We start from the raw sequence: 461,373 nt of genomic DNA, 5'->3' as shown, positions 1-461,373 counted from the left end.
GTGGGTGTCGGTCGGGGTGCACACGTCCACCACACCGGCCCCGGTGATCGCCTCGCGCAGGGAGCCCACGGACGTCGCGCCGAACTCGCGGGCCAGGGCGGGGGCCCGGCCGTCGGGCGCGTAGAGGCGGACCCGTGCGCCCAGGGCGGTCCACGCGGGCAGATGAGTGCGGGCGATGCCGCCCGCGCCGATCAGCGCGACTTCGAGTTCTGCCATGGAAATCTCCGACCTCCTAGCCGAGTGTGCGGTCAGCCCTTGAGGGCGCCGCTGAGCACGCCACTGATGAAGTGCCGCTGGAAGAACAGGTAGACCAGCACCACCGGGGCGATCACGATCAGGGTGGCGGCGGCGAGCAGCGGTACGTCGACGCCGAACTGCCCGGTGAAGAAGCCGAGTCCGGCGGGGGCCGTACGGCGGGACGGGTCCTGGATCAGGATGAGGGGGAGCAGGAACTGGTTCCAGCTCCAGACGAAGTACAGGACGCCCAGCGTGGTCACCGCCGGACGGGAGCTGGGCAGCAGGATCCGCCAGAGCGTCGCCCACGACGAGGCACCGTCCAGCCGTGCCGCCTCGATGAGACTGCGCGGCATGGTCGCGAAGTGGGCGCGCATCCAGAACACCCCGAACGGCATGAACGCGCCGATCTCCGCGAGCGCCAGCCCCGGCACCGTGTTCGTCAGGCCGACGGCGCGCAGGTCGTAGTACAGCGGGATGACGGTGCCCTCGGTGGGGATGGACAGGCCGAGCAGCAGATAGGCGTAGAACCGTCCCCGGCCCGGGACGTCCAGCGTCGCCAGCGCGTATCCGGCCAGCGTCGCGCACACCACCGCGGCCGGTACGACGCACACCGCGATCACCACGCTCGACCGCAGCAGCGTGCCGAACCCCGCGGCGGACCAGGCGCGGGAGAAGTTCTCCAGATGCAGTCCGTCCGGGAGGGCGAAACCGGTCAGCGGGGCGCCCGCCGGCTGAAGTGCCGCCAGCAGCAGGGAGGCGAACGGCACGAGGACGACGGCCATGAAGACCGCGAGGACGACGGGTGCCGCGAACCGTCCCGCGACCGCTCTCGCCGGTGAGGTCACTGAGGTCACTGATGTCACGGTGCCTCCCTGGAAAGCCGGTTGATCACCAGGACGGCGACCGAGATGACGGCCGTCAGGACGACCGCCAGCGCGCTGGCCACCCCGACGCCGCCGCCCCCGAAGGCCAGCCGGTAGATGAGGATCCCGGGGACGACGGTGCTGTTGCCCGGCCCTCCTCCGGTGGTGATGTAGATGAGGTCGAAGCTGGACAGGGCCGCGATCACGGTGATGGACAGCGCCACCGCGAACTCCGGTCGCAGCAGCGGGACGGTGATCGACACGAACTCCCTCACCGGGCCCGCCCCGTCCATCCGTGCCGCCTCGTAGATCTCCTGGTCGATGCGCTGGGTCCCGGACAGGAACAGGACCATGCACAGGCCCGAGACGACCCAGGTCCCGATCAGCCCCACGGCCGGCAGGGCCCAGGTGAAGCTGCCGAGCCAGGCGTCGGCCAGCCCGCCCAGACCGACCGCCCGCAGCGCCTGGTTGAGGATGCCGTCCTCGGCGTACACCCAGCGCCACAGGATGCCGACCGCGACCAGCGGGACGACCTGGGGCAGGAACAGCACCGTGCGGACCAGGCCGGTGCCCCGACGCCCGGCCCGCCGGGACACGATCGCCGCCGCGACCAGGCCCACGCAGATCGGCAGCACGGAGAAGAACAGGATCAGCGCACCGGCGTGCCAGGCGGCGGCGCGCAGTTGGGGATCGTCGGCGATACGGCGGTAGTTGTCGAGCCCGACGAAGGACGGGAGGGTCACCCCGTCCCAGTCGAACAGGGAGAGGTAGGCGGTGTGCAGGGCCGGCAGTACGGCGAAGAGCGTGTAGGGCAGCAGGGCCGGCAGCAGGTAGAGCGACGCCACGGCCCGCCTTCGGCGGTGGCCGGAGCGTGCCGTACGGCGGCCGTCGCTCGGGGCACGGTCCGGCCCGCGCTTCGTCGGGCCCGGGGCGGCGGAAGCACGGGCGGGATCGGCCGGTCGGCGGTGGGCAGTGGTCACTTGTGGTAGTTCTCGTAGTCCGTCTGGAGCCCGGCCAGGAACTTCTCCGGAGTGGCCTTGCCGCCGACGAGCAATTGCAGCTGGGTGGTGAGCGTGTCGCCCATGGTCGGGGTGGAGGAGTTCTGGATGAACGGCTGGAGTCCGGCGTCCGTGACGACCGTCTGCCAGCCCTGCTGGACGTCGCCGATCAGCCCGCTCTGGCTCGGCATGGCACCCGCGTCGGGAGCCATGAAGCCCGCCTTGGCGGTGACGGCGGCGGCCTGCGCGCCGGCGGCGAAGTCGAGGAACGCGGCGGCTGCGGCAGCGTTCCTCGACTTGCTGGACACGCAGTAGTAGACGCCGGCGCCGGTCGTGCGTACCTTCCCTCCGGCGGTGACGGGCGGCATGTTGAAGTAGCCGGCCTGTTCGCCCAGCCCCTTGGACACCGCCGCGGCGGCCCAGTTCCCGCTGATCCGGAAGACACCCTCGCCCTTGGCGAACGCGGCGGTGGCGTCGTTGTCGCTGACGCCGTTGACCTTCGGGGTGACATACCCCTTGTCCACCCAGCGCAGAAGTGTCTCGGCCGCCGTCTTCGCCTCGGGCAGGACGATGGTGGCGCCCTTGTGGCCGTAGGCCCAGGCCTCCCGGTCCTTCGGTGTCAGGTACGCCGAGAGCAGCACGTTGAAGGGATGGTTGAGGCCGCCGTCGAGGTTGCCGGCGACGAGCGCGGTCTCACCGGCGTTCTTGGCCTTGGCGAACAGGGCCTCCAGTTCCTCCAGCGTGGCCGGGGGACCGGTCAGGCCCAGCTTCTTCGCCTTGGCCTTGTTGTAGTAGACGCCTTCGAACGACAGTCCCGCCCCGACGCCGTAGAGGTCACCGGTGCCGACGGTCTTGCCGTCCGGGGTGAGGGTGATCTGGTCCAGGCCGGGGAACTTCCCCGCCCAGCCGTACGCCTTGCCGTACTCGCCGACCTTCAGCAGCAGGCGTCCGGGGACGAGGTTCTGCATGCCCGAGGTGAACTGGGCGATGTCGGGGGCGCTGTCGGCGGACATCGTGGTGTTGATGCTCTTGAGGTAGTCGTCCCAGCCGGTGTACTGGCGCTTGACGCTGATGTTGGGGTGCTGTTCACGGAAGGCCGCGAGGAGGCCCGGGGTCATGGTGGTGTCGTCGGCGTCGGCGACCACCAGCGTGATCTTGTCGGCCGGCACGGCTGTGGAGACCGGGCCGGTGCTGCTCTTGTCGGACGACGAGGCGCCCGGGGTCAGATCACTGCACGCGGTGAGCGCCGCGGCGCCGAAAGCGCCGGTGGCCGCGAGGAACGTACGTCTGGACAGGGACGACGGGCTGGGGCTCATGAGGTCTCCTGGGCATCACAGGACAGACATGACGGGACTGTGGGGAGCCGGGGAAGGAGGGCGCGAGGGGAGAGGACGCGGGGGATGGAACGCGCCGTAGTTCGATAACGCAGTTGCGTTTTATAATCAGAGCGGGTCCGGCACGCGTCAAGGACCCATGGCTGGATTGTTATCGTCGGGGCGGCCCGCGCCGGTCCCGTCGTACCGCTTCACAGGAGGTTGATCATTGGCCACGTCCAGGGACCGTTCACCGTCCACGGCACCCGGCCCGCAGCCGTGGTGGCCGCTCGGGGGACTGCCGCAGCCGCCCTCGCCCGGGCGTGAACTGCCCGCCGTGGTGGGCGTCGCGGACCTGCGTGCCACGAACGCGGCAGCCGTCCTCGCCGCCGTCCGCTCGACCGACCCGCACCCCCGGCTCGCCGCGCTCGCCGAGGCGACCAGGCTCTCCCGCCCGACAGTCGAGGCGATCGTCGAGGAACTCACCGACTGCGGTCTCATCGAGGTCGCCCCGGCCGTCTCCGCCCGGGGGCAGCGGTCGCCCGGCCGCCCGGCCCGCCGGTTCCGCTTCCGCCCGCACGCGGGTTTCGTCGTCGGCGTGGACGTACGGGCCCGGTCGGTGAGCGCCTGCGTGGCCGACCTCGACGGCCGGACGGTGGCCGTCGAACGCAAGACGGTGCGTGCCGACCTCGGCGGCCAGGCCCGCGCCCGCGCGGTAACCGCCGTGGTGCAGCGGGCCATTGACCGTACGGGAGCCGACGCCCGGCGCGTGTGGGCCGCCACGGTGGGCACCCCCGGCCTGGTGAACCGCGGCAACACCCGGGTCCGGCAGGCCGACAACCTCAGGGGCTGGGCCGAGGCGGACATCGTCACCGTCCTCGGTGACGCCCTCGGCTGCCCGGTCGCCGTGGAGAACGACGCCAATCTCGCCGCACTCGGCGAGCAGTGGCGCGGAGTCGGCGGCGCCGCCGACGAGATGGTCTTCGTCCTGCTCGGTGAACGCCTCGGTGCCGGAGTCATCACCGGCGGACGCCTGCTGCGCGGACACCGGGGCGCGGCCGGGGAGATCGGCTTCATCCGCTTCCCGGGCAGCACCTCCCCGCAGCCCGGCCTCGAACCGCTGGTCCCGGACACCGCGGCCCCGGACCGGGCGGGCGCCGACATCGTCCGGGGCGCCGCCTCGGGAGACCCGGAAGCGGTCGCGGGCATCACGTCGTACGGGCGGAGGCTGGCCGCGGGCATCGCCCCCGTGCTGCTCGCGCTCGACCCGGCGCTGGTCGTCCTCGGCACCAGCCTCTTCGCCGTCCCCGGTCTGCTTCCGGCGGCGGAGCTCCTCCTGACGGCCGCCGAGGAGGAAGCCGGCAGCCTGCTGGTCGACCTGCCCCAGTGGCGACTGTCCGCCCTGGGCGACGAGGCCGTCATCACCGGCGCGGTACGTTTCGCCCTCTCCTCCGTCGAGGAGGTGCTCCGCACCCGGCCCACCAGCCTGCCGGGCGTTGAGGTGGGGGCAGGGCCCTCGTAGCCCGGCCGTGAGCAGTGTCTCCACGGCCAGGTTCGCGGCCTGCGCCGCGTCGCCCGGGACGCGGTTGGCGCCCCCCGCCTCTGTTCGGCGCCGACCTGCTGCCGGTCGCCTGCGGCGTGCCGATCGTGACGGCCGAGGGGAGGTCGTCGGCGCCGCCGGGATCGGCGGGGCGGGTGACACGACGGGCGGCGCGACGGACGACCCCATCGCGCAGCGGGCCGTCGACGCCGTCGCGAGGATCGTCGCGCAGGCGCGCCCGCACGGGTGGGTGAGCCGGAGTTCCGCGGGCGCCTCAGAACATCGCCCGGATGATCCCCACGGTGCGTGCCAGGTGCGGCTCGGCGCGGTCGGCGCGGTGGGCGACGGCCAGCTCGACGCGGGCGTCGGCTCCGGTCAGCGGCAGGTAGGTGACGCCGTCGAGGGCCAGCGCGGTCACCGGCTCGGGCACGACCGCGACACCGAGGCCGCCCGCCACGAGCGTGACCAGTGTCGAGGTCTCGCCGACCTCGTGGCGGATGCGCGGCTCCACGCCCGCGTCGCGCAGAAGGCCCAGCACGACGTCGTACATCACCGACCGGCGGTCGGCGGAGTGCACGATCAGGTCGGCACCGGCCAGGTCCGTGACGCGCAGTCGTGACCGGCGGGCGAGGGCGTGGTCGACCGGTACGGCGACCACGAGCCGGTCCCGGCGCAGCGTGTGCACGGTGAGCGAGAGGTCGGCCGCCGGAGGCCGCAGCAGCGCGACGTCGATCGCGCCGGTACGCAGCGCCTCCACCTGGCCGGGCGCGAGCATCTCGCCGCGGAAGGAGAACTCCACGCCGGGAAGCTCCTCCGCGAGCCGCCGCGAGAGCGCGGGCAGGAGGCTGTACGTCGCCGAACCCACGCATCCGATCGCGAGGTGGCCCACCGAGCCGGCGGCGACGAGCCGCGCGTGATGGGTGGCCTCTTCGACGCCGGCGAGGATCGCGCGCGCCCGCTCCAGGTAGGCCCGCCCGGCCTCGGTGAGGTCGACCCGGCGGGTGGTGCGGTGGAGCAGCTGGACCCCGAGCTCGCCCTCCAGCTGGCGGATCTGCTGGGACAGCGGCGGCTGGGCCATGTGGAGTCGCTCGGCGGCGCGCCCGAAGTGACGCTCCTCGGCCACCGCCACGAAGTACCGGAGATGACGCAGATCCATATGCCACCCATATCAATCAGCTTGGATATGTGTACTTCAGAATATCGCAGCTCGGGACTACCGTCGGTGCCATGAGTGCTTATCTGTACGCCGCGACGCGGACGCCGTTCGGCCGTTTCAACGGCGCGCTGGCCGGTGTCCGTCCCGACGACCTCGCCGCCGCCGCGATCACCTCGACGCTCGCGACGGTGCCGGGTCTCGACCCTGCCGCCATCGACGACGTGGTGTGGGGCAACGCCAACGGCGCCGGGGAGGAGAACCGCAACGTCGGCCGCATGGCCGCGCTGCTCGCCGGGCTCCCGGTGAGCGTGCCCGGCACCACCGTCAACCGGCTGTGCGGTTCGAGCCTCGACGCGGCGATGACGGCCAGCCGGACGATCGAGTCCGGCGACGCCGAGGTGGTGCTGACCGGCGGCGTGGAGTCCATGACGCGTGCGCCGTGGGTGCTGCCCAAGTCGGCGAAACCCTTCCCGGTCGGCGACGTCACCGCGGTATCGACCACGCTCGGCTGGCGGCTGGTCAATCCTCGGATGCCGAAGGAGTGGACGGTCAGCCTCGGTGAGGCCAACGAGCGGCTCCGGGAGCGCTTCGGCATCTCCCGCGAGCGGCAGGACGAGTTCGCCGCCCGCTCGCACCAACTGGCCGACCTGGCTTGGGAGTCGGGCTTCTACGACGGTCTGGTGGCGCCGGTCGAGGGCGTCGGCCTGACGCGCGACGAGGGCATCCGGGCCGGGTCCACACCCGAGGTGCTGGCCGGGCTCAAGCCGGTCTTCCGTACGCCGGAGCAGGGCGGCACCATCACCGCGGGCAACGCCAGTCCGCTCAACGACGGAGCCTCCGCGGTGCTGCTGGGCAGCGAGAGGGCAGCGGCGGCCATCGGGGCCGACCCGATCGCCCGTATCGCCGGCCGGGGAGTGATGGCGCTGGAACCGCAGGCCTTCGGCTACGCCCCGGTCGAGGCGGCGAACCGCGCGCTCGCCCGGGCCGGGATCGGCTGGGACCAGGTGGGCGCGGTCGAGCTCAACGAGGCCTTCGCCGTACAGTCGCTCGCCTGTCTCGACGCGTGGAAGATCGACCCCGCCATCGTCAACCAGAAGGGCGGCGCCATCGCGATCGGGCACCCGCTGGGAGCCTCGGGCGGTCGCGTCCTCGCCACGCTGGCCAAGGTGCTGCGCGTGACGAAGCGGCGTTACGGCGTCGCCGCGATCTGCATCGGCGTCGGCCAGGGGCTGGCCGTCGTGCTCGAGAACTGCGGTGTCACGGAGGCGGGCCGGTGAGCCGGGCGGAGATCGTCGAGAGCGCCGACGCCGCGGTCGCCGGGATCGAGGACGGGGCGACCGTCCTCGTCGGTGGCTTCGGTCTGGCCGGGATGCCGTTCGACCTGATCGACGCGCTCATCCGGCAGGGGGCGAAGGACCTCACGATCGTGTCCAACAACGCGGGAAACGGCGAGGTCGGGCTGGCCGCCCTGCTGGCCGCAGGCCGGGTGCGCAAGGTGCTCTGCTCCTTTCCGCGCCAGGCCGACTCCTGGGTCTTCGACGGCCTCTACCGCGCGGGAAAGATCGAGCTGGAGGTGGTGCCGCAGGGCAACCTCGCCGAGCGGATGCGCGCGGCGGGCGCCGGCATCGGCGCGTTCTACTGCCCGACCGCGGTCGGCACTCCACTGGCCGAGGGCAAGGAGGAGCGGGAGATCGACGGCCGGAAGTACCTGCTGGAGTACCCCATCAAGGGCGACTACGCGCTGATCGGCGCGCATGTCGCCGACGCGATGGGCAACCTCGTCTACCGGAAGACCGCCCGTAACTTCGGGCCGGTCATGGCCACGGCCGCGACGACGACCATCGTCCAGGTCGACGAGGTCGTCGAGCCCGGAAAGCTCGACCCCGAGGCCGTCGTCACCCCGTCCATCTACGTCGACCGCATCGTCCAGGTGGCGGCCCGTCGCTACACCGTCCAGGGGGCACGATGACCACCACTTCGACCGGCCGGTCGTACGCGGAGGTGCCGAGGAGCGCCGACCATCGGCTCTCGATGGGGGAACTGGCAGCGGTCATCGCCCGCGACATCCCGGCAGGCGCCTTCGTCAACCTCGGTATCGGACAGCCCACCAAGATCGCCGACCATCTGCCCGCCGACTCCGGGGTGGTGCTGCACACCGAGAACGGCATGCTCAACATGGGCCCGAAGGCCGAGGACGACGAGGTCGACCCCGACCTGACCAACGCGGGCAAGGTCCCGGTGACCGAGCTGCCGGGGGCGGCGTACTTCCACCACGCCGACTCCTTCGCCATGATGCGCGGCGGACACCTCGACGTCTGTGTCCTCGGCGCGTACCAGGTCGCCTTCGACGGCGACCTCGCCAACTGGACCACCGGTGGGCCCGACGACATCCCCGCCGTCGGCGGCGCCATGGACCTCGCCATCGGCGCCAAGGACGTCTACGTGATGATGACGCTCTTCACCCGCTCCGACGAGCCGAAGCTCGTACCGCGGTGCACCTACCCGCTCACCGGTATCGGCTGCGTCAGCCGCGTCTACACCGACCACGGCGTCTTCGACGTCGGTCCCGACGGCATACGGATCCGGGAGACGTTCGGCGTCGGGGCCCACGAACTGGCGGAACGGCTCGGCATCATGTCGGAGCAGGGGGCGCGGCCCTCCGACTGACGTCCGTATGGGCCTGGCGGAACCAGGCCCATACGGACGTCATGGAGATGGTGCGCCGGCAGCCGGGCAGCAAGGTCCGGTGGCGTTCCGCGCGGGGAGCGCCACCGTGGCGCTGCCGGCGTCAACTCCCGGTGAGTACCGCCTGCATCGAGGGGGCGGGGAGTTCGCCCGAGCCCCGGACGACGAGACGGGTGGGGACGGTGACGGTGCGGGCGCGGGTGCGGTCGCCGTCGAGCCGGGTCAGGGCGGTGGTCGCCGCCGCCCTGCCGAGTTCCTCCGCGTCCTGGGCGACGACGGTCAGAGCCGGTTCGAGGGCCTCGGCGAGCGCCACCTCGTCGAAGGCGACGACGGCGACGTCCTTGCGCTTTCTGCGGGCGAGTTCGGCGACCGTGCCCAGGGCCATGATGTTGTTCCCGGCGAACAGGGCGGTGGGGGGATCGGCCAGGCCGAGGAGCCCGGCGGTCGCGGTTTCGGCGCCCTGTTGGTCGTGGGCGTTGGTCACGAGTGAGCGGTCGTAGGGGATGCCGGCTTCGTCGAGCGCCGAGCGGTAGCCGGCCAGCCGTTCACGGCGGGTGTACAGCTTCAGGGGCAGGTCGCCGACGAAGCCGATGCGCCGGTGTCCGTGGGCGACGAGGTGGGCGACGCCGTCGTGGGCGCCGGCCCGGTTTGAGCTGACGATGCTGTCCGTGGCGAGACCGACTCCGGGCCGGTCGAGGAAGATCACGGGCAGTCCCGCCGTACGGTGGGACTTGAGGTGGGAGTGGTCGGCGCCGACGGACGGCACGACGATCAGGATGCTGACGCGGCGGGCCAGGAACTTGTCCGTCAGGGCGCGTTCACGATCGGGGGCGTCCGCGGAGGAGCCCATGAGCAGGGTCAGTCCGCGTTCGCGGACGGTGTCCTCGATGGCGCGGGCGACCGCTCCGAAGAAGGGGTTGGCGAGGTCGGGAATGACCAGGCCGATGGTGGTGTCCGGCCCGCCGACGCGGATGTTGCGGGCCATCAGGTTCGGCTGGAAGCCGAGTCTGGCCACTGCGGCCAGTACCTGTTCCCTGGTCTGCGCGGAGGCGGGTCCGTCCTCGTTGAGGACACGGGAGACCGTCTTCGCGCTGACGCCGACTTCGCGGGCGACGTCGGCCAGGGTGGGGCGGCGGTTCGCTGCCATGGAGGAAACCGTCTCCTGAGGGCTCCCGGTTCCGGCCGCGGCCTCGGCCGGAAACTGCGAGAGCGGTGTTGAGCTGTCAGGTGGCCTGGACTCCGGCGGCCTTGGCGGCCTCCGAATCCGCTACGACAGTATCTCCGGCCTCGTCGACGGTGAGAGCGCCGGTCATGATGGCGACGACCTCCGCCATGGAGTAGTCGGAGGGCTTGATCACGGCGGCGCGCCGGCCGAGGCGGTGTACGTGGATCCGGTCGGCGATCTCGAAGACGTGCGGCATGTTGTGGCTGATCAGAACGACGGGCATGCCCTTGTCCCGGACCCGGCGGATCAGGTCGAGAACCTGGCCGGACTCCTTGACGCCGAGGGCGGCGGTGGGTTCGTCCATGACGACGACGCTGCTGGCCCAGGCGACGGAACGGGCGACCGCGACGGCCTGGCGCTGTCCGCCGGAGAGGGTCTCCACCGACTGCGTCAGTGAACGCAGGCCGATCTTCAGGTCGGCCATGTGCTCGGCCGCCTCCTGGCGCATGCGCTTCTTGTCGAGCATGCGGAAGACACTGCCCAGGACGCCCGGTCGGCGCAGTTCCCGTCCGAGGAACACGTTCGAGGCGATGTCCATCGAGGCGGCCACGGCGAGGTCCTGGTACACCGTCTCGATGCCGTGGGCGCGTGCGCTCTGGGGCCCGGAGAAGGTGATGGGTTCGCCGTTGAGGCGTATCTCGCCCGCGTCCGGGACGATCGCGCCGGTGAGCGCCTTGATGAGGCTGGTCTTGCCGGCGCCGTTGTCGCCGATGACCGCGAGGACCTCGCCGGGGAGCAGGTCGAAGTCGGCGCCGTCGATGGCGGTGACCTGGCCGTACCGCTTGAACAGGCCGCGGGCCTGCAGCACGGGCGCGGGGGAGGAGGTGGCGGTCATCGGGCCTTCTTCCGGGAGAGCTGGTCGACGGTCACCGCGAGGATCACCAGGACGCCGGTGATCAGGGTCTGGTAGATGGAGGCGACCCCCATCAGCTGGAGGCCGTTGCGGAACACACCGACGATGAGGACACCGATGAAGGTGCCCAGGACCGAGCCGCGTCCGCCGAAGAGGCTGGTGCCGCCGAGGACCACGGCGGTGATGCTGTCGAGGTTGTCGGTCTGCCCGGCCTGTGGATCGCCGACCCCGGTGCGGGAGATGAGCAGCAGGGCGGCGATGCCGTACAGCAGGCCGGCCACGGTGTAGATGCCGATGGTGAGGCGCGAGGTGCGGATGCCGTTGAGCCGGGCGGCCTCGGCGCTGTTGCCCAGGGCGTAGACGTGCCGGCCCCAGCCGGTGTTGCTCAGCGAGTAGGCGAGCAGGAGGAACAGGGCGATGGTGACGAGGGAGCCGTAGGTGATGTCCGTGTGGCCCAGCGGGAAGGTCTCCCCGAGGGCGGTCAGCGGGCCCGGCAGGTTGGTGACCGTCTGCTCCTCGGAGTAGATGTGGGTCAGCGCGAACGCCACGTTGAGCATGCCGAGGGTGACGATGAACGGCGGCAGCGGGATCTTCTGCACCAACAGCCCGTTGAGCAGCCCGAACCCGCCGCAGACCACCAGGCCCAGGGCGATGGCGAGGAGCGGGGGCAGCGAGCCCTCGGCCGCCATCTTGGCGATCACGATGCTGCCGAACGCCATCACGGCGCCGCACGAGAGGTCGATGCCCGCGGTGAGGATGATCAGGGTCTGCCCGATGGCGAGGGTGCCGACGACCATGACCTGCTGAACGATCAGCGAGAAGTTCCCGCCGGTCAGGAACTGGTCGGTCGAGAAGGAGAAGAAGGCGCAGGCCAGGAGGAGGGCGGCCAGGGGTCCGGTGGTCGGCGCCGTGAGCAGTCTGCGGGCCGCGGTCGGCGCCTTGAGCTCGGAGTACGGCGTGGTCGTGGCTGTCATGCGAAGTCCTTGTCGGAAGACAGATGTCCTTGTCGGCGGACGGGGGAGCTGTGCGGCGGGGGCGCCTGCGGTTCGGATGAAGGCCGCCCGGAGCTGAAGGCCGCCCCGCAGGGGCGCCTTCAGGGGCGCGGGGAACTGCGCGACCAGCCCCCACCGGGCCCGCAGCAAACCACCGCGCCCCTCAGCGGAGCGCCCCAGCGGAGCGCCCCAGCGGAGCGCCCCGCTCAGCCCCAGCAGTTCTCCAGCCCGTACCCGGTGTCCTTCGAGTCCACCCCGTCCTGCGCCTTGTCGCTGATCAGCGTGACGCCGGTGTCGGTGTAACCGGACGCCTTCTTGCCGTCCTTGGCGAACGAGACGACTGCCTTGACGCCCTCGGCGGCCATCTTCAGCGGGTACTGCTGCGAGGTCGCGGCGATCTTGCCGTCCTTGACGGCCTGGGTGCCGGTGCAGCCGCCGTCGACGGAGACGATCAGGACGTCCTTCTCCCGGCCCTTCGCCTTCAGCGCCGTGTACGCGCCCAGGGCCGCGGGCTCGTTGATGGTGTAGACGACGTTGATGTCGGGCTCCTTCTGGAGACAGTTCTCCATCGCCGTCTGGCCCTTGGCCTGGTCGCCGCCGGTGTCCTGGGCGCACGCGACGTCCTTCTCGGTGGCGCCGAAGCCCTTGAGGAAACCGTCGTGGCGCTGAACACCCACGGAGACGCCCGGCGCGAGGTCGAGCGCGGCTATCTTCGCCGTCCTGCCCTTCATCGCCGCCTTGGCGTACTCGCCGATCAGCTCACCGGCCTTGAGGTTGTCGGTGGCGAACAGGGCGTCGACCGCGCTCTCCGGCTCGGTCGGGGTGTCCAGGGCGATCACCAGTACGCCCTTGGCGCGGGCCTTCTCGATCGCGGGCACGATCGCCTTGGAGTCGCTGGGGGTGATCAGGATGCCCTTCACCCCGGCGGCGACCATGTTCTCGATGGCGGTGACCTGGCCGGCGTTGTCCCCGTCGAACTTGCCCGCAGCGGTGGACAGTTGGGCGCCGTTCTCCTTGGCGGCTTTCTCCGCGCCCTCCTTCATCTTGACGAAGAACGGGTTGGTGTCGGTCTTGGTGATCAGACCGACCTTGACCTCGCCCGATCCGGAGCTCGACGAGTCCGATCCGGAGCCGGACCCGCAGGCCGTCAGGGTGAGTGCCGCGACGCCCGTGACCGCGGCGGCTCTGAGGAGGGACGAGGACAGGCGAGTGGTGCGAGACATGATCGACTCCTGAGGGATAGCGGGCAGCACGGGGCTGGGATCGGAGCGTGCCGCCCGGGGTGTCATCGTTGACTTATGTCATCGTTGACACTGCCTGGCCAGGATGATGGACTCCGGATCCCGGCAACGTCAATGCCTTCTACCCGTCACAAATCGGCAACGCCCCCGTCAGCCCTCCCCGCGCCGAGCCGTTCCGAGGCGTTCCGAGGCGTTCCGAGGCGTTCCGAGCCATTCCGAGAGAGAGCAGCCCATGAGCCCGCGTCAGATCACTGTTCTGGGAGAGTGCGTCGCGGACGCCTTCGCCGAGCCTGCGGCAAGCGCCTCGAACGAACTCGCTCTGCGGGTGCTGGCGGGCGGCGGACCTGCGAACACGGCGGTTTCCCTGGCCCGCCTCGGCACACCGGCCCGCTTCCTCGCCCGGCTGTCCGGCGACGTGTTCGGCCGTCTGTTCCGGGCCCGCCTGGAGGCGTCCGGCGTAGACCTGTCGTACGCCGTCGCAGCCGCCGAACCCAGCACACTGGCCGTGGCGGAACTGGACGCCACCGGGCAGGCCGCGTTCTCGTTCCACGCGCAGAACACGGCCGACTGGCAGTGGACGCCGGCGGAACTGGCCGGAGTGGATCTCTCCGGAACGGCCTGTGTGCACACCGGTTCGCTGGCGCTGGTCCGGGAGCCCGGCGCAGCGGTGGTGGAGGAGTTCCTGGCGGCGGCGGCCGGGCGGGCCACCATCAGCATCGACCCCAACGTCCGGCCGCTGCTGGTCCACCCCGAGGTCTACCGCGCCCGGCTGCCGCACTGGTGCGCACTCGCCGACATCCTCCGGCTGAGCGAGGACGACCTGGAACTCCTCCTGCCGGGCACCGCGCCCGAGGAGGCGTGCGACAGCTGGCACGCCGCGGGCGTACGGCTCGTCGTGATCACGCTCGGCGCCGGGGGCGCGCTGGCCTCACTCGACGGCGAGCGCCTGCGGGTGCCGGCGGTTGCCACGCGGGTCGTCGACACGGTCGGCGCGGGGGACTCCTTCACCGCCGGCCTGCTGCACCACCTCGGCGCCGGCGGACTCCTCGGTGGCCGACTGACCGGGCTCGGGCTCGACGAGGTCGCCGAGGCCTGCCGGTTCGGCGCCCGGGTCGCGGCCCTGACCTGCTCGGTGGCCGGTCCCAACCCACCGTGGCGGAACGAGCTGACGCACCACGCGGATTCCGTGCCCACATCTGATGCCACCCACTGACAAGGACGCGAGACCATGAAGAAGACCCTGCTTGCCGAGTTCACCGCCCGCGAGGGAGCACAGGACGAGGTCGCCCGTCTGATCGGGGACTACGCCCGAAGCGTCCGCCAGGAGGAGGGCAACATCATCTTCGACGTCTACACCAGGGCAAACGCCCCGCGTGCCTTCTGGGTCTTCGAGGTGTACCGGGACGAGGAAGCCTTCCAGGCGCACCTGAACGCCCCCTACGGCGGCCCCTTCAACGCTGCCCTGACCCCGCTGATCGAGGAGGCCGCCTCCGTGCTGACGTTCCTGAACCCCCTGGCCACCCGTCCGTAGCCGGGTCGTGGGGCCGGGCCGGATCCCCGTCGGGATCCGGCCCGGCCCTGTGCGGGAGTGCGCCGGTCAGCCGATGACCCGGCCCAGTTCGATCCGGTCGATGTTCGGGGCCCACGAGCTCGCGTTCGCGAACGTCACCTTGTTGGAGCCCGCCTTCAGGTCGACGGGGACGCCCACCGTCCAGTAGTCGTCCCAGCCCCAGGTGTTCTTGAAGGTGACCGTCCGGGGCGCGCCCGTCCCCACCGTGAGGTCCGCCGTACGGGACATGATGTCCGTGTTGTACGAGTGGCCGTTGTCGCGGCGCTCGTTGTGCGCGTAGCTGATGACCAGCATGTAGCGGCCCGGCCGGGGCGCGTCCACCGTGAACTCGGCGGTGCTGGTGGCGCTGTTGCCGAGCCAGCCGATGTAGGAACCGGCGGAGGCGTGGACCGAGTCGACGAGCTCGGCGCCGCCCGCGAGGGTGGCCGAGGCTCCCTCGTAGGAGAGGACGCCGGACGTCGAGCCGTTGCCCGAGACGTCGAGGGAGCGGACGGAGGCGGCCTTGGCCGTCATCGCGATGCGGTTGTTGCCCGCCACCAGGTACAGCCGCAGGGCCTTGCCGGGTACCGCCGTCACCTTCTGGCCGTGCACCTCCAGCCGTACCGGCGCCGAGGCTCGCGGCACCACCGAGTAGTAGCCGTCGCGCGGCGCGTAGGCGTCGAAGACCGCCCTGTCGCCGGGGCGCAGGACCAGGGAGCCGGTGCCGACCCCGGCGGACGAGGAGTAGTCGAAGGACGGCCGGCCGCTGATGTCGGCGAGCGTGGCCTCGTACGACGCCGAGGGCACGGCGGAGGTACGGGCGGTCAGGTCGATGCGGTCGAGGGTGACCTCGGTGTCGCCCTTGGCCAGCGTCAGGACGTGCTCGCCGGCCGGGAGGTCTACGGTGACGTCCTTCTTGGCGCGGTAGGTCCAGTTCTCGGTGGAGGGATAGGAGACCGTGACAGGGTCCCTGCCGTCGACCGAGAGCTGCTGTGTGGCGGGCGTCCCGGACTGGTTGCCGTAGAGGATCGCCAGGTCGTAGGTGCCGGCCTTGGGCACGTCCACCGTGAAGTCGACCTTGCTGGTGGCCTGGTTCAGCGAGCCGACGTCCTTCGTCCCGGAGGCCGCGTAGCCGTTGGCGTTGCTGACCGTGCCCTGGGTGTAGACCCTGCCGTCGGTGATGGCCGCGTCCTCGGCCTCGTACGACGCCGACCAGGGGACGGACACGGCGGCCGGGGTGCCGGAGCCGCCGGGGATGAGGACGATCCGGTACGCGGACATCTTGTGCAGGCCGCGCAGCGGGACGGTCACCGTGCCGTCGGCCGCGACCTTCACCTTCGTCCGGGCGAGGACGCGGGGTGCTGCGTGCTGTCCCTCGTAGCCGGACCAGGCGGCCTCGGCGACGGTCGCCGTGACCGTGCGGCCGAAGGCGGACCGGGAGACGTTCTGTACGACGACGTCCGCGTCACCGGCCGAGCCGCCCAGCAGGACCTGTGCCTGGCGGCGCTTCCTGTCGTAGGAGGCCAGACCCTGGAGGGTGTCGACGGTGTTGGCGTGCGGCGGGGTCACCCTGACCGTGTCACCGGTCAGTCCCGCGTACCAACGGAAGTACCACCAGCCGCCGTTGGGGATGTTGCTGCGGACGACATTGCCGTCGAGGTTGCCGGCCGCGTCCCAGTAGGCCTGGTTGGCGTACACCTTGTTGCGCTCGAACATCGCGACCCACTGGGCGAGTTGGCCCGGAACAGACAGGTCGCGGCGGTTGGCGTACTCATCGATGTTGATCTTCAGGGGTGCGATGCCGAGACCGCGCTCGATGGAGCGGTAGTTGTCGTAGTTCCCCTGGAAGTTCTTCAGCGAGCTGGAGTCCAGCTCGTGCCAGGTCATGATCTGGGGCAGGACGTTCTCCCGCTCGGCGAAGGCGAGGAAGTCGGTCAGCAGACGCGTGTGGTAGCCGGATTCGTTCGGCCCGGCGATCCTGGCGTTCGGGTCGATCGCGCGGATGCGCTCGTACACCGTCTTCCAGTCCCTGAAGAACCGGTCGCGGTTGATCTCGTACTGCGCCTGGTCGGAGGTGCCGAGGTTGTACCAGATCTGGTCGGGCTCGTTGAAGGGGATGTAGACGAAGTGCTCGCTGTTCGGGTCGGCGGCCACCTCCTTGACGATCTTGTCGACCTTGGGGAGATAGTCCTCGATGCCGAGGTCCTCGTACGGCCACTTCGCGTAGATGTCCTGCATCATCACGTTGATCTCGCCGCCGCCGTTGCGGAAGAACGACTTCGAGACGGTGAGCGCGTCCCCGTTGGGATGCTGGGCGCCGCCCTCCGGCTTCTGCGAGATGCTGGTGATCTTCAGGGGAGCCAGCATGGCGTCACTGGGCACGCCGTCGTCGCTGAGCCCGTACAGGGTGCCGTTGGCGCCCCGCATCACCGGGCCTTCGGACGCGGCGAGGTCGACGGTGACGCGCTGGGGGTCGGCCGCTGCCGCGGGCCCAGCGGTGGGGAGGGTGCCTGCCATGGCGGCTGCTCCAAGTACGGCTGTGGCAAGGATGGTTGCGGTACGTGATCTCGTGCGGGCTCGCGTGGGGGTGCGGGTGCTCACGCTGAGGGACCTCCGGTCATTTGACTGCTCCACTGGTGATTCCGGACACGATCTTTCGCTGGGCCACCAGGAAGATGGCGACCATGGGCAGGCTCATCACCACGACGTACGCGAAGACGAGATGCCAGTTGTTGAGGTACAGCTGGGCGCTGGCGACCTTGTAGAGGTTGAGCGGCAGGGTCGCCCTGTCTCCGCCGCCGAGGACGAAGAAGGCGTAGAAGACGTCGCTCCAGGCGTAGAGCATCACCATGATCGTCGCGGTGGCGATGACCGGCCTGAGCAGCGGCAGGATGATCTGCCGGAAGATCCGCAGCGGCGACGCGCCGTCCATCCGCGCGGCCTCCTCCAGCTCCACGGGGATGGCCCGGATGAAGCCGGTCATGAAGAAGACCGACGTGGACAGGTACATCCCGGTGTACACGGCGATCATCCCGGGCCGGGTGCCCGCCAGGCCCAGCTGCCGCAGCTCCATCACGACGGTGATGACGGCGGGCGGCAGCAGCAGTCCGCTGATGCAGAGCGCGTACGCCGCCGCGACCAGCTTCGACTTGCGGCGGGCGAAGACCCAGGCGGCGCCGGCCCCGAGGATCAGCACCAGGGCGACCGAAGGCACCACGACCAGCAGGGAGTTGAGGAAGCCGTGCAGCATCTCGCCCTGGCTGACGGCCTCTTCGTAGTTGCTGCCCGGCTGCCAGTGCCGTGGCAGGTCCAGGTTCGGGGTGATCGCCTCGGCCTGAGGCTTGGCGGAGGTGACGGCGACCAGCCACAGCGGTACGCCGACGGCGAGCCCCGCGAGCAGCAGGACGAGCGCCGGACGGCCGTACCGCCAGGCGGGGTTGACGGCGGACGCGCGACGTACGGCGCACGAGGGATCCGCGGCGGATACGGGACTCGCGGCGGTGCTCACAGCAACTGCTCCCTTCGGCGCAGTCCGATGACGAGGGGGATCGCGACGGCGACCACGACCAGGAAGAGGACGAGGCTCATCGCGGAGGCCTGGGCGTACAGGCCCTGTCCGAAGATCCGGAACATGTAGATGTTGAAGACCTCCGTGGAGCCCGCGGGCCCGCCGCCGGTCGTGGCCTGCACGATGTCGAAGGTGTTCATCGAGCCGATCAGCGCCGTGGTGACGTTGAAGGTGAGGGCGGGCGCCAGCATCGGCCAGCGCACCGACCAGAAAGTCCGCCACGGCCCGGCGCCGTCGCACTTCGCGGCCTCCAGCATCTCGCCCGGGATGCCCTTGAGTCCGGCGAGATAGATCAGCATGGACAGGCCCATCCACTTCCAGCCGTGGACGACGGTGACCAGGAACAGCGTCCAGGTCGTCGAGCCGAGCCACGGGATGTCCGTGCCCAGCAGGCCGTTGACGGCGCCGTCCTGGTTGAACAGGGACTGGAAGACGTAGCCGGTGGCGAGCGCGGAGATGAGCACGGGCAGGAAGAAGACGGCACGGAAGAACCGGTTGAACCGGGTGTCCGCCTCCAGCAGCAGGGCCAGACCGAGCCCGAAGCCGTTCTGGAAGACAGCTGCCAGCAGGGCGTAGAGCAGGGTCGTGCGGATGGCCCGCAGGAGTGAGCCGTCCTGGGCGATGGTCGTGAAGTTGTCGAGGCCGGTGAACGCGATGTCCGGGTGGTACGAGGACCAGTTGGTGAACGGGTAGTAGAAGTTGAGCAGATTCGGCACCAGGAAGAAGGCCGCGAAGACGACGATCGCGGGAAGGGCGAACCACCAGGGGTGATGGACGGCGGCGCGGGGCAGCCGTCCCGCCTTTCCCGCCCGGCCCTTGGCGGGCACCGGTTTCTGCGTGCGCGTGCGTATGGCCGTGTCCGCCATCGGGAAGTCCTTGCCAGTCGGTCGGTCCGGAGGCCGTTGCGGAGGGCGACTAGAAGCCGGGCGCGGCCTGGGCCTTGGCCACCTGCGCGAACTGGTCCTGGATCGCCTGCGCGACCTGCTGCGGACTCTTCTTGCCGTAGAGCATGTCGGCGAGGTACAGGTGGGTGTCGGGCGCGACGATCGCCTTGGCCTGGAAGACACCGATGGCCGTGGGCAGCGCCTTGACCTGCGCCATCGACGCCTCGGGGAGACCGGCGGGGGTCGGTACGGACGGCTCGACGGACGGGATCTTCATCGTCTTGATGTAGTCCGCGTAGTCAGGGCCGAGCCAGAAGGCCAGGAACTGCCGGGAGGCGTTCTGCCGTTTCTCGTCACCCGTCCTGAAGGCGACGACGCCGTTGGTCTGGTCGGGCGAGTACAGGCCGGTGGCGGAGGAGTTGGCGACCGGGAACCAGCCGATCCTCTTGTCGATCTCGGCCGTGGAGTACTTGGCCTGCAACTGGCTCTGGAACGAGGTGACGTTGAGGACCATGCCCGACTCGCCCTTCCAGAGGGAGTCGGCCTGCCCGGTGAAGGTGCCGGTCCTGTAGTTCTTCTGCGCGAGTCCGGCGTCGAGCAGCTTCTCCTTGTACTTCTTGATGGCGCCGACGACGACCGGGTCGGTCCACTTCACCTTGTTCCGGTTGAGGTCGGCCCACCACTGCTTGTCGAGGTCGGTGAGCTGGACCTGCATCTGCCACTGCAGCGGCCACTTGTCGCCACCGGCCTCGTAGAAGCCGGCCGCGTCGGTCCGCTCCGTGACGGTCTTCCCGAGGGCCAGCAACTCGTCGTACGACTTGGGGAAATCGGCCTCGCTCAGCCCGGCCTTCCTGAAGACGTCCTTGTTGTAGTAGACGCCGAGCATGGCGGGGCTGGTGACGATCGCCGCGTACCGCTTGCCGTCGATCACGCCGAGCGACTTCTCGGTGTCGCCCAGCTTCGGCACCCACTCCTCCCCGTCGAGGGTGAGGAGGTTCTGCTTCGGCTGGATGAAGGGCAGTGTGGAGATGGACGGCTGCCAGAACATCAGGTCGGGCCTGTCGCCGGAGGCGAGCTTGGTCGGCACGTTCTGCTCGTACAGGTCGGGGATCGCCTGCGTCTCGACCTCGGCCCCGGTGGCCTTCTCGAAGGCGTCGATGACCTGCTTGGGCGCGTTGAGGGTGTTCTGCGCGGTCCACATGGTCAGCTTCACGCCGTCGAGGCGGGCGGTCGGATCGACCTTCGTCTGCTCGGCGCCGGAGTCGGCGGAGGAACCGGAGTCCCCGGCGGTGGGGTCGCTGCATGCGGTGACGGACAGGGCGGCGGCGCATATGAACGCCAGCGCTGGGAGGGCTCTTCTCGTCATGATGTGCCTTTCGCGAACGGGCTCAGGTGGGCGGATCGGGCAGCGGTCCGGCTGAGAAGGTGCGAGCGGGCGGAACAAGCGGGGGAAGCGAAGAGGGGGAGAAGGGGAGAGGGGAAGCGGGGGAGAAGAGGTGACCGGCGGAGCGGGAGCTGATCTCACCCGCGGGCGGGCGGTGGTCCCGAGCTCTCCCGCACCACCAGTTCCGGTACGGAGACGGGGTGCGGGGCGATCTGCGCGGACTCCTCCAGCACGCCGTGCAGCAGGGCGAACGCGGACCGGCCGAGGCCGGTGAAGTCCAGGCGTACGGTCGTCAGCGACGGGGTGAGATAGGCGGAGTGCGGGGCGTCGTCGAACCCGGCCACGCTCACCTCGCCGGGGACGGAGCGGCCCGCCTCGTGGAGGGCGCGGATCACCCCGAGGGCGAGGTCGTCGTTGCCGCACAGGATCGCGGTGACGTCGGTTTTCCCCGCGAGCTTGAGGCCCGCCGCGTAACCGCCCGCGGGGCCCCAACTCCCTTGCAGCGGACGGGGCTCCGGCGCTCCGGCCTCCCGGAGCGCCTGCTGCCAGCCGGTCGTCCGGGCGCTGGTGCGGCGGGTGCTGGAGGGGATGGCGACGTAGTGCACGGTCTCGTGGCCGAGCGAGAGCAGATGGCGGGTCGCCTCGTAGGCGGCCTCGCGGTCGTCGGCCCACACCCAGGGACGGTCGTCGCCGGGCGGGCTGGCGGGGGTCTCGACGACGCCGACGACCGGCAGCTCGGGGGGAACGGCGCCCAGGGCCCGTACACCGGCCGGATCGTATGCGATCACGATCAGTCCGCCGCCCGAGTCCGCGGCCCGCCGCACCTGGCCGGCGATGGCGGCCTCGTCGGCCGCGTCGGTCGATTCGAGGACACCGACGCCGACGCTGTACGCGGCGGCGCGGGCGGCCTCCTCGATGCCCTGGAGGATCGAGGCGTAGCCGTAGTGCGTGGTGTTGGAGGTGAGCACGGTCACGGCACGGCTGCGTCCGCTGGCGAGAGCGAGCGCGGTGGAGTTGCGCCGGAAGCCCAGTTCGTCGATGGCGGCGAGCACCCTGTCGCGGGTCGACGGCTTGACGCTGGGGTGGTCGTTGATCACCCGGGAGACGGTCTGGTAGGAGACTCCGGCCGCGGTGGCGACATCCCGGATGCTCACTGAGCGTCTTGTGTGACCGGTCACATTCATGCCAGGATTGTGACCGGTCACATGAGGGTCGTCAAGAGACCGTAACCGTCGATTCACGCGGCGGAATCAGACCGTCGGCGCAGGCGCCATCGGGAGGGGAAGACGTTGACCGGTACGTCGGACACGGCGGGCACGGCCCCCCGCACCACCACTGAGCAGCACTTCGTCTGGGGTCACCGCGCCCTGGAGGCCGAGTTCGCCACCGGCGCCGACGAGGTCCTGCGGCTGGTCCGGCTGACCCGACCCGACTCCCCGCCCCCGCCGCACGGGAGGACTCCCGCAGCGGCTCCGGCGTCCGTACCCGGCCCTGAAGCCCCCCTCCACCTCGTGGAACTCACCGCGCTCGGTCACGGCAGCGGCTGGTCGGGCCCCCGATTCACCGGAACGGCCTTCGGCGCCGGGCTGCGACATCTGCGGCACACCGCCCGGGAAGCCGGCGGCTGGACGTACCTGACCGTCGAACTCCACGATCCCGTCAGCGCGCTGACCGTCTTCGTCGAGCTGTCCTCACCCCTCGGAGTGCCCGTGCTGCGCTCCCGCGTCCGCCTCCGCAACGGGGGACAGGAGCCCCTCGTCGTCCAGTCCGTCAGCAGTCTGCTGCTCGGCGCCCTCCCTTCCCCCGACCGCCTCGACATCCACCGCGCCCGCAACGACTGGCTCGCGGAGTGCCGATGGCACACCGAGCCGCTGCGCGACACCGTCAGCGACATCCACGTCGACGTCCACCAGCACGACAGCCGGGCGGCGCTGACCCTGACCGGACGCGGCAGCTGGCCCACCGACGGGCACCTCGCCATGGGCGCCCTCACCGAACGCGACGGCGACCGGACCTGGCTGTGGCAGGTCGAGTCCCCGGCCGGCTGGCGCTGGGACCTGGGCGAGCGCGACCACGGCACGTATCTGGCGCTGAACGGACCCACGGACGCGGAACACCAGTGGCGCGTCCGGCTCGCGCCCGGCGCCGGACTCACCACCGTGCCCGGCGTCCTGGCTCTCGGGTCCGGCCTTGACGACGCCTTCGCCGCCCTGACCTCGTACCGCCGTGCCGTACGCCGCCCGCACCCCGACCACACCACCCTGCCGGTCGTCTTCAACGACTACATGAACACCCTGATGGGCGACCCGACGACGGAGAAACTGCTGCCGCTGATCGACGCCGCCGCCAGGGCCGGATCGGAGTACTTCTGCGTCGACTCCGGCTGGTACGACGACAGCACCGAGGGCTGGTGGGACAGCGTCGGGGAGTGGCTGCCCTCACCGCGACGCTTCCCCGACGGCGGAATCCGGGCGGTCCTGGACCGGATCAGGGAGCGCGGCATGGTGCCCGGCCTGTGGCTGGAGCCGGAGGTCGTGGGTGTGCGCAGCCCCGTCGCGTCCGAACTCCCGCCGGAGGCCTTCTTCCAGCGGGACGGCGTACGCATCACCGAACAGGGCCGCCACCAGCTGGACCTGCGGCATCCGGCCGCCCGCGCGCACCTCGACAAGACCGTCGACCGCATCGTCGGCGACTGGGGCGTCGGCTACCTCAAGCTGGACTACAACATCGTGGTCGACCCGGGAACCTGCGCCCCCGGGGACATCGCGCCCGGAGCCGGGCTGCTCGGCCACGCCCAGGCGTACCTGGACTGGCTCTCGGAGGTGCTGGACCGGCACCCGGGGCTGGTGATCGAGAACTGCGCCTCGGGCGGGATGCGGATGGACGGGGCCACACTGGCCGTCGCCCAGCTCCAGTCCACCAGCGACCAGCAGGACCCCCTGCTCTGCCCGCCGATCGCCGCCGCCGCGCCGACGGCCGTCCCGCCCGAGCAGGGCGCCGTCTGGGCCTACCCGCAGCCGGGGTTCGACGACGACCTGATCACCTTCACCCTGGGCGGGGCGCTGCTCGGCCGGATCCATCTCTCCGGCCATCTGGACCGGATGTCGGAGCACCAGCTCGGCCTCGTGCGGGACGCGGTGGCCGTGTACAGGACACTCCGCGGCGATCTCACCCAGGCCGTGCCGTTCTGGCCGCTCGGTCTGCCGGGATGGACGGACGAGTGGCTGGCCCTGGGCATGCGCGTGCCGGGTGACCGTACGTCCTACCTCTCGGTGTGGCGCCGCGGCGGCGAGCCGGAACTCCACTTGCCGGTGGGGCACCTGACGGGCCGGGAGGTACGTGCGGAGATCCTGCACCCGTCCGCTCCCGCCGCCGGTTCGGCGGTCTGGGACGCGGACGGGAACGGACTGCGGGTGTCGCTGCCGCGTACGCCCGCCGTGCTGCTGATCCGGCTCACCTCGGATGCGTGAGGCGGACCGGGAACGCGGGCGGGCCTGGCACCGGCGCCTGACTCACGCCGACAGGAGCGGCGTCGTTCGTCGAGTGGGGCCGCGAGAAGGCGCGGGCGGCTGCCGTCGGCGACAGGACTTCCGTCCGGGGCGCATCCGGACCGGGCCCGCCCCCGGAAGTGATCAGCATGAACGTCTCAGTCGTCCTGCTCACCTCCGACCTGCGTCTGCACGACCATCCGCCGCTGCGGGCGGCCCTGGAAGGAGGGCGGGGAATCGTCCCGCTGTTCGTACGTGACCCGGCGGTGGACAGCGCCGGGTTCGCCGTCCCCAACCGGCTGGCCTTCCTCGCCGACTGTCTGCGCGACCTCGACGCCGGTCTGCGCGAGCGGGGCGGACGGCTGGTCGTGCGCCACGGCGACCTTGCCGGCGAGGTGTGCCGGGTCGCGGCCGAGGCGGGCGCCGACGAGGTGCACATGGCGGCCGACGTCAGCGCTCACGCCCGCCGACGGGAGGACCGGCTGCGCCGCGCCCTGGAGGCGGACGGTGTGCGCCTGCACGTGCACGACACGGTGACCGTCGCCGTCGCCCCGGGTGCCGTGGTCCCGGCCTCCTCGGACCACTTCGCCGTCTTCACGCCGTACTTCCGGCACTGGTCGCAGCAGTCTCTGCGGGAGCCGCTCGCGGCACCGCGCACGGTGCGGGTTCCGGAGGACATCCGCTCCGAGCCCCTGCCGTCCCGGAGCGGACTGCCCGGACTCTCGGCAGGGCTCGCCGCCGGCGGCGAGACCGAAGGGCGCGCCCGGCTCGGCGCGTGGCTGCGAGCCGGGGTCGCGACGTACGAGGAGGGGCACGACGACCTGGCGGGCGATGTCACCTCCCGGCTCTCCCCGCATCTGCACTTCGGGACCCTCTCCGCCGTCGAACTCGTCCACCGGGCCCGCCGGGCGGGCGGACCGGGCGCCGACGCCTTCGTACGGCAGCTCGCCTGGCGCGACTTCCACCGTCAGGTGCTCGCGGCCCGCCCGGGTGCCGCCGTCCGCGACTACCGCACCAGGAACGACCGTTGGCGCTCGGAGCCGGAAGCCCGGGAGGACGTCGAGGCCTGGAAGGAGGGCCGCACCGGATACCCGATCGTCGACGCCGCGATGCGCCAGTTGCGCCACGAGGGCTGGATGCACAACCGGGGGCGCCTGCTGACCGCGAGCTTCCTCGCCAAGACGCTGTACGTCGACTGGCGCGTCGGAGCCCGGTATTTCCTGGACCTGCTGGTGGACGGCGATGTCACCAACAACCAGCTCAACTGGCAGTGGATGGCCGGTACCGGGACCGACTCACGGCCCAACCGGGTCCTCAACCCCGTCACCCAGGCCAAGCGGTACGACCCCGACGGCGCGTACGTGCGCCGCTGGGTGCCCGAACTGCGGTCCCTGCCGGGAGCGGTGGTGCACGAGCCGTGGAAACTGCGCGGCCTGGACCGCGCAGCCGTCGACTATCCGGACCCGATCGTCGGCCTGTCGGACGGGCTCGACCGCTTCAAGCGGGCCCGTGGTCTCGACCGGGTCGTCGCCCCACCACCCAGGTGACCTCACCGGCCCTGTATGTACAGGGCCTCCAGGGTGTCCATGGCGTCCTTCAGAGACGCGGGCCGGGGCATCCCCGGGTCGGCCCGGCCGAGCCAGCCGGGCCCGCACGGCACCACTACGGGACTGCGGCGGGCGCCCTTCACGCCCCACCGGGCGCCCGCGACGCGCCGGGCCAGTGGCAGGCTCGCCGTGGAGCGGGACTGCGCCCACAGGACGACGGCCACCGGGCCGAGCCGGTCGACCGCCGCGAGCAGCGCCTCCGCGGGAACCGCGGATCCGAACATCCGGGTGGGCAGTCCCCGTTCGCCCAGACCGGTGTGGAGCGCCTCCAGTGCCAGCGTGTGCTGCTCCTCGGGCATACAGGCCAGGACCACCGGTCCGGGCGCCGAAGTGCGGCCGGAGTCGGCCGCGGGGCGGGCAAGGCGGCGCAGGGTGGTGGAGACGTGCCAGGACAGGAGGTGCTCCACCTCGACGTAGCGGTCCCCGGACGAAGCCCATTTGCGGCCCACGGCGTGCAGCGTCGGCAGCATCACCTCCTGCCAGGCGACCACGAGACCGTGCGTGCCGACCGCCGTGGCCAGCTGCTGCTCCACGGCGGGTGCGTCGAGTCGTACGGCGGCGCGGGCGAGCCCTTTGCACTCCCGGCGCACGTCGCCCAGGGGAAGCGGGCCCGCCGCGCGGGAGGCGGCGCCGGGTGCCGGTTCCGGCACGGCGGCGGGCGCCCGGCTCTCACCCGGGGCGCCGGGCGCGGTCTCGCGCGCGGCGCGGGCCGCCTCCGCGGGGGGTACACCGGCGGACGTGAGCCGGCACATCGTCTCCAGTACGGCCACGTCGTGCGGAGCCCATCGGCGGTGCCGGCCGTCGGGGCGGATCGCGGGACCGATGCCGTAGCGGTGGTCCCAGGAGCGCAGCGTGGTGGGCGACACGCCCAGCCGGCGGGCCAGTGCGCCGGTGGTGAGACCTGTCGCGGCATCCTGGGGCGCCGCACCGGAGCGATCCGCCGCGCTGTCGCCCGTGATGCCGTCCATGGGCCGACTCTACGACCTCGACCCGTTATACGACGCAGAATCGATGCGAGTTGATGCCGTGTGCCCGGACTCGGACGATGACAGAACCGTCGTACGCCGGATCGCGACGCCGGATCCGTTCCGTGCAAGGAGTCACCGTCATGAACATGTCCGAGTGTGCCGCTCCGGCCGCCCCGCCCACCGGGCAGCCGGACGACGAGGAACTGGTCCGGGGCTTTCTCGCGGGCGACGAAGCGTGCCTTGCGGCCGTGTACCGGCGCTGGTCGGCGCTGGTGCACACCCTTGCCTGGCGGTCCCTGGGAGACGTGAAGGAGGCCGAGGACGTCACCCAGCAGGTCTTCCTCGGCGTGTGGTCCGGCCGGCGGGGCTACCGCCCGGAACGCGGTCCGCTCGTCGGGTGGATCGTGGGAATCGCCAGGCACCGGATCGCCGACGCGCTCGCCGCACGCACCCGCCGCAGCCGACTGGTCGCCGCGGTGGACTCCTGGCCGGTGCGGGCCGATCCCGCAGACGAGCGGTTGGAGGGTGCCCTGGACCGGCTGGTGGTGCGCGCCGAATTCGCCAAGCTGGCCTCGGCCCAGCAGCGGGTGCTGCGGCTCGCCTTCTACGAGGACCTGAGCCAGAGCCAGATCGCCGAGCGCACGGGCTGGCCGCTGGGCACCGTCAAGAGCCACGCACGGCGCGGACTGTACCGGCTGAGGCGCGAGCTCGAAGTCGCCTTCGACGCGGAGGCGGTGTGACGCTCCGCGCCGCCCGCGCCCGCGACCTGGGAGTGTCCCCGTCACTCGCCGCCGGTGTCCGGGAACAGCCATGGCCCCGCACCGTGTTGCCACGAGCATGACGACGAACACGCCGAGGCCCGAGGTGTTGCGCTACACCGCCTTCTCCACCTCCCCCGACGGCGGAAACCCCGCCGGCGTCGTACTGGACGCCACCGCACTGGACGACGGCGACATGCTGGCCATCGCCGCCGACCTCGGATACTCGGAGTCCGCGTTCCTGACCGCGCCGCCGGAGGACGTGGGTGGCGAGGAGGGCAGGGCGTACACCATCCGCTACTTCAGCCCCAGGGCCGAGGTGCCGTTCTGCGGGCACGCGACCGTGGCGACCGCCGTCGCCCTCGCCGAGCGCCGGGGCCCCGGTGAGCTGGTGTTCGCGACGCGCGCCGGCACCGTGCCGGTGCTGGTGGCCGAGGAGGGCGGCACGCTCCGCGCCACGCTCACCAGTGTCGAGCCGAAGATCGAGGAGGTCACCGACACCGACCTCACGGAGGCACTGGCCGCGCTCGACTGGCCGGCCGCCGATCTCGACCCGGCCTTCCCGCCCCGTATCGCCTTCGCCGGCGCCCGCCATCTCGTGCTCGCGGCGGCCACGCGCGCCCGCCTCGCGGATCTCGCGTACGACTTCGAGCGTCTCGAAACCCTGATGCACCGCCTGGACCTGACCACGGTCCAGTTGGTGTGGCGGGAGTCGGCCACCGTCTTCCACGTCCGTGACCCGTTCCCCGTCGGCGGCGTCGTCGAGGACCCGGCGACCGGCGCGGCAGCCGCCGCGTTCGGGGCGTACGCCCGTGACCTCGGCCTGGTCCCCGAGGACACCGTTCTCACCCTGCGCCAGGGCGAGGACCTGGGCCGCCCCGGCGAACTCACGGTGACACTGCGCGCGGGCGACCCGTGTGTCCGGGTCGGCGGCGCGGGAACGCGCATCGGCTGAAGACCCGGCCATGACGGCGGTACGGACCTGGGCGAGCAGGCTCCGACACGCGCGTGGCGGCCCGACGGCATTCGTCCGTACGGCAGTTGAGTCCGGGCGCGCCGCGATCTGCCGCAGGTGACGGCGGGCGCCGTTCGAACGGTGTCCGTGGCGGCGTCTAGGCTCCCGTCCATGAGTGAGGCAGACAGAGGCACCGGGCGGCGGGTCGTCGACGGGCGCTTCGAGTTGGAGGCGCGTCTCGGCGGAGGCGGGATGGGGACCGTCTGGCGGGCCAGGGACGTGGTGCTCCACAGGCTGGTGGCGGTCAAGGAGGTCCGCCCGCCCGACCGGGACCTGGCCGAGTACGACCCCGAGGGCGCGCGCATGCTGCGTGAGCGGGTGCTGCGTGAGGCCAGGGCCCTGGCCCGGATCGACCATCCGAACGTCGTCACCATCCACCACATCGTCGACGGCGGTGAGGGCACCTACCCGTGGATCGTGATGGAACTGGTCAGCGGGGGTTCGCTGGCCGACCGGCTGGCCCGGGCGCCGATGGCTCCGGCCGAGGCGGCGCGGACCGGCCGGGGCGTGCTGGCCGCGCTCGCCGCGGCGCACGAGGCCGGTATCGAGCACCGGGACGTCAAGCCCGCCAACGTACTCCTGCGGCCGGACGGGCGTCCGGTGCTCACCGACTTCGGCATCGCCGCGATCCGCGAGGCGACCAGCCTCACCGCCACGGGCTCCATCATCGGTACGGCCGACTTCATGGCACCCGAGCGCATCTCGGGGCACGAGGGCGGAGCCGCCTCCGACCTGTGGTCGCTGGCGATGATGCTGTACACCGCCGTGGAGGGCCACCATCCGCTGCGCCGGGGCACCACCCTGGCCACCCTCGCCGCGGTCCTCCACGAGGACGTGCCGCCTCCGGTGCGGGCCGGCGCCCTCGGCGAGGTCCTGATGAGCGTCCTCGTGCGGGACCCGGCGGCGCGGCCGTCCGCAGCGGTACTGGACCGGAGGCTGGCCGAGGCCGAATCGGCTCCGGCCGGTTCCACGGCCTCGTGGGAAGAGCCCACCTCCTACCCGCTGGGCCCGCCGTCCGCCCCCGCGGCACAACCGGATCCGCTCACCTCCGCCGCGCCCGCCGGGTTCGTCGCGTCCGGCGGGTACCCGGTCGCGCCGGCTGCTCCTGGGCTCCCCGCCCCTGCCTCCACCCCCGCCGACGCGGTCCCCGCGGCCGTTCCGGCCGGGTTCGGGCCGCCGCCGGTCCTCCCCGGGCCGATCACGCTCCGGCCGGCGACCGCACCGGCACCGGCGGCACGCCGACGCGGCCCCGGCCTCAGGGGTCTGTCCGTCGTCTCGGGAACCTCGCTCGCCGCCGTCCTCCTGTGGTGGCTGCTGCCTCTCGGAGGCGACTCGGGTGACAGGGGCGCGGGCGCCTCGACGTCCACACCGGCCCCGCAGCCGACCGTGTCGCAGACCTCGACCGCCCCGGCGGCCCAGCGGTCCGAGGCGGCCCGAACCACCACGCTGCTCACCCCGGACGGCATCCGCACCGTCATCAAGGCGTTCGAGAGCGAGACCGGCCGGAACAGGTTCTGCGACTTCACCGTGTACGAGGAGTACGCCATCGCCCGGTTGATGGTCAACGGCAGCGACACCAAGTACGACTCCTACACCTACCGCCCGGGCGAGGGCGTCCAGAAAGACATCATCAAGGGTTCTCTCCTCGGCGGCGACCGGCCGATCGGTCTCGACGCCTTCGACTGGGACAAGGTCCCCGCGCTCCTGAAGGAGGCGGACAGGAAGCTGAACGTCGACGATCCCGAGAACCGCTACCTGATGGTGAGGCTGCCCAACGACCTCCGGGACTCGCCAGCCGGCATGGCCGTCTACCTGACCGGCGACTACGGCTCCGGCTTTCTGGAGGCGGACACCAAGGGCAGGGTGACCAGGGTGTTGCCCGCCCAGGACTGATTCAGCGGGAGGCCCACGGTTCACCCTGGGACAGGGTCTGCCGCGCCGTGCGCCGAGGAGACGGAGGCCCCTCCGGCCCGTACCCGAGGCGAAGCACCATCTGCGCATGGGCGCGTGACTCGCCGCCGGGCACGCGTACGAGTTTCCGGCGCAGGTCGGGCCACTCCAGCGCCTGGTGCAGGAGCGACGCGCGCAGTCCGTGGGCGGTGGCCACCAGCAGGACGCGTTCGAGGGCCTGGCCCGCGCGCAGCCAGTCGGCTCGCCGGTCGTGCGCCGTGGAGAGCACGGTGATCGACGGGCGCTGCTCGAACGGGCGGGCGGTCAGCACGCCAGGGTGCCGGTGGGCGCCGAAGTCACGCATCGGGAGCTGCTCTCTGGCGTCCTGCGGTCCCAGGGTCGCGGGAGGCATGCCGAGCGCCGCCTCGTTCGGTTCGTGCACCCAGCGGCGGCTCTCCGAAGCCCGGTCGGCGTCGACGGAGTTGCGGTGCTCCGCCTCGCGCAGCAGGCGCAGCAGGCGGTCCGTCTCACTCCTGCCGGGACGGGTCAGCACGGCGCCCTCCGTGTGGGCGGCTTCGGCGAGTTCGCTCAGCACTGCGCTGGGCGGCGGCTGCTCGGAGAACGGGAAACGGCTGCTGTGCCGACGCCACAGCATGTCGTACAGGTGGGGTGTCGAGGACGCGGCGGTGGTGCCGCCGAGCCGCACGGTCGCGAGCAGTTCGGGTTCCTCCGGGCTGGGCAGCAGCCGGGTCACCGGTTCCCAGCCGAAGTGTGCGACGGCCACCCGCAGGTTGAGGACGGCGCAGCCCACGGAGAGGTGCAGCGCACGTCCCGTCGGATCGATGTGACGCAGGACCCGGTTCGTCGAGGCACGGATCTCCAGCGTCACCATGTCCGGGTCGAGCCGGAACCGCCAGGGCTGTGTGTTGTGGATCGAGGGGGCGGCCACCGCCGCGGAGATCAGCTTCTCCAGGGTGGGGACGTCGAGAGTCGCAGGGGGCATCACAAGCACCTCCCGCCCTACGCCGACGGGGCGGCGGGTCGTTTCGGGGACGTGGCGGGCGGCTTCGTGGAGTCCGTGGCGGGGGAGTGCACGGTGAGTTCGAAGTCGACGTCGACGACTCCCTCGACGGCCCTGGCGAGCCGGGCGGCGACGGGGACCAGACCCGTGTCATGGACTCGGCCGCGGAGTTTCACGGCTCCGTCCCGTACTTCCACCCGTACGTCGGACGCCGGCGCCGGGAAGAGGTACGACACCACTTCCCGGCGGACCTCCTCCGCGATGTCCTCGTCGGCCCGCAGGAACACCTTGAGCAGGTCGGCCCGACTGACGACGCCCTCCAGCATGCCCAGTGCGTCGACCACGGGCAGCCGCTTCACCCGGCCATGGGCCATGGTGCGAGCGGCCTGGGCGAGCGTGGTGTCCGCGCGGACGGTGACGGCCGGCGCGGACATCAGTTCCCCGGCGGTCACCCCGCCCGCCTTGGCCAGGTCGGACAGGCGGCTCAGCTGCGTGCGCCGGTCGGGGTCGCTGTCGCGGAACTCCTCCTTGGGCAGGAGATCGGCCTCGGAGACGACGCCGACGACGCGGCCCTCGCCGTCCAGCACGGGCAGGGCGCTGATCCGCCACTCCTGCATCGTCCGCACGATCTCCTTGAAGCGCGCCTCGCGGACGACGGTGGCGACGGTGCGGGTCATCACGTCACTCACGGTGTGCGGGGTGCCGTGCATGGTGTGCTCCGTAGGTTGTCGGGCTTCCCGGGGCGCGGTCACAGGAGGCTGCCGCTGCCGTAGGGGGCGTACAGGTCCAGGAGGCGGGTACGGGCGGCGCGCAGCCGGTGGGCGAGGACGCTGCCCACCCAGTCGGACACCGACCGGCCCAGCGCCGGGTCGTCCCGGCACATCGAGCGGACCGCCGTCGCGTCGAACTCGAACGCGCGCACCGGCGTGGTCGTCGAGGCGCCCAACTGCCAGGTGTGCGGCGGGAACAGCCAGGACCAGCCGACGAGTTCGTTGTGGCCGATGCTCTCGATGACGGCCGCCCGCCGGCCGGGCACGCGCATGTCGAGGTCGACGGTTCCGGTGCGGATGATCCAGAACCGGTCGGCGCGTCCGCCCTCCTCGAAGAGCCGGACTCCTTGCGGGAACGACACCTCACGGGCGACCTGCATCAGCCGGTCGCGGTGCTCGGCGGGCAGCGCCCGCAGCATGCTGGGGGTGGGAGGAGTGTTCATGGCGGGACCTCCGGGGCGTGCTGACGAACCTGCCTCCCTCCAGACTCGTCCGGAGGGCCGGTCCGAGCCATGGGCCGATCGGCCCCACCACCGGGCCACGCGGGCCCGACGCGGATGTCGGTGGCGTACGGCCGGGGACTCGCGGCCTACTGGGCCCGTTCCCACTCGCGGTACGCGGCCACGGCCGTCGGCAGGGTGGGGAAGATGAGGCAGGCGCCGACGGACTCCGTCAGGCCGTACGCGTCCAGATCGTGGCGGAGGTCCTGCTTGACGCGGGCGAGGGCGAAGACGATGCCCCGGCGGGTCAGTTCGAGGCGCAGCGCGTCGACGGCGTCCAGGGCGGTGATGTCGACCTCCACATTGGCCTCCGCGTTGAGGACGAACCAGCGGACGGGGTCCTCCTGTTCGTCCACGGAGGAGAGGGCCCGGCGGTGGAAGTTCTCCGCGTTGGCGAAGAAGAGGGGCGAGTCGTAGCGGTAGACCAGCAGCCCCGGGATCGTGCGGGCCTGCGGGTAGTCGTCCACGTCGTGCATGCCGGCCACCCCGGGCACCACCCCCTCGACCGCGTCGTGCGGGCGCGCGACCCGGGACAGCAGCTCGGCGACCGACAGACCGACGGCGACCAGTACCCCGTACAGGATGTCCAGGGCCAGCACGCCGGTCAGGCAGCCGAGCGCCAGCAGCAGCTCACGGCGCCGGAAGGCCGCCAGCCGCCGGAAGCCGGCCAGGTCGATCATCCGCAGGGCCGCGTAGACGACGAGCGCGCCCAGCACGACCGAGGGCGTACGGGTCAGCAGGGGACTGAGGAAGAGCAGGACGGCGAGCACGACAGCGGCGGCGACCAGGGAGTACGCCTGGGAGCGGGCGCCGGCCGAGGAGGCGAGCGCGGTGCGGCTGGCGCTGCTGCTGACCGGGAAACCGTGCACCGCCCCGGCACCGAGGTTGGCCGCGCCCAGGGCGAGCAGTTCCTGGTTGGCGTCGAGGCCGGGGCCGTCGTCGTCGGCGGTGCGGCCGGTGAAGGCCCGCGCGGTGAGGATGAAGTCGGTGTAGCCGACGAGAAGGACACCGAGGGCGGGCAGCACCAGATGCGGCAGCTCGGTCAGGTCGGGGGCGGCCAGGCCGGGCAGCCCCGCCGGGACCTCGCCGATCACCTTGATCCCGTGTCGGTCGTCGAGACCGAGGACGGCCACGGCCGTCGTGGCGAGGACCACGGCCAGCAGGGGGCCGGGCACGGCGGGGAAGAAACGGGCCACGGTGAGGACGAAGGCGAGCAGGATCACCGCGAACAGCAGCGTGGCCAGGTGAACCTTCGACAAGTGGCTTACGAAGGACCACAGTTGGGGAAAGAAGGCGGAGCCCGTGGTGCTGACGCCGGTGAGCTTGGGCAACTGGTCCACGATCATGATCAGTGCCACGCCCGCCAGGTAGCCGACCAGGACCGGCCGGGAGAGCAGGTCCGCGACGAAGCCCAGCCGCACCGCCCACGCCACGACACACAGCAGTCCCACCGAGACCGCGAGGGTGGCGGCCAGTGTGGCGTAACGACCGGGGTCTCCCGCGGCCAGCGGACCGACCACGGTCGCCGTCATCAGCGCTGTCGTCGACTCGGGCCCGACCGACAGCAGACGCGAGGAGCCGAACAGGGCGTACAGGGCGAGCGCGGGCAGGATCGCCCACAGCCCGGCGACCGGCGGCAGCCCGGCCACACCCGCGTACGCCATCACCTGCGGCACGAGATACGCGGCCACCGTCACCCCGGCCAGCAGATCGCCGCGCAGCCAGGCCCGCCGGTAGCCGAGGAGCGCGTGGAGCCCCGGCACGGGACGGCGCCACGCGGGAACGGGTCTGCCCGGGCTCTGGGACATGGGCCTCCTTCTGCCGAATGACCTCATGATCCACGGACGGGCGGAGGACCGCGAGGACCGGGCGCCGTGAAATGCCCGCAGACAGGCGTCCCGCAGCCAACAGGCCCTGTGGGCGAAGCCGTTCGGCCCCGCGGTCATGGCCCTTCGGCATCCTGTGGTGCCCGCCTGGTGCCGCGACAGTGGATGGTGTCAGGCCATGCTCCGACCGTCCCTGAAGGGATCACCGTCGGAGCCGAGTGGCCGTCGGTGCGGGCGTCACCTGGGGTCTCGGCAGGGCCTCGGTCAGGCTCCCGTTCGTCGACCGCAACCACTGGTTGCGTTGACCGCGGGAGGAGTGGCGGGGGCCGAAAGGTCTCCGCCACCCCACATCCAGGAGTGAAGAGCATGCCCGGCGTGGACGCTTCAGAGACCCGCCGCATGATCGGGGACGTACGTCTGAAGATCGCGCGGCGGACGCTCGTACCCGGTCGACGGCGGCCGGTGCGGCAGCTCCAGCACCGGCGGCGGGACCTCGTGGTAGGGAAGCGTGCTCAGCAGGTGGGCGATCATGTTCAGCCGCGCCCGGCGCTTGTCGTCGCTCTCGACGACGTACCAGGGTGCCTCGGCGATGTCGGTGTGGACCAGCATCTCGTCCTTGGCCCGGGAGTACGCCTCCCAGCGGGTGATCGACTCCAGGTCCATCGGCGAGAGCTTCCAGCGCCGGGTCGGGTCGACGAGGCGCTGGCGGAACCGCTCCTGCTGCACCGCGTCGCTCACCGAGAACCAGTACTTGCGCAGCAGGATGCCGGCCTCGCCCAGCATCCGCTCGAAGATCGGGCACTGCCGGAGGAAGAGCTGGTGCTCCTCCTTCGTGCAGAAGCCCATCACATGCTCGACACCTGCCCGGTTGTACCAACTGCGGTCGAACAGCACGATCTCCCCGGCCGCCGGCAACTGCTCGACGTACCGCTGGAAGTACCACTGCGTGCGCTCCCGCTCGGTCGGCTTCGGCAGCGCCGCGATCCGGGCCACCCGTGGATTGAGGTGTTCCGCGACACGCTTGATGGTGCCACCCTTGCCCGCCGCGTCCCGGCCCTCGAACACGACCACCAGCCGGGCGCCCTCCGCCCGTACCCACTCCTGCAGCTTCACCAGCTCCGTCTGCAGGCGCAGCAGCTCCGGCTCGTACACCTTGCGCGGAAGCGTCGTCGTCTTCTTGCCGGCCATGCAGCCTCCACCGTCCGGGACCCGAGCCGATGACCCGGGGAGTCGCGATGCCCAGGGCGAACACCAGGACAGCAGCACCGTACTGACCGGCGACGAACCGCGCACCCCGCATGTCCACTGCCGGGCGGCGTGGAGGTCCGCGTCCGTGCCCGGTACGGACCGCGGGTCCTGTGCCGGGGGCCGTTCTCCGGATCGGCCGGGACCGATGGCCCCTCACTCCCGGCTCCCGCCCGGCGCACGATGGACCCTCCCGGCAAGACCGCCGCACCCGGCGAGAGACGGACTGGCTGATGTATCCCAACGACGGATTCCGTGAACTCGAGAGGCTGGAGTGCCTGCGCCTGCTGGCCAGGACACCTGTCGGCCGTATCGTCCACACGCGCCAGGCCCTGCCCGCGGTCCTCCCGGTCAACTTCGGCCTGGACCACGACGACGCGGTGCTGCTGCGCACCTCCGCGGACTCGGAACTGGTGCGGGCGATCGACGGGGCGGTGGTCGCCTTCGAGGCCGACGAGGTCGACGCGGCCACCCACTCCGGCTGGAGCGTCGTCGTCACCGGCTCGGCCGCCGTGGTGACCGACCCCGTCGAGCACCAGCGGCTGACCCGGACCGGCCCGCACTCCTGGGCGCCCTCGCCCGAGGAGGTCTTCGTCCGGATCGAGCCCGAACTGGTGACCGGACGGGCACTCATCGGCGGACGGACCATGTACGGCGTCGACCTCACGCCCTGACGGGTCGTCGGACAGCTGTCGCTTCAAGGCCGTTGCCCTCCCGGGCGGACTCCGGCTCCGTGGGCCGTACGGCCCACGACGACGGGACGTACGGCTCGCCCGACGGACTCGGTCGGCCCCTGCCCCCGACGGAGCCGGACGACGAGCATCGTCCGTATAGCCGCCCCGGCGCCCGGCCGGCCCGGCGGACCCGTCCACCGCGGACGAGCCCTCCGGCATCCCCTTCCGGCGGAGCACCCCGAGCACTCCCGGCGCCCGGATCACCCCAAGCACCTCAAGCACGGCACTGAAGGGAAACATGACAATGACTCTCCATGATGTGGTCGTCGGAGTGGACGGTTCGCTCGTCGCCGTTCGCGCGCTGGACTGGGCCGCGGACGAAGCGGTTCGCCGCGGAGCCGCCCTGCGTGTCGTGTACGCCGTGTCCGACCGGGACGAGGCCGGACCGGTCCTGGCATCGGCCGCCGAACGGGTCCGCGAGCGTCACCCCGGTCTGCCGGTCGTGACGACCGCCCCGACGGGTGGTGCCGTACGGGCGCTGGCACGCGAGAGCGAGACCGCGGCGCTGACCGTCGTCGGCACTCGTGGCCTCGGTGGTCTCACGGGCCTGCTGTTCGGCTCGGTGAGCGCGCGCCTGGCCGCCCGTGTGCACGGCCCGCTGCTGGTCGTCCGCGGTGATCACCCCTGCGAGGGTCAGGTGTTGCTCGGGCTGGCGGGCGACACCGACGCGGACGTGGCCGCCTTCGCGTTCCAGGAGGCGCAGCGGCGCGGTGCCCGGCTGCGTGTTCTGCACTCCTGGACCCACCGGCCGGTCACCCCGGAGCTGCCGTCGCTCGTGCCCGCGACGAGCCCAGGGCAGGAGCGGCTCGCCCGGCAGGGACGTGCCGAGGAGGCCGTGCCGCGTTTCACCACGTCCCGGCTGGAGGAGCAGTACCCCGGAGTGGGCACCGAGGTCCGCACGGTCCGCACCGGTCCTGCGCGCGCACTGCTGGAGGCCACCCGCGAGGCATCCGTCGTGGTCATCGGTGCCCACCGCCGCACCGGCCGGCTCGGTTCGCGTGTGGGGTCGGTGACCCACGTCCTGTTGCACAGGTCCCACTGCCCCGTGGTCGTGGTGCCCACCTGACGACCGGCTCCGCAGCGGAACGAACGAGCGCTCGCGCGTGACCCGCGGACCGCAGCGCACCGCACCGGAACCGGCACCGCACCGTGCTCAGGTCTCGGTGCGCTGCTCCACCGCGGTGAGCCGGATTCCGGTGACCAGATCGGGGTGAACGCGGACCGCGTGATCCATCGACTGTTGCACCCACGGATGCAACAGGGCCTGGTAGCGGGCCAGTTCGGTCGGATCGGTCACCAGATGGGCGTAGCCGGTGACCACCACGCTCCAGCCGAGGTGTGTGTCCGGATCGATGGCGTCCGCCTCGTAGGCGACGACCACGCCGGCACTGCCGGCCCGGCGGGTCAGGGCCGCGCCCTCATGGGTGCGGATGACGATGTCACCGTCGACCAGCACATGGTTGACCGGGCGGATGGACGGCAACGCGTGCTGGGTGAAGACGATCCTGCCCAGGGACACACTGCCGAGCAGCCGCAGCGCCTCGGTGCCGTCGAGCGCGATGCTCTGGCGGGGGCCGACCTGGCTCGGCCCGGTGTGGCTGGGGCGCATGGCACGCCTCCGTCTGGATTCGGCACTCACTCTTCGGCTCTCCGGTGCGGCGTCTTCGGGTCCCTTCGAGGACGGGGTGGCTGTGGTCCTGCGATGACGTGCGGGACGCTGTCCGAGTCGGCCACGGGAAGGGGCGATCAGGCCATTGGAACGGCGCCCGTGATCCGTGCGCCAGGGCCGTTCGGCCCCTGAGCGGGGCCGGACGGGTCCGTTTGGCCCGGGGCCGCCGGCCTCGGCTTTCGTCGGCGCGGCCCGGCGCAGCCGTACGGAACTGGGCGGATGCCGGTCGTGACACGGCGGGAATCAGGGCCGACCGGCCCTGGCCTTTCGGCCCCGGGGCGAGAAGGATCGTGGGTGAGGAGGCCGATTCCGTGCTCGGGCGGGCATCGGGGCGGGGGCGTGACGAGGAGCATCTGATGACGGACGGCGAGCGGCCCGGAACCGACGGCGCGACCCGGGTCTTCCTGCTGGACGACCACGAGGTGGTACGGCGAGGGGTGCGCGACCTGCTGAACGACGAGCCGGACATCACCGTGGTCGGCGAGGCCGGCACGGTGGAGCAGGCCCTGGTGCGTGTCCCCGCACTGCGCCCGCAGGTGGCCGTCCTGGACGTCCGCCTGCCCGACGGCGACGGGGTGACCGTGTGCCGGGAACTGCGCTCGCGGATGCCGGAGCTGGCCTGCCTCATGCTGACCTCGTTCGACGACGAGGAGGCCCTCCTCGACTCGATCATGGCCGGAGCGTCCGGATACGTGCTGAAACAGATCCGGGGATCCGACCTGGTGTCGGCCGTGCGGACGGTGGCCCGGGGGCAGTCCCTGCTCGATCCGAGCGCCACCTCCAAGCTGATGACCCGTCTCCGCGAGGGCCGGCAGCCGCAGGAGGAACCGGAGGCACTGCCGGGCCTGACCGACCGGGAGCGGGAGATCCTGGCCCTGATCGGTGAGGGGCTGACCAACCGTCAGATCGGTCAGCGGCTCTTCCTGGCCGAGAAGACGGTGAAGAACCACATCTCCCGGCTGCTGGCGAAGCTCGGTGTGGAGCGGCGCATCCAGGCCGCTGTCATCGCCACCCAGGCCCAGGACCGGCTCGGGCGCGACGGCCACTGACGCCGTGGGGCCGACGCCCCGTCCGGCCCGGCCCGCCCCGGAGCAGTGGTCCCCATTAGGGGTGCCTCCGGTGCGGTGGGTGGGTGCGTTCCCCGCAGGGCCGGATGGGTAGGGGACAGGGCCGTTCGGCCCAGGGTGCACGCACGGGGGGCCGCCTAGCGTTCATCCCCGTGGAGAGCCACGAGACCGCGTGGGCACGGCCGGCGGGGCACCGGGGAGGGCCGGCGGCGGCCGCCCGCAGCGTGCCGACGCGCAGCGAGCGGACCGCCGAGGGGCGCGCCGTGTCCGGCGGGGTTGACCGGGGTCACCGGTGAAACGGTGACCCCCGGCGGCCCGCTCGGCCTCCGGTGGGGGGAGGCCGGGCGGGGCTGCTGGAACCCCGGTCCGGGAGATGTCGGAACGGCGTCGGGCCTGCTGGTGTCGACGGAGGACTGCGAAGCGACGGTCATACGGCCCGGTTCGACGAGGGGACTGCCCAGGGGACTGCCGAGAGCGGCTCGGTCACGGTCCGGGGCGTGCCGGTCTCACAGTTTGAGGGTGAACCATGTGGTCTTGCCCTCGTCGGTGGGACGGACTCCCCAGTTGTCGGCGAGAGCGCGGACGAGGAGCAGGCCACGTCCGGACTCGTCGTCCGCGGTCGCCAGGCGGGGCTGGGGGAGCTGGGGGCTGTGGTCGCTGACCTCGACGGTGAGGTCGGAGGCGGTGCGGGTCAGATGCAGGCCGATGGGGCCCTCGGCGTGCAGCACGGCGTTGGTCAGGGTTTCGGAGAGCAGCAGGAGGGCGTTGTCCGCCGCTGCGGCGCAGCCCCAGGAGACGAGAGCCTTGTGGAGGAACGCGCGCCCCGCGGGTACGGACGTCGCGATGGCGGGAAGTCCGGTGGTGAGGGTGGTCAGTGGCGCGGCCGGGAGCTGGGCGAACAGCAGGGTGACGTCGTCGTTGTGGCTCTCCGGGTCGGGAAGCAGGGCGGCGAGCACATGGTCGGCGGCGGTCTCCAGACAGGGATTGTCCGTGAAGAACTTGTCGAGGACGGCCGTGAGTTCGTCGACCTTGTCCTCGATGTCGCTGCCCGGGGTTTCGACGAGACCGTCCGTGTAGAGGACGAGGGTCGCGCCGGGCGGGACGGCCTCACAGGACTGCTGGTAGAGGATGCCGCCGACGCCGAGCGGTGCGTTGACGGGTGCGGGAAGGCTGCGGACACCCTCGCCGGGGCCGACGACGAGGACCGGCAGATGGCCGGCGGAGCAGACGGTCACGGATCCGGCGTCCGGCGCGATGACCAGGTAGCAGCAGGTGACGAGCTGGTCGGGCACGGCGAGGTCGGCGACGACCGCGTCGAGGGCCTGCATGAGCTGGCGGGGCTGCATGTCGGTCTTTGCGAGCGCGTGCGCGGCCGACCGTAACTGGCCCATGACCGCGGCAGCTTCCAGACCCCGGCCCATCACGTCACCGATCAGGACGCCGACACGGCCGGCGCCCAGAGGCACCAGATCGAACCAGTCGCCGCCCACACCCGCGCCCTGGGTCGCGGGCCGGTAGCGGCTGGCCGTTGCCAGGCCGGGGATGGCCGGCGGGGTGCCCATGAGGCTGCGTTGCAGGGTCAGGGCGATGTGGCGCTGCTGCTCGTACAGGGTGGTGAGTTCGGCCTCCGCGCGCTTGCGGTCGCTGATGTCCCGCACGATGGCGCAGGCGCCGACCACCGTGCCATGGGCGTCCCGGTTCGGCCACAGCGTGACGTCGACGTCCAGCAGCACACCGGCCCTGGTGAGGCGCAGCGTCTCGAAGTGCTCGACCTTCTCTCCGTGGCGCAGGCGCTCCAGGAGGAAGCTGATCTCGTCCCGTGCCCCCGGCGGGGCGAGCAGGGTCACGTGCCGGCCGATGACCTCCTCGGCCGAGTAGCCGTAGAGCCGGTGCGCGGCGGCGTTCCAGTAGGTGATGTGCCCGTCGAGGGTCTTGGCGAGGATGGCGTCCTGGGACGACTCGACGATCGCGGCGAGTTCGTTGATCCGCGCCTCGGCGGCCCTGCGGTCGCTGACGTCGCGGACGGCGGCGGACATGAGCAGCCCGTCGGCGGTCTCCAGCGGACTGAGGCTGATCTCCACGGGGAACTCGGTGCCGTCCTTGCGGAGCCCGTGCAGTTCGAGACCGGCGCCCATCGGACGTACCTGCCGGTTGGCCGCGTAGCCGTCGCGATGCCGGGTGTGGTGGCCTCGGAAACGGTGCGGCACCAGTACCTCGACCGGACGACCGAGCAACTCCGCACGCTGGTAGCCGAACAGGGCCTCGGTCTGGGCGTTCACCAGTCTGATGGTTCCGGTGTCGTCGACGATGACCATGGCGTCGGGCGCGGCTTCGAGCAGCCCGCGGAACCGCTCCTCCGCCTCCCCCGGCCCGCCCTCGCGAACCACTGGGCCGCAGGGACACACATCCGGACGGCGGACTCCTGCCGCCTGTGCTGACTCCGCCTCGACAAAGTCGCGCATGTACGCCTCACCCGGCCGCTTTCAATGGTTCCGTGATGGTTCGGGTCATCCCAGCGCATCCACTCCCTGTCCGTCCGTGCATGTCGCTTACTGGCCGTTCGTCGGCCGAATCTGTCCACTGTTGGCTCCGAGGAGGCAGTGAGTGCCGAGTTGTCCGAGAGTCCTGTCATGCCGAGTGGACCCTGATTCCGGCGGACAGGGCGAGACGGTCAGCAGGACCCAGGACCCAGGACCCAGGGCGCAGGGCGCAGGGCGCAGGACGACAGGACCACTGGTCCCGCCGCCTCCTGCAGCCGGCGGCGCCCCTACGCGACTCCGCTCCTGGTGGGAACGGGCGTCCAGGCGCTCCTGACCGGTGTCACGGGCCGGTGGGCGACGGGCACCGCGACCACCGGCAGCGTCGCGTTCCGCAGGCATTCGCGGCCGACCGTGCCGATCGCGGGCAGTCCCTGCTGCCGGTGAGCCTTGCGTCCCAGGGCGAGCAGCAGAGCGCCGCGCGCCTGCTGGAGCAGCACTCGCGCGGGTGGGCCCTCGATCAGAACGGCCCGTACAGGACGGTCGATTCGCGCCCCGAAGGCCGTACGAACCGTCGAGGCGAGGACTTCGGCGGCCTGGTCACGCTGCTCGTCAGCGGTCGGACGCGCGGACACGGGGGCGTACGGGGCCAGGCCGGTTCCGCACGGCTCCCAGGCGTGCACGGCGACCACCTCCGCGCGCAGCACGCGAGCCTGTTCGGCGGCCCAGCGCAAAGCGGCCAGGGAGGCCTCGGACCCGTCGACGCCCACCACGATGCTGTTGTTGGCGGTGAGTCCGGTCATGGCTACCTCGCTTCGTCGATACATCGGTTCATCGGTTCATCACTGTGCGGACCTTGTCGCAATGTCTCCACGGTGGCCCGGGCCGGGCGGGGTCGGCACGGGCCGAGCGGTGCCGATCGGGGACCAAGGGTCCCTGGTCGGCGCTGGGAACCGTGGTACCGAAGCCGGGGTTCACACGTGGTCCGGTGCGTGGTCGGTCCACCGCGGCGTGTTCGCCGCGTCCGGCACCGCGTCCAGGCCCGCGGAGAACCGGAGTTGATGCCGACGGCGGTCGGGTTCGCGACCGACCACAGCACCTGCGAACGCACTGACCTGTACGACCCCTTCGACGTCACCGCTCTGCTGCGGGCCGATCGGGAGAACGTCGTCGCCGCCGAAGTCGGACGGGGCCGGTACGGCATGACCACACGCCATGGCCGGCTCCGAGTCCGAGCCCCTCACCTGGGGCGTCAACACCGTCCTCACCAACTACCCGCGCAACTTCCCCGACACGCAGATCGCCACCGGCCGGCTGCCGAGGTTCGTCCCCATGGCTGTACACGTACTACGGCAACAGCAGCCTGTTCGCCGAGCTGCCACCGTGCGCGGCCAGGTGTCCTCGGAGTGGCGCCGCCGCTCGGACGGCAGGATCGACCTCGCGGTCACCGTCCCGTACAACATGGACGCCGAGATCTGGGTCCCCACCCAGGACAGGCCCGTCACCGCGCCGCGGGGCGTCACCTTCGTACGGGACGACACGTCGGGCGGTGCGGGCTACAAGGTCTACCGGGCAGGGGTGGGGTCGTACCGCTTCAACGCCCGGTGACCCGACCTCGCGAAGACCGCCGCACCGCGCCGAGTTGTCTCCGTCGGCGCGGTGCGGCTTCGGGCGGCTCGGTCAGCCCCTGGACCGGACGGCCGCTTCAGGGGGCGGCTGCCTCGGTGAACTGGTCGGTGTCGAAGAGCTGGTTGATGTGGCCGCCGAGTTCGGACCAGTGGTGCGCGGAGAGTTCGGCGGCGGCGCGGGCGTCGCCGCCGGCGCAGACGTCGATGAGCTGATCGTGGTGTTCGATCGTGTTGCGGCCGCCGAGGAGGGTGGAGAACTTGCGGTAGAGGATGCGGTGGATCTGGGGGTGGAGCTGTTCGACGATCCGGCTGAGCATGGGGTTGTCCGCGGCCTCGGTGGGGACGGCGTGGAAGCGGTCGTCGGCGGCGAGTGCGGTGGTGGTGTCGTTGGCGGCGACGGCCCGTGCGAAGTCGCGGTTCGCCTCGCGCATGCGCTGGAGGTCCTGCCGGGTCATGACGGGCACCGCTGTCTCGATGGCGAGCCGGTCGAGGGTGCGCAGCACGGCGAGGGTCTTCTCCGCGTCGCGGCGGTTGAGGGTGGTGATGCGGGTGTAGACGCCGGGTTTCGACTCGACCAGGCCGATGTCGGTGAGGCGGGCGAGCGCCTCGCGTACCGGGGTGCGGCTGAGCCCGAGGCGCTCGGCGAGCTCACCGTCCTTGACCTTCTCGCCGGGGACCAGCTCCCCGCGCACGATGGAGTCGCGCAGTCGGTGGAAGACCTCGTCGCTGAGGAGACGGCGGGAGACAGGGCTGTCGAGTGACATATTGCGTACAGTACATCGGCCCTGTAAGCCGCCCTAGGCGGCTGCTGCTTTGGCGCCGGCCCGGCGGACCAGGGCGTGGGCCAGGACGAGAGCCGGGTCGACGAGAGGGACGTCGACGGCGTCGGCGGGAAGGCCGAGGGGGATCTCGGTGCAGCCCGCGATGACCGCCTGTGCGCCCCGCCGGGTGAGGCGCCGGGCGGCGCGGGCCAGGAGCGCGGTCGTCGCGGCGTCGTGGGTGCCCGCCTTCACCGCGTGGATGGCGGCCATGACCTCATGGTCCTGGCTGTTGCCGTCGGGCAGGACGAGACGGATGCCGAAGTGGTCCAGCCACTCCTGGTACAGGTCCGCGCGGACGGTTCCGGTGGTGGCGAGCAGACCGGCGGTGCGGATGCGGGGGCTCAGGGTGCTGAGGTGCCCGGCGACCTCGCCGATCATGTGGACGATGGGCAGACCGACATGGTCGGCGATGCGGGGGACGAAGGCGTGCGCGGTGTTGCAGGGGATGGCGATGACGGTGGCGCCGGCCTCGCGCAGGACGCGGCTGCCGTCGAGGAGCCAGGGTGTGGGGTCGGGTCCGTCGCCGAGGAGGGCCTCGGTGCGGTCGGGGATGGTGGGGTCGGACCAGATGACCGTCCGGAGGTGGTCCTGGTCGCTGGAGCCGGGCGTGGCCGAGACGAGCTTGGTGTAGAAGTCGGCGGTGGCCGCCGGGCCCATCCCGCCCAGGATGCCGATGATCTCGGGGGCGGAGACCGGGGCGGGTTCGGGAGCGGGGGTGGGCGTGGGGGTGTTCACTGCGCGGTTTCCTTCCGCAGGGGCGTGTGCTCGTGCGTGGCAGGGAGGTGGGGAGTGCCGCTGCCGTTGCCGCGATGGGCGAGCTTGGCCTCGCGCCGCTTCTCGGAACTGTCGACGGCGGCGGCGAGCGAGTTGCCGATGACGTTCACGCCGGTGCGGGCCATGTCGACGATGAAGTCCACGCCGAGCAGCAGGGCGATGCCTTCGGCGGGCAGGCCGATAGGAGGGCGAAGACGATCGCTCCGAGCAGGTTGCCCTCCCCAAACGCGGCGAAGATGTTCTTCGGTACGGCGTGCAGCAGTAGCTCGTGGAAGTCGATGCCCCGGCTCAGACCGTCCAGGTCCTCGGCGTCGGCGCCCCGCACGGGTGCGCTCTTGCCGATGTCCGCGAACCTGGCCAGGCCCACCGCGATGACCAGGATCACGGTGGTGACGAGTTCGAAGCAGAGGATGGCCTTGCCGGCGATCCGGCCCACCTTCCTGACCGACTCCGGGCGCCGGTTCGGCCGGGGGTGCCGCTGGGTGTCGGGGCTGCCTGGACGGGGGTGAGCGGTGTCCACGGATCCTCCTGCCATATGCAATATATTGCGTTCTACATGTCGATCCGCAACACTGGGCCAGAGGTGGCCACCTGTCAAGAGGGGGGAAGTGGAGCCACTGGAACCTGGTCAACGCGGTTGCGTCGCAAGGTTGTTGGCGGCAACCCCGGGTCTGTGGCCCTGTCCCCGGCCAAGGAACTCCCTCGGAGACGCCAAGAACTGATCAACGTTTGATCATGAATCGGCAACCCGAACAGGGGGGCATCGAGCCGGACATACGTTCCCTTCCGTGAACTCTGACCCAACACCCCACAGTGCCGTCCAGCCGCAGCGGACGGCACCCGTCGCTCCGGTCTCCGGCGCGACACCCCCCGCCCGGCGCTCACTCCTGCGCGCCGCGCTCACCGGGACCGCCGTTCTCGGCGCGGGCCTGGCCATCGGCGCCGAACCCGCGGTCGCCGCACCCCCCACCGCCGCTCCGCGCAAGCGGCCCACCACCGCCGAGGAGGCTCTGCGAGAGCTGGCCGCGGGCAACCGCCGCTGGCGCACCTTCCGCCAGCAGCATCCCGACGAGTCTCCCGCCGTCAGGCAGGCGCTGACGACCAGTCAGCACCCGTTCGCGCTCGTCCTCGGCTGCATCGACTCCCGGGTGCCTCCGGAAATGGTCTTCGACCAGGGCCTCGGCGACCTGATGACCATACGGAGCGGCGGCCAGGTCCTCGACGAGGCCGTGCTCGGCAGCCTCGCGTACGGCGTGCTCGAACTGGGGATCCCCCTGCTCATGGTGCTCGGCCACCAGTCGTGCGGAGCGGTGAAGGCGACGGTCCAGGCGGACGAGTCGGGCGAGGCACTGCCCGCCCACATCCAGTACCTGGCCGACCAGATCAGGCCCGCCATCGATCACAGCAAGACGGGCGACGCGCGCGTCGACGCGACGATCGACGCCAACATCCGGCTCATACGGTCCCGGCTCGCGGCGGAACCCGACCTCGCCGCAAAGGTGGACTCCGGCGCCCTGACCATCGTCGGCGCCCGCTACGAGCTGACCACCCAGCGGGTGCACCGCATCGGCTGACCGTCGTACGGCCGGAAGTCGGCCGCGGTGGACCGCCCCCGCGGCCGACTTCCCAGCCCCGCACACCGGGGAGCCTGCCGATGCGGCCACCCGGTGTTCGTATGGATGGTGAGGCGCCGGCGCCGGGCCGGCCGATGCGAAGGGCTGTGATGAGAATGGCCGGGGTACGGACACTGCTCACCGGCAGGGGCCTGGTGGAGTCCCCGCGCTGGCACGGCGACCGCCTGTACTTCTCCGACTGGTCCGCCGGCGAGGTCATCTCGGTCGACCTCGCCGGCCACGGCGAAGTGATCGCCCGGGTGGCGTCGTTGCCGCTGTGCACCGCCTGGCTCCCCGACGGCCGTCTGGTGATCGTCTCGTCCCCCGACGGGCTGCTGCTGCGCCGAGAGCCGGACGGCACCCTGGTCACTCACGCGGACCTCGGCCGGCCCGGCTGGAACGACATCGTGGTGGACGGTCGCGGCAACGCCTACGTCAACCGCGCAGGCTTCAACCCGATGGCGGGCGAGGAGGTCAGGCCGGGTTTCGTCCACCTGGCCACACCCGACGGCTCCGTGCGCCAGGTCGCCGACGACATCGCGTTTCCCAACGGCATGGCGGTCACCCCCGACAACTCCACCCTGATCGTCGCGGACTCCTACCGCCACCACCTGGTGGCCTTCGACATCGGCATGGACGGCACCCTGTCCAACCGACGCGTCTGGGCCGACCTCGGGCAGGGCACCCCGGACGGCATCTGCGTCGACGCGCAGAACGCCGTCTGGTACGCCGACGTCCCCAACCGGCGGTGCGTGCGCGTCGGCGTGGGCGGGACGGTCCTGCAGACCGTGACGCTGGACCGCGGCTGCTTCGCCTGCGCGCTGGGCGGTCCCGACGGCATGACCCTGTTCATCGTGGCAGCGCAATGGCAGGGCATGACCGAGCTCGAGCCGGTGGCGCCGGGCACCGGTCAGGTGCTCACCCTCCAGGTCGCCGTGCCGGGAGCGGGCTGGCCGTAGCCCACCGGCGCCGCCCGGCGCCCGGGGCGCGCCTTCCGGCGCACGTGATCAGCTGATGCACAGCACCCCGAGCAGGCACAGCTCTGAGGACGACGAGGAAGACGAGGACGTCGAGGAGGACTCGGAGGGCGACGGCGTCGCCGACGACGTGTCCGTGCCGGATGTGCTGGTGCTGTCGGTGGCTGAGGTCGTCGGCGAGTCCGTGGCCTGCGTGGTGTTGTCGGCTGTGGCATCGGACACGGTGGAGCCCGCCTGCGACTCGGTCGAGCCCGTCACCGCCGACAGCGGAACCGTGACGCTCTTCTGGTGGACCACCTGGCCGACCGGCGTGGCCCGGGGCGTCACGGCGGCCTGTTCGTGCGGCGAGTTCGTCGTGGCGGACCGGACGGCGGAGGAGGGGTGCCCGGCCCGGTACGTGTCGCCAGGCGTCGAGGGGACGGGAGTGGGCTCCGTGACCTGATCCTCCGCGATCCCCATCGGCACCCTGTCCGGCGCGGAGGCCGCCTGCGTCCGGTCCGGGGTCTGGCGGCTCATCGAGGAGACGGTCATGCCTCCGCCGACCAGGGCGACCGCGGTGGCGACCAGGGCCCTGCGCTGCGTCTTCTTCCAGCGTTCCCGCTGACGGCGCCGTGCCGCCCGGCCGTTCGGCGCGGGGGAGGAGGGGACGTCCGGGTCGTCGTACGGATGCTCCTGCGGCGTCCGGCCGTCGCTCTCGGCGCCGGCGTCCGGGTCGTTCCACAGGTGGACGGGGACCTGCCGTGGTGTCGCGTCCACCGCGGTTGCCGGTGCGGGCGTTCCGTCGGCGAGGGGAGCGATGTCCGGGGCGTAGGCGCCGCACCCGGGGCACACCAGGGCGCCGTTGAGATGCCGACAGCACGTGGAGCAGTAGTCCATCTACGGTCTTCCTGTATTCGCGTTCGCACGGGTGAGCGAGCCGGGAGCAAACGTAGCGACGCTTTCGAGAGCGTGTGTGCAGCCTGTGTGACACTCCTGCGCAGATGCGTTCGGTGTTCGGCCGTCGTACGACACATCTGCGCGCCGTTTCTGCTGGATGCCCGAATTCTTCCGGTGTGCGCGGCCCGCCGGGCCAGGACCAGGACCTGAGTGCGGTCGCCTGCGCGCCCCCATGGAAACGGAGGCGGCATCCGGTCAATTTCGTGACTCCGGCTCGTCGGGGAACGCCGGAGCTGTTGGGCCGGTGGGTGTCCGTCCGCTTTCCGGGCGGCCCTGCCGTCTTCCGGTACGACGACAGCAACACCCTGAACAGGGAATTCGTGCCGTGGGCCGCCTTCGGCGGCTGTTCTGCCACGGCCCGGAACGCCCTGCGCGTGGCGGCCGGAAGGGACGTTCGACGTCGATCTGCCGGATCAGGACACGGGCCGTTCGGCCGCTGTGGAGACAGCGAGGCCCTCGGCGCCCGTACCCTTCCTATGTCTACGGCGTCACATAGCGGGCGCCAAACCACTGGAGGCAACACCCCGTGCTGATTGCTCAGCGTCCATCCCTGACCGAAGAAGTCGTCGACGAGTTCCGCTCCCGGTTCGTCATCGAGCCGCTGGAGCCGGGCTTCGGCTACACCCTCGGGAACTCTCTGCGTCGTACGCTCCTCTCCTCGATCCCGGGTGCGGCGGTCACGTCTATCCGCGTCGACGGTGTCCTGCACGAGTTCACCACCGTGCCGGGCGTCAAGGAGGACGTCACCGACCTCATCCTCAACATCAAGCAGCTGGTCGTCTCCTCGGAGCAGGACGAGCCTGTCGTGATGTACCTGCGCAAGCAGGGTCCCGGCCTCGTCACCGCCGCCGACATCGCGCCGCCGGCCGGCGTCGAGGTGCACAACCCCGACCTCGTCCTCGCCACGCTCAACGGCAAGGGCAAGCTGGAGATGGAGCTGACCGTCGAGCGCGGTCGCGGCTACGTCTCCGCCGTGCAGAACAAGCAGGTGGGTCAGGAGATCGGGCGTATCCCGGTCGACTCGATCTACTCGCCGGTCCTGAAGGTCACGTACAAGGTCGAGGCCACGCGTGTCGAGCAGCGCACCGACTTCGACAAGCTGATCGTCGACATCGAGACCAAGCAGGCCATGCGTCCCCGTGACGCCATGGCGTCGGCCGGTAAGACGCTCGTCGAGCTGTTCGGACTCGCCCGCGAGCTCAACATCGACGCCGAGGGCATCGACATGGGCCCGTCCCCCACGGACGCCGCCCTCGCGGCCGACCTGGTGCTGCCGATCGAGGAGCTCGACCTCACCGTCCGCTCCTACAACTGCCTCAAGCGTGAGGGCGTCCACTCCGTGGGCGAGCTCGTCGCCCGCTCCGAGGCCGACCTGCTGGACATCCGCAACTTCGGTGCGAAGTCCATCGACGAGGTCAAGGCGAAGCTGGCCGACATGGGCCTGGCCCTGAAGGACAGCCCGCCCGGATTCAACCCGACCGCCGCCGCCGACGCCTTCGGTGCGGACAACGACGCGGACGGCGGTTTCGTGGAGACCGAGCAGTACTGAACACCGCGCCACCAGGACCGTCACCCCGGTTCCGGTCCGGAACCGGGTGCACGGGCCGACGCGGATCCTTCGTAAGGGCCTCCCCGGACCAGCCGGGGTAGTGCGCGAGCGGAGGGGCACGGGGGTGCCCTGGTCGTCGCTGGACGCGATCGTCGTCACAGACCGAGGACCAGGGCACCCCCGTGCGAGCGGGAGACGCCGATCAGCATGGTGTCACCGACGGCCCGCTGGTCCCCGGCAGGCAGCGGGTCGCGGTGGTCGGGCCTGCCGCCGAGTACGTCGGCACTCCCGGGAGCCGCATCCGACGGCCGGTCAGCCCAGCCTTCGGCAGTACAGGGCGTCCGGAGTCCGTGCCGAACCCACCCGAGCCGTGTACGCGATCCCGGCCGCGTACTCGTCGTCCGCGCACTGGCCCTTGTAGTGGCCCTGCGCGAAGTCGCCGCCCTTGCCGGCCGTGCCCCTGTTGTCGCCCCGGTCGAACCAGACGGTGCGGCCCGCTGTGCCGAGCCTGCCCGCCGGAGCGGCCACGCACAGGGCGGCCGAGACGGCCGAACCGCGGACGCTGTACCCGGTCAGGAAGTGGCCGTCGGCGCACTGGAGTTTGGTGTAGCCGGACGCCCAGTCGTTGCCCGGCCCGACATACCGCTCGTCCACGACCACCACATGTCCGCCGGCCGGGTCCCACAAGGGGCCTGCGGACACGTCCGAGCACAGGCCCCGGTTGCCGGTGTGACTGAGGCCGAGCAGTCGCTGTCCGTCGGGGCACACGGCCTTCCGGGCGCCGGAATCCCAGTCGGGCAGGGCCCGTATCCGCCGCGACTCGACGAAGTCGCCGTGATCGGGGCTGAGCATCGACCAGTCCGCCACGGGCGGCACCGGGCCGGTGCGGCCCTGGGCCGAGATGAGCCTGGTCCAGGCGGCGGCCCGCCAGTCGTCGCCGTCGTAGACACCCATGCGGTGTCCCTCGGCGTCCCAGTGCAGCAGGGCCCAGCCGTTGCCCTTGCGGTTCTCGTGCCAGCCGACGAGCGGCCAGTACGCGAAGTCGGCGTCGGTGCGGATCAGTTGGTCGACGAAGTTCGCGAACCAGGCCCGCTGCTTGTCGCCGGTCTCGTCCCGGCCGCCGACACCGAACTCGCTGATCCAGACAGGCGCGGTGAAGTGCGTGTTCGTCTCCGAGCTCACGAAGAAGGCCTGGCGGTCCAGTACCTTGGTGAGTTCGGCGGGGCTCAGGTCGCGGTAGCGGGGGTCGCTGGTCTCGCCCGTGCCGGTGGCGCCGCTGTGGTTCGGGCCGGTGTAGTCGTAGAAGTGAGCGGAATACACGAGTTTGCCGGAGTCGACGAGCGTGTGCGAGAGGCGGCGTACGGGCGCCAGGGTGGGGCGTTCGTGGGGGAGTCCGTCGACGGGGATGCCGGTCCAGTTGATGCCCTCCACGATGATGAGGAGATCGGGGTCGGCCTCTGTGAGGATGCGGTCACCGAGGCGCTGCGAGGCGGCGAACCAGTCGTGGTCGTCACCGAGCCCCCAGTTGGGGTCGTCCAGGATGTTGCGGCGCACCTCGTTGTAGAGGTCGGCGCCGACGACGCGCTGGTTGTTCCGGTAGCGGCGGGCCATGAAGAGCCAGTCGCTCTCCCAGGTCCCGGCGGACTGGCTCGCGTTCCAGCGTTCGTTGCCGTCGACCCCGCAGCACCAACGAGTGGTGTTGGTGTGGTTGTTGAGGATCACCGCGAGCCCTGCGGCGGTGAGTTCGCGTACCACCACGTCGTACACCTGTAGTGGGGTCCTGCCGCGCAGGGAGGGATTGGCGGCCACGGAACCGTCCGTGACGGGACGGCTGTCGTGGACCATCTCGTTGGAGAAGGGCAGCCGGACGCTGTTGATCTCGATCTCCTGGAAACCGGCGATGATCTCGGCGATGGGGGCACGGTCCAGTCCGAGCGGCATCCTGCCGGAGTTCTCTCCCGCGTGATGGTCGGCGTCGTCGTCCGCGCTTCCCGAGCCGTTCCAGGTGCCGCTGGCTCCGTGCCAGTTGCCGGACCGCAGCTTGAAGCGGTCGCCGTTCGCGTCGACGATCCAGCGGCCCCGGGTGCTGAGCGGCGGCGTCCAAGTCGCCGCGGACACGGCGGCTTCAGATGGTGCTTCCGCCTCGGCGCCGGGTTCCTGCCCGGCTGCCGCCTGGGCCGCGGGCGCCAGGGCCACGACGAGGACTACGGCGACCAGTGCGGCCCTGGCCCTGACGAAGGTTCGGGGCACGGTCACTCTCCAGAGGTATGCGTGACGCATTGTCATGGCACCGTCATCGTGGAGGGTTGCGCGGCATTGGTCCAGGCCTGCGCGCGCAGAGGTGACTTTCGTGCACGTCGATTGCCGGCAAGCGGGAACTGAAGGCGCGTCGGCAGCCGGACGGGCGCACGTGAAACAGAACGCACCCCCCTTCGCATCAATACATATGGGGGAGCGGTTCCTCCGGAACGGGAGAGAACACAGTGAAGGCCAAACGAAGGATCGCGGGGCAGCTGGCGGCAGTCGGGGCGATCACGATGGTGATCAGCGGAACCGCCACGGCCGAGCCCGGCGACGGCGGGGCCTGGGTGGAGACGTCGACGGGCCAGGTCTCGGTGATGACCGTGGCCCAGCCGAGCCCGTCGAAGACGTGGGCCGGCGGCGCCGAGGTCGTGGAGAATCCCGACGACGGTTCCATCCGGTTCGTGCCCACCATGTACGAGCGTGACCTCGCCAGAGGCGGGGTGTGGAAGCAGACGGCGCTGCGGGGCGCCAACACGTGGGACAGCAGAATCAACGACATCGCCACCGCGGCGGACGGCTCGGCGTTCTTCGTCGGTGACCAGGGACCGGACGGCGGAGGTGTGCTGGTCGGCCGCTATGTGGCGGGCGCCTGGCAACTGACCGCCGACACAGGTCTGCCTTCAGGAACAGTCAACGCAAGTCTGCTGTCGGTGAGTGCGGTCTCCGGCCGCGACGCCTGGGCGGTGGGCCAGGGCTACACCGAGGACACCTTCACCGATGTACCGGTCGTCCAGCACTGGGACGGCCGACGGTGGCGGTCCGTGCAGATCCCGGGGTCGGCGAACTGGGGCCTGAACCAGGTCACGGAGGTGGCACCGAACGACGTCTGGATCGTCGGCGTGGACTACGACACCGGTCAGTCCGTCGCCGTGCACTGGGACGGCCACCGGTGGACCCGGACACCCACCCCGGCGTTCCCCGACTCGGCGGTCCTCTTCGACATCGCCGCCCGCACACCGACGGACGTCTGGGCCGTCGGATGGTCCCGCGACACCGACAAGCAGCGCCCGGCGGGCCTGGCCCTGCACTGGGACGGCAGGTCGTGGACCCAGGTGCCCCTGCCCGCGGGCACCTTCTCGCTGCAGGCTGTGACCCTGCGGCCGAACGGCGGGATCGCCGTCGTGGGCGGCAACGACGACGCGGCCGTCGGTCTGACCTGGACGTCCGCCCAGGGCTGGCGGTCGCTGGGCCTGCCCGAGAACGATCCGCAGTTCCCCCTCGGCGTCAGCTCCGTGGTGTCCTCCGGCTCGCACCTGACCGTCGGTGGCTGGCACTACCGGTCCAGCGGCAGCGGCGACTCCTTCAGGAGCGGCGCCATCTTCACCAGGTAGAGCGGTCCCGACCACCCCTGAGGCGTGCGGGGACGACCCGTCCCGCCCGCAGCGGGACGCCTGCCGGCTCGGGGGTGCGCTGATCGCGGACAGGATGCCTTTCACGTCGGAGCGTTCGCCCGTACGCGGGGGCGCACCTGGGCGCACCGCTTCGGCCCAGCGTCCTGCCTCCTGTCCGTAGGCAAGTACGTGGTGCGCGGGTTGCCGTAGCCGTAGCCGTCGCGGTCGGCGGCCGAGGTGGACACCGACAGCGGCGGGCCGGCGTGGTCGCCGGCCCGCCGTGGGCCGTGCCGACAGATGAAGGCCGGTGACCTTCCGGTGCGGAGAGTGCCTGTGCGTCAGTGCCCGGTCGCGTCGCGGCGGCAGTGCAGAAAGAGGTGGGGTTCGGGCTCGGCACTGGGGTGGTCCGGGGTGAAGACGCTGCTGTGCCGGGCCAGCACCGTCAGCCCCGCGGCCTCCGCCATCCCGACGAAGTCCTCCGAGGCGAAGCTGGTGGCGCGGACCGGCCGCCCCATGAAGACCACTTCGAGGTCCTCCACGTCCACGGGCACGGTGGCCATGACCAGATGCCCGCCGGGCCTCAGGGCCAGGGCCAGCCGCCGCGTCAGGGCCGACTGCTCGGCGCGGGTCATCTGAAGCAGCGAGAAGAACACGCACACGCCGTCGAACGAGTCCGCGTCGAGCGGGAGTTCCCGGATGTCGCCACAGCGGAACTCGGCCTCCGGGACCTGACGGGTGGCGATCTCGACCATGACGGGGGAGACGTCGACACCCAGCACCGTGTGCCCTGCCGCGATGAGCGCGGCGGCGGTGGGCCGTCCGGTGCCGCTGCCCACGTCCAGTGTTCGCGCGGCGGGCGGCAGCCGCTCGATCAGCCAGTCCAGCGCGGCCAGGTGCGCCGGCGCATGGGCGAACGCCTTCTCGTAGTCGGGACCCAGAGCGTCGAACAGCACAGCGGCAGGCGGCCGTTGGTCCTCGTGACTCACGTCGGTGTCCCCTCATTCGCCGATGTGCTTCGCCGAGGGGCATCGTCGCACCCGCCGGGCACGGGCCACAACGGCCGCCCGTTGGGCGTCCCGGCGGGCCGGACGGGGGAGAATGGGGCACGTACTCAACGGTCGACCCTTGCGGAGGAGCGGGAAATGCAGGACGCGCGAGCGGGACAGGTCGCCGAACCCCAGGACCTCATCGATGTGGCCCGCCTGGTCACGGCGTACTACGCGCTGCATCCCGACCCGGCCGAGCCCGGGCAGCGGGTGGCCTTCGGCACCTCGGGACACCGCGGCTCGTCCCTCGCGACGGCGTTCAACGAGGACCACATCGCGGCCACCAGCCAGGCCATCTGCGAGTACCGCGCCGCGCAGGGCACCGACGGCCCCCTCTTCCTGGGCGCCGACACCCACGCCCTGTCCGAGCCCGCGCGGATCACGGCACTGGAGGTGTTCGCCGCCAACGACGTGACCGTGCTCATCGACCAGACCGACGGCTACACGCCCACCCCGGCCGTCTCGCACGCCATCCTCACCCACAACCGCAGCCGCAGCTCCGGCCTCGCGGACGGCGTGGTGGTGACCCCGTCGCACAACCCGCCCGCCGACGGCGGTTTCAAGTACAACCCGCCGAACGGCGGCCCCGCCGGCTCCGACGCGACCTCCTGGATCCAGGACCGCGCCAACGAGATCATCACCGGCGGCCTGAAGGACGTACGACGCATTCCCTACGCGCGCGCCCTGGCCGCGCCCGGCACGGGCCGCCACGATTTCCTCGGCGCCTATGTCGCCGACCTGCCGAACGTGCTGGACCTGGAGGCGATCCGGTCCGCCGGTGTGCGCATCGGCGCCGATCCGCTGGGCGGGGCCTCGGTCGCCTACTGGGGCCGTATCGCCGAACAGCACCGGCTCGACCTGACGGTGGTCAACCCGCTCGCCGACCCCACCTGGCGCTTCATGACGCTGGACTGGGACGGCAAGATCCGCATGGACTGCTCCTCGCCGTACGCCATGGCCTCACTCATCGAGCAGCGCGACCGGTTCGACATCGCCACCGGCAACGACGCCGACGCCGACCGGCACGGCATCGTCACGCCGGACGGCGGCCTGATGAACCCGAACCACTATCTGGCCGTGGCGATCTCGTACCTGTTCTCGCACCGGGAGCAGTGGCCCGCCGACGCCGGGATCGGCAAGACGCTGGTGTCGTCCAGCATGATCGACCGGGTCGCGGCGGACGTCGGCCGGCAACTGGTCGAAGTCCCCGTCGGATTCAAGTGGTTCGTGGACGGGCTGTCCGACGGAACGCTCGGCTTCGGCGGCGAGGAGTCGGCGGGCGCGTCCTTCCTGCGCCGCGACGGCTCGGTGTGGACCACCGACAAGGACGGCATCGTCCTGGCCCTGCTCGCCTCCGAGATCACGGCAGTGACGGGCAGCACCCCGTCGCAGCACTACGCGCAGCTCACCGACCGCTTCGGTGCCCCCGCCTACGCGCGCGTCGACGCCCCGGCCTCCCGCGAGGAGAAGGCACTGCTCGCCAAGCTGTCCCCGAGCCAGGTCACCGCCGACACCCTCGCCGGCGAGCCGGTCACCAAGGTGCTCACCGAGGCCCCCGGCAACGGCGCCGCCCTCGGCGGGATCAAGGTCGCCACCGCCAACGCCTGGTTCGCGGCCCGGCCTTCGGGCACCGAGGACGTCTACAAGATCTACGCGGAGTCCTTCCTCGGCCCGGACCACCTGCACCGGATCCAGGAGGAGGCCAAGTCCGTGGTACTCGCGGCACTGGGCACCTGACGGGACGAGACGGGGCCACGCCGCCGATCACCACCTGAGTCGCGATCGGCGGCGGCGCACTGACAGGCGCGTGCACGAGCGGCAGCCGGGCCTGGCCTGGCCGGTGTCCCGTCTCGGACCGAACCGCAAACAGCCCGTGACGTACCGCTGGAACGTCCACGACGACCGTCGCCGCGGCTTCCGTGGCAGCGTCGTCAGGGAGTCCTGGTACGAGGAGGCCACCCCGGGTCTCGGCCTCGACGGGAGCCCGCAGCCCCTTTCCGACGCCGTGCTGGACGAGTCCGCCGTGACCGTGGGAGCCGACGGACTCGGCTGACCGGCCGACGTGATGACGTGCGGGTCGGCGCCGCCGCGACGCGAGGAGGGACTGCGGGGCGCCTTCGAGTCCCGTTCAGCCCGCGGTGATACGGGAGTTGACCCGGCGCATCCAGTCCTGGTCGGTGTGCCACGTGGGGTGGTGCGGAGCGGCGTTGGAGGTCAGGACGACGCCGTGGAAGCCGGCCGCGAGGCAGCGGTCTACGACGAACTCGGCGATGTCCTTGCCGACGGCGTCCTCCTCGAAGCGTGTCAGGCGCGGGGTGTAGCCCACGACGCCTTCGCCGAGGACGGCGGGGATGCCGCGGTGGCGGGCGAAGTCGGCGACGGAGTCGACCCACCCGGCCAGCGTGTCCCGCATGGCCTGCCGGTGCGTCGGATAGTTCTCGTAAAGCCACAGGTCCCAGCGACCGGGGTCCACCCAGTCGTGCGCGTAGAACAGTTCGCGCGGGATGCCCGTGGCGGCCAGGCGCCAGGGTTCGTCCGGCTGGTAGTCGGCGAAGTCGGGCGCGTCGGGAAGCAGCATGGCGGCCAGTTCGGGGGTCGGCCAGGAGGCGGTCTCGGGCGCCGCCTCGGTGCCGTGGCCGAGTCCCACCGCCTCGTAGAGGGCGCCGAGGACGCCGTAGACGTAGAAGTGGAAGTGGGCGATCTGGGCCTGCTCGGGCAGGTCGTCGAGTTCGTCGGGCCAGGGCTCGCCCAGTGAGTAGGTGACGGGGACGGCGGGGTGGCGGGCCTGCAGCAGTTTCACGGCGCGTTCGAGGGGACCGCGCAGCCGGGCGTAGTGGCCGGGGGTGCCGTCGGCCGGTACCAGGTCGCAGTTGTCGACCTCGTTGTGCACTTCTACGTAGGCGACCTGGTCGACCAGTCCGCGCTCGGTGAGGAAGTCCAGCAGGTCGGCGAGGGCTTCGGCCACCGCCTCGGCGCGGTCCGGGCCGGGGACCGCGGCCAGGGCGCGGTGCCAGGCGTCGGTGTCGGCGAAGCTGGGGGACTGCTGGTACTCCCACGACGAGACGATCACCTTGCAGCCATGGCGGGCGGCTGCCTCGAACAGCTCGGCGAGGCGCCGGCGGCCGTCCAGCGCGTAGCCGCCGCGCACGTCGTACCAGCGGGTGCGCTGCCCGAACTGCTTGCCCAGGCCCCGGACCTGGAGGGATTCGGGGGCAGGGACGCGTCCGGAGAACAGCAGGAAGGGCATGGCGCAGATCCGCACTGTGTTGAAGCCCCGGTCCACCGTCTCGGCGAAGGCGCGGTCGAGGTCGGCGAAGGGCTCACCGGGTCCGGCCTGGGTGTACCAGCTGAAGTCCCACAGGGTGATGGCCAGTCGGCCGGATGTCTCGGGAGCGGTGGCTTGCTGCGATGCGGTGGTCATGGGGTCACCCGTCGTTCGTGTTCGGAGAGGTGCCGTCGGCGGCTCGACGGCACCACGCTAACTCAATTCATTATTTATGAATAATCCTTGACGAGGGTGGCCGACTTGTCCAGGCTGTGGGGCGGACGAACACGTAAGTGCCTCAAGGAGCCGCCCGTCATGACCGAATCCATCCATCCCTCCCGGCGCACCGTCGTCACGGCGCTCGGAGCCGCCGCCTTCGTCGCCCTTCCGGCCTGGCCGGAGACGGCGCGAGCGGCCGACGCGAACGGCGCGGTGCTCGACACCCACCCGGCCACCGAGCCCTCCGGCACCCATGTGCGGGACGTCGGCGGCACCAACGTCGTCTTCCAGTACGGCACGGTGCTCCCGGCCTTCGACGGCTGGCGCACCCATGAGCCCACGCGCGACTACCTGTCCCTGGACAAGCGGTGGCGCTTCCGCTTCGATCCGGCCGGTCAGGGGCTCGGCGAGGGCTGGCAGTCCCCGCGTCACGACGACAGGGGGTGGGGCCGCATAGATGTTCCGGCGGCCTGGGACCTGCTGGACACGCCCGGATTCGGCTCGGAGGGCTCCCCCTTCGGCGAGGGCACGGCATTCAACGACGGCTACGCCTGGTACCGCACCACCGTCGACATACCGGCGTCCTGGCGTGCGCGGCACGTGCGCATCGCCTTCCTGGCCGCCGGATACAGCGCCGAGGTCTGGATCGACGGCACGCACCTCGGCAAGCACGAAGGAGCCAACTCGCCCTTCGCGCTGCCGGTCGCGGGGGCGCTGAAGCCCGGTACGCGCCAGACGATCGCCGTGCGGGTCTTCCGCCGGGCGAGCTACACCGACTACACGGCCGCGGCCCCTCAACCGGTCTCCGACGACCACGAACTCCCGTACAAGCCCGTTGACTACTGGCCCTACGCGGGACTGACCCGCTCGGCCTGGATCGAGGCGGTCCCGCAGGTCACCCTCGCCAAACTGCTCGTGTCCGCCGCCGATGGGCGCCTTGAAGTGCACGCGGTCGTCGAGAACCACGGGACCTCCGACTTCGACGGCCGGCTCACACTCGATCCCGGCCGGGAAAGCGGCGGCCGGCCCGCTGTGGTCGCGGCCCGGATCGCGGCCCGGTCGGTGGGCGTCGTACGGGTCGTGCTCCGCGTACCCGGTGCCCCGCGATGGAGCCCGACTTCGCCCCACATGCTCACCGCCCGCGCCACCCTGACCGCCGGGAGGCACTCCGGCCCGCGGGTCGACACGCTGTCCACCATCTACGGCATGCGTGAACTGACCGTTGGCAAGGCGCAGTTGAGGATGAACGGCACGCCCCTGTTCCTCAAGGGGCTCAACTGGCACGAGGAGACGGCCGCGCACGGCAGGGCGATGACGCCCGCCGAGTACGACCGCGAACTGGGCCACATCACGGCAGTGGGCGCCAACTTCATCCGCAACTGCGTCTACAACCGCCACCCCTACGTCTACGACTGGGCGGACGAACACGGTGTGCTGGTGATGGACGACATCGACACCATGTGGCTCAACACCGCCCAGGAGAAGCTGCAGACCGAGCGCTACGGCCTCGCCCGCGCCTTGGCCCTGACCATGGCGTGGAACCAGCACAACCACCCCTCGGTGATCCTCTGGGGACTCCAGAACGAGTCGGAGATCGACGCCGCCGGCGCGCCCGTCTACCGGGCCTGGCTCGCCGACCTCAAGGCGGCCGTGAAGACGGTCGACCTCACTTCCCGCCCCGTGACCTGGGCCTCCAACACCAGCAACGACCCCGCCTTCGACCTCGCCGACGTGATCGGGTTCAACGAGTACTTCGGCTACTTCTACGGCAAGGACTCCGACCTCGGCCCCACGCTCGACGCGGTCCACGCGAAGTACCCCGACAAGCCCATCCTGATCACCGAGAACGGCACCTGGGCCGTGGCAGGCACCCGCGGCCCCGACACCACGCAGGGTGCGGAGGAGTGGCAGGCGGCGAGCTTCAGCGCGCACTGGGCACAAGTGACCGCGCGCGGCGCGTTCGTCGCCGGGTTCACCTACTGGGTGCTCAAGGACTACAAGGAGCGGGCCGGCTACAACCAGGACTACAACGGGATCTCCGTTATGGGCCTGCTGACGTTCGCGGAGGAGCGGCCCAAGCTGGTCTACGACGTCTTCCGGAAGGCGGCGATACCGGGCGGTCGTTGAGCGTCGAGCGGCTGAGGGGGGAGGGGCGGACCGCCCCTCCCCCCTCAGCCGTCGAGCGGACCGAGAGCAACGTGCCGCCGACCGGATGATCAGTACGGCCCGGCAGGTGGCGGTCGGGCCCGTGGTCTGAGGGGTTCGTCGCCTTCCCCACATCGGCTCAAGCCCGGAGCGGGACGGCGACTCCGTCCGCCGCGACGGGCACGGCCGTCCGGTCCGGTCCGGTCCGGCGACGTCAGCCCTTCACGCTGCCCTCGGTCAGACCGCTGCGCCAGAAGCGCTGCAGGGCGACCATGGCGATCATCAGCGGGACTACGGAGACGAAGGCACCGCCGACGGTCAGCTGATAGAGCTGCGGTTGGCGGTCGGCGAAGGACTGCCACGACGTCAGGCCGAGGGTGATGGGGTACAGCTTGGAGTCGGAGAGCATGACCAGCGGCAGGAAGTAGTTGTTCCAGATGCCGACGAACTGGAACAGGAAGATCGTCACCAGGGCGGGGGTCATGATGCGCAGAGCGACGACCGTGAAGATGCGGACCTCTCCCGCGCCGTCGATGCGCGCTGCCTCCAGCAGTTCGTCCGGTATGGATGCAGCGGCGTAGATCCGGCAGAGGTACACGCCGAAGGGACTGACGAAGCTCGGCAGTAGTACGGCCCAGTAGGTGTTGGCCAGGCCTGCCTTGCTGAACAGCAGGTACATGGGCAGCGCCAGCGCCGTGGCGGGGATCAGAACGCCACCCAGCACGATGTTGAAGATCGTGTCGCGGCCGGTGAAGGAGAACTTGGCCAGCGCGTAGCCGGACATCGCGGCCAGAAGCGTCGCCACAGCTGCGCCGACGCCCGCGTACAGCAGGCTGTTGGCGGCCCAGCGCAGGTAGATCGCGTCGTCGTAGGTGACCACCTCGTGCAGATTGCTCAGGAACTGGGGATGGGAGAACCACAACCCGAAGCTGCCGAACAGGTCGCCGGTGGACTTGGTGGACGCCACGGCCAGCCAGTACACCGGGAGCAGGAAGTACCCGGCGGCTGCCACGAGCAGGCCGGTGACCAGGATGCGGCTGCGCGTGGTGACCCCGGTGATGCCGCCGCGCGGCGTCGTGCCGTCGTCCGAGGCCGGCGTCCCGCCCCCTGTCGGGACGGTGCGGGCCGGTGTCTGGAGACTCACGCGTCCCCACCTCTCTTGTTGATCAGCCGCAGAAAACCGAAGGAGAGCACGAACGCGGTGAGCGCGAGCAGCACTGCCTCGGCGGCGGCGAGGTGGTAGTTGTCGTTGGTGAACGCCTCGTTGTAGGCGCTGAGGTTGGGTGTGTAGGCGCTGTCGATGCTCGACGAGACGGGCTTGAGCACCAGCGGTTCCGCGAACAGTTGCAGCGTGCCGATGATGGTGAAGACCGTGGTGAGGATCAGCGCCGGGCGCAGCAGCGGCAGTTTGACGTACCGGACCGTCGCCCACGCACTGGCGCCGTCGATGCGGGCGGCCTCGTACAGTTCCGCGGGGACGGTACGCAACTGGGCGACGAGAACCAGGATGTTGTAGCCGGCGAACTCCCAGGTGACGATGTTCGCGATGGACCACAGAACCGTGTCTCCGCCGAGCAGGTCGACCGACACGCCCAGGTGGCGCATGCCGTCCACGAGGGGGCTGACTCCCGGTACGTACAGGAATCCCCACAGGATCGACGCGATGACGCCGGGAACGCCGTAGGGCAGGAAGAAGGCGGCGCGGAAGAACCGCACGCCTCTGGCCGAGGCGCTGTCCAGCAGCAGTGCGAGCCCGGCGGACAGCGCGACCATCACGGGCACCTGGACGGCCGCGAACAGCAGTACGCGACCGACGCTGCGCAGAAAGGCGTGATCGGACAACGCGTCGGAGTAGTTGCGCAGCGCTACGAAGACGGTATGGCTGCCGCCGAGTCCCAGGGCTCCGGTGTACTCGACGTCCATGACGCTCTGGTACACGGCGTAGCCGATGGGGAGGGCGAAGGCCAGGAGGAACAGCAGGAGGAACGGCGCGACGAAGGCGAAGGGCGCCAGGTTTCTGCGGCGGCGGGGTGCGCGGGTAGCCATGAGGGCTCTTTCTGGAGTCCGGAGGGGAGAACGGCGGCGGCCGTGTCGCGCCCTCCGGAGGTGGTCACTTGCCGGTGGAGACCTTCAGGCCCTTCCTCTTCAGGTCCTCGACGGTCTGCTTCTGCGCCTGCTGGACCGCGGAGATGAATGTGCCCTTGCCGGCCAGGGCGGCCTGGAAGCCGTCGTTGAGGTGCTGGTAGGTGGCGTCGATCGTCGGTATCCACTTCCACGAGGTGTCGATGCTCTTGTCCGCCTGGGCGAAGACCTCGTTGTACTTCTGGCCTCCGAAGAACGGTGACGGCTTGTCCAGTGAGGAGCCCTTGTACCCGTCGGCCGCCGCGGGCCAGCCGTAACCGCCCTGGAGCAGCAGGTCGACGCTCGCGGGGTCGGTGTTGAGCCATTCGGCGAACTTCAGGGCCTCGGGGATGTGCCCCGCGCCCTTGAGGACAGCTGTGGAGGATCCTCCCCAGTTCGCGGACACGTTCGAGCCCTTTGTCCACTGTGGCATGGGTGCGACCGCCCATTTGCCGGTGGTCTGTGGAGCGTTTCCGCTGATGATGGCGTCGCCCCACTGGGCACTGACCCACGAGGTGATGCCACCGGTCTGCAGGTCCTTGTACCAGCCGTTGGCGAAGTCGGGTTCGGTCTTGATCACTTTCTTGCTGCGCAGGTCGTCCCAGAAGGCGGCGACCTTGAGTGTCTGCGGGGAGTCGATGTTCACCGACCAGGTGTCGCCGTTCACGCCGAACCACTTGGCGCCGGCCTGCCAGGCGAGCGCGGTGAACCAGGCGGAGTTGCCGGCGGGAAAGGTGCTGATGTAGGCCTTCGGGTCGGCGTCGTGGATCTTCTGCGCGGCCTGGGCGAACTCGTCCCAGGTGGCGGGCGGCTCGATTCCCCACTTCTTGAACAGGTCGGAGCGGTAGAACAGGCCCATCGGACCGGACGCCTGGGGGATCGCGTAGACAGACTTGTCGAAGACTCCCTGCTGCCACTGCCAGTCCACGAACTTCGACCGGTCCTTGTCCGCGCCGTACCGGGACAGGTTCACCAGGCCGTTCTCCAGCAGGAACGAGGGGATCTCCTGGTACTCCACCTGTGCCAGGTCGGGGGCGTTGCCGCTCTTGAGCGCGGCGCGCATCTTGGCGTAGCCGCCGCTGCTGCCCGCCGGGATCTTCTCCAGTTTGACCTGGATGTCCGGGTGGGTGGCGTTCCACTTGTCGACCGCCTTGTCGACACCCGGAACCCACGACCAGAAGCGCAGGTCGACCTTCTGGCCGGGCTTGACAGGTGCCTGGACCGCGGGGTCCTTCGAACCCGTCGAACCCCCGCAGGCGGAGATCAGCAGGGAGGCGGTGGCAAGGGTGACTGCGAGTGTGCCCCGGCTTCTGCGGAGGCGTGTGGTGCGGCTCATGGGAGGAGGTCCCTTTCCTGGCTTCGTACGGGAGGCGCCTGGTGCATGCCGGTCAGTCTTGGATCGGCGCCGCCACCCCGTCAAGATATATTCATAATTAATTGAAACAGCTATGGTGGGTGCGTAGACAGCCACGAGGGGAGACACACGCGATGACGGAATGCCGCAGGATGAGCGGGCGCGTGGCGGTGATCACCGGCGCCGCGCACGGGATCGGCGCGGCCACGGCCCACCGACTCGCGGCCGAGGGAGCCCTGGTTGTGGTCACGGACGTGGACGACACCGCGGGCAAGGAGGTCGCGGCAGCCATCACCGGCCAGGGAGGCCGCGCGGAGTACGTACGCTGCGACGTCACCTCCGCCGCCGACTGGGAGCACCTGGCCCGCCACGTCGAGCAGCACCACGGACGGCTGGACGTCCTGCACAGCAACGCCTTCGCCCAGGTCGACAAGCCCGCCCACGAACTGAGCGAGGCCGAGTGGGACGGTCAGATGGCCGTACTGCTCAAGCCCGCCTGGCGGGCGATGAAGACCTTCGCGGCCATGCTGCGCGAAGCCCGGGGCTCCGTCGTGCTCACCTCCTCGGTGCACGCGGTCATCGGGCTGCCGAACCACGCCGCCTACGCCGCCGCGAAGGGCGCGCTGTGCTCACTGGGACGGCAGCTGGCCGTCGAGTACGGTCCGGACATCCGGGTGAACACCGTCCTGCCCGGCCCCATCCTCACCGCGGCCTGGGACGGCATCCCGGAGGCCGACCGGGCGCGCAGTGTGGCCGCCACGGCGGCGAGGCGTTTCGGGCAGCCGGAGGAGGTCGCAGCCGCCGTCGCCTTCCTGGCGTCGGCGGATGCCTCCTACGTGACCGGAGCCAGCCTGGTGGTTGATGGAGGATGGAGCGTCATGAAGGAGTCCTCGTGAGCGGCGCGCACCCTGCGGTGGGGCGTGTGCGGCCTGAGCGCGCGGGACCGAGACGGAAACGGAGAACACGGTGATCCATCCCGGTAGGGGGCTGCACGGCCAGGCGGTTGAGGAGCTGGGCCGACGCATCATCCGCGGCGACTACCCTCCGGGCTCCGTGGTGGACCCGGTCAACTTCGAGACAGAGCTGGGCGTCAGCAAGACCGTGGTCCGCGAGGCGATGCGCGTACTCGCCTCCAAGGGCCTGCTGGAGTCACGGCAGAAACGCGGTACGACCATCCGGCCCCGCGCCGACTGGAACCTGCTCGACAGCGACCTGCTGCGCTGGCAGGGCAGCAGCGCTCCGACCGACGGCTTCCTGGAGGACCTCGCCGAGGTCCGCGCGATCGTCGAGCCCGCCGGCGCCCGGCTCGCGGCGCTCCGCCGTACCCCGGCCGACCTGGACGCGATGCGGCGGGCACTGGACGCGATGGCCGCGGCGGGCACGGACGCGGCGGCGATGGTCGAGGCGGACCTCGCCTTCCACCGTGCCCTCCTGGACGCCGCCCACAACGAACTGCTCAGCCGGATGGAGGTCGTCATCGAAGCCGGCCTGCGTGTGCGCGACCGGATCGTGCACGGCGCCCAGCACTTCTCCGACTCCATCCCCGTGCACCAGGAACTGGTCGACGCTGTCGAAGCGGGCGATCCGGACGCGGCCGTGGCGGCCGTCGAGTCCCTCCTGGCACAGGCCACCGACGATCTGGCGGCCGTAAGGGCGCGGACCGACCAGGACGTCGCGACCGACACGCTTCCGAAGGAAGTTCCTTGAAGATAACCGGACTTGAGACGTTCCTGGTGGCTCCGCGCTGGCTGTTCCTGCGTGTCGCCACCGACGAGGGCGTCACCGGCTGGGGCGAGCCCGTCATCGAGGGCCGCGCCGAGACCGTACGCGCCGCGGTCCACGAACTGGCCGACCATCTCGTCGGCCGCGACCCGCTGTGCATCGAGGACCACTGGCAGGTACTCACCAAGGGCGGCTTCTACCGGGGCGGCCCCATCCTCTCCAGCGCCGTCGCCGGCATCGACCAGGCCCTGTGGGACATCGCCGGCAAGACCTACGGCGTCCCGGTGCACCGCCTCCTCGGCGGCCCGGTCCGCGACCGCGTCCGTATGTACGCCTGGATCGGCGGGGACCGCCCCGGCGACGTCGCGGAGCTGGCCGAGGAACAGATGAAGGCGGGCTTCACCGCCGTCAAGATGAACGGCTCCGCCGAACTCGCCGCCATCGACACCCCGGCGCGCACCGCCGAGGTCGTCGCGCGCGTCGCTGCCGTCCGTGAGGTGCTGGGCGACGAGCGGGACATCGCCGTCGACTTCCACGGCCGTGCCTCCACCGCCATGGCGCGCCGTCTGCTTCCCCAACTGGAGCCGCTGCACCCGCTGTTCGTCGAGGAGCCCGTCGCGCCGGAACACTCCGGCAACCTGCGCGGCCTGGTGGAGTCCACGAGCATTCCGCTCGCCACCGGCGAACGTCTCTACTCCCGCTGGGACTTCCGCGACGTACTGGCCAGCGGCATCGCCGTCGCCCAGCCCGACCTGTCGCACGCCGGCGGCATCTCCGAGGTCCGCCGCATCGCGGCCCTGGCCGAGATGTACGACGTCGTCATGGCCCCGCACTGCCCGCTCGGCCCGATCGCCCTGGCGGCGAGCCTCCAGATCGCCTTCTCCGTACCGAACTTCCTCATCCAGGAACAGAGCATGGGCATCCACTACAACCAGGGTTCCGACCTGCTGGAGTACGTGATGGACCCCGAACCCTTCCGGTTCCAGGACGGCTACGCGGTCGCGACCACCCGCCCAGGTCTCGGCGTCGAGATCGACGAGAAGGCGGTACGCCACGCCGCCGAGACCGGACACCGGTGGCGCAACCCCGTATGGCGTGGCCCCGACGGGGCGTTCACCGAGTGGTGACCACCACCAGGCCCCGTTCCCCGCACCCCGCGCGCAAGGAGAGCCCGCTCCCATGAACCTGGTGGAATCGCTCCGAACCCACCGCCTGCTGGCGATCGTCCGAGGCAAGGATCCCGCCGCGGCCCTGAGCACCGTACGCACCCTCGCCGAGGAGGGCATCGCGGCCGTCGAGGTCTCGCTGACCACCACCGACGCCCTGACCGTGATCCGGCAGGCGCGCGCCGGACTCGGCCCCGGCGCACTCCTCGGCGCAGGCACCGTGCGCTCGGCCGAGGACGCCGCCCGCGCGGTCGACGCCGGCGCGTCGTACCTCGTCACCCCGGCACTGGTCGACGGCCTGGAGGCGTACGGCGTCCCCGTGCTGATGGGCGCCCTGACACCGACCGAGATCGAGGCCGCCCTCGCGCGCGGCGCCGCCGCGATCAAACTCTTCCCCGCCTCCTTCGGCGGCCCGGGATATCTGAAGGCCCTGCGCGATCCCTTCCCCGAGGTGTCCTTCGTGCCCGTCGGCGGAGTGGACGCACAGGCCGCCCGCGACTACCTCGACCGGGGCGCCCTGGCAGTCGGCGTCGGCTCACCCCTCGTCGGCGACGCGGCCGACGGCGGCGACCTGGACCGACTCCGTTCCCGCGCGGCCGAGTTCCGCAAGGTGGCGACAGGTGGGACGCCGTGACGACCATGGCTCCACCCGAGGTCGTGACCTTCGGCGAGACCATGGCGGCGCTCCGGGCCCACGGGGCGCTGCGGCTCGGCGGCAGCCTCGGCCTGTCCGTCGCCGGAGCCGAGTCGAATGTCGCGATCGGCCTCGCCCGGCTCGGCCACCGGGTGCGCTGGGCCGGCCGCGTCGGTGCGGACGAACTCGGCGCGCTGGTCCTGCGCACGCTGCGGGCCGAGGGTGTCGACACCGACCACGCGGTCACCGACGACACCGGCCGGCCCACCGGACTGCTGCTGACCGAACCTCGTCTGGGAACGCTGACCCGAGTCAGTTACTACCGGGCGGGTTCTGCCGGTTCGGCCGTCGCACCGGACGACGTACTGCTCGCGCTGGTCCCCGGGTCCCGCGTTCTGCATCTGACCGGCATCACGCCGGCGCTCGGTCCCTCGGCGGCCGAGGCGGTCCTGGCCGCAGCCAGGGCCGCCCGCGAGAGCGGTGTCACCGTATGCCTCGACGTCAACTACCGCTCCCGGCTGTGGACGTCCGAGCGTGCCCGCAGCGCGCTGCGACCGATCCTGGACCATACGGACCTTCTCATCGCCTCCGAGGACGAGTTGCCGCTGGTGCGGGAAGTGCCCGGTGCGGGCGAGTCCGAGGCCGTGCGCGGCGTGCTGGCGGCGGGCGTCACCGAGGTGGTCGTCAAGCGGGGCGCCCGCGGCGCGACGGTCTTCACCGCCGACGGCGCAACCGACCGTGCCGCGCGAGAGGTCGACGCCGTCGACCTGGTCGGCGCGGGCGACGCCTTCGTGGCCGGATACCTCTCCGGCCTCCTGGACGGCGCGGACATCCCCGCCCGGCTGCACCGGGCGGTCACCACCGCGGCCTTCGCCGTCGCCACCCGGGGTGACTGGGAGGGCCTGCCGACGCGGGACGAACTCGGCCTGTTCGACGAGCCCGACGGCACGACCATCCGCTGACCAGGAGACCGAACATGACAGCAAAGGCAGCATCGGCCGCGGTTCTTGTGGACGGCGGGTACGAACTCGCCGAGGGCGGGCGCTGGGTCGACGGCCGGTATGTGTACGTCGACCTACTCGGCGGCGGCCTCTTCGAACTCCGCGACGGCACCGAGTCGGCGGCCCCGCGCCGACTGGCCCGGCTGGACGTGCCGTTGGGTGCCGTCGCGCCGGTGGGGGACCGGCCCGGGGCGTGGATCGCCGCGGCGGGCACCGGCATCGCGCTGCTCGCCGCCGACGGCGCACTGCAATGGCTGGACCGCCCCGAGGACCGCACCCCTGTTCCCAGCCGTATGAACGACGGTGTCGCGGACCCCGCGGGCCGCTTCTGGGCCGGCAGCATGGCGTACGACGGCACCCCCGGCGCGGGCTCGCTCTACCGGACGGACCCCGACGGCACGGTCGTACGCGTCCTCGACGGCCTGACCATCGCCAACGGCCCGGCGTTCACCGCCGACGGCACGACCCTGTACCTCGCCGACACGGCGGTCGGCACCATCCTGCGCTGCCGGGTCGACCCCGTCTCGGGCGACCTCTCCGGCAGTCCGGAGACCTTCGCCCGGCTGCGCGACGGCGAAGGCAGCCCCGACGGGATGACCGTCGACGAGGAGGGCTGCCTGTGGGTCGCGATGTGGGGTGCCGGCACCGTCCGCCGCTACCACCCCGACGGCCACCTGCTCCACACCCTGACCGTGCCCGCCCCGCACCCCACATCGGTGTGCCTGCCTCCCGGCGGCAACCGCCTCTTCGTCACCACGGCCCGCTACGGGGTGAAGAACCCGACCGCGGCCTCGGGCGCGGTGCTGAGCGTTCCCGTACCGGTCGGAGGAACGGCGGCCTGCTCCTGGCGGGCCCGGGACTGAGTCCGGCCACCACCGGCAGGTGGATCAGCGGGGCTCGTGGATCACGGCGACGCCTCCCCGTGGGACGGTGACGGTCCCGTTGACCGGTGTGCCGGTTCGACAGGCAAGGCCGTGCTCGGCCGGGCGCCGGAGGGTAGGTGCCGACGAGCTCGCCGACGGTCTGGCCGGGGCGTTGGTGAAGTGCGCTGAGGAGCATGAGGGCGGTACTGCCGAGGCCGGCCGTGGTGGGCGAAGGCGATGTGGCTCATCGACCGGGCGAGGACGGTGGAGTCGATGGAGATGTCGGCGAGCAACTCTGCGGGGGAGCGGACCGTTCCGGACCGGTCCTCAGGAGCCGTAGCGCTGCGGCGGCTGGGCGGGATGCTGCGCGGACTGCTGTACGGGAAAGCTGTCACCGGAGTCGTAGGGCGTGTACGCCGGCCGGTCCCATTCGTCGTCGCCGAGCATCATGTCCGGGTCGAACATGACGATCGCGCCGGCGATCAGGAGCACGGTGAGCGGGCCGGCGAGCATGGCCAGGAGGAACGACATCAGGCTGGTGGACGACTGGGAGACGGCGGACTCGCCGGTGAGGTGGACGGAGACCGCGGCCATGCCCGTGTAGTGCATACCGGTCACGGCCACGCCCATGACCAGGCTCGCTCCGAGGCTCGCCCAGAGTCGGTGGATGGAGACGGCCGCCCACAGAGCCGCGGTGGCGGCGGCGACGGCGATCGCGACGGACAGCGCCACGGTTCCCGCGTCGTAGTGGAGGCCGCCGTTGGTGTGGATGGCGGCCATGCCGAGGTAGTGCATGGCCGCGACCCCGATACCGGTGATCGTGCCCGCCATGCCCAGGTTCGCCGGTGAACCGCCCCGGTAGCCGACGAGGAAGACGCCGACGGCGACGACGGCGATCGCGACCGCGAGACTGAGGAGTGTTTTCGTCGGGTCGTAACTGACCAGGGCGCCCTGGACGCTGAACCCGATCATGGCGATGAAGTGCATGGTCCAGATGCCGCAGCCGATCGATACGGCACCCAGCGCCAGCCAGCCGGCTCTTCGGTGGGGGCGCCGCAGCGACCGCGTCGTGCACCGCAGCCCGAGCGCCGCGCCGAGGCAGGCCATCAGGTAGGCGGCCACCGGGGTCACGGCACCGTAGTGAAAGTTGGAGACGGTGGCGGTCATACGAGTTCCCTTCACGTGCGAGGGCGGGCGGCACCGTCGACTCGGAGTGACGCACGCGCCCGCCCGGCCTCGGACGGACATGACCACGGCGCACGGCGGTCCAGCCGGAGAAGCAGGGCAGGGACAGCCGGGCAAGCAGATCAAGCCATTTGGCCAAGTTCCGCTTGATTCAATCACATCAAGCGCACACCTCCTCCACATTGCTCACAATCGTTCGCCGAATCGATACTTCGCCATTCTTCACCGCAAAGCAGCCCCGTCGGAGCCACGGGAGACTGCGACACTGCGGCACCGTCGTTCCCCTCGGCGCGCCCGGCCCGGCAACAAGCAGGCGCGGCGACCGGCAGGCGCGGCGACCGAGCCACCGGGCGCGTCAAACCGGCGTCAGGAAAGGCGTCCCGCAGATCAAGGGACCGTCAGCGGCCAGGAGTTGTCCGGCATTCCGGTCGTAGCGTCGTAGCAGCCCCTGATCGGGGCGCACCCCCACGCAGCGGGCTCACCAGCCCGTCCCGAGGAGACGACGACCATGACGACCACTGTGCCCGGCATCACAACCCCTGCGGCCGGGCCGCTCGGGAGCCGGCGGACCGATGCCCGTGAGAAGGACATCATGCGTTTCCGCACGGTGTCCGGGCCCGACCTGGGCACCCGCAACGACGCCTACCTCGCCTGGCAGCTCGACCGCCAACAGGCCGACCTGTGGCCGTACTTCCGCCGCTACGACACCCGCCTGAGCACCCGGGCCACCGTCGTGTCCGACACCGGAGTGGTCACCCGTGGCCCCAACTTCGGCGGTCAGGACTACCTGTCCCTCACGGCGCACCCGGCCGTCCTCGACGCCGCGCACCAGGCCCTGCGCGACTACGGCCCGCTCACCGCGGGTTCCCCAGCCCTGGGCGGCGCCACCCCGATCAGCAAGGCACTGGAGGCCGGACTGGGCGAGGCCCTGCGCACCGACCACGTGGCGCTCTTCCCGACCGGCTGGGCGGCCGGCTTCGGCACCATCCGGTCGTTGACGCACCGCCGTGACCACGTCCTGCTCGACAGTCTGTCCCACGACTCGCTGCGCCAGGGCGCCGCCGCCGGCGGGGCGAAGGTGCGGTTCTTCCGGCACCTCGACAACGACGCCGTGCGGCGGCAACTGGCCGGGATCCGTGCGACCGACACCACCAACGCCGTCCTCGTCGTCACCGAGGGCGTGTTCTCCATGGACTCCGACACCCCGCACCTGGCCGGACTCCTCGGCATCTGCCGCGAGTACGGCGCCCAGCTGATGGTCGACGTCGCCCACGACTTCGGCGCCATGGGCGAACACGGCGGCGGTCAGCCGGAGGTGCACGGCATCCTCGGAGAGGTCGACTTCGTCGTCGGCGCCTTCTCGAAGACGTTCGCCACCACCGGCGGCTTCCTGGCCACGCCGTCCGCCTCGGCGCGGGAGTACGTGCGGATGTTCGGCGGCCCGCAGACCTTCTCCAGCGCCATCACCCCCGTACAGACCGCGGTGGCCCTGGCCGCCCTGTCCGTGGTGACCTCGCCGGAGGGCGCCCGGCGGAGGAGGGCGGTCGAGGCCGTCGCCACCCGGCTGCGCGCGGGGCTGACGGCGCGGGGCCTGGAGGTCATGGGCGACGTGGTCTGCCCGGTCGTGCCGGTCCTCATCGGCGACACGCCCACCGGCCGTACGGCTTCCGGCCTCATCGCCCGGGCCGGGCTCGTCGCGCATCTCGTCGAGCAGCCCGCGGTCGCCTCCGACGCAGCGCGCTTCCGTCTACAGGCCATGGCGGACCACAGCGACGACGACGTCGACACGGCCGTCGACATCCTCGACACGTGCATCCGCGAGGCTCGACAGGCCGACCGCTGAGGCCTACGGGTTCCTGCCCCGCCGCTGGGCGATTGCCCGGGCGGGCCGGTGCGAGGTACCGGCCCGCCTGTTCAAGGTGTCCGGCGGGGGTGCCGTCCTCGGGCGAGGCCGCTGCCGGCAGGCTCGGGTACAGGTCACTCGGCGGTCAGTTCCGCGAGCTGCTCGGCCGCGGTGACATTGCCGCGGTCGGCCAGGCGCCGCAGCTCGGCCAAGTCGTCCAGCTCGGTGGCGAGTTCGATCAGCTGGTCGGTGGCCGTGGCGTTGCCCCCGTCCGCCAGGCGCCGAAGCTCCGCGAGGTCGCCCCGCTCCGACGCGAGTTGGATGAGCTCGTCGGTCGCGTCGGCGTGGCCCGCGTCCGCGAGACGGCGCAGTTCGTTCATGTCGCCGAGTTCGGCGGCGAGTCCGGTCAGCTCCTCGACCGCACCGGGGACACCCTGCGCCGCCCGGTCCCGTAGCGAGGACAGGGCGGACTGGGCGGACTGGGTGTTCGGGCCGTGCTCGGTCATCGTGGGCGACCTCTCTGTACGGGGCTGTTCGCGAGGCGGGGACAGGTGTCCCGGGGGCGCGGGGCATTGAGGTGTGTCTCCGGCGCGTCGGCCGGACGGGCAGGCGGTCGGCGCGAACCTCGGCAGGTGCGGCCACCTCCGGGTATCGGCCCTTCGGCAGGGTGGCTGCGAGGAGGGTGAGGTCCTCCCGGAAACAGTGCGGCAGGCTCTTGGCGGAGGTCGGGGCCGAGGAGTGAGGCTGCCGATCGGGCCGAGTCCCAGCCGGGCCATGTGTTCACCGGCGGTGCGGGTGCGCACCGCCGTCCCGTGCCGAGGTTCCCGGCCGGGGTCCGGTCAGGCCGGTGACGGCGCCGCGGCCAGGGTGCCGTGCGGCTGACGCCAGACGGCTGTGCGCGGCCGGGCGGTGGTCGCCGACCGGACCCTGATGCCGCACGCGCGAACCCTGACGGAAGCCTGATGGGAGCGCCCGGGTCAGCCGGTGTGGACGCGGGGACGGCGGGCGCGGTCCGGTTCCGCCTCGCGCAGGACTTCTCGGGTGACGGGGGCGACCTCGCCCTGTCCGAAGAGGAAGAAGCGCAGGAAGTTGGCGAAGGGACCGCCCTCGGTCCACTCGAAGTAGATGTGCGGGATACGGCCCGTCTCGTCGCGGACGTGCAGGAGCAGCGCGGCGAGGGCGTTGGGGATGGACGCGGACTCCAGGGTCAGGACGCGGTAGCGGTTGTGCAGCACCTCGCCGCGCACCGTCAGGCCCGCCTCGAACTCGGAGGGGTCGGTGACCGTCACCTCGACGAAGACGAAGTCCTCCTGCTCGGGCATGTCGTTGTCGGCCCGGATCTGCTCGATCTTGTCGCGGTACTCGGCCTTGTCGCGCTGGTCGGGCTCGTTGGCGATGAGCCGGATCTTGCGGCTGGCCATGTCCCGGATGAATCGTTCCGCCATCGGGTCGAGGGTCAGGCTGGTGACGCGGAGTTCGAAGGCGCGGGCCAGCCGGGACAGCAGCGAGACCAGGATGATGCCGGCGATGAAGCAGGCGCCGATCTTGACGCCGTCGGGGCGCTCGATGACGTTCACGACGGTGACGTAGAGGAACATCGCCGAGATGACGGCGAATCCGATCGTCCAGCCGCGCTGGCCGGCCTTGCGGGCGGCGATGGTCACGGCGATCGCCGCCGAGCTGATCAGCACGAGCACGCCGGTGGCGTACGCGCCGCCCTGCTTGTCCACGTCCGCGTCGAAGATCCAGGTGACGAGGAAGGCGATGAGTGTGAAGACGATGACCATCGGGCGTACGGCCCGTGCCCAGTGCGGGGCCATGCCGTAGCGGGGCAGGTAGCGGGGCATCAGGTTGAGCAGGCCGGCCATCGCGGAGGCGCCCGCGAACCACAGGATCGCGATCGTCGACACGTCGTAGGCCGTGCCGAAGGCGTTGCCCAGGTACTCGTGGGACAGGTAGGCCAGGGCACGGCCGTTGGCCTTGCCGCCGGACTCGAACTCCTTCTCCGGGATCAGCAGGGTGGTGATGAAGCTGGTGGCGATCAGGAACACGCTCATGACGACCGCGGCGGCGGTCAGCAGCTTCTTCGTCTCCCGTATGCGGCCCTTCGGGCTCTCCTCCGTGTCGCTGTCGTCGCCCTTGACGTGCGGCATCACCGCGACGCCGGTCTCGAAACCGGACAGGCCGAGCGCGAGCTTGGGGAAGACGATCAGCGCCACGCCGACCATGACGAAGACGTTGCCGTGTTCGGCGGTCAGGGCACTGGACCAGTCGGTGATGACGTGACCCTCGGTGATGACGTGCCACAGGCCCACGGCGACCACCACGACGTTCAGCCCCAGGTAGACGGCGACCAGGGCCACCGCGACGCCGATGGCCTCCAGGAAGCCCTTGAGGAAGACCGCGCCGAGCAGGGCGACGAGGATCATGGTGATCAGCACCTGCTTGTCGTGCAGGGCGTTGGTCAGGTGCGGGTTCTCGACCAGGTGGGTCGAGGCGTCGGCGGCCGAGAGCGTGATGGTGATGAGGAAGTCGGTGGCGGCGAAGCCCAGCAGGGTCAGGACGAACAGCTTGCCCTGCCAGAAGGACAGCAGCCGTTCCAGCATCGCGATGGAGCCCTCACCGTGCGGGCTCTCCTCGGCGACACGGCGGTAGACCGGCAGGGCGCCCGCCAGGGTGACCACGACGAGCACGATGGTCGCGACGGGGGAGAGGAGACCGGCCGCGAGGGCCGCGATGCCGGGCTGGTAACCGAGGGTTGAGAAGTAGTCGACGCCGGTCAGGCACATCACCCGCCACCACCGTTGGCCCTTGTGCGCGGGCTCGGGCTGGGCGTGCGGGCCCGTGAGGCCACCGCTTCTGCCCATGTCGGACAGGCCCTGGAGCATCCACGTCCGCAGACGGCTCGGCGGCGGGTGTTCGGTGGTGGCCATCGGCGTGCTCTCCCGGTGTGCGGCTCGGCGTGGGGCATCGGCCATCACGCGGACGGCGGCACCAGCGTATGCAGAGAGTGACGTCGGGGCGGAGGTGTGGATCACAGGTCGGCGTCAAGCTTGCGTCAAGACCGGCCGTGGCAACGCCGGTGGCACCTCGGTGAACGGCTGTTGCGGTGGAGCGGCTGTGTACTGGGCCGTGTGGGGGAGTGCGGGCCTGCGGCGGCCGGTGACCGTGGCGGAGTCAGCGCCGGGCGTGGCGGATCCTCGGCCGTCCGTACTCCATGGTCCCGGAGATCCGGATCGTCGGCCCGCCGGGTCGGGAGTCGCGCCGGGGCCCGTGCCGCGTGTCCTTCCACCCGGTCCGCAGATCCTCGTAGTCGACGATCGCGTCGCGCGGCACCGTGATTCTTGCCCTGCCGGTGCCGAGCCGCAGCTCGATGTCGACCACCGGATGCTCGATCACCGCCCGGGACAGGTCCAGGCGCACACCGCCGTACGCGGACGCGACCTTGAGGAACCGGGGCACCCGCCATGAGCCGACGCGCTTGATCCGTCCGGCGGCGGTGATCGTGGCGGCGGGGTCCGCCTTCGCGGCGGGGAGTGAGGACAGGGCCGAAAGGCGTTCGCTGTCCGCCCTGGCGGTGAGCACCTGGTCGAGGCGTACGTCCAACTCCTCGTGCGCGATGTGCCCTTCGGCGTACGGCTCCCGCAGCCGCCGCACGGCCCTGTCGCGGTCGTCTTCGCTGGACGGTGACGGCGAGTTCACGGGCGAGGAGGTCACTTCCGCACTCCAGCGCCGACCCGGTGACGCGCGAGCACCGACGGAGACCCCGGAATCCGTCCGCTTCACCCGCCCGTCAAGGTTCCGTCAGGGCCGGGCCGCTGGGCGTGAGGAAGCCGCAAGGAACCGCCGGATGTAGCGGAAACGGACAGAGACTGGACGCAGCCGCGCACCTCTCAGCTCCCGTACGCGGCAGGGGTAAGAAGGAGTCCGTGTCCATGTCCGTTCTGACCACCGAGCCGAACGCCGTCCCGGCCGGCGAGGAGCCGCCTGATACCGGTGAGCGCCACCGGCTGACGGCCGTCACCGGTCTCGCCGCTCTGTCGCTGGACGCGATGGCGTCGGTGGCGTACGGTCCCGAGGCGATCGTCCTCGTCCTGGCCGCCGCCGGTGCGCACGGGCTCGGTTTCACGCTGCCGGTGACGCTGGCGATCGCCGGTCTGCTGGGGGTGCTGGTCGCCTCCTACCGCCAGGTGATCGCGGCCTTCCCGGACGGCGGCGGTTCCTACGCGGTGGCCAGGACCCACCTGGGGGCGCGTACGAGCCTGGTGGCGGCGGCCTCGCTGGTGCTGGACTACGTCCTGAACGTCGCGGTGGCCGTCACCGCCGGTGTGGCGGCCCTGACGTCGGCGTTCCCGGCCCTCTACGACGACCGGCTGTGGCTGTGCCTGGCCGTTCTCGCCCTGATCACGGCGGTCAATCTGCGCGGGATCGTGGAGTCGGCAAGGGTGTTCATCGTGCCGACGGTCGTCTTCGTCGGCTCGATCCTCGTCGTCATCGCCGTCGGGCTGTTCCGGTCCGAGCCGGTCAGTACGGTGACCGCGGCCGGTCATGCCTCGGTGGTCGCCGCCAACGCCTCGGCCGTGGGGGCGCTGCTCCTGCTGAAGGCCTTCGCCTCCGGTTGTGCCGCGCTGACGGGTGTGGAGGCACTCGCCAACGCCGTGCCTTCCTTCCGCGTCCCGCGCGTCAAGCGGGCCCAGCGGGCGGAGGTCGCCCTCGGCGCCGTCCTCGGCCTGATGCTCATCGGACTGTCGGTGCTCATCGGCCGCTTCCACCTCCAGCCGGTCGAGGGAGTCACCGTCCTCGCCCAGCTCGCGGACGCCTCCCTCGGCCACAACGGGGCCTTCTACGTCATCCAGTTCGCGACGATGATCCTGCTGGCCCTGTCGGCGAACACGTCCTTCGGCGGGCTTCCGGTGCTGCTGAAACTGCTCGCCCGGGACAACTACGCGCCGCACGTCTTCGCCCTCAAGGCCGACCGCCAGGTCCACCGGCACGGCGTCCTGGCGCTGGCCTCCGTCTCGGCCGCGCTGCTGGTGTTCTCCGGCGGCGACACCAACACCCTGGTCCCGCTCTTCGCGATCGGCGTGTTCGTCGGGTTCACGGTCGCCCAGGTGGGCATGGTCCTCCACTGGCGCCGGGAGCGGGGGAGGGGATGGCAGGCAAGGACGGCGCTCAACGGCTTCGGCGCGCTGCTCACCGGCGTCGCGACCGTCGTCGTCACGGTGGAGAAGTTCACCGAGGGCGCGTGGCTGATCGTGATCGCCCTGCCGCTGCTGGTGGCCGCCTTCGAGACCGTGCACCGCGCCTATGGCCGGATCGGCGAACGGCTCGGCCTGGGCCGTATACCCGAGGCCCCGCACCGTGAGCGCTCGCTGGTGATCGTGCCCGTCTCGTCCCTGTCCAGGCTGACGTCGGAGGCGCTCACGGCCGCCTCCTCCCTCGGCGACGAGGTCCGCGCGGTCACCGTGTGCTGTCCGGATCCCGAGGACCGGGCCGCGCTGCATGCCCTGGAACGGTCCTGGGCCCAGTGGGACCCGGGTGTGCCCCTCGTCCGGGTGACCAGCGAGCGGCGCAGTCTGGGCCGCCCGATAGCCGCCTACGTCCGTGAGGTGGCCGCCGCCGAGCCGGGCACCCGCGTCACCGTCCTGATCCCGGAGACGGAACCGGAGCGGCTGTGGCAGCGGCTGCTGCAGAACCAGCGGGGCGGAGTCGTCGCGCACGCCGTGCGGCGGGAGACGGACGCGGTGATCTGCCGGCTCCGCTTCCGGCTCCTGTGAGCCGGATCACCGACCGCCACAACGGTACTGATCGCCGCCGTAAGAGTCCCGTCAAAGCCGTGGGCGCCGCCGTAAGGGAGCCGTCAAGGTGCGGTCCGATCCGGCCAAAGAGACGCTTTCCTCTAATCGTCCCTGTTCGCAGAACCTCACTCCAGGAGTTCTCGATGGCCGATCTGGCCTTCGTCGTCACCACGATCGCGGTGTTCGCGCTGGTGGCTCTCGCCGCCAAGGGGGTGACGAAGCTGTGACCGCCGAGAACGTCGTCGGCCTCGTCGTGGCCGTCGCCCTGCTGGGCTATCTCGTCCTCGCCCTGATCTTCCCGGAGAGGTTCTGAGTCACGTCATGGGTCCCGTACTCGCCGGCGTGCTCCAGTTGCTCGCCCTCATAGGGGCACTGGCACTCGCCTACATCCCGCTCGGCAACTACATGGCCGGGGTCTACTCCTCCGACCGGCACTGGCGTGTCGAGAAGTGGATCTACAAGGGCATCGGCGCCGACCCGGACACGGAGATGCGCTGGCCCGCCTACCTGCGCGGAGTCCTCGCGTTCTCGGCCGTGAGCGTCCTGTTCCTCTACCTGCTCCAGCGGCTCCAGGGCGTCCTGCCCGGCTCGCTGGGCTTCTCCTCGATCGACCCGGACCAGGCGTTCAACACCGCCGTGTCCTTCGTGACCAACACCAACTGGCAGTCCTACTACGGCGAGCAGGCCATGGGCCACGTCGTGCAGACCGCCGGTCTGGCCGTGCAGAACTTCGTCTCCGCGGCCGTCGGCATCGCCGTCGCGGTGGCCCTCGTGCGCGGGTTCGCCCGTTCGCGTACCGGTGAGCTGGGCAACTTCTGGTCGGACCTGGTGCGTGGTGTCGTACGCATCCTGCTGCCGTTCTCCCTCGTCGTCGCGGTCGTGCTGGTCGCGTGCGGCGTGATCCAGAACTTCTCCGGCATTCACGAGGTCGGCCAGTTCATGGGCGGCTCGCAGCAGTGGAACGGGGGCGCGGTCGCCTCGCAGGAGGCCATCAAGGAGATCGGCACCAACGGCGGCGGCTACTTCAACGCCAACTCCGCGCATCCCTTCGAGAACCCGACGCCGTTCACCAACCTGCTGGAGATCTTCCTGCTGCTGGTGATCCCGTTCTCGCTGACCCGCACCTTCGGGGTCATGGTCGGCTCGGTCCGGCAGGGTTACGCGATCCTCGCGACCATGGCCACCATCTGGGTCGGCTTCGTCGCCCTGATGATGTGGAGCGAGTTCGCCCACCACGGGCCGGCGCTGCAGATCGCCGGGGGCGCGATGGAGGGCAAGGAGACCCGGTTCGGGGTCGGTGCCTCGTCCATCTTCGCGGTGTCGACGACGCTGACGTCCACGGGGGCGGTGGACTCCTTCCACTCCTCGTTCACCGGGCTCGGCGGCGGCATCACCATGCTCGGCATGATGCTGGGCGAGATCGCGCCCGGCGGCACCGGCTCCGGCCTCTACGGCATGCTGGTCATGGCGGTCATCGCGGTGTTCATCGCCGGGCTCATGGTCGGCCGTACGCCCGAGTACCTCGGCAAGAAGATCGGCACCCGTGAGATCAAGTTCGCGGCCTGCTACATCCTGATCACCCCGGCCCTGGTGCTCGTCTTCACGGCGGCGGCGATGGCGTTGCCGACGCCCGGCAACTCGATGACCAACAGCGGGGCGCACGGCTTCTCCGAGATCCTGTACGCCTACACCTCCGCGTCGAACAACAACGGCTCGGCCTTCGCCGGGCTGAACGCGGACACCCAGTGGTTCAACACCACACTGGGGCTGGCCATGCTCCTGGGCCGCTTCCTGCCGATGGTGTTCGTCCTCGCGCTGGCCGGATCGCTGGCCGAGCAGCAGCCGGTGCCGGTCACCGCGGGCACCCTGCGGACCGAGAAACCCCTGTTCACGGGTCTGCTGGTGGGCGCGATCCTCATCATCACCGGTCTGACCTACTTCCCGGCGCTGGCGCTGGGGCCGCTGGCCGAGGGGCTGGCGTCATGACCACCCGCACAGAGAAGCACGAGGACACGATGTCCACAGCCACCCCGACCCGGGCGCCGCACAGCGATGTGCCGACCGGCCACAAGGACGAAGGCAAGGTCGGCGCGGGTGTCTTCGACCCCGGGCAGTTGCTCAAGTCGCTGCCGGACGCCTGCCGCAAGCTCGACCCGCGGGTGATGGTCAAGTCGCCCGTGATGTTCGTGGTCCTCGTCGGGTCCGTGCTGACGACGGTGTTCTCCTTCAAGGACCCGGGGGACTGGTTCGGCTGGACCATCAGCGCCTGGCTCTGGCTGACCGTGATCTTCGCCAACCTGGCGGAGGCGGTCGCCGAGGGACGCGGCAAGGCCCAGGCGGACACGCTGCGCAAGGCCAAGACCGACACGATCGCGCGGCGGCTCGTCAAGGACGGCGAGGAGCAGGTGCCCGGCACCGAGCTGCGCATCGGTGACCGTGTCGTCTGCGAGGCCGGTGACATCATCCCCGGGGACGGCGACGTCGTCGAGGGTGTGGCGTCCGTCGACGAGTCGGCCATCACCGGGGAGTCGGCGCCGGTCATCCGGGAGTCGGGCGGCGACCGCTCGGCCGTGACCGGCGGGACGAAGGTGCTGTCCGACCGGATCGTCGTCAAGATCACGACGAAGCCCGGTGAGACCTTCATCGACCGCATGATCAGCCTGGTCGAGGGCGCGGCCCGGCAGAAGACGCCGAACGAGATCGCGCTGAACATCCTGCTCGCCTCGCTGACCATCGTCTTCCTGCTCGCGGTGGCCACTCTGCCGCCGCTCGCGGACTACGCGGGCACCCATCTGACGATGGTCGTGCTGGTGGCGCTGCTGGTCTGCCTCATCCCGACCACCATCGGCGCGCTGCTCTCCGCGATCGGCATCGCGGGCATGGACCGGCTGGTGCAGCGCAACGTGCTGGCCATGTCGGGCCGGGCGGTCGAGGCCGCCGGTGACGTCTCCACCCTGCTGCTGGACAAGACGGGCACCATCACGCTCGGCAACCGGCAGGCGTCGCAGTTCGTGCCGGTGGCGGGGACGACGGAGGCCGAGGTCGCGGACGCCGCCCAGCTGTCCTCGCTGGCCGACGAGACGCCCGAGGGGCGGTCCATCGTCGTGCTGGCGAAGGAGAGGTACGGGCTGCGCGAACGCCACCAGGGTGAGCTGGCCGGTGCCGAGTGGATCGCCTTCACCGCCCAGACCCGGATGTCGGGCGTGGACGTCGAGGGACGGAGGATCCGCAAGGGCGCGGCCGGTTCGGTCGTGGCCTGGGTGAAGGAGCAGGGGGGTGCGGTGTCCGAGGACGCCGGCGCGCTCACCGACCGGATCTCCGAGGCGGGCGGCACGCCGCTGCTCGTGGCCGTCGAGGACACCGCCGGAGCACGGGTGCTGGGCGTCATCCACCTCAAGGACGTCGTCAAGGAGGGCATGCGGGAGCGGTTCGACGAGCTGCGCCGCATGGGCATCAAGACCGTCATGATCACGGGCGACAACCCGCTGACCGCCAAGGCCATCGCCGAGGAGGCGGGCGTCGACGACTTCCTCGCCGAGGCCACCCCCGAGGACAAGATGGCCCTCATCAAGCGCGAGCAGGCGGGCGGCAAGCTGGTCGCGATGACGGGTGACGGGACGAACGACGCGCCCGCGCTCGCCCAGGCGGACGTCGGCGTGGCCATGAACACGGGTACGTCGGCGGCGAAGGAGGCCGGCAACATGGTCGACCTCGACTCGAACCCGACGAAGCTGATCGAGATCGTCGAGATCGGCAAGCAACTCCTCATCACCCGGGGTGCGTTGACGACGTTCTCCATCGCCAACGACGTCGCGAAGTACTTCGCGATCATCCCGGCGCTGTTCGCGGCCGTCTACCCGGGCCTGGACAGGCTCAACATCATGCACCTGTCCTCACCCGACTCCGCGATCCTCTCCGCGGTCGTCTTCAACGCGCTGATCATCATCGCGCTGGTGCCGCTCGCGCTGCGGGGTGTGCGGTACAAGCCGATGAGCGCGGACCGGATGCTCCGCCGCAACCTCGGGATCTACGGCATCGGCGGCCTGATCGCCCCCTTCATCGGCATCAAGATCATCGACCTGCTCATCTCCCTCATCCCCGGAATCGGCTGATCCCATGAACAACTCGGTTACGAACACGGCCCGGTTGCTGGGAGCGGGACTGCGCGCCCTCCTCGTGCTGACCCTGGTCACGGGTGTCGTCTATCCGCTGGTGGTCACCGGCATCGCTCAGGGGCTGTTCAACGACAAGGCGAACGGCTCGGAGATCAAGTCGGAGGGCAAGGTTGTCGGCTCGTCCCTGATCGGGCAGTCGTACAACCTGCCGTTGAAGAAGGGCGAGGAGACCCCCGCCCCCGACCTGAAGTGGTTCCAGGGCCGCCCGCAGAACGGCCTCGGCAGCAACAGCGTCAACACCCAGTACAAGCTGATCCTCTCCGGCGCGACCAACCGCTCCGGCGACAACAAGGACCTCATCGACTGGGTGACCGCCGCCAAGGCCGCCGTCGTCAAGGACAACTCGACCGTCGGCTACACGGTCAAGCCCTCCGACGTACCCGCCGACGCCGTCACGTCCTCCGGCTCCGGCCTGGACCCGGACATCTCCCCGGCCTACGCCGACCTCCAGGTCCACCGGATCGCCGAGCACAACGGCCTGTCCGTCGTCCAGGTGCAGAAGCTGGTCGACGACCACACCGACGGCCGCACCCTCGGCTTCATCGGCGAGCCGCGGGTCAACGTCCTCGAACTCAACATCGGGCTCAAGGAACTCGTGGCGAAGCAGAGCTGATGCCGTGACGCGATGATCCGTGCGGGAGTCGGCGGCCGGGAAGACGTCCTGGCTCCGCCGACTCCCGCCGCCATGACGCCGCTTGTGATGCTCCTGGCTCCCGTGATGCTTCCGGACTTCATGAACGCCCGTACGAAACGAAAGGCGTACACCCATGACCAGGGTGTTGGTGGTGGAGGACGACCCGCAACTGGTACGGGCCCTCGTGATCAATCTGCAGGCACGCCAGTACGGGGTCGACGCGGCGCCCGACGGCACCACGGCCCTCCGGCTGGCAGCCACACGTCAGCCCGACGTGGTGATGCTCGACCTGGGCCTGCCCGACATGGACGGCGTCGATGTCATCAGGGCACTGCGTGGCTGGACCCGCGTACCGATCCTGGTGCTCTCCGCCCGGCAGGCGTCGGATGAGAAGGTCGCCGCCCTCGACGCCGGCGCCGACGACTACATCACCAAGCCCTTCAGCATGGACGAACTCCTGGCCCGCCTGCGGGCAGCCGTCCGGCGCACAGAGGACGCGCCACTCGTTCCCGAGGCTTCACTGGTGGAGACCGACGAGTTCACCGTCGACCTGCTCGCCAAGAAGGTCGTACGGAGTGGCCGCGACGTGAGGCTGACCCCGACCGAATGGCACCTGCTGGAGATCCTGATCACCAACCCCGGCCGGCTGGTCAGCCAGAGGTACCTGCTCCAGGAGGTCTGGGGGGTCACGAACGGCAACAAGACCAACTACCTGCGGGTCTATATGGCCCAGCTCCGCCGGAAACTGGAGAAGGACCCCTCCCACCCCCGCTATCTGATCACCGAGCCCGGCATGGGCTACCGCTACGAGGGATGACGATGACATGGCACGCGGCAAGCTCCGGATCTACCTCGGCGCGGCACCCGGCGTCGGCAAGACCTACGCGATGCTCTCCGAGGCGCACCGACGCGTCGAGCGGGGCACCGACTGCGCGGTGGCCTTCGTGGAGCACCACCACCGGCCGCGCACCGAGGTGATGCTGCACGGCCTGGAACAGATCTCCCGTAAGGAGATCGAGTACCGGGGCGCCACCTTTACCGAGATGGACGTCGACGCGGTACTGACGCGCCGGCCGCAGGTGGCGCTGGTGGACGAGCTCGCGCACACGAACATACCTGGCTCCCGCAACGACAAGCGCTGGCAGGACGTGGAGGAACTGCTCGCGGCCGGGATCGATGTCGTCTCCACCGTCAACATCCAGCATCTGGAGTCGCTGGGCGACGTCGTCGAGTCGATCACCGGTGTACGGCAGCGGGAGACCGTGCCGGACGAGGTCGTACGGCGGGCCGACCAGATCGAGCTGGTCGACATGTCCCCGCAGGCGCTGCGCCGCCGTATGGCTCACGGCAACATCTACAAGTCGGACAAGGTCGACGCGGCTCTGTCCAACTACTTCCGGCCGGGCAACCTGACCGCTCTCCGAGAACTGGCGCTGCTGTGGGTGGCGGACCGGGTCGACGAGTACCTGACCGAGTACCGCAGTGAGCACCAGGTGTCGACGATCTGGGGGTCGCGGGAGCGGATCGTGGTGGGTCTGACCGGCGGGCCCGAAGGACGGACTCTTCTCCGCCGGGCCGCGCGCCTGGCGGAGAAGGGTGCCGGCGGTGAGGTGATGGCCGTCTACATCTCCCGCAGCGACGGCCTCACCGCCGCCTCGCCGAAGGAACTGGCCGTGCAGCGCACCCTGGTGGAGGATCTGGGCGGCACCTTCCACCATGTCGTCGGCGAAGACGTCTCGGTGGCTCTGCTGGACTTCTCCCGCGGGGTCAACGCGACCCAGATCGTGATGGGTGTCTCCCGGCGCAGGAGCTGGCAGTACGTCTTCGGCCCCGGCGTCGGCGCCACGGTGGCCCGCGAGTCCGGCCCCGACCTGGACGTCCACCTGATCACACACGACGAGGCGGGCAAGGGGCGTGGGCTCCAGGTGGCCCGGGGAGCGCGGCTCGGCCGGTCGCGGATCATCTGGGGTTGGCTCGTCGGCGTGCTCGGCCCCGCCCTGCTTACCCTCCTGCTGACCAGCGTCACTCCAAATGTGGGTCTCGCCAACGACATGCTGCTGTTCCTCACCCTGACGGTGGCGGCAGCACTCCTCGGCGGCCTCTTCCCGGCGCTGGCCTCGGCGGTCGTGGGCTCTCTGCTGCTCAACTGGTACTTCACCTCGCCCGTACACACCCTGACGATCGCCGACCCGAAGAACATCGTCGCCATCGCCATCTTCGTGGGGGTCGCCGTGTCGGTGGCGTCCGTGGTGGACCTCGCCGCCCGGCGGACCCATCAGGCAGCCAGGCTTCGCGCGGAGTCCGAGATCTTGTCCTTCCTCGCGGGCAGCGTGCTGCGTGGCGAGAACAGCCTGGAGGCGCTGCTGGAGCGGGTGCGGGAGACCTTCGGCATGGAGTCGGCGGCGCTGCTGGAGCGGACCGGCGAACTCGATCCCTGGACCTGCGCGGGCAGCGTGGGGCCCCGGCCCGCGGAGAACCCCGACAACGCGGACGTCGACGTTCCGATCGGTGACCATATCTCCCTGGCCCTGTCGGGGCGGGTCCTGCCGGCCGCCGATCGCCGGGTGCTCGCCGCGTTCGCCGCCCAGGCCGTCGTCGTCCTGGACCGGAGCCGACTCCAGCGCGAGGCCGACCAGGCCAAGGAACTGGCCGAGGGCAACCGCATCCGCACGGCTTTGCTGGCAGCCGTCAGTCATGACCTCCGTACCCCGCTGGCCGGGATCAAGGCTGCCGTCACCTCCCTGCGCTCTGAGGACGTCGACTGGTCGGAGGAGGACCAGGCGGATCTGCTGGAGGCCATAGAGGATGGCGCCGACCGCCTCGACCAACTCGTGGGCAACCTGTTGGACATGTCCCGCCTGCAGACCGGCACGGTCACCCCCATCATCCGTGAGACCGACCTCGACGAGGTGGTGCCGATGGCGCTCGGCGGAGTACCGGAGGACAGCGTCGAGCTGGACATCCCGGAGACGCTGCCCATGGTCCACGTGGACCGGGGGCTGTTGGAGCGGGCCGTCGCCAACGTCGTGGAGAACGCCGTCAAGTACAGCCCGGAGGAGGAGAAGGTCCTGGTGTCGGCGAGTGCCATCGCGGACCGGGTCGAGGTGCGTGTGGTGGACCGCGGGCCGGGCGTCCCCGACGAGGCCAAGGACCGCATCTTCGAACCCTTCCAGCGCCACGGCGACTCCCCTCGCGGTGCTGGGGTCGGCCTGGGACTGGCGGTGGCACGCGGCTTCACCGAGGCCATGGGCGGCACCCTGGCCGCCGAGGACACACCCGGCGGCGGCCTCACAATGGTGCTCAGCGTGTTGACGGCACCGGAGCGTCGGCCCGAGCAACCGGTGCAGCCGGATCTCCCGGACGCCACCACGCCTTGAAGATCGCGATACCTGATGCCGGATGCCCGTGGGCCTCAGGCACAGGGCGGCACGGTCTCGACCTCCTTCGCGACCTGGCCGGTGTCCAGCCGCAGCCTCCAGGCGTTCCGGCCGTGCGAGGCAGCCAGTTCGGCCTCCAACGGCGCTCGCGGCACGGCGAGACACCGGCCTCGGCGAGCGGTGGCCGGGCTTCGACCACCGCGAAATCGTGGCGGCGACCCTCATCCAACAACCCCGCTACGTCGATGCCGTCGATGAGCGATGGGACGAGAACGCGCACTTCATCGCGGCCGCCCGCGGCACCGTACCCCGCCTCGTCGCTGAAATCAGGCGTCTGCGCCAACAACTGGAGGTCACCAGCCCTACGAATGGTCAAGAAGCGAAATGATCCACAACTATTGACAATCGCTCGATGCCGACGGGCGCGACCTCAGAGGGCGGTACGTGAGCTGATGTCTGTTTCGGTGTCGCCGCGCTCCTGTACCAGTCCCGTACCGGCTGCCAGTGGGAATATCTGCCGCACGACCTGCCGCCGCCCGGCGCGGTGAAGTACTACTTCTATAAGTGGCGCGACGACGGCACTGACGAGGTCATCCACGACCTGCTGCGTGAGGGCCGGGGGCGATTAGCCGACCCGAGCCTGGTGGTGCTCGACACGCAGAGTCTCCATGCCGCCGCGGGAGTGCCCGCGGCCACGACCGGGCGGGACGCCTCGAAGAAGGTACCGGGCCGCAAGCGCGGGCTGGCCGTTGACGTGCTGGGCCTGGTGGTCGCTGGGCTTCTCTTGGCGGCTGTCGTGGTCGCTCTCGGGAACGTGGTGGTCGCTGTCGCCGCCTGTCGGCGCGTCCTGCTGCTGCCTGTCCGCTGACGCCGCCCGGCGGGCGCGACCGTGCCGACTGCCGACTGCCGACTGCCGACTGCCGACTGCGGGCTCAGACGCTGCGGGCTGTGTTCCCGGGGGCCGGGATGGCCGAGTTGGGGGACGACCGAGCTCGGGGACGCTGCTGTTCGCGCGCAGAGACACTCATGCGCGTCTTCTGTCTGCGTGGCGGTTGCCCATCTCATCCACAGCGTGGATAGTCCGAATACGGGATTCGGATCGTGCTGGGGATGGCACCGGCGCCGTGGCGCCCTCATAGTCGTCGCTACCGCACGCCGCTGTCCGGATACCGCCGGCGTGTGAACTCCCCAGCATGCCGTGCGTCGTCGGCGCCTGTGAGGCATGCCCGCTCCTTTACACCGTCCCCTGGAGTCCCCATGCCCGGTTCCGTGCGCCCGCAGCTTCCCGTTGCGATCGATGTCCCCACTCCGTCAGCCGTCGCTGTGTCGGGCTCGGCCCATCTGCTGCGGGTGACCCTTCTGATGGCGGGCAGCTGCCTGCCGATCCTGGGGGCGGTGCTGATCGCCCCGGTGCTGCCAAGGATGCAGGACCACTTCGCGTCGGTGTCGGGGGCCAAGGCGCTGGTGCCCCTGGCGCTGACCGTTCCGGCGCTGGCCCTGGCGCTGCTGGCTCCGTTCGCCGGTGTGATCGTGGACCGGGTGGGCCGCAAGCGCCTGCTGGTCGTGGCGACCGTCCTGTACGCGCTGTTCGGCACGGCACCGCTCTGGTTGGACTCGCTGGGTGGGATCATCGCAAGCCGGGCCCTGGTCGGGGTCGCCGAGGCGGCGATCATGACCTGCTGCACGACGCTGATCGGCGACTACTACTCCGGTCGGCAGCGGGTGAAGTACCTCGCCCTGCAGACCATGTGCGCCTCGGCGTCGGCCACCGTCTTCTTCGTGATCGGCGGCGCCGCCGGATCGGCGGGCTGGCGTGCGCCGTTCTGGGTGTACGCCGTGAGCCTGGTGCTGGCCCCGCTGATGGCCGTCGTGCTGCCGAGTCCGGCGGTCCACGCGGCTCGCGCGGCCGGCGACGAGGCCCCGACCGAGGCGATGGTCCGCCGCGCGTTCCCCTGGCGGCAGTTGGCGGGCATCAGCGCCCTCACCTTCTTCGGGGCGATGGTCTTCTACACCGTCCCGGTGGAGATGGCGTACCTGCTCGACGACCTCGGGGTGGAGAGCCCCGGCGTGATCGGACTGGCCACCGCGGTCGCCAGTGCCTCCACCGTGGGTGGAGCGGTCACCTTCGCCCGGCTCAGGCGTTCTCCCGACCCGATGCTGCCCGCCGTTCTCGCGGTCTGCGCGGTCGGCTTCGGAGTGATGTTCCTCGCGGGCAGCGCACCGCTGCTGGTGATCGGGGCGGTGGTCAACTGTGTGGGCACCGGCATGCTGCTGCCGGCCCTCCTGACCAGTGCGATGTCCCGGCTGTCGTTCGAGGACCGGGGGCGTGGGACGGGGCTCTGGACGGCGGCCTTCTTCGGCGGCGAGTTCGTCTGCCCGCTGGTGCTGCTCGCCGGGGAGTCGGCGGTCGGCACTCTCGCCGGTGCGGTGGGCCTGCTGGGGCTGGCCGCCGCCCTCGTCGCGGCGGGGCTGTGGGCGGCCCGCCGCCGCGCGGGCGCCGTCGATCCCCGGCCGTTGCCGCAGCAGTTGGCGTGATGGCTGGTCCAGAGGCTGAATGCTCCGCTGTGGGTGCCACGTGGCTGTCGCTCGCCTGCGGCGCCATTGGGGCCGGTCGCGCAGTTCCCCGCGCCCCTTACGGCGCGCTCAGGCCCCCGCCAAGCCGTTGCCCGCGAGTGTCGCGCCGACCTCCGCGGCCTTCTGTCGCAGCCAGATGTGGCCCGCGTCCTGGGTGTGCACCGGGTGCCACCACATCGCCTCCTGTACCGGTACGGCCTCGAAGGGGCAGGGCAGGACGCGCACCGCGGCGGAGCGGACCGCCTTGCGCGCCAGGCGCTCCTGGATCATCGCGACCCGGCGGGTGCCCTCGACCATGGGCGGCAGCAGCTGGAAGGTCTGCACGGACACCTCCACCCGGGGACTGATCCCTATCATGCTGAGCTGGCGGGCCGCCGGGGCGTCATAAGGGCGCTGGTAGACGGCCCAGGGCAGATGCCCCAGCTGGTCCAGGGTGAGTGCGTCACCGACCTCGGGGTGATCGTCGGCGACCAGGCACAGCCAGCGGTCCTGGTGGAGGTCGACGGTGGGGAAGCCGTCGATGACGCCGTGCGGCATCAGCAGTCCGTCGACGCTGCTCAGTACTGCCGCGGTGTTCTCCACGACGGACGGTGCCGGGTGCTGGAAGGTGAGCCGGATGCCGGGCGCCTCCTCGTGCAGGGTGCGGGCGAGTGCGGCGCCGAACACGGCCGCCCCGTAGTCGGAGGCGAGGAGGGTGAACTCCCGGCTCTCCGCGGCCGGGTCGAAGTCGGCCTGGCTGGCGAAGACCCGCTCCAGGAGGTCGCACGCGGTGGCGCTGCGGTCGCGCAGGGCGGCGCCGAGCGGAGTCAGTTCGTAGGCGTTGCCGGTCCGGGCGAGCAATTCGTCGTCGAAATGGCGGCGCAGCCTGGACAGCGCGGCGCTCATGGCCGGCTGGCTGAGGCCGATGCGCTCCCCGGCCCGGGTGACATTGCGTTCCTCCAGCAGCGCGCGAAGGGCGAGGACCAGATTGAGATCGAGTCGGGACAGGTTCACCGGGCAACCACCTAGCAGCGAGAGTCATCCATGGCATGGATTCGACGCATCCACAGAATTTATTTCCGTGATCGGCCGATCGGGGCCAGAGTAGACCGCAACCCAGCAGGAGGAAATCTGATGGCAATGTTCGCGCAACCTGCCGGTCCGTTCGCGCTCGGCACCTTCTCCGCCCAGGGCGGGGAGCCCTTTCCCGGCCTCCTGGTCGAAGACCGGGTACTCGATCTGCGCAGCGCCCTGGACTGGGCGCCGTCGGATCTGCGCGCCGTGGTGGAGCGATGGGAGGAGACCCTTCCCCTCCTGCGCACCCTGGCGGACGACGACACCTTCGGCCGGCATCCGCTGGAGGGCCTGCGCGTGCACGCCCCCATCGAGCCGCGGCAGATCTTCCAGTCCGGCGCCAACTACCGGCAGCACGTGATCGACCTGGAGGTCGCCCACCGCTCTCCCGACGACCCGCGCACGGTCGAGGAGGCGCGCGAGGAGATCGCCGCAGTCATGGACCGCCGGGCCGCCGAGGACCTGCCGTACGTCTTTATCGGTCTGCCGAGCGCGATCACGGGCCCCTACGACGACGTGGTCCTGCCCGCCTGGGCCGAAAAGCCGGACTGGGAGCTGGAGTTGGCGGCCGTCATCGCCAGGCCCGCTTACCGGGTGACGGTCGAGGAGGCCCTGGAGCACGTCGCCGGGTACACCATCGCCAACGACCTCACCGACCGCGCCACCGTGTTCCGCCGGGACATGAAGGCCATCGGCACCGACTGGCTGCGCAGCAAGAACGCTCCCGGTTTCACGCCGCTCGGTCCGTGGCTGGTGCCGGCCGAGTCGATCGCGGACACCGGTGACCTGCGGGTCACGCTCACGTTGAACGGCGAGACCATGCAGGACGAGTCCACCAAGGACATGCTCTTCGGGGTCGCGCGGCTGGTGTCGTACGCCTCGCAGACCGCTCAACTCCTGCCCGGCGACCTGGTGTTGACCGGCAGCCCGGCCGGCAACGGCATCCACTGGGGGCGCCTGCTGCGTGACGGTGACGTCATGGAGGGTTCCATCACGGGTCTGGGCGTGCAGCGCACCCGCTGTGTCGCGGAGGGAACGGCGTGAGCGGGAACGGCGTGAGCCTGGACCGCCGCGACCCGGAGGGCGCGATCGCCGAGGCCGCCAAGGCGTACTCCAACTGGGGGCGCTGGGGCGAGGACGACGTCCTGGGCACCCTCAACCTGCTCACCGAGGACAAGCGGCGTGAGGGTGCCGCCTTGGTCCGACGCGGAGTGAGCTTCTCGCTGTCGCAGCGGTTCGACATGAACGGCCCGCAGAAGGGCTGGCGGCGGCGCACCAACCCGGTGCACACCATGCTCGACACCGGCACCGACGCGGTCCTGGCCGATCAGGGCTTCCCGCACGGCATCGGCGGCGCCGACGACGTGATCAGCATGCCGTTGCAGTGCTCCACCCAGTGGGACGGGCTCGGCCACATCTTCGACCACGGCAAGGCGTGGAACGGACGGGCGGCCGAGAAGGTCGTCACCTGCGCCGGCGACCAGGTCACCGGTATCGAGCACATGGCACCGTACGTCGCCGGCCGCGGTGTACTCCTGGACGTGGGCCACGTGGTCGGCGAGCAGGGTGAGTTGCCCGACGGGTTCGCCATCACCGAGGAACACCTCACCGCGACCGCCGAGGCCCACGGGGTGAGCGTCGGCCGCGGCGACATCGTCGTGGTCCGCACCGGGCATCTCGCCCGCGCCCGGCGGGACGGCTGGGGCGACTACGCGGGCGGTCCCGCGCCCGGCCTGTCGTTCACCACCGCCGGATGGCTGCACGGCAGCGACATCGCCGCGATAGCCACCGACACCTGGGGTTTCGAGGTCCGCCCCAACGAGTTCGACCACGCCTTCCAGCCGCTGCACCAGGTCGTGATCCCCAACATGGGCCTGCTGATAGGCGAGATGTGGGACCTCGACGCCCTCGCCGCGGACTGTTCCGACGACGGCGTGTACGAGTTCTGGCTCACCGCCGCGCCTCTCCCCATCACCGGTGCCGTTGGCTCCCCGGTCAACCCGATCGCCGTCAAGTAACCGGCGGAACAAAGGAGTTCCCCCTTGAGTACACCCCGCAGAGTCCTTGTCATCGGCGGCGGCGCCTCCGGTAATGCCGTCACCGTTCTCCTGCGTCGCGCCGGCCTTGCCGTCGACCTGATAGAGGCCAGGCCCGACTGGAACGCCACCACCGGGTCCGGCATCACCCTCCAGGGCAACGCCCTGCGCGTCCTGCGCGAACTCGGTGTCTGGGAGCAGGTCGAGGAATCGGGCTTCGCCTTCGGCTCCCTCGGTGTCATCGCGCCCGACGGCACCCTGCTCCACCAGGCAGAGGACTTCCAGACCGGTGGCGACGACCTGCCCGCCACCCTCGGCATGCAGCGACCCCAGCTGCAGCGGATCCTCATCGACGCCGTCCGGGCCTGTGGCGCCGACGTGCGCCTGGGCGCCACCGTCGAGACTCTGGAGCAGGACGCCAGCGGGGTTTCGGTGCGCTTCAGCGACGGCACTACCGGCCGCTATGACCTGGTGATCGCTGCCGACGGTCTCAACTCGGCCACCCGCGACGCGATCGGCATCACGGACAAACCCGAGCCGACCGGCATGGCGATCTGGCGCACAGCCGCGCCGCGGCCCACGGGCATGGTGCGTACGGACCTCGCCTACGGCGGCCCGGCCTATATCGCCGGTTACTGTCCCACCAGCGAGAACACCATCTACGCCTACGTCGTCGAGAAGTGCCGCGACCGCGCTTCCATCGCTCCGGCCTCGTACGCGGACGAGATGCGCAGGCTCGCGCAGGGGTACGGCGGTTTCTGGGCCGAGATCACTCCGCACATCACCGACCCGGAACGGGTCAACTACACCTGGTTCGACAAGCTGTTGGTCGAGGGCTCATGGCATCGCGGCCGGGTGGTCCTGGTCGGCGACGCCGCCCATTGCTGCCCACCCACCCTCGCCCAGGGCGCTGCCATGTCCCTGGAGGACGCCCTCGTCCTCGCAGAGCTGCTCGCCGGCGACAAGGCCTGGGGCGACGAGCTGTTCCAGGAGTACTACGACCGCCGCATCCCACGGGTACGGGCCGTCGTCGAGGCGTCCGTCCAGCTCGGACAGTGGCAGCTGGACGGCGTGCGCGACGCCGATGTCCCCGGCCTGTTCGGTCGCACGATGACGATGCTCAAGGAGCTGCCGTGACCGCCCACCCGCCGCACGGCCTCCACTCCTCGGCGAGTGGAGACGCGCACCGATCCCCGACCGTCGACGTCCACGCGCACGTCTTGCTCCCGGAGGTCGAGGACCTTGTGGCCGACCTCCCCGGTCTGGCCGAGGCCAGGGCTCTGGACGCCCGCCGCAACGGACCCGCCGCGCTCGCCGTCGGCGGGCCCATGGTGCGCGAGCGCATCCCGCGACTCACCGACGTCGCTGTACGACTGGCTGCCATGGACCGGCAGGGCGTCGACGTCCAGCTGGTCAGTCCGTCGCCGTCGCACTACCACTACTGGGCGGACGAGGGCACGGCCGAGAAGCTCTACCGGCTGGCCAACGAGGCGACGGCCGCGCACTGTGCCCAGGCCCCCGCCCGGCTGAAGGGTCTCGGCCTCGTCCCCCTCCAGCACCCGGCCCAGGCCGTCCATGCTCTCGAACACGCCTTGGAGCAGGGGCTACTGGGCGTGGAGATCTCCAGCCACGCGCCAGGGCGCGAGCTGTCCGACCCGGCCTACGAGGCACTCTGGCGGCGAGCCGAGGAGACGGACGCGATTCTCTTCCTGCACCCGTTCGGCTGCACCCTCGACGAGCGGTTGGACCAGTGGTACCTGTCCAACACCGTCGGACAGCCCACCGAGAACGCCGTCGCGCTCTCCCACCTGATCTTCTCCGGCGTCCTGGACCGCCATCCCGGGCTGAAGGTGATCGCGGCGCACGGCGGTGGCTATCTGCCCACCCACATCGGCCGCTCCGACCACGCCTGGTCGGCCCGCTCCGACGCCGGCGCCGACTGCGCGCACCTGCCCAGCAGCTACCTGAAGCGGATCTGGTTCGACTCCCTGGTCCACGACCCGCACGTGCTGCGGGAGTTGATCCGGGTCGCCGGATCCGATCGCGTGCTGCTCGGCTCCGACTTCCCCTTCGACATGGGCACCGAGGACCCGGTCGGCGCACTGCGCGCCGCCGACCTGCCCGACGCCGACTTCCACGCCGTACGCGGCGGCAACGCGACCGCCCTCTTCCGGAGGAACTGACACCATGCGTCTGCTCACCCACCTGCGACACGTCGACCTCGCCGTGCCCGACTACGACAAGCAACTCGACTTCTACGCCGGCGTCTGGGGCCTGACCAAGGTCGCCGAGGACTCCGGGATCTCCTTCCTGGCCGCCGAGGGCAGCCCGGAGCAGTACGTCGTGCGGCTGCGCAAGGCCGACGAGAAGCGCCTCGACCTCGTGTCCTACGGCGCGGCGAACCCGGCCGACGTCGACACGCTCGCCGAGCAACTCCTCGCCGGTGGCGTGCAGTTGGTCACCCAGCCGGGCAAGGTGGAAACGCCCGGCGGCGGTTACGGCTTCCGTTTCTTCGACGTCGACGGCCGCACCATCGAGGTCTCCGCCGATGTCGAGGTGCGCCAGCACCGCAGGATCGAGGAGAAGGAGTCGATCCCGGTCAAGCTGAGCCATGTCGTCCTCAACTCGCCGGATCTGAACAAGACCCGTGAGTGGTACGAGACCCACCTCGGCTTCCGCCTCTCCGACACCCTCACCTCGCCGCACATCGGCGAGGCCATGCACTTCATGCGGATCTCCAACCAGCACCACTCCATGGCCATCGCCAAGGGCCCGCACACCGCCCTGCACCACATCTCCTTCGAGATGCGCGGCATCGACGAGTACATGCGCGGCTCCGGCCGCGTCATCCGGGCCGGCTTCACGAAGCTCTGGGGCCCCGGCCGGCACACGGCGGGCGACAACACGTTCACCTATTTCCTCGACCCGCACGGCAACACCGTCGAGTACACCACCGAGCTGGAGCTCCTCGACGAGGACACCTGGCACCCGCACGTCTACGACTTCTCCCAGCCGGATGTCGCCGACCAGTGGGGCACGGCCAACCCGATGAACGAGATGGTCGCCAAGGAGTCGTTCAACGACGTCGACCGCGGCGTGTTCGTCGCCCCGCCGGTCTGATCCCCCGAGTCCCGGGGGCGCGGTGGCCCTGTCAACTGCCCTGACTCCCACACCGCGCCCCCGGTCCCCGATGTCCCGACCACCGTCGGATCCTGGAGCCGCCATGCGTTTCGCCGCCTACGAACAACACGACCAGCGCCGGGTCGCCGCCGTCGAGGAGGACGGCACCCTGTACCCGATACCAGGGGTGCGCTCGTTCATGGAGCTGCTCCGCTCCGGGGACGGCCTCCACGCCCTGCTCGACATGGGCGCCGCGGCCCTCGACGTCCCGGCGGGACCCCATGTGTCCGAGGTGCGCCTGCTCCCGCCGCTGGAGCCGCCCACCGTGCGGGACTTCGTCACGTTCGAGGAACACGTCGAAGGTGTACGTCGAGCCGTGGACGGCGTCGCCGGGGTGCCCGAGGCGTGGTACGACGCACCCACCTTCTACTTCACCAATCCGTACGCGATCATCGGCGCCCACGACGACGTGCCGGTGCCGCCGGGCAGCCACGTGCTCGACTTCGAGCTGGAGGTCGCCGCGGTCATCGGCCGTACGGGCCGCGACCTCACCCCTGAACAGGCCCGCGACCACATCATCGGCTACACGATCTTCAACGACTGGTCCGCACGCGATCTGCAGTCCCGCGAGATGCAGGTCCGGCTCGGCCCGTGCAAGGGCAAGGACACGGCCGCCACCCTCGGGCCGTACCTGGTCACCGCCGACGAGCTGGAGCCGTACAGGGATGCCGACGGCTTCCTGCGGCTCGGGCTGACCGCCTCGGTCAACGGCGAGGTCGTCGGCAAGGATCTGCTGTCCAACATGAGCTGGACCTTCGAAGAGATGGTCGCCTACGCCTCACGCGGCACCGTCGTCCGCCCCGGCGACCTCCTCGGCTCGGGCACCTGCGGCAACGGCGGCTGCCTGGCGGAGCTGTGGGGCGTACGAGGTGAGCAGTCCCCGCCGCCACTGAAGCCCGGCGACACCGTCACGCTCACCGTCGAGGGCATCGGAACCGTCTCCAACACCGTGGTCTCAGGCAAAGATCCCGTGCCGCTGCCGACCGCCCGCCGCCGCACCCGGGAGCGGCCGTGAACGACCCGCACTCCAAGACGCTCCTCGGCAAGGTCGTCGTCGTCACCGGCGCGGCCCGCGGTCAGGGTGCCGCCGAGGCCGAGGCCCTGTTCCGCGAAGGAGCCCACGTCATCGCCACCGACGCCGAGCCGGTCGGCGACTGCCGACGTCTCGATGTCACCAGCGAGGACGACTGGGCCTCACTGGCCGCGGAACTGCGGGAGTCGTACGGCCGAGTCGACGGTCTGGTCAACAACGCGGGCATCACCTGGCGCGCCCGCCTCGGTGACGTACGGCCGGAGGACTTCGCCCGCGTCCACACCGTCAACGTCACCGGCCCCCTGCTGGGCATCCAGCACCTCGTCCCGCTGATGCCGCCCGGCTCGTCCATCGTCAACGTCGGCTCCTCCGCGGCGCTCACCGGCCATTACCCGGTCGCCTACACGTCCAGCAAGTGGGCGCTGCGCGGCCTGTCGAAGGCCGCCGCCACAGAGCTCGGCCCGCGAGGGATCCGTGTGAACACCATTCACCCCGGCTTCATCGACACGGAGATGACCGCCTCCGCCCACCCCGCCTTCCGCGAGGCGAACATCCGCGAGACCCCGCTCGGCCGCACCGGCACCGTGGCCGAGGTCGCCCCGCTGGTGGTGTTCCTGCTCTCCGAGCATGCCTCCTTCATCACCGGCGTGGAGATCCCGGTCGACGGCGGCCTGACCGCGCACGGCGGCGTCAAGTCCATCTCGGAAGCACTGCGCCCGGAGACGACGTGAGGCGGCTCGAAGGCAAGGTCGCCCTGATCTCCGGGACGGCTCGCGGGCAGGGCCGGGCCGCGGCGCTGCGCTTCGCGGCGGAGGGCGCGATCGTCGTCGGCGGCGACCTGCTGCACGAGGCGGCGCTGGAAACCCAGCGGCTCGTCGCACAGGCAGGCGGCACGGCACTCACGCCTGCCCCGCTGGACGTCACCGACGAGGACTCCGTCCGGGCCTGGGTGGAGGAGGCCGTGGACGCGTTCGGCGGCATCGACGTCCTCTACGCCAATGCCGGCGCCGTCCGCTTCGGAGCCGTCGATACCCAGTCGTACGAGGACTTCACCTTCACGATGCGCGCCGAGCTCGACTCGGTGTGGCTGGCCGCGCATGTCGCCTGGCCGCACCTGATCCGCAGCCGCGGCTGCGTCCTCACCGTCGGCTCGACGGCCGGCCTCACCGGCTCCCTCACCAACCGGCGTACCGCGCACTCCGCGTCCAAGGGCGCCGTGATCGCCCTGACCCGCCAACTCGCCGCTGAGGGAGCCCCGTACGGCGTGCGCGCCAACTGCGTCAGCCCGGGAATGATCGACACCGAGGCCACCCGCGGCGACCTGCTCGCGGACGACCACCCCATGCGCACCATCGCCCGTCACATCCCGATCGGCCGTGTCGGCCTGCCCGACGAGGTGGTCAACGCCGCCGTCTTCCTCGCCTCCGACGAGGCGTCACATCACCGGCGCCAACCTCGTCGTCGACGGCGGCTGGTCGTCCGTACTCCCCGGTGCAGCCGGCTGAAAGGCAATTACCCTATGAACAAGGTCAGTTCCGGCGCCGCCCAGGCGGTCGCCGACATTCCCGACGGTGCGGTACTGGCCGTCGGCGGATTCGGTCTCAGCGGCGTGCCAGAAGTCCTGATCCGGGCGCTGCACGAGCAGGGCGCCTCAGGTCTGAAGGTCGTGTCGAACAACTGCGGCGTCGACGGCCGCGGCCTGGGCGTACTGCTGGCCGCCGGCCGCATCGCCCGCGTCACGGGATCGTACGTCGGTGAGAACAAGGAGTTCGCCCGCCAGTACCTGGCCGGCGAACTGGAGGTGGAACTGGTGCCGCAGGGCACCCTCGCCGAACGCCTGCGCGCGGGCGGTGCGGGCATCCCGGCCTTCTACACCCCGGCGGGCGTGGGGACGCAGGTCGCCAAGGGCGGCCTGCCCTGGCGATACGCCCCCGACGGCTCGGTCGTCGTCGCCTCCCCGGCCAAGGAGACCCGCGACTTCCGCGGCCGTCCGCACGTCCTGGAGCACGGCATCACAACGGACTTCGCACTCGTACGGGCCTGGCGCGGTGACCGTCACGGCAACCTGGTCTTCCGCAAGGCGGCCGCCAACTTCAACCCGCTCGCCGCGGTGGCCGGGCGTGTCACCGTAGCCGAGGTCGAAGAGCTGGTGGAACCGGGCGAGTTGAACCCCGGCGAGATCCACCTGCCGGGAATCTTCGTTCAGCGGATCGTGCGACTGACCCCCGCCGAGGCCACCGACAAGCAGATAGAGAAGAGGACCGTACGAGCATGAGCTGGACCCGCGACCAGATGGCCGCCCGCGCCGCCGCCGAACTCACCGACGGCTCCTACGTCAACCTCGGCATCGGCCTGCCCACGCTGATCCCCGGCCACCTCCCACCCGGCGTGCACGTCGTCCTGCACTCCGAGAACGGCATCCTCGGCACCGGCCGCTACCCCGACGAGCACGCTGTCGACCCCGACCTGATCAACGCGGGCAAGGAGACTGTCACCGTCCTGCCCGGCGCCTCCTTCTTCGACTCCGCGCTGTCCTTCGGCATGATCCGAGGCGGGCACATCGACACCGCTGTCCTCGGCGCGATGCAGGTCTCCGCCGCGGGTGACCTGGCCAACTGGATGATCCCCGGCAAGATGGTCAAGGGCATGGGCGGCGCGATGGACCTCGTCCACGGCGCCCGCCGCGTCATCGTCCTGATGGAGCACACCGCCAAGGACGGCACCCCCAAGATAGTCGGGGAGTGCACCCTGCCGCTGACCGGCGAACGTTGCGTCCACCGGATCATCACCGATCTCGGCGTCCTCGACGTCACCCCCAACGGCCTCGCCCTGGTGGAAACCGCCCCCGGTGTCACCACCCAGAACATCATGGCCCGCACCGACGCGCCCCTGCACACCAACGCAGCCACAGCAGCCTGCTGAACCACCGGGGCCGCTCCGGCATCCTCCGTCTCGGCCAGGCGGAGGGCAGCACCGTCGCCCGCCGCCCCGTCAGGGGATTTGCGCGAGCGCTGCTGCACCCAGGCCTCTTGGCACGGTGGATCTCACGGGCGTGGCAGTTGCGACCGCTTTGCTCGTGGTCGCCTGCCTGCCACCGGAGGTGGACGCTCCGCGTGCGGGCCCTTCAACAGGGCCGAGTGGGGTGATGGCAACACCCCACAGCAGACTGAGACCGTGCGCTCACACCCACCGCGGGCGACGCGGGATGCTTCCATGCCTCACTAGCTGATCGGAGCGGCGACAGAACAGACAGGTGCCTCTGACCCCATCGACGACGGGTCATGCTCCGGCCTCGGCGCGCTCCTGCCGAGTCCGCGTCGCCACGAGCTGGTCCGGGTTGTCGGCCGGCCATTCGGAACGGGCCGCGGCTCGGAGGATGAGCACGCCATGCCTGACGTCTGTCACGATCGCTCGACATCCGGGCCTGTACTCGACCTCGTCTCCGATACCAGGACGCTCTTTCTGAGTCGCTGTGGTGTCCCGCCGTTCCTCTCGACGTAGACCCACGTCAGGCGGCGGGTGAGGTTGGCTACGTCACGCATGAAGAAGAAGGCAGTGAAGCTCGGCGTCTGTCTGCCGGGGCGGTTGGTCAGGTCCAGCAGCTTGTATGCCTGCCGGAGTAGGTCCATGACTTCGTCATCGTCGTTCGCGCCCAGTTCTTCGGCCAGGAGCAGACTCACGAGACCGATGACCCTCGTCGTCTTGAAGTCGATGTCTTCTCGGGTCGACGTGCTCAGCTCCATCTTCAGCGCGTCATCCGTGATGCCCGAGATCGACTCAACATCGATGGGCAAGCTGTCGACGCCGGCCTTGGGTTCCTCGGTCACCCTCACCACCACGCTTCTCCCCTCGATGCCGCCTGCGCGGGGTTGGGTTCGAGAACGAACGTAGAACGACTGCCGTCCAACTCCCAAGAAGATTGCGCGAGTTTGCAGCGAGTGGATTGACGGCCTCGAACAGGCCCTCGACCATCGAGATATCGCACAAACCAGTGCAAGGCAGCAGACGGGAGACCGCCATGCGGCTACGGTTTCTTGGCTAGAACTCCACCGTGGGCGACTGCCCGACCCTGTACGCCACGGACCGGGACACGTACCTCGTCCAGGGCTGGAAGATCTTCGCGAACGACCTGCTGATGCAACTCGACATCCCCGACGGGCAGACGGGGTCCCACTTCGGTTATGCGCTGTTGAGCCGTCCGGGGGATATCGTCCGGCGCCATGTCGGTCGCTGGATGGCGGGTGATGTGCACCCGCCATCCAGTGACCGACATGGCGGGTGCACTTCACTCGCCGAGTTGATGTGGCCGCGGGATGCGTGTGGCCGAGGGGCAGCCGTTCCTGGTCAGGCGGGTCGGCATGTACGACGTCGAGTCGAACCGGTACTTCTCGGTGTGGCCGGCGTCGTCGCCGTGGAACACACGGGCCTCGCACCCCGGGATCTGCCTTCAGCGGGGCGGGGCGGATGTTCCCCGGACGACGAGGCGGGGGGTGATGACTTGTTCCCCGGCGGGGATCTCCGCGCCCTCCAGGCGTGCGACGGCCCGGCCGACGGCGAGGCCGGCGAGGCGTGCGATGTCCTGTCCGACGGTGGTGAGGTCGATGTGGGCCAGGCGGGCGAGATGGCTGTCGTCGAACCCGACGACGGAGATGTCGCCGGGGACCGCGACGCCGGAGCGGAGGAAGAGGTCGAGTACGCCGGTCGCGCAGCGGTCGTTGAAGGCCAGTACGGCGGTGGGGCGCGGGCGGGTGGCCGACAGGGTTCGGGCGGCCTCGGCGCCTTCCTCCTCAGTGAGACCGCCGGGGAGAACGCGGATGTGTTCGCCCAGGCCGTGGCGGTTCATGGCGGTGCGGTAGCCGCGCCGCCGGTCGGCTGCGCCCGGTGCCCGGCCGCCGTCGATGTGGGCGATGTCGCGGTGGCCCAGAGCGACGAGGTGGTCCACCGCCTGGCGGGCTCCCTCGTCGTCGGCGGTCCGTACGACTTCCAGGCCCGGGACGGACGGCCGTAGCCGGCGGGCCACGGAGACGACCGGCAGTCGCCCGGCGAGTTCTGCCAGCCGCGCGGCGGGGGCCTGCGGGCCGAGCAGGATCAGCGCCTCGCAGCGGTCGTCGAGCAGTGTCTCGACGGCGCGCTGCTCGCCGCGCCCGGCGGCCACGGCGCTCAGCGCGATCTGGTACCCGGCCGGTTCGGCCGCCGCGTAGATGCCCTCCACCAGGTCGGAGTGGAACGGATGCTGGAGGCCGAACTGCACCCCGAGCAGATGGGAGCGGTGGCTGCGGAGCAGCCGGGCCCGTGCGTCGGGTCGGTATCCGATCTCCCGCGCGGCCTGAAGGACGCGCTCGCGGGTGGCTTCGCCGGCTCCCTTCGCGCCGCGCATCACGATGGAGACCAGCGCCGTGGACACCCCTGCCCGTGACGCCACGTCGGCGAGCGTCGGTCGCTTTGCGTTGGGGACCGCTGGGGTCGCCGGCAACCCGTCCTCCCTGGTCGGATTCGTCTCCTACGGAGGAGACTATAGAACGTTCTAGCTTTCACGGGCCACCGGAGCCTTGACAGGGGAGGGCGACAGCTGGCGTACTGCTGCTCCACGGAGTTATAGAACGTTCTAGTTCCTTGAACGTTCTAGCCCGAAGTCGCGGAGAGAGGTACGTGGCGATGTACACACTGGCGGCCTGCGCCGAGATGATCTTCCTGGATCTGCCGATCGGCGAGCGGGCACGGCGCATCCATGACGCCGGTTTCCAGGTCGAGATCTGGGACTGGACCCGGCACGACCTTGCCGCTCTGGCCCGGACCCCGGCCGACTTCTCCTCCATGACCGGATACATCCGCGGCAGTCTGACCGACGAGGAGGGCGCGGCCGAACTCCTGAGCACCGCCGAGGAGTCACTCAAGGCGGCCGAGCAACTGGGCTGCCCGCGCCTGAACCTGCACGGCACCGGACTGGACGGCCAGGGCCTGCCGGTGGTGCCGGTGACCGGTGAGGCCACCGGAGAGATGTGGATCGCCGCCCACCGCACGCTCACCCGCCTCGCCGAGCTGGGCGAGAGCGCCGGGGTCGTCTTCACCCTGGAGAACCTCAACACCGCCGTCGACCACCCCGGGGTGCCGTTCGCGACGGCCGCCGACACCCTGGCCCTGGTCGCGGCCGTGGACCGGCCCGGGCTGCGGATGAACCTGGACCTCTACCACGCCCAGATCGGCGAGGGGAATCTGATCGAGCTGGTCCGCAGGGCCCATGCCCTGGGCCTGATCGGCGAGATCCAGGTGGCCGACGTCCCCGGCCGCCGCGAACCAGGAACCGGGGAGATCAACTACCCAGCCGTCGCCCGCGCCCTGGCTGGCCTCGGCTACGAGGGCACGGTCGCGCTGGAGGCGTGGGCCTCCGGCGACAGCGAGCTCGCTCTGGAGCGCTTCCGCTCCGCCTTCACCGTCTGACTGTCTCCACCGCCTGTACCTACCCTGACGACGACGTACGGAGCACCCGCATGACCACCCAGCAGCCTCTCGCCGTCGGCCTCCTCGGCGCCGGACGGATGGGTTCGTTCCACGCCGAGACCCTCGCCCACCGCCTCCCGGGCGTCCGGCTCGCCGCCATCGCCGACCCCACCCCGGGCGCCGCGCGGAGCCTGGGCGACCGGCTCGGCTGCGCCACCGCCTACACCGACATCGGTGAACTGCTCGCCGACCCGCACATCGACGCGGTGGTGATCGCCACCCCGGCCCGTACCCACGCCGACCTGGTCGAGGCGGCCGCCAAGGCGGGCAAGGCGGTCTACTGCGAGAAGCCGATGGCGGTCACCCTCGCCGAGGCCGACCGCGCCATCGCGGCCGCCGCGGATGCGGGCGTGCCCCTCCAGGTGGGCTTCAACCGCCGCTACGACGCGGGCTTCAGGGCCGCCCACGAGAAGATCGCCGCCGGCGCCATCGGCACACCGCAGCTGTTGCGCTCGCTCACCCGCGACCCCGCTCTGGCCGACCCGGCCCGCATACCGCCGTGGACGATCTTCCTCGAGACCCTCATCCATGACTTCGACGTCCTGCGTTACCTCAATCCCGGTGCCGAACCCGTCGAGGTCTTCGCCATGGCGGACGCCCTGATCCGCCCCGACTTCAAGGACCGCGGCCTGCTCGACACCGCCGTCGTCACCATCCGCTTCGACAGCGGCGCCCTCGCCACCGCCGAGGCCAGCTTCCAGGCCGTCTACGGCTACGACGTACGCGCCGAGATCCTCGGCTCGGCCGGGATGCTCACCATGGGCGACGTCCGCCGCACCCACCTGACCGCATACGGCCCGGACGGCGTCGCCGCCGAGTGCGTCACCTACGACCAGCACCTCTTCCACGACGCCTATGTGGCCGAACTCGCCGACTTCGCCGACAGCGTCCGCACCGAGCGCACCCCCTCCGCCACCGGCGAGGACGCACGCGCTGCCCTGGCCATCGCCCTCGCCGCCGTCCAGTCCGTCACCACCGGCGGTCCCGTCCCCGTCGACAAGCTCCAAGACCTGTGAAACACGGGTCTTCGGCCGCAGCGCGGACCCCGGCGCCGTGCGACAAGTACGGGGTGACGGCCAGGTCAGTCCAACATGCGCCCCCCGCTGCTCAAGTGCGGCGGGGGTGTCGGTGACTAGTAGACGTCTGAAGAGAGATGAGCCGACGGACAGGGCACTGACGGAGGCGATCAGTCCACCGACCCCGACACCGACGAGTGCGGCGATCCGTGCGAGTGGGCCAGCCGCCCTTCATCGTCCTGACTTGGGCCATGGACAACGGGCAATGGCAAACCCGGTCCATAACTTCGGCTCTCCCGCCCAGCCCGGCCGCCGATCCGGCCCGGGCACGGGAGTGGTCAGCATCGGTTCCGGAAGCGTCCACGTCACCTCGCATCCCTTCCCCCGCCATGTCCGCCACCCGAGTGGCTGCGCATTGCCCGGCGAGCGAGGTCTTACGTGCTCGGAGCGGCCCCGGGAGCGGGTACCGGACGGACGCGCCGGGCGGTACGAGGCTGACCCGGCCGGGGCGGACTACGTGAGGCAGGCCGTCGACGGCGAGGTCGGCCTCATGCCGATACAGGTGCAACTGCCACAGGTCGGGTAGGTGGAAGACGTCGGTGCGCCCGGCCGGGCCGTGGACGCCGACGTTCGCCGCGACGGGCGGCTCGTCGAGACGGACCACGACCTCAAGCACGGTGAGAAACTACCAGTGGTGGTGAGCGGGAACCACGCGCCCGACGCAGCTGGTTCCCTACTGTGGTGGACATGACGACAACCAGAGAGCACCTGCTCAGCTCGGTGCAGATGGCGCACTTCGTCGCCCACGGCTCGCTGCGTATGGACGCGGTGGTACCCGCGGAGATGAACGCCGAGGCCATGAAGGTCTTCGGCGCCGGCATCCCGCCGGTGCGGTACGGCACGCCGGTCCCCGAGGCCTATCCCGAGGCGTCCTTCATGCGGCGCCTCGTCGAATTGCCCCAGGTAGCCGGCGCGTTGCGCAGTCTTGTCGGACCCGATCCGGACATCGACCACCATGCCGTGCACATCCGCGAGCCGCACGAGGGGGGAGCACAGCCGCTCCACGGGGACGCGATCATCGACGTACGGCCCGATGCGTTCGACGTGCAGTTGATGTACTACCCGCAGCAGGTGACGCTGGAGATGGGCGGCACGCTCAGCGTGCCCGGCAGCCATCTGCGGCGTACGAACGAGAGCGACACCGGCCGGTACCAGAACCTGCTCGGCCAGAGTCGACTGGTCTGCCCGGCGGGCACGGTGGTGTTTCTGCACCACGGCCTCTGGCACGGCGGACGGCGCAACGACGGCGACACTCACCGCTACATGTTCAAGATCCGCTTCAATCCGACGGTACGGCAGCGGTCTCTGTGGGACACCTCGGACCTGGCGGACCCGCGCGTCGCGGAGAAGCTGAACACCGTCTTCCCCTGGTACGAGCAGGCGACCGGCCGTCTGGAGATCTACAACCGAGTCCTGCTGTGGCGGGCGCTCACCGGCGACGAGGACTTCGACCTCGACCACTGGGTCACCCGCGTCACCAACCGACCGCAGGAGGTTTCCGCATGAGCACGATCACCTCCGCTCCCACTCCGACCGCCTCCGTGCTCCGCCAGCAGGTGCTGGTGCTGTATCTGGCCACGTCCGCCCTGGACTCCCCGATCGTCGGCTGGTCGCTGTACGACGGCACCGGCCGCACGTCCCCCACCACGGGCGACAACGACGAGCCTCCCTACGAGACGGGCGTGGCCGCCCTGCGGGACGGCTGGCGCCTCATCCAGGCGGCTCAGTTGATCCCGCCGAATCCGGGGCACGAGTACGACGTGTCGTTCCTGAAGCATGAGTTCTTCTTCGAGAAGCTGGTGGACCTCGCCCACGCCGGGTAGTGACCAGCGATGGACGAGGTACGGCGGGCTGGGTGCACGTGGGGGCACCGGGCCGTTCGTATCCGGCCCCACGACGGCGGCCTGGACGTCACCACCCGCACCGCCCCGCGTCATTTTGCGGAGCAGGTCGAATCCGGCACGACCGTACAGCTGTCTCTTGATCTTCTTGATGCGCTTCACAGCACCTTCGGTGCCCCCGGAGCTCCAGTGCACGGTCAGCCCGGCGCTCACGGCTTCGAGGTCGGCGATCAGTCCGCGGGCGAAGCCGGTGATCCCGGGCAGTTGCGCGTCGCGGGCGGAGCTGGTCCAGTCCGGCAGGTCAGCACCCGTGCGCCGGGCGAGTATCTGCGCGAGGTCGCGGACGAGGTCGTGAGTTTGCTCCAGCTCTGGGCAGGCGTCGAGCACCGCCTTGAGCTCGTCGGCGGGGATCTGGAACAGGTGCTCCAGGGTGCGGTGGCGCGAGGCGACGACTGCCCGGTAGACCTCGGAGCGGGAGAAGTACTCATCGGCGACGGCGGCGGGGGAGTCGAGCCAGGACTGCGGGACGGACGCCGGGTCGGGGTGTTGGTCGAGTTCGTCGTCGCTGAGCAGCCGCAGCACCCCGTCGTCTTCGTCCGCGGCGGCCGGGACGGCGGCGGCCGCGTTCAGGAACCAGTCGGGGCCTTCGACGTTCTCGGCGATCCAGGCCAGTTCGGCAGGGCGCAGCACGTTCAGGGCGTCGGTGACGGCGCTGTGCGGAGTGTGCGGGTTGGCGGCGACGGCGGCCAGGACCTGGACCGGTCGGTGCTCCGAGTGGCGTGCCAGGAGCCGGGCCGGCCGGGCGGTCGGGGTCGATGTTGGCGATGCGGCGGATCAGGGTCCGGCTCGGCGCGGGGGAGACAACGGCCGGCGGATCCAGGGAGGCAAGCTGAGCGCAGGAGCCTGCGAGGTGGCCGGGGTCGGCGCTGAGGAGGGCCAGGTTCTCGGCGAGCCTCAGGACGCGGCCATCAGAGCCGTGGTCGTCGGCTTGCCTGTCGGGCGGGCTGAGCAGATGGCCGCGGTTCACGAGAGCGTCGGTGGCCGCGTGCAGTTGCTCGGTGGCGAGGTCGGCCAGGCGCGGGTTGTCGCGGACGCGGTGGGCGATGTGGTGCAGGGTTCTGCGTGCCGTGACCTGCGGGTTGGGCAGCTCTGCCAGCTCGGGAATGCACAGAGCCGGGAGGCAGGGCCGCAGCAGGACCTGGCTGAGGGCGGGGTCCGGGTCTTCGTCAGGAGGTTCTTCGCCGGACGGGTACGAGCCGGCGGCATCGAGCCGGGCGTCTTCCTCAGCGCGGCCCCCGGGGCGCCGGGAACGAATCAATATCCTGCCCATCAGGCGCTCGGGGGCGATCAGTTGCCATCGATCAGTCTCACAGCTGAGGTGGGACCGGCCGGCCGAGAAACGCGGCAAGCCGATCGATGGCCGGAGCGGTCTCCTCGACGGGTTGCGGCTCGGCGAATCGTCCCGTTCGGGACTGAGCGGAGAACTGGACCTGAACGAACGCCAGGCTCTGCTCGGCAAGGTCTTCGGGAAGCAGGACAGGGATTCCGGTGGCCTGGGCAAGGTCCCAACTGTGAGCGAGCAGGTCGTAGAGGCGGATCTGCAAGCGCTCGGCGCCCGTGGCGCTCCCCAAGGGTCCGCGATAACTCCGGTCAAGCACCCCGGGACGGGAGAAAGCAGCCAGCAGTGAAGCGCTGGAGGACCGGTAGGCTCCAACCGGGTCGTCACCGAGGAGGTCTGCACGGCGCTCGGGCATCGGGCCACCCTCGATCATGGCTGCGAACACCAGATCCATGGCGACCAGGTGGGCCACCACCTCGCGCACGTTCCATTCCGTGCACGGCGTCGGTTCCTTCCACTGCTCGGGGCGGACCTCGGCGATCAGGGCACCGACAGATTTGCATGCACGTGCGAGATCTTCGACGGAAACGGTAGTCACCCGGGGAGACTACGGCGTCAACTGTCAGGCTGCTCAAGGGATTTGCATCAGTGCGAAAAAGCCCTGCCGAATCGGGCGCCCCCGCGATCGCTGAGCGTCGATGAGTGGCAGCTGTCGCAGGTACCTGCCCCGCTCACTGAAGTCAGCGACGACGAACCCACCGTACTTCCGAGCGCACGTGCAGAAGACGCCGTGGGTTCCCGGTGAAAGTCCCTCAGTCGCGCTGAACCCACGGCCGTCGTGCTGGTAAGAACGCTGTCACCGATGCTGCTGGCTTTTTCGGGGTCACACGGCGAGGAGGGGGTCGAGCCGGGCGAGGTGGCTGACGCGCGTGGGGTCCAAAGGATGCCTGTTCCACCAGGCGTCAAGGCGTATGAGGTTGAAGGTCGCCTATATCGGCCAGTACATGGGGACGTTCGGCGTCCAGCCGATCTGCGAGACTTCTTCGGCCTCGCACAACCTGCGGTAGATCCGGTCGCGCCGTTTCACGAGCCTTGTTCCTCCCCTTCGATCCGGCCGATCGCGCAGGCGATCCGCGGAGGGGCCAGCGCGGCGGTCCTCAGGCGGAGCCGCTGGCGGTGTGTGCGGCGCACCTCGCCCCGTTGCAGGCCCTGAGCCCACGTCATTTCCCTATACATGATCGTCATCCCGGGGATGAGGAGCACGCACACGAAAGTGGCGAGTTGGGTGACCAGGTTCAGGACACCGGCGGCCTCGGTGTGCCGGGCGGCCGCCTCCGGGTGCGCTGTGGCCAGCACAGTCGCGATCACTCCGGCGACGACCAGGATCGCGCCGCCGGCGGTTTGGAGGAGCCACCAGAAGTGCGGACTGCGCGAGTCGCCGATGATCATCGCCCGCTGGCCGGATGTCACCCGTCCCGCGGTGTTGGCGGCCGCCCGGTCCGGATCCGTCCAACGCACCGTAATCCCGGGAGCAGCCCCCTCCACCCTGTCCGCGCAGCTGTCCCGGGCCTGCCACCCCTCGGGTCCTGCCGCGATTCCGTACACCCTGCTCCCCGTCGCTCCGGTGACGTCGCCTTCGGCATGACCGACCCCGGCGCGGTTGGGCAGACGGTGCGAGCTCTCTCCGATCCACCCCAACTGCCTTGCATTCACTGCGTGTTGAGTCTCACGCGTTCTTGAACCGGTTACGATCCGATCGGTTCCACAAGTCGTCCTCGCCCACGAGACCAGCACCGGAAGCCAGGGAACCGCCGGGTACCCCAGGGGCATCGGTACAGACGCGGGGCTGACGTCAGATCGGTAGTTCCCCGACGACGCGCGGTACGGCGAGCACCGGATGAGCACGGGACAAGGGGCGGGATTGTGGCGTATGCGAGAGCCCGGCACATCTGCGGGACCTGGGTGATGTGCGGGTTACTGATGGCCGGCTGCACGGACGGCGGGAGCGGCGGGGACAGCCCCGCCGACCGGGCGATGCCGGAGGAAAGCACCACTGCGAGCGGAAGCGGCGGCGACACGAAGGCTGGGGCCTCCGCGGACACGAGTACAGGCGACGACAGGGTGCCGACGGCCTCGCCGACCGTCGGGACGGATCCCGCCAAGGAGCCGGGAACGGCGGACCAGGCGCGGGCGCTGGTCGGGAAAGTGATCGCCGGCCCGGAGCTGTTTGGGCCGGGGGTGGAGCGGGCGACACCGTACGAGAGCGACCCCAGCCGCTGGGCGGTGCTCGGCGACGGCTGCGCCTGGCAGTTGGAGGAACTGCCGGCGGACGTACTGGCCACGCTGACCCGGCATTTCGAGGTGCCCGCCGGGGACGGCAAAGGTCCGGTGCGGCTGTCGGCCACGGTCACCGTGCACCGCACAGTGCTGGACGCGGCCTGGGAACAGGCGGGGATGCTGGAAGAGGCGCTCGACTGCGAGGAGCAGTTCCTGCGACCGGGAGAGCGGCTGGCGGAACTGACCTCGACCGCGTACGCGTGGGGCGAGGCCAACAACAGCTACAGCGATGAGTCGCTGGGGGAGACGGGCCTGTGCGTGAGTGACACCCGCGGCGGGCCGTATCCGTACCGGTGGGACCAGGCCACGCTGGGCCCCGTGGTGGTCAGTACCTCCGTGTGCGGCGGCCAGGGACGCCAGGCGGACGAACTCCTGCCCTTGGTCCAGGGCGCCCTGCCCAGGATGCTGGTGCGGGCACAGGTGGAGATCGGGCGCCCCGCCGGGTCCGGGTCCTCCTCGCCGGCGCCTGGCACCTCGCCCGGCACCGGCGCGTCGACACCGGGTACGAACGGGGGTGCGTGATGGAGCGGCTGCTTACTTCCGATCCGTCCCGCCTCGGCGGCCACCGACTGCTGGGACGGCTGGGCGCGGGCGGCATGGGCGTGGTCTACCTGGCCCGTACCGAGGCCGGGGACCTGGCCGCAGTGAAGGTGATCCAGCCGGAGTACGCCGAACAGGCGGAGTTCCGGGCCCGGTTCCGCCGCGAGGCGACCTCCGCCGGCCGGGTGGACAGCCCGTGGGTGGTACCGGTGCTGGGCGCGGACACGGAGGCCGAGGCGCCGTGGCTGGCCACGGCGTTCGTGCCGGGTCCGTCGCTGGCCGAGGCGGTCGCGGCCTGTGGGCCACTCCCGACGCGCGCGGTGCGGATCCTGGGCAAGGTCCTGGCGCGGGCCCTGGCCGCGGTGCACGACGCCGGTCTGGTGCACCGGGACGTCAAACCCGGCAACATCCTGCTCGCCCTCGACGGCCCCCGGCTGATCGACTTCGGCATCGCGCGGCCCACGGCTGCCGGGGAATCCGAACTGACCGCGGACAGTGTGGTGGTGGGCACGCCCGGATTCCTCTCCCCCGAGCAGGCGCGGGCCCGGGAGGTCGGCCCGGCCAGCGATGTGTTCTCCCTCGGCTGCGTGCTGGCGTACGCGGCCACCGGCCGGCTTCCGTTCGGCACCGGCACGGCGGACGCGCTGCTGTACCGCACCGTCCACGACACACCGGAACTTGACGGCGTCGACGACGCCGAACTGCGCGCGTTGCTTCAGCGGTGCCTGGCCAAGGAGCCCGCGGCGCGGCCCACGGCGGCAGAGGCGGACACAGAACTTGTGGAGGACGCCCCGGCCGACTCCATCGACTGGCTGCCGGACGCGGTGGTCGCCATGGTCGCCGACCGGTCCGCCGAGATGCTGGCCCTGCCCGGCATCGAACCCACCGGGATCTCCGCCGACGCCGAGCACGCACGGCCGGGGCGCCGCCGGGTCCTGGCACTGGCCGCGGGCGGCGCGGCCCTGTTCGCGGCGGGCGGCGGCGCGGCCCTGTGGGCGGCGCTGGGGAGTGACGACGAGCGGGATCCGGCGGCTCGGTCCACAGAGCCGCCCTGGGTCCTGGGCGTCCACGCCGACCTGAGCGGACCGCAGAAGGCGGCCGGGACGGCACAGGAGCGCGCCGCCCGGCTGGCCGTGGAGCAGTTCAACTCCCGCAAGGACAAGCCGTTCACCCTCACTCTCCAGGCTGTGGACGACCGGGGTGAGGCGGCACGGGCGCAGCGGGCGGCCCGGCAACTGACCGGCGACGCCGATGTTCTCGCCGTCCTCGGCCCCACCGGCTACGCCTCGACGCAGGCTGCCCTGGAGGTCTACGAGGGCGCCGGGCTGCCGGTGCTGACCGTGTCCGAGCTCTCCTTCACCGCCGGGGCGTCGGCCCTGCTGGCCGAGCCGCAGGGCTATTTCCGGACCGCACCCATGGCCGCGTACACCGTCTACAACGCTGTCCTCACCCTCGCCGCCCAGGGTTCTGGCCGCCCGGGGCTGCTGATCGACCGAGCGGGGCGGATCACCGGCATGGAGTCCGCGCAGATCGTCCGCGACACGGCCCGTGTCCGCCAGGTCGACCTGTACTCCAGGGTCGTGCCCGCCGCCGCGACGGACGCGTCGGTGGTGGTCGCCGACATGCTCGCCCGCGGCATCGACGGCTTCTTCTGCACCGGCACCCCCGAGCGCGCCGCCACGGTCGCCCGCACCCTGGCCGAACGGGGCTTCACGGGACCGCGGTTCCTGGACGCGCCCACGGCCACCGAGTCCTTCGTCACCACGGCGGGTGACGCGGCGGACGGCTGGCAGGCCCTGACCCCGTACATCAGCCCGGACGCCGTCCCCGTACGTGCCTTCGCCACCGCCTACCGTGAGCGATACGGCAGCGCACCGGACATCTGGGCCCCGGAGGCGTATGACACCGCCCGCCTGGTCGTCGACCGGCTCGCCGCCCTGGCCACGGACGGCGGCCGACGCCCCAGCCGCGCCCAGGTCACCGAGGCCCTCACCAAGGCCAGCTTCAAGGGCCTGACCACGACGTACGCGTTCGACGAGAGCAGAGAACTCACCATGCAGCAGGTCCACCACTACCGCGTCGACGGCGGCCGGTTCGCTTACGTCGGCACCCTGCCCACGTCCTGACGGCGGCGGGAACAGGGAATGCGCGCGCTGCGGTCCGAGGACCCCGAGACTCTCGGCGGGTACCGGCTGCTCGCCCGGCTCGGGGCCGGCGGCATGGGCACGGTCTATCTGGCCCGCACCGCCGACGGGGCACTCGTCGCCGTGAAGATGATCCGCGCCGAGCACGCCGCTGATCCCGCCTTCCGGGCTCGCTTCCGCCGCGAGGTACGGCTGGCCACCGGGCTCACCGCACGGTGGGTGGTGCCGGTGACGGCCGCCGACACCGAGGCGCGCGAGCCGTGGCTCGCCACCGCCTTCGTGCCCGGCCCATCGCTGGCAGAGGCGGTCGACGGACACGGCCCGCTCCCCGCGCACACCGTCGTCGCACTCGGCGCACGGCTGGCCCGGGCGCTGGCCGAGGTGCACGCGGCGGGCATGGTCCACCGCGACGTCAAACCCGGCAACATCCTGCTCACCCGCGACGGCCCCCGGTTGATCGACTTCGGCATCGCACAGGGCACCGGCACCACGGCCCTGACCGCCCCCGACGCGATCATCGGCACCCCCGGGTATCTCTCCCCCGAACAGGCCCGGGCCCACGAGAGCGAGTCAGGACCGCCCAGCGACGTCTTCTCCCTCGGCTGCGTGCTCGCGTACGCGGCCACGGGCCGACGGCCGTTCGGCACCGGTGAGGCGGCGGCGATTCTCTACCGCACCGTCCACGAGGAGCCCGATCTGACCGGCCTCGACCGTTTCCTCCCGCCACCGGTACACGCGGCAGTCACCGGCTGCCTTGCCAAGCCCCCCGGGCACCGGCCCACGGCCGCCGAACTCGGTGAAGCACTTGAGGTGATGAGCAGTCAGACCGGCCGGGCGCTGGGCGGAACGGAGAGGGCCGCCACGCGCGGGGACACCCCGCCCCATGGGCCGGGTGACTGGCTGCCGCCCGAGGTGCTGCGGCTGGTGGCCGACCGTTCCGCTCGCGCCCTCAACCCGCCGCCGCGCCCATCGGCCCCGATCGCCCCGGGGCCATCGCGCCCGGAGTCGGTACAGAGGCTGCCCCGCCGCCGCGTTCTCGCGATCGGCGTGGCGGCGGTTGCGGCTTCGGGCACCGGCGCCGCCGTACTGCTGAGCCGGCGGGACACCACGGCGACGGCCGGCTCGCCCCGCAAGGTGCCGACGCACACGATCGGCTTTCACGCCGACCTGACCGGGCCTCAGAAGAGCACCGGAACCGCGCAGGAGCGGGGGGTCCGCCTCGCCGTCGCCATCCACAACGCACGCGCGGACGCCTCCTTCCGCCTCACCCTGTCCACGTACGACGACCGGGGCGAGACGGCACGGGCGAAGGACGCGGCCCGCAGCCTGCTCGCCCGCCCCGCCGTCCGCGCGGTCATCGGCCCCACCACGGCCGCCGCCGCCCGCGCCGCGGGCCCGCTCTACGCTGCCGCGAGGACACCGTTCGTACTCGTGTCGGTCGACGCCGACGACGCCGGACTGTCCACCGCAGCCCTGCGGCGCACACTGTGCACGACCAGGGCATCAGGTTCCGAGCGCGCCCTGCCGGTCATCGTCTACCTGACACATGTGCGTTCCACGCGCCGTACCGCAGTCATCGAGGACCGGGCCGCGGGAGAGACAGCCTGGAACATCAGCCACTACATCGCCGAGGCACCACCCAGCGAGGGCACGGCCACCATCCACCCCGTCGCGGCCGACACCGACGACTTCCGCCCGGCCGTCACCGAGGCCCTGGCCACCGACCCTCAGGCCATCGTTCACGCCGGGACCTCCCCGAGCCGGGCCGCAGCCTGTGCCAGTGCCCTGGCAGCGGCCGGATTCACCGGTCCACGCATGGGATTCGAGCCCGTCATGCGACCGGACTTCCTCACGGAGGCAGGTGATGCGGCCGAGGGGTGGATGTTCGAAGCCCCGTACACCGAACCGCAATCGGCCGGCACCAAGGCCGCCACGGCGTTCACCACCGCGTACCTAAAACGCTACGGCCGGGCACCCGACCGCTGGGCCGCCGAGGCGTACGACGCCGTCGGGCTGATCGCCCGCACCCTCGGCGCGCTCGGGGGCGGCGCGGAGATCGAGCCCGGCCAGGTCGCCGAACGCCTCTTCCGCACCGCCCACGACGGCGTGGCCAAACCGATCCGCTTCACCGAGAATCCCTCGCACCACCTGAAACAGGAGAACGCAAGCTTCCTCTACCAGGCAAGGGGCGGGCAGTTCCTATTCCTCGGCCGATACGACCAGGTGCGATGAGCAACAGCCGTCGGGAGGAACTCCTACAGCGGACAGCACGACAGCGCTGTCGACCGCCAACGAAGGAGTAGGGCCAGCCGGGGATCATCTGGGCCGAGCCCCTGCCTCGACCGTATATGTGGCAGAACAGTCGGTCCGGGCTGGTATTCGCATCCGGCCGCAGCCAGTTGCTCCCACAAGCCGCCTTTCCGCCGTCCGGGGAAGCGGCAGCCCTGCCAGTGCCCTGCGTAGCCGAGACGGATCCAGATGCCCGCGGTTCAGCCCGCCGTACAACGCACCATGCCCACGGTGATGCTCAGGCGTCGGGGACAGCTCGACCAACGTCCTGACCGGGCCGTCCGCACACAGCAAGGTGTCACTCAGCTCGAACAGGGCGTCGGGTCGCTGGGGCAGGCAGGCATAGAACTCCGTCCGGAAGCATGACAGTTCGGCAAACGCATCCCGCGGGGCATCCCTCTGCAGCAGACTCATCGTTACGGCTTTCGTGCTGGTCAAGTGCCTCTGTGACGCAGCACAGGATCAGGCGACGGCCGCTCTCACGTCAGGCACTCAGCCGAAAGCATCAGCAAGTTCGAGGCTCCGTTCGACCGCAAGCGATAAACGCCAAGCTAATACTGCAACGGTGCTTGTTCTGATTGCTGGGCAGTTGTCATGGGCTGTGTCCGCGTCGTTTGTAGTGACTGACGCGGGCCTGTCGTTGTCGCCTCCGGCGCCAGGTTGACCAGTGCAGGATGTGGTCGACCGGTGTGGGCTGGCGGTTGGTGAGGCGGGTGATCAGTCGTCGGATCTCGGCGAGGCTGAGGTGGATGAGGTGGGAGGATCCGTTTCTGCTTTGTCCGTGTCCAGCTGGCGGGCCCGCAGGACGGTGAGGCAGGCGTGGGCGGCCATGGCCAGGGTCATGTGGCGGTGCCAGCCGGGGTAGCGGCGGACCTGGTAGTCGTCCAGGCCGCATTCCTGCTTCGCGGTCTGGAAGCACTCCTCGACCGCCCAGCGGCTGCCCGCAATACGGATCAACTCGTCCAGCGTGGTCTGGGCCGGGCAGTAGACGATGTAGTAGGAGATCTCTTCGGGTCTGCTGACGCTGCGGCGGGCGAGAACCCAGTGCCGGCGGTCCTCGCGGTGCCAGGGCCTCACTTCGACGCGGGCCCAGTCGTAGATCCGCCGGCCATGGGCTCCCGCGCCGCAGGAACGGCGTTTCCATTTCTGCCGCGGCAGGCCGGGGAACAGATCGTGGACGGGGTGGTCGATGGACCAGCGGGTGACGACGGTGTCGTGCCTCGTTGTGGCCATGACGTGGAAGACATCCGCCTGTTCCAGCTCGAACCGCCAGCCCTTGCTGTAGCCGTAGGCGGCATCGGCTGTCACCCATCCGAACGGGATCCGGTCGGCGATGGCCCGGCGGACCATCGCCTTGGCCATGGCCACCTTCGTCTCGAAGGCGACCGTGTCGTCGATGCCCGCCCGGCGGCACCGTTCCCGGTCGTCCGTCCAGGACGTGGGCAGATACAACCGCCGGTCGATGAGCGTGCGTCCGCGCTCTGTGGCGTAGGCGAGGAACACCCCGATCTGGCTGTTCTCGGTGCGGCCGGCGGTGCCGGAGTACTGCCGTTGCACCCCGGCCGAGCGGATGCCCTTCTTCAGAAAGCCGGTGTCATCCACGATCAGGACGGCCTCGCGGTCTCCGAGGTGTTCGACGACGTAGTCGCGCACGTCGTCCAGGACCTCGTCGGCGTCCCACTCGATCCGGTTCAGCAGCCGGTGGATGCGATCGGGACCCGCATGCCCCGCTTCCTCCGCCAGCGTCCACCCGTTCTTCCGCTGCAGCGGTGCTATCAGCCCGCGCATGTACGCCAGCGCCGACTGACGCGGCTCCTCCCGGCTGAATCGGTGCACGAACCGTTCATGCAGAGCGTCCAGTTCACCCGCCCACAACCTGACACCAGCAAGGTCCCCACCCATAACCACACCAACGACCGAACTGGCCAGCAGTCACGGCAAGCACCGTTGCAGTACTAAGGCGTGACGAGCTTCTTCGTGGTCGTCATCGAGGCTGACATCTACGACGCGTCGCGTGGCTTCAACGAGGCGCAGTCGGGCACGAGAGGGCCTATCACCGGTCGCTTTACGGTCCCTCCCGGCGGTTCACTTCAAGATCTTGAAACGGCCGTGCTCCTGTGGAACAGTACGCATCCGGCCTGTCCGAATGGAAGAGTTGGTGTTACGCCATGTTTTCCGAGGTTGGCTCCCATCTGGCCGGAAGCGGCAAAAGGTTGTTTTCCGACCACTTGCTCCAGGTGTTGAAACACAGCAGCGTCGACACGTTGTTCTGTGTCCCCGGAAGCGCCATCGGTCCATTGCTGGATCGAACCCTCACCGACGTTGACCTGCGGCTGGTTGTAGCGCGGCACGAGTCGGGAGCAGTGGCCATGGCGGACGGCTATGCCCGCGCGACCGGCAGGCTGGGTGTCGCCCTGGTGACCAGCGGGCCCGGAGCGTTGAACGCCCTGCCCCACCTGGCGGTCGCCCAGGCAGACGGTTCACCGGTACTCCTGATCAGCGGCGCGGTGGCCCGAAGTCATCACGGGCGCGGAGGCTTCCAGGAGGGGGCCGAGGACGGGGTGGACGTGGTCGGCGCGTTGGGGCGGTGCGCCAAGTACAGCAGGGAGATCGGCAACTCCCACTCCGCCCCGCAGCTGGTCGACAACGCTGTGCGTCAAGCGTTGACCGCCCCTCGCGGAGCCGCGCACCTGAGCGTTCCCGTCGACCTTTTCACCGAGGATGTCGATTCCGGGGAGTTCGGCGGGAAGTCATCGTTGCCGTGCGAAACGATCCTTCTCGGCGGAGTCGCCCAGGTCGCGCGGGCGCTGTTGGCCGCCGAACGTCCCATGCTGGTGCTGGGAAACGGGGCACGCGAAGCCCTCAGATCCGATCCCGGCCTGGGCAAGGCGCTCGCGGGGTTTGCCGAGCGGTTCGCCGTTCCGACCGCGACCACGATGAAGGGCAAAGGGCTTTTTCCCGAAACCCATCCGCAGGCCCTGGGTGTGATGGGGGTCGGTGGTTCCCGCCGAGCGCACGCCTACCTGACGCGGAACCCTCCTGACGTGGTCGTAGTGATTGGCAGTGGCCTCGGGGAATGGGCGAGCGCCAATTGGTCTCCCGCAGTGCGGGGAACACGGGCGCTGGTGCAGGTCGATGCAGACCCGGCGAAGATCGGCCGGGCCTACGCGGTGGACCACGCAGTGCACGCCGACGCGGGGCAGTTCTTGCGTGCAGTGCTGGCGGTGGCGGACGCGTCTGCCACTCACCGGCCCCACCAAGAGCCGTTGCGCCGTCGACGTGATGCGCTCGAGGACCTGCCGGATGTCGTCGCCGAGGCCTCGGTCGCCGAACTCGGTGCTGTGCCGGTCACACCGCAGGCCCTGATGCACCACCTCCAGCGCTGGACGGCGGGTATCCCGGAGGCGCTGGTGTTCGTCGACATAGGGAACAGCACCGGGTGGTTCACGCAGCGGGTGGCGGTCGATCCGCCGTCGCAGGTGCACTGCCCGCTGGGGATGGCGAGCATGGGCTGGGCCAGCGCCGCTGTGATCGGCGCCAAGCTCGCCCGGCCGGAGGCGACCTGCGTGACGATCACCGGCGACGGCGGGTTCCTGATGAACGCCACGGAGATCGCCACCGCGGCCCGGCTGAGGGTCGGGGCCATCTGGGTGGTGCTCGACGACAACGCCTTCAATATGGTGCGGCAAGGCATGGTCCATTCATTCCCCGACACCATGCGCACCACCGATGAGGACTTCGGGTTGGGCGGCCCGAACCTGGTCGGGCTGGCCGAGAGCCTGGGTGCGCGAGCCTGGCCCGTCCGGGTCCCCGACCAGATCCCGATCGCACTCGACCAGGCGAGACGCGCCGCTGAACACGATCCGGGCCCGCAGGTGATCTGCGTGAGTATCGACCGCGACGAGCCGGGTCCCTTCCGGGACCGCAACGAATCAGTCGGCCTTTCCTTCCGAGCGCCTCGCTGGCCACCACCTGAGCCAGCGATACGCCCCCGACCATCCGCACCAGTCGGCACCGAGTAAGGAGTACGCCCTTGACCAGCACCGGAGCCGGTATATCGGCGATCGCCCTGGAGTTTCCGACCCATGTCCGCCGCAACGACTTCTGGGAGCGGAACCACCCCGAACTGGTGGCCAACAAGGACAACGGAATCTATCTCCGTGTGGTGGCCTCCAGCGACGGGACTGAATCGGACAACGCTTTCGACATCGAGCGCAGGCCGTACCTGTCCGATACGTTCCGCGGCGCACGGGAACGGCGGGTGATCGCGGCGGAAGAGACAGCCATGGATCTGGAGCAGAGGGCGCTGCAGGGGCTCTGCCGCGCGCGGGGTATCGACCCCGCTGAACTGGACGCGGTCATGGTCCACTCATGGCTGCCCGACACCCTCGGACCACAGAACGCCGCCCACCTGACCGCACGGCTGGGACTCCGCGTGCCCGCATGGAATTTCGAGTCTGCGTGCAACTCCGTGGTGGTCGGCCTGCAGACCGCCACGGCGCTGGTACGAGCTGGCGACTACGAGCGGATCGCCCTCATCACGTCGATCACGTCGTCCAGAAACGTCGACCCGAGCAGCACCCTGTCATGGTTCCTGGGCGACGGGTGCGGGGCGCTGCTCATCGAGCGCTGCCCGACCGGTCGGGGGATCATCTCGTCGAAGGTCATCGGCACGCAGGAGACGTGCGGCGCCGCGGAGTTCCTGATGGAGGTCGATGACCATATCCGGACGCCGAGGATCAGGATGCGGATGGAGAACACCGCCGCAGGCAGGATCATGCGGGACAACGCCGAGCAACAGCTCACGACCTGCGTTCGCGGCGCACTCGACAAGGCCGGGTATACGATCGACGACGTCGACTTCCTCGTCGTCAACACGCCGGTCGCCTGGTTCGCCGCGTTCTGCGCCAGGGCATTGGGCGTCGATCCGGCGAAGACCGTCAGCACCTTCGGCACCTATGCGAACATCGGCCCGGTCCTGACGACCGCCAACCTGTTCGAAGCGGCCAGCACGGGCAGAATCAAGACGGGCGACGTCGTCGTCCTGTTCGGGATCGGCTCGGTGTCCACGGCCGGAGCGGCCGTCATGGTGTGGGGTGACGACGTCGCCCTCGGCCCCCACCCCGTATCAGGCTGAACCGGCACGCGTGCCTGGGTCTGAGGAACGGGAGATCGTCCCGTTGAACCGGGCGAGGACACCGTCCTTCTGCCGCCCGGCTAGGTAGCCGCAAAAACCCTGCTGCGGCGGGAAGTCGTGCGGGAGGCAGGCCCATCGGCAGCCCCTCTAACGTACATATATGGGTGCCTGGGATACTTGTCCCTGGCTGCTTGGGGCTTTACGAAGACAAGGGTGTCGGCGTACGCCTGAACAGTAAGCCGACACCGACCGAAGACACGCAGTCGTGGACGTCGGGTCTCCGGCGACAAGATCTCGGAAAACCCGTCCTGTCCGTTCATTTGGTGGATTCGACGCGGAGTAGGGAGCCAGCGTTTTCACGGTCGCCTCGATGCCCGGACATCGCTGTTCCCAGGAGGCGATCAGGGGTTGCAGCCTCTCGGTGTCGATCAGGTCGTAGCGTCCGTGGTAGCCAAGCAGCTGATCAGTGACCAAGAGCAGTTTCGCGGTGCCGAAGCTGCCACAGGACGACAACCGCCAGGTCATCCGGATCTGCCCGGACTGCGGCTGGGTCGAGGTGGACGACGCGTCCGTTGACCAGGCCGAGGCGAAGTTCATCGTCAGCGTGGACGTCGAGGACGCGGCGCCGGTCGCAGATCCAGAGTGCGATGCCTGCCGGGACCACCACGGCAACGCCGACGATAACGATCCATCCCATGTCGATCAGACCACGCGCCGTGTCGGCCGACGCCTTGGTCATCGGCCATCCGCAAACCCCGACCAGCACGACCCCGAACAGGGTGAGCCAGCGGCGCAGCGAATAGCGCCTGCGGTCTCTGGCGGTCCACAGCACATCCCGCTCGGTGTCCATGGACTACCGTCACGGGCAGGTTCCCGGAACGCCAGGTGCCTGCATCTGTCTGGCTGTACGACGACTGCGGCATCGAGGAGGAGGGCGATCCTGCCCACGATCTCGAACCACTCGACGCCTGGCCCGCATCCGGACCCTCGCCGAGCACGCCAAGCGTGAGGCGTACCCCGAAGCCGACGAGCAGGCCCATGGGCCTCCTTGGGGTTGAGACTGGTAGGCGCGCATGTTGAGGTGTCGCGTATTCGCGGTTGAGGCCCACGGATCATGAGGCTGGGTGAGAAGTCGGGCCGGTTGATTGGGTCTGGCATGATCGCGCGGTGAGTGATGCGAGGCTGCTGGCCGTGGAGGCCGTTGAGTCACATGTCCGTGCGTTCTTCGAGGGGCATTCCGTTGAGGTCGTCGTCTGCGACCTGTGGCCGGAACGGCGCGAGGTCCTGCCCGACCTGCGGGTTCTCGTTGTCGGCCCCGGTCCACGCAGCTGTAGCTGGGCCTATGTGACCGCCGGGTGCTGGGCCGCGATGGAGAAGGACGGTCACGGGCTTGAGTTCGTCATGACCGCCCACGTCCGCGACAAGCGGTTCATCGACCTCATGGCCATGATCACGCACTACCACTGCGGTGGGCATCAGCTCGACCTGGAGCACAGTATGCCGATCGGTGAATCATGGGTGCCGGGCTCGAACTGCGACCACCTGCTGATCAGCCTGCCCTATCTCCACGGACCTGACCTTGAACACTGTCCGCTGCCCGGGGGGCAGGCGCGCATCCTGTGGACCTTGCCTGTGACGGCCGCCGAAATCGAGTTCCGCAGGCATCAGGGTCATGAGGCGTTGGAGCAGCTCTTCGACGAGGCGGAGATCATTCCCACTGATCCTTTCCGGGCTTCGGTCGTGTGAGACAACGACCGAACCGCTCCCAGCGGTGACCGCGAGTGATCACCAGCAGCGTATCGGCTCCAGGTTCCGCCGGCTTCAGTCACCAGGCGGGTGGCGGTCTTGTCGTGGTAGCCGAGTGCTCTCGCGATGACGGGGGCCGGGGCTTGGAGGACGAGCTGACGGATCGCGGAGGTCCTGCCGCGCTGTGGAGGGACGCCGATCTCACGCAGATGGACGTGCAGGCTGACCGGGTTCATCGGCTGTCCGAGCTGACGGCCGATGAAGAGCCACTGTGAGCTCCTGTTGCTGGCGTAGGGCAAGTGTTGCCGAGACTGGTTGTAGGCCCGCGTCAGGTCGGCGACGGGCGGCGGCCCGGGTCACGGCGTCGCCGATGCCCTGGCCCGCGATCCGACCGGTGGGGTCGCAGATCGGCTTTGGGACTTCTGGTGGGACTGAGCATCCTCGCCCGGGAAACGATCAACAGCACGACGGGAAGCGATCAGCGGCTGCCATGTATGACGTCTCCCGCCAGGCAACAGTTCACTCCGCCGGTCCGCCGACCGGGATGCCGAGCCGGTCGGCGACGCTCGTCAGGGCTGTTCCCAGCGGCAGCGCGACCCGGGTGCGGGCATGCGGGTCGCCCCGGGTGGGGTCCCGGTTGACGATCAGCACCGGCTTGCCCTCCTTCGACGCCTGACGGACGAACCGCAGCCCTGACATCACCGTCAGCGACGAGCCGAGGACCAGCAGCGCAGTCGACTCGCGGACCAGCCGCCGGCAGTGCTCGACGCGCTGCGACGGAACCGCCTCCCCGAAGAACACCACATCCGGTTTGAGGACACCTCCGCAACCGAGGCACGGCGCGACGCGGAAGTCCCCGACCTGCACGTCCGTGAGGTCTGCGTCACCGTCCGGGTTGATCCCGGCGGCAACCGGATCGAAGCCCGGATTTTCGGCCTCCAGGCGCCGGGCGAGTTCACTGCGCGGGCTGATGGCGCGGCAGGAGATGCACACGACCCGGTCCAGGCTGCCGTGGAGTTCCACGACGCCTTCGCTGCCGGCGGCTTGGTGCAGGCCGTCGACGTTCTGGGTGATCACGCCCGAGATGCGGGCGTCCCGGGCGAAGGCGGCCACCGCCAGGTGTCCCGCGTTGGGGCGGGCACGCCCGAAGGTGCGCCAGCCGAGATGGCTGCGCGCCCAGTACCGGCGCCGCGCGTGCGCGCTCCCGGTGAAGTCCTGGTAGGTCATCGGGGTGTGCCGGCTCAGGCTCCCGCCCTCGCCCCGGTAGTCGGGGATGCCTGACTCCGTGGAGATGCCCGCGCCGCTGAGCACCAGCACACCGCCGGAGCTCAGCGCGTCGACGACCGGCTCCAGGTCGGTGGTGCCCGGCAGCAGGTCCGCCGCCGCGGGGATCCAGCTCAGGGTGGGGCGCATGCGCATGCCGCCAGGGTACGGAATCGGCGGCGGCCCCGGCGGGCATGGACAGGTGCCGGGGAACGGTTCTCCATCCGACGCGGTCAAACCGGCGCCCGGCGCACAGGGCGGGCTCGTGGGCGCGCGGGTACCCGCCGCAGTGAGCGCGAGCGCCGTTGCGGGGCGGCCGGCCGCGGAAAGCATGTCCTCAGCACTGCGACTGAGGAGGCATGTGATGTCCAGCGAGTTCCAGCGGACCAAGCTCCAGGCCATGTTCGAGGCGTTCGACGCGGACGGCAACGGCTATCTGGAGGAGGCGGACTTCGTGGCCCTGGCAGACCGCTGGGGTCGGCTGCCACGGGTGAGAGAGGGATCGGAATTGGCGGCGCGCGTGGACGGCGTGCTGAAGGGCTGGTGGCAGCATCTGTCGGAGACCGTGGACAGGGACCGGGACGGCAGGATCGACATGGACGACCTCCTCGCGATGGTGGACCTGCTGCCGACCGTTCCCGAGGCCGTCACCGCCACCGCCGACACCATCTTCGACGCGGTCGACGAGAACGCCGACGGGCGCATCTCGCGCGAGGAGCACCAGCGGCTCGTCGACACCTGGCACGGACGGCCCGTGGAGACCGGTGGTGCCTTCGACCTGCTCGACCAGGACACCGACGGATACCTCACCCGCTCCGAGTTCGCCGCGCTGTGGACCCAGTTCTGGACCAGCGACGACCCCGCCGAACCCGGCAACCTGATGTGCGGCCCGATCGGTGCCGGGTGAGGCACCGGCGACGGCCTTTCAGAGCCGGCCGCAGCGAGCCGCGTACGGGACGTAGCCCCAGCGAGGGTCGACATCCGCAGCCTTCCCTCATGATCACCACCGAGCACACTGGCTGGCGCATCGAGGAACACGCCGACGAGGACGTGGCGGCGAGTCAGGAGCGGCTGACCGGGATCCGCGACACGCTCGCTCGCCACGGTCATTCCCGCATGGATCGAAGCAGTCGGCGCCACTACTGAGCTGCCCGGCCTCCGCCACTTTGCGCATCACCTCCTGCTCGACCGCGACGCCGTCACTGCCAGTCTCACTCTGCCTGGAACTCCGGCGTCGTAGAGAGCCATGCCAACCGGATCAAAATGCTCAAGCGTCACATGTTCGGCCGTGCGGGATTCGCTGTGCTTCGCAAACGAGTCGTCCTGGCCACCTGAGCGTTTGATGTCAGTGCCTGCTGGAATGCTGGCTTCGTCCGCGAGAGCGATACCAGGAGCCGCGCATGGGAACGTGGGGAACCGGCCCGTTCGACAGCGATCTCGCTGCAGACTTCGTCAATGACCTGGAAGGACTGACTTCTCAGAAGGTCATCGAAGTGCTCGAACGAGCCTTCCGGCGAGTCACGGATTCCGGAGCACGCGTGGATGGCGGCGACGGAGCCGAAGCGGTGGTCGCCGCGGCGCTCGTTGCCAGCACGATCCCGGGCAGCGGGATGGTGATCGACCCTGATGACGGACCCAGAGAACCTCTGCCGCAGCTTCCGTTGGCTCTCCGCTCGTCAGCCGTGCTCGCTCTGCAGTGTCTACTCCACGACGGATCGGAACTGCTGACCGGCTGGGTGGACAGTGCCGACGCTGCTCTCTGGCGCCACGAAGTCCACCGGATCGCGGAAACCCTGGGACCGATCGGCCACGAGCAGTAACCGCGCTGCAAGAATGGGACCAGAGCCCGTGCCTACCTACGAAGCCACGTCGCAACGTCGTCGGGATCAGGTGGCGGCCCAGTCGCGGAGCTGGCGGGCGATCCGGGCGACGCCGAGCGCCCCGGAGGCGGCGTCTTGCACGAGCGCGACGGCCGCTTTGGGCGGGTAGTCGAGCTCGCGCGCGTTGAGGATCATGTAGGCCTCGGTCGCATGCCAGGCGAAAGCCTCGTTGGAGTGCTCCAGGCACGGCAGTTTCGCCAGGGTCTGCAGCAGCGCGCCGGCCTTGAGATACAGAGATCCGTAGATGTCGTGCTCCATCGCCCGGGCATTGACCCGGGCGACAGCGGCATACAGCGGTCCGAAGTCGTCGACTTGCGGGTCACCGTCGAGCAGCTCGGCGGCGTGCAGCAGGAACGTGACGTCGAGCGGGTGGAGCGGCGGTTCCGGTGGGGTCACGCGGCGTGGCCCCGCTCCTGGTGCTGCCCCAGTTCCCGCTGCGCTTCCTGCTCGGCTGCCCGCTGCTCGGCATCGGGGTCCAGACTGCTGGGCTCGGCTGCGAAAGCCGCGCCGCTGCGGGCCATGGACGCCTGGAAACCGTCCAGGAACCGCCGTTCCACGGCGGTCGCACGGTCGTAGGCGGCGGAGAGGATGTACTCCTGCATGCTGACCCCCGCTTGGCGGGCCGCTGCCGCGATGGCGGCTCGTTGCGCAGGGTCGGGGAAGCGCAGGTTCATCGCTGCTTTGGCATCCGGCATGGTATCCATGGTACCAGCGGTACCGTGCATGTGTCTCGGGGACGACGCGGACCGCTCCGGCCCCAGGCCGTCGGCGAGAGGGCATCCGCAGTCCCGCCTCCTCCGACCTCCTCCCGCGCCGCCTCGCCCCCACTCTCCGTCCTCACTCCGCCTCGTCCGTTGTCGGTGGCCGGTATGTGGTGGGGGAGCGGCTGGTCGGAGGGGTGGTTGTGGCGGATTGCCGATTGTCGGCCTGGGGTGGTGGCGGGCGGGGCTACGGTACTGCGGCGGACGACGAGGAGGGGGACCGGCCGGTGGAGGTGGCCGAGACGCGGAGCGGACCGGGCGCTGTATCGCCCGCGGTTGTGTGACCTCGACCGGACAGCCGCCGCCTCACGCAACTGCGGCGCGCCGGGGCGGTGTTGGCCGATGACCTCGTTGCGCACCTTCTACTGGTCCGAGGCGAGTTCGTCTTCGTCTGGGACCCAGTGGCCGACGGGCGGGTCCTGTGCGCGTCGGCAGTGTGTCGCGTCGCTGGGTGGGTGGCCCAGTCAGTCGTGAGCGTTCCGTCTTGTGGCGTACTCGGGGGAGTAGCGGGTGAGTCGCAGCTGCAGCAGTAGTGGCTTGTCGTGGTTGTGGTGTGGTCAAAGTGCCGTCAATGTCCTGGGTTTGGGTGGGCGTAACGGCCCTTGTGACAGCGCTGACAGGTCTGCGACCAGAAAGGCCACAACTGTCAGTGGGCCTGTGCGGTCTCACTCTGCGTGGACGGCAACGACCGGCTGTCCTGCCATGACATCAGCAGGGGGAACACCATGAACTCGATCCAGCACAAGGTGGCCACCGCCGGCGCCGTTGCCATCCTGGCGCTGGGCGGCACGCTCGCCGCGACCGCGCCGGCCTCGGCCGCCACTGGCGGTGCCCACAACGGGGCGTGCGGGACGGGGTACGAGGTCTTCACCTCGACTCCGATCAAGTCCTCGCAGACCACCGTGGCGGCCACCACCTACGTGGCCTACAGTTCCGCGGACAAGCAGTGGTGCGCGGTCACGGTGCGCAGCAAGCCCGGTGCCCGCGTGTTCATGGAGGTCACCCTGGACACCTGGCCGACCAGCAGCACCCCGGCGAGGGACGCCGGCTCCTACACGACCTTCGCCGGCCCGGTGTACAAGGACCTGCCCAAGCCTGGCCTCTGCATGACGTGGAGCGGTTCGATCGACATCTACTACAGCTCGGACCGTGGCCTGTGCCCCTGACCTGACGGCTGTCGGCGTGGTCGAGCTCCGGGTCGGCCACGCCGACAGCACCTGCTGACCACCCACTCCGTGCCCTGGGCAGCGTCTTGCGCCAGGGCGCGACCTCGGAGGCGGAGCGCGTGTCTTCGGCGTCGCCGGTCGCCACCACCAAGTGGACGGCGAAGCAGTCGTCGGTGTCGCACAGGACGGCCACTCCCGCCCTGACACCCATCGACACCGCGAAGACCTGCGCGCACGCCCGCGTCGCGGAGATGAACGGGCAGGTCGCCGAGAACCTCGACCGCATGATCGACCAGCTCGAAGACGACACCGTTCACCACACATCGGTGTCGGTCAGCGGGCCACGAGATCGGCCAGCTCAAGATAGGGGTCGCGAGCGGCACGTCGTGGTGGACACGTTCGGTGTGCTGCTGAGTGTGGGGGTCACCGCCGTGGACACCGGTGATCGCGCCGTCGCCCGGGTCCTGTTGCGACAAGTGGCCGACGCGCAGAACCGTCTCGCCCTGGTCTGGGAAGAACACGCTGCCGCAACCGGCTCACCCTGCATGGGTTCACGACCGCCATTCCGGACGCCAGCTCGCGCATCATGCCCCAGGCGACTTCGCCGACCGCCGTAATGACGACATGTCTTCCAGTTCACAGCACCCGGCACCCGCGTCGAGGAATCTCGCGGGTGCGGAAGCCGAGGATCTCGCGTTGTACCGGGAGAAGTTCCGGGGGCGTCTGCCGGAGTCGCTCGACGAGTTGCACGGCCCGACCGATGGGGTCGTGGAGCTGCCGCTGCACGTGGCCTGGTCCGGGATGACCGCGTACGACATGGGCAGTCCGCGCCAGCGCATGGGCCTGGCGAACGGTGACCTGTGGTGCGCGGTCTTCTGGAAGGACATGGGCGGCGGGAGCGCCTACATCAAGGGCACCCAGCCGCTGTGCGCGTGAAGGCGACAAACCGCTGGTGAACTGCTGAGGCCCGGAACACGGCCCGATGCGATGGCCGGAGCGGCGACGTGTCGGGCCGGGCAGGGGAGGCGGTCCCCCTGGGCGGGGTGCCAGGGGAACTTGGCCTTAAGAGGTCCTAACAGAAGTTGTTGATCATGTGACTTTCAGCTTGGGTGGTCGTTGGTCTGGTCGTGGGGAAACGACAGTCGCGGCCATGGATCGTGTCGGATGAACTGTGGTCGCTCATCGAGCCGTTGCTGCCCCGGCCGGGGCCGAAGTTGGTGGAGGGCCGCCCTCGGGTGCCGGACCGGCAGGCGCTGTGCGGGATCTTGTTCGTGCTGCATACGGGCATCCAGTGGGAGTACCTGCCTCAGGAGTTGGGCTTCGGGTCGGGGATGACGTGCTGGCGGCGGCTGGCCGCGTGGAACGAGGCCGGCGTGTGGGACGAACTGCACCTGGTGCTGCTGAAGAAGCTGCGGGCCGCGGGGAAGCTGGACTGGTCGCGGGCGGTGATCGACTCCTCCCACGTCAGGGCGGCGCGGCGCGGCCCAAAAGCGGGCCCAGCCCGGTCGACCGTGCACGGCCGGGCAGTAAGCACCATGTCCTCACCGACGGGCAGGGCATCCCGCTCGCGGTGTCGCTGACCGGCGGAAACCGCAACGACGTCACGCAGTTGCTGCCGCTGCTGGACAAGGTTCCGGCGGTGGCCGGTGTCGTCGGCAGGTCCCGACACAGACCCGACGCGCTCCTCGCCGACCGCGGCTACGACCACGACAAGTACCGCCGCCTGCTGTGGCAGCGCGGCATCCGCCCGGTCATCGCCGAACGAGGCGTTGAACACGGCTCCGGCCTGGGCATCTTCCGCTATGTGGTCGAGCGCACGATCGCCTGGCTGCACGGATTCCGCCGCCTACGGATCCGCTGGGAACGACGCGACGACATCCACGAAGCCTTCCTCGGCCTCGCCACCTGCCTCATCACCCACCGACACGTCCAACGCCTTTGTTAGGACCTCTAAGAGAGCCCGGCGGTAGGCGTCACTTGAGTCTTCTGGTGGTGGGTAGGTGTCCCATCGGTAGCGCGGCGGACGCGCGTGCGGAGCGTGACGAGTACGCATGGCCGCGCCCGGCTGATCCCTAGATCCTCGAACGTCGGCTGAAGCCTGGCCGGGCGGGCGGCTGCCGAAGGGTCAGGCGGCGGGAACCGCCTGCGGATAGAGCACGCTCGGGTCGGCGGACAGGGCCGCCTTGAGCTGGACGCAGTTGTTGTCGGCGAGGATCTCCATCTTCCCGGCCTCGATACCGTCGAGGGCGGCGCGCACGACATCGGCGGGGTCGTTCTTCTCCACGTCCCACCCGGCCATCATGTCGGTGTCGGTGCTGGCCAGGTGCAGGCCCGTCACCGCGGTTCCCTGGCCCGCGAGTTCGAGGCGGATGCCGTTGGTGAGGCTCCACGCCGCCGCCTTCGACGCGCTGTAGGCGTTGGCCCCGTCGTAGGCGAGCCAGGACATCGCCGACAGGACGTTGAGGATGGCCCCACCGCCGTTGGCGGCCAGGACGGGAGTGAACGCCCGGACCACGTTGAGGGTGCCGAAGTAGTTGGTGTCCATCTCCAGCCGGATCTTCTCGGGGTCCCCGGTGACGAGGTTCTGCTGGGTGAAGACGCCGGCATTGTTGATCAGGAGGGTGACGTCCGAGGCCGCGCCCGCCGCGGCGGCGACCGAAGCCGGATCGGTGATGTCGAGCCGCAGTACCTCCACACCGGGGAGGTCGACGAGGTGGGGTGCGCGCGCGGTCGCGTAGACCTTGGTGGCGCCCCGGTGCAGGAGCTGTTGGGCGAAGTGCCTGCCGATGCCGCGGTTGGCGCCGGTGACGAGGGCGACGGAACCGGTGATCTTCATGGGGAGTCTCCTGGCAGTGGTGAGGTGATTCCTGTCCGGGCTGTTCACGAGCTACGCTAGAACCTGACGTTGACGTCAGAGGCAAGGAATGTGATCCAGGTCATGGAGGGGGCGTCGATGCGCATCGGTGAGCTGGCCTCAAGGGTGGGCGTGAGCGTGCGGGCACTGCGCTACTACGAAGAGCAGGACCTGCTGGCCTCGGCGCGCAGCCCCAGCGGCCAGCGGCAGTACCCGGACAGCGCGGTCGACCGCGTCCAGCTGATTCAGCAGCTGTACTCCGCAGGGCTGCCGAGCAGGGCGATCCTGGAACTGCTGCCGTGCGTCGAGACCGGTGACGTGACCCCCGCGCTGCTCGACCGGCTGTCGGCCGAGCGGGACCGCATCGATACGCAGGTCAGCACCCTGGTGAAAACCCGGGACCGGCTCGACGCCATCATCACCACAGCCTCCACAGCCAGGAGCGCGGGCCGGCCCTGCCCTCGTTGAGCAGCGCGCCTTCCCCAGGCGTGCGACAGTGCTTGTCCGCCCGACGCAGACGGACGCCCGTCAGCAGGCGTCACGTGAGTCTCTTGGTGGTGGGCCGTCCGTCCCAGCGGTAGAGCGGGGTCGCGCGGCGGATGAGCATGCGGAGCGTGACGATTGTGGCGGACAGGCAGAGGTAGACGTCCACAGCGCACTGGCGCTTATCGGTGCAGCGGCGGAGCTTGCCGAAGCCGTTCATCCATGCGTGGCTCCGCTCCACGACCCACCTCTTGCCGGCCTGGATCGGTGCCGGCACGCCCTTGCGGGCGATCTCGCCGGTGAAGCCCAGTTCCTCGAGCGCGGCTCGGGTCTTGTCACTGTCGTAGCCCCGGTCCAAGTTGACGTTGACCTGCTCGGGAAACACACCGATCTGCTTCTTCGCGGCCTCCAGGGTGGGCACGAGCAGCGGGGAGTCATGACGGTTGGCCCCGGCCGAGACGAGACCGATCGGGACGCCGCGGGCTTCGGTGGCCACTGAGCGCTTCAGGCCCTGCTTGCCCCGGTCGACCGGGGAGCGTCCGGCTCTCTCGCCGCCGCAGGGAGCCTTGGTGATGCACCCGTCGACGGACAGCTCATGGAGTTGGAGGCCGATCATGCGGTCGTACGCCTGCACGGCCAGCCCGTGGACCTGCTCGGCCATGCCCAGCTGTGACCAGTACTTGACGCGGCGTCGGATGGTGCGGTCGGAGCACTGGCGGTCGGCGATCCGTTCGTATCCGGAGCCGTGCACCAGGGCGGCGATGACGCGCTCGAAGACAATCCGGTCCGGGATGCGCGGGTTGTGGCAGCCGAGCGGATGGGTATCGACGCGGATGGGTATCGACATGCTCGGGCAGCAGCGCTGCGAACTGGTCCCACAGGGGTTCGAGCAGGCATGGTGGCAGGACAGGCACGAGCCCTCCGGTGATCACTGAGCGTCAAGAACTCCATGATCACCCAGGCTCGTGCCTGTCCTGCCTTCGGGTCGTCACACGGCCATTCGCCACACCTACCGCCGGGCTCTCTAAGCACGACGGCCCCTGCCCCCGGGGCTTGACCAGTACGGGCCGTCCTTCCGACCCCCGTGGCGGGAGGACGGCTCCGTACCTTTCCGGTGGCCGCCCGGTCAGTACAGCTTGTTGACGGCCGTGGTCGTGGTCTTCTTGAAGGCGGCTACGGGCGCGTTGTCGAAGTCGCCCATCTGTCCCCACTGAACGACGGTGACGGTCTTGTCGTCCCGTCCGACGGACAGCAGGGTGATGTCGGTGGCGCCCCAGGATGTCTCGGTGTGCAGGCCGCGGACGCGGGCGCCCTCCTCGACCGGCAGGGTGCCGTAGTCCCGGCCCTCGGCCTTGATGTCGGGCGAGGACTTCTCGATGCGGTCGGCGCAGGTGCGGATCAGGTCGTCGTAGTGCTTCGCCAGGGCCTTGGCCAGAGCGGGTGAGCCCGTCACGACGGTCAACTGTACGGCGCTGGTCTCCAGGTCGGTCCGGAACTCCCGGTGCCGGTAGTCGTAGTCGAGCACACCTTCCGTGCTCACGCAGGAGCCGAGTGCCTCCGGGAACCCCTCAGTGACCGGCCCGGCGGTCCAGGACGACGTTGGGTGCGGCGGCAGCTGGGACGCCGACAGGAACGTCGGAGTGGCGGCCTTCGGCGCTGCGCCTGCGGCCGGTGCCGTCAGGACGGTGCCCGCCGCGAGGGTGGCGACGGCGAGTGCGGTCAGAGCGCTCGTTCGGATGCGCATGGACATGGTGTTCCCCCGTGGATGAGTGATGAGTGCGTGGACATGGATGCCCCGGCGAGGCCGGCTGGTCGGTCCGGGCCTGGTCGGTGCGGCACCAAGTGCATCGGCGGTCACAGCGGCCGACGACCGAGGTGCCTGGAGGCAAATGGTAGGGCGACTTCACGTCGGCCCACATCTGTAAAGAGTCGGATTGACGGGCCCTGGAAGTCCTGGGGTTTCGGCAGGCCGTTGGTGTCACCGGTGGCGCCGATGCAACGTTCTGGACATCTGCAGGTCCCGGGGAGGGGCGCTTGTAGACTGTCAATCCCCTCGCAGTGTGGAGACGATCTATGCGGCCAGTCCCTCGGCGAGGGTGGCTCGGTGCTCGCGTTCGTAGTCGATCGGGCTCATGAATCCGCATACGCTGTGTAGTCGCCTGGTGTTGTAGAAGTCGGTGATCCAGGTGGCGATCCTGATCCGGGCCTCGGTGCGGGTGGCGAAGGTGTGCCGGTGGACGTACTCGACCTTGAGCACGCTGCTGAACGCCTCGCTCACGGCGTTGATGCCCCTATGGATGTCAAGCGGCATCTCGGGCTGGTTCCGTGCGCTCTCCCACGGTGGCCTTGGGGACGATGATTCGGTAGATCTCTCGTGCGACGTAGCGTTTGAGGCAGCGGATGATCTCACGGCGGGACTTGCCCTCGGCGAGGCGTCGGCGCATGTACTCCTGGGTGCGGCTTTCCCAGCGCAGGCGACTGAGGATGATCCGGAAGAGGGCGGCGTTGGCCTGGCGGTCACCGCCTCGGTTGAGCCGGCGGCGCTGGGTCTTGCCGGAGGATGCCTCGACGGGGCTGGTGCCGCACAAGGCGGCGAAGGATGCTTCGTTGCCGAGGCGTTCAGGGTTGTCCCCGGCAGCGATGAGCAGGGTCGCGGCGCTGTCCGGGCCGACGCCGTTCACCTCGAGCAGTCCAGGAGTGCTCGCCGTGATCGCTTCGGTTATCCGCCCGGTGAGCTCGGTGATCTCCTCGGTCAGGCTCTGGATGCGGCGGGCCAGCAGTCTCAAGGTGTGCCGCGCGGCCCCTGCCGGCCCAAAGACCTCCGACCCCGTGAGGGCGGCGCACTGCTGGAACAGCTTCGGGTTGCTCAGCCCGGCCAGGGACTCGCGAAGTTCCGCGTCCGCGCAGACCAGGACGCTCTTGAGCTGGTTGATGGCCTGGGTACGGGACTTGATCGCGGACCCTTTGGCCAGTTTGAACAGCCGCAGCATCTCCACCGGGCCGTCGCTCGTCTTCGCTGTGGCCGTGGCCCGGCCGGACAGCACGGCGCGAGCGGCGGCTTCGGCATCGATGGCGTCGGTCTTGCCGTGGCGCCGTCGGGCGGCCCTGTCGGGCTGGTTGACCTCGGTCACCTCGATGCCTTCGGTGCGCAGGTGCCGTGTCAGAGCGGCTCCGTAGGAGCCGGTGCACTCGATGCCGGCGCGCCGCAGCATGCCGAACGAGCGGGCCCAGGAAACGAGTTGGCGATAGCCCTCAGCAGTCGCGGGGAAGGTGCGGCCGTCCAAAGTGGCGCCGAGCGTGGTGATGACGGCCGCGGCGTGTACGTCCTTGTGGGTGTCGACGCCGAGCAGGACTTCCCCGGCGGCGTCGGCCGGGATGTGACACGGGGCAGCGGACTGCGTGATGCTGGGCAAGGTCGCCTGTCTCCTGATCGCCTTGGGTGCGGGTGGCCGTCGCCGGGCCGGGGCGGTCAAGACTGTGACGGTGCCTGTCGCGAAGGCCCCTATCGGGACACGTCCCCTGCCCGGCGGCAGCGAGTACCGCTCCAAGCAGTGGCCGACAGATCAACGCAAAGGCAACAACGCCAGTCGAAACACGGGTCAGGCCACCGCCCGAAGCGGCACCTGATCATCCTCACAGTCGAAACAAGATCCGACTCTGCCCATGGAGTGGGTCACTCCCGGTCGCCGGCAGGCTCGGCGAAAGCGCCGCGAGCAGTACTCGGCGAGTTCAACCAGTCGTTGCGACACCGGTTGGCCGCGGCCATGTTGAGTGAGGCCACCACCAGCTCGGCGTCGTGACGGACGCCCATCGCGTAGCCGAGCAGCCGCCGTGAGAACAGATCGATGACGGTGGCGAGGTAGAGCTTGCCTTCGCCGGTGTCGATCCCGGTCATGTCGCCCGCCCAGACAAGGTCCGGTTCCTCGGCGGTGAAGTCCCGGCGCACGAAGTCCGGGGCCGTCGCCCGCTGCCCGGGCCGGGTCAGGCCCCGGCGCCTTCGGATCTTCCGTCCGGCCAGGTCGAGTTCGGCCATGAGCTCGGCGACGGTGTTCACCGACACCCGCCAGCCCCGGCGGATCAGCTCGATGAACACCTTGGGCGAGCCGTAGGTGCCGCCCGAGCCGCGGAAGATCTCCTCGATCTCCTCCGCCAGACGCTGCCGGCGCATCTCCCGCGCCGTGGGCGGGCGGTCGCGCCACTTGTAGAACCACGACTCCGACACCCCAAGTGCCCGACATGCGGTGCGGTACGGAATCTTCTGCTCGGCCTGGCAGCTGCTGATCACCCCGACCGCCACGGCCGGGTCCGCGTCAGCTACTTCACCCACAAGGCCACGAATCGCTTGCGCACATCACGCCATCGCCAGCTCGCGGATGCGCTTGTCCTTCTCCCTGGCCTCGGCCCGCAGCCGCTCCAGCTCCGCGCGCTCACTCTTCCGCAGCCGACCACCGGGCGACGCCTCGGCCACCCGCCGGTCCGACGACGGTGACCCGTCACGCCTCGCCCGCGACACCCAGCTGTGCAGTGTCCCGGAACGGATGCCCAGATCCACGGCCACCTCCGGGATCGACTTCCCGGTCTCCATCACGATCCGTACCGCCCCCTCGCGGAACGCCGCATCGCAGAGGCGCTTCTTGGATGCCATGACCCCAACTATCCCTCCGTTCACGGTCTCCACAGTAGGAGGGGAACCTCAGTCAGGCTCTACCCACCCAACAAGGTGACAAGGCTTTGACGCAGACCGTGGTGCTGGAACTTTCGGTGCCTCAGCCGGACGACGGGGAGAGGAGTGACGGGGATCAGCGTGCCAATAGCATCCCGACTACGAGCCAGAGCCGAAGACCGTACAGACCCCGGCATGGCGTACGTGAGGGCGTGCTGTGCGGACTGGTCGGCACCGGGGGAGTGATCACCTCGGCCAGGGTGGTACTCGCCGCGGCCTTCGCCGTCCTCGGGGTGATCCCGCTGGCCTTCCTGGTGCAGATGGCCTTCATCGTCGCCTTCGGGGTGCTGCTCGACACGCTGCTCGTACGCTCCCTGCTGGTGCCCGCCCTGGTCCGCGACCTCGGCGCCGTCGCCTGGTGGCCGGGCGCCAAGGCGTTCCCGGACGGACTGACGGGTCAGCGGGAACCGATGCCGCCCAGCTCCTCACCCGTGTTCAGCCGCGCTCGTACGACGACACGCGGCTCCTGGGACGCGGGCACCGCGAGTGTCCGCGCCCCCTTGACGGCGGACACGTCCCCGCTCACCGAGAGCCGGACCACGGCACGGCTGCCCGCGGCCAGCACGAACCAGCGGTTCTTCGGTGAACGCCAGCCCCGGGCGGCCACGACGTGCTGGCCGAACCGGCTGCACGCGGCGGTCGCCTGCGCCCGGGCGACCGCGCGGGCCGGTGCGCCGGCCGCGTCCCGGCTCGTCCGGAACGACACGGTCACCTCCCCCGACCCCCGCCAGCCGTCCGCGCGGGCACAGCTCCACACGGCGCGCCCGCCACCGTCGGGCAGCTCCTGCTCGGCGAAGTCCCAGACATTGACGGCCCGTACACCGGTGCTCCCCGGCGATTCCAGGGAACACGCCTGGTGGGCCCAGGCCAGCAGCGCCGCCGTACCGGTGGCCTCCCGGGGCTGCCGGGCGGGAGGCGTCCCGCGCCCGGGCAGCGGGGTGTAGGTCAGATGAACCGGGGACAGGTCTCCCAGCCCGGCGAGCAGGAAGGCGTGCCGCTCGGCGATCCGCGCGGAGGACCGCAGTTGCAGCACCGGACGGCTGCCGCAGCGGTCCGCCGCCGGAACGACCGGCACCGGATCGGTGACACCGTCCGCCGTCACGTGCAGCGGCCGGCCGAGCACCTCGGGCCGCGTCAGGTCCCGGGTCTGCGCCTCGGCGACCCAAGGCGCCAGGACATAGCGCGCGTGGCCGTCATCGGCGCCCAGCGTGACGGCCGCGGCCGTCGTCACGTCCGCGTCGTCGACCCGGGCGAGATTCAGCTCTGGTGCCCGCCCCGAGGAACCGGGTTCGCTGTAGCGGGCGAGGCGCCGGCCGTCGTACAGCAGCACCACGGCACGGCCGTCGACCTCGCCCGCGTACAGCAACTGCGGCGCGGACACCGGCGGGTTCGCGGTCGTGGCGGCGGCGAGGACGACCCGGGTCCCGGCGGACCTGTGCGTCCACGACGCCAGGGCGCGGCCCAGCAGGGCTTCGTCACGTACCCGGGGACCCCGGGCCGGCCACGCGGTGAAGTCGACGCGCGAGGTGTTGTCCCACAGCCCGGCCGGCGCCCGCACCAGGTCCGCCGCGGGCCCGGCGCCCCCGGCCGCCACCGGCGCGGACCGGTCCGCCGGGGGAGCCGCGCCACCGGCGGCGGTCGCCACGAGCACCCCCGAGGTCACCACGGCGACGGCCGCGACCCCCAGGCCCAGCCGGGCCCGCCTCCGGCGGCCCACCAGATCGGTGGGGCCCGCCTGGAGGGCACAGGCATCGAACTCCTGCGCCACCAGCAGCGTGGCGGCCGACTCCCCGAGACCCGTCTCCACCGTCCGCGCGGCACGCACTGCGGCAGCCGGGTCGGCGACACCGGCGTCCTTGAGCAGGTCGTGCACGACGGCATCGGGCAGCGCGTGCGCCACGCACAGGACGAACGCGGCGCGCCCGGCGGCCGACACCCCCGACAGCCGCTGCGCCAAGGCGAGTTCCGCAGCCCCGCCTGAACGCGGGAACAGTCGCAGCCCCACGACGAAGGGGAGCCGGGGCCACAGACGCGGACGGCGTCCGTGCGCCAGAGCGCCCTGCAACACCGCCACGCACAACGACCGTTCGACCGGGCCGGTCCGCGCGCCGGGCAGGGCGCCCTGCACCAAGGAGTGCGCCAGCAGCACCCGGCGATGTCGGCCGAGCGACGCGGGAAGAACGAGATGGGCCAGACGTACGAGGTCCCCGTACTGCTCCAGGAGGACCGACTCGGCGTCCAGTACGCGGAGCCCGGCGTCCTTGGTGCGGAGCCGGAACGGGCGAAGGTGCATGAGGAGGATCCTTTCCGGGTGGGGTGTGACCTTCCGTTGCGTCAAACGAGTGAATCCGGCCCGGGTCACCGGTCGGCGCCGCCCGGAGTGTTGGGGCACCGTCGCGCGGGCGACGGCGCCTGAACCCGGGTGGTGGTGGAGAACGCGTCGTTGTCGCCGAACCCGGCAAGGACGCGCGCCCCTCGGCGGACACGCCTCCATGGGCGACCACCCGGTGCAGTCGGGGCGAGCGACAGCCCCGGACCGTCAACGACAGGGGCAACAAGCGATATCGGCCCCAGAGGCCACGAACGCGGTTCGGGCTCCGATCGAAAGGGCATCTCGCACATCACGGACAACTCGTACTGGATCTGCACGGCACGTTGGTACCGAACCAGGCCGGTAACAGGAACCCGGGACACTGCGACTCTCCGCATGGATGCCGATGTCGTCCGATGCGGGCACCTGAGGTGTGTTTTCCTCGCCACCGGTTCGGGTCCGCTGTTGACGGGCGTACACGCACCCGAGTCGTCCGTCCACCAGGAGCGATGCGGAGTCGGCGGTTGTACGCGATGCCATGCGAGTCCCGGCGAACAGCCGGGGAGCCGTCAGCGGGCCCCTGCCGGCCAGCAGGACATGGCGGCCCGTCTCGCCACCCCAACAGGACGGGCCCAGTTCCGTCAACGCAGTGCCCCCTGGCTGACCGTGGTCGCCGCAGGCGCCCCCGAGGGTGCGCAGCTGTCCTTCGGCGAACTGCTCTCCCGGTACTCCGGTGACGAGCCGCAGGGCCGCCCGGTCGCGACGGGGCCGGACGCTCCGCTGGTCCTGTTGTTCACCTCGGGCACCACCGGCACCCCCCAGGGCGTGCCGGTTCCCGTCCGGGCGCTGGCGTCGTTCCAGGCGTATCTGGAGTTCGGCCTCGACGTGCGCGAGGACGACGTGTTCTGGAACGCCGCCGACCCGGGCTGGGCGTACGGCCTCTACTACGCGATCCTCGGTCCGCTGGCGGCCGGACGCCGCAGCCTGCTGCTGCACGCCGGCTTCGGCCCGGGCCTGACCTGGCAGGTCATGGCGGCGTTCGGTGTCACCAACTTCGCGGCCGCGCCGACGGTCTACCGCAGCCTGCGGGCCGCTCCCGACCCGGTCCCGGACGGGGTACGGCTGCGGCGGGCCTCCTCCGCCGGGGAGCCGCTCACCCCCGAGGTCGTCGCCTGGTCGGAACAGGCCCTCGGCGTGCCCGTGCGCGACCACTACGGGCAGACCCAACACGGCATGGTCGTCGCGCCTGCCTGGGCCGACGCCGTCCGAACGCCGGTGCCGCCCGGTTCGATGGGCCGGCCACTGCCCGGCTGGTCCGCCGAGGTGCTGTACGAGGAGCGGGACGTGTCGACGATCGCGAAAATACGCGATCGTCCACACGCAGCCTTTGTCCGGGCGGTTCTGCAAGAGGATGTCCAGCACCATGCCGTCCTGGTCGACGGCCCGCCGCAGGCACGCACACCGCACGCACGTCTGCACACCAACAAGCCCCCCTCCAAGTGTCAGGCGGGGGAGTCCGGCGGGGCGGTGTGGACGTCCTTCCTCGACCTGCCGAGCTTCGTCAGCACCCGGGCCACGTGTTTCTCGACGGTGCGCGGGGACAGGAACAGGGTCTCGGCGATGTCCTGGTTGGTGGCGCCGCCCGCCAGCAGCTCCGCGACCTCCAGTTCCCGGGGCGACAGTTCGCTCCCGTAGCCGCGCCGGCCACGGCGCCCCACCGCCGCCACGCCGATTTCACGCAGGCGGTGTTGGCAGCGCGCGGCGTCACCGGTCGCGCCCAGATCGGTGTAGGTGCGCAGGGCCTCGGCCAGGTGTCCGGCCGCGTCCTCCGGTTCGGCGCACGTCAGCGCGTCGCCCCGGTGTTCCGCGGCCTTGGCCACCTCGTAGGGGCGGCCGATCTCCTGCCACCTCCGCTGCGACTCGGCGAAGTGCTCGGCGGCTTTCACCCGCTCGGGGGTTGCGGTCGGTCCGGTGGCGCGGAGAAGCAGCAGCCCCTGGGCCAGGTCCAGTTCTGCCAGGGCAGCCGGCGCGTCCCGGTCGCGGACACCCGACTCGGCGTCCGTCACGAGACGTTCGGCCGCCCCGTGGTGCCCGCAGGCTAACGCAGCCTCGACCGCGACGGGAAGCAGGCCGAAGGTCCGCGTCCAGGAACCGAGTCCACGCAACGTCGACAACGCCGGTTCGGCAGTCGCCCAGGCCGCCTGCGGGTCGCGCTGGACGAGCCGGACAGCCGTGAGGGCTGCGGCGATCCACATTCTGACGTCCACCGAGTACACGGTGCTTCCCCGCTCGGCGGCGGCGACGAAGTGTTCGAGGGCCCGGGAGCACCGGCCCTGGGCGAGGGCACGGTGTCCCTGGTACAGCAGTCGGTCGACGTCGGCCTGTCTCATGTCGGGGTGGGCACGTTTCAGGGCGGCGTACTCGGCGTCCAGGCCGGCCCAGCGGCAGACCAACCGGTCGACGCGCAGCTCCTGGGCGTGGACGAGACCCTCGAACGGCCGACCGTCCGCGCCGCCTGCCAGGTCCCTCATCTCGACCAGGAGGGCGCGGGCCCGCCGGTCGTGGCCCAGCTGGATGGCCAGCTCGGTGAGGTTGTACAGCGCGAAAACGGTCTGGCTCAGTACCACGCCGTCGCCGCGCCGCGGCAGCCGGTCCACCAACGGCCAGACGGCGGGATCGCCGTCTCTGACCATCAGCAGCAGCCGGGTGATCCGGACCGCCATCCGGCTCGTCTCGTCGGCGCCGTCCGCCACGACCCGTTCGGCCCGGCCGAGCCATGTCCACCCCTGCGTGGCGGCGCCGTCGAGGTCGTTCAGGGCCAGCGCGATCATCGCCTTCACCGCCTTGTGCGGGAGGGTGGCCAGCTCGTCAACGGCGTGTTCGAGCTCGCGGAAGCCGGCGGCGTCGCGGTCGATGTTGAGCATGGTCATACCGAGTCCCAGACGGATCTCGCCCCGGGTGGCCGCAGGCAGCAGCGAATCGGCCAGTACGGCGCGCAGCTCGCGGACGGTCGCCGCGTAGTCGACGCCGTAGTTGACGATACGGGCGAGCGTGAGCGCGGCCCGGGAACGTCGCTCGGTGTCCGCTCCAGACCGGGCCAGGATCTGGTGCAGGAGCGTGCTCGCGGTGCCGGTGTCGCCCAGCGCGACGGCCTGTTCAGCGGCCTGCTCGGTGCGATCGAGCCAGCCCTGCCGGTCGCCGGCGGCGAGCGTGTGGTGCGCGATCTGCACCAGCGGCAGCGGGTCGTGCGTCTGGAGTTCGTCGATGGCACGCCGGTGCAGGCGGACCCGGCGCGGCCCGAGGATCTGCCGGTAGGCGACCTGCTGGGCCAGCACGTGGCGGAAGGCGTACTGGCCGGTGTCGGTCTCGCGCAGCACCGCTGCCCGCAGCGCCTCTGTCAGAGCTCCGGCGGCCGTGTCGCCGTCCAGTCCCGCGACCTCGGCGAGCAGCGCCTCGGAGGCGGGCACTCCCAGTACGGCCGCCGCGTCCACGACCGCCGTCCCGGCCTGTGACAGCGATGTCAGACGCTCGGTGACCGCTTCCCGCAGACTGCCCGGCACCTCGGTCCGCTCCAGTTCCCCGACGTCCGGGCGCGCCTGGTCCCGTAGCGTGATCAGGTCTTCCTCGGCGACCAGCGGCAGGCCCTCACTGCGGCCATGGAGCGCCGCGCACAGCTCGGGCGTGGCCTGGGCGCCGAGCGCGGCACCGGCCAGTTCGGCCACGTCGGTCCTGGTCAGCGGCGACAGCCGGATCACCGTGCCGCTGGCGCAGGGTGGCGGGCGGTAGGCAGCGCCCAAGGCCGCGGCCCCTGGCGGCAGGTCCTCGGCCCGGTAGGTGACCACCAGCGCGAACTGGTCGGGCAGGTCGCGGGCGAGCAGCAGCAGCAGTTCGCGGGTGGCGTCGTCGACCCAGTGCAGGTCCTCGACGACCAGGACCACCCGCCCGACCGCGTCGACCACGGAGCGGACGGCCTGGATCATCTGGTGGCGCGCTGCGCCCGGGCCCTGCGGCTTTGCCGGCGCCGGCGGTAGGCGGTCGGCCAGGTCCGGGAGCAGCGGGGCCAGGGCGCCGGCGGTCGGCGGCAGGGCGGCGTCCGGCAGCCACGGACCGATCTTGCCGAGCGCGTCGATCACCGGCCCGTACGGCAGGGGCTCACGCAGCGGGTGGCAGAAGCCTGTCATCACCCGCCACCCTTCCGACTTCAGGATCGTGGTGGCTTCGCGTACCAGCCGGGACTTGCCCATGCCGGCGTCGCCCTCGACCATCACCACGGCCGGTGGCTGCCGGATAGCGGCGAGCAGCAGGTCGAGTTCGTGGCGGCGACCGACGAACACGAAGCCCCGGCCAAGCCCCTGAGATCCCTGCTGAATCGCCACACCACCACCGTCCTTCACGGGACGCCCCTATCCGGTCACCCGCAGTGGCCGCCGGGGCGGCCAGCGTCATCGGCCCTACCCATCCTAGGACGGCCGCCTACCCATTCGGTGCGTCCCCCATTGTTCCGGCCTGCCCTTCACCTGCATTTTCGATGCCATCCACACAGGTGGAAAGCGCGATAACGCGTGAGGACGATCTCGCACTCCAACCGGCGCGTGCAGTGGCACGGCCGCAACCACTCCCCGACACGGAGAGCTCATGTTCAATCGAGCAGAAACGCTTCTGCCCATGCGGCGGATGCGCTACCGGATATCAGCACTCGCGGCGCTCCTCGCCGCCGTCGCGATCATCCTGACCCAGGCCGTCGTCTCGACCAGCCCGGCGCACGCGGCAGGGTGGAGCAACTGCCCGAGCGGCTTCGGCAACTCCTCCTCGTGTTCCAACGTTTCCAACAACGACACCGTCAGCGAACGGCAGTTGCCGACCCAGGTGTACCGCGGGGACTCGCGGGCGCCGTACGAGATCTTCAACAACGGCTTCACGGCGGTCGGCGGCGACTACAACATCCGGCGCCACGTGCAAGGCGGCAACAGCGCCAGTAGCGGCTACATCTCCACGAGCGCGTCACTGTCGGAGTCGGAAGTCTTCGCCCGCAGCCAGGGTGGCCGCAATCTCGACTCGGCGGCGGCGCAGCCCGCGTGCCGGCTCGGCCGCCCGATCGCGCAGTGGTCTCCCATTCCGGGGCTGGGTTTGTGGCGGACCAATAACTGCGCCAACGGCTGGGTGGAGGCGGACACCTACGTGTACGTCATCGATTCCACGATGGCGCGAAACGCCCTGTACATCCCCGACCAGGTGCGCGGAGACGCCGCGCTGTCTCGCTACGCGAGCCAGCAGGAGTGGGCGTACATCCACCGCATCCCGAACACCGCGGTCATCGGTGTGCGCGTGTACCGCATGAGGGCGCGTCTCAACAACGGCAGGATCGACTTCAGGACTCAGTCGTTCTCGTACGACCGCTTCATGGGCAATCCCGCCCATGTCCAGGCGCAGATCACCTACGACCCGGGCTCCGACCCGAGCGCCCAATTCGGCAGGAACACCGACCTCGGCACGCCCGGGATCGCGGCGAACCCGTATACCCGCGGCTGCGAAGCGATCAACCGGTGCAGGGACGGTAACAATGGCTGAAACCGGCTCGACTCTCGACACAACCGGCCACGCGGACGCCGCCGTGATCGCCCTCCCCTCGGACCCAAGGAAGACCATGTCGGAAAACGCATCGCCGGCGCCGCACCGCACGCGCTCCGTGCTGCGGGAGCGGCCGGGCTCCGCCCTGCTCGCCCTCCTGTCGCTTCTGCTGGCGAGCGGGTCACTGCTGCCGACCGCGCCCGCACACGCTGACACCGCCACCGCCCCCAGGCGCCGACTGGGAGGAGGTTCAGGAACTCGCGGGCTACAACGGCGGCCTGACCGCGTTCGAGGACCCGAACAACGGCCCGACGATCATCTTCCCGTCCGACTACACCGGTGACATCCACAACCTGAAACACCCGAGCGACTGGACCGACTCCAACGGCAACACCCCGACCAGTTGGCCCACCCCCGCGACCGCCAAAAGCGCCAAGTTCACGCAGGACCAGGTCAACAGCGTGCAGAACGCGGTCGCCACCGCCATCCAGCCCAACGGCGACACCACCTACTCCCTGGCCGTCACCTACGACGGCACGAGCGACCGGGTGATCACGCAGACCGACGCCCCCTCGTCCATCACCGACCCGCTGGCCGCCCAGTACCCCGACCAGGTCGTCATCCAGGGCCCGTCCGCGAACACCCCGCCCGCCACGTGCGCGCCGCAGACCTCGCTCACGTCCAACCGCGGCGCGACCACGGCGAGCGACCAGTTGCAGGCCATGGCCGACTACAACTGCGCCCTGTCCGCCTTCCAGGACCCGAACAGCGGCCCGACGATCATCTTCCCGTCCGACTACACCGGTGACATCAACAACCTGCAGATCCCGCAGCACTGGATCGACTCCAACGGCGACACCTCGACCAGTTGGCCCACCCCGGCCACCACCCGCAGCGCCAAGTTCACCGCCGCGCAGGTCCAGAAGGTCATCGCCGCCGCCGTCGCGCAGATCGAGCCGGACGGCTCGAAGTTCTACTACGCCGCCGCCCACTACGACGGGATGAGCGACCGGATCGTGGTGAACACCGACGCCCCCTCCTCGGTCACCGACCCACTGGTGGCCGCCTACCCCGACCAGGTCACCATCGCCGGCCAGACGGCCCCGGCGATGCAGATCGTCAACAAGAAAAGCAACCTCGACCTGGGGATCGACGGCGCCTCCACCGAGTACAACGCTGGGGTCATGCAGCAGACCGCGGACGCCACCGCCAACCAGCAGTGGCGGCTGATCTCCGCCGGCAACGGCCAGTACAAGCTCAAGAACGTCAACAGCGGCCTGCTGCTCGGCATCGCCGGCGGCTCCGGCGATGCGGGCGCCCCCGCCGTGCAATGGGACGACAACGGCCACGACGACCACCTGTGGAAGGTGATCGACGCCGACGGCGGCTACGTCAAGCTGGTCAACGTGCGCAGCGGGCTCCCGTTGGACGTCTCCGGAGCCTCGACCGACTCCGGAGCGAGCACGCTCCAGAACACCGACAACGGGGCCGATTCCGAGCTCTGGCAGCTGACTCCGATCAGCTGACGAGTGGCGGTCGCCGCCGCGGGCATTGCCCGGGCGGACGGCGAACCGGCCCGGGTCGCGCGCACCTGTCGTGCGCAACCCGGGCCGGTTCATGTGTCGCGCTCCGCTCCCTCGTTGTCGATCATCGGCCGTTCAAGTCGCCGCCGATCGAGTACCGCGAGAGACTGAGATGCAGGGCCGAATGTTTGTCCGCGGCCCTCAGCTTGGACTCTGGTCCGAAAATGAGAGATGAGCCCAGTTCAGCGAGGTAGCGGCTGGCGTGTGTTCATGCGGCTTGGATGGGGTCGAAGCGGACGGTGAAGCCGAGTGCGCTGGCCTGTCGGGTGATGCGGTGCATGGTGCGTTCGGGGTCGCGGCGGGTGAAGTAGTCGGCTCCCAGGTCGTGGTAGTCGGTCTTGTCGTGCAGGATGTGCCAGATCGCGATGGCGAGCTTGTGCATGACCGCGACCAGGGCCCGTAGGCTGCCGCGGCGCGAAGCGACGCGCCGGTAGTACGTGCTGAGATAGGTTTCCTTGTTACGGTTCACGGCCATTGCGGCGACGCCGAGTATGCGCTTGAGGCTGCTGTTGCCCGACCGGGTACGGCCGGACTTGTTGACGCCGGCGGATTCGTTCATTCCTGGGCAGACCCCGATCCAGGAGGCGAGGTGTCCGGCGGTGGTGAACTGGGCCATGTCGCCGCCGGTCTCGGCGATGATGATCTAGGCGGCGGCGCGGCCGATACCGGGGATGGTGTCGAGGCGGTCCACGTCCTGGTCCCTGCTCAGACGGGCCAGGAGCGCGGCGATGCGGGCGTCGACATACTCGACCACCGCGGTCAGGTGGTCGAGCTCGTCGAGGTAGTGGCGGCACATAAAGGCGTGGTGCTCGGTGAAGGTGCCCTCCAGTGCCTCGATCAGGGCCGGGATCTTGCTGCGGGCCCGGCGCACGGCGAGGTCGGCCAGCGTCCCCGGGTCACGCTCCCCTGGACCAAGGCGTTGATGATGGCCCGTCCGGTGGCCCCGGTGATGTCGCTGATCACTGAGGACAGCTTCAGCCCGGTGTCCTCTAGTTCCTTCTCCAGCCGCTGGGCCTCCCGGCCCCGGGCCGTGATCACCGCGGTGCGACACCGCGTCAGATCACGCAGCTCGCGAATCTCGCGCCGGGGCACGAGCGAGCCCATCACCATCCCCGACGCGCCGGCCCGGGCCAGGAAGGACGCGTCGCTGGAGTCGCTCTTGCGGCCCCGGATGCCCTTGAGGCGGGCGGGGTTGACCAACATCAGGTTCAGCTGCGGCTGCAGCGTGTAGTAGAGGTGCCGCCAGTAGCCCGAGGCGGCCTCCAGGACCACCACCTCCCCCCGGAGCTCGAGCAGCCACGCCAGCAGCTGCCGGATCTCGGCCGCGGTGGTCTCGAACCGCTGCGTCTCCAGCGACCGGGTCCCCGCCCGGGGTGCGCACGCAAGCCACCAGGAACCGCTTGCCCAGGTCCAGCCTCGCCGCCCGTAGATAGATGACTTCATCCTTCACGTCCTGCCTGGCCACCGCGGTATCCCTCCCACGTGTACCGATCGGACGGGTGCCCGGAGGGATCCGGGAAGTCGCTGAGTCTGACACGCGCGCTCCGGGCCGAAGCCGTGGCGCAAACCGAAGTCCGCTAGCAGATCCCCATCGCCATCCTGTCGGTCGAACTCACCGGCATCAAAGAGTCATCGGCTTACCGGGCACCCGACCTCATTTTCCCTCCACCGAGGAGGCCGGCCGGTACATGACCGGAGGGCTGTCCGGCCTGACGGCCGGACAGCCCCTCACCAAGATCTTCATCGACCTTCTAGTAGGACTCCGTTAGGTCTTTCTGTCGGTGGTGTTCAGCGGCATGGTGGGTGTGTGGACGCACATGAAGTGAACCGTGCTCGGGCGAAGTTGGCGTTGTTCGTGGCTGATGTGTTCTCTTCGGTGCCGCGGAAGGACCAGCGGGCCAAGGGTGACTGTTATCTGCGGGGACTGATGGTGGACGGCCGCCGCAAGTCCATCCAGGCCATGGCTGCGCGGCTGCCGGACGGCAACGAGCAGAACCTGCAGCAGTTCGTGAACCAGTCGACCTGGGATCCGGTGCCGGTGCGGCGGCGGATCGCGCAGCGGATAGTGCCGCTGATCGGCCCGGATGCCTGGGCCATCGACGACGTGTCGTTTCCCAAGGACGGGAAGATGTCGGTCGCCGTGGCCCATCAGTACTGCGGGGCCCTGGGCAAACAGGCGAACTGTCAGGTGGCGGTCAGCGTGCACGCGGTCACCGATACCGCCTCCGTCCCGCTTCAGTGGCGGCTGTTCCTGCCGAAGGAGTGGGACAGCGATACCGAACGCCGGCGTCGCTGCCAGGTGCCCGATGAGGTCGGGCACCGGGAGAAGTGGCGCCTGGCCCTGGACACCCTCGATGAGCTGGCCGGGTGGGGTCTGGTGCCGCCGGTGGTGGTGGCCGACGCCGGCTACGGGCAGAACGCCGACTTCCGCGACGGCCTGGACAGCCGGGGCATCGGATATGTCGTGGCAGTCCGTTCGGATGTCACCGTCCACTGCTGCGACGCCGAGCCGGTCACGCCGCCGTGGTCGGGCAACGGCCGCAAGCCGCAGCCCCGCTACCGGGACAAGCCGTCCTCCGTGTCCGTTCTGGCCGCTGGTCACGGGCGCGAGGCGTTCACCGAGGTGACCTGGCGGGAAGGCTCCCGCGGACCGATGCGCTCACGCTTCCTGGCACTGCGGGTGCGGCCGGCCGGAGTCAGGGCCCGCCGTCTGGCCCAGGCCGCCGCCACCGCGCAGGAGGGCTCGTGGGACGGTGTCCTGCCCGAGGTCACGCTGCTGGCCGAATGGCCCGAAGACGCCGAAGCACCCACCGACTACTGGCTGTCGAACCTGCCCGCCGGCACCCCGGTGGCCGAACTGGTCCGCCTCGCCAAGATCCGCTGGCGCATCGAGCACGACTACCGGGAACTCAAGCACGGCCTCGGCCTGGACCACTTCGAAGGACGTTCCTGGGCAGGGTGGCACCACCACGTCACCCTGGTCACCGCCGCCCACGCCTTCCTCACCGAACAGCGCCTGGCCCCAAAAGCCGATACAGCGGACTCACCCTCTACCAGATCCTCGACACCATCCAGGACCTGCTGAACTGCTGGACCGGCACCTGCACCACCTGCCACCGCCCCCTGCCCAGAACCTCCGCCACCAGCCCAAACCCAAGAGCCAGAGCAACCTAACGGAGTCCTACTAGGCGTCTGCGAGGAGGGGGTCGTACGGGGTGCCCGTGCGGCGGCCCGCCATGAAGGAGAGGAAGTCGCCCACGAAGGCGCTGCGGCCGTAGGCGCCGTGGGTGGTGGTGAGGTCGCGGTGGAAGGCGGTGCGGAAGAGGGTTCGGTATTCGTCCGCGTCGATAGTCCCGTTGCCGTCCTTGTCGGTGGCGTCGAAGAGGACCTCGGCAACGCGGATGAGCGCGGGTCCGGCGAGGGAGGGGACGGCGGCGGCGTACTCGTCGGCGCTGACGCGGCCGTCGCCGTCCGTGTCGAGGGCGGCCTGGAGCTCGCGCCACCAGGCGGCGAAGGCGTCGTAGAGCCGGGTCTCCTCGGGTTCGTCCAGGTCGAGGCGGGTGGAGAGTTCGCGTGCCATGGCGGCGAGGTCGGGCCAGTCGAGGTGGCCGTCGCCGGTCTGGTCCAGCACTCGGCGGAAGAAGTCGTCCGCCGAGCGTCGGTTGTCTTCTGTGCCCGCCGTAGGTGCCGGGTCGGGGTTGGTGTCGCCGCTCAGCGGTGTGAGGAGGCGGAGCAGGGCCGATGCCCGCTTCATGCGGGCGCGCAGGGCGGTTACGGTGCGGGCGCGGGGGTCGTCGCTGTCGGGTGAGAGGGAGAGGGCTTCGATGATGCTTTCGGCGTTGATCCAGCCTTCGGGCAGGAATCGGGCGAGTCCGGCGGCGAGGTAGGCGCCTTGCATGAGGGTTGGGGCGCCGGGCATCTCGGGTAGGCCGGCCCGGCGCCGGTAGGGCTCGGGGAGCGAGGCGACGGTGATCGCGCCGAGGAGCGGACCGACCACGGCGCGGCCGGCCGCCCACAGGGTCGGCGCGCCGTCGAGCAGCGCAGGGGCGGGCAGGTGGTCGAAGAGCCGGTAGAGGATGACGCGGGCCGCCTCGGTGTTCTCCAGCTCGTTTTCGACGACCCGGTCGAAGTATCGCCAGAAGTCGTTCAGGTCCTCGGGGAGTTCTGCGGCGTCGCCGTCGAGCGCGGCGAGGAACGCACGGTACTCGGCGTACATCCGCTCCATCGTGTCCTGGTCGAGCGGCTGGCCACTCAGCCGGCACATGGTGACGCCGCTCTCGAAGAGGGTGGCGACCACCCAGGCGCGGGTCGCGCGGTCCATCGCGTCGTAGGCGCGGCCGCGGGAGTCGGAGCCGCTCATGCGGGCGTGCAGCCGGTTGAGCCGGGCGGCCTCCCGTTCCCGTTCCGCCGGGTCGGTGCCGAACATGCGCCGCATGCTGAGGAAGGTGTTGCGCAGCCGACGCCAGGGGTGGGCGACGAAGGTGGAGTTGTCGGCTAGGGCGGCGCCGATCTGCGGGTGAGCGGCCTCCAGCACGGTGGCGCGGATCATGGCCAGCGCCCAGCGCGGGTCGTCGAAGAAGGCGCTGAACTGCGATTCCGGGCCGAACAAGGATGCCTCGTCGGCCCTTCCCGTGGTTTCCGTGGTCATGATGGGTCTCCGTTCGTCCGGGCGGGCACGCCGCCGAAGCGGCGGTCGCGGCGCCGGTAGGTGTGCAGGCAGGCGAGGAAGTCGGGAGCCCGGAAGTCCGGCCAGAGCACCTCGGGGAAGACCCACTCGGCGTAGGCGACCTGCCAGAGCATGAAGTTGGAGATGCGCTGCTCACCGGAGGTGCGGATGACCAGATCCACATCGGGGGTGTCGGGGAAAGGCAGGTGGCCCGCGAAAAGCTGCTCGGTAACCTCGTCGGCGGGCGTCCCGCTGCGGATCAGCGACCTTGCGGCCTCGACGATGTCCTGGCGCCCGCCGTGGTCGAAGGCGACGGTCAGCGTCATCCCCCGGTTGCCGGCGGTCAGTACCGCCAAGTCGTCGAAGTCCTGGGCCAGTTCACGGGGGATGCGCGGGTCGGTGACCCCGAGGAATCGGCAGCGGATGCCGCGCGCGAGCAGCAGCGGCGCGTGCTTGCGCACAACCCGTCGCACCAGGCGCATCAGGAATTCGACCTCGGTGCCAGGGCGGTTCCAGTTCTCGGTGGAGAAGGCGTACAGGCTGAGCCACTCCACGCCGACGGCCCGGGCCGCCTCGATGACGTCGATGACGGTGGTCTCCGCGGCCCGGTGACCCGCCGTACGGGGAAGTGAACGCCGCTGCGCCCAACGGCCGTTGCCGTCCATCACGCAGGCCACGTGCCGCGGCCCCGCACGCGCCGCCCCCTCGTCCCGCCGATGCCCGCCTGGTCCGCCGTCGCGCTGTCGCCCGCCCGGCGGGTCCTCCGTTACCGCGCGTGCGCGCGGCACGCAGTGGTCCGTCACGCCCGGCCCTGCCCGTCCGGAGCGGCACGACCGGACATGCCGCGTTCGGTCACGCCCACGCTGCCTCGCTGCTCCCGCCTCGCCCACGCCCCACCGGCGCGTTCCCTCCCGGGAGTCTGACAGCGCGAAAGGGCCCTGACCGGCCGAACTGGTGGCCTTCACCCTTGACTCGTACGACCGAATCCGTCCGAGTGCCAGAGCGGCGAACTCGCGCACAGGTCCTTTCAAAGCTCCAATCGGTGCGCGGGTTGGAGCGTGACCATCTGCTGATAGATCGATGGACCGCGGTGGACACCACTCACTCGCCCATCGGCACAGCGTTCACCGCCATCTTCCGGCCCACCGGACTCACGATGCCGACGCTGCGGCGGGACCGGATCCGCGACGAGGCATTCGAGGTCGACGACCCGCTTTACCTGATGCGCCTGTTCGGCATCTCCTCTCACACCGCAATGAGCCTCCGCCAACTTGAAGTCGCAGGTCAAAGGGCTTGTGACTGAGCGCCGCAGTTGGCCAGTCTGGCCAACCAGGTACGAAGCCACGAGTCAGTGGAACCAGACGACAAGGCGTACGTTCTCGGTCCCATGGACCTCGCTGAGGATGCGCACGACGCTCCAGACCCGGCCCCAGTCGGTGTCGATCTCTGCAGCTGAGGCGCGGGTTCGTGTGCCTGAGGCGTCGGTCTCCTGCCAGTCCGTGGTGTCCAGCTCGGCCCAGGTCAGCCAGCTTGTCCCGTGCGCATTGTGGGGGCCGCCGTAGCCGGCCAACTCACCTCGCAGCCCGTCAGAGGCGTCGTCCGGGAAGCCGCGATCCTCCGACAAGGGACGGAAGCCGAAGGAGTTTCGGACTCCGAAGAGGCAGGCCAGGCCGTCGTAGGCATTGCCCCTGTTGAGGGGGAGGAAGAGATCGAGGCCGATTTCCCATACGGAGTCCTCGTCGTCAGGGCCCCATAGGCGGGCACCCGGCCGGCATTCGATCATTCCGCTGACATCGGTCGACATGGAGAGATCCTGCCTGCGCAGGCCAGGAGTCGGCATCGCCATTTCGCTTCGCGCGTGTTTACGTGGTCCGGCCGAGTCTCTGGCTCATCCGGATCCGTGGGCGTTCGCCGACTCGAGTGCTCACCCCGGTGCCGAGACGGTCGGGTCGGTGGCGCTGCCGCGGATCTCCGCAAGGTGGATGTTGATATAGCGGATGAGGGTCAGTGGGTCCTGAGGGTGGTCGGCCTCGAAGGTGACGCGGCGCAGAAGGCCGACTGAACCGAGTGCGACGCCCTCGCGGGCCAGCACGAAGACTAGGGCGAGAAGGGCGGACCGGGCGTTGCCGTCGTCGAAGGGGTGGAAGAAACAGACGTCGAGGTAGGTGCGGGCGGCGCGGGCGGTGGCTGCGCTCTCGGCCAGGCTGGTGTCGAAGCGGGCGGGTGTGTCCGGTCCGAGGCCGTAACGCTCCCGGCCGCCCTTGGCGAATGCGGAGGAGGTGCGGAATGGCGGCGGCTGCGGAGAACCCAGGACGTGCTGATGCCATGTGCTGAGCAACGCGAAGTCGAGCCGCGCTCCGCGTGCCGCGTCGGCCCGGAGCAGTTCGAGGGCGCGGAGCCGGCCTTCGGCCCGAGCAGGGTCGATGGCGCCGTCGAAGGCCCGGATGTCCTCCGCGGGACGGTCGCGAAGGTCGGCCACTGGTCCGTCCGCGCCGGCATCCGGGATCTCGTGCCACGGCACCGACGCGCGGATCGCGAGCCAGCGCTGCAAGTGGTCCTGAGCCTGGACGGCTGCTCGAGTACCGCCGCAGCCCGGCTGTAGAGAGCGAGCGAGCTGCTCAGCGACGTCGCCGATGACCACCGTGTCAGGGCCCGTCCAGTTGTGGAATCGTCCACCGACCGCCTCCTCGACCAGGCCCTTGGCTACCTCCACCGCGACTCCCCAGCGGTCGAGGAACCAGGCGAGCACCTGGCGGCAGTGGTTGTGCCAGCCGCTGCCGCACCCCGTGCGGTCGACGACCTGCAGAATCAGGTTCCGCGCCGCGCGTTCCCACAGGATCCGCTGGTCTTCGATGGCGCTGAGGTCCAGCGGGTAGGCCTCGAACCAGGCGGCGAGGTGTTCCAGCCACTCGCGCGGCACTGCCAACTTTGACTGGGTGTCAGATGATCAAGAAGGAGAACCCCCGCCAGATCCTCCCTATGGCAGGCCGATTCGGCGCTTCATTCGCGGAATCGGAGGTGGAGACTACAAATCACCTTCTTGATCATCTGACGGTGCGTCAAAGCTGACAGTGCCCCTCGCCGCCCACAGCTCCGCCACATTCACAATTTTTTGTGCCAACGAGGGGCTCGCCGCAGCGCGTTCGCAACACCCCTCGCCCGCCTGACCCGAGGCGTGACCTGGCGCGTGTCTACGCCGCGTTCTCGAGGAAGGCCCCCTCGTCCATCATCGTGGTGCCGAACCCGCCCAGGATCTCGTCCATGTTCAGCTCGGTGGCGCCGGCCGGAGCCGTGGGCTTCTGGCCCTCGCTCATCCGCACCACCAGGCCCAGCTTCTTGACCTTCGCGTTCTTGGCCAGCTTTGCGAGGTCGACGGAGACCTCGGTCAGCTCTCCGTTCTTGAGGGTGAAGTCGGCTGTGACCTTGGCGTTCGGGGCGTCCTTGAGGTCCTCGACCCTGGGCAGTTCCATGCCCGGCGGCAAGTTCTTCGCGAGCGGACGGATCTCGCCGAGGAACTCCGTGATCAGCGTACGGAACGGAGCGGTGGCGGTGATGTGCTCGGAACCGTCCTTGTCTCCGGCGGTCTTGAAGTCGACCTCGCGGGCGACGGTCTCGCGCAGCGCCTCCAGTATCTGCTTTTGCGCCTTGGCGTCGAGGGTGGACTCTGGCGCGGGCGTCGCACCGGGCTCCGCTCCCATCTCGGCGGCGGTCTGCTCCATCTCCTTGTTGTTGATCTTCACCCACTCGCCCTCGAGTACCTTCTTGAGCCCGCTCGCCTCCGGGGGAAGGTCCTTCACCGACGGCACGGGAAAGCCCATCGCCTTGCCGAGGGCGTTCACGTCGGAGCGGATGTACGTGTAGTCACCGAGGATCCGGTACTCGGTGATGTCACCGTCCTTGTTGCTGATCTTCAGCGCCATGCCGACGTAGTCCTTCTCCCCAGACTCCCCGATCGGCTTTTTCGACTGCACGGTGACACTGACCTTCGCGCCACTGAACAGGTCGGCGATCGCGGTGGGCATCTCCTCACCGGGCTCCGGATCCATCGAGGCGTCCAGCGCCTTCAGACTCCGGGCGTCCGTGTCGAGATCGAGCTCGAAGGAGATCGTCTTCTCCTTGGCGAGCTTTTCGACGGCCTCGTCGAGCTTCTTCCCGGCGGTGAGCTGCTCCACGGTGCCGCAGGCTGCGGAACCCGCCAGGACGGCGCCGACAACTGCGGTGGCAGTCAAGGTCTTACGTATGGCGGTGATGATGGTCTCCTCGTCAGTACGATCACAACGTGATCACCGACGAAGACTCGTGACGTCAACAAATGGTTGTCCCCGCGTGAGCGACGTCGACAGCGGAACGACGGCATTTCACTGCGCGGACTTGCCACCCGGCTCGGATCCCACAGCGGCTTCACGTTTCGCTGGACGCTGCACATCGACGACAGTGCGTAGCGTGAACATCCACGCAGGAAGAGCAAGGACATGGGCGGGACGACATCTGGGCCGCTCGCCGACTGCCTCAGCCGTGCGCCGGCCGACAAGCTGAACCACCACGGACCTACCCTCCGACGCGGCTTCCGCCTGCAGCGCATCGGCGAACCCGACGGGATCGCCGCCGCCATCGCCTTCCTGCTCTTCGGCGACGCCAGCCATGTCACCACACCCGTGCCGGCGCTCGACGCTGCCACCGCACCCCGGGCGGACACTGTTGGGTGCGCGGTTGCCCATGTGAGGATCACCGCCATGGACGCAGCCTGTGACCCCGAGTACCTGAAGGCGACCGCGCGAGCGGTCGCCGACTTCAAGAACGCGTTGGAGGAGTTTTTGGAGAACACGGCGGCGGCGCTGGCGGTAGGCGGGTGGGGCGCACGAGGGGCTTCCCCGCGAGGATCACGAACAGGTTGTGATCTTCGTAGCGGGCGAGGCAACCATGCCGGCCTTCACCGTCTCGGTCCTCAACGGTGCCCGCCGCATCCGGCTCCAGTGCCGCGCCCGGCTCGCGCTGCGACACCGGCCGCCCGCACCATCCCCGCGTGACCCGCTTCCGGCGCCGGTTCCCCTCTCGCTGACCCCAGCGTGCAACGGGGCAGCGCTCCAGAGCGTCCCGTTGGGGCTATCACCGCCCGGTTCGAGGTGGTAGCGGACGGCACCTCGGTGACAGTGCCCCGGAAACGGAGAGAGGACGAGGTCGGCATTCCCGGCCGTAGGTGGGGCAGTCGCATCGAGTACGAGCCGGGAACCAGCGGACGAACGTCAGGAGGGCACGCGATGCCGGGGCATGTACCGACCGATTTGGCGTCGTGCTTCTGGCCGCCCGCACCCCGGTCCGTACGGGCCATGTCCCGTCCGCCGCGCGCGGAACCCGGCGCCCGGCGGACCCGCGGAAGGAGTCCCTGTGACCACGTTCGTCATCACCGTGCCCGGCACGTTCGTCCACGGAATCTCCGAGGACACCTGCTCCGCCGTCGAGCGCAGCCTCCGACCCCAGGACCCGAAGAACACCGGCCTGGGTGAGAGCGAGGAGCTGAGCCTGCTGACGGTCGACGAGGACGGCATGTTCGCGGCCCGGGTCGAGGTCGAGGCCGCGGACCAGTCCGGGGCCGAGAGCGAAGCGGTACGGCTGGTCTCCACGGCGCTGCGCGACAGCGGTTTCAGCGAGGAGGACGCCCCGCTGGGCGCGGCGATCGTCACCGGCATCGACAGCGAGTTCTAACGGGCTGACCCGCGATTGATCCTGGGGCGTGCTGGCTCTACAACGAGCTCGTGGCCGCGGAGGTCTGCGAGGTGCTGGGGCTGGCGACCGAGCCGCGCACCGTCACCCCGGGGCGCCGGCCCGTGATGGAGATTGCCGGGGTGCCGCACGAGCTGATCCGCTGGACCGCCCGGCGCAGTGACCAGATCGCCGCCTGTCTCGAGGACCTGGAGCACGAGTACGTCACCGCCGTCGACGACAACGGTGAGCTGAAGTTCCTGCCCGTGGTCTCCGAACGGGCCCGCGCCAAACTGAACGGGATGGCCGCCCGCAAGACCCGCCCGCCCAAGCAGAAGACCCAGCCGCTCGCGCAGCTGCGCGAGCGGTGGAAGACGAGCGCGATCCTCACCTCCGGGGTGGCCGTCGACATCATCAACTCCCTCCTCGAGTACGCCCGTGCCACGGTGGCGGCGATCCGGGCCCGGGTCGCCGCCGTGGTCGACGTCGCCCTGGCGGCCGTCGACGTCACCGCGACGGTGTTCGTGATGAACGACGGCGGCCGCTTCCACCGCCGGCACCTGTTCGCCGAAGCCCGCCGCCACCTCGCCCTCGTCCTGCGCGGCCGCCGCCGCGACCCCGGCCTGGATGATCTGATCGTGGCTGCCGCCATCTCCACGCACTGCCTGGACATCAGCGAGCCGAAGACCACGCTCGGTCTGCTGTCGGACTACCGCCTCTACACCGCACGGTGGGCCCTGGCTGACCTCCCCGCCCGGCCCCGCCCACCAACTCCCGTGCCCGACCCGGGCCGGCAGCCCTCCGCCGACTCCGGCGAGCCGGCTGCGCCCCGGACGGACCAGGGCGCGGGGGAGTGGGAGGTACCCCGCCTCCGGCTGAGCTACGACCGGGCCGTGCTCGCTGGCGCGGTGGTGCGGGAGAACAGGCTCCACGGTCTCCAACTCCACGGCGGTGTCAGTCACTTGACGTCTCTCCCATGATCGTCAGATCCGCCGTTAGATTGGCCCTGGCTCACTTCCGGTGGTGACGGAAAGTCATCAGAGGAACGCCTGGTGGGGACGCGCGGATGCCCGCGCGGGACCTCGTTGTCTTGCCTTTGGTGAACTCATGGCTCCGAGTCGACGTGCAACCTGAGCTGGGTAGATCGCTACGGGTAACGAGCATCACTGCCTGCTACCACCGGAAGTGAGCCAGGGCCGTTAGATTTACACTCCCCCCGCCGCCCGCGACGAAGACCAGCGACCGCAGGGAGGCGAACCTGCAGCGGCTGCGGCAGGAGAACACGGACCTGCGCCGCACCCTGGCTCTGTATGAAGAGGCCATCCGGCAGCTCTCGCTCGAAAACGACGCCCTGCGCCAGGGCGCCGCTGTCCTGCCGCTGCCCGCACGCGCCCGACAGATCCCGAGGTCACGGTCTTGACCTCATCCGATGCGAGGACCGGGGCCCCGGTCGTTCGCCCGGCCGGGGCCATCCGGCGTTCAGGGTGCGTACTGGACGCCACGGACGTACCCCGGATACCTGCCGGTCCGCGATGGCCAGGTTCGGAGTCGCGTGACTGCACAACCGTGACGATTACAGTACTGCGCGGCGGTACTGACACTCACAGAGCCGTACTTTCCCCCGACACCAGCCGCAGGTGCTCCGCGCCGACGAGGGCGGCGAGCGTGCTGTCGTAGATCGGGCGGGCGAGGTCGGTGACAAGGGCGTCGTGGATGTCGAAGGCCCGCTGGGGCTTCACCTCGCGGACGTAGTCGATGACCTCCGCGATCTTGCCCCAGGGCGGCATGACGGGGAGCATCAGCGTCTCGACCACGTGGTTGGGGACGGTGAGGGCATCACCGGGGTGGAAAACCTTGCCGCCGTCGATGAGGTAACCGACGTTGGTCATGGGCGGAACGTCGGGGTGGATCTCCGCGTGCCACTCACCGTGGACCTGGACGTCGAAGCCGGCGGCAGTGAAGGTGTCGCCGTGGCCGACGGTGTGCACCCGTCCGGGGAAGGCCGCGGAGACCTGCTCGGCGACCGACCGCAGCGTCCAGATCTCGGCGGCCGGGTTGGCCTCCAGAGCCGCCCGCAGCCGCTCCTCGTCGAAGTGGTCGGGGTGCTCGTGCGTGATGAGGATCGCGTTCGCGCCGACGGCAGCGTCCGCCTCGCTGAAGACCCCGGGGTCGAGGACGAGGATCTGACCGTCCTTCTCCAGGCGGACACAGGCGTGCGACTTCTTCATGACCTTCATGTCGTGACCTTCACGGGCTCATCGTGCCTCCGGGCGAGGCACGGCATTCATTGGAGGCCGATCCCTACCGTCCCGAGCCATGCCGCGACTCAGAGCGGTACCTGGGACCGATCGAAGGAGCCGGGGTCGTATCGACACATCTACACGGTGCCACCCGGGCTCACGCGCTGAGCCGATCGCATGGGCCCAGGGCAGGGTCACTCTGCACGCGCGTGCCTCCTCGTCGAGCGCGCGCCGACGGCGCGCGACCTGCCAACAAGTGTCCGGCCTGCGACGACGGGAGTCTTGTCCGCACGCGTCGCGCGGCTTGTCAATTCGCGACAGTCAGCCCGCGGCGATCTCCGGGGAGCGGCCCAGGCACCGCCGACGGAAATCACGGGGCGCGACGCCGAACGCGGCGTGGAAGCGCCTGCTGAACCCGGCGAGGTCGGTCATCCCGTACTGGACGGCGATGTCCGTGATCGTCTCCTCGGCCCGCTCCGGATCGGCGAGGGCGGCCCGGGCGGCAGCCAGCCTGCGCGCGCGGATCACGGCGGTCAGCGTCTGGCCGGCCTCCTCGAAAGCGCGCTGGAGCTGCCGGACGGACACGTGGTGGTGGGCGGCGACGGTGACCGGTCCCAGGCCCGGATCGCCGAGATGGCGCTCGACGTAGTCCAGGGCGCTGTGACGCAGCCCGGTCACCCGGTCCGGCTGCGGGAGCTGTTCAACCAGAGGGGTCAGCGACGCACCGAGCAGGTGGGCCAGCGCGTCGGCGACCCGCTCCTCCTGCCGCCGGGTGAGCACGCCCAGCCCGTCGACCAGCGGCTTCAACATGCCCACGGTCGTCGCCGCCGCCGGATCAGACGCGGCGACACGGGTGGCGGACACGGCGGAGACGCGCTCGGGGGTCAAGCCGAGCAGACCGGCCGGCAAGGACACCGTGGTCGACCGGGCGTCTTCGGCGAACAGGACCGTGCACTCGCGGCCTGGGTCGATCAGGGCGAGGTCGCCGGGCATCAGGTGCGTCTCCCGCCCGCCCTGGCGCAGAGTCGTGCTCCCGGCGAGGGAGACGACCACGGTCACCGGCGCGGCCGCGCGACCACGCACCGGCCGGGAGCGCAATGTCGAGGCCCCCATTATCGAGTGTGTGACCCGGAGCCGGTCGACCTCGCCCACCGTGATCCGGCCGCGCACGGCCGACCCCAGCGGGGTGAACCAGAGGGGTGCGTAAAGGTCGCAGAGCGCGTCCTGCCACCGCGCGGGCCGAGCGGCCGCGGGCCACTGCTCCGCATCGATCACAGTGACCATTCCGACCTCCTCCGCGGCGACGTCGCCAAATACCACCGATCCTGCCAGACCACGGGCCCGCCGGGCTGCACCGCGGTAGCCACCCCGGCGCCCTCGCGTTCGCCCTCGGTGGACTCCTCCTCGGTGGACTCCGGAGTCGGACGCGACCCCGCACGGAGTTCCAGCAGTCCGCACACAGTCCGCAAGACACCCGCTCAAGACCGTCGCACCCCATCGCCACCAATCGTCAAAAAGCCAGGTCAGCGCCCCACAGGGAGAATCCCCGCAGGTCACCAACCTGGCCCATTACTAGGAGACCAAGCAGGCCTGACGTACAGCCAGCTCTCCATGATCGGCGATCGGTGCACCATCGCAGGTCAGGGGCAGCACGATGGGGTTCGACCGGTTCGCCGGCCGGGCCCCTTCGGCGTTTCCTCATCAGCGGCAGACGAGGATGCCGCCCAGACAGGGGACTGTCTTGGTCCTTCTGTAAGCCCTGGTGACGTTGCTTCTGCGTGTTGATGTCGGGTTACTCAGGGTGAATCCGTGATGTCCGGTGTGGTGGGGTTGCAGTATCGCGTCTGACGAACCATGGGGTGCCCTACCGAAGTCGTGTGCACTCTCACTCCTTCATACACCCTGGCCTGTCTGGTGTTCCTGGCATGGCGGCCGGATCGGGCCCTGGTCGCGGACTACCCCCTACCCGCAGTTGTCCTCTCGGACAACGGACAGCACAGAACCCTGTCCATAACTTGATCTCGTAAGCCCACGGTCCCGGTGGCAGCTGCGTCACGGGTCGGGCCAGGGCGACGTTCCCTGGCCACTCCCTACCGTCAGCCTGCGTGCCTGGGACATCGGCTGCCTGCTGGCGTACTCCCGCACTGACAGGAGGCGGACCGGGCGGTGCGGCCACTGCGGTGCGGCCGTTGTACGTCGCCGCACGCGCGACCCCGGTCGCACTCGACCGGGGTTCTCCTGTGCTCTGTGACCGGCCTGTTGGACTATCCGTTAGCGTCGGAACTGAGGGTTCTGCCTTCGCCACTGGGTGAGAAGTTCGTGGGCCGCCCGAGCGCGTGCTACGTCGCCGCCGAAGGCGCCCGACCTGGTCCTGCTCGCCGACCTCACCCTGATCACCCTGGCCGACGCGAAGAACTGGCCCGTCGCCCAGAGCCAGGAGATCATCCGCATCCCGCACGCGACGTGGAGCATCTCCCTCACTCAGCTCGATGCCGGAGCCTTCGTCGACGTCCTCATCCCGATCACCACCGTGGAGGCCCGGGCCGCTGGCGCACGACGGATCCGCGAGGCGAAGACCGCGATCCGTGACGGACGGTACGAGCACGCCGTCGCCCTCGCCCGAGCGGCCCTCCATCCTGTACGCGGGGCCTGCGACACCCACAAGGTCAACATGGAGGCGTTGAAGAAGAAGCCGGCAGACCGGGACCAGGAAAAGCGCTGGGCGGTGTTCATCCAGAGCGCCTTCAATCTCTTCAGCGGCGCCCCGCACGATGACGCGGGCACCACCGAGAACTTCACCTGGACCCGAGCCGACGCCGTCGCGGCTGTCACTGCCGCCGCAGCCCTGCTTGCTGGTCTGGAAGACCTGCCGTAGTGCCCCCGGCCACACGAGGCTCCAGCCAAGCTCTGCTTGGCTGGTCCAACGCCACCACTGGGGCGGCGCCACCAGCCGGCCGATTCCGGCGGCATCCGCCACCCTCACCCCTGCCCAACCGGCGCGTTGGAGGCCGATGATGACCCGAAGCCTGTTCGACCTCGCCCGGAAGATGACGCCGGAAAAGGTCAGCCGCGAGTTCCGCGACTTCAGCGGAGCCCACGCATACGCATCCGCGCGCCGCCTCATGGACGAGACGTTCGCCGACTTTCCCGACGTCGATCACAGCTTCGTCCGCGAGTTTCAGACCGCAGGCTTCTCCGCTCGTGTCTTCGAGCTTGCCCTCTTCGCCGCCCTGCGCGAACAGGGCAAGGAACTGGACCGCACCAGCCCCGCCCCGGACTTCCTGACGATCGGCGACACCCCCGTGGCCATCGAAGCAACGACCACCAACCCGCCCCAGGGCGGAGAGAAGGACGACGACGAAGACATCGCCGCTGCAGTACGTCGGCTCATCCCCGACGACATGGAAGAAGACCAAGGAGTTCACCATGCAGATCGGCAAAGCCCTGCGCCGCAAGCTCGAACACCGCGATGCGCAGGGTCACGCCTACTGGGAGAAGCCGCACGTCAACGGCATCCCCTTCGTGATCGCCGTGCAGTCCTTCCATAGCCCCAGCGCCCTGATCCACACCACCAGCTCTCTGGCGACCTACCTCTACGGGATCCGGGACATCCCCACCCGGCGACGACCACGGCTCACTCGTGCTGAACTCTCAGGTCGTCACCGAACACCGCCACAAGCAGAAGACCATTCCGAGTGGTCTGTTCGCCCAACCCGAAGCCGAGCGCCTAGCCGCTGTGATCTTCACCAACAGCGCCACCGTGTCGAAGTTCGTCCGCATGGGAACCGAACGCGGCTACGGGCCAGAAGACGTGGCCATAGCCCGCGTCGGCCTCGAGTATGACCCTGACCCGAACGCGTCCGTGCCCGTCGGCTACGTCATCGGTGACTACGGGCCACAGGACCACGAGACCTTCAGCGAGGGCTTCCACGTACTGCACAATCCGTGGACCCTCACACCCCTCTCAGACGGCGCCCTGGAGGGCTTCACCCAGCACCGCCTCCAGCCAGATGGCAGAACGCTCACCACCATCCGCCATCCTGACTACTTCCTCTCCCGGACCTGGATCTTGCAAAGCGAAGACGGTGGAAACCCAGTGCAGACAGCCCGCCGCCGTGTCCAGCAGTACCTGACGGGTCCGGAAGGCGCTCGATGAGCTTGTCCCACGTCTGGACGAGGCACCACCGTCCCCGCCACGCCCGGTGCCGGTTGGCTTCGCACAGGAGGCGCTCGACTTCGGCTGACCCGACGGCAGCGAGGCTCGACAGGATCGCCCGGCCCGGCCCCGCTGTCCGCGGCCAGCGCGCCTAGATCCTCCCTCGCACAACAGCACAACGCGACATCTGCCTGAGGTAGATGCCGCGCCCCGAACTGCCAACGTCTACGTCCACCGCATCCCGATGGCGGACAACTGCTCCATCCGCTCCGAGGGCAGCGTGGCGGCGCGGGTGTGCTGGTTGCCGATCCATGCTCCGAGCTTGATGTCCCGCTGCTCCTGGCTCTCACCGTCGCTGCTGATCATGATCGTCTCCACGTGCTTCCGCGGTACGTGGAGGTGGCCCTCGCGCTCGAAGAACTGCTTGGCGGCGGCGAAGTTGAGCGCCCACTTGTCGGCCTGCGTACTGCGCGGCTTGGGCTTCTCGTCCTCGGTCGCGGGTGTGATCCCGAGGACTTGCTTGCACATCCACTGCTGCACGGCGGTGAGCTTGTCGAAGCCGAGCCGCTGAAGGCGCACCCACCGTCCGAGGTCCTCGCCTTGGCGCACGACCACGCCGGGCTCAGTCGGCAGCTTGCCGCCTTCGTCCAGGTGCTGCCGGGTGAGGTGGAACGCCCGCTGCCACTCCACGGGCCACGTCGGGCACCATGCGGGGTCGATCTCCTCAAGGTGCTCGCGCCGGTCCTCCGACAGGGCGCCGGCCACCGACCCGACCGGCAGACCCTCGGCACGCCGCTGCTCGATCTCGATCGCCTTCCGGGCGGCGGCCTGCGCGTTCTTCAGGAAGATCCCCACCTTCGCCCCCTGATGGGTGGCGTCCAGCGGGGCCAGAAGGTGCCCGTTCTCGGCAGCCCAGCCGCGGGCGGCGGACAGGCCCTCCTCCCACGCGACGTCGAAGTGCGACCACACCATGCCCAGCTTCTCCAAGTGCTCGACACGGTCTGCGTCCGTGTCCCCGCGGGCGTAGAAGCGCCGGTTGTCGGCGATCCACTGACCCAGGGGGAAGTTCGCGAGCGCGGCGGGCCACCTCTCGGCTGTGAATGGGTGCGGTGCTGGCATTGGATGGGCGTCAGCAAGGACGGGATGGCTGTCGCTGCTCACGTTGCGCAGCGGTAGTGATCATGGTTGTCATCGGGTGACCAAGCTGCGCCCTTGGGTGCCAATCGCGAGGATGGCTGGCTGTCATGGGATTGCCTGTTCACACCAGGCAAGCGGGCTCGCGTCGTTGGGATGCTTTCGGGCTGTACTTCCCGTGTTGTCAGTGGAAGGCCTTACGGTCGGTGCCATGGATCTGGAGACGTCACCGTGGGAGCCTCGTGAACGGGTGGAGTACATCTGGGAGCTGGCCGGCAGGGGCGACCTGACCGTGCTGTCACGCGCCCTGCTCTTTCCCGCAGGCTGGCAGGACGAGGGGTTCGGTGTGATGACCGTTCTGCGCGGCCTGCCGGAGGCCGACCGCAAGGCGCTGGCCCGGTTGTTCGTCGAGGACATGGCGACGACGCAGGGCGGTCCCGATGCCCACAAGCGCGGGCTGGTGCTGCTCGCTGCTGTCGCGAGCGGCTTCGCCGACAGCTCCTGGTGCGAGGCGTGGGAGGCTCTGCTGAGGGACAAGGCACGTCGGTTCTGGTACTCCCAGACGGACGACGAGATGTGGACATGCAGCCACGCTCTGCTCAACGCGAGCCGGCATCTTCCCGGCGAGGTGATCGGTCTGCTGCGCCGCTCCGCGAAGGAGGGCTGGCGGCCGGAGTGCATGGAGCCCGTACTCGGCCGGCTTCACGGGCCCGTGCTCAACCCCGGTGACTCCTGGGCCGACCACGTCCTTACCGAACTGCCCACGCTGGGCGAGCCCTGGCACGCCCTCGTGGAGCACGCTCTGCACGCGCCGATGGGGCGTCCAACCCGAACCTGGGACCGCCGCGCGCTCGGCCTCGTCGACCCCCTCGACCTTGAACAAGTCCGTCACACGGTGGCACCCTGGCTGGAGCTTGCCGCCGACGGCGGAGGTGGCAGCGACGGCGACTACGACCCGTACAACCTGTCCGCACTCGTCGGCCTCACCTGGCTGCTCTCCCTGCTTCCACCGCACCCCGAGTCGATCCGCACCCTTGGCGCCCTGGTCGAGCGACCACCCCTGAGGACCCCGTTGACCGGCGCTGCCGTACGCGCCCTGGCCCGCCTACCGCACCACCTGGGCCATCCTGAGCTCCAGCGCCTGTCCACCCGTGTCCGGCACAAGGTGACGTACAGACAGATACATCAGGCACTGGAGCGCTGAGCACGTCGTCCAGCACACTCAGGCTCGATAGCCCGTCGCCGTCTGCCCATTGCTTTCTTCGTAGAGCCCGGTTCGGGTTCGTGGCCTTCGGGGCCGGTATGACTCGTTGCCCCTGTCCTTGATGATCCGGGGGGTGCTGTCACCGGTCCGGCGGCACCGGTTGATCGCTGATGGAAGCGTGTCCGCCCACGGGCAGGGCTGCGTAATGTGGCTGCCGATCTCCGGTGCCCGGGTGGGCCAGCCGCCGCCGCGCCTGCTCGATCTGCACCCCGGGCGCGACCCAGTGCCTCTGCTCGGTGGTGGCCATCCGGTACTGGACCAGTACCGTCAGCACCAGCCGGTCCCGACCACCCACATCCCGCTGATCATCAAGGTCCGCCCGCTTCCTGTCCGGCGCGGCGCGCCGCGCCGGACAGGCCAGCAGCCGGCCCCGCCCAGCGGGCCGACCGCGCAGGCCCGACCACGGTCACCAAGCGACAACACTGCTGTCGACCAGGCCCACATCCCCGACAACAAGCCGGCCCACAACTTTCCACACCTCCTCACCGGCCTGCCTGCAAACGCGCAGTTCACCGCGAGATCCGGTCGTGGTCGGGAGGCCTACATCACCTCTACGTCTCAGTCCACGCCCGCAGCAGGAAGGAGAGAAATGGGTGGGTGGGACAAGCCCCGGGCGGCGGTCCGGGGCGGAGGGTGCACGCGTGGTGACGATATGCTTGCACGCTGGCCCGGAATTCAGGCGTGCCCTCGTCGAGGGTGCCGGAAGTCGGGAAGGAACCGGTTGGGTCGAGTGCGGGACCAGGGGAGGCGATGGGATGCGGCAGGCAGGGGTGCTCGATGTCGGGTGCCACAGTGCTCTGCTGACGGTGGTACAGCGGCGTCCGGGTGCGGTGCTGGAGCCAGTCTTCTCCCGCAAGGTGCGGCTGAGCCTGCACGAGACCCTCGACCACAAGGGCCGTCTGGACAAGGCCGGTATGAAGAGTGTCGAGCGGGCGGTGGCCGAGGCCGTCGCCGCCGACCCGCGTCCGCGCGGGCCGGCGGTGTTCGCGTTCGCGACCTCCGTCATCCGGGACGCGCCCAACCGCGACGAGGTCATCGCGCGCGTGGCCCGCGCCACCGGCACACGCCTGCGCGTGCTGCCCGGCGAAGAGGAGGCGCGGCTGGCCTATGTGGCCGCCCGCCAGTGGGCGGGTCCGACGGCCGGGCAGTTGCTGGTTCTGGACATCGGCGGTGGCACCGTGGAGATCGCCTCCGGCACCGGGGACCAGCCCCGCGTCGTCCACTCGCTGCCGCTGGGCGCACGCAGGATCACCCGGGACTGGCTTCCCGGCGGCACAGTGCCGTCCCGACGATCCCTGGCAGAAATTCTTGAGCACCTCCGCCGGTCCCTGGAAGACGTCCCCGGTCTGCCGCAAGCGCAGCCGGGAGTGCGGGTGCTGGCCTGTTCCAAGACCTTCGACCAACTTGCCCGGCTTGCCGCTGCCCGGAGCAGGGCACCCCGCACACGGCGGCGGCTGACTCTGCCCCGACTGCACGCGGCAGTTTCCTTGCTGGCCGACGCGGCACCGTCCCGCCGTTCCAAGCTGCCGGGTATTTCCCGGCATCGTGCCGAGCAGTCCCTGGCCGGAGCCCTGATCGCCCAGGCGCTCATGGAAGCCTGCGGAGCCAGGAGCGTCGAGATCTGCCCCTGGTCCACCAGGGAAGGGCTTCTGCTTGAACACCTCGGCGTGGCACCCACCCCGGTCGGCCGTCTCCGCCGCGTCGGCTGAGCCCGGCGGACCCGGTCTCCCGAAGACTTTCCCAAGCGAGGCATCCGCTTCCTGGAGGGCATCCCGGCCGCGACCACGGCTCCGGTACAAGGGAGGGTGTGCAGCTGACGATAGGCACATAGGCCGGTACCTATGAACAGGCGATCGCGGCCGTGCAGGCCGCCTACGGCCTCAACCCCGCCGCCGTGGCGAGCAACTGGCCCGACGCCCCCGCGGCGGTGCCCCGGCCGGGCCCGAAAGCCTGAGCGGGGAGGAGCTCGGGCAGGGCTGGACGGAGCGGATGCTCTTCGACACCGTCGCCGCTGTGGTGCCCGGGCTGTGCTGCGCCGCTTGGTCGAAGTGGGCGGCACCGCCTCCTACGACGACGTCCAGGACCACTTCGCCGTGCACCCCGAGACGCCGATCGATCCGAGGCGGATCGGCGGCACGCTCACCAGCATCCGCGCGGTAGGGCGCCGGGTCGGCCCCGACAACCGGTCCAACCTGCTGGAGCGGGACGACCGCAGGCGTATCTACTGGATCGAGCCCGCCCTCCTGGAGGGCCTCAAGCGTGCCTTCGACCTTGCTGAAGCCCGCCCCGACCTGCTGCGCCAGGAGTCGGCCGACTCCTGAACGAGGTTCGAGCCCAGACAGTCCTTCCTGCGCCGCCTGAACGTCCGAGCCCAAGGGCGCGCGGCGGCCCACCTGCTGAGCGCGGCCTTTACTGCCGAACGCCGCGCGACAGGCTGCCCGTTCCGCCACATTGGGCAGGGCAACGGCGAGGGAGGCGACGGGATGAATCCTCTGGGCGGGGACTACCGGGTGCAGGCGCGTTACTTCGCAGACCTGGCAGTGCTGGGAGGTGAGACGTTTACCGAGCACCAGGAGGAACTGGCACGGGCGGTGCTGGAGGCTGTGCTGTTGGTTGGCCTGCCCCCGTACAACATCGAGGCGGCCGCGGACGGTGAGGAGACCGGGGTGGCTCTGGCCCCGGCACCAGGCAACAATCGTGCGCTGCGCGTGCTGTGGCAGCAGGACGCGGCGGCCGTGCTCCACCTCCGGGCCGACGTGTGCGACGCGCAGCAGGCCGCGATGAACCAAACCCTGCGCACCATCTTGGCGGCACATCGGTTGTGGATCGAGGATGGGCCGCTGGGAGAGGCCCCAGTCGTTCTCGGCAGTCACCGCCCCTCAGTGAAGTGACTCGAATTCGAGCCAGATCGTTCGAATCGAACAGGGCTTGATGAATCGGGCAGCGCCCGTGCGTGCGGGGCTCTTGCTGCCGAGCGAACTCCAGAGGGCGGGTGTGTACTGGGGGCTGAAGGGTGGTCCGGGCAGAGGCAGAGCCATGAGTGACCGCACGCAGAACCCCCGGACGCAGGGGGCAGAGAGCACCGCGCTGTGGAAGACGGCCCAGTGGGGCGAGCAGGTCCCGGCCCGGGTGGTGTTCCCCGGATATGGCAGACCGATCAATCGCGAACAGAGGCAAGCCGAACTGACGCGGTTCGTCGGCTACATGGCGGCACGGGGATGGACCGAGGCCCACCGCAGGCCCGGGGCCGTGCTGCTGGCCCGGGTTCAGCCCGCCGACGGTGGAGCAGCCATCAGCGTGGGCGTGACCGGTGTCGCCGCCGGTGCAGCGGTGGGCGGGGCAGGTCTGGTCGGAACTCTGGTGGGCATCGGCATGATCGTCTTCGGTGTGCTTCTGACTCTCACGATCATCGGTGCCATCGTGGGCATCCCCATGATCGCCGCTGGGGCGGCCGTCTTCACCGGCGGCACCGTTGCCGCCACCGCTGGAGGCGCGGCTGGCGCTGCCGGCATGGCGGTCGGAATCAGCGGCGCCTCTGCCCACGACCGCACGCTGCGCCTGCAGGCATGGACCGACGAGACGGGGCGCATCCTCATCAAGGGCATTTGAAGATCGGATACACCCGGCCCTGCCTGGTGTTTCGCTCTCCGTGCAGGGCCCGACCTGATCGCCGCCCGCGGCGCCGACCTGATCACCATCGACGCCAAGGACCGTATGTCCAGCACCGACTCCGACCGCTACGCCGTCAGCAGGGACACCGTGACCGCCGGTCTCTTCTTCACCGCGGCCCACGCCCCGACTCCGCTGTACTACGTCTTCGGCGATCTGAAGGTCCTCACGCCGGCGGAGGTGGTCCACTACACCGCCCACGCCCTGCGCCACCGCAGCGGCGCCTTCCACCTCGTCTACGCCGCCCGACTCTTCGAAGCCCAGGAGGCCGGCGAGAGCGACCAGCGGCTCAAGGAGATCGCCGCCGAAGCGCTCAAGGAGGTGTACTTCCAGGACAACGGCCGCCGCGCCGGCCAGTTGGAAGAGGTGCGCCTCACGGACATCGAGCACTTGGAATTCGATCTTTAGAGGCCGTTGCCGGAACAGCCTACGAGCCCGGACCAGTTGGTCCGGGCTCGCTTGCGTATCCGCAGGGGATCGGACGTTCATGCACGCGATCGGTTCAACGGTGTCCCGTCGCCTCGGCTACCAGTACCGGGGTTGGCCGCGTCACACTCTGGTGAGTCCGAGGCGACGGGTCAGTTCGTCCACGGCGGCACGGTCCTGGTCGGACAGGTTCGCGCGCACCCCGAGGGAGATGCCGACGTCGGGGTCCTCGATCGTCGGGACCATCACGGCGGCGCCGACGAACGGGGTGGTGTCGGGCAGTAGCGTCTCCAGGCGCCGCGCCCAGATCTTCGGCGAGCGGATGTAGGCGGAACCGGTGCGGGCCGCGTCGACCAGGAGGATCGTTGGCATGGACTTGGCCTGCCGGATCTTCTGCTCGTCCTGCAGGGCGAGCCGTACCTCGCTCTCCACGTCCGTCAGGTGAGGGCCCGGCTCGCTGTCCCAGAAGCCGTTCGTAACGGCGACCAGCGAGCCGTTCGGCAAGTCGTCAGCCTGGTAGATCCCGAGGCTGAGCCGGAGTCGCGTGCGAGCCGACCATGGCTGGTGTATCACCGTGACCGCGGTGCCCAGGTTCCCGCTGCGCACCCGCTGGACTGTTTCTGCGACCACCTCGGCCCGCTTGTCGGGCTTGATGGTGAGCGGCTGGGAGTCGGGCATGAGGTGTACCAGGACCGGCGGGTCGATGTCAGCGAGGGCGGTCTTGAGTTCGTCGTGCAGTTCTCGCAGGCCGTCCAGACGACGGGCCTTGACCTCGATGCCCAGGTTCATCTCGCGCAACACCAGATCCGGATCGGTGGCACCGTTGCGCCGGCCGAAGTCGAAGGGGATCCCGGCGCGCGCGAGTTTGGCTCCAGCGAGCATTTCGGCCCGCACGATCAGCAGGTCGTCGTCGAAGGTGCGGGCGTTGCGGAAGTCGCGGCGTACGCCGGCGCGACGTTCCGGCCGCGCCGTCTCCAGGGCCTCGATGATGTTCTCGAAGGCCGTGACGGTGGCGGAGGCGAAGCTGTCCGCTGGGCTGTTCCCGGTAGCCTCGGTGATCAGGTCGGCCAGCGGGTGGTCCTGCGGGGTCTTGTCCATCCAGTCCTGCAGGAAGGGGAATGACGTACTCACGTGAAGTCCTTGAGAGTTGGCCGGGCGGAGGAGACGGTCACGCCTGCGGCACTGTCAGCGTACGCGCGGGTGCGAACGGCCCGCACCAGGATTCCGGCGCCCGCCCCCGCCGCCGCGCTCCCAGCTTTAGCGCGGCGGCCCGGGACTACTTGGTCCGGGGCGGCTGGCGTATCCGCGCCGGATGTTCACACAGGCGACGTCGTGTCCGAGGCGGCACGCGCGGCCAGTACTGCAGCGCCCGGCTGCGCGCCGGTGAGCGCCTGGTCGACGAAGTCCCGTACGAGCGCCACGGTCTCGGGCACCGTGACGTCCTTCGTCCACGTCTCGCCGTGCCACCAGCACTCCAGCTCAAAGCAGTGCGCTCCGTGGGCGAGTTCCATGTGCCGGACCGAAGGCCGGCGTTTGCATAGGCGCCCGCGGTGGCGGTGGCGCTCGGTCGCCTCCAGAAACACCAGCGACATCACCCCGGACGTGTTGTCCGTGGTGACCGGTACGGGGTGCGGGTCGTCCGGGTTGAACACCGTCTGCAGGGTGTGGAGCGGGCTGGTCCCGGTGTCGCCGAAGATCACACCGAGCGCCCCGACGACCACCGCGAGCCGCACGGTGTCGTGCCCGTTCCCCTGCCGCCGATCGACTATGCGGCTCTTCCTGTGTGCCTGCTGCCCAGCCGCGGATCCGGGGCGTCGGTGCGGACGGTGCTGGCTCCCCGGCGCTACGGCGGTCAGGGACGTGCCTCTTCGATGCCGCGAGTTGTCCGGGGCGGGCCGCAACGGGCGTACCCGCACCTGGAGGCTCCGGGTGCGGGTACGCGGGAGATGGCGGATCGTCAGTCGAGTTGAGCAACTTTGGGCAGGTCACCGCTCGCGGCGGCGTCGGCCGGGGGCAGGGCGGTGGGATAGACGCGGACATCGCTGATCGCGCCGTTGGTGAATTCGCCGTAGGAGCCGGAGGAGAGTTTCCGGCCGAGCTGCAGGGGGCCGGTGGCGTTCCAGGGTGTGTAGGTCCAGTCCTTGGTGGCCGCGAGTTTTCCGTCGACGTACAGGCGGACCTCCTTGGCCGAGGCGTCGTAGATGCCGACGAGGTGGGTCCAGCGACCGAGGACCGGTTTGCCGCCGTAGGTCGCTCGCCAGACGGCGCCGTCGGTGTCGGTGCTGTGCCGGCCGAACGCCCAGACCTGGGCGCCGGAGGAGTAGTACAGCTGGAAGCCGTTGTTGGTGGTGCCGTTCTGGGAGACGAAAGTGCTGTTGGCGGTGAGGGAGTTGAGCTTGGCCCAGGCGGAGACGGTGAAGCTCTTGGAGGTGTCGAGGGCCGGGCCGGTCGTACTGCCGTAGCCGGTGCTGCCGTTGAGGGTCACCGCGCTGCCGCGGGTGGTGTCGGTGGTCCAGGAGTAGCCGCCGGACAGCGTGGCGTTGAGTGTGCCGGTGCTGTCGGTGGTGGTGGAGCCGCTGCCTTCGGCGAGTTTCCACCAGTGGGTGGCGGTGTCCGTGACCGAACCCAGGGAGACCGGTGCGGCGAAGTCGTAGGTGGGCGGCGAGATCAGGGCCGGGCTCTGGCGGTAGTTGTACTCGACGAGCTGGCCGAAGGGTCCGACGGCGTAGAGGTCGGGATTGCCGTCCGGGGCGCCGGGGTGCGTGTCGCCCACCTGGACCGGGCTGTTGACGTCGCCGGGGGAGGCGACCATCGGGTAGAGGGCCGGCGGCAGGGTGAGGCCGAGACTGGTGCGCACGTTCGGATGGAGCAGCGCCGGGACCAGAGTGGTCGGGTCGACGGCGATCGGGTAGCTGTACAGCTGGCCGGTGGCGTTGTCACGGGACCACAGGACCGGCTTGCCCTTGAAGGTGCCTGCCGCGATGAGGGTCTGGGTGGTCCAGTCACCGTCGCCGAGCAGGATCGGGTTCTTCAGGTGGTAGCCGCCGTCGGACTGGTAGATCCAGAGTTCCTTGTTCTCGACGGTGATGACGGCGGGGTAGTCGTCGGTGTTGCCGAAGACGTTGCCGGGGGCGATGAGCTGGCTGATGTTCCAGCTCGTGCTGTTGTAGTCGGTGCCGCGGCAGCGGGTGTCGTCCGCGACGACGTCGCTCTGCGCGCAGGCGTCCTTGACCACGCGGTCGAACCGCCTGCCGACGAAGCCGCCGAGGGCGGACCAGGGCTTTCTGGGGAAGGTCGCGTCGTCGAGGGGGTCGAGGTCGTTCTTGACGACGTAGAGGTTCTTGCTGGTCTTGTTGTACGCCCACAGGTCGTCGCCGTTGGCACCGTGCAGGTTGCCGCGGTGGGCGATGAGGTAGTTGTTCCAACCGGTGCCGTCGGGGGAGTCCGCCGGGGTGGAGACGGTGATGGGGCCGGTGACGTCCGGCGGGGTGTCGGTGACGACCGGGTCGCTGTGGACCGGGGACACGGCCTGGGCGGGATCCTGGTTGCCGGGGACGAGGTCGAGGTCGCCGGTCTTGGTGGTGGCGAGCAGATCGGGTACGCCGTCGCCGGTGATGTCACCCGGCTTGATCTTGGTCGCGGGGTCCCACGGCACGGTGAAGGTGTAACCGGCGGGGCTGGTGGAGATGTTGCCGGCCTTGTCCACGCCGGCCACGTACAGGGTGTGCACGCCCCAGTCGCGGATCTTGACGGGGAGGGTGGCGGTGGAGCGGCCCTGACTGTCGGTGCCGGTGATCGCGACGGGTGGTTGGCCGTCGGCGTCGGTGGGCGGCGAGTCGAGCTGCCACAGGAAGGAATTCATGCCGCTGGACTTGCAGGGGCCCGGCCGGCAACTGTCGTCGGCGGCAGGGGAATCGGTGTCGGTCACGGTGAAGGGGATGGGTTTGCTCGGGTCCGGGTAGACGGGGTCGCCCGTACGCGCGGTGCCGACCGGTGGGAAGGCGGGGTTGCCGGTGATGTCCGGGGTGAGCGGTGCGGTGAAGTCGGTGGCGAACCAGCAGTGGTCGGACTTGCCTGAGGTCATGTGCTGGTCGGACGAGTCGTCCTCGGCGTAGACGTCCCAGCCGTACTGGTGGCCGTCCTTGAGGGTGGCGCCGATCTTCATCGCCGCGTCGGTGCCGGAGGCGAGCCAGCCGCTGTCCGGGGTCGAGAGGGCGGTGCCGTTGCCGTCGCCGTCGGGGTCGATCGAGCGGTCCCAGACGTAGTAGTGCGCCCTGACCTTCTCACCGGATATCTGGCTGGTGACGGTGGAGTGCAGGGTGATGTCGCTGCCGGCGTCCGAGTAGGTGGTGGCGCCGATCCAGCCCACCCCGCTGGTGGTGCAGGCGGCCGAGGCGCCGGTGGCGGGCGGGGCGGTGTGCAGGCCGGTGGGCACGCCCGGCGGGATGTCGAAGTTGGTGGTGAGGGTCAGCGTGGTCGACAGGCGCAGGTAGTCGTCGTTCGACGAGGTCTGCGACTCGTTGCCGTACAGGCCGATGGTCCAGGCGTCGGTGCCGTCGCCGAAGGTGCCGTCCGCGTCGTAGCCGTTGCCTTCCTGGTCGGCGATCCGCTGTGCCTGGACCTTGACGTGGAAGGCGGCGGTGCTGTTGCTGCACGAACTGCCGGAGTTGGAGCCGCTGGGCACCGTGTCCGTCACCGGCGGGAAGGAGTTGTTGTCGTCGTGGACGCTGGGCCGGGACAGCCAGTCGGTGCTGGAGGTGATCGCGTTGGTGGTGTGGAGCGTGAGCGGCTGGTTCTGGCTGCAGTTGAAGCTTGCCGCGTACCTGGTGGCGACGTTCACGACGGCGTCGCGGATCACGAACGACGAGTGCAGTTTGCTGGTGTCGATCGTCCAGTAGGAACGCTCCAGGCCGACTCCGCAGGCGCCGCCCCAGCGCTGGTATCCGACCCCCTGGCCGTTGGTCTGCGCCTTGTCGTACTGCGGCGAGTTGTCGCAGGTGGAGCTGGAGTAGATCTCGGTGTAGTGGCCGGCGGTGGAGGAGACCGGGTTGGTGTAGGGGTCGATGTACACCGGATAGCTGGTGTCCGGGTCGGTGAGCATGCCCGCGTCCGGGGTCAGCGTCATGGCTTTGCTGGTGGCGGTCATGGCGACCGGCTTGGTGTCGGCCTCCGGACCGGGGCCGTTCACCGAGGACGTCAGGTCGGCCACCGGTCCGCCGAGCTGGGCGGGAGTGGACGAGGAGTCCCACATCAACGGCTGCGGGCTGACGTAGGCGAGGCCGCCGTCGGTGGTCGTTGCCTGCATGCTGTCGGAGTCGGTGGTGGCCAGCGTGAGGTCGTGGGCGTCCACCGCCAGCTTGAGCCGCTGTAGTTGGGGGTTGGCGGCAGCGTCCGCGTCATGGACGACCAGGACATCGCTGAAACCGCCCTGGTCGGTGACGGACACCGAGAGGTCGACACCGGGCAGCACCGAGGAGTATAGGGCGGTGTCGTCGCTGACGGTCGGTGCGGGCAGGCGGAACGGCAGGGTCAGGGCCATGCTGGAGCCGTCGGCGTGGGTGAGGGTGACCAGTGGGCCCGAGCCACCGCCTGAGACGGTGACGCCGTTCGGTGTGGCCCTGGGGGCGTATCCGCCGTGGTCGTCGGTGATCAGGGTGGCGTCCACCGGGGTCCAGGCGCCGTCCTTGAAGACCCGGGTGGGCAGGGCGCTGGTGGTGTTGGTGAAGGTGCCGTCCGGCAGGGCTTCGGTGGTGGAGACGTCGGTGGTCAGTGCGTCGATCGGGACGGTCTTTCCGGTGGAGAGGGCCTCCGCCCGGGCCGTCAGCAGCGGGTCGGACGGGGCGGGCGCGGAGTCGTCGGCGACGGCCGGGACAGCCGGGAGGACCGGGAGGGCCGCCGCCAGGCTGAGGGCGGTGGCGAACAGGACCAGTCTGCCGGCGGGAGCAGTGCGTCTGCGGCCGGTGCGTATCGGTGGTCTCAACACCTGTCGGGCGTCCTTCGGTTCGCGGGCAGCGGGGTGGGGGAGGCCCGATTGCCATGGAGATCGGGTGATTGATCAATTCCGGTACAGAAAATACACAGCATCTGCCATATACATGCATGTTCTTGCCTTTGAAATGGCAAAGGGTCTTGAGTCGTGATCATGGCGGTACCTAATCTCCGGGTCGGTCACTGATCTGTGATCCGACTGTGCGGTGGCCCTCGAACGGGCATCTCTTGGGGGTTTTGCGCGTGAGTGGCAGACGGCGCTGGTTCACGGGCACGTGGCACCGGCGATTCTTCGGCGGACTGGGGCTGTGGACCATTCCGATCGCGCTACTCGCGCTGCTGGTGCCGGTAGCCATAGCCGGCGGCTTCGGCACCCCGGGCTTCCTGGCCGGCCACGCGGACGACGGCTTCGGCCACCACGGCGGCTTCTCGTTCGACGGCAAGGTGTGGCACCCCAAGAAGCTTCCGGCGGCCCAGGTCGTGGGGGCGCACCTTCTGCAGCCGAAGACCTCCCGGCATCCCAAGGGGTACAAGGCGCCGGATACGTATCGGGCGCAGGCGGCCGATTGGCCCAAGGCCGCTACCGCCGTTGTCGACCTCGGCCCGCGGACCGAGACTCAGTCCAAGTCCAAGTCCAAGCCCGAGTCACCGTCCATTTCCAAGCTGGTGAAGGCGGGTTCACTGCCCGTCTGGGTCGCGCCCGCCGACACCGCGCACGGCGTCGACTCCGTGCGGGTGCAGACCGCGTCCCACAGCCAGACGCTGCGCACCGGCGCCAACGGCATGCTCCTGGGCATCACCCCCTCCGGCACGGCGTCCGCCCGTGGCCGGGTCAAGGTGGTCATCGACTACTCGTCGATCGCCCGCGCGTACGGCGGCGGTTACGGCTCCCGGCTGCGGCTGGTGCAACTGCCCGGCTGCGCGCTGACCACCCCGGAGCGGGCGGAGTGCCAGAAGGCCACGCCGCTGAAGTTCACCAACCGGGCGTCCGCCGAGCAGTTGACGGCGACGGTCACGATAGGCTCCCCCTCCGCCTCCGCGTCCGGCTCGGCTTCCGGCGGCGATGCCTCGGACACCCCCTCGCCGTCCCCGGACACCACCGGCACCAGCACCCCAACGGCGGCCCCCAGCCCCGAATCCCCGGAGCCCACTGACAGCAGCAGCGCATCTCCCGAACCATCCGGAAGCGCGAACGGCCCGGAAGCCATGTCGGAGCGCGTGGCCCCGCTGAGCGCGTCAGACGCCTCCGGCACCACGGCCCTTGCCGTGACCTCAGGCGCCTCCGGCTCCCAGGGCGACTACGGCGCCACGCAGTTGTCGGCCGCCGGTACCTGGCAGGCATCGGCCACCGGCTCCTTCACGTACTCCTACCCGATCTCCGTGCCGGCCGCGATCGGCGGCAACGCGCCCTCGGTGGGCCTGGGTTACGACTCCCAGTCCGTCGACGGGGAGACCACCGCCCGCAACTCCCAGGCCTCCTGGGTCGGCGACGGCTGGAGCTACCAGGTCGGCTATGTCGAGCGGCGCTACCGCAGCTGCGGCTCGCTGCCCGACTCCGACGGCAAGAAGCTCGTCAAGGGCTCGGCGGACGAGTGCTGGGGCGGGGACAACGCCATGCTCTCCTTCGGCTCCCACTCCGGAGTCCTGGTGCCCGACGGCGTCGACTCCGGGGTGGCCGGTGAGATCCGCCAGTGGCGCATCCAGGGTGACGACGGCACGGTCGTGCAGGAGCTGTCCGGCGCGGCCAACGGGCTGCACGACGGCGTCTACTACCGGGTGCTGACCACGGACGGCACGGCCGCCTACTTCGGCGCCGACCACTCGCCGAAGGACCCCGGCACCGGCGCCACCCTGTCCGCCGACCCGGCCGACCCCTCCACGCACTCCGCCTGGGGCGTCCCTGTCCTGCACCCGCGCTCCACCGACCCCTGCCACGACGACGCCAAGGGCAAGGCGTCGCGGTGCGACAAGCCCGAGGGCTGGCGCTGGAACCTCGACTTCGTCGTGGCGCCGGACGGGTTCGTGCAGCGCTACGACTACACCGCCGAATCCAACTACTACGACCTCGGCGGCGGTCAGGCGGCCGCGACCGATGACCCGGACGACACCGGAACCCTCACCTCCTACACCCGCGGCGGCGCGCTGACGCTGATCTCGTACGGCTACACGCTGGACGACGAGCAGGCGGGCCGCACCCCGGCCGCCGAGGTCGACTTCGGGCTGGCCCAGCGCTGCCAGACCACCAGCAGTTTCACCGACTGCTCGGCCGGCAACCTCAAGGACAACACCGCCACCCACTGGCCGGACGTGCCGTGGGACCTGCACTGCGACTCCACTGACAAGACCAAGATGCCCGACGGCGCCACCACCGTCCCCACCGACGTGTGCGTCACCGCCGGCCCCAGCTTCTGGACCACGACCCGGCTGGACTCCATCACCACCAAGGTCCATGTGAAGGCCACCGACCAGCTCACCGCGGTCGACGCCTACCAGCTGGGCCAGGTCTACTCGGACGCGGGCGGCACCGTCGACCCGGTCTCCGGTACCACCGTGGACCCCAAGGACGCCGGAATGCTGCAGGCCGTGATGTGGCTGCAGTCCCTGCGCCACACCGGCAAGGGCACCTTCGGCAACGGCAACAGCGACATCGCGCTAAACCAGGTGTCGTTCACCGGCACCGAGATCGACAACCGGGTCGACGACGACTCCCCGTCCGCGCCCCCGCTGTACCGGCCGCGGATCTCCAGCATCCAGACGGAGACCGGCGAGTCCGTCGCCGTCGAGTACAACTCGCAGCCCTGCAAGGGCAAGACGCTGTCGATCGCCCACGCCGACAGCAACACCGAGTCCTGCTACCCCGTCTACTGGACGGTTCCCGGCGCCTCGAAGCCGATCGCGGACTGGTTCAACAAGGTCACGGTCGACAGCGTCGTCACGTCCGACCTCACGATCGCCGGCCAGTACAAGCCGGACGCCCAGAACAACCCGGCCGGCTCGGAAGCCCAGATCTCCCACTACAGCTACTCGGGCCCGGCCTGGCACCGCGACGACGACGCGCTGACCGACGACCAGTACCGCACGTGGGACCAGTTCCGCGGCTTCCGCACCGTCACCGTGCAGACCGGGCAGGCCCCCGAACCCGTCACCCAGCAGACCACCACCTATCTGCAGGGCATGGACGGCGACTACAAGGCCGACGGCACCCGCCGCTCCGTCACCGTCGACGCCAAGGTCGACGGCAACACGGTCCTCAGTGTCACCGACACCGACCAACTGGCCGGCACCGACTTCCAGGACACCGGCTACACCCAGGCCGGCGGCAAAGCCGACACGGTCAGTGTCAACGGCCCGTTCACCTTCACCACCACGGCCTCCGCCGCCCAGACACCGTGGACGGCATGGACCCAGGACGACAACCCCGGCGGGACCAGGCCCGACACCTCCACCCTGCCCGACCTCACCGCGCACCGCATCAAGGCCAGCAGTTCCCTGCAGTACGAGCTCCTCGCCGACAACACCTGGCGGCACACCAGGACCGACACCACGTACGACAGCCAGGGGCGGCTGTCCACCGTCAACGCGCACGGCGACGGCGTCGACCCCAAGCAGGAGAAGTGCGCCACCACGACGTACGCCGACCCGCCGTCGTCGAACACGATGATGCTGGCCTACCCCGACCGGGTCACCTCGGTCGCCGGTGACTGCTCCACCGCGCCGGGCGCGAGCAACCTGCTGACGGACAAGAAGATCTATTACCTCGGCGACGGCACCCCCGCCCAGCTGGGCACCTTCGGAAGCGTCTCCGCCTCCGGCGAGTCCACCGCGACGCAGACCGCCACCGGCTACACCGGCACGACCGAGAACTGGCTGACCACCTCGGCCATGAGCTACGACGGAGCCGGCCGCGTCACCGACTCCTACGATGCCACCGGGCAGAAGACGCACACCGACTTCAGCCCCCCGTGGAGCAGCGCGGGCGGCAACACCAATGCCACCGGCGAGACCTCCACCAACAGCAAGAACTGGAAGGTCACCTCCACGCTCGACGCCCTGCGCGGCGCCACGCTGGAGAGCGTCGACGCCAACGGCCGCACGACCGACATGACCTACGACGCGCTCGGCCGACGCACCGCGGTCTGGCTGCCCGGCCGGGACAAGTCCGCGGGCCAGAGCGCGGACCGTACCTTCGCGTACTCCATCGACCCCGGAGCCGTCCCCGCACCGGGCGGCACCGTCACCCAGCCCGGCGCCCCGACATCCGTCACGTCGAAGACGCTGCGCGACGACGGCACGTACGCCACCTCCATCCAGATCTACGACGGCATGCTCCAGCCCCGCCAGACCCAGGCCACCGCCATGGGCGACTCCAACTCGGGCCGGGTCGTCTCCGACACCTTCTACGACTCCCACGGCTGGCAGGTCGCCACCTACGCGCCCTACTCGGAGCCGGACAACTTCCCCTCCACCACGCTGTACGCGGCGAACGAGAACCAGATCCCCTCCGAGACCACCACCACCTACGACGGTGAGGGCCGGCCCCTGAAGGAGACCCTCTGGCACCAGGCCGTCGAGCAGTGGCACAGCTCCACCGGCTACCCCGGCGCCGACGAGGTCGACACCACCGCGCCGGCCGGAGGCCGCTCCACCGCCTCCTTCACCAACGCCGTCGGCCAGACCACCAGCACGGTCGTGAAGAACACCGGCTCCACCGTCACTCTGACGGGCGGCTCGGTGATTCCCTCGGGCACGTCGCTGACCTCCGACAGTGTGCGCCTGACGATGCAGTCCGACGGCAACCTCGTCCTGTCCGCCCTGGCGACCGGCGCGACCCTGTGGTCCTCGGGCACCTCCGGCCACGCCGGCGCCTGGGCCAGGTTCGGCACCGACGGCAACCTGGTGATCTCCAGCACGGCCGCGGCCCAGCTGTGGACCACCGGCCTGACCGCGACCACCGGCGCCACCTTCCAGGTCCGCAACGACTCCACGGCCGCCGTCGTCGCCTCCAACGGCACCACCGTGCTGTGGAAGCAGGGCACCGCGGCCGCCGTCGCCGCCGCGAACACCACCACCAAGTACACCTACACCCCGGCTGGCCAGGTCGACTCGATCAAGGACAACGCGGGCAACACCTGGTCCTACACCTACAACCTGCTCGGCCAGAAGCTGACCCAGACCGACCCGAACACCGGCAAGACCACGTTCGACAAGTACGACGTCGCCGGCAACCTGCTGCAGACCACCGACTCCCGAGGCCAGGCACGGTCCTACACCTACGACTGGGACAACCGCCCCACCGCCGAGTACGCCGCTGCCTGGTCGGCCAGCCCCGACCAGTCCAAGCTGCTGGTCTCCCACGTTTACGACACGCTGGAGAAGGGCTACCTCACCTCCTCCACCCGCTACGTCGGCGGCGCCTCGGGAGCCGCGTACACCCAGGCCGTCACCGACTACAACACGGCCTACCAGCCGCTGGGCACCACGCTGACCGTCCCGTCGTCCGACGGCTTCGCCGCCGCGGGCCAGTCCAGCGCCCCCACCTCCGGCAGCGTCACCTACACCGCCACCAACCGCTACACCGACACCATTGGCCTGCTGTCCACCACGCACTACCAGGCGGACGGTCACCTGCCGGCCGAGGACATCGACTTCGGCTACACGCAGCAGGGCAACCTCGACGGCATCGGCGGTTTCATCAACTCCGCCAACACCCCCGCCTACCTCGACACCACCGTCCACGATGCCTTCGGACGCGTGCTCCAGGCGAACTACGGCCACACCGGCAAGGAACTGGCGACCTTCGCCCAGTACGACGTGACGACGGGCCGCACTACGCAGACCAGCAGCATGCTGCAGACCTCGACGACCGCCCTGGACGTCAGCAACCTGCGCTACAACCAGGCCGGCGAACTCACCGCGATCGACGACCTGCAGGACAACACCACCCACGACACCCAGTGCTTCACCTACGACTCCTTCCAGCGGCTGACCGCCGCATGGACGGACACCGCGGGGATCACCGACCCGAGCGCGTTCACGCCCGGCGCGGTCGGTGGCTGCACCACCGCACGGGTGCAGACCACCACCACGTCCCCCATCAAGACCACCACTGTCGGCGGCCCGGCCCCGTACTGGCAGACCTACACCTACGACCAGCTCGGCGACCGCACCGGCACCGTCAACCACGACACCAGCGGCAACGCCCTCAACGACACCACGCAGGCCATCACTTACCCCGGCACCAACGGCACGGCGCCCGCGACGCTGCCCGACCAGGCGGGAACGGCGACCCTCACCAACCTCTCCGGTACGGCGACCATCGCCTCCACCTACACCGACCCCACCTACGCCAACGCGAACGCCGGCGACACCATCAGCCGGAAGGTGACCACCACCGGCCCGCTGACCAGCTCCTTCACCATCACCGGCGGCGGCAGGCGGTGCGTCGAGGACGCGGGCGGCTCCACCACCGCCGGAGCCAAGGTGCAGATCAACACCTGCGGCGGCGCCACCAGCCAGAAGTGGACCATCGGCACCGACGGCACCGTGAAGGTCCTCGGCATGTGCCTGGACACCACAGGCAACGCCACCACTAGCGGCACCCTCGTGGTGATCGACACCTGCAAGACCGACGCCACCCAGAAGTGGAAGGCCACCACCACCGGCACCCTGGTCAGCAACGCCAACCCCGCGATGTGCCTGACCGACCCGGCCGCCTCCGCCACCACCGGCACCCAGCTGACCCTCGCCACCTGCGGCGGCAGCGGCCAGACCTGGACCGACGCGGCCACCGGCGCCATCCCGGCTGGCCAGAGCCAGACCTTCACCTACGACGCCGAAGGCCGCACCGCCACCGTCGCGACGACCTCCGGCACCCACACCAACACCAGCAAGTACCTCTACGACGCCCAGGGCGACCTGCTCGAACAGACCGCCGCCGTCGACGGCACCGACAAGACCCGCGTCCTCTACCTCTTCGGCGGCGCCGAGCAGATCACCCTCAACGTCTCCGCCAAGACCTGGACCGGCCTGCGCAACATCACCGGCCCCGACGGCACCACCGTCACCCGCTCCAGCACCGGCTCCGTCACCTACCAGGTCGCCAACGGCCAGGGCACCGCCGTCACCGCCGTCGACGCCTCCACCCTGGCCGTCACCCGCCGCTCCTACGACCCCTTCGGCAACCCCCGCGGCACCAAGCCCGGCTCCTGGGTGGCAGCCGACGAGAACCACGGCTTCCTCGGCCAGCCCACCGACCCCGTGACCGGCCTCGACCTGCTGGGCGCCCGCGACTACGACCCCGTACTGGGCCGCTTCCTCAGCCCCGACCCGGTCTTCGAGGCCGGCGACCCCAACCAGATGGGCGGCTACGCCTACGCCGGAGACAACCCGGCCAGCGGCTCCGACCCGAACGGTCTGATGCTGGCCCCGATGGACGGCGGCGGAGGAGGCTGCGACGCCAAGTGCGCTGCCGCCAACGACAAGGCGTACGCCTCCACCACCTCCTCCAGCGGCACGAAGAAGCACAGCAGCGGCGGCTGCTCGGGCTTCTTCGGATGCGCGGGGCACTACTTCAAGAAGGCACTGCCGGTCGCCGAGAAGATCGCGACCGTCGTCGTCGTCGTCGCCGTGGTCGTGGTGGTCGTCGTCGCAGTCGCCGCCTGCGCCGAGACCGTGGTCGCGGCCCCCGCATGTCTCATGGCAGCGGGCGAGGCGATCGGAGCGGTCGGCGGTCTGGCCGGCGGCGCGGACTGCATGGCCATGGGCTGCGGCGGAGGTGAACCCATAAGCGGAGAGGAAGCGGACTCACCACCCGCAGTGGCCGGTGCCGGCGGGGCCGGCAAGGCCCCGAAGGCCTCCGCCGACGCCGCACCGCACGACGCCGGCAGCGGCTCGGGCGACGCGGCCGCCGCCTCGGGCGCGGGAAGGGAATCCACCAAGGACTCCGCCGGCACCAACGCGGCAGCGCCCAGAAAGTCCGACTCCCAGAGCGAGGCGGCGGCATCGAGCAAGTCGGCGGCCACCCCGGACAAACCCGGCACGGGCAACTCGGGCACCACGGCTCGCTCGCAGTGCAGCTTCTCGCCGGAGACGCCGGTCCTCATGGCAGGCGGCAAGACCAAGGCCATCGGCAAGATCAAGACCGGTGACAAGGTCGAGTCGGCCGACCCCAGAACGGGCAAGCACCAGAGCGGTCGCACCGTTCAGCACATCTGGATCAACCACGACACGGACCTCCTCGACGTCACCGTCCGCGACAAGGACGGCCACACCGCAACCCTCCACACTACGGCCAACCACCCCTTCTGGGACGACACCACCCACACCTGGAAGCCAGCCGGCGAACTCCGCCCCAAAGACGCCCTCAACACGGTCGACAACGCTCACGCCTCCGTCGTCAGGACCCGGATCACACCCGGTACGGCGAACCGCTGGAACCTCACGGTCCAGGAACTGCACACGTACTACGTGCTCGCCGGAAGTGTGCCGGTTCTTGTGCACAACACGGGTTGCCCGACAGCCGCTGCCCTCCGCGCGGCTCCTCATCCCGATGATGTCTCATTCGCTACTTCCGTGGATCTGAGCAGCAAGACGGCAGCGGAAGCCGGAGACATTCAGGCGGCCAGCGGTTTCGCCACGGACATCCCCGACGGTTACGGGAGGGCGATGCCCGAACAGGTGCACGCGGCAATGCCGACAGAGCGCACACCGTTCTTCTTCGATAATTCTGGAGGACCCGGCGCTTACTACCTGTCCCATGCCGAGAAGCAGGCTTCGACTCTGCGTCCCGGTATCTCGATCTCTGTCAGTCGAGACATGTGCGACAACTGTATTGCCTGGTTCCAGGAAAGGGCCGTCCAGCTGGGAATTCATCTGCATGTGTCCGACCCGACATCCATCAACGTATTTGCACCGGATGGGTCGTGGATGGCGTACGACTATCCACCCTGGAAGGGCTAGTTTATGTGATATGTGGATTTGTGGAGGTGGTCCGTGGGGTAGGATCACCTCCACACTCTAGAGGCGGCTGTGCCGCTGATCATGAGGAGATGTCCGTGGGTGAAGCGGTGTTGAATTGGCATGTATTCCCTGAAGGGATTTCGATCCAGGAACTCTTGGCACGCGGTGATCAGGCCACGGCTACTGGAGATCTCATCTCTGCGGGCAACTGGTATTTCCATGCCAAGCGCAGGGGTTCGACGGAGGGCCGGGACAGGGCTCGGGGACTCCAGCCCCGACTGGAGATCCTGGCCGACCAGGGAGATCTCGACGCGAAGGTCCTGGTGGCAGGCCTGCTTCTGGAGCGTGGCGAACAGCTTTCCCGCGCGGCCTCATTGCTGGAGACGGCTGCTGGAGGGGGTGTCGTTGAAGGGATGAGGGAGCTGGGGTTCGTCCTTGCCGGAGGGGTGGGTACGGCCGCCGACCCGGGCAGGGCCAACGATTTGTACCGTGCTGCCGCCGAGGCGGGCGACGGCTATGCGGCCTTCAATCTTGCGGTTAACTATTATCGCGGTCATGGGGCTGGGAAGAACTTCCGAGAATTCGCAAAGTGGCTGCAGATGGCCGGAGAACTAGGAATTCCAGAGGCATGTGCCGTGCTGGGAGACCAGTGCGCGAAAAAAGGCCTCGATGGCGAATCTTTGCAATGGTACGTCAGGGCGGCTAAATCTTCACATGTCCCTGCGATGCTCGTAGCGGCGCGGCGCTATCGGGATGGTGTTGGAACTGCTGTTGACCTGGTTCAGGCAGTTCGCTGGCTTTTGACTCCGCTTGATCGTGGAAATGGAGATGGAATTCATGACGCGATCGAATTGGCCAGCTCAATGACGATCGAGCAAATCCGCGAAGCTGGTCAACTCTCTGGCCATTCAGATGAGGCTGAGCTGCTAATCCTTAGGCGTTAGCCATAAGTGATGCTCCAGGGGTTCCTGTGACTCCAGGCAGCAACTTTGTTCTTGGCGGACTTCTCCGGTGACACGCGGCTCCCAGGTCAGGGATCGCCAATGATGACGTATGGGCAGCCCGTCCACGCAGGACCTGACGACTCCGTTCTCCTGGGGCGGCGGCTTCCACGGGTGGGCGGCCGAGCGCGCACGGCGCGAGCGGGTGCTGGCGGACATCAGCGGAGGCGAGGGGCGGCAGCCCAGCTTGTTTCCTGCCTTCGTATGCTGGCCGCTTTGACGGATGAACTGCAGCTCCTGGCCGACGCCTTGACCGCCGACTACGTGCACGGTCGGGGGCGGCCGAGGAACACCGCGCGCGGATCCTGTCCACGCAGGCGAGCACCGACGGAGGCCTGGACGGCCTGGCGGCCGGAGGCGTCCTGAGTGTCGAGTCCCTCGAGCAGATGCTGCGCCCGCACCCGGAGCTCGGTGCGTGGAGGCTGGTTCCCGTGCTGCGCGCCTACCCCGGTGGGAGCCCCGATGCCCGGGCGCTCGTACGGGAGCTGCTGGACGCGATTGCCGTCGACGGCTTCCCGTTGCTGACGCCCCGGACGCTGCGCTACATCGAGGCCCCCGCGCGCTACGACGGCGACGCCCCGTCGGTCTTCGGGCGGCGGCATCACCGGGTGCTCGAACTGGTAGCGACGGCCAGTAATCCAGCTGGACGCGATCGGCTCCCCGGCCGTCGTCCTCAACCCGCGCCGCGATGACTTCCCGGCCGGCGAGGTGGCGGCGGCACGGGAGCAGACGGTCTGGGAGTACGAGCTTCTCCGCGTCGCCGACGTGATCCTCTTCTGGTTCTGCGCCGAAGCCGTCCAGACCATCGCCCTGTACGAACTGGGAGCCCACGCCGCCTGCCTCACCCGCCTCGCGGTCGGCGCCGATCCCGACTACCCGCGCCACCTGGACGTCGTGCAACAACTGCGGCACGCCCGGCCGGACGTGAGCGTCCACGATTGTCTCCAAGCCACCGTCCGCGAGGCCGCGCATCAAGCGTGAGGCAATCAAGGGGCCTGCGGTGCAGGCCGATCTAGATTGGCTCCAGTCCTTCATCAGTGCGCTGGATACCCTCTGATCCTGCCAACTGCGCTGGACCTCGTGTGATCCCCACAAATTCACCCGCGCGGTCAACTCGGCAGCGAGTAGCGTCCCGGTCATGCACAGCGATCTCGACGCCGATGAGGCGTGGGAGCGGCTGCGGGCCAGCCGCTCCGATCCACCCGCCAGAGCCGACACCGGATCCCGCCGCAAGACGTACTCGGCAGCCCTGGAACAGGCTCAGCAGCTGTTCCACGCCGCTTCCGTCGTGGGCCCCGCTACGAGCCCGATCCTGGCCTTTTACGGCCTCAGCCAGGCCGGGCGTGCCATCACGGCCGCCGCCTGGTCCCTCAAGGGCGGGGACTGGCGCCTCGACACCCACGGGATCAAGACCACAGGGTTCCACCTGCCCTTCCCCGACATCGAGATCCGAACCGATCCGTCCGGCACCCAGGGCAGCTTCGTGAAGGTCAGCGAGGTCCTCGACTCACCGGTGTGGGAGATGGACCCGCTGCGCCTGGAAGACGTCTGGGACCTGCTGCCGCCGAACCTCCGTTACCCGCTCACCACCAGGAAGCGGCTCACCCCGCTGTACACGGTCGGGGATGACGTCGGCGTCGGCACGCACGAGCACTCCCTGCTGAGCGTCCCCGTGTGCGATCTCCCCGACCGGGTCATCGACGCAGGCACCCGCGAGGCGCTGGTCGACTTCCTCACCTCGTACCCGACCGTCGCCCAGCACGAGAGCTACGTGACCACCCGCACCCTCAGCCTCGGGCCGGAGGCACCTCCGGACTACACCCGCTACAACCACGGCGGCGGCGAACTCAGGATGAACTGGCTCATGCCCGAGGGCGTGGGCACGGGATTTGACGGAAATGCGACCGGAGTCGAACGGTTGGCCCACCTGCGGACCCTGACCCGCAGCTACGCCGGGAGCCGGTACTTCCTACCCGTCCTGGGCTCGATGAAGCGGGAACTGCACCCGCTGATGGCCTGGTGGGCCGTGCTGTACACGCTGTCCATGCTCGCCCGCTACGAACCCGCGACCTGGGGCACGCTCATCAACGTCGACACCAGCAAGTACGCGGTCCCGATCGAACGGCTTCTGGAACGCGCCATCAACCACTTGCCCGTTCTGATCGCGGACACCATCACTGAGGTGAGCACCTGACGTGTCTGTGCCGAAACTCCACCACTACGTGCCTCAGAGCTATCTGGCACGATTCGGGCGAGGCGACATGGTCAGAGTGAGGCGCCGGTGCCCTCCGAAGACGCACCTCGCCAACGTCAAGAACGTCGCTGCCGAGACTGGCTTCTACACGATCACGGACGAGAACGGCATGCCCTCCACGACCATCGAACACGAGCTCAGCGGCCTGGAAGGGCAGGCACTCGAGGCCCTGCGCCGGATCGACCAGACGGGGATGCCACCGGCTGCCGGGACCGACGACCGCGAACTGCTCTGCCTCTACCTGGCTGTGCAGATGGCCAGGACCCCGAGGAAGCGCACGGGCCCGCTCTTCGGGCGCAACGTCACCCTCTACGCGGACGGTCGGGAGGTCGACCTGGCGCTCATGGCCAAGTACCTCACACGTAAGCATCTCGGTCACCCGCCACGGGAAGCCGAAGCCCAGGGCGCCTTCGACTACTACCACGGCACACGGGCGATGAACGGCGGCAACGACCCCACTCACGACGAAGCGGTCGCCGTGACCTTCAGCTCTGTCTGGGTGTGCATCCCGCAGTACCGTGCCCGGCATTGGCGACTTGAGACCAGCAGCAAGCCGATCTTTCTCACCTCCGACACGCCCCTTGTCCTCTGGCGTCCCGAGACTCCGAGGGACGCCTACGAAGGGTTCGGCCTGGAGAATGCTGACGAGGTCAGGTTCCCGGTCAGCCCCACGGCCCAGCTCGTCCTCGTCCCCAGCCACGGCACATCCGCGGAAGAGGTCAGGCTCAGCCGCGTGAACAGCTGCAACCAGGACCTTGCGGACAGCTGCGAGCAGGTCGTCGTCGGGCACCCGGACCGGCACGCCGCGCTCGACAAGGTCCATCTGAGAAGGCGCGGACCCACGCTGCGCTTCAACTCGGGCCCCGGCTTCCGGAAGAAGCCGGACGGCACGCTGGAGCCCATGGGCGACATCCTGCACATGTACACGACTCGCCGCTAAGACCAAGCAGTAACGGGGGCCGGGCAAGGTGGCCTGCCCGGCCTGTCGACGGCTATTCGATCTGTTGCGGCCCTCTTGGGGGTGAGCAGCTCTTCGAGGTCGACCTGCGCATTGCTCAGTTTGATGAGCGGGACGCGTGAGAAGTTACTTGCGAGTAGGATGTGGGGTTGCGTTGGTTGAACTGGGGTGATCTGCGGGTTTCTGGGATCTGCTCACTGCGAGCGTTGATTGCTCAGTGGTACTGGGCGGCCGGTAGTGGCGGTCGAAAGCAGATGGATTGGCACTGGCCGGTTAGTCCCTCTCGTGGCTGGAAGGCATTGGTTGCATCGGTGGGGCAAGCCAGGTCCAGAGGCGAGGGCATGGGGTCGGCGAGCTTGACCTGGCCGGGGTCCCGGGGTGCGGCGGGCGGTAGTCGAGGGGTGCTGTCGGCGGCGCGGAACGTGTCGCGCGGGCCGGTGATGTTGTCGGTGCATCGTGACCGTGCGCCGTTGGCCAGCCGCTGTGAGGGGGCGTTAAGTTCGTTTCTGGTAGGGGCCTCCCAGGGAAGGTCGGACTTGACGCCCGCTAGCAGCGGAGCCTCGTGTCCTGTGCGCCTACGTTTCTGATCACGTGGCGAACCTCTGATCCCCACTGTCCCTTGCCAAAGGAGCGGTGCCGACTCCATTGAGCGCCAGTACGGTGGGGAGGGCGGTGTGAGTGTGGTGGTGCCGGGAAGGGGGCTGCGGGCGTGGATGAGGTGAGTCAGACTTCGGCGGGCCGGGATGGTGCCGAGTTGGTCGCGGTGGAGGCGGGCTGGCAGCGGGTGTATCTGTCGGCGAGTCAAGCCAGATCGGTGGATCTGGAAGGCGGCGAGGAGGAGATCTCGGGCCGGCGCCGGGGCGAGCCGAAGCTGGAGCAACTCCTTGATGGTCTCGCGGGGTTCGCGCAGGAGATCGCAGGCAGGCTGCGCAGCACCGACGCCTCGCGGGTCAGCGTGCAGTTCGGTTGCGAGGTGCTGGTTGAGTCGGGCCAGTTCGTCGCTGTGATCGGAAAGGCATCGGCGACATCGATGATCACGGTCGGGCTCGAATGGGAGAAGTCAGCACCCTGAGGTGGCCATGGGTACATTGGAGGACCTGCTGCGCGCGGCCACACTCGCTCTGGAGGTGCGCTCGCCCGGCGGGAAGGTCACGATCGAGGGAACGGGTTTCCTCATCGCCCCGGGAACCGTCATCACGTGCGCCCACGTGGTCGCCGATCATTTTGAGGAACTGCCCGATTTTGTACGGGCCCGTACGGTCGACGGCTCCGAGTTCCTCCTGGAGCCGGTGCCGGAGTGGTATGTACGTCGGCGTCCGGGGGACATGGACTTGGCGTTCCTGCGTGCCCCCGACGACATGGGTCTGCCGCATGTGCTGGTGTCCGACCTGATCGACGTCGGTGACTGGGTATGGACGTTCGGATATCCGGCGGGCATGTTCCGGGCGGGTCAGTCGGCGCTGCTCACCGTGCAGGGCGCCTCCCGGCTGCGTGCCGTGGACAAGAACGGCCGTCCGCTGGGCGTGGACTGGCAGCCGCAGCGGGTGTTCGGTACGCCGGTGGGTGGCGGCTACAGCGGCAGCGCGGTGCTCAACCGCCGCACCGGAGCGGTGTGCGGGCTGCTGTGCTCGTCCGACAAGGCCGGCAGCGCCCACATGGTGTCAGCCGGCGATCTGCTGTCCGCACTGCCACAGCTCACGCAGGTCCAGTCCGACCCCACCTGTAACATCGCTTGGCTGGACGCGCTCGATGACGACCAGATACGTCTCGGCGGCTGGCGGTATCCCGGGCCGCGACTGCGCGTCTACCTGGACATGGCGGTCCGGGCGACTCGCGAGCATTCGTATCCGGGCGCACTGCCCGGCGTACCGCCCCCGCCACCTGCCGCGGTTCACCTGCGCCAGCGAGCTCAGGCCGCACCGGCACCGGCGGAAGCCGGAGCTGCAGTCCGGTCGCCGCTCGGGCAGGCCGATCCACCAGGGACCGTACTGGCGCAGGAAATCCTGGAGAACGGGGGCGACGCCCTCGTGGTCGCCGGCCCGGGAGGCGGGAAGTCCACTCTGCTGCGCACGGGGCTCATCAGCCTGGCCGAGCGGTGGCGAGCAGGGCATCCAGGCCTGTACATACCGGTGCTCGTACGGGCCGCCGATCTGGCCGCGCCTCTCGCGTTTCCCGACGCCGTCGCGGCCGGTGTGACCAAGGAACTGCGTACGGCAGGCCTTACGGAAAGCTGGCCGGGAGAGTTCTTCGCCACCAGGCCGTTGCGCGGGGTCGATTGGCTCGTGCTGATCGACGGCCTGGACGAGATGGCAGACCATTCCCGGGCCGAGGTCGTCACCATGCTCGGCGCCCTGTCGAAAATCCCCAGTTCGCCCTATCGGTTTGTGGGAACCATGCGACCGCTGGCCCCCGGCGCACTGGGGCAGAGCACCTCCAGCAGCTGGACTCCGGCGCGTTACGAGCTGCTGCCCTTCACCACCGAGGACCTCGGTCGGTTCGTCGAGCAGTGGTTCACCTCCCAAAACCTGCCCGAACCACGGGTCGCCGCCGCGGACTTCAGTAAGCAGTTGCAGCGACGCGACCTTGAGGAGCTGGCTCGGACGCCGTTGATGGCCACTATGTTGTGCCAGCTGTACACCGTCGATCCCGACCGCCAGCTCCCGGACAGCCGCGGGCGTATCTACCAGGCCTTCGTCGATCTGTTGCACAAACGCCAGCGCGCTGGCGGCCTTCGGGCACGCACCCAGGCCGCTCTGCAGGCCCAAGACCAGGGGCAGGCGGCCCTGAACGCAGCGGAACGAACCCTCGACCACCTGCCCGAGTTGGTCGCCTACCTGGCCTCGGCCCAGCACGACGGCAACAAAACCCGCGCGATCGATCTGCTCGCCGCCCAGCCGGAAGCCGCGCGACCGAAAGCCGTTCCTCTGGACGTATGGGAGACATTCCTGGAGGAAAGCCTGCGCGGCACCGGCTTGGTGACCGTGCGTGACGGGGATGCCGTCTTCCTCCATCGGACGCTACTGGAGTACTTCGCCGCCTGCCATGCGACCCGGGACAGGGCGGCAACGGCCCGAACATTCAGGACACTCAACCGACCGGCCCGATATGGGCTGCTGACCCGTGTACCGGGCTTCCGACCACGGATCTGGGGGCTCAAGTTCTGGAGACCGCCTGAAGCGGACGGCCCCCTCGTCGGCTTCGTGCTCGATCTCGGGCAACGGGACGGCACGCCCAAGGAGTTGGCTCGCCTGCTACGGCGTCTGGCCAAGCGGTCCGGCATTGCTGGCTGCGCTTTCATCGCTGCGCAGGTACAGCTGGGCACCCATCTGCCTCCTGACATCCCATCCCTCGCCCGCGAGACTCTGCGGCGCCTGTTGCGTGGTACCGGACTTGACGTCAAGGACCGTATATGGGCGGCTTCGGCACTGACCTGGCTCGGCGACGCCCATGCCGCGTATGAGCTCGGGGAGATCGCCCGCACGCCCGACCATGACACTGGGAGCCGAGTGTGGGCGGCTGCAGTACTGGCCGAGCTCGGCGACGCCGAAGCCGCCGACCTCCTGGTGCACCTCGCCACCGTGCCCGGTCTGTTCGGGATCTCCAACCTGCAGGCGGCCCGTGCTCTGGTCAGTCTCCGCGACGAACGCGCCTCGGCCACCTTGCGGGCTCTCGCCCACGACCAGGACCTCGACTCCGGGACGCGTATGGAGGCAGCCGAGTCGCTGGCCAAAATGGGTGATCCGTCGGCAGCGGACACCTACTGGCATCTGGCGCACGACCCCGCACTTGATGACGCGAGTTACTCCTCCATGGGACGGTGGCTGTTTAGCCTCGGCTACCTGGACGCCGTGGACCCGCTGTGGGCGCTGACCCACGGTCTTCAGATCTCGGGCCGTCTGATGGCCACCGGAGAGCTCGCTGCACTCGGTGATCGACGCGGCACCGATCTCCTGGCGGTATACGCCCGCGACGGCGCCCGGGACGACTCCGGTCAGGTGTGGGCGGCCTCCGCGTTGGCCTCTCTGGGCGACCCACGCGGCCCCGATGCCCTCACCGCCCTGGCCCTTGACCCAGCCCTAAGCCATGACCACAGGGTGCAGGCGGCCATAGCACTGTCCGAACTCGAAGACCCTCGGGCCGATGACCTTCTCGCAGCCCTCAGCAGCGCCTCCCCCGATTCCCGCGCTGCTCTGTGAGGCGCATGACCTTTCCTCGCAACCCCCGCCGCGAGCCTGCGTCTGCTGAAAACCCTGTCCGCGCTTGTCAGGAGGAAGATTGCTTGACCGGCGCACACTCGCCGAGACTGAAGCGCGTCTCGCGGAGTTGGCCGCCGCCCGAAAGGCCATCGCCGAACTCGCTGTCAACGGTCATTGAGATGCCCAGGTGGGTGGCCGTTGGGTGTCCAGGCTGGTGGCCATCAGAAACCCAGGTGTGTGGCCAGTGGTGTTCCTGGGGGTGGGGGTCAGTTCAAGGGGACCACTCCCTTCCCGGCGAGGGCCTCGGCGAGGCGGTGTGAGTCGCCGGTGGTGGTCACGAGGTGAGCGTGGTGCATGAGGCGGTCGGTGCTCGCGCCCGCGAGGGTCTTCGGCATGATCGTGTCGAAGCCTGAGGGGTGGATGTTGCTGGTCACCGCGATGGACCGGCGTTCGTAGGCGGCGTCGATGATGCGGTAGAACGCCTCGGCGGCGTCTTCCCCGACCGGCAGCAGGCCGATGTCGTCGACCTATGCGGATGTCGGCATAGATCGACCTATGCCGAGCCCGCGACTATGCCGAGCAGGGTGCCACTGTGACTGGCCGCAACCACGGTGGGGGTTGCTCGGTTCGGCATAGTTGAGGATGGACGGCGGCTGCCAGCGCTGCTCAGCTTCTGACACACTGATGCCATGACAGTGCATCGAAAGGACCATGCCGCGTAGGCGTCCTTCTGACCTGCGCTCAGACCGCCGGAGGTTCCCGGTTGAGCGCGGGCGATATTCGAAAATCGGTCAGCTCTCTGGCTCGGCGCAGGCCGAGATCATCCGCTTGGAGCGAACTCGCTTCTCGCCCGGTGACCTTGGCAAAGCCCTGGCTGCCTGGAGTGTGCTGGCGCATACCCCGCGACGGCGTTCGCCTCTCGTTCTCACGGGCTGTGGTGAACCGTCCTGCTGTCCGCCGGAGCCAGGTGAATGGCGAGACCTCCTGGAGGTCGCCATACATGCTTTGCCTCCGAAGTCCGCGCGCGAGCTCGTCCGCATCGTCGGGCGCCTGGACCGCAGAATCCTCGATCACCCGGCCCTGAGACACACCGTTTCACCGCGCGGTCGATGGTGGCGCTTCAGCCTGTGGCCGTGGGAGGACTGACCCTCATGGCGTCGGGCCGTTCATCCGAGCCGTGCATCGGTGTCACAGGCGGTCGAGGAAAGCGAGGACCTTGTCGCTGGGTTGGTAGCGGCCTGGTCGGGCGGTGACCGGTGTGGTCAGGGCCAGGGCCTTCTCCTTGATGGTCATGTCGGCGTGGACGTAGGCGTCGGTGGAGCGGACGCCGGCGTGGCCGAGCCAGAGTGCGATGACGGTGGTGTCGACGCCGGCCTGCAGCAGCGACATGGCGCAACTGTGCCGCAGGACGTGCGGGTGGATGCTCTTGTCCTGCAGGGATGGGCGGGCTTGCGCGGCGACCTTCGCGTGGGTGCTCAGGCGCTGTGCGACGGCGTCGCGGCTGAGGCGCCGCCCGGTGCGGGTGCAGAACAAGGGGTCGCCGCCGTGGCCGGCGCGTTCGTTCAGCCAGGAGCCCAGCAGGTTCTGAACCGGGCGGTCGAGCGGGACGGTGCGCTGTTTGCGTCCCTTCCCCTCGCAACGGACGGCGGCGCCGTCGCCCAGGGTGATGTCGTCCAAGTTCAGGCTCGTGAGTTCGGAGACGCGCAGGCCGGTCTGGACGGCCAGGGCCAGCATGGCCTTGTCCCTCCGTCCTTCCCAGTGTTTCGGATCCGGTGCCGCCAGCAGCGCCTCGACCTCCTGGCCGGTCAGGAACGTGATGGTCCTCTTGTCGAACCGTTTCGGCGGGATATCCAGGACCCGCTGGATGAGCAGGGCATGTTCGGGGTGCTGGAGGGCGGCGTAGGAGAACAGGGAGCGGATCGCGGTCAGGCGGACGTTGCGGGTTCGGGTGCTGTTGCCGCGCTCGTCCTCCAGGTGGTTCAGGAACGCGGAGATCACGTCCGCGTCAAGGTCGTTCCAGTCCAGCTTCGCCGGAGCGGTGTCGGTCCGCTGCTGTACGAAGGTGAGCAGGAGGCGGAGCGCGTCGCGGTAGGCGGCAATGGTGCGGGGGCTGGCCTGGCGCTGGCGGGCGAGGCGGTCGGTGAAGAACGCCTGCAGGGTGGGGGCGATCAGGGTCATGGGCGAGCCGCTTTCCGGACGCCGTCGCGGCGGGCGGCGGCCAGTGCGAGCAGTTCCGGGGCCGCCGACAGATACCAGTAGGTGCAGGCCGGTTCGCGGTGTCCCATATAGGTCGACAGCGACGGGATCTTCGCCTGAATGTTGTCCTCGGTGCGATACCAGTGCAGCAGGGTGCGAACGGCGAATGTGTGTCGTAGCTCGTGCAATCGCGGCCTGTGCGGGGCGTCCAGGCCGACTCCGGCGGCGATTGATGATGGGCCGTCCGTCGGCGAGGGCCCGCAGGGACCATCCGGCGGGAGGTGGCTGCTCGATCCGGGCCAGGACTGCCTCCTCCAGCGTGGGGTCCGTCGCGACGACCGCGTCCTCCAGTTCGCTTGCCGAGGCCACCACCGTCGGCACGTCCGAGGTCGGCAGGACGTGCCGGAACTCGGGGGTGTTGACCAGGTGGTACGGCTCCATCGTCATCACGATGCCGAACATCGGCCGGTCGTGGGGGATGTGGGCGAACTTCGGGTGCCGCTCCCGGATGAGCTTCGCGGTGTTCGGGATCTGCTTCCCGATGGCCTTGCCCAGCTTCTGATTCAGCTCTTCGCCGAACGTCTCCTGCGGCCCGAGCCGCAGGCCTGCGGTGGGCCGGGCCGCCTTGGCGTCCAGCAGCAGCACGAGGCCGGGCAGGACCACGATCCAGTCGACGCTGTTCTGGCCGCCGCCCTTGCCGTAGGCGATCTCGTGATGGACCTCGGCATCCGGGAGCAGCCGCAGATGCCGGCCCACGTACTGTTCGAACAGCTCGCCCAGGTCTCCCGCGAACAGCTCGAAGGCCTTGCTGCCGGGGCCGAAGTGCTCCATCCCTGTGTAGTAGAGGCCCATCGGGCTGACCTTGCCCAGCGCCGCGGGCGTCACCGGGATCAGGTAGTCGCACCCGAAACCCCTCACCAGGGGCCTGGAGCGCAGCGGGTTGGGCGTGTACCTCCGCATCAGCGGGTCGGATGAGATCAGTCCTGCGGCAGCACGGGCGCGTTCCTCCTCTGCCCCCGTGGCGAAGTGCCGTTCGAGGACGGCCTCCACGGCGGCGCGGCTCGTAAGCTCCGTGAACACGGCGAGCTCGTTCTCGGGCACCCAGTCCAGGTCGACCCGGCCCTGCCAGTAGGTCGCCGCGGTGAACAGCAGCTGCCCCAGCCACACGTAGTCCGAGACGGGGCAGCCCAGCACCTCCTGCTCCCAGCCGTCGACGAGGGCCTTCAGCGGTTTCGTCGGCTCCGTCTGGACCAACATGGCCACACTGCGGGCAAGCTCGGAGAAGTCGTCCTCCTGCCAGGTGAACTGCTGCCCGGCCACCCGCAGCAGAAGTCCCGACATCCGATCACCGACCGGCAAGTGCCGGTAGAGGTCGTCCAGCGCCACGTACTGGGCAAGGATCTCCTCTAGGTCGTCCATGGCCGCAAGCCGCTGCCGATGCTCGTTCCCACGGGTCAGTGACACCCATGCGGCGTCGGCGAACGCCCACGGCCGGTGCAGCCCCTTGATGCTCCGGTGCCGGTTCAGCCTCACCCAGTCCTGCTGCCAGTCGACCTTCGTCGGCAGCAGCGAGCTCACCTGTGCGATCAGGGGCTGCAGGGAGCCGGGCGGGTGACGGCGGACCCGCTGGACGTACTCGTGGTCGGAGATGGGGAATCTGGACGAACGGACCATACACACGATTCTCCTCGCGTCGGCCCGCCGAACCGGACGCATTTTCCTGAGGAGGGCCGGGTCAGCGGGCGAGGGTGACCTCGATCGGGCTGTTCGGACAGCTGGAGAGGATGTCGGTGAGCGTCTTCTGTTCGGCGGGGTCGATCGTCAAGCTCCAGCGGGTTTTGACGGTGATCCAGTCGGCGGCGTAGGTGCAGCGGTAGCCGACCGCTGGGGGCTGCCAGGTGGCGGGGTCCTGGTCGGACTTGGACCGGTTGGTGGTGGCGGAGACCGCGATCAGGGCGCGGGCGTCTCCGAGGTCGTTGGCGTAGGCCTGGCGTTCGGCCGTTGTCCACGTGGAGGCGCCGACTGGCGGGGAGCGTCATTCCAACCTTGCGCTATTCGTGAACGTGTCACCGTTCTGAACGAGGGTGAGGGTCCACCAGTTCGCTGGCGGACCCTCACTCTCGCGGGCTAGGCGGCCCCGACCACCCGAGGTCGCAACACTTCGACCGCATCGGAGATCATTCACGGGACAACCTTTAGCAGGGTGAGCACGGGAGAACGGATGGATCTGTCGGGAGACTGACGTGAGGGATCGGAACGTGGACCTGGTGTTCAAGAAGGTTTGACGGCACGGCCATTGGGTGTGGCTGAATCCGGAACCTATCCAGTGGCGAGGATGGCTTGCATCGCTGCTGCACCAAATAGGGGTACCAACACCGCTGCATTGTGCGGGGAGATGGGAAGGCGGGTTGGCGTGGCGACTCCGACGGTTGTGGTGGTGGGTGCGGGTCCGACGGGACTCGCGCTGGCGTGTGGTCTACGCGCGGCGGGGGTATCGGTCGAGGTGATTGACAAAGCGGAGCATCCGTCAGTGACTTCGCGGGCGCTGGGGTTGCAGCCGCGAGGCTCGGAAGTCCTCGATCGGCTTGGCGCCTTGGACGGGTTGCCGGAGCAGTCGGTCCGTGTGGCGGAGGTCGTCACGCACGTTAACGGGAGGTGCCTGGCGCGCTTGAGGGTCGGCGAACACGCGAAGTTGGTGAGCCGTCCAGTGTTGGTCAACTCGCAGGCAGAGGTGGAGGCTCGGCTGCGGCGCCGGCTGGGTGAACTGGGCGTCGCCGTGGAGTGGGGGCAGGAACTTCTCGGTGCCGATCAGGATCGGAACGGCGTGACTGTGCACCTGACCGACAGGTCAGTTCGCACACGGTGGCTCGTCGGCTGTGACGGCGCGCACAGCAGGGTGCGCAAAGTGGCGGGCATCGAGTTCCCCGGGGCATCCGTGGCGGAGGGTTTCCTGCTGGCGGATGTGCGGGCGGCGTTGCCTCTGCGCAGGGACACGGTGTCGGGGTGGCTGCGCAAGGACGAGATGCTCGGAGTCTTCCCGCTGCCGGGGAACGACGTGTGGCGCCTTGTGGCTTCGGCACCCGCAGGGGGAGCGGGCGTTGTCGATCCTGATCAGGTGTCTGCTGTGCTGGGCAGCGCGCTGCGGGATCATGCCCGTGTTGAACCTGCCATGGCGTGGGATGTCCTGTGGACGTCCGCGTTCCGTGTCCAGCGCCGCCTGGCCACCGGCTACCGTCGCGGCCGGATCCTGCTGGCCGGGGATGCGGCGCACGTGCACAGTCCCTTTGGAGGGCAGGGTATGAACACCGGGCTGGGGGACGCCGAGAACCTGGCGTGGAAGCTCGCCCTGGTCGTTTCGGGTCGGGCCGGGAGCGGTCTGCTGGACACGTACGAGGCCGAACGGCGGCCTGTGGCGCGGGAAGTAGTGGGGGCCACGAGCCGTGTCACTCGCCTGGTCGTAGGGGAGAGCCCGCTGGCCCAGGCCGTACGCGATCACGTTCTGGTACCGCTGCTGAACCGGCCGGTCGTACAGCGGCTGCTCTGGGAGAAGTCCTCGCAGCTCAGGGTCAGTTATCGCACAGGTCCTTTGGCGGGGCGGCTGACGTTTCCATGGGCCGCGGCCGGTTCGTGTGCCGGTGACCGAGTGCCGGACCTGCAGTGCGTCCGGGAAGACGGTACGCGGACTCGTCTGCACGCCGAGCTATGCCCAGGCTGGGCCCTTGTCGCTCCCGGTGCGGACACGCGGACACAGGTATTCGTGGATATCGCACGTCGAAGGCTGGGCGGAGGCGGTGCTGTCGCCGCCTTCCTGTCACCAGAGCACGGGCGGAAGACCATGCTGATCCGTCCGGACGCTCATCTGGGCTGGTCCGGCACCTCACCGGCCGCGCTGGACGAATGGCTGGCCCGGGTCTTGGGCGACGCCCCTGTTCGGTCATGAACAGGGGCGGCCCTCCGATTGTCCGGAGGGCCGCCCCTGTCTTCGTTACTGCTTACCGCGGGCTATTCGTTACCGCTGGTCACCTACGCCATGGCTAGCAGGGCGGCGAACAGGAAGGAAGCCAGCCCGCCGAAGAACAGGGTCGCTGCGGCGAAATGGACGATTTTGCGAAGTTGGAGACGGATGATCAGCCCGACTGTCACCATCAGTAGCGAGGTGACGACGGGGAGTGCAGCCAGGACTAGCATGGCGATGCCCAATCCGACTGAACCGCTTTGGGCGTCGCCGGACTCCTGTACCTGCTGTATGCCGTTCAGCGTGAGCGGGAGCACCGCCACGAGCCAGGGGACAGCCGCCACTGCCGTGATGACCAGCGTGTGCAGCGGTGTCCAGGGATGGGTGCGAAGTTGCGTACGGACTGAGTTCTCAATTGCCGTTTTCATGACCTCCTACCACACTCCGTACAAAGTGGTATAGAAAGCGATATTGATCGCGAACACTGCGAACCCCGTCCTGGCGGCGATCTTGTTTGTCGTGGAGCAGAACTTGTTGTTGTCGCACTTGGTTCTGTCCGGCCCCCAAGCCTTGACCTTCATGGACACTACGCCCCAGCTCTTCGTGAAGGTGAACCGGAGTCTCTTGCCAGGGCCCTCGAAGTGCCCTTTCAAAGAGAGGAACTGGAAGTAGGTCGAGGTGAGTTTCTCCACCTTCACTGGGCCCAGCACCGGCTTGAGATTGCATCGCTCGCCCCGGTTGAGCGTGGCGCCACATCCCGTGAGTGGGAACACCCAGAAATTGGTGCTGATCCACTTGAAGACCGTCTTGGCGGAACTGAAGTAGCTACCAATGAGGTAGGAGTACGAGTATGAGTACGCGCCAGTCAGGTCCGTGCAGGAGACGGGGTTTCCGCGGCAGTACTCGTAGCTGTTGTCGTTGCCTCCGTAGACCGGGTCGGCTTGGAGGAAGCGGCCGGTGGCGGGGTCGTACAGTCGCACGCCCATGAGGGTGATCCCGCTGAGAGTCGAGCTGTCGCGTTGGTAGGTGCCCAGCCAGCCGTAAGCGGCCGAGACGGTGCCGTCGAGTGCGTTGCCGTACTCGTCGTAGTGCTGCACGGTCGGTGACACGGCGGTGTCCAACGGAAGCTGGACCGTGACATCTCCGTGCAGGTTGGCCAGCTGGAGAACCACGTTTCCGCTCGCCGTGCTGACGGCGCCGAGGCCACCGGTCGCGTCGGAGACGTTGCGGCTGACGGCACCGGCCGAGGACTTGCTCCAACTGGGGCTGTCGCATTCGCAGCCGTAGTGGTTGGTGACGGCGCCCGTTGTCGTCCAGGACCCGTCGGTCGCCTGGGACTGGTTCGTGGTCACGGCCAGTCGCCCTGCCCCGTCCAGAGACCAGGTCTTGCGGCTGGTGCCGACGGTCTCGCTCTGCACGAGGTCATTGACGAAGTACGTGAATGCACTGTCGCCGCTGGCCGTGGTGCGGCCGAATGCGTCGTATACGATTCCGTTGGCGATCATCCGGTCGGCACTGTCGTAGGAGTGCGAGACGGTGCCGGTCACAGCGTCGGCGCTGTCGCAGTCGTCGGTGGTGGTGGCCAGCGCCGTGCGGTTGCTGCTCACGTTGAGTGTGTAGGCGCGAGTGGTGCAACCGGTGGCGGTGGTGTCGGCGGCCTTGACGAGACGGCCTGCACCGTCGTAGCTGTAGGCCGTGTCGGTGGTGGAACCGTCGGTCTGGGTGTGGCCGGTCTGCTCACCGTGGATGGTGTACCGGGCGCTATCCGAGAGGACGGTGCTGCCCTGGGCGTCGGTGTAGGAGCGGTCGGTTTCGTTGCCCGAGGTGTCCGTGCTGATGGCGAGCGTGTAGCCGCCGGGCAGGGTCTGGGCGGTGAGAGTGCCGTCCGCGTTGTAGGAGGCGGTGAATGTCCCGGCGACCGAGTCCGTCAGGCCCGTGCGGTTCCCCGAAGTGTCGTACGAGAACGTTGTGCTGGACGGAACCGAGTCGGTGACCTTCACCGGCCGGTCAAGGACGTCGTAGGCGGTGGTGGTGATGTTGCCCGCACCGTCGTTGTAGGACGTCGGACGGCCCAGGGCGTCGTAGACATAGGCGATGGTCTGCCCGCCCGAGGTCCGTGTGGCCATCTGTCCGTTGGCCGTGTTGTAGGTGATCGTCGCCGAGGGCACGCTCTGTCCGATGCCTCCGGTGATGGACGTCGTGACCGGTCGTCCCGCGCTGTCCTTGGTGATCGTGGTCGTGCGGGTCTGTCCGTTGGCCGTGACGGACTTCGTGGCCAACTGGGTCCAGCGGTCGTAGGTGAAGACCGTGGTGACCGCTTCGCTCGGGTTGCTGCCACCGCCAGTGATGGTGGCGGCAGGAGTGGTCCGGCAGGCCAGGCCCACCCATTCGGGACGGCCTCCGCAGGTGCCCGTACCGTCGGCTGTGTAGTACTCGTACTGGATGGTCACCGCGTCCGAGCCACTGGAACCCGCAGTGCGGGTGGTCGCCACCTTCCCGTTGGTGCTGTAGGTCGTGACCATGCCGGTAGTGTCGTCGCCGCCGGTCGCCGTCGTCTGCCCCGTGGCCCAGTCGTAGCTGGCCGTCCGCGTGCGGATGTCGCCGTCGGTGGCATAGCCGTCGACGAAGGCACCGACCTTGGTGGTGGTGACCAGGTCGGATATCTCGGCGCCGGCGGGACGGTTCTCGTCGTAGGTGTACGACTTGTGGGTGCGGGCGGTGACGACCGTACCTGCGGGCAGGACGGTAGCACCGGCGAGATCTGTGGTCAGGGTGACCTCGTGGAGCGGGCCGTACTCGTGCAGCAGACGCTCACCGTCGGTGGAGTACACGGAGACGGCGGCGAGTTGCCGGGCCCGTTCGGCCGGCAGCAGGTCCGCCAGACCGAGAGATGCGAGCGTGTCCGCCGCGCCGCTCGCCGTGCCCAGGGAGAGCGCACGGTTCTCGGCCGTCAGCTCGGTGACCGTGTTCCCGAACTCGTCATAGCTGGTGGCTGTGAGGGCGCCTCCGGGGCTCGCGGTGTTGGTCTCCTCGCCGTTGGCGTTGATATAGGTGATCATCGCCTTGCCGTAGGCATCGGCGGCCAGGTCGACTCCACTGTGGGAGACCTGGGTCGAGCCGGGCGGAAAGACGGCTGTGGCGTCCGTCGGAGCCTCGTCCTGGGCCCAGGATCCCACCGTGTCGGTGTCCATCTTGTACGGTGCCTTGCTGCCGGACAGCGGTACGTCGTAGACGACACTGGTCACGGCGGTGCCGGAGACCTCGCTGTTCGATCCCTCGGTGAGCTCGGGGCGGGATGCCTGGAGCAGCATGCCCGCACCGGCCGCGGCGGCGCTGCCCGCGTTGCCGTAGGTGAAGGTCCACGCCGATTGACCGGGCTCGGTCAAAGTGGCGACCCGGCCGTCGGAGCCATAGGTGTACTCCGTCTTCAGCGCGGGACTGATCTGCGGATCCCATACACCGCGCAGGTACCCGGAGGCATCGTATGAGTAGGACGTCAGGGTTTCGGCGGTCGCGGCGGAGGCACCCGGGTTGGTGGCCCACAGCTTCACTGCCTTGACCTGGTCCGTGTAGTCGCCGAGCGCGCCGGAGGTGGCGGTGGTGGCCGTCGCGTAGACGAACTCCAGTACCCGGCAGCCCTTGGTGGAAGGTGTCGTCTGGCAGGTCGTCGCAGTCACCGCGCTCGTCGGTGAGACCACGTACCTCGGACGGGCCAGCTTCTTGCCTGCGACGTCCACTGTTGTCGAGAAGACGGTGACCGTCGAATCGTCGACCGCCGACGCGGACGAGTAGAGCGTCCACGTCGGCGAGGCGTCGTCGGCCTTGGCGAACACCGTGGTGTTGGAGCCGGTGTCGGTCAGCGTGTAGGTCTTCGTGCTCGTCGAGTAGGTCAGCGTCAGGGACTCGGCACCGATCTCCGGCTCCCAGCCGCCGCTACTCGTCTCCGTGAACGCGATCGCGCTGCCGTCACCGGCCAGAAGCTCGACAGAGGAGTCGGAGGTCTCGCGGATCTGCGTGTAGTCGCTCGACTCGGCGGTGACGGACGACGTCCACCCGGGACCGAAGATGGCCGCCTGGCCTTCGGTGTCGGCGTTGTTCGAGCGGGAGGAGAAGACCCGGCTCACCGACGCGTCGAACACTGAGGCGTCGGTGGCCGACAGGGTGAAGTCACCGGTCAGCTGGTTAACGGAACCTGGTCCCACCGGGGCACTGGGCGCGGTACCGGCATCGCGGTCGAGTGTGACCTCGACGGTCTGCGAATAGCCGGTGGTGGTGCTGTTGGTGAAGACGGCACGAAGCTCGATCACACCGTCCTCGGACAGCGAGTTGACGGTGTTCCACACCAGCTTGGTGGCGGTGCCGACCGGCCAGGCGGACACCGCGCTGCCGGAGGCGGTCACGTCGCCGATCGGCACGATGTGCCAGGAGTCCGTCTCACCGCGCCGGTACTGCCAGGTCACTCCCGTGTAGCTGAGGCCGTCGGCGGCGAGGGTCAGTCGGCGGGCGGTGGTGTCACCGTCTGCCGGGGACAGGATCCCGCCTCCGTCGGCGCTGACTCCGAACGAGTAGGCGGTGGTTGCCGTCGACAGGTTGCCACCGGCGTCGATCGTCCGCGCGTACAGCGTGTGCCAGCCGTCGGCCGGGTTGATGCTGATGGTCTGTGCGTCGCCGCCGGTGCCGTCGGTGGTGTCGAGTTTCTTGTTCGGCAGGGATGAGTCGTCCAGGCCCCACTGGAAGCCGGCACCGTCCGTGGACGTCGTGTTGAGCGTGCAGGACACCGCCGAACTCGCCTTGGCCGTCCAGCCGTTCTGTGCGTACGTGGCACACGAGACGGTCGCCGGCCCGGGCTTGTCCGTGTTCATGGTGAACGTGGTGTAGCCGGTCCAGGAGCCATAGTCCGTGCCGTCGTAGGCGCGCACACGGTAACGCAGGTGCTTGGCCGCCGGGAGCGCGCTGGCCGAGGGGACGGTCAGTTTCGCCGTCGATCCTGACGCCACTGACGCGGACGTGCCGGTGTAGGAGTACGTGGTGTCCGCGTACGTCGGGTCCGCCGTGATCTCGAACTGGCCCTTGGTGCTGGAGCCGTCGGGGTCGGTCACCTTCGCCGAGAGGGTAGGGGTCAGGGAAGTGACGTACCGGTAGCCGCTGTAGGCGTTGACCTGGGACGGCGCGATGGCCGTCGAACTCGGCTTCGCGGGGTAGGAGTTGTAGGTCACCGTCAGCTTCGGCGCGTAGCCGGTGGTCGTGTAGTTCGCGGAGCGGAAGCGGCGCCAGGTGGTGGAGTCGGTCTCGCTGGTGCCATAGACCATGAGGCCGTAGTTGGTGGCGCCGTCGGCCCAGGCCTGGACGATGGTGTCGATGTCCCAGTTGGACCACGCGGCCGGGCAGTCCGAGGAGTAGCCGCGCGGCACCAGGTTGTTCACCGCGCCGGTCCCGGACGACGACGGCCGGGTTTCCCACGTAAGAGAAGTGGACGACCAGGTGGAGGTGATGCGGCGGACGGTGGTGCCCGCTCCCTCTCTGGAGCAGGTCGAGGAGTAGTAGCTGTAGAGGGCGAAGTTGGTGTCGGTGATGTGCTTGCCAGCGAACTTCGACACGTCGAACTTCAGGTACGAACGCGCCTTGTCGGTACCGGCGTTGTAGGTGCCCGACTTCAGCTCCGTCGAGGAGACCTGGGAGTCGGGGTAGGTCGGGGTCTGGATCCACGTGTCGGTGGTGACCGCGAGGGTGGAGGTCGGGTCGACCGTCACCGGGTAGGTGAGGGCCGGGTCGGCGAGGAAGTCCGCGTCCGGGGTCAGGACCAGGGTCTGGGTGCCGTCCGACGCCGTCTCGACCTCGGTGGTCACCCGGGCCTGGTGATCGGATTCACCCGAGGAATCGTTTCTGCTGGAGTCCCACATCATCGGCGCCGGGGCCTCGGCGACCAGCCTGCCACCGTCGTCCTTGAGCAGCAGGTGGCCGGAGTCGGCCTGGGACAGCGTCAGTCCGTCCAGGTGCAGCGGGATCCGGTACGAGACCGCGCTGTCCGGGGCCTGGTCGAGGATCACGTTCTGGGAGAAGCCCTGCGCGAGCGCGCTGACCGTCAGGGTCTGGCCGTCCCCCAGGTCGTAGGAGGCGGTGTTGTCGGTGACCGTCGGGGTGGGGAGCTTGTCCTCCCAGCCCATCCCGAAGGACGTCTCCCCCTTCGACACCGAGGCCAGCGCCGTGTCCCCGCCGTTCGAGACGGTGATGTCGGCGACCGTGGCCTCCGGGGTGAGGCTGGCCCCGGTGTCGGACAGCGACGTGTCGATGTCCTTCCAGACGCCGTCCTGCCGTACCCGGACCGGGCCGGCGAACGTCTCCGTCTGCAGCTCGCCCGACGGCAGCGCGTACGTCGTCGAGTCCGCCGCCCGCTCCGACAGCACCTCGACCCTGCGGCCCTGCGACCGGGCCATCAGCAACGCCGCCGCCACCGAATCCGCCGACGACGCCAGCGGCTTCGTCTGGCCCGAGGCCGACGTCGTTTCGGCGGTCCCGGAGTCGGCGGCGAAGACCGCACCCGACTGCAGCGACACCAGCGCCGTCTCCGCCGCCAGCACTGCGGCAACCATCAGAGCGGTTCGTTTCAGCGAGCCGCCCGGCGGTCTCGCCCGCCCCCTTGAGCCCGGGACCCGTCTCCCCTTGAGCCTCAAAACCCACCCCTGTCATCACGCCGTGACGCCGAGTGCGCCACGGGTGACGCGATGAGATCACAGTAAGCTTAAGGTAAAAGATCACCCGCCTCTTACTGTGACCGAAAAGTGATCATGGGTCGCACTGGCGGACTTGACGTCGATGGCCGGCGTTGTGGCGACCGCGCCCGGCCGCCACCCTTCGATGGATTCACTTATCAACACATCGGGACATATCGGGAAATTAACCCGTTACGCGCGTGATGCCACTTCGCCTTTGCGGTGAAAGTCGTGATGCAGTTGTAATGGGGGGCAATCCGGATGCCGAGACTCCGCGGCCGAGTTGCATCTGCCTGAAGCCTTGGTAGACGGTGGGACAGCGCATCGGAGCACTTATTGCCCTTCGTGCTATTCGACACTGCGGAGACGGCGATCGGCTGGGAGTGGGCGAGGACGTTGGCGAACGCCTCGCCCTTGGCGGTGGTCCAAGTGTCGGAGCCGGACCACCAGCTCACCGCGAGTGGGATCATGTGGTCAGGGCGGTGGGGGTGCGTCGCCGCCAGCGGAAAGTGATTACGGCGCTAGTAGGACTCCGTTAGGTTGTTCTGGCTCTTGGGTTTGGGCTGGTGGCGGAGGTTCTGGGCAGGGGGCGGTGGCAGGTGGTGCAGGTGCCGGTCCAGCAGTTCAGGAGGTCCTGGATGGTGTCGAGGATCTGGTAGAGGGTGAGTCCGCTGTATCGGCTTTTGGGGCCAGGCGCTGTTCGGTGAGGAAGGCGTGGGCGGCGGTGACCAGGGTGACGTGGTGATGCCACCCTGCCCAGGAACGTCCTTCGAAGTGGTCCAGGCCGAGGCCGTGCTTGAGTTCGCGGTAGTCGTGCTCAATCTGCCAAGCACACTGCACCTATGAATGGGTATCAAGTAGGTGATGTGCCGGTAATCGGGCGTGAGGGGCTGTTGCGGCTGGTCGCGGTGGTCGAGCGGCTGCGGGCTCGGCAGGGTGAAGAGGAGAGCGAGTCGTCGTGGACGACGCAGGGGGCGGCTGCCCCAGAGCCTGGCCCGTCAGGGCCTGGGCGAGGAGGTGTGGGCGGGGCTGCCGGAGGTGAACCGGCTGCTGGTAGTGCGACGGCTGGCCGTGTTGGCGGGCCGGGCTCTGCCGAAGGCGGAAGCTGCACCGTCGCCGAGCGGTGAGGCGGACCGGTCATGACGGCGCTGATGCCGTGGGAGCGGTCGGGGAGCAAGGTGAGCGACCGGCAGCTGACCAGGCTCGCGGTCGTGTATGTGCGGCAGTCGAGCATGCAACAGGTTACGGATCACCAGGAGTCGACCCGGTTGCAGTACGCGCTGGTGGACAGGGCGACCTCGCTGGGCTGGCCCGCCTCGCGGGTGGTGGTGATCGATGAGGACCTGGGCCGTTCCGGGGCAAGTACGGTCGGACGCTCGGGGTTCCAGCGCCTGGTCACCGAGATCGGGCTGGATCATGTCGGGCTGGTACTGGGCATCGAGATGTCCCGCCTGGCACGATCGGGGAAGGACTGGTACCAACTCATCGAGTTGTGCGCCCTGTCCGGTGCGCTGCTGGCGGACACCGACGGGGTCTATGACCCGGCGGAGCACAATGACCGGTTGCTGCTGGGGCTGAAGGGGACGATGGCCGAGGCCGAACTCCATCTGATCAAGCAGCGCATGCAGGCCGGGCGGGTGAACAAGGCCCGCCGCGGAGACCTGGCAGTGCCGCTGCCGATCGGCTATGTGCGCCGACCGTCCGGCGAGGCAGTTCTCGACCCGGATGAGCAGGCACAGACCGTGGTGCGGCTGGTGTTCAGCAAGTTCGCCGAGCTCGGCACCCTGCATGCGGTGCTGCGCTGGCTGGTCGAGCACGGGATCGAACTGCCCGTCCGGTTGCGCAGGGGCCCCGACAAGGGCGAGCTGGAGTGGCGGCGGCCGAACCGGATGACGCTGCAGTGCATGCTGCACAGTCCGGTCTATGCCGGGATCTACGCCTACGGGCGCCGCAGGGTCGAGCACCGCAGGCAGCAACCGGGGCGCCCCTCCACCGGCAGGGTGGTGCGCGGTGAGGACGAGTGGCTGGTGTTCATCCCCGACGCGCTGCCCGCCTACCTCACCATCGAGCAGTACCGGGCCAACCTGGCCCGGCTCGCGGCCAACGCCGCCCGGGCCGAGACCCCCGGCACGGTCCGCGGCGGCCCCGCGCTGCTGGCCGGGCTGGTGCGGTGCGGCCGCTGCGGCAAGCGCATGACCGTGCGCTACCACCAGCACGCGGGCAGCACCCGCCCCGACTACGTGTGTGCCCGGCAGATGACCGACTACGGCTCCGGGGAGCGCTGCCAGGCACTGAACGGGGCCTGCGTGAATGCCTTCGTCACCGCTCTTGTCCTGGCCGCGCTGGCCCCGGCCGCGCTGGAGGTCTCCTTACGCGCGGCCGAGCAGGTCCTGGCCGAGCGGGCCGAGCTGGAGAGAATCTGGTCCCAGCGGCTGGAACGCGCCGCGATCAACGCCGACCGGGCCCGGCGCTGTTACCGCCTCGCTGAGCCCGAGAACCGCCTGGTCGTAAGGCAGTTGGAAAAGGACTGGGAGCAGGTCCTTGCCGCCCAGCAGACCCTGCAGGAGGAGTACGACCGCTTCACACTCACCCGTCCAGGCACCCTCACCGCCGCCGAGCAGCAGGCCATCACCGCGCTGGCCGACGACATCAAGGGCCTGTGGAGTGCTGCGACGACCACAGCCCTCGACCGCAAAGAGATCATCCGCGCGGTCGTGGAGCAGGTCACCGTCACCGTGCTGGGCACGAGCGAACGGGTCACCGTCACCATCACCTGGGCCGGCGGGAGGACAACCACGGGCGAGACCGCCCGCCCCGTCGCCCTCCTGCAACAGCTCAGCTACTTCCCGCAGATCAAGGAACGTGTCCTCGAGCTGGCCGCGCAGGGACACCGCGCCGAGGCGATCGCCCGGCGCCTGCACGCGGAGGGCTTCCGCCCGGCCCGCGGACGCGGAGACCGGATCAGCGCCAGCGCGGTCAAGGAGATCCTGCGCGAACTCGGCTGCCTGTCGCCACCCGCCCGCACCCGACTGGCCCCGCCACCCGGCGAGGCACCCGGTCACGATGAGTGGTGGCTGGAAGACCTCGCCACCGAACTCGACATGCCCGCAGTCACCCTCTATTCGTGGATCTACCGCGGCTGGGTGAACGCCCGCAAGGAGTCCCGGCGCCCCTACCGGTGGATCCTCCACGCCGGACCCACCGAACTCGCCGAACTCCGCGAGCGACGCACCCGCCCGCCCGGCTGGTACACCCGACTCCGCTGGACCGACACCGAGCCCCGAATCCCGGCCGAAGACGACGATCAAACAGCCAGTTCCCATTTATGAGTGCACTGTGGTTGACACATCTCGATGCGTCAGCGGATCTTGGCCAGGCGGACCAGTTCGGCCACCGGGGTGCCGGCGGGCAGGTTCGACAGCCAGTAGTCGGTGGGTGCTTCGGCGTCTTCGGGCCATTCGGCCAGCAGCGTGACCTCGGGCAGGACACCGTCCCACGAGCCCTCCTGCGCGGTGGCGGCGGCCTGGGCCAGACGGCGGGCCCTGACTCCGGCCGGCCGCACCCGCAGTGCCAGGAAGCGTGAGCGCATCGGTCCGCGGGAGCCTTCCCGCCAGGTGACCTCGGTGAACGCCTCGCGCCCGTGACCAGCGGCCAGAACGGACACGGAGGACGGCTTGTCCCGGTAGCGGGGCTGCGGCTTGCGGCCGTTGCCCGACCACGGCGGCGTGACCGGCTCGGCGTCGCAGCAGTGGACGGTGACATCCGAACGGACTGCCACGACATAGCCGATGCCCCGGCTGTCCAGGCCGTCGCGGAAGTCGGCGTTCTGCCCGTAGCCGGCGTCGGCCACCACCACCGGCGGCACCAGACCCCACCCGGCCAGCTCATCGAGGGTGTCCAGGGCCAGGCGCCACTTCTCCCGGTGCCCGACCTCATCGGGCACCTGACAGCGACGCCGGCGTTCGGTATCGCTGTCCCACTCCTTCGGCAGGAACAGCCGCCACTGAAGCGGGACGGAGGCGGTATCGGTGACCGCGTGCACGCTGACCGCCACCTGACAGTTCGCCTGTTTGCCCAGGGCCCCGCAGTACTGATGGGCCACGGCGACCGACATCTTCCCGTCCTTGGGAAACGACACGTCGTCGATGGCCCAGGCATCCGGGCCGATCAGCGGCACCATCCGCTGCGCGATCCGCCGCCGCACCGGCACCGGATCCCAGGTCGACTGGTTCACGAACTGCTGCAGGTTCTGCTCGTTGCCGTCCGGCAGCCGCGCAGCCATGGCCTGGATGGACTTGCGGCGGCCGTCCACCATCAGTCCCCGCAGATAACAGTCACCCTTGGCCCGCTGGTCCTTCCGCGGCACCGAAGAGAACACATCAGCCACGAACAACGCCAACTTCGCCCGAGCACGGTTCACTTCATGTGCGTCCACACACCCACCATGCCGCTGAACACCACCGACAGAAAGACCTAACGGAGTCCTACTAGTACGTGCGGTGATGCGGGAAGGGCTGCTGACAGATAGGCGCTCTACGTCATACTCCCTGGCCGTCCGTAACGTACACGGGCGACAATCGCTCGCATGATCGAGTCCTCAGGTGGTCCGTCCACCTTCCGTGACCTGTCCGCCCTCGTCGCCTGTCCCCGCGTCAACTCCCTTGCCCTGTCCGTCGATGGCACTCGTCTCGTCGCCGCCGTGCAGTCGTTGTCGGGGGACGGGACGCGGTTCGTGTCCGGTCTGTGGGAGATCGATCCGGCAGGGGAGCGCGACGCGCTGCGGCTGACCCGGTCCGACAAGGGTGAGTCGGGGCCGGTGTTCGGTCCGGACGGGACGCTGTACTTCCTGTCCGGACGAGCCGCTGCGGACGGCGAGGAGGACGAGGGCCCCGGGCTGTGGGCGCTGCCGCCGCGCGGGGAGGCCGTCGTCGTGGCCCGGCACCCGGGCGGGATCGCCGCGGTCACCGTCGCCCGTAACTCCGGTGCGCTGTGCCATACCGCGGGGCTGCTGCCGGGTGCCGCCGACGCCGAGGCGCACGGCAGGCTGTACGCGGCGCGAAAGGACGCGAAGGTCACCGCGATCTTGTATGAGGCCGGGCCGACCCGTGCCTGGGACCACGACCTCGGCCCGGCGGAGCCGCACACCTTTGTCTGTGCCGGTGTTGACGGGGAGCCGGTCGTCGCCGGTGGGCAGGGGATCGGTCTGGAGGATCCGGGGGATGCGGCGTTGTCGCCGGACGGCACACGGGTGGCGTACCGCCGGTTCGTGCCCGGGCGGGTCCCGGACGAACATCGCACCATCGTGGTGGTGGCCGACGCGGCGAGCGGTGAGGAGATCCACGTCGTCGGCGATCTGGAGCATCTCTACGAGGCACCACGGTTCACCCACGACGGCTCGTCCCTCGTGTGCTCCCGGATGCGCTACCCGACGTACGACGATCCCTGGGAAGCGACTCTCGTCCGGATCGACCTGGCCGACGGCGCGGTGCGGGACCTGCTGCCCGGGTTCGACAACTGGCCCGTCGACGTGGCCTGTTCACCGGTGGACGACACGCTCTTCTTCACGTCCGACGAGCAGGGGCACGCGCCCGTCTTCCGGCGTGACCCGGACGGTGGCATCACACGTCTCACCGCTTCGGGTGCGTACGGGTCGCTGGCCGTGGCCCCCGACGGGCGGACGCTCTACGCCCTGCGCCACGCGGTCGACGCGCCGCCGACGCCCGTCCGGATCGACGCCGACATCGTCGACCAGACCCCGGCCGGGCTGCCCGCCCCGGGTGGCGTCGGGAAGCTGCCCGGCACGCTCACCGAGGTGCACGCTGAGGCGGACGACGGGTTCGTGCTGCGCGGCTGGCTCGTGCTGCCCGAGGGCGCGTCCGCCCAGCGGCCCGCACCGCTGCTCGTCGCTGTCCATGGCGGACCGCAGTTCAGCTGGAACGGCTGGACCTGGCGGTGGAACCCGTGGCCGTTCGCCGCGCGCGGCTATGCGGTGCTGCTGCCGGATCCGGCTCTGTCGACCGGCTACGGGCAGATCAACCACCGGCGCGGCTGGGGGCAGTGGGGCGGGCGCCCCTACACGGATGTGATCGCGTTGACCGACGCGACCGAGGCCCGCGACGACATCGATGCCTCACGTACGGCGCTCGCCGGCGGCTCGTACGGCGGATACATGGCGAACCGGGTCGCCACCCGCACGGACCGGTTCAAGGCGATCATCAGCCATGCAGGTCTGTGGGACCTGCGGATGTTCCAGGGCGACACCGATGTGCCCTGGTACTTCCAGCGGATCTTCGGCGACCCGCTGACCCGCCCCGAGCGGTACGAAGCCGACTCGCCGCACCTGGACGTCGCGAAGATCCGCACCCCGATGCTGGTCATCCACGGTGCCAAGGACTACCGCGTGCCCGTCGGGCAGGGCGCCACGCTCTTCCAGGAACTGCAGCGGCACGAAGTCCCCGCGAAGTACCTCTACTTCCCCGACGAGAACCACTGGATCCTCAAGCCGAACCACACGCGCCTGTGGTACGAGACATTCCTCAACTTCCTCGACCACCACGTCCTCGGCACCGAATGGCAGCAGCCCAGCCTGCTGTAACCCGGCCGAGCCCAGCAGCCATTGCTCAACCGACTTGTCAGGGCCCGGTGAGGATGTCGTGGGTGCCGGTGCGTCGCCAGATGATGTGCTGCGCGCCTTCTCTGAACTACGGGTGGACGAGCGCCGACACGCTCCTGCATATGGTTGACAATGAGTGCATGGATGTCCCTGAGCTGCTCGAATCAGCCTTCCTGTTGGTCCCGGAAGAGACTGCCACCGACAACGACATCACGGTGCGAGACATCTGGGACTACCTCGCCCATGACGAGTGGGAGATCGCTCTGGGCCTGCTGGAGGAACTCGGGGACGGTCGCTCGATCCCTCTGGCGTTTTGGGAGAAGCTCGCCGAGGCGGCTGAGCAGCTCCGGCTTGAGCGGAGCGCGGCCTGGTGCCATTGGCGGTGCTCCGAGATCCGCAATGGCGTGATCCGAGCAGATCTGAAGCTCCGCCCGGCTGGCGAGGGCCGACGCACGACAGTAATCTCCGGCGCCGGGGTTCTGCGACCCATGTGGGACATCGGAGACCTCTCGCCCACAGGTGAACGTGCGGTCAGCATCGCCGCGCTCTGGGTTGAGAGCATGCCCGTTCTGGAGCCCGGCGGGCAGGCTGCGGTTCGCCTCGTGCCCCTCACTCCCGCCCATTGGACGCACGTCCAACCCGGCCAGCAGATCACGATGCACGAGGACCGAACCGTGGCCGGGACCGCAGTCGTTCTGGAGGTTTATCGCCCTGCAGCCGTGCCCGGAGAGTGACGTGGCCGGGCACTCGCGGCAGGGCGCCGACAGATGTCCACCCCAAAGCTCCAGGGCGGCTACTTGGTGACTTCGTTGGTGCGCGCGCGTCGACCGGACGGGTGACGCGAATGGCTGGCCGTCGGATGCACTCCACCTCGACCGCCCCTGCCGGCTCCCTTCCCGGGAAAACCGGCGGGGTTGGTTCGAGGCTCCTCAGTCCTGGCCGGCGTCCTGGGTGATCCGGCCGATGATGGCTGCGGCCTGCTCTGGGTGCCTCTCCAACCATGTGGCGAGGTATTCCCGTACGGCCTCGGCGACGCTGGCGCGCACTGCGGCGCCGCCCAGCACGCCGCGTTTGGAGCCCGAGAACTCGGGCCGGTCCAGCTTCACCGACACGACCGCCGTCAGGCCGTCGCTGATCTGGTCGACGTTGAGATCGGGGGCGGGGGCTGTTTCCGTCAGGAGCCGCCGCTCCCGCACGTGCGCGTTGACCGCGGCCGCCACTCCCTCGCGGAATCCTGCCGTGTGCGTGCCGCCGTAGGGTGTGGGCTCGCTGTTGGCGTAGCTCTTGAGCCGCTCGTCGTGGGAGCTACGCCAGCGCAGGGCCACCTCGACCGTCCCGGCGAGCCGAGGGTCCTCCCGCTCGAAGCCGATGACGTCCGGGTGAACGGGTGCTCCCGCCTGCTCGTCGAGGAAGGCTACGAAGTCCCTGGCCCCGCCCGGGAACCGGCACCGCACCGATCGGGAGGCGCCCGGGGTGCGTTCGTCGGTCAGCGAGATGTCCAGACCCCGGTTGAGGAAAGCCAGTTCCCTGAAGCGCTCGGCCAGCACGTCGAAGGAGCACTCCGTCGTCTCGAAGATGTCGGTGTCGGGCCAGAAGGCGATGATGGTCCCGCTTCTGGTCGCCGGTCCTGCGCTGGTGGGTGAGGTGAGTGCGACGCCGCGCGCGTACTCCTGGACCCAGTGGACCCCCTCGCGCCGCACCTCGGCTGTCAGGCGGCTCGACAGGGCGTTGGTGACGCAGGGCCCAACGCCGAAGAGGCTCATGGCCACAGCGCGGCGGCCGCCTGGCTCCTCCCCGGGGTGCATTTGGGTCAGTAGGGTTTCGAGGCCGGGACCGCCGGGGTCCCCGGCGGCCTCGACGGGGACCCCCGGCCCGTCGTCGGCGACACGTACGCCACCGTCGGGTGTGAGCGTGACGTCGACGGCGCTGGCGCGGCCGGCCAGGACTTCGTTCACCGCCCGGCCGACGACATCGAACACCGTCTGGTGCAGGCCGCGTTCGCTTGTCGAGCCGATGTACATCCCCGGCCGCTTCCGAATGGCTTCCCGCCCCTCCAGTATCTGGATGTGGCTGGCGTCGTATGGGTTGGCGGCGTCAGGGGCTGGCGACGGTCGTCCACCGCGCGGTTCACCTGTCGAAGCACTGCTCCCGGGTGCGGAACGCCTGCACCAGGCGCCAGATCCCCAGCCCCCACCCCGCCAGGCCGGCCCCGAGCAGTAGCCCCGCCACCTGCGGGCCCCCTCGGTGGTGCCCACCGAGGCGATCGCCACCGGCACCCCGAAGGCTGTGCCCACCGCCCCGACTCCCAGCCAGCTGCCCGCTTGTCGCAGGCGTCGCGCGCCATCGGTGCGGTGCTCCCGCGCGAACCCGCCCAACTGCTTGGCCGCTTCCGTACGCCTCGTCGGATCCCCTCCCGGTTGTGACCACCGCGAACCGTGCCCCCGCCGCCGATCGCGACGATCGGGGTGTCGCACGGCTCGGCTGCACCGTTTCCATAGGTACCCAGCTGTTCGTCCGGTCGGCGAGGGTTGCCTGGGACGCGGTAATCGGCGACCACTCGTGCATGCCCGGCCGCAGTCTCATCTCGTGCCTGACAGCACGTCACTCCGTACGTCGTACGAGGGGAGTTCCCATGTCGTCCTTGAAAGCGCCCTCGGTGAAAGCGTTGTCCGCGGAACTGGCCGTGCTGCGGCCCCGCATGGACGCCGTCAGCCTGTCCATCCACGCGCGTCCCGAGCTGAAGTTCGCCGAGTTCCACGCCCGGCAGGTGCTGACCCGCTGGCTCGCCGAGGAGGGCTTCGTGGTGACCGTGCCCGCGGGCGGCCTCGACACCGCTTTCGTGGCCCTGCACGCGGGCAGCCGCCCGGGGCCTTGCGTCGCCGTGCTCGCGGAGTACGACGCGCTGCCCGGTGTCGGCCACGGCTGCGGTCACAACCTCATCGCGGCCGGCGGGGTGGCGGCGGCCCTGGCCGTCGTACGGGCGCTGCCCGCGCATCCGGGCACGGTCGCCGTGATCGGCACCCCGGGTGAGGAGATGGGCGGCGCGGGCAAGGTGCGTCTGGCCGATGCGGGGGTCTTCGACGGGGTGGACGCGGCGGTGATGTTCCATCCGGGGGACCGTTGGCTGGCCGGTCGGCCCGGGCTCGCGGCGGCGCACCTGCGGGTCGCGTTCACCGGGGTGAGCGCGCACGCATCGGTCTCGCCGTGGCAGGGGCGCAGCGCGCTGGCCGCCGCCCAGTTGTTCCTCAACGCCCTTGATGCGCTGCGGCAGTTCGTTCCGCCGAGTGCCCGGCTGCACGGCATCGTCGTCGACGGCGGTCAGGCGCCCAACGTGGTCCCCGCGCGGGCCGCGGTCGATCTGTACGTCCGGGACCGTACGGCCGCGTCGGCCGAGGCCCTGGTGGAACGGGTGCGGGCCGCCGCGGCGGGGGCCGCGCTCGCCACGCAGACCCAGGTAGAGGTCTCCGAGACCGGGCCCCTGTACGCGGAGCGGCGCAACAACGCCATTCTCGCGGAGCGGTTCGCCGACGCGGTACGGACGCTCGGCGTGGACATAGGGCCCTACGACCCCGACAGCCCCGCCGGGTCCTCCGACATCGGCAACCTCTCGCAGCTGATGCCGGTCATCCACCCCTACGTCCAGATCGCCGACCCCGGTACACCCGCCCACTCGGATTCGATGCGAGAAGCCGCGGCGACGCCCCTGGCTCACGATCGCACGCAGGTCGCCGCGACCGCGCTCGCCGACGTCGTCGCCGCACTCCTCACGGAACCGGAGGTACTCGTCGCCGCGCGGGCCGAATTCGAGGGGGTGGCGGCGTGAGGCCGCCGTACACTCCCGCCCATGTCGGTTGTGATCGTGCTGGAAGGCGCCGCCTGCGACCGGTTCACGGTCACCGTGTCCCCACTCGCCGAACTGGCCGCCAGCCTGCACGTGCTCACCGGACACGCCCACCACACCGAGCACGCCGACTGGGCCCGGCGGACCACCTCTGCCGCGCCGGCCGCCTTCAGGGCTGGACTCGGACGGTTCGCCCCGCTGTGGACGGCGCTGCGCTGGCGGGGGTTCTATCCAGGGCTTCCCACACCGCCGGCGGAGCTCGCGGTGGACCGGTTCGCCGAGCTCATGGCGTACACCTGCGTCAGCGGCTACCGGGCCTACCGCTTCGGCAGGGTGCTCCACGACCAGGCACAGGCGCGTGCGCTGCGCCAGGCCGCGTCCGCGCTGCCGGATCCGCACTCTGCCCTCGCCGAGGACCTGCTGCGCGACCCGCAGGCCCTACGCGCCGACCTCCTCGGCTTCCTCGACCTGTGCCGCCGCGTCTACTTCGACGAGCTGTGGACGCATACCGAGCCCGTCCTGTCCCGGGCCGCACACCAGATGCGCCGACGGCTCGCGGACGAGGGACCCGAGGCGGCCCTCCTCTCGCTCAGCCCGTCCAGCGCCCGCCTGGACAGCCCCGCCAGGGTCGTCCTCGACAAGGTGCACCACGCGGTGGTCAGCCCCGCCCGTACACCGCTGCTGCTGATCCCTACCTGGTACGGCGCCCCGCACCTGCTGGTGAAGGACGAGCCCGGACTGCCCCCCGTCGTGCACTTTCCCGTCGACGCCCCTCAGATCGGCGTCACCCTGGCGCGCAGCCGCATGCTGGCACTCACCGATCCGCGTCGGATACGCCTGTGCCGCCTCATTGCACGTCAGGCGATGACCACCGCCGACCTGGCGGACCGGCTGTCGATGACCCGCCCGCAGGTTGCGCGGCATCTGCGCACCCTGCGCGACCTGGGCCTCGTCCAGGTGGAGCGCCACGGCCGCTATGTGCACTACGGGCTCGACCTCACCGCCGTCGAACGCATCGGACAGGACGTGGCAACGGCCCTGCAGTACTGAGCAAGGCAAGGAGGTGGTCCGCATGACAGGCCGTTACCCGATCGTCCGCCACCGCGAGCTGCGGCCCCGGTGGCGGTTGAGCGCGTGGCGCGAGCGGCGCCATCCGCTGATCGCCGGGCCCGGTCAGGTTCTCGTGCACGTCGTCGACGGAACGTACACGACCGAGACGGCCGATCCCGCGCGGTGCACCGCCCTGACCCTGGTCGATGTCTGCCCCGACAGGCGTGTGTCCGCCCGCTGGGAGGTGACGGCGTCCGGCAGTGACTGGGACTTCCCCGTCACGGTGACCTTCCGCTGCACGGTCGTCGACCCCATCGAGATCGCCCGCAGCCGGTGGGACGTGCAGTTCGTCCTCGCCCAGGACCACAGACCATGGAGCCTGATGCGGACACACCCCGTGGGCGACGAGGACGGCCTGCGCCTGGCCCTGACCGCATTGCTCCAAGCGCGACCGGCCCACCAGGACATTGATGGGTTGCGCGTCGAGCTCGCGGAGGTGAGTGTGGGGCCGGCCCGGTTCGTGGTCGCCGACGAGGCGTAGAGCATCGAGGTGACCGCCGGACGCGTACGAAACCGCCGTCTGGCGGCACGATTCCGGGAAACGATCTCCAGTGAGCCGGGAAGCAATCTTCAAGCGACCGCGGCGCCCCACGTCAGAGGCATTCGTGAACACCCCTATCTGCGGGACACGGATCTCAAGGGCCTGATCAAGGAGTGAACCGCCCCGGTTCGAATGGAGACTCGATTCCCGCGAGACGCTGCGGAACTGGGTGAAGCAGCACGAGATCGATACGGGGACACGTCCGGGGACGACGACGGAGGAGTCCGCCCAGCTCAAGGCGTTGAAGAAGGAGAACACCAACAAGCTGCTCCGGCAGTACCTCCCCAAAGGCACAAACCTGTCGGCGTTCAGCCAGGACGACCTCGACGCCATCGCGACGAAGCTCAACAACCGTCCGCGCAAGTGCCTGGGATTCCGCACCCCGGCCGAGAGCGTTGCCTTGACCGGTTGAATCTAAGGCGAGTTTCTTCGCGGCCGAGCTCGACCGGCCACACACACGCTCGTAGCGTTCATCGACGAGCACCGGGACCGCTTCGGCGGCGTCGAGCCGATCTGCAGGACGCTCACCGAGCACGACTGCAAGATCGCCCCTTCCACCTTCTACGCCCACAAAAAACGCCTCGACGCTCCCTCCGCCCGTTCCGTGCGCGACGAGGAACTCAAAGAGCGCATCCAGGAGGTCCGCACGTCCAACTACCGCGTCTACGGGGCGCGGAAGATCTGGCGCGAACTGAACCGGCAGGGACATGACGTGGCCCGCTGCACCGTCGAGCGCCTCATGCGCGAACTCGGCATCACCGGCGCAGTCCGCGGCAAGAAGGTGATCACCACGCTGCCCGGCGGGCAGGCCGGACGGGCGCCGGACCTGCTGGACCGCGACTTCGTCGCCAAGGCCCCGAACCGCTGCTGGGTCGCGGACTTCACCCACGTGAAGACCTGGGCCGGAGCCGGCTACGTCGCCTTCGTCGCGGACACGTTCTCCCGCCGGATCGTCGGCTGGTCCGCGGCCACCATGAAGGAAACGGTCTTCGTCCTGGACGCCCTGCAGATGGCCGTGTGGCAACGTGACCGCGACCAACACCCAGTTCAGCCAGGCGAGTTGATCCACCACTCGGATGCCGGGTCTCAATATACGAGTTTCCGGCTCGCCGGGCACCTGGACGCCGCCGGCATCGCCGCCTCGATCGGATCGGTCGGCGACGCCTACGACAAGCACTTGTCATCACACTGCTCCTCTTCTCCTATCGGGTTCACTTTGAGGTCGTTGTTGCTGGTCGGCGGTGGTCGAGGCGTACACCTTGCTGGATGCGGGGCGGATTGGGCCCCGGGTGGGGGTAGAGACAGGCGTTTTTGTCGTTGTACTTCTCGCCCTCGAGCAGTCCGGCCCGGTGCCACTTCCAGACGGTGGGAACGCTGACGCCGAGGAGTTCGGCGAGTTCGTGGGCGGTCAGCAGGCCACGGTCCCGCAGCCGGTCGAAGCGGCTGGTGAGCTGGTAGTCCTGGCGGATGTCGCGGACCAGGAGCCGGTGGAAGGACATTCCCTTGCCGCTGGTCAGGCCGCGCTGGTTGAGGATGTTGGCGATCTCCGCGTCGGTGTGGTCCTCGAGGAGGGTGTCGATGGCGGCGACGACGGGCTTCGGGGTCTGCCACAGTTTCCCGCCGCCCAGCGGGAGGGGCAGGTCGAGGGTGTGGTGGCGGCCACCGGACAGCCGGACCTGGGCGGTGATCCGCACGGCCTTGGTGAGGGTGACGTCCGTGATGAGCAGGCGGGCGATGCGTTTGCGTTCCCGCATCGGGGTGCCCGGATCGTGCCAGAGCCGGTGCACGTCACCGGCGAGGTGGGCCAGTTTCTCCCGCAGTGCCTCGTTGACGGGTTCGGCTTCAGTGCGGGCGTGTTCGATGTCCTTGCGGGCCACGGCGACCTCGCGCAGGGCCGCGTTCCAGTCCGCTTCCAGGCTGTCGGCGACCAGACGGTTGTCGGGATCGACCGCGAGATAGCGTCGTTTGGCCAGGTCGGCGCGGTGCTGAGCGCGTTGGAGGTGGGTGGATCGGAGCCGGTCGGTCTCGGCGGCCTGGGCGGCAAGGCGGTCGGTGACCTTCAGGGCGGCCTCGACAGCGAGCGGGGTTAGCTCCTCCAACAGCAGGGTGGCGACGGCCTGTTCGACGCCGGGACCGGGGATGCGCTGGCAGACCGTGCCGCCGTTTTGGATGGCGTGGGTCATGCACCGGTAGTCGGAGACCTCGCGGCCTTGGCGCAGGTGATAGGCGATGGTCATGCGCCGGCCGCAGCGGCCGCAGATCACCAGGCCCTGCAGCAGCGCGGGCCCTTCCCGCGGTGCGGTCGCGGTCCGCTCCAGGCCGCGGGAGGCGGCCTGCGCGGCGAGTGTGGTCTGGTTCGACTCCCACCGGGCGAAGGTCACATAGCCCTCGTGGTGGTCTTGGATGAGGGTGTCCCACTGCTCGCGCGGCAGCAGCCGGATGTGGGTCCTGCCGTCCGCACTGCGCTCGACTTTGCGTCGTCCGTAGCAGAACGCCCCTGCATAGAGAGGGTTGTGGAGGACATTGAGGACCTGCCAGTGCTTGAGCGGGCCCCAGACCAGCTCGCCCTTGCGGGGACCGGTGCGGATACGCGAGGGGAAAGTGAGACGGTCTGCGGCGAAGGCTTTGACGACCTGGCGGGCCGAGCCGGTGGCCGCGAAGAGGTCCACAACGTGCTCGACGACGGCCCGCACCGAAGCATCGGGATCCTTGACGATCCGGTCGGCATAGTCGTGGACATAGCCGACCGGCAGGCCCTGCTTCAGCTCGCCGCGGCGGGCCTTGGCCAGCTGTCCGCCCCGCAACCGGGCTGCCAGCAGGTGGAGTTCGGCCTCCGACATGGTGCCCTTCAGGCCCAGCACGAGCCGGTCGTTGAAGGTCCGCGGATCGTATAGTCCGTCCTCGTCCAGGATCAGCGTCCCGGACAGCGCACAGATCTCCAGCAGCCGGTGCCAGTCGGTGTTGTTCCTGGCCAGGCGGGACACCTCGAGCCCGAGGACGATCCCGGCATGCCCCATGGAGACCTCGGCGACCAGGTGCTGGAAGCCGTCCCGGCCCGCCGTCGAGGCCCCGGAGCGGCCCTGATCGGAGTCGATCACGATGATCTGGGAGTCCTCCCAGCCCAGCGCGACGGCCCGGCCGCGAAGAGCGTACTGACGCTGGGTGGACTCGCTGTTGTTGACGACCTGCTTGAGCGAGGACTGGCGCACATACAGATACGCGTCCCGCCGCAGATGCTCCGCCGTGACCTTCCCGCTCTGCTCGATGCTCACCGCGCCCTCCTCGCCGCGTCGCTGTGGTCATCCGCTGCGACAGCCTCCGGCCGCCGTCCACGCCATGCGCGCCAGCACCTCCACCAACTCGCCCGCCACCGCGGCCGGCGCCGGCGGCCGATGCCGAACGGCCTGCGACGACACGGGGATTGGGGCGACTGCCTTGATCCAGGCGGCCATGCCGGAGCGGGCCAGCACCGCCCAGCCGTGCCGGGATCCCCCATCGACACCGCCGAGGACCGCGGCCCGCAGGTCCTCATACCGCTGGGCCATTTCGGCCTGGCCTGCCCGGGACACCGCCTCACCAGCAGTGATGGGCTTCCTCCGCAGAGCGTGGCTCGCGCCGCCTGGCCAGGGCTTTCTCCACCGACCGCGGATGAACTGTGATCCCGAACCGTTCCAAGACCGCTTCCGCCAGCCGGGCCGGCCGCAACGAGGCATCGCCGGACCGGAGTTGTTCGATGAACTCCATGACCTCCTCGGTGAGCTTGCGCGGTCCCTTCGGGCCGGGCTTGCCCGGCACCAGCGCGGCCGGCCCGCCCGCGTCCAGCGCGGCGGCGATCACATAGAAGGTCTGCCGGCAGAACCCGAAGGCCGCAGCGGCTTGCGCCACGGGCACCTTGTCCACCCTCACCCGCCGCACCATCTCGTACTTGACCTGCACCACATCGTCCGGATCCAGGAACGGACACGACGTGAAGTCCTCGTCGGTCACCGCGTTGGGCCGCGGATTGAGCGCCCGGAACTCCTTCAGTGCCGCCTTCTTGCCTGCCGGCTGGCTCATCGCGCCTCCCCGTCGATCCCGATGTCACCAGAATCAGACCGCCCACCACCGGGGCCAAGAGCGCGAAGGCCGAGCAGAGAAGCGGAAGAAGCAGGTCACGGACCGTCCCGAGCCTCCGCACGCCCCCAGTGGCACCTGCGAGCTTCCCCGGCAGCGGCCTCAATCCCACGACGATCACGGCGTCATCTCCCCGACACCGATCAGGCCGCCAGAGAGCAGCCCGGCCACCAGATCCGCCAACTCGACCAGATCCCCGGTCCGATACGGACAACCACCGCTGGCCGCCGCGACAAACGTATCCACCGGCGCCATATCGGTCCACTCCAGCGGGAACGAACACCTGCGGCCCTGCCCGTCCAGGACCAACACCACATCCCCGCGCCACGAGTTGAGCCGCTCGAGGAACTCGAAAGCCTCACCGCCCCTGGGATGAAACGGATGGATCAACCGCACGCATCCATCGTCAACGCGGGGAACGAGCGCATTCGACGGTGAATGCCAATGCCCTGATGGAGAGCACGATCGGCCTGTTCAAGACCGAGCTGATCAAGCCCCGACGGCCCTGGAAGTCGCTCTCCCAGGTCGAGTTGGCCACCGCAGAGTGGGTCGACTGGTACAACCACCGCCGGCTCCACGGTGAGATAGGGCACGTTCCGCCCGTCGAGTACGAAACCAACCACTACAGGGAATCCACGAAACCCCAGGCCACAACCATAATCTGAGATCTCTATCGAACCCGGAACGGTTCATTCTGCGCCGGCGGAGACATCCGTACGATCCGCGAGCACAGCCTCGCCGGGGACGCCGGGGCCAGTGAACGGTTCTTCGCCTCCGAGTACCGGCTCAACGCCCGGATCGCCGAGTATCCCGTGCCGGTCGTGTCGCTGATCGACGGCCTGTGCATGGGCGGCGGTCTCGGTCTGTCCGTCCACGGCGGCTTCCGCGTCGTCACCGAGCGCGCGGTGCTGGCGATGCCGGAGACCGGGATCGGGTTCTTCCCGGACGTCGGGGCCAGCTACTTCCTGCCGAGGCTGCCCGGCGCGATCGGCATGTATCTGGGACTGACCGGGCACCGGCTCGACGCGGCCGACGCGCTGTACGCGGGGCTGGCCACGCACTTCGTCCCCGCCGACGGGCTCGACGCGGTCGGGGACGCACTGGCCGACAACCCCGGCGACCCGGTGGACGTCGTACTGAAACGCCTCGCCGGCCGTTCCCCGGTGACGGGCGGCGGGCTGGCGGCGGCACGCGGGGACGTGGACTGGGCGTTCGGCGCGCCGACCCTCGGTGAGATCGAGAAACGCCTGCGCCGCCTCGACACCCCCTGGGCGGCAGCCGCGTCGGCCGCACTGGAGTCCGCCTCACCGCAGAGCCTGGAGATCACCCACGCCCTGCTGGCCCGGGGCAGGCAGTACACGCTGCGCGAGTGCCTCGCCGCCGAACTGCTCCTCACGCGCACGACCATCCGTACGCCGGACTTCCTGGAGGGCGTCCGCGCGGCCCTGGTCGACAAGGACCGCACCCCCAACTGGCGACGTGCGTCGCTCGGCGGACGGCCGCCGCTGCCCTGAGCGTGTCCGCCCCCGCATACGCGCCGGTCCGATCGCGACCGTGGAGCACGGTCAGAGCGTCGCGAACCCCAGCACGATCGGCGCCACGGCAACGAGCATGATGACGGTCGGGGTGCCGACTCCCTTCATGTCGCCTGCACGGAGGTGCGTTATCACGGCGCCCAGGAAGTACAGGACGACCCCGATCGCCGCCGCGATGCCCAACGGCCGGTAGACGATGCCGGAGACCAGCCCCAGAGCGCCCGCGATCTTGACGAGGCCGAGCGGCAGGAACCAGCTGTCGGGCACCCCGACCGCCTTGAGCTGCTCCGTGACCTTCGGGTCGCGGGTGATGTCGGAACGGGCACTGGAGACCAGCAGCAGGGACAGTGCGACGGCGAGGACGACATAGGCGATGAACACGGAGAACTCCGGAGGGAGAGAAGGGGACGGTCGATCGGTCGAGGAATCCAGGACGGCAGGCGATGAGCCGTGGTCATGTGACCGCCTCGTGTCCGGGGCATCGCTGTGGGCACGGGCGAGGCGATCCAGGTGATGCCGGGTGTGAGCGGCCCAGTCGTTCCCACCGGTTCGGAATCGGGCGTTGTGGCGGTGGCGCTGTCACCGGGTAAGACGAAAGGCCCCGTACCGGGACCTCGGCGGAGCGCTGCCGAGGGAAACGCGGAGTCGGTCAGGCCTCGCTCCTGCGCCGGTGGTACTCAGGCCGGGCGTAGCGGGAGGGAGTTGACCGGAGTCACGCCGGGCCGGGATCATCCGGATTCACCCCCCTCGGACGTGGAAGACATGTCACTGACTGAAGCGAGCGGTCGTGCTGCTCGGCATCCAGCAGTGCCAGGGCGTTGCGGATGCCCTGTTCGAGGAGTTGGTCGGCGAGTCGCCGGTCGGTCAGGGCACGGGAGAGTTGCAGGGTCCCGGCCATCATGCCTAGGAGGCTGAGTGACTTCAGACGCGCCGACGGCGGGTCATGGGGTGCCAGGCGTGCGGCGAAGCCGTCGATGAGGACCAGAGCGCCGTCGGTGTACGCCTGCCGGGTGGGATCCGTGGAGCGTGCGATCTCGTCGAGCAGGGCGGCGTTGGGGCAGCCGTCGTCGATGCTGTCACGATGCCCGGTGGAGAAGTACCAGCGCACGACCTCTTCGAGTCCGGCCCGGCCGGGTGCCGCCTGCGCGACGATGTTTTCGTGCTGCGCGCGCAACTGGTCGGCCACCGTGGTGGCGACGAGTTCCTCCTTGGACGTGAAGTAGGCGTAGAAGGTGCCGTTGGTCAGGCCCGCGTCCTTCATGAGCGTCGCGACTCCGAAGCCGTCGATGCCGTCGAGCTTGAGCCGGCGGCCGGCCGTCGTGATGATCCGCTGCCTTGTCTCCTGCTTGTGCTCTTTCGCGTACCGCATGGTGTGCTCTTCCGTCGCAGCCGGGGCCTGCGCCCCGGCTGCCGTGCTGGTCGGGTCAGTGGGCCGCGCCTGCGAGGAGAGCGGGGAGGTTGATCCTGGCGGTCTGCAGCTTCGGGTCGTGGGGCGCGGGGACCCCGCCGTCGGTGATGTACAGCCGGTCGCCGCGGACCGCGGTCGCGGAGGGCGAGGCGAGACCGTCCGCGCTGGTCAGGACGGGCTTGTAGGTGCCGTTGGGGTAGATGACCACGACCCTGTCCGGACCGTTGTTCGAGGAGGAGCCGTTCTGCGCCGCGAACACCACATCGGACCAGGGGGTCAGGAAGCTGAGATCGTCGATGTTGGGCAGGCCGCCCGTGACCTGGCGGATGTGACCGGCCGTGCCGGTGGCGGTGACCGGTACCCGCAGCAGTGTGCCCTTGTTGAAGTTGCTGACCCACAGCGCGCCGTTGTGGAACCTGAGCCCGTTGGCTCCGATCGGCAGGGTTTCGGTGGGCACCGGCGCGAGAGCGGCGTCGGTCAGCCACGGGGTCGCCGATCCGCCCGAGACGGGAACGGACCAGATGATGCCCTTGAGGCTGTCGGCGATGTAGAGGGTGCGTCCGGCCGGGTCGACGGCCAGCCCGTTGGGGCCCGAGTCGGCGGGCAGGGCGGCGATGCGCTGAGGGGTACCGTCCGGAAGCAGGTTGTACACGCCGTTGCGGGCCGCGTTGCCCGGTGCCCACACGCTGTAGTAGACGGTGCCGTCACTGCCACGGGTGTTGCCGCTGATCGCCTCGCCCACCTGCCCGGTGGCGAGCACCGTGCGCTCTCCGGACGGGGAGATACTCATCAACTGCGGCCCGTGGGTGCGCTCGCACACCGCGCAACTGCCGAGCATCGACAGCGTCACCGAGCCGTCGGGGTTGGCGGTGATGTTCTCGGGGATCTCGCCTGCGGCGAAGTCGAACTCCGCCACGGTCCGTATGTCGGTGACAAAGGATCCGCGATACGAGGGTCTTGTCCCTGCGGACGCGGACGGCGCCGAGACCAGGACGGCCGCGGTCGCGGTGACCGCCAGCGCGATGCCGACGTTCCTCTTCAGAAATCGCCGTGTGCTCGATGCACTGCGCCGGACCGTGTGCCGGCGGTGTTGCTGCATGACTCTCCTCGGTGAATCAACGAGTGACTGATCGATGGACCTTCGAGTACATCGGAGGCGTTCGGGCGGAATCAGCGCCCCTGAAGCCGGACCTGGATGCCATCGGCGCCTTTGAAACCGGGCCGGGGTGTCAGGTGGGCAGGTGGTTGCTCTTGCGGATCTGCTTGTCGAACGTTCCGGCGGGGACGAGGCGGCGAGCCGTGGTGACGCGTGCGGCCAGCGTTCCGGCGGTGTAGCGCAGCTTCGGCTTCTTGTCGGTGGCCGCGGTGACTATCACCTTGGCGACGGCGGCGGGGTCGTCGCCGGCCTTCATCGCATCCGCGATCATCCTGTCGAAGTCGCGCCGTCGCTCCGCGTACAGAGGTAGCGGGGTGTCGGGCTGTGCGGCGTTGGTGTCGAAGCTGGTCTTGGTGTAGGCGGGCTGCACGAGGAGGACCCGCACGCCGTGCTCGCGGACCTCGTGGTCCAGCGACTCGGAGTAGCCCTCGATCGCGTGCTTCGCGGCGACATAGAGGGCCATGAAGGGCTGGGGGGCGACCCCGAGGACGGACGAGATGTTGATGATGCGTCCGCCGCCCTGGGCGCGCATATGCGGCAGGACGGCCTTCGTCATGCGGATGACGCCGAGGACGTTGATGTTCAGGACGTTCTGGGCCTGGGTGACGGAGTTCTCCTCGACGGCGCCCGCCGAGCCGATACCCGCGTTGTTGACCAGGACGTCGATGCGTCCGTACCGGTGGATCACCTCTCCGACCGCGGCGGTGGCCGAGTCGTCACTGCCGACGTCGAGATCTAGGTACGTCACACCGGCGGGCGGGGTGAGTCCGGAAGTCCTGCGGCCGGTGCCGATCACCTGGAAACCCGCCGCGGCGAAGGCGCGGGCCGTCTCCTTGCCGATCCCCGATGAGGCCCCTGTCACGAGCGCCACCTGCCGAGTTGTCGCCATGGCAGACTCCCTTGGATTGGAATTACGATCGTATGCCTTACGGTCGTACGACCATATGTCGGTCGTCGGTCGCTGGCAAGGGGGCACGTCCGGCGATCTGGGAGAGGATCCGGAAACGTGGGGGGGTGCCTCTATGTACTTCGTCAAGGCGTCCCTGTCGGGTTTGGGGTAATTCGGTCTTGCTGGGGTCATGCGGCGAGCTCGACGTCCGCGGGCGTGCGGGATTCGTAGAAGGTGCCGTCGCGGAGCATGGCGAACAGGACGCTGATGCGTTGGCGGGCGAGGCGGAGGAGAGCCTGCGTGTGGGTCTTCCCGCGGGCCCGGCACTTGTCGTAGTAGGTGCGGGAGGCGGGATCGTGCAGGGCGGCGAAGGCGGACAGGAACATCGCCCGTTTGAGCTGCCGGTTGCCGCCTCTGGGGGCGTGTTCGCCGTGGATGGAGGTGCCCGACGACTTCGTCGTCGGGGCGAGGCCGGCGTAGGAGGCCAGGTGGGCGGCGGTGGGGAAGCTGGTGCCGTCGCCGACGGTGACCAGCAGTACTGCGGCGGTCCTGACCGCGACCCCCGGAATCGAGGTCAGGACCGGGGAAAGAGGGTGAGCCTCCAGCAGCTGCCCGATCTGGGCCTCCAGGGCCCGGCGCTGTGCGTGGACGGCGGCGAGCGATGCGGCCAGGGAGGGAATCACGATGTCGAGGGTGCCGGTCCCCGGGACCACGACGGTCTGTTCGTCCAACGCGTCGAAGATGTCGTCGATCAGCCGCTGGGCCATGCGCGGGGCCCTGGGCCGGATGAGCTCGACGAGCCTGCGGCGGCCGGCTTTGCACAGTGCGGCGGGCGAGCCGTAGCGCTCCAGGAGCCAGGTGACGGCCTGGTGGTCGAGGCGGGGGCCCAGAACGCGCTCCAGCGACGGGTGGAACTGGGTGAGCAGGCCGCGTATCCGGTTGGACGTGCGGGTGGCCTCGGCCGCGAGGTCCTGGTCGAAGCCGACGAGGACGGTCAGTTCGGCGGTGATCTCGTCGGTGAGTTCCAGCGAGCGCAGGGTGTGCGGCATGGTGCGGGCCGCATCCGCGATGACCGCGGCGTCCTTCGCATCGGTCTTCGCCTCGCCCGGATACAGGTCGGCGATCCGCCGCATCGCAAGTCCGGGCAGGTAGGCGACCTTGCAGCCCGCGTCCCGGGCGACCGTGAGCGGCAGGGCTCCGATGGATGCGGGCTGGTCCACGATCACCAGGACGGTGCCGAACTTCGCGGCCAGTTTGTCGAACACGGCCCGCAGTTTCGGCTCGCTGTTGGGCAACTGCTTGTCGAAGACCTTCTTCCCGGCCGGGGTCAGCCCGTGGCCGTGATGGTTGCTCTTGCCGACGTCCAGGCCGAGGAACACGCCCACGTCTTCGGTGTCGAACATCGCGCCCTTCCCGGGGTGTTGAACGTGCCGGCCTCGGCATCGGTGTCGTACGCGCGCATCCACGTTATGCAGACCTGCCGCCCGCGAGCTGTCCGGCATTGCGCCGGACCGGGTGGTGGCCGGACCTCTCATCAGCGTCTCTGACGGCACCTCCCGGGCCCGGTGACACCACCCCCCAGGTCATGCCTTCGACAGGGGGACACAGTCATGCCGGGCCCGGAGGCCAGCGGCCCTCTTGCAGGACCGCGAAGAACATAACGGGGGGCCACCTTCAGCTACCTTCGAAAGTCGCTTGCCGACAACCTGCAAGGCAGGCGATGGGTACATGTGCATTGGCGCCCCGAACCCAGCACGGTCGACGAGCAGATGGTCGCTGCGATGTCCGACTCCGGCGTGCTGGTGGATACCTCGGGAGTGTAAATCTAACGGCGGATCCGACGATCATGGGAGAGACGTCAAGTGACTGACACCGCGGTGGAGTTGGAGACCGTGGAACCTGTCGAGAGCACCCTGTTCGGTCAGCCTGCGCCCGTGTCCGATGAGCAGCTGGTCGCGATGCTGGTGGAGTGGGCCCGGTCGGAGGGGCTGCAGCTGACCGGGCAGGGCGGGCTGCTGCAGCAGTTGACCAAGCGGGTCCTGGAGTCTGCCCTGGAAGGCGAGATTACCGATCACCTCGGCTACGAACGCCACGATACTGTCGGCCGGGGCAGCGGCAACTCCCGCAACGGGGGCCGGCATGACTCGTCGGCGGTCTGGACCTGGAGCACGCGAGCGTAGGCTCTCAGGAATGCGGATCGGCGAGTTGTCCACGCGCACGGGCGTGAGTCCGCGCTCATTGCGGTACTACGAAGAGCAGGGCCTGCTGACCAGCTCACGCTCCGATACCGGGCAGCGTCACTATTCCGCTGCGGCGGTCCAGCGCGTGTCGCTCATCCGACAGCTGTTCGACGCGGGTATGTCCAGCCGGGTGATCGCGACTGTGCTGCCGTGTGTGGACGTCCCGGGTGACCTGGGCGTCGCCGAGGAGACGTTCACGGCGATGATGCGCGAGCGCGACCGGATCGACGCCGACATCGCGCACCTGATCGAGACCCGGGATGCGCTCGACGTGCTGATCAGGGCCAACAGCCGGCACCGGGCGGAGCTGTCCGCGTCGCCGGAGCCGGCGGCACGGTTGGCCTGATGCTGTGACCTGCGTCTCAGTCACTTGCCCCTGACATCGATGTGAGAGGTGAGGATGGCTGCAGAGCCCGGAATCACCGGGTCGGTCACATGGGAGGCGGCAGAAGATGGGGCAGGCGTGGGGTTTCGGCAGGTATGGCGGGCCCGAGGTGCAGGAGTTCTTCGATCGTCCCGATCCCGTCCCCGGTCGCGGCGAGGTGCTGATCCGGGTCGACGTGGCTGGCGTGAATCCCCTCGACCATATGCTGCGCTCGGGTCTGGTCCCCGGGCTCGACGGCGGGCGTCCGTTTCCCCTTGTGCTGGGGATGGAGGCAGCGGGAACCGTTCTCGCCCGGGGCGAGGACGTCGACGGGTTCGAGGTGGGTGACGCGGTCTTCGGCTTCGCACTCACTGGTGGCGGCACCTACGCCGAGACGACGGTGCTGTCCGCGCCGAACACCGCGCGCATCCCGGCTGGCCTGTCCGCGACCGTGGCGGCAACACTGCCCGTGACCGGGACGACCGCGGTGGACGTGCTCGACCAGCTTGGCCTCCCGGCCGGTGCCACGGTCTTGGTCAACGGGGTCGGGGGTGGGGTCGGCCTCGTCGTCGCCCGGCTGGCCATCGGGCGCGAGTTGCGTGTGATCGGCACCGGGAGTACCGCCAAGCGCGAGCAGGCCGAGGCCATCGGGGTGCGGTTCATCGACTACACCGCCGGGGACGTCGTCGCCGCGGCACGCGAGCTGGTTCCGGACGGCTTCGACGGGATCGTCGACCTGGTCGGAGGCGCCTCGCTGCGGACGGTCGCTCCGCTGGCCCGGGATCCCCGCAACGTCATCGCCGTGGGTGATATGTCCGTGCCCGATCTCGGTGGGCGTTTCATCGAGCGGCGCCTCGACCGGGAGAGTCTGGAGCGGTCCGCCAGGCTGGCCCTCGACGGAGTTCTCGCACCCGTGATCACTGCGGTCCATCCGCTCTCCGACGCCCTGGCCGCACTCGCCTCCGTCGAGAACGGCCACGCTGCGGGCAAGGTTGTCATCAAGGTGGCATGAGAAGTGGCCTGACCGCCCGGTGCCGTCAACCATCTATAGCGGACTGGCGAGAGCCCGTGGTCAGCCATCACCAACTGAGCACGTTCACCTGTACGGGGTTGAGCACGTTCAGGCGTACGCCGACACCAGGCGAAGTGGGGGCGAGCAGCGTTGGAGGGAGGTCGCCTCCAAGGCGCCGCCCCAGCGTGGGTGATTCCGGCCTGGGGTGTGCTGCAGCAGCGCGGTGAGTTGTTCTCTGAGGTGACCGGCGGGCAGGCGCACGGAGTGTGTGGCCATGGTCAGCAGGGCGGCCGTGGCCGGCGCAGACTGCGGGGTGATCCTCCAGGACGTGTCGAGCCGAGGCGGGCCCTTGATCTGCGGTTCGCGGCTCTCGATGAGCTCTTGTTGCGCGTCGTGGTGGCTACTGGAGGCATCGAGCAGTCCGGTGGGCGCGGACACTTCGGGGTGGTGCGGCCATGCTGCCGAGATGACGGTGGCCACGAGGTTCAGAACCATGAACTGCAGCCCCGGCCGGTGTCCCTGCCTCGCTCTCCAGGTGAATCCGCGAACCGGAGACGACGAGCCGACGGGCGCCGAGCCCATGTCGCTCACCGGCCATGCCGCCGACCCGCCACGACGTGATCCATCGCCGCTGCCAGCCCTCGGACAGGGTCAGCCGGTCCGGTGCCGTTTCGTCACCCGCATGCTCCACGATCAGCATGTCCAGGCCGCATGAGTCGGACCGAACCACCGGCCTGGTCGCAGAAGCCATGCATCCAGAGAAGCAGCCACGGCATGTGCTGTGGCGGGATCGCCGAAACTATTCGAAATTGCTCACCAGTGACGGAGGCGTTCACTCGTGACGGGCGAGCTTGACCGCGGAAACGAGCAGGATCACGGCAAGGGCGGTGTCAGCCCAGTTGTCACCCAGCGGACGGCGATTCCACTGCCCGAAGGGGTTCCACCGGACGGTCAGAAGCTCCAGCTGTAGAGGCCACCACCCGTGCTCACCGCCGACGTCGCGAGCCGGGCAACTCCCTGCAGGACCGCCAATAGATCATCGTCGGTCATATCGTCCCCGTCGGTAGATTTGAGCCTCGTGGTCCAGCGACCTGCCAACTCCTCCAGTTCGGCGGAGCTGGCGCTGGCCAACGCCCGGGTCAACCGCTGCGGCAGAGCGAACACCTCAACGCCATCGTTCAAGGGGGCGGTGACCCACTCCGGCCACGACCACCCAAGGAGCTGCTCAAGCGGCGGGACCTCGGCCGAGGGCTCTTCGAAGTACATGTCCCACTCGGCGATGGCGCTGTCTGGCTCAATGAAACGGCAGGTCACAGACTCAAAGGCCCGACTAGGTCCCCGCAGGCGCGTCGCAGCGGCAGTCTCATCGTCGGGAGCGAGGAAGAACACTATGTCGTGGGCCATCTCGGCATGATGACAGCTCGCCGTGCTGGCGCCGGTGACAGGTATCGCGACCAGGTGACACCCAGCTCGACCTGTCACACCTACAGAGAGTCACCGGCAATACGATCGCAAACTGTCGTGCTCCATCACAGCCGAGGGGCGCGCCGCGGCCTCGCGTGTTCGAATATTAGTTCGATAGCGTGAGTGGAGGAGGTGGATGTCATGAGGGCGGGAGTTCACGTGCGGGAGGTGTCGAGTGTGATGCATGTGCGCTGCCCCGACCGTCTACCCGAGGACGTTTTCCGGCAGGTCCTGGAACTGCTGGGGGAGCTCTTCTCGGTCGTTCAGGCGCTGCCTCCGTCCGCGGCGCTGGTGGAGGCGAAGGGCGCGTTGCGCTACCAGGGTGTCGACGCCGCGAGGCTTGGTGATGTTGTGCGATTGCGGAGCGTGGCGCTGCTGGGTGTCGACGTGCGGGTCGGGGTCGGGCCGACGATCACGGTCGCGGCCACCGCCTCCCAGCAGATCAGCCAGCCTGGCGGCGTCCTCGCGATCGACCCCGGCCAGGTCGCCCACTGGCTGGGACCGCTTCCTGTCGACGCCCTGCACGGCATCGGCCCCCACCACGCGGCTGTCCTGCGGGGATATGGCGTGGACTGCGTGGGCCTGCTCGCCTCCCTGTCGCCGGCCACCGTGCAGCGCATTCTCGGAGGCCGTGCCGGACGCCTGGCCGCCGACCGCGCCCGCGGCATCGACCCCCGCCCAGTCGCCCCACGGTCCCTGCCCACCTCTACGAGCGTCAGTCACCGGTTTCCTCGGTAGACCCTGGACGGAGCCGAGGTCCGCGCGGCGCTCCTCGAACTGGTCGTCCAGCTCGGGCTGCTGCTGCGCCGGCGCGGGCAGGTGGCCCGCGGCCTGGCCCTGACGCAGAAGTTCGCCGGTGGCCCGTCGTGGGAGAAGGCACGCCGCTTGCCGGAGGCTTCGGCGCATGATGACGACCTCAGGACTGTGGCGTACCGGCTCATCGATGCTGCGGGCCTCCAGCGGGGCCGTCTCACCGGTCTCGTTCTCCGGGGCGAGGACCTGGTCGGCGCCGACCAGGTCGCCCAGCAGATCAGTCTCGACAAGGAGCGCGAGGACCGGCTGGTCGCCGAAATGGTCAGTGACCGTATCCGTGACAAGTTCGGGCCCGGCTCGATCGGCCCGGCCGCCACGCTCCTGCGCGTTTCCTGACCTTCGCCTGCCACAGCCACCTGCGCGGACGCGACGATCGGGTCGCTGGTCGGCTGATCGCCGTTCGGGTAGGGAGCACCAGGCTCGTGCTCTGCCCGCCCTCAGGCCTCCTTGGCCGGTGGTGGCGCGGCGCGGCCCTGAGGGCCGGGTTCTGTGCCGGGCGGTACCGGTGGGTCTTGGGCCTGGGAGGACTGGCGGGCTGTCCGGCGCTGTTCGGCGTCCTGGATGGCCTGTCGGAATCGGTTCACCTCGCGCAGGACTGCGGCGCGGGCGGCGGTTCCTGACGGGCTGGTGGTCTTGCGCCGGTTCTTCTTCTTGTCCTTCGGTCCGCCGTGGTCCCCGCTTGTCAACTGGACGCGTTTGGCCGAACCGTCCCGTCGCTGCCTGCCGCCGCTGGTCATGCCCTCCACGCTATGCCCGCTCCGCCGTGTACGGCAGGGGTACGGCGAGCGGGACCAGGGAGCGGAAACCGCCCGCTCGGTGGGCGGGCTTCGGCAGAATGCCGGGGCCGGTCAGCGGCCCCGGAGTGCGGCGCGGATGGCGTCGGTGTAGGGCCGGATGAAGGCCTGTGCACGCTGTTCGGCCTCGGCGTGCTCTTCGGCGGTCAGGGCCCGCCGTACGCACAGTTCGGTGATCTCGACTTCGTACGTGCGGTAGTCGTCCGCGGGCCGGGGCAGCGGGACGGGGTACAGGTGCCAGCCGTGCCCGGTCGCCCGCCACAGCTGCCGGTCGCCCTCGGCGAGGCTGCCGAAGTGCTCGATGAACATCGCCACGACATCCGCGGTGAAGTACGTCGACGGCCGGTCGCCCGCCGCGCACCCCGGGCAGTCGTCCTTGCCCGTGCACATCGCCAGGCGCCGGTCGTAGCGCGGCGGCCAGAAGCGCGGGTGGGCGCGCTGCTGGGTGTAGGTGCGGCCGACGCGCAGGCGGCGGACCTCGACTTGGCCGCCGGCCTCCAGACTGCGAACGGCTCGCCGTACGGCGGCGCGCTGGGCGTCGGTCGGCTGCTCGACTTCGTAGACGATGCGGGCGAGGCCGGTGACCGAGGCGGCCAGCGAGGTGCCGTCGACGGTGCTGAGGCCGCCGGGCTCGCTGCGCACGTACGCCAGCACGGCCCGCTGCACTCGCCCGAGTCCTCGTGACACGCCTCCAGTGTCCCGCTCCGCCGCAGTCTGGAAAACGAGCACTTACGGTTCCGCCCGCGGTGATCGGAGTGAAGGTGTTGGGTATCTCAGCAACGAACGCTTACGACGCCTGCGGCCGCCGGTGGGGGCCCGGGGCGACGCAGGCACTGCTCAACGACCACCTCACGCAGGCCTTCGAGGACTTCCAGAAGGGCTGGCTGACTGGGCATGGTGCCTGCGGTGCGCGGGATGACCGAGAGCCGCCTGGAGGCATGAAGGTAGCTCTGACTGGTTTCGTTCGCTAGAGATTGTTTTGACTAATTGGTGCCAGTTATGCCTGTGTGTCTGAGGGCCTCGCTAAGCTGAGTGCCGCCATCGGGAGGGGACGTGATCGCTTGCTGTGATGGCAGCACGCCGGCGATGACTGCCGGGAACCTGAGCTGAGGAGGGGTGTTGGCAGGATTCACCGACGGGGAACTGCAGGGGCTCGCGCAGCGCTACAACGAGCCGCGTAAAGCCCGGCAATTACTCGGGCGGGCCGGATACCCGAAGGATCGTGTGCCTGAATTTATGGACGCCAGCTCGTTCTGGTATGAGATCAACCAGGAGATCGATTCCGGGGTTATGACCGACGGCAGGGACAGGATTCTTGCATCGGATGGAGCCCTGTATCCGGCACGTCCGATCGGCTCCTCTTCGGGTTCCGGTCAGAACCCTCCTCCCAATCCACAGCCTCCGCCGGGACCAGGCTCGTCCTTAACGCCGAATCAGGTCGCCATCGCAGGAGCCGTGATCGCAGGGTTGGCCGTGGTTATTGCCGCCGTGGTGACGGGGCTGTTCGGTCTGATTGACGATGATGATCCCAAGGGCGACTCCAAGGGAAGCAAGACGACCACAAGCACGCCCGGCACGGCGGGCGGGTCATTGGGCACGACACCAACTGTCAGTTCGTCCCCTCTCAAGGGGAAAACCTTCGAGGAACAGGCAGGGAGCCGTGGCGCGCGTACCTACAAGGATCCGACACGGCTGTCGATCACGGGCACGAACGTTGGAGCGTGGCAGAAGGTCGACGTGGTGTGTCGTAGGTACGCGCCCAGCATGGACAGCGTCCTGCCTGACGGCTACTGGTACCTCATCGCTTCTAAGCCGTGGAGCAGTCAGTACTACGCACCCGCCAACTCGTTCATGAACGGTGACAAACCCGGCGAGTCAAACCACAGCACGGATTTCAACGTGCCGGAGTGCAACTAACGCGTACTGGTCACCCGCCCGGATTCCGGCGGAGCGCGGGAGCCGCCACATGTTCGGCAGCGTGGTTGCCCCGACCACGCCTCCGGTTGTGCCGCGTCCAGCCACGGCCACGGCTGGTTGCTTCTCGTATTGCCCTTCTTGGCGCCCTTCTTGGTGTCTCTCGTAGTGCTTCTCGTAGTGCCCCTCATATGGCCTCGGCTGGTTAACAGTTGGCGTTAGGTCACGCTCCTGACCAGGTCGACAAGGGCCGGATACGCGCTGGCCTGGTGGCCGACTACTTTGCTACGCAGGGTCTGCGGGCGAAGTACAGACCCGTGCCGTGTCGTCTGCGGCGGCCGTACGTCAGGTGGGCCGGTGCCCGGACTCCGTCCAGCGGACTTGCCGGTCGGGGTCGTGGACGGGGCGCCACACGGGAGTAATTGTCAATTCCTGTGGATCGGTGGTGGTGCGCTTCAGCCTTCCTCGGGCTTCTGATCCTTGGCTTCGAGGAGGCGGCGGAGACGTCGGATCTCGGCGATCAGGCGGGGAATGTCCTGGCGGGCGTTGGCGATGAAGTTGGCGTTCTCGTCCCAGCGTTCGTCCGCGACGTCGACATATCGTGGCTGCTGGACCAGGGTGGCGGCCACGATCTGGCGGTGGTCGAAGTCTGGCCAGCGTTCGCCGGCCCCGGTGTCGGGGACAGTACTGATGGCGACGAGGCTCATGGCAAAGTCGTCGTCCAGCTGGCGCACGTGCCAGGGGCCGGGAGTCGCAGCACCGGCAAGCTCCTCGATCTCGGCGAGTTCCTCGTCGGTCAACGGATCGGGGGTGTCCATCAGGCTGCCCGCTCCTCGCGCTCATCCAGCTGACCACGTTCGAAACGGGCTCCGGCACGGACAAGGGCAACGAGGTGGGGCGCGTTCACGGCTCGCCAGCGGGCCTGAGCGGACTCGATGAGCTTGAAGACCATGGCCAGTCCGGCCGCGCGGGAGCCGGCGCCCTTGGTGACCTTGGTCCGCAGGCGCACGGTGGCGAAGGTGGACTCGATCGGGTTGGTACCAGGTATGAAAGTTCGTGGGTGCCGCTGTCCGTGTCCTGGTGACCGGGCTTCGGTCTGGTTATACGGTGCGACCGTCAGGACTAGGGGTGCCCGGGGAATCAGCATGGGCAGGCCGATCTTGAACGATGGGCTGTGAGCCCGCCTTAGTAGTTGGCCGCCCCTGCGACTTGCCTGGCTGCGTCGTGAGCGCGATTCCGTAGGTGTCGTTTCGCCCAGCTGATCCCCGTACCGGGTGCATCTCCTGTGTGGAGGTTGATGATGGGACGGTTCATCGGGCTCGATATCCACCGCGACTTCGCGCAGGTCGCGGTGGTCGAGGACGGATTCGTGACGGACTGGGGCCGGGTGGGGTGTCGGCCGCAGGCGATGCGGGAGTTCGCCGCGAACCTGCGCCGGGATGACCAAGTGGCACTGGAGGCCACCGGCAACGCGACGGCGGTGGCTGTGCTCCTGGAACCGCACGTGGCGAAGGTGGTGATCTCCAACCCGGTCAAGACCCGGGCGATCGCCGAGGCGAAGGTCAAGACCGACAAGGTCGACGCGCGCATCCTGGCGCAGCTGCTGGCCGCCGACTTCCTGCCGGGTACCTGGCTGCCGGACGAGCGCACCAGGATGTTGCGGCGCCTCAGTTCCCATCGCGCACAGTTGGTGCGCGGCCGCATCCAGGTCAAGAACCAGGTCCAAGCGGTACTGCACCGCAATATGCTGCCGCACCCGCCAGTAACGGACCTGTTCGGCACCCGCGGCCGGGCCTGGCTCGAGCACCAGCCACTCCCGGTCGACGAGCGCGAGACCGTCGATGCGCTGCTGCGCCAGCTCGACTTCTACGGCCAGGAGCTCGCGGCGGTAGAACGGCGCCTGGCCGTAGAAGCGCTCGACGACCCGGTCGTCAAGCGTTTGATGACCATTCCGGGAGTGGACGCGATGACCGCGGTCACGCTGCTGGCCGCGGTCGGCGACTTCCAGCGTTTCACCAGCGCGGACAAGCTGGTGTCCTACCTCGGCCTGAACCCGCGGGTGCGCCAGTCCGGCGGGGCGCCGGCCCACCACGGGCGCATCACCAAGGCCGGATGCGGCAAGGCCCGCGGGATGCTGGTGCAGGCCGCATTCGCCGCACTGCGTTCCCCGGGCCCGCTGCGCGCCCTGCACCAGCGGATCAAGGCCCGACGCGGCATGCAGATCGCGATCGTGGCGGTCGCTCGCAAGATCGCGGTCATCGCCTGGCACCTGGTGACCAAGGACCAGGACTACGCCTTCGCCCGCCCCAGCCTCGTCGCCTTCAAACGACGCAAGCTCGAGTTGACGGCCGGGGCCGAACGCCGGATCGCGCGGCGCGGCCCGGGCTACGACTACAACAACAAAGACCTGCGGCGCCAGGAACGCGAGATCGCCGAACAGGCCGAGCGCGCCTACGCCGTGCTGGCCGCCCACTGGCAGACCCAGCGCCCGGCCGGCAATCCACGCCTGCCCGCCATACCAGGCGCAGCGAACCCGAGTCTGTGACCTGCGCTGCTTGACGATTACATCCGTGGTCCGCAGATGGATCCAGTGCTCGGCGGGGAAGTCGAAGAACGCCAGGAGTTCGTCCTCGTCGTCCGTGATCCGCTTGACGACTTTGGGGTACTTGGCCCTGTAGGCCCGTTCGAAGTCGCGGACGGCTCGGGCCGCGTGCTCCTTGTCCTCTGCGTTGTAGATCTCCTGGATCGCGCGCTTGGCCGCGGGCTGGGCTGACTTCGGCAGCGCGTCCAAAACGTTGGCGGTTTTGTGAACCCAGCACCTTTGATGGCGGGTGTCGGGGAAGACCTCGCTCAGCGCGTTCCAGAAGCCGAGAGCGCCGTCGCCGACGGCCAGGACCGGAGCCCGCATGCCCCGACGGGCGCAGTCCCGCAGCAGGCCCGCCCATGCCTCGGACGACTCGCGGTAGCCGTCGGTCATCGCGATCAGCTCCTTCGTGCCGTCCGCGCGTACCCCCATCAGCACCAGGACCGCGGCCTTCGCCTCCTCCAGGCGGATGCGCAGGTGGACGCCGTCTGCCCAGACGTACACGTAGTCCGTGGCGGACAGATCGCGGTCCTGGAATGCAGTGTGGTCGGCCTGCCATTGGGCGGTCAGCCGCGTCACGGTGGCGGGCGAGAGGCCGGCCGAGGAGCCGAGGAACTGCTCCAGCGCGGGCACGAAGTCGCCGGAGGACAGGCCGTGCAGACACCTCAGGCGCCTAACTCGTCAAGCCGAGCTGGTGTGGGTGTTTGGGGAATCGAACACTCTCGGCTCGCTGTCGTGGCTTGCGTGCGGATCTCCGGTCGCGCAAGAGTGCAGTTGACGAGGAGCTTGGGACTCATGTCGGCGGGACGGGGGACAGATAGTGTGCAGGATGGATGTGGCCGCCAAGGAGGCTGCGATCGCTCGATTTCTCCACGAGTATCCGCAGGCAGCGGATGCCGGCCGTGGGCATCCTGCCCTCCACGGGTGTGCGAAGGTCCGCTGGTCAGAGTTTTCCGGGTGCCCTGCCGCGATCCCGGTCCTGCTGTACGGCCTTCTCGATCAGTCTGCCGGGGCCGAGGCCGAGCGTGTGCTCACCAACACCATGTTCAGCATCGCCGAGATGAACCCGGCCATGCCGGAAGTCCTGGCGTTCTTGCTTCGTCTCGCAGGCGACCCGCAGGTTCCTGAGCGGTCCGGACTGCTGGCTTGTCTGGTCACCGTCGCCGACTACTCGGAGCCGATCGATTCCGGCAACGAGGCCATGGCGCTGTGGTTCGGCAGCGACAGCGATCATCCCGAGCGCGAGCAGTGCAGGGCCGTGTTCGCGCAACACGCGAGTGTGGTGGCGATGCTGCCGGAGGGCCTGATCAACCCGGAAAGCCGGGCGAAGCTTCGGCGGGCCGCCGGACTTCTGTGAGATTCCCGCGTTCAGGCCACCTGCGCGACCGCAGAGGCTGAGGCGGGGAAGGCGGTGGGTTCGTCGAACAGCTCATGGTGCTGGAGGCAGTGGTAGAGCTGCCCGAGCATGCGATTGAAGAGGTTCCGCTGGGCGGCTGCGTGCCAGTCACCGTGGTCGTCGCGACGTCTGCGGTAGTGGGCTTTGGCACCGGATGAGGCGGAAATGGCGGAGAAGGCCCACAGGTAGCCGGCATGGTTCAGGCGGTCGTTCTTCACCCACCGTCGAGTGACGTTCGACTTCTTGCCGGAGGCCCGGGTGATGGGTGAGGCGCCCGCGTAGGCCTTCAACCCGCGGGCGTCCGCGAAGCGTTGGCGGTCGTCTCCGATCTCGGCCAGCACCCGGGCGCCGAGCTGGACGCCGAGGCCGGGGAAGCTGAGGATGATCTCCGCGTCCGGGTGCTGAGGGAACGCTTCGTCCACCGCTTCCTCGAGGTCGTTGGCGGCTTTGGAAGCGGCTTCCAACTGGATCAGGAGGGCGAGCATCTGCCTGCCGAGTGCGTCCTCGACCATCGGTGGCTGGTGAGCCCAGTCGGCTCGGAAGACATTGCGAAGCCGGTCAGCTTCCGCCTCGATGCCGCGCTGGCGGCCGGCGCGCCTGAGGGTGGCCTGGAGCTGCGTGCGAGTCAGCCTTGCGGCTCGCGTCGGAGTAGGAGCGAGGCGGAGGAGTTCGTGGGCTTCGGGCCGGCACAGGCCCTTCTTCCACGGCTCCACGGCCGCCAGGGCAGCGGGGTAGTACTCACGCAGCAGGGAGCGGAGCTGGTTTGCGATCTGCTGGCGGTTCCAGACGGCGTCCTGCTGAGCGCGAGCGAGAACCGCGACGGCGCGGGCAAGGTCACTATCCTGCGGCAGCGGGCGGTGGGCGTGCATGTCGGTGCGCAGGATGTTCGCCAGGACCAGGGCGTCGCCGGGATCGGACTTCTTGCGGGAGACGGCGTGCCGGTCGCGGTAGCGGGAAGCGGCCATCGGATTGATCGCGAACACCTTCCGTTTGCCAGCTCGCAGCACCGCAACCAGCAGGCCGCGGGAGGTTTCGATCGCGACCGGGATCGGGTTCTCCTCACTGTCGCCGTAGTCGGCAAGCAGGTCCAGCAGGATTTTGTAGCCGGCCGCGTCGTCGGTGATATGCCGCTTGGCGAGCAGCTGGCCGCTGTCGTCGACTAGGGCGACGTCATGGGTGCGCTCGGCCCAGTCGATGCCGCAGTAGATCAAGTCTTCCCCTTCGCCGTGCTATTTACGTCTGTTCACGAGCTCATGCGGGCCACGCAGCGACCTAATCCCAGGACTCAGCCTTCACGGCTGGTCCGCCACCTCAGTAGCTGTTCGTGGCACCAGCTCGGTCCGCGGGCCTCGGTCTATGCCGGAGCTCAGTGGCTCGGGCTTCACAAGAGGTCACCGCGGAGCGGGCTCGCACCACAAACTCCAACGAGTGATCTTTCGAGTGGTGTTGACGCACGGTGACGCTGGGCGTCGCCGCTCTGCACGGAGGCATCACGGCCAGGTAGAGCAAAGGCGTCCGCCCAGCGCCAGCGTGCGCCAACACCCGGAACGTCTTCGTGGAATGTGGGCGCCCGCCCCGGCGTATGCCCACAGTCCTGCCGACTTGTATCCCGCGGTCCGTGGTGGCGGCCGGTGAGGTACCCGAGGCGTGCCCCGTCTGTCCGAAGGCCTCATGGGCCAAGCCGACCGCTTGCACCCACACGGCCACCACCACTCGAACAATCCGCCGGATTACTCGCCTCGTCGGACCGCCCTTAGCTACGGATTAGGTAGAGCAGCGGCAGCACCTCACTGATCTTCGGGGACTTGCGGCACCAGGGCGGCAGGATCGCCGAGGAGAACCGCTTGCGCTCACCCGTCGTGTCATCGACGCGCTTATCGTTCACGCGCGGGGCCCGCACCTCGACCGTCCCGGCAGCCGTGGTGACCTTCCTCGGCTGGTGGTAGCCGTTGCGCACGACCAAGCGGCGACCGTCGCCGTCCCGTTCACCAGCCAACTCGGCTATGTAGCTGTTGACTTCGGCTTCCAGCGCGGCGGCCAGCATCCGCCGGGCGCCCTCGCGGACGATCTCGTCGATCAAGGAGCCGTTTGGCGTGGAACCGTCAGCATTGACTACCGTGAGCACGGGCGTGCCTTCCCGACCGACGCGCCAACGTCGGCCTACTCGATGACCATCACAGGATCATTCGGGAAGGTACGCCCTTCGCGTTGCCTCCCCGACACCGATCCACAGACATCCGAGCTTGCTAAGGAGTCAAGCCGCGAGCGTCACCGGCGCCGTGGACGTGGCGGGGAACGCCTTGCCGGGATCGAACTTCTGCCCTGTCTGCAGGCAGTGGTGGAGGCATCCCAGGAAGCGGTTGAAGACGTTGCGCATGGCGGCGGTGTGCCGGTCGCCGAGGTCCCGGCGGCGGTCGTATTCGGCCTTGACCTGTGGGGAGGGCAGTGCGCCGAAGATCCATACGTAGCCTGCGGCGGCCAGGCGCTGATTCTTCACCCGGCGGTGGCGCACGAGGTGGCTCTTGCCGCTGGCGATGGTGACTGGCGCCGAGCCGGCATACGCCTTCAGGGCGCGGGCGTCGGCGAAGCGGGTGCGGTCGTCACCGATCTCGGCCAGGACACGTGCGCCGGTGAGCGGCCCGATCCCGGGGAAGCTGCCCAGGATTTCGGCGTCCGGATGCCCGGCGAACGCCTCGGCCGCAGCCTCGGCGAGGTCGTCGGCTGCCCGGCAGGCGGCATCCAACTGGGCGACCAGCGCGAGAGTTTGGCGCCCCATCGCCCGTTCAACGAGCGGCGGCTGGTGCAGGTAGTCGCCGGTGAAAATGGTGCGCAGCCGTTCCACCCAGACCTCGATGTTCCGCTGTCGTCCGGATCTGCGCAGGGCGGCCCGCAGCTGGGCACGGGTCAGGCGGGCGGCCGTGTCCGGGTCGGGTGCCGCGGCGAGGACCGCGCGTGCTTCCCGGGAGTCCAGGCCGACGCCGCGGACGGCGAACGCCGCGAGGGCCGCCGGGTAGTACTGCTTGAGGTGCGAGCGCAGCTGGTTGTTGAGCTGGGCGCGGTTCCACACCGTGTCCTGCTGGGCGCGGGCGAGGACGGCGATCGCCCGGACCAGTTCTGAGTCGGCGGGCAGCGGCCGGTGCACGTCGGCGTCGGTCCGCAGGATATTGGCCAGCGTCATTGCGTCGGCGTGGTCGGACTTCGCGCGGGCACTGCGGTGCCGCTCGCGGTAGCGTGCCACCGCCATCGGGTTGATCGAGTACACCTTACGGCCGGTGGTGCGCAGGCAGGCGAACACCAGACCGCGGGCGGTCTCCACCGCGACCGGTATCGGGGCTTCAGCGCAGTCACCGGCTTCTGCGAGCAGGGCAAGCAGCTGGCGGAAGCCGTCTGCGTCGTCCTTGATGCGCTGCTTGGCGAACAGCTTTCCCGTCTCGTCGACCAGCGCCACGTCGTGGTGGTCTTCCGCCCAGTCGATCCCGCAGGTGATCGTCAACTCCGGCTCCCTACGCTTCGTGCTCGTCCTGGTGTGTGAGCCTGCGCAGGGCGCGCCGCGACCTAATAGGAGGGCTCGATGGCCCGACATCCGATGAGCAGTTCGCAGCCCCAGCTCCCCGCACGGTCCCCGGTCTCTGGAAGGAGCTCGGCGGCTCGCGTGGTGAGGGAGAGGTGGCCGTACGGACGGCTCAGGTCACGATCATGACGTCATCGTGGAGATGTGCGACGTACTCCGGCAGATACACGGTGACGGGGCCCTCTGCCTGTGGAGAGGAGTCCAGCTCCAGGTCTTGAGTAGGGGTCACCCGTCACCGTGCACTGCTATTAGGTCTTGAGCATTGCTCCACGCAGGTGACACCAGCCACGGCCACGCCCACCACTCGCCAGCAGCCAGCCCTCACGCACACCAAAAGAAACGACCTCTAACAGTGGGTACTGGCCCCGTCTGTGAGGTTCGGTTGGCCCCCATCACGAGCGGAGGGACAGCAGGATCCGGCGTCTATGCAGGTTGATCCCAGCGACTTCGACCATGACCTCATCATCAATCTGCAAGACGCTCTCAGGCTGATCCGCATCCCGCTCTGCGAGCTCATGGATCGGAACCAGTCCCGCGAAATTCTCGTGGACTTGCACAAACGCTCCGATCCTCACGACCCTCTCCACCCGGCCCGGAATCACGCGACCGAGCTGAACGCGAGCGAACTCATCAAGCGGATCCGGATAAAGCGCCTTCAGCGAGAAGGAAGCCCGTTCCCGCTCGACATCGACGTCCAGGACCACGATGGTGACCTCCTGCCCGACCTCCACGATGTCCGACACCGCCTCGAAGTGATGAGCCCAGGTCAACTCGGCTGTGTTCACCAGTCCGTGGAAGCCTCCGATGTCGACGAACGCGCCGAACCTCTCGATGGACGACACCGCCCCTTTGCAGACCTGGCCCCGCTCCAGCGTCTCCAGGACCGTCCGGCCACCTTGGTCTGCCGTCTCCGCCATACCGCCACCCCTTCGTCAACGGCCAAGACTCTCACGTCAGACCAGCGCGAGAGAGGCGGCAGAACGGTCTGAAGGTGGGGCCAACTCTCGTTGTTACTTCCGGCCTTGAAGATCAGGAAGTGGGGCCAGAACTCGTTGTTGGGTGGGGCTACGACTCATCGGTGAAGCCACTACCGCCCGCATCATCCCCTTTTGCGTGCGCGATGCTGTGCACCGAAGGGAGAACTCTCCCTCCCGCACCCGCTCTTGGCCCTTCAGGCTGGGTGAGCTGGTGCGCGGTGCGGTGCGCTCTCCCGAACGGCGGTGCGCGCGCCGCGCAGGAGGGACCTGCCTCGTGCGCACCGGACAGGGAGGCAACCGCACCGGTGCGCGCCGCTGGTGGGGGAGTGCGTTGCGTCGTGCACGACGCAACGCGCCGCGCGCCCGGTGGGTGCCGCGCCGCGTGTGGGCGGTGCGCGGTTGTACGGGCTGGTCAAGGCCGGAAATCCAGTCGGGCAGAAGCGTTTTGCCGCCAACGATCAGTAATCGACCCACCGTGTGGAGTGGTTCCGGCTACAGGTGTGCTGGGACGTTCATACGACGGGGAGGGCTGGTCGGTGGTTCTGACGATGAACGTGGCGGTGCTGCTGGCGGTCATCATCGTCTTGCGGCTGGGGCGGCGTACGCAGGCCCGCAGCCGTAACGACGAGAAGCTGACCGTCGTCATCGTGCTGGTCTTCGGCGTGCTGATCGCCCCTACCGCGTTCGGCCAGACTGTCTTCGACGTGGTCGGCCAACTCGCGCAGGGCGTGACCCAGTCGGGCAGCCCCTGAGCCAGGGTCTTTGAGAAGTGATCTTGTGTCCGGGTTCGTCATGTCAGGCCGAGGGTGGTGAGGGGCCTCAGGTGGTTTCGGGCGGTGTGGCGAAGGGCGGCTGCGATGTTGGTGTGGCCGTCCTGACGGTGGACGCCTATGGCGAGGTTGCGCAGGCCGGCCATGACGCGGGGTAGGTGGCGGGTGCGGATATGTGAGGCGTCCTCGTGGAAGGTGCGGTCGCGGACGTGGTGCAGCTGGTTCTCGATGCGCCAGTGGCCGCGGATCCAGGCCGCGAGTTCGCTGCCGTCGGCCGCGCCGGGCGGCAGGCTCGTGACCAGGTAGATCCGTTCGATCGTTAGTCTGCCCGTGCCCATGTCCCTTCTCCAGCGCACGACTTGGAGGGCCTGGCGTGCGTGGGGATAGTCGATGTGGGCGAACGCGGCTGTCTTCAGACGGCGGATCTCGTCGCGGTGGTGGGCCCGGGTGCGCTCGGCGTGGTCCAGGCGGATGTCGCGCCAGGGAAGACGGCGGACCCGCTCATGCAGTCCGGGGTGGTTCCGCTTGATGACGGCCAGGTAGTGAGCCCTGCGTTCGTGCAGGTAGGAGGCGTGGTCGTGCTGGGTGTGCAGGGCGTCGGCGGTGATCACAGCGTCGGTCAGGTCGATGCTGTCCAGGAGCGGGGCGAAGGCTGGGATCTCGTTGCTTTTCCTGTCGATCTGTCGTTGGGCGAGGACCTGGCCGCTATGGGTCATGGCGGCGATCAGGACGATGGCCGTCCGCTTTGCGCTGCGGGAGCCGCGGAGTGTCTTGCCGTCGACGGCGATGACCTTTCGTCCCGGGGCTGGGGTCTGGCGTTCCTGGAGGAAGTGTCCGATGGCGCGGTCGAGGGCGTCTCCGTCCGCGGTGGCCAGGACGAGGCGGATGGTCGTGGCATGGGGCGGGCGGATCAGACCGGTCAGCGGGTCGGGCCGGAACTCGAGCAGGGCCAGGACGCGCTGCGGCGCGTCGGTGACCCACTCGCCGATCGCCGTGATCGAGGCGGCGCCGGCCAGAACGGCGGCGGCCGCAGCGGTGAGCAGGGCCGTCCATGGGTGACGGATGCCGCGGCGGGCCCGCGGGTCAGGCACCGTGGCCAGATAACTCCGCAGGTCAGCGACTGTCTCCAGCGGGACTGGACCGGAGGCTTCCCCCAGTTGCTGAAGGCATGACGGCATGCGGGAAGATGGGTGCGCAGGCATGGACTCGCTCGGTGCTCATACGGACTCGACACCCACATGATCACCAGCGGCCATGCCTGTTCTGCGTCCAGGGGCACCGCCGCCAGAAGCCGACAAGCCGTCACATCCGGCTCTCAGCAGGCGAACCGCCCACTTCGGCACTTCTCAAAGACCCTGGCCCCTGAGCGCTGTGCACTTCCCGACTCCGCCGCCCCGATGCCGCGGCGGTGTGGCATCGGCCACGGACAAACCATCCGGTCCAGGGGTGGTCAAGGGTCATAACGGACGCTGCGGGCCGGGATGAACAGACCGCGGACAAGGGGTGCTTCCTCACGGTGGCTTGGGCCCGTACGCCTCGTGCGTGCGGGCCGGACCTGTCACCGATCCAGCCGCGCGCGGCCGGAGAATCCCGAGGACACGATGACCACCGCACCCACCCCGCACACTCCGGCGGCTCCGGCGAACACTGCTGCGACGGCGAGCCCCGCTCCGGGCCCTGCGGCAAGCCCCGCTCCCAGCCCCGCAGCCCCAGGCCGCCGCCTGACGGTCGTTGCTGACCAGACCCCCGATTCGCCTGCCCCGGCCGGTTGCAACTCCTCTTCTCCCAGTACTGATGTACCTGGAGAAGCGTCCCGGGCCCGGAAGACGGCGGCGAAGGCCGGCGCGGAGATCCGCGGCGAGGTCCTGCTCACCCTCGCCCAGCTGCGGCTGGCCACGCCCCGCCAGCTCAAGGCGCTGCTGCTGTCGCACCAGCAGGACACCGACCACGTCCGGCGGGCGCTGCGCAACCTGCTCGCCGAATCCCCGGCCCTGGTCGGCCGGACCCACCGCAAACAGCAGAGCTACTGGTACTGCACCCCGGCCGGTCTCGCCGAAGCCGCCGCGTCCGGCGAACTCGCCCACCGGGCCGGCCGGACCACCGGGAAGCGCATCGCCGCCAGCAAGACGGGTCTGCGTGAGCACGGCCTCGCCCTGGTCGACACCGCCGTCGCCTTCCACGAGGCGCAGGCGGCCCATTTCTCCGACTGGCAGGTGGAAGTCGCCCACCCCACTCCGGCCGGGAACCTGGTGCCCGACGGCGTGGTGCTCCTGGCCGACGGCTCCAGTGCGTTCGTGGAGATCGACCGTACGATGTCCTATGCCCGCCTGGTCGCCAAGCTGGAGCGCTACGACGCCTACCGCAACGCACCCGCGAGCGGACGCGGCAACGCCGCCCGGGCCCCGCGCAGTCACTGGCAGGAGACCTACAGCGGGCCGTCCATGGACCGGCCCTTCCCGCCGCTGCTGTTCGTCTTCGCCCCGGCTGCGCGCCGCGCGGCCCCGGCAACGAGGGAGGCCGCCTTCCACGAGCGAGCCCGCCGCGTCTCAAGCGTCAACTACCGGAGCATCGTGGCGACCACGACCCTGGCGCAGCTGACCCAGCACGGCCCCGCTGAGCCGGTGTGGCGCGTGGCCGGCCGCCACGCGGGAGAGGAGCGCTGCTCTCTGGACGCATTGCCGAAGGCGCGGTGAGCACGGCGTGCCCGGCCTCCACCCAGGCCCGGGCACGCCACCCGTACCTCCGTTGTCAGTAGGGGCTGGGAGGCTGGCCGGATGAACGGAGACGAGCAGCTGCTGCGCGGCCGGGTCTACGGCTCGTTGACTGAACTAAGATAGATGTTTTCGCAGGTCAGGAGCCTTGTCTGCTAGCTTCCCGGGGTGCCTGAAACAAGAGGTCCCGGGAGGGATCTGTCGACGTTCGTACTGCCTGAGATCGGCAAGCTGTACGAGACGGGTGATCCGTGGGAGCCGTACCGACTCCTGGACCCCGCCGGCGGTCCAGTCCAGCCTGTCGAGCTGTACTTCACGGATCTGCTCGCGAGCCACACCCCCGCCACGACTCTGCGGTCGTACGGGAATGATCTGCTGCGGTGGTGGCGGTTCCTGTGGGTCCTCGGCATCGAGTGGGACAGGGCGACCCGGACGGATGCCCGCGACTTCATGCTGTGGATGCAACTGGCAGACAAGCCGGTTCGCGTGCACTGGCGCCACCGCGGAAGACCGGACGCGAACCCGCCGGCTCGCCCGACAGACAAGCCTTCACCCGGGACACCGAACCCGGTGACCGGCAAGACAACCGTCGGGAAGAAGTACGCTAAGAGCACACAGGCCCACTGCGAGACCGTGCTGCGGACGTTCTACGACTTCCACCTGGAAGCCAACTCCGGTTCACTGCTGATCAATCCCTTCCCTCTGGACCGCTCGCGTCGCAAGGGCCGGGCGAACGCCCACCACAACCCGATGGACGAGTTCAAAAACGCACGGAAGGGTCGCTACCGCCCCACCGTTCCGGAGCGGATCCCGCGCCGAATACCGGACGACAAGTACACCGAGGTCTTCGCGGGCCTGCGCTCGCACCGTGACCGGGCTCTGCTGGCCTTCTGGGTTTCCACCGGCGCCCGCGCCAGCGAACTCCTGACCTCGCAGGGGCGAGACGCGCTTCCCGGGCAGCAGCTCATCGGCGTCATCCGCAAGGGCACCAAGAACTACCAGCAGCTGCCCGCATCACCGGACGCGTTCGTCTGGCTTCGGCTCTATCAGGAAGAAGCCTGGAGGAAGGGCGTCCCTCGAGGCCGCGGCGAGCCGCTGTGGTGGACGCTACGGCGCCCTTGGCGAACGCTGAACTACCACGCGGCACGCGCCATGTTCGTCCGGGCCAACGAGCTTCTGGGATCGAACTGGACCCTCCACGACCTACGGCACACCGCGACATTCCGGATGACCGAGGACCCGGAGATGTCACTGGTCTACGTCCAGCACATCCTCGCCCACAAGTACCAGACGACCTTGCAGAAGTACCTCAACCCCAGCAAGGACGAGGTCATCACCGCCGGTCTCGCTCACTTCGCCCGCCTGGAGCTCAGGCGCAAGAACCCTCCCCCGGCCCCTTCGGCGTCGGCCTACAACCCGGAATCCCTCAACGTGTTGTTCGGAGGACCTCGCTGATGCTGACGACCCTCGCGGACGCGAGCCCCGCCGCGCAGGCCAGCCGCAAGTCGCATTCCCTTGTCGGTGCCGAGGCGGCTGATCTGTTCCGACGATTCCCCGCACGGACGCGCCCCGCGGCCTGGCCCGAGACGTACTTGAGCCGTGACGCCCTCGCTGACCGGCTTCAAGATCTTGAGCTTGCACTGCCCGGCCCCGAACTCACCCGCAGGAGGCGGCGAAGAGGTGCCCGCGTTCTGTTGAGCTGGCTGGCAACCCAACCAGGGGACACCTGGCAGCAGCGATGGCTGGCAACGCCAGCCGCGACTACGCCGGATCAGTGGTACGTATTTGCCCAGGAGTGGGCCCGGACCAGCGGCGCAGGGAAGCCCAAGACACCCGAAATCCAAGCTGGTATGCAACTGCTGATCTGCGCGGATGCCATCCGCCCCGATCTGGCATGGCTTCTCGGGACCATTTCACGCACCCTTCGGCCGGCCATCCGGGCATGCCGCGACCCTGAAGGATTTGCCCGCCTCGAAGCGGCTGGGATTCCGATAGACGGCGGCGCGAGAGCCACAGCCGAGGCCCTCAAGGCGATCGTGCGCATCATGGTGGCCTACGGAGGCACCATCGAGGACATCACCGTCGGCGACTTCCTCGCGATGCAGGCAGCAGCGAGCGGGACCAACGAAACCCGTGGTGTTCGGCTGGCCTATCACTGGCTCAGAGAGCAGGGGCGATTCCCCTCCGATGCACCAGAAACGTTGATCAGCTTCGCCCGGCGATCCGGCCAAGTCACCCCAGGGATGCTGGTCGACCGCTACCAGCTGAAATGCCAGCCGGTCCGTGACCTCCTGGTCGACTACATCACCGAACGTCAGGCCACGCTCGACTACAGCTCGCTCCGGCACCTGTCAGCCGTCCTCGCAGGTCTGTTCTGGTCCGACCTCGAAAAGCATCACCCGGGCATCGACTCACTGCGACTGAGCGCCGAAGTGAGCACGGCCTGGAAGGCTCGCATCGCGACGAAAACCGTCCTGCGCCGACAGCCAGACGGCACCCGAGTTGAGGTCACCGAGCCCAGAGTGACTGCCCCGGCAATCAAGCAAATCGTCAGGGCGTTCTACCTGGACATCGGGCAATGGGCACTCGAAGAGCCGGAACGCTGGGGCCCGTGGGCCTCACCGGCCCCCATCAGCGAAGCCGAGTGCTCAGTCAAGAAGCTGGAGCAGCGGCAGAAGTCTCGCTCCGACCAACGCACCCGCGAACGCCTCCCGGTCCTGCCCGTTCTGATCCGCGTCGCCGAACGCAGACTGAACGAGGCGAGGGCTCGGCTCGACGCCCTGAACGTTGCGCCGCTGGCCTCCACGTTCACAGTGCTTGGCGAGAGCTTCACCGTCCCCCGCAAGTCGACACGGCTCGATGGCAGACCTGTTTCTGTCCGAGATGAACAGGGCCGACGTCGCGAACTGGGCAGCGAAGAGAAGCGGGCCTTCTGGGCCTGGGCGACGATCGAGATCTTGCGGCACACCGGAATCCGGATCGAAGAACTTCGGGAACTCGGCCACCACAGCATCATCAGCTACAAACTGCCCACCACCGGAGAGGTCATCCCGCTCCTGCAGATTGCCCCGTCGAAGACCGATCAAGAGCGGCTGCTGCTGGTCACTTCTAACTCGCCGACGTCCTCAGCACCGTCATCTCACGAGTCCGCGGAGCTGACGGCACCGTCCCGGTCATCGCCAACTACGACTCCCACGAGCGAACTTGGAATCCACCAATGCCGCTGCTCTACCAGTGGAACATGAGCGGCGAGGACCGCAGGATCTCCGACAACACGATCCGCGACGGGCTCAACGAGACACTTGCAGCATCCGGGCTCACTGACGCCGCAGGCACCCCCCTGACGTTCGAGCCCCATGACTTCCGGCGAATCTTCATCACAGATGCCATCCTCAACGGCTTGCCTCCTCACATCACGCAAGTAATTGCAGGTCACAGCAACATCAACACAACGATGGGCTACGCCGCGATCTACCCCAAGGACGCGATCGAAGCGCACCAAGCGTTCATCAGCCGCCGCCGTGCACTCCGACCGACCGAGGAATACCGAGCAGTGACACCAGACGAGTGGCAGCAGTTCCTCGGCCACTTCGAGCGCCGCAAACTCGCTCTCGGAGACTGCGGACGAGCATACGGAAGCGACTGCGTTCATGAGCATGCCCCGTTGACTGAACGAACCAGGTTGATTGTGCAGTTCAGGGCACAGGTGAGGTTGCGGCCCAGTACGGTCTGCGGTCGTGATGAACGATCGTGTGCCCGAGCGGGATCTATCGAGGTTGGCCGTTCCTCCGTGGGGTCGGCTGGCGGAGACCGGCGACCGGTACGAGCCCTACCGGCTCGTCGACGCCGACGGCGCGGTCGTGGCGCCAGTCGCGGTGTTTTTCCAGGAACTGCTCGCAGCCGGGAAGGCGGCGGCGACCGTCCGCTCCTACGGCATGGACCTGCTGCGCTGGTGGCGGTTCCTGTACGCGGTCGAAGTGCCTTGGGATCGAGCGACACGCGTGGACGCTCGGGATTTCAGCCGCTGGATCCAGCTGACGGTCAAGCCGCGAGCAACCGCGGCCAAGCGGCGGCCAGCCCGCACCATCGGCACCCCGAACCCCGTGACCGGGAAGACGAGCCCTGGGCTCGGCTATGCCCCGTCGACCGTCGCCCACAGCGAGACGGTGCTGCGCAAGTTCTACGACCTGCACCGTGATGCCGGATCCGGGCCGTTGCTCAACCCGTTCCCGCTGGACCTGGCGCGTCGTTCCGGCCGCGCACACGCACACCACAACCCGATGGAAGCCTGGGCGCCAGAGCGGACCGGCCGCTACCGGCCCACGGTTCCGCGCCGGATTGCGCGCTCGATCCCGGACGAGTGGTTCAACTCGCTGTTCGCGGCGCTGCGGTCGAACCGGGACCGGGCAATGATCGCGTTTTGGATCTCCAGCGGAGTCCGGGCCTCGGAGCTGATCGGCGTCCGGCAGTGCGACATCGACCCAGGGCAGCAGCTGATCAGCGTTGTGCGGAAGGGCTCCCGAGCACGGCAGCAGGTGCCGGCCTCGGCAGATGCGTTCGTATGGCTGCGGCTCTACCAGCAGGAGCTGCACGGACTGGTGCCGAGGGGTCGGACACAGCCAGTGTGGTGGACGCTACGGCGTCCGTTTCAGCCGCTGACCTACCACGGCGCCCACCGCATGTTCGAGCGGGTAAACGCAACCTTCGGCGCGGACTGGACCCTTCACGACCTTCGCCACAGCGCCGCCGCCCGCATGGTGCGCGACCCGGCGTTGACGCTGACCGACGTGCAGTGGGTCCTCGGACACGCGCATCTGACCACGACCGAGATCTACCTCGCGCCGCGCCAGGACGAGGTCGGCGCCGAGGTGCTGGCCCACCACGCCCGGCAGGCAGACCGGCAAACCGAGCCGGTGCCGCCGCCTCCCGCACCCGGCTACAACCCGGAAGCCTTGGATGTGCTGTTCGGGCGGTCTTCATGACCACCACCACGAAGCACTCGACCCGCCGACAACTGCAGACCGCAAATGCAACAGTTGAACAGGCCCGAGCACGGAACAACGTACTGCGGGAACGGTTCTCGCCCCGCTCCGCAGAGGCACGGTGGCCGACGACAGCGCAGTCGGCGGACGAGGTGCTGCGGCGGCTGACGGCGCCACCGTTCTTGCCAGCGGCCAACGCCACCCGGGCCGGGCGGCGGCGCGGGGTCACCAAACTTCTGCGCTGGATGTCCAGCCTCCCCGGAGATACCTGGCAGCAGCGGTGGAAGGCCAGCCGCGCCGAGGACATCCCCGGCGCTGACTGGACGGATCTCCCGCTGCGATTCTTGCGCCAGAGCGGGCCGTCACCGTCGTATGAGCGCGTTGACCTGACCTCCGGGCTGCTGATGCTGGCCTGCGGCGACGTCATCCGTCCCGACCTAGCCTGGATGCTCACCCGCACCCACAAGCACCTGGCGCCGGTCATGGCCGAGGTCCGCGACCCCGAAGGGTTCGCACGGCTGGCACAGCTGGCCGAGTCCGGGCCGGTCAGCGCCCGGGGGGAGGCCACCATCGCGGCGACTCGGATCGCGTTGCTCCTGGCCTGCAAGGGCGGCTCGATTGCTGACATCACCGTCGGCGACTGCGTGGAGCTGGTCGACACCCTGCGTCGGGTCCATGTCCGCGGGGGTCAGCGCAAGGTCGACTTCTACCTTCGGCTGCGGGCCTTGGGTGTCTTCCCTGAGGACGCCCCGGCCACGATCCGGGCGTTCGGACTTGCGGCCGGCCAGCTGAGCATCGAAGAACTCGTGGATCGCTATCCGATCCGGTGCCGCCCGGTCCGCGACCTGATCGTGGACTACCTGCGCGAACGGCAGCCGTCGTTGGACTACACCAGCCTGGACGCAGTGTCGCGGACGCTGGCCGGGCTGTTCTGGACCCGGATCGAAGTGCTATCACCGGGCATCGACTCCCTGCGCCTGCCACCACCACTCGCCCGGGCCTGGAAGACAGACATCGCCACCAAGAAACGCACCACGATCGGTCCGGACGGCACCGCCGCCGAGACCGCCAGCCCCCGGCTGAACGCCAAGGACGAGCTCATCCGCGTCCGCGCCTTCTATCTGGACATCGCCCATTGGGCTGCGGAAGAGCCGGCCCGCTGGGCGCGGTGGGTGGTGCCCTGCCCGATCAGCGACGAGGAGATCAGCAAGGCCAAGGACCGCAAACACCGCAAGGCCCGGATGGACCAGCGCACCCGCGAACGGCTTCCCGTCCTGCCGGTGCTGGCCGACACCGTCGACCGCAGGCGACGCGCCGCAGCCGAACTACTGGCTGCCACCGAGCACACTCGGCCCGGGGATTTGATCCCCGACACCGCCGGGGCTTTGCGCAGAGCAGTCGCGCCCAAGGCCGCCGGGCACCTGATCTGGGCCGAGGAGACCTCGACCGGGCGGCGCCGGAACCTCACATACGAGGAGAACGAAGCCTTCTGGGCCTTCGCCGTGATCGAGGTCCTGCGCTTGACCGGCATCCGCAACGAGGAACTCCTGGAACTGACCCACCACAGCATCACCGAATACCGGCTCCCCAGCACCGGCGAAGTCGTGCCCCTGCTGCAGGTCGCCCCCTCCAAGACCGACAGCGAACGGCTCCTGCTGGTCAGCCCGGAACTGGCGGACATCCTCTCCACCATCATCCGCCGCCTGCGGGGAAGCAGCCGCGCGATCCCGTTGGTGACCTCCTACGACGTCCACGAGCGGGTCTGGAACCCGCCGATGCCGCTGCTGTTCCAACGCGATATCGGCACCGAACACCGCGCTTTCACTCCGACCGCGCTCCGCAAGCTTCTGATCAACACGCTGGCCACCACGGGCCTGACCGATGCCGGCGGCGAACCGCTCGTCTTCTCCCCGCACGACTTCCGCAGGATCTTCGTGACCGAAGCCATCATGAACGGCCTGCCACCGCACATCGCGCAAGTGCTCTGCGGGCATCGGAGTCTTGACACGACGATGGGCTACAAGGCGATCTACCCGGCCGAGACCATCGAGGCTCACCGCGCCTTCATCGCCCGTCGCCGGGCCAGTCGACCCAGCGAAGAGTATCGGACGCCGACCGAGGAGGAATGGGACGCTTTCCTCGCGCACTTCGAGAAGCGCAAGGTCTCCATCGGCACCTGCGGTCGCGCCTTTTCAAGGCCTTGTATTCATGAACACGCTTGCGTTCGTTGCTCGCTTCTCCGGCCGGACCCGGCCCAGCGCGGCCGGTTGGAGGAGATCCGCGACAACCTCGTCGCCCGCATCGCCGAGGCCGAGCGCGAGGGCTGGCTCGGGGAGGTCGAAGGGCTCAGGGTCAGCCTTGGCGGCGCCGAAGACAAGCTCGTTCACATGGACCGACGAGCTTCTGGCGGTACGGCGATCGACCTCGGCATGCCACGCATAGCCCCAGCTCAAATTACACAGGTGGAGGGAACGGCTTCGCTGACACAATCACTGGATGACCAGCAATGACATCCGGTTCGACTGCCAACACCGTGGCGATGGCGGCCCGCTCGTGATCGTCCCCCGCATCGACGGAGCACCCCTCACCGAGCTGGTCGACGGGTTCGAGATCGCCGCCGGGATGCAGCCCGCAGGCGACGCCTACGGCGGTCTGATTCCGGAGTTCTTCCGGTTCGGCCCGATGCAGGATCACTTCCTCGGACGGTCCACCAACGCGATGGGGCCGAAAACACCCGTTCTCGGTTGTGAATGCGGCGAATGGGGATGCTGGCCCCTCATGGCCCGCATCACCGCGACGACCGACTCCGTGATCTGGGACTCCTTTGAGCAACCCCATCGCAAGACCCGCGAGTACACGGCATTCGGTCCGTTCCAGTTCGACCGTCGCCAATACGACGACGCTCTGCGCGCGCTGAACGCCGCAATCGGCCCCGACGAGACGTAATCCGCACCCGCTACCGATAGTTCAGAGAAGCGTGTGTCCGCTGCCCCGTCCTGATCGTCTCCCCGACCGAGAGACCCCGCCTCATCGAGATCCGCGACAACCTGGGAGAACGGATCGCGGAAGCTGAACGGGAAGGCTGGCTTGGTGAAGTCGAAGGTCTCTCCACCAGCCTGGCCGCCGCTGAAGAGAAGATCGCACAACTCGATGCCCGTCAGGAACGGAAGGACTCACCTGTCTTCCTGGGAGTTCCGACATTCAATCAACTCATCGCTCGAACGGTCGAAGGAACGAATCCTTGATCCGGGCGGCCGACTGCCGATCGGGCTCTCAAAGGGGACGACGATTAGCCGTCGTCTGATGCGAGACGACGGCCTCGCCATCTATGCGGGCTATCACACCTGTCGCATCGACAGTCCCTCTCCGAGGCGGTGTGCAAGGTGGAGCAGGTCTGTCAGGTGCAGCACTCGTCCGTCGAAGCCTGGGAGGGGGACATGGAGCGGCTGTGTCCAGTGGGCGGGGATTGCATCCAGCCCGTAATACGCCCCCGCGAGGCCGCCGGTCACTGCGGCGACGGTGTCCGTGTCACCGCCCAGGTCGATCGCTGCGCGAATCGCGTCTTCGAAGCTGGTGGTAGTGCGTAGGGCCCAGACGGCGGAGCCCAGGCAGGGCCAGACGGCACCGTTGAACTCGGTGGCCTGATCGGGGTGCCAGTCGGGCGCGAGGACTGTGGCGTAGCGGCCGCGGTGGTCGGGGTGGACAAGAGCCAGGGTGTCCGGGATCGCGGTGAGGGGGTCGGTGTCCTCGAACGTGACTCGGATGAGTTCGTGGAAGATCGCGGTGCCTTCCCAGGCCGCGCGGTCCCCGTGAGTGAGGGCAGCGATGTGGCGGGCCGCGTCCATGGTGGCTTCTTGGCCGGCGGCCGCGAAGTGGACCGCGGAGGTCGATGCCCGCATCAAGGAGCCGTTTCCCGCTGCTCGCTGGTTGACCTGGAAATGGATCGCGGCGGCGAGGTCCCAGGGCATGCCGTTGGTCAGGACGTCTTCGGTTTGCAAGCCGATGTCCTTCGGTTCTGATGCTGCCCACCGCTGGAAGCGGGCGAAGATGTCCGGCAGATCCAGGCCACCTCGCTCCAGCAGCGACTCCGCGACCAGGACGGCCATCTGCGTGTCGTCAGTGGCCTCGCCGGGGTCCCAGCCGCCGCCTCCGCTCATCTCGCCACCGGCACCAGGCGCGGGAAACCGCGCGGAGAACGCTCCTTGGGGACCGAACTCGAAAGGGCCACCCAGAGCGTCCCCCACCGCTGAGCCGACGACCGCGCCAGCAGCCCGCTGAATCCGCTTCATTCGCGCAGGCTATCTGCGTTGCGCCGACGGCCGCGGCCCTATTTCCTTCTTCGGCTCGCCGAACCAGATCGCCGCCCGCACAAGCGACGTGTCGGAACTCTGAGCTTTGAAGGGGCCGACGACCGATCCTCGGTTGTCGGCCTCATCTCGTAGTTCAGAGAAGGCCACGACCACGACGACCCCAACCCCGGCCCGCTCCCGCACCGGACCTACGCCGAACTGGTCGGCGGACCGCTGGACGGCCTGCTGCTGGACATCCACGGATGGCGGACCGTGGAAGTCGACGACGGGGCGGCCCTGTCCACCGAGCTCGGGCAGTTCCCCGGCGGCCGGTCGCTGTACGACCCGCGCCCGGGCGAGTCCCGCACACCCGGTCCCGGTGTCAGCTGCCGCTTCTACTACTCCGGCGACACGCCCTGACACCCTGACCGTCGCCCCATGAGCCCGACCACGGCAGGCCGGCGGGTGATGTGCCGCTACGCACCCTCCGGAGCGGGGAGTTGGATCCCCCTGGCGCGTGAGACCCAGTGAATGCGCTGCCGTGACGGCAGCAGGTCGTAGTCCAGGGTGCGCAGTCCCGACCCCTCGGTCATGTGCCACGGCTCGATCCTCCACAGGCCGTCCCGGTCGGGGACCGGCTGGACCGGACAGCCGGTCAGCACCAGGTCCCAGCGATCCGTACTCCCGTTGTCACGGTCGTCCTCAACGGTCACCGTGCCGAGCACCTTGTGCGGCAGTTCCTGCCCGGCCTGCCTCGCGTGGAAGTTCTCCGAGAGTTCCTTGATGGTGAATTCGCGTTGCAGGTAGACGTCCCGGCTTGTCTCGCCGGGTTCCAGGACGATGACGCCGGCGGCGGTGGGCCGCCTGTCCTCATTGGCTACGACCAGGTCGCCGACGAACCGTGCCTGCACGCGCCGGTCGCTGAGGTTCTCCAGGACCAGGACCTGCTGCAGCACGAGACGGTTGGAGCCGTCCTGCTCCGCGGGGAAGTGCCAGGTGTGCCCGTTCGGCCAGGGGTTGTGTGGCATCCCCGTGCTGGTTGCCGCCAGTGGCTCCCACGGCGGGGGACTGAGCTTGAGGGTGATTGCCGGGGCCTGGGAGTCGAGCCGGCTGCGGATGGCGTCGGCGGTCATGAGCTGGCTGACCTTCAGCGCTCCGCGTGTGAGGTATCCCTGCCACACAACAGCGCCGAAGGCTAGCGTGTTGCCGATTGCGCCCCAGGCGTCCCAGAAGTTGGTGTTGTCTGACATGGCGGTGATTCTGGCCCCATCCCGGACGGCGGCTTACCAGTGGCTCCAACTGGAGCCGGCCGACCGTGACGGTGACCACGGCTGGCCAGCGGGGCGGCGCCGCCACAGCGCTACGCGTTGAGGTCCTGGCGTACGTCCAGGTAGCAGAGCAGCCGGACGCCGGGCTGCCCCGGATCCCGGGTCGTACGGTCTGCCGTTGAGGTCGCCCACCGTTCGGCGAGCAGCTCCTGGACGGCGAAGGCGGTCTGGTCGTCGCACGCCGCGATCTCTACCACGGCCAACCCCGGCTGTTCCACATGCACTTTGCTGATCGGCCCCATGTACGGCATTACGCTCCGGCGCCCGAAAAGGTTCTGCGATCGGGCCGTCTTCACCCGACCGAGTAGGGTCCCGGCATGTCGACCATGGAGGCGGTACTGGCCGCACTGAACGAGCTGCGCGGCGATCTCGAAGCGCGGACCTGGCGGCCGGATGAGTACGAGCGGGTGCTGGCGAACACGATGCAGGCCGAAGGCGGGGCCAGTGCCCAGGCCGTACGGGCAGGGTTGCGCGCGGCCGGCCCGGAGGTCACGCACGGGCGACTCGCTGCGGTCGCGGCGCGGTGCGCCGCCGTGCCGGACTCCCCCAGCCGCGCGGAGTCCGAGGACGGGCGGGCCTTATGCCTGGCCCTGGACGATGTCCTGGACCTGGTCGTGCGCGCGACGGCCGAGCGGCTGAGCGGGCGGTCGGCGGTCAGCCGGCGGCGTCGGCCATCTCCGGCGTGTGGTGCTTGAGCGCGGTACGGGCCGCGAGGACGTCGGCCGCGGTGAACCCGCGCCAGTACGCGTGCGTGACGATCGCCGTGGCGAGTTCGAGCTCCCGCGCCCGTAGCCGGGCGATCTCCGCCGCGTCCTGGGGGTCCCAGCCGGGGGAAGCGGGGCGGGACGCCTGCCGCCAGGCGTTCCCGTGCGTCTCCCACGCGTCCTGTGGTTCGGCCGACCACGGCACCCGCTGGTAGAGGGTGCGCAGTTCAGCGCGGAGCTGACGGAGTTCGTCCTGCGCGTCGGTCAGGTCCTGGGGGAAGTCGTACGAGGCTGCCACGCGCCAAAGGTACTGCTGTTCGAACCGTGGTCCGGTCTGCCGCGCGGCACCATCTCCTGCACCAATCCGTGCGCCTTCTCCTCCACGATCTCTTGCGTCTTCTCCTGCGCTCGGCTTGTCGACGTCGCCGCATCTGTGCAGGTCACCCCTGCCTTACGGGTGTGGTCGGGGTGCTGACATCCCCGTTGCGGCCGCTTTGCCCCTGTCCCTGGCTGGAGTTGAGGGGTGAGGGAGGGCGGGATGGGCGGCGCGGACGCTGCTGGGGACCGGGGCGCGCTCGCCGGTTGCGCGCCGGGCGGGGCCGCCGCGCCTGGCCCGGCCATGGCGCTGCCCGGACCGACCGTGCTGCCGGTCGGGCGGGGCGCATTCAGGAGGCGTCGCCGTCCCGGGGCGGAAGCTGGGGCCGACGGATCCGCTCGCGTTCGACCTCGGCAGCGATGACTGCCCGTACGGTCTCGCCGCGCTGCTCGATGGCCGTCCGCTCGGTTTGGCCGCGCTGCTCGATGCGCGACTTCACCACCTGGCCAACCACTGCGGCGACCGGCAGCGCAGAGACGAGGAGACCGGGCCAGGCGGAGCTGGTGAGGGAATCACCCGGTTTGAAGGCGGGTGGCGAAACGGCAGGTTCGCCGGGCCGGAGTCATGAGTGACGCAAGATGTTGGGTTTGGGAACAAAAGTCGAGACCTCCCTCAGTGCCTGCGGGCGGGGGGTGAGGTTCTAGGAAGCGAACTGCATTCAGAGACAGGTGATGAAGCCTCCCATCTGCGTGGATACAGTCGTACTCTGGTCTTCTCGGGGCTGTCGAGAAGAGCCCGCCATGCCGTTCATCAGAGTCTCCGAGCTGTTCGGTAACTACCTCATCGTCGTGGACAAGGCTGCAGCCGTGCTCCTCGCCCTGGGGTATCTCGCTCTCCTGCTCTGCATCCCGTATCTGGCGAACAAGCAGCAGCCGACCCCGAACTGGAAGCAAGAGGAGAAGTAGCGGCCTGACCTCCGTACGGGACGCAGGCACCTTCCTCGGAGCAATCTGCTCGTCGCTTCGGGCGGGTCCGCCTGGCTACGACCGGGTCCTCTGGCCCCAGCCCCTTGGTCGGGAAACCGATGTCCGGGAGAAGTGGCCCCACCTGGCAGGCTGCTCAAAGGGCTTGGAGTGGGGCCGCTTCACTCGGTCGTAGCCATCCGCCCGTGTCACCGGGTCGGAGTTCGTTCATCGCCCCACCATGGACGGCCGCCCCCGCTTCCCGCCGGAACTCCCCGACCCCGAGCACACCACCGAGTAGCACCGGCCGCCGTGAGCCGCGGGGACAACCTCACCCTCGCCGGACCGCTCCAGGACTGGTCCGAGGAACTGCGCCGCCGCTGATCGGCTGAGCAGAGCGGCCCGGGACGGGGCTGTTCTTCAAGGCGCCCTACGAGGCGCCGTACGAGGCGCTCTACAAGACGTCGTGCGAGGCGCCTCATGAGGCGCTCTACGAGGCGCCTCATGGTTCTCGCCTGGTGTCGTCTCGCGAGGCGCTGACCTGCGGGTCAATGAGCCGACGCGGAAACTCCCGGGCGCCGACTACTTCTGTAGGCCACCCTCTTCGGCCGACACCAGCAGTACCAGCGGCTTGCGCCGGCCCCTGCCTCGAGGCCGTCACCCGCGCGGACGCGCGGGCAGCGTCTCGCACCCCCGGGACCCGGTGTCATCCCCGGTCGGGTCGTCCGTTCTGGCGCCGAAAAGTTTCCACAACCTGACGCTCCGGCGGCGGAATCTATCCACAGGTTGATCGTTTTAGCGTCCTTTTCGAGCGCAGGTGACGGCTTCTGGCAAGCACCCCGGCCGCGCCCAGGTCGTCATCGGCGGCACCGCGAGCGAGACGCAGGTGCTGTTCTTCACCGACGCCGAAGCCCGCGAGTGGGCCACCACCGGCCCGCCACCCACCACGAAGAAGACACGGTCGGCGGTCCCGCCCCAACCCGCCCCCGTACAGCTCCACAAGGCCGCCGATGGCCCCGCCACTGCCGCCGTGGACGACGTACCGCCAACCCTGACCGGCGGCCCGGAGACGGTCGCACAGCCCGCTCTCCCCGCATCCCAAACTGCGGCCGCCGGCCCGGCCGACACCACCCCGTCGGCGACGTCGCCGACGGCCCCGGCCGTGGTCGACGACGACCAGGCGGTGGGGCTGCGCGAGGCCCATGAACACCACCTGCCGGAGATCACCGTCGCCGCCCTGCGCTACGCCCGCGCCAACGACCGGACCTTCCCCGGCCCGGTCGACAAGCGCGGCGCCGAACTCCTCTACCGCGTCGGCGACCTCAAGCGCTGGGCACGCAACCGGCCCCGAGCTGCCGTCGGCACCACCGACCTGGACTGACCACCACGGTCCAGTCCCGGCCTGGAGAACACCCCGTTCGCCAGGCGCCCCCTCTGGAAGGAACAGCCCATCATGACGAAGAAGATCCCGGACCTGCTCCGTCTCACCGCCCCCGTGCGCGAGACGCTGGAATCCCTGCCCGCCTCGGTGGCGCTGATCGGCGTCGGCACCGACGGGCAGCCGGTCACCGTCGACCTGGACTACGCGGCGCACGTCCTGGTCTCCACGTGCGGCGGGGGCGGCAGCTCAACGATCCTGCGCACCCTCACCGCCCAGTTCCTGCACCACGGCGCTCACGCCCTGGTCCTCGACATGAAGCGGATCTCCCAGCCATGGGCGCGCGAGCTGCCGACGGTGACCTACCGGGCCGACGTCGACGACATCCACGACGCCCTGGTCGGCCTCGCCCACGAACTCCGGCGCCGCATCGACATCGCCGACCGCCACGGCAGCGACGTCGGACTGCTGCGCCTGGTCGTCGTGTTCGAGAACGGAGACGCCACCCTGCGGAAGCTGGCCCGCCACTGGGAGACGGTCCGCCGACCGGGCGACCCGAGGGTGTCCCCGGCCTTCACCGCGCTGACCGACGTCCTGTCCGCCGACGCCAGGGTCCGCATGAACGTGCTCTTCGACGGCCACCCCACCCTCAGCGCCCTCGAGCTGGAAGGCCGCGAGCAGTTCTCCACCGTCATCCTGGGACAGGTCCCCACCGGCACCTGGCGCAGGCTCGCCCCGGCCGCCGGCCCCGCCCCCAAGGACCGCAGCCGCCCGAACCGAGGCCGCGTCCACGTCGTTCAGCGCGGCGACATCGTCCACCAGACGCAGGTGCTGACCCTGACCGACATCGAGGCCCTGGGGCGGGCATCCGGCGTCTCCTGACCGGCCCGGGAGACGCCACGGGCCCCGGGGGAGTTCAGCCATCCCCGGGGCCCGGCGCTATGGAGTCGCCCTGTTCAACGACGCAGCGACTTCGCCGTCACGAATCGGCCCGGACCATGTGCTCCTGGGCAGCGGGGCATCGCCTTGTCCTACGGCACTGTCAGTGCCCAGGAGCACAATGATGAGAAGTCACTCACCTGAAGCAACGGGAGCAGGATGGACAGGCGCCTCATCCGTACCGCGGTCTTCAACAGCCCGGACTCTGACGATCCGGCCCTGTGTCCCGACACTCCTGAAGAGCTGGATGCCTTCTGGCGTGAGAACGGGAACGTCACCATCTGGTGCGGCACCATGTTCGAGGGCGGCTGTGGCCGTCAGCTGATGACCAGGCGGTGCACTGCCAAGATCTGTCACTTCGCTCACTACAGAAGTGGCGACTCCGACCATAGGTGCGGGCGCAAGGAACGCGGCAAGGACAGCGCCGACCATCTCTTCGCCAAGGCCCACTTGGCGTCCTGGCTGCGTGAGCTCGGCATCGCTGCCGAGTTCACCTACCCTGAGCCTCGCGGGTCCGCTGTGATGATCCGCTTGGAGGACGGGCGCTCACTCCTGGTCCACCTCGACCGCAACCGGCCCGTCGACAGGGACAACGACGCGTGGGAGACCATCCTGGGGCCCGGCGTACACATGACCCCGGGCGTGCTTGCCCGGCGCGGCTATGTCCACCGGATCCGCTTCGACGACCGCCCCGGGGGCGGCCGCACCATGCAGTTCGGCACCGAGGTCCCCGGCGAGGGCACCACCTGGGGCAGCCTGGACGACATCGTCCCGACCCCCAAGAACCTGCTCAACAAGACCAGGCCCGTCGCCGTCCGCGCGCCGGCCCCTGCGGCGCAGCAGGTGACCGCTCCGGTGAAGCGGGCGATAGTGACCGTCACCCCCTCCGCCGCGCGCACCGCGCCCGTCACCCGGCAGCCCGAACCCATCCGGCGGGCGCTGCTTCGTCTCGAGATCGCCCTGCGTAGCCATCCACGGCGAATCCTGCCCGCGGTGGAGGTCATCCGGCGGCTCCTGGACGCCGACCAGGAACCGCACGAAGCGGCACGGCTGCGCATCGCTCTGAGCCGCGGCGAGCGCTGGCTGGAAGAGCGCGCACGACTTCGGCGCACTGTCGTGGAACGGCTGCAGGAACAGCCGACCACCGAGCTGTACCGGCAGGCCGTTGAACTGATGAAGGACCCTGACGCCTCGGCACAGGAAAGGGAGACCGTTGCTGCCGTCGAGGCCCGCGCCCGGCGTGTTCGGGAGCAGGAGCGAGAGGCCCGGGAGCAGGCGAGGACCGCCAGGCGCGAAGCCGAGGACCGCGAGAGGGCAGAGCGGCGCGCAGCGGCGGAGCGCGAATGGGCCGAGAGAGCAGAGAGGCGCGAAGCCGAGAGGCAGAAGGCCGAAGAACGCTCCGCCCTCCAGGCCCGCGTGGAGAAGGCGCAGAATCTCGCTCCGGCCATCCGCGGTGCGTTGAAGAAGGCAGCCCGCGAGCAACGCACCACCACCTGGTCAGAAATCCAGCAGAAGACCGGCCTGCACCAACTGGGCCGCCTCGACCACGAGGACAAGGTGGAACTGCTGGCGCTCGTGGAGAGTGACACCGCCCCCGACGCCCCTCTGTGGTCGACTCTCCTCGCCGCTGACGGGGACAGCGCCGCGGTACGCCTTCACCGTGACGTCTCGCACCGTCTCAGCCGCCCCCTGCCCGCCAACGACGCCGATCTCATCATCCAGCTCGCCGCCGAACGCACTCAGCTCCACCGCCCGTGGTAGCCGGCATGCGAGGTCTGCCGAGTAGAAGCCCCCTGCGATCGCTGGCGCAAAGCGGTTGCCGGGGGCTTCGTGGTGGTCGCCCGGAGCCGACGGGGGGTGCGGCGCCGGGCGACGATCAGGGGGAGACCACGGCGGCCGTCTCCACGGCGAGCGCGGCGTCCTGGAGCCGGTCCAGCCTCTCGTACAGCGCCCGCAGCAGGCGGGCCTTGTTCTTGACCCCGTGCAGGTTCCGGGACCGCTGCGACAGGCGGCCGTCAGCCTCGCCCAGCACGATCTCAGCGAGCAGGCGCCGGCCGTCGTCGCCGGGCAGCCTGCCTGCGCACGCGCGGACATCGGCGGCGACCGCGTGGGCGGCCCCGGCGAGCAGCAGCCCGACCTGTTCGTAGTCGTCGGGCCGCAGGGCCGCCGGATCGGACCACGTGAGCACCGCCCGGACCACGCGCTCGTGCGTCTCGCGATCGAGCGGCAGCTCGCCGTCGATCCGGCCTTCGGGGTCGTACAGAACCGTGTGGCCGTTCATGAGGCAGACGCCTTCGCATGGGCGGGTGAGGTGAGTTCCCGGAGGTGGGCGGCGAACCGGTCGGGCGCAACGAGTGCCGGCGGTTTGTCGCCGTGCGGGTGGCTGATCCAGTCGGCGGCGGGCGTGCCGTCGTGCGGCGTGGCCGGTGTCGGCCGGCACCGCGACGTACAGCCGGTCGCTGAGATGGTCGGCGAGGACCTGGTAGCCGCGCCGGGTGCCCGCGCGCATGGAGGCGAGTGCGTCCAGCCCGGCCGCCATCGGTTCGACGGCCACCGCGTCCCACTCCCGGCCGCACACTGCCCAGCCGGTGCGGCTCTGGCTCCGTAGCCACAGCCTGCGCTTGGCGTCGGTGACCGCGGCTAGCTCGTGCCAGGTCGGGGTGGCGGGCTTCTTGGCCTTGGCCGTATCTCCGGCGGAAGCGTTCGCCATCTCGGTCTCCCTGATCAGTCGTCACGTCACTGTCCACGCAAGCAGCAGTGCGCATCGCGGTGCGACGGCGGACCGATGAAAGAACGATGTAAGTCGGCCCGGGACGGGTGAACTATGGCCAAGGTCTGGGCAGGGGAAAGGACGGGAGCGGTACGGTCGCCGCACCCGTCCGACGCACGGACCCGGAGCCTCGATGGCCGACCGCCGCAAGCCCGTTCCCAACACCCGGCTGCGCGCTGTCCGCGAACTCGAATTCCAGATGAGCCGCGATGAGTTCGCCAAGAAGGTCAACAAGGTTGGCATGGCGATGGGCGAGAACGTCGCCTGCGGATCACGGCTGGTGGCGGACTGGGAAGACGGGAGAGTTGCCTGTCCCCGCGCCGTCTACCAGCGCATCCTGACCACGATGACCGGCGGGCGGAGCATGGCCGACCTCGGCTTCCGCTTGCCCGCACCAGCACTGCCCGTACTGCCCGCCGCAAGGCCGTACGGGCTGCAGGAGGATTCGGTGGAACGACGCGCCTTCCTGTTCGACGGCGCGGGCGTGATCCTGGCTCTTCCCCTGGGCGCGGACAGGCAGGCGTCGGGGAAGATCGGAGCCAGCGAGGTGCGCGCCGTCAAAGCGGCCGTGACCACGCTGTACGCGCACGACCACGACCACGGCTCCGCCCCGCTGCGCCAGGCCGCGTCCGAGGCACTGCACACCGCCTACCAGTGGCTCCAGTCCGGCACCTACACCAGCCGCACCGAGTCCAAGCTGCGCTCAGCGACCGGCGCCCTGTCGATCGCCGCCGGGTGGCTCTTCTACGACTCCGGCCGCGCAGGCGACGCCCACAGCCTGTACGGCGAGGCCCTCGCCGCAGCGAGGATCGCCGACGACCCGGAACTCGAGGCGCACGCCTTCGGCTGCCTGTCCTTACTGGCAAAAGCCTCGGGCCGGCCCCGTGAGGCGATTTCCGCCGCGCAGGGTGCACAGGCCGTGGCCCGCAACCTCGGCTCCCCGCGGCTGCTGTCCCTGTTCAACATGCGCGAGGCCGGCGGCTGGGCGCTGATGGGCGACGCCACCGCCACCGACAAAGCGATCGTCCGCGCCCACACCCTCTACGCCCAGGGCCCCGCCGACGCCGACCCGCCCTGGCTCAGCTTCTACGCACCGGGCGAGCTTGCGGGCCTGGAATGCCTCGCCCGCGCGGACCTCGGCCAGCATGAACGCGCCGCCTCTGGCGCTGAACAGGCCGTTCTCCTGCACGGCGATGCCTTCGCCAGAAACAGGGCCTTGTACACGGCCGACGTCGCCATCCAACATGCGGTGAGGGACCGTCCCGAGCCAGAGGCAGCTGCTGAGGCCGCGGGCCGGGTCCTCGCGTTCCTCCCCGAAGTGCGCTCCGACCGGCTGCTGCAGTCCCTGCACAACGTCGCCGGCGCACTCCAGCGACACGGCCGCGTCCCCGCGGTCGCGTCCTGGATAGAGGAATACCGCACCACCACCGCCACCGGAGGAGGACGGGCGTGACCAGCACCCGCACAGACGTCGTGATCCGCACCTACGGCCCCGGCCAGGTCCCGCCACTGCTCGACACCATCGCCGACATCTGGTCCGACGCCCACCCCGAACTCGTCGACACCCCCGGCGCCTCCACCGACGGACTGTCCGCCGCTGCGCTGCGCCGCCAGGTCACGAGTCACCTCCGACACGAGGGCTTCACGCTGGTCGCGGCCTACGCGAGCGGAACCATGGTCGGGTTCGGCTACGCCTTCCCGTGCACACCCGAGTACTGGTACGGCCCCGAGCTGCTCCCCGAGATCCCGGAGCACGTCCGCGCGGGCCGCCTCATGGGCCTGTGCGAACTCGCCGTCACCCCTGCCCGGCAGTCCCAGGGCATCGGCTCCCGCCTTCACACAGAGCTGATCAAGGCCGTCAATCCCGACTACGCCTCGCTGCTGGTCCGCCCGGACAACACCTCCGGCCGGACCTTGTACGACCGCCTCGGGTACACGTATGCGGGTCCGTACCGCAACGAGCCCGGCGGCCCGGTCTATGACCTGCTGCTCCTCCAGGTCGACCACGAGGCCGCCGCGCACTGACGGCGCGCACCGGAAATCGCGGGCCACGTCGGGCCGCCTAGATCAGAGTAAATATCAAATGCCTGACAGAGAGATGGTTTGGGAGGGAAAGTACCCCTAGAATTTCTAGGGGGCAGAGGCCGTTTCAGGGCCCACCGTGGTTATGCACCGTTCGTAACCACGAAGGAGCTTTCCCCAGTGCACCTACTTGCTGATGCGTTACCGGAGTTCCTGGGAAGCGTCGCCGCGACCCTCCTGGTTGCGCTGATCCGTTGGACCGTTAGCACGCTCCGCGCCCGCGCGGGCCGCGCAGCACGCAGCCGCTGTGGTCGCGACGAACCGGACCGTGAAGCGGCTTGACGACTCTTTGACGCTGGTCAAGGAGCCTGGGGCTCGAGGGGTTGTTGGACGCCGGAAAACCTGTCCTCTGCTGCCCTTGCTGAGCAGTACGCTCACGGACCATGACCCTGGCACGGCCGCCCTTCTCGGTTCGGATAGGCCACAACGAGCCTTACGACTACGCCCCCTACGACGGTGTTCCCCGCCATCTTGTCGGAGCACTGCAGCAGTGGGTGGCAATGCACTTTTCGCAGGACGACGAGTACGCGGTGGAGGCTTGCCTGCGGCTGCGGATGGCGCTGCTTCCTGGCCAGAGCGCCTATGACGCGTTGGTCGGCGCAGACGGCATGGACCTCCTCGATGTCGTGGACGTCATCCTCGGATGGGAGCAGCCCGAGGACGATGTGGAGCTGGAACTCGGAGGAGACTTCGAGGGGCGCCTGGCCCGAATGCTGGACGCTGCGGGATCGGCCTACCGAGTCGATGACGCGGGCAACGGGTTGGAAGAACGCGTCGTCCCTACCGTCCGCGACGCGGTGAGCCAGACGATCGCCGACGCATCGACCGCCTCGGACGCGGGTTCCGCGGCCGAGCACCTGACGCTCTCCTGGCAAGCCGCGTACGGGCTGCACCCAGACCCGGTACGGGCGTACAGCGAGGCGATCAAGGCAGTCGAGTCCGCCGCACACGCCGTCGTGGAACCGAACAACAGCAAGGCGACACTCGGCACCATGCTGCGCGTGATCCGCGATGCGTCGACCAAGTTCACCACCACGCTGGGAGCCGGCTCGACTGCCCCGGCCGAGGCGATGATGCGTGCGCTGTGGGAGGGGCAGACCTCCCGGCACGGTGGGCAGGGAGGCACGGTGCCGGAAACCCTGGAAGCCGCCCGTGCTGGTGTCCACGCTGCGGCGACACTGGTGCAGTGGTTCACCTCCGGTGCGGTGACCCGCGTGCCCTGATGGTGGGGACCTATGCCTTCGTCCGCTAGCGTCCCTAGGTATCACCACATCGCCTCATCGGGGGACATCGACAACATGTCCGTGCACGACCTGACGGAAGTACAACTCGAGCGGAAGCAACTCTCGTTGCTCGCCATGATCGGCACCCAGCAGGCGGCAGATCCTGATGGGCAATGGCCGATGTGGGACTGGGTGGAATACCAGGCGAAATCCTTTGGGCGTAGCTCTCCTCCAGGGAAGCCATTGAGCTGGGAGAACGCTGGTTGACGGTGTGGGCGGGGTAGGTGTCCTTCTACTGTGGCGAGTGAAGTAGGGGGGCGTCGATGGTGTCGTTGATCGAGGAGTTGGAGACGCGGGAGGCGGCTGCCCGTGTCCGGGTGGAGGAACTCGAGGCGGAGATAGCAGAGTTGACCTCACGGCTGGCGGGTGAGCGTGAGGTGTGGTCGCGGCTGCGGGTGACGCGAGAGACGGTGGCCCAGGTGCTCACCGAGCTGTCCGGGCAGGACGTGGCCGAGACTGCGCCGTTGCGGGAGCCGGCGGCGGCGGAGGCACCGGTGGAGCCCGAAGTGCGGGTGGTGGGGGCGATCATGGTGCCGCACTGGCGGGAAGGTCTCACGACGGACGTCCTGCCGGATGTGTACCGGGACATCGTGGAGGTGATCGCGGACGCGTCGGGGCCGATGCAGGCCAAGCAGATTGTGCCCCGGATCGGGCTGCCCGCGGTGACCGCGAAGATCGAAGGGACGCGGGGGAAGCTGAAACGGCTGGTGGAACGGGGCTGGCTGGTCGAGGACCAGCCCGGACGGTTCACCCCCGCTCACCCGGCGCCGGGCGGGAAATCGGCGAACTCGCGGAACGATAAAGGCTCTTCTCTCTAACTTCGGAGGTACCACACCAAACCGAAGCCGCAGAAAGAAGAGCCGGTGGAACCCTACGACGCCTTCGATGCCATCGATCCATTCACTGCCGCGACAAGGGCCTTCGACTGCCTGAAAGGCGCGTTGGCCGGCCCGGAGTCGGCCGCGCTGTCCCATCACGAACTCGAAGACCTGGTCAAGCTTCAAGGCCGTGAACTGCTGCGGCTGCTGTTCCAGGGCCACCTCGACCTGCGGGAGAAACGGGAGCGGGAACAGATTAGGCAGACAGAAGACAGGGCGGTCCGTGGTGCGGACGGGCAGATCCGCCCACATCGCGAGGTGGGTCACTCCCGCTTGCTGGCCTGCGTGTTCGGCACGGTCGCCGTGACGCGGTGCGCCTGGCGGGGCAAGGGCCAAACCAGCGTGCACCCGGCCGACGCGGAGCTCTCGCTGCCCGCGCACCTGCACTCCCACGGCCTGCGTCGCCTCGCCGTCCTCGAAGCCGTCCGCGGCTCTTACGACCAGGCCAAAGAGGCGATCGACCGCAGCTGCGGGAAAGTCCTGGGAAAGCGGCAGGCCGAGCAGCTCGTCGTCGCCGCGGCAGCCGACATCGACGCCTTCTACCAGCACAAGATCCCTCTCCCGTCGACCGCCGCCACCGCGCTCGTCCTTCAGGTCGATGGCAAGGGCGTCGTGATGCGCCCCGAGGCTCTGCGGCCCGCGACGCTCAAAGCGCACCAGAGGAACAGGCGCGCTCTGCGCACCCGGCTTGCTCCGGGCGAGAAGCCACACCGCAAACGAATGGCCACCCTGGCCTGCGTCTTCGACACCGATCCCGCTCCGCGCAGGCTCCACGATGTGATCGCTCCGCCCGAGGGACGTGGCACGCTGCGATCACCTCGTCCCGGGCCGAAGGCAGACCACAAGTGGCTCACCGCCTCCCTCATTCATCCGCCCGAGCACGTGATCGCCGCCGCGTTCGACCAGGCCCAAGCCCGTGACCGGGACCATCTGCGCAACTGGGTGGTGCTTGTCGACGGGGCCCGTCACCAGCTCGAGTTGATCCAGACCGAAGCCGGCCGGCGCCAACTCGAGGTGCACGTCCTGCTCGACTTCGTCCACGTGGCCGAGTACGTCTGGGGCGCGGCACACTGCTTCCACAAGGTGGGCACGCCCGAAGTCGAAGCCTGGGTCGCCGGTCACCTCACCACGATCCTCCACGGCCAGGCCGCCCGCGCCGCCGCCGAGATCACCGCTCAGGCCGATCAGACAGGGCTGCGCGCAACCCGGCGCGAGGGAGCCGACGCCTGTGTCCGCTACCTCACCGGGCACCTCGACCACCTCCGTTACGACACCGCGCTCAGCGCGGGCTGGCCGATCGCCACCGGCCCGATCGAAGGCGCCTGCCGCCACTTGATCGGCGACCGCCTCGACATCACCGGCAGCCGCTGGGGCCTGACCGGCGCCGAAGCCGTCCTCAAGCTCCGCGCTCTCATCGACAACGGCGACTTCGACGCCTACTGGCGATATCACCTCGCCCGCGAGCACGAACGTCTCTACCCCACCCCCGACCAGCACAACTACGAACTCACGGCCTGACATGACGCTGAGCGAACGGACCGACCCGTCAAAGTAGCCGATACTCCCGTCCCACCTGTAGGTCTCCCGAGGCACTTCCGCCTTCGAGTGCACCTTCAGTTGGGCCTGCCAGGCCGATAGCGTGTGGTCGTGACGGACCATTCGTATGACGCGGCCGACATCGAGATGCTCGAGTTCGATGCCGCCGTGCGCAGACGGCCGGGTATGTACTTCGGGGTGGGATCCGGAAATCCGAAGCTGCCGGCCAACTTGCTCTGCGCGGTGGGCCGCCATGTGCTTCATCCAGCGACAAGCGTTGCCGGGGAGCACACACTGCGTGGTCTCCTCGAGATCACCAGCGACAGGAGCTTCACGATATCCATGGACCAGCCGCACGCCTGGCATGACCCCGGTGCTCCCGTCCTCGGATACTTCGGCTCCCTCCTTGGGCCCGAGTGGTGGTTGTTGGCCGCTGCTGCCACGCTGTCCGGGCAGGTGACTGTTGAGATGTGGTGCGCAGGGCGCGGGTTGCGCCAAGTCCACACCGGCATCCAGCCTCGCATCGCCCCCCAAGCGTTTCATCCACCACAAGGCAGCGGCACGAGAGTGAACTTCACCTTCGACCCGGCATATGTCGGGCCGCACTTCGCTCTCCCCGCGGAACTTGAGGACCTCGACCTACACGGTCCGCACTGCTCGGAGCCAGCGGGCTCGGGCCACGTCCTGTTCAGGGACGTCCGCCGCGGACGAGCAGCACAGGAAGTCTTGCACCGCTGACTCAACCGCGTGATCAGGGACGTCCCTCAAGGGGAACTACACCCTTCTGCGATGGCCGCTGCCGCGCCCGGACCGGCGCCCGGAGTGAGGGGCGAGGAGCGGTCTGAAAGGATCTACGCGCTTCGTTCCGGCTCGTGACAAGGGTCGGCGGCGCGCAAACGCCGCCGGAGCCTGAACCAGAGCACTGCGGACGTGGATCCCCACGCAAGGAGGGGGACAAGGCCGAAACCGATCAGGAGTCCTCCCTGGGCCGGAGCCGACAGCGGCAGTGACCACGCCACCAGAACCAGGAGGCACCCACAGACGGCACCTGCCAGGCGCGCCAGCGCATAGTCCGGTTGCGCGGCGAGGCGGCGCCTGGGCGATGTCTCCGCGTCGGCCCGGGCGGCGAGGCGGGCGCCTCCGAGTGCCAAGGGGACGGCGAAACGCAGGCCGTCGAGGAACTGCTTGGTCCAGGGGGTGCTGCGGTCGCCGAGCACGGAGTGAAGTTCGGCCACCCACTCGCGGTGAAGGCGCTTCCACACATCGTGAGACATGTCGATCCGGGTGAGATACAGAATCAGAAACGGCAGGCGCAAGGTGACGCGGCGCGTCACGGTCATGGCCAACTCGTAGACAACCGCAGCGGCTACAGCTGCGATGAGCGCGGTACGCCATCCCACGAGGTCCTCGCCGAGGAACAAGGTTTCGCCCTCAGCTGCCGAAGCGAGCAGCAGGCTCGCTGTCGTTAACGTGTCCACGAACTTCAGGCTCCTTGCGGATTGGTACCGGCAGCCCAGTCCGGCGTCGGGGCCGGCGGGCGCATCTGCTCGCTGAGCTCGGCGAGTTCGAGGCGGGCGGTACGCGCGCCCTCGCCGGTCATCGTGTAATAGCGGCGGGCGGGACGCCCTTCCGTCCTGGGGTCAATGTCCTCGTCCGCGCCGACGATCCATCCGGCCCGCTCCAGCCGGGTCAGTGCCGGATAGAGCGAGCCGCTGGAGACCTTGGCGGCCTCCATCAGCTGCATGCCGTAGCGGGGAGTCTGTGGAGCGGTGAGGAAGGCCTGGAGGATCCTCACCACGGCGGGCGTGAGCTTGAAGTCCATGCGCTGAAGCTACACCCTGCATCGGCACCCGACATAGCCTTCACCAGCATTGTCGCAACCCGACATAGGGTCGAGGTGTCGAGCGTTCCGAGATGGACCTGATTGCCGGCCTCTCAGTAATGGGCGGGCCGGAGTTCTTGGACTCGGTCAGTAGCTCCGACTGGCTGCCGTTCGTGGTCGGTTGACGCCACACTGTGAGATTCGGATCGCGACAAAAGCCACGGGGGCGGACGCATGCAGAACGATGCTTCGAAGACTGGCCGGCCAGCGGACAGGCAGGCGGACGATGCGATGGAGGTACTGCTTGTCGTGGCGCCCGATCCCCAGCTGGATCCGGAGGCGGCGGAGCGGGTGCCCCGCCTCCTGAAGGCCGAAGTTGCCGATCTGGACATCGAATCGATTCGTCCTGGCCCCAGCACACCGGTTCCTGATGCGGCGAAGGGCACCGATGCCGTCACTGTCGGAGCCATCGTGGTGGCGTTGAGTGCCTCCGGCGGGGTGCTCGCGGCGCTCATCGAGACCGTACGCGATTGGTTGGCCCGCTCGTCCGCGCGGCATCGCGTCTCACTGACCATCGACGGCGACACGATCGAGCTGGAGCGGGCCTCCGACGCCGAGCGGCGCGACCTGATCGACGCCTACATCCGTCGCCACACGGGCGAATAGGTATGGGTCGCCGCCTGGCGCTCCTCATCGCCACCTACGAGTACGAGGACGGTGGGCTGCAGCAGCTGACCGCGCCGGCCCACGACGCCGAGGCACTCGGCGCGGTGCTGCGGGATCCGGCCATCGCCGGGTTCGAGGTCACCCCCCTGGTCAACAAGCCACATCATGTCGTCGGCAGGGCCATCGCTGACTTCTACCGTGACCGGCGCGCCGACGATTTGACCCTGCTGTACTTCACCGGGCATGGGATCAAGGACGACGACGGCCGGCTGTATCTGGCGATGGCCGACACGAGCCGCAACGCCCTGGCGGACACCGCGCTGTCGGCCGAGCAGATCAACCGGGCCATGGAGAGGTGCGCCTCCTGGCGGAAGGTGCTGATCCTCGACTGCTGCTACAGCGGGGCGTTCCCGGACGGCTGGACCCCCAAAGCCGACACCACGGTGCAGACACTGGAGCGCTTCCAGGGCCGCGGCCGTACCGTGCTGACCGCGTCGGACGCGACCCAGTACTCGTGGGAAGGAAACCGGGTGCAAGGGCAGGCGGCGCAGTCAGTGTTCACCCGCTACCTCGTCCAAGGCCTCCGCGAGGGCAGCGCCGACCTCGATGGGGACGGCGACATCACCCTTGATGAGCTCTACAACTACGTCCACGACCGTGTCGTGGAGGAGATGCCGCAACAACGGCCCAAGAAACAGGACAACGTAGAGGGCCGCATCGTCATCGCAAGGAACATCAACTGGACGCTGCCCGCCCACCTGCGCCGCGCCCTCGACAGCCCCCACTCCACCGATCAACTCGGCGCCCTCGACGGCCTCACCCATCTCCACCGTGTCGGTAATGCACTGGTACGTGCCACTGCCTTTGAGGAGCTTCAGCGTCTGACCGGCGCCGACAGAGAACTCGTCTCGACCGCCGCCGCCGAGCGCGTGCGAGCCCTGCAATCGGGCTCGCCGGACACTGCGCCCGAACAACACAGGACACTGTCTGCGCCACCGCCCGCACGGAGTCTCGAGGCTCCCGCCTCCATTCCTCCTTGGGGGTCACGTTTCATTCCGCGCACCCGTCGTGCCAGGACCATCACTGCGGCCGCGACGGTCCTGGTTGTCGCGGCAGCCGTAGCTGTCCTCCAGATCGGCCCAGGGATCCTGCACGGCGCTCCCGGCAGAAGCGCCTCTTCCGGCTCCGCCAGCACCCTGTTGGAACAGCCTGCCGCCGTCCTCAGCCTGAGCCCCGACAAAACCGTTGAAGGTTCCGTCGACGACCTGGCGTTCAGCCCGGACGGCACATCCCTCGCCGCCGTCGGCTCCGGTGACCCCGCCGTCCGGCGATGGGATCTCAAGACCCGCAGGCCGCTCACGCCGCTCACCACCACCAGCGACGGCGTCAGCAGTGTGGCATTCAGCCGCGACGGAACGACCCTTGCTGTCGGAGCCACCAATGGCTTCGGCTCAGCCCCCACCGCACAGGTTTGGCGTCTGCCCGCCGGGAAGAGCCTCGCCACGACGAAGCCCGGCACTAAACAAGGGCGGTTCAGCGTCGCGCTCAGCCCTGACGGCAAGTTACTCGCGACCGGCGGCTCGGACGGCACACTCCGGTTGTGGAACACGGCCACAGGCAAGGCCCTCCCCACGCTGACCACCCTCCAGGGGAACTGGTGGAGTCGGTGCTTTTGCGACGTGGCGTTCAGCCCCGACGGCAAAACGCTCGCCGCAGGAGGTTCCGACAAGGCCATACAGATGTGGGATGTTGCCAAACGTAAGTTCCGGTACAGCTGGGAAGGACACACCGAAAAGGTGTCCACCGTGGCGTTCAGTCCGGACGGACACAAGCTCGCCAGCGGCAGCCCCGACGGCACAGTCAGGCTCTGGGACATGGTCGCGGGCAAGGCGATGTTCACCTTGCACGATCCGACACAAGGCACGGCGGTATCCGTGACGGGGGTGGCCTTCGACCCGAAGGACAACAACGTCGTCGCCTCCGTCAACGATCACGGCAAAGTGCTGCTGTGGAACCTGACCACGCACAAAACAATCTCCACCCGCACCGCAAACCACACTGGCCTGTCCTCCGTCGCTTGGTCCCCCGACGGCCGCACCCTCGCCACCGGCGACGAGAAGGACGCGAAACTGCGGCTGTGGGCGTACCGAGCAGTGGCGCACGCTCACCGCGAAGGCCGAGCAGCGTGAAGGGATCAACGACGGGCTGCGGCTGTCCTTCCGGCCGGACGCCGAGTTCGCCGGGCAGCCCGCGGCCGAGCAGGGCTGCTGCGCCTTCTTCGACTTCACCCTGCACCTGGCCCCCGATGCCCTTCAGTTGAGCGTGCGCGCGCCCGAGAGCGCAGCCGGGATGCTGGCCGACCTCTTCGGAGCGAGCGCATGACCACCGGTTCAGCTGCGGGAGAAGGGCTCCGGTCGCATCCGTGTCTTTCCCTCGGGAGGGCCGTTGGACCAGTGACGCGATGCACGCGTGTGCCGCTGGTCCCAGGTCCGTTCCGGCGTTCGGTCCGGGGCCGTCCGGTTGCCCGGTGGGTAAGCGGGACGGGAGACTCCGGGCTGTCATGGCAGACCTTTCCGGAGCCTCCCGTCCGTCCGGTACGGGATCAGCTGGCTGAACAACCCTCGTCGCGAGCGTGCCGGCGCGCTTCTTCGCCCGGGTCGCGAGCTGCGGCTGTTTCCGATTCCTTGATCAGTCGTTAGCCAGGCCGTGGATGATTGCGGTGGCGACGCTGCGCCCCTTGCGGCCTTGCTGGGCACCTACTGGCTGGCACCTGCGTTCGACGATCAGCGCGATACGGCGAGGCGTGAACAGGTCGCCGGTCTGCTGCCCTCCCGGACCGGCCGGACTGCCATAGTCGCGTTCTCCGCGGTCACCGTGGTAGCGGCGGTGGTGACGGTCCTGGTGTAGGCCGCGCATGGGACGGCGCCAGGCACCGGGACTGGAAGAGAATCTTCAGCAGGAGTGCGGGGTGGAGTAGTGCGGCCGGGCTGGAGAGCATATTCATCATCCGGACGTAGTGGATGAACAGCGTCGAATTGTTGGGGATGAGTTGCTGCCAGCGGTTCAAGTACCACTGGCCGGCGCGGACGAGTCGTGGGGTGGCACGATCTGGCTGCCATGCGCGGTCGGAGAGGGCGGCCAGGAACCATAGCCAGGCGGCGATTTGGGCAATCTTGCATTGGAATCGGCGTGGGAAGCCGTCGAGCGTGCGGGTCGTTGTGAGCATGGCGTCGAGGACGACTGCTTCCATCACGGCCACGGTCATTCCCTGTGCGTAGACGGGATTGAAGGCGCACACGGCGTCGCCCCCATGAGGTCCTCGCCAAGGAACAGGGATTCGCCCTCAGCTGCCGAGGCGAGAAGCGGGCTCGCCGTCGTTACTGACTTCAGCTCGGGTGAATCGTTGCGAAGTCCCTCCCCGGTGGCGGCCACACCATCAGCGCGAAGGAGTGCGGCCTCCTCCTCACACACATCACCACCGCCTCAGCGGAGGACGGCGCCCTCTCCACCCAACAGCCCGCCACGGGCTCCGCCCTCCAGCAAGCACTGGCAGCCGGGCTGATTCAGGGCCGGAAGTCGTAGACGTACAGCCCGCGTTCACCCCCGGCGGCCAGGGTCCGGCCGTCGGGGGTGAACGCAAGCGAGTGCACCGGCGCCTCGGTGCGCACCGCAGTGGTCGCCTGCTGCGCGCCGCGGGCCCAGATCCGTACGGTGGAGTCCTTGCCGGCCGTGGCCAGCCACTGGCCGTCGGGGGAGAACGCGAGCGCATGCACCAGCCCTGCGTGCGCGGCGATCAGAGCCCGGGTGCCGCCCTCGATCCATGTCGTCAGGTCCTGCTCATGGCCGCCCAAGAGCAGCGAGCGGAAGGCCGGTGTCCGCACAGGGTGGGGAAAGTGGCCCAGGCGGATGGTCCCGGTGGCAGGTTCCCACAGCCGGACCGCGTCGTCCTCGCCCGCTACCGCCAACCAGACGCCGTCCGGGGAGACTGCCAGCGCGGCCGCAGACGCGAGCTCGCAGCGGGCCCGTAGCTGACCGGTGGCTACCTCGCGGACCACCACGATGCCGTTCGCGCTGGCGCTGGCCACCCACGAGCCGTCGGGGCCCCAGGCCACCGCGCAGGTGGCCATGCCGTGCTCCCCGGCGAAGGTGTGCACGTGCTCCCCGGATTCCGTTGCCCAGAAGCGCACGGTGGCGTCGTGGCCCACCGAGGCCAACAGGGCACCATCCGGGGAGGCGGCCACTCCCGCCACCGGGTACGTCCAGCGGTCGTCCGGGAGCTCGTTGCGGGCGGCCAGGGTCTCCCACAGGCGGATCACACCGTCCGCCCCGCCGCTGGCCACCCAGCTCCCGTCGGGCGCGATCACCAGCGCCCGGACATCTCCCACGTGGGCCAAGAGGATGGCCGTACAGCGGCACGAGATCAGGTCGAAGAAACGGACCATGCCTTGCTCCCCGCCGTCGGCGAACCAACTGCCGTCCGGTGCCACGATGATCACCTGCACCCGACCGGCCGCGGTGGTGATGACCCCTGAGTCGAAGGGGTCGCTTGACCGCCACCACCAAAGGTCCCCGCTCCGGCAGGCGCTGACGAGGAAGCTGCTGTCCGGGGCGATCCCGATGGCCGTGACCGGGCCGGTGTGGCCCTCCAGGACCGCTCGGCAGGTCCACGTAGCGGTGTCCCACAGGCGGATCAGGTGGTCCTCGCCCGCCGCGGCGAGCCAGGAGCCGTCCGGAGCGAGAGCGAGCGCACTGATTTCCCCGACGTGCCCCGAGAGCGCGGTGCGGTGCGCTCCGGAGGGCGAGTCGATGATCTGTACCGCGCCAGTGCTCCCAGCGGTTGCGTACCACGCATGTGAGCGCACGATGAGCCGAGGCCAAGGGGCTGAGCCGGTGTCAACACTGGGCAGCTGTGCGCCGCTGTCCCGGTCCCACCGTCGTTTTGCCCCCCTCACATCCGTGCTGGTGAGCGTCGCGCCGTCGGCGGAGATCTCCAGTGAGCTGACCTGAGCACTGTGCCCCATCAGAGTGCGCAGCAGTGCAGGGTCCGGCAGGTCGGGCTGCGGCAGCCGGGCCAGCAGCGCGGGCTCCGCACCGGCCTGGAGGCGCTGCACCTGCATTCTCCACTGCGGGAGCTGCCCCAGCCGATCGTGCAGGATGTTGCGCAGGGCCCCGGCTGGCTCAACGGGGCCCAGGATGTGCGCGGCCCGGTTGATGTCGCGGGCCAGGGCCGCCGCGTCGGGGCCCGGGATCCGGGCCAGGTCTCCCCAGGGCCCGGCGGGCCCGCGCTGGTGCAGGCGGCGCTCGACCCAGCGCAGGTCGCCGGCGATCTCCAGGGCGCGATCGTCCTGCCCGCAGGACAGCAGGTGCTCAACCAGGTGGTCCAGTAGATAGCCGTCGGTCAGCTGCCACGCGTGCGTGCCGGGCGGCAGTGCCGCGTCCACCAGCACCCGGTGCAGTCGGCGCAGCTCTTCAGGGCCCACCTCCTCGCGGAGGAAGTCGCGGAGCACGTCGTGGAGGCCAAGCCGGCCTCCGTCCGCCGGTTCGCCGGAGACCAGCGAGAGCCCGTTCAACTGCCCGCACAGGTTCCGCGTCTGCAGCTCCGTGAGCCCGCCCGTGGCCGCCCACAATCGGACGACCAACGGCACCGGAATGGCATCGTCCTCCACGAACACGGCCAGCTCGGCCAGCCGCCGTGCCCCGCCCGTCGGCAGCAGCCCGGTGGCCGCTTCCACCGTGGCTCGTACCGCCTGCGCACGTCGCGCCGGATCGTCCAGGTCCAAGGGCTGTACGGGCGCGCCGGGTATCAGTCCGTCCACGGCGGCGGGCCCGCCCTCACGCAAGGCGCGCAGCGCCTCGGCGGCCGTGGCCGCGGGGTCCGCGCCGGTGGCCACCTGGCCGACGATCAGCCGGTTGGTCAGCCGCAGCAGTAGTGCCCAGCGGCCGGTGACACACAGCAGTCCCTCGACGGTCTCGGCGGGCAGCGTTGGCAGCTCCCGGGTCAGGACCGCCCGCGCCTGCTCGGGGGACATCTCGTCAACCTGCAGCGGGACCGAGCCCTCGGGCAGCAGTCCGGGCACCCGGGTGGTCACCAGCCGTACGCAGTTCCGGCGGCCGATCAGGAACGGGGCGAGCTGCTCGGCTTCCCACACATCGTCTAGTACCAGCAGGGTGTGCGGCCTCTGCTCCATAAGTCGCCCGAGGTGCTCGCCGGCGTGGCGCGGATCTTCGTAGGTCTGGGTGTCGCCGGTGACGAACCGGGTCACCTCGGCCACCTTGGCGGCGATCGCCGACCGCCCGCGGACGTCCCGGCCGATGGTGACCGTGTACACCCGGCCTTTGAAGCGGCGGCGGACCTTTCGGTCGGCCGCGACGACTCTGGCGAGCGTGGTCTTGCCGAAGCCGCCGGCGCCCTCGAGCGAAATGGTGATGCCCACGGTGCCCGGGCGGGGGGCGCAGACCGCCGCAACGGCCTGCCGGGCCTCGCCGCGGTCAACCACCCAGTCCGGGACCGGTACGGCCGGGGGAGGAGGCGGGTCCCCGGCCACCACGGCGGAGCGCTCCTGCCGCCAGGCCGCCACGCCCGCCACCAGTACGGTCGCGCCCGTCAGGCCGACCACCCACCACCAGGCATAGCGACGCAGCCAGTCCAGGATCGGCCAAGGGGCCGACCCGGTCGCCGCGTTGGCGGCCAGTGAGATCAGGATGGCCAACACGGCCGAACCGCTGGCCAGCAGCACCCCTTTGACAGCTCCGCGCATCCGCCACCCCCGGACAGGACCTTACTGACCTTGGTGCTTTAGCGTCTGAGTCTTCGTCGGACCTGGTGACAGAGCCCGTCTTGGCTGGTAGCTCGGAAGCATGCGGTATCCGGACGGGGCAGTTTGACCGCCGAGCAACGCAGGCGCCGCGAAGAGATGCACACGCGGGCCGCTGACCTCTTAGAACTCCTAACGAAATGATCTTCGAGGTGGTTGGATCACTCCGGGACCATTGATCCGGGGGTGCGGGGTGGCTCGGCCGAAGCCGTGGGAAGTCGATGACGAGTTATGGGCGGTGGTCGAGCCGCTGCTGCCAAAGGTGGAGCGCCGAGCTTGCCATCCCGGGCGGAAGCGGCATCCTGATCGGCTGGTGTTCCAGGGCATCCTGTTCGTGCTGCATGCCGGGATCGCGCTACCGGGCCTCGTCAGCAGGCGGGTCGACGGCGAACTCGTAGGTCACCTCCCAGGCACGGTCCGAAACGATGATGTCGGCGGTTTCCACCGCGCGGCCGTCGGGGGCGTAGTACGTCCGCTCGATCGTTAGAACCAGGTCGCCGGCGGTGAGACCGAGCAGCGCAGCCTGTTGTGGGGTGGCGCGGGCTGGCCGCGGGATCTCTACCCAGGTCTCGATGTCGACGCCGATGGAGCGCATCCGCTCGACCACGCCCTTGCCGGCGAGCGGGCCCATCTCGGGAAGCAGGATGGGTGTGCCGCTGGTGATGGCCATGGGCTCCCAACTCAGGGAGAGTTGGGCGGGTTTGCCGTCGGCGAGGAACTCGTACGTCGTGTGCACGGTCGGGTCGCCAAGCTCAATGCCGAGGCGCCGGGCGACGTTCTCCGGGGCGGGCACGCGGGCCTCGGAGGAGGCCTCCCAGGTTCCGTTGCTGCCGATCTCGTACATGTCAGCGCGGAAAGGACTGCCACCGCGGCGTTCGCGGTGCCGGAAGCGGATCATCCGGCGCCGCTCGCGGGGAGGCGCCACGTAGGTTCCTGACCCCGTACGGCCCTCAAGGAGGCCTTCGATGATGAGGCGCTCCGTGGCCCTTTGCATCACGTTGGCGCCCACACCGTAGTGCTGAGCGAGCTGCGCCCGGGAGGGCAGCCGCGCACCGGCCTCCCACTCGCCCTCCGTGAGTCGACGCCGCAGGTCGCTTGCGACCACCTGGTACGGCGGCGGCTCGTCGTTGCCCATGCGCGGACTCCGTACTGGTCGGCGGCTGTCACGGGTGCCGGATTCCCGGCTCCCGATTGACAAGTTAATGCATCAGGTGCGACCGGCGTCGCGGCCGGTGCGGCGGTGGGCGGGGCCGGTCTCCTGGGCGTGCTGGGCGGGATCGGAATGATCGTCTTCGGGGTGCTTCTGACGCTCACGATTATCGGCGCCGTCATCGGTATCCCCATGATCGTGGCAGGAGTGGCTGTCCTCACGGGAGGTGCCGCGACGGCCACCGCCGGCGGCGCGGTCGGCGCAGCTGGAATGGCGGTCGGGGTCGGCGGCACTGCCTCCCACGACCAGACGCTGCGGCTCCAGGCCTGGACCGACGAGACAGGACGCATCATCGTCAAAGGGGCCTGAATGCCCGCCGGCGGATCAGGCGGACCAGGCCAGAGAGTTGCTCTCGTCAAGGCGACTCGCCAGGCGCGAGCTGCTTCTCGGGATATCCGGTGCGGACCTCTTCGCGGCCTGGGACTCTTGGACCGTACTGAGCATTGAGGGACACGGAGCCGCACGCCTTGATCATCCTGGACACAAACATCCTGCGGAGCTTCAAGCTCGACAGCGTCAGCGCGGAACTCCTGAAGACGATCCGCACCGCAGAAGTCGAATCCGTCGGAGTGCCGTGGGTCGTCCTGGAAGAACTGGCGTCACACCGGACAGTGCCGTACCGGGAGAAGCACGAGGCCGTCACAGAGGCCGTGGAGAGCTTCAGGAAGGCCACCCCGTGGCGGGTTGTCACTCATCTCCCGCCGCTCGACCTGGAGCGTTTTCAGCAGCATTGGCGGGACCAGTACCTTGAGATCGTCGACGAGATCCCGACGAGCGAGACCGCGCTGCGCGAGGCAACGTTCCGGGAGGCGAACGTCCTCCCGCCCTGCAAGGCCATCGTCGTCAACGAGCGCGACAAAGTGAAGACGGGAGGCCGGGATGCTGCGATCTGGCTGACGGCCGTCGAGTATGCGCGGGCCCACCCCGAAGAGAAGGTCTACTTCGTCAGCAAGAACACGAAGGACTTCGGGGAAGGTACGGAGTACCCACCGCTGATGGCAAAGGACTTGGAAGGGCTAGAGGACCGGTTCGTACACCTCACCTCCCTTGGCGAGGTCTTGAAGAGGTTCACGGTGGCGGCCGAGGTCGACGAGGAGGAAGTGCGCGCGGATTTCTCGAATCTGGAGAACCTCAAGGCGATCAGCGCCGATGCCTTTCGGTTGATGGCCGTGTCGCAGGAGAAGGTCTGGTTCGGTGGCGGGCCCAAGTTCGAGGGGGCGATGGCCTTCCTCGCGGAAGACCTCGGAAGCGCCGAGTTCGAAATCGTCACCACCGAGCCGGTGCAGATGCTGGGCTGGGCCGGTGTTCCCACCGTCGCGTTCAGCAGCGTGGGCGAGCTGAGTGCGTACCGCATCGGAGACCACGTCTGGTGCGCTGCGACGGTGCGGTGGATTCTCAGCGGTCCCGCCGTCCTGGACACGACGCACCGTATGGAGATCGTCGGGTGTGTTTGGGAGACTCGCGTCCTCGCGAGTACAACGAACACGGACTCACGGCCAACCATCCTGCGCAGTCAGGCCACGCGTGCTCCCGGTGCGTCGGAGTTCCGCGCGTCTGCCCCGCCTGCCACGGTGCTGGCGAAGCAGTTGGAGCAGGCCAGGCAGACGCCCGGCCTGGCGAAGATCGCGCACAGAACTGCTCTGACCACACTCGCACACCGGCTTACCCATCTCACCAGGCTGGAGAGGACTCTGGCATCTCAGGACCACATCCATTGGTTCCCAGTGCCGCAGGAAGGCGACGACATCGACTTTCGAGGCACAGAGCCGCCGGAACGCGATGAGCGGGAGTAAGCCGTGTGATGGCTGGCCAGGCAGTCAGGGCTTTTCCGGCCCGGGCCCTTGCCCGGCAGCACGGCGACGACCGAGAGCGGGCGTGGCGGCGAGGGCGGCGGGGTAGAGCACCGGGTGCCCGTAACGGGCACGGGCACGATCGGTAACGGCTTCGATCGCGAGGGGCTTGTCGTCGCTCACGTCGAGGGTGAGCTGACGGGTGGCCGCGCCGGCGGGCCGAAAAGCGTCGGCACGCAGCGCGATGCTCCGCACCCGCGCACGCTGGAGCCCGAGGGATTCGTAGACCGCGTACGCCGCGCGGGCCAGGAGCACGGTGTGCTGAGTCGCTTCGGACAGGACACGGCTGCGGCGGGTGGAGCTCCGGTCGGAGTAGTGGATGGTGCAGGTCAGCCCGCTCGCGATCTGGCCGGAGGCGCGGAGACGGGTACCGAGGGCGAGCAGGGCGCGCCGGTGGGCAGCTGGGTCGAGTTCGTCGCGGTCAAAGTGGTGCTCGCTGCTGATGCTCGCTGGGGTCGGGGTGGGATTGACGACCTGGGTGTCGCGGCCCTGGGCGCGCTCGTGGAGGGCGCGGCCGGCCCGGGCGCCGAGCAGACGTTGCAGCGTGAGCTGGGGGATGTCGGCGACGTCGCCGACGGTGTGCAGACCGTACTCGCCGAGCGTCGTGGCGGTCCGTGCGCCCACACCGGGCAGCTCGTGGACCCGACGTGGTCGCAGGAAGGCGGCGATCGCCTCGGGGGGGGGGGGGGTTGTCGACGACGGTGCGCTGCCCGGGAGGGGTGAGGGCACAGGCCATGGCGGCGAGCATCCGGTTGGGGGCGCACCCTGCCGAACTGCGCAGGCCGAAGTGGGCGAGCGCACGCAGCTGGACCAGCTCGGTCAGGCCGCGGGCATCCCGCTTCCAGTACGGGATCGCTCCAGTGAGGTCGAGCGCAGCCGAGTCCTGCTCGATCATCTGCACGCGGGGCGTGACGCTCTCCAGCAAGCGGCGTAGCCCGTGAGGGAGTTTGGCGTCATCGCCGTCCGGACCGGCGAAGCGGAGGTGGAGGATGTAGCGCCCGCTCATCGTGATCAACCCGCGCTTCCGTGACTCCGGTCAAAAGGACCCAGCCGACGCAGGTCTGCGGAACGGGTGCCGGCGGGCTGGAGGTCGGCATACGGGTGGAGGCGGGCGCCCGCGGTGCCGTCGGCAAGGGTGCGCTGTGGTTCTGCCGGTTGGGCCGGGGTGGGGGCGGGGTCGGTGCGGTCGAGCAGGTCGAGGGCGGCTTGGGGGCCGTGGTCGCGGCGGGCGGCGGCCACCTTGTCCAGGTCCCAGGCCATCTCGCCGAGCACCGTACGGCGCGTGCCGCGGGATTCGACGGTGCCGCGTACGAGCAGCAGACCGGAGTGGAACACGGTGTGCGCGCAGGCCTCGTGGGAACTCTCGAGGAAGGCGAGATCGACTAGGCCGGTGCCGTCCTCCAGGGTCACGAAGATGATCCTCTTGCCGGACTGGATCGGTGGGGTCTGGGTGGAGGCGCGGACTCCGGCGACCAGGACCTTCTGTCCGGGGATCATGCCGCGCAGGTGCGCGGCGGTGGTAGCGCCGAGCTCGATCAGCAGCCGGTGGTGGTGCTCCATCAGGTGATGGGTGACGTCGATCTGGAGCGTGTCCAGTTCCGCGCCGAGCTTGTCCCGGTTGGTCATCTCGGGCAGCCCGCTCGGGGTGGAGGTCACCAGCTCGCCGCCGAGCGGTAGTTGGCCGTCGGTCGCGGTGCGTGCGCGGGACTGCCGGTGGAGTTCGGTCGCCTGCAGCAGGAGATCTCGCCGGGTGAGGTCGCCCGGGGGCGGACCGAGCGCGCCGATCCGGATCAGACGCTGCGTGATCGGCAGGGACGGGCGGGCACGCAGCCACAGGTCCTGCAGACCGGTGTAGGGCTGGCCGGCCACGAGGCGCGAGACCTCGCCCTCGCTGATCCCTTTGACGGTGGAGAAGGCAAGACGCACGCCCCAGCCCTGCTCGGTCTGTTCGACCACGTGCGCCGCGTGGGAGTGGTTGACGTCGACCGGCAGGATCGGCACACCGTGGCGGCGGGCATCGGACACGATCACCCGTCGCGGCCACATCCCGGGGTCGTACTCCAGGAGCCCGGCGTACAGGAACGCCGGAAACCGGGCCTTCAAAAAGGCACTCTGAAGTGCAGGAACAGCAAATGCGACAGCATGGGCGCGGCAAAATCCATATGCTCCGTGGCTGGAGATCGTCTCCCAGACCTCGTCCAGCACGGCCGTGCTGTAACCGCGTTCACCGGCCGTACGGCGGAACCACTCCTCGACGCGGGGGATCCGGTCGGCGTCGGCGAGCGCGCGGCGTGCGTACTCGCCGGCAGCGCGATCGCAGCCGGTCAGCTGTGCGAACGTCGCGATGATCTGCTCGTGCCAGATGGTCACGCCGTACGTGTCCGACAGGATCGGTTCCAGATCGGGGTGCGCGTAGCGCGGCGCAGCGCCGTGCCGGGCCGCGATGAAAAGTTCGGGCATTCGCCCGCTCACAGGTCCTGGCCGGAACAGCGAGATGTCGGCGATGACGTCCTGCATGTGGCGGGGCTGCAGCCGGGACAAAAGATCTTGCTGGCCCGGCGACTCCAATTGGTATAGGCCAATCGAATCGGAGGCCTGGATGAGCTCGAAGGCCAGCCGGTCGTTGAGGTCGACGTGGTCGGGGTTGTCGAGATCGAGGACCCGCCCGGTGGCCCGGTGGATCTCCGCGACCGCGTGCGCCATCGCGCTCTGCATCCGGACGCCCAGGACGTCCAGCTTCAGGAGGCCGTAGCCGCCAAGCTCGATGTCTTCCTTGTCCGCCTGCACCATCGGGTAGCCGGCCGGGGTCGGCTGCACCGGCAACCTGTCGAGCAGGCTCACGTCGGACAGGATCACCCCGCAGGGGTGCATGGCGTAGCCGCGGGGCAGCGCATCCAGGCCTTCGGCGAGCTCCCACAGTGGTCCGAACTCCTTTACCCGGGAGGCGAGTTGCCGCAGTTCCGGCAGCTCGGCCAGGGCGCCACGGATGTCCTTGGCCCTGATGTGCGGAAAACTCTTGGCGATCTCGCCCACGACCTGGGGCGGAATCCCGAGGGCAAGCCCGACGTCACGAAGGGCGTGCCTCGCCCGGTACGTCTCGGGCATACCGGTGACCGCGGTCCGCTCCCGCCCGAACCGGGCGATGATCGCGTCGTACACCTCCAGGCGCCGCTCGGACTCGACATCGAGGTCGATGTCGGGCAGCGTCGTACGACGCTCGTTGACGAACCGCTCGAACAAGAGGTGGTGATCAAGAGGGTTGGCCGTAGCGATGAACAAGGCGTGGTTGACCATGCTCCCGGCTCCGGATCCGCGGGCGGCGACCCGGATTCCCAGCGCCCGGGTATCGGCGACCACCTGGGCCACGGCGAGGAAGTACGCCTCGAACCCGGCGAGCCAGCCGATGACTCCTAGTTCGTAGTCGAGCTGCCGTACGGCGCGCTCGTCACGGTCCAGGCCGCGGGCGACCATCCCCGCCTCGCACCGCTGGCGCAGCAGCCGGAGCGCCGAGCCGGCCTCCGGGCCCGCGCCCACGACGGACGGCTCGGGAACGTGCGGCCTGCCCAGGCCGAGGTCGGCCGGGGTGAGGGTGCAGGACTGGCCGGTGGCCTCCGTCTCGGCCAACAGGCGTACGGCGCGGGCGGAATCGTCACCGACGGCCAGGGCGATCCGCTCGGCCACCGCCGTCATGGCCGCCGGGTCCTTCAACCACCGCTCCTTGCCGTCCAGCTGGCGACGGTCGATGGGCCTCAGCAGCCGGGCCGCGTCGAGTACGTCGGCCAGACGGTGCTGCTCGGGGTCGGCGTAGCGGACCGCGTTCGAAAGAATCACGCGGACGCCGTGCTGGTCCCCCAGGCCAAGGGTGCGCGCGGCCAGCCGCAGCGAACCGGCGCCGGTTCCCTGCCGCTCCAGAAACACAGTCTCCAGCCGCAGCCGCTCGCCGGCCAATTCCCGCCACGGTGCGAGCAGTTGCCCGGCGACGTCGGGACGGCCGGCAGACAGAGCCCGCACCGGCTCGGAGGACGGACCGAGCAACACCACCAGGTCCCGGTCGGCGTACGCGCGCAGTGTGTGCCAGGACACGACCGGCGCCGTGCTGTCGGCCTCGGCGTGCGCGGCGGACACCAGGCGGCACAGCCGCGCCCACCCGGCCGCGGACTGCGCGAGCAGAGTGATCCGCAACGACGGCTCCACCACGTGGGCGCCGCCGCGAACGGGCGTACGCGGCCGGCTGGCTGTCGGGTCGGGCGGGACGGTGGGGGCGACGGCGACGTCGACACCGAGGACAGGTCGGATGCCGGCGGCCGTAGCCGCCTTGGCGAAGCGGACCGTGCCCGCGACGGTGTCCCGGTCGGTCAGCGCGAGCGTCGTCATCCCGCGCTCGGCGGCGCGCTGCACGAGGGCACCGGGGAGGGAGGCGCCGTATCGGGCGGAGTACCCGGAGGCGACGCGCAGATGAGTAAATCCACGCCTCTCACCTCCGATTTCTCGCGTGTCCCTCCCTGACCTGTGACCTCTCCAGGTATCCACAATATTGGAAATCGCACAAGTGTGCGAACGAGTGGCGTGATGGTGTTCCACACCCAGCAGCGACCGCAAGAAGTGGGAGGCCCTTGAATCGGCGGCCCGACACCGTTCGTGTGACATGCGTCTCACTTGGCGATCCGATCCTGTAAAACGCTCTGCAACTCGGCGGAAGGGGTGAAGCCGGCGACTGTCGCCAGGCCTCAGAAAGGAAGGAATGCCCCAGCTGCTCCTCAACCTCGCGCTGCTCGCCGGCATCGTCGGCATCGCGGTGATCGTCCTCACCTCGCTCGCGGTCGACGCCGGCGACGAACTCACCGAGCACCAGGCCCGCGTCCTGTCCGCCGCGCTGAAGACCATCGAGCACGTCGCGATCGCCTACGGCACCGCGCTGGCCGCCCAGGACACGCCGCTCACGCTGGCTGTGAAGGCGGTGATGTCCCTCCTCCGGTAGTGCTCGTCCGCATGCGCGACGGCCGCGGGGGCCGGAGTCTGATCGTGTGGACTTCCCCGTCGCCGTTGCACTCGCCGAGTTCGTCCCGACCCTCCCGGTCGGGACGAACTGGCGCTACGAGCCCAAACTGGACGGTCACCGGACGGTGATGTGGAGAGAGGAGACCACGGTCCGTCTACAGGCTCGGTCAGGCAGGGACGTCACGCCCGTGTGGATGGATCTCGCGCTCGCGGGACTCGACATGCTCCCGCCGAACACCGTCCTGGACGGCGAAGCCGTGATCTATACGGGCGGGAAGATCGATTTCGCGGCCGCGCAGTCGAGAGCCGCCTCCACACCCACCCGCGCCCGCCGCCTCGCCGAGGATCTCCCCGCCCATTTCGCAACTGGAGTACGCACGGGTTCCTGAGTGGGGACCAGGGGCACGATCGGGCGAAGTCAGCAGGTAGGAGACCCGTGTTCGAGTCGTCCCTCAAGGGTGTGAGATTCCCGCAATCACTCGCAGATTCTGCGAGTGGCACTCGTAATCTGCGGGTTCATGGGGGAATCCGAAACCCGTTCCCTGACCCCTGGACGCGATGCGGTCGGCCTGGCGGAGGTCTTCTCTCTCCATACCTACCGGAACCGTTCGGGGCAGCGGGACGAGCGGTCGTACTTCTTCGACACGCTCGCGGAGTACCAGTGGGCGCGGGATGCGGCAGGGTTGATGCCGTCGTCGATTGACCAGCTGGTCAAGCCGGTGATCGAGCTATGCGAGCACTACGACGTCGTGCCGTGGCAGCTCACGCCGGCCGCGTTGGACCGCTACTTCGCTGGTCCGGGCAAGCGTGCCCGGTCGACGGTCCTTGCGAAGATCAGCAAGATCGACGCGTACTTCGCGTTCCTGGAGCAGCGGTACGCCGGGGAGGTCCATCGTCTGTTCGGGGCGGTCGTCGAGTCTCCGGTCGACCCGTTCAACCGGCCCCGTCACCGCGGCGACTTCGGGTTGCGGGTGCCTCCTTCGCAGCGGGCGATGCGGGAGTTCTTCACCGCGTGGCGGAATGCTTTGCCGCAGGCCCGTAAGGAGGCGGTGGCATGCCGGGACTATGTGATGGCGAAGATCGCCTACGTGTCCCGGGTGCGGGCTGCGGAGCTGTGTGGCGTAACGCTCGGGGACGTGCACTGGGAGTCGGGCCGCTGGGGCCGATATGTGGTCCAGGGCAAGGGAGCCCGCGGGTCCGGTCCGAGGCCGCGGGAGGCATTCCTGTTCGAGGAGGGCCGCGAGCTGCTGTGGTGGTACGTGGAGGAGGTCCGCGGCCTGTTCCAGGACGACCCGGAGCATCCGGCGGCGCCACTGTTTCCCTCCGAGCGGCTGCCGAAGCCGGTGGCAGCGCTGAACCTTCCGATCGCGCCGGCCATCGTCCCGGCGACGTTCCGGCGGTCGCTGAAGTCGGCGTCGCGGCTGTATCTGCCGGGGCCCGTGCCGGAGTTGTTCCCGCATCTGCTGCGGCATGCGTGCGCCACCCACAACTACGAGCGCGGCATGACGTTGTGGGAGGTGCAGCGGATGCTCGGACATATCTGGACGACTACGACGGTCAATTACCTGAACCCTCGGGAATTGCATCAGGCGGGTGAGAAGCTGCAGGTGGCCTGGTCGATGCGGGAAGTGGAACGAGTTCGTAGGGTCTATGGACTGGCTTCCTGAGCAGGCATGTTGCCGAGCTGATCCCTTCTGATGCATGATCTGCCCTCCAGAAGGGAGGGTCTGGAGTGGTGCATCAACGCAAGGTGGCCCTGGCCGGGGCGGCTCAACTGGAGCTCGTCTCCGGGGTGGTCCAGCTTCGCCCCGAGGACGCGATGTTCGACGCGATGCTGCGGGGTTGGCGGGCTCAGCAGAAGTCGCGAGGGCTGAAGTACGACACGATCGACCCGAGGGAACGGCTGATCCGCCGGTTTCTGGACTTCACGAACGAGTACCCGTGGCGATGGACACCCGCCCACCTGGACGAGTGGTCCGCCTCGTTGACGAGCGAGAAGCACTTGGCGCCGTCCACGGTCCGCAGCTACCAGGGTATCGTCCGGCTGTTCACCGAGCTCCTCATTGACGCCCGCTACGGCTGGGTCCCGGTCTGCGAGGAAGCCTTCGGCACCTTCCCGGTGGCGATCTGCCATGAGTGGAATACCCTCCCTCACCTGCAGGATTACGAGGGCGACCCGGAGGCGAGGCCCTTCACGCGGGAAGAGCTGCAGCTCTTCCTCGACTACGCCGACGACCAAGTCGAACGAGCCGTACGGGCGAAACGCAAGGGAGTCCTCGCGGCCTACCGCGACGCCACCCTCTTCAAGGTGATCTACGGGTGGGGACTTCGGCGGACTGAGACGTCCAAGCTCGATGTGGTCGACTTCGGACGCAACCCGCAGGCCCGCCAGTTCGGCCGGTACGGCACGCTCAACGTCCGCTACGGCAAGGCGAAGAAGGGCCAGCCGCCGCGTCGGCGGAATGTGCTGTCGGTGATGGACTGGGCTGTCGAGGCGGTCGCCGACTACGTCGAGAACGTCCGGCCGCGCTTCGGGTTCCCCGATCATCCGGCTCTGTGGATCACCGAGCGCGGTGGCCGCCTGCAGCCCGGCTCGATCAACGACCGGTTCGAGGCATACCGCGACGCTCTCGGGCTGACGAAAGAGCTGACCCCGCACAGTCTGCGGCATTCGTACGTCACACACCTGACCGAGGACGGGGTGGACCGGCGCTTCATCCAGCAGCAGGTCGGCCACGAGTGCGACAGCTCCCTGGCCATCTACACGCACGTCAGCGACGACTTCATGAACACTTCCCTGCACAAGGCACTGGCCCCGGCGTTCGCCGGGGCCTGACAGGAGGGATCCGGCGATGGCCGCCAAGCTCGACTACCACTGGCACCTGCGCAAAGTCATGGCCGACCGCGGGATGTTCTCCACCACCGACCTCCTCCCGCCACTGAAGGAGCGAAGCATCACGCTGTCCACGAGCCAGGTCTACCGGCTCGTCGTCGAGCGACCGGAGCGGCTGAGCCTGAAGATCCTCATGGCCCTGCTCGACATCCTCGACTGCACCATGGACGACCTCATCGAGCCGATCGCGGCGGCCGGGGCCGTGAAGAAGCCGAAGAAGGCAGCCGCCAGCGGCTCGGCACCCGACGCGGAGGGGCTCGGCGGACTGCGTCCCAAGCGAGCTCGGATCAGAGGAGTTGACCGGCCTTGAGCACGGGTGACCTGCTTGATCGCGCCGTCACGGACCCGATCGGCCTGATCACAGACCTCGTCACCGATGTCGAGAAGGACCTCGGCGCCGAGAGGATCCGGGCCGTGGTCACCGCAGTCGCGGGCGGCCGAGCGAAGTCGCGCCAGGTGGCCAGGGCCCTGGCGATGCGGTCCGCCGTCCTGACCGACGGCCGGTCCCCGGCACCCCGGGCGATCGGTGATCTGCTCATCGAGCTCCGCAAGGTCGGCGCCTCGGCGATCGCGGCGCCGGTCTGCGTGGAGTGCGGCAAGCAGTTGCGAACCCTCCAGCGCAGAGGCCAGGACTGGTACTGCTCGGTCTGCGGACAGGAGAGAGCCGAGTACACCGTCTGCGGAAACGTCCGACGCGTCAGCTTCCGGGACCGCAAGGGCCTGCCGCGCTGTTCGATGTGTCCCGACAACGACGACCGTGATCCAGCCGCGGTCGTCCACGAACTGATCACCGCGATCGCCCCGGGCGCCGACCGTGGTGCGGTCGCCGACGCCCTCCGCCGATCGGCACCCGGCCGTCCTCACTATCGCCAGAGAGTGGTCTGGGCCTTGGAGGAGAACCCTCGTCTGCTGACCGGGGAGGGCTATCTGGCGCCGCATCGTGCCATCCTGCGGTTCATCGACCTGCTGCACGAGGCCGGTGTCGCCGGGATCGTCCGGCCCGCCTGCCCTCGCTGCCACCGGGTGGTCCGCATCGACAAGCCGCTCGACGGGCAGCGGGTCTGCCGCAACTGCATCGCCAAGTCCCGTTTCGAAGAATGCGTACGCTGTGGTGCCCGGCGTGAGCCGGCCACCCGCGACGCCGAGGGGCGACCGCTGTGTCCGAGCTGCCTGGTCAAGGACCCTGCGAACCTGGAGACCTGCATCGTCTGCGGTGAGTCACGCATGGTCAGCACCCGCACCGCGGACGGGCCGATCTGCCCGAACTGCCGTCCCCTGCCCATCCTGCTTTGCTCGGTCTGCGGCCGCACCGCACCCTGCATGCTCTCGAAGCTCACCGGCCTGCCCCGCTGCGGCGGCTGTGACAGGCGCCAAGGCCACTGCACCGTCTGCGGACGAATGCGCGGCATTCACTCCGGCACCGCCGACGCCCCCGTCTGCGGCCCCTGCACCACGCCGGACGCCGAGCTCTGGCGCCCCTGTCCCACCTGCGGACAAGCCGAACGGCTGCACGCGCCGGGACCGTGCCCGCGCTGCACCCTCAAGCAGCGGCTCCACGAACTCCTCGCCGATGACACAGGTTCCATCAACCCGAAGCTCCAGTCCCTTCACGACGCCCTGGCCGACACCGAGCGGGCCGGCACCGCGATGCGCTGGCTCTCCAAGGGCATCGTCTCCACCGTCCTGTCCGATCTTGGCTCCGGCCGCCGGTCTCTCACCCATGCGGCCCTCGACGAGCTCCCTGAAGGCAAGGTCGTCGAGCACATCCGCAGCGTCCTCGTCGCCACCGGAGTCCTGCCCCGGCGGGACGAGCAGATGGTCCGTCTCGAACGGCACGTGAAGGACCTCGTCACCTCCCACGCGACGACCGAGGGACGGAAAATCCTGCACCGATACGCAACATGGCACCTCCTGCGCCGGCTTCGCCGACGCAGCCGCGGCAAGGAGATCACGCACTACCAGCTCTCGGGCGCACGGCAACATCTCCGAGCGGCCGTTCATCTCCTGGACTGGCTCGAGGAGCAGAATCTGACCCTTTCTACCTGTCGTCAGACCGACCTTGAACGCTGGATGACCAGCGACGATGCCCGCCATCGCCGGGAGGCAGGACACTTCGTGCGATGGGCCCTTTCCCAGAAGATCACCCGCAATCTCAGCTTCCCTGCCGAGCGATGGAACGGCCCCTCCCAGGCAATGGACGACGAGGCTCGCTGGGAAACCGCCCGTCGCCTGCTGCACGACGACACTCTCAAGCCCGAAGACCGCCTGGCAGGACTCCTGTTGCTCCTCTATGCCCAGTGGCCCGCGGCGATCTCTCGCCTCACCGTCGGCCACATCGAGGAGAAGGACGGAGCCGTTCACATCCACCTCGGCGCCGTTCCGGTCGAGCTTCCCGCACCCGTCGCTGACCTGGCCCGACTACAGGTCGCGGCCCGCTGCAGCCATGCCGTCCTCGGCCGGACAGAGTCACCCTGGCTTTTCCCCGGCGGCCAGCCCGGCCGACCAATCAGCGCCTGGGCCATGGGCGAGAGGCTCCGCAAATTCGGCATCCGGCTCGCGGAAGCCCGCTCGACCGCACTGTTCCAGCTCGCCACCGAACTGCCCGCCGCAGTCCTCGCCCGCACCCTCGGCATCGACATCACCGTCGCCGTCAAATGGCAGCGAGCCGCCGCCGGAGACTGGGCCGCCTACGCAGCCGAGATCAGCCGACGCAACAACTCATGACCCTCATCCTTACCAGCTGAACGGAGATCGCAATGTCACACACCTGGGTCACTTCAATGGGCGGGCCCCTGATCATGATCCCGGAATCGGCATGCCAGTACTGGACCGGCTCCCCGCCCACCTACCCTGATGACGAAGGGGACTACGGTCGCGCCTGCTCAGTCGAGGACCTCATCGGCATCATCGAAGTAGGCCCCACACAGGCACTCGTGCTTGGCGACGATCCCGCAGCCACTACGTTCCTCCCCGAGCACAGTCTCCTTGTCCGTCAGATCGCAGGCGACCCCGACGTCGACTACTCCCCAGCCGTGGCGGAGCTCCTTCCACAGGTGGTCTGGGACTCTCGCGTCGAGTGGACCGTCCAGGAGCCGCTGGTCCTCTTCGACTCAGTCCACGACCACACGGAGATCGAGAGTGAAGAACACCTTCACATCGCGCTCGCTCCGGAGCGGTACATGGTGGAGGCCGCTTACGCCGAAATCCCCGACGAAGCCTCCCTCATCCTGGTGCGTTTCGCCCCTCACGGGGCAACCGCCTGAGGGTTTGACCGGGAGGCATTCAGGCAGTTCCAATACCCGACTCCACCATTAGCAACGGCCCAGGCCGATCCCGAGCAGGCGGACCGCTGGCGGCAGTCGGCGGCGCGGGCCGGGCAGCGGCTGGTCGCGGATAGGGGGAGTCTGAGGTGAAGTGGAATCTGCGCTGGGCGGCCGCCAAGCGCGACATCTGGCGGCCGGTCGACCTGCAGGCGGCGTTCGCGAAGGTGGGGTTCACGCCGTCGCTGAGCAAGGTCGCCGCCCTGTGGGGCGGCACTCCGGTGACGGTACGGCTGGACGACCTGGACAAGATCTGCGCGACGCTGGGATGCACAGTGGCCGACCTGATGGAGGCCGAGCCGGTGGCTGCCGCCGGGGGCCAGGAGGAGCAGGAGCGCGCGGTCGGCGACGAGGAGGGGCCGGTGCGGCCGGTGCCGCGCCGGGACGGCCCGCGTCGGCTGCGGCCGCCGAACTGACGGTGGGGGACGCAGTGAGGGTGCGGCAGTGTGGGCTCTGCCTGGACTGGGGCGTGTCGCGTCTGTGGGACGGACTGTGCTGGAGTTGTCGTGGCTGGCTGGAGAACCGGCGTACGGCGCGGTGCCCGCGCTGCTGCCGGGTCGGGGCTGTGGACGGTGACGGACTGTGCCGTCCGTGCGTGATCGCGGTGCGGGAGGAGATCCGGGCCGGCATCGAGGCCGTCTACCCGGGGCCGACCCAACTGCACGTCTACGTGCTGGGTCTGAGGCAACAGGGTGCACGGAACCTGCCGCGTCCCCGAGGTGCGGCCGCTCCATATCTGGGGCCGCACGAGGCGCGGCAACTGGTCGACGACCCCAGGATCTGTCCCGCGGTGATGCGCGGGCAACTGACGTTGTTTCCGGCCCGGCGGCGCCTGGAGCGGAGCGATGCCCGGCGTATCAGCGACCGCACGTGGCCGGAGGAGGAGTTCCTGCAGGCGCTCGCCGGGCAGCGGGCGGCGAACGCGGGGCTGACCGGGACGTGGCCAAAGATGGTGCTGCGGCTGATCAGGTGTGCGCTGGCAATCCGGGATGCCGAGGGGGAGGAACTGATCGCGCAGGAGATGCTCGATCAGGTGCAGTTACCGTTGAAAGCTGCCGCCGCTGAACTGCTCGCGCAGGCAGGGATGTTGAGACCGCGCACGGCCCAGCCCCCGCCGGCCTGGCCGGTGCGGTCCTGCGCGGACTGTGCGTGCTGGGGCGTTACGGCAACCCGGTGCCGCGGCTGTCGCGAATGGCGGAACAACCGTGAGCGCTACCGGGTGGACCGATGTCCGAGATGCCGACGGGACGATCTGCCGCTGCACACGGAGGAGGGCATGTGCCGCGCCTGCCTGACCTACGTGCGCGAAGTCGGCGCCGAGTCGGCGGCGGTGTCCTTCACACAACTCACCTTCGCCGGACCGCTCGCGCACCAGCTCAAGCGGCGGGCCGGGGAGCTGGGCTTCGTCGTGCACAATCGGTCCGGCCCAGCCTCCCGTTCACGCGCCAGGCCCGGCACGACGCCCTCCCCAGAGGGACAGACGGTGGCTATGCCGGTAGGACCGGGGCAGCTTTGTCTGTTCTCGATGCCGCGGACCTGGCAGCGCAAGCAGCGCACCCGCGTCCTCGCGCTGCCCCCGATGTCCCCACTGCCAGCTCCGGCGCAGGAGCTACTGGATACCTTCACCTCCGCCTACCCGCGGTCCTGGCTCGCCGACAAACGCAACGTGCCGGCCGGTGCGGCCGTGGTCTTGCATACTCTGCTGGCCCGGCTGGGGCCGCACGTGCCGATCCCCGAGCGGGACGTACGTTCCCTGGCCGGGACGGTTGCGGCCGGAACCGCCGCCACGCGCCGCGTGATCTCCTTCCTCCACGCGCACGCGCTGCTGGAGGCGGACGAACTCTCCGAGACACCCGCGCAGCTGCTCACCGATGTCCAGCACCAAGTACTCCCGCACATAGCGGACTTGGGTCAGGAACGGCGCGACCGGTACGACGAGCAGGCCCTGCACACGCGGATTGCTGAGCTTCCCGCTCCGATGTCCGACCAGCTGAGCACCTGGGTGCGGGTGTTGCGCGGTCAAGGCCGCTACCGGCACGCCCCCGCCGGATTCCGGCGCATCCGTCGCTACCTGCGCATCGCCTGGCCGACCCTGACTTCGTGGACGGCGGCCGGGCTGGACCTGCGGCAGGTCACTGCCGATCACATCACGAGCGAACTCGCCCGCCATCAGGGCAACGTGGCCCGCGGGCTGCTCAGCGTGCTGCGCAGCATTTTCCGAGCCCTGAAGCAGGAGCGGCTGATCTTCCTCAACCCCACGGCCGGGCTGCAGCTGCCCGCTGGAGTACACCTGCCGCGGCCCTTGTCCAGCGATCGGCTGGCCGGGGCCCTGGACCGGCTGGGTGGTCCCGCCGCGCGCCTCATCGTCGGTCTGGTCGCCATCCACGCCGTGCGTGCCGTGGAGGTCGCCCGGCTCGACCTGGCCGACCCCGACCTCGCCCGCCGGACACTGGCGGTGCGCCGGGGTGAAGGCATCCACCTCGTCTACCTCGACGGCCTGAGCACCGACCTGGCGGCCGACTGGCTGCGCGAGCGCCGCCGCCGCTGGCCCCAGGCCACCAACCCGCACCTGCTCATCACCTCCCAGACCTACCGGCACCCGGCCTCTCCGCAGATCAGCTATTGCGCGATGCGGGCCGCGTTCGACCAGATCGGGTTACTGCCACGGCAGGTGTGGGCCGACCGCATCCTGGACGAGGCCCGACAGACCGCCGATCCGGTCCACCTCGTCCGCCTCTTCGGCATCCACCCCAGCATCGCCGTGAAGTACGTCCACGCCGCACACCCGGACAAGGCCCTGCCCCGGATCCGCTGACCGGGCGACACCGCACGCCACCATCTGCTTCCGGTAGGAGACGTTGACGGAACCGTCGCCGTCGTTCACACGCGACCAGCGGGCTGTCCTGGTGGCGCTACTGCCGGTGAACAACACCTGGTTCGAGTGCGGTGGCCTACCACCCCGTGGCCGGCAGCGCTCTACCGCTCGACAGGAGTCACTGGAAGTAGGCGCCGGTGTTCCGGTTCCACAACTGCCTCCGTCGCCCCATGGAGGATTTCGACCCGACCAGAAGTCGTGTAAATGTCCCCATACTCGCCGTAGTTCATCGCCATGCACGGCGAGCAATCTTCGGAGGTCTGGCAACTGCCGCATGGCGTGAAATCGGAACGCTGCGTCGTTCGGATCTCTCTTGCGAAATCACTTCGCTTCCAGATCTCTTCAAATGCCTGGGACGCAACATTCCCGAGTTTTGCCCTAGCCACTTGCCCGCGGCTTTCAAGTACGTCGCTTGGGCCTTTGAAATTCAAGCACGGGTACACGTTCCCGAGGGCATCGATAAAACAGTAGTTACGCCCCGCCAAGCACATTCCATTGCGACGGCCAGGATCCAGGTTATCTCTAGCGTTACGACTAAACTGCGGATAGTCCCGATAGAAGGTCGCTATCTCTTCATTATTTAGGCGGTAGGCAAGGGGGAAACTCGCTCCCGCATAGCTAGGGCTGATCTCTGGACCTGCAGTCCATGTCAGCCCCCGTGCAATTGCCTTAAATTCAATCTTCCGTAGCGTCCCATACGCTGGCCGAAGGACCGGGGTCTTGAGCGCGACGCTTACGCCATGTTCTAGGAGCAGGTCGACTGCTCGCCAGGCGCGCCGTGCCGATCCGCGGACCCGAGTAAGGTGGTCGTGAACGTCATCATCCCCCGCCAAGATGCTCAGCTCAGCAACACCGATCAGTTCACTCAACCGTTGCGCAAGGGGAGCGTCGATCCGGTGTCCGTTAGTATAGAGAGTGATCGTAAATCCCTCGTCACGCGCAGCCTGAAGGACATCAAGAATGTCCTTTCGCACTAGCGGCTCTCCGCCAGTAATGATCAAATGCATCGCCCCGGCCCGCGCCAGCTGACCAAACAAGGAGCGAAGATCCAGAGTGGAGAACCGCTCGACATAATGATCGTCTTGGTAGCAATGAACACAACGCCAGTTGCAGCGCCAGGTGACCTCAATCTGGACGTGTATCGGTACGTCTGGCGGTGGGGGGGTGTTAGCAGGCATCGACGCTCCTCACACACAGACCGTCTTGCAGGCGTTCCTACTGCGCCCGAAAGTGGGCCCAGGGCCGTCATCGATCACAATGATGATGATCGGGCCGTCGGTTATGACGACGATCACGATGATTCGACGGCTGACTCTCCTCTGCATGCTCGATTTCCTGAGCTGCTGGTCCTGCAGATCGGCGAGCGATAGGTTCGAAGCAGGATTCTCAAGCTCTAGGAACCTGCGGTCTCGGCCACTTTCTGGCGCAACATTTTGAGTGGCAAGCTTACTCGCGACGCGACCAGAAAGCTCACCTGGTTCTAGATCCAGTATTTTGAGCCGATGGACGATACCGATGCGTGCACCGAGTTCAGCCGTCGCCAGCTTGGCGATCTCGGCCAGCGTCAGACTGGGCCGTGCTACTCGGAGCGTCACCTCGGATTTACCCCGCGCCTGCAAGGCTACATCGTCCTCCGCGGCTGCCTTCTGAAATTCGAGCGGCGTCGGGCTATCTATCGTCACGTCCAGAAGAGGAGCCACAGTCTGCTCTGGCATGGAAAATTGCACGAAATCTTCGGAGCGGAGTTCATCGAGAAAACCGACAATCTTAAACGCGGCCGCCTCGGCGGTCACTCCAGCTTCTATTTGATATTCATTCACAAGCTGGGTGATACTGTCAATTCCTGACTCTATCTTGGTCCAGATCTTCTCACCGTCTGCCTCAAGTCGGACCACGCGTGCGGATGGAGCATGGAACAGCAGCAAGCCCTCAGAAGTGCGGCGAGTAGACACCCGTGTCTTGTTGATCGCTAAGCGACTGAACTCAGCCGTCGAGCTCGTATCGTCCATGTCTGCTGCCGCCTCTAATTCGCCTCCGGCTGCCACTCGAGGATCATGTAAAGAAATCTTCAAGAAGCCGCATTGCCTCCAATCTCCGCCTCGCCTCACTCCCCGTCAACCCTCAGGCACCTAACTCCGATTGCGGTCTTCCTAGTGAATCGATCATTTCTTAGCGAGGTTCTGCAGGTAGGGCGCAGGGCGCAGCAGTTTGGATGAACCAGGTCGCTGGTGTCCGCTACGGACGTTGAGACCACCACCCGGCCGTCCTTCGCGTTCGGGCAGGCTGCAAATGGGGTCGCCTCTGGCCGCTCCAGGCACTTCCCGTCACAGGGCCCGCAGCAAACTCACTACCTAACCCGATGCAATGAGCAGATCGGCGCACGGGTTCGCCTGCGGCCCCGTCTCAGAATCTGCGAACCTGCGTGCTTCGGCGTGGGACATCCTTCTGCATCCGGAGCTCGGCGACGTCCGCGCCCGTCCCTACGACATGCGCCGTGCCCTTCTCCTGGACCTGCTCCACGAGTACGACGTCCAGCCGCCGATCCAGGCCGTCCCGATGACGGACGACCCCGACGTGGCGATGGCCTGGTACCAACAACTCCGGGAGCAGGGCGTCGAGGGCATCGTCTGCAAGCCCGCCACCTCGGTATTCAGAGCCGGGCGCGTGTGGAAGAAGATCCGTCATGCCGAGACCGTGGAGGCCGACGTCGTCGGCTACACCGGACCGGCCACGCGGCCACGGTCGCTCGCGGTCCGCCTCCCCGACGGACGTATCGCGCTCACCCAGGCGCTGAAGGCGCCGCTCGCCGCCCAGGTCGCAGCGCGCCTCGCGACCAGCGGACCGGTCCGAACTAAACACACCGGAGGGGAGACCTACTCCGTGTCTGATCCCGGGGTGGTAGTTGAGGTCCTGGCCGGGACGACCCGGCACGCCGTGGTGACGGTCACTCGGCTGCGCAGTACCTGAACCGAGCCGCGCAGCCTGGACGGGGCGCGAGGGGCGCGAACGTCTCCTTCGGCGTCGACATCGTGCTCTGCGGAATGCCGGTTGTGCGGGGTCGGCGGTCGTACGACCGCCGACCCCGGCGACAAGGGGAGACCTGAAAGGCGCCCTTCAGCACCCGGGAGAAAGGGACGAACACGTGGGGACGGCGCCTCCGGCAGGCGGATCAGCCGGACTCGGGGGCGCCGACGCCAGCCCGATTGTCACGAGGAACATCGCAACGGTCGCGGCCGAGCCGATCGCCATGCCCAGGTCCCCGGAGGGCTGGACTGCGGTACTGCTCTTCTTCGTGGAGAGGAATACGGAGGCGCCCACGACCGCCGACACCATGAGAACGAGCAACAGGCCGGTGGTGATGGGGAACACGGTCATCGGGCAGCCGGCATCTCCACCGGTCCGACAGTGGCGCCGGGATCGAGTGCCCGGCCGGGCCCGGCAACGGCATTCGTGTCCGTTTCCGCAGGTCGGAGGGATTGTCCGACCTGTGCTGTAGCTTCAAAGATGCTAGTCAAGGGTTTCTCCTACTGCCCGTACACGAGGGGTGGGGGACCCGGGACGCGCCGAGAGCCCTGGGATGCGGCAGCCGCCAAGCAAAGTCCGCACGTCCAGGGCTCTTTCGGCGCGAGCCAAGTCCTGTGACACCCATGACGCTACCGGCAGGGTCTGACAATGGGCCGTCCGTGCCCGGCACGACACCGGCGAACAGCGGCGTGTCACTGTGCACCGTGGTCGGCGCCCGTCCGCCGTCACGACGAGTGACCGCCGGAGAAGGCCGTTCGGCCGGTCAGGGGGCGAGCAGGTCCTCGACGGCGAACTGGTGGGTGAGGTCCAGCAGCAGACGGTTCGCCGTCGTACGGCGGTTGGCCGGTGAGGCGGCGAGGTCCTGGAGCGGCGCCTCGGTGAGCACGGGCTCGGGGCGGACGGCGAGGCTTCCGTCGACTTGCTCGTCGTACTGGCCGCCGCGGTTGGCGAGCGCCAACACGCCGCTTTCGGTAACGGCGGTGGCAAGGAATTGCAGCATGCCGTCGCCTCCGCGCCGGTGGGCGTGGACGGTGGCGGCGGTCACTAGGTCGCGGACCGTGCTCTCGAAGTCGAGCCGGGGCAGCAGGGTGGGCCCGGTCTGGAGCGCGGACGTGGCCTGGAGGGCGCCGGCGAAGGAGCCGTCGTGGTGCAGTTCGATGTAGGCGCGGTCACACTGGCCGGTGTAGGGGCGGGACTCGGTGAAGACCGCGCGCCGCAGGCCGACCCGCGGGGCGAGTTGGGACAGCCGGTACCGCAAGAGGCTGGCGCCGCCGCTCTCGGGCAGGGCCTTGAAGATCTCGGTCATGCCGGGGTCGGCCGACCTGGTGTCGAGGACCGGTGCGGTGTCGTACGGGGCCGGTACCGAGCAGACGGCGGTCACGACCACCCACACACGCCGGGCCTCTCCCGCCAGGTGCGGGTCGAGGCGCTCGGCGAGCTCCTTCAGGTGCGCCTCGGCATCCCGTCGGGCCGCGAACCGCCGACGATACGCGGCCTCCATCTCGGACTCGCCCAGCCAGACCGTCTCGGAGCCGACTCGCTTGGGGTAGCGCCAGCTGTCCTTGTCCCAGGGCACCAGGTGCGGGGCCTCCGGGCTGCGCGGCACCTGGACGACGACCACCGAACGGCCCGGGGCGGAGGGCAACGCCACGGTGTAGACGGTGAAGGCGGGGATGAAGGGCCGCACCATCGAGTTGGCGACCCCGCGGAACCGGTCGGCCAGGGCCTGCGCTCGGGCGTCGTCGACTCCGACGACCGTGCCCGCGCCGCCGGTGCCGGTCTCAGCGACGCCAGTCACAATGATCCCGCCCTGACTGTTGGCCAGGGCGGCGAAATCCTTGGCGTGCTCGCGGTTGTCCTTCACCTCGTCGGCATCCCGCTTCCAATCGAGATCCTCGGCTTCGCCGAGCTCGATCGCGGCAGCTTGGTCGAGCATCCCGGCGGTCACAGGGCCGGGTTGGGCTCCGGTGGAGCGGTGAAGCGACGTGTAGGCCATGCCCGCACCCTACGGTCGCCATCGGCAACTACCGTTCGGCCAACCGCTGGTTAACGAGGTGGTGGCAGGACCGTGCCGCCGCGACGGCCATCAGGCATCGCCGGATACGGGAGATCGCGGAGCGCCCGGGAGCCGCGCGGGGATAACCCGGTGACGGGAGGCGCGCGTCTTCGGGAGGATGATGGTCCTGAGGTCACACGGGGTGGAGGCACCGATGCCACAGATGCAGCCGGCGGAGGCGCTGGCGACGTGTGAGCAGGCGTTGCGGAGCCTGATCTCTACGGTGTTGGCCAAGAAGCTGGGCAAGGACTGGGTCTCCCAGGTCTTCCCCGAGGAGCGGGCGGTCAAGATCCGGGGTGTCCGGGATGAAGAGGCCGGCCGCCGCACACGACGCGGGGTTGCTTCGGTTCCAAGCAGCGAGCTCGCGTACGCCCAGTTCTTCGACATCCTCGCCCTGCTGAAGAAGTACTGGGCAGACTTCAAGCCTGCGCTGGGCAATCAGAACGAGACGTTGGGGCTGCTCAGCCGCTTCGAAGCGCTGCGCAACTCCGTGGCCCACAGCCGGGACCTGCTTCCCTTCGAAGAGGAACTCCTGAGCGGCATCGCCGGCGAGATCCGGAACAGGGTAACCATCTACATGAGCACCCAGGACCCGACCGGGGACTACTTCGCGCGGATCGACAGCGTCACCGACAGCCTCGGGAACTGCATCGACAACTTCCCGGCGGACCCCATGGAGCACGGGGTCTCGCTCCGGACCGGAGTGGTTCTGCACCCAGGCGACACGATCACCTTCCGGTGCCGCGGCACCGACCCTCAGGGCCGTGACCTCACGTGGTGGGTCCTTCCGACCCGCGAGGCAGACAACCCCCACTACACGGGGCGGGACCTCGACGTCGTCTGGCGCGTCAGCAGTACGGACGTCTCCGCGCGCAGGGATGTCCACATCTTCATGAAGAGCAGCGGCCCCTACCACCGGGTCAACACCGAGTTGTCCGGCTTCGACTACTGCGCCACGTTCATCTACACCGTCCTTCCACGCGAGGACTCCGCACCCACGATGTCCGGAGTCTCCGGAACGGAAGACAGGAACGAACGATGACGGACGTGCACAGCTCCGTGCTCGCGGCGCTGGACGCCGCGTCGTCGGTCTCGTACCCGTCGCACTCGATCGTGGCCGGGGGGCTGGCGGTCGCGGCTGACCGGGAGAACTGGTCCGAGGCGGAGATCCGGCACCTGGAGGCGCTGCGTGCCGCGCTGCTCTTCTTCACCCGGCCCGACGGCACGTTCCGTGGTGAGTACCAGGGATCCGGAGAGGCACCGTGGCCGCGTGAGGTGCGCCAGATCCCGCAGGACGTACGCGAGATGTGGGCGGTGTATGCGCAGGCGGCCCACCATCCGGCTGTACGCGCACGACTGCACCGCCTCTTGTGGGCGGCACGCCATGGCGAGCGCCCCATCGATCACCTGCGTGCGGCGGTTGAGGCGTACCGCCTGGCGGTCCCCGTCCTTCTGGACGGGACGGGCACGCTCGCCTCGATCGGCCGGATGCAGGCCGCCGACGGACTCGTCGCGGCCTACGCGCTGGCCGCCTCGACCAGGCAGCCGGTGCTCGCGGACGTCGTCACCGAGATGCTCGACCTCACCGACACCGCGCTGGGTTGGGACGATCCGGGCCCGGGCGTCGTCGCGGCGTTGACCGAGCCGCTGCTCGATCACCGGGAGTACCACGACAGGGTGCGTCCGCTGCTGGAGCGAGCCGCGGACGTATACCGTTCCGATCTCCACGTGCTCGTACGGTTCTTGACCGATCTTCGGCAGATGGCGGCGTCCCACGAACGCGCCGCGATCGACCAGCGCATCATTGACTCCTACACCAGCCACGCCGAGCGGTTCGGCGGCGTGGCCAAGCTGATGTGCCTCGAGGAAGCTGCGGCCTACGCCCAGAAAATGGGCCTCGCCGAGGCACTGGAGCAGATCCGTCGCCAGCAGCAGCGCCTCACTCGCGACGACCTCGACCTGACGCGGATCGGCATCCCGATACAGATCCCCGCCGACTATTTCACCCCCGCCATCACGACCATCGACGCTGCCGCCGACCTCGGTGAGGCCTTCAGGACACTCGCCGCAGCCACGCCTCTGTTGCCGGAGGCCGCGGACACGTCCATCCCCGAGGACACGTTTCAGGGCCTTCTGCGTCTCCCGACAGCAAGAATCAACATGAACGGCCCCGTCGTCACCACACCCCTTACCAAGGCCAGCTCAAGACCGGTCGGCACCGACACCCGTACTCTCGTCCTGGACCTGCACGGCCTTCAGCTGCAGGCCCAGTTCGACCGAATCCAGGAACGCTTCGCCCCCACCTTCGATGACCTCCTCGCCCTCTTCGTACGGCTCCCGGTCGCCCCGCCCGACCGGATGCGCGGTCTCACCCGCGCATTCCAGGCCTACTTCGAGTACGACGATGACGTCGCCCTCGAACTCGCCCTCGTCCGCATCGAGGGCCTGCTGCGCCGTCACCTGAAGGCCACGGACATCCCGGTCATCCAGCATGCTCAAGGAGATCGCCCCGGCCAGGTCAGCCAACTCGGTGCGCTCATCGCCAGCATGGAAGGCGCCGGCTTCGAAGCACCCTGGCCGACCGTCTTCCGCCTTCTGCTCGCCGATCCGAACGAAGGCATGAATCTGCGCAACGAGATCCTTCACGACCTGGCAGACCGCCGCCCGCCCCGGCACCGGATCGCCCTGGTCCTCCAGGCCGCCCTCGTGGTGCTCCGGGCGATCATCGCGGATGAACCACCCGAGGAAGAGGGGGCAGTTGACACGCCGGGATGAACGCCATCTGCGCCACCGTTGTCCGCACCCCGGTGAGGCGACCCCGAACCTGACGAAGGTCGCTCCAGTCCTTCGCCTTCGGCTCAGGAGGGAGGGCCTGGAGCCCTACCCGCGCGGTCAAGTGCCCGCCATCGTCTAGCCGTCAGCAGCAGCGGCATTTGCAGCCGAGCGAGAATACCGTCGCGAAGCCGCGCGGCGGGAGGCCAGGGGCGTTCCAAAGTCGGTTGAGTCGGTGAAGGCGCTGGTCACGGCGTGGTGACGATGTCGACGGGTGCCGCTACGAACAGATCGAGGCTCCCGTTGTGGACGGATGACCTTGCGAGTCGTCGTCCAGAACCGGAGCCTCGATGTGCCGCCAGTCTGCCACCGTCTGTCTCGTGAAGTCGCCGTCGCTGGCGGGATGTTCGGGGTTGTCGCTAGCGGAGCGGCTGGTCAGGCTGCCGGACCCGCGCCGTCGCCGGGGTGTGCGTCACCCGTTCGTGGCGGTGCTGCTGATCGCCGCGTCGGCGGTGGCGGCGGGCGCACGCTCGTATGCGGCGATCGGGCAGTGGGCCCGCAGCGCCCCGCAGCAGACCCTGGCCCGCCTCGGTGCACGCCTGCTGACCTCGCTGAACGTGCGGATCGCGCCGAGCGGGTCGACGATCCGGAGGATCGTCTCCACCGTCTGCCCGGGCGGCCTGGCCGATCTGATGGGCGAGGCCCCGACCGGCGCACCGGCGGTGGCGGTGGACGGCAAGAGCGCCCGCGGCTCGCGTACCGATACCGCGCTCGCGGCCCACCTGCTGTCCGCAGTCACGGCCACCGGCCGTGTAGTCAGCCAGCTGCGGGTGCCGGACAAGACCAACGAGATCTCCACGTTCACCGCCCTGCTGGCCCCGTTCGACCTGACCGGCACCGTGGTGACCGCGGACGCCCTGCACACCCAGCGCGAGCACGCGAAATGGCTGGTGGAAGTGAAGAAGGCGCACTACCTGCTGGTGGTCAAGTGCAACCAGCCGAACTTGCACGCAGCGGTCAGGGCCCTGCCGTGGCAGGAGGTGACCGCCCGCCGCTACGACCGTGGACGCGGCCACGGGCGGCGTGAGACCCGCTCGGTGCGCACGCTCACCGTCACCGGCCTCGGTCTGGACTTTCCCCACGTGGTCCAGGCGGTGAAGATCCTGCGGCACCGCACCAACGTGAAGAGTGGCAAGGTCACCCGGCAGATCGTCTACGCGATCACGGATATGACGGCACGTGAGGCATCACCGCAGTTCATCGGCCGTATCGCCAGGTCGCAGTGGGGTATTGAGGCCGTCCATCACGTGAGGGACACGACGTTCGCCGAGGACGCTTCCCAGATCCGGACCGGGTATGGGCCGGAGAACATGGCTACCCTGCGCAACCTCGCCATCAACAGGCTCCGCGAGCACGGTCACACCAGCATCGCCGCGGGCCTCCGCGAGATGTCCTACGAGCCCTTCACCCGTCCCCTCGACCTCCTCGGGGTGGCCCCGTGACCGGCAACGGAACGGCTCAGGCTACGCGTGCGGTTGAATGAGTGGGGTGAATGAGACTGCTGTTCTGCGACTTCGTCAGGCCGTTCGGCGTATTGAGGCCGCTACCCGGGAACGTCCCGCAACGGGGCGTGGCCCGGAGGAAGCCGATGACAGGGTCGGTACGTTCGCCACGGACGGTGCCCTCGGCTTCGATCCGTTCCCGTTCCTTCGGGCTCTTCACGAGGCCGGTTCAGGTGCGGTGGTCATCGGCCAGGTGGCCGGCATCATGCACGGCTCAGCAGAACTGACCGGCGACCTCGACCTGCTGTGGGACGGTACGCCCGCACAGGCGCACGCCCTGCGTGAGGCCCTGACCGCCACGGGCTGCGCGGACCTGCCCGACCTGAACCGGCCTCAGGTGGACTACCAGGTCATGGGTGCCAGCGGCGACCTGTGCACGCCCGACCTGCCCTGGGGCGACATGGACGTCGCACCCTGCCTCGTCCGGGCGGTCAACGCCCACGATCCGGCGGGCTTCGCCATCCTCTACGCCGACCTGGACGACCTGATCCTCATGCGCCGTTCCCTCGGCCGCCCCAAGGACCACCGTCGCGCGGACGAACTTGAGGTCTTGCGCCCTTGAGTGCCACGCCGTGACCAGCACTTTCATCCACCCGGCAGGACTTTGGAACGGCCCTGGGCGGGAGGCGCGGACCACGGGTCGTCGATCAATGAGTCCTCTCATCAGTTCCCCGTGATCTCAGAATCTGTGCGGCCAGAAAAACGAGTCAGGGATACCAACGGCGGGCGGCCGCCGGGGGACGATGACACCGATGGCGTCTTCGGCAGCCCGCAAGGCCTGTTCGTGGCTGCCGCTGCCGAGCTGATGAGCAGGGCAGTTTCTGCAGTCGCCGGTCCGGGCGTGTGCATCAGGGCTGCCGTTGAGGCCCCGTACATGCGCGAAGGCGTGTTCAGGGAAGTCGGCCCGCACCGTGTGCCAGGTGCCGTGTCGTTCTGCTTCGGTGAGGCTGGCGGCCACTTCCGGGTGCATCGGCGGGTACAGCTGGCCGTCGTGTTCGCGGAGCATGAAGACGCGGTCGACGTAGTCGACGGAATCCCCCTTCGGTTGCTCTGTATCTAGCCAGGCCAGGGCGTCGCTGCGGCTTCCGGGCCCCCAGAGGTAGTCAGCGGGGAACTGCGTTGTCTCGAACCGGGCGTCGAACGCCGCCCAGTGTGCGTCCTCGTACCGGCTCCCGGGGCGGGAAACGCTGCGGATCAGGAGGTAGAGGTATCCGTCGGCACCCGTGTCGTCGCGCAGGGCATCGGCCTGGGCCATGTGGACGCTTCCCTCGTCGTTCCAGGCCATGACGACGATGTCGCGTTCCACCGGGGCGGGGTAGAGGCGCCCGCCAGGAGTCGGGTATCCCCACAGCTGGTTGATGAGCTCTGCCAGGTCATGCAGGGTCCGCGCCGTCTCCACGGGCATCGTGCGGTGGTAACCGGTCGGGTGGGCGACAGCGTTGCGTAGATTCGACATCGCATGCTCGATGCCACGCGTGCGCTGACCACGCAGCAGACCAGCCGCTCGCGCCCAGGTCCGCAGCCCGGCGAGCATGCCATTGAAGTCAATCAGCGTGCTGCCGACCTTCAACTGCCAATGCGGCGAAGGCTGTTGCCGTGACCTCTGCCGGTTCCTCCTGCCCAGCTTCTTCACCGCGGCGAGGACGTCGTCGTAGGTGCCTACGGCCTCGGTTCTTGGAGACTCCAAGCCGTTGGCGTCCTCGAAGGGGACCGCTCCGGCGTACCACTGGAGAAACCGCTCGCGCAGCGCCTGCTCCATCACCAGCAGGGCGCGGTCGTCGACCACGGTGAAGATGTCATAGTCGAGCAGGCCATAGACGAACAGCCGCTGAAGCCGATCGACCGTACGGCACGCGGGCGTTCCCGACCCGCTCGACGTACGTCTTCAGCTTCGCCCAGCCGCGGGCCCAGTCCTGGCGTTCGGTGTCGATGACGTTGAAGGACACCCAGTCCGCGACCATCACCGGGTCACGCGGAGCGGCGAAACGGAGCAGCAGGCGGGATTCGTCCTCGCCTTCCTCGTGCGGCGTACCGATGTGCTGGGACGGTTGCGCGACGTCCTTCTGCGGCTCCTGGGGGATCGCCAGCAATTTGATTGCCTCTTCGTCGTGAGCGCGTAGACCTTTTATCTCAGGGAGGGCTGTCCGGTAGGCACGTTTGGTGTGGTGGAGCCTGCAGCCGTAGAGGGTCATGATCTGTTCATTTTGTAATGGTTTGCGTGGCTGTCGGTGGGTGGGAGTAGGGTCGCGTGGCGCGGTTCCCGAAAGGGTGAGAACCGATGGGATGTCGTGGGGGAGTGAGGCTGGGTGGGGCTGGCGGGTGGGGCTGCGGACAAGGCGGGTAACCGGTACGAGGACTGGTGGACCGCGCTGCGGGTGGCGGAGTTGCTGCGGGGGCGGGCGTCACGGATTCGTCTGGAGCCCCCGGGGCCGGCGGGCGCCGGGATCGAGTTCGAGTTCGAGGCGGACGACGGCACGTGGTGCGAACAGGTGAAGGACGTCCCCTCGAAGGGGCCGTGGACCCTGGATGCTGCGGGGAAGATCCTCAAGGCGGTCACGGGACATCTCGCGGAGGGCAAGAAGGTGCGCCTCGTACTGTCCACAGGGGCTCCTGAACTGCACGATCTTGCCCAGCGGGCCCGGGCCGCCGAAACACTCGCCGAGTTCGAGGGCATCATCACCAAGGCCCAGCTTCCCCAGTTCGTACAGGTGCTCGGGAACTGGTCTGTGAACGAGGTGCCGGTCGGCCGGGAGGTCGGCTGGCGGTATCTGCAGGCCGTGCACGTGGAGCACTACTCGCCGGAGGCGCTGCGCCGCCTGGTGGCCTCCGAGTATGAGCTGCTGTTCGTCGGCGATCCGGAAGTGATCGTCAAGCAGCTGCGTGGCTATCTCGACGAGCACCTGCACCAGCGCCTCACCGGCTCCCAGATCCGCAGCCACCTTTTGACCGTGCCGGGAGTACGCCCACGCCTGCTGGCCGGTGACACCGGAACGTTCACGGCGCTGGCCGGGACCGTCGAGCGCTTTGTGCGGCGCGTGCGGCGGGACGAGCCTGCGTTCGGGATGGCGGCCCGCCCGCACGTGGAGCAGTTGTATCAGCGCCTGATGGCCGAGGACGGCCCGCAGATCGTGGTCTGCGAGGGCGGCGCTGGCCTGGGTAAGTCAGCGGTCGTCACCGACGTCCTGGTCCGGCTGACCGAGCAGGGATGGCCGACGGCCGCGGTCCGGATGGACGGCGCCGACGCGAGCGTGCAGACGGCCAAGGATCTGGGGACCAGGATGACCCTGCCGGACTCGCCGGCGGTGCTGCTGGCTGGGGTCGCGGACGAAGCGCCGGCGCTGTTGGTGATTGACCAGCTGGATGCGGTCAGCACCTACAACGGAAGGATGTCGGACGCCTACGAGGCCGTGGAAGACGTACTTGCGCAGCTGGTCATCGCTCCGAACGTCAAGGTGCTCCTCGTAGCACGCACCGTCGATATCGACAACGACCGGAGGCTGTCCCGTCTGGTCGCGGACCCCGCCCGGGCAGTCCGGTTCCCCCTCAGCGTCCTGGACCTGGAACAGGTGCGGGCTGTCCTGTCCGCCAACGGGACGGATCCCGACAGCCTGGGGCTGGTGACGCTGGAGTTGCTGCGAACTCCGTTGCACCTGTCGATCTTCAGCCGGCTGTCGCCCTCCGCACGGGCCGCTTCGTACCGGACTTTGCAGGAGCTGTACGCGCGCTACACCGATGAACGGCGCGAGGAGATCGAGCGACAGGCCGCCGTGCTGGACTGGCAGGGGATCACGGGCACGCTGTGCGCGTCCATGAGCGAACGGGAAACGCTCCAGGCACCCGTGGCTCTCCTCGACGGTTTCGCCCGCCAGCACATCAAGGTGCTCGAATCGCACGGTGTGCTGGTGCGCGACGGGGAACAGATCGGGTTCTTCCACGAGACGTACTTCGATTTCCTCTTCGCCCGGTCCTTCATCTCCACCGGGGAGGACATCCACGATTTTCTGGCCAGTTCAGGTCAGTACCTGTTCCGTCGCGCCCAGACCCGGCAGATCCTCGAGCACCTTGCTGGCACGGACCGTGAACGTTTCCGCACCACAGCGGCCCGGCTCCTGGGCTCCGACCGGATCCGCCTGCACCTGCATGATGTGATCATCGCGGTCCTCGGACAGCTCGATGCCGCTCTGCCGGACTGGCAGGCCATCGAACCGGTCGCTTGGACTCAGGCTCCTGTGGCGGGCAAGGTACGAGGCCTACTCGCCCTGCCGCAGTGGTTCGACGCCGCCGACCACGATCAGAGGTGGGAACGCTGGCTGGGCGCGCCGCAGAGTGCCGATGCTGCGTTCCCTGAACTGCTGGCCGTCGCGCGCCACCGACCCGAGCGTGTTGCGGAGCTGGTGCGACCGTATGTGGGCACCACGCCACAGTGGGGACAGCGGCTTCTGCGGCTGATTGAGTGGGCGCTCACACCCGGCCTCATCGACCTCGCCGTCGACCTGATCGAGAGCGGACATGCGGATGAGGCGCGTGGACCCATCGCGGTGAACAGTGACTTCTGGTCACTCCCCTACGGCTTGGCCGAGACTGCTCCCGCTCCCGCTGCGCGTCTTGTAGGTGCCTATCTGCGGCGTCACCTTGTCCGAACGCGCGCCGATGGCTCCGGTGACCCCTTCGAATCCGGGCACTTGTCAACGCATTCGCAGGTTGCCGATACGGTCCTCTCCCGCATCGCGGAGGCCGAGCCGGAAGCCTACGTGAGCCAGGTCCTGCCCTTTGTCATCGACGTGGCTACGGCAGGCAGCACGGGGCGCACCGATAGCCACGCCCCCAGCGGCCGTTGGGCTCACCGCCTTGTGGGTGGCCACGGCGTCGACGCTGCGCTGCTGGCCGCCCTCGACGCAGCACTGCGCTCCCTGGCTGCCAAATCCCCGGCTGCCGCTGCGGACGCCTTGCAGCAACTGACTCCCTCACCGGTTCAAGAACTGCGCTTCCTCGCCTGCCGTGTCTACGCCGTCATGAACCAGGCAGACGAGGCGATCGCCTGGCTCCTGAACGATGAACGCAACCTGCGCCTGGGCTGGGTGGGCAGCGCGCGCTGGGCCTCGCGTGAACTCATCGAGGCAACCACGCCCCATTGCAGTGACGAGACGTTGGAGCGTCTGACTGCGATGCTGCTCGACTTCTACCCGGCGTGGGAACACCGACGGCAGAAAGGGCAGCGCAGCGCCTGGGGCTGGAGCCAGTACGAACTGCTGTCGGCGATCTGTCCCTCGCGCCGTAGTGACGCGGGACGCCACCGACTCGACGAATGGGAACGCAAGTTCCCTGGCCAGGTCCCGTCGCCACCGACACCAGTCCAGACGGGGTTCGTCGGCTCGCCGATCAGTGACCATGCGGCCCGGCACATGACCGACGAACAGTGGCACCGAGCCCTGGACAAGTACGCCCAGCCCCAACCCGAACGACCCTGGCCTCCTCAAGGGGGCGCTCACGAACTGGCCCAGACGCTGAGCCGCCGCGCGCAACAGGAACCCGAGCGCTTTACCAACTTCGCCTTCACACTTGGCTCGGACGCACCAGCCGCCTACTTGTGCGCGATTGTGGAGGCGGTCACGCCTCACCTGGACGCCGACCGCTGGGAGCAGTTGGCTCTCCACACCCACCAGACCCTCGGCCCCGCCGCCGCGCCCACATTGTGCCGCGCCCTGCAGTCGGCTCCGCAAAACTTCACTGCTGCTTCGCTGCCGGCCCTCGACAGCTACACCACGGATCCCCACCCCGAGCAGGACATCCGCGACGCCGATGCCAAGGGAACCCGAACGGATCTGCTGACCGCCGGCATGAACGCCACCCGCGGCCAGGCAGCGCTCACCGTTGCCGCCCTGCTCTTCCACGGCAGTGAGCACCTGCACGCCTTGACGCCCCTGGTCACCCGCCTCGCCAACGACTCTGTGCTCGCTGTTCGAGTCTGTGCCGCCCAGGCTGTGCTGGCCCTGATGAAGCACGACCCTCAGATTGCGCTGGACACCACCGAGCAACTCCTGAACCACCAGGACGCCAACGTCTACAACGCCTCCACCACCCAACGGCTGCTCATCAACACACTGGTCCGTGAATCCTCACGTTTCGCTGCCCACCTCGCCCGGGCCCTCCAAGGGCCGGGCGATACGGCCGAACTCGCCGGCCAGTCCTGGGCTGTTGCCACCATCCAGGGATGCCTCACCCCAGACCTCCCCAACAGCACGCACGAACTCAACGCCCTCGCCCGCCGTGGGGCGGCAGCAGTCTTCGCCGACAACATCGACCACTACCCGCACCTTGTCCCGCTGTTCAACGACGTAGTTCCCGACGTGCGAAAGAACGCCTCTCAGGGCATGCGGCAGGCATTCGACCTGCTTCCTGCGCAAGCCGACGAACTCGTCAGGGCTTTCCTCGACAGCGACGCGTTCCCCGACCACCTCGAACATCTGGCCTTCGCTCTCTACGACCACACCGGCCCCCTTCCCGCCGTGGCTATTGACGCCTGCGAGCGCATCGTCCAGCACGCGGGCAGGGATCTCGGCGATCTGAGAACCCACCGAGCAGCGGACGGCCACTACCTGGTCTCGGCGGTCCTCCGCCTCTACCGCCAAAGCCCGCGGCCTCAACGGATTCGATGCCTGGACGTCATCGACAGGCTGTCGCAAGCGGGCGCCTACGGATTGAACGCGGCTTTGGAGAACGAGCGCTGACCCGACGAATGCCTGGCTCTGGTCTTCCCGAGAATTATCTGAGAAGCCGTTGTCTTTCCGGGCGTGAGCTTTGAGTTCCCGCTGCTCAGGCATGGTTTCGGTGTGCCCGCGGGAGGCTTGGGCCGTTCTGTTCGTCGGGGGACGGCAAGGAGGCGCCCGGTGGCTTCGGTGATGGGCTTGTTGGAGGAACGTGAGACCGCTGCCCGGGTGCGGGTGGAGGAGCTCCGGGCGGAAGCGGACCGGGTTCTGGCGGAGCTCGGCGAGGCCGAGGCAGTGCTGGAACGGCGGGTGATCGCCCGGGGCGAGCTGGCCGAGGCTCTGGCCGCTCCCGGGATGGTGATCGAGGAGCCCGTTGTGGATCCGCGGGACACGACGTCAAAGGCACCGGCGGCGAAGGGCGGGGCGCCGGTTGCTGGGTCGATCGTGCCGCGGCGGCGGGAAGGCGCGACGGCGGAGGCGCTCGCGCCGGACTACCGGCGGATCGTGGAACTGCTGGAGGCCGAACTCCACGTTGGCGGGGCGGGGTTGATGGCGAAGGAGTTGACGGCCCGGCTCGGGCTGGAGTTGGTGCCGGCGAAGATCGAGGGGGTGCGGTCGAAGGCGAAGCGGCTGGTCGAGCGGGACTGGCTGACCCTCACGCCGTCGGGCCGGTTCATGCCGCGAGCGTCTGTTCCCGACGCGGCGTCCTGACCGTCTGGCCAGTGGCGGCGGTGCGGGCCAGACGCCGGGCCATGAGCATGCTCGCCGAGAAGTAGATGAACGCCTCGCTGCTGGCGGGCAGCGTCTCGTAGTCCCGGGCCAGACGCCTCGTGCGCAACAACCACCCCAGGCTTCGCTCCACCACCCACCGTCTCGGCAGCACCACGAACCCGGTCATGTCGTCACTGCGCTTGACGATCTGCAGGGTGAGCTGGAGTTTCTCCCGTGCCCAGTCCACCAGTTGGCCGGTGTAGCCGCCGTCGGCCCACATCAAGCTGACCTTTCGGAACCGTGTCCGCAGCCGGGGCAGCATCATGCGGGCGGCCCGGCGGTCGGTGACATCCGCGGCGGTCACCAGGACCATCAACAGCAGGCCGAGGCTGTCCGTGATGACGTGTCGGCGCCTGCCGTTGATCTTCTTTCCGCCGTCGTAGCCGCGTGAGTTGGCGGGCACCGACGCGGCACCCTTGACCGACTGCGAGTCGATGATCGCCGCAGTCGGCTCCACCTGTCGGCCCTCGGCCGTACGGACCTTGCCACGCAGCCGGTCGTGCAGCTCCCCGACCAGGCCGTTCTCCCGCCACCTGCGGAAGAAGGCATAGACGCGATCCCAAGCGGGGAAGTCGGCGGGAACCGAGCGCCACTTGATCCCGTTGTCGGTGACGTAGAAGACCGCATCCAACATCTGCCGGTGGCAGTAGCCCTCCGGTTGCCCGCCCCGGCCCTCCAGCCAGGCCGGCACCGGCAGCGCATCCCGCACCACCGTCCACTCTGCATCCGTCATGTCCGACGGATACCGCCGCACCCTGTTCGGACGGTCGCCCGCGTTCCCGAACCGGTGCGCGAGGCAATCACACGACGACACGCGGGAGTTGGACGGGACGAGGACCGTCACGCAAGACTGGAACAACAGGGCCTCCTGGTACTCGAGTGGCGTCGCAACCCCGAGCTACCAGGAGGCCCTGTACTCATGCATCCACCTGGCCAAGATCACCCGCCCAGGCACCCTGTTCGATCAGAACCGACCTCATGATCGATAGGAATACGGCTTCTTACCGACCTGGGTTGGTGGGGGGAGGGGAGAGCACCGGTCTGTGCTGTGTTCTTGGTCTGTATGGGGAGGCTGTCCGCCGGCTGGCTGTCGGAAGCGGTGTCCTGTGCAGTGGCGGCTGTGTTTTTCTGCTGTCCCGCGGCGGCAGGCCCGTGCCGCGTGGGCCGTCCTGTATCCGGTACTCCCTGCCGTCGCCGTCGCCGTCGCCGTCGCCGTCGCCGTCGCCGTCGCCGTCGCCGTCGCCGTCGCCGTCGCCGTCGCGGTTGCCTGTGGCTTGCTGGTCTGGGTTGGTGGGGGAGGGGAGAACGCCGGTCTGCATCGCACTCTTGGTCTGTGTGGGGAGGGTGTCCGTCGGCGGGTCTTCGGAGGCGGCGCCCTGGGCAGTGTGGGCATCAAGGGGAGTTGATCAAGCCGTGTGTGGTGATGGTGTGCCTGTTCCCGCCCGGGTGGCGCCTGTGCCCCAGCTGGCCAGCAGTCGCAGAGCCTCCGCGGAGGGGGTGTTCGGTTCGGCGTGGTAGGTCACGAGCATGTGTTCGTGGGCGTCGGCCTGGTGGAATGATTCGAGGCGGAGGTCGAGTGCGCCGACCAGCGGGTGGTGCAGGCGTTGGATGCCGTGGCATTTTTCTTTGACGTCGTGGGTGGCCCACAGCCGCCGGAACTCCTCGCTCTTGACGGAGAGTTCGCCCACCAGCGCGGACAGTCGGGGGTCGTTGGGGTGGGAGCCGGCGTCCATGCGCAGCTGGGAGACGACGTCGCTTGCTTTGTGCTCCCAGTCTGTGAACAGGGTGCGGTACTCGGGCTTCAGGAAGACCAGCCGTGCCCAGTTCTGCTCCCTGGGCGGCAGTTCGCCAAAGTCGCCGAAGACTGCTGCGGCCATCGGGTTCCAGGCGAGGATGTCCGAGCGGCGCCCCACGAGGATGGCAGGAACTCCGTCCATGGTGTCCAGCAGTGTTTGCAGGGGACCTCGCACCTGCTGGGCGCGGCCGGCCGGCTTCTTGTGCTGTTTCGGCTTCGCGAGGTGCGTGAGGTGGGTGTGCTCGGCGTCGCTCAGTCTGAGGGCGCGGGCGATGGCGTCGAGGACTTCGGGTGATACATGCTGCCCGTTGCCCTGTTCCAGGCGTGTGTAGTACGCCACGGACACTCCGGCCAGCTGTGCGAGCTCTTCGCGGCGCAGGCCCGGTACGCGCCGGTATCGCCCGTAGTCCGGCAGTCCTACGTCTTCGGGCTTGAGCCGGGCGCGTCGGGTGCGCAGGAACTCACTGAGTTCGGCACGCGGGTCCAGAGTGCCGGCGGCCAGCTCGTGCACCGGTTCGGGGTGTTCGTCCATGTCGTGAGTATCTCCGGTCGTACGCACACCTTCCTGACCCGGCCAGTGGTAGGCATCGCGCACGTACGCAGGGCCGTGGCCTGGGTGGATGCCGGATCGTCCAGGACGCTGGCCACTGTGCCCGGCTGGAAGACGGCCGGGGCGTGGACTGGATCAGGAACGGAGTACATCCCATGAGCGCAGTACAGGGGATCGAGTCGAGGACGTACCGGAGCGAGACGGCCGCGCAGGTGGTGGGCCGCCTTCGGGCGACGTTCAACACCGGCGTCACCCGTCCGTTGGACTGGCGTGTCGACCAGTTGCGGCGGCTGCGGGCGCTGCTGGTGGAGAACGAGCAGGAGCTGATCGATGCGCTCTGGGCGGATCTGAGGAAGAACGCTGCCGAGGCGAAGACGCAGGAGATCGACTTCACCGTTGCCGACATCGACGAGGCACTGGCGAACCTCGAAGGCTGGCTTCAGCCTCGCCCGGTGGAGGTTCCCGCCCGTTTCGGTCCCACGACCACGGCCTACACCACGTACGACCCGCTCGGGGTCGTGCTGGTGATCGTTCCGTGGAATTTCCCGCTGCACCTGCTCATCGACCCCATCATCGGTGCGCTGGCCGCCGGGAATACCGTGGTGGCCAAGCCGAGTGAGATGTCGGTGCACACCTCGGCTCTCGCTTCGCGCCTCCTGCGCCAGTACTTCGACGCCGATGTGCTCACTGTGGTCGAGGGAGGCGCCGAGGAGACCACGGCCCTCCTGGCGCAGCGTTTCGACCAGATCTTCTACACCGGCAATGGGACGGTCGGCCGGATCGTCATGGCAGCGGCGGCCAAGAACCTCACCCCCGTCACGCTGGAGCTCGGGGGCAAGTCGCCGGTCGTCGTGGCGCCGGACGCCGATGTGGAGGAGACCGCGAAGCGGCTGGTCGGCGCCAAGTTCGGCAACGCGGGGCAGCAGTGCATAGCCCCTGACTACGTTCTGGCGGATCCGGCCACCGCCGCCGCACTGGTTCCCGCTCTGCGTGCGGCGGTCGACGCCCAGTTCGGCTCCACTCCGCAGACCGCGGCCGGCTTCGGCCGGATCATCAACGAGCGGCACTTCGACCGGCTCACCGCTCTGCTGGACTCCGGCCGGGCGGCGGTGGGCGGCCGGCACGACCGCGACGACCTGTTCATCGCGCCGACCGTGCTCACCGATGTCGACCCCGCATCGCCCGTCATGCAGGAGGAGATCTTCGGTCCGATCCTCCCCGTCGTCGAAGTCGAAGACCTCGATGCCGCCATCGCCTTCATCAACGAACGCGACAAGCCCCTCGCCCTCTACGCCTTCACCACTTCCGAGGCCGTCAAGTCGCGCCTCGTGAACGAGACGTCCTCCGGCGGCATCGCCTGGGGCCAGCCGGTGATGCAACTGCTCATGCCCGGCCTGCCTTTCGGCGGCGTCGGCGAAAGCGGCATGGGCCGCTACCACGGCCGGTACTCCCTGGAGACGTTCAGCCACCTCAAGGCCGTCGCGGACGTCCCGCTCAACTAGCCCCGCGCTTACCCGAAGCAGGCTGTCCGACTGGTGAACGGCACAGCAGAAAGCGCCTCTGACCAGCGGCATGAGGACTGCTGAGGTCTCTGTTCTGTCGATCACCAGTTCCCCGGCAGCCCGCTGGACCGTGCTGCCGCCTGCCTCGTCCCGCCCCCTGACCCGTTCTTCAAAGGAAAAGGAAGCTGCCATGACCACCGCGTTCGACCCGATCGGCCTGAGCGGCAGGACGCTCGCCAACCGCATCGCGATGGCACCGATGACCCGCAGCCGCGCCGATGCACCCGCCGCCACGGCAACGGAGCTGATGGCCACCTACTACGCCCAGCGCGCGAGCGCCGGCCTGATCATCACCGAGGGCATCCAGCCCTCGGCCGGCGGCCAGGGCTACACCAACACCCCCGGCCTGCACTCCGCGGCGCAGGTCGACGCCTGGCGGAAGGTGACCGACGCCGTCCACGCCCAGGGCGGCACGATCTTCGCGCAGCTGATGCACACCGGCCGGATCAGCCACCCCAGCCTGCTGCCCGACGGACTCCTGCCCGTCGCCCCCTCCCCGGTTACGGCGGCGGGCCAGGTGTTCACCTACCAGGGCCCCCAGGACTACGTCACGCCGAAGGAACTGGACCCCGACGGCATCGCCCGGACGATCGCCGACTACGCCGACGCCGCGCGCCACGCGATCGCCGCCGGCTTCGACGGCGTGGAGATCCACGGGGCGAACGTCTACCTGATCCACCAGTTCCTCGCCCCCAACACCAATCTGCGCACCGACCGCTGGGGAGGCGCCGCCGCAGGCCGGGCCCGCTTCGGCATCGAGGTCGCCCGGGCCGTCGCGGAGGCGATCGGCGGCCACCGCACCGGCTTCCGTATCTCCCCCGGCAACCCCTACAACGACATCGCCGAGACCGGCCCGGCAGGCGTGCTGGACACCTACACCACCCTGACCGCAGGACTCGCCCGGCTGGACCTCGCCTACCTGCACCTGGTCGAGAGCCCGGACCGCGACCTGACCGCCCGGCTGCGCAAGGACTGGCCGACGGCGTTCATCCTCAACCCCTTCACCCACCCCGCCACCACCGGCCCTGGCGCACTCGCTCACATCGCGGACGGCACCGCGGACATCATCGCCTTCGGTGCGCTGTTCCTGGCCAACCCCGACCTGCCCGCCCGCCTCGCGGCCGGCGGCCCCTACAACACCCCCGATCCGGCGACCTTCTACGGCGGCGACCACCACGGCTACACCGACTACCCGCCGCTGCCCGCCGACAGCGCGTGAACCGAAAAAGGGGGGGCCTGTCTCCCCTACGGTGGTCACGGATGGTCAGGGAAAGAACGTCTGGTTGAGCGGCGCGGGTGCTCACCCAGGACCTCGCTTCCTGCCCGGGGGTGAACCCATGGCCCGGGTGTCGGCCTCCAGCCCGAGCCGGTCACATCACGACAACCAGCGAAAATGTCACCTTCCGTCACCGCCGGACGTGGGTCGGGGGTGTTGGCGTGGCACGCCTCACGGTTGTCGGGTTGTCGGGTTGGTGGGTTGGTGGGTTGGTGGGGTGCTGTGGGGTGGGCTGTCCGGGTGGTTTTCGGTGCTGGCGCCTGTCCGTGGTGGTGGTGGTGACGGATTGCTTTCAGAGACCTCGGCGGTCCTGTTCGAGGCGTGTGAATCTGGGAGTGAACATGCGTAAACGCATCATCGCTGTGGCCGGTCTGCTGGTGGCCGCTTCGTGTGCCGGGCCGGCGCTCGCGGCCGGCGACACCGCGGCTGGAGTCAAGCAGGCCGGGTTGTCGGCGATCGGTCTCACGAGTGATCAGCGGCTGGTCGTGTTCGATGTCCGTCGTCCCGCGGGCGTCTGGTCGCTGGGCAGGGTCTGGGGACTGTCCGGGGACACCAGGCTGGTGGGGATCGATTTCCGGGTGCAGAACGGAAAGCTGTACGGAGTCGGTGACCGGGGCGGCATCTACACCTTCAGTACCCGCAACGCGCAAGCGATGAAGGTGTCGCAGCTGACGGTCGCCCTGTCCGGGACCGCGTTCGGGGTCGATTTCAACCCGGCCGCCAACCGGCTGCGGGTCGTCTCCGGCAGCGGGCAGAACCTGCGGCACAACATGGACGACCCGGCCGCCCCGCTGGCCACCACCGTCGACGCCACCCTCACCAACCCCACCACCCCGCCGTCCACCGCCATCGGCGTGACCGGCGCCGCCTACACCAACAACGACCTCAGCACGGCGACCGCGACGACCCTGTTCGACCTGGATACGATGGCCGACCGGGTCTCGGTGCAGTCCCCGGCCAACACCGGCACCCTCGCGCCCGCCGGCAGCCTCGGAACCGACGCGGACCCCGACGCCGGCTTCGACATCTACTACGACCCGGCCACCGGGACCAACCAGGGCTACGCGGTCATCAAGACCACGGGGACCTCCCGTCTGTACCGCGTCAACCTGCTGAACGGCAAGGCCACCGACAGCGGCGCCTTCCCGAAGAAGTTCCAGGTCACCGACCTGGCACTGCCCATCAACCAGCGGTAGCCCCTGAGCCCTGACACGCGGAGTCCGGCAGGAGGCCTGAGAGGGGGCTGCCCCCTCTCAGGCCTCCCCAGCACCCTGCTCGTCGCGGGCGGCCGGCATCAGGTTCCCCCCCGAGATACGGAGTGTGCTGACAGAGGGGCAGACGGTTCTGACGAGAGGAACACCGGCCATGGCCGCTCCCGGAAAGCACTCGCTGGAGTTGCGTGAGCGTGCGGTGATGTACCGCACCTCCGGGGTGGGTCACTTCAACCGTTCTGGCTCACGTCGGGTGGTGATGGAAGGTGATGTTGGATGGTGTTCGTGATGTGTCCGGCCCGGGTGGGTGGCTGGTGTTCGGGTGGTGTGTTCGTTCTGGGTGGGAAGTGAGGTTCCGGGGGAGTGCTTACGCGGTTCAACCAGGGGTCTGTTCCGTGGCTGTCCGTCACTGCCGGATGTGGGTTGGGGTCGTTGAAGTGAGATGCTGCATCAACTGGCGCAGCAATGCGCGTTCTTGCTGTTCGGGCAGTCCTTCCAGCTCGTGATGGGCCGTGCCCCGCGCCGGGTCGCCGGCCGGCGTTGTGGCGAGGCGTTCGGGGGCATTGCGGGTGGCGGCATGCGCATCTGGCCCGGGCAAGGTGTCGTGGGGTTTCGTCTGGGGCTCTTTTTCGGTTCTTCTTGCGGTTCGTTCGGTTGGTACTTCCGGATCTACGCAGAGGAGCTCTTTGGTCACGGGGAGTTGGCGCGGCGGGCGTCCCCGTCATGGCGGGCGGGGGTGAACCGTCCCGGCGGCGGGTCCTCGTCCAGCCAGCCCCGCTCCACCAGACGCTTCAGTTTCCCCCGGGTCCCGTCGGTCTTCGCTGTGGTGGCTTCCGGTCCGATCCGCGGCTCGGTCTGTTTGGCCTGCAGCGGATTGGGAGCGTCTGCGACGATCTCGACGATGTCCCGGTACACGTCCGGCAACGCCTGAGCAACCAGGTCCTCCCGCCACGGCGGCACCGCCATCATGCCAATGCCGTGCGGTGCCGGCGTTTCCTTGGGTTCCAGCCCATCGTGCGCTCCTACTTCTGGTGCTGCCTGCGCGGCCGGCGGCTCTGCCAGCACCTGCGCGGTGACCCTGCTCATCCTGTGGCGGGAGACCCGCCGCTGGCGCCGGCGGCGGGTCTCCCGCCGGTGGGCCCGAATGGTCTTCCGGAACCCGCCGTTCGTGAACTCGCGGACGGCACGGTCGTCTCGGAGAAGAACACGCCGCGGGCCTCCTGGCCGGCGGCGTGCCCTGTCTCCGGTTCAGCCCCCGCGTCCGCGACCGCCCGGGAGAGCGCCGCAGGCCACACGGGCTCTGCACGCAGGCCGATGGATCCGTCTGTGCCAGTAGCCCCGAGCGCAACTCGGCGATCAGCGCGGCGAGGAAACAGGGCATTCCTCATGGTCGTCGGAGTGATGGAAGAGGACCAAAACCGCTTCCCGGGCCTGCGCCCATGCTGCATTGACACTCGCAAACGTCCGGGCGCTTTCATACCCGGAGACAAGATCCAAAACTTTCCCTACGAGATCGAGTCGGCGCAGTGCTTCTTCCCTGGTCAAGGCCCTGAGCTTCAGGAGCCTGGACAACTGAGCGACCTCGTTCATGGCATATGCCGTGCCGGAGGCGGCCGCCATGCCGTCAGCTACGAAGTGCCTGGAGAAGGCATCCAATTGCGCAGAAAGGGCCTCCAGGGAAAGCAGGGCTCGCGTTACAGGGTTGTTGTCGCAGTGGCCGGCCCCGTCCCTCTGCCACGGCAGCCCATCCGACGGCATCAGCCGGCGGGGCGAGACCCGAGCGATGCCGGGGCCGCCAGGGGAGTGTCGCCCGGTCTGAGCGACGCTGATGGCCTCCAGGAGCTCGGCGTCGGTGGACGCCAGGATCTGGTCCAGCCGGTCGTCAGCCGCAGTACGGTCGTCGTCCAGGTCATGCGGGAAGTCACTCACGGGTCTCTCCCTCCTCAAGGCCGAGATTGATCTTTAGCTGACGTCGGGCGCGGTGCAGGTTCTGTCGTACGGCAGCGGGAGTCCGCCTGAGCGCGGCCGCGATCTCTTCGGCGGTGAAACCGTCCAATGACCAGGCGAGGACATCTCGCTGTGCGGGCGGCAGCTGACGAATGGCGTCAATGACGGTGCGGCTCTCCTCGGACAGCGCCAGCTTGGCGACGGGGCAGATGCCGCCAGGCATATCTGGTACCTCGCCGGTGGACTGCTCCCGCCGGTCGTTTTGCCGCCAGTAGAACCGCAGGGCCGCCGTACGCAGATAGGCCCCGGGATACTCCAATCTCGTCCAGAGATCAGGAAGCACGGCGAGGAGAGCTTGGTGCGCGGCGTCGTCGGCCTCGAACTCGCTCGCGCCCTGATACATCAGAAACTTGGTCAAGAGCTTCTTCTCGGCAACGTAGAAGGTGTCGAAGTCCTCACGGTGCACGGCGGGGGACGGCACGAAGGACCGCACCTGCTGAGGGCGCGGCCCGGTGTGCCCGGCCGGAGCCGGTAGTTCGCTCATGTCAGGCTGCCTCGCCGCGCGGGAGTTTGATGGTCACGCGCCGACCGTCGGGCAGAATCTCCGTGATCTCGCTGCCGGGCGGCAGATGGCCGATCGTGTCGATCGGAGTCTCCCGCTGCTGCTCAGCCCTGCGGATCTCCCTCTCCACACGGCGCCAGCACGAACGCGCGCTCATCCAGGTGTACACCAGCCGCAGCGCTCCGGCCGCAGCGGCGAACCCTGCGGTGATCGTCACGGGCTCCATACGAACTCCCCAAGTCGTCGGCGCCTCCCGAGGCGCCGTATTACCCCCTTAAGCGTCCAGTCCCAGGACTTGTGACATTTCGCAGGTCAGCGACGTCAGCTACCACACAACAACAGCGCACCGCAACGAGATCGCTTCCCGCTGCTCTCGCTGCGCCCAGATTCCTGACACGCCGGGCACCGCAGCGGACCGGGGGGTGGGATCCGATTGGCGAGGCCCGTGAGGCAGACAGATGCCGGTGGAGAGCGAGCGAGGGTCGACTGCAGCCTCGAGGCGCCGTCTTGAGCCCGAAGACCGCCTCGGTGCCGTAGAACACGAAGGCGACCACGGAGAACAACACGGTGATGGTCTCCATGGTGGTGCCGGGCGTCTCCGAGACCACGCTCGCTTGTACCTCTGCCAGAGCCACTTCCCAGAGCCACGTCGACGTGTACGCCGGCACCGCTGGCTGTGCTGTGCGTGCCGGGCCGCGAAGTCGTGAGTGTGTGCGGGAGTTGGGAGGGGTCCTGTCGGGCGTGAGGCGGAGGCTGGGGAACATCCTGTGGGGGGGCGCGGGGGTCGGGTTCGGTGGCTGTTCAGGTATCGGAGAGTGCGGTGTGGAGGAGTGCGCGGGCGTAGTCCTCGGCTGGCATGTTCGCGGCTGCGGCTTTGGCTTGGAGGGTGTGGTGTTGGGTTTCTCCTATGGAGATGTGGAGGCTGTGGTCCGCAGCGATGCCGAGTAGTCGCGGTGTGTAGGGCTGGGTGAGGTGTTCGGTCAGGAGGGTGGCGAGGAGTTCGGGGACGGGGTGGCGGGGTTTTTCGCCGTGGCGGATCCATCGGCTGACCCGGGAGCGGTCGACGGCGATGCCGCGTTGTCCTGTTTGTTCGGCCCGGTGGTTGATGCGGCGGGCGGTTTCGCTGTTGTTCCAGCCTGCCTGGGCGAGGGCGAGTGCGAGGGTGTAGTTCGGGTTTTTCAGTGTGTGCCGTCCGGGTGGTGTGGGCTGGCAGGGGGGCGTGATCGTGTTGCGGAGGGGTTCGCAGCACCGCGGGTCGTAGACGGTGTGGGGGGCCGGGCGGGACGGTGGTGGTGTGCCTTCCACCAGGTGGGCGTGTGGTGCTTGGTGAGGTGGCTGGGGCCGCCTTGGAGGAGGGTGTGTCATGGCGGAAGCCGCAGTCCCTACGATCACGCCGACGGTGCCGGCCGGTGGTCCGGTGGATGTGAGGCGCCCGTATTTCGTGGGGATCGGCGGCCTGGGCATGCTGCCGGTGGCGCGGGTGTGTGCCGAGCGGGGATACATGGTGTCGGGCAGTGATGTCCGGGTGTCGGAGGGGCTGGAGGAACTGGTCCGCTGTGGTGTGGTGGTGCACACCGGGCACGCGGCCGGGCAGGTCCCGGCGGACGCGACCGCGGTCGTGTTCACGCATGGAGTGGGTGAGGACCATCCCGAGATCGCACAGGCGCGCCGGCGCGGTATCCCGCTGGTGCACCGGTCGGCGGTGCTGAACGCGTTGATGGCGGCCGACCGTGCGGTGGTGGCGGTGCTGGGGACGCACGGGAGGACAAGTACGTCGGGGATGCTGGCGTTCTCGCTCGCCCGCATGGGGCAGGAGCCCTCGTACGTGCTGGGTGGCGACCTTGATGTGCCGGGCAGTGGCGGATGTGCGGGCAGGGGTGGTTTCTTCGTCGCGGAGGTCGACGAGTCGGACCGCACTCATATCGGTGTGCGGATGGGCGTGGCGGTGATCACGAGCATCGGGCACGGCCACGTGGAGAACTATGCCGCGGCGGTCGACCACGTCGGCGCCTACGAGCGGTGTGTCCGTACCGGTCTGGACGTGCACGGCACGCTGGTGCTGAGCGCCGACGATCCCGGATGCCGGGAACTCGCCTCCCGGCTGGCCGCGCGGGGGGACGGGCCCCGGAGGGTGACGTTCGGCCTCTCGTCGTCCGCGGACTGGCGGGTGAGTGAGGCGGTCAGTACGGGCGGGAGCACCACGGCGGTGCTGCACGGTCCGCGGGGTAGGGAGTTCGATCTCGTGCTGCGGGTGCCCGGCGTCCACCAGCTCCTGAACGCCGCCGCGGCCGTCGCCACCCTGCACACCCTGGGCCAGGAGGGCGACCTGGCCGTGGAGGCCCTGGGCTGCTTCGACGGTGTGCGGCGGCGTATGACGCTGTCGGGGGAGGCGGCCGGGGTGCTGGTCTTCGACTCCTACGCCCATCATCCCGACGAGGTGGGCGTGGATCTGGCTGCCGCGCGCTGCCTGGTGGAGGCCGGCGGCCGGGTGATCGTGGTGTTCCAGTCGCCTGGCCAGGCCCGGCTGGACATGTTCGGCGATGCCTTCGCGAAGGCGCTGGCCGGCTGTGACCGGGTGGTGCTGACGGACAGTGGTCAGGGCGTCGTCGCCGGGGCGCTGGAGGCGCTGGCCGCCCGCATCACCGGTGCGGGCGGCAGCGCGGGGCATGTGGTGCCCGACCGGGCGCAGGCCGTGGTGTCCGCTGCCGATGGGGCGCGGTCGGGTGATGTGGTGATCCTGATGGGGACCGGTGACATCGTCGAGTCGGGGCCGCTGCTGCGGGCCGCGCTGGCCCCCGCCGCGGCCTAGGCGCCGGTGGGATGGGGGCTGGGCTGGAGCAGCGCGTCGGCGAGCTGCTGCAGCTGGACGTCCCGGCCGGCTTTGATCAGGACGACGTCGCCGGAGCGCAGGGTGTTGCGCAACAGGTCCAGGGCGGTGTCCTGGTCGGGCAGGTGGAGGGCTGTCCCGCCGCTGCTGCGCACGCCGTCCTGCATCCATCCGGCTTCGTCCTCTCCCACCAGGATGATCTGGTCCAGGTCCCGTTCGGCGGCGTGGCGGCCGATCTCCTCGTGGGAGGTGCGCGCGTCGTCGCCGAGTTCGTTCATCCGGCCCAGGACGGCGATGGAGCGCTGGTCGCGTCCGCCGGTCATGGAGGCGAGTGCGTTCAGGGCGTGGCGCATCGAGTGGGGGTTGGCGTTGTAGGCGTCGTTGACGATCGTGACGCCGTCGGCGCGGGTGGTCGTCTCCATCCGCCACCGGGAGCGCGGGAGGGCCTGGGACAGGCGTGCGGCGCTCTCCTGCACGCGGAGTCCGGCTTCGCGGGCGACGGCGGCGGCGGCCAGGCTGTTGGGAACCTGTACGTCGCCGGCGGACTGGAGGTGGACGGGGGCGCTGCCCTCGGGGGCGGTGAGGGTGTAGGAGGCCCGGCCCTGACCGTCGGTGGTGACGTCGACGGCGCGGACGGTGGCCTGTTCGCTCAGCCCGTAGGTGACGACCCTGCCCCGGGTGCGCAGGCGGATGGCTGCGGTGAAGTCGTCGTCGGCGTTCAGGACGGCGAGTCCGTCGGGCTGGAGGGCTTCGACGATCTCGCCCGTGGCCTGGGCGATGTTCTGCCGGCTGCCGAACTCGCCGAGGTGTGCGGTGCCGACGTTGGTGATGACGCTGATGTCCGGCGGGGCGATCCAGGTGAGGTCCCGGATGTCGCCGATGTGGCGGGCTCCCATCTCCAGGACGAGGTAGTCGGTGGTCTTGTCGCCCAGGGTGATGGTCAGCGGCAGGCCGGTCTCGTTGTTGAAGGACTGCGGGGTGCAGACCACGGTGCCGGGCAGCACCTGGGCGATGAAGTCCTTCGTGCTTGTCTTGCCGGCCGAGCCGGTGACGGCCACCACCGTGGCGGTGGCCAGGGGGTCGTGGAGGAGGGCGCGGCCGAGGCGTGCGAACGCGGTCAGGACATCCTCGACGACGATCGCGGGGAAGCCCACGGGCCGGGTGACGAGGGCCGCGACCGCACCGCCTGCGATGGCGGCCTCGACGTAGTCATGGCCATCGGTGTACTGGCCCTTCAGCGCGACGAACAAGGCTCCGGGGACGATCTCGCGGGAGTCGACGCGGGCGGGCTGCGTGACCTGGGCCTTGCGGTCGAGGACATTGGCGAGCCGGCCGCCGACGACGGCGGCGATGCTGGTCAAGGACATGGGATGCAACGCGATTCTCCCTGCTCAGGTGGTGGGTTGGGACGCTGCCGGGCGGGCCGTGGAGGGCCGGGCAGCCGGCAGCCGTACGGTGCGGCGCAGGTCGGGCCGGACACCGCGTCCGGCGAAGAAGTCCCCGAAGCGGTCCAGGGACAGGACCGGGGCCAGGGTCTGGGGGATGGTGTCTGGGACGGGGTGCGCAAGACGACCTGTCCCGTCCGTGTGGCCGATGGCCAGGACGCGGTGGCCGCCGCGCCGCTCCGGATCGTGTGCGGGCGGGCGGGTCTTCTTGGCGACGCAGGCCGTCACCAGGTGCCCCTCGCCCAGGAGTCCGGGGAGGCGGTGGAGGTCCGGCTCGGGGGGCACGGCGGCCGGCATGCGGGAGGTGTCTGCCGCACAGGCGGCGGACGGCCGGTGGACCAGCCCCATTTTTGGCCGTCCCGCCGCGCTGCTGGACGCAGCCGCCGAAGCGGCGGGCCCCGGCGGGGAGTTCGTACAGGACGGGGGCGTTGCCGTCGCGGTGCAGGAACGCCATGCCGTCCGTCACCGTCGGCGCCCCCCGGTGAACAAGCTGCGCGGTCTGCCCGGCCAGGTCCGGAGGTCTGGATGCCGTCCCGCACGGTGAGGCAGTTGTGGGTCGCTGAACCGTCGCCCGATCCCGGCAGCGGAGGCGGCTGCTGTGCGTCGACTCGGACGGAGCAGCGCGGGAAGGCGGGCGCAGTGGATGTATCAGGCGGACGCGGAACCGGAGGCGTCGGCCGGAGGCGGCCGGGCACAAAGACGTTCATGCAGGTCGGCACCATGGGTCCTGTCCAGAAGTGATGGGTTGTGCCGGGCCGGGCCGGGCCGCTTGGCTCTTGGCCCGCCCCCCCCGGCCGTCACGGGCCCGGGGGAGCGAAGGGTGCTGGTGTCCTGTCGTCGGGCGGGGAACCCCCATTCCCGCTCGACGGCAAGGGGCCCGCGCACGGTGATGCGGATTTCACGGGGGTGCCGTGCGCGGGGGTTGTCAGACGGCTGTCGGGTCGGGCTCGATGTGCCGCAGGTGGTCGGCGAAGCGCACCGACCACGGAATGTGCCCTGTCTCGTCCTGGGGGGCGGGTCTGGGTCTGTGCTCGCGCAGGGCGGCTTGGGCCAGGCGCAGGCGCTGGACTTCGCCGGTGCCGGCGGGTGCGTAGGTGGTCTGCATGTCACGGAAGACCCGGGAGATCTCGCCGGAGGTGTCGAGGCTGTTCGCGCCGTGCAGTTCCATCGCGTCCCGGCCGGAGTCGCGGGCCGCTTCGTGGCCGAAGGTCTTGGCGGTGATGAGCTGGTCGTCGCAGTCCGTGCCGTGGTCGAGCATGTCGACGGCGTGGTAGGTGAGGATCCGGGCGGTGTGCAGGCGGGCCGTCATCGCGCCGACACGGTCGCGTACGACGCCGATGTCGCAGAGCGTTCCCTGGTAGCGGGGCCGGCTGGCGGTGTACCGGGTGGTGAGGTCGAGGGCCGCTTCGTGCAGGCCGAGGGAGAGGGCCGTGAGGTTGGGCCGTCCGTAGAGGATGCTGCTGGACTGGGCGACGGCCAGGCCCCCTCCGACCTCGCCGAGAACGTTCTCCGGGGGGAGGCGTACGCGGTCGAATCCGAGCCCGCCGAAGCCGAAGCCGCGCAGGCCGAACGCGCCGACGTACCGGTTGGCGCAGACGCCTCTGCGCTCGCCGGCGACGAGGAAGGCGGTCAGGGCCTGGGAGGTGCGGGTGCCGGGCGGTGCGGTACGGGCGACCACGACATGGATGTCGGCGATCTGGCTGTTCCCGATGTGTGCCTTCGTGCCGGTGAGGATCCACGCTTTGCCGTCCCACTCGGCTGTGGTGGTCATGCCGCCGATGTGGCCGCCCTGGTCGGGTTCGGTGACGGCGATCGACAGCAGCACGCTGCCGTCGGCGACGCCCGGGAGGAGTTCCGCACGCTGTCGTTCGGTGCCGAAGTGGAGCAGGGCGGCGACGGGGATCAGGCTGGCCTGGAGGATCGCCGCGGCGGCGGCGGATACCCGGGCAAGGCGGTGGATGAGGATGGACTTGGCCACATGCCCGGCCTGCATGCCGCCGTACGCCTTGGGCACGGTGACGCCGAACCAGCCGCGGGCGGCCAGGAGCCGGGCCACCTTCCGGTCGACATAGCGGGCGCTTTCCATGTGGGTCACCCGGGGGCGGATCTCCTCGTCGGCGAAGGCGTCGACGTCCTCCCACAGGGCCTGGTGGCGGGGGGTGAGGAACGTGTCGAGCACGCGGGGCGCGCGGGGTGTGCTGGATGCGGACATGAACGTCCCCTTTCCCTGATGGGCTCACATGACGGCTGAGGCCGGCTGCACGCGGGGGTGCGCGGGCAGTTGCTACGTCAGGGGGCAGGCGGGGTGACGATCTGGAGCGTGTCGGCTGCGGTGCGCGCGGTGTCCTTGACGATGGCCAGGACCCGTCTCGCGTCATGGAGGGTGCGCGGTTCGGGGTCGATGATGCAGACCGTGAGCAGGGCGAGGCCGGTGTGCGCGTCGATGACGGGGCTGCCGAAGTAGCTCTGGATGCCGATGGCGTCGACGACGAGGTTGCTGGCGAACCGCGGGGAGGCGGCCACATTCGGCAGAGGCAGCGACAGCTTGCGCCGGACGACCTCGGGGCACCATCCGTGACTGCGGCTCATGGTGCGGCCCACGATGGGATAGCCGGCGTCGCGGGGCGGGTTGCGCAGGCCGAGAAAGGTCTGCTGCGCGCCGAACGCGTTCACCATGGCGTAGAGGAAGTCGGCACGCTCGCCCATGTCGTGGGCGATCTCGTCCAGTACCTCGACGCCCTCCGTCCCGATGCCCAGCTGCTCGAACCTGGTCAGGCGGGTGGCCATCTGGGCGGCTTCGGTCTGCGGGTCGTCGGTGAAGGTCTCGATCCGGTGGTGCACGGCGTGGAGCGCCGGGACGTGCGGAGCGGGGCTCGGGTGGCTGGGGGTGGAGGTCATCTCGCGTCCAAGAGGGCTGAGTCGTCGGTGGCCAGGGCCAGTGCGTGTCTGATCAGGGTGAGCAGGACGCCGGCCACGGAATGGGGGTTGCGGGCATCGCAGAAGATCACGGGGATGTTGTCGCCTACGTCGAAGGCTTCGCGGATCTCGGGCAGGGTGCGCGGGGCAGCCCCGGGGAAGCGGTTGACGGCGATGACGAAGGGCAGGCCGAGCTGTTCGAAGAAGTCGGCTGCCGGGTAGCTGCTCTCCAGGCGGCGGGTGTCGGCCAGGACCACGGCGCCGAAGGCCCCCGCGGAGAGGTCGTGCCACAGGTTCCAGAACCGCGGCTGTCCCGGAGTGCCGAAGAGGTACAGCTCCAGGTGTTCAGGGTCGTCCCAGCCGACACGGCCGAAATCGAAGGCGACCGTCGTGGTCGTCTTGGCCTCGACACCGTCCAGACTGTCGGTGGCCGCGCTGTGCGCGGTGAGGACTTCTTCGGTTCTCAACGGCTTGATGTCGCTGATGGCGCCGATCGCGGTGGTCTTGCCGACGCCGAATCCTCCGGCGACAACCAGCTTCAGGGCTGTGCGCCCGGCAGGCTGAGGGAACTGCGTCACAGGTGTCACCCGGCCTTCGCTACCGCGTCGGGGAACTTGGTCTTGAGGAAGGCGCTGAGGGATTCCAGGAGCTGAAGGTCGGAGCGGTCGCCCGGCGTCTGCGGGACGGGCACCATCAGGGCGCCCGCATCGATCAGGTCGGAGACGAGAATCTTCACCGCGGTGACGTGCACACCGGTGGTGCCGGCCACTTCCGCGAGGGGACGCCGCCGTTGGCGGCACAGTCCGATGATCTGGGCGCTTTCCGGCGAGAGCCCGGGAGCGGGCTGACGGCGGCCGGGTCCGAGCACGGTCTGGAGGTTCAGGTGGTGTCGGGGACGGGTGCGGCCGTCGGTCAGCGTGTAGAGCCGGACGATGCCCGACGTGTCGTCTCCAGCCCTGGGTAAGGGCTCCTGTGGTGGCCGGGAGGTCATGACGCAGCCTCACCATCGGCATCCCGGTCACGGACGAGCGTGGTCATGAACGGCGCGAACCGTGACACCAGCCGCCCGATCTCGAACGCGACGGCGCCGATGTTCGCGTCCGTGGCGACCAGCACGACCAGCACCGTGGCGACAGTCTTCCCGCTCTGGTGGAACGTGCTGCCGACGCCGGCATTGGTGACGAGGAACATGACGTCTTCCCGTTCCAGCAGGATCTGCTGCGCCGGCACCTGCTTGCCCGTGGGCCCGGTGACGCCCTTGGCCAGCCCCGACATTCCCGAGAACGTGGCGGCCAGTTCGTCGGCCCAGTCGGGGTCCATGTGAGAGGAGAACACCTGCTTCAAGCCGTCGCGTGAGCCCAGCAAGGCGTGGCTGACACCGACCGTGCCCGCCACGAAGTCGTCGAGCAGGCGCGTCATCTGCCCCTTGACCGCATCGGGGGAAGCCGCGGGGGCCACTGCACCGGTCATGTCGTAAGTCATCGTCGATTCGCTCCATGCGAAGTTGCGGGGAAGTACAAGGTCAGGGCTGGCTGATCGGGGGCGCGCCAGGGGCGGGCTCGGCGCCCAGCCCGGCGCGCAGGCCCGTCCGCCAGTCGCCCCCGGCACGGGGATTCGCGGCCTGGGCCGGCACTTCAGCCTGCGCAGCGGTGCCGGCAACGGGTCTGCGCACACGCCTGCGCTTCGGCAACGGAGCCGTATCGCCTGCGCCGCCCGCGTTCACGGGAGGGCTGCCCTGCGCCGGACGGACGAACTGCTCTACGGCGCCCGTCCGCTCGGGCTGCGAAGCGGCAACCGGCTCCGGCGCCGCAGAGATCGTGACGGCGGCGACAGCAGGGGTGACCGGGACGAGGTAGCGGGCCGGAACCAAGACGTGGGCGGTGGTCCCGCCCATCGGGTTCATCGTCAGCCACACCGACAGGCCGTACTTCTCGGCAATCTTCGCACTGGTGATCAGACCCAGGCGCCCCGCCCGGACCTGGCCCGCGACATCCGCCTGCCCGGGGTGCGCCAGGAGACGATTCAGCATCTCCCGCTGCTCCGGCTCCATCAGCAAAGTCGCCTTGTCCTCGACCTCGACCAGCAGACCGTGCGCCACCTGCTGCGCACGGACGACGACATGGGTCGCCGGATCGGAGTGCTCCAGACCGTTGTCGATCAGCTCGGCGAGCAGATGCGCCACATCGGGATGCACATGCGCCGGCAGCGCGAACGCGTCACCGACTTCACCCACCGCGATCTTGACGCGCGGATACCTGACCACCTCGGACTTCGTGCCGCGCAGCACCGTGACGACCTCGACGGGAGCGCGCATCTCGCGAAGGTACTGACTGCCCAGCACCACGGAGACGCTCTCCACCATGCGGCGCAGCCGCATCGCGAGATGGTCGATCTTGAAGCTCCAGTCAAGGAGTTCCGGGTCCTCGGTCGCGTTCTGCAGGCCGCTCAGATTCTCCAGCATCTCGCCGATCAGACTGTGCTGGCGCCGGGACAAAGTCCGATGCATCTCCACCAGCACCGCCGCCTGAGACTCGTCATGCACCCGTATCAGGGAGCCCGCCCCCTGCGTCTTCAGGTTCCCGATCAGCTCGATGACCTTGTCGAGCATGTCGCCGCCCGCCGCCTGCGGATCCTCCGGGAGCGGGGGCCGGGCACCCCGGCACAGCTCATGTGCCGTCCAGACCATGGTCTGCTCAGCGGCATGCGCGGCCTCCGCGACCCGCTGGAACTCGGCGTCGCGATGGCCCTGGAGAGAGGCCGCCACCGCCTGTACCCGGATGACGCCGACGAGCGCCGCGATGAGCACGCCGCCACCCAGAGCGCTCGCAAACTGGGTGAACGTGAACCGGAACCCCCACGCGGCCAGAACGGACACGCTCCACACGCCAACGATGCACACCAGCGGCGCGACCAGCACACCGGCGACCTCATCGAGGAGGTAGCGATCCACACGGGGGCGGCGGCCCCGTCTACGGCGGTGCGTGACCTGCCGAGCGGGAGACACGCGGTCAGACATGGGATTCCTCAACAGTCCGTTCCAGCAAGAGGGCAAGAAGAGGGACAAGCGGTCGGCTCGTTCCTCCTCAGAAGGGGAGGGAGCACCAGGTCGTCGTACCGTCGAGGCTGACGCCCCAGTCGTCGGCGATGGAGGCAACGAGGAACAGGCCACGGCCGTCCTCATCGTCGAGAGCGGCGTTGCCCAGCACGGGAAGGTCGTGAGACCCATCCCTCACCTCGATCAGGAGGTGACTAGCCGTGAGGTACAGGCGTACCCCGACATCACCGCAGCCGTGCTTGAACGCGTTGGTGACCAGTTCGGTAGCCAGTAGCTCGGCAGACTCAGTGAGGTCGGGCAGGCGCCAGTACTTCAGCCCGGCCCGGATGATGAGGCGTACCCGAGATGGCACAGCTCTGTCAGCTATCGCGATGGCGCCGGCCGTGGAGCCACTTCCGCGGGCAAAGGACATATCAAATCCGGTGTACACGCGGAGGCTAGGAGGGATTCGGGGCTCCGTCCGGACAATGGTCGCAGTCGGTGTCATGCCGAACCCTCCGTATATCCGGAGGCTCCGGACGCCTGACACGTCACCACTCGCTCGACGTGGCAAGCCACGGCGGCGGGGATCAACCGTTCCATCCCCCGTACCTTGACGAGGAAGACTGCGATGCGCTGCTTCTCCGGCTTCACGGGAGGGAGCTCCTTGGTTCGGCGGACACGACGTAGGTGTGGGCCTGCTATTCCGAATCCGTCAACGCTTGGGCCGAGAAAACAGGCATCAGGCCTCACCTTGAGGTGTTGCCATCCGTGTTCTTGAGCGCCTCGAATGCGGTACCCCTACCGTTCCAATCAAGGCAGTTGTCGTCACGGGCGCCCGTGACCAACTTTTCTGGACACGCGCCTCTACGCCGACCAGGGACAATCCCACTTTCTAGACAACCAGTTGGGCTGTCGCTACCTGATGTTCCAGGTCACGCCCACCAAATCGAGCGATGCCGCAGTTACCGTTAGGCCACCACACTGCACAGGGAGCACGCCCATGAACTCCCCTTTGAAGCCCGGTTCCAAGGCAGACCGGGAGGCCCTCCGGCAAGGCATGGTTGCCGTCGGATGCCCCCTCGCGGATATCGCTATCGAGATGCGCACCCGCTTCAGGATGCGTCCCAGAGAAGCGTGGCGGCATTCCCACGGCTGGACGCTTCAGGAGGCAGCGGATCGAATCACTCAGGCGAGTATCGGACGCCCCGGTGAATCCGTCGCCGCTGACGCATCCCTTGTGGGCAAGTGGGAGAAGTGGCCAGGCCCTTCCTCACGCCGTCCTAGTCTCTCGGTCCTCTTCGCCATGGCAGAAGCCTTCTCGTGCCGCGTGGCGGACTTGTTGGACCTGGAGGACCGGCACGCGCTCCCCAAAGGGGACTTACACCTGCTCGCCCATCGTCCAACAACCGTCGAGACGCCGGCCCTGTCGTCTGCCGTTCCCCCGCCTGCGCCGACCGGGACCGACCTCGTCCGTCTCGCCGCCGATGAGTCCGCCACGTGGGCGCAATGGGCGGAGGCCACAAACGTCGGCGACATCGCCCTTGAGCAACTGATGGCCGAAGCACGGGCGCTCGCCTCGGACTACCTCACGTCCGAGCCCATCGCGCTCTTCGTCCGAACCCGAGCATTACGCGATCGCGTCTTCGCTCTCCTCGAAGGCCACCAGTACCCCCGCCAGTCGACTGACCTGTACGTCGCGGCCGGTTACCTCTGCGGGCTCCTGGCATGGATGTCCTCCGACTTGGGACAGTTGCGCGATGCGGATACTCAAGGCCGCACGGCGTGGCTGTGCGCTGAGCTCGGAGGGCACAACGACCTACGCGCTTGGGTGCTTTCGACGCGCTCGAAGGTGGCCTTCTGGGACGGACGCCTACGGGAAGCGATCAACTTCGCCCGTCACGGCGCCACCTACCGCACAACTGGCTCGGTGGCAGTGCTCCTCGCCTGCCAGGAAGCTGATGCCTGGTCCGAACTGGGTGCCCAGGACAAGGCCTTGGCGGCGCTTTTCCATGCCGAACAGGCGCGCGCCGCTATGAGCGGCGGAGACGAGATCGGGGGCATCTTCGCCTGTCAGCCCGCACGGCAGGAGAACTATGCCGCCGCCGTCCAGCTGCGTATCGGGCGCCCCGCCGATGCCCTGAGATCCGCAGACAACGCCCTCGCACTCTTGGCTGTACAGCCAGTTAGGGCGTACGGCACCGAGGCGCAGATCCACATCAGCCGAGCCGCGGCCCACCTCGCGAATGGCGAAGCCGACGGCGCCCTCGAAGCCCTCGTACCTGTCCTCGCACTTCCGCCGGACCACCGCCTGGAGCCCGTCACCCGCCGGCTCAATGAACTGTGCGTGAGTATCGGGCACCCCCGCACCAGCGGCACCGCTGCTGTCGGGCTGCGTCAAGCTCTCGAAGAGTTCTGCGTGGACTCCGCTCCACGGCATCTGGCACTCTCGCCAGGGGAAGGCTCTGCCTGATTTGATTTCAGACATGACGACTCAACCCGAGACCATGCGGAACCACTGGTGGTGGCGGCCGGGCTGGACCGTGGGCCGCCGTTTCTATACCTGGCACCTAACATTCGAAGGCCAGGACGACGTGCACCGGCTCGCCGCCGAGTACCGTTCCGCACTCGCACCTCTCGGAGACACTCTGACCGCAATCCCCGACCAATGGCTGCACCTGACGATGCAAGGCATCGGCTTCGTCGGTGACACCAAGGAGCAGGATGTCCACAGCATCGTGGATGCAGCCCACACTCGTCTGGCCGCCGTTCCGGCTTTCGACGTCCAGATCGGGCCAGCGGTACTGGACTCCGAGGCAGTGCTCCTGCATGTCCACCCCGACGGCCCTGCCCGAGCTGTCAGAAACGCCATCCGAAAAGCCATCGGGGACGTTCTCGGTGAGGTCCCCGAGAAGGCTGAGGGCTTCACACCACATGTCTCGGTGGCCTACAGCGCCGGAGACGGGCCCGCTGAGCCGGTCGCGCGGATTCTCGCTGACCTCAACCTCACGCCGGCGCAGGCTCGCATCACCACCGCAGAGCTCATCCTGATCCACCGAGACAATCAGATGTACGAGTGGGAATCCTTTGCGAAGGTTCCTCTGGGCTGAAGTTCCGCTGCCGATCGGGGTCTTGCAGCCCACGGCGGCGTTTCGAGGCCCCGTGCCGTACAAGCGAGGGCTTCGCGACGATGGTGCGGGACCCGATGCGCCAGTAGAGGGGCGTCGATATCCCCTCGGTCCGACGGGCGTGACTTTAGGCTGTTCTTCGTCGTACGGCACGGAACACGCTTGTGGCGATGGGTGGTTCGTTCGCACTGCCCGGGTCGTGGATGGCGTCGGTGTGGGTGGTGTCGAAGCCGTGTTCGTCGCAGAGCTTGTGCCATACCGGGGTGTCGAGGACCCAGCGCAGCATGGTGGCCGGTGTGCCGTCCGGCCGGCGGGTGGAGATCTCGGCGGGCCGGGGCTCCGTCGCGGGAGGGTGGCCGTTGCGGTGGTGCGCGAGGGTGGAGAAGACGAGCAGTCCGCCGGGCCGCAGTCCTTCGGCGATCGCCGGCAGCAGGGTGTGGGGGTCGGTGAAATCCAGGGCGCCGAAGACGCAGTACGCGACATCGAACGCGCCGGGGTGCTGGGCCATGTACGTGGCTGCGTCGGCATGGACCAGGTCGAGGCGGGAGATGTTCCCGAAGCGTTCACGGCCGCGAGCGTGCTGGGCGGGGTCGTGGTCGACGGCCACCACGCGGGCGGGCTGGTGGGTGTGGGCGAGGTAGGCGGCCTGTCGCCCGGAGCCGGCGCCGAGTTCCACCACGGCCTTGTCCGTGAGGTCGCGGAGGAGTTCCGGACCGGGTTCCGCGCGCTGGTACCAGTCCCAGTGGAAGCGGTCCACGATGGCGTGCGGGCTGTCTGCGGCGGCCGTTGAGGACGGGGAGAGCGTCACGGCCCCATCCTGGCGGGCGTTGAGTGATCGCCGAGGCTATCCCGCCCGATTCACCCGCAGGGCGGGCCCGGCCGCTGTACGGGCAACGGTCGGGCCCGCCCCCGCAAGAGCGGGCCCGCCAGGGGTGTGGGGCAGTGGCTGTCGCTGCCCGGGTGGCAGGGACTGCACTTGGCGGCGTCCGCCTGCCACAGCGGGAGGTCGACCTCGAAGCCGTGCGCCGCGATCTGGTGCGCGGTGCGCACGACCGACCTGTCGGTCTTCATGCCGACGAGCGGCACGTGGTGCAGGAACACGCCATCGTTGTACCGGTCGCACAGCTCGGCGTACGCCACGGTGTCCAGGATGACCGTGTGGACGCCGATGTCGACGATGTGACCGGGGCCTATTGCCTGTCCCCTGCCGCGGCTGGCCATGGCGGTGAGCATGTACGCGTACGCCTGGCCGAGGACGCGTGTGGCCATGACGTCGTCGTAGGGGTAGTCGCGCATCAGGAGCGCGACCTGTTTGTTCCACAGCTCCGGGGTGATGTGCGAGTGCGGGTCCGTGAACGGGGACGACTCCGGTCCGGCGGCCGGTGCAGGAGCGGGGGTCTCCAGGGCGGTAGCCATGTCTGTTGTCCTCCTTCTGCGGGCCCCGCGGGGTTTAGGGGAAGGTCACCACCCTGCGGAGCGCCGTGGTGGTCAACTCTCAGGCTGTGCAAGCGGTTTGCAGATCGGCACTCCGAACGGGTGGGATTGGCGGTTCGCGTGGCGAGTTGTGAGACGACTTCTCTAGGCTGCGGCGGCATGAAGGGGCGGCGTCCGGCGACCGCCTCACGAAGACGGCGCGGGAGAGCATGGGTGGAGCCTTACAGCAGGCACGGCAAGTTGGTGCGGGACCGGATTCCGCAGATCATCCGGGAAGCCGGGGCCGAGCCGGTCACCTATACAGCTGGCCGGGAGGAACACCGCAGTCGGCTGAGGGACAAGCTCGGCGAGGAGGTCGCCGAGTTCCTTGGGGCGGATAAGGACTCGGCGCCGGAGGAACTCGCGGACGTGCTGGAGGTCGTGCGCGCGCTCGCTGCGGACCTGGGGGTCGGCGCGGATCAGATGGAGAAGATCCGTGAGACCAAGGCGAGTGAGCGGGGCGGCTTCGCCGACCGGATCGTTTGGACGGGCAACCGCTGACCGCAAGCCGTCCCCATCGAAGAGTTGGTGCACGACTTCGTGCACAACGGTGTACGCGACTGGGGACGTTGGTTGGTATGCGATTCACGTCCGGGGCTTTGCCAGGACGGCATGGCAGACCCCGGGCAGCGGAAGCACGGGGCACCGGGGGAGTGTAAAAGTGACACACCCGGCCTTGGCACGGGGGTGACCTCACTGTCATTAAACGGAACGATCAGGCCACGCTTGCCTGGATCAGAACGTTCCTTGACGGTGGAGGGCTTGCCAGCGGCGTTCGAAGTTGCTGTGGTGTTTTTCGAGGTCGTGTGTGTGGATGGGCTGTTTGTACTGCGCTGTGATGCCGTGCTGCGCGAGGTCCTTGGCGACGCGGTCGGGGGCTGGATGGTCATCGATGGCTCGGTGCTGGGCCCAGATGGTGTAGATCCGGAACTGAAGGAAGTAGCGGGCCAGTGTCTTTGCTCTGAGGGGCTGGTTTTCGCGGTCCAGGATCCCCTGGCTGGCGAGATACGCCGACAGCTCGGTCGCGTCTGGCTCTGTCTTGTGCTGTTGCTGGAGGTCCTGCCAGGCCAGGTAGTAGCGGTCGACAGGCGTGAGGCTGCGCGGAGGGGGTGTTGTCTTCTTATCAGGCGTCAACTCGCCCGGCGGAATCACGGTGTTGGGTTCTGTTTCCTGGCCGGAACGCGGGGCCTGCACATTTCGCGGAGGAGGCACGGCGTCTGCGGAGTGTCCGGGGCGGAGTGCTTCTGCGGCTTCCGGGGCCGGGGAATTGGAGCTGAAAGCCGCTTGATGCGGAGAGGTGTGCAGGGCAGGCGGTTCTTCATCCCACTCCCATTCCTCGTCTCCGTGGGTGTACTCCTCCAGGTCGTATCCGGGGTCGTAGCCGCCCTCTTGTAGCAGATCGTCGGACCACAGGCTTGCGTCCGGCCCCGGGTGTTGAACATGTTCCGGCTGCTCGGGGGGTTCGTTGTCATCCAGGTCTGGACGCTGTTCGCCGGCAGGTGCCGTCTCGTTGCGTACGGCCGGTGCCGCCTCGGGGGTCCGACTGCTCGCGGGCGCGTCTGCCGACTGCGGGGCGGGGGGCGGCAGTACGGGCCCGATGCCCGCCGCGGCGAGGCCCGAGGGGGCGCTCTCTGTGAGGGGGATGCCGTAGCGGGCCAGGCGCAGGGGCATCAGGGATGCCACCGGGGCCTTGCGGCGCCAGCCGCGGCCGAAGCGGGCGTGGAGGCGGGCCTGGTAGACGAGACGTTCCTGCTCCAGCTTGATGACCTGGTCGTAGGAGCGCAGTTCCCACAGCTTCATGCGGCGCCAGAGGAGGAACGTGGGGAGGGGGGCCAGGAGCCAGCGGGTGAGGCGGACGCCTTCCATGTGCTTGTCGGCGGTGATGTCCGCGATGCGGCCGATGGCGTGCCGGGCGGCCTCCACCGAGACCACGAACAGCACCGGGATGACGGCGTGCATGCCCACGCCCAGCGGGTCGGGCCAGGCCGCCGCGCCGTTGAACGCGATCGTCGCCATGGTCAGCAGCCATGCCGTCTGGCGCAGGAGCGGGAACGGGATCCGGATCCAGGTGAGGAGGAGGTCCAGGGCGAGCAGGACGCAGATGCCCGCGTCGATGCCGATCGGGAAGACGTACGCGAAGGTGCCGAAGCCCTTCGTGAGGGCCAGTTCGCGGACGGCGGCGTACGAACCCGCGAAGCCGATCCCGGCGATGACGACCGCACCGGCGACGGCCACGCCGATCAGAGCCCGGTGTGCGCGGGTGACGGCTCGGTCTGTGCTGCGGGCGCGGCGGGAAGCGGTCCGGCATCCGGGTCCGGCCCGCTGTGCCTGGAGGGCCGGCGGGGCTGCGGCGCGGTGTCCTGGGGGAGCCGGGCGATGCTCATACGTTCTCGACGGGGGTGGGACGGGCCGGTGTGAGGAGTTCGTTGATGAGATGCTCGGTGGCCGCCTCCATTGAACAGTCCAGCGCCCGGTTGATCTGCTGTACGCGGGTGATGGCGGTGTGCAGGCCCTGCCGGTTGCCGGCCGCGTGCTCGATCCGCAGCCAGTCCCGGTAGAGCAGCTCTGCGGTGTCGTCGACGTCGAGGGCGGTCGCGATGGCCTGGCGGGCCGTGCTGAGGTCGTGGTGGGGGCCTGCGGGGGTGCGGTGGGTGGCCACGGTGTGCGCGACGTCGATGATGCGTGTGATCATTTCCTGTTGGTTGGGCTCGGCCCAGGGCAGGGGTTTTCCCCCGAAGGGGCGGCCCCGTACCAGTGTCAGTGCTTTCTCCAGGTCGGTCAGTCCCGCCGGCCCCAGTGGCAGGGCGCGTTCGGTGAGCTGCAGGAAGCGGTTCCAGTCGCAGCGCACGCCGGGGGCCAGCCGGTAGGGGTCGTCGCCGGAACGGCGGCGCGGCACATAGGGGTGGCCGGCGGGATCGTTGCCCAGGGAGCGGCGCAGGCCTTGCAGCCGGGCGTTGAGGGTGCTGGACGACCAGGGGCTGGCGGGGTCCATGTCGGAGCACAGCGCGTCCGCGCTGCGCCCGGGCCGGAAGAACAGCAGGGCGGCGAGCTGGGCCATGCGGGGACCGTGGCCGGTGCTGTCCACGCCGGTCACCTCGACCGGGCCCAGGACGCGGATCTCCGGCGCGTGCAGGTCATGTGCCTGGCGCTGTTCGGCCTCCGGCCTCATGCCGTCCTCGCTGGAGTCCTTGTCGTCGTCGGCCGCCGTGGTCTTCTCGCTGGCAGGGGCCTGTCCGGCTGCCGGGGGTGCTGCTTGGCCGTCGCGGCCAGGCGCGGCGCCGGCCTCCGACGGTGTCGTGGCGGCCGGCAGGAGGCGCAGTCCGGACGGATCTGTGGTGGCGGCGAGCAGGGCCGGGAACACCCCGCCGCGTACGTCTGTCACCGCTGTCGGTGAGGGACGTGCGGCAGCGGGGGTGGGCTGCTGCGGCGCGGGCTGTTCGCACTGCCGCATCCCGTCGGGCTCGTCCGGGACCTCCTGCCAGGGGCCTTCGGCCGGGTGGGGCGGCTGCCCGGACACCTTCAGCGCCGTGGTGATCTGAACGTACGCGGCGTGTTCCAGGCGCTGCACCGTGATGGCGGTGCCGGCGTGGTTGAGGTTCTGCGGCCGGCTGAGGGACGCGTTGAGGATCTCCGCGTCGGGGAAGTGGGAGGCTGCTGAACTGGCGGGTGCGATCAGCGTGACGGGGACGCTGCCGGACTTGTCGATGACCTCGGCGAACTGCCAGGCGGTGTCCGCGTCCAGGGGGGACGCGCACAACAGCAGATACGGCTGATGCCGGGTTTCGGGCAGCTGGTGTGCTTCCAGCAGCCGTTCGCTCAGATCACGCAGCGCGTGGGTGGCCTTGCGCATGTGGGCGATCCGTGTGGTGGGCAGCAGCTGCGGCAGGTCCTCGCCGAACCCGATGGTGACGACCTCGACGTCGCTCGCCCACGGGCTCATCCCGATCTCCAGAGCAAGTGACGTGCACACCTCGGTGATGTGGACCGGGTTGCCGTCCAGGAGCAGCGCGGGCACGTGCGCGAGGTTGAGCAGGAGCAGGCTGTCCGTTTCGGTGCTGCCGATGGCCGGGCCGCCCGCAGCGGCGGGGGAGGCAGGACAGGGTCCGCAGGCTGTGGGGACAGCTGGTGGGCCAGGGTCCGCAGAGCGATGTCGAGGCGGGCCGCTCCGCTCGGCTCGGCGGTGGCCGCCAACTGGGCCTCGGCCGGAGAAGTTTCCGATGCGATGGCGATCTTCTCGCCGGGTTTGCGGCGTCGGCGCTGCAGCGTCCTACGCAGGGCGAGGGCGCCGGTGATGGCGGCGGCCAAGAGCGCGCCGGCGCCGAAAACCGTGCGCAGGTTCAGCGGGCTACTGGCCGGAGCCGTCGCAGGGGGCTCGGACGCCGTGGTCGCAGAGGATGCGCCAGAGCCGGACGATTCCGCCGTCGAAGGGGGCGCTGTAGAGGACGAGACGCTGGCACCGGGCCGGGGCGTCACGGAAGCCGGTGTAGAAGGCAACGCCTGCTCCTGTCCGGGCTGCTGGGCCGGACGGCTCGCTGGTGTGCTGGGGGCTGACGACTCTGGTGCGGGCGCGGTGGTCAGGCTCGGTACGGGCGCCTGCTCTTCCCCGTTGCCGCCGCCCGGCTCCTGCCCGGCATCGGGCTTGTGGGGTGCCGGGGGAGCGGTCTCCTGGCGGGCCCGCTCATCGCCCTGGTCGCGATCATTGGACGGCCCGTCGGGCTGGACACCAGGCACCGTGACCTGCTGCCCCGCGTAGATGACGTCCGGGTCGGCGATGGCGGGCAGGCCGCCCGGCTGCCGCGTGCCCCGGCTGGCCTCGAACAGCTGCGGCCACGCGTCACCGTCCCCGAGCTCCTCCTGCGCGATCTTCGACAGGAAGTCGCCCGGCTGGACCGTGACCACGTGCGCGGTGTGCTCCCCGGCAGCCGCAGCGCTGTCACCCGACTGCGGACGAACACCTCCCGCGGCACCGGAGGTAGCGGGCATCTCCAGCTGCCAGCCGGGCTGCAGAAAGCTGTTCGCGCGGAAGACTTGGCCGTCCGTCATGGTCCGGCCCTCGTTCAGGCCGGCGATCTCCCGCCACCGCTCACCGTCCCCCAACTCCCGCTCGGCGATGCCCCACAGACTCTCCGCGGGCCGCGTCTCGCGCACCGTGTACGACGTGCGGGACGCTGACGTACCCGCGGCGGACGCCGAGGCTTGTTCGGCTTCGGTGACCTGCGGGGCTTTTGTCACTTGGCCGGGGACGCGGGATGCGGTGGTGTCCGGCGCGGCCTGCGCGTCGGACGCCAGAGCCGAACTGGTGGGCAGCAGGACCAGGATGCTGCCGATCAGAAGAGCGGCGGCCCGCTGCGACTTCTCATTTTGGTGTCACCGGTGGTTCTCAGCTGGATGTCATGCATCTCTACTGGTCGAAGCGCAGAGTTGGTGACATCAAGTGAGAAGTCTTGGTGACATCGCGTGAGAATTCCCAGCGCACTGAGATGAGAAGGCCATAGGAGTGGCTCTCTGACCTGCCGTTTTGTGCTTTGACCTTGCTAGGTGAGAGCCGTGCGTGGTGGCCGAGAAGTCTGATCCTCAAGGACCGTCGCTGGGTGAATGAACCCGAGCGCTGTGACCGGGCATTGCAGGTTGCTGTGTCCGTCGGCTGGCCGATCGGCTATCACCGTCCTGCTGAGGGCTGGGACCGAGTGGGAGCACGTAAGCATGGTGCTCCGACGGTTCGTCCGTAGTGTTACTGAGATTCCGTGCGTGATGTCGCGCGACGCGGAGTCTCTGAGCTGGGAATCTCGTCGACCGTCCGGCGACATGACGCCGAGATCATCAGTAGACCCCCACCCAGGTGGGGAAGACATCGTCCTCGTCGTCGTGATCATGATCCAGAAGGAGAGACCCCCACGTGTGTGGGGAAGGCACCCGGATCATGTAGTCACCGCCTTGGTAGAGCGAGAGACCCCCAGGTGTGTGGGGAAGGCGGGCCGATCTTGGGAATGGAGGCCTGTGGATAGGAGAGACCCCCAGATGTGTGGGGAAGGCTCTTACTGGCCAGCGGGCTTGAAGATCGACAGACTATTTTTTGCTTACTTTACACGGGCTGGCTGTGCCGGTGAGGGGGTGTTGGCGTAGATACCGAGCAGTTGTTCGGCGTGCCGGGGGAGTGGTCTTGGCGGACCACAGGCTCTTGGCCCTATGTCACAACGAGGCGCTCTCCTTGCTTATAGAGGGGAGCGCGGCGTGACGGACGCCGCCGTGGAAACCGGGGGTGGGGTATGGATCCCTTGACGGCAACGGCCGCGGCGGGAGTCGCCGCGAGCGTGTACATTCTGCGCCTTGGCCATCGTTGGATCAGGCTCCGCGCGCAGATCCGGCGTGTGGAGCTCCACCAGCAAGGGCTGTCGGAACGCGCCCGGTCGCTGCCGCCGGGCAGCCGCCTCATCGAGAAGACGGCGCATCACGACGTCGATATTTTGATCGGCAGCACGGCTGCCGCCCGGCCCGCGAGGTGATGCGCGACATGACCATCGAACAGTCGCCCCCGCCTGTCCGTGCTACGGCCGCAGAGGCCCCGCCGAAGCCTGCCCTCATCCGGCGCGATGACTTCAATGCCTTCTACACACGGGAGATGAGCGCGGTCACGGTGTTCCTGATGCACCAGGGTGCCACCGCCTACGAAGCGGCCGACGCCGCCCACGAGGCCATGACCAAACTCCTGCCGGACCTGTGGCAAACATTGGATCACCCCCGGACCTGGTTACGGGTTACTGCCCGTTCCCGAGCCGAGCAGCGAGTCCGCGCACGCGTAACGCCACCGAGCGAAAGGGAATGCCGACTCGGCTAGGAACTGGTCGCCCGCCCCGTCGAAGTGGAATACCGCTGACAGGTCGTCAAGGTGCATCCGCAGGGCCCGGGTGGCTGCCCGTAGACGCAGAGTCGTGTGATCTGCCTCCCGGCCGTCAGGGCGTCCGCTGTTTGCTCCCTGCGGCTGCCCGTTCATCTCCACCCCTGTCTGCCGTCGATGCCCTGCCGATTCCCGGACGGGGATCCTCCTCGGTGACCTTCTGTGAAGCCGATCGTTCAGGTGGGTGTGGTACGTCGCGGGCCGGGGGTGCGGACGTGGGGGAGGTCGTTGCGGCCGGCGTCGTCGGCCAGAGCGTCCTCGGGCAGGCCCCGGTAGCGGTGCAGCAGGAGGGCCAGTTGCTCGGGCTGGGCTTCGGCAGTGGTCACCAGGGCGGCCAGCAACTCGGCGCGTGAGGTGCGTTCGCCGGCCGCCGTGGCGGCGCGGACCAGGATGTTCAGACGACGGTCGACGTCCTCGGGCCACTGCACCGAGGTCGTACGGCGCTGCTGCTGATGGTGCAGCAACTCCATGGCTCCCCCTCGGTGACAGCTGACCTATAACAAATATATATTGCGCACATGGTGACGTTGCTGCAAGACCGTCAGACGATCGATGGCCGGGACACGGTGCCGGAGATGCTGCGGGTGGCGGGGCGGGAACTGCGGCCGACGCCGGTGTTCGACACCTATTGGCGGTTCGCCGCCGCCCGGCAGGCGGTCTATGAGGCGCGCCTGGAGGGCCGGGCGCGGCCGTGGACCCACGATCCGATCCTGGCCGGGCACCGGTTCACCAACTGCTACCGGGCTGCCGACCGCGTCAGCCAGGTCCTGATCACGGACGTGATCTACCAGGGGTCGCAGGACTGGGAGGACGTGTTCTTCCGCACCCTGCTGTTCAAGGTCTTCAACAAGGAGTCCACCTGGCGGCTGCTCAACCGCGAACTGGGCGAGGTGCGCTGGGGCAGCTATGCCTTCGACGCGTACGACCGGGTGCTCTCAGCGGTCTTCGCGCGGGGGGAGCGGCTGTACTCGGCCGCCTACATCGTTCCGCCGCCGCAGCTGGGGGAGAGCCGCAAGCACCGCAATCATCTGCGGCTGCTGGAGAGGATGATGACGACCGGCGCCCCGGAGCGCGTTGCGGGGGCATCGACGATGCGGGAGGCCTACGAGGTACTGCTCGGCTACCCGGCACTCGGCCCGTTCCTCGCCTACCAGTTCACCATCGACCTCAACTACGCTCCGCAGCTGACGTTTTCGGAGATGGACTTCGTGGTTCCCGGGCCGGGAGCGCGTGACGGCATCCGTAAATGCTTCGGTCCGGCAGCCGATGGCATCGAGGCCGAGGTCATCCGCTACATGGCTGCTTCCCAGGACGAGCATTTCGCCCGTCTGGGGCTGTCCTTCACCGGGCTGGGGGGGCGGCCGCTGCAGCTGATCGACTGCCAGAACCTGTTCTGCGAGGTCGACAAGTACGCGCGTGTTGCCCACCCGGACATCGCCGGTATCAGCGGCCGCAGCCGTATCAAGCAGGTCTACCGCCAGGACGCTGCTCCGGTACGGGCCTGGTTCCCGCCCAAGTGGGGCCTGAACGCCTAGAGACGGGCGCTGCGGGCCGGTGCCGGGTGCCCGCTCAGGCACCCAGCCCGAACAGTGGTGTGGTCAAGGCATCCTGGAGTGCGCCGAGTTCTGATTTAGTGCAGTCCAGCCGGGCGCAGCCGGACATGACGCTCACCGTGCCGGGTGTGAGGTTGGCATGCCGGGCGACCCAGGCGCAGAGGTGGCCCAGGGCGAGGTAGTTTCCGTAGGCACGGTCGAACATGTAGTGGCTGCGGTAGTAGGCGGCCAGGTGCACGGTGTTGGTGGCGCTGTCGAGCTGGAAGGAACAGTGGCTCAGGCAGGGGAAATCCAGTGTCTGTGTGTCGAGCGAGGCCGCTCGGATCACGGCTTCGGACCCGGCGGCGCTCTGCGCCGGCTCGTCCTCCTCCCACTCGCTCGCGTCATCGTCTGCGACATGGGCGGTGCCGGCCTCGTAGACCGCGCTCCACTTCGCCGAGGTGCGCAGTTTGTCCAGGCGCCTGATGACCCGGGCGAGCTGGTCGACCGGCTGCGGCTTGTCGGGGGTGCCGGGATAGGAGACGAGCCGGCCGAAGTAGGTGCCGTGGACGTTGCGGTGGATTTCCTGCAGCCGCGGATACAGGGCCCGGTAGCGGGCGGTGAGCTCGTCGTGAGTGGTGCAGGTCGCGGCGAGTGCGGTGGGGAAGAGCGTGTTGACGACCGTGTCGATGGGATACAGGGGTTTGGTGGTGCGGGCGGCGCGCAGCCGGTCGAGTTCGGCCCGCAGATGGGGGTCCTCGTGCAGGGGGCGGGCGATCCGGACCATGGTGTGGAAGGCCTTGTTGCCCGGGATCTCCGACAGGCGGGTGCAGGCTTCCAGCCAGGCACGGGAGACGTCCGTGGCGTCGACGGTGATCGTGTGCATCGGCTCGCTCCTTTATCGGCAAAGAGGCGGCGTTCAGGACCAGAAGGCGTCGGAGCCCTCGCGGCCGGGCGTGCGCCGCAGTGTCACCCGGAACAGCTCACCGGCATGGGCCGTGGCGGTCACGACCGTGTCGCTCGTCATGTCCTCGCTCACCCATACGGCCCTGGGCTGCTGCGGGGCGGGGAACAGGTCCAGCAGGGGCATCTGGCTACCGGTGTCCGGCGGGGTGAGAGACAGCCCGGCGGGCAGGTGCTCGAAGGCTGCGGAGGAGATGTCCAGCAGCAGGCAGTCTCCAGCGGCCACATGCAGCAGGGCGTCGTGCGCGGCGGGCGCCAGGACGTGGACGTGCGCGCGCGGTCCGACCGGCAGCCCGCCGGTGAGGTCCGCCTTGAGGGCAGCGGGGGAGGGCTTGAGCCACACCGCCTCGGTAGGCCGGTCGATCATCTTCAGCCGCACCAGGTGGCGCACTGTGGTGGCATACGGCGCGCCTAGCCAGCGGGCCGTCCGATACGCGTCCAGCGGGGAGCCGGGGCGTGTGAGGCCGCAGCGGACCAGCGCGGCACGGGCGGCCGGGCGGGGCATCAGGAACCAGGAGGCGAAGGCCTCGGCTTCCTTCTCATGCTGCGGCCACCCCTCACCCCAGCGCCCCGATGACTGCTCCTCATGGTCGATGCTGCTGCCATGCCCCATCCGGTGGTGGCCCAGCTCGTGCGCGGCGGTGTGCCGCATGCTCACTTCTTCCAGGCCCGTGTTGAGCAGGCACGCCGGCCCGCCGGCGTACCGGTCTATGTACAGACCGAGCAGACCGCCCAGTCTGCGTCCCACCACCTCCACCCCGGCGCGGCCCAGCGCGCCGAAGACGTCGATGTATCCGTCGTTGCTCGTGCCCAGGGCCTCATGGGCCTGGGCGGCCGCGATCATCGCGGCGCCGTGCGCGTTGTTCCAGCTCACGCACCCCCCTCCCGGGCCCGGGGCGTCAGGCCCGGCTGGTCTTCCTCGGCCTGGCGCCGGGCCTGCAGGTACTGGACGAACTTCGCCACCTCGATGCGGTCGCCTTCGCTCAAGGGCTTCGCGGTGCGGGGAAGTCCGGCCAGCGCGTGTTCTCCGGCGTCGGCCGACTCCTCCTCGTCCAGGAAGTAGGAGGCCGGCAGCCGGTAGAGACGGGCGAGTTTCTGCAGCTCCATCACCTCCACCTTGCGCAGTCCGCGCTCGATGTCACTGACGGCCGAGCGCACGATGCCGGTGCGCTCGGCGACCTGCTGCTGCGACAGCCCGAGATACTCGCGCGTGCCTTTGAGTCGCTGGCCCAGACGAGCGCGCTGGCCGGCGTCATCGGCGGAGAAGGGGGCGTTGTCGTTCATGGCTGGTGCTCCTTGGCCTGCTGCATGGTGTCGTACACGGTCTCGGCGAACGCCCAGACCGAACGCAAAGAACGCCCGGCCTTGGCGTCGGCAGGTACACGAACACCGAAGTGCTCCTCGACGCGCGCCAGTATCTCCATGATCAGTACGGAGTCGATCGGCAAGTCCTGCCCCCGGGCCGCCAGTTCCTCGTACACCTCCTGGACCGGCCTGTCCTGGTACTCGGCAAGGAAATCGACCACGATGTCCACGATCTCCTGGACGCTCTGCGACGGCATGCTCTGGATTCCCCCCTTTCACTCAACTCCCGGACAGGCAGCCCGACGTGACCTACTGTAGAGCGATGTCGGGAAATCCGACAGACTTGTTGGAAGATCCTTCATGGGAGTGCGTGTGCATCTCGCCCGCTATCAGCAAGCAGCCCTCAAAACCCTGCAACCCCCCACCGACGGCACCGACCCCGTCCTGATACCCCTGCTCGGCCTCGTCGGCGAAACAGGCTCAGTGATCACCGCCTACAAAAAACGCCTGCGCGACGGAGCCGACGCAGGACCCTCAAAACAGCAACTACGCGAGGAACTCGGCGACGTCCTCTGGTACACAGCCACCCTCGCCCACCTGCTCGGCCTCGACCTCGAGGACATCGCCGCCGCAAGCCTGGAGAAAACCAAAGACCGCTGGCGCACCACCCCAAACGACCAACGCCCCCACTTCGACGCCGACTACCCCGCCCACGAACAGCTGCCCCGGCGCACCACCGTCACCTTCACCCCCACTCCCCAGCCCGACGGTCGCACCGTCATCACCCTCGCCCGCGAAGACGGAACCCCCGCCGGCGATCCACTGACCAGCGCCAGCCACATTGAGGACGACTACCGCTTCCATGACGCCTTCCACCTCGCCCACGCAGCCGTCCTGGGCTGGTCACCCGTCAGCCGCTTCCTGCTCGACCGCAAGCGCCGCAGCCGCCCCGGCATCGACGAAGCCGAAGACGGCGGCCGCGCCATCGCCATCGAAGAAGGCATCAGCGCCTTGGTTTTCTCCTACGCCAGCCGCCACCACTACTTCGAAAACCTCCGCCACGTCGACCACGAACTACTGATCACCATCGACCACATGACTGCCCACCTCGAAGTCAGTGTCCTGCGCGCCGCCGACTGGGAAAAAGCCATCATGACCGGCTACGCAGCCTGGCGGCAGCTGCGCAAACACGGCGGCGGCCACCTCGAACTCGACCTCGACGCACAGGCCCTGACGTTTACCGAACCCTGAGCGGCTCACGTAATGCCCAGTCGCCTGCCTCCTCGCGGCGGTGGAGGAACGCCGCCGGCCATCGCTTCGAAGAGACCCCACCGGCCTCCGGGTAGCAAGCCGGCAGCCCCCACGGGGCCGGGGAGCGTTTCCAGACTGAACCCATCGTCACCCAATTCGCGGACAGACCCCCACGTGCGCGGGGAAGGCGACGGTGACGTCGAACGCGGTGGGCTGGATCGGGTGGGCCCAGTTCACCGAAAGACCCCCACGCGTGTGGGGAAGGCAGGGTGAAGAGCTCCGTACGGGCCTCGGTCGCGGAGAGACCTCCACGTGTGTGGGGCCTTGGATTCACCAGGACCATATCCATCAGCCAGACCGACCCCCACGCGTGTGGGGAAGGCTCAGTGAGCTGGCCTGTGCGCAGAGCGCGGTAGGACAGACCCCCACGCGTGTGGGGAAGGCCTCGCCATGGTCGGCGTGTGCGCGTTCGTGCCGGACGGACCCCCACGCGTGTGGGGAAGACGAGAGTGCGTCGTCGTCCAGGTCGACGACCTCGGACGGACCCCCACGTATGTGGGGAAGATTCCGCCCTCTGGGCGGTCCGTACGGGAGGAGAAGCCTGCCGCCACTGCAAAGACTCTCACCACCGAAGGCTGACCCCCACGCATGTGGGGAGCCAAGGTGGGCTGGACCGGGTGTGCGCAATTCACCGACGAACCCCCACGTACGTGGGGAAGACGGCAACTACTTCCTCGGCAGCCGCGAGGAGCTGGGCAGACCCCCACCCGCATGGGGAGGACATGCTGGCATCGCGCATCTTCATCTGGCAGAAGGACTGACCCCCACGTGTGTGGGGAAGACGGTAGTGGCGAATGCGCGGTGGCTGGCCGGGACTTACCCCCACGTGAGGTGGGGCCATCGTTGGCGTGCCGTCACCGACCGCGGTATCCGCGAAACACCCCCACATCTATGGGGAGGGAGCTACCGGGTACTGCCCGATGAACGCCGCGTGCGGAAGACCCCCACATCTTTGGGGAGGGTGCCGTCGAACTGTACCGGCGCACCGGCGGCTACGACGGACCCCCACGCATGTGGGGAAGGCTTCCTCCAACCTAGAGAAAAACCGGAAGACATGGACAGACCCCCACGGATATGGGGAAATGTGCTTCAGTACGGTCCTGCTGCACCAGGGAACGACTGACTCTCATGTCCGCGGGGAGGAATGCCCTTGGGCGGTCAAGTGCGCCCAGCCCCGGAACGGCAGACCCCCACATGCGTGGGGAGCGCAGGAAGCCGGTGGAGCGGCCCTGTTGGGTGAAGGACGGACCCCCATGTGTATGGGGGTGTGTCGAGCGTACCTTCGGCACTATCAACTCCCTGGACCCCCACCGCACGTGGGGAATGCATCCAGTCTTGGCGGTAGAGCTTCCGGTTGTAGGGCAAACCCCCACGCAGGTGGGGAGGATTCTGCCAGTGCGGCAAGGTCGACCGATACCTCGGACAGACCCCCACGCGTGCGGGGAGGACCCTTGCTGGCCTGCTGGTTCTCTGACCCGAGGGGCAGTTTTTATTCACTTTACCGGGTCCGGTGTGGTGGTCGTGCCGGGATGCGGCTTCCACGGCGGCACCGAACTGCCGGGCTGGCAGTTGAGCACGGCCCACGCGGAATGGGGGAGACCATTTTCAACTGTCCCCACTTCACAAGACGCTGCGGTACCGGGCCGGTTGGGCAATATGGCGAGCTTGTGGCGTCCGGCCGGGCCGGGATATCTGCCGGTGTGTTCCGCAGTCGTCCGTGGTATCTGTCCGACGGACGGTGGGCCCATGGGCGTACGCCTTCCTACGCGGGAGAGCAGCACCGCCTCCCGCTTTGGCAGTTCCGGGAGGCGGCCTGCGGAAATTGGTGATCGGATGCGGCAGGATGGTGTCAACACCCCTTTACGGTGGGGTAGTTGGGTGTGGGGAGTGGTTGTGGGAGTCCGGGAGGATGCCCGGTTCGACGGGATCGACTTGACGCCGTGGGGGAAGTTCGACCGGGGGGTTCTGGCGGTGTATCCGCTGCTGTTCCATCTGCTGGATGTGGCGGCGGTCGCCGGTGAGGTGTGGGACCGGTTCCTGACGCGTGGTCAGCGGCGGCTGATCGCCGACGGGCTGAGCGTGACGGTGGCGGAGGCCCGGTGCCTGGTGATGTTTTTCGCCGGTTTGCATGATCTGGGAAAGTTGACATCTTTCCAGGAGCGGGAGGCGCATCCCTGGGCACGAGTGAGTGAGGTGCTGCGGGCGGACACTCAAGGCTGGCGGAGCATGCCGCACGAGCGGGCCTCCATGCACAGTGTGCTGCAGCTGCTGGCGGAGGCCGGCTACGAGGCGGACACATCGGACAGTGCGGGGGTGCTGGTGACGCAGATGCTGGGCGGGCACCACGGCCGGTTCCTGCAGCTCGACATTGACGGTGCGGCCAGAGCGTCCCGGGTCAACCTCGTTCTGGGAGGCCCCGCGTGGCAGGATCTGCGCCGCCGCTACTTCGCCCTGGTGCGTCATCTGACCGGCGCCACCATGGTGCCCTCGCGGGTGTCGGTGCCGGCCGCGGTACTGATCACCGGGGTCGGAGTGATCGCGGACCGGCTGGCCAGCCAGCGCCACTACTGGCTGCTGAAGGCGCAAGCACCCGCCTTCAGCGCCGGCGAGCACTACGCGCAGGCCGTCAAGGACGCCCCGGCCCTGCTCGACGGGTCCGGTCTGGCCCGCGTCACACTCCCTCCGGCGCCCTTCGCCCAGGCCCACCGCGGTCTGACCGCGCCGAACGACCTGCAGGCCTCCCTGATCAGGCAGCTCACCAAGGTGGTGGGGGAGAAGGGGCCGGGCATCGTGGTGGTCACCGATGCCACCGGCGGCGGGAAGACCGTGACCGGCCTGGAAGCCGCACGCATCTTCAACGCCGACGGCGCCACCGCCGGCATCGTGTGGCTGCTGCCCACCACCGCCACCGCGGACGCCTCCTACGAGATCCTTGAGCGGTACGTGGCCGCGCACCGCCCCGAGCGGGCTCCGGTCTCCCTGGTGTACAGCCACAGCTGGAACAACTCCGCCTACTCCGACCGCCAGATCGCCGCTGACGAGGCCTCCACCACCGACGAATTCTGGCCCGAGGAGCCCGACGGCCGGGGAGGCCCGGACGGGGCACAGCGCCCTGAGGAGCGGGTGACCGTACCGGACGGCTGGCTGCGGGGCTGGGACCGGGCACTGCTGGCGCAGTTCACCGTCGCCACCCACGACCAGGCCCTCATGGCGGCGCTCCCGGTCCGTTTCAGCGCGCTGCGCATGCTGGCCCTGTCCGGGCGGACCGTCATCGTCGACGAGGCCCACGCCCTGACCCCGTTCATGCAGCAGCTACTGGGGCGGCTGCTGCACTGGCTGGGCGCACTGGGCTGCCCAGTCGTCCTGCTCTCCGCCACGATGCCGGCCCGCGTCAGCACCGACCTGGTGCGCAGCTACCTCGCCGGCGCAGGCCACCGGCCCAGCAGCACCGCCGGTCTGGACTGCGCACCCGCCTACCCGGGCTGGCTGTTCGCCGCGGCCGCCGACGCCTCCCTGACCCGTATGGACCCGCACGCGGGCGAGGCCCACGCCCAACGGCACCGCCGGACCGCTTCCCTGCGCCTGTACCCGGTGCGCCATTCGTCGTACACCGACCCCGACGACGCCCCGGCGCGGGAGAGCCGGCTGGAGCGCATCAGCGCCGAGATCGCCCCCGTTGTCCAGGGCGGGGGATGCGCGGCGGTGGCGTGCGCGACCATGGCCGACGCCCAGGCCGCCTACCAGCACCTCCACGACACCCTGCCCTGGCCCGGCGGGCCGGAGGGCCAACTGCTGCTGTTGCACGCACGCCTGCCCGGCCATCAGCGCGAGGCCCTCACCCGCCTGATCCGCGACCGGCTCGGCTCCGCCGGCGAGCGCCCCGCCCGCCTGGTCATCGTCACCACCAGCCTCCTCGACATGAGTCTCGACATCGACGTCGACGTCCTTGTCAGTGACCTCGCCTCCCTCGAGAAGCTGCTGCAACGCCTGGGCCGGCTGTGGCGGTTCGAGAACTTGTGGGGGGCGGGCGCGGACCGCAGGCCCGCCTGGCTGCGCCGGCAAGGGGTGCCTCGCCTCAGCATCCTGCAGCCCACCGACCACCGGGGCCGCACCCTGATCCCGGCCGCCTGGCGCACCCTGGAACCGGCCCTCTTCACGCACGCCGCTGCAGGCCGCCTCTCCGGCCTGCCTCAGCGCACCCTCACTCTCACGCTGCCCGACGACGTCCAGCACCTGGTCGAAACCGTTCACGCCGGCGCCGCCGAACTCGCCCGCACCAGCCCCGACCTCACACAGCATCACACCGCCTACCAGAGCAGGCGCCGCGGCGAGGAACACCTCAGCGCCCTCCACCTCGTCCCCACCTGGCGGGACACGCTCTCGCTCGCCGACCTGCACCGCCAACGCCTGCATGCCCGCGAGGCCGCCACCCGGCTGGGCGCCATGCCGCGGCGCCTCCTGCCCCTCTACCGCACCCCCGAAGGCCGCCTCGCCCTCGATCCGGCCGGCACCCGGTTGCTGTCCCTGGACCGCGAGCCCACCACCGCGATGATCCGCACCATTCTTCAGCACACCCTGCCTGTCCCCGCCGCCTGGGTCGCCGAGCGCCGCCGCGAACACCACGCCCCCGCCCTGTGGAAGAAGCACGCCCTGCTCGCCGACCTCGTCCTGCTGCCGCACGACGCCACGGACCCCGGCGCGGGCGTGCGCTTCGGCCGCAACACCCTGCGCCTCGACCCCGTGCTGGGACTGGTGGCCGAGCACGGCGAATGACCCCCAGCCCTTTACCGCGACATCGGCGGACCATTTACTGGCCGGTGCACGACAAATCCTGCCGCCATCGAAAGCAGTCGATTCGGAAAGCCGAAAAAAGAGTAACTGGCCGGTAATTGAATAAGGGTCAGAGTGGTTCGAGGAGATCCGCTTCTGTGACTACTATGAGAAACACGAAGACGGACATACGTTCGACCGCTTCTTCGTGACCCCCTCCTGTGCTTCTGCGACGTTGAGCACTGCACCCCCTGGTGCCCGGCGCGAAGCAACTCCGACCCTGTGGGCATGGCTTGACCTGGCCGCATGCCTCCTGAGCCGGGCTCGTAACTTTTGCCTGCCGCTGCCCCGGCACAGCGCCGCGTCCTGGCGTGCCGTCAGCAGGAGGCCCGCTCACGCTCCTTCCCTCTTTCTCTTCCCCTTTCCTCCCTGTCTGGCATTTGGAGCTTCCCTATGCCCGAACCTCTCTACGCAACCGACAAAGAACCCTGCATTCCGGTCCTCTTCCTCGACGGGCACCAGGAATTCCTTGGCTGGCGCGACGTACTGCTGCGCGCCCACGAGATCGAGGACCTGGCCCTTCCCCTGCCACCGGCGGCGTCCGCCGTGCTGCGCGTCCTCATCGCCATCACCGCCCGGGTCACCGGGCTGGACGATCCGGAGATGGGCGCGGGGGAGTGGGCGGCCCGCCGCCGCAGGCTGCTGAAGGAACCCGACGGCTTCGACGCCGACACGGTCCACCGCTATTTCGCCGCCTACGTCTGGGATCTGTTCGACCCCGTGCGCCCCTTCCTGCAGGACCCGCGGCTGGCCGTCCAATGCAAGAAGCGCGCCGGGGTCAACAAACTGGTCTTCGGCCGCCCGGAGGGCAACAACCTGGCCTGGCTGAGTCCGCACGCCGACACCGACCCCCAGCCGGTGCCCAGCGAGCAGGCCCTGTGGCACATGCTCATCCACCACTACTACGGCGCCGTCGGCCAGTGCTCCGTCCGCACCGTCGACGGCCAGGACCAAGGCAGTGCCAAAGCCGGGCCGCTGCGCACCACGCTCTCCTTCCACCCTTTGGGCCGCACCCTGTACGAAACCCTCCTCGCCGGCCTGCCCAAACCGGACGAGGACTGGCCCGGCGCCCAGGACCACTGCCCGTGGGAAGAGCCCGACCTGCCCGACCCGCTGGCTGCACCCCCGCCGGTGACCTGGCCCGGACGGCTGCTGACCGGCCGCTCCCGCCACGCCATCCTCCTCATCCCCTCCGCGGACGGCCGACAGGTCACCGACGCCTACCTGACCTGGGCCACCCAGACCAAACTCCTCGCCACCGACCCCTTCCTCGTCCATCACGACAACCCGGGTCAACCTGTCACCCGGCGGCACCAGCCCCGCAGCGCGGACGCCGACCGGGCCCTGTGGCGCGACCTGGACGCCCTACTGCTCGCCGGCGACGAAGACTCAGCCGTCCAGCGCCCCGAAGCCTTCACCACCCTCAACGACCTTCCGGCCGATCTGCGCGCCCAACTCCGCGTCCGCGTACACGGCTTCGACCAGGACGGCTGGACCACCAATCGCACCTGGTACACGGCCCTGACCCCGCCGATCTGGCCCTGGATGCAGGAGCACGATGCCGCCGCGGCCGAGCGGGTCGCCGAATGCCGCAAGGAAGCCGAGGCCATCGGCGTCCTGCTGGACAAGGTCTCCAGAGACGCCTGGCGGACCGTCACCACACCCCCCGGGGCGTCCCCCCGCGGCTCCCGTCCGCCCAAGAGGCTTCCCCCCTGGACGAAGCGGGTCCGTGCCGCGTACTGGCCACGCGCCGAGACCGTCTTCTGGAACCTTATTGAGACCCCGGAACGCGATGCGCGGGCGGCGTTCGCCGCCGAAGCCGCCGCCGCCCTGCGGGAAGCCGCCCGCCCCGCGATCTCCCAGCACTTCCGCGCCGCACCAGCCATCGCCACAGCAGTGGCCACACTGCGCCGCCGGCCAGCCGCCGCCCGGCGCCGCGCCACCTGACACCTTCCGCCAGGCCGCCGCCCGCCGCGCCCTGCCCCCTGATGCCGGAGACCCCGTTGCCGCCCACCCTCACCACCGCGCAACGCCGCGAGCACTACGACGACTTCGTCGCCGCGGTCCTCGACCTGTGCGCCACCAACAGCATCCGCTCCGACCTCGCCTCCGGACGAGGACGCCCCCTGGAGGAATGCGGGGCACGCATGCAGCAGTACCTCGTGGCCCGCGTCTCCCGCTACGGAGCCCGCCGCGCCCACTACACCGTCGCCAGCCTGATCGCCATGCAGCGCCACCTGGTCCACGAAGACGGCCTCTACACCCCGGAGTTCGCCGTCCCCGCCCCCGACGACAGCACGACCGAGGCCGCTCGCCTGCCGGCTGCGGAAAGCGACAGTCCGCTGGACGAACCAGCCCACACACCTGTCCCGGGCAGCAGCCCTGCAGGCGGCCCGGTGGCAGGGGAGAGGACAGCGGTGCGGCACTGGCGGGCCCGCCCGGATCTCGGCTCCAGCCTCGCCATCGCCGTGGCCCGGCACGGCTTCAAACAACACCGCATGGACGACCAGGTCAAGATCCTCACCAGACTGTCCTCCCCGCTGCTGCACCCCCTGCTGTGGAGACTCACCTCCCGCCTGGCCAACCGCGACGCAGCCCGCCTCGACTTCGCCGTCCTGCTGGAAGACCTCGCCCGGTGGGACTACGACCAGCTGCACATCGCCGACCGCTGGCGCGAGTCCTACTTCCAAACCCTTGACCGTCTCGTGTCCCAGGAGGACTGACATGGCCGCCTACGCGCCCGCCCGCTACATCGACCTGCACGCCCTGCAACCCGTGCCCGCCTCCCTCCTCAACCGTGGGGAGGACAACGAACCCAAGACCCTGGTGTTCGGCGGCGCGATGCGCGCCATGGTCTCCTCCCAGTCCTGGAAGCGAGCCATCCGCCTCCCGATGGAGGCGGAACTCGACGAACACGCCGCCCGCACCCGCAACCTGCCCCTGCGCGTGGCCGACGCACTGCGCGAGGCCGGCTGGCCCCAGGACCTGGCCGCCTTCGCCGGAGCCCAGATCGTCCGCTCGGCCACCAAAGAAGGCCTCAAGACCGAAGAACAACAGGGCGGCATCACCTCGGCCCTCCTCTACCTGCCGCGCGATGTCCGCTCCGACATGGTGCAGCTGTGCCACGAGCACCGCCCGCAGCTGGAAGAGACCCTCGCACAACAACAGGCCGCTGCCGCCGCCGCAGCAGCCGCTCCCAAGCCCAACGGCAGACGCAAGGCCAAGGACAGCGCAGTGCCCGCCGTCCTGCCCACCCGCACGGTCGCCGCACTGATCCGGCGGCGCACCGCCACCATCAACCTGTTCGGCCGCATGCTCGCCGAACTCCCCGACGCCCACGTCGACGGCGCCGTACAGATGGCCCACGCCTTCACAGTGCACCAAAGCGACCCGCAGCCCGACTACTTCACCGCCGTCGAGGACTGGTCCGCCCCCGGTGAAGCGGGCAGCGCACACCTGCAGACCAGCTTCTTCACCACCGGCATCCTCTACCGCTACGCCACCGTCAACCTCACCGAACTCATCCGCAACCTGGGCGGCGACCACGACCAGGCGCTGCGGCTGCTGGCCCTGTTCACCGAGATGTTCATCGAGAGCATTCCCCAGGCGAAAAAAACGTCCACCGCCCCCCACACCCTGCCGCACCTGGTCCACTACGCCGTCCGTGAGCGCCGCCCGGTCTCCTACGCCGCCGCCTTCGAACAGCCCGTCAAACCAGCCCCCGGCGGCGGCTACACCCTCCCCGCCGTCCAGGCACTGTCCACCCACGCCGACGCCCTGGGCCGACTACTGGGCAGCCGGCGCCGCATCGCCCACGGCTACGCCACTTACCAGAACACCCCGGTCGACCACCTCGGCACCCCCCACGCCTCCTTCGAGGAACTCACCGACGCGCTGACCGAGGCCGCCGCCCAGCCCGCCGCCTCCCTGGCCGTCGCGTGAACGGCATCCTGCTGCGCCTGGCCGCTCCGCTGATGTCGTTCGGGGAACACGCAGCCTTCCGCTACCGCGACACAGTCGGTTTCCCCACCCGTTCCGCGCTCATCGGCATGTTCGCCGCCGCCGATGGACGCTCCCGAGAAGAAGCCCTCGCCCCCGATCCGGGCACCGGCGCCATTCCGTACACCGACCTGGTCTTCACCGTCCGCATCGACCGGCCCGGCCACCGGCACACCGACTACCACACCGCCGGCGGCGGCCGCCCCCACAAAGAAGGCCTGCACACCAGCAGTGGAGAGCACCGCGCCCAGAAGGCATCCACCTTCATCAGCCATCGCGTCTACCTGGCCGACGCCGTCTTCACCGTCGCCGTCCGCGGCCCCGACCGGCTCCTGGAAGAGATCACCGAACGGCTCGAACAGCCTGCCTTCGCCCTCTACCTGGGCCGCCGCGCCTGCATCCTCGACGAGCCCCTCCTCCTGCGCACACCGCACCCTGATCCCGTAGCAGAACTCCTGCACCGGGTGCCGCTCAGCCTCGCAGCCGGCCCCCCGCCCCGGCAGGACACCGTGCCGGTCGACTTCGTGTGGGAGGCGCCGCCCGCCCACGTGCCCGCCGCCGACGTCCACCGGGAACTCGCCGATGTCCCAGTCGATTTCACCCCCACCCGGCGCTTCCACCACACCCGCCGCGTATGGCGCACCACCGAACAGCTCCCCGCCACCCTGGCCGCTTCCCATCCCCCGATCGAAGCACTGACCGCCTACATCCAGCAGGACACCCCATGACCCCGCCCCTGGCGACCACACCCGCCACCGTGACGCTGACCCGCATCCGTCTCAACCGCAACAGCCGCGACGTACGCCGCGACCTGGCCCGCTCCACCAGCCTCCACAAGACCGTCATGCTGCTGGCCCCCGAAGGCCTGGGCGACAGCCCCCGCCACAAGGCCGGACTCCTCTTCCGTCTGGAACAGGCCACCCACCACACCCCGCCCACTCTGCTCATCCAGTCCCAGCTGTCGCCCGACTTCAGCCGCCTGCCCCACGCCTACGGCACCACCGAAACCCGCGACCTCACCCCCATGTTCCAAGCCCTGGCCACCGGCACAAGCGTGCGCTACCGCATCACCGCCAACGCCAGCACCCGCCACAAAGTCCTCGACGGCGACCCCTTCTTCGACACCCGACCCCGCCACAAGGACATCCCCCTGTACGGCGACGACGCCCTCGCCTGGTGGCAGCGCAAAGCCGCTCACGCAGGCCTGGCCCCGACCAGCACCGACCTCACCCCCGTCGGCGCCTTCCGCAGCCCCTCCACGAAAAAACAGACCAGCGACAGTGCCCCGCACGTCTTCCGTCACGTCCTGACCCGCTTCGACGGCGTCGCCACCATCACCGACCCCAGCCAGTTGTGCCACGCCCTGCTCGCCGGCATCGGCCGCGGCAAACCGTACGGCGCCGGACTGCTCAGCCTCGCCCCCGCCTGACCCACCAGCCCCCGACGTCCGCCGCCCTCAAGGAAACCCCCGTGCCCGCCACACCATCACCCGATGGCCCCTACGACACCACCACCCTGCGCGCCGCCGCCGTACGCCGCCTGCTGCGCCTGCGCGTCGCCGACCGCCTGACCCACCACGACGTGCGTACCGTCGCCGCCGCCTTCACCGTCCACTGGCGCACCGTGCGTCGCTGGATCGACAACGCCGACTCCCACCACGGCACCTACACCCCCCAAGGCCGCCCCCACTTCGCCCTCACCCCGGCCATGCACGAAGCCCTGGTCCAATGGCACGGCAACGTGGCGAGCGCCTACCTCGCACTCGTCGCTCACGGTCACCTCGGCACCCCGCCCCGGGCCTCCCAGGCCACCTTCTACCGCGCCGTCAACCGCGAACTCAGCGCCGGGCAACGCGCCGCCCTCAAGAACGGCGAAGCAGCACGCCGCCGACACGACGTCCACGCCCTGCGCCCGCGCGGCAACCGCAACGACGTCTGGGAGACCGACCACGTCGAAGCCAGTGTCTTCGTCAACGTCGACGGACGCCGAACCAAACCCTGGATCACCTGGTTCATCGACCACGCCACCGCCGTCATCTGCGGCGTGGCCATCACCCCCCACCAGCCCAGCCAGGACGCCATCCTGGCCGCCGCCCGCGACGCCATCCTCCACACCGATCACCACCGGCCCTTCGGCGGCATCCCCCGCAAACTGAGAGTCGACCGCGGCCGTGACTTCCTGGGCAAATGCGTAACCGAGGCCTTCCAGAAGTTCGGCACCGAAATAATCGTCCTGCCGCCCTACAGCCCCCACCTCAAAGGCACCGTCGAAGCCGTCAACGGCGCCGCCAAGCACATGCTGTTCAAGGGCCTGCCCGGCTACGCACACACCCCCCGAAGCCGCCGCGACCGCCGCGGCCACCCCTGTGGGCCCTGGACGAACTCCTCGACTACGAAACCTTCATCACCATCGTCCTGAACTGGGTGGACTGGTGGAACAACGACCACACCATCGCCCGCCTCCACCGGCGCACCCCCGCCCAGGCCTGGCACGCCGACCTGACCCCCATCGACACCCTCGACCCCGAAGACCTGCACACCTACACCCTCAAAGACGGCGGCCCACCCCGGAAGATCACCAGCAAAGGCGTCCGCTGGAACAGCGCCTACTACGTCGGCGACTGGATGCACGGCCACGGCAGCGCAGGCGAGATGGTCCGCCTGCGCCACGAACCACACCACTACCACCGCATCGAGCTCTACGACGCCGACACCCTCACCTACCGCGGCGCCGCCTTCCGCAGCGACGAGATGAGCCCCCGACAATCCCGCGCCCTGCGCAACGCCCGCCGCCGCGAAGCCGACCGCTACGCCGCCAAAGCCCGCCGGGCCCGCAAGAACGCCAAACCCCGCTACGCCGCCACCAGTGTCGCCGCCACGCCCGAGCCCCTCAACCGGCTCACCGCCAGCCAAGCAACCGCCCAGCTACGCCAGCTACAGACACCAGAAGCAGACCTCCACGCCGAGTCCCGACCCGACCTCCTCAACCGGCCCAAGCCCGACTCCACCCGCTGGACCAAGCCCCTGCCCGCCCCCGAGCCCCAGGACGCTCCATGACCACCACGCCCGACAGCCAGCCGACCACCGGCTCCGGCTACCACTACATGGGCCTGCCCGGCGCCCGCGCCATGCTGACCAACGCCAGCGCAGAGACCTACGCCAACCTCGTCACCACCCTCAACGCCGACGCCGGCAAGGGCGCCATCATGTGCGTCCACGGCGGCGTCGGCCTGGGCAAGACCTTCGCCGTCAACAGCCACCTCGACGACCTCGCCCCCCACACCACGCTGCGCATCAAAGTCGGCTCCGCCAAAATCCAGGCCCTGCGCGCCGCCCTGTACAAAAAGCTCGGCCTGCCCGGCGAAGCCCCCCTCAACAGCACCCGCTGCGAAGCCATCCTCAAGGAAACCCTGTCCGAGACCCCCCGCGTCCTGGTCGTCGACGAAGCCCAGTGGCTCGACACCCGGGCCTTCGAATTCATCCGCGAGCTCTGGGACGACGAGGACACCCGCCTCGCCGTCGTCCTGGTCGGAGCCGAAACCTGCTACCAGAAGATCAAGAACCGTCCGGCGCTGGACTCCCGCATCCTCATCTGGCAACGCTACAAGCCCCTCACACCCACCGAAGTCCTCACCGTCATCCCCGAGTACCACCCGCTGTGGGCGGACGTACCCGCAGACGAACTGCTCTGGATCGACGACGTGGCCTGCCACGGCAACTTCCGCCAGTGGGCCAAAATCAGCTACCTGCTCTGGGACGAATACGGCAGCACCCACGCGAAGGGGCCCGGTTCCGCAGATCCGCCGCACCCGCCCACTCCACACGGCACGGCCACACCCCTTCCTCCCTACAGCCGGGACTTCGTGCGGGCCATCCTCAGCCGCCTCGACCCCACCCAACGCCATACCGACTGAAGCCGCGCCCGCATCCTTGAAGACCCAACGAGCCGCTCGTTTGCCACCGGTATGCAGCAGTCCCGGACGGCATTGAAGGCCCGCAGTGTGCGCTCCAAGGGATGGAGGACGCCCGCGCATGGTCGCAGCCGTGTGGCCGGGGGTGATCCGCAGGCGAGCCGCCGGTTAGGGTGACGGGGGCGTGCGCTTTGGGTTGGTGTGCGTGAAGTGGCCGTAGTTTTGAGGGGGGTTGACGGGGGATGGGCTACGTCCTGCCTGGCTGGATGGACGAGATCCTGGACTTCATCGGGATCAACGGGCCTCGGCTGGACGGGGGAGACCAGCCGGGGCCGTGGCGTGGCGTGCGGAGGGCGGTCGCCTCTCGGCGGGGTGCTCCATGGGGCTTCAGCCGGATGATCGTCCCCATGGGCTAGGGGTGAGGCCCGGGGACACTGTCCCCTCCGCAGCCACATGTAGATGAACGGTCAACTGCCCCGTCTTGTTCCGCTGTTGGCGCTTCTGCCGGTGTGAACCACGGCACCCTGCTTGGCGTCTCGGAGTCGCCGTGGCGCATCATCGAAGACACCATCATGTCAGCGTCGGATGCGTCACCCGTCACATGCGGCAACCGGAAATCTGGCGGAACCCGGCCCGGGTCACCGCCGGGGTCGTCGGTGGGCCTCTTTCTCCCAGGCGTCGTACGCCTTCTCCAGGACGGCCGCGGCCCGGTCGGAGGCCGAACGCAGGTTCGCATCCGCGTCGGCGATCATCCGACCGTTCTCCTCGGCGACTTTGGCTCGCCGAGTCTCGACCTGCCGCATCTCGTCGTCGATCCCGGCAACGCGGGACCGCAGCTCCTCGCGGAACACCTCGTCCCGCTCCTGCTGGTCACGGACCTTGACGACGAAGGCATGGAGAGCAGCCTCCCAGTGCTTCTCATTCGGATAGAGCCACTCCCGCACGGGGTTCCTGTCCCGGGGCAGGGTCACACGGAGAACAAGGTGGTGGGAGAGCGAGTCGATCTCGACGCGCAGGCCGTACAGTGCCAGCGGTTCGCCGTCCTCTTCCCGAACCTCCCCCTCCTCCGACGTCACCGTCTTCCAGGGCAGCAGGGCGTGCTGGTGCAACTGGAGCCGCTCCAGGTGTTGTTCGGACCTCTCAAGGGGTGCACCCACCGGGTCGCCGCACTCCCCGGCCTGCTTCAGCCGGGCCTCCCGTTCAGTGCTCAGGTTCTGGAAGCGCTCGTCCCACGGGCGCAGGCCGTTGTCGGCGTCCGCCTTGGCCTTCTCGACCTGAGCCCGCGCTTCTTCCGTGATCTGCGCGCTCTTCCGGCGCCCCTCACGCAGCTCGTCCCAGGCAGTGCGCAGACGCTGCCGGGTCTCGCGCCCTTCCGCGCCCCGGGCAGCTCGCAGCACGTCCCAGGAACAGGGAAACCGCCCGGCCCACCACCACACCAGCGCGAGCAGCACCACCGCCGAGCTCAGCAGAAAGAACGCCACGCTCCACCCTCCCCCTCCGACTGCTCCGGCCACAGTGCCGGGAACCGCCGGAGCCGTCCATAGGGCCTCAGCGCTCCAGGGCCACCCGGCCGCCGATCTCCACCCATCCCCCCCGGCTGCGGAGCCGTGAGGATCTGGGAGCCGGAGCCCTGGACAAGGTTCAGGGCACGTCCCAGTGCGGCGGTGAGCTGGAGGGCCGCGGCACCGGTGGCCTCGTCCTTCTAGGCCCAGGCGTAGATCCACTCTCCCTGGGCCTGGACGGCAAGATCGTCGACCTCGGCGACGGTGCCTTCTGGTGGAACGTCCGTGATGCCGCCCACTCGGCCCGCGCCTCGATCCAGCTGAACTCCCCGTCGGGCCGGGTCCCGACGACCCCGGCGGGCGTGACGAGCTCGGGCGCGTCGAGCAACCAGGCGGCCCCGACATACGGGTGCTGGGTGCTGGGTGCTGGTCGCGGCGTCCTGCGGCATGGCTTCCTCCGTGGCCGTACTCGTTTTCACACCCTCGGGTCTCGTTGCCATTGCCGCCCTGGGGCTGTACGGGTTCTTCGAGTCACCGGTCGCGCCGCTCGGCTACTCGGCGGCGGGCAGACTACTCCCCGGCCGTTCGGGATTCGCGCTCGCCTGGGTGGGAGCGGTCAGTTTCGTGGCGTACTCCCTCGGTCCGTTGTCGATGGGTTTGCTGGTAGCCCGCACATCCCTTTCGTTCTCCTTCGCCCTGGTGGGATGTGCGGCCCTGGGCCTTTTCACGGTCGGGCTCTCACGACGAAACGGCCTCTCAGTTTGTCCTACCTTGCCCCCCGCGGGAGCGCGGTCCTGGCCCTTCGCGAGGAGGGCGCATGCCTGATCTCGTCTCGTCTGCTGCGCGCCGTTCCACGGCTGCCAGCGCCCGGTCGCCGGCACAGCAAGCCGCTGCGCACCCCGCCGCCACCAGCGCCGAACACCAGACCGTGCCTACTGGCGAGGAATCGCTGACGCGCTCCCGCCGTCGCACGCGCCGCCCTGCTGGGACGCGTCGTCAGTGGTGAGCACATCAGCGACGTCTGGGCCCTGCAAATCTCCGTCCACCGGGCCGCAGTTACGCCACGTACGCCCCGGTCTGGGGCTGCGCCCCGGACCTGGCCCTGAGCGCAGGCCGCGATCGTCAGAGGCGGGGGCCTTCTTCGCGATGCGGCATTCGGGTAAGTGGCAGCGGCCATGCCGGTAGGCCACGTGAAGCGGAACAGTGAGGACCGGCAATGCCAGCGAAAGTTACAACCCTTCCGGTGTCAGTGCAGCGAAATTTGCAGAATTGATGTAAACAACGCTGCTGAAAGGTGTAATAATTGCTGCATGAATCAGGCTGACGTGCTGAGGAAGCTAGGGGAGAGGGCCTCCGACCAGTGGGGGCTGGTGACTGCTGCCCAGGCGAAGCTGGACGGTGTCCAGGGGGTGCATCTGCTGCGGCTGGAGCGCGCGGGCCTGCTGGAGAGCGTCGGGCGCGGGGTCTACCGGATTGCGGCCGGGGCTCCGCCGGAGCATCTGGAGACCAAGGTGGCCTGGCTGCGACTGGACCCCAAGACGCCGGCCTGGCAGCGCAGCAGTGCGCAGAAGTGGGCGGGCGTCGTTTCCCACGCGTCCGCCTGCGAGCTCCACGGACTGGGCGATCTTCCCGCCGACAGGGTGGAGCTGATTGTCCCGATACGGCGCACCACCCGGGACGACAGTGTGCTGCTGCACCGCCTGGCGCTGGAGGCCGACGACGTCACCGTGGTGGACGGACTGCCGGTCACCACGGCCGAGCGGACTATTGCCGATCTGCTGCGCTCGCGTGCAGACGGCGCGCACATCGGCACAGTGATCGCAGATGCCGACCGCAGAGGCCTGATCGACGTCGACCACCTTGCCGACCGCGTGGTTCCCTTCGTCCGCGGCTACGGCCTTCCCGCCACTGCCTCGGGGGAGGAACTGCTGCAGGCCCTGTGCCAGCAGGCAGGCCGCAGCCTGCGCCGCCACGAAACCGAACAGGCCGTCGCAGCAGGCTTCGCCTCCGCCCTGAGCGCACTGGAAGAACTGGACGCCTCGGCCGCGCTGGAGAAGGTCCTGCAGAACATGCCTGTGGCCGATCGTCAGTCCCTGCTGCGGTCGATGGCTGCTCAGCCGACTGCGCTGGAGAAGGTTCTGCAGAGGCTCGGGTCGACGCCCCTGGAGAAGATCCTGCAGGACTCGGCTGGCCGTCAGTCCGTACTGCAGGGGCAGAGCGCGGTGGAGAAGATCCTGCAGAGGCTCGGCTCGACGCCCCTGGAGAAGATTCTGCAAGACGTGGCCGATCGTCAGTCCCTGCTGCGGTCGATGGCTGCTCAGCCGACTGCGCTGGAGAAGGTTCTGCAGAGGCTCGGGTCGACGCCCCTGGAGAAGATCCTGCAGGACTCGGCTGGCCGTCAGTCCGTACTGCAGGGGCAGAGCGCGGTGGAGAAGATCCTGCAGAACTCGCCTGCCCTGCGTTTCCTGAAAGCTTCGAGCGGTCTGGGCCAGCCTCTGAAGGGCCTGGACGTATGGCGGCCTGTGCTGGAGCAGACAACGCCCCGGCCGCGGGCGCTTGAGAGGGCCAAGCACGATGAAGAAGAAGCTGACTGACCCTGCCGGGCCCGCGCCCGTAGGGTCGGTTCCTCCGAAGACGGCCCGGCGAGGAGCACGATGAACGATGGCTATGCCACTCCGGGAGCGCTGGATACCGCGCTCAAGCACCACGCCAAGAAGCATGCGAAAAACGCCAAAGACGTCGGGGCGCTGCGCCGTGCGTTCTTCTTCCAGCGGCTGGCGGCGCGCGTCTTCGTCGCCGACCCGGACGGCTGGATGATCAAGGGTGGGCAGGCGCTGCTGCTGCGCTACTCCACTGACGCCCGCCTGAGCAAGGACATCGACATCCTGCGTGCGGACAGCGAGGCGAGCATCGAGGAGGCAGTCCAGGCTCTGAAGGCTGCGGCAGCTGTGGACCTGGGGGACCATCTCACATTCGTTCCCACCGGGCTGACCATGCACGGCGACGAGGAAGGCGGCGCCAACCAGGCCTTCATAGTTCAATTGGGGCCCCGCAAATCCGAATCCATCCGAGTAGACCTGGTAGTCGGGCGCACCCCCACGGCCATTCCCCAGGTGCGCCGTATCGAGCCGGCGGTACCGATGCCCTGGCCCGACGACTGGCCAGAGGTGCGTCTGTACCCTGTGGTCGATCATCTGGCCGACAAGATCTGCGCCATGTACGAGTGGCACGGCACCATCCCCTCAAGCCGGTTCCGCGACCTGGCGGACCTGTTGCTGATCAGCCAGCGTGAAGTGGTCGACGGCGTACAGGCGCGCCACGCGCTCCGCACAGAGGCCGCCCGGCGGATCGCCAGGGGCAAAGTCCGTCTCGAGCTGCCTGACTCCTTCAAGACACCGCACCCGTCCTGGCGGACTGGCTATCCCCGGGCTGCCCGTGACGTGAGCGGCCTCAAGGACTGTGCGACCTGGGAGGCTGCAGAAACGGCCGCCGCCGAGTTCCTCCCCCCGTTGCTGGGGAGCGAGCCCATTGGCACCTGGGATCCCGCCGATCGTCGGTGGCGTGACGGCTAGAGCCCTGCGCGCTCTTCCGGGCCTGTTCGCGGAGGGAGCAACCAGGCGGTCGGGTGCGTCGCGTCGGCCACCAGCACCAGCGGACGACGTTCGCGGAATCTGACGGACACAGACGAACCGGCGGAAAAAAGCGGGATTGGCAGGCGGAATGCGAGAAGGCTCATTGGTAGCTGAGGAAAGCCATTTAGCGCTTTGCAGGATGCCGCCTGAAGCATGTGATGGTGCTGGGCGGCATGCTGGCAGCTGGCAAGCGGCGCTGTGCCGGGCGGCCGCTCATGGTGCATCGCGTGAGGAGCGCAGGCTGGGTAGGTGAGCACGCGGGACCCATAAAGCAACGGCATTGGGCCTAGCGGGCGGGCATCGATGCACGCGAGATCTGCTGCGCGGGGCGTTCTTCGGGCGCCGCTCGCGCGGCAGGTAGCCCGGGCCCGTCCAGAGCGCGGTCGGGACCAGGCTACAGCCGTGAACTCTAGACCGGGCAGCGGAGTTGAGTGCTCAGCCCTCGTGCACAGGGCGCGGCTTCCCAAGGAAGGCCTTCACCCTGAGCCCACATGGCCGGAGCAGCGGTGCACGCCCGGCTCACAGAACAGGCCGTATCCCCTCTTGTTGATGGTGATGTCGATGGCCATATAGGGCTCACGGGTGATCGTGATGGAGGAGCCCGCCGGGTCGTTCGGGAGTGCGTCGACCACCGTGCCGGAGGCTTTGTCGGCGGTGCGGCCCTCGTGAAGGGTCCCGGAGGCCCCGCCTCCCATTTCGGTGCCCTTGTCACAGGGAGGGGCGTGCTCGGAGCACTGCACCATGGTCAGATAGCGGTAGGAGAATGAGCCGTCGGCCCTGATGGTGATGCTGGCGCCGGACCAGGTCCAGGTCCCGACGAACTGTGCCAGTGGTCGACGCGAGGCCGACGGGGATGGGTTGCGGGAACTGCGGGCGAGGTCACCGATCCAGATACGAGCATGTGCGGGGTCGGAGGTCTCCCAGGCCCGGCGGGAACCGAGAACCACGACGTTCTCCTTCCATACGGTGAGTGTTGCCAGCGATCTCAGGTTGTCGAACCCGTTGGCCCGGGTCGGTTGTTTGATCCACTTCTTTCCGTCGGCGGAGAACCAGAGGGCGCCGACCGCGGAGTTGTCGGCCGCGCGGGCGGACCCGACAGCGACGAAGCCGCTGCCTGCCGGTGTGACGGCGAGCATTTCCTGGTCCTTGCGGGGGACGACGCCGGCGTCCGGCAGACGTCCCACGTCGAGCGGCGCGCCGGTATGCCACCTGTCATTGCCCTGTCTGTACCACGTGCGAGGCTCGGTGGTGTGCTCGACGTCGTCGTCGGCCAGGCCACCAGTCAGCACCATGGTGTCGCCATTGCGCGCCAGGTGGCCGAACTCGTTCCCGTTGTCCGGCAAGGGCTCCTTCTTCCATCTGCCTCCGTCATGGGACGTGAAGAGCTGGTCCGCGGGCTGGAAGTCACCGGTGGTGCAGTTCGTCAGTAGATGGAAGGCGTCATCGGCGACGAGCACCTCCGCCTTCGCCTCGTCGCCCTCGTGGCCACCGCAGGGTGTCTCGAACAGTGTGGTGGGGTGCCCGGTCTTCTCCACCAGCCGCACTCGCAGACTTGCCTGCTGCTCGTCGGGCTTGGCTCTGCCGGGTGTCACCTTGGTGACCACCAGGGCCCCCCTCTCTCCGGCCGCCACCGCCACGGGTATCTCCGTGTCCGGGGACCGGGGCAACAACATGGGGCTCTTCCACGACGACCCGTCGTTGTCTGTGGTCCAGAGCGCCGCGCGGGCAGTCGAGAACCCGCTGCCGCCCAGGAGCCAGGTGGTCGATCCGTAGGCTGCGAGGGACTGGACGGTGGCCGCCGTACTCATCCCCTCCGGCGTACGGTCCCGCCATCCGACGCCGTCCCGACTGGCGAATACCTTCTGGGGCACATCGAGTGAGGTGATGGGCAGATAGCCGCTCGCGGCGAAGAGGGCCTTGCTGGACGAGGACATGGACGACGGGTAGAAGTCGACGAAGTCCGCCGGGAGTTCGGCCTCGGGGACGTTCAGCCAGACCGGCGCTTTCGATAGAGGCCGGGGCTTGTCGGAACCGGACTCGGTGCACGCCGAGAGAAGGCACAGCGCGGCCAGGCAGGCGAAGGCGCTGTGTGCCGTGGCGAGGCGATGGTTCAGGAGGCGCATGTCTTCCCATCCGTCAGCCGCACGAGGCGGGTGCTGGTTGAGTCCGGACACAGCCACGTCGCGTTCCGGTCGGCCGTCGTACGGAAGGGCTTGCCCTGGTCGTCGATACGAAGCTCGCCCCGTTTCCCGTTCCATGCCCACTGCAGCCGCAGTGTGAAGGTCACGTCGTGCGCGTGGGTGGACGGTTGCACGACGAAGTGCTCCGGGTCGCTGCCGCTCACGGTGTACGGCCAGCCAGTGTCGGACGCACTGCCCCCGTCGCCTGCACGGGCGGCGGCTTTGACCACCTGAGGACGTGCCTGGTCGAGGTTCACGGAGAGGTTGCGGTTCGGTGGGTCGCCCTGGCACACCACGGGCACCCGGCTCCCTCGTAACGGCTCGTGCTTGGAGACGACCTCCACAGCCAGACCGAGGAGGGTTACGGTCTGTCCTTCCTTGCCCTGGACCGTGAAGCCCAGGCCCGTCTTCGAGGCCGAGACGCCGTCAGCCGGCCGGGGACCGGGCACCATCTGTGATGCACCGATCGTCCCAGGAACCACAACTGCGTCGCCGCATTGCCAGCTCGGGGAGTCAGCCACGAAGGTCAGGGGCGCGGTTGACTGCCTGCCACTCGGAGAGTCGTCTGCGGACGACTGCCAGCCGTCACCCGCCGACGCACGGGACATCTCGTACGCGCCCACAGCTCCCCCCGCAACCAGTGCGACGAGTGCTATTCCCACCACAATCCCTCTCGGGCGGGACCACCGAGGCCGGCGGCCAGCCGGGTCCGTATCGGACACGGCGGCGTCGACCGCGTCGGCAGGCACGGCCGACTGGGTCACGCCAGTCGCTGACCCGGCCGCAGCCGGGCCGCCCTTCCTCTGAGTGCTCGGCGATGCCCCCCTCTTCTTCTGCTCGCGCAGCCGATCCAACCAGAACTCGTCCAGCCGCATCTCTAAAGGAACCCGCTGGCCGCCGCGTTGGAGGAGCGCTTTGACGACGTTCAGGGCGACTGTCCTGTTTCGCGGCGTACGCCCTTCCTTCAACCACCCCTCGATAGTGGTGGCACTGACCCTCGTCACCGCCTCCAGACCCTTCGTCGTCGGCTCGCCTGCGAGTCCGTACAGCCTGGCGAGAGCCTCCGTGAACGGGCCCTGCCCGGTCGGCTCTTGAGAACGCGCCACCCGCAACTCCTTGCCTGGCACGGCACGAGTCGGGCCGAGTCGCCCGAGTCGGAGAAACAGAACTTAGCGCCTGACCAGGGAGCTCACGGCAGAACGGCCAAACGTCCGGTGCAGAGCGGACGGAGACGTGCTGACCTCTCCTCCTATACGCCTTTGCGGTTCCATGACGCCGCACGGGCCCAAGGGCCAGGGAGTCGTGATGAGTTCGCATCTCACCATTGGATTAGCAGACACTCACGCCCAGGTGGAAACGCTCGGGAACACAGGCCCTGAAGCCGGGCCCATGTTGACCGCGCTTCTGGTTGGCCTTCTCGTCGCGCCGGCAACCGCACTGATGTACCGCCACAGCGGCGCATCGGTCCCGAAAAGCGTCAAGCGCGGCGGCCTCGCCTTCGCATGCGCCGCTACTTTCTCCTGGGACCTATTCCCGATCTCGTTCTGCGTCAATATCGCAACTTGAACGGTGGGTTACCCCCGATCGATACCGGCTACAGGAGCCCACCATGCCCGTTCCGTCCCATGCTCCGCAGGCCCCTACCCCGGCACGCCCCAGCCGTGTGCCCGCTCTAGCGGGCGCGGGCCTTTCCAGCGTCGGAGTCCTGACCGTTAGTCTCGCCGGTGCACCCTGGCCCATGGTTCTCGCCCTCGCCCTCACAAGCCTGCTCGTCGTCCTAGTCCAGTCCGCACTCCAGTCCCTCATTCCGCAGGAGTCTGTCCACCGCCTCCACTGGTGGCGCAGTTACTGGAGCCATCGAAAGACCGGCCATCGTGGCCGCGATAGCCAGCCCGACACTCTCCCGCCCGCGCCCTAAGAGGGCGTCTTCGGCGAGCCGGTCACGACCCATCTACCACCATCCGTGGATTGCATTGATCAGGTTCGACACAGCGGTGATGAACACTGTCCAGGCGAGGATGTCCCTTCGGTGTGGAGGCGGAGAGTCTGAGGTGGTCGGATCAAGCATCGCTAGCCCCCTGCTGGCTTCGTATCGTCCCGGTTGTATGAACTTTTGTAGGCGATTCGATTGCTGCGCACACCGGGCGCGTTGCGTCGGCGCTGTTGAGCAGGCGCGGGCGCGGGGGCGCGCCGATTACCGCGCACCTGCGCGCTATTGCGCAGCGCTGCTTGCCGCGACGATGGCCGCATGGAACAGGAACGAACTCTCAAGGACCACCTGTCCTACCCCTACAACCAAGACCTCTCTGGTGTGCTGCGCCGGATGAACCGGCGCACACCCTTCAGCAGGAAGAGACTGGCCAACGATCCGGTGACCGCCGCCTACGTGCTCGCCGGCATGCAGTTGATTCGACGCCACCTGGGGCCCGGCGCGCAGAGAGTGCTCAACGATCCAGAAGATGACAACTCTCTTGGACGTCCTCTTTTGAGCTTTCTGTCCCAGCGAGCGATCGTGGCCGAACTGGCCAACAATCCGGCGCCCTTCCCTCGCGTGGGGTCTACCGCCACTCTTCGGTGCAGTTGGAGGTCACACTCGGACTACATCGCCGACCTGCTCAGCTTTGGACTGTGGTCGCTTCACGAGCCGGCGCTATACGACTCGCGGATCGGCCCTGACACCGAACGACTCCTTGAGGGGCCGGAGTTCGTCGAGGCAGCTCATCGGTTGTGCTACTACGATCTGACTACTGTCGTCGACGGGCCGACGTTCCGCCTCGAGCTCGTCGCCACGGCCGCAGCCGAGGGCGACGAGGTGATCCAGGAGGCTCTGGCAGCAAACCACCAGGGCGCTATGGAACCCTGGAAGCAGGTGTACCAGGAGATGTTCCTCGCTCGCGGACTACGACTGCGTCCCGACGTGACCCTGGACGATTTCGCTGGAATGCTCGCTGCCTTGGCATCCGGGTACGCGCTGCGCCAAATCGGCAATCCTGCCTTGGTCGGCATCGATACATCAAAGGAACGCTGCATCTTCGGCACAGCGGCACTGGCCCTGCTCCTGGGCTGTGTAGAACGCGTCGCCGAAGGTGGCACAGCCGACGTCAGCATCGAGGATGCAATCCGTGAACTTATCTACGGTCAACTGCCGCAGGAAGGTCAACAAACTGCTCCGCCTGCACCGCCCCAGGAAGCAGATCCCCACTTCGAGACGGGTAACGCCTCGTCTGGCCCCCTGCACGAAGAACCGACGGCCTCGTCCGAAGACGAGACACGCGCATTCTTCGTCCAGCTCGACCGGCTCTGCAACGAGCAACAGCCAGCCGAGGTAAAGCAGGCCGCAGTGGCACTGCGCGACCGGTTGCTCTCCCCATCAGATGACTGACGAAGCGTCCCTGAGCGCCCGCCCTATGACTGACACCGCTGGGACGACACCGATCGCCCGGTTGTTGATGCACCAGGCGGGCACGTGCTGGAGCGGAATCACCGTTCCGGCTCCGGCTCCAGCCGTGCGGCGACTTCTGCCACCCTGCTCTGCACGGAGCTGGTCAGCAGACGGCTCAGTTCCCGGTACTCGGCTACCTCTGCCTCCGAGGCGGTGGCGGCGTACACCTTGCGTTCCAGTTCCACCAGCCGGCGGCGGTGTTCCTCGGCGCGGCCGGAGTAGAGAGTGTCCAGGCCGAACAGTTCGGAGAGCACCGCGTCGTCCGCGCTGCCGAAGACGACCCGCCGGTAGAGATCCTTATCCACCACGGCGGGCGGCTCGTTCTCGTCCCAGCCGGGCAGACGGATCAGCGCGTCCTCGTCGGCGGCCTGGCAGATGTAGGGGCTGTGACTGGTGACGATGAACTGGATGTTGGGGAAGTGCGCGCGCAGCCAGTGCCCGATCCGCTGCTGCCAGCTCACGTGCAGATGATTTTCTACCTCGTCGATCAACACCACGCCCGGCTGCAGGACGGTGACGCGCCCGTCCTCGTCCTGCTGCACATCCAGCTGGCCGTACGCTTCGTGAATGTGCCGCGCGATGTCCAGGACCAGGGCGGCCACCGTCCGGTAGCCGTCACTCATCGCGCGCAGTGCGAAGCCGACATCATCGTCGCTGGTCGACACCCACAGCCCGTCGGCCGAAACCCCGTTGACCTGCAGCTCGTTCGGCATGAGGCCGTCACTGAGCAGGTTCAGCACGATGTCCAGCAGCCGTGCGGCGGGACCCGGATCCGTGCTGGCGTCGTCTGTCCGTTCCTCCAGCGACCGGTGATGGAGATCGATCACCCACCCCACGCTCTCACCCAGGGCAGCGTCCTCGTGGAAGAGCGTGGCCAGGTGGCTGGCCACTAGATCATCGCGGGCGTATCCGCCGGACAGGCCCCCTGACAGCCGCCGGAACGGCCCGTACCCGGCGCAGAACCATCCTGAGGCGGCAGGCGACCACGGACCGCTCTCGACGGCCTCGGCATCGCTGAGACCTGGCGTCAGCATGCTCGTCGGCCGATGCCCCGGCCCACGGGGCCTGGCCGGCAGAGCCTTCCACATCAGGCCCAGTCGGAGCTCTCGCGGCAGGTCCCCGTCCCTCTCCAGACCAGTGAACTCATCGGCCTCCGCGTCGACCTGGACATCCACCACGGCCTGGCCGCTGGAAGCCTCACGCGAGACCATGCCCGCCACCCCCGCATTCAGGGCCAGTGCGGTCTGCGGGCCGCACAGCGCCAGAGCGACGGTCTGCAGCAGGGCCGACTTGCCGGAGCCGTTGCGGCCGGCCAGGACGATCCAGCCGCCGCGCCCCGGCAGCCTCAGGTCTACGGCCCGGCTGCCGCTGAAGCCCCTGATGTCAGTGAGCCGTACCCGTGTGACGTACACCCGTGCTCCGTCTTCTTCCCTGTTCCGTGCGCCTGTCCGGCACGCACGCACGAGTGTGCAGGAACATCCAACCGCTGACCTTCTCACGAGGCAGGAGGCCCCAGAGCTGTCATCCGTCCGTTCGCGGGATGCAGCGCACGGCAGCACCATTCCTCGGTGGCCTGCCGGTATACCGAAATGCCCGAGAACCAGACCTTCTTCGGCTCGGTTCCGGCAATGTGCTGCGGTGCCCGCACTCCGGCCGGGCCGTCGTGCAGGAGGCTCCCGGACACGGCAAGCGATCCGGTGCCGTGCAGGATCCGGGGGAGGGGGCGGCTGTATGGGTGAGCCTGCGCACAGTGCTGCGGCCGGCGCGCTGGGCTACCAGCACCAGACGTGGTGGGTGCTGCTGGAACTGCTCAGAGGCTGTCGTCGGTGAGGGAACCGCGCTGCAGCAGCTCCTCGACGGTACAGCCGCGCCGCTGCGCGATCGCACGGAAGGTGTCCTGCTCACGGTGCCAGGACAGAGCTCGGTCGGCCACCGTCTGCCGGATGTACTCAGTGGCGGAGAGATTCAAAGCGGCAGCGTGGGCGGCGAGTGCGGTTTGTTCCTCGGGAGTGAACATGATGGCGGGGGATCTCCTCGGTGGCGACGGATGGTCGGTATCCGGTGCGGGTGGCGGGGCCGCTGGCCCTGTCGGTTCATCCGTTCCGGTTGGAGTTGGTGCGGCGCGGGTTCACGCCGCGGTCCTCTCAGGATCATGCCTACGTACTGGCGGACCTGAGCCGCTGGCTGGAACGCAACGGGCTGGCTCCGGGGCAGTTGACCGCGGAGCAGGTGGGGGAGTTCGTCCGGGCCACTGACGGTGGCTGACGGATCGGTCGTTGCAGCTACGCTCGGCTTTCTACGGGAGGCTCTTCACCTTGAACTTGATCGGCGCGGCGTGGCTACCTAAGTACGCACGTCTGTAGGGGTGTTGCGGCGGCATGCTGACAGCTTCATCATGTGAGCGTGCGGGCGCTAAATTTTTTCGCGCTGCCTTCCCGGGTTCCATCCGCCACGGTGCTGGCAGGAGCCCTTGTCGCCTTGGGCTGCTGGGGCTTCGCCCTCCGTTTGGATACTCCATGCGATGGAACAGATGTGCGGTATTCGCGCGCCGATTGGCTGCCTGCAGGGCTTGTGGTGGGCCAATGGTTTTCCCACGCGGAACAGATCAGAAACGACGACGTGGTCATCGCAATCGAGGGATACTCCCTGGCCGAAGGCTTGGGCTCGGTGCCAGATCAGCCACTGCGTTCCGGCACGGTGCTGCACTATGAGCTGTTGCGGGACGGAGCGCCGACGGAGGTAGAACTGTCCTTAGCTCGTCCGCCATTGGGTAGGCAGCTGATCACCTTCTCCGGGCCTCTGATTTATCTGAGCTTTCTGGGTGTGCTGGCCTTATGGTTGCGTGCCCGTCGGCCGACAGCCCCCACGGGAGCCCCCTTGCTTCTCGGATTCGCCGGCACGTTCGCGTGGTTGATCGCCGGGCCAGCGGTCGGGATGTCAGCGCTGGATGTGGCGACTGGGAGTCCACTGTTTTGGCTGTACCACATCGCAACCGTCGGCGGCGGGTCGCTCGCCTGGGGATCCATGGTGGCCCTTGCCCTGGTTCCCCTGCGAACTCACTGGTCGGGCAACTATCGCTGGCTTCGCGCCGCCGCCTACGGCGGGCCGTTGCTACTGCTCGCCAGCTGGACCGGGAGTGTACTGGTCCTGGGCCCGTCGGGGATGCCGGCGATCGGGCTGATCCACGCTGGGCAGGAAGCCATCACCGTCGCATGCTGGATCGTGGCCGGATACCTCGCGCTGCGCGTCTACCGCCAGGCGGGACCCGAGCGCCGCCGTCCCCTTCGCTGGGTGCTCGGTGGCGGGCTGCTGTCCGGACTGGGCTTGTTCGCGCTGTGGCTCGTCCCCGACATCGTCGTCGGCCACCGGCCCACCACCATCGCGTGGGTCGGCTTGGCTGGCCTGCCCATCCTAGTCGGAATCGTCGTTGCGATACTCCGCTATCACCTGTACGCCATCGAGCGCTTCGTCAGCCGAGCCGTGGCTTACACCGTCCTGGCGGCCATGCTGTTCGGCTGTTACATGTCGGTCACCGTAGCGGCAGCAACTACGGCGGCGTCCGACACCACCGTCGCCGCTGCCGCAGCGGTGTCGGTAGCGCTGCTTGCCTTGCCGTTACGCGAAGCGATCCGCCGCGGTGCCGCTCAACGGTTGTTCGGTGGACGGGAGCAACCTGCTGAGGCACTGCGTGCGCTGGGCCGAGCGTTGGCCCAGATTCCGTCTCCCCAACAGGCGCTGCCTCATGTGGTGGCTGCCGTCACCCGGGCATTACAGCTGCCCTACGCAGCCGTCGAGTTCGCCGATCCGACCGCGCCGGGCGGCTTTCGCACCGCTGAGCACCTGGGCACCCCGGTTGGCGCCTACTACAGCCAGCTGATGTATCACCACGGCCGCACCGTGGGCCGCCTGGCCGTCTCGGCCCGCGAGGTCGACGAGCCGCTGTCCGCATCTGATCTCACTCTCTTAGGCGAAGTGGCCGCGCAACTCGGCCCAGCCGTGCAGGCAGTGGCTCTGCATGATGAGGTGTTGCGCTCGCGCACCGCTGCCGTTGCCACTCGCGAGGACGAACGCCGACGGCTGCGCCGAGATCTCCACGACGGGCTCAGCCCTACGCTGACCGGGCTGTCCTTGAAGACCGAGGCAGCCCTCGCCTTGCTCGACAGTTGGCGCGGCCACGCCGCCTCCGTGCCGCCAGCTGATGAGGACGCGAGCATGCTGGTCTCGCACCACGTCGAGCAGGATCGCTTCGAGCGCGCCCACCGTCTGCTGTGCGAGAGCGCGGCCGGCATGCGTGCCGCCGCACACGACCTGCGTCTGCTGGTCGAGGGCTTGCGGCCTCCCGCGCTGGACTCCCTCGGCCTCATGGGGGCAATACGTGTCAAGGCGCACGACCTGTCGGCAGATGCTGCCGACACGGTGCGCCTAGAGGTGGAAGGCCCTGCTCAGGCCGTCGGGCTGCCGGCCGCCGTCGAAGTCGCGGCGTATCACATCGCGCTAGAGGCAATGGCCAACTGCATCCGCCACGCGCACGCATCGAGATGCCTGGTGCGCATCACCGTCACCGCCACGCCCGACCTGCCCCGTCCGTCGGCGCTCGGTGAGGAAACGCCGCGGCTGCACCTAGACGTGATCGATGACGGTGTCGGGTTCCCGGACACGATCGACGACCGCGACCGGGGATTTGGGCTGCGGTCGATGCGCGAACGCGCCGAGGAACTAGGCGGGCGATGCACCATCCACGGCCGGCGCGGCGGCGGCACCATCGTGCAGGCAGCCCTGCCGTGCCCACCGCCAGACCCCCTCACCCGGCAGGCGCCATGAACACCAGGCCGATAACCGTCTTGATCGCTGAGGACCATCCCGTGTTCCTCGACGGGCTCGCCGCCCGACTTTCGGCCACCGAGGACATGCGGGTGGTGGCGACTGTCCGCACGGGCCTGCAGGCCGCGCAGGCAGCCTTGGAACACCGTCCCGACGTTGCCGTCTTGGACATCGAGATGCCTGACCAGGACGGCATCGAGACGGCCCGACAGCTCCACCGCCTGGAGCCGCCGGTCCGGGTGCTGATCCTCACAGCTCATGAGGATGACCAACGGCTGACCGCTGCGATGCACGCTGGCGCCTTGGGCTACCTGTCCAAGCACGCCGAGCCGGCCACCATCTTGGAGGCAGTGCGCACCGTTGCCCGCGGTGCGATGTTCTTCGACCCGAGGCTGAGCGACCGGATACGAGCCCGTCTGTCCTCAGACCACCTACGGCGCCAACCGTTCCCCCAACTGACCGACCGAGAGCACCAGGTGCTCGCCCTGCTGGCCACCAACTGCTCCAACCAGGCCATTGCTCAGCGGTTGGGGATCAGTGGCAAGACGGCGCGCAATCACGTCTCGGCCATCTTGGCCAAGCTCCCTGCCCGCGACCGTGCTCAGGCCGGACAGCAGGCCCGTAACGCGGGTCTCACCCTCCCATTCGACTGAACCGAGCCAGCGCCGGCCAAGGTGCCCGAGCGTCCGGGACGTTCGCCCCATGCGGCCCAGGACACCGGGACTGCAATGTGGCTGCTGTACCACCGTGGGCGCGGCAGATCCACGCCGTGTCCAAACCCCGTGGGGGGCCATGAAGCACATCCGCCTGGTAACACGCCGCGCCATCACAGCCGCCTGCGCAGCCGCAATCCGAGCAACGCCGTACCGCCGGTTACATCCGGCAGCGGTCACAGCGGCAGCGAAGACAGCTTGGCCACGAAGGACGCGGAGAGCGACGACATCGTCCGCAGCAGGTGCGGCCCCGGCCTCGGCGCACGTTCCACGGACCCTGGCGACCATCCCACCGGTCGTCCCTGGTTTCACCACCTAGGTCTTGCCTGACGCCGCCACACCGGTCCAGGCCGAGACGGCCACCGCACACCACCCGCTGACGGAGGACCTCGTGCTCAAAACCACTATCCGCAAGAGGCGAGAAACCCATCCAACGGACCAACCACTCAGGTGGGCACGCTGGGTCGCTCTCGCCGCAACCACCGCCCTCGCTGTACCCGCCTTGTCGTCGTGCACGCCCGACGACCCCCCGGGCGACCTCATCTTCGACTCGACCGCCAAGCCAGTCCTCGATTGGAGTGTTCCGCGTCGGTTCGAAGACAGCTGGGCAGCCTACAACGAGACCAGCGCGACCTACGATCAGGGAATCGTGAAGCCTAACTCGTGGGGCCTGAACCTCGACGGCTGCGCGTCGACCGCTGTGCGTCGGATCCAGAAATACACGTTCACAGTTCGCCAGACGGGCAAGCCCTGGCAGCGGACATTCAACAGCACGTCGTGCCGACTCCAGATCCCCAAGATCTTACCGGCCCAGGGCCTGTACAAGGCGACCCTGACCTTGCACACCGACTGGGGGGCGGCTGACGGCGTGAGCGCATCCGTCAGCATGAACGTGGGCATCCGCGACTATCTGATCGTGTCGATGGGGGACTCGCTAGCATCGGGCGAGGGCACCCCCGACGTCCCTGGGTCGTATTCCTTCGACCCCGACTTCGCTTGGCCGCCCGCACATGTCGTCACGAAGCGAGCCGCCGTGTGGAAGGACCGGCGCTGTCACCGGTCGGCCAAGAGCGGACCGTCACAGGCGGCCAAGGCATTCGAGGACGCGGATCCCAAGACATCTGTGACCTTCGTCAGTGTCGCCTGCTCGGGCGCGACGGTAGCCGACCTCATCCCTCGGCCAGACGAAAAGGTGCTCGGGCAGGTGGGCGCGGTGGCGAGTCTGTTCGGTCCCAACTCTGACGGCGACCCCCGGCCCATTGATTCCTTGCTGCTCTCAGCCGGGATCAACGACCTGGACTTCAGCTCCATCATCGGGCGCTGCGCGTTCAACAACAACCTCTCTCGCGACTCCGAGAAGTGCGTGACGAAAGGCGGGATCGCGGAAGCGATCAATACCCTCCCCGTGAAGTACCTCAACCTTGCGGTTGCCATCAAACGCGAGCTTCCAGACGCCAGGGAGGTCTACATCAACGACTACCCGGGCGAAGTCTTCGAGGGCGGGGGGTGCGGACTGCTCGGGGAACCGGGCATAGGGATCGACGAGGTGGAGGAAAGCGAGATGAATGTCTATGGCAACCAACTCAACCGCCACATCGAGAACATGGCAACGATGCTCGACCGTATGGGGTACCGGTGGAACTTCGTGGACCGTCTGGAGCACGACTTCCTTCCGCATGCCTACTGCGCGACCCCGAGTTGGTTCACCAGCTTGGAAACCTCGCTGAGGACGCAGGGCGACGCTGAGGGTACCGCCCACCCCAACGCAGCCGGCCACATCGCGTTCAGCAAGATCCTGCACCGCATGGTGGTGCCGGAACACGTGAAGTCGCCGTACCGCACACTCAAAATCACCATCGACGAGGTCAAGGCCGCAGACGGCCAAGGCACCCTTCAGATGCTCGCCAGCCTCACGAAGTTCCAGAACGACCGCCGGGGACTGAACCGCTACATCGACGTGCCACGCAACGGCCAGTGGACTTCAATCCCACCAGACGAGGGAACCTTCTTCCTCGACGTGACTCGGGCACCTTCGCCACCACGTCACGCCACCGACCTCTGGATGAATTTCGGTCATACCCTGGCGGTTCACCACGGGTTGAGCGACGCATACGGCGCCGGCCCCCATGAGGTGCCCCACAACCCAACAGGGTTGTTCCACAAGCTCTCGGTCCGGTACACCGTCAGCGTACTAGCCCCGCCCTCAGGCGACGGAGACGTCTTGGCGCGTGATCGCGAATCTCTTCAGGCCAGGTACGGCTTCGAGGGTTCTGCGGCAGAAAAGGCGTGTCATGCACCTCGCACGCGGGAAGCCGGCGGGTGCCGTTGATGCCCTTCCACTCGTAGCTCCATCGGTAGCAGGTCGTGCCCTTGACGCCCATCGCGCGGCACGCGTCCAAGTTGCTCATCCCTTCGCCGTGAGCCGAATGCCGTTGCCGACCTCCTCCGCAAGTACCTGCCCGCGGCTGCGGAGCAATGCCCTGTCCTGGCCGGCAAGAACGTCACCCCGCACATACGGGGCTTCCCCTGAGCCGTGGACACCGTTTGCTATGCGGCAGAGGTCAGCGTAACCGTTCGTTGTTCGAAGGCGATCGGGCTGACCTGGCCGATCGCTGAATGCCTTCGCCTGGTGTTGCAGCAGGTGATCCAGCGGAAGACTGCGAGGCGGGCCTTGCGTACTCCTGGCCAGCGTTTCCGTCCCTGCAGGGTCTCCCGCTTCAGGGCCGCGTTGAAGCTCTCCGCAGCGGCGTTGTCCGCACTTGTCCCGACCGCTCCGCGAGAGCGGATCACGCGGAATTTGCGGCATGCGTTCGCGAAGTCCTGCGAGGCGTACTGGGCTCCGTTGCCGCCGTAAGACCGCCCCGGCCAGGTCGCCGCAGCGGGTGCGGGCGGCGGCTTCGGGCGCGTCGGTGACCAGCTCGGTGCGCGTGTGATCGGCGATCGCCCAGCCCGCCAGGCGCTTTGAACGGAGGTCCAACACCGTTGCCAGGTAGAGGAATTGGCCATCGCCGACGTAATTGGTGTTCGGGTCGCTCGCGGTGAAGTCACGCTGCAGGAGGTCGGGGACCTGGGCCGCGTGCGGGGCGGGCACGGTGGTGGTGACCTTCTTGCGCAGGTGCACGCCGACGATGCCGGCCTCGCGCATCACGCGCTTGTGGTTGACCCGTCAGCCCTCGGCCCGCAGCTCGGCGGTGATGCGCGGGGAGCCGCAGGTGCCGTCCCATTCGGTGTGGATCTCGCGGATCTTCCCGGTCAGCTCGGCATCGCCGAGAGCCCGCTCGACGCGGGCGCCGGTGGCGGCCCGCCACCGGTAGTAGCCGGAGCGCGAGACTTCCACGACCCTGCACAGCCGCTTCACCTCGAAGGTGTCGCGATGGTCATCGACGAACTGGAAGCGGCTCGCCAGCTGGTCTCGCCCGCGAAATACTTGGCCGCCCGGCGCAGGATCTCGCGCTCCAGTTCCAGCTCGCGCACCTGCCCGCGCAGGGCAGCGATCTCGGCGTCCTTGTCCGCCTCAGCCCGCACTGACGGCGTTTCGGACTCCTCGGGCGGCCTTGATCCACGGGCGCAGCGTCTCGTGGTTCACGCCCAGATCCTTGGCTACGGCCGTCACCGGACGCCCCGGGCTGGCGCGGTACAGCGCGACGGCGTCGGCCCGGAACTCAGCCGAGTACTTGTAGGTCCCCAACGGGAACTCCTGATCTCTGGAACTTCATAGATCCAGTGTCCAAGGTGTTCACGACCAGGGGAAACCCCCATACATACCAGGAACCGGTCCTTCTCGATGATGCGGTTGTACAAGTAGAAGCTGCCCAGAGCCCGGCCGCCGCCTTCGTTCTGCGGTGCCGTGATCATCGCCGACTGTAACTGCCGCTGGTCTTGGCCCCCTCCCAGGTCGAGGCGAAGGGGTACTCGTCGCACTGCTTGCCCTCGGGCCGCGGCAGGCTCGAAGGGCAGCAGCCGCGGCCAGCCGTGGCAGGCGTCACACCCTTGATGCTCGTCAGGTGAGGAGAGAAAAGAGGTAGAGACCCAAGGCTCCGCCGGCAACCACGAGTCCCTCTGAACCCCAAGCACAGCTATGGAATGGCCTGTTGGCGCGCTGTAGTGAGATAAGAGACTCTGAGGCTACGTCCCAGATACGCACGGACCAGTCATCGCTTGCGGTCGCGATCCAGGTGCCACTGGGTGAGATGGCAACGGACCGCACGGCGCCAGAGTGGCCCTCCAGGTTCGCGGAGAGTTGTCCACTGCGCGGGTCCCAAATCTTGACGGTCGTGTCCTCGCTGCCCGATGCCATCCATGCACCGTCGGGTGAGATCGCCACGGACCGTACGGCGCCCGTGTGGCCGCCGAGGACCAGGGATACCTCTCCGCTGGACGGGTCCCAGATCTGTACGGTTGCGTCGTCGCCTCCGGTGGCCACCCATGTAGCGTCAGGTGAGATCGCAACTGAACGCACCGCGCCAGCATGGCCGTTGAAGGCACTGCGAATGCTTTGTGTGCTCCGGTCCCAGACCCGAGCCGTCTGATCGTCGCTTGTCGTGGCGAGCCACGCGCTATGCGGCGCAATGGCTACGGCCCTTACTGCGCTGGTGTGACGCAGAACCGCAGAGACGTCTCCGCTGCCTGGGTCCCAGATACGCACACTGTTGTCGTCGCTCGACGTGGCGAGCCAGGTTCCGCTACGGGCGATTGCTACAGCGCGAACGGTGCTTGCGTGACCTCTCCGGCGGGTTGGATCGATGGCAGCGTAGTGGTCACCGAGCGCGATGCAGTTGCCTGTGGAAGGGTGCCAGATTCGTACTGATCGGTCGAAACCCCCGGTAGCGAGCCACGTGTTGTCGGCAGAGATGGCCACCGCCTCGACGGGCTTGGCGCGGTCGGGGTGGTGGAGCCGGGTGCCTGCGTAGTCCGGGGGCGGCCATCGGTTTGCCAAGAGTGGGCGCAGTGCCGGATCTTGTTGGCGGGCTGTGATCTGGTCGCGCCACTGGGAGTGAGGCGGCAGGCGGCTGTGCAGCACTGCGATGACAGCCTTAGAGGGCGTTGTGGGAGTCAGAAGGTGGGCCACGAGCGTGAGGTCGTAGGCCAGGGCCTGAGCGCGGGCGACGGGAATGCGTGCGAGGTCGCCTTGGGGGGCGTTGGCGCCCCGGGAGACGAGGCGCGATTCGATCCAGCGAAGGTCCCCGGCTACGGACAGCGCCTGAGTATCGCGGCCAGCCGCAAGGAGATGGGAGATGAGATGGTCTCGGAGGTATCCGTCTTTGTTTTCCCACCAGGCCCGTTCAGGCGCCAGGGTTGCCGGAGTGAGCGGTGAGGCCTGGGGGAGCGTGTCACCGACCGCGTCTAGCAGTTGTGCGTTCACGTCGGTCAGTGCACTGTCGCCGAGCTCGCTGCGCAGGTAGTCCCGGATGACATCGTGGAGACGGATCCGGCCGTCGTCCACAGGAGTGATAGTCAGGAGGGACAGTCGTTCCATCTTCCGGCAGAGAGAGCGGGACTTCTGCTCGGTCAGTCCACCAGTGGTCTTCCAGAGCAGAATGACGAGGGGGACAGGGATGCTTTCGTCCTCGGCGAATATGCCCAACTCGGCGAATCGCCGATCCCCTCCGGAAGGGAGTCGGGTGGTGGCAGCCTCGATGGAAGCCCGGACAGCTCGACTGCGCATCTGAGGATCATCTAGGTCCCAGGGCATGTCCGGATCTGCGAAGGCATTCGGCCCCTGGGACCGCAGCTGTTCCAGGACTTCGGTAGCCGCTTGTGTGACACCGACCGCGGTGGCAACCTGTTCGGCGATCAGCCGATTGGTCAGGCGTAGAAGCAGGGCCCAACGACCAGTCGCCTGCAATAGATCCGATGCCAGAACGGCCGGGAGAGGCGGTAGGTTCCAGGTCAGCACGGCAAAAGCCTGTTCAAGCGACATCTGGTCCACGTGGATCCGCGGCGCATCAGGAGAGATCAGTTCCGGGTTGCGCGTGGTGACCAGACGCACGCAACGCTCACCACCGAGGAGGAAGGGACGAAGCTGCGCCTCCTCCCAGACATCGTCCAGGAACACAAGAGTCCTTGGCTGCCTGTCGAGTAGGCGACCGAGGTGCGAGCCCGCCAAGTCCGGGTCTTCGAAGGCGGTCTGGTCTCCAGTGACAAATCGGGTAACCTCTGCCACTTTGGATGCAATCGCCGCGCGGCCGCGCACATCGCGCCCGATCGTCACGATGTAGACGCGAGAGCGAAAGTGCCGCTGGACGCGCGTGTTCGCACATACCGCTGTGGCGAGGGTCGTCTTTCCAAACCCTCCCGCGCCCCACAGAGAGGTCGTGATAGCCACGGATCGTCCGCCCCGACACACCGCCCGCACTGTCTCGTGGACTTCGGAACGGTCCACGAACCAGCCCGGAATCACGGGTGGTGCAGGTGGGTCAGCGCAGTTTGCCGTAGGCTCCTCCTGAATCCGCACGGTCACCGTCATCCCGGCAATCGACAGGATTATCAAAACACCGACCCAGGGCCATGGATGCTGCCGTAAGAGATCGAGTGGTCCGGGCCATTGTTCATCCGATGTGGCCTTGTTGGCTGCCAGTCCCAAGAACGCAGCAAGCACTGTTCCCGTCCCGGCAAGTACGGCCATTCCCAGCACACGCCCTCGCACCTTGCCCCCTCCCCTGAGTGGCAGTCGGCATGAGAAAGCTAGCCGCCATTGGCGAAAAGCATGGCAGCAAGTGTCGATTGAGCGCCAGTGGCCCGCGTGTAGCACGAGGGAGTTACAAGTAGGCCCGAAGCTGCGGCCGGGGAAAAGGGACAGGCCGTTGGCGCAGGCTGGCTTCTGACTCGGGCGACGTTAGCTGGCGATGCGTTGTTGTGGCCGCCGCACGCGACAAAGGTTCGGGATCACGGTTCCTGCTACTGCATTCGTACGGGCCCGCAGAATACCTCCCCATAGCGCGCGACCCAGCTGGTCGCGGCGATAGCAGTGGCCTTCATCGTGTTCAGCCTCTTCTCGCTGGCCTCGAAGGCAGGCCATCCGCTCCGGCCCGGCAGGCAGCCTGCGGACCTGCACCTCGGGGACCTACAGACGTCGCTCGACGCCCTCCGCCTGGGTAAAGGCGAACACTTCCGCCAGTGCCCGAAGGTGCAGGCTGGTGCTATGGACCGACGAGATCACCCGGGCAATCGACCGGCTCAAGGCCCTGCCGAGCCCCGGCTGACCAGCCACACCGACCACCCCGACGACCCGCACCACCACACCGGAGCAGTGGAACCCGGCGCCCACCCGACGCGGCACTCGCGCTGTCGGCCTGCCCACCATCAGCCACAGAAAGCGAAACGGTCCGCCGACGGAGTCGGCGGACCGTCAAGAAAGATCAAGGTTAGGGTGCGAGGGCGCTAAAGTCCACGACGGCAAAGCCGGCCGGGCCGCCGAAGGCCAGGGTGCCATCTTTCTCATTGCCCGCGAGGGCGTAGACCGACGCAGCCGTGAGGAGAGTATGGACTGGTGCGCCGGTCCATGGATCCCAGATGCGGATGCTGTGGCCATCGCCTGACGCTAGCAGCGAGGCACCGTCCTTACCGACCAGGTAGCTGAGCCTCTTCGTGCCGAGTGCGGTGATGGTTGCCACCGGACGCCAGTCGGAGGTGTGCCAGACATGAATCGCGTCTCTGCTCGCGGCGGCGAGGAGAAGGCCGTCCGGGCTGTTGAGCGTGCACAAGCTTTCAACGGGGGCCGGGGTGCCTGTGCTGAGCCGGGCCGTCGCCGCGTCGCGGTCGAGGTTCCATACGTAGACCCATCGACTGGCCCCGATCGCCACGAGTGTGCGGTCCTCAGAAGGCACCGGAGCAAGACTTGTGATCCGTGACGAGAGGCCAAAGGAACACTCGGGGAGCGTCGTGTCTGGGAGCAGTTGGTGCACGCGCAGACCTTCCTGCGGCGTGGACACGCACAAAGCGGGCCCGCCCGTCAGGTGGTGGGGCGGATCGGGCCGGAGCTCGACGGCACACGCCCGGGCCCGTTGGTCGACCGGCACAGTCAAGGTGATCTCGTTGCTGGCAATGTCCCAGACTTCGATCGCGGTCTCGGTCCGTACCGCCAGAAGGTCGGAGTTTCGTTCGGGGGTAGCTGGGAAGACGTCGTAGACCGGGGGACGGCCGCCTAGTTGGTGGATGAGCCGCAGGTCGGCGCGTCGTAGGAGCTGCACGCCCTCGATCGTGCCGAGAGCCCAGGCCTGCTCGCCGCCATAGACAAGCGAACCGAGGCTGATGGCTCGCACATCGCGATCGACTCGGGGCCGCCTCGCTGGGATCTGGTCACTGGCTGGGCGTGAGCCCTTTGGTTGCTCCCACAGCCGGATGCCGTCCTCGCCGGCGGTTGCCAGCCGCCAACTGCCGTGACGGCTCGGCAGCGCTGTCACGGCGTGTACGGGGCCGACCCGCATTGCTGCGGCTGGACGCCAGTCAGCTCCCTGCTGCTGCCAGATGACGGCCAAGCCGCCGTCGTTCAGTCCTGCCAGCGACGTTGGCCCATCACGGTCAGGGACCGAGTGAACGTGCCGCGGAACGCCTGACATCTGGCTGACATGGCCGCTCTGTGGATCCCAGAGGAGCGCACCTCGCCCCGCCCCATAAGCCATCAGCAGGTCAGCTGCCCCCTCGCGGGGGATAAGCCGCAGCAGGCGGTCTGGCGGCAGGCCGGGGTTGGGTCCGACGTACGGCTCATCGAGACCGCTCACGCGGAAGTCTGTCCGGGTCTTATGGACGATGAGCCAGCGCCCGTCGTGATCGCGGATGACTACGCTCTGGAAGCCACTTCTGGGGAGAGCCTGCAAGCGTGAGCCGAGATCCGGCAGCCACAGTTGCAGGCCTTGGTCGCGAGTATGGAGCAGCAGACGCCAGCGCTGGTCCCCGTCCGCCAGTACCTGCAGATCCATTACAGGGTGCAGGTCCTCTGTACCGGCGACCTGGAGACCGGACAGGGGATCGTACACAGCAGCGCCCCGCACGCCTGCGACGGCGAGGAACACTCGTCCGCTGCGGCCGCGGATCGGGCGCATCCCCAACGCCATCCCGGTGTCAAGGTCGACGAGATGATGACCCGAGGCAACATCCCAGATGTGCACACTGTGCTTGGTCCCCGCCGCCAGGAGCGTTCTGCCGTCGTTGAGTTCGAGGGGTGTCAGCGTCTTGATGGCGCCCGGCGGCGAGGCCAACACATTGGTCGCGGCCTCCCACGAAACGCTCTGGGGCACTGCAGGCCCGGTCCCCGGTCCCAGACGGCGGGTCCGCCCAAAGGCCGACATGTGGAAATTGATGCTACTAGCGCGCGAGCCCGAGTCGACCGATGAAGTGATGTAGGGCTCGATCAAAGCGGCTGCGGCCAGATACGACTGTGAAGGACTGTCGGCAGGGAGCGGCAGTCCCAGCCGGGACCGCAACGTCAACGATGTCTCCTGGCTGAGCAGTTGCACGGGTAGCCATTCGTCCCGCAGCATATGACCCGCATCGGCATGGGCGACCAAGTATCGCCGGATGTACGGATGCGCTGTCTCTTGGCGGCCGGATCTGACCAGCTGAGCGAGAACCTGGGTGATGCGCTGGTGGCTCGCCTCCGCGATACGCCGGCGCGCGCGGCGCGCGCGGGAGCCGACCTGCACCAAAGCTGAGCCCGGCGCCGAGAGTGCGAACGACCTGGGCGAAGACTGCAATTCCTCGGTGACGCGCTGGTGAACCGGCCGGTAGACGGTGCGGCCGTCTTCTTCGCCGCGGGCGAGGTATCCGTCGAGCCGACTCGACCTGATCAGGCGAATCGCCGCGTCCAGCGTCTCCCTGTCCGCTTCCGTGCCGTCAGGCAGAAGAGCCCGGGCCGCGGCTGGCCACACTTTGTCCCATGGCAGACCCGCGCCGAACGCGAAGGCGGTCGCCCGAAGCGCGGCCAGCAGCACATCCGCCGACACCCCCCCCGCTGAGGGCCACGTCACGCAGATCCTCACGCAATAGCGCGACCGTGCCGGAAGCCAGCCGGGCCTGCCAGCGCTGTGCCTGCAGGTTCTGGATTTCGCTGATGTTGCGTAACTGGTCAGCGGCCAGGCGCGCATCCAAGAAGGAGGGGACCGTCGCGGAAGCGATCGAGGCCGCCGTGGCCCGCGCCGTGGCCGGGTCGCGGTACGCGTCGGAGGGGCCGGCCAGCAGCAGTGCCTCGGCGTAGGCGGCGATGTCCTCTTCGCAGTCCGGGCCGTCGGTGCGCAGCAGCAGAGTTGGCACCGGCTCGCGATCATCGGCGAGGGCGCGCTGAAGTGTGTCCAATAGCGCATCGGCGCGCCCGTCCTGCAAGCGCTCGGCCGCGCTCCCGAAAGTCGGGGAGCTGCGCATCCCCAGGAGGAGACGTGTTAGCCCTACGCCTCGGTGGTCGCGCAGACGTGCGAGCGGCAGTACAACATCGCTCAGGCATGCTCCTGGCTCCTGAGCCTCGTCCAGGCCGTCGATGACCACCGTCACCGGACGCCCGTCCGCCAACTGCTCAATGTGGTCGAGCAGCACCTTGAGGGGAGCCTCCCCTGGGAGCGGCGGGGCTGCGCCCGACGTCTGGAGCAGATCGGTCAGGAGGTCGAGCGAAGTCTTCCCGCGCGCGAGCACGGCTGCGTCGATCGTGCCGACCGCCGGGCGGTCCTGCGGCGCGACCTCTCCTGCCAGTTCCGCGTACCGGGGGTTCTCCAGGAACAGCCGGTCAGTCAGTGTCACCAGCCGCGCCAGCAGGGCCGACTTTCCCGAGCCTGCGGCGCCGGTGACCACCAGCGTTCCCACGCCCTCGTGCAGGAACCCGGACAGCGTCCGCATCGCCTCCGCACGGCCTCTGAAGTACCAGCCGGTGTCCTCGTTGCTGGCGCGGCCGGACGCCCGGTCCTGCCAGTAGGTCGTGGAGAGAGCGGCCGGGACTGACAGCTCCTGCAGGGCTGGGCTGAACAGGGGCTGGTCGGACCGGTAGCGTGGGTTGGGCAGGCACGGGCTCGGGTCTTGGGTGAGCCTGGTCGGCCACACCCACAACGGCTCGGCAGACCCCGTCTGCTCTTCGTGAGCCTCCTGAAGCAGGCCCTCCCACTGATCAAAGGACAGGTAGGGATCAGCGAAGCCCGCCGGCTCGTCCGCGACCTTGGCCAGGGCACGCTGGATTAGCTCGGTGAAGGAGCCGACGTTGGGGCTGTCCTCGAAGTCCCCTGCCGTGACCACCGCCAGTGAGTTGAGTCGACGCCGCGACTTTCCGAGGTCGTCCAGAAGGTTGTTCAGTTCACTGCGCAAGGTCCCCGAGAAGCACGAGTCCACCATGATCAGGGCGTGCCTGGAACGGCTGCTCAGGGCTGCGCTGATTACTTCGCTTGTCGTCAACGCCGTACCGGGGAGCCGTTCGTCCTCGGTCAGCGCGAGGCGAAGGTAGTGGCGACCTGACACGCCCCGCTCGCCATGACCGGTGATATAGATGACCAGTGCGTCGTCATCGTCGGCTTCGGCAAGATCGCTGTCGTGTAGAAACGCCCGTACCTGACGCAGCGACAAGAGCTTCTGCGGCGGCGTCTCCACCTCGAAACGGCGGTCCGGTTCAAGCTCAGTCGAGGTCCACCAGCCAGCCACGACGGCGACCTGCTGCTCGATCGCCTTCTTGAATGACTCGTCATTCTCTCCGTAGTCGCTGACAGCGATCACGATCAGACGCCGACGATTACAAGGCGTGCCGCTCATCCCATTCCTTCTGCACAGGGATCAATCTCCGTACTGTACGACCCTGGCACTCGGTCCCGCACGGGCGGCGGGAACCAAAACAGGTACACGTTGGGCGCCGCATCAATACCATTGATAGCTCAGTCACGTGCACGATGGGGGAGTAGTGAGCAGCATTCAGATCGTCGGTGTGCATGGCATTCGTCAGTGGGACACCAACGCCCTCAAGCTGGGCACCGACTGGCGCACGGCACTCGCTTACGGCATCACCCGTTACTTCGGCGCAGCCGCTCACGTGCCAGGGCTGCTCACTCCCTATTACGGCGACGTCTTTCCCAAGACGAAGCGGTTCCAACTGAGCCAGCCGGGCCTGGACGACTTGACCGACCCGAACGAGATCAACTTCGTTGTCGAGACTCTGGAGGAATACGCTCCCGACCTGGACCTGCCCGAGCCCGACGGCACCCTGGGCGTTCCGCCCAGGGTCCGGCCGCGGATTACACAATGGCTCGCAGGACTGGACGGCAAGTGGGGGCGCGGTGCGGGCGAGACCATCGTGACGCGCATCCGCGAGCTTTACGGCTACCTCCACAATCCGACCGCGGCCGAGCAGGCGCGCCAGCGCATCGTGGGCTCCCTCACCGACTCGGACGTGCGGCTGGTGATCGCTCACTCCCTGGGCAGCGTAATCATCTACGACATGTCCCAAAGGGGCGAGATCCCCGCGCCCGGCGCCAACGGTGGCGGCGTGGGGACCCTGATCACCTGTGGAAGCCCTCTCAATTGGCCCCCCGTCAAGCGACACCTCGATGTCACCAGTGAGTTCCAGCTACCGGCCTCTATCACCTGGGTGAATATTTTTGACCCCAAGGACCCCATCACCGCTGGACAGGGGCTGTCAGGCAAAGCCACAGGCGTCCAAGACATTCAGGTCGACAACGGTGACGACCCTCACGCGGCCCGGCGGTACCTGCGCCAGGAAGCCATGGCCCGCGCTGTCCGCACAGCACTGGCCTAACCTCGCGCTTTCATGAAGCGGGCTGTCCGGCAGGCGGTCAGGTAAGAAGCTGTTGTCTTTCCGGACTTGAGGACTGCGTTTCCGCTGGTCGGGTATAGGGTCGGAGATCCCGTGGGAGTTGTGGCCTGCCGTGCTGTCGCGGGTACTCGGTCAGCACTGTGGTGAGGGAGAGCCCTCTGTGGAGTGGCAAGCGGGCAGCCTCTCCGGCTGTGTCGCTCCGCAAGGCCGGAGAGGGAGCCCTTCATCCTGTGATGCGCTTTACGAGTGGCTCATCAGCGGCAAGCGTCTCAAGGAGTGCTGCACGCATTGCAGGATCCACTGGCTGTCGCGCGCGACGCTCCAGTGGGCTGGTCCCCTCATCTGAAGCACCCAGAAGATTGCTTGGCTCCAGCCGCAGTCCTGCGCGCAGCCGAAGGATGACATTGCTGTTGGGCAGCAGCTCGCGGCAAAAGACGGCTGGATCGCCTATCGATAGACCAGCGGCACGGACCATGTCCCAGGGAAGGTCATAGTGCGAGGAGCCTTCGCCAGTCACAAAGCGCACCCACTTGCCGACTTGTGCGGCCAGGACTCCAGGAACTACGTCCTCGTCGGGAACCGGGGGCAGGCCAGCGCGTGCATCGGTGACCGCGTCACTGAACGTATGCAGAACATGCCACGCCGCGCGGCTTCGCGGCTCGGATGGACGTACAAGTTCCGCCGGTCGCACGCGGTGCTCTGTGAGGAGTTGCCTCAAGCGTCCCTCGAGAGCCGTGGACGCATTTCGGTAGAGGTCAGCCGATGTGCTGTCTCCCCGCCGTGAGAGCACTGCAGCGTCGATGTTCAGTTCGCAGAACAGGGATACTTTGCCGCCGAGTCGGCCGCCAGCTTCATGGACGGCTTCCTGGACCCCTTCGGAGACGACGTGATTGCGGCGCAACGTCCGCAGCCGGGCTTCTGTCGGCTCCCCGACGGGGCTGTATGCGTTCAGTACGCCTATCCAGCTTGCTACAGGCCATGGGCGGACCGGGGCTGCTTCGGTCATGTCGGCAAGGACTTGCACAGCCGCTCCTCTCTGATGGAAAGGTGCCTCCTCAGGGGCAAGGAGTGCCGGAACGTGCGCGGTGCGACCCGGAGAGATCTCTCCGGGAGTGCTTGCGCGACCAGGAACGACATCACACAGCCGACGAACAGCATCACGCAGCCGACGAACAGCATCACGCAGCCGACCGTCGCGAAGAGCACGCTCGTATGTGGTTGCATGGACACCACCCCGATCCGTCGAAAAAACGCTTCGGTGTCACAGTAAGTGTATTCCGGGCGTTTGGTCAACCGCATCTGCGGCCTGCCGTTTGTCTCTCTCTGCAGTGTGCACCAGCGATGAACTGCGCTTTTGTCATGTGGGCTGGAGCGTCAGGTAACGAGAAGGGGGAATGCCGTCACTGCTGAGGGTTGTCCTGATCACGCATCGGGCAGGTCGACGAGCGATTGGCGGCGAACCCGGGGAGCGCATGCGCATTCTGGGACTGCATGCCTCGTGGGCAGAGTTGGCGCTGCCCCTGCGCACTGTTCTGCCGGCCTGCGGGGTGAGGGCTGTGCGGGGTGAGCATCGTCCACGTCTGCTGTACCGGCTGGCGCGGGTGGTGGAGGATCGGTTGCCCATCTGATTGTGGCGCCACCGGAATCCCGCCTCCGCTACCTGCCCGAAGCGGATCCGCCGTGTGAAGTGCAGGTCATCCTCGATGATGGGGATGGCTGTCTATGAAGGTGCCCATCGGTGGAGGCGGGCCCCAATCCGGCTGACGTGGACGGGCTGAGCCGTAGGAGCGTCGTCCCGTCGAAGTCGAGACCCTGGCGGGTGCCTATGGGCCATCTCGTGCTCCTGGGGGTTGCCTGTGGTGGTGTAGGGCTGATGTTGAGCGTCGCGAGGCGGGTCGGGGATCGGCTGCCCGTTCGTTTCCCGCCTGTCCTCCTGGGCTGCGCTGACTGCCGGACCGGCGGGGAGGGTGGCGGCGTATCGTTCGCAGCCTGGCTCCAAGGGGTGAGAGTCAATAGTTGCAATGAGAAATGCAATAGCAAATATTGTTGTCGCTTGGGTGGTTCCCCTTGGTCGCTCGTGATGCGAGTATGCCCGTTCGGCAGGGGCTGGCCGTGGCTGGGTGCGGACGGCAAACGACATGGATGTAGGTCGCCGGGTGGTTGACGGCGCGGCGGTCGCCTCGCTTGTGCGGATGGGCTCGGCGTAGTGCTCCAGGCGGTCGGTGAAGTCGTCGTCACCTCCGAGGGCATGGGTGACGCGCACGGTCACATGGGGAACGAGCGGGTCGGGTGCGAACACGGCCTCGGCCTGCCGCTCGCCCTCGCCGTCATGCGCGTCGAGGAACTCCGGGTCGCCCCAGGGGAGGTTGTGGTCGACGGCTGCCGTGCGGATCCATGACGCCCTCGGCCGCTGGGGCCACCGTGTACTCGTACACCTCGACGGCGGACGTCACCACGTACCGGCGGGTGCGCCCCGCGAAAACCTGGCGCGCGGTCTTCGCATGCCGCGGTGTGTAGCAGACCGACTCCGTCCGGGCGGCCATGCGGCGCCCCGACCGAACTCCGGTTCGTGGGGCATCGGATAGAGGCACGGCAGGCCACCCGTCCGGGTCCGCCCACGCCGTCGCACTCTCCGGGATCTTCTCCCCTGGAGCTGTCGGGAGGGACGGGCGGCGATCACCTTGGCGCTCTGAAGGCGAGATTCGACCTGTTGAGCGACATGGCGATGGGTCTTTAGGGGTTAGGGCTCGCCCAGGTCGGCGGAACCGTTCTGGCGCGGGCGTGCCCGACTGAGAGGGCGGCGGGTTCCCGGAGAAGGGCTGGCCGATGCCGGTCAGCGGATGCGGGTGGAGTGGACCAGGTAGTCGCCGTTGGTGCTGCGGCGCTGGATGCCGTGGCGGCTGAGAACGGTGCGAGAGGCCTCGTTGGCCGGGTGGACCGAGGCGTGGAGGAAGACGACCTGTTCCTCCACGTGACGCGAGACGATGTCCATGAAGACGGCCTCTAGGACCGCCGTGGACGCGCGGCGGCCGTCGGACAGCGACTTTCCCTGGTGATCGACACCTACCGCATAAGCGACAAGCGCCCGCTCGCGAAAGCCGGCCGGATCGTCGGCTTCGGTCAGCGCGTGCACGGCCGCCCCGACAAGGTCCGTTCCGTCCAGGACGAGGAGCAGGCGCTGGTCGTAGACGGCTTCGTGCTGGTTGCACGACGTGATCGCGTCGCGGCGGAAGTAGGTCTGCACCTCATGGGCCCAGGGCTGATCGCACGCACGGCGCCGGGGATGATCCGCAGGGCAGCAGGCGAAGGACTGGAGAAGCCGGCCATCGCGTTTCTCTCCGCGCCGCCAAGAGACATCGTTCATCCTTGAGCCCGCTTCACCTGCGGCATCGTCATCGCGGGCAGTCCCGTGAAGGGTGCATGAGCCGGCGGCCGTGTGTGTGCCGGCAACAGACGGACCGCGTCGGCGTCACCCACGCCCATGGAGGCTTGCACGATCGCTCCGATCCGTCGAAAGAACGCTTCGGTGTCAGGTTAGGCATGTCGTGACGCTGGGTCAAACGAGCATTAGGGATAATGAGTCCTGATCTCAGACGACTTGGGCTGGCCTATGGATCCTGTCCCACCGGCGGCGGTCTGGTAGAGGGCGCCCGGTGCACGTTAGGTGTCTCCGGATGTGGCGACGCCCGCGACGCATCCCCGCGTGCGCGAGCGCGCTGGGCGGTGGGGGTCTGCCCGCCCAGCGCTGTCGCCGATGTCGACTGCAGGCGCGAACACCTTCTCCGGGATGTTCCGTGGGCTGCCGTTCAAGAGGAGGGCGGCTGGCGGAGAGACCCGTGCGGCGATCCCGGTCGGATCCCCGGCAGGGCCAGTCAACGACGAGCGGAGGGAACGACGCCCCAGGTGCCCCGTCGAATCCGCGGTGACTGCTCGGGCCGTAAAGGTCGACCCGTCGTCGATCCGTCGACAGGATCGGAGCTTCGTCCGGCGGCTGGCGGTGGAAGTCGACCTGAAGAACTGGATTTTTGCTCAAAGATTCGCTTTAGTGAATATTGAAATGGCGTCCACTGTAGCCGGCCAGGCATCTGGTCCGGGACCGCCACTGCATCCGCTCCGCCAACGGGGAAGCCCGCACTCCTCGCCGAGAAGACTTCTTCACGGACACAGGCCCGCGCGCCGCGACATCGCCACTGCAGCGCGAGCTCTGCGCAAGGCCTGAGTTCGGCGTCATACCGCTTACTGGTTGGGGTAGGTCAGTACGATGCGGGCAGTGGCGGCTTTGCCCTGTTCATCGGTGAGGGCGAACAGGTTCATCAGTGCGCTGACTGCGGCGATATGCCCTGCTTGTCGACGAGGGCACTGTAGATGCCCGGCAGGTCCGCGCCGCTCACCTCGCCTCCCGCGCGGTGCGCTCGATCCTCCTGTACGGCATCGGTGCCTTCGCCCAGCGTCCCCGCATGGTCACCGGCTCCACCTACCCCGCGCCCTGGAGCGCGATGTCCCGCCGGACGCATTCGCTTCGACGACGAACTGATCACCTGGCAGAAACCCACCGGCTTCGCCCGCTACCCCAACGCCTACCTTGAATGACGCTGATTACCTGCTGCAGTTTTGGGAGACCGGACCCACGGTGCGCCCTCCCCGACTCGGCCCCTATGGCGGCAACCGAGAGCCCGGCTACTTCAACTGGGCGTTGGCCGGTGCTGGCGTACCGTTTCTGCGGAAAAGCCAGAACTTCAGGCGGGGTGCCCAGATTTGCCAGGGCAGGGGTTCGGTCACGGAGACCTCCACGGCCAGCCTCCGCCAGAAGTCCGGTGCCACCTCCAGCAGCGTGCTGCCGGGCCGTAATTCGTACTCCGAGTCCGCTGGGGAGGAGTTGGGGCCTCGTCTGTCTGAAGGCCGTGACGCCAAACATGAAGAGGATCGGCCGCTCGGCTTTGCCTGTCCTACCGACGGCGGAGGTCGCGATCCGTGACCCCGTACGGCGGCTTCTCGACGATGGTCAACCAGCGCCGTTACCGGCGATGTCAGTGCGTCCCTCTACGCTTTGAAGCTGTGACGGCAGCAGCATTGTCCAAAGTGGTCTACCCCTGGGCGCGGCAGATGGTGTCGCTGGGAGATTGGACACCCGGCCGAGACTGGAGCAGCGCGCCTGCCGCGGAAGGGGACCACGGTCGGCGGCTGGAGGAGCTACGGGACGTGCCGGTGCTCGCCCTGTTCGGAGAGCGGGGCGCGGGCAAGTCAGTGGCGCTTGTGCAGGAGTATCAGACCCTGGAGGCTGCGCGTGCCAAGACGCGGTGGGTGAACCTGGGGCGGCACCAGACACAGTCCCAGGTCGTGACAGCACTGGCTGCCACGTCCGCTGCCCAGGAGGCGGGGGAGTGGTGGGTATTCCTGGACAGTGTCGACGAGGGCTTGAACGTCCTGCCTGCCCTGGGCGGGCTGATCGCCGACTGGATCGACTCACTCGCCGTGGACCAGCGAAGCAATATGAGGCTGCGGTTCAGCTGCCGCACGGGGCGCTGGCCCGACGTCCTGCAGGACACACTCACCAGGCACTGGCAGTCGCCACTTCAGGTGCGGCACATGATCCTGGCTCCGCTCAGCGACCACGATGTTGCCGTCGCCGCTGAAGACTACGGTCTGGACGCTGATGTCTTCGGCACCGTGCTGCGCGAGCGGGGCCTGTCGCAGTTGTCCAGGACTCCCGTCACCCTCTTGCAGCTGCTCGAACATCACCGTGTCAACGGGACGCTGCCTGCCACTGCGGCAGACGCCTACGAGCAGGCCTGCGTGCTCTTGTGTTCCGAGACCCGACGCCCGGCCGACGTCCGTGAACTGCGGGCTCAGCCCACGGGGCAGCGTCTGCTGCCGGTTGCCGCCCGCGTCGCGGCGACGATGCAGTTCGGCGCACACAACGTGCTGAGCGATACCTCCCCGCACCCCTCCGACCGCGGGGAAATCACCCTGGCCGAACTGGAAGGAGGACATGAGCCCGGCCTGCTGGACGGGCAGGTCCCGTGCACGACCGACGAACTGCGCCGACTGACCGAGTCTCATCTGTTCGATCCTGTCGGCCTGTTGCGGTGGACCTTCGCGCACCGCAGCTACCAGGAATTCCTGGCAGCCCAATATTTGCAAGCCCACCAGCTTGACCCGCCCGCCCAGGACGGATTGCTGTGGGTCGGAGACGGCGCAGCGCGGCACATCTACCCGGCCCACCGCGAAGTGGCCGCCTGGCGCAGCGGCACCGACAGCACCCTCTTCGAAAACCTCCTGCGCGACGATCCGCGGGTGCTGCTCCTGGCCGATCTGCCCGCACGGCCGGCCGCCGACCGGGCCCGGGTCGTCGAAGCCATCTTCAGCCTGGTCCAACAAGACGACACGATCGACATCGACCATACGACGCTGCACCGCCTCGAACACCCCGGACTGTCGCAGCAGCTTCTGTCCCGCCTGCGGCCGGACGCGGACACGCTGGTGGTGTACACCGCGCTGCAAGTGGCCCGATTCTGTCCTCATCCAGAGCTGACGGATGCCCTGCTGCAGGTCGCCGGGACCACCAGCCTGCCCGAGGAGCTACGCGCCCTTGCCCTACGGGCCGTCGCCGACTTCCGTCCCGCGGATGTCCCGACAGTGGAACGGGTCAGGCAAGTGGCGGCCGATGACCCTTCACCGGAAGTTGTCGCTGCCGCTCTCTATCGATTGTGGCCCAGCCATCTGTCCCTGCGAGAACTGCTCGACCTCTTTCGCGATCCGGCTGCCGACTACTACGGCCGCGCGTGGGTGCTGCGCTCGGAAATCCCTGCCCAGCTGACCGCAGCCCAGACCGGGGAGGCTCTGCTGTGGGCCCGCGACACGATTCAGCGGCCACTACCGGGGCACAGCATTGTCCTGGCCACCAGCCTGATCAGTCGCGCGGTCACCCTGGCCGGTATCGACGGGCTTCCTGGACTGCCTCATCCCGAGACCGTCATCGGTGAGGCGCTCCTCGCGCTGGCCAACCACAGCGATCTGCTGTACGGCCTTGAAGGACGCACCGAACACGAGGCCTTGGGCGACGCCTTGCGCGCCCAGCACAGCCTGCGCCGCGCCCTGACACTCCACCTTCTCACCCACCTCGGCGAGCAAGACTTCTTCCGCGTCTGGAGCGCGGTGCCACGTGGCGGCCTGACCACCTACGACGACGCGTTCTACTGGATGGGGCACTGGGAACAACTCGCTGACGTGCCACCCGCACTAGCCCGGCTGGTCGTATCCATCACCCCACCGGCCGACCCTGATCTGCAAGCTCTGGTAGAAGCAGCCTGCCGAGCCCATCCCGCCCTCCGGCAGATCACCGAGCGTTGGGCTCCGGCCCCCGACCCAGAACCCCGCCAAGAAGCCGACACCACTCGCGACGAGAGCCGCGTCTACAGCGAGACACGGCTGCGCGAAGCGCTTGCCGCCGTCCACACCGCCACCTCCGAGAATGTCCGCCATACCTGGGGCACCGTCATCGACCAGATGAGATGCACCCACGACGGAGCCGAGCCTTCTCGCCTGTGGGAGGATCCGCTGCTCCTGTGGGCGCACCACGCCCCGTCCCGTCCGGGGCAGGGCAGCGACCTCGATGCGGAGCTGCGGGCTGCTGCTCGGCAGGTGCTGACGACCGCGCCGCCCCTGCCATCGCACCTGCTGGCCTATGGCGGGCGCGCCAATCCGCGCCTGATGCTGGAGCTCAGTGCTCTCGCCGTACTGGGAACCCCGGACGAACTCCCCTCGACGCCCCCTGCCCACTGGGCCAGCTGGGCTCTCGCCCTGGCCACCACGAACGCTTACACATCCCCTGGCGAAGCCGTCCGGAATACCTTCCTGCTCTACTGCGCTGAACAAGCCGGCCCCGCCCTGATCACCCTGCTTGACGAGGTGCTCCGCGATCCCCACACGGACGCCGCCACCACACACGACCTGGCCCGCCGCCTCGGCGCCCACACGCAGCAGGACGCCGTCGACGCTCTCGCCGTCTGGGCCGACCACCCAGACCGCGACCCTGAACACTGGCAGGGCGTCACCAGCGCCCTGGCCTTCACCGGCCACCCCAGCGCCTACGCGCGCCTGCAGGCGACCCTCGACCTCGATCCTTCGAACTCGGCCATGACACCCGAAACCCTGACCCGATGGCTCATGGCAGCGCAGATCCTTGTGTACTGTCCGGCACTGCCGAAACTGTGGCCGCTCGTGCACAAACATCTGCACAACGAGATACTCGCCCGGTCCTATATCGACCAACTCGGCCAGCGCCCCGTGCACCACTACACGCAGCCGCACCAGCTGGCCGACCTGACCGAGGAAGCCCTCGCCGAGCTATACCTCGCGCTCGCCCGACATGCTCCAGCGGAAGCTCTGGACCCGCCCTTGCGCTCCGGCTGGATCGGCGAGGACCACTTCGGCGAGCTGATCCGATCCATTCCACCGCTCCTCCAGGCCAAGAACACGCCGCAAGCTGCCCACCAGCTGCACCGTCTGGCCTCCCAGACAGGACTGTGGCGTCTACGCCACCTCGCCCGGCAGACCGCAACCACCGCCGCGCAATCCCTGCACGCCCCGGTAACGCCCCCTCAGCTCAGGGCACTTGCCGAATCGCACCAACGCCGCTGGGTTACTGACGAAGGACACCTCCTGGCGCTCGTGCTGGAGGCTCTCGGCCGCTTCCAACACGCTCTGCATCGTCCCAACGGCCTGAGCATCGCCCTGTGGAACCGCTCGGAGTTCTCTGCGGCACAAGCCGAGTGGTGGCCCTGTTGGGAGGAAGACCTCAGCGACATCCTTGCCGCGTTCCTCCTGCAGGACATCGGCGGCTACCGTGTGGTCGTCAATCGTGAAGTCCAGCTCGACCGACCGGGTCTGGCTGGCCGCCGCACCGACATCCAGATCGAGGTCCCAGCCCCGCCAGACAGCGGACACGACCCGGTCAGACTGGTGATCGAGTGCAAAGGCTGCTGGAACAGCACGCTGCCCACAGCCTTGGAACACCAACTAGTCGACCGCTACCTGAACACCCCTCGCACGGCAGGCATCCTGCTGACCGGCTACTTCGACTGCGACCGTTGGTCGGCCACCAAGCGGCGATCCTGCCCCGCAACCCATCACACGCTCGCGTCAGTTGACCAGCACCAGCAAAAACAGGCCCATACACAGCAAGCCCTCAAGAGTGTCCCCGTCGCAGCCTTCACCCTCGACTGCACCCTGCCTTCGCCGCCATCGCAAGGTCGGCAGGCATGAATTGCGGCGACGAACCGGGCGGCCATAGGGCCGATCAGATGCCCACGATGGCCAGCGTATGTTGCAGGCCACGGCAGTTCGGTGACTTTGCCGGCCCGCCCGGGCCATCCACATCGTGGCGTCCGGCGAGAGCTGGATCCCGGATGCCCCTTCGTCCGTCCGCCGATCGTCCTGAGCAGGATGCGGCTTTCTCGGAGCCGGTACGGGTGTCAGAGGTCGGTTGAGAGCTCACCGATGATCTGCCGGCCGCGTGGGTCGCCCAGATCGGTCAGTGCCTGGGCGGCGGTCTTGCACCAGTCGAGCCAGTCCGGGTCGCCCCGGTAGTCGCCGATCAGGGTGTGCAGTGCGTGAACTGCCGCGTCAGGGTCCAGGGGGGCGAGCCGGTTCGCCGCGTCGAGGCGGTCGTCGAAAAGGATGTCCGCTCCAGCGAGGTACTCCAAGGCCGGGCGGGCGCGCTCGTCCCCGGCAGACAGGAGTATGTCAGCGGCTCGTACCCGGACGGAGTCGTACAGGTGAGAGTCGCGGACGAGCCGGTGGCAGGCATCTCTCCCACGCACCGGGTCCAGTTCCAGCAAGGACCTGGCAGCCAGGAGACGGTCGCTGAAGTCCGGGCTGTGCGGGTCCTCGTTGAACTCCTCGTCCAACAGTCGATCGTCCACCAGTGTCTCGAGCGCGGTGGTGCCGTCCTGGAGGTTCAGTTCCGCCAGCACGCTCGCCGCCCAGACGCGTGAGGTGGCGTCACGGTCGTCATCCGCGCTCGCTGTTGCCATGGCCTGTGCAGCCGTCTGGACCAGTGGTTTCCACGTGTCGGCGAGCAGGGTGCCCAGGGACAGCTGGGTGGCTATCAGCAGGCACCCGCGGATGTTGTCGGGCACCGCCAGGGCCCTGAGGGAGGTGGCGGGATCGGTGGGCGGGGCGGTTCCGGGGTCGATGAGAAACCCGATGTAGGAGGCGGTGTCCAACGGCGCACCCCACGGGGTCGTCCCCCCGTCCTCCTCCCAGGGGCCGAGCAGCCGGCCGAGCTCACGGGCATGGGCAGAAGGGGTGCGCGCGAGGTGGCGGGCAGCGCAGTACTCCTGAAGGGTCTGGTGGAGGAAGGCGAAACCGTCCCCGGAACGAGTGAGCAGCCCGCTGCGCTCCAGGACCGAGGCCAGGAAACCGTTCCAGTCGTCCTCCGGAACGGCGCGGGGGCGCCGCGCGCTGCCCATGGCGGCCAGCGCGCCAACCCAGGACGTTACGCTGCCGCTGCGATGGTCATACGCCAGGCTGTCGATCGTGTCCGCCAGTTGATCAAGCAGGTCATGGGCCCGAGACACGGCCGTGAGGCCGAAACGCGCAAGGGCGGCTTCGGTCTGGCTCCGCACTCCCGACAGGCCCCTGCCGCTCATACGGCGGTGCAGCAGGTCGGTGAACCTCGCGTACAGCGCCCCCCGGGTGGCCGGCAGCGACTGACCGGGATGGGCGGCATAGAGCTGGCACAACATCGTCGCCATGAGCGGAGTGCGGGCGAAACCGGTCAGGTGCGCGTCGTCCAGCACGCGGACGAACCGGCCTGCCGCGTCCCGGGAGTTGGGTACACCCAAGCCGTCCAGGACGCGTTGGGCCGCGCTGGACAGTTGGCTGCGGGAGAAGGGCACCACCTGGTAGCGGGGCACGCCGTGACCCAGGATGCGGAGATCCTTCCCGGGAAGCGGCCGGGTGGCCACGACGAACCGGTACAGGGGGTCGGGCTCGGCGGCGAAGCTGGCCAGGGTGCGCAGGAGGTTCTGCCGGTCGTGCCGGTCGGTGATCTCATCGAGTCCGTCGACCAGCACGAGCCAGCGGGCGCCCGGGGCGGGCCTGCTGAGGAAGAACTCGTCGGACAGCGTCCGCTGCAGTGCGAAAGCGGCCAGCTGTGTGGTTGCCGCTGCCGCCAGAGCATTTGGCAGGGGAGAGCCGAGCAGCGCTGTGGCTGGCACGGTCACCCCGAGCAGTTGCTGGTCCTCGCGGGCCAGCCAGCGTTCGGCCGAGTCGGCCTGCACCGCGCGCAGGAGGCTGGACTTCCCGCCGCCCGGGCCGGCAAGCACCAGGCACACGGGTGCGCGTCCCAAGAGCGCGGAGGCGTCGGCAACATCGCCGGGAGACTGATCTGCCGGACTGCCGTACTGTTGCCCGTTTTCCGAGTCGATCCGGTGCAGGCGCTGCGGCACATAGACGGAACTCAGCGACGGCACGCCTGCCTGCCCGGCCTCAGGATAGGGATGTGTTTGTGCTGCGAGCCGGCTTGCGCGCACGTAGTCGGCCAGGTCCGGGCGGGTCAGACGCAGCGCGACGTCGCGGAGCTTCTGCGGCGTCAGGCGTTTGCGCAGGACCGCCTTCGGTACATCGAGCTGTGTCACCAGCGCCTGCCAACGCGGTCCCAGGCTCCCGCCCATCGCGAGCCTGACCCGGTTGAGGAGATCCGCGTGCAGCACCTCGACTTCCCCGACCCGTAGATGCGGGGTCAGCTCGAAGAGCACATCGCGGTTGCGGCGCTCCAGCTCGTAACGGTCCGGCAGTTCCTCGATGCGTACCAGCCGCAGGAACTCCGCAGTCTCGGCAGCGTCCGCATCGAGGTACTTGGCGATCCTGCCCAGCCGCTCTGCGCTGTCGCCTCCCTGTCCCCGCGCGATTGCCCGCACATCCGCCTCGGAGCTCAGCGGACCCTCCACACCGAGCGTCAGGACGTACGGCAGGTCCCTGTGCTCCCGCAGGGCGCGATGGGTGCGCAGAAGGCTTGCCAGAGCCTTGCTCCGAAGCACCTTGGACAAGGTCCAACTATCCTGCTTCTCGCGGGACTTGATCTGCTGGAAGTCCCACAGCGCCACGTCGCCCGCCACCGTGCCGCCGGCCCGGGCGACCAGGACATCCTCGAAATGTTCGCACGTCACGTGGACCACTCCGCCACCCGCCAGCATCTCCAACACCCCACGGAGCGTGGCCTGCGCCTGGTAGGTGAAACGCTCCTCGGTTGCCGAGCCCGTGTCGTCAGGCGCCGGAAGACGGCCTGGATCCTGCATCCCCCGATGATCCCCTCTGTGGGCCGGTCCTCTCTGGCCGCAGCATAGTGACAACCCGTCATGCGGACTGCAGGCCGCGCGACCGGCGCCAGACAACGGCTGAGAAGCGCCACCGCGCAGACGGGGAACATCGACTACGGCGGCTACGGCCGCAGTTCGGGGAATGCCTCCTCCCATACGTCCTTGACGGCCCTGCTGGTGAGCCTGTGGAGCACCGGCCACAGCTCAAGCAGAATGTCCCGGTTGAGGAAGCGGCACAGGTCGTCGCGCATGCCTTCGGCGAGCACCGTTCTGTACAGGCTCATGCGCTGGCGCGGCCGGTCCAGATCGAGGGTGCGCAGCCCGGACCACGCGATGTGCAGCGGCAGTTCCACCCTCCGCGCTCGGGTCCGGTCAGGTCGTCGAGACGGGAAGGCAGCCGTCGCCTGTACCTCGCTCGCAGCAACGACGCGACGGAGTCGGGGTCGTTGTGCACGCTGTCCCTTTCCTCTTCCTCTGCGCGTCGCATGATTTGAGGAGGCCAAAAACTCCGTCTGCGACTGATGATCTCCGCTGTCGGCTGGCAGTGGTCCTGGTGTGCCCAGTAAGGCACCCCCGGTGATCAGCTGGTCTCGGGCTGGTGCTCGGCCGGGGCCGTTGCGGGTGTGGTCGGCTTCTGGGCGTCGGTGGTGGTGTAGTAGACGGAGCTGCCCTGCTTGGTGCGCTGGACGTGGCTCTTGGCGACGAGTCCCTCGACCGTGGTGCGCACGACGGTGGTCTTGATATTCCGGTCGGGGTGGGCCTGGCCGAGTGCGGTGGCGATCTCCGCTGCGGAGCGGGGTTCGCTCTGCTCGGTGAGGTGGCGGCGGATCAGCTCGACGAGGGTGGGCTGGACCGCCTTCGCTGCCGTCGCCTTGGCTGCGGCCTCGGGCTTCTTGGCGGCCGGCTTCTTGACCGCCTCGCCGCCTTGCGCAGCGACAGTCTTCTTCGCCCGTACCCGCTTGCCCGCATCGGGCTGCGCGGTGGTCTTCTGCCGCGGTACCGAGGGTGCTGCGGCCGCATCGGGAGCGGGCTGGGTGACGGTGTCCGTGGTGCCAAGTGCCTTTTGCATGCTCGTCAGCACGGTGTGGTCGTGTTGCAGGGCGAGCAGTTGTTCCTGCAGTGCGTCGATTTCCGCGCCGATGCGGTCCTGCTCCTTGGCGTTGCGGTCAAGGTCGCCTGCCACCTGGGCCGTGTAATGAGACGTCAGTTCGGTGGTGGCGGTCTGGGTGTCAGGCATGATGCTGGCCTTTCCTCGGGGCGCGGCCTCGGGCTGAAGCAAACCCCCGGAGCAGGCGCCTGGGCTGGGCGGTAGGGCTTGATTGAGTCATGGGTGGCCGCACCTGGTGCAGTCTGTCCCCGTGTAGCGATGGTACGGGCGGGCGGAGCCAGTTGTTCCGCCCGGGCGATGTCCTGCGCTCAGCCGCACTTGTTGTCCATGCACCATAGTCAGTGCGTTCGATGCTCGCCGGGCCGTGCTGTGGTGTGCTGTGGGGGCAGGTGCCAGAAGACTTCGTCGGTTTCGCGGTTGTGGTGCCAGGCGGTGAGTGTGCGTGATGTGGTCAGGCGGTCGAGGAGCTCGGCGGTCTGGTGGGGTGAGTGTCCGCACATGCGGGCGAGCACCTCCATGTCGGTACTGTCGGCGCCTCCTGAGGTGTGCGAGGCCAGGGTCAGTGCGGTCAGCTGCAGAGCCGCAGGCCGTCGGGTTGGCGACGCCAGGGGAGTGGGGTGCAGGGCCCAGTGCGCGGCGCGGGCCCGGGCTTGGCCGCCCGGTTGCTGGGAGAGGACCGCCGCGTCCAGCAGCTGTGCCTGCGTGCGCGGGTGCTTGCCGGCTGTGCGGTGTAGCCAGCGTGTGTGTTCCAGCTCTTCCCATAGTTCGTTGCGGCCGTACAGTCGCATGCCGCGCAGTAGACCGTCGGGCAGTCGGACGTGGCCGTGGGTGTCGGAGCGTAGGGCGCACTGGAGGGCGAGCAGGCGGGCGGCGGGGGAGGTGAACTGTGGGAGCGCGGCTGCCAGGTAGGTGAGCATCTCCTTCACGCGGGTGCGTTCGGCCGGGCCGCCCGGCGGCTCGGGTCGGCACTGGACGTGTCCGGGAGGGCGTGGGGTGAGGAGGGTGGCGGGGACGACGGCGGTGTGACTGGTGGCGGCCGCGCAGGCGGCGCAGGCGTCGGCGAGACGCCAGGTGCGGCCGCTGCGGTCGCGGGTGAGGGCGAGGAGTACCGGTCCTGCGCAGCCGCGGTGGCGGGGATGCCACTGGCATCCGCGTGCCCGGCACTGGCAGGTACGCAGATGCCCCGGCAGGGCGTCAGTACGGGCGTGGCGGGCCAGATGGGTCAGGGCCGCGGACCGGGCGGAGGCGGCCTGCACGGGGTGGCCGTGCAGAGTGCAGCGAGGACAGGCCAGAGCCGGCCCGCCCGGTAGTGGGCGCAGTTCCACCGTCCAGGTGCGCTGCACCGTGGCGTGCGTGCTGGCAAGCCGCATCGGCCCGTTGCCCCCATCCGAATCCGTGCTGTCCAGGTGCCGTGCCCTCCCAGGACAAGAGCGGGAGTCGGCCGCACCGTAGTGCAGATCCCTGCCCTCCCGCAGTGTCGAGCCGTCCGGCGTCCACCTGCACCGATAGTGCAGGAACCCGCACTGACAGGGCAGGGGTCTGCACCGTCGGATGGTGGGGTGACGATCTTGCCGCCCGACCCCGACCTCACTGCGCTGCGCGTGACGCTGGCGCGGCTGAGGGACACGCGCGGCTGGACCTTCGACGAACTCGCCGCCCGCAGCGGCCTGGCCAGGCGCACCCTCATCGACCTCGAACACGGCCGCACCACCGGCAGCGTCACCACCTGGCACGCCCTCGCCCACGCCTTCGACGTGCCGATCGACCACCTGCTGGGCCCCATCTGCGACAACCACACCCCACCCGGCACCCCGGACTCCTGACCACGCTGCTCCTGCTCGCCCACCGCTCTGTGATTCACCCGAACCGGCGAGCACGCATCGAACCTTCACACGGTGACTGGCTTACGCGTTCGATGCCGCTGGGCCGCCTGGGGGACACGGCCCGGTCCGTCCCCGTCATCGCGGGGTGTCGCCTGGCACGGTCCCCGCCATGCACCCCAACACCCTCTCCACCGGCTGCCCCTGGGACGGCAGCCCCCGCACCACACCGACGCGCCGTCCGCTGCGCGTGGCCGCCACCAGCCCCAGCCGCCTGCTGCGCGCCGGCCAGAGCGGCCGCTGCCGCCGGTGCGGCAACCGCATCGACTTCTACCAGCGCACCGACCAGCGGCCCATCGCCCTGCACCCCGCCGAACTGACCGCCGCCCATGTCCCTGAATCCTGCCGCTGGCACCTGAGCAGCGGCATCGCCCACCCCCACGGCGACGGCAGCGCCTGGTGCCGCATCCCGCACACGGTGCTCTGCCCGGACCGCACCCCCACCACCCCGACCGGACCGCACCTCCAGGCGGTACGCCGCCAACTCGCCGTCCGCACCCGCCGCCTCATCGACACCGGCGCCTTCACCCCGGCCCCGGCCGCCGTCTGCGCGCCGCCCGCCGGCAGCCCCGCCCGGTCCGTCGTGCAACTGCTGCTGGGCCGCTACCTCGCCGAGACCCCCGTCGAGGGCATCCGATGTGTGGCACAGACCCGACACCGCCACCGCTGCCCGGAGCCCGTCCTCGCCCCCAACACCCCCCAAGGCCTATGGACGCTGCTCCCCGCGAGCCCGCAGCGCGGCCAACTCACCCTGCCCGCCACCCTGATGGCCGTCTACGACCTCAGCCGCCTGCCCTACGCCGAGCAGATGCGCTGGCGCACCCAGCGCTGCCCCGCCCACGCCGCCCATCCGGGCGCCGCCGACCTCGCCCTCGCCGGATGGCAGGTCTTCGACCCCCTCCTCCACGCAGCGCACATCCGCACCCGCCTGTCCCACACCGCGCCCGGCCATCACGGGAAGGGGTGACGATGCCGTACCACGCACTGGACATCACCCTGACCCGGTCCCTCACCCCGACTGAACTTCACCGGGCCGCTCGCGCGATGCCGCTCGCGGCCAACCACGACGCCACCCACCTCCTGGCTGTTGTGCCTGCCAAAACCCCGGGAAAGGCACTCAACCGACTGCGTCACCAGACCGGCGGACTGCTGCCCATCGACGTGATCACCACGCACTACCCCGACGCGGACGGCAAGATCCTCCTCAACGTCGACTTCCCGCCCGCCACGCACGCTGTTCTCCAGGCCGCCGCCGACAGAGCGGGACAACCACCCCGCCTCTTCCTGGAACTGGCCCTCCAGCGGGCCCTGGCCCGACACGCCGGCGAGGAGGTCGAGCGCCTCGACCACGCAGTCCACAACCTGCTCACCCACACCACCGCACCCCACCTCCTCACAGCCCTTGGCCGCGCCCTCACCCGTACCTCCGGAGCCACGCCGTGCTGACCCCCACCGACGAACAGCAAGCCGCGGCCGACGCCTTTCACGCCGGCGATCACCTGGCACTGCAGGCCGGCGCGGGCACCGGTAAGACCACCACGCTGGCCCAGCTCGCTCACGCCACCCGGCGTCGCGGCCGCTATCTCGCCTACAACCGGGCCATCGCCCAGGACGCGCGCACCCGCTTCCCGCCCACCGTCACCTGCAAGACCGCCCACGCCCTCGCCTACGCTGCCATCGGCCACCACTACACCCGCCGCCTGGGCGCACCCCGCCGCCCGGCCTGGCAGACCGGACAGGCTCTCGGCATCACCAAGAGCATCCGGATCGGCGAACGCGACCTGTCACAACGAACGCTCTCCAACGCCGCGCTGCGGACGGTAGCCCGCTTCTGCCACACCGCCGATCCCGCCATCACCCGCCACCACGTCCCCCACCTGCGCGGCCTGGACGACCGCGACCTGCACGCCCAACTCGCCGCTCACATCGTCCCCTTCGCCCGCAAGGCCTGGGCCGACCTCCAGCACCCCGACGACGGCGCGGTCCGCTTCGACCACGACCACTACCTGAAAATCTGGGCCCTCACCGCCCCGAAAATCGCCACCGACTTCCTCCTCCTCGACGAGGCCCAGGACACCAACCCCGTCGTCGAACAGATCTTCCTCGACCAACGCGACCACACCCAGCTGGTCATGGTCGGCGACTCCGCACAGGCCATCTACGACTGGCGCGGCGCCAAAGACGTCATGACCGGCTTCGACGGCACCCTGCTCGCGCTCTCCCAGTCCTTCCGTTTCGGCCCCCGCCTCGCTGACGAGGCCAACCGGTGGCTGGCCATCGCCGACGCCCCCCTCCGCCTCACCGGCACCGAGACCGTGCCCACCGAACTCGGCCCCCTCACCCAGCCAGACGCCGTGCTGTGCCGCACCAACGTCGGCGCCATCGCCCAGGTCATGGACCTGCTGACCACCGGACACCGCGTGGCCCTGGTCGGGGGAGGAGACAGCCTGCGCGCCCTTGCCCTGGCCGCCCACGACCTGAAAGACGGACGCCGCACCACCCATCCCGAACTGGTCCTGTTCCCCTCCTGGGGGGACCTGCAGGACTACGCAGCCCACGACCCGGCCGGACGCGATCTGCAGCCACTCGTCGACCTCGTCGACACCCACGGAACCGACGCCATCCTCTCCGCCGTCGCCCAACTCGTCCCCGAGCAACAGGCCCAGGTCACCGTCTCCACCGCACACAAAGCCAAGGGCCGCGAATGGCCCCGCGTGAGAATCGCCGACGACTTCACCCCACCCAAGGACAGCGACCAACTGGACGACACCGGCCGTCCGGTGCCCGGCCCGATCGACGACGGCGAAGCCCGCCTCGCTTACGTCGCCGTCACCCGCACCCGCCACCGCCTCGACATCGGAGGCCTGTCCTGGATCGAGGACCACCCTGCCGCATTCCTGTCACCACCACCGCGAGCCGGGGACAGGGACGCGTAGGCATCACTCCACCGGCGAGGCCGAATACCCAGACTCTGGGCAGACCACTTGCAGCCTGGCCCAGACCGCCTTTACCGGATCACGGGTCATCCGCGACGGCACCGGGGCGTCCCGTCGCTCCACGGGGCAGACGTGGCCGGCGCCCTGTGGTCGGCCCGGCCACGCCCCAGCCTGGTTCATGCAAGGAGCCGCTGCCGCCTTCGCGGAACGGCACCTCCTGGACATCGACGTCCGTACGACGCGACGGAATCGCCTGAAGAAAGCTCCGGTAGGTCGCCGACCTGCGCGGTCAACGTCCATTCATTGGAGGGTCTGGATGACCGCTGCCGCCAAACTGGCGAGGGCGGCCACGGTGGCTGCTGCTAGCAGCCACCGAATCGATTGGGTATGGAAGCGGGTGTCACGCTCGGCCCTTGCGCGTTCGGTCACGTAGTCCAGGAGCGCGCGGAGCGTTTCAGCATCCAGTTCCTCGCCCGTCCCATCCTGAGTGGGCTCGGGGTCGCTGAGCGATGCCGTGTTATGTGCACCGGCTGGTTGGTTCAAGGCAGGGTCTGCACCCCGTGGGCGGCGTCGTGCATAGCGCGCGTGCAGGGTGAAGGAGTGTTGGGGTCCAGCGTCAGTCGGATAGAAGTCGGCGCTCTGGCGAAACAGGCCGGGAAATCCGTTCAACGCGCAGGTGACAACGTCCTCAGCTAACCCAAGATCCTTTGAAAGGCCGTTGGGAGAGCGGCTCCGCCATCTCGTGAGGGCCATGTAGGTGATGAGGGCGATCAGCGTGTCCAGTTGAGCCTCGTAGCGTGCCCTGTCATCCACCCAGGCAGTGTTGCACCCTGTAGCCGGCCTTGGAAGGTGGCCTCTGGCGGGGATGGACACCGGCGCGGCTTGCCCTCGAAACCCGCCCCCGCCACAGCAGGCTCGAACGCTCAACCCGGCGGGAACGCGACCACTTCGCTCCGAAGTACTCACTTGGCAAGCAGATCCCACATCACGTCGAACCATTTCTGCCAGTTATCCACCTTCTCGTAGGTCTGCGAGTGCGGGTCGTCGTCCTTGATGTCGTAGGTGAGCGGGGCGCCGACGCCCAGCACGTCGATCGTGTCAGCAACTCGTGCTTGAACACGCTGGGCAGCGCCTTGTCCGCGCAGTAGTCCCCACCCGTTCCCGTGGACATGGGTCCTCACTCCGTCACGGCTCACCTGACCGTTTGTAACGCATGGTCAGCCCACACACCAGATCCCGACAAGAGGCCCATCACGCCACCTGTCCTGGTTCGCCGCCCCGAAGGGACCTATGGATGCCGGGAGCAGATTCTCGGCGGCGTGGGGCACCTGGGCGCCGATGACGTTCGCCGTCAGGGACAGCATGGCGGCGAACATGGTGAGGAATCCTGCACCCCCGCTCCGGCCAAATCCAGAAATAGGGCTGGACCGAATCTCGAACCTGCTTCCGGTAAATGGCTCCACCCACCGCAGACCTTGACAGGAGGACAGATCTGGGTAATCTAATCCTTGTTCAATGCGCGCCAAAATAAAGCAGCCAGACTTCACCTGCACACAAACTGCGGCGCACCGCAGTGGCGGTCCGACGCTCTTCCACTCCCCCAGTTTTCCTGGTATTATGGAGGCATGTTGAAACACGGAACTTAGCGCTAGCCGCGCACACCCAGGCGTATTCAGCCCGGAACGAGCCAAGAGGCTCGCACCGGGTTCCTTTTTGTCCAAAAAAGGGACATTTATGTAAATTTACAATTGGAGAGTGAGAAATTATGTATAAGGTAAATTTCAGCAAGAAGTCGGGCAGTGAGAGCCCTGACCAGCAACTTTGTAACTCCGGCAACTGCGGACAAGCCCCGCGGTGGAGGATGTGGGAGTCCAGGGCAGCAGCGGAGCTTGGACTTGAAGCGGCGCGCATCAACCGCGGAACGACCTGGCTGAAGGTCCTGGCGGTCACAATCGCCCTAGCGGGGAGCCTGCTCACCCTCTCCGCATGCTCCAGTGAATTCAATATCAATGTAAACCCGACGACAATCACCATTCGGAGTGAGATTCCACAGAATTCCGAAATTCCAGAAATTGCGACACCGACTGAAAGGGGTAAGCGGAATTAGAAAACCCCCTTTATTTTTCTTGACGTCGAGCTGTGGCTCGACTTTATTTATGCCTTTTTCTGGCAGGGGTGAATATTTTCTATACGGAATTTCAGGTCAGTCTTTGTGGGGTAGCAGCACACAAGCCGCTACCCCACAGGACTGTTCAGCGTGCGTGGACGACCTCGATCGGGCTGTTCGGACAGTTGGTGAGGATGTCTGCGAGAGCCGTCTACTCGACCGGGTCGGCGCTCAGCCTCCAGCGGGTCTTGATGGCGATCCGATCAGTGGCGTACGCGCACCGGTAGCCGGCTGCCGGTGGCTGCCAGGTGGCGGGTTCCTGGTCACTCTTGCTGCGGTTGCTGACCTGAGCCGACCACGGGCGGGAGTGGGAGTTCACCGGCCTCGAACCCGGTGGCAGGACGGTGACAATCGGGACGGATCCGTAGCGGACGTACAGGGCAACCGTCACGGGTGGTGGTGGGTCGTACGGGGGGCAAGGGCGCAAGCCCGCGCATTCGACCGGGGAACCAATGGGGGAGACCATGCAGATCCGTACCCGAGGCATCCGTACCACCGTGGCCGCGCTGGCGGCCGTGGCCGGTGTCGCCGCAGCCGCTGTCCCGGCCGCCGCCACCACGCCGGCCTCCGACACGCCCCGGTTCCTGGAGCCGGCCGACCTGCCGCCCTACCCGTCCTCGCCGTGGTACGCCGGAGCGGTCACGGCCGGCCAGCCCGACCCGCTGCCGATGTGCGTGGGCGACGCGCTGCCGTCCACCACCACGCACCGGGAGTACTGGACGGAGTACGACACCAACGCCCAGCAGCTCACGGTCGAGGGGCGCAGCGAACAGTGGGCGAAGGACTTCGCGGCGCTGCTGCGCAAGGACCTGGCCGGCTGCGCGAAGAAGCTCATGCAGCAGGACCCGGACATCACGGCGACGCAGAAGTACTACGGCCGGCTGAACGTCGAGGAGGGCGCCGACGTCTACGGCATCCACACAGCCTCCGCCTGGGGCTCCTCCGACATCGGCCTCTTCTCGGTCGGCCGCGACGGCGCCACCGTGACGGTCGTCCGGTGGGGCCGGATGGGCACCTTCCAGCACGCCCAGGTGGCCGACTTCAAGGCCACGACCGTCACGGCGGTGAACAAGCTGTACTGAGCTTTCTTTTTCTTCCGGTCTCGAACGGCGTCTCGAACGGCGTCTCGAACTGAGTCCTCACCTGGGAGTTCGCCGGACGTGGGGGCGGCCTTCGTCTGATCATGTGCTCCGACCAAGGTGCACGTGACCCCGACGAAGGCCGTGAGGTGAGTCTGCTGCCTGATGTTGCCCGTAGGGAAGCGGTCGCGGAAGCGTCACGCTTCCCTACGTTGTTCTGCGGGACGTGGTGAGCCCCTCGTATGGTTGACCCGCCCAGGGGCGTCGGGTGTGGCTTTCACGCTTCTGCCACTTGTGGCTTGCCCGGATTGGCCGCCCCTCTTCTCACGGATGTACGGCTCACCCGACCGTCAGCCACCACCGCTCACCTCGTAGGGGTGAGCGGTGCGCTGCAGTGACCGGGCGGGTGGTACTGGGCGGGTACGCTGCGGCCCGTATGGTCCCCGGCGGGAGGAATCAACAGGTCATGGGGCGTCAGCAGTACTGGTGGGGGCGGGGCTTGGCGGCCGTGACCGTATTCGCGGTGGCCGGCTGCACGGCCATCGACGATCCGGCGGCACCTCAGCCGAGCGACGCCAAACCGTCGGCCTCGGCCTCGGCCGGGGCACCGGGCGGCGAGGCCGGCACGGGCACGTTGCCGGGCGTGCCGTCGGCTGAACAAACCCGTACCGAGTTGGCCGGGCTGAAGGTGGCGCCGAACGGCTCGATGTCTGGTTACAGCCGCGCCAAGTTCCCCCACTGGGCCTCGCAGGGGGAGTCCTGCGACACCCGCGAGACAGTGCTGGAACGCGACGGCGCGGACGTCAAGCGGGACGGCGAATGCCGGGCGGTGTCCGGCCGGTGGGTGAGCGTGTACGACGACAAGGCGTTCACGGACGCCTCGGATCTCGACATCGACCACATGGTGCCGCTGGCGAACGCCTGACGCTGCCCGCCAGTCGGCGCCAACACGCGGACGCAGGAGAAGCGGAAGGCGTTCGCGAACGATCTGACGCACTCGCAGCTGCTGGCCGTCTCCGCCGCCTCGAACCGGTCGAAGGGCGACCAGGGCCCGGACGAGTGGCAGCCGCCGTCCAAAACGTACTGGTGCACCTACGCCCGCGCCTGGGTGTCGGTGAAGTCCACCTACGGACTGTCGGTGACCGAGAACGAGAAGACCACGATCACCGACATGCTGGGTACCTGCTCCTCATGAGCGCACACCCCTCACCGCCGGAGCAGATCGTCAGCAAGGTGAAGGCCGGTCCCGGCGGTGCGATGACGGACGAGGTCGGTGTCATCACCGGCGACCTCACCATCACCACCCGCCTCCTTGACGACGGACGCGCCCACATCGCCATCCAGTACACGGACGCAGACGAGTGGTACACCCTCACAGGCAGCCCCGTCCCCGCGCCGCCGCAGAGCCTGGCTGCTCTCCACGAACAGATCCTGGAACGGGTCCGCCACGGCGGCAGCGCCGAAGCCCCGCGCTGATCCTGTGGCACGTGTGGTTCTTCTCTTTCCGTGGGACTCCGGTCCGGCGACAGCGGGCCGGTTTGAGGCCTTCCTGGGGACGGAGAGCCGGCCGCATACGCTAAACTTGATCTTGAGCTGGTCGCCGCAACTTAGGATGGCTGGTTGCGCGTTGGTGGTCCAAGGCAAGACGCCCCGCTTCCTGCGGGGAAATGCAGGTGCAAGGCCTGCCCGGCGCTCGATATATGGGGCCCGTCCGTACACCGGACGGGCCCCGTTCGTTGCCCGGCGGGAGAACCCGGGCGGCTGCGATTTCCCTGTTCCGGCGTGCGATGCGCTCGGGGGTGTGGCACCGTGGCGGTCAGTACGGCCCGCCGTTTTCCCCCGAAACGGCGGGCCGTTCGCGTTCTGCAGGCCCGGCCAGGTGCCGCTCCGTCAGACGTTGCGTATCAGGACCGGCCGCGGGCGACGGACGGGCGGGGGTGGCCGGTAGCCGGGCAGGGAGGCGAGATGCTCGCAGACTCCGCCGTACTGGGGAAACGCAACCCCCCAGCAGCGACCCGTTCCCGCTGACTGAAGAGGAGGAAGGAAGAGGACCGCGCACACAAAGAGCACGAGCGTTCCCTCCGCTCTCATACCCAGAGCCACGAGCCGGCCCGGCAGGCGAGTTGACGTGCAGACAGAGACGCTGGTGAGGCTGGTCAGTGAGCTGGGTAGCGCCGTCATCGGTGCCGGAGAAGCCCTGCTGCTGGCTGTAACCGGCTGTCCGGGTACGCGGCGGAGGCCAACCGCTTCGGCCGAGACTATGGCGTTGAGCACCGTCCCAGGACGATCGGCCACCAGGTAGTCCACATTCGGTCACCTGGCACGCGCAGACCCCGACCTCCATGTGACTCACTTCACTTTTCGCGCGAGTGGTCTCCGCAGGCTCTAGGTAGGTATGACGGAAAGCCACCCGCAGCTCCCCGAGCAGCCGGATCCGGTTCCCGAACCGACCGCAGGCTCGGGACACAGCGAAACAGCCAGCTTGGTGTTGTTGATCAACACCGTTCTGGGAGGTCTCGGGACTCTGTACGTGACCACCAATTCAGTGGCAGTCACGCTCACTTCGGCTTTACTGGTCCTGCTGATTGTCGTCGTGAAGCGCAGGAACGGGTGCGATTCGCGTCCGGGCCGGAGAGGCGATCGGAGTGGACAGTGAGTCCGACGGTTTCACGGCGTTCTTCGAGAGTCACTATCCCCGGGTGATCGCCATGCTGGTCGCCCACCGCGGTTTCGCCGAGGTCATCGCGCAAGACGCTGCTGCCGAGGCTATGACCAGGCTGGTCCAGCACTGGGGGAAGGTGCAGGCCCCTCAGGCATGGGTCCGAACCGTCGCGTTCCGGGTGGCTTGCCAACTGGCGGGGAATCAGCAGGCCGGGCTGTCGGAGAGGGAACTCGTTGACCGCGGGTCGACGCAGGACCTGGTCGCGGCGGAGCTCGCTCTGGTCGCAGGAACCGCAATCGCGGCTCTGCCCCGAAGGCAGCAGGAAGTCATGACGCTGACACTGGTTGACATGACTCCTTCGGAGATCGCCGAAGTCCTGGGGTGCACCCCGGCGCAGGCGAGGGCCAACCTCGCCCACGCGCGCCGGACCCTGAGAAGCGCGATCCGGATGGACAGGGAGGCATGAAGATGGATCCGACACCCATCGGCGCGTCCAAGCCGGCCGATCAGGATGCCGCCTACGACCGGCTCGTCGAACAGTATTCCGCACCGGAGACCCTTTCGGCTGCGCTCGAACGGGTCACCGCCGAAGCTCGCCGACGGGCCGAAGCCGAGGAAGCGGCAGCGGGCCGGCCATCTGCATTCCCTGCCGAGGACACTGCGGATGCGGGCCGTGAGACGAACCGGCGTCTTCACCGGCACGGCGACCGCCCTCGCCTGCAGAACCTGCGAGGCGGTGGATCAGCTGGTACCGACGTGTACCCCGCCCGTTCCGGTGCGGCAGCAGTCGTGGGAGCAGTAGACGAACAACGTTCGCTCGCGCCATCCGTGATGACCGGCGGACGTACCCGGCCGCGCTACCTCCTGGCCATCGAGGCGCTCGTCTCCACCGCTGCTGAACCTCACCAGTGGGCGGGGATGCTGCCTGAACACCAGAGGATCTGCCGACTGTGCCAGGAGATCAGGTCGGTCGCTGAGATCGCGGCGCTCACCGATGTGCCTCTTGGAGTTGCCCGCATCCTTGTAGCTGATCTTGCGGAAGCAGGAATCGTCGATGTTCACCAGCCGCAGGCCGCCGAGGCCGGTAGCGCCCCTGCCGTAAGTCTGCTCGAACGGGCTCTCAGCGGGCTCCGCAAGCTTTAGTCGGCCAACAGGTGCAGTCCGAGGCAGCCGCGCGGCTGCCTGTCGCCTGGTGCTGAGGAGGCAGCGCCGGGCGGTGACCAGGGCGTGCCAACGTTCGCGGGCGGCCGACTCGCCGTCGGCCCAACGGGCGTCGGCCTGCTGCTCCGAACGGCGGCGAAGTGTCCGGGGTTGACCTGGCCCGGGTCGCGTTGATCAGATCGGTCGGCGCCGTGGTGAGGGGAGGGACTGCTCCCCAGCCGGTAGCTCCGCCCCAACCCCGGCCACGCTTGAGTAGGCAGCAGGGCGCCTCCCTGCTGATGGCCAAGTCCCGGCATAAGAAGCCGGAGTCAGAGATCGCCTCAGGGGACGGCTTGAAGTAGCGCGGACGTTCAGCTGACCAGCCTGCTTGCCCCCCGGCGACGCGCGCTGCTGACCCTGCTGTGCATGAAGCCAGCTTGCGGCTGTACGCTTGCTTTTCGACGCAATCCTTGGATGCTATCCTTGGATTTATATCTTGGCTTCAATCCAAGGATTGCTACCTTGGCTTTATGTCAAGCAATGAGAAGCCTCGTCTCATCCCGACCGGCAAGTGCTGGTGCGGCTGCGGGAAGGACGTCGGCCTAGGCAAGTTCTTCGCCGCCGGCCACGACAAGATCGCCGAAGCCGCGCTCATGGCCCTCAAGTACGACGGGTCCGTCGCTCAACTGCTCCACGCCCACGGCTTCGGCTCGCACCATTCCGTCCGCTACGCCGCCGTCACCGATCCGGACTGCTCGTGGGAGAAGTGCGCCGACTGTAACTACAGCGGCGCCCCTGCCAGCATCGCCAACCACCGCAAGAAGGATCATCCCGACCGGCATGTCCTCGCCCAGGCGATTCGCGCCCTCGGTGGCACCTGGGATCCGCAGCGCGCCATCCAGGCTCTGGGCGACCACGGTCACGCGTGGGAAGACCAACAGGCAGCGGAGAAAAGGGTCCGGCAGATCCTGCGCGACCTGTGCGCAGACGGGCTCATCATCAAAACCGACCATCAACGGGCTGTCTACGACCTCGTTCAGGAGTAGAGCCGGGGAAGCTGCGGTACTCAACAGGCGCAGATGGCTTGTCACTATGGTGGCCAGCAAGCCACCCCTCGGGTCCCTCCACGTCCTGGATCATCAGGCCCCTCGCGCGCAGCTCCTTCGGGGCTGCGTGCGAGGGGCCTCTCTGCTGCTGCCTGCCGTTCGCTTCTCCGTCCATCGAGGTCAAACCGAACGGCAAGCAGCGGACGTACTGACCTCACACGGCCCTGACCTGAGGGAAAGGTTACGACGCAGCTTCTGATCTTGACTCTGAAGCTGTGTCCGATCCGCCGACGGCAGTCGCGTGTCCATCGCTAGTCGGTCGCACAGACCCCGTCGGAGCTCCCCGGGGCTCCAGGATGCGGAGAATGGGGGACAGGAGCCTCAGTGACCAGGCGGTCCGCTGGGTGTCCGCGCCTTCGGGTGGGTCGTTGAGGGCGGTGGTGACGCGGCGCAGCAGTCGGAAGCCGCCGGTCAGCAGCCGAGGGCTGGGGCGCAGGGCGAGGACGGAGCCTGCTTGGTGGGTCAGACCTGGCCACTGGATCTGGTGGCTGAGGAGCGCTGCGAGTCTGATCGTGGCCGTGAGGGGGGCGCGGTTCGTCGGAAGATGCTCCCGCAGCAGTTCAACGAGGGGCCGGGCGATCTTTCCTTCCGCCTCCGCGATGCCGAACTGGATATTGAAAGCCCGAGTGAGGTCGTTGACAGCGTCTTCGTACCGCTGCGCGTACAAGCGGACCATGCTGCGGCCCGCCAGGCACCACGGCCATTGCGGGTGCTCGGACAGGGCCTGGTCGAAGTCCTGTTCCGCTTCGGCGAGCCGCCCCGCCTCCCACAGCAGCCATCCGCGCATCGCGAAGGCGAGCTCATACGCGTCGTCGAGGGAGATCGCGTGGTCGAGGTCGGACAGGGCTTCGGTGTCGCGGCCCAGGCCGTGCAGTGCCCAGGCTCTGAAGGTGTACGGCCAGGCTCGGCCGCGTAGGCCGTCCTCGTCCGGGGCAGTTAGGGCGCGGTCGACCTCCTGAAATGCCTCCGCGTGCCGTCCGACATCGAGGAGCAGGCCAGCGAGTTGGGCACGGTACCACCCCGATCCGGAGTCCAGGTCGGCTGCTCGCGCCATGTCGTGGACCGCTTCGTCCCACCGCTCCAATTGACTCAGGCATCGCGACCGCTCCGCGTAGGCCCAGGTGTACTCCGGATCGATGCCGAGCGCGCGGTCCAGATCCGCCAGCGCCTCCTGGTATCGCCCCTGAGCGCGGTGGAGTTCGGCGCGGCTGGCGAGGGCCCAGTCCTGCTCGGCGTCGAGTTCGACTGCCCGGTTGAAATCGGCGAGCGCTTCGGTGCGGTGCCCGGCCGTCAGGTGGACGCGCCCCCGATACACGTGGTTCCAGGCGCCGCCGGGGTGAGCGCGAATCGCCTCGTCCATGTCGGCAAGGGCGTCGTCGGCGTTCCCCATCTGCTGGTGGATGAGGGCCCGCCCCACCAGGGCGTCAGCGTGCTGCGGCTCCAGGACCAACGCCGCGGTGAAGTCGGCGAGCGCCTGTCCGTACCGCTCGGCGCGCCGGTGGAGACGCCCCCGGACTATTCGGGTGCGCAGTTGTCCCGCGGTGTCCATACCGGAGTAAGCGAGCAGTGCGTCAAGGACGGCCATGACGGCCGAGGCGTCGTCCCGGGACGCGGCGGTCAGCCGGTCTCCCCATTCGGCCAGGCCCTCGTCCGCGCTGTCCGTTGCGGCCTGAGCGAGCAGCTGCGCCCAGCGCCGGGCCGTGCCGCTCCCGTGCTCGCAGGCACGGACGGCCTCCGTGAGTGCTTCCGGCAGAGCGCGGCGCGGATCGGCGCACAGGCGGTGGTAGGTCTCGTTCGACCGGTGCTCGCGCCAGACCGTGTCGCCCCAACGTTCCGCAGTCGGCACCACCTCCTCCCGCTGCGCCCGCCAGGTGTGGAAGGTCTCCGCGAGCAGGTCGTGCGCGGCATGCCAGCGGGCGGGTGACTGGGTGCGCTGCAGCCGCAGCATGGGAGCGCGTACGACGTCGTGATAGCGGCACCGCCCGGCCTGGTCGGTGACGAAGGCGAGTCGGCGCACCCAGGAGTACTGCTCGGCGGCCTCAGGCGGGGCAACGGCACGGTAGACGTCCTCGTCGAACTGTAGAGGCAGAGCCAAAGCAAGGGCGGCGGCCCGACGCGGGGGATCCGTCTCCCATTTCAAGAACCGCTCCACCGCCGTCCCTGACGGGTCGCCCACAGTATGGGCCGAGTCGGGCCCGGCCTGCGCCAACGTGTGGACCAGTACGGGGAGTCTGCCCGACAGGCGCAGCACGACCTCGACGACCCGTTCGTCGGTGACGCCCCGCAGTGCCAGAAGCGCTCGCGCCTCCTCCTCGGTGAACACCTCCAGCGGCACCTCCGTGACCAGGTCGAGCCAGTCGCCCCAGCTCCGGGCATCCAGACGGCCCTGTCCGGACAGCACGATCTGGACGTTCGCCGGCAGTACGCCGTGCACCTCGCCAAAGGCGATGTCGCGCAGCCACTCGTCCAGCACCGGTCCTGTCCGCTCGTACACGTCGAAGAACAGCACCACCCGTGGCCGCCGCCGCGCCACCTCGGCCAGGTCCTGAAGGAACACCGGGGTCAGGCCGCGCACAGGGTCCATGACGAGCCGTACGTCGTCGTGGGATCGCAGCCGTGCGCCGAGCGCGGCCCGCAGCCGGTCCGCGCCCTGGGCTACCTGCTGCGGATCGACCGCGCCGGCGAGCGCCCCCACGACCGGCACCATTCCGAGGCCGACGAGACCCACCTGCGCGGCGACCGACCCTGAGAGCGAGGCCGCGAGCGGTTGCGCGGCACTACCGTCTTCCGCGGGCATCTGGGTGTCCCGCGCCGACTGCGTCTCGTGGTGGCGCTGGCGGAACGTCGCCAGCAGCTTGTCGAACCGGCGCAGCTCCAGGCCCTGACGGCCCAGCCGCTCACCGATCTCCTCCATCGCCTCCACGGCGCTGTGCACACTGTCGTCGAGGTAGACCGTGGTCGCGCACTGTTCGAGGGCGACCGCCTCCCACTGCCGGACCAGCGAGGTCTTGCCCACACCGGCGTTGCCGCGCACGTGGAGAAGGAACTGGTAGTCGTCGCCTTCCGGATCCCGGACCAGGTTCTCCCGGAACGCGTTCATCTCCCCGTGCCGGCCCACGAAACCGCTCCGGCGACGACGCCGGATCAGCTCCTGCCGCGACGGTCGCTGTTCTGCCATCCCGCACCCCCCGGCCGCCAGTATGGCAAGGTGCCCCGCGGCCTGGACCCGGATCATGACGTCCTCCCGCCGCCGGGCGGACACCCCAACTCCATGCCGTGGCCAGTGAGTCGGTCCGGCCGGTCCTGGAGGCTGAGATCCGCAAGGTTCGTCCCGGCTACACCGCCGCTGTTCTGCAGTCCTTCCGTGAGGAGCCGGAACCGAACGGGCCGGGCATGCCGGTGTTCGGGTGGCGTCTTGTCCACCCGGTCGGCCCGGACACCACCTGGGAGGACACCCGCGATGCCGCCGCGTGGAACACCTCCCAGACCATGGTCGGCTGGCTTGGCTACTACGACCACGTCCCCGAGCTCCAGCGGACCGAACTTGCCGGCCTGCTGCGCAAGCACGGTGTCCCAGTCGTGCTCTGCGTGGATTGCGGCGAACCCATCACCGACCGCCACCCGCGGTGGACCGGCGTCTGGGTCACGCCCGACAGTGAGTACGGCCCGGTGTGCGGAGAACCCCACGCCCGTCCTATCGCTGCCAAGCCTCTGCTCGGGACGTTCACCGACCAGGACTTCGGCGCCCCACACCGTCCCGACGCCTGAGAACACGACCGCAGGCGCGACGATGGAGCCGCTCTGAGCATGCGGCAGGGCCCGGCGGAATCCGCCGGGCCCTGCCCTCTTGCCGTACGCCCTTCAGCCCGCGAGAGTCGTCATCGTCGGGCGGAAGGAAGTCCAGTGGCTGACCTGTTGGCCGTGCCACCTTGCGGAGGTGCCCCGCTGCAACGGGGCCTCCTGCGTTCTGCGGTGCGTGTCCGGACCGTTGGACCTGCGCCTCTCCTGTACGCGCATGCGCGGCCCGCGGGCCGCGCGCGTCGCGCACGTGGGAACGAGTTCAAGAATGGGGGGATAATTGACCTCGGCCAAGAGCTGTAGGCAGACACTTTCCCCTGTCCAAGCGCCATCCCGCTTGACCTGCACTGATGAGGCAGATTCGCGGGTTGTTAAATCCGATGGCGAACCATCCTTTGAAAAATTCCGTTCCGACCTTTAAATAACAGGTCGGCGCTTTATTTATGGTCTGCCTCCAATGGGAACTGAATCGGCATTGTCAGGCGTAAGCGTGGGTAACGTGGGATTCGCTGACACCTGTGGCTGCAACTACTGGCGTGAGTCAAGTCCCGTGCCCTGCAAGGCACTTGAGCACCAAGTTCCGGACCGCTAGCTGACCATCCGCCTCCTGTTGGGAGTCAACTTCCTTGTCGTTCCTGCTTCCTGAGCCCGTTCCTGCTGAGCAGAACGGGCCGTGCGCGCACACCCCGGCGAGCACTGCCAAGTCCTCGCCGCTGGCCTCCTTACTCCTGCTGGTCATACTCCTGGCCGCGCTGTTCGTCCTGCTCGCCCGCGGGATGAAGCTGGAGGAGGCCCTCGCCATCCTGGGGGCCGGCGGTCTCCTGGCCGCCGAACTGCGTCAGCGTCTGCTCTGACCCGATGCCCTGCCGGGGCCCGTCTCACCGACGGGCCCCGGTCCTGTTCCGGGCTCGGGAAGGAGATGGACGCCGTGGCCCGTCCCATGAAGCAACTGCCCCACACCAACGACCCACTGGTGGCCTTCGCACGCGACCTCCAGGCGCTGCGCAAGGAGGCCGGTGACCCGCCGCTGGCGATGATGGCCGAACACAGCGGGCTGTCCACCGCGACGCTGTCCAACGCCCACGCGGGCAAGAAGCTCCCCACCTGGGCAACCGTCAACGGCTACATCCTGGCCTGCGGCGGCAACCCCGAGAGCTGGAGCGCGCGCTGGGAAAGCCTGCGCCTGGCCGCCGCCGGCTTCTCCGGCGATCTCTGCCGCGAGGCACTGAGCCGCTGGGAGCGCACCGGCAACCTCACCCCGCCGCACGCCGTCGACGAAGCCCAGCTGCGCGAGCTCCTGAAGACGCTGCTGGACTTCAACGGGCTCAGCCACCGCACCCTGGCCCAACAGGCGCCCGGCTATTCCCATGTCACGTACGGGGCCGTCCTGCGCGGAGCACGCCCGCTGAAGGCGAAGATCCTCTACCAGATCCTCATCGGCTGCGGCGTCCACTCCCTGCGGAGCCAGGAGGCGTGGTTCCACCTCCTGAGCAGCTTCTCCTGGAGGGAAGGCGTGGAAGGCGGCAAGCTGCTGGCCCGGGTGGACCGGCCCCTGCGGTATGCCGGCGACATCGACCTGAAGATGCTCAAAGCCATCCTCGAACGCCTCGAGCGCGGCCGCGGGCTGTTCGCCGCCGACATCGTGTCGTACGACAGCATCAACGCCCTGCGCACCGCGTACGAGGACATGCTGGCACTGCTGCTGTCCTCACTGCAGCGCTCCCACGTCCAGCTGCCGCCCAAGCTCGGCTACGCCTTCAATCGGGTCGTCGGCGAGCTGCGCAACAGCTCGATCCCCAACCCGGCCGCCATCGCCGCCCTCGTCCCGCTCGCCATGCCGTTCCACCCCCGCCTGCGCACCCGGGTCGTCATGGCGCTGAAGAACGCGGGCGAACTGCTGCACCGGGCAGAGACCGGCGAACTGAACATCCGGGGGATGGCGGGGCTCCGGCTTCCGCTACCGCCGCCCCTGCACGTCCAGCGCACCACGCCAACCGCCTCGTAGTTCCCGAGCGCGTGACCGGAGCCGCGGTCTCAGCCGGCGGTGCGGCCACTGCGCGCTGTACCCCCGCGCGGTAGGGCGGCAGTCGGGTAGGGCAGCATCTGCTCAGTTCCCGCCTGACCGTGAGGGGTCATCATGCATTCCACCCGCCGCGTGGCGTCGGCCGTGCTGTTCAGCTGCCTGATGCTCGCAGGCTGCTCACCTACTTCGCTCGGCACCTCGGTCTCGGACGCGTCGGCAAGCGCGAATCCGGCTGCCGGTCCGTCGGGCGCGAGTGCCCAGGGCGGGAGGCCAGGACAGGCGATCGCGGTGGGGGCGGGCCCGCAGAAGACATACACCGTGCAGAAGCAGCCCGCCGCGGGCACCTGCCACTACCGCTACCTCAAGGGCGAGCCGCTCGAGGACCCCACGTGCACGCCGGGCGCCATCTCTCCGGCGGTCACGCAGTCGAATCTGAAGTCGACGATCTGCCGCAAGGGCGGCTACACCTCCAGCATCCGCCCCTCCACGTACGTCACGGGCAAGGAGAAGAAGCTGAACGCCGCCTCCTACGGCTTCACCGGCCGTATGAGCGATGCCGAGTACGACCACCTCATCAGCCTCCAGCTCGGCGGTGACCCCAACGACTACCGCAACCTGTGGGTGGAGCCCGCCGACCCCGGTCACAAGAAGGGCTCCGGGGTCAACAACCTGAAGGACCCGGTGGAGACGAAGCTGCACACCGCGGTCTGCAAGGGCACGGTCACCCTCGCCGCCGCGCAGAAGGCCATCGTCACCGACTGGACCACCGCGCTCAGCAAGCTCGGCCTCGGCTGAGGCGCGGTGAGGGCGGTCGGGCAGCCACCCGCCCTTGCGCAGCGGCGACTTCAGCCAGAGACGGCGTTCCGGGGTCGGTGCGTATGAGACCGTGGCGGTCATCTGGCCCGTCGCTTCCCCCCGTAGCGGCGGGCCAGGCTCTTCTCGGTGAGTGAGGGCGACGCCGTCACGCCGGTCCAGCCAACCGACGTGCCCCCCTGGTTTAGGGGAGACACGAAACGCCGCTGCGGAGCTGAGAGCGGGTCAGGCCGCCGGCGGCTGGCTGGAGGGGCCGGCCTGGTCGGAGGGCGGGTCCAGCTGCTGCTGGCGGCGGCGCTGCTCGTTGCGGTGGTCTTCGACGCGCTGGGTGAACTTCTTCAGCGCCTCGTCTTCCCCGTCGGGACCGAACTCGCTGTAGGGGCCGATGCCGAGGGTGACGGCGTTGGCCTCTTGCTCGATGGCGTCGGCGGTCTGCTGGAGGAAGTACTGCGGTTGAACTCGCAGTGGCGGGCCGGTCGATCATCCGGCACTCATGATCAGTCCGGTCTCGGTGAGGCAGCCGTCGATCAGTTCCGGACGGTACTGGATCTTCTTGAGTTTGCGCTTCATGACGCGGGCCAGGTGGTCGAGGTTGGCGGCGGCGAAGTCGGCCAGACCGCGCTTGACCAGTGATCAGATGCCCTCCTGCGGATTGAGCTCAGGAGCGTACGACGGCAACTGGAACACCGTCAGCCACTCCTCGTTCTCCACGAAGAACAGCGCGAGCTCGTCGAACAGATGGACGTTGAGATTGTCCCAGACCCAGACCGCGGGGGCCTTGAGCTGGTTGTGCGCCACGACGATCAGGTCACGGTAGTCCTGCCATCCGAAGTTCTTCGCCTCACCCTTCCGCCCCCGGTACACGTGCAACCGGTAGATCAGACGCGATCGTTCGCCGCTCCTGTAGCAGACCAGTCCCGCCACAGAGACCCGTCCCCGGTTCGCGTCACGCACCCGCACCTGCGGTGTCCGGCCGCACGGTGCCCACGTGTGCCGCCTTCGGCGGCCTCAGCCCCTGTCCTGCCTCGTCCTCGAAGCAGATCTAGGCGTGCTGGGCCGCCGCAGTGGCTTTACCGTCTCCCACACCTCGCTCCGCCACCGCTCAACACTCGCGTCGTCCCGCTCCAGCGCCCGCCTCGCCGGCACCTGCGGCGACGAGCGGCCCGAGTTGGCCGCCGCCCTCTCCTGGATCGAGGACAAGAAGGTCCAGGATGCGGCAACATCGTTCAACATGAACGAGGTCATGGCTGCGTTAGGTGGAGCCGCGATCGGTGGGGGGTTCGCGTTTGCAGGAGCGCTTGCGCAAGCCCGCAGCGCCCGAGCACAGGCGGACGCATCCCGCACAGCAGCTAGGCATCAGGCGGACATCGCTCACAAGCAGTGGGTACGGAGTGGCAGAGGGTCTGCATGCTTCGAGTTCCTGGCTCTGACCCTGGGCATGACAGATCAAGCGTTCAAGCTCCACTCTTGGAGAGAGCTGCTGGGTAGGCGGAGAAGCCTTTGGGAGAAGATCCGTACTCGGCGGGCCGAAGCGAAGGTCGAGACTGCCATCGATGAGACCCTGAGGCAGATGCGGGCCACCCTCGCCGTGCTCGACCTTTACGGTCCGGACGAGGTCGCTATCGCGGCACACAGAGTGGAAAGAGCCTGTGTGAACCTGCACATGTGTTGTGGGGGATGGACGAGGCTTCCACCGCTTGCCCCGTTCGACTGGAACACAGATCTCTCCGCGGTGCTACGGGCGCGGGAGGAGTTCTCTCAGGCCGCTCGCCCGTATCTGAACACCACTGTGTAGCATCCGCTGCGTCGCGCACGCCTCGCTACTTGGACGCACTTCTCGGGAGCCGATGCCTACGCAGCCTGAATCGCGCTTGAGCGGTGACCGCGGGCCCGTGCAGCCATCGAAGTGCCGGGTCCGATATGGGCTTCGCCGACAGCCTCTCGACGTCTCCACGTAAGGCGTCCGGACAGATCGCGGCGACCAGCAGGCACCGCGGCCCTGAACCCACGGCACGCGCCCTCTGCGATGAGGCGAACGAAGCCAACGGCGTTCTTGTGGGCAAAGCCCTGATCGTATCCGCTAGACTTGATCTTGAACTGGCCGCCGCAACTAAGGGCGGCTGGTTGCGCGTTGGTGGTCCAAGGAAAGACGCCCCGCTTCCTGCGGGGAAATGCAGGTGCAAGGCCTGCCCGGCGCTCGATCAAAAGGCCCGTCCGCGCACAGGGCGGGCCTTTTGCGTTGCCCGGCGCCAAAACCCGGGCGGCCGCGATGTCACTGTTCCGGCGTGCACCGCGCCAACGGGTGTGGCAACCGTGAGGGTCAGTCCGGCCCGCCGTTTTCCCCCGAAGCGGCGGGCCGTTCGCGTTTCCCGGCTCGGGGGTGAGCCTGTCGTCAGGCTGGCGGTGACGCCCCCGCTGGTGGGGCTTGGTCGGCGGGCTGGTCCAGCTGCTGCTGTCGGCGGCGCTGCTCGTTGCGGTGGTCTTCGACGCGCTGGGTGAACAGCTTCAGCGCCTGCTGCTCCTGGTTTGGGCCGAAGTCTTTGTAGGGGCCGATGCCGAGAGTGACGGCGTTGGCCTCTTCTTCGATGGCGTCGGCGGTCTGCAGCAGGAAGTAGCTGCGCTCGCGGTACTTGTAGTAGCCGGTGAAGGCGGCTGACAGCGTGACGGTGAAGCCGATGGCGACGATCGTGACGTTCTGCCAGGTCAGCTTGTTACCGGTGTCCAGGGCTGCAACGGTCGTCGTGGCTGCGGAGCCGATCATGATGAGGTTCTGCAGCGCGTTGTGGACGAGCCGGTACTTGCGGCTGTCTGCCCGGTGCTGCTCGATGACCCCGACAACATCCTCGCGGTAGAGGCTGCGCCGTTCCTTCAGCGTCGGGTAGTAGAGGGAGCTGAGGAACCGCAGTTCCTCGCGCTTGGTGTCAACTGCGTTCATCAGGTCGGCCAGGCGTGGGCCCCGGCGCGGCACAGTCACGATTACGACTGCCACAGCGATCAGTATGAGTGTGCCGCAGATGATGGCGATGCGGAGAAGCGTCGCGGGGGAGTCCCAGGCCAGGACGGCCCAGCCCAGACCTGTCAGCAGGGAGACACCGGCAACGATCAGCGCCAGCAATCCGATCTGGACGGCCGTCGTGCGGCGGGCCAGTTCCCGATCCGCTTGCTTCACTTCGTGCCGGAGATCGCGCAGCTTGGACCTTTCCGTGGCTGCCACTCTCCGTTGTTCGGCGCTGAGGTACTCCTCAGCATCGTTCATGCGGCTGGACGCGTCGTCGTCAAGACTGCGGTCCACGGAGCCCCCTCATCTGCCGTCTGGAATCTCACCGACCCTGCCACCTCAGCCGCGGCCGTGTCAGGGCGTTGATCAGCCAGTCACCAGCGGGATTGCGTCCCCGAGGCCCATGCAGCCGTGGGGACCGCAGGTTGTTGCCTGCCAGCGAGACGATCGGCCAGCTGCGGAGCGGGGCTGGCCGGCGACGAGCTGCACACCACCTCTCAAAATTGAGCGATCCAATGCGCGATTTAACGAGCGACCTAATGCGCGATTGATCTAGGGTGTCTAATGGAGGTGAGCCCTGTGCCCACTGAGAACGAGCTGCTCAGCGCTGTCGATGCGCTGCTGAACCAGGTCGACCAGAATGACCTGCCACCGCCCGCTGAGCGCAAGCGGCTGCGCGAGGCTGCTGAGCTGAGTCAGACCCAGATCGCCCAGGCCCTTGGCACCCGCCGGGAGGCGGTGGGGAACTGGGAGACCGGCAAGACCGAACCGCGCCCGCCGCAGCGCACTGCCTACGCCCAGCTGCTCAAAGGGCTCGCCGCGCGTTTCCCCGCCCCCGACAGCGAAGCGGCACCCGAACCTTCCGTCCCCAAGACGTTCACCGCCGCGCCCGCCCCGGCTCCGTCGGCGCCGATCGCCCCGAAGGCGCCCGCCCGCCCGGCAACGAGCACCGCCAGGCCGTCGTCGACGTCGCGGCGCCCGGGCGCGAAGAGGGCCGCGAAGGCCACCACTTCAACGGCGGCCGTGGTCGACCCGCGCTTCGAGAACGGCCCGCTGGCGGTCGTCGACTGCGAGGACGGGCAGGTGTCGGCGTACTGCGTCGGCGGCCTGGTCCTGGACGTGCCCGCCAAGTCGCTGCCGGCGCTGGTGGACTGGACGCTTGCCGAGGCGAAGCTCGGTCAGGCCCGGCTGCACCGCAACGGCCGTGACGCCGACCCGGTCCTGGTCCTCACCCCGTCGGCGCTGGAGCGCTACGGCCTGCCCGCCGCCCTGTCGGATGAGGACCGGCGCGCGGGCCGGCTCCCGGACAGCCACAAGGTGATCAAGCAGATCAAGAAGGCCGAACTCCAGCTCACCCAGCTCGGGTTCGGGCCGTGGGCGCGGATCTACCGGGACCCGGAGGGCTCCCGGCGCCGCTGCGTGCAGGTGTGCATCCCCTCGTGGAACGCGCTTGACGCCAGGGAGTGGGACCACAAGGACGACCCGCAGATCCCGTCCATGCACCCCGCCGACCTCGCCCGGTATCTCGGCACGTACGCACAGCTGGTGATCACGCCGCGCGGCACCGCGTCGACGACCGGCCTGGAGCTGATGACCGCGCTGCGCCCGCCGACCCGTGCGGAGAAGGACGAGACCACCGGGAACTTCGAGCGGGCGTTCAACGCAGACGCGCTCACCGCGGTGTACGACGTCGTGGAGTGCGAAGTCCCGGACGAGCACCCGGTCCTGAAGGGCCGGTTCGAGCGCCATCACATGCGGACCCCGGACCAGATGCTGATGGAGGAGCCGTACGACTGGTGCCGGCCGCTGACCGATGACGAGTGCCGGAATCCGTACCTGGTCGCCGTCGACATCAATATGTCGTTCGCGGCGGCCGCCAACAGCCTCACCGTGGGCCTGGACGGCCCCACCCACCTGACGAACCGTCCGGCGTTCGACCCGAAGCTGCCCGGCTCGTGGCTGGTCGACCTCTCCCACGTCGACCTGGCCCGCGTAAAGGTCAACGGGCGCACCGTCGACGCAGACCGGCTCCCCTCGCCGTTCACGCCGAAGGGCGACCGCCCGGTCGGCCCGGCCTGGTACGCCACCCCCACCGTCGCGTACGCGGTGGAGCTCGGCTTCGAGGTCGCGCCGATCGAGGCGTACGTGCGGCTCCAGTCCGGCCGTTACCTGGACCCCTGGTACAACCGGCTGCGCGACGCCTACGTGACGGTGATGGCCGACCTCGGAGTCACCACCGCGATGAGCGGCCACGAGTTCCTCGATGCGATGGCCTGCTCCAAGAGCACCGACCCGACGATGGCGCTGCTCGCGAAGGCGATCAAGGCGACCGCGAAGGGCGGCATCGGCAAACTGCGCCAGCGCAACCGCGGGCAGGTGCCGTACTACGAGCCGTGGCCGGCACTCAAGCGGGAGACGTGGCGCCCGGACATCCGGGCCGCCGTGCTCGCGAGCCAGCGGGTCGGCATCCACCGCAAGCTGATGAAGACCGCCGCCACAGCCGACCTGTACCCGGTTGCGATCGGCACCGACGCCATCGTCTACCCCTCCCCAGGCCCGTCCCCGCTGGACGTCCTGCCCTACACGGAAGAGGGCAAACCGGTGCCGGGCACGTTCCGGCTCGGGGTCTCGCCGGGGATGGTCAAGCACCAGGGCACCCAGACCGTGCTGTGGGCGGAAGCCCAGTTCGAGGAAGCCGGCGCGGTGTTCAACATCGCCAACCTCATCAAGAACGACCCGACCGCCGGAGAAGGGGAGTAACCGACCATGACCGACTCCCTCGGCGACAGCCTCGACCAGGCCCTGGAAGGGGCGTTCACCCGCCGCACCCCGCAAAGCGCCCAGACGCAGATGAAATACCTGGTCAAGCAGCTCAAGGGCACCAAAGCCGCCGCGCAGGCACTCGGAGTGTCCCAGCGCACCGTGGAGCGATACGTCGCGGGCAAGTTCAAACGGCCCCGCCACGACCTCCGCGAGCGCATCGAGCGTGAGGTCAAGAAGCGGTGGCAGCCCCAGATCCGAGCGAAGGCCAAGAAGAAGGCCGCGTCCACGGGCGGCCTGGTCGTCTCCACCCGCGCGAGATTCGGCTTCACCGCCGCCCCCGGCACGACCGACGACGCACGCATCCGCGACATCACCCAGGCCCTGCCCCCGCGCTGGGCGGACCGCCTCTTCGAAGCCCGCGACACCGGCGCCACCGAACAGCAGCTCCAGCGCATCGCCGCCGAAGGGCTTGCGGAGATGTACTTCCGGAACAACAACACCCGGGCGGGCGGCCTCAGCGTCGAGTTCACCGACGTGGAGCACATCCGGATCGTGCTGTAACCCAGGCTCCATCACAAGCGACTCGTCCCCGGCATCGGAGCTGCCGGGGACGAGTCGCTTCACATTCCTGCGAGGAGCAGACCGTGAGGCCTCGGCTCCCGAGACGACCTAAAGCCCGGCACTCCTGCCGTAACCGTCTGTAATCCATTTCATTTCATCTCATCGCGATGCAATGGAATGCAATGGATTAGGTTGGAGCGCATTGGAGCCCGTGTTTTCCTGCGCTTCTCGCAGGAGGCCTGCGTTTTTCTGCGCTTCTCGCAGGAGGGAAGACCGGCGAATGTCGCTTCGCTGCTTGATGGTGACGGGGATCACATGCACGCCTGTGAGCTGCGGATTTTCTGGTCTGGATGTATCGCTGGTGCGCGAGAAGGTAGGCAGAGTGTTGCCTGGTGCGCGTATTCCCGCATGAATAACTACACCGATCAGCTTCTCGCCGATAGACTCCGCAGAACGCGAAAGGAGCCCTGGGTCCCAACGGGTTTCTCAGGCCTCTGAGTTGGGAGGGCTCCTCTCGCGGTGTCCCTAAACGCACGCTAACGCAAGGAACCGCATGACCGAGCCTAGCGCGAATTCAGATCCGAAGCACCCACGCCGTGTAGACAGATGGCTCTCGTCCATCAGCACTCACCTGCGGAAATGGAACGGGAGCCGTAGACACGGCGTTCACCACCACTTCCTGCAAGGCGTCGCCTACAAGCTGGGCAGCGGCGCCGTGACGCTGCTGATCCTGTGGTGGGAGACCCGCCGCTGACCTCGTGGAGGGCCCGCAGCCGACTGCGGGCCCTCCCTGCGAGCTGACGGCTCCCGAGGGTCTACGACAGTGTCAGCTGCCACCACCACCGCGGCGGCCGTTGAGGAGGGTGAGGATGACGGTGATCAGCTGTCCGGTGGTGCAGTACACCTCGACGAACTCGCTGAGGGACATGGAACCTCGCAAGGTCCAACCCGGCTATGGCCAGGCGACAGACAGGCACGACCGGCCCACAACCAGCATCCGCTGCCTCTGCGTGCATTCTCGCAGTCGCCGACCGAATTCCCGGGCAGGACTCGCTCTCAACCCCGTAACTTGCGCCGCACGCAGGTGAGCCCCGAACCGCGCGCCGGTTCGGGACTCCTTGTCACATGCCGCCGGGTCAGCCGTCGGCGGCCTCCCGTTCGGCCAGCCTCTTGCGGGCCTGTTGCAAGTCCTTGTACGTCGCGGCGTGCAGCGTCTCCATCCGGGTCAGCGCCTTCCCGGTGTCGTCCGGCTTCATCGCGCTACCGGCGAACTCCAGCAGCAGCTCCACCATCGCGTGGCTCAGCCCTCCGTCAGACACCGCGCGGGCGTCGACGGAGTCGGAGCCGGAGAGTCGGAGTCGGAAAGCGCAGCATGCCCGCCGCACGGCGCCCCGGGCAGTCGGACGGCCGGGCCTACTGCGGGTCCGCCTCACCCGGGGCCGTGTCCGTACGGCGGGAGCGCCGACGGATGACGTCCGGCAACTGGCGGGAGGCGGCGGCCGGGATGAAGAACAGCCCGATCATGCCGAGCGCGGTCACGGCGGCGCTCAGCAGGCCCACCGACACCGACGGGTCGTCGACCGAGGCCACCCCGCAGAACACTGAGAAGACGGCGACGAACACCAGCGACACGACGATCCACCGCTCCCGCAGCGACGAACGGGTGCCGGCCACCACGTCAAGCCCGCCGCCACGCAGAACAGCACGGTCGCCGGCGGCAGCAGCACGGGCGGCGCCCACCGCGCGACGTCGCCGCGGGGCAGATGCTGCCCGGCCTGGTAGCCGACCTGGACCAGCCACACCAGCCACACCGGCACCTCAACCGCGATCACCACCCACATCAGGACCCGCAGACCCCGCAATGCGCCGCGCTCGCTCATCGTCTCCCCCTCGGTCGCCCGGCCACGGGGAATGTACTGGTGGCGGCGACGCACCCGCGAGAGCGCTCGTCATGCCGTTTCCTCCTTGGCGGATCAAAGCGCGCACAGAATTAGATGAGGTGGGACGTCTGCCCGTTGCGAGTACGTTCAAGTAAGGCTTGGACGGCCTGATCTCCGTCACCATCTGTTCGCGCCGCGAATTCTTCGAGCAAAACCATAAGATAAGGCCCTGCCGCTCCAACCTCACGCTCTTTTTCGACGTAGGGTTTCATTGCACTCCAGGCCCGTGAAATTCTCCGGTGGAGCATTGCCACTACTTGTTCTTCCTTGACGATACCCAGGGAGCTCATCCCGGCGAACGTCTGGAGAAAGTAGGCAATATCATAGATGGCTTTCCTGGCGGGGCGCGGGAGGCCACTTATTCCCAAGTCGGGCGAGTGCTCCTCTCGGAGTTTAGTGCACACGTAGACATAGTGATCACAGAGATCAACGTCACGAAATCCGCCAAGTAGCTCCGCTATTACAGGGATGTGGTTCGCTTCCCTGGAAATCCGTAGTTGCCTGAGGCCAAACCATACTGAGGTGATGACGGCAGTGATCGATATAGCAATTGCGGTTAGATTGAGGATCGCCCCACTGCTCATCTTTGATCATTCCCTGTCTTGGGCTTATTCTCCGTTTTCTGCCTCGCGAACCCGAACAACCTGCGGCAGATGGGCAGTCGCTGCTCCCATCTGCATCATCTGCCCGTCTGAAGTCGACGGATAGGCGCACGGCCGGGCACCGAAAGCTCTGACAAGCTCTCCGTAAAGCCTTTGCCATACATCCGGGGCGGAAGCGACAGCACTCAACTCTCTGGTCGGCGTGCACTTGTTGCGCGCGGCGTTTCAGCGGAAGTCCGATATCCACAGTGACAGCCGCAACGCCAATGGGACGGCCACATGTACCGGCCCCCCCGGCACATCACATGACGCGCCGGGCAAGGGGCCGGGCTCGCACCTGACTGGCGAGGATGGGTCAGCGGGCGTGGGTGACCTCGATCGGGCTGTTCGGGCAGCCGGCGAGGGCCTCGGTGAGCGCGGTCTGTTCGGCGGGGTCGACGGTCAGGCCCCAGCGGGTTTTGACGGCGATCCAGTCGGTGGCGTACGTGCAGCGGTAGTCGGCTGCCGGGGGCTGCCAGGTGGCGGGGTCCTGGTCGGATTTGCTGCGGTTGGTGGTGGCGGAGACCGCGATCAGGGCGCGGGCGTCTCCGAGGTCGTTGGCGTAGGCCTGGCGTTCGGCCGTTGTCCACGTGGAGGCGCCGGAGTCCCAGGATTCGGCGAGCGGGACCAGGTGGTCGATGTCGAGGGCGCGGGCCTGGGTGAAGTACGTGTCGTCGTACGGGGAGTACCAGGACCCGCCGGTCAGCACGCAGTTGGCGTCCTGGACGGGTGCGGTGACGGCTTCCTCCAGCAACACCTCCTGCCTCGTGTTGCACGAGTCGCGGTCGGCGTCGACCCAGTGGCGGAACTTCGAGCGTTCGTATCCGGTGCGGTTCTCGGTCTGGATGGTCAGGGCGTGGAGGGCGTCGCGTACGGGCAGGGCGACGGTGTCGCCGGGGCCGACTGCGTGAGCGGTGGCGGGGGAGAGCAGGACAGCGAGTGCGGCGGCAGCGGCATGTGAGCGGGTGAGGCGCACGAGGGGCTTCCTCTCGAAGATCACAGACGGTTCGTGATCTTCGTAGCGGGCGGGTCCCGTATGCCGCGCGGTGATCCGCCCTGGCTCACCCGTACGGATCGGTAAGTCACGCAGGCGGTGAGGCGGCCGGCCGGAAGACCGGTGGTGCCAGGCGCGTTTCACTGTCACCATCGCGCGCCCCTCGATCGGGTGACGGTGGATCGGTTCTGCCACATCGGAGGCCGCGAGTGACGGGGGCGCGTCGGTGGATGTCTGTACAGAAGGGAGCAGAGTGTGACCTCTGACACGAACCAGGCGGTTCTTGAACAGTGAACCTCTCCGCATGGCTCTGTTTTCCCAGCTCATAGCGCCTGTATAGAACGTCTGTGCGATAAGAGAACTCACGTTCCGCTTACGGTCAAGATCGGTGAGTGACGATTTTCGAGGGGTGTATGAGTTTCAGGCCCGGAAAGTAGAGATTGTGGTGCGTGAGGGCCCAATCCAACTGGTCCCTTGCGCGGGCAAGTTGGCCCGCGCTGGATCCCACCGGCCTCGACGGAGAGTCCGGTGCCCGCATCGCATGGAGGACCGTATGGGCAACGGCGACGTCACCACTGACGTATCGCCCCAGGACGGCGGCCACGGCCAGCCCGTCCTGGCCCCTCCCGACCTGCCCCTCGACTTCGAGGCCTTCTACCTGGGCCATCAGGAGTTCTTCCACGACTTCGCGGAGATCCACCTGGGCAGCCGCCGGGTCGCCGAACGGGTGGTCCACCACGTCTTCCTGACCATCCTGGGCGGCTGGGACGATCTTCTGCAGCAGGGCGACCTCGAACAGCAGACCCTGGCCGTGCTCCACCGGGGCGTCACCCGCCGCCTCGAAGCAGACGGACGTCCGCCGGCGTTCCTCATCAACGGCCCCATAGCGAAGAACCTGGAAGCGGTCCGCAGCCAGATGGAGCTCAGCAGCAACGCCAACCGCGTGTACGAGGCGATCCTGGACCTGCCGACCCGGCAGTTCACCGTGATCGTCCTGCGTCACCTGCTCGGCTACCCCACCAAGCGGATCGCCCGGTACATGGGCCTGGACACCCGCACCGTCGACTACCACGGCCGCAAGGGCAAGGAACGCCTGCGCGTCCAACTGCGCCTGCCCGCCACGCCCAGCAAGACCAAGAAAGGACCGGGACAGTGAGCACCACCATCGACGCCCTCCTGGCCGACGCGCGCCTGCCCACCACGCGGCACGAGGGCTTCGACGTCGGCGCCGCGCTCCGCCGCCTCGCCGCCGACGCGGCCACCGCGTCACCGACGCCGAACCCGGACATGATCCGCGCCGCGGAGGCCGGCCAGCGGCTGTCGGTGGTGTGCCGCTGGATCCTCAACCGGCCCGACGCAGCCGACCATGTCGACCGCCTCGCCCAGGAACCCGACGAAGTGACCGCGGACCAGCTGGACGTCGACGGCGCCCTCATCTTCGCGTGCCTGCTCCACCTCACCGACCACCGCGAGAGCGCCCAGTTCTGGTGGCAGCTCGCCGCCGGGGCCGGCCACCGTGCCGCCGCCTACTGCCTGCACCTGCACCACCTCGCCCTCGGTGAGACTCGCGAGGCACGGCACTGGCTTCACGAGGTCACCCACGACGTCCTCGACTCCGAAGCCCCCGACAGCGACTTCCTCGCCACCCTGGAAGCCGTCGCGATGTACGTACGGCGAACCGGCTCCAGCCTCACCAGCCCGCCCACCGGGGGCCTCGAAATGGAGGTCGACCGCCTCGCCACCGAGAAGTCCGGCTCGTGCATCATCGTCCGGCGCCCCGACCAGCAACTCGCCGACCGACTGCACGACTTCACCCGCCGCTGAGCATTCGTATGGTTCCAGCCACACGATGACGCCAAGTCGACAATCATTTCAAGCAGCCGTCGATAAACTCACTGAACGCGCAAAAGGAGCCCCTGCGTCCCAACAGGTTTCCTAGGCCTCTGAGTTGGGAGGGCTCCTTGCGCGGTGTTCCAGCACGCCTGTAACGAGAGGAACTCCGTATGGACGAGAGTAACGCGAAAGACGAGCGCAAGCACCCGTTCCGCTGGGTCAGGCGACGGATCGACACCATGCGCCGCCTGCGGAAATGGATCGTCCAGCAGGGACACATCGTCTCGGGCGAGTTCCTGCAGGGCGCGGCCAACCGGCTTGGCAGCGGCACGGTGTCCCTGCTGATCCTGTGGTGGGAGACCCGCCGCTGACGCGACGGCGGGCTCACTCTCGTGGGCCCGCCGGAGTCTTCGGCAACTCGCCGTTCGCGAACTCGTGGACGGCAAGGTCGTCTCCGAGCAGAACGAGCTACCGACCTTCTCGCCGGAGGGGTCCCCTGTCCCCAAAATGGCCGCCTCCGGTGCGGACCGCGACTGCGTACGGCAAGGGACCGAACGTGTTCGAGTAGACCGAGCTCCCCGACGGCAGCCGGGTAGCCCGCCACTACCTCGGCACCGACCAGCCGGAGAAGCCGTGCGCGGCGGACAGGAGGGGCCGATGCGGTACTTCTTCATCTCCGGCTCGCGGACCTCGCGGTGTGCAGGTACTGCTGTGTGTAGGAGCGGCTGAGGCTGGTCCTGGCGCAGCCGCCGGTGCCCGTCGACCAGTGGCCGACACCCCGACTGCCGCTGCACGTGGAAGACGAGAGCACGCGGCTGAAGCTCGCCCTCGGCCCCGCCCGCGAGCAGATCACCGTTCAGTGCTGGATGCTGAAAGGTCGACGACGGCATCCGCCGGCCGTACGAGAGGCCGCGGGCCTATCTGGACGCCGATGTCGACGGGCTGCCGTACGGGACGCATCTGATGGCTGCCAGCCTTCCTGGCCTGCCCGGGGCGCTGTGCCTGCCCATGCCGGTGACCGCGAGCGGCGACCCGTACTGAGGCGGAGACCGGTGGCGGCTGGAACTCACCTTGCAGTACTGGCAGTTCGGACCCGAGCGGACCGGGCGCGACCCGTCGTGCGTGTACTGCGTGTCCACGGCCCGGACTGCGGGTTCTGCCCGCCACCGCCGTACGAGGCAAGCACGCTCACCGCGTGCGGGCCCTGCCGCGAGCAGGTCCCCACCGCCGAACCACGCGCCAAGGTCCGTGCGAGGGGTCCTTCGCGTCGCTGTGCTGAACTCCCTTCTTATGGTGGGCGCGAGTCCCGCAGATCTTCGAGATCATGGGCGCTTCGGCCCTCGCCAACGGCTGACCACTCACACGTCAGTCGTCAAGACTGCGTTGTCAGTGGCGGCTGCGAGGCTGGACGGTATGGACAGCGATGACGAGCAGCTGCTGCGCGGCCGGGTCTACGGTCACGATGCAGACGACCCTCACCCAGGTCCCCGCCCCGGCCGCGCCTACGCCGAACTGGTCGGCGGGCCGCTGGACGGGCTGCTGCTCGACATCACCGGCTGGAGGCAGGATGAGATCGACACCGGTGTCTCCCTCCAGACCGAGCTGGGGCACTTCGGCCCCGGTGGGAGGGCGTTGTACGACCCGCGCCCCGGCGACCCGGCCCGCTGGGACTGGGGCGGCGACAGTCCCTGATGGGCGCGGACCGGCTACGGCCTGCCGCGTTGGTGGGCGGGCTGGTGGCAGAGCAGGCAGACGGTCACACTGCGACCTACCGGCAGAGGGCTTGCGCGCGTCTCGGGGGGATCATGGCTGAACAGGCGGACCGGCATGGGCATCCCGTCCCCTTTGATCTTTGGGACATCCCCGATGAAGTGCGCGCCATTGCGGGGGAGTGTGAACGATTGTGGGAGCGGGCCTTGCACAGTGCGCACCATCAGTTCGCAGCTTCCATGATCTGGCGCCACACACATCGCTGGCTGTCGGTGCTGGCGGCCGCGGTGGGTGCCACGGCAGGCGTGTCGGCCGTAGCCGATGTCATCGGTGCGCGCATAGCCGGTGTGGGCGCCCTTCTGGCCGCGGTCATCGGAGGGGCGACGAGCCTGCTGGCCCCGGACCAGCACGCGGCGCAGTGCACTGTGTCCGGCAACGCCTACGTCGAAGTGCGGGACGGCAGTCAGCAGATGCTCTGCGTTGACCTGGCCACGCTGGAGTACGACACGGCACGCCAGCGTCTTGAGGAACTGACCACGAGCCTGCACGCCGCGAACCGGGCCGCTGAGCCGACGTCGTTCTTGGCGAGGCGGTACGCGCGCCGGGCTCTCAGGTCAGGGATCGCCAATGACGACGTATGGGCAGCCCGTCCACGCAGGACCTGACGACTCCGTTCTCTGAGAGGGCGGCTCCTCCTCGCGGGCGGCCGAACGCGCACAAGGCGAGCGGGCGCTGGCGGACAACATCGGAGATCAGGGGCGGCAGCCCAGCCTGCTCCCTGAATTCGTACGCTGACCGGTGAGACGGATGAACTGCAGCTCCTGGCCGACGCCCTGACCGCCGACTACGTGCACGGCCGGTGGAAGCCGGAGGCGACCGAGGAACACCGGACACGGATCCTGTCCGCACAGGCGAGCACCGACAGAGGCCTGGACGGCCTGGCCGCCGGCGGCGTCCTGAGTATCGAGTCCATCGAGCAGATGCTGCGCCCGCACCCGGAACTCGGCGCCTGGAGGCTGGCCCCCGTGCTGCGCGCCTACCCTTCCGGTAGTCCCGATGCCCAGGCGCTCGTACGGGAACTGCTGGACGCGATCGCCGTCGTCGGCTTCCCTGGACTCGACCCCGATGGTTGCTTCGAACCGAACTCCGAGCCTGAGCGGGACCTCCGGCGGCACGGACATCGCACATCAGAACCAAAGGAATGAAGAGGTGCGAATAGCGCAGCCATGTGAGTCGGTGGCTGTGCCGCCTCGCTATCCGCCAGAGTTTCGGTACGCAGGCTGAGAGCCTAGTGAGGGCCGATACGCCCGCGTACCGAAGGCGCGGTGGATCACCCGGCAGGGGAGCCCGGGTAAAGGTTGTAACCAAAAAGCCCTTCCACTCCGCCCACAAGCAGTGCACGCCCGTCGGGAGTCCAGGAACAACAGAACAAGTGGCTGTCAGTGCGAATCATGGTCAGCACCAAGCCTGTGTCGGGGCTCCAGACCTGTACGGTGCCGTCGTAGCTGGTGGTGGCGAGCCAGGCGCTGTCGGGGCTGAAGGCCACCGAATTCATTACGTTGGTGTGGCTGATCAGGGTGCGGAGTTCTCGGCTGGTGGCCGGGTCCCAGATCCGCACGGTCCGATCGAAGCTGGCGGTGGCGAGCCATGTGCCGTCGGGGCTGAAGGCCACCGAATTCACGCCGTCGGTGTGGCCAGTCAGGGTGCGTGAGGCGGTGCCGGTGGTGGGGTCCCAGATCCGCACGGTCCGATCGAAGCTGGCGGTGGCGAGCCAGGCGCCATCGGGGCTGAACGCCAACGAATTCACCATGTCGGTGTGGCCGGTCAGGGTGCGGAGTTCTCGGCCGGTGGCCGGGTCCCAGATCCGCACAGTTCCGTTGAAGGCGGCGGTGGCGAGCCGGGTGCTGTCGGGGCTGAACGCCAACGCATTCACCGTGTCGGTGTTGCTGGTCAGCGTGTGGAGTTCTCGTCCGGTGGTGGGGTCCCAGATCCGCACGGTCCGATCGTTGCTGGTGGTGGCGAGCCATGTGCCGTCGGGGCTGAAGGCCACCGAATTCACGCCGTCGGTGTGGCCGGTCAGGGTGCGGAGTTCTCGTCCGGTGGCCGGGTCGCACATCCGCACGGTCTGATCGAAGCTGGCGGTGGCGAGCCAGGTGCCGTCGGGGCTGAACGCCATCGAATGTGCGGGGCCGGTTCGGGCGCGGGGCGTCTGCAGCACCTCAAGGATGGTGGGGTCCCAGATCCGCACGGTTCCATCGTTGCTGGCGGTGGCGAGCCAGGTGCTGTTGGGGCTGAAGGCCACCGCATTCACTCCGTTGGTGTGGCCGGTCAGGGTGCGGAGTTCTCGTCCGGTGGTGGGGTCCCAGATCCGCACGGTCCAGTCGAAGGCCGCGGTGGCGAGCCAGGTGCTGTTGGGGCTGAAGGCCACCGCATTCACTCCGTTGGTGTGGCCGGTCAGGGTGCGGAGTTCTCGTCCGGTGGTGGGGTCCCAGATCCGCACGGTCCAGTCGAAGGCCGCGGTGGCGAGCCAGGTGCTGTTGGGGCTGAAGGCCACCGCATTCACTCCGTTGGTGTGGCCGGTCAGGGTGCGGAGTTCTCGTCCGGTGGCCGGGTCCCAGATCCGCACGGTCCGATCATTGCTGGCGGTAACGAGCCGGGTGCTGTCGGGGCTGAAGGCCACCGCATTCACCATGTCGGTGTGGCCGGTCAGGGTGCGGAGCAGGGCAGGGTGGGGCAGGTCTGGGGGCGGCCAGCGGTTGATGAGGCCAGGTGGCCCTGCGGGCAGTGGAGCGGTGGGCCAGTGGGGGGGCGTCGGTGATGCGACTGCGCAAGATCGCGTCGAGGGCGTGGGGCGGGTCGGTCGGGGCCAGCAGGTGGGCGGCGCAAGCCAGTTGCCGGGCCAGCGTGCGGGCAGGGAGGCCGATGCGGTCGAGGTCGCGCCAGGGTGCAGTGGGACCGCGCTGATGCAGTCGGGCGCGCATCCACCGGAAGTCTCCCGCTGTTGTTTGAGCCTGAGTCGTGCGTCCGGCATCAAGGAGATGCTCGATGAGATGGTCCTGGAGATAGCCGATAGTGGTCTGCCACCACGCCACGCCATCGTCGGTGGGTGGCAGGCTCGGGGCGAGGGCATCGAGCAGGACGGTGTTGGCGGCCTGTAGTCCATTAGTGCCGAGCTGGGCACGCAGGTAGTCGCGGATGACGTCGTGGAGGGTGAGGGATCCGCCGGGCACTGTGGTGTCGATCTGGAGGAGGGACAGGTCGGCCATCTGTTTGCACAGCGACCGCGTGGCCGCTTCGTCCCGGCCGCTGGTGGCCCCCCAGAGGGCTGTCACCAGAACCATGGGCACTGCCTCGTCCTCGGCGAAGACACCGAGTTCGGTGAAGCGGTCCTCGGCGTCACCGGGTTGGAGGAGAGTGGTGGCAGCCTTGATGCTGGCGCTGACGGCGGTGTTGCGGCGGTCGGGATCATTGAGATCGAGCGTGGCCTCGGGATCCTGAACGGCTGGCCCGCCGGCGCGCAGCCGTTCCAGGAGCGTTCTCGCCGCCGTTGTGGGGTCGGCGCCGGTTGCCGTCTGTTCGGCGATGAACTTGTTGGCGATGCCCAGCAGCAGAGCCCACCGCCCGGTCGCCTCCACCAGAGCCTCCATCACATCCCGTCGGGGCAGGACGGGCAGGCGGTGGGCGAGCAGACGCCGAGCCTGTTGTTCGGCCATGCGGTCGACTTCGATCCGAACTGCCCCAGCAGGAAGTACGTCGGATCTGCGGGTGGTGACTAGCCGCACGCATGACCGTTGGGCTCCGCGGAGAAACGGGGCAAGCTGCTCGTACTCCCACACGTCGTCGATCACCAGGAGGGTGCGGGGGCGCTGCGCGAGCAAGCCGCCGAGGCGGTCTCCGGCACGCTCGGGGTCCGAGCCGGTCTCGACGGTGTCGCCGGTGATCAGGCGGGTCTCCTCGGCGACCTTCGCGGCAACGGCCGCACGCCCCCGTACGTCCCGCCCGATCGTGATCAGATGAACGCCGCCAGGGAAGCGCCGTTGTACCGACCGCTGCGCGGCAACGTACTTCGCCAGAGTGGTCTTGCCGAATCCGCCCGCCCCGTGCAGCCCAGCCGTAATCGCCACCGACCCGCCGCCCCGCCACCGGCGGGTGCTGTCACGCACCGCCCGGATGACCGCGTCGGCCTCGTCCCGGTCCACCCACCATTCCGGTACCTCCGGCGGAGCCGGCCGGGCCACGAGTGGCCGGGGCGCGGGAACTGCCCGCAGAGAGAGCACCAAAGCGGCCAGCCCCGCCACGGAGTCGAACACACTTGCCAAAGGGTCCGCGCCACCCCACCCGTCGCGCAGCGCCGTCACCAGCAGCCACACCCCGGCCGTCACGCACAACGTGATCGCTACCCGGACGCCCCAGCGCCCCCGCATCCCCATAGACGCGCATCATCCGCTCGTCACCCACCCTCTGCCACCAGTTCTCCCGACCTGGCTGCCGATCGGCCACCTGAGAATGTCGTATCCGGCCCCGTGCGCCACGGACGGACACCAATGGCCTGGGCGCACCTCGGCCGTGCATTCCAGGTCACTACGGTTCCCCCGACTCTGGACTATGCGTCGCGTGCCCTGAGCCCTTGGACTTCTCTCGCGGTGTCACGTGCTTCCCGTTCGGCCCAGGGCAGTGCGTCAGCACCCATATCCCGCGCCGCCCGGACGTCCTGGAACAACTGCGGCACGCCCGGCCGGACGTGAGTGTCCACGACTCTCTCCAGACCACCGTCCGCGAGGCCGCGGCACTGCTGCCAGCCACACCTACCGCACGCTCCTGACCCGGTCGCACGCGGACAGGGCGAGACCGCGATCCGGGGCCGTACTCGTTGGGATGAATCCACCCGGCTGCCGGAACCCCGGCGTCTGCCGGATCGTCATGCCGGGCATGGATCCGATCCAGGAAGTACACGTGGCGGAAGCGGGCCAGCTGGTCGTCGACATTGCCGCAGCCGACGACGCGACCGCCCTCGGCTCCGGGGGCGGCCTGGCTCCGAGGCACCGCTCAACCGGACGCGGCAGGCCACCGCGGCGACAAGACAACTGTGGTGATCAGCGCCCTCGTGGGATAGCACAACTAGTCGGCAGGCAACGGCCCTCTGTCGGGTTCGAGTTCATGGAGCCGACGGCGGGCCACCACCCTGCTCTTGACTTCCGTCAGCGCCTGCTCAGGGGACCAGACTCTTATGCCCAGCAGCTCGGCGATCTCACGGTCCTTCCTGAGTAGGGCCCCGTCGTTGGTGACGAACGCGTGGCCCCCGTAGCGGGCTGCTGTGGCCACGTGCATGGCGTCGCGGACCTCGTTCTTCCTCGCTGTCGACACGACCTTCGTCGGGAAGACGATCGCGAAGACGTCTTCGACGCGGGTCGTGTCCTCGCCGGAAGCGAACACCGAGGCATCGAAGCGGGAATGATCGAAGACAAACGGGCCGAGGGCTTCAGGGAGATCAGCGGCCTCTTCCTCTCGCTGGGCCCGGGTCTCGGCGTCCTGGCCCTCGAAGCGCTCCGTGTCCATCGTGTCCGTGCGCGCCAACCCGATCCAACCCGTCTCCCAGAGACGGAACAACTCCCTGGCCGCCTCATCGGCTGCGGTGTTCCGGTGGAGGGCGCCGATCAGGGTGTTGGTGTCGATGAACAGGTACAGGCTGACCAGGTTCCGGCCACGCTGGGACGAGTTCGCCATGAGGTCCTCCTGCAAGCCTGAGAGGCGATCCGACCAGCCTCGATACTCCCAGAGGCTGTCGACCATGCCCCGGGGCGTACGGGCATTGTGCCGGATCGCGCAAAAACGTGCGGCGGACAACCGAACGGGCAGTCACAATCGGGGCACTACGGACTGCACGGAAGGATGTTGGGATGGATCGGATCGGGTTCGACACCGAACTGGGGACAGCGGCGGTGTCCCTCGTCGACAACAGTCTGACGATCGAGAAAGCGGCGGGCACCCACAGTCTCAAGCTGACGCTCGCGGTCCAGACCCCGCAGCCGGAGAAGGCCGGACGGCTGATGATCCTGCCCACGAACCTGTTTGCCGTATCGGCTGGCGGCCACAACGACTGGCTCGGCTCAGCCGTCTGCCACCTCCCCTTCACCCCGGGAGAGGTACGTCACGCGACCTTGCGCTACCTCCTTACCAGCGCCCAGGTGATCGCCCTCGAACAGGGCCGGTCCAATGATCTGAACCTCAAGCTGGAAATTGAAGCAGTGCTGCCGCAGGCAGCGGCCGGCCTGTACCCGGGCGCCGGGCAGTCCACGCTTTACATCTCGGTCGCGGCCAGCCGCTGGCGCGACCAACTGGCCGGACTGGGCAAGTCGCTGGCAGTGGAGATGGCAGTGCCCTTTCCCGCCGAGGACGACCCCCGGCAGGAGGCCGTGATCCTCCTGCGCGCTGCCCAACGCCAACTCGGCGGCGGCCCGGAAGAGATCGACGCAGCGATCCTCAAAGTGCGTCAGGCGCTGGAGTACATCGAACTGCACTGCGGGTGGAACTGGCCCGGGTTTGCGAAGGACAGAAAGCAGCGCGCTCAGGACGAACGATGGGCAATCATTCGCTCCGCCATCGACGACCAGGCAAGCGGCGCGGTGCACGCGGACGCGGTCACCAAGACCTTCACCTACACCCGAGAGCAGGCCGAGACGCTGATCGCCATGACCGCCGCCCTGCTACGCCTGGTGCCCTGAACCGATGTCAGCCTGCTTCTGCAACTGTGCGTCGGCCCTCCGGGCCCTGTGCTATTCGGTAGTGGCTTCGCAGGCCGCGAGGTAGTCCGCCCAGCTGTCCTGCGCGAACAGAGCCCACCGGTGCGCGGTCTGGGGATGGATACCGAAGAGGTTGCTCGCGAGGATCAGCAACGCCGCGCCCTGTCCAGCTTCCTCGGAGGCTGGGGCGCGGCGGGCGGGGGCGGCCCCAGCCCCTGACCTCCACGGCTGGAAGTGGCCACCGCGCTGATAGTGATGCGGCCAGTGTTAGGTGAAACGCCTCCTGGGGCCCCGGGCCTCTGACAGGTTCGAACGCGTGGATCAAGGGTGGGCAGCGGTTGTCGCAGGCATCGCCGGGCTTGTTGGCGCGGTCGTCGGTGCTCTTGCTGGTGGGCGTGCCGCAGTACGTGGGGCTCGGATCGGCGCAGAGGTGAACGCGGCCGCCGTACGGGCTCAGGTTCGCGACCAGGCTGCTCTGGCACAAGAGCAATGGGTTCGTCAGGAGCGGCAGAAGGCATGTCTGCAGGTGATGGACATGTACGCCGTCTTCAATGTCGAGTCCATCCGGCGGCGTGAGCAGCTCGAAGCGGGCACGGTGCTGGATGAGGCGTCGTTGCAGGCCTACGCGGAAGCCTTGTTCAAACTCCTCACCGCGTGCAGCCACTTGGCGCTCTTGGGGCCTGACTCCGTCCAGCTCGCGGGTGGCACCCTGCGGCGCATGACAGAGCGGTTCGTGAGCACGCTCCGGTTCGCGAGCGAGGAACTGGCAGACCGGCCCGCAGATACTATGCGCGCGGACTGGGCGGAGATGGTGGCTGAGGACGGGCAGGAGATGAAGCTCGCCTACCTGGAGTTCATGCGCGTCAGCCAGGCCGTTCTCGTATCTGGCTGATCGTCCAGTGTCGCTGGCACCGGTCCGTGGCTGTCGTGCCCGGTACTACCCGGTCGGGTGAAGGCGCCGGGCCGCCGGAACCTTCCCGGACATCCGGGCGTAGTGGCGTACATGGACCCGATCAACGAGGTACACGTCAGCAGGCCCGGCTTGGTCGTCGTCGACGTCGCAGCCGCCGACGACGCCACCGCGCTCGCCTTCCAGCAGCTGCTCGCCGACCGGTGGGCGACGTCGTCAGCGGAGCGCACGACGCACGACGTCGGCCAGCCCGGTGTACGGCTGCGCTGCTACCTGGACTTGAATCAGCCGGTCGGCTCGGATGCGCAGGCTGACACGCCGCCGCTGGCCCTCGCAGAGGTACAGCAATGACGATCGCCTGTCAGGTGGTCCGGTCTCCGGCCAGTCGTCGCTGTGCACGTCGTTCCACGAACGGTTCCAGGCCGCTCGCGGGGTGCATGTAGACGTAGCGGTGGGCGGCGTGGATCTGCAGGGCGTTGAGGCGGTCGACGAAGGACTGGGAAGCGGTGAGCATGACGTCCTCGGCGCCCAAGGACAGCATGTGCCGTGGGCCGATGGGAAGTACGAGGGTCTGGGCGTCAAGGAACGCCATGCCGTACATGGTGCGGCTTCCCTTCATGGACAGGGTCAGGGCCGGGTTGTCGCCGATCAGGAACTGGCCCGTCTCGGGCGTGATCACCTCCAGCCGCCGCGTCGACGCCAGGTCCCGCATTTTGTGGAAGGTGTCCTCGATGCTGGTGCGGAAGAGCTTGCCGCTCTCGCGGTCGCGCATAGTCGGGGACCGTTCGATGAGACGTTCGGCGAAGGCGCCCAGGGCAGCCGGGCCGGACAGGTACAGGCCCGTCTCGCGCAGTGCCTCGAGGCGCAGCTGCTCCGGATACTGGGTGATCACCTTGGCGACCAGGTGCGTTCGGGCCCGCTCGACCGAGTCGGTATGCACATCGCGGTAGTGGAGCGACCGGACGTTGTGGAGCACGATGAGGTCGCGCAGCACGTCCACGTGAAGCGGGTCGGCGAACGGAGTGCCGGCGTGCACGGCGGCAAGCGCCGCACGTACGCGCCTCTCCACGTTGTTCCACAGTGCTTCGATGAATGGGGAGTCGACGGCGACGAAGTTCTCGACCCAGCCGCATCGGCTGGGGGGCATCCGCTTGTGTACGTGTCCGGGGTTGTGCAGGTCGAACGGGAGCAGCTGCTGGCTACTGTCCTTCGGCTCGGGCATCGTGAACTCTTTGAGCAGGACCTGGGATACGAGGTGCTGCCGCGATGTGTGCTGTGCTGTTCCCACACACCGGATTCTGCCAAGTAGCCCTCTCCCCCCGATCAGAGTTTCCCTCGGCTGCCGATCCACATGGTCACCGGTCAGCGCAGCCGGACCACGGTCACGACCGCGTGCCGGGTCGTGCCCGCCACGACCTCCACCACCACATCACCGGTGGCGGGGGTGTAGGAGTCGCCGGCCGTCGGGACCGCCCGCCCGGACTGGGGGACCAGGTGCGGGGCGACGACGGAGGCGAGCGCCGTGGTCAGCCGCTGGGACAGCGCGATGCGTCCGTCAGGCAGCCGTACGGCGAGCGCCTTCGGATGCCGGGGGGTGCCGGTGAAACCGACCACGGTGGCGTCGACCGTGTCCGCGTGTCTGATCTTTGACCACACGCGGCCCGCCCTGTACGCCGACCGGAGCGGCTTCGCCACGATCCCCTCCGCACCGGTCCCTTCGAGCGCCTCGTACCAGAGCAGGGCCCCGTCCCGGTCGGTGGTCGACCACACCGGCACGATCGGCGGACCGACGTCGGCGAGCACGTCCAGGAGGACCTGGCGCCGCTCCGAGTACGGACGCGGCCGCAGGTCGGGGAGGCCTGCCGCAGGGTGGGCCAGGATGTCGAAGGCGACGAAGTGGGCCGGCCACTCCTCTGCCGCCAGGGCCGCCCCGGCCCCGCGCCGGGCAAGCCGGTTCTGCAGCCGCTCGAACGCGAGGCGGCCCGCGGCGTCCCAAACGATCAGCTCGCCGTCTATGTGAGTTGCCGCTCGTGTCTCATGCCAAGCCCATGTAGCGGGCGGAGTTGTGCATCTCCTGTGTCACCACCGTTGTAGCTCCTGGCGGCATGAAGCCGCCTGCTGGACCATCCCGATCTGCTCGTACAGCGCGGCTGCCTCTGCGAGGGTGTGGCGCGCGGTCCTCGTATCGCCGCGCTGGCGGGCGGCGTCCGCCAGGAGATGCAGGGCGGTGGCTTCTCCGCGCCGGTTGCCGAGAGTGCGGTGGAGAGCGAGGGCCTGGTTGGCGAGTTCCTCGACGAGGCTGGGGACGCCGCGCTGGCGGGCGGCGTCCGCCAGGATTCCAAGGGTGTTGGCTTCTTCACGCCGGTTGCCGAGGACGCGGTGGAGAGCGAGGGCCTGGTTGGCGAGTTCCTCGACCAGGTCGGGGTCGGTGCGCTGGAGGGCGGCGCTCGCCAGGACCCCAAGGGTGTTGGCTTCTCCGCGCCGGTTGCCGAGAGTGCGGTAGAGGGTGAGGGCCTGGTTGGCGAGTTCCTCGACCCTGTTGAGGTCGGTGCGCTGGAGGGCGGCGTCTGCGAGGAGCCCCAGGACGTTGGCTTCTCCGCGCCGGTTGCCGAGCGTGCGGTAGAGGGTGAGGGCCTGGTTGGCGAGTTCCTCGACCCGGTCTGGGTCGTTGCGCAGATAAGCGGCGCTTGCCAGGGTCTCCTGGGTGTCGGCTTCTCTGCGCCGGTTGCCGAGCGTGCGGTAGAGGGTGAGGGCCTGGTTGGCGAGTTCCTCGACCTGGTCGAGGTCGCCGCGTTCGCCAGCGACATCCGCCATCAACCCCAGGGCGGCGGCTTCCCCATGCAGGTCGCCAATAGCACGGTAGACGGTGAGGGCGGCTACTGGATCACGGGCAGCGATGGCCTGTGCGTGCAACTGAGAGTCGTTGAGCTGAGTGGCGAGACTCTCCGCAGCGGTACGTTGCCTGGCGGCGAGTTCGCGCTGGTGGGCTGATTCGGTGCGCTGTGTGAGAGACATGCTGGTCGTCGGCGCGGCGGGTGTCGCAGCAACAGTGACCTGTGGAATGGGCGACTGACGTTTGATGCCCGGTAGTGCCCACATTGAGCGGCGGTCGGCGAGGTCGGCATCGGTCAGAAGAAGTCGGACCAGACAACTCTGGTCGGGGCAGCGGCGGGCTGCGGTGAGGCCTTGGCGAATGTGTTGGCGGGCCTGCTCTAAATCCCAGGAGTTGTAAGCGATGAGGGCTAGGACGTTGTGAGCGAGGGCTGTGTGATGGTCGCTGGTCTTCGACTGCTCCAGGACGTGGAGAGCATAGGCGGCAGCCTCGTCGTGGTCGTCCAGAGCGTAAGCGGTACGGGTACGCAGGAGGAGCATGTCGCCAGGCAGGGCGCCGGGCAGCAAGTACGCGGACAGCGCCTCCGCGACTGCGGCTGCGAGCGTGCCAGTGCCCACCTCGCCGAGGGCCTCGTTCGTGATGGGGCCGAGCTGGGCAGCGGGAGATGCCGCGGGGAGTGCTGCGATGAGTGTGCGGGCCCGGGGTGCGTCGCCGGTTGCCAGCACCGCTTCAGCGAGAGCCGCCCGGAGCGCATAGCTGTCGCCTCTGGCGGTTGTTCCACACTGAGTTCCCTCCAACGCGTCTGACCCGTGCGTGTGCGGTGTGGTTGCGGTGGTCCAGTGGGTGACGGAGTCCTGGTAGCGGGGCCGCTTCCAGGCGGCGTGGCCGGCGAGGCGAGCCGCTGTGTGGACCGCCTCACTGTAGCCGTCAAGGGACCCATAGAGGGCGAGAGCCTGTTCGGCGTGGTGTTGCGCGGAGAGATATTGGGCGCGATGGAAGTCCAGCAGGCTGGTGGCGAGGTGAGCGTCCGCGAAGACCGCGGACAGCGTGTCCGAGGGGTCAGGGACGGCTAGTAGGACTCCGTTAGGTCTTTCTGTCGGTGGTGTTCAGCGGCATGGTGGGTGTGTGGACGCACATGAAGTGAACCGTGCTCGGGCGAAGTTGGCGTTGTTCGTGGCTGATGTGTTCTCTTCGGTGCCGCGGAAGGACCAGCGGGCCAAGGGTGACTGTTATCTGCGGGGACTGATGGTGGACGGCCGCCGCAAGTCCATCCAGGCCATGGCTGCGCGGCTGCCGGACGGCAACGAGCAGAACCTGCAGCAGTTCGTGAACCAGTCGACCTGGGATCCGGTGCCGGTGCGGCGGCGGATCGCGCAGCGGATAGTGCCGCTGATCGGCCCGGATGCCTGGGCCATCGACGACGTGTCGTTTCCCAAGGACGGGAAGATGTCGGTCGCCGTGGCCCATCAGTACTGCGGGGCCCTGGGCAAACAGGCGAACTGTCAGGTGGCGGTCAGCGTGCACGCGGTCACCGATACCGCCTCCGTCCCGCTTCAGTGGCGGCTGTTCCTGCCGAAGGAGTGGGACAGCGATACCGAACGCCGGCGTCGCTGCCAGGTGCCCGATGAGGTCGGGCACCGGGAGAAGTGGCGCCTGGCCCTGGACACCCTCGATGAGCTGGCCGGGTGGGGTCTGGTGCCGCCGGTGGTGGTGGCCGACGCCGGCTACGGGCAGAACGCCGACTTCCGCGACGGCCTGGACAGCCGGGGCATCGGATATGTCGTGGCAGTCCGTTCGGATGTCACCGTCCACTGCTGCGACGCCGAGCCGGTCACGCCGCCGTGGTCGGGCAACGGCCGCAAGCCGCAGCCCCGCTACCGGGACAAGCCGTCCTCCGTGTCCGTTCTGGCCGCTGGTCACGGGCGCGAGGCGTTCACCGAGGTGACCTGGCGGGAAGGCTCCCGCGGACCGATGCGCTCACGCTTCCTGGCACTGCGGGTGCGGCCGGCCGGAGTCAGGGCCCGCCGTCTGGCCCAGGCCGCCGCGAGCGCGCAGGAGGGCTCGTGGGACGGTGTCCTGCCCGAGGTCACGCTGCTGGCCGAATGGCCCGAAGGCGCCGAAGCACCCACCGACTACTGGCTGTCGAACCTGCCCGCCGGCACCCCGGTGGCCGAACTGGTCCGCCTCGCCAAGATCCGCTGGCGCATCGAGCACGACTACCGGGAACTCAAGCACGGCCTCGGCCTGGACCACTTCGAAGGACGTTCCTGGGCAGGGTGGCACCACCACGTCACCCTGGTCACCGCCGCCCACGCCTTCCTCACCGAACAGCGCCTGGCCCCAAAAGCCGATACAGCGGACTCACCCTCTACCAGATCCTCGACACCATCCAGGACCTGCTGAACTGCTGGACCGGCACCTGCACCACCTGCCACCGCCCCCTGCCCAGAACCTCCGCCACCAGCCCAAACCCAAGAGCCAGAGCAACCTAACGGAGTCCTACTAGGGCGGCGTCGGCCAGCTCCTGGATCCGCAGAGTGTCCAGTGGTTGGGTGCCCAGTGCGCGGGTCAGGTGGGCGGTCCACACGGCACTGTGCCGGTTATCGCCGGTGGCGAAGCGGTGGTGGGCAGCGCGCAAGGACCACCGGTCGTTTGTGGCGAGGGCTTCGTGGTACTCGGCGGCCGCGCGGTGCAGGGCCGGAAGGATGCGTTCGGGCAGCGGTTGCCGTGCGTCGTGATCGCGCGCGGCCTCCAGGAGCCAGCCGCGCAGAACGGTGTGCACCCGCCACTGACCGGCACCTGCGTCCAGGGAACGGATGTAGGAGCTGTGCTCTAGGCGGGCGAAGGCCTCCCTGTTCGCCGCACCGTTCGAGTCGCCGTCGCGTGCCACGGCCAGCAGGGCGTCAGGGGTGAATACTTCCAGGACGGCGGCGGCGTGCAGCAGGTGCAAGGTGCCGTCGCTGATCCGCTCCAGTACGTGGCTGCGCAGCCATGCCCTGCGAGCCGGACCTGCCCGCTCGGCCAGGCCGGCGACCAGCTCTCCGAACGAAGACGCCGGGTCGTGGCCGTCGGTGAGCTGTCCGGTGAGGATGTCCATGAGCCAGCTGATCTCGACGGGAAGCCCTCCCGCAGCACCAGTCACCGCCACTGCGGCCTGGGCATCGACGGACAGGCCACGGCGGGCGAGGTACCTGCCGGTGTCCTCGGGCGCCCACGGCTCCAGCTCCACCCGGACGATCCGGCCGCAGTCACGGTTGTCGGCTGCGACCGACGCGGGGGCGGTGGTGCCAGCAAGCACCACACGAAGTCCCGGCATCTGGTCCAGCAACTCCTCAAGGACGGTGACGAACCAACTGGCGACACCGTAGGGGCGCCCGGGGCGGGGTTGCTCGGCGGTGACGTCGTCGAAGTAGGCCAGCAGCTCGCTGGTGTCGACCAGCAGCACCAGCTGGCGCCGCCGCACAGCGCGGGCCACCTCCGCCAACTGGCCGGTCCACTGCCCGCGCCGCTCGCCCTGCGTGAGGGCACCGGCGGACACCTGCACAGGGGAGTGGCTGATACTGCCACCGAACCCGGCCCATTGCCGCACATTGACCCGCCACGGCCGCACGCCACCGATCGCCGCCGCCTTCCGCCGCAGCCAGCGCCTGCGCCACCACGGCGCCACCTCGGCCAACCGGCCACCGACCAGGCGCAGCAGCTCTAGCGCGGCCTCCTCCCCGCCCTCGGCCCGTACCACCATCCCCGACACCAGCACTTCGGCGTCGACCACCGCGCACGCCCAGCGGTCCGGCGGCCGCGCAACCAGGCGAGCCAGCACGGTGGACTTGCCCATCCCCGATACACCCGTCAGCATCAGGATCCGTCCTGTACCGCCTTCGGCCACCAGGGCGTCAACAGCCCTCAGCGCTGCCTCACGGTCGGTGAATAGCTCCCCGACATCCCCCATGCTCACCCCGACCGCGCATCTCTCCACCCGAACAGCTCCTACGCCGCTAATCTGACATAAAGCCAGACGCTGCAGAGGGTGAACCGTCAGGAGAGCGACCTTCTGACAGCTCGACGGCGACGGCACGAGGCGGAAGGCCACCATGGCGACAACGATGCAGAAGACCGTGGCAGTCGGAGGCGCCCTCACCACGATCGCGACCGGCGTGGTCACCAACCAGATCACTGATCAGTGGAGTTGGACCTGGGCCGCAGCCCTGGCCGTTCTCGCCGCAGCCGGAGCCTGGCTGGCGCTCCTGGCACTCGCCAGCGGCCCGCCCACCAGCCGGTCCCGGCACCGCATCCGTGCCGACCACAACGGCCGCATCGAGGCATCTGGAGCTACCGGCCGCGACGGAGCCGTTATCGAACAGACCGCGACCCGGGGCGGAACCATCACCGGGTCCCCCGTCTCCGCCCGCAGCGCCGACGTCGAACAGACCACCGACGATGACGGCCAAATCATCGATTCCCCCAGCGACATCCAGTAGCCACCCTCAGGCAGCCGCTCCGGAGCCCAGCGAGACATCCCGACCTGAGACACAGCATCAGGTCACATAACGCCGTCCAGCGCGGTCGCGTCCGGCAGCTGCACGGCCCCGGCTACGACCTCCGGACACGCCGGACTCATCTCGGTGCCGCGCCTGGAGCGCAGCACCGCCCGGCCCGCATCCACGGAGACCAACGCCCGGAACCCATCCCACTTCTGCTCGCCCGCCCAGCCCGGCAACAGATCAGGCTTGGGTACGGGAGTGCTCAGCATCGGCTCCGGCGGTGTCCACGTCACACCGGATCCCTTCCACCAAGAACCCCGATGCTGTCCTGCCCGCGACGACCTGCCCTCGTTCGTTGTCGGCTTCACCGCTTGGCGTCCTACTGATCGAGCAGGAAGTCGACGGTGCAGTTGACGTGCTTGGCGAGGTCGCTGCTGGTGTATCGGGAGCTCGGGTTCAGCTCAGGGAAACCGGACTCCTTGCTCAGCTTGTACTGAACACGGCGGTGGTGGGCGCCGATCCCCTGGAAGATCCAGGGCACCATCTTGACCATGCGAACGTCGGTCTCCCCGGCCGTAACGAACCAGCCGCCGGGGATGGGGAAGAAGCGGTCGAATGCCTCAAGCGCCGTCGGGATCTCATCGGCCGGGATGCCGGAGTACCTCGACATCCACTCGAACTCCTGCTCTTCCCGATCATCGAGGTAGAACCCGCCCCACCCCCAGAGCAACTGCTGCCAGAAGGTCGCGTAGCGACAGAAGTTCGGTTGTTCACCCAGCCAGGCCATGCCGCTGTGGAACGTCGCTGGCAGAGTGTGATAGGTCAGCCCTTGGAAGATGAAAACATTTCGGTCCTCCGACATTCTGAACTCCGGCGCGCCGTCCGGATGCGCAAGCGCGTAGTCGACGGCCGACTTCAAGATCGACAGCCGGGCGCGGTGCTCAAGGTACGCGCAGGCCTGTAGTTCAGGGCGCTTCCCCTCAAGCATGCTCTTGTAGCTCACGCTGCTGGCAGTTTCCGACTGCGGGTCGAACGTCCCTCCATCGAGTTCATCGGCGTAGCCGCGGGTCAGCTTCGGGTGCTCGCCGTACGCCTCGTACAACATCGCCAGGGACTCTTCCGGGGCCCGCGCGAAGAAGGTGCCGTTGTTGATCTGCCGGTGGTAGGTCTTTGCCGACCGGGCCCCCTCGCCACCCGCCTTGGCCTTCCTATGGATGAACTTGACGAACTTGCGCTCGACGCCGTAGGAGTGACGCCACAGATCGATAAGTTCTGGCTCTGTGAACGTTCCGAAGCCCTTCTCGGTGAAGTGCTCCGGAGCGGTGTTGAAGTCCTCGAAGCAGACGACGTCCAGCCCCAACGGCGCCATTCGACGTGGCGCGGTCGCTCGATCGTCCCACCGGGTGATGAAGAAGGCGCTACGAGGAATCTTCAGGTACCGCATCCAGCCGACGACCTTGAAGAGTTCGGTGTAGCCCCAGCCCCAGCCCCCGCCCTTGACCTCGACCAGCCGTCGCGCGGCCTCTTCATGCGCGTAGTCCGTGGTGACGATGTCGAGCTCCAGGAGGTCCGCGGGATCAGACTCCACGATCTGCTTCTCCACGTAGTGACCCGAAGCCTGGAACAGCGCGGCGACGTAGTCCTCAAGCTCATCGCCAGCCCCCGGGATGTCCGGCAGCTCAACAGAACGTCCGCCCGGGTCCGCGACAAGTTCGGGCCCGGTGTGATCGGACCGGCTGCCGCCTTTCTACGCGTCTGCTGACCGAGTTGCCAACATAGTTGCGCTCTAGGATCGGCCTATGCCCATGACCGCGCTCGATGCCGCCAACGACGTACTCGCTCGAGCCCGGGGCCTGCTCGCTCTCGACGCGCCAAACCTGGCAGATCTGGTCCGTGAGGACATTCGGCGGACGTCGCTCGCCCTCGGTGTCGCTGCCTTGGACACCTACATGCACTGGGCGATCCGCAGTGTGTCCTTCGCCCATCCCCTCCCCAAGGAACTTAGGAAGGTCCCCGTCACGTTCGGCAAGATGCTCGCCATGGCAGACGGCTCCGTGGCGGCCCGCAAGAACGGCATCGCGAACCGGCCGCAGGTGCAGGCCCGCAACGCACTGAACGAGCAGTTGCTGACCATGACCTTCCAGGGGTCCGGCCAGATCGAGAAGGGTCTGAAGCTGCTGGACAAGAAGGACGTCTGGCGGAATCTGGCCGCCGCTATGCAGCCCGCTGCCAAGCCGGCGGACCTCAAGGCACGCCTTGATGAGATTTCCTTTCGTCGCAACATGATCGTTCATGAGGGAGACCTGACGAGGCTCGAGAGGCCTCAGCGCATCAAGCGTGAGGCAATCAAGGGGCCTGCGGTGCAGGCCGATCTCGATTGGCTCCAGTCCTTCATCAGTGCGCTGGCTACCCTCTGATCCTGCCGACTGTGCTGGACCTCGTGTGATCCCCACAAATTCACCCGCGCGGTCAACCCGGAAGCCAGTAGCGTCCGTGGCCATGTACAGCGATTTCGACGCCGATGAGGCGTGGGAGCGGCTGCGGGCCAGCCGCTCCAATCCGCCGGCCCGAGCCAATACCGGCTCCCGCCGCAAGACGTACTCGGCAGCCCTGGAACAGGCTCAGCAGCTGTTCCGTGCCGCCGCCGTCGTGGGACCGGCCACGAGCCCGATCCTGACCTTCTACGGCCTCAGCCAGGCTGGCCGCGCCATCACGGCCGCCGCCTGGTCTCTTAAGGGCGAGGACTGGCGCCTCAACACCCACGGGATTACGAGCAAGACGTTCCACGAGCCGTTCCCCGACATCGAGATCCGCACCGATCTTCCCGGCACCCAGGGCAGCTTCGTGAAGGTCAGCAAGGTCCTCGACTCACCGGTGTGGGAGATGGACCCGCTGCGCCTGGAGGACGTCTGGGACCTGCTGCCCCCGAACCTCAACTACCCGCTCACCAGCAGGGACCGGCTCACCCCGCTGCACACAAGCGAGGCCAGCGTCGACGAAGGCGACCACTCCTTGCTCAGCGTGTTCGTGTGCAACATTCCCGACCGGATCGTCAAGGCCGGCACCCGTGAGGCGCTGGCCGACTTTCTGACTGCGTACCCGGCTGTCGCCCAGCACGAGAGCTACTCGAATGTGGGAGCGGCGGCGCTTCCGAACTACGTCCGTTACGACCACGGTGGAGGCCAGCTGTCGATGAACTGGCTGATACCAGAGGGCGTGGGCACGGGGTTCGACGGGATGGCGACCATGGCCGAGCGGCAGGCCCACCTGAGGGCCTTGGCCCGCGGCTACGCCGGGGGCCGGTATTTCCTGCCGGTCCTGGGCTCGATGAAGCGGGATCTACACCCGCTGATGGCCTGGTGGGCCGTGCTGTACACGCTGTCCATGCTTGCCCGCTACGAGCCCGCGGCCTGGGGCAAGCACATCAACGTCGATGCCAGCCCGCACACGGTCCCGATCGAGCGGCTCTTGGAACGGGCGATCAACCACCTGCCCGTCCTGATCGCGGACGCCATCACCGAGGTGAGCACCTGATCCAAGGGCTTCCCCAGGTTCCCGTACGGGCGACCGGATCGTGTACACGGGACAACGGGCGGCCCCGGTTTCACATGCGGGTCGTTGGCCCCGCACCACGGGTACGGCAGCGCGGGCCGACACGCTGTGCCCCCGATACCGCAGTGCCCGACGTCCCCGAACTCCTCCGTGGGGACACGGCGGACGCCTGCCGGCTGCACGTGTACAACTTGCCCGGATCAGCGGAACGCTGCTCGCTCAATGGGCTTCCCTGAAGGCCGTCGGCTCCGGTCAGGACACATCGGGGACGTACAGGCCGGCTGCTGCCCCGATACGGAGATAGTCCATCGTCGGTTGCAGCGCGGCCGGCTTCCACCCGGTGGCCTCCTGGATGAAGCCGCCTTTGTCCGCCACAGTGGCATTCCACCTGCGGTCCAGGACCGGCAGCCGCGCCCAGTTCAGCCGCTCCCCGGTGTCGGCGGCGGTGGGGTGCGTGTAGTGGGTGAGGAAGTCCTCGGACAGCACGCTGGCCGTGTGTGGGGCCGCTTCGAACACCCCGGTCACCGTGGGCAGGGTGACGGACCAGTAGATCGGCACCTCACCCAGCCGGTATCGATCCGGATCCTCCGGGTGGTAGGTGACGGCGTACCGGTCCACCCACGTACGCCACAACTCCGTGGCGGTGGCCTCATCGGGCAGGTAGTCGTCCGACATGCTGCTGCCGTCCACCTCGGGGTAGAGGACCAGTTCCTCAGTCCAGGTGTGGCCGCTCTGGTGGCTGGACCAGGTCCACTTCCTGCCGGGCGGGTAGGACTGCACGGTCTGCTTGGTGCGGGGCATGGCGGCAGTCTGCCGGGCCGAGCGACGGACCGGTGCGGGTTCTGCGGCATTACCGCCCGGACAGATGAAAGCCCGGCCACCGAAAGGGGTTTTGACAGCCGGGCCGTAGCGGGCCGGAGCTGGCCGCCGGGCAGCCGGTCTACGCGGTCCCTGCTCTGGGAGGCTGAGGGCCACCATTCGGGGGCCGACGACCGCACAGGCTGCCGCCGGCCATGCTCGGGTCTGTCCGGCCGTTGTCAGCGCGACTGGATCCAGAGGCCGCCGTACGCGACGACGGCGCCGCCGACCGCGGTGGCGGCGCCTCGGAGCAGGTGCAGCCCTGCCTCGTTCCGCAGCCGCCGGGCTCGCCGGATCCACCGGGGTGGGAGGGGTTCCGGGTCCGGGCTGTTGCCCTTACTCTCGGGCTTGGACATGGGCTTCTCCTTCATTGGGGATGTTCGGTCTTCTGCAGACGGCTCCCTGTGCCCCAGGGGGCCGTCGCCGTTTCCGGCGACGACTGTGCCGTTGTCCACTCCTTGAGATTTTTGAGGTCTCGTGGGGTGGACGAGAGCAACAAAACCACCTCCGAACATGCTCTGACCAGCGGAAACAGCTAGTTGTCGAAACAAGTCCACCCGAGTTGAAACGACATCAAAGCGAGTTACTGCAAGTCCTCATGACCCCAACACGGGGCATCACATGCCTATATGGGGTGTCATGCCTAGCCAGTACGGGTTTTTACAGGTCGAAGGAGGCCTGGACGTGCCAGAGTTGGCGGATGCCTCAGATGATGCGCATGCCCGGTCCTGACGAACTGCCTCCCGGAACCAGGCGAGCATTCGTGGCAGAGCTGTTCTTCCACTACACCGAAGCCGGCCGTCCTACACTCGCCCGCGTCGCGGCGACCACCCGGTCCATGACCGATGCCTTTCCCGTCAGCCGGGAGACGATCCGTCGGCTTCTGCGCGGAGAGTCGATCGCCAGGTGGGAGCGGGTCGACGCGGTCCTGCGCGCCCTGTGCGAGATGGGCAATCAGGATCCGGACCGCAGGCGATGGCAGGAGCCCGGCGACTGGAACGATGACGGCGATCCGACCACCTGTCGGCAGCACTTGCGTCAGCTCCTCTACGACGACATCGACGAGGTCCAGCCCGAGCTACCTCCCACCCCGTCAGCGGTTCCGCCGTCGCGGTCGTCTGGAGGGTGGGGCGGTACTCCGCCTGCAACGACCGGAGGGTGGGGCGGCACTCCCTCGCAGGCGAATCCGGATGACCCGTGGGCCACCACCCCGCCTTCATCCGCCCCGTCGACGGGCGGGTACGCCGACGAGCCACCCTTCTGATGGTGGCGACCACGCTGGAGCTGCTGTGCGAGGGGCCCCGGCCGGGACGGAGGAGGAACCGGGTGCGCGGCTTCGAGACGGGGCAGACGGTCGTACGGCGCGACGTGTACCGCAGTGGGCGGGTGTGGAGCGAGCAGGCGCTGCGTGTCGTCTCCGACACGGGTGAGGCTCTGGTGACCGCTTGTGTGCCGGGAGCGGAGGCCCGCTGGCCCGCCCTGTATGCCAAGGCCCGTTCCGACGGGGACCGTTCGGTGAGTACGGAGGCGTTCGAGGCGATAGCGGCGGGGGAGTGGGAACTCGAGGACAGGCGGTGGCAGGAAACCGAGCTGCTGCTGTGGAAGCCGCCGACCGCATGGTTCAGCATCAACGCCTTCTACACACTCGCCGGGATGCGGAACTGGTATGTGAACTTCGAACACCCCACCTGTCGCAGGACGGACGGGTTCGACACCTTCGACCTGACCGTGGACCTGGTCGTCGACCCCGACCTGAGCCTGTGGCAGTGGAAGGACGAAGACGAGTACGCGCACGTGCGACGGCTCGGCATCATCACCGACCCCGAGCACCAGGCCGTGGACGACGCCCGCACCCAGGTCCTCGCGATGATCGAGGAGCGCTCCGGTCCCTTCGCGGACGTCGGCACCTGGGGCGACTGGCGCTGGGATCCCACCTGGCCCGCGCCGCGCCTACCTCAACCTGCTCCGAGGCCCGGAGAGAGGGGCGTACCGACAGGGCATTAAACCACTGCACTCGTAGGGGACCGAGGGGTGCGGGGGGTGCGGGGTGCCCGAGCGGGGGCGGCCAGCGGGTCCTGTCCCGCCCGGCCACGGCGGTCAATCAGTCATGGCGGGTTGTCGAGGACGGTGAGTGGAGTTGGGGCAGGCCCGTCCGGGCCGGCCGGTGAAGTCGTGCAGGAGTTCTGGGCGACGACCTGGGTGAGATCGCGGGTCAGCTCGGCACGGTTCCGCACCGGGAGACTGCTCGTCGTCTCCAGAAGCTTGTCCGCGAAGTCGAACTGGCGCCGCGTTCGGTACCGGTGAGCCAGATAGTCGAGGACGGACGGGACCATGTTGGCGCAGACACACAGGACCACAATCGGCCAGGGCATGCCGACGGCGGTGGTGCCCAGGCCGGAGCCGACAGCAGCTATGGGCGTAGGGATCTTCACGCGGTTCTCCGCGATGTGAGAGCGGGCTGGGTGGCGGACACCTGTGGTGGCATCGTCCGCGTGGGGAAGCCGCGCGGACGGCCCGCCCTCACCAGGTGGCGTACCTGTGTGAGGTGTAGAACCAGCGTCGCACAGATATCCCTTGGCATTGCCCCGGCACCCTTTCGACCACGGTGCGAACTGAGCGGCCGTCTCGTGCCGTCGTGCGTAACGGACTTCACCCCCTGGTGCCGGAACGGAGCACGGACAGCAGCGGCCGGAGAGAAAGTTGCGGGCATGCCAGAGGCCCGAACACTTGGCCCGGGCCCCGAAGAGGCAGTTGGTGCCCTACACCAGAGTTATGGGGGAATCGGCGGGTCTTGTGACGCGGCGCTACGTCCAGCGCATGCTGATCGAGGACAACTGTTCGATCCGCTCCTGCGAGAGCGTCGCCGCGCGGGAGCGCTGGTTGCTGATCCAGGCTCCAAGGCGGAACTGCAGTTCCCATCCCTCTTCGGAGAGCACTGTCTCCATGTGCTTGCGGGGGACGATCAGATGGCCTTCACGCTCGTAGTACTGGGTGGCGGCGGCCAGGTTGGCGGTCCACTTGTCGGCCTGGGTACGGCGCGCCTTGGGCTTCTCGTCCTCGGTCGCGGGCTCGATCCCGAGGACCTGCTCACACATCCACTGCTGCACGGCGGTGAGCTTGTCCCAGCCCAGGCGCTGGGCGCGCACCCACCGCCCGAGGTCCTCACCCTGGCGCAGGACGTCACCCGGCTCGGTCGGCAGTACGCCGCCTTCGTCCAGGTGTAGGCGGGTGAGGTGGAAGGCGCGTTGCCATTCCACGGGCCAGGCCGGGCACCACGAGGCGTCGATCTCCTCCAGCTGCTCGCGCCGGTCCTCCGACAGTGCGCCGGCAACTGAACCGACAGGCAGCCCTTCGGCACGCCGCCGTTCGATCTCGGCAGCCTTCCGGGTAGCAGCCCGGGCGTTCTTGAGCCAGATGCCTACCTTCGCGCCCTGGTGGGTGGCGTCCAGCGGGGCCAGGAGGTGCCCGTTCTCGGCAGCCCACCCACGGGCGGCGGACAGACCTTCCTCCCAGGCGACGTCGAAGTGCGACCACACCATGCCCAGCTTCTCCAGCTGCTGGACGCGGTCGGTGTCCATGTCCCCACGGGCGTAGAAACGCCGGGCGTCTGCGATCCACTGCCCCAGGGGGAAGTTGGCCAGCGAGGCCGGCCATCCCGTCGCCACTGCCTCGGGCCCCTTCGGCACCCGGTACGTGAACGGCACCTTCAGATCGCCGGCCTCGCCCGCGTACAGCACGGCGGCCTCGATGCCGCGCCGCCAGTGCTCGTGCTCGGGGTTGAGGACCCGCAGGTTGATGAACGCGGCCAGCGCGGCCGGGTCACGCGGCGTGGAGAACTTCAACAGCGCCTTCGCCGGAGCTGACGGACCACCGGACCCGTTCTCGCCGCCCTGCCTGGCCTTGGCGTCCTTCTGGACGGGCTTGTAGCGGCTCGGGGCCTGCTGCTCAGCGAGCTGCTCCACGATCCGGGCGTCGTGCGCCCGCAGCGCCTCCAGCAGCTTCGCCAGCCCGCCGAACGCCCGGCTCGTGAGCATGTTGTCCGCCGTCTCCCCAGGACCCAGGAGCACCGGCACGACCAAGCTGGCCATCTTGCCCTCGCCCGGCTGCATCCGCAGCGCCCGGCCCACGGCCTGGACCAGATCGGGCATCGAGCCGCGCACGTCGGCGAAGTACACGGAGTCACAGTTCCGGGTGTCGACGCCCTCGCCCAGCACCTTCACCGAGCTGAGGAACGCCTTCTCCGCCACCGTGCCGTCGGTGGCGATGAGGTCGGCGAACTCCCCGAGCACCCGCCGACGGTGCAGCGGCTTGTGATCGCCGCACAGCCAGTCCGCCCACACCGTCGACGGGTACAACTCCGGATCGTCGTCATGCAGCTGCGCCGCCACGTCCGGGACCCCGGTGGAGAAGGCTTCGGCCTCCTTCACGACGTGATGGAACGTGAGCGTGCGCTTGAAGGCCTCTTCCGCTGACGCCTTCACCAACGCCGTCTGCAGAGCAGCGAGACGCGCACCGCGCATCTCGTCAGAACGGCCCTCGGCACCCAGCAGCATGGCGGCCTGGAACTGCGTGTCGGTGATGTCCACACACACCACCTGGTACGGCGCACAGATCCCCCGGTCGATCGCCTCCGACAGCGTCAGGCTGAAACACCGGCTGCCGAAGGGGGAGTTGGGGTCGTCTTCCATGCTCGCCACCAGTTCGCCGGGCGCGCTGTCCTGGTCCTCGTCCCCGAGCTGCCACACCCGGGGCGTGGCCGTCATGTACAGCCGGCGCAGGGACGGGATCTTCTGGTTGTCGTGCACGACCGCCCACGGCTTCCCGATCCGGCCCGAACACCGGTGCGCCTCGTCCACGACGATCAGATCCCAGGCCGAAAGGCCGGCGGCGTGCGCCCGCTCCAGCGTGCCCAGACCGAGCGAGGCGTACGTGGCGTACACGGTGACCTTGTCCAGGCCCCTCGTCCACTCCACCAGCTCGTCCACGTCCGTGGTGTTGGGGAAGGACACCTCCTCACCCCGCAGGGACGAGACCCCGATCATCGGGCCCCTGCGGCCTCCCTCACGCCACGCGGCCTCGGTTTGGGCGAGCAGATCCAGCGAGGGCACGATCACCAGAACACGGCCCGCGTGGAGCTCTTCCGCGCTGTGGGTGGCTACCAGCGTTTTGCCGGACCCAGTGGCCATGAGTACCTGCGTACGAAGACCCTGCTCGGGCACCAGTGAGCGAGCAGGTAGGTCGAGCGCACGCAGCACGGCGCCCACGGCCTCTCGCTGGTGGGGGCGGAGTTCCTTCACTGTCATCTTCATCCGATCTTTCGCCTGAGCGTTGCACTTGTTGAGCGGAGAACTTGTCCTGGCTGCCAGTGAGAGGGTGGCAACTTCGCGAAACTCCCCGGTTTCAAGAGCGGCGATACTTCCTCTTCCGGCTCATTTCGACAAAGATCTTAAATTTTTTTGCTAGCATTCTAGAATGACAACTCCACTCATTGCCGGGCTCGCGTTAGTCGTTGCAACGCTGGCGCTTGGCTGGCAAATAGTTTCTTGGCTTCAATCAGGGCCTCGAATCCAAGTACAGCTTGAAGAGATTCGGCACGGATCTGGGAGTTGGTCAGACCCCGCTTTCCAAGGCGCCTACGCAATCACTGTTGCTAATCGAGGACGGCAAGCGGTCGACATTCAGGAGGTCAGACTGCGCTACCGAAAGAAGTGGCGAGAGGAGTTTTATCACTACTTGGATATTGAGTGGGGAGCCAGCATAGATTCGGCGCGGTCTGCCTCCCTTCCCGCATCTTTGAACCCGGGCGGATCAATAATCGTTTATGCTGCTCACGACGAGGTTAGATCACAAATGAAACAACGGAATGTTGAATTCTATCATCTCATTCCGCAGACCCGAATAGGACTCCGTTGGGTAGAGGGTGAGCTTAATGGGGCTCGCAATGCTACACGCAGTGAAATCGAATCGAGCTAGATCGAGTAGCAACGAGGAGGGGCTGGTGCCGGAGGTCGGTTCCGCCCTCCGACCCGGGGGGCGTTTGGCTCCTGATACCTCCGCGCGCCCAATTTAGAATTCCGCATCTGAGCTTCCTTTGGAAAGCGGCAGTCGGAATGTGAGTTGCTATTCCTCGCGAAATTTGTTCTCCCTGCTGAGTCCAGAGTCTATCTAGTACTTTAAAGTGAAGCACTTTAGCCAACTGGCCATCACTCGAACGAATCACCGCCCTTGGATCCCGCTACCGGCCCGACACTCCGTCACCTCACCTCCCTTACTGTTGCCGCTTTTCCCTACGGTTCCCCGTGGGGCGTGGACTGTTGGGGCTGGAGCGCAGCGGAGGCCCCGGATCGGGCCCGCGCGAGGCGCCGGCCGCATCGCGGTCGCGGCTCGTGGAGCGCAGCGGAACGAGCCCAACTCGCCTGCGGAGCAGGCAAGTTGATGGAGCCTCACGCAGTGAGGGTCTTGGCGCTCACGCGGAGCGGGGGCGTAACAATCGTGCGCAGCACGGTTGTTCGCTTGCATAGCGCGAAGCGCTATGG

Annotated in this window: 381 protein-coding genes and 31 pseudogenes (1 of these 412 only partly in view); 219 read left to right on the top strand and 193 right to left on the bottom strand. The window is 68.8% G+C overall.

The window, feature by feature from the left end; genetic code table 11:
• The 4 genes in view from OG595_RS02050 to OG595_RS02035 are tightly spaced (at most 32 nt apart) and all read right to left on the bottom strand, a layout consistent with a single transcriptional unit that may run on beyond the window.
• Positions 1-216: the beginning of a Gfo/Idh/MocA family protein gene (locus tag OG595_RS02050; RefSeq protein WP_329267135.1), read on the bottom strand. It extends 819 nt beyond the left edge of the window; only the first 216 of its 1,035 coding nucleotides appear in the window; the start codon lies at positions 214-216; its stop codon lies off the left edge, out of view.
• A gap of 32 nt (positions 217-248) precedes the next feature.
• Positions 249-1,100 carry a carbohydrate ABC transporter permease gene (locus OG595_RS02045; protein WP_329267133.1) on the bottom strand — a complete coding sequence of 284 codons (852 nt, stop codon included), beginning with the start codon at positions 1,098-1,100 and terminating at the stop codon, positions 249-251.
• Positions 1,097-2,080 (bottom strand): carbohydrate ABC transporter permease, encoded by a 984-nt coding sequence (locus tag OG595_RS02040; RefSeq protein WP_329267131.1) that lies wholly within the window; start codon positions 2,078-2,080, stop codon positions 1,097-1,099. The genes OG595_RS02045 and OG595_RS02040 overlap by 4 nt, the downstream gene beginning before the upstream one ends.
• Positions 2,077-3,414, bottom strand: a complete 1,338-nt coding sequence (locus tag OG595_RS02035) for an ABC transporter substrate-binding protein (RefSeq protein WP_329267130.1) — start codon at positions 3,412-3,414, stop codon at positions 2,077-2,079. Before OG595_RS02035 ends, OG595_RS02040 begins: the two co-directional genes overlap by 4 nt.
• Before the next feature lie 226 nt (positions 3,415-3,640).
• On the opposite strand from OG595_RS02035, the gene OG595_RS02030 reads away from it, so the two are divergent.
• Positions 3,641-4,933, top strand: a complete 1,293-nt coding sequence (locus OG595_RS02030) for an ROK family protein (protein WP_329267128.1) — start codon at positions 3,641-3,643, stop codon at positions 4,931-4,933.
• Positions 4,934-5,225: 292 nt separating this feature from the next.
• Here the strand turns inward: OG595_RS02030 and OG595_RS02025 are convergent, their stop codons facing one another.
• The gene (locus tag OG595_RS02025; protein ID WP_329267126.1) at positions 5,226-6,107 is read right to left on the bottom strand and encodes a LysR substrate-binding domain-containing protein; all 882 of its coding nucleotides are present in this window, start codon (positions 6,105-6,107) and stop codon (positions 5,226-5,228) included.
• A 71-nt stretch (positions 6,108-6,178) separates the two neighbouring features.
• Between OG595_RS02025 and OG595_RS02020 the strand changes: the two genes are divergently transcribed.
• From OG595_RS02020 to OG595_RS02010, 3 genes are read left to right on the top strand one after another with little or no spacing between them, the layout of a single operon-like run.
• On the top strand, positions 6,179-7,384 hold the full coding sequence (locus tag OG595_RS02020) for a thiolase family protein (protein WP_329267124.1): 1,206 nt from the start codon (positions 6,179-6,181) through the stop codon (positions 7,382-7,384).
• Entirely contained in the window at positions 7,381-8,076 is a 696-nt protein-coding gene (locus OG595_RS02015) for a 3-oxoacid CoA-transferase subunit A (RefSeq protein WP_329267122.1), read from the top strand. The genes OG595_RS02020 and OG595_RS02015 overlap by 4 nt, the downstream gene beginning before the upstream one ends.
• The gene (locus tag OG595_RS02010) at positions 8,073-8,774 is read left to right on the top strand and encodes a 3-oxoacid CoA-transferase subunit B (RefSeq protein ID WP_329267120.1); all 702 of its coding nucleotides are present in this window, start codon (positions 8,073-8,075) and stop codon (positions 8,772-8,774) included. The genes OG595_RS02015 and OG595_RS02010 overlap by 4 nt, the downstream gene beginning before the upstream one ends.
• 121 nt (positions 8,775-8,895) lie before the next feature.
• Here OG595_RS02010 and OG595_RS02005 read toward each other — a convergent pair whose 3' ends face one another.
• The 4 genes from OG595_RS02005 to OG595_RS01990 all read right to left on the bottom strand — a co-directional run bounded on the left by OG595_RS02005 (position 8,896) and on the right by OG595_RS01990 (position 13,085).
• A complete protein-coding gene (locus OG595_RS02005) occupies positions 8,896-9,939 on the bottom strand; it encodes a LacI family DNA-binding transcriptional regulator (protein ID WP_329267119.1) in 1,044 nt (347 codons plus the stop codon).
• Positions 9,940-10,015: 76 nt separating this feature from the next.
• Complete coding sequence (locus OG595_RS02000) at positions 10,016-10,852, bottom strand: ATP-binding cassette domain-containing protein (protein ID WP_329267117.1); 837 nt, start codon at positions 10,850-10,852, stop codon at positions 10,016-10,018.
• Complete coding sequence (locus tag OG595_RS01995; protein ID WP_329267116.1) at positions 10,849-11,844, bottom strand: ABC transporter permease; 996 nt, start codon at positions 11,842-11,844, stop codon at positions 10,849-10,851. The genes OG595_RS02000 and OG595_RS01995 overlap by 4 nt, the downstream gene beginning before the upstream one ends.
• Positions 11,845-12,068: 224 nt before the next feature.
• Positions 12,069-13,085 (bottom strand): sugar ABC transporter substrate-binding protein, encoded by a 1,017-nt coding sequence (locus OG595_RS01990; RefSeq protein ID WP_329267114.1) that lies wholly within the window; start codon positions 13,083-13,085, stop codon positions 12,069-12,071.
• A gap of 250 nt (positions 13,086-13,335) precedes the next feature.
• Here OG595_RS01990 and OG595_RS01985 point away from each other — a divergent pair, with 250 nt between their 5' ends.
• Positions 13,336-14,316, top strand: coding sequence for a carbohydrate kinase family protein (locus OG595_RS01985; protein WP_329267112.1), 981 nt, complete (start codon positions 13,336-13,338; stop codon positions 14,314-14,316).
• A 15-nt stretch (positions 14,317-14,331) separates the two neighbouring features.
• Positions 14,332-14,634, top strand: coding sequence for a putative quinol monooxygenase (locus OG595_RS01980; RefSeq protein WP_329267110.1), 303 nt, complete (start codon positions 14,332-14,334; stop codon positions 14,632-14,634).
• 66 nt (positions 14,635-14,700) lie between these two features.
• Here OG595_RS01980 and OG595_RS01975 read toward each other — a convergent pair whose 3' ends face one another.
• From OG595_RS01975 to OG595_RS01955, 5 genes are all read right to left on the bottom strand, one after another.
• Positions 14,701-17,169 carry a CBM35 domain-containing protein gene (locus tag OG595_RS01975; protein WP_329267108.1) on the bottom strand — a complete coding sequence of 823 codons (2,469 nt, stop codon included), beginning with the start codon at positions 17,167-17,169 and terminating at the stop codon, positions 14,701-14,703.
• A 100-nt stretch (positions 17,170-17,269) separates the two neighbouring features.
• Complete coding sequence (locus OG595_RS01970) at positions 17,270-18,055, bottom strand: carbohydrate ABC transporter permease (RefSeq protein ID WP_329282577.1); 786 nt, start codon at positions 18,053-18,055, stop codon at positions 17,270-17,272.
• A gap of 101 nt (positions 18,056-18,156) precedes the next feature.
• Positions 18,157-19,086 carry a carbohydrate ABC transporter permease gene (locus OG595_RS01965; RefSeq protein WP_329267107.1) on the bottom strand — a complete coding sequence of 310 codons (930 nt, stop codon included), beginning with the start codon at positions 19,084-19,086 and terminating at the stop codon, positions 18,157-18,159.
• A gap of 49 nt (positions 19,087-19,135) precedes the next feature.
• Positions 19,136-20,470 (bottom strand): ABC transporter substrate-binding protein, encoded by a 1,335-nt coding sequence (locus tag OG595_RS01960; protein ID WP_329267106.1) that lies wholly within the window; start codon positions 20,468-20,470, stop codon positions 19,136-19,138.
• Between the two features lie 155 nt (positions 20,471-20,625).
• Complete coding sequence (locus tag OG595_RS01955; protein WP_443072942.1) at positions 20,626-21,672, bottom strand: LacI family DNA-binding transcriptional regulator; 1,047 nt, start codon at positions 21,670-21,672, stop codon at positions 20,626-20,628.
• Positions 21,673-21,777: 105 nt separating this feature from the next.
• On the opposite strand from OG595_RS01955, the gene OG595_RS01950 reads away from it, so the two are divergent.
• Together OG595_RS01950 and OG595_RS01945 are read left to right on the top strand one after the other, a co-directional pair.
• Positions 21,778-23,958, top strand: coding sequence for a glycoside hydrolase family 36 protein (locus OG595_RS01950; protein ID WP_329267103.1), 2,181 nt, complete (start codon positions 21,778-21,780; stop codon positions 23,956-23,958).
• A gap of 167 nt (positions 23,959-24,125) precedes the next feature.
• Entirely contained in the window at positions 24,126-25,523 is a 1,398-nt protein-coding gene (locus tag OG595_RS01945) for a cryptochrome/photolyase family protein (RefSeq protein WP_329267101.1), read from the top strand.
• A 2-nt stretch (positions 25,524-25,525) separates the two neighbouring features.
• Here OG595_RS01945 and OG595_RS01940 read toward each other — a convergent pair whose 3' ends face one another.
• Positions 25,526-26,551: a MerR family transcriptional regulator gene (locus OG595_RS01940; RefSeq protein ID WP_329267099.1), complete on the bottom strand. Its 1,026-nt coding sequence runs from the start codon at positions 26,549-26,551 to the stop codon at positions 25,526-25,528.
• A 140-nt stretch (positions 26,552-26,691) separates the two neighbouring features.
• On the opposite strand from OG595_RS01940, the gene OG595_RS01935 reads away from it, so the two are divergent.
• The 3 genes from OG595_RS01935 (at position 26,692) to OG595_RS01925 (ending at position 30,217) form a co-directional block, all read left to right on the top strand.
• Entirely contained in the window at positions 26,692-27,291 is a 600-nt protein-coding gene (locus OG595_RS01935; RefSeq protein WP_329267098.1) for a sigma-70 family RNA polymerase sigma factor, read from the top strand.
• A 97-nt stretch (positions 27,292-27,388) separates the two neighbouring features.
• Positions 27,389-28,264 carry a PhzF family phenazine biosynthesis protein gene (locus tag OG595_RS01930; RefSeq protein WP_329267096.1) on the top strand — a complete coding sequence of 292 codons (876 nt, stop codon included), beginning with the start codon at positions 27,389-27,391 and terminating at the stop codon, positions 28,262-28,264.
• Positions 28,265-28,435: 171 nt separating this feature from the next.
• Positions 28,436-30,217, top strand: coding sequence for a serine/threonine-protein kinase (locus OG595_RS01925; RefSeq protein WP_329267095.1), 1,782 nt, complete (start codon positions 28,436-28,438; stop codon positions 30,215-30,217).
• 1 nt (position 30,218) lies between these two features.
• Here OG595_RS01925 and OG595_RS01920 read toward each other — a convergent pair whose 3' ends face one another.
• The 5 genes from OG595_RS01920 to ppk2 all read right to left on the bottom strand — a co-directional run bounded on the left by OG595_RS01920 (position 30,219) and on the right by ppk2 (position 35,519).
• Positions 30,219-31,217, bottom strand: coding sequence for an Acg family FMN-binding oxidoreductase (locus OG595_RS01920; RefSeq protein WP_329267093.1), 999 nt, complete (start codon positions 31,215-31,217; stop codon positions 30,219-30,221).
• Between the two features lie 17 nt (positions 31,218-31,234).
• Entirely contained in the window at positions 31,235-31,945 is a 711-nt protein-coding gene (locus OG595_RS01915; protein WP_329267091.1) for a CBS domain-containing protein, read from the bottom strand.
• 38 nt (positions 31,946-31,983) lie between these two features.
• Complete coding sequence (locus tag OG595_RS01910; protein ID WP_329267090.1) at positions 31,984-32,448, bottom strand: cyclic nucleotide-binding domain-containing protein; 465 nt, start codon at positions 32,446-32,448, stop codon at positions 31,984-31,986.
• Between the two features lie 146 nt (positions 32,449-32,594).
• Positions 32,595-34,313 carry a SulP family inorganic anion transporter gene (locus OG595_RS01905; protein WP_329267089.1) on the bottom strand — a complete coding sequence of 573 codons (1,719 nt, stop codon included), beginning with the start codon at positions 34,311-34,313 and terminating at the stop codon, positions 32,595-32,597.
• A gap of 402 nt (positions 34,314-34,715) precedes the next feature.
• Complete coding sequence (gene ppk2, locus OG595_RS01900) at positions 34,716-35,519, bottom strand: polyphosphate kinase 2 (protein WP_329267087.1); 804 nt, start codon at positions 35,517-35,519, stop codon at positions 34,716-34,718.
• Positions 35,520-35,809: 290 nt separating this feature from the next.
• Between ppk2 and OG595_RS01895 the strand changes: the two genes are divergently transcribed.
• Together OG595_RS01895 and OG595_RS01890 are read left to right on the top strand one after the other, a co-directional pair.
• On the top strand, positions 35,810-36,250 hold the full coding sequence (locus OG595_RS01895; protein ID WP_329267086.1) for a pyridoxamine 5'-phosphate oxidase family protein: 441 nt from the start codon (positions 35,810-35,812) through the stop codon (positions 36,248-36,250).
• A gap of 304 nt (positions 36,251-36,554) precedes the next feature.
• Positions 36,555-37,376, top strand: coding sequence for a universal stress protein (locus OG595_RS01890; protein ID WP_329267084.1), 822 nt, complete (start codon positions 36,555-36,557; stop codon positions 37,374-37,376).
• Positions 37,377-37,463: 87 nt separating this feature from the next.
• Here OG595_RS01890 and OG595_RS01885 read toward each other — a convergent pair whose 3' ends face one another.
• A complete protein-coding gene (locus tag OG595_RS01885) occupies positions 37,464-37,919 on the bottom strand; it encodes a pyridoxamine 5'-phosphate oxidase family protein (RefSeq protein ID WP_329267082.1) in 456 nt (151 codons plus the stop codon).
• 416 nt (positions 37,920-38,335) lie between these two features.
• Between OG595_RS01885 and OG595_RS01880 the strand changes: the two genes are divergently transcribed.
• Entirely contained in the window at positions 38,336-39,028 is a 693-nt protein-coding gene (locus tag OG595_RS01880; protein WP_329267080.1) for a response regulator transcription factor, read from the top strand.
• 524 nt (positions 39,029-39,552) lie between these two features.
• Here the strand turns inward: OG595_RS01880 and OG595_RS01875 are convergent.
• The 3 genes from OG595_RS01875 to OG595_RS01865 form a co-directional block, all read right to left on the bottom strand.
• Positions 39,553-41,433 (bottom strand): PAS domain S-box protein, encoded by a 1,881-nt coding sequence (locus OG595_RS01875; protein WP_329267078.1) that lies wholly within the window; start codon positions 41,431-41,433, stop codon positions 39,553-39,555.
• A gap of 380 nt (positions 41,434-41,813) precedes the next feature.
• Positions 41,814-42,326, bottom strand: a complete 513-nt coding sequence (locus OG595_RS01870) for a universal stress protein (RefSeq protein WP_329267077.1) — start codon at positions 42,324-42,326, stop codon at positions 41,814-41,816.
• A 171-nt stretch (positions 42,327-42,497) separates the two neighbouring features.
• Positions 42,498-42,740, bottom strand: a complete 243-nt coding sequence (locus OG595_RS01865; protein ID WP_329267076.1) for a hypothetical protein — start codon at positions 42,738-42,740, stop codon at positions 42,498-42,500.
• Between OG595_RS01865 and OG595_RS01860 the strand changes: the two genes are divergently transcribed.
• Entirely contained in the window at positions 42,739-43,131 is a 393-nt protein-coding gene (locus tag OG595_RS01860; protein ID WP_329267074.1) for an alpha-L-rhamnosidase C-terminal domain-containing protein, read from the top strand. The genes OG595_RS01865 and OG595_RS01860 overlap by 2 nt on opposite strands.
• Before the next feature lie 97 nt (positions 43,132-43,228).
• Here the strand turns inward: OG595_RS01860 and OG595_RS01855 are convergent, their stop codons facing one another.
• From OG595_RS01855 to OG595_RS01840, 4 genes are read right to left on the bottom strand one after another with little or no spacing between them, the layout of a single operon-like run.
• The gene (locus OG595_RS01855) at positions 43,229-43,915 is read right to left on the bottom strand and encodes a GntR family transcriptional regulator (protein WP_329267072.1); all 687 of its coding nucleotides are present in this window, start codon (positions 43,913-43,915) and stop codon (positions 43,229-43,231) included.
• Between the two features lie 33 nt (positions 43,916-43,948).
• Entirely contained in the window at positions 43,949-44,707 is a 759-nt protein-coding gene (locus tag OG595_RS01850; protein ID WP_329267070.1) for an aspartate/glutamate racemase family protein, read from the bottom strand.
• Positions 44,704-44,889 (bottom strand): hypothetical protein, encoded by a 186-nt coding sequence (locus OG595_RS01845; protein ID WP_329267068.1) that lies wholly within the window; start codon positions 44,887-44,889, stop codon positions 44,704-44,706. The genes OG595_RS01850 and OG595_RS01845 overlap by 4 nt, the downstream gene beginning before the upstream one ends.
• Entirely contained in the window at positions 44,853-45,266 is a 414-nt protein-coding gene (locus OG595_RS01840) for a cation:dicarboxylate symporter family transporter (protein ID WP_329267066.1), read from the bottom strand. The genes OG595_RS01845 and OG595_RS01840 overlap by 37 nt, the downstream gene beginning before the upstream one ends.
• Before the next feature lie 268 nt (positions 45,267-45,534).
• Between OG595_RS01840 and OG595_RS01835 the strand changes: the two genes are divergently transcribed.
• Positions 45,535-46,320: a carbonic anhydrase gene (locus tag OG595_RS01835; RefSeq protein ID WP_329267064.1), complete on the top strand. Its 786-nt coding sequence runs from the start codon at positions 45,535-45,537 to the stop codon at positions 46,318-46,320.
• A 149-nt stretch (positions 46,321-46,469) separates the two neighbouring features.
• Positions 46,470-47,318, top strand: a complete 849-nt coding sequence (locus OG595_RS01830) for an SMP-30/gluconolactonase/LRE family protein (RefSeq protein ID WP_329267062.1) — start codon at positions 46,470-46,472, stop codon at positions 47,316-47,318.
• A gap of 48 nt (positions 47,319-47,366) precedes the next feature.
• Here the strand turns inward: OG595_RS01830 and OG595_RS01825 are convergent, their stop codons facing one another.
• Positions 47,367-48,212 carry an SCO2400 family protein gene (locus OG595_RS01825; protein ID WP_329267060.1) on the bottom strand — a complete coding sequence of 282 codons (846 nt, stop codon included), beginning with the start codon at positions 48,210-48,212 and terminating at the stop codon, positions 47,367-47,369.
• Between the two features lie 586 nt (positions 48,213-48,798).
• On the opposite strand from OG595_RS01825, the gene OG595_RS01820 reads away from it, so the two are divergent.
• Positions 48,799-49,821 (top strand): DNA-directed RNA polymerase subunit alpha, encoded by a 1,023-nt coding sequence (locus OG595_RS01820; RefSeq protein ID WP_329267058.1) that lies wholly within the window; start codon positions 48,799-48,801, stop codon positions 49,819-49,821.
• A 312-nt stretch (positions 49,822-50,133) separates the two neighbouring features.
• On the opposite strand, the gene OG595_RS01815 is transcribed toward OG595_RS01820, so the two are convergent.
• On the bottom strand, positions 50,134-52,101 hold the full coding sequence (locus OG595_RS01815) for a glycoside hydrolase family 5 protein (protein ID WP_329282575.1): 1,968 nt from the start codon (positions 52,099-52,101) through the stop codon (positions 50,134-50,136).
• Positions 52,102-52,304: 203 nt separating this feature from the next.
• Between OG595_RS01815 and OG595_RS01810 the strand changes: the two genes are divergently transcribed.
• A complete protein-coding gene (locus tag OG595_RS01810; RefSeq protein WP_329267056.1) occupies positions 52,305-53,456 on the top strand; it encodes a hypothetical protein in 1,152 nt (383 codons plus the stop codon).
• 338 nt (positions 53,457-53,794) lie between these two features.
• Here the strand turns inward: OG595_RS01810 and OG595_RS01805 are convergent, their stop codons facing one another.
• Positions 53,795-54,442, bottom strand: a complete 648-nt coding sequence (locus tag OG595_RS01805; RefSeq protein WP_329267054.1) for a class I SAM-dependent methyltransferase — start codon at positions 54,440-54,442, stop codon at positions 53,795-53,797.
• 156 nt (positions 54,443-54,598) lie between these two features.
• On the opposite strand from OG595_RS01805, the gene pgm reads away from it, so the two are divergent.
• On the top strand, positions 54,599-56,239 hold the full coding sequence (pgm, locus tag OG595_RS01800) for a phosphoglucomutase (alpha-D-glucose-1,6-bisphosphate-dependent) (RefSeq protein WP_329267052.1): 1,641 nt from the start codon (positions 54,599-54,601) through the stop codon (positions 56,237-56,239).
• 70 nt (positions 56,240-56,309) lie between these two features.
• Entirely contained in the window at positions 56,310-56,555 is a 246-nt protein-coding gene (locus OG595_RS01795; RefSeq protein WP_329267051.1) for a hypothetical protein, read from the top strand.
• A 75-nt stretch (positions 56,556-56,630) separates the two neighbouring features.
• On the opposite strand, the gene OG595_RS01790 is transcribed toward OG595_RS01795, so the two are convergent.
• A complete protein-coding gene (locus OG595_RS01790; protein ID WP_329267050.1) occupies positions 56,631-57,923 on the bottom strand; it encodes a cellulase-like family protein in 1,293 nt (430 codons plus the stop codon).
• A 159-nt stretch (positions 57,924-58,082) separates the two neighbouring features.
• On the opposite strand from OG595_RS01790, the gene OG595_RS01785 reads away from it, so the two are divergent.
• Positions 58,083-60,113: a glycoside hydrolase family 2 protein gene (locus OG595_RS01785; RefSeq protein WP_329267049.1), complete on the top strand. Its 2,031-nt coding sequence runs from the start codon at positions 58,083-58,085 to the stop codon at positions 60,111-60,113.
• Positions 60,114-60,345: 232 nt separating this feature from the next.
• Here the strand turns inward: OG595_RS01785 and OG595_RS01780 are convergent, their stop codons facing one another.
• The 3 genes from OG595_RS01780 to OG595_RS01770 all read right to left on the bottom strand — a co-directional run bounded on the left by OG595_RS01780 (position 60,346) and on the right by OG595_RS01770 (position 63,588).
• Positions 60,346-61,275: a carbohydrate ABC transporter permease gene (locus OG595_RS01780; RefSeq protein WP_329267047.1), complete on the bottom strand. Its 930-nt coding sequence runs from the start codon at positions 61,273-61,275 to the stop codon at positions 60,346-60,348.
• The gene (locus tag OG595_RS01775; protein ID WP_329267045.1) at positions 61,272-62,177 is read right to left on the bottom strand and encodes a carbohydrate ABC transporter permease; all 906 of its coding nucleotides are present in this window, start codon (positions 62,175-62,177) and stop codon (positions 61,272-61,274) included. The genes OG595_RS01780 and OG595_RS01775 overlap by 4 nt, the downstream gene beginning before the upstream one ends.
• Before the next feature lie 64 nt (positions 62,178-62,241).
• Entirely contained in the window at positions 62,242-63,588 is a 1,347-nt protein-coding gene (locus tag OG595_RS01770; RefSeq protein ID WP_329267043.1) for an ABC transporter substrate-binding protein, read from the bottom strand.
• A gap of 170 nt (positions 63,589-63,758) precedes the next feature.
• Here OG595_RS01770 and OG595_RS01765 point away from each other — a divergent pair, with 170 nt between their 5' ends.
• The 6 genes from OG595_RS01765 to OG595_RS01740 all read left to right on the top strand — a co-directional run bounded on the left by OG595_RS01765 (position 63,759) and on the right by OG595_RS01740 (position 68,992).
• Positions 63,759-64,502, top strand: coding sequence for an SDR family NAD(P)-dependent oxidoreductase (locus OG595_RS01765; RefSeq protein WP_329267042.1), 744 nt, complete (start codon positions 63,759-63,761; stop codon positions 64,500-64,502).
• A 70-nt stretch (positions 64,503-64,572) separates the two neighbouring features.
• Positions 64,573-65,313, top strand: coding sequence for a FadR/GntR family transcriptional regulator (locus tag OG595_RS01760; protein ID WP_329267040.1), 741 nt, complete (start codon positions 64,573-64,575; stop codon positions 65,311-65,313).
• Positions 65,310-66,455 (top strand): galactonate dehydratase, encoded by a 1,146-nt coding sequence (dgoD, locus tag OG595_RS01755; RefSeq protein WP_329267039.1) that lies wholly within the window; start codon positions 65,310-65,312, stop codon positions 66,453-66,455. The genes OG595_RS01760 and dgoD overlap by 4 nt, the downstream gene beginning before the upstream one ends.
• A 52-nt stretch (positions 66,456-66,507) precedes the next feature.
• Positions 66,508-67,128 (top strand): bifunctional 4-hydroxy-2-oxoglutarate aldolase/2-dehydro-3-deoxy-phosphogluconate aldolase, encoded by a 621-nt coding sequence (locus tag OG595_RS01750; RefSeq protein WP_329267037.1) that lies wholly within the window; start codon positions 66,508-66,510, stop codon positions 67,126-67,128.
• Positions 67,129-67,133: 5 nt separating this feature from the next.
• A complete protein-coding gene (locus tag OG595_RS01745) occupies positions 67,134-68,090 on the top strand; it encodes a sugar kinase (protein WP_329282572.1) in 957 nt (318 codons plus the stop codon).
• 14 nt (positions 68,091-68,104) lie between these two features.
• Positions 68,105-68,992: an SMP-30/gluconolactonase/LRE family protein gene (locus OG595_RS01740; RefSeq protein WP_329267035.1), complete on the top strand. Its 888-nt coding sequence runs from the start codon at positions 68,105-68,107 to the stop codon at positions 68,990-68,992.
• A gap of 327 nt (positions 68,993-69,319) precedes the next feature.
• Here OG595_RS01740 and OG595_RS01735 read toward each other — a convergent pair whose 3' ends face one another.
• On the bottom strand, positions 69,320-70,159 hold the full coding sequence (locus OG595_RS01735; protein ID WP_329267033.1) for an MHYT domain-containing protein: 840 nt from the start codon (positions 70,157-70,159) through the stop codon (positions 69,320-69,322).
• A 526-nt stretch (positions 70,160-70,685) separates the two neighbouring features.
• Here OG595_RS01735 and OG595_RS01730 point away from each other — a divergent pair.
• Positions 70,686-72,020, top strand: a complete 1,335-nt coding sequence (locus tag OG595_RS01730; protein ID WP_329267032.1) for an aminotransferase class I/II-fold pyridoxal phosphate-dependent enzyme — start codon at positions 70,686-70,688, stop codon at positions 72,018-72,020.
• A gap of 134 nt (positions 72,021-72,154) precedes the next feature.
• Here OG595_RS01730 and OG595_RS01725 read toward each other — a convergent pair whose 3' ends face one another.
• The 3 genes from OG595_RS01725 to OG595_RS01715 form a co-directional block, all read right to left on the bottom strand.
• Entirely contained in the window at positions 72,155-72,526 is a 372-nt protein-coding gene (locus OG595_RS01725; RefSeq protein ID WP_329267031.1) for a hypothetical protein, read from the bottom strand.
• Positions 72,527-72,997: 471 nt separating this feature from the next.
• Positions 72,998-74,953, bottom strand: a complete 1,956-nt coding sequence (locus OG595_RS01720; protein WP_329267029.1) for an amino acid transporter — start codon at positions 74,951-74,953, stop codon at positions 72,998-73,000.
• 244 nt (positions 74,954-75,197) lie between these two features.
• Positions 75,198-75,737, bottom strand: a complete 540-nt coding sequence (locus OG595_RS01715) for a DUF1707 SHOCT-like domain-containing protein (protein ID WP_329267027.1) — start codon at positions 75,735-75,737, stop codon at positions 75,198-75,200.
• 218 nt (positions 75,738-75,955) lie between these two features.
• Here OG595_RS01715 and OG595_RS01710 point away from each other — a divergent pair, with 218 nt between their 5' ends.
• The 10 genes and pseudogenes from OG595_RS01710 to OG595_RS01665 all read left to right on the top strand — a co-directional run bounded on the left by OG595_RS01710 (position 75,956) and on the right by OG595_RS01665 (position 88,539).
• A complete protein-coding gene (locus tag OG595_RS01710; RefSeq protein ID WP_329267025.1) occupies positions 75,956-77,797 on the top strand; it encodes an APC family permease in 1,842 nt (613 codons plus the stop codon).
• Between the two features lie 244 nt (positions 77,798-78,041).
• On the top strand, positions 78,042-78,131 hold the full coding sequence (kdpF, locus tag OG595_RS01705; protein WP_009326374.1) for a K(+)-transporting ATPase subunit F: 90 nt from the start codon (positions 78,042-78,044) through the stop codon (positions 78,129-78,131).
• A gap of 8 nt (positions 78,132-78,139) precedes the next feature.
• The gene (kdpA, locus tag OG595_RS01700; protein WP_329267024.1) at positions 78,140-79,804 is read left to right on the top strand and encodes a potassium-transporting ATPase subunit KdpA; all 1,665 of its coding nucleotides are present in this window, start codon (positions 78,140-78,142) and stop codon (positions 79,802-79,804) included.
• On the top strand, positions 79,801-81,930 hold the full coding sequence (gene kdpB, locus OG595_RS01695; protein ID WP_329267022.1) for a potassium-transporting ATPase subunit KdpB: 2,130 nt from the start codon (positions 79,801-79,803) through the stop codon (positions 81,928-81,930). Before kdpA ends, kdpB begins: the two co-directional genes overlap by 4 nt.
• Positions 81,931-81,934: 4 nt before the next feature.
• Positions 81,935-82,606, top strand: coding sequence for a potassium-transporting ATPase subunit C (locus tag OG595_RS01690; protein WP_329267020.1), 672 nt, complete (start codon positions 81,935-81,937; stop codon positions 82,604-82,606).
• 154 nt (positions 82,607-82,760) lie between these two features.
• Entirely contained in the window at positions 82,761-83,444 is a 684-nt protein-coding gene (locus OG595_RS01685; protein WP_329267018.1) for a response regulator, read from the top strand.
• A 7-nt stretch (positions 83,445-83,451) separates the two neighbouring features.
• Entirely contained in the window at positions 83,452-86,004 is a 2,553-nt protein-coding gene (locus OG595_RS01680) for a sensor histidine kinase KdpD (RefSeq protein WP_329267016.1), read from the top strand.
• Positions 86,005-86,212: 208 nt separating this feature from the next.
• Positions 86,213-86,392: a hypothetical protein gene (locus OG595_RS01675; RefSeq protein WP_329267014.1), complete on the top strand. Its 180-nt coding sequence runs from the start codon at positions 86,213-86,215 to the stop codon at positions 86,390-86,392.
• Positions 86,393-86,470: 78 nt separating this feature from the next.
• Positions 86,471-86,797 (top strand): annotated as a pseudogene (locus tag OG595_RS01670) (transposase); the annotation flags it as partial.
• Between the two features lie 464 nt (positions 86,798-87,261).
• Positions 87,262-88,539, top strand: a complete 1,278-nt coding sequence (locus OG595_RS01665; RefSeq protein ID WP_329267012.1) for an MFS transporter — start codon at positions 87,262-87,264, stop codon at positions 88,537-88,539.
• Positions 88,540-88,647: 108 nt separating this feature from the next.
• On the opposite strand, the gene OG595_RS01660 is transcribed toward OG595_RS01665, so the two are convergent.
• Entirely contained in the window at positions 88,648-89,571 is a 924-nt protein-coding gene (locus OG595_RS01660; protein WP_329267011.1) for a LysR family transcriptional regulator, read from the bottom strand.
• 120 nt (positions 89,572-89,691) lie between these two features.
• On the opposite strand from OG595_RS01660, the gene OG595_RS01655 reads away from it, so the two are divergent.
• The 10 genes and pseudogenes from OG595_RS01655 to OG595_RS01610 all read left to right on the top strand — a co-directional run bounded on the left by OG595_RS01655 (position 89,692) and on the right by OG595_RS01610 (position 98,802).
• Positions 89,692-90,675, top strand: coding sequence for a fumarylacetoacetate hydrolase family protein (locus tag OG595_RS01655; RefSeq protein WP_329267010.1), 984 nt, complete (start codon positions 89,692-89,694; stop codon positions 90,673-90,675).
• 11 nt (positions 90,676-90,686) lie between these two features.
• A complete protein-coding gene (locus OG595_RS01650) occupies positions 90,687-91,649 on the top strand; it encodes a cyclase family protein (RefSeq protein WP_329282570.1) in 963 nt (320 codons plus the stop codon).
• Positions 91,650-91,673: 24 nt separating this feature from the next.
• Positions 91,674-92,804: an FAD-dependent oxidoreductase gene (locus OG595_RS01645; protein ID WP_329267008.1), complete on the top strand. Its 1,131-nt coding sequence runs from the start codon at positions 91,674-91,676 to the stop codon at positions 92,802-92,804.
• Positions 92,801-93,850 carry an amidohydrolase family protein gene (locus OG595_RS01640; RefSeq protein ID WP_329267006.1) on the top strand — a complete coding sequence of 350 codons (1,050 nt, stop codon included), beginning with the start codon at positions 92,801-92,803 and terminating at the stop codon, positions 93,848-93,850. Before OG595_RS01645 ends, OG595_RS01640 begins: the two co-directional genes overlap by 4 nt.
• Before the next feature lie 4 nt (positions 93,851-93,854).
• The gene (locus tag OG595_RS01635) at positions 93,855-94,787 is read left to right on the top strand and encodes a VOC family protein (RefSeq protein ID WP_329267004.1); all 933 of its coding nucleotides are present in this window, start codon (positions 93,855-93,857) and stop codon (positions 94,785-94,787) included.
• 103 nt (positions 94,788-94,890) lie between these two features.
• On the top strand, positions 94,891-95,862 hold the full coding sequence (locus OG595_RS01630) for a fumarylacetoacetate hydrolase family protein (protein ID WP_329267002.1): 972 nt from the start codon (positions 94,891-94,893) through the stop codon (positions 95,860-95,862).
• Positions 95,859-96,611, top strand: coding sequence for an SDR family NAD(P)-dependent oxidoreductase (locus OG595_RS01625; protein WP_329267000.1), 753 nt, complete (start codon positions 95,859-95,861; stop codon positions 96,609-96,611). Before OG595_RS01630 ends, OG595_RS01625 begins: the two co-directional genes overlap by 4 nt.
• A pseudogene (locus OG595_RS01620) lies at positions 96,608-97,258 on the top strand (SDR family NAD(P)-dependent oxidoreductase); the annotation flags it as partial. The gene OG595_RS01625 and the pseudogene OG595_RS01620, both read left to right, overlap by 4 nt.
• A gap of 141 nt (positions 97,259-97,399) precedes the next feature.
• Positions 97,400-98,155, top strand: a complete 756-nt coding sequence (locus OG595_RS01615) for a CoA transferase subunit A (RefSeq protein ID WP_329282568.1) — start codon at positions 97,400-97,402, stop codon at positions 98,153-98,155.
• Entirely contained in the window at positions 98,152-98,802 is a 651-nt protein-coding gene (locus OG595_RS01610) for a CoA transferase subunit B (protein ID WP_329266999.1), read from the top strand. Before OG595_RS01615 ends, OG595_RS01610 begins: the two co-directional genes overlap by 4 nt.
• 479 nt (positions 98,803-99,281) lie before the next feature.
• On the opposite strand, the gene OG595_RS01605 is transcribed toward OG595_RS01610, so the two are convergent.
• The 3 genes from OG595_RS01605 to OG595_RS01595 all read right to left on the bottom strand — a co-directional run bounded on the left by OG595_RS01605 (position 99,282) and on the right by OG595_RS01595 (position 101,353).
• Positions 99,282-99,707, bottom strand: a complete 426-nt coding sequence (locus tag OG595_RS01605) for a hypothetical protein (protein WP_329266997.1) — start codon at positions 99,705-99,707, stop codon at positions 99,282-99,284.
• Between the two features lie 458 nt (positions 99,708-100,165).
• Positions 100,166-100,300 carry a hypothetical protein gene (locus OG595_RS01600; RefSeq protein WP_329266995.1) on the bottom strand — a complete coding sequence of 45 codons (135 nt, stop codon included), beginning with the start codon at positions 100,298-100,300 and terminating at the stop codon, positions 100,166-100,168.
• A 27-nt stretch (positions 100,301-100,327) separates the two neighbouring features.
• Positions 100,328-101,353: a LacI family DNA-binding transcriptional regulator gene (locus OG595_RS01595; RefSeq protein WP_329266993.1), complete on the bottom strand. Its 1,026-nt coding sequence runs from the start codon at positions 101,351-101,353 to the stop codon at positions 100,328-100,330.
• 182 nt (positions 101,354-101,535) lie between these two features.
• Here OG595_RS01595 and OG595_RS01590 point away from each other — a divergent pair, with 182 nt between their 5' ends.
• From OG595_RS01590 to OG595_RS01570, 4 genes are all read left to right on the top strand, one after another.
• Positions 101,536-102,318 (top strand): TIM barrel protein, encoded by a 783-nt coding sequence (locus OG595_RS01590; protein WP_329282566.1) that lies wholly within the window; start codon positions 101,536-101,538, stop codon positions 102,316-102,318.
• 50 nt (positions 102,319-102,368) lie between these two features.
• On the top strand, positions 102,369-103,394 hold the full coding sequence (locus tag OG595_RS01585; protein ID WP_329266990.1) for a Gfo/Idh/MocA family oxidoreductase: 1,026 nt from the start codon (positions 102,369-102,371) through the stop codon (positions 103,392-103,394).
• A 747-nt stretch (positions 103,395-104,141) separates the two neighbouring features.
• Positions 104,142-104,960: a phytanoyl-CoA dioxygenase family protein gene (locus OG595_RS01575; protein WP_329266988.1), complete on the top strand. Its 819-nt coding sequence runs from the start codon at positions 104,142-104,144 to the stop codon at positions 104,958-104,960.
• The gene (locus OG595_RS01570; protein WP_329266986.1) at positions 104,957-105,277 is read left to right on the top strand and encodes a hypothetical protein; all 321 of its coding nucleotides are present in this window, start codon (positions 104,957-104,959) and stop codon (positions 105,275-105,277) included. Before OG595_RS01575 ends, OG595_RS01570 begins: the two co-directional genes overlap by 4 nt.
• A 177-nt stretch (positions 105,278-105,454) precedes the next feature.
• On the opposite strand, the pseudogene OG595_RS01565 reads toward OG595_RS01570, so the two are convergent.
• From OG595_RS01565 to OG595_RS01555, 3 genes and pseudogenes are all read right to left on the bottom strand, one after another.
• Positions 105,455-105,682 (bottom strand): annotated as a pseudogene (locus tag OG595_RS01565) (ISL3 family transposase); the annotation flags it as partial.
• A gap of 980 nt (positions 105,683-106,662) precedes the next feature.
• Positions 106,663-107,232 (bottom strand): TIGR03086 family metal-binding protein, encoded by a 570-nt coding sequence (locus tag OG595_RS01560; protein WP_329266984.1) that lies wholly within the window; start codon positions 107,230-107,232, stop codon positions 106,663-106,665.
• A 485-nt stretch (positions 107,233-107,717) separates the two neighbouring features.
• On the bottom strand, positions 107,718-108,152 hold the full coding sequence (locus OG595_RS01555) for a hypothetical protein (RefSeq protein WP_329266982.1): 435 nt from the start codon (positions 108,150-108,152) through the stop codon (positions 107,718-107,720).
• A 405-nt stretch (positions 108,153-108,557) separates the two neighbouring features.
• Between OG595_RS01555 and OG595_RS01550 the strand changes: the two genes are divergently transcribed.
• From OG595_RS01550 to OG595_RS01540, 3 genes are read left to right on the top strand one after another with little or no spacing between them, the layout of a single operon-like run.
• Entirely contained in the window at positions 108,558-109,493 is a 936-nt protein-coding gene (locus OG595_RS01550) for a hypothetical protein (RefSeq protein ID WP_329266980.1), read from the top strand.
• Positions 109,493-111,637, top strand: coding sequence for a bifunctional serine/threonine-protein kinase/ABC transporter substrate-binding protein (locus tag OG595_RS01545; protein ID WP_329266978.1), 2,145 nt, complete (start codon positions 109,493-109,495; stop codon positions 111,635-111,637). The genes OG595_RS01550 and OG595_RS01545 overlap by 1 nt, the downstream gene beginning before the upstream one ends.
• 18 nt (positions 111,638-111,655) lie before the next feature.
• Positions 111,656-113,887 carry a bifunctional serine/threonine-protein kinase/ABC transporter substrate-binding protein gene (locus tag OG595_RS01540; protein WP_329266976.1) on the top strand — a complete coding sequence of 744 codons (2,232 nt, stop codon included), beginning with the start codon at positions 111,656-111,658 and terminating at the stop codon, positions 113,885-113,887.
• Between the two features lie 58 nt (positions 113,888-113,945).
• Here the strand turns inward: OG595_RS01540 and OG595_RS01535 are convergent.
• Both OG595_RS01535 and OG595_RS01530 read right to left on the bottom strand, forming a co-directional pair.
• A pseudogene (locus tag OG595_RS01535) lies at positions 113,946-114,358 on the bottom strand (transposase); the annotation flags it as partial.
• Positions 114,359-114,661: 303 nt separating this feature from the next.
• Entirely contained in the window at positions 114,662-115,846 is a 1,185-nt protein-coding gene (locus OG595_RS01530; protein WP_329266974.1) for an IS701 family transposase, read from the bottom strand.
• Between the two features lie 215 nt (positions 115,847-116,061).
• Between OG595_RS01530 and OG595_RS01525 the strand changes: the two genes are divergently transcribed.
• Positions 116,062-117,966, top strand: a complete 1,905-nt coding sequence (locus tag OG595_RS01525) for a thiamine pyrophosphate-binding protein (RefSeq protein ID WP_329266972.1) — start codon at positions 116,062-116,064, stop codon at positions 117,964-117,966.
• Between the two features lie 107 nt (positions 117,967-118,073).
• Positions 118,074-119,081 carry a 3-oxoacyl-ACP synthase III family protein gene (locus tag OG595_RS01520; protein WP_329266970.1) on the top strand — a complete coding sequence of 336 codons (1,008 nt, stop codon included), beginning with the start codon at positions 118,074-118,076 and terminating at the stop codon, positions 119,079-119,081.
• Between the two features lie 463 nt (positions 119,082-119,544).
• Here the strand turns inward: OG595_RS01520 and OG595_RS01515 are convergent, their stop codons facing one another.
• Positions 119,545-119,931: a hypothetical protein gene (locus tag OG595_RS01515; RefSeq protein ID WP_329266968.1), complete on the bottom strand. Its 387-nt coding sequence runs from the start codon at positions 119,929-119,931 to the stop codon at positions 119,545-119,547.
• Between the two features lie 317 nt (positions 119,932-120,248).
• Here OG595_RS01515 and OG595_RS01510 point away from each other — a divergent pair, with 317 nt between their 5' ends.
• Positions 120,249-120,827, top strand: coding sequence for a suppressor of fused domain protein (locus OG595_RS01510; protein ID WP_329266967.1), 579 nt, complete (start codon positions 120,249-120,251; stop codon positions 120,825-120,827).
• Positions 120,828-121,346: 519 nt separating this feature from the next.
• Here OG595_RS01510 and OG595_RS01505 read toward each other — a convergent pair.
• Positions 121,347-122,246: an NAD-dependent protein deacetylase gene (locus OG595_RS01505; protein WP_329266965.1), complete on the bottom strand. Its 900-nt coding sequence runs from the start codon at positions 122,244-122,246 to the stop codon at positions 121,347-121,349.
• 175 nt (positions 122,247-122,421) lie between these two features.
• Here OG595_RS01505 and OG595_RS01500 point away from each other — a divergent pair, with 175 nt between their 5' ends.
• The 4 genes and pseudogenes from OG595_RS01500 (at position 122,422) to OG595_RS01490 (ending at position 123,910) form a co-directional block, all read left to right on the top strand.
• Positions 122,422-122,997 (top strand): EF-hand domain-containing protein, encoded by a 576-nt coding sequence (locus OG595_RS01500; RefSeq protein WP_329266963.1) that lies wholly within the window; start codon positions 122,422-122,424, stop codon positions 122,995-122,997.
• Between the two features lie 89 nt (positions 122,998-123,086).
• On the top strand, positions 123,087-123,236 hold the full coding sequence (locus OG595_RS01495) for a hypothetical protein (RefSeq protein WP_329266962.1): 150 nt from the start codon (positions 123,087-123,089) through the stop codon (positions 123,234-123,236).
• Positions 123,199-123,425, top strand: a pseudogene (locus OG595_RS45270) (ISL3 family transposase); the annotation flags it as partial. The gene OG595_RS01495 and the pseudogene OG595_RS45270, both read left to right, overlap by 38 nt.
• A gap of 65 nt (positions 123,426-123,490) precedes the next feature.
• On the top strand, positions 123,491-123,910 hold the full coding sequence (locus OG595_RS01490; RefSeq protein WP_329266960.1) for a DUF4259 domain-containing protein: 420 nt from the start codon (positions 123,491-123,493) through the stop codon (positions 123,908-123,910).
• A gap of 66 nt (positions 123,911-123,976) precedes the next feature.
• Here the strand turns inward: OG595_RS01490 and OG595_RS01485 are convergent, their stop codons facing one another.
• A complete protein-coding gene (locus tag OG595_RS01485) occupies positions 123,977-124,366 on the bottom strand; it encodes a fic family toxin-antitoxin system, toxin component (RefSeq protein WP_329266959.1) in 390 nt (129 codons plus the stop codon).
• Positions 124,363-124,674: a hypothetical protein gene (locus tag OG595_RS01480; RefSeq protein WP_329266958.1), complete on the bottom strand. Its 312-nt coding sequence runs from the start codon at positions 124,672-124,674 to the stop codon at positions 124,363-124,365. Before OG595_RS01480 ends, OG595_RS01485 begins: the two co-directional genes overlap by 4 nt.
• 782 nt (positions 124,675-125,456) lie before the next feature.
• Here OG595_RS01480 and OG595_RS01475 point away from each other — a divergent pair.
• The 4 genes from OG595_RS01475 (at position 125,457) to OG595_RS01460 (ending at position 127,842) form a co-directional block, all read left to right on the top strand.
• Positions 125,457-125,897 (top strand): hypothetical protein, encoded by a 441-nt coding sequence (locus OG595_RS01475; RefSeq protein WP_329266957.1) that lies wholly within the window; start codon positions 125,457-125,459, stop codon positions 125,895-125,897.
• Positions 125,898-125,983: 86 nt separating this feature from the next.
• Complete coding sequence (locus OG595_RS01470) at positions 125,984-126,514, top strand: hypothetical protein (RefSeq protein WP_329266956.1); 531 nt, start codon at positions 125,984-125,986, stop codon at positions 126,512-126,514.
• 7 nt (positions 126,515-126,521) lie between these two features.
• Positions 126,522-126,833 (top strand): hypothetical protein, encoded by a 312-nt coding sequence (locus tag OG595_RS01465; RefSeq protein ID WP_329266955.1) that lies wholly within the window; start codon positions 126,522-126,524, stop codon positions 126,831-126,833.
• A gap of 191 nt (positions 126,834-127,024) precedes the next feature.
• Positions 127,025-127,842 (top strand): IS5 family transposase gene (locus OG595_RS01460; protein ID WP_443072940.1). Its coding sequence is split into 2 segments (ribosomal slippage): positions 127,025-127,382 and positions 127,382-127,842, totalling 819 coding nucleotides; the frame shifts between segments, so codons are not numbered across the junction.
• A gap of 180 nt (positions 127,843-128,022) precedes the next feature.
• Here OG595_RS01460 and OG595_RS01455 read toward each other — a convergent pair.
• Positions 128,023-128,733, bottom strand: coding sequence for an SDR family oxidoreductase (locus OG595_RS01455; protein ID WP_329266953.1), 711 nt, complete (start codon positions 128,731-128,733; stop codon positions 128,023-128,025).
• A gap of 117 nt (positions 128,734-128,850) precedes the next feature.
• On the opposite strand from OG595_RS01455, the gene OG595_RS01450 reads away from it, so the two are divergent.
• Positions 128,851-129,219, top strand: a complete 369-nt coding sequence (locus tag OG595_RS01450; RefSeq protein WP_099946741.1) for a MerR family transcriptional regulator — start codon at positions 128,851-128,853, stop codon at positions 129,217-129,219.
• Between the two features lie 70 nt (positions 129,220-129,289).
• Here OG595_RS01450 and OG595_RS01445 read toward each other — a convergent pair.
• From OG595_RS01445 to OG595_RS01420, 6 genes and pseudogenes are all read right to left on the bottom strand, one after another.
• Positions 129,290-130,148: pseudogene (locus tag OG595_RS01445) on the bottom strand (IS5 family transposase).
• A gap of 212 nt (positions 130,149-130,360) precedes the next feature.
• Positions 130,361-130,984: a hypothetical protein gene (locus OG595_RS01440; protein ID WP_329266951.1), complete on the bottom strand. Its 624-nt coding sequence runs from the start codon at positions 130,982-130,984 to the stop codon at positions 130,361-130,363.
• Positions 130,985-131,305: 321 nt separating this feature from the next.
• Positions 131,306-131,545: an IS3 family transposase gene (locus OG595_RS01435; RefSeq protein ID WP_329266949.1), complete on the bottom strand. Its 240-nt coding sequence runs from the start codon at positions 131,543-131,545 to the stop codon at positions 131,306-131,308.
• Positions 131,535-132,647: an IS110 family transposase gene (locus tag OG595_RS01430; protein ID WP_329266947.1), complete on the bottom strand. Its 1,113-nt coding sequence runs from the start codon at positions 132,645-132,647 to the stop codon at positions 131,535-131,537. The genes OG595_RS01435 and OG595_RS01430 overlap by 11 nt, the downstream gene beginning before the upstream one ends.
• 260 nt (positions 132,648-132,907) lie before the next feature.
• Positions 132,908-133,561, bottom strand: coding sequence for an IS3 family transposase (locus OG595_RS01425; RefSeq protein ID WP_329266945.1), 654 nt, complete (start codon positions 133,559-133,561; stop codon positions 132,908-132,910).
• Between the two features lie 24 nt (positions 133,562-133,585).
• A complete protein-coding gene (locus OG595_RS01420) occupies positions 133,586-133,879 on the bottom strand; it encodes a transposase (protein ID WP_329266943.1) in 294 nt (97 codons plus the stop codon).
• A gap of 209 nt (positions 133,880-134,088) precedes the next feature.
• Here OG595_RS01420 and OG595_RS01415 point away from each other — a divergent pair.
• Positions 134,089-134,328, top strand: a pseudogene (locus tag OG595_RS01415) (MMPL family transporter); the annotation flags it as partial.
• 26 nt (positions 134,329-134,354) lie between these two features.
• Here OG595_RS01415 and OG595_RS01410 read toward each other — a convergent pair.
• Positions 134,355-136,250: a hypothetical protein gene (locus OG595_RS01410; RefSeq protein WP_329266941.1), complete on the bottom strand. Its 1,896-nt coding sequence runs from the start codon at positions 136,248-136,250 to the stop codon at positions 134,355-134,357.
• A gap of 414 nt (positions 136,251-136,664) precedes the next feature.
• On the opposite strand from OG595_RS01410, the pseudogene OG595_RS01405 reads away from it, so the two are divergent.
• Positions 136,665-137,594 (top strand): annotated as a pseudogene (locus tag OG595_RS01405) (AMP-binding protein); the annotation flags it as partial.
• A gap of 176 nt (positions 137,595-137,770) precedes the next feature.
• Here OG595_RS01405 and OG595_RS01400 read toward each other — a convergent pair.
• Positions 137,771-140,644 carry a helix-turn-helix transcriptional regulator gene (locus tag OG595_RS01400; RefSeq protein ID WP_329266939.1) on the bottom strand — a complete coding sequence of 958 codons (2,874 nt, stop codon included), beginning with the start codon at positions 140,642-140,644 and terminating at the stop codon, positions 137,771-137,773.
• A gap of 289 nt (positions 140,645-140,933) precedes the next feature.
• On the opposite strand from OG595_RS01400, the gene OG595_RS01395 reads away from it, so the two are divergent.
• Together OG595_RS01395 and OG595_RS01390 are read left to right on the top strand one after the other, a co-directional pair.
• On the top strand, positions 140,934-141,836 hold the full coding sequence (locus tag OG595_RS01395) for a hypothetical protein (protein ID WP_329266937.1): 903 nt from the start codon (positions 140,934-140,936) through the stop codon (positions 141,834-141,836).
• A gap of 461 nt (positions 141,837-142,297) precedes the next feature.
• On the top strand, positions 142,298-143,362 hold the full coding sequence (locus OG595_RS01390) for an RICIN domain-containing protein (RefSeq protein WP_329266936.1): 1,065 nt from the start codon (positions 142,298-142,300) through the stop codon (positions 143,360-143,362).
• Positions 143,363-143,627: 265 nt separating this feature from the next.
• Here the strand turns inward: OG595_RS01390 and OG595_RS45265 are convergent, their stop codons facing one another.
• The 3 genes from OG595_RS45265 to OG595_RS45255 are packed head-to-tail and all read right to left on the bottom strand — an operon-like array spanning position 143,628 to position 144,862.
• Positions 143,628-144,056, bottom strand: coding sequence for a transposase (locus tag OG595_RS45265; protein WP_443073317.1), 429 nt, complete (start codon positions 144,054-144,056; stop codon positions 143,628-143,630).
• 6 nt (positions 144,057-144,062) lie between these two features.
• Positions 144,063-144,290 carry a hypothetical protein gene (locus tag OG595_RS45260; protein ID WP_443072939.1) on the bottom strand — a complete coding sequence of 76 codons (228 nt, stop codon included), beginning with the start codon at positions 144,288-144,290 and terminating at the stop codon, positions 144,063-144,065.
• Positions 144,257-144,862 (bottom strand): IS110 family transposase, encoded by a 606-nt coding sequence (locus OG595_RS45255; protein WP_443072938.1) that lies wholly within the window; start codon positions 144,860-144,862, stop codon positions 144,257-144,259. The genes OG595_RS45260 and OG595_RS45255 overlap by 34 nt, the downstream gene beginning before the upstream one ends.
• Positions 144,863-145,226: 364 nt before the next feature.
• Between OG595_RS45255 and OG595_RS01380 the strand changes: the two genes are divergently transcribed.
• Entirely contained in the window at positions 145,227-146,504 is a 1,278-nt protein-coding gene (locus tag OG595_RS01380; RefSeq protein ID WP_329266935.1) for an IS701 family transposase, read from the top strand.
• 99 nt (positions 146,505-146,603) lie between these two features.
• Here the strand turns inward: OG595_RS01380 and OG595_RS01375 are convergent, their stop codons facing one another.
• Both OG595_RS01375 and uppS read right to left on the bottom strand, forming a co-directional pair.
• Entirely contained in the window at positions 146,604-148,067 is a 1,464-nt protein-coding gene (locus tag OG595_RS01375) for an oxygenase MpaB family protein (RefSeq protein WP_329266934.1), read from the bottom strand.
• A complete protein-coding gene (gene uppS, locus OG595_RS01370; protein ID WP_329282561.1) occupies positions 148,064-148,750 on the bottom strand; it encodes a polyprenyl diphosphate synthase in 687 nt (228 codons plus the stop codon). The genes OG595_RS01375 and uppS overlap by 4 nt, the downstream gene beginning before the upstream one ends.
• Before the next feature lie 425 nt (positions 148,751-149,175).
• On the opposite strand from uppS, the gene OG595_RS01365 reads away from it, so the two are divergent.
• On the top strand, positions 149,176-149,388 hold the full coding sequence (locus OG595_RS01365; protein WP_329266932.1) for a hypothetical protein: 213 nt from the start codon (positions 149,176-149,178) through the stop codon (positions 149,386-149,388).
• 45 nt (positions 149,389-149,433) lie between these two features.
• Here OG595_RS01365 and OG595_RS01360 read toward each other — a convergent pair whose 3' ends face one another.
• The 4 genes from OG595_RS01360 to OG595_RS01345 form a co-directional block, all read right to left on the bottom strand.
• The gene (locus OG595_RS01360) at positions 149,434-149,889 is read right to left on the bottom strand and encodes a hypothetical protein (protein WP_329266930.1); all 456 of its coding nucleotides are present in this window, start codon (positions 149,887-149,889) and stop codon (positions 149,434-149,436) included.
• A 120-nt stretch (positions 149,890-150,009) separates the two neighbouring features.
• Positions 150,010-151,005 carry a Fic family protein gene (locus OG595_RS01355; RefSeq protein WP_329282558.1) on the bottom strand — a complete coding sequence of 332 codons (996 nt, stop codon included), beginning with the start codon at positions 151,003-151,005 and terminating at the stop codon, positions 150,010-150,012.
• Positions 151,006-151,276: 271 nt separating this feature from the next.
• On the bottom strand, positions 151,277-152,314 hold the full coding sequence (locus tag OG595_RS01350) for a hypothetical protein (RefSeq protein ID WP_329266928.1): 1,038 nt from the start codon (positions 152,312-152,314) through the stop codon (positions 151,277-151,279).
• Between the two features lie 129 nt (positions 152,315-152,443).
• The gene (locus tag OG595_RS01345; RefSeq protein WP_329266926.1) at positions 152,444-152,728 is read right to left on the bottom strand and encodes a hypothetical protein; all 285 of its coding nucleotides are present in this window, start codon (positions 152,726-152,728) and stop codon (positions 152,444-152,446) included.
• A 742-nt stretch (positions 152,729-153,470) separates the two neighbouring features.
• On the opposite strand from OG595_RS01345, the gene OG595_RS01340 reads away from it, so the two are divergent.
• Positions 153,471-153,788 carry a hypothetical protein gene (locus OG595_RS01340; RefSeq protein WP_329266924.1) on the top strand — a complete coding sequence of 106 codons (318 nt, stop codon included), beginning with the start codon at positions 153,471-153,473 and terminating at the stop codon, positions 153,786-153,788.
• Positions 153,789-153,802: 14 nt separating this feature from the next.
• Positions 153,803-154,765, top strand: a complete 963-nt coding sequence (locus OG595_RS01335) for a relaxase domain-containing protein (RefSeq protein ID WP_329282557.1) — start codon at positions 153,803-153,805, stop codon at positions 154,763-154,765.
• Positions 154,766-155,386: 621 nt separating this feature from the next.
• Here OG595_RS01335 and OG595_RS01330 read toward each other — a convergent pair.
• A complete protein-coding gene (locus OG595_RS01330) occupies positions 155,387-156,022 on the bottom strand; it encodes an MBL fold metallo-hydrolase (protein WP_329266922.1) in 636 nt (211 codons plus the stop codon).
• Between the two features lie 324 nt (positions 156,023-156,346).
• On the bottom strand, positions 156,347-157,309 hold the full coding sequence (locus OG595_RS01325; protein ID WP_329266921.1) for a helix-turn-helix domain-containing protein: 963 nt from the start codon (positions 157,307-157,309) through the stop codon (positions 156,347-156,349).
• Positions 157,310-158,333: 1,024 nt separating this feature from the next.
• On the opposite strand from OG595_RS01325, the gene OG595_RS01320 reads away from it, so the two are divergent.
• From OG595_RS01320 to OG595_RS01310, 3 genes are all read left to right on the top strand, one after another.
• Positions 158,334-158,900: a hypothetical protein gene (locus OG595_RS01320; protein WP_329266919.1), complete on the top strand. Its 567-nt coding sequence runs from the start codon at positions 158,334-158,336 to the stop codon at positions 158,898-158,900.
• Positions 158,901-159,036: 136 nt separating this feature from the next.
• The gene (locus OG595_RS01315) at positions 159,037-159,573 is read left to right on the top strand and encodes a hypothetical protein (RefSeq protein ID WP_329266917.1); all 537 of its coding nucleotides are present in this window, start codon (positions 159,037-159,039) and stop codon (positions 159,571-159,573) included.
• Between the two features lie 92 nt (positions 159,574-159,665).
• Positions 159,666-160,181 carry a hypothetical protein gene (locus OG595_RS01310; RefSeq protein ID WP_329266915.1) on the top strand — a complete coding sequence of 172 codons (516 nt, stop codon included), beginning with the start codon at positions 159,666-159,668 and terminating at the stop codon, positions 160,179-160,181.
• A gap of 225 nt (positions 160,182-160,406) precedes the next feature.
• Here OG595_RS01310 and OG595_RS01305 read toward each other — a convergent pair whose 3' ends face one another.
• Entirely contained in the window at positions 160,407-161,300 is an 894-nt protein-coding gene (locus OG595_RS01305) for a helicase associated domain-containing protein (protein WP_443072936.1), read from the bottom strand.
• Positions 161,301-161,526: 226 nt separating this feature from the next.
• Here OG595_RS01305 and OG595_RS01300 point away from each other — a divergent pair, with 226 nt between their 5' ends.
• Positions 161,527-162,519, top strand: coding sequence for a hypothetical protein (locus OG595_RS01300; RefSeq protein WP_329266913.1), 993 nt, complete (start codon positions 161,527-161,529; stop codon positions 162,517-162,519).
• A 139-nt stretch (positions 162,520-162,658) separates the two neighbouring features.
• Here the strand turns inward: OG595_RS01300 and OG595_RS01295 are convergent, their stop codons facing one another.
• Positions 162,659-162,853 (bottom strand): hypothetical protein, encoded by a 195-nt coding sequence (locus OG595_RS01295; RefSeq protein WP_329266911.1) that lies wholly within the window; start codon positions 162,851-162,853, stop codon positions 162,659-162,661.
• 481 nt (positions 162,854-163,334) lie between these two features.
• On the opposite strand from OG595_RS01295, the gene OG595_RS01290 reads away from it, so the two are divergent.
• The 5 genes and pseudogenes from OG595_RS01290 to OG595_RS01270 form a co-directional block, all read left to right on the top strand.
• On the top strand, positions 163,335-164,288 hold the full coding sequence (locus tag OG595_RS01290) for a Ppx/GppA phosphatase family protein (protein WP_329266909.1): 954 nt from the start codon (positions 163,335-163,337) through the stop codon (positions 164,286-164,288).
• Between the two features lie 318 nt (positions 164,289-164,606).
• Positions 164,607-164,900 (top strand): hypothetical protein, encoded by a 294-nt coding sequence (locus OG595_RS01285; RefSeq protein WP_329266907.1) that lies wholly within the window; start codon positions 164,607-164,609, stop codon positions 164,898-164,900.
• A gap of 162 nt (positions 164,901-165,062) precedes the next feature.
• Positions 165,063-165,470, top strand: coding sequence for a hypothetical protein (locus OG595_RS01280; RefSeq protein ID WP_329266905.1), 408 nt, complete (start codon positions 165,063-165,065; stop codon positions 165,468-165,470).
• Between the two features lie 145 nt (positions 165,471-165,615).
• On the top strand, positions 165,616-166,188 hold the full coding sequence (locus tag OG595_RS01275; RefSeq protein WP_329266903.1) for a DUF5362 family protein: 573 nt from the start codon (positions 165,616-165,618) through the stop codon (positions 166,186-166,188).
• Positions 166,189-166,485: 297 nt separating this feature from the next.
• Positions 166,486-166,656 (top strand): annotated as a pseudogene (locus tag OG595_RS01270) (telomere-protecting terminal protein Tpg); the annotation flags it as partial.
• A gap of 141 nt (positions 166,657-166,797) precedes the next feature.
• Here OG595_RS01270 and OG595_RS01265 read toward each other — a convergent pair.
• The 3 genes from OG595_RS01265 to OG595_RS01255 all read right to left on the bottom strand — a co-directional run bounded on the left by OG595_RS01265 (position 166,798) and on the right by OG595_RS01255 (position 172,657).
• Positions 166,798-167,805, bottom strand: coding sequence for a hypothetical protein (locus OG595_RS01265; RefSeq protein ID WP_329266901.1), 1,008 nt, complete (start codon positions 167,803-167,805; stop codon positions 166,798-166,800).
• A 185-nt stretch (positions 167,806-167,990) separates the two neighbouring features.
• On the bottom strand, positions 167,991-168,407 hold the full coding sequence (locus OG595_RS01260) for a KUP/HAK/KT family potassium transporter (protein ID WP_329266899.1): 417 nt from the start codon (positions 168,405-168,407) through the stop codon (positions 167,991-167,993).
• Positions 168,408-168,631: 224 nt separating this feature from the next.
• Positions 168,632-172,657 (bottom strand): LamG domain-containing protein, encoded by a 4,026-nt coding sequence (locus tag OG595_RS01255; protein WP_329266897.1) that lies wholly within the window; start codon positions 172,655-172,657, stop codon positions 168,632-168,634.
• A gap of 248 nt (positions 172,658-172,905) precedes the next feature.
• Between OG595_RS01255 and OG595_RS01250 the strand changes: the two genes are divergently transcribed.
• The 8 genes from OG595_RS01250 to OG595_RS01215 all read left to right on the top strand — a co-directional run bounded on the left by OG595_RS01250 (position 172,906) and on the right by OG595_RS01215 (position 190,029).
• Positions 172,906-181,620 (top strand): ricin-type beta-trefoil lectin domain protein, encoded by an 8,715-nt coding sequence (locus tag OG595_RS01250; RefSeq protein WP_329266895.1) that lies wholly within the window; start codon positions 172,906-172,908, stop codon positions 181,618-181,620.
• A 95-nt stretch (positions 181,621-181,715) separates the two neighbouring features.
• Positions 181,716-182,564 carry a tetratricopeptide repeat protein gene (locus tag OG595_RS01245; RefSeq protein ID WP_329266893.1) on the top strand — a complete coding sequence of 283 codons (849 nt, stop codon included), beginning with the start codon at positions 181,716-181,718 and terminating at the stop codon, positions 182,562-182,564.
• A gap of 488 nt (positions 182,565-183,052) precedes the next feature.
• The gene (locus tag OG595_RS01240) at positions 183,053-183,313 is read left to right on the top strand and encodes a hypothetical protein (RefSeq protein ID WP_329266891.1); all 261 of its coding nucleotides are present in this window, start codon (positions 183,053-183,055) and stop codon (positions 183,311-183,313) included.
• A 16-nt stretch (positions 183,314-183,329) separates the two neighbouring features.
• Positions 183,330-183,602 (top strand): nucleoside 2-deoxyribosyltransferase domain-containing protein, encoded by a 273-nt coding sequence (locus tag OG595_RS01235; RefSeq protein WP_329266889.1) that lies wholly within the window; start codon positions 183,330-183,332, stop codon positions 183,600-183,602.
• A 157-nt stretch (positions 183,603-183,759) separates the two neighbouring features.
• A complete protein-coding gene (locus tag OG595_RS01230) occupies positions 183,760-184,815 on the top strand; it encodes a YaaC family protein (protein ID WP_329266887.1) in 1,056 nt (351 codons plus the stop codon).
• A gap of 1 nt (position 184,816) precedes the next feature.
• Positions 184,817-185,815 (top strand): DUF4238 domain-containing protein, encoded by a 999-nt coding sequence (locus OG595_RS01225; RefSeq protein ID WP_329266885.1) that lies wholly within the window; start codon positions 184,817-184,819, stop codon positions 185,813-185,815.
• A gap of 727 nt (positions 185,816-186,542) precedes the next feature.
• The gene (locus OG595_RS01220; protein WP_329266883.1) at positions 186,543-186,905 is read left to right on the top strand and encodes a CU044_2847 family protein; all 363 of its coding nucleotides are present in this window, start codon (positions 186,543-186,545) and stop codon (positions 186,903-186,905) included.
• A gap of 16 nt (positions 186,906-186,921) precedes the next feature.
• On the top strand, positions 186,922-190,029 hold the full coding sequence (locus tag OG595_RS01215) for a trypsin-like peptidase domain-containing protein (protein ID WP_329266881.1): 3,108 nt from the start codon (positions 186,922-186,924) through the stop codon (positions 190,027-190,029).
• Between the two features lie 266 nt (positions 190,030-190,295).
• On the opposite strand, the pseudogene OG595_RS01210 reads toward OG595_RS01215, so the two are convergent.
• The 3 genes and pseudogenes from OG595_RS01210 to OG595_RS01200 all read right to left on the bottom strand — a co-directional run.
• Positions 190,296-190,556 (bottom strand): annotated as a pseudogene (locus OG595_RS01210) (ATP-binding protein); the annotation flags it as partial.
• A 661-nt stretch (positions 190,557-191,217) separates the two neighbouring features.
• Positions 191,218-193,899 carry a tyrosine-type recombinase/integrase gene (locus OG595_RS01205; protein WP_329266879.1) on the bottom strand — a complete coding sequence of 894 codons (2,682 nt, stop codon included), beginning with the start codon at positions 193,897-193,899 and terminating at the stop codon, positions 191,218-191,220.
• A gap of 61 nt (positions 193,900-193,960) precedes the next feature.
• Positions 193,961-194,245: pseudogene (locus tag OG595_RS01200) on the bottom strand (GmrSD restriction endonuclease domain-containing protein); the annotation flags it as partial.
• 393 nt (positions 194,246-194,638) lie between these two features.
• On the opposite strand from OG595_RS01200, the gene OG595_RS01195 reads away from it, so the two are divergent.
• On the top strand, positions 194,639-196,165 hold the full coding sequence (locus OG595_RS01195) for an FAD-dependent monooxygenase (protein ID WP_329266877.1): 1,527 nt from the start codon (positions 194,639-194,641) through the stop codon (positions 196,163-196,165).
• A gap of 83 nt (positions 196,166-196,248) precedes the next feature.
• Here the strand turns inward: OG595_RS01195 and OG595_RS01190 are convergent, their stop codons facing one another.
• The 3 genes and pseudogenes from OG595_RS01190 to OG595_RS01180 form a co-directional block, all read right to left on the bottom strand.
• On the bottom strand, positions 196,249-196,608 hold the full coding sequence (locus tag OG595_RS01190; RefSeq protein WP_329266875.1) for a hypothetical protein: 360 nt from the start codon (positions 196,606-196,608) through the stop codon (positions 196,249-196,251).
• 6 nt (positions 196,609-196,614) lie between these two features.
• Complete coding sequence (locus tag OG595_RS01185; protein WP_329266873.1) at positions 196,615-202,770, bottom strand: DNRLRE domain-containing protein; 6,156 nt, start codon at positions 202,768-202,770, stop codon at positions 196,615-196,617.
• Between the two features lie 744 nt (positions 202,771-203,514).
• Positions 203,515-203,718 (bottom strand): annotated as a pseudogene (locus OG595_RS01180) (IS701 family transposase); the annotation flags it as partial.
• 311 nt (positions 203,719-204,029) lie between these two features.
• Here OG595_RS01180 and OG595_RS01175 point away from each other — a divergent pair.
• Complete coding sequence (locus OG595_RS01175; RefSeq protein ID WP_329266871.1) at positions 204,030-206,219, top strand: recombinase family protein; 2,190 nt, start codon at positions 204,030-204,032, stop codon at positions 206,217-206,219.
• A 32-nt stretch (positions 206,220-206,251) separates the two neighbouring features.
• Here the strand turns inward: OG595_RS01175 and OG595_RS01170 are convergent.
• Positions 206,252-207,325 (bottom strand): annotated as a pseudogene (locus OG595_RS01170) (IS701 family transposase); the annotation flags it as partial.
• Between the two features lie 150 nt (positions 207,326-207,475).
• Between OG595_RS01170 and OG595_RS01165 the strand changes: the two are divergent.
• Entirely contained in the window at positions 207,476-209,485 is a 2,010-nt protein-coding gene (locus tag OG595_RS01165; protein ID WP_329266869.1) for a S9 family peptidase, read from the top strand.
• Positions 209,486-209,625: 140 nt separating this feature from the next.
• A complete protein-coding gene (locus tag OG595_RS01160; protein WP_329266868.1) occupies positions 209,626-210,237 on the top strand; it encodes a hypothetical protein in 612 nt (203 codons plus the stop codon).
• A gap of 195 nt (positions 210,238-210,432) precedes the next feature.
• Here the strand turns inward: OG595_RS01160 and OG595_RS01155 are convergent, their stop codons facing one another.
• Complete coding sequence (locus OG595_RS01155) at positions 210,433-211,524, bottom strand: DNA gyrase subunit B (RefSeq protein ID WP_329266866.1); 1,092 nt, start codon at positions 211,522-211,524, stop codon at positions 210,433-210,435.
• A 611-nt stretch (positions 211,525-212,135) separates the two neighbouring features.
• Here OG595_RS01155 and OG595_RS01150 point away from each other — a divergent pair.
• The 5 genes and pseudogenes from OG595_RS01150 to OG595_RS01130 all read left to right on the top strand — a co-directional run.
• Positions 212,136-213,326, top strand: a complete 1,191-nt coding sequence (locus OG595_RS01150) for a M20 family metallopeptidase (RefSeq protein ID WP_329266864.1) — start codon at positions 212,136-212,138, stop codon at positions 213,324-213,326.
• A 21-nt stretch (positions 213,327-213,347) separates the two neighbouring features.
• A complete protein-coding gene (locus OG595_RS01145) occupies positions 213,348-214,394 on the top strand; it encodes an ArsR/SmtB family transcription factor (RefSeq protein WP_329266863.1) in 1,047 nt (348 codons plus the stop codon).
• Positions 214,395-214,416: 22 nt separating this feature from the next.
• Positions 214,417-214,935, top strand: a complete 519-nt coding sequence (locus OG595_RS01140) for a hypothetical protein (protein WP_329266862.1) — start codon at positions 214,417-214,419, stop codon at positions 214,933-214,935.
• A 310-nt stretch (positions 214,936-215,245) separates the two neighbouring features.
• Positions 215,246-215,407: pseudogene (locus OG595_RS01135) on the top strand (transposase); the annotation flags it as partial.
• 48 nt (positions 215,408-215,455) lie between these two features.
• A pseudogene (locus OG595_RS01130) lies at positions 215,456-216,154 on the top strand (IS3 family transposase); the annotation flags it as partial.
• A gap of 52 nt (positions 216,155-216,206) precedes the next feature.
• Here OG595_RS01130 and OG595_RS01125 read toward each other — a convergent pair.
• From OG595_RS01125 to OG595_RS01110, 4 genes are all read right to left on the bottom strand, one after another.
• A complete protein-coding gene (locus tag OG595_RS01125) occupies positions 216,207-218,267 on the bottom strand; it encodes a recombinase family protein (RefSeq protein ID WP_329266860.1) in 2,061 nt (686 codons plus the stop codon).
• Between the two features lie 27 nt (positions 218,268-218,294).
• Positions 218,295-218,540 carry a hypothetical protein gene (locus OG595_RS01120; RefSeq protein WP_329266859.1) on the bottom strand — a complete coding sequence of 82 codons (246 nt, stop codon included), beginning with the start codon at positions 218,538-218,540 and terminating at the stop codon, positions 218,295-218,297.
• A 28-nt stretch (positions 218,541-218,568) separates the two neighbouring features.
• Positions 218,569-219,051: a helix-turn-helix domain-containing protein gene (locus OG595_RS01115; RefSeq protein ID WP_329266857.1), complete on the bottom strand. Its 483-nt coding sequence runs from the start codon at positions 219,049-219,051 to the stop codon at positions 218,569-218,571.
• Between the two features lie 174 nt (positions 219,052-219,225).
• A complete protein-coding gene (locus tag OG595_RS01110; protein WP_329266855.1) occupies positions 219,226-219,504 on the bottom strand; it encodes a DUF5372 family protein in 279 nt (92 codons plus the stop codon).
• A gap of 47 nt (positions 219,505-219,551) precedes the next feature.
• Between OG595_RS01110 and OG595_RS01105 the strand changes: the two are divergent.
• Positions 219,552-219,773: pseudogene (locus tag OG595_RS01105) on the top strand (integrase core domain-containing protein); the annotation flags it as partial.
• Positions 219,774-219,803: 30 nt separating this feature from the next.
• A pseudogene (locus OG595_RS01100) lies at positions 219,804-220,622 on the top strand (enoyl-CoA hydratase/isomerase family protein); the annotation flags it as partial.
• A 51-nt stretch (positions 220,623-220,673) separates the two neighbouring features.
• On the opposite strand, the gene OG595_RS01095 reads toward OG595_RS01100, so the two are convergent.
• From OG595_RS01095 to OG595_RS01075, 5 genes are all read right to left on the bottom strand, one after another.
• Entirely contained in the window at positions 220,674-221,024 is a 351-nt protein-coding gene (locus OG595_RS01095; RefSeq protein WP_329266851.1) for a DoxX family protein, read from the bottom strand.
• A gap of 331 nt (positions 221,025-221,355) precedes the next feature.
• The gene (locus OG595_RS01090; protein WP_329266849.1) at positions 221,356-222,012 is read right to left on the bottom strand and encodes a TetR/AcrR family transcriptional regulator; all 657 of its coding nucleotides are present in this window, start codon (positions 222,010-222,012) and stop codon (positions 221,356-221,358) included.
• Positions 222,013-222,067: 55 nt separating this feature from the next.
• Complete coding sequence (locus OG595_RS01085; protein ID WP_329266847.1) at positions 222,068-222,967, bottom strand: SMP-30/gluconolactonase/LRE family protein; 900 nt, start codon at positions 222,965-222,967, stop codon at positions 222,068-222,070.
• 313 nt (positions 222,968-223,280) lie between these two features.
• On the bottom strand, positions 223,281-224,096 hold the full coding sequence (locus tag OG595_RS01080) for an oxidoreductase (protein ID WP_329266846.1): 816 nt from the start codon (positions 224,094-224,096) through the stop codon (positions 223,281-223,283).
• A 188-nt stretch (positions 224,097-224,284) separates the two neighbouring features.
• Positions 224,285-225,499, bottom strand: coding sequence for an IS110 family transposase (locus OG595_RS01075; protein WP_329266844.1), 1,215 nt, complete (start codon positions 225,497-225,499; stop codon positions 224,285-224,287).
• Positions 225,500-226,054: 555 nt separating this feature from the next.
• On the opposite strand from OG595_RS01075, the pseudogene OG595_RS01070 reads away from it, so the two are divergent.
• From OG595_RS01070 to OG595_RS01060, 3 genes and pseudogenes are all read left to right on the top strand, one after another.
• Positions 226,055-226,234, top strand: a pseudogene (locus OG595_RS01070) (transposase); the annotation flags it as partial.
• Between the two features lie 52 nt (positions 226,235-226,286).
• On the top strand, positions 226,287-226,682 hold the full coding sequence (locus tag OG595_RS01065) for a MerR family transcriptional regulator (RefSeq protein ID WP_329266842.1): 396 nt from the start codon (positions 226,287-226,289) through the stop codon (positions 226,680-226,682).
• Positions 226,683-226,788: 106 nt separating this feature from the next.
• Positions 226,789-227,712, top strand: coding sequence for an NADP-dependent oxidoreductase (locus OG595_RS01060; RefSeq protein ID WP_329266840.1), 924 nt, complete (start codon positions 226,789-226,791; stop codon positions 227,710-227,712).
• Between the two features lie 108 nt (positions 227,713-227,820).
• On the opposite strand, the gene OG595_RS01055 is transcribed toward OG595_RS01060, so the two are convergent.
• Together OG595_RS01055 and OG595_RS01050 are read right to left on the bottom strand one after the other, a co-directional pair.
• Entirely contained in the window at positions 227,821-228,207 is a 387-nt protein-coding gene (locus OG595_RS01055) for a hypothetical protein (RefSeq protein ID WP_329266838.1), read from the bottom strand.
• Positions 228,208-228,663: 456 nt separating this feature from the next.
• Positions 228,664-229,116 (bottom strand): hypothetical protein, encoded by a 453-nt coding sequence (locus OG595_RS01050; RefSeq protein WP_329266836.1) that lies wholly within the window; start codon positions 229,114-229,116, stop codon positions 228,664-228,666.
• A gap of 201 nt (positions 229,117-229,317) precedes the next feature.
• Between OG595_RS01050 and OG595_RS01045 the strand changes: the two genes are divergently transcribed.
• Positions 229,318-229,914 (top strand): hypothetical protein, encoded by a 597-nt coding sequence (locus OG595_RS01045; RefSeq protein ID WP_329266835.1) that lies wholly within the window; start codon positions 229,318-229,320, stop codon positions 229,912-229,914.
• A gap of 3 nt (positions 229,915-229,917) precedes the next feature.
• The gene (locus OG595_RS01040; protein WP_329282554.1) at positions 229,918-230,325 is read left to right on the top strand and encodes a DinB/UmuC family translesion DNA polymerase; all 408 of its coding nucleotides are present in this window, start codon (positions 229,918-229,920) and stop codon (positions 230,323-230,325) included.
• 101 nt (positions 230,326-230,426) lie between these two features.
• Here the strand turns inward: OG595_RS01040 and OG595_RS01035 are convergent, their stop codons facing one another.
• On the bottom strand, positions 230,427-230,726 hold the full coding sequence (locus OG595_RS01035) for a hypothetical protein (protein ID WP_329266833.1): 300 nt from the start codon (positions 230,724-230,726) through the stop codon (positions 230,427-230,429).
• Positions 230,727-230,837: 111 nt separating this feature from the next.
• Positions 230,838-231,470: a hypothetical protein gene (locus OG595_RS01030; protein WP_329266831.1), complete on the bottom strand. Its 633-nt coding sequence runs from the start codon at positions 231,468-231,470 to the stop codon at positions 230,838-230,840.
• 432 nt (positions 231,471-231,902) lie between these two features.
• Here OG595_RS01030 and OG595_RS01025 point away from each other — a divergent pair, with 432 nt between their 5' ends.
• Positions 231,903-232,700 (top strand): effector-associated domain EAD1-containing protein, encoded by a 798-nt coding sequence (locus OG595_RS01025; RefSeq protein WP_329266829.1) that lies wholly within the window; start codon positions 231,903-231,905, stop codon positions 232,698-232,700.
• A gap of 452 nt (positions 232,701-233,152) precedes the next feature.
• On the opposite strand, the gene OG595_RS01020 is transcribed toward OG595_RS01025, so the two are convergent.
• Together OG595_RS01020 and OG595_RS01015 are read right to left on the bottom strand one after the other, a co-directional pair.
• Complete coding sequence (locus OG595_RS01020; RefSeq protein ID WP_329266828.1) at positions 233,153-233,515, bottom strand: hypothetical protein; 363 nt, start codon at positions 233,513-233,515, stop codon at positions 233,153-233,155.
• A pseudogene (locus OG595_RS01015) lies at positions 233,515-233,736 on the bottom strand (IS256 family transposase); the annotation flags it as partial. The pseudogene OG595_RS01015 and the gene OG595_RS01020, both read right to left, overlap by 1 nt.
• Positions 233,737-233,997: 261 nt before the next feature.
• Between OG595_RS01015 and OG595_RS01010 the strand changes: the two are divergent.
• The gene (locus OG595_RS01010) at positions 233,998-235,242 is read left to right on the top strand and encodes an IS110 family transposase (RefSeq protein WP_329266827.1); all 1,245 of its coding nucleotides are present in this window, start codon (positions 233,998-234,000) and stop codon (positions 235,240-235,242) included.
• Positions 235,243-235,257: 15 nt separating this feature from the next.
• Here OG595_RS01010 and OG595_RS01005 read toward each other — a convergent pair.
• Positions 235,258-235,941: pseudogene (locus OG595_RS01005) on the bottom strand (IS256 family transposase); the annotation flags it as partial.
• 169 nt (positions 235,942-236,110) lie between these two features.
• Here OG595_RS01005 and OG595_RS01000 point away from each other — a divergent pair.
• A complete protein-coding gene (locus OG595_RS01000; protein ID WP_329266826.1) occupies positions 236,111-236,638 on the top strand; it encodes a hypothetical protein in 528 nt (175 codons plus the stop codon).
• Positions 236,639-236,649: 11 nt separating this feature from the next.
• Here OG595_RS01000 and OG595_RS00995 read toward each other — a convergent pair whose 3' ends face one another.
• The 4 genes and pseudogenes from OG595_RS00995 to OG595_RS00980 form a co-directional block, all read right to left on the bottom strand.
• The gene (locus OG595_RS00995) at positions 236,650-237,888 is read right to left on the bottom strand and encodes an IS110 family transposase (RefSeq protein WP_329266824.1); all 1,239 of its coding nucleotides are present in this window, start codon (positions 237,886-237,888) and stop codon (positions 236,650-236,652) included.
• 554 nt (positions 237,889-238,442) lie between these two features.
• Positions 238,443-238,802: pseudogene (locus OG595_RS00990) on the bottom strand (transposase); the annotation flags it as partial.
• A 129-nt stretch (positions 238,803-238,931) separates the two neighbouring features.
• Entirely contained in the window at positions 238,932-240,170 is a 1,239-nt protein-coding gene (locus tag OG595_RS00985; RefSeq protein WP_329266822.1) for an IS110 family transposase, read from the bottom strand.
• A 470-nt stretch (positions 240,171-240,640) separates the two neighbouring features.
• Entirely contained in the window at positions 240,641-241,165 is a 525-nt protein-coding gene (locus tag OG595_RS00980) for a S1 RNA-binding domain-containing protein (RefSeq protein ID WP_329266820.1), read from the bottom strand.
• 608 nt (positions 241,166-241,773) lie between these two features.
• Here OG595_RS00980 and OG595_RS00975 point away from each other — a divergent pair.
• A complete protein-coding gene (locus tag OG595_RS00975; RefSeq protein ID WP_329282552.1) occupies positions 241,774-241,977 on the top strand; it encodes a hypothetical protein in 204 nt (67 codons plus the stop codon).
• A gap of 38 nt (positions 241,978-242,015) precedes the next feature.
• On the opposite strand, the gene OG595_RS00970 is transcribed toward OG595_RS00975, so the two are convergent.
• Positions 242,016-243,173: an ISAs1 family transposase gene (locus OG595_RS00970; RefSeq protein ID WP_443072935.1), complete on the bottom strand. Its 1,158-nt coding sequence runs from the start codon at positions 243,171-243,173 to the stop codon at positions 242,016-242,018.
• Between the two features lie 423 nt (positions 243,174-243,596).
• On the opposite strand from OG595_RS00970, the gene OG595_RS00965 reads away from it, so the two are divergent.
• The 7 genes and pseudogenes from OG595_RS00965 (at position 243,597) to OG595_RS00935 (ending at position 252,634) form a co-directional block, all read left to right on the top strand.
• Positions 243,597-244,688: a replication-relaxation family protein gene (locus tag OG595_RS00965; protein ID WP_329266816.1), complete on the top strand. Its 1,092-nt coding sequence runs from the start codon at positions 243,597-243,599 to the stop codon at positions 244,686-244,688.
• 186 nt (positions 244,689-244,874) lie between these two features.
• On the top strand, positions 244,875-246,161 hold the full coding sequence (locus OG595_RS00960) for a tyrosine-type recombinase/integrase (protein WP_329266814.1): 1,287 nt from the start codon (positions 244,875-244,877) through the stop codon (positions 246,159-246,161).
• Positions 246,161-247,951 carry a hypothetical protein gene (locus tag OG595_RS00955; protein ID WP_329266812.1) on the top strand — a complete coding sequence of 597 codons (1,791 nt, stop codon included), beginning with the start codon at positions 246,161-246,163 and terminating at the stop codon, positions 247,949-247,951. The genes OG595_RS00960 and OG595_RS00955 overlap by 1 nt, the downstream gene beginning before the upstream one ends.
• A pseudogene (locus OG595_RS00950) lies at positions 247,924-248,121 on the top strand (site-specific integrase); the annotation flags it as partial. The gene OG595_RS00955 and the pseudogene OG595_RS00950, both read left to right, overlap by 28 nt.
• Positions 248,122-248,446: 325 nt before the next feature.
• On the top strand, positions 248,447-249,688 hold the full coding sequence (locus tag OG595_RS00945) for a tyrosine-type recombinase/integrase (RefSeq protein WP_329266810.1): 1,242 nt from the start codon (positions 248,447-248,449) through the stop codon (positions 249,686-249,688).
• Positions 249,685-252,198 carry a site-specific integrase gene (locus OG595_RS00940; protein WP_329266808.1) on the top strand — a complete coding sequence of 838 codons (2,514 nt, stop codon included), beginning with the start codon at positions 249,685-249,687 and terminating at the stop codon, positions 252,196-252,198. Before OG595_RS00945 ends, OG595_RS00940 begins: the two co-directional genes overlap by 4 nt.
• A complete protein-coding gene (locus OG595_RS00935) occupies positions 252,185-252,634 on the top strand; it encodes a hypothetical protein (RefSeq protein WP_329266806.1) in 450 nt (149 codons plus the stop codon). The genes OG595_RS00940 and OG595_RS00935 overlap by 14 nt, the downstream gene beginning before the upstream one ends.
• 392 nt (positions 252,635-253,026) lie before the next feature.
• Here the strand turns inward: OG595_RS00935 and OG595_RS00930 are convergent, their stop codons facing one another.
• A complete protein-coding gene (locus OG595_RS00930; RefSeq protein WP_329266804.1) occupies positions 253,027-253,977 on the bottom strand; it encodes an ADP-ribosylglycohydrolase family protein in 951 nt (316 codons plus the stop codon).
• A gap of 162 nt (positions 253,978-254,139) precedes the next feature.
• On the opposite strand from OG595_RS00930, the pseudogene OG595_RS00925 reads away from it, so the two are divergent.
• A pseudogene (locus OG595_RS00925) lies at positions 254,140-254,397 on the top strand (hypothetical protein); the annotation flags it as partial.
• Between the two features lie 56 nt (positions 254,398-254,453).
• Here the strand turns inward: OG595_RS00925 and OG595_RS00920 are convergent.
• Together OG595_RS00920 and OG595_RS00915 are read right to left on the bottom strand one after the other, a co-directional pair.
• A complete protein-coding gene (locus OG595_RS00920; RefSeq protein ID WP_329266802.1) occupies positions 254,454-255,227 on the bottom strand; it encodes a hypothetical protein in 774 nt (257 codons plus the stop codon).
• A 110-nt stretch (positions 255,228-255,337) separates the two neighbouring features.
• Entirely contained in the window at positions 255,338-255,547 is a 210-nt protein-coding gene (locus tag OG595_RS00915) for a DUF6207 family protein (protein ID WP_329266801.1), read from the bottom strand.
• A 75-nt stretch (positions 255,548-255,622) separates the two neighbouring features.
• On the opposite strand from OG595_RS00915, the gene OG595_RS00910 reads away from it, so the two are divergent.
• A complete protein-coding gene (locus tag OG595_RS00910; protein WP_329266799.1) occupies positions 255,623-256,000 on the top strand; it encodes a hypothetical protein in 378 nt (125 codons plus the stop codon).
• Here OG595_RS00910 and OG595_RS00905 read toward each other — a convergent pair.
• Together OG595_RS00905 and OG595_RS00900 are read right to left on the bottom strand one after the other, a co-directional pair.
• On the bottom strand, positions 255,960-256,307 hold the full coding sequence (locus OG595_RS00905; protein ID WP_329266797.1) for a hypothetical protein: 348 nt from the start codon (positions 256,305-256,307) through the stop codon (positions 255,960-255,962). The genes OG595_RS00910 and OG595_RS00905 overlap by 41 nt on opposite strands.
• Before the next feature lie 367 nt (positions 256,308-256,674).
• A complete protein-coding gene (locus tag OG595_RS00900) occupies positions 256,675-256,827 on the bottom strand; it encodes a hypothetical protein (RefSeq protein ID WP_329266796.1) in 153 nt (50 codons plus the stop codon).
• Between the two features lie 298 nt (positions 256,828-257,125).
• Between OG595_RS00900 and OG595_RS00895 the strand changes: the two genes are divergently transcribed.
• The 4 genes from OG595_RS00895 (at position 257,126) to OG595_RS00880 (ending at position 261,365) form a co-directional block, all read left to right on the top strand.
• A complete protein-coding gene (locus OG595_RS00895; protein WP_329266794.1) occupies positions 257,126-257,290 on the top strand; it encodes a hypothetical protein in 165 nt (54 codons plus the stop codon).
• An 814-nt stretch (positions 257,291-258,104) separates the two neighbouring features.
• A complete protein-coding gene (locus OG595_RS00890; protein WP_329266792.1) occupies positions 258,105-258,668 on the top strand; it encodes a hypothetical protein in 564 nt (187 codons plus the stop codon).
• A 72-nt stretch (positions 258,669-258,740) separates the two neighbouring features.
• Complete coding sequence (locus OG595_RS00885; RefSeq protein ID WP_329266790.1) at positions 258,741-259,547, top strand: hypothetical protein; 807 nt, start codon at positions 258,741-258,743, stop codon at positions 259,545-259,547.
• 216 nt (positions 259,548-259,763) lie between these two features.
• Complete coding sequence (locus tag OG595_RS00880; RefSeq protein WP_329266788.1) at positions 259,764-261,365, top strand: hypothetical protein; 1,602 nt, start codon at positions 259,764-259,766, stop codon at positions 261,363-261,365.
• 115 nt (positions 261,366-261,480) lie between these two features.
• Here OG595_RS00880 and OG595_RS00875 read toward each other — a convergent pair whose 3' ends face one another.
• Positions 261,481-262,314, bottom strand: a complete 834-nt coding sequence (locus OG595_RS00875; protein WP_329266786.1) for a hypothetical protein — start codon at positions 262,312-262,314, stop codon at positions 261,481-261,483.
• Between the two features lie 193 nt (positions 262,315-262,507).
• On the opposite strand from OG595_RS00875, the gene OG595_RS00870 reads away from it, so the two are divergent.
• The 7 genes from OG595_RS00870 to OG595_RS00840 all read left to right on the top strand — a co-directional run bounded on the left by OG595_RS00870 (position 262,508) and on the right by OG595_RS00840 (position 268,891).
• Positions 262,508-263,827 (top strand): hypothetical protein, encoded by a 1,320-nt coding sequence (locus OG595_RS00870; RefSeq protein ID WP_329266784.1) that lies wholly within the window; start codon positions 262,508-262,510, stop codon positions 263,825-263,827.
• Positions 263,824-264,399, top strand: coding sequence for a GNAT family N-acetyltransferase (locus OG595_RS00865; protein WP_329266782.1), 576 nt, complete (start codon positions 263,824-263,826; stop codon positions 264,397-264,399). The genes OG595_RS00870 and OG595_RS00865 overlap by 4 nt, the downstream gene beginning before the upstream one ends.
• A 440-nt stretch (positions 264,400-264,839) precedes the next feature.
• Positions 264,840-265,679 carry a hypothetical protein gene (locus tag OG595_RS00860; RefSeq protein ID WP_329266780.1) on the top strand — a complete coding sequence of 280 codons (840 nt, stop codon included), beginning with the start codon at positions 264,840-264,842 and terminating at the stop codon, positions 265,677-265,679.
• Positions 265,680-265,754: 75 nt separating this feature from the next.
• Positions 265,755-265,946, top strand: coding sequence for a hypothetical protein (locus tag OG595_RS00855; protein WP_329266778.1), 192 nt, complete (start codon positions 265,755-265,757; stop codon positions 265,944-265,946).
• A 56-nt stretch (positions 265,947-266,002) separates the two neighbouring features.
• On the top strand, positions 266,003-266,557 hold the full coding sequence (locus tag OG595_RS00850; protein ID WP_329266776.1) for a hypothetical protein: 555 nt from the start codon (positions 266,003-266,005) through the stop codon (positions 266,555-266,557).
• Positions 266,558-266,602: 45 nt separating this feature from the next.
• Complete coding sequence (locus OG595_RS00845; protein ID WP_329266774.1) at positions 266,603-268,135, top strand: ISKra4 family transposase; 1,533 nt, start codon at positions 266,603-266,605, stop codon at positions 268,133-268,135.
• 129 nt (positions 268,136-268,264) lie between these two features.
• On the top strand, positions 268,265-268,891 hold the full coding sequence (locus tag OG595_RS00840) for a hypothetical protein (RefSeq protein ID WP_329266772.1): 627 nt from the start codon (positions 268,265-268,267) through the stop codon (positions 268,889-268,891).
• Between the two features lie 113 nt (positions 268,892-269,004).
• Here OG595_RS00840 and OG595_RS00835 read toward each other — a convergent pair whose 3' ends face one another.
• Positions 269,005-269,631 carry a hypothetical protein gene (locus OG595_RS00835; protein WP_329266771.1) on the bottom strand — a complete coding sequence of 209 codons (627 nt, stop codon included), beginning with the start codon at positions 269,629-269,631 and terminating at the stop codon, positions 269,005-269,007.
• A gap of 5 nt (positions 269,632-269,636) precedes the next feature.
• Positions 269,637-269,975 carry a PadR family transcriptional regulator gene (locus OG595_RS00830; RefSeq protein ID WP_329266769.1) on the bottom strand — a complete coding sequence of 113 codons (339 nt, stop codon included), beginning with the start codon at positions 269,973-269,975 and terminating at the stop codon, positions 269,637-269,639.
• A gap of 234 nt (positions 269,976-270,209) precedes the next feature.
• Between OG595_RS00830 and OG595_RS00825 the strand changes: the two genes are divergently transcribed.
• Complete coding sequence (locus OG595_RS00825; RefSeq protein ID WP_329266767.1) at positions 270,210-270,641, top strand: effector-associated constant component EACC1; 432 nt, start codon at positions 270,210-270,212, stop codon at positions 270,639-270,641.
• A 2-nt stretch (positions 270,642-270,643) separates the two neighbouring features.
• The gene (locus tag OG595_RS00820; protein ID WP_329266765.1) at positions 270,644-272,830 is read left to right on the top strand and encodes a caspase, EACC1-associated type; all 2,187 of its coding nucleotides are present in this window, start codon (positions 270,644-270,646) and stop codon (positions 272,828-272,830) included.
• A gap of 680 nt (positions 272,831-273,510) precedes the next feature.
• On the opposite strand, the gene OG595_RS00815 is transcribed toward OG595_RS00820, so the two are convergent.
• Both OG595_RS00815 and OG595_RS00810 read right to left on the bottom strand, forming a co-directional pair.
• Entirely contained in the window at positions 273,511-273,906 is a 396-nt protein-coding gene (locus OG595_RS00815; RefSeq protein WP_329266763.1) for a hypothetical protein, read from the bottom strand.
• A 298-nt stretch (positions 273,907-274,204) separates the two neighbouring features.
• Positions 274,205-277,399, bottom strand: coding sequence for an NB-ARC domain-containing protein (locus OG595_RS00810; protein WP_329266762.1), 3,195 nt, complete (start codon positions 277,397-277,399; stop codon positions 274,205-274,207).
• Between the two features lie 250 nt (positions 277,400-277,649).
• Here OG595_RS00810 and OG595_RS00805 point away from each other — a divergent pair.
• A pseudogene (locus OG595_RS00805) lies at positions 277,650-277,808 on the top strand (transposase); the annotation flags it as partial.
• 3 nt (positions 277,809-277,811) lie between these two features.
• Here the strand turns inward: OG595_RS00805 and OG595_RS00800 are convergent.
• Positions 277,812-278,591, bottom strand: a complete 780-nt coding sequence (locus OG595_RS00800) for a GntR family transcriptional regulator (RefSeq protein ID WP_329266761.1) — start codon at positions 278,589-278,591, stop codon at positions 277,812-277,814.
• Positions 278,592-278,696: 105 nt separating this feature from the next.
• Here OG595_RS00800 and OG595_RS00795 point away from each other — a divergent pair, with 105 nt between their 5' ends.
• Both OG595_RS00795 and OG595_RS00790 read left to right on the top strand, forming a co-directional pair.
• Entirely contained in the window at positions 278,697-278,975 is a 279-nt protein-coding gene (locus tag OG595_RS00795) for a DUF5362 family protein (protein WP_329266759.1), read from the top strand.
• A 158-nt stretch (positions 278,976-279,133) separates the two neighbouring features.
• Complete coding sequence (locus OG595_RS00790) at positions 279,134-280,459, top strand: PIN domain-containing protein (protein ID WP_329266758.1); 1,326 nt, start codon at positions 279,134-279,136, stop codon at positions 280,457-280,459.
• A 24-nt stretch (positions 280,460-280,483) separates the two neighbouring features.
• On the opposite strand, the gene OG595_RS00785 is transcribed toward OG595_RS00790, so the two are convergent.
• The 3 genes and pseudogenes from OG595_RS00785 to OG595_RS00775 form a co-directional block, all read right to left on the bottom strand.
• Positions 280,484-281,140 carry a DinB/UmuC family translesion DNA polymerase gene (locus tag OG595_RS00785; RefSeq protein ID WP_329266757.1) on the bottom strand — a complete coding sequence of 219 codons (657 nt, stop codon included), beginning with the start codon at positions 281,138-281,140 and terminating at the stop codon, positions 280,484-280,486.
• A gap of 163 nt (positions 281,141-281,303) precedes the next feature.
• Positions 281,304-281,411 (bottom strand): annotated as a pseudogene (locus OG595_RS00780) (hypothetical protein); the annotation flags it as partial.
• Positions 281,412-281,527: 116 nt separating this feature from the next.
• Complete coding sequence (locus OG595_RS00775; RefSeq protein WP_329282550.1) at positions 281,528-285,001, bottom strand: DNA polymerase III subunit alpha; 3,474 nt, start codon at positions 284,999-285,001, stop codon at positions 281,528-281,530.
• A gap of 256 nt (positions 285,002-285,257) precedes the next feature.
• Here OG595_RS00775 and OG595_RS00770 point away from each other — a divergent pair, with 256 nt between their 5' ends.
• The 9 genes from OG595_RS00770 (at position 285,258) to OG595_RS00730 (ending at position 294,542) form a co-directional block, all read left to right on the top strand.
• Positions 285,258-285,494, top strand: coding sequence for a hypothetical protein (locus OG595_RS00770; RefSeq protein WP_329266755.1), 237 nt, complete (start codon positions 285,258-285,260; stop codon positions 285,492-285,494).
• Between the two features lie 46 nt (positions 285,495-285,540).
• The gene (locus OG595_RS00765) at positions 285,541-285,903 is read left to right on the top strand and encodes an ATP-dependent DNA ligase (protein ID WP_329266753.1); all 363 of its coding nucleotides are present in this window, start codon (positions 285,541-285,543) and stop codon (positions 285,901-285,903) included.
• Positions 285,904-286,032: 129 nt separating this feature from the next.
• Positions 286,033-287,181, top strand: a complete 1,149-nt coding sequence (locus tag OG595_RS00760) for a tyrosine-type recombinase/integrase (protein WP_329266751.1) — start codon at positions 286,033-286,035, stop codon at positions 287,179-287,181.
• Between the two features lie 65 nt (positions 287,182-287,246).
• A complete protein-coding gene (locus tag OG595_RS00755) occupies positions 287,247-288,350 on the top strand; it encodes a tyrosine-type recombinase/integrase (RefSeq protein ID WP_329266749.1) in 1,104 nt (367 codons plus the stop codon).
• A 16-nt stretch (positions 288,351-288,366) separates the two neighbouring features.
• Positions 288,367-288,717: a helix-turn-helix domain-containing protein gene (locus OG595_RS00750; protein WP_329266747.1), complete on the top strand. Its 351-nt coding sequence runs from the start codon at positions 288,367-288,369 to the stop codon at positions 288,715-288,717.
• On the top strand, positions 288,714-291,131 hold the full coding sequence (locus tag OG595_RS00745) for a site-specific integrase (protein WP_329266745.1): 2,418 nt from the start codon (positions 288,714-288,716) through the stop codon (positions 291,129-291,131). The genes OG595_RS00750 and OG595_RS00745 overlap by 4 nt, the downstream gene beginning before the upstream one ends.
• 32 nt (positions 291,132-291,163) lie before the next feature.
• A complete protein-coding gene (locus OG595_RS00740) occupies positions 291,164-291,670 on the top strand; it encodes an Imm21 family immunity protein (protein WP_329266743.1) in 507 nt (168 codons plus the stop codon).
• Positions 291,671-291,816: 146 nt separating this feature from the next.
• Positions 291,817-292,143 carry a helix-turn-helix domain-containing protein gene (locus OG595_RS00735; protein ID WP_329266741.1) on the top strand — a complete coding sequence of 109 codons (327 nt, stop codon included), beginning with the start codon at positions 291,817-291,819 and terminating at the stop codon, positions 292,141-292,143.
• 179 nt (positions 292,144-292,322) lie between these two features.
• Positions 292,323-294,542: a hypothetical protein gene (locus OG595_RS00730; protein WP_329266740.1), complete on the top strand. Its 2,220-nt coding sequence runs from the start codon at positions 292,323-292,325 to the stop codon at positions 294,540-294,542.
• Between the two features lie 161 nt (positions 294,543-294,703).
• Here the strand turns inward: OG595_RS00730 and OG595_RS45250 are convergent, their stop codons facing one another.
• Positions 294,704-295,780 carry a radical SAM/SPASM domain-containing protein gene (locus OG595_RS45250; protein WP_443072934.1) on the bottom strand — a complete coding sequence of 359 codons (1,077 nt, stop codon included), beginning with the start codon at positions 295,778-295,780 and terminating at the stop codon, positions 294,704-294,706.
• Positions 295,781-295,789: 9 nt separating this feature from the next.
• Positions 295,790-296,611: a hypothetical protein gene (locus OG595_RS00720; protein ID WP_329266736.1), complete on the bottom strand. Its 822-nt coding sequence runs from the start codon at positions 296,609-296,611 to the stop codon at positions 295,790-295,792.
• Positions 296,612-296,966: 355 nt separating this feature from the next.
• On the opposite strand from OG595_RS00720, the gene OG595_RS00715 reads away from it, so the two are divergent.
• Positions 296,967-297,569 (top strand): ATP-dependent DNA ligase, encoded by a 603-nt coding sequence (locus OG595_RS00715; protein ID WP_329266735.1) that lies wholly within the window; start codon positions 296,967-296,969, stop codon positions 297,567-297,569.
• 820 nt (positions 297,570-298,389) lie between these two features.
• Here OG595_RS00715 and OG595_RS00710 read toward each other — a convergent pair.
• Positions 298,390-299,622 (bottom strand): AlbA family DNA-binding domain-containing protein, encoded by a 1,233-nt coding sequence (locus tag OG595_RS00710; protein ID WP_329266734.1) that lies wholly within the window; start codon positions 299,620-299,622, stop codon positions 298,390-298,392.
• Positions 299,623-299,836: 214 nt separating this feature from the next.
• Here OG595_RS00710 and OG595_RS00705 point away from each other — a divergent pair, with 214 nt between their 5' ends.
• The 4 genes from OG595_RS00705 to OG595_RS00690 all read left to right on the top strand — a co-directional run bounded on the left by OG595_RS00705 (position 299,837) and on the right by OG595_RS00690 (position 304,578).
• Complete coding sequence (locus OG595_RS00705; protein ID WP_329266732.1) at positions 299,837-300,724, top strand: Swt1 family HEPN domain-containing protein; 888 nt, start codon at positions 299,837-299,839, stop codon at positions 300,722-300,724.
• Positions 300,721-302,457, top strand: a complete 1,737-nt coding sequence (locus OG595_RS00700; RefSeq protein WP_329266730.1) for a hypothetical protein — start codon at positions 300,721-300,723, stop codon at positions 302,455-302,457. The genes OG595_RS00705 and OG595_RS00700 overlap by 4 nt, the downstream gene beginning before the upstream one ends.
• Before the next feature lie 410 nt (positions 302,458-302,867).
• Positions 302,868-303,956: an ISAs1 family transposase gene (locus OG595_RS00695; RefSeq protein ID WP_329266729.1), complete on the top strand. Its 1,089-nt coding sequence runs from the start codon at positions 302,868-302,870 to the stop codon at positions 303,954-303,956.
• Positions 303,957-304,221: 265 nt separating this feature from the next.
• The gene (locus OG595_RS00690) at positions 304,222-304,578 is read left to right on the top strand and encodes a hypothetical protein (RefSeq protein ID WP_329266727.1); all 357 of its coding nucleotides are present in this window, start codon (positions 304,222-304,224) and stop codon (positions 304,576-304,578) included.
• A gap of 117 nt (positions 304,579-304,695) precedes the next feature.
• Here the strand turns inward: OG595_RS00690 and OG595_RS00685 are convergent, their stop codons facing one another.
• Positions 304,696-305,802: a hypothetical protein gene (locus OG595_RS00685; protein WP_329266725.1), complete on the bottom strand. Its 1,107-nt coding sequence runs from the start codon at positions 305,800-305,802 to the stop codon at positions 304,696-304,698.
• Between the two features lie 10 nt (positions 305,803-305,812).
• The gene (locus OG595_RS00680) at positions 305,813-306,208 is read right to left on the bottom strand and encodes a hypothetical protein (protein WP_443072933.1); all 396 of its coding nucleotides are present in this window, start codon (positions 306,206-306,208) and stop codon (positions 305,813-305,815) included.
• A gap of 114 nt (positions 306,209-306,322) precedes the next feature.
• Here OG595_RS00680 and OG595_RS00675 point away from each other — a divergent pair, with 114 nt between their 5' ends.
• Together OG595_RS00675 and OG595_RS00670 are read left to right on the top strand one after the other, a co-directional pair.
• On the top strand, positions 306,323-310,744 hold the full coding sequence (locus OG595_RS00675; protein WP_329266723.1) for a hypothetical protein: 4,422 nt from the start codon (positions 306,323-306,325) through the stop codon (positions 310,742-310,744).
• A gap of 159 nt (positions 310,745-310,903) precedes the next feature.
• Positions 310,904-311,434, top strand: a complete 531-nt coding sequence (locus OG595_RS00670) for a hypothetical protein (protein WP_329266721.1) — start codon at positions 310,904-310,906, stop codon at positions 311,432-311,434.
• Here the strand turns inward: OG595_RS00670 and OG595_RS00665 are convergent.
• A complete protein-coding gene (locus OG595_RS00665) occupies positions 311,397-312,227 on the bottom strand; it encodes an IS5 family transposase (protein ID WP_329266719.1) in 831 nt (276 codons plus the stop codon). The two genes, OG595_RS00670 and OG595_RS00665, sit on opposite strands and share 38 nt — an antisense overlap.
• 673 nt (positions 312,228-312,900) lie before the next feature.
• Positions 312,901-313,821: a helix-turn-helix transcriptional regulator gene (locus tag OG595_RS00660; protein ID WP_329266717.1), complete on the bottom strand. Its 921-nt coding sequence runs from the start codon at positions 313,819-313,821 to the stop codon at positions 312,901-312,903.
• Between the two features lie 173 nt (positions 313,822-313,994).
• Here OG595_RS00660 and OG595_RS00655 point away from each other — a divergent pair, with 173 nt between their 5' ends.
• From OG595_RS00655 to OG595_RS00645, 3 genes are all read left to right on the top strand, one after another.
• The gene (locus OG595_RS00655) at positions 313,995-315,341 is read left to right on the top strand and encodes an aldehyde dehydrogenase family protein (protein ID WP_329266715.1); all 1,347 of its coding nucleotides are present in this window, start codon (positions 313,995-313,997) and stop codon (positions 315,339-315,341) included.
• A 190-nt stretch (positions 315,342-315,531) separates the two neighbouring features.
• Entirely contained in the window at positions 315,532-316,620 is a 1,089-nt protein-coding gene (locus tag OG595_RS00650; RefSeq protein ID WP_329266713.1) for an alkene reductase, read from the top strand.
• 398 nt (positions 316,621-317,018) lie between these two features.
• Complete coding sequence (locus OG595_RS00645) at positions 317,019-317,873, top strand: DUF4394 domain-containing protein (RefSeq protein ID WP_329266711.1); 855 nt, start codon at positions 317,019-317,021, stop codon at positions 317,871-317,873.
• 421 nt (positions 317,874-318,294) lie between these two features.
• Here OG595_RS00645 and OG595_RS00640 read toward each other — a convergent pair whose 3' ends face one another.
• The 6 genes from OG595_RS00640 to OG595_RS00615 all read right to left on the bottom strand — a co-directional run bounded on the left by OG595_RS00640 (position 318,295) and on the right by OG595_RS00615 (position 321,702).
• On the bottom strand, positions 318,295-318,582 hold the full coding sequence (locus OG595_RS00640; protein WP_329266709.1) for a hypothetical protein: 288 nt from the start codon (positions 318,580-318,582) through the stop codon (positions 318,295-318,297).
• Positions 318,579-318,974, bottom strand: coding sequence for a hypothetical protein (locus tag OG595_RS00635; protein ID WP_329266708.1), 396 nt, complete (start codon positions 318,972-318,974; stop codon positions 318,579-318,581). The genes OG595_RS00640 and OG595_RS00635 overlap by 4 nt, the downstream gene beginning before the upstream one ends.
• 270 nt (positions 318,975-319,244) lie before the next feature.
• Positions 319,245-319,817, bottom strand: a complete 573-nt coding sequence (locus OG595_RS00630) for a hypothetical protein (protein ID WP_329266705.1) — start codon at positions 319,815-319,817, stop codon at positions 319,245-319,247.
• Positions 319,810-320,379, bottom strand: a complete 570-nt coding sequence (locus OG595_RS00625) for an RNA polymerase sigma factor (protein ID WP_329266703.1) — start codon at positions 320,377-320,379, stop codon at positions 319,810-319,812. The genes OG595_RS00630 and OG595_RS00625 overlap by 8 nt, the downstream gene beginning before the upstream one ends.
• 1 nt (position 320,380) lies before the next feature.
• Positions 320,381-320,614: a hypothetical protein gene (locus OG595_RS00620; protein ID WP_329266701.1), complete on the bottom strand. Its 234-nt coding sequence runs from the start codon at positions 320,612-320,614 to the stop codon at positions 320,381-320,383.
• A 584-nt stretch (positions 320,615-321,198) separates the two neighbouring features.
• A complete protein-coding gene (locus tag OG595_RS00615) occupies positions 321,199-321,702 on the bottom strand; it encodes a hypothetical protein (protein ID WP_329266699.1) in 504 nt (167 codons plus the stop codon).
• Positions 321,703-321,760: 58 nt separating this feature from the next.
• Between OG595_RS00615 and OG595_RS00610 the strand changes: the two genes are divergently transcribed.
• On the top strand, positions 321,761-323,206 hold the full coding sequence (locus OG595_RS00610) for a UDP-N-acetylmuramate--L-alanine ligase (RefSeq protein WP_329266697.1): 1,446 nt from the start codon (positions 321,761-321,763) through the stop codon (positions 323,204-323,206).
• On the opposite strand, the gene OG595_RS00605 is transcribed toward OG595_RS00610, so the two are convergent.
• Complete coding sequence (locus OG595_RS00605) at positions 323,203-324,591, bottom strand: UDP-N-acetylmuramoyl-tripeptide--D-alanyl-D-alanine ligase (RefSeq protein ID WP_329266695.1); 1,389 nt, start codon at positions 324,589-324,591, stop codon at positions 323,203-323,205. The genes OG595_RS00610 and OG595_RS00605 overlap by 4 nt on opposite strands.
• Before the next feature lie 24 nt (positions 324,592-324,615).
• A complete protein-coding gene (locus OG595_RS00600; protein ID WP_329266694.1) occupies positions 324,616-324,966 on the bottom strand; it encodes a hypothetical protein in 351 nt (116 codons plus the stop codon).
• Between OG595_RS00600 and OG595_RS00595 the strand changes: the two genes are divergently transcribed.
• Positions 324,965-325,213, top strand: a complete 249-nt coding sequence (locus OG595_RS00595; protein ID WP_329266693.1) for a hypothetical protein — start codon at positions 324,965-324,967, stop codon at positions 325,211-325,213. The two genes, OG595_RS00600 and OG595_RS00595, sit on opposite strands and share 2 nt — an antisense overlap.
• Positions 325,214-325,594: 381 nt before the next feature.
• Here the strand turns inward: OG595_RS00595 and OG595_RS00590 are convergent, their stop codons facing one another.
• The 7 genes from OG595_RS00590 to OG595_RS00560 form a co-directional block, all read right to left on the bottom strand.
• The gene (locus tag OG595_RS00590; protein WP_329266692.1) at positions 325,595-326,881 is read right to left on the bottom strand and encodes an acyl-CoA dehydrogenase family protein; all 1,287 of its coding nucleotides are present in this window, start codon (positions 326,879-326,881) and stop codon (positions 325,595-325,597) included.
• Positions 326,882-326,958: 77 nt separating this feature from the next.
• A complete protein-coding gene (locus tag OG595_RS00585) occupies positions 326,959-327,567 on the bottom strand; it encodes a GAF domain-containing protein (protein WP_329266690.1) in 609 nt (202 codons plus the stop codon).
• Positions 327,564-328,163 carry a GTP-binding protein gene (locus OG595_RS00580; RefSeq protein ID WP_329266688.1) on the bottom strand — a complete coding sequence of 200 codons (600 nt, stop codon included), beginning with the start codon at positions 328,161-328,163 and terminating at the stop codon, positions 327,564-327,566. Before OG595_RS00580 ends, OG595_RS00585 begins: the two co-directional genes overlap by 4 nt.
• Positions 328,164-328,168: 5 nt before the next feature.
• Positions 328,169-328,576 carry a DUF742 domain-containing protein gene (locus OG595_RS00575; protein ID WP_329266686.1) on the bottom strand — a complete coding sequence of 136 codons (408 nt, stop codon included), beginning with the start codon at positions 328,574-328,576 and terminating at the stop codon, positions 328,169-328,171.
• Positions 328,573-329,067 carry a roadblock/LC7 domain-containing protein gene (locus OG595_RS00570; RefSeq protein WP_329266684.1) on the bottom strand — a complete coding sequence of 165 codons (495 nt, stop codon included), beginning with the start codon at positions 329,065-329,067 and terminating at the stop codon, positions 328,573-328,575. The genes OG595_RS00575 and OG595_RS00570 overlap by 4 nt, the downstream gene beginning before the upstream one ends.
• Before the next feature lie 40 nt (positions 329,068-329,107).
• Positions 329,108-330,535, bottom strand: a complete 1,428-nt coding sequence (locus OG595_RS00565) for a sensor histidine kinase (RefSeq protein WP_329266683.1) — start codon at positions 330,533-330,535, stop codon at positions 329,108-329,110.
• A 133-nt stretch (positions 330,536-330,668) separates the two neighbouring features.
• Positions 330,669-330,992 carry an ATP-binding protein gene (locus OG595_RS00560; protein WP_329266681.1) on the bottom strand — a complete coding sequence of 108 codons (324 nt, stop codon included), beginning with the start codon at positions 330,990-330,992 and terminating at the stop codon, positions 330,669-330,671.
• 933 nt (positions 330,993-331,925) lie between these two features.
• On the opposite strand from OG595_RS00560, the gene OG595_RS00555 reads away from it, so the two are divergent.
• Both OG595_RS00555 and OG595_RS00550 read left to right on the top strand, forming a co-directional pair.
• Positions 331,926-333,092, top strand: a complete 1,167-nt coding sequence (locus OG595_RS00555) for an XRE family transcriptional regulator (RefSeq protein ID WP_329266679.1) — start codon at positions 331,926-331,928, stop codon at positions 333,090-333,092.
• Between the two features lie 13 nt (positions 333,093-333,105).
• Positions 333,106-333,729: a 2'-5' RNA ligase family protein gene (locus OG595_RS00550; protein ID WP_329266678.1), complete on the top strand. Its 624-nt coding sequence runs from the start codon at positions 333,106-333,108 to the stop codon at positions 333,727-333,729.
• A 145-nt stretch (positions 333,730-333,874) separates the two neighbouring features.
• On the opposite strand, the gene OG595_RS00545 is transcribed toward OG595_RS00550, so the two are convergent.
• A complete protein-coding gene (locus OG595_RS00545; RefSeq protein ID WP_329266677.1) occupies positions 333,875-334,555 on the bottom strand; it encodes a class I SAM-dependent methyltransferase in 681 nt (226 codons plus the stop codon).
• Between the two features lie 50 nt (positions 334,556-334,605).
• A complete protein-coding gene (locus tag OG595_RS00540; RefSeq protein ID WP_329266676.1) occupies positions 334,606-335,163 on the bottom strand; it encodes a glycine-rich domain-containing protein in 558 nt (185 codons plus the stop codon).
• A 231-nt stretch (positions 335,164-335,394) separates the two neighbouring features.
• Here OG595_RS00540 and OG595_RS00535 point away from each other — a divergent pair, with 231 nt between their 5' ends.
• Complete coding sequence (locus OG595_RS00535; protein WP_329266674.1) at positions 335,395-335,721, top strand: nucleoside triphosphate pyrophosphohydrolase; 327 nt, start codon at positions 335,395-335,397, stop codon at positions 335,719-335,721.
• A gap of 234 nt (positions 335,722-335,955) precedes the next feature.
• Here the strand turns inward: OG595_RS00535 and OG595_RS00530 are convergent, their stop codons facing one another.
• From OG595_RS00530 to OG595_RS00520, 3 genes are all read right to left on the bottom strand, one after another.
• On the bottom strand, positions 335,956-337,455 hold the full coding sequence (locus tag OG595_RS00530) for a DUF2637 domain-containing protein (RefSeq protein ID WP_329266672.1): 1,500 nt from the start codon (positions 337,453-337,455) through the stop codon (positions 335,956-335,958).
• A gap of 145 nt (positions 337,456-337,600) precedes the next feature.
• On the bottom strand, positions 337,601-339,235 hold the full coding sequence (locus tag OG595_RS00525; RefSeq protein WP_329266670.1) for an AfsR/SARP family transcriptional regulator: 1,635 nt from the start codon (positions 339,233-339,235) through the stop codon (positions 337,601-337,603).
• Positions 339,157-340,452 carry a LysM peptidoglycan-binding domain-containing protein gene (locus OG595_RS00520; RefSeq protein WP_329266669.1) on the bottom strand — a complete coding sequence of 432 codons (1,296 nt, stop codon included), beginning with the start codon at positions 340,450-340,452 and terminating at the stop codon, positions 339,157-339,159. The genes OG595_RS00525 and OG595_RS00520 overlap by 79 nt, the downstream gene beginning before the upstream one ends.
• A 1,034-nt stretch (positions 340,453-341,486) precedes the next feature.
• On the opposite strand from OG595_RS00520, the gene OG595_RS00515 reads away from it, so the two are divergent.
• Together OG595_RS00515 and OG595_RS00510 are read left to right on the top strand one after the other, a co-directional pair.
• Positions 341,487-341,723: a hypothetical protein gene (locus OG595_RS00515; protein WP_329266668.1), complete on the top strand. Its 237-nt coding sequence runs from the start codon at positions 341,487-341,489 to the stop codon at positions 341,721-341,723.
• 8 nt (positions 341,724-341,731) lie between these two features.
• Complete coding sequence (locus OG595_RS00510; RefSeq protein WP_329266667.1) at positions 341,732-342,055, top strand: hypothetical protein; 324 nt, start codon at positions 341,732-341,734, stop codon at positions 342,053-342,055.
• Positions 342,056-342,291: 236 nt separating this feature from the next.
• On the opposite strand, the gene OG595_RS00505 is transcribed toward OG595_RS00510, so the two are convergent.
• Positions 342,292-342,585 carry a hypothetical protein gene (locus OG595_RS00505; protein ID WP_329266666.1) on the bottom strand — a complete coding sequence of 98 codons (294 nt, stop codon included), beginning with the start codon at positions 342,583-342,585 and terminating at the stop codon, positions 342,292-342,294.
• Between the two features lie 48 nt (positions 342,586-342,633).
• Between OG595_RS00505 and OG595_RS00500 the strand changes: the two genes are divergently transcribed.
• The gene (locus OG595_RS00500; protein WP_329266664.1) at positions 342,634-343,650 is read left to right on the top strand and encodes a nucleotide kinase domain-containing protein; all 1,017 of its coding nucleotides are present in this window, start codon (positions 342,634-342,636) and stop codon (positions 343,648-343,650) included.
• Between the two features lie 34 nt (positions 343,651-343,684).
• Here the strand turns inward: OG595_RS00500 and OG595_RS00495 are convergent, their stop codons facing one another.
• Genes OG595_RS00495 through OG595_RS00480 form a run of 4 tightly spaced genes read right to left on the bottom strand, consistent with a single transcriptional unit; the run spans position 343,685 to position 346,172 of the window.
• Positions 343,685-344,533, bottom strand: coding sequence for a hypothetical protein (locus OG595_RS00495; RefSeq protein WP_329266662.1), 849 nt, complete (start codon positions 344,531-344,533; stop codon positions 343,685-343,687).
• 33 nt (positions 344,534-344,566) lie between these two features.
• Positions 344,567-345,484 carry an ImmA/IrrE family metallo-endopeptidase gene (locus OG595_RS00490; protein WP_329266660.1) on the bottom strand — a complete coding sequence of 306 codons (918 nt, stop codon included), beginning with the start codon at positions 345,482-345,484 and terminating at the stop codon, positions 344,567-344,569.
• Positions 345,481-345,894 carry a helix-turn-helix domain-containing protein gene (locus OG595_RS00485; RefSeq protein WP_329266659.1) on the bottom strand — a complete coding sequence of 138 codons (414 nt, stop codon included), beginning with the start codon at positions 345,892-345,894 and terminating at the stop codon, positions 345,481-345,483. The genes OG595_RS00490 and OG595_RS00485 overlap by 4 nt, the downstream gene beginning before the upstream one ends.
• The gene (locus tag OG595_RS00480; protein ID WP_329266657.1) at positions 345,891-346,172 is read right to left on the bottom strand and encodes an acyl carrier protein; all 282 of its coding nucleotides are present in this window, start codon (positions 346,170-346,172) and stop codon (positions 345,891-345,893) included. Before OG595_RS00480 ends, OG595_RS00485 begins: the two co-directional genes overlap by 4 nt.
• A gap of 115 nt (positions 346,173-346,287) precedes the next feature.
• On the opposite strand from OG595_RS00480, the gene OG595_RS00475 reads away from it, so the two are divergent.
• The 10 genes from OG595_RS00475 to OG595_RS00430 all read left to right on the top strand — a co-directional run bounded on the left by OG595_RS00475 (position 346,288) and on the right by OG595_RS00430 (position 359,968).
• Positions 346,288-347,166 (top strand): nucleoside triphosphate pyrophosphohydrolase family protein, encoded by an 879-nt coding sequence (locus OG595_RS00475; protein WP_329266656.1) that lies wholly within the window; start codon positions 346,288-346,290, stop codon positions 347,164-347,166.
• Positions 347,167-349,119: 1,953 nt separating this feature from the next.
• The gene (gene cas3, locus OG595_RS00470) at positions 349,120-351,999 is read left to right on the top strand and encodes a CRISPR-associated helicase Cas3' (protein ID WP_329266655.1); all 2,880 of its coding nucleotides are present in this window, start codon (positions 349,120-349,122) and stop codon (positions 351,997-351,999) included.
• A gap of 450 nt (positions 352,000-352,449) precedes the next feature.
• Positions 352,450-354,003, top strand: a complete 1,554-nt coding sequence (casA, locus tag OG595_RS00465; RefSeq protein ID WP_329266653.1) for a type I-E CRISPR-associated protein Cse1/CasA — start codon at positions 352,450-352,452, stop codon at positions 354,001-354,003.
• A gap of 41 nt (positions 354,004-354,044) precedes the next feature.
• A complete protein-coding gene (locus tag OG595_RS00460) occupies positions 354,045-354,779 on the top strand; it encodes a CRISPR-associated protein Cse2 (RefSeq protein ID WP_329266651.1) in 735 nt (244 codons plus the stop codon).
• Position 354,780: 1 nt separating this feature from the next.
• Positions 354,781-355,998: a type I-E CRISPR-associated protein Cas7/Cse4/CasC gene (gene cas7e / locus OG595_RS00455; protein ID WP_329266650.1), complete on the top strand. Its 1,218-nt coding sequence runs from the start codon at positions 354,781-354,783 to the stop codon at positions 355,996-355,998.
• Complete coding sequence (cas5e, locus tag OG595_RS00450) at positions 355,995-356,783, top strand: type I-E CRISPR-associated protein Cas5/CasD (RefSeq protein ID WP_329266648.1); 789 nt, start codon at positions 355,995-355,997, stop codon at positions 356,781-356,783. The genes cas7e and cas5e overlap by 4 nt, the downstream gene beginning before the upstream one ends.
• Entirely contained in the window at positions 356,780-357,484 is a 705-nt protein-coding gene (gene cas6e, locus OG595_RS00445) for a type I-E CRISPR-associated protein Cas6/Cse3/CasE (protein WP_329266647.1), read from the top strand. Before cas5e ends, cas6e begins: the two co-directional genes overlap by 4 nt.
• Positions 357,485-357,525: 41 nt before the next feature.
• On the top strand, positions 357,526-358,473 hold the full coding sequence (locus OG595_RS00440) for a hypothetical protein (RefSeq protein WP_329266646.1): 948 nt from the start codon (positions 357,526-357,528) through the stop codon (positions 358,471-358,473).
• Positions 358,474-358,478: 5 nt separating this feature from the next.
• Positions 358,479-359,111 (top strand): Mu transposase C-terminal domain-containing protein, encoded by a 633-nt coding sequence (locus OG595_RS00435; protein WP_329266644.1) that lies wholly within the window; start codon positions 358,479-358,481, stop codon positions 359,109-359,111.
• Positions 359,108-359,968 (top strand): ATP-binding protein, encoded by an 861-nt coding sequence (locus tag OG595_RS00430; protein WP_329266643.1) that lies wholly within the window; start codon positions 359,108-359,110, stop codon positions 359,966-359,968. Before OG595_RS00435 ends, OG595_RS00430 begins: the two co-directional genes overlap by 4 nt.
• Before the next feature lie 635 nt (positions 359,969-360,603).
• On the opposite strand, the gene OG595_RS00425 is transcribed toward OG595_RS00430, so the two are convergent.
• Together OG595_RS00425 and OG595_RS00420 are read right to left on the bottom strand one after the other, a co-directional pair.
• Complete coding sequence (locus OG595_RS00425) at positions 360,604-361,446, bottom strand: hypothetical protein (protein WP_329266642.1); 843 nt, start codon at positions 361,444-361,446, stop codon at positions 360,604-360,606.
• A gap of 67 nt (positions 361,447-361,513) precedes the next feature.
• Positions 361,514-361,891 (bottom strand): annotated as a pseudogene (locus OG595_RS00420) (PhzF family phenazine biosynthesis protein); the annotation flags it as partial.
• Between the two features lie 886 nt (positions 361,892-362,777).
• On the opposite strand from OG595_RS00420, the gene OG595_RS00415 reads away from it, so the two are divergent.
• Both OG595_RS00415 and OG595_RS00410 read left to right on the top strand, forming a co-directional pair.
• A complete protein-coding gene (locus OG595_RS00415) occupies positions 362,778-364,061 on the top strand; it encodes a type IV toxin-antitoxin system AbiEi family antitoxin domain-containing protein (RefSeq protein ID WP_329266640.1) in 1,284 nt (427 codons plus the stop codon).
• A 60-nt stretch (positions 364,062-364,121) separates the two neighbouring features.
• Complete coding sequence (locus OG595_RS00410; RefSeq protein ID WP_329266638.1) at positions 364,122-365,039, top strand: nucleotidyl transferase AbiEii/AbiGii toxin family protein; 918 nt, start codon at positions 364,122-364,124, stop codon at positions 365,037-365,039.
• Positions 365,040-365,575: 536 nt separating this feature from the next.
• On the opposite strand, the gene OG595_RS00405 is transcribed toward OG595_RS00410, so the two are convergent.
• Positions 365,576-367,222 carry a hypothetical protein gene (locus OG595_RS00405; RefSeq protein WP_329266637.1) on the bottom strand — a complete coding sequence of 549 codons (1,647 nt, stop codon included), beginning with the start codon at positions 367,220-367,222 and terminating at the stop codon, positions 365,576-365,578.
• A complete protein-coding gene (locus OG595_RS00400; RefSeq protein ID WP_329266635.1) occupies positions 367,210-368,385 on the bottom strand; it encodes a hypothetical protein in 1,176 nt (391 codons plus the stop codon). Before OG595_RS00400 ends, OG595_RS00405 begins: the two co-directional genes overlap by 13 nt.
• Positions 368,386-368,584: 199 nt before the next feature.
• Here OG595_RS00400 and OG595_RS00395 point away from each other — a divergent pair, with 199 nt between their 5' ends.
• Complete coding sequence (locus OG595_RS00395) at positions 368,585-368,845, top strand: hypothetical protein (protein ID WP_329266634.1); 261 nt, start codon at positions 368,585-368,587, stop codon at positions 368,843-368,845.
• Between the two features lie 682 nt (positions 368,846-369,527).
• Complete coding sequence (locus tag OG595_RS00390; RefSeq protein WP_329266632.1) at positions 369,528-370,661, top strand: hypothetical protein; 1,134 nt, start codon at positions 369,528-369,530, stop codon at positions 370,659-370,661.
• A 98-nt stretch (positions 370,662-370,759) separates the two neighbouring features.
• On the opposite strand, the gene OG595_RS00385 is transcribed toward OG595_RS00390, so the two are convergent.
• Together OG595_RS00385 and OG595_RS00380 are read right to left on the bottom strand one after the other, a co-directional pair.
• On the bottom strand, positions 370,760-372,133 hold the full coding sequence (locus tag OG595_RS00385) for an AAA family ATPase (RefSeq protein ID WP_329266630.1): 1,374 nt from the start codon (positions 372,131-372,133) through the stop codon (positions 370,760-370,762).
• 398 nt (positions 372,134-372,531) lie between these two features.
• Complete coding sequence (locus tag OG595_RS00380) at positions 372,532-372,738, bottom strand: hypothetical protein (protein ID WP_329266629.1); 207 nt, start codon at positions 372,736-372,738, stop codon at positions 372,532-372,534.
• Positions 372,739-372,758: 20 nt separating this feature from the next.
• Here OG595_RS00380 and OG595_RS00375 point away from each other — a divergent pair, with 20 nt between their 5' ends.
• From OG595_RS00375 to OG595_RS00360, 4 genes are all read left to right on the top strand, one after another.
• The gene (locus OG595_RS00375) at positions 372,759-372,986 is read left to right on the top strand and encodes a hypothetical protein (protein ID WP_329266628.1); all 228 of its coding nucleotides are present in this window, start codon (positions 372,759-372,761) and stop codon (positions 372,984-372,986) included.
• 267 nt (positions 372,987-373,253) lie between these two features.
• Positions 373,254-375,542 (top strand): sensor histidine kinase, encoded by a 2,289-nt coding sequence (locus OG595_RS00370; protein ID WP_329266626.1) that lies wholly within the window; start codon positions 373,254-373,256, stop codon positions 375,540-375,542.
• Positions 375,449-376,195: a response regulator transcription factor gene (locus OG595_RS00365; protein WP_329266624.1), complete on the top strand. Its 747-nt coding sequence runs from the start codon at positions 375,449-375,451 to the stop codon at positions 376,193-376,195. The genes OG595_RS00370 and OG595_RS00365 overlap by 94 nt, the downstream gene beginning before the upstream one ends.
• Positions 376,196-376,577: 382 nt before the next feature.
• The gene (locus OG595_RS00360; protein WP_329266622.1) at positions 376,578-378,584 is read left to right on the top strand and encodes a hypothetical protein; all 2,007 of its coding nucleotides are present in this window, start codon (positions 376,578-376,580) and stop codon (positions 378,582-378,584) included.
• Between the two features lie 218 nt (positions 378,585-378,802).
• Here the strand turns inward: OG595_RS00360 and OG595_RS00355 are convergent.
• The 5 genes and pseudogenes from OG595_RS00355 to OG595_RS00340 form a co-directional block, all read right to left on the bottom strand.
• Positions 378,803-379,943 (bottom strand): annotated as a pseudogene (locus OG595_RS00355) (IS3 family transposase).
• Between the two features lie 163 nt (positions 379,944-380,106).
• A complete protein-coding gene (locus tag OG595_RS45245) occupies positions 380,107-380,241 on the bottom strand; it encodes a NucA/NucB deoxyribonuclease domain-containing protein (protein ID WP_443072931.1) in 135 nt (44 codons plus the stop codon).
• Positions 380,242-380,255: 14 nt separating this feature from the next.
• On the bottom strand, positions 380,256-382,580 hold the full coding sequence (locus tag OG595_RS00350) for an NB-ARC domain-containing protein (protein ID WP_443072930.1): 2,325 nt from the start codon (positions 382,578-382,580) through the stop codon (positions 380,256-380,258).
• 1,039 nt (positions 382,581-383,619) lie between these two features.
• On the bottom strand, positions 383,620-386,184 hold the full coding sequence (locus tag OG595_RS00345; RefSeq protein ID WP_329266620.1) for a WD40 repeat domain-containing protein: 2,565 nt from the start codon (positions 386,182-386,184) through the stop codon (positions 383,620-383,622).
• The gene (locus OG595_RS00340; RefSeq protein ID WP_329266618.1) at positions 386,087-387,973 is read right to left on the bottom strand and encodes an ATP-binding protein; all 1,887 of its coding nucleotides are present in this window, start codon (positions 387,971-387,973) and stop codon (positions 386,087-386,089) included. The genes OG595_RS00345 and OG595_RS00340 overlap by 98 nt, the downstream gene beginning before the upstream one ends.
• 145 nt (positions 387,974-388,118) lie before the next feature.
• On the opposite strand from OG595_RS00340, the gene OG595_RS00335 reads away from it, so the two are divergent.
• A complete protein-coding gene (locus OG595_RS00335) occupies positions 388,119-388,970 on the top strand; it encodes a hypothetical protein (RefSeq protein WP_329266616.1) in 852 nt (283 codons plus the stop codon).
• Positions 388,971-389,211: 241 nt separating this feature from the next.
• On the opposite strand, the gene OG595_RS00330 is transcribed toward OG595_RS00335, so the two are convergent.
• Positions 389,212-389,994: a hypothetical protein gene (locus OG595_RS00330; protein WP_329266614.1), complete on the bottom strand. Its 783-nt coding sequence runs from the start codon at positions 389,992-389,994 to the stop codon at positions 389,212-389,214.
• Positions 389,995-391,194: 1,200 nt separating this feature from the next.
• Here OG595_RS00330 and OG595_RS00325 point away from each other — a divergent pair.
• On the top strand, positions 391,195-391,386 hold the full coding sequence (locus OG595_RS00325; protein ID WP_329266612.1) for a hypothetical protein: 192 nt from the start codon (positions 391,195-391,197) through the stop codon (positions 391,384-391,386).
• A gap of 435 nt (positions 391,387-391,821) precedes the next feature.
• Here OG595_RS00325 and OG595_RS00320 read toward each other — a convergent pair whose 3' ends face one another.
• Positions 391,822-392,232: a hypothetical protein gene (locus OG595_RS00320; protein ID WP_329266610.1), complete on the bottom strand. Its 411-nt coding sequence runs from the start codon at positions 392,230-392,232 to the stop codon at positions 391,822-391,824.
• 1,811 nt (positions 392,233-394,043) lie between these two features.
• Here OG595_RS00320 and OG595_RS00315 point away from each other — a divergent pair.
• Entirely contained in the window at positions 394,044-398,252 is a 4,209-nt protein-coding gene (locus tag OG595_RS00315) for an NACHT domain-containing protein (RefSeq protein ID WP_329266608.1), read from the top strand.
• Between the two features lie 209 nt (positions 398,253-398,461).
• On the opposite strand, the gene OG595_RS00310 is transcribed toward OG595_RS00315, so the two are convergent.
• From OG595_RS00310 to OG595_RS00295, 4 genes and pseudogenes are all read right to left on the bottom strand, one after another.
• Positions 398,462-401,290, bottom strand: coding sequence for a dsDNA nuclease domain-containing protein (locus OG595_RS00310; protein WP_329266606.1), 2,829 nt, complete (start codon positions 401,288-401,290; stop codon positions 398,462-398,464).
• A gap of 143 nt (positions 401,291-401,433) precedes the next feature.
• Positions 401,434-401,798: pseudogene (locus tag OG595_RS00305) on the bottom strand (hypothetical protein).
• Positions 401,799-401,891: 93 nt separating this feature from the next.
• Positions 401,892-402,548 carry a hypothetical protein gene (locus OG595_RS00300; protein ID WP_329266604.1) on the bottom strand — a complete coding sequence of 219 codons (657 nt, stop codon included), beginning with the start codon at positions 402,546-402,548 and terminating at the stop codon, positions 401,892-401,894.
• Positions 402,549-402,757: 209 nt separating this feature from the next.
• Complete coding sequence (locus tag OG595_RS00295) at positions 402,758-403,789, bottom strand: hypothetical protein (protein ID WP_329266602.1); 1,032 nt, start codon at positions 403,787-403,789, stop codon at positions 402,758-402,760.
• A 189-nt stretch (positions 403,790-403,978) separates the two neighbouring features.
• On the opposite strand from OG595_RS00295, the gene OG595_RS00290 reads away from it, so the two are divergent.
• From OG595_RS00290 to OG595_RS00275, 4 genes are all read left to right on the top strand, one after another.
• Positions 403,979-404,242, top strand: coding sequence for a helix-turn-helix domain-containing protein (locus tag OG595_RS00290; RefSeq protein WP_046702854.1), 264 nt, complete (start codon positions 403,979-403,981; stop codon positions 404,240-404,242).
• Between the two features lie 169 nt (positions 404,243-404,411).
• Positions 404,412-405,266, top strand: a complete 855-nt coding sequence (locus OG595_RS00285; RefSeq protein WP_329266599.1) for a DUF6083 domain-containing protein — start codon at positions 404,412-404,414, stop codon at positions 405,264-405,266.
• A gap of 2 nt (positions 405,267-405,268) precedes the next feature.
• Positions 405,269-405,745, top strand: a complete 477-nt coding sequence (locus OG595_RS00280; RefSeq protein ID WP_329266597.1) for a hypothetical protein — start codon at positions 405,269-405,271, stop codon at positions 405,743-405,745.
• Entirely contained in the window at positions 405,742-407,235 is a 1,494-nt protein-coding gene (locus tag OG595_RS00275; RefSeq protein ID WP_329282546.1) for a UvrD-helicase domain-containing protein, read from the top strand. The genes OG595_RS00280 and OG595_RS00275 overlap by 4 nt, the downstream gene beginning before the upstream one ends.
• 300 nt (positions 407,236-407,535) lie before the next feature.
• Here the strand turns inward: OG595_RS00275 and OG595_RS00270 are convergent, their stop codons facing one another.
• The 4 genes from OG595_RS00270 to OG595_RS00255 form a co-directional block, all read right to left on the bottom strand.
• Positions 407,536-408,048 carry a hypothetical protein gene (locus OG595_RS00270; protein ID WP_329266594.1) on the bottom strand — a complete coding sequence of 171 codons (513 nt, stop codon included), beginning with the start codon at positions 408,046-408,048 and terminating at the stop codon, positions 407,536-407,538.
• 149 nt (positions 408,049-408,197) lie between these two features.
• Positions 408,198-408,416 carry a hypothetical protein gene (locus OG595_RS00265; RefSeq protein WP_329266592.1) on the bottom strand — a complete coding sequence of 73 codons (219 nt, stop codon included), beginning with the start codon at positions 408,414-408,416 and terminating at the stop codon, positions 408,198-408,200.
• Between the two features lie 36 nt (positions 408,417-408,452).
• On the bottom strand, positions 408,453-408,611 hold the full coding sequence (locus OG595_RS00260) for a hypothetical protein (protein ID WP_329266591.1): 159 nt from the start codon (positions 408,609-408,611) through the stop codon (positions 408,453-408,455).
• 942 nt (positions 408,612-409,553) lie between these two features.
• Entirely contained in the window at positions 409,554-409,793 is a 240-nt protein-coding gene (locus tag OG595_RS00255; protein ID WP_329266589.1) for a hypothetical protein, read from the bottom strand.
• Positions 409,794-409,854: 61 nt separating this feature from the next.
• Here OG595_RS00255 and OG595_RS00250 point away from each other — a divergent pair, with 61 nt between their 5' ends.
• The 6 genes and pseudogenes from OG595_RS00250 to OG595_RS00225 all read left to right on the top strand — a co-directional run bounded on the left by OG595_RS00250 (position 409,855) and on the right by OG595_RS00225 (position 415,329).
• Positions 409,855-410,484 carry a hypothetical protein gene (locus tag OG595_RS00250; protein ID WP_329266587.1) on the top strand — a complete coding sequence of 210 codons (630 nt, stop codon included), beginning with the start codon at positions 409,855-409,857 and terminating at the stop codon, positions 410,482-410,484.
• A gap of 463 nt (positions 410,485-410,947) precedes the next feature.
• Positions 410,948-411,676: pseudogene (locus OG595_RS00245) on the top strand (GmrSD restriction endonuclease domain-containing protein).
• Positions 411,673-411,957, top strand: a complete 285-nt coding sequence (locus OG595_RS00240; protein ID WP_329266585.1) for a hypothetical protein — start codon at positions 411,673-411,675, stop codon at positions 411,955-411,957. Before OG595_RS00245 ends, OG595_RS00240 begins: the two are co-directional and overlap by 4 nt.
• 1,169 nt (positions 411,958-413,126) lie before the next feature.
• Positions 413,127-413,609: an RNA polymerase sigma factor gene (locus OG595_RS00235; protein ID WP_329266583.1), complete on the top strand. Its 483-nt coding sequence runs from the start codon at positions 413,127-413,129 to the stop codon at positions 413,607-413,609.
• A gap of 323 nt (positions 413,610-413,932) precedes the next feature.
• Positions 413,933-414,286: a DUF742 domain-containing protein gene (locus OG595_RS00230; protein ID WP_443073316.1), complete on the top strand. Its 354-nt coding sequence runs from the start codon at positions 413,933-413,935 to the stop codon at positions 414,284-414,286.
• 527 nt (positions 414,287-414,813) lie between these two features.
• Positions 414,814-415,329, top strand: coding sequence for a hypothetical protein (locus OG595_RS00225; protein WP_329266581.1), 516 nt, complete (start codon positions 414,814-414,816; stop codon positions 415,327-415,329).
• Between the two features lie 241 nt (positions 415,330-415,570).
• Here OG595_RS00225 and OG595_RS00220 read toward each other — a convergent pair whose 3' ends face one another.
• Positions 415,571-418,567, bottom strand: a complete 2,997-nt coding sequence (locus OG595_RS00220; RefSeq protein WP_329266579.1) for a tetratricopeptide repeat protein — start codon at positions 418,565-418,567, stop codon at positions 415,571-415,573.
• A 98-nt stretch (positions 418,568-418,665) separates the two neighbouring features.
• On the opposite strand from OG595_RS00220, the gene OG595_RS00215 reads away from it, so the two are divergent.
• From OG595_RS00215 to OG595_RS00200, 4 genes are all read left to right on the top strand, one after another.
• On the top strand, positions 418,666-419,157 hold the full coding sequence (locus OG595_RS00215) for a hypothetical protein (protein ID WP_329266577.1): 492 nt from the start codon (positions 418,666-418,668) through the stop codon (positions 419,155-419,157).
• Between the two features lie 656 nt (positions 419,158-419,813).
• Positions 419,814-420,041, top strand: a complete 228-nt coding sequence (locus tag OG595_RS00210; protein WP_329266575.1) for a hypothetical protein — start codon at positions 419,814-419,816, stop codon at positions 420,039-420,041.
• Positions 420,042-420,115: 74 nt separating this feature from the next.
• On the top strand, positions 420,116-421,192 hold the full coding sequence (locus OG595_RS00205) for a hypothetical protein (RefSeq protein ID WP_329266573.1): 1,077 nt from the start codon (positions 420,116-420,118) through the stop codon (positions 421,190-421,192).
• Between the two features lie 132 nt (positions 421,193-421,324).
• Complete coding sequence (locus OG595_RS00200) at positions 421,325-422,005, top strand: hypothetical protein (RefSeq protein WP_329266571.1); 681 nt, start codon at positions 421,325-421,327, stop codon at positions 422,003-422,005.
• A gap of 498 nt (positions 422,006-422,503) precedes the next feature.
• On the opposite strand, the pseudogene OG595_RS45240 reads toward OG595_RS00200, so the two are convergent.
• Positions 422,504-423,178, bottom strand: a pseudogene (locus OG595_RS45240) (transposase); the annotation flags it as partial.
• On the opposite strand from OG595_RS45240, the gene OG595_RS00185 reads away from it, so the two are divergent.
• A complete protein-coding gene (locus tag OG595_RS00185; protein ID WP_329266564.1) occupies positions 423,072-423,818 on the top strand; it encodes a hypothetical protein in 747 nt (248 codons plus the stop codon). The pseudogene OG595_RS45240 and the gene OG595_RS00185 sit on opposite strands and share 107 nt — an antisense overlap.
• A 597-nt stretch (positions 423,819-424,415) precedes the next feature.
• Here OG595_RS00185 and OG595_RS00180 read toward each other — a convergent pair.
• Positions 424,416-425,315, bottom strand: a complete 900-nt coding sequence (locus OG595_RS00180; protein ID WP_329266562.1) for an SLATT domain-containing protein — start codon at positions 425,313-425,315, stop codon at positions 424,416-424,418.
• A 285-nt stretch (positions 425,316-425,600) separates the two neighbouring features.
• Here OG595_RS00180 and tap point away from each other — a divergent pair, with 285 nt between their 5' ends.
• A complete protein-coding gene (gene tap, locus OG595_RS00175) occupies positions 425,601-427,781 on the top strand; it encodes a telomere-associated protein Tap (protein WP_329266560.1) in 2,181 nt (726 codons plus the stop codon).
• A 6-nt stretch (positions 427,782-427,787) separates the two neighbouring features.
• Positions 427,788-428,345, top strand: a complete 558-nt coding sequence (tpg, locus tag OG595_RS00170; RefSeq protein WP_329266558.1) for a telomere-protecting terminal protein Tpg — start codon at positions 427,788-427,790, stop codon at positions 428,343-428,345.
• Between the two features lie 1,136 nt (positions 428,346-429,481).
• Here tpg and OG595_RS00165 read toward each other — a convergent pair.
• From OG595_RS00165 to OG595_RS00150, 4 genes are all read right to left on the bottom strand, one after another.
• On the bottom strand, positions 429,482-429,664 hold the full coding sequence (locus OG595_RS00165) for a hypothetical protein (protein WP_329266556.1): 183 nt from the start codon (positions 429,662-429,664) through the stop codon (positions 429,482-429,484).
• 94 nt (positions 429,665-429,758) lie between these two features.
• Positions 429,759-430,085 (bottom strand): hypothetical protein, encoded by a 327-nt coding sequence (locus OG595_RS00160; RefSeq protein WP_329266554.1) that lies wholly within the window; start codon positions 430,083-430,085, stop codon positions 429,759-429,761.
• 250 nt (positions 430,086-430,335) lie between these two features.
• Positions 430,336-430,869, bottom strand: a complete 534-nt coding sequence (locus tag OG595_RS00155; RefSeq protein ID WP_329266552.1) for a hypothetical protein — start codon at positions 430,867-430,869, stop codon at positions 430,336-430,338.
• 373 nt (positions 430,870-431,242) lie between these two features.
• The gene (locus OG595_RS00150; protein WP_329266550.1) at positions 431,243-431,902 is read right to left on the bottom strand and encodes an HNH endonuclease family protein; all 660 of its coding nucleotides are present in this window, start codon (positions 431,900-431,902) and stop codon (positions 431,243-431,245) included.
• 571 nt (positions 431,903-432,473) lie between these two features.
• Here OG595_RS00150 and OG595_RS00145 point away from each other — a divergent pair.
• From OG595_RS00145 to OG595_RS00120, 6 genes are all read left to right on the top strand, one after another.
• Entirely contained in the window at positions 432,474-433,076 is a 603-nt protein-coding gene (locus OG595_RS00145) for a sigma-70 family RNA polymerase sigma factor (protein ID WP_443073315.1), read from the top strand.
• Positions 433,073-433,744, top strand: a complete 672-nt coding sequence (locus tag OG595_RS00140) for a hypothetical protein (RefSeq protein WP_329266546.1) — start codon at positions 433,073-433,075, stop codon at positions 433,742-433,744. The genes OG595_RS00145 and OG595_RS00140 overlap by 4 nt, the downstream gene beginning before the upstream one ends.
• 179 nt (positions 433,745-433,923) lie before the next feature.
• Positions 433,924-434,124 carry a hypothetical protein gene (locus OG595_RS00135; protein WP_329266544.1) on the top strand — a complete coding sequence of 67 codons (201 nt, stop codon included), beginning with the start codon at positions 433,924-433,926 and terminating at the stop codon, positions 434,122-434,124.
• Positions 434,125-435,166: 1,042 nt separating this feature from the next.
• Positions 435,167-435,445, top strand: coding sequence for a hypothetical protein (locus OG595_RS00130; protein WP_329266542.1), 279 nt, complete (start codon positions 435,167-435,169; stop codon positions 435,443-435,445).
• Between the two features lie 113 nt (positions 435,446-435,558).
• The gene (locus tag OG595_RS00125) at positions 435,559-436,128 is read left to right on the top strand and encodes an SLATT domain-containing protein (RefSeq protein ID WP_329266541.1); all 570 of its coding nucleotides are present in this window, start codon (positions 435,559-435,561) and stop codon (positions 436,126-436,128) included.
• A 183-nt stretch (positions 436,129-436,311) separates the two neighbouring features.
• Positions 436,312-436,668, top strand: coding sequence for a hypothetical protein (locus OG595_RS00120; protein ID WP_329266540.1), 357 nt, complete (start codon positions 436,312-436,314; stop codon positions 436,666-436,668).
• A 125-nt stretch (positions 436,669-436,793) separates the two neighbouring features.
• Here OG595_RS00120 and OG595_RS00115 read toward each other — a convergent pair whose 3' ends face one another.
• Complete coding sequence (locus tag OG595_RS00115; protein WP_329266539.1) at positions 436,794-438,143, bottom strand: WD40 repeat domain-containing protein; 1,350 nt, start codon at positions 438,141-438,143, stop codon at positions 436,794-436,796.
• Positions 438,097-439,845: an NB-ARC domain-containing protein gene (locus OG595_RS00110; protein ID WP_329266537.1), complete on the bottom strand. Its 1,749-nt coding sequence runs from the start codon at positions 439,843-439,845 to the stop codon at positions 438,097-438,099. Before OG595_RS00110 ends, OG595_RS00115 begins: the two co-directional genes overlap by 47 nt.
• 493 nt (positions 439,846-440,338) lie before the next feature.
• On the opposite strand from OG595_RS00110, the pseudogene OG595_RS00105 reads away from it, so the two are divergent.
• Positions 440,339-440,491, top strand: a pseudogene (locus tag OG595_RS00105) (DUF6207 family protein); the annotation flags it as partial.
• A 90-nt stretch (positions 440,492-440,581) separates the two neighbouring features.
• On the opposite strand, the gene OG595_RS00100 reads toward OG595_RS00105, so the two are convergent.
• Positions 440,582-441,187, bottom strand: coding sequence for a type II toxin-antitoxin system VapC family toxin (locus OG595_RS00100; protein ID WP_329266535.1), 606 nt, complete (start codon positions 441,185-441,187; stop codon positions 440,582-440,584).
• Between the two features lie 173 nt (positions 441,188-441,360).
• Between OG595_RS00100 and OG595_RS00095 the strand changes: the two genes are divergently transcribed.
• The 3 genes from OG595_RS00095 to OG595_RS00085 all read left to right on the top strand — a co-directional run bounded on the left by OG595_RS00095 (position 441,361) and on the right by OG595_RS00085 (position 443,464).
• Entirely contained in the window at positions 441,361-442,185 is an 825-nt protein-coding gene (locus OG595_RS00095; RefSeq protein WP_329266533.1) for a hypothetical protein, read from the top strand.
• A gap of 553 nt (positions 442,186-442,738) precedes the next feature.
• Positions 442,739-443,095, top strand: coding sequence for a hypothetical protein (locus OG595_RS00090; RefSeq protein WP_329266531.1), 357 nt, complete (start codon positions 442,739-442,741; stop codon positions 443,093-443,095).
• A 111-nt stretch (positions 443,096-443,206) separates the two neighbouring features.
• The gene (locus tag OG595_RS00085; protein WP_329266529.1) at positions 443,207-443,464 is read left to right on the top strand and encodes a DUF6207 family protein; all 258 of its coding nucleotides are present in this window, start codon (positions 443,207-443,209) and stop codon (positions 443,462-443,464) included.
• Positions 443,465-443,474: 10 nt separating this feature from the next.
• On the opposite strand, the gene OG595_RS00080 is transcribed toward OG595_RS00085, so the two are convergent.
• The 3 genes from OG595_RS00080 to OG595_RS00070 form a co-directional block, all read right to left on the bottom strand.
• Positions 443,475-444,401 (bottom strand): DUF4238 domain-containing protein, encoded by a 927-nt coding sequence (locus OG595_RS00080; protein WP_329266526.1) that lies wholly within the window; start codon positions 444,399-444,401, stop codon positions 443,475-443,477.
• Between the two features lie 74 nt (positions 444,402-444,475).
• Positions 444,476-445,129 carry an ATP-dependent DNA ligase gene (locus OG595_RS00075; protein ID WP_329282543.1) on the bottom strand — a complete coding sequence of 218 codons (654 nt, stop codon included), beginning with the start codon at positions 445,127-445,129 and terminating at the stop codon, positions 444,476-444,478.
• Between the two features lie 63 nt (positions 445,130-445,192).
• Entirely contained in the window at positions 445,193-446,671 is a 1,479-nt protein-coding gene (locus OG595_RS00070; RefSeq protein WP_329266525.1) for a tetratricopeptide repeat protein, read from the bottom strand.
• Between the two features lie 400 nt (positions 446,672-447,071).
• On the opposite strand from OG595_RS00070, the gene OG595_RS00065 reads away from it, so the two are divergent.
• Complete coding sequence (locus tag OG595_RS00065) at positions 447,072-448,349, top strand: IS701 family transposase (RefSeq protein ID WP_329266523.1); 1,278 nt, start codon at positions 447,072-447,074, stop codon at positions 448,347-448,349.
• Between the two features lie 85 nt (positions 448,350-448,434).
• Here OG595_RS00065 and OG595_RS00060 read toward each other — a convergent pair whose 3' ends face one another.
• A complete protein-coding gene (locus tag OG595_RS00060) occupies positions 448,435-449,802 on the bottom strand; it encodes a hypothetical protein (protein ID WP_329266521.1) in 1,368 nt (455 codons plus the stop codon).
• A gap of 235 nt (positions 449,803-450,037) precedes the next feature.
• On the opposite strand from OG595_RS00060, the gene OG595_RS00055 reads away from it, so the two are divergent.
• Entirely contained in the window at positions 450,038-450,424 is a 387-nt protein-coding gene (locus OG595_RS00055; protein ID WP_329266519.1) for a hypothetical protein, read from the top strand.
• A 62-nt stretch (positions 450,425-450,486) separates the two neighbouring features.
• Here the strand turns inward: OG595_RS00055 and OG595_RS00050 are convergent, their stop codons facing one another.
• Both OG595_RS00050 and OG595_RS00045 read right to left on the bottom strand, forming a co-directional pair.
• Entirely contained in the window at positions 450,487-450,720 is a 234-nt protein-coding gene (locus tag OG595_RS00050) for a hypothetical protein (protein WP_329266517.1), read from the bottom strand.
• An 86-nt stretch (positions 450,721-450,806) separates the two neighbouring features.
• On the bottom strand, positions 450,807-452,030 hold the full coding sequence (locus OG595_RS00045) for a hypothetical protein (protein ID WP_329266515.1): 1,224 nt from the start codon (positions 452,028-452,030) through the stop codon (positions 450,807-450,809).
• A gap of 196 nt (positions 452,031-452,226) precedes the next feature.
• Between OG595_RS00045 and OG595_RS00040 the strand changes: the two genes are divergently transcribed.
• On the top strand, positions 452,227-452,844 hold the full coding sequence (locus OG595_RS00040) for a hypothetical protein (RefSeq protein ID WP_329266513.1): 618 nt from the start codon (positions 452,227-452,229) through the stop codon (positions 452,842-452,844).
• Positions 452,845-452,926: 82 nt separating this feature from the next.
• On the top strand, positions 452,927-453,961 hold the full coding sequence (locus tag OG595_RS00035; RefSeq protein WP_329266511.1) for a YaaC family protein: 1,035 nt from the start codon (positions 452,927-452,929) through the stop codon (positions 453,959-453,961).
• Positions 453,962-454,231: 270 nt separating this feature from the next.
• Here the strand turns inward: OG595_RS00035 and OG595_RS00030 are convergent, their stop codons facing one another.
• Positions 454,232-454,780, bottom strand: a complete 549-nt coding sequence (locus tag OG595_RS00030; protein ID WP_329266509.1) for a hypothetical protein — start codon at positions 454,778-454,780, stop codon at positions 454,232-454,234.
• A gap of 236 nt (positions 454,781-455,016) precedes the next feature.
• The gene (locus tag OG595_RS00025; protein WP_329266507.1) at positions 455,017-455,193 is read right to left on the bottom strand and encodes a hypothetical protein; all 177 of its coding nucleotides are present in this window, start codon (positions 455,191-455,193) and stop codon (positions 455,017-455,019) included.
• 407 nt (positions 455,194-455,600) lie between these two features.
• Between OG595_RS00025 and OG595_RS00020 the strand changes: the two genes are divergently transcribed.
• Together OG595_RS00020 and OG595_RS00015 are read left to right on the top strand one after the other, a co-directional pair.
• On the top strand, positions 455,601-456,101 hold the full coding sequence (locus tag OG595_RS00020; RefSeq protein ID WP_329266506.1) for a hypothetical protein: 501 nt from the start codon (positions 455,601-455,603) through the stop codon (positions 456,099-456,101).
• Positions 456,035-456,841: a DUF402 domain-containing protein gene (locus OG595_RS00015; protein ID WP_329266504.1), complete on the top strand. Its 807-nt coding sequence runs from the start codon at positions 456,035-456,037 to the stop codon at positions 456,839-456,841. Before OG595_RS00020 ends, OG595_RS00015 begins: the two co-directional genes overlap by 67 nt.
• A 101-nt stretch (positions 456,842-456,942) precedes the next feature.
• On the opposite strand, the gene OG595_RS00010 is transcribed toward OG595_RS00015, so the two are convergent.
• Both OG595_RS00010 and OG595_RS00005 read right to left on the bottom strand, forming a co-directional pair.
• Positions 456,943-457,269: a hypothetical protein gene (locus OG595_RS00010; RefSeq protein WP_329266502.1), complete on the bottom strand. Its 327-nt coding sequence runs from the start codon at positions 457,267-457,269 to the stop codon at positions 456,943-456,945.
• A 372-nt stretch (positions 457,270-457,641) separates the two neighbouring features.
• Positions 457,642-460,140 carry a DEAD/DEAH box helicase gene (locus OG595_RS00005; protein ID WP_329282540.1) on the bottom strand — a complete coding sequence of 833 codons (2,499 nt, stop codon included), beginning with the start codon at positions 460,138-460,140 and terminating at the stop codon, positions 457,642-457,644.
• Between the last annotated feature and the right edge of the window lie 1,233 nt (positions 460,141-461,373).

The sequence above is a fragment of the Streptomyces sp. NBC_01451 genome, assembly GCF_036227485.1.
In the GTDB taxonomy this organism is placed as follows: Bacteria; Actinomycetota; Actinomycetes; order Streptomycetales; family Streptomycetaceae; genus Streptomyces.
This window is presented reverse-complemented; position numbering and strand designations above follow the sequence as displayed.

Coding starts and splice junctions, on each gene's coding strand:
- OG595_RS02035 (WP_329267130.1), bottom strand. CDS start 3,414: ATGAGCCCCAGCCCGTCGTCCCTGTCCAGACGTACGTTCCTCGCGGCC.
- OG595_RS02025 (WP_329267126.1), bottom strand. CDS start 6,107: ATGGATCTGCGTCATCTCCGGTACTTCGTGGCGGTGGCCGAGGAGCGT.
- OG595_RS02020 (WP_329267124.1), top strand. CDS start 6,179: ATGAGTGCTTATCTGTACGCCGCGACGCGGACGCCGTTCGGCCGTTTC.
- OG595_RS02010 (WP_329267120.1), top strand. CDS start 8,073: ATGACCACCACTTCGACCGGCCGGTCGTACGCGGAGGTGCCGAGGAGC.
- OG595_RS02005 (WP_329267119.1), bottom strand. CDS start 9,939: ATGGCAGCGAACCGCCGCCCCACCCTGGCCGACGTCGCCCGCGAAGTC.
- OG595_RS02000 (WP_329267117.1), bottom strand. CDS start 10,852: ATGACCGCCACCTCCTCCCCCGCGCCCGTGCTGCAGGCCCGCGGCCTG.
- OG595_RS01995 (WP_329267116.1), bottom strand. CDS start 11,844: ATGACAGCCACGACCACGCCGTACTCCGAGCTCAAGGCGCCGACCGCG.
- OG595_RS01990 (WP_329267114.1), bottom strand. CDS start 13,085: ATGTCTCGCACCACTCGCCTGTCCTCGTCCCTCCTCAGAGCCGCCGCG.
- OG595_RS01985 (WP_329267112.1), top strand. CDS start 13,336: ATGAGCCCGCGTCAGATCACTGTTCTGGGAGAGTGCGTCGCGGACGCC.
- OG595_RS01980 (WP_329267110.1), top strand. CDS start 14,332: ATGAAGAAGACCCTGCTTGCCGAGTTCACCGCCCGCGAGGGAGCACAG.
- OG595_RS01975 (WP_329267108.1), bottom strand. CDS start 17,169: ATGGCAGGCACCCTCCCCACCGCTGGGCCCGCGGCAGCGGCCGACCCC.
- OG595_RS01965 (WP_329267107.1), bottom strand. CDS start 19,086: ATGGCGGACACGGCCATACGCACGCGCACGCAGAAACCGGTGCCCGCC.
- OG595_RS01960 (WP_329267106.1), bottom strand. CDS start 20,470: ATGACGAGAAGAGCCCTCCCAGCGCTGGCGTTCATATGCGCCGCCGCC.
- OG595_RS01955 (WP_443072942.1), bottom strand. CDS start 21,672: ATGAATGTGACCGGTCACACAAGACGCTCAGTGAGCATCCGGGATGTC.
- OG595_RS01945 (WP_329267101.1), top strand. CDS start 24,126: ATGAACGTCTCAGTCGTCCTGCTCACCTCCGACCTGCGTCTGCACGAC.
- OG595_RS01940 (WP_329267099.1), bottom strand. CDS start 26,551: ATGGACGGCATCACGGGCGACAGCGCGGCGGATCGCTCCGGTGCGGCG.
- OG595_RS01935 (WP_329267098.1), top strand. CDS start 26,692: ATGAACATGTCCGAGTGTGCCGCTCCGGCCGCCCCGCCCACCGGGCAG.
- OG595_RS01930 (WP_329267096.1), top strand. CDS start 27,389: ATGACGACGAACACGCCGAGGCCCGAGGTGTTGCGCTACACCGCCTTC.
- OG595_RS01925 (WP_329267095.1), top strand. CDS start 28,436: ATGAGTGAGGCAGACAGAGGCACCGGGCGGCGGGTCGTCGACGGGCGC.
- OG595_RS01920 (WP_329267093.1), bottom strand. CDS start 31,217: ATGCCCCCTGCGACTCTCGACGTCCCCACCCTGGAGAAGCTGATCTCC.
- OG595_RS01915 (WP_329267091.1), bottom strand. CDS start 31,945: ATGCACGGCACCCCGCACACCGTGAGTGACGTGATGACCCGCACCGTC.
- OG595_RS01910 (WP_329267090.1), bottom strand. CDS start 32,448: ATGAACACTCCTCCCACCCCCAGCATGCTGCGGGCGCTGCCCGCCGAG.
- OG595_RS01905 (WP_329267089.1), bottom strand. CDS start 34,313: ATGTCCCAGAGCCCGGGCAGACCCGTTCCCGCGTGGCGCCGTCCCGTG.
- ppk2 (WP_329267087.1), bottom strand. CDS start 35,519: ATGGCCGGCAAGAAGACGACGACGCTTCCGCGCAAGGTGTACGAGCCG.
- OG595_RS01895 (WP_329267086.1), top strand. CDS start 35,810: ATGTATCCCAACGACGGATTCCGTGAACTCGAGAGGCTGGAGTGCCTG.
- OG595_RS01890 (WP_329267084.1), top strand. CDS start 36,555: ATGACTCTCCATGATGTGGTCGTCGGAGTGGACGGTTCGCTCGTCGCC.
- OG595_RS01885 (WP_329267082.1), bottom strand. CDS start 37,919: ATGCGCCCCAGCCACACCGGGCCGAGCCAGGTCGGCCCCCGCCAGAGC.
- OG595_RS01880 (WP_329267080.1), top strand. CDS start 38,336: ATGACGGACGGCGAGCGGCCCGGAACCGACGGCGCGACCCGGGTCTTC.
- OG595_RS01870 (WP_329267077.1), bottom strand. CDS start 42,326: ATGACCGGACTCACCGCCAACAACAGCATCGTGGTGGGCGTCGACGGG.
- OG595_RS01860 (WP_329267074.1), top strand. CDS start 42,739: ATGGCCGGCTCCGAGTCCGAGCCCCTCACCTGGGGCGTCAACACCGTC.
- OG595_RS01865 (WP_329267076.1), bottom strand. CDS start 42,740: ATGGCGTGTGGTCATGCCGTACCGGCCCCGTCCGACTTCGGCGGCGAC.
- OG595_RS01855 (WP_329267072.1), bottom strand. CDS start 43,915: ATGTCACTCGACAGCCCTGTCTCCCGCCGTCTCCTCAGCGACGAGGTC.
- OG595_RS01830 (WP_329267062.1), top strand. CDS start 46,470: ATGAGAATGGCCGGGGTACGGACACTGCTCACCGGCAGGGGCCTGGTG.
- OG595_RS01825 (WP_329267060.1), bottom strand. CDS start 48,212: ATGGACTACTGCTCCACGTGCTGTCGGCATCTCAACGGCGCCCTGGTG.
- OG595_RS01815 (WP_329282575.1), bottom strand. CDS start 52,101: ATGCGTCACGCATACCTCTGGAGAGTGACCGTGCCCCGAACCTTCGTC.
- pgm (WP_329267052.1), top strand. CDS start 54,599: ATGCAGGACGCGCGAGCGGGACAGGTCGCCGAACCCCAGGACCTCATC.
- OG595_RS01790 (WP_329267050.1), bottom strand. CDS start 57,923: ATGACCACCGCATCGCAGCAAGCCACCGCTCCCGAGACATCCGGCCGA.
- OG595_RS01785 (WP_329267049.1), top strand. CDS start 58,083: ATGACCGAATCCATCCATCCCTCCCGGCGCACCGTCGTCACGGCGCTC.
- OG595_RS01775 (WP_329267045.1), bottom strand. CDS start 62,177: ATGGCTACCCGCGCACCCCGCCGCCGCAGAAACCTGGCGCCCTTCGCC.
- OG595_RS01770 (WP_329267043.1), bottom strand. CDS start 63,588: ATGAGCCGCACCACACGCCTCCGCAGAAGCCGGGGCACACTCGCAGTC.
- OG595_RS01765 (WP_329267042.1), top strand. CDS start 63,759: ATGAGCGGGCGCGTGGCGGTGATCACCGGCGCCGCGCACGGGATCGGC.
- OG595_RS01750 (WP_329267037.1), top strand. CDS start 66,508: ATGAACCTGGTGGAATCGCTCCGAACCCACCGCCTGCTGGCGATCGTC.
- OG595_RS01745 (WP_329282572.1), top strand. CDS start 67,134: ATGGCTCCACCCGAGGTCGTGACCTTCGGCGAGACCATGGCGGCGCTC.
- OG595_RS01740 (WP_329267035.1), top strand. CDS start 68,105: ATGACAGCAAAGGCAGCATCGGCCGCGGTTCTTGTGGACGGCGGGTAC.
- OG595_RS01735 (WP_329267033.1), bottom strand. CDS start 70,159: ATGACCGCCACCGTCTCCAACTTTCACTACGGTGCCGTGACCCCGGTG.
- OG595_RS01730 (WP_329267032.1), top strand. CDS start 70,686: ATGACGACCACTGTGCCCGGCATCACAACCCCTGCGGCCGGGCCGCTC.
- OG595_RS01725 (WP_329267031.1), bottom strand. CDS start 72,526: ATGACCGAGCACGGCCCGAACACCCAGTCCGCCCAGTCCGCCCTGTCC.
- OG595_RS01720 (WP_329267029.1), bottom strand. CDS start 74,953: ATGGCCACCACCGAACACCCGCCGCCGAGCCGTCTGCGGACGTGGATG.
- OG595_RS01710 (WP_329267025.1), top strand. CDS start 75,956: ATGTCCGTTCTGACCACCGAGCCGAACGCCGTCCCGGCCGGCGAGGAG.
- kdpA (WP_329267024.1), top strand. CDS start 78,140: ATGGGTCCCGTACTCGCCGGCGTGCTCCAGTTGCTCGCCCTCATAGGG.
- kdpB (WP_329267022.1), top strand. CDS start 79,801: ATGACCACCCGCACAGAGAAGCACGAGGACACGATGTCCACAGCCACC.
- OG595_RS01690 (WP_329267020.1), top strand. CDS start 81,935: ATGAACAACTCGGTTACGAACACGGCCCGGTTGCTGGGAGCGGGACTG.
- OG595_RS01685 (WP_329267018.1), top strand. CDS start 82,761: ATGACCAGGGTGTTGGTGGTGGAGGACGACCCGCAACTGGTACGGGCC.
- OG595_RS01680 (WP_329267016.1), top strand. CDS start 83,452: ATGGCACGCGGCAAGCTCCGGATCTACCTCGGCGCGGCACCCGGCGTC.
- OG595_RS01665 (WP_329267012.1), top strand. CDS start 87,262: ATGCCCGGTTCCGTGCGCCCGCAGCTTCCCGTTGCGATCGATGTCCCC.
- OG595_RS01655 (WP_329267010.1), top strand. CDS start 89,692: ATGGCAATGTTCGCGCAACCTGCCGGTCCGTTCGCGCTCGGCACCTTC.
- OG595_RS01635 (WP_329267004.1), top strand. CDS start 93,855: ATGCGTCTGCTCACCCACCTGCGACACGTCGACCTCGCCGTGCCCGAC.
- OG595_RS01630 (WP_329267002.1), top strand. CDS start 94,891: ATGCGTTTCGCCGCCTACGAACAACACGACCAGCGCCGGGTCGCCGCC.
- OG595_RS01615 (WP_329282568.1), top strand. CDS start 97,400: ATGAACAAGGTCAGTTCCGGCGCCGCCCAGGCGGTCGCCGACATTCCC.
- OG595_RS01610 (WP_329266999.1), top strand. CDS start 98,152: ATGAGCTGGACCCGCGACCAGATGGCCGCCCGCGCCGCCGCCGAACTC.
- OG595_RS01590 (WP_329282566.1), top strand. CDS start 101,536: ATGTACACACTGGCGGCCTGCGCCGAGATGATCTTCCTGGATCTGCCG.
- OG595_RS01585 (WP_329266990.1), top strand. CDS start 102,369: ATGACCACCCAGCAGCCTCTCGCCGTCGGCCTCCTCGGCGCCGGACGG.
- OG595_RS01575 (WP_329266988.1), top strand. CDS start 104,142: ATGACGACAACCAGAGAGCACCTGCTCAGCTCGGTGCAGATGGCGCAC.
- OG595_RS01570 (WP_329266986.1), top strand. CDS start 104,957: ATGAGCACGATCACCTCCGCTCCCACTCCGACCGCCTCCGTGCTCCGC.
- OG595_RS01545 (WP_329266978.1), top strand. CDS start 109,493: ATGGAGCGGCTGCTTACTTCCGATCCGTCCCGCCTCGGCGGCCACCGA.
- OG595_RS01540 (WP_329266976.1), top strand. CDS start 111,656: ATGCGCGCGCTGCGGTCCGAGGACCCCGAGACTCTCGGCGGGTACCGG.
- OG595_RS01530 (WP_329266974.1), bottom strand. CDS start 115,846: ATGGGTGGGGACCTTGCTGGTGTCAGGTTGTGGGCGGGTGAACTGGAC.
- OG595_RS01515 (WP_329266968.1), bottom strand. CDS start 119,931: ATGGACACCGAGCGGGATGTGCTGTGGACCGCCAGAGACCGCAGGCGC.
- OG595_RS01505 (WP_329266965.1), bottom strand. CDS start 122,246: ATGCGCATGCGCCCCACCCTGAGCTGGATCCCCGCGGCGGCGGACCTG.
- OG595_RS01500 (WP_329266963.1), top strand. CDS start 122,422: ATGTCCTCAGCACTGCGACTGAGGAGGCATGTGATGTCCAGCGAGTTC.
- OG595_RS01495 (WP_329266962.1), top strand. CDS start 123,087: ATGATCACCACCGAGCACACTGGCTGGCGCATCGAGGAACACGCCGAC.
- OG595_RS01490 (WP_329266960.1), top strand. CDS start 123,491: ATGGGAACGTGGGGAACCGGCCCGTTCGACAGCGATCTCGCTGCAGAC.
- OG595_RS01480 (WP_329266958.1), bottom strand. CDS start 124,674: ATGGATACCATGCCGGATGCCAAAGCAGCGATGAACCTGCGCTTCCCC.
- OG595_RS01475 (WP_329266957.1), top strand. CDS start 125,457: ATGAACTCGATCCAGCACAAGGTGGCCACCGCCGGCGCCGTTGCCATC.
- OG595_RS01465 (WP_329266955.1), top strand. CDS start 126,522: ATGTCTTCCAGTTCACAGCACCCGGCACCCGCGTCGAGGAATCTCGCG.
- OG595_RS01455 (WP_329266953.1), bottom strand. CDS start 128,733: ATGAAGATCACCGGTTCCGTCGCCCTCGTCACCGGCGCCAACCGCGGC.
- OG595_RS01450 (WP_099946741.1), top strand. CDS start 128,851: ATGCGCATCGGTGAGCTGGCCTCAAGGGTGGGCGTGAGCGTGCGGGCA.
- OG595_RS01440 (WP_329266951.1), bottom strand. CDS start 130,984: ATGTCCATGCGCATCCGAACGAGCGCTCTGACCGCACTCGCCGTCGCC.
- OG595_RS01435 (WP_329266949.1), bottom strand. CDS start 131,545: ATGCCGCTTGACATCCATAGGGGCATCAACGCCGTGAGCGAGGCGTTC.
- OG595_RS01420 (WP_329266943.1), bottom strand. CDS start 133,879: ATGGCATCCAAGAAGCGCCTCTGCGATGCGGCGTTCCGCGAGGGGGCG.
- OG595_RS01410 (WP_329266941.1), bottom strand. CDS start 136,250: ATGCACCTTCGCCCGTTCCGGCTCCGCACCAAGGACGCCGGGCTCCGC.
- OG595_RS01395 (WP_329266937.1), top strand. CDS start 140,934: ATGCGGCGGATGCGCTACCGGATATCAGCACTCGCGGCGCTCCTCGCC.
- OG595_RS45255 (WP_443072938.1), bottom strand. CDS start 144,862: ATGAAGTCATCTATCTACGGGCGGCGAGGCTGGACCTGGGCAAGCGGT.
- OG595_RS01375 (WP_329266934.1), bottom strand. CDS start 148,067: ATGACCACGGAAACCACGGGAAGGGCCGACGAGGCATCCTTGTTCGGC.
- uppS (WP_329282561.1), bottom strand. CDS start 148,750: ATGGACGGCAACGGCCGTTGGGCGCAGCGGCGTTCACTTCCCCGTACG.
- OG595_RS01360 (WP_329266930.1), bottom strand. CDS start 149,889: ATGTCGACCGATGTCAGCGGAATGATCGAATGCCGGCCGGGTGCCCGC.
- OG595_RS01345 (WP_329266926.1), bottom strand. CDS start 152,728: ATGGCTGGCGTCGCCGAAGAGCAGGAAGGCGATGGCGGCGGCGATCCC.
- OG595_RS01330 (WP_329266922.1), bottom strand. CDS start 156,022: ATGAAGGTCATGAAGAAGTCGCACGCCTGTGTCCGCCTGGAGAAGGAC.
- OG595_RS01325 (WP_329266921.1), bottom strand. CDS start 157,309: ATGGTCACTGTGATCGATGCGGAGCAGTGGCCCGCGGCCGCTCGGCCC.
- OG595_RS01315 (WP_329266917.1), top strand. CDS start 159,037: ATGATGACCCGAAGCCTGTTCGACCTCGCCCGGAAGATGACGCCGGAA.
- OG595_RS01305 (WP_443072936.1), bottom strand. CDS start 161,300: ATGCCAGCACCGCACCCATTCACAGCCGAGAGGTGGCCCGCCGCGCTC.
- OG595_RS01300 (WP_329266913.1), top strand. CDS start 161,527: ATGGATCTGGAGACGTCACCGTGGGAGCCTCGTGAACGGGTGGAGTAC.
- OG595_RS01290 (WP_329266909.1), top strand. CDS start 163,335: ATGCGGCAGGCAGGGGTGCTCGATGTCGGGTGCCACAGTGCTCTGCTG.
- OG595_RS01280 (WP_329266905.1), top strand. CDS start 165,063: ATGAATCCTCTGGGCGGGGACTACCGGGTGCAGGCGCGTTACTTCGCA.
- OG595_RS01275 (WP_329266903.1), top strand. CDS start 165,616: ATGAGTGACCGCACGCAGAACCCCCGGACGCAGGGGGCAGAGAGCACC.
- OG595_RS01230 (WP_329266887.1), top strand. CDS start 183,760: ATGCACAGCGATCTCGACGCCGATGAGGCGTGGGAGCGGCTGCGGGCC.
- OG595_RS01205 (WP_329266879.1), bottom strand. CDS start 193,899: ATGGTCCGTTCGTCCAGATTCCCCATCTCCGACCACGAGTACGTCCAG.
- OG595_RS01190 (WP_329266875.1), bottom strand. CDS start 196,608: ATGAAAACGGCAATTGAGAACTCAGTCCGTACGCAACTTCGCACCCAT.
- OG595_RS01185 (WP_329266873.1), bottom strand. CDS start 202,770: ATGGTTGCCGCAGTGCTGGCGGCGGAGACGGCGCTGGTGTCGCTGCAG.
- OG595_RS01175 (WP_329266871.1), top strand. CDS start 204,030: ATGACGGCGCTGATGCCGTGGGAGCGGTCGGGGAGCAAGGTGAGCGAC.
- OG595_RS01165 (WP_329266869.1), top strand. CDS start 207,476: ATGATCGAGTCCTCAGGTGGTCCGTCCACCTTCCGTGACCTGTCCGCC.
- OG595_RS01160 (WP_329266868.1), top strand. CDS start 209,626: ATGGTTGACAATGAGTGCATGGATGTCCCTGAGCTGCTCGAATCAGCC.
- OG595_RS01155 (WP_329266866.1), bottom strand. CDS start 211,524: ATGTACATCGGCTCGACAAGCGAACGCGGCCTGCACCAGACGGTGTTC.
- OG595_RS01150 (WP_329266864.1), top strand. CDS start 212,136: ATGTCGTCCTTGAAAGCGCCCTCGGTGAAAGCGTTGTCCGCGGAACTG.
- OG595_RS01145 (WP_329266863.1), top strand. CDS start 213,348: ATGTCGGTTGTGATCGTGCTGGAAGGCGCCGCCTGCGACCGGTTCACG.
- OG595_RS01140 (WP_329266862.1), top strand. CDS start 214,417: ATGACAGGCCGTTACCCGATCGTCCGCCACCGCGAGCTGCGGCCCCGG.
- OG595_RS01120 (WP_329266859.1), bottom strand. CDS start 218,540: ATGGCCCAGCGGTATGAGGACCTGCGGGCCGCGGTCCTCGGCGGTGTC.
- OG595_RS01115 (WP_329266857.1), bottom strand. CDS start 219,051: ATGAGCCAGCCGGCAGGCAAGAAGGCGGCACTGAAGGAGTTCCGGGCG.
- OG595_RS01090 (WP_329266849.1), bottom strand. CDS start 222,012: ATGCGGTACGCGAAAGAGCACAAGCAGGAGACAAGGCAGCGGATCATC.
- OG595_RS01080 (WP_329266846.1), bottom strand. CDS start 224,096: ATGGCGACAACTCGGCAGGTGGCGCTCGTGACAGGGGCCTCATCGGGG.
- OG595_RS01075 (WP_329266844.1), bottom strand. CDS start 225,499: ATGTTCGACACCGAAGACGTGGGCGTGTTCCTCGGCCTGGACGTCGGC.
- OG595_RS01065 (WP_329266842.1), top strand. CDS start 226,287: ATGCGGATCGGCGAGTTGTCCACGCGCACGGGCGTGAGTCCGCGCTCA.
- OG595_RS01060 (WP_329266840.1), top strand. CDS start 226,789: ATGGGGCAGGCGTGGGGTTTCGGCAGGTATGGCGGGCCCGAGGTGCAG.
- OG595_RS01055 (WP_329266838.1), bottom strand. CDS start 228,207: ATGGTTCTGAACCTCGTGGCCACCGTCATCTCGGCAGCATGGCCGCAC.
- OG595_RS01050 (WP_329266836.1), bottom strand. CDS start 229,116: ATGGCCCACGACATAGTGTTCTTCCTCGCTCCCGACGATGAGACTGCC.
- OG595_RS01045 (WP_329266835.1), top strand. CDS start 229,318: ATGAGGGCGGGAGTTCACGTGCGGGAGGTGTCGAGTGTGATGCATGTG.
- OG595_RS01035 (WP_329266833.1), bottom strand. CDS start 230,726: ATGACCAGCGGCGGCAGGCAGCGACGGGACGGTTCGGCCAAACGCGTC.
- OG595_RS01020 (WP_329266828.1), bottom strand. CDS start 233,515: ATGGACACCCCCGATCCGTTGACCGACGAGGAACTCGCCGAGATCGAG.
- OG595_RS01010 (WP_329266827.1), top strand. CDS start 233,998: ATGGGACGGTTCATCGGGCTCGATATCCACCGCGACTTCGCGCAGGTC.
- OG595_RS01000 (WP_329266826.1), top strand. CDS start 236,111: ATGGATGTGGCCGCCAAGGAGGCTGCGATCGCTCGATTTCTCCACGAG.
- OG595_RS00980 (WP_329266820.1), bottom strand. CDS start 241,165: ATGGCGGAGACGGCAGACCAAGGTGGCCGGACGGTCCTGGAGACGCTG.
- OG595_RS00975 (WP_329282552.1), top strand. CDS start 241,774: ATGAACGTGGCGGTGCTGCTGGCGGTCATCATCGTCTTGCGGCTGGGG.
- OG595_RS00970 (WP_443072935.1), bottom strand. CDS start 243,173: ATGCCGTCATGCCTTCAGCAACTGGGGGAAGCCTCCGGTCCAGTCCCG.
- OG595_RS00965 (WP_329266816.1), top strand. CDS start 243,597: ATGACCACCGCACCCACCCCGCACACTCCGGCGGCTCCGGCGAACACT.
- OG595_RS00955 (WP_329266812.1), top strand. CDS start 246,161: ATGCTGACGACCCTCGCGGACGCGAGCCCCGCCGCGCAGGCCAGCCGC.
- OG595_RS00945 (WP_329266810.1), top strand. CDS start 248,447: ATGAACGATCGTGTGCCCGAGCGGGATCTATCGAGGTTGGCCGTTCCT.
- OG595_RS00940 (WP_329266808.1), top strand. CDS start 249,685: ATGACCACCACCACGAAGCACTCGACCCGCCGACAACTGCAGACCGCA.
- OG595_RS00935 (WP_329266806.1), top strand. CDS start 252,185: ATGACCAGCAATGACATCCGGTTCGACTGCCAACACCGTGGCGATGGC.
- OG595_RS00930 (WP_329266804.1), bottom strand. CDS start 253,977: ATGAAGCGGATTCAGCGGGCTGCTGGCGCGGTCGTCGGCTCAGCGGTG.
- OG595_RS00920 (WP_329266802.1), bottom strand. CDS start 255,227: ATGTCAGACAACACCAACTTCTGGGACGCCTGGGGCGCAATCGGCAAC.
- OG595_RS00915 (WP_329266801.1), bottom strand. CDS start 255,547: ATGGGGCCGATCAGCAAAGTGCATGTGGAACAGCCGGGGTTGGCCGTG.
- OG595_RS00910 (WP_329266799.1), top strand. CDS start 255,623: ATGTCGACCATGGAGGCGGTACTGGCCGCACTGAACGAGCTGCGCGGC.
- OG595_RS00895 (WP_329266794.1), top strand. CDS start 257,126: ATGCCGTTCATCAGAGTCTCCGAGCTGTTCGGTAACTACCTCATCGTC.
- OG595_RS00885 (WP_329266790.1), top strand. CDS start 258,741: ATGACGAAGAAGATCCCGGACCTGCTCCGTCTCACCGCCCCCGTGCGC.
- OG595_RS00880 (WP_329266788.1), top strand. CDS start 259,764: ATGGACAGGCGCCTCATCCGTACCGCGGTCTTCAACAGCCCGGACTCT.
- OG595_RS00875 (WP_329266786.1), bottom strand. CDS start 262,314: ATGGCGAACGCTTCCGCCGGAGATACGGCCAAGGCCAAGAAGCCCGCC.
- OG595_RS00870 (WP_329266784.1), top strand. CDS start 262,508: ATGGCCGACCGCCGCAAGCCCGTTCCCAACACCCGGCTGCGCGCTGTC.
- OG595_RS00860 (WP_329266780.1), top strand. CDS start 264,840: ATGACCCTGGCACGGCCGCCCTTCTCGGTTCGGATAGGCCACAACGAG.
- OG595_RS00855 (WP_329266778.1), top strand. CDS start 265,755: ATGTCCGTGCACGACCTGACGGAAGTACAACTCGAGCGGAAGCAACTC.
- OG595_RS00850 (WP_329266776.1), top strand. CDS start 266,003: ATGGTGTCGTTGATCGAGGAGTTGGAGACGCGGGAGGCGGCTGCCCGT.
- OG595_RS00830 (WP_329266769.1), bottom strand. CDS start 269,975: ATGGACTTCAAGCTCACGCCCGCCGTGGTGAGGATCCTCCAGGCCTTC.
- OG595_RS00825 (WP_329266767.1), top strand. CDS start 270,210: ATGCAGAACGATGCTTCGAAGACTGGCCGGCCAGCGGACAGGCAGGCG.
- OG595_RS00820 (WP_329266765.1), top strand. CDS start 270,644: ATGGGTCGCCGCCTGGCGCTCCTCATCGCCACCTACGAGTACGAGGAC.
- OG595_RS00815 (WP_329266763.1), bottom strand. CDS start 273,906: ATGACCGTGGCCGTGATGGAAGCAGTCGTCCTCGACGCCATGCTCACA.
- OG595_RS00810 (WP_329266762.1), bottom strand. CDS start 277,399: ATGCGCGGAGCTGTCAAAGGGGTGCTGCTGGCCAGCGGTTCGGCCGTG.
- OG595_RS00800 (WP_329266761.1), bottom strand. CDS start 278,591: ATGGGCAACGACGAGCCGCCGCCGTACCAGGTGGTCGCAAGCGACCTG.
- OG595_RS00770 (WP_329266755.1), top strand. CDS start 285,258: ATGCCCCAGCTGCTCCTCAACCTCGCGCTGCTCGCCGGCATCGTCGGC.
- OG595_RS00760 (WP_329266751.1), top strand. CDS start 286,033: ATGGGGGAATCCGAAACCCGTTCCCTGACCCCTGGACGCGATGCGGTC.
- OG595_RS00750 (WP_329266747.1), top strand. CDS start 288,367: ATGGCCGCCAAGCTCGACTACCACTGGCACCTGCGCAAAGTCATGGCC.
- OG595_RS00740 (WP_329266743.1), top strand. CDS start 291,164: ATGTCACACACCTGGGTCACTTCAATGGGCGGGCCCCTGATCATGATC.
- OG595_RS45250 (WP_443072934.1), bottom strand. CDS start 295,780: ATGCCTGCTAACACCCCCCCACCGCCAGACGTACCGATACACGTCCAG.
- OG595_RS00720 (WP_329266736.1), bottom strand. CDS start 296,611: ATGGACGATACGAGCTCGACGGCTGAGTTCAGTCGCTTAGCGATCAAC.
- OG595_RS00715 (WP_329266735.1), top strand. CDS start 296,967: ATGAGCAGATCGGCGCACGGGTTCGCCTGCGGCCCCGTCTCAGAATCT.
- OG595_RS00710 (WP_329266734.1), bottom strand. CDS start 299,622: ATGGCCTACACGTCGCTTCACCGCTCCACCGGAGCCCAACCCGGCCCT.
- OG595_RS00705 (WP_329266732.1), top strand. CDS start 299,837: ATGCCACAGATGCAGCCGGCGGAGGCGCTGGCGACGTGTGAGCAGGCG.
- OG595_RS00700 (WP_329266730.1), top strand. CDS start 300,721: ATGACGGACGTGCACAGCTCCGTGCTCGCGGCGCTGGACGCCGCGTCG.
- OG595_RS00690 (WP_329266727.1), top strand. CDS start 304,222: ATGCACGGCTCAGCAGAACTGACCGGCGACCTCGACCTGCTGTGGGAC.
- OG595_RS00680 (WP_443072933.1), bottom strand. CDS start 306,208: ATGACCCTCTACGGCTGCAGGCTCCACCACACCAAACGTGCCTACCGG.
- OG595_RS00665 (WP_329266719.1), bottom strand. CDS start 312,227: ATGACGGATGCAGAGTGGACGGTGGTGCGGGATGCGCTGCCGGTGCCG.
- OG595_RS00660 (WP_329266717.1), bottom strand. CDS start 313,821: ATGGACGAACACCCCGAACCGGTGCACGAGCTGGCCGCCGGCACTCTG.
- OG595_RS00655 (WP_329266715.1), top strand. CDS start 313,995: ATGAGCGCAGTACAGGGGATCGAGTCGAGGACGTACCGGAGCGAGACG.
- OG595_RS00650 (WP_329266713.1), top strand. CDS start 315,532: ATGACCACCGCGTTCGACCCGATCGGCCTGAGCGGCAGGACGCTCGCC.
- OG595_RS00645 (WP_329266711.1), top strand. CDS start 317,019: ATGCGTAAACGCATCATCGCTGTGGCCGGTCTGCTGGTGGCCGCTTCG.
- OG595_RS00635 (WP_329266708.1), bottom strand. CDS start 318,974: ATGAGCAGGGTCACCGCGCAGGTGCTGGCAGAGCCGCCGGCCGCGCAG.
- OG595_RS00625 (WP_329266703.1), bottom strand. CDS start 320,379: ATGAGCGAACTACCGGCTCCGGCCGGGCACACCGGGCCGCGCCCTCAG.
- OG595_RS00610 (WP_329266697.1), top strand. CDS start 321,761: ATGGCGGAAGCCGCAGTCCCTACGATCACGCCGACGGTGCCGGCCGGT.
- OG595_RS00605 (WP_329266695.1), bottom strand. CDS start 324,591: ATGTCCTTGACCAGCATCGCCGCCGTCGTCGGCGGCCGGCTCGCCAAT.
- OG595_RS00595 (WP_329266693.1), top strand. CDS start 324,965: ATGCGGGAGGTGTCTGCCGCACAGGCGGCGGACGGCCGGTGGACCAGC.
- OG595_RS00600 (WP_329266694.1), bottom strand. CDS start 324,966: ATGCCGGCCGCCGTGCCCCCCGAGCCGGACCTCCACCGCCTCCCCGGA.
- OG595_RS00590 (WP_329266692.1), bottom strand. CDS start 326,881: ATGTCCGCATCCAGCACACCCCGCGCGCCCCGCGTGCTCGACACGTTC.
- OG595_RS00585 (WP_329266690.1), bottom strand. CDS start 327,567: ATGACCTCCACCCCCAGCCACCCGAGCCCCGCTCCGCACGTCCCGGCG.
- OG595_RS00575 (WP_329266686.1), bottom strand. CDS start 328,576: ATGACCTCCCGGCCACCACAGGAGCCCTTACCCAGGGCTGGAGACGAC.
- OG595_RS00570 (WP_329266684.1), bottom strand. CDS start 329,067: ATGACTTACGACATGACCGGTGCAGTGGCCCCCGCGGCTTCCCCCGAT.
- OG595_RS00555 (WP_329266679.1), top strand. CDS start 331,926: ATGGCAGAAGCCTTCTCGTGCCGCGTGGCGGACTTGTTGGACCTGGAG.
- OG595_RS00550 (WP_329266678.1), top strand. CDS start 333,106: ATGACGACTCAACCCGAGACCATGCGGAACCACTGGTGGTGGCGGCCG.
- OG595_RS00540 (WP_329266676.1), bottom strand. CDS start 335,163: ATGGCTACCGCCCTGGAGACCCCCGCTCCTGCACCGGCCGCCGGACCG.
- OG595_RS00515 (WP_329266668.1), top strand. CDS start 341,487: ATGGATCCCTTGACGGCAACGGCCGCGGCGGGAGTCGCCGCGAGCGTG.
- OG595_RS00510 (WP_329266667.1), top strand. CDS start 341,732: ATGACCATCGAACAGTCGCCCCCGCCTGTCCGTGCTACGGCCGCAGAG.
- OG595_RS00505 (WP_329266666.1), bottom strand. CDS start 342,585: ATGGAGTTGCTGCACCATCAGCAGCAGCGCCGTACGACCTCGGTGCAG.
- OG595_RS00500 (WP_329266664.1), top strand. CDS start 342,634: ATGGTGACGTTGCTGCAAGACCGTCAGACGATCGATGGCCGGGACACG.
- OG595_RS00495 (WP_329266662.1), bottom strand. CDS start 344,533: ATGCACACGATCACCGTCGACGCCACGGACGTCTCCCGTGCCTGGCTG.
- OG595_RS00485 (WP_329266659.1), bottom strand. CDS start 345,894: ATGAACGACAACGCCCCCTTCTCCGCCGATGACGCCGGCCAGCGCGCT.
- OG595_RS00480 (WP_329266657.1), bottom strand. CDS start 346,172: ATGCCGTCGCAGAGCGTCCAGGAGATCGTGGACATCGTGGTCGATTTC.
- casA (WP_329266653.1), top strand. CDS start 352,450: ATGCCCGAACCTCTCTACGCAACCGACAAAGAACCCTGCATTCCGGTC.
- OG595_RS00460 (WP_329266651.1), top strand. CDS start 354,045: ATGCCGGAGACCCCGTTGCCGCCCACCCTCACCACCGCGCAACGCCGC.
- cas7e (WP_329266650.1), top strand. CDS start 354,781: ATGGCCGCCTACGCGCCCGCCCGCTACATCGACCTGCACGCCCTGCAA.
- cas6e (WP_329266647.1), top strand. CDS start 356,780: ATGACCCCGCCCCTGGCGACCACACCCGCCACCGTGACGCTGACCCGC.
- OG595_RS00430 (WP_329266643.1), top strand. CDS start 359,108: ATGACCACCACGCCCGACAGCCAGCCGACCACCGGCTCCGGCTACCAC.
- OG595_RS00415 (WP_329266640.1), top strand. CDS start 362,778: ATGAATCAGGCTGACGTGCTGAGGAAGCTAGGGGAGAGGGCCTCCGAC.
- OG595_RS00410 (WP_329266638.1), top strand. CDS start 364,122: ATGAACGATGGCTATGCCACTCCGGGAGCGCTGGATACCGCGCTCAAG.
- OG595_RS00405 (WP_329266637.1), bottom strand. CDS start 367,222: ATGCGCCTCCTGAACCATCGCCTCGCCACGGCACACAGCGCCTTCGCC.
- OG595_RS00395 (WP_329266634.1), top strand. CDS start 368,585: ATGAGTTCGCATCTCACCATTGGATTAGCAGACACTCACGCCCAGGTG.
- OG595_RS00390 (WP_329266632.1), top strand. CDS start 369,528: ATGGAACAGGAACGAACTCTCAAGGACCACCTGTCCTACCCCTACAAC.
- OG595_RS00380 (WP_329266629.1), bottom strand. CDS start 372,738: ATGTTCACTCCCGAGGAACAAACCGCACTCGCCGCCCACGCTGCCGCT.
- OG595_RS00365 (WP_329266624.1), top strand. CDS start 375,449: ATGCACCATCCACGGCCGGCGCGGCGGCGGCACCATCGTGCAGGCAGC.
- OG595_RS00340 (WP_329266618.1), bottom strand. CDS start 387,973: ATGAGCGGCACGCCTTGTAATCGTCGGCGTCTGATCGTGATCGCTGTC.
- OG595_RS00330 (WP_329266614.1), bottom strand. CDS start 389,994: ATGACCGAAGCAGCCCCGGTCCGCCCATGGCCTGTAGCAAGCTGGATA.
- OG595_RS00310 (WP_329266606.1), bottom strand. CDS start 401,290: ATGCAGGATCCAGGCCGTCTTCCGGCGCCTGACGACACGGGCTCGGCA.
- OG595_RS00300 (WP_329266604.1), bottom strand. CDS start 402,548: ATGCCTGACACCCAGACCGCCACCACCGAACTGACGTCTCATTACACG.
- OG595_RS00295 (WP_329266602.1), bottom strand. CDS start 403,789: ATGCGGCTTGCCAGCACGCACGCCACGGTGCAGCGCACCTGGACGGTG.
- OG595_RS00285 (WP_329266599.1), top strand. CDS start 404,412: ATGCACCCCAACACCCTCTCCACCGGCTGCCCCTGGGACGGCAGCCCC.
- OG595_RS00280 (WP_329266597.1), top strand. CDS start 405,269: ATGCCGTACCACGCACTGGACATCACCCTGACCCGGTCCCTCACCCCG.
- OG595_RS00260 (WP_329266591.1), bottom strand. CDS start 408,611: ATGTTCGCCGCCATGCTGTCCCTGACGGCGAACGTCATCGGCGCCCAG.
- OG595_RS00250 (WP_329266587.1), top strand. CDS start 409,855: ATGGGGGAGACCATGCAGATCCGTACCCGAGGCATCCGTACCACCGTG.
- OG595_RS00240 (WP_329266585.1), top strand. CDS start 411,673: ATGAGCGCACACCCCTCACCGCCGGAGCAGATCGTCAGCAAGGTGAAG.
- OG595_RS00225 (WP_329266581.1), top strand. CDS start 414,814: ATGTCAAGCAATGAGAAGCCTCGTCTCATCCCGACCGGCAAGTGCTGG.
- OG595_RS00220 (WP_329266579.1), bottom strand. CDS start 418,567: ATGGCAGAACAGCGACCGTCGCGGCAGGAGCTGATCCGGCGTCGTCGC.
- OG595_RS00200 (WP_329266571.1), top strand. CDS start 421,325: ATGCATTCCACCCGCCGCGTGGCGTCGGCCGTGCTGTTCAGCTGCCTG.
- tpg (WP_329266558.1), top strand. CDS start 427,788: ATGACCGACTCCCTCGGCGACAGCCTCGACCAGGCCCTGGAAGGGGCG.
- OG595_RS00155 (WP_329266552.1), bottom strand. CDS start 430,869: ATGAGCAGTGGGGCGATCCTCAATCTAACCGCAATTGCTATATCGATC.
- OG595_RS00145 (WP_443073315.1), top strand. CDS start 432,474: ATGGGCAACGGCGACGTCACCACTGACGTATCGCCCCAGGACGGCGGC.
- OG595_RS00135 (WP_329266544.1), top strand. CDS start 433,924: ATGGACGAGAGTAACGCGAAAGACGAGCGCAAGCACCCGTTCCGCTGG.
- OG595_RS00130 (WP_329266542.1), top strand. CDS start 435,167: ATGGACAGCGATGACGAGCAGCTGCTGCGCGGCCGGGTCTACGGTCAC.
- OG595_RS00125 (WP_329266541.1), top strand. CDS start 435,559: ATGGCTGAACAGGCGGACCGGCATGGGCATCCCGTCCCCTTTGATCTT.
- OG595_RS00100 (WP_329266535.1), bottom strand. CDS start 441,187: ATGGCGAACTCGTCCCAGCGTGGCCGGAACCTGGTCAGCCTGTACCTG.
- OG595_RS00095 (WP_329266533.1), top strand. CDS start 441,361: ATGGATCGGATCGGGTTCGACACCGAACTGGGGACAGCGGCGGTGTCC.
- OG595_RS00090 (WP_329266531.1), top strand. CDS start 442,739: ATGTACGCCGTCTTCAATGTCGAGTCCATCCGGCGGCGTGAGCAGCTC.
- OG595_RS00085 (WP_329266529.1), top strand. CDS start 443,207: ATGGACCCGATCAACGAGGTACACGTCAGCAGGCCCGGCTTGGTCGTC.
- OG595_RS00060 (WP_329266521.1), bottom strand. CDS start 449,802: ATGCTGACGGGTGTATCGGGGATGGGCAAGTCCACCGTGCTGGCTCGC.
- OG595_RS00055 (WP_329266519.1), top strand. CDS start 450,038: ATGGCGACAACGATGCAGAAGACCGTGGCAGTCGGAGGCGCCCTCACC.
- OG595_RS00040 (WP_329266513.1), top strand. CDS start 452,227: ATGCCCATGACCGCGCTCGATGCCGCCAACGACGTACTCGCTCGAGCC.
- OG595_RS00035 (WP_329266511.1), top strand. CDS start 452,927: ATGTACAGCGATTTCGACGCCGATGAGGCGTGGGAGCGGCTGCGGGCC.
- OG595_RS00030 (WP_329266509.1), bottom strand. CDS start 454,780: ATGCCCCGCACCAAGCAGACCGTGCAGTCCTACCCGCCCGGCAGGAAG.
- OG595_RS00025 (WP_329266507.1), bottom strand. CDS start 455,193: ATGTCCAAGCCCGAGAGTAAGGGCAACAGCCCGGACCCGGAACCCCTC.
- OG595_RS00005 (WP_329282540.1), bottom strand. CDS start 460,140: ATGACAGTGAAGGAACTCCGCCCCCACCAGCGAGAGGCCGTGGGCGCC.